The organism is Streptomyces sp. NBC_00690, assembly GCF_036226685.1.
Classification (GTDB): domain Bacteria; phylum Actinomycetota; class Actinomycetes; order Streptomycetales; family Streptomycetaceae; genus Streptomyces.
Genome location: NZ_CP109009.1, coordinates 1,725,453 through 2,186,825, shown reverse-complemented (window position 1 = coordinate 2,186,825; position 461,373 = coordinate 1,725,453). Strand labels below are relative to the sequence as shown.

At 69.1% G+C, this 461,373-nt stretch carries 417 protein-coding genes, 8 tRNA genes, 3 rRNA genes, 7 pseudogenes and 1 riboswitch (2 of these 436 running past the window's edge); of the genes and pseudogenes, 288 read left to right on the top strand and 147 right to left on the bottom strand.

The features are described 5' to 3' along the window. Together OID54_RS09690 and OID54_RS09685 are read left to right on the top strand one after the other, a co-directional pair. Window positions 1–400 carry the 3' end of an alpha/beta hydrolase gene (locus tag OID54_RS09690; RefSeq protein ID WP_329016875.1) on the top strand. It extends 728 nt beyond the left edge of the window, so 400 of the gene's 1,128 nt are visible here — the last part of the coding sequence; its start codon lies off the left edge, out of view; the stop codon is at window positions 398–400. 112 nt (window positions 401–512) lie between these two features. Continuing rightward, entirely contained in the window at window positions 513–2,066 is a 1,554-nt protein-coding gene (locus OID54_RS09685; RefSeq protein WP_443055553.1) for a hypothetical protein, read from the top strand. A 60-nt stretch (window positions 2,067–2,126) separates the two neighbouring features. Here OID54_RS09685 and OID54_RS09680 read toward each other — a convergent pair whose 3' ends face one another. After that, the gene (locus OID54_RS09680) at window positions 2,127–2,558 is read right to left on the bottom strand and encodes a VOC family protein (RefSeq protein ID WP_329016872.1); all 432 of its coding nucleotides are present in this window, start codon (window positions 2,556–2,558) and stop codon (window positions 2,127–2,129) included. Between the two features lie 46 nt (window positions 2,559–2,604). After that, complete coding sequence (locus OID54_RS09675; RefSeq protein ID WP_329016869.1) at window positions 2,605–2,814, bottom strand: hypothetical protein; 210 nt, start codon at window positions 2,812–2,814, stop codon at window positions 2,605–2,607. Window positions 2,815–2,937: 123 nt separating this feature from the next. Between OID54_RS09675 and OID54_RS09670 the strand changes: the two genes are divergently transcribed. From OID54_RS09670 to OID54_RS09660, 3 genes are all read left to right on the top strand, one after another. After that, window positions 2,938–4,536, top strand: coding sequence for an ABC-F family ATP-binding cassette domain-containing protein (locus OID54_RS09670; RefSeq protein ID WP_329016866.1), 1,599 nt, complete (start codon window positions 2,938–2,940; stop codon window positions 4,534–4,536). 548 nt (window positions 4,537–5,084) lie between these two features. Beyond that, window positions 5,085–5,306: a helix-turn-helix domain-containing protein gene (locus tag OID54_RS09665; RefSeq protein WP_009337982.1), complete on the top strand. Its 222-nt coding sequence runs from the start codon at window positions 5,085–5,087 to the stop codon at window positions 5,304–5,306. 138 nt (window positions 5,307–5,444) lie between these two features. After that, on the top strand, window positions 5,445–6,248 hold the full coding sequence (locus tag OID54_RS09660; protein ID WP_329016863.1) for an enoyl-CoA hydratase/isomerase family protein: 804 nt from the start codon (window positions 5,445–5,447) through the stop codon (window positions 6,246–6,248). A gap of 247 nt (window positions 6,249–6,495) precedes the next feature. Here OID54_RS09660 and OID54_RS09655 read toward each other — a convergent pair whose 3' ends face one another. Then, window positions 6,496–7,215: a hypothetical protein gene (locus tag OID54_RS09655; RefSeq protein WP_329016860.1), complete on the bottom strand. Its 720-nt coding sequence runs from the start codon at window positions 7,213–7,215 to the stop codon at window positions 6,496–6,498. 146 nt (window positions 7,216–7,361) lie between these two features. Between OID54_RS09655 and OID54_RS09650 the strand changes: the two genes are divergently transcribed. The 5 genes from OID54_RS09650 (at window position 7,362) to amaP (ending at window position 9,705) form a co-directional block, all read left to right on the top strand. Beyond that, complete coding sequence (locus OID54_RS09650; protein WP_329016857.1) at window positions 7,362–7,850, top strand: Asp23/Gls24 family envelope stress response protein; 489 nt, start codon at window positions 7,362–7,364, stop codon at window positions 7,848–7,850. A gap of 41 nt (window positions 7,851–7,891) precedes the next feature. Beyond that, window positions 7,892–8,083 carry a hypothetical protein gene (locus tag OID54_RS09645; protein ID WP_329016855.1) on the top strand — a complete coding sequence of 64 codons (192 nt, stop codon included), beginning with the start codon at window positions 7,892–7,894 and terminating at the stop codon, window positions 8,081–8,083. Between the two features lie 102 nt (window positions 8,084–8,185). Next, window positions 8,186–8,503 (top strand): hypothetical protein, encoded by a 318-nt coding sequence (locus OID54_RS09640; protein ID WP_329027369.1) that lies wholly within the window; start codon window positions 8,186–8,188, stop codon window positions 8,501–8,503. Next, entirely contained in the window at window positions 8,500–9,120 is a 621-nt protein-coding gene (locus OID54_RS09635) for a DUF6286 domain-containing protein (RefSeq protein WP_329016852.1), read from the top strand. Before OID54_RS09640 ends, OID54_RS09635 begins: the two co-directional genes overlap by 4 nt. 6 nt (window positions 9,121–9,126) lie before the next feature. Further along, window positions 9,127–9,705, top strand: coding sequence for an alkaline shock response membrane anchor protein AmaP (gene amaP, locus OID54_RS09630; RefSeq protein WP_329016850.1), 579 nt, complete (start codon window positions 9,127–9,129; stop codon window positions 9,703–9,705). A gap of 122 nt (window positions 9,706–9,827) precedes the next feature. Here the strand turns inward: amaP and OID54_RS09625 are convergent, their stop codons facing one another. The 5 genes from OID54_RS09625 to OID54_RS09605 all read right to left on the bottom strand — a co-directional run bounded on the left by OID54_RS09625 (window position 9,828) and on the right by OID54_RS09605 (window position 14,670). Beyond that, on the bottom strand, window positions 9,828–10,583 hold the full coding sequence (locus OID54_RS09625) for an SDR family oxidoreductase (protein ID WP_329016847.1): 756 nt from the start codon (window positions 10,581–10,583) through the stop codon (window positions 9,828–9,830). Between the two features lie 4 nt (window positions 10,584–10,587). Further along, a complete protein-coding gene (locus tag OID54_RS09620) occupies window positions 10,588–12,381 on the bottom strand; it encodes a glycoside hydrolase family 15 protein (RefSeq protein ID WP_329016844.1) in 1,794 nt (597 codons plus the stop codon). 108 nt (window positions 12,382–12,489) lie between these two features. Then, on the bottom strand, window positions 12,490–13,290 hold the full coding sequence (locus OID54_RS09615; protein WP_329016841.1) for an SURF1 family cytochrome oxidase biogenesis protein: 801 nt from the start codon (window positions 13,288–13,290) through the stop codon (window positions 12,490–12,492). Window positions 13,291–13,380: 90 nt separating this feature from the next. After that, on the bottom strand, window positions 13,381–13,614 hold the full coding sequence (locus OID54_RS09610; protein WP_329016838.1) for a hypothetical protein: 234 nt from the start codon (window positions 13,612–13,614) through the stop codon (window positions 13,381–13,383). A gap of 54 nt (window positions 13,615–13,668) precedes the next feature. Further along, window positions 13,669–14,670, bottom strand: a complete 1,002-nt coding sequence (locus OID54_RS09605) for a DEDDh family exonuclease (RefSeq protein ID WP_329016834.1) — start codon at window positions 14,668–14,670, stop codon at window positions 13,669–13,671. 405 nt (window positions 14,671–15,075) lie between these two features. Between OID54_RS09605 and OID54_RS09600 the strand changes: the two genes are divergently transcribed. The 3 genes from OID54_RS09600 (at window position 15,076) to OID54_RS09590 (ending at window position 16,786) form a co-directional block, all read left to right on the top strand. Beyond that, window positions 15,076–15,750 carry a VIT1/CCC1 transporter family protein gene (locus OID54_RS09600; RefSeq protein ID WP_329027368.1) on the top strand — a complete coding sequence of 225 codons (675 nt, stop codon included), beginning with the start codon at window positions 15,076–15,078 and terminating at the stop codon, window positions 15,748–15,750. 158 nt (window positions 15,751–15,908) lie between these two features. Further along, window positions 15,909–16,097 carry a hypothetical protein gene (locus OID54_RS39175; protein WP_443055552.1) on the top strand — a complete coding sequence of 63 codons (189 nt, stop codon included), beginning with the start codon at window positions 15,909–15,911 and terminating at the stop codon, window positions 16,095–16,097. Beyond that, complete coding sequence (locus tag OID54_RS09590; protein ID WP_329016832.1) at window positions 16,094–16,786, top strand: lysoplasmalogenase; 693 nt, start codon at window positions 16,094–16,096, stop codon at window positions 16,784–16,786. Before OID54_RS39175 ends, OID54_RS09590 begins: the two co-directional genes overlap by 4 nt. A gap of 231 nt (window positions 16,787–17,017) precedes the next feature. On the opposite strand, the gene OID54_RS09585 is transcribed toward OID54_RS09590, so the two are convergent. Next, window positions 17,018–18,550 (bottom strand): S8 family peptidase, encoded by a 1,533-nt coding sequence (locus OID54_RS09585; protein ID WP_329016829.1) that lies wholly within the window; start codon window positions 18,548–18,550, stop codon window positions 17,018–17,020. 276 nt (window positions 18,551–18,826) lie between these two features. On the opposite strand from OID54_RS09585, the gene OID54_RS09580 reads away from it, so the two are divergent. From OID54_RS09580 to moaA, 3 genes are all read left to right on the top strand, one after another. After that, window positions 18,827–19,207 (top strand): DUF485 domain-containing protein, encoded by a 381-nt coding sequence (locus tag OID54_RS09580; RefSeq protein ID WP_329016826.1) that lies wholly within the window; start codon window positions 18,827–18,829, stop codon window positions 19,205–19,207. Then, window positions 19,204–20,841 carry a solute symporter family protein gene (locus tag OID54_RS09575; protein WP_329016823.1) on the top strand — a complete coding sequence of 546 codons (1,638 nt, stop codon included), beginning with the start codon at window positions 19,204–19,206 and terminating at the stop codon, window positions 20,839–20,841. The genes OID54_RS09580 and OID54_RS09575 overlap by 4 nt, the downstream gene beginning before the upstream one ends. Window positions 20,842–21,114: 273 nt before the next feature. Next, window positions 21,115–22,104, top strand: coding sequence for a GTP 3',8-cyclase MoaA (moaA, locus tag OID54_RS09570; protein WP_329016820.1), 990 nt, complete (start codon window positions 21,115–21,117; stop codon window positions 22,102–22,104). 91 nt (window positions 22,105–22,195) lie between these two features. Here the strand turns inward: moaA and OID54_RS09565 are convergent, their stop codons facing one another. Both OID54_RS09565 and OID54_RS09560 read right to left on the bottom strand, forming a co-directional pair. Further along, a complete protein-coding gene (locus tag OID54_RS09565) occupies window positions 22,196–22,426 on the bottom strand; it encodes a hypothetical protein (RefSeq protein WP_329016817.1) in 231 nt (76 codons plus the stop codon). Window positions 22,427–22,639: 213 nt separating this feature from the next. Further along, window positions 22,640–23,014, bottom strand: a complete 375-nt coding sequence (locus tag OID54_RS09560) for a DUF3099 domain-containing protein (RefSeq protein WP_329016814.1) — start codon at window positions 23,012–23,014, stop codon at window positions 22,640–22,642. A 213-nt stretch (window positions 23,015–23,227) separates the two neighbouring features. Between OID54_RS09560 and OID54_RS09555 the strand changes: the two genes are divergently transcribed. After that, the gene (locus tag OID54_RS09555) at window positions 23,228–23,503 is read left to right on the top strand and encodes a GlsB/YeaQ/YmgE family stress response membrane protein (RefSeq protein WP_329016812.1); all 276 of its coding nucleotides are present in this window, start codon (window positions 23,228–23,230) and stop codon (window positions 23,501–23,503) included. Between the two features lie 108 nt (window positions 23,504–23,611). Here the strand turns inward: OID54_RS09555 and tyrS are convergent, their stop codons facing one another. The 3 genes from tyrS to OID54_RS09540 form a co-directional block, all read right to left on the bottom strand. Then, on the bottom strand, window positions 23,612–24,874 hold the full coding sequence (tyrS, locus tag OID54_RS09550; protein ID WP_329016808.1) for a tyrosine--tRNA ligase: 1,263 nt from the start codon (window positions 24,872–24,874) through the stop codon (window positions 23,612–23,614). Window positions 24,875–24,930: 56 nt separating this feature from the next. Next, complete coding sequence (locus tag OID54_RS09545; RefSeq protein WP_329016806.1) at window positions 24,931–26,325, bottom strand: metallopeptidase TldD-related protein; 1,395 nt, start codon at window positions 26,323–26,325, stop codon at window positions 24,931–24,933. A gap of 85 nt (window positions 26,326–26,410) precedes the next feature. Continuing rightward, window positions 26,411–27,934: a TldD/PmbA family protein gene (locus tag OID54_RS09540; protein WP_329016803.1), complete on the bottom strand. Its 1,524-nt coding sequence runs from the start codon at window positions 27,932–27,934 to the stop codon at window positions 26,411–26,413. Window positions 27,935–28,165: 231 nt separating this feature from the next. Here OID54_RS09540 and fabG point away from each other — a divergent pair, with 231 nt between their 5' ends. The 3 genes from fabG to OID54_RS09525 all read left to right on the top strand — a co-directional run bounded on the left by fabG (window position 28,166) and on the right by OID54_RS09525 (window position 30,216). After that, the gene (gene fabG / locus OID54_RS09535; protein WP_329016800.1) at window positions 28,166–28,885 is read left to right on the top strand and encodes a 3-oxoacyl-[acyl-carrier-protein] reductase; all 720 of its coding nucleotides are present in this window, start codon (window positions 28,166–28,168) and stop codon (window positions 28,883–28,885) included. 5 nt (window positions 28,886–28,890) lie between these two features. Then, the gene (fabI, locus tag OID54_RS09530; RefSeq protein ID WP_329016797.1) at window positions 28,891–29,661 is read left to right on the top strand and encodes an enoyl-ACP reductase FabI; all 771 of its coding nucleotides are present in this window, start codon (window positions 28,891–28,893) and stop codon (window positions 29,659–29,661) included. A gap of 207 nt (window positions 29,662–29,868) precedes the next feature. Then, window positions 29,869–30,216 (top strand): hypothetical protein, encoded by a 348-nt coding sequence (locus OID54_RS09525; protein ID WP_329016794.1) that lies wholly within the window; start codon window positions 29,869–29,871, stop codon window positions 30,214–30,216. 147 nt (window positions 30,217–30,363) lie between these two features. Here OID54_RS09525 and OID54_RS09520 read toward each other — a convergent pair whose 3' ends face one another. Beyond that, window positions 30,364–31,083, bottom strand: a complete 720-nt coding sequence (locus OID54_RS09520; RefSeq protein ID WP_329016791.1) for a FadR/GntR family transcriptional regulator — start codon at window positions 31,081–31,083, stop codon at window positions 30,364–30,366. Window positions 31,084–31,176: 93 nt separating this feature from the next. Here OID54_RS09520 and OID54_RS09515 point away from each other — a divergent pair, with 93 nt between their 5' ends. From OID54_RS09515 to OID54_RS09500, 4 genes are all read left to right on the top strand, one after another. Next, window positions 31,177–32,538: a CynX/NimT family MFS transporter gene (locus OID54_RS09515; RefSeq protein ID WP_329016788.1), complete on the top strand. Its 1,362-nt coding sequence runs from the start codon at window positions 31,177–31,179 to the stop codon at window positions 32,536–32,538. Window positions 32,539–32,542: 4 nt separating this feature from the next. Then, window positions 32,543–32,662, top strand: coding sequence for an SGM_5486 family transporter-associated protein (locus OID54_RS09510; protein WP_329016784.1), 120 nt, complete (start codon window positions 32,543–32,545; stop codon window positions 32,660–32,662). Between the two features lie 174 nt (window positions 32,663–32,836). After that, the gene (locus OID54_RS09505) at window positions 32,837–33,037 is read left to right on the top strand and encodes a hypothetical protein (protein WP_329016782.1); all 201 of its coding nucleotides are present in this window, start codon (window positions 32,837–32,839) and stop codon (window positions 33,035–33,037) included. Window positions 33,038–33,455: 418 nt separating this feature from the next. Next, a complete protein-coding gene (locus OID54_RS09500; protein ID WP_329016779.1) occupies window positions 33,456–34,016 on the top strand; it encodes a SixA phosphatase family protein in 561 nt (186 codons plus the stop codon). Between the two features lie 226 nt (window positions 34,017–34,242). On the opposite strand, the gene serB is transcribed toward OID54_RS09500, so the two are convergent. Further along, a complete protein-coding gene (serB, locus tag OID54_RS09495; RefSeq protein WP_329016776.1) occupies window positions 34,243–35,469 on the bottom strand; it encodes a phosphoserine phosphatase SerB in 1,227 nt (408 codons plus the stop codon). Window positions 35,470–36,119: 650 nt separating this feature from the next. On the opposite strand from serB, the gene OID54_RS09490 reads away from it, so the two are divergent. After that, complete coding sequence (locus tag OID54_RS09490) at window positions 36,120–38,660, top strand: FHA domain-containing protein (protein WP_443055551.1); 2,541 nt, start codon at window positions 36,120–36,122, stop codon at window positions 38,658–38,660. A gap of 89 nt (window positions 38,661–38,749) precedes the next feature. On the opposite strand, the gene OID54_RS09485 is transcribed toward OID54_RS09490, so the two are convergent. From OID54_RS09485 to OID54_RS09475, 3 genes are all read right to left on the bottom strand, one after another. Next, the gene (locus OID54_RS09485; protein ID WP_329016772.1) at window positions 38,750–39,487 is read right to left on the bottom strand and encodes a transglycosylase SLT domain-containing protein; all 738 of its coding nucleotides are present in this window, start codon (window positions 39,485–39,487) and stop codon (window positions 38,750–38,752) included. 244 nt (window positions 39,488–39,731) lie between these two features. Beyond that, window positions 39,732–40,889, bottom strand: a complete 1,158-nt coding sequence (locus OID54_RS09480) for an S-adenosylmethionine:tRNA ribosyltransferase-isomerase (protein ID WP_329016770.1) — start codon at window positions 40,887–40,889, stop codon at window positions 39,732–39,734. A 256-nt stretch (window positions 40,890–41,145) separates the two neighbouring features. Beyond that, the gene (locus tag OID54_RS09475; RefSeq protein ID WP_329016766.1) at window positions 41,146–41,841 is read right to left on the bottom strand and encodes an SDR family NAD(P)-dependent oxidoreductase; all 696 of its coding nucleotides are present in this window, start codon (window positions 41,839–41,841) and stop codon (window positions 41,146–41,148) included. Window positions 41,842–42,042: 201 nt separating this feature from the next. Here OID54_RS09475 and OID54_RS09470 point away from each other — a divergent pair, with 201 nt between their 5' ends. The 3 genes from OID54_RS09470 (at window position 42,043) to OID54_RS09460 (ending at window position 44,266) form a co-directional block, all read left to right on the top strand. Further along, complete coding sequence (locus tag OID54_RS09470) at window positions 42,043–43,188, top strand: GAF domain-containing sensor histidine kinase (protein WP_329016763.1); 1,146 nt, start codon at window positions 42,043–42,045, stop codon at window positions 43,186–43,188. Further along, window positions 43,181–43,825: a response regulator transcription factor gene (locus tag OID54_RS09465; RefSeq protein ID WP_329016759.1), complete on the top strand. Its 645-nt coding sequence runs from the start codon at window positions 43,181–43,183 to the stop codon at window positions 43,823–43,825. Before OID54_RS09470 ends, OID54_RS09465 begins: the two co-directional genes overlap by 8 nt. A gap of 195 nt (window positions 43,826–44,020) precedes the next feature. Beyond that, window positions 44,021–44,266 carry a chaplin gene (locus tag OID54_RS09460; protein WP_329016756.1) on the top strand — a complete coding sequence of 82 codons (246 nt, stop codon included), beginning with the start codon at window positions 44,021–44,023 and terminating at the stop codon, window positions 44,264–44,266. A 180-nt stretch (window positions 44,267–44,446) separates the two neighbouring features. On the opposite strand, the gene OID54_RS09455 is transcribed toward OID54_RS09460, so the two are convergent. Beyond that, entirely contained in the window at window positions 44,447–45,253 is an 807-nt protein-coding gene (locus tag OID54_RS09455) for a hypothetical protein (protein ID WP_329016753.1), read from the bottom strand. A gap of 135 nt (window positions 45,254–45,388) precedes the next feature. On the opposite strand from OID54_RS09455, the gene OID54_RS09450 reads away from it, so the two are divergent. The 4 genes from OID54_RS09450 to OID54_RS09435 all read left to right on the top strand — a co-directional run bounded on the left by OID54_RS09450 (window position 45,389) and on the right by OID54_RS09435 (window position 48,784). Further along, on the top strand, window positions 45,389–46,180 hold the full coding sequence (locus OID54_RS09450) for an ABC transporter ATP-binding protein (protein ID WP_329016750.1): 792 nt from the start codon (window positions 45,389–45,391) through the stop codon (window positions 46,178–46,180). Window positions 46,181–46,385: 205 nt separating this feature from the next. Continuing rightward, the gene (locus tag OID54_RS09445; protein WP_329016748.1) at window positions 46,386–46,814 is read left to right on the top strand and encodes an NfeD family protein; all 429 of its coding nucleotides are present in this window, start codon (window positions 46,386–46,388) and stop codon (window positions 46,812–46,814) included. A 136-nt stretch (window positions 46,815–46,950) separates the two neighbouring features. Beyond that, entirely contained in the window at window positions 46,951–47,946 is a 996-nt protein-coding gene (locus OID54_RS09440; protein ID WP_329016745.1) for an SPFH domain-containing protein, read from the top strand. Between the two features lie 58 nt (window positions 47,947–48,004). Further along, complete coding sequence (locus OID54_RS09435) at window positions 48,005–48,784, top strand: sulfite exporter TauE/SafE family protein (RefSeq protein ID WP_329016742.1); 780 nt, start codon at window positions 48,005–48,007, stop codon at window positions 48,782–48,784. A gap of 55 nt (window positions 48,785–48,839) precedes the next feature. On the opposite strand, the gene OID54_RS09430 is transcribed toward OID54_RS09435, so the two are convergent. The 3 genes from OID54_RS09430 to OID54_RS09420 all read right to left on the bottom strand — a co-directional run bounded on the left by OID54_RS09430 (window position 48,840) and on the right by OID54_RS09420 (window position 50,909). Then, window positions 48,840–49,349, bottom strand: coding sequence for an HNH endonuclease (locus OID54_RS09430; RefSeq protein ID WP_329016738.1), 510 nt, complete (start codon window positions 49,347–49,349; stop codon window positions 48,840–48,842). Between the two features lie 189 nt (window positions 49,350–49,538). Continuing rightward, window positions 49,539–50,075 carry a YbhB/YbcL family Raf kinase inhibitor-like protein gene (locus OID54_RS09425; protein ID WP_329016734.1) on the bottom strand — a complete coding sequence of 179 codons (537 nt, stop codon included), beginning with the start codon at window positions 50,073–50,075 and terminating at the stop codon, window positions 49,539–49,541. 51 nt (window positions 50,076–50,126) lie between these two features. Then, window positions 50,127–50,909, bottom strand: coding sequence for a sporulation protein (locus tag OID54_RS09420; protein WP_329016730.1), 783 nt, complete (start codon window positions 50,907–50,909; stop codon window positions 50,127–50,129). An 84-nt stretch (window positions 50,910–50,993) separates the two neighbouring features. Here OID54_RS09420 and OID54_RS09415 point away from each other — a divergent pair, with 84 nt between their 5' ends. The 6 genes and pseudogenes from OID54_RS09415 (at window position 50,994) to OID54_RS09390 (ending at window position 60,117) form a co-directional block, all read left to right on the top strand. Then, a complete protein-coding gene (locus OID54_RS09415) occupies window positions 50,994–51,635 on the top strand; it encodes a DNA-3-methyladenine glycosylase (protein ID WP_329016727.1) in 642 nt (213 codons plus the stop codon). A gap of 538 nt (window positions 51,636–52,173) precedes the next feature. Beyond that, a 16S ribosomal RNA gene (locus tag OID54_RS09410) occupies window positions 52,174–53,699 on the top strand. Between the two features lie 331 nt (window positions 53,700–54,030). Then, window positions 54,031–57,159 (top strand): 23S ribosomal RNA (locus OID54_RS09405). Between the two features lie 104 nt (window positions 57,160–57,263). Continuing rightward, a 5S ribosomal RNA gene (rrf, locus tag OID54_RS09400) occupies window positions 57,264–57,380 on the top strand. The 16S, 23S and 5S rRNA genes sit together here, the layout of an rRNA operon. A gap of 955 nt (window positions 57,381–58,335) precedes the next feature. Next, a pseudogene (locus OID54_RS09395) lies at window positions 58,336–59,190 on the top strand (hypothetical protein); the annotation flags it as partial. Window positions 59,191–59,280: 90 nt separating this feature from the next. Further along, window positions 59,281–60,117 (top strand): hypothetical protein, encoded by an 837-nt coding sequence (locus OID54_RS09390; protein ID WP_329027363.1) that lies wholly within the window; start codon window positions 59,281–59,283, stop codon window positions 60,115–60,117. A 50-nt stretch (window positions 60,118–60,167) separates the two neighbouring features. Here the strand turns inward: OID54_RS09390 and OID54_RS09385 are convergent, their stop codons facing one another. Next, the gene (locus OID54_RS09385) at window positions 60,168–61,448 is read right to left on the bottom strand and encodes a DUF1015 domain-containing protein (protein WP_329016723.1); all 1,281 of its coding nucleotides are present in this window, start codon (window positions 61,446–61,448) and stop codon (window positions 60,168–60,170) included. A gap of 71 nt (window positions 61,449–61,519) precedes the next feature. On the opposite strand from OID54_RS09385, the gene OID54_RS09380 reads away from it, so the two are divergent. Continuing rightward, window positions 61,520–62,548, top strand: a complete 1,029-nt coding sequence (locus tag OID54_RS09380) for an HAD hydrolase-like protein (RefSeq protein WP_329016722.1) — start codon at window positions 61,520–61,522, stop codon at window positions 62,546–62,548. Between the two features lie 246 nt (window positions 62,549–62,794). On the opposite strand, the gene OID54_RS09375 is transcribed toward OID54_RS09380, so the two are convergent. Beyond that, the gene (locus OID54_RS09375) at window positions 62,795–63,790 is read right to left on the bottom strand and encodes an ABC transporter substrate-binding protein (protein ID WP_329016720.1); all 996 of its coding nucleotides are present in this window, start codon (window positions 63,788–63,790) and stop codon (window positions 62,795–62,797) included. A 152-nt stretch (window positions 63,791–63,942) separates the two neighbouring features. Here OID54_RS09375 and OID54_RS09370 point away from each other — a divergent pair, with 152 nt between their 5' ends. From OID54_RS09370 to OID54_RS09360, 3 genes are read left to right on the top strand one after another with little or no spacing between them, the layout of a single operon-like run. After that, window positions 63,943–64,923, top strand: a complete 981-nt coding sequence (locus OID54_RS09370; RefSeq protein WP_329027361.1) for a FecCD family ABC transporter permease — start codon at window positions 63,943–63,945, stop codon at window positions 64,921–64,923. After that, window positions 64,920–66,014, top strand: coding sequence for a FecCD family ABC transporter permease (locus OID54_RS09365; protein ID WP_329016718.1), 1,095 nt, complete (start codon window positions 64,920–64,922; stop codon window positions 66,012–66,014). The genes OID54_RS09370 and OID54_RS09365 overlap by 4 nt, the downstream gene beginning before the upstream one ends. Window positions 66,015–66,073: 59 nt before the next feature. Next, window positions 66,074–66,877 carry an ABC transporter ATP-binding protein gene (locus OID54_RS09360; RefSeq protein WP_329016714.1) on the top strand — a complete coding sequence of 268 codons (804 nt, stop codon included), beginning with the start codon at window positions 66,074–66,076 and terminating at the stop codon, window positions 66,875–66,877. Window positions 66,878–66,924: 47 nt separating this feature from the next. Here OID54_RS09360 and OID54_RS09355 read toward each other — a convergent pair whose 3' ends face one another. Beyond that, window positions 66,925–67,278 carry an SCP2 sterol-binding domain-containing protein gene (locus tag OID54_RS09355; RefSeq protein ID WP_329016711.1) on the bottom strand — a complete coding sequence of 118 codons (354 nt, stop codon included), beginning with the start codon at window positions 67,276–67,278 and terminating at the stop codon, window positions 66,925–66,927. A gap of 42 nt (window positions 67,279–67,320) precedes the next feature. On the opposite strand from OID54_RS09355, the gene OID54_RS39170 reads away from it, so the two are divergent. From OID54_RS39170 to OID54_RS09325, 6 genes are all read left to right on the top strand, one after another. Then, window positions 67,321–67,746, top strand: coding sequence for a hypothetical protein (locus OID54_RS39170; protein WP_443055550.1), 426 nt, complete (start codon window positions 67,321–67,323; stop codon window positions 67,744–67,746). A 7-nt stretch (window positions 67,747–67,753) separates the two neighbouring features. After that, window positions 67,754–68,569 (top strand): TlyA family RNA methyltransferase, encoded by an 816-nt coding sequence (locus OID54_RS09345; protein ID WP_329016708.1) that lies wholly within the window; start codon window positions 67,754–67,756, stop codon window positions 68,567–68,569. Further along, a complete protein-coding gene (locus OID54_RS09340; RefSeq protein ID WP_329016705.1) occupies window positions 68,566–69,486 on the top strand; it encodes an NAD kinase in 921 nt (306 codons plus the stop codon). Before OID54_RS09345 ends, OID54_RS09340 begins: the two co-directional genes overlap by 4 nt. Before the next feature lie 26 nt (window positions 69,487–69,512). Beyond that, window positions 69,513–69,848 carry a hypothetical protein gene (locus OID54_RS09335; protein ID WP_329016700.1) on the top strand — a complete coding sequence of 112 codons (336 nt, stop codon included), beginning with the start codon at window positions 69,513–69,515 and terminating at the stop codon, window positions 69,846–69,848. Between the two features lie 132 nt (window positions 69,849–69,980). Next, on the top strand, window positions 69,981–71,723 hold the full coding sequence (gene recN / locus OID54_RS09330; protein WP_329016698.1) for a DNA repair protein RecN: 1,743 nt from the start codon (window positions 69,981–69,983) through the stop codon (window positions 71,721–71,723). 102 nt (window positions 71,724–71,825) lie between these two features. After that, window positions 71,826–72,899 carry a glycosyltransferase family 4 protein gene (locus OID54_RS09325; protein ID WP_329016695.1) on the top strand — a complete coding sequence of 358 codons (1,074 nt, stop codon included), beginning with the start codon at window positions 71,826–71,828 and terminating at the stop codon, window positions 72,897–72,899. Between the two features lie 85 nt (window positions 72,900–72,984). Here the strand turns inward: OID54_RS09325 and OID54_RS09320 are convergent, their stop codons facing one another. The 3 genes from OID54_RS09320 to OID54_RS09310 form a co-directional block, all read right to left on the bottom strand. After that, window positions 72,985–74,622, bottom strand: coding sequence for a PucR family transcriptional regulator (locus OID54_RS09320; RefSeq protein ID WP_329016692.1), 1,638 nt, complete (start codon window positions 74,620–74,622; stop codon window positions 72,985–72,987). A gap of 138 nt (window positions 74,623–74,760) precedes the next feature. Next, window positions 74,761–76,185, bottom strand: coding sequence for an FAD-binding oxidoreductase (locus OID54_RS09315; RefSeq protein ID WP_329016689.1), 1,425 nt, complete (start codon window positions 76,183–76,185; stop codon window positions 74,761–74,763). A 155-nt stretch (window positions 76,186–76,340) separates the two neighbouring features. Then, complete coding sequence (locus tag OID54_RS09310) at window positions 76,341–78,143, bottom strand: glycoside hydrolase family 15 protein (protein ID WP_329027358.1); 1,803 nt, start codon at window positions 78,141–78,143, stop codon at window positions 76,341–76,343. A 473-nt stretch (window positions 78,144–78,616) separates the two neighbouring features. On the opposite strand from OID54_RS09310, the gene OID54_RS09305 reads away from it, so the two are divergent. From OID54_RS09305 to OID54_RS09240, 14 genes are all read left to right on the top strand, one after another. Beyond that, window positions 78,617–80,275, top strand: coding sequence for a CTP synthase (locus OID54_RS09305; protein ID WP_329016686.1), 1,659 nt, complete (start codon window positions 78,617–78,619; stop codon window positions 80,273–80,275). A gap of 82 nt (window positions 80,276–80,357) precedes the next feature. Beyond that, window positions 80,358–81,002, top strand: coding sequence for an NUDIX hydrolase (locus OID54_RS09300; RefSeq protein ID WP_329016682.1), 645 nt, complete (start codon window positions 80,358–80,360; stop codon window positions 81,000–81,002). Between the two features lie 233 nt (window positions 81,003–81,235). Continuing rightward, window positions 81,236–83,632, top strand: coding sequence for a tetratricopeptide repeat protein (locus OID54_RS09295; protein WP_443055549.1), 2,397 nt, complete (start codon window positions 81,236–81,238; stop codon window positions 83,630–83,632). 143 nt (window positions 83,633–83,775) lie between these two features. Beyond that, window positions 83,776–84,891, top strand: a complete 1,116-nt coding sequence (gene ald / locus OID54_RS09290; protein ID WP_329027357.1) for an alanine dehydrogenase — start codon at window positions 83,776–83,778, stop codon at window positions 84,889–84,891. Between the two features lie 520 nt (window positions 84,892–85,411). Next, window positions 85,412–86,437, top strand: coding sequence for a ParA family protein (locus tag OID54_RS09285; protein WP_383543151.1), 1,026 nt, complete (start codon window positions 85,412–85,414; stop codon window positions 86,435–86,437). Next, complete coding sequence (locus tag OID54_RS09280) at window positions 86,422–86,958, top strand: hypothetical protein (RefSeq protein WP_329016675.1); 537 nt, start codon at window positions 86,422–86,424, stop codon at window positions 86,956–86,958. Before OID54_RS09285 ends, OID54_RS09280 begins: the two co-directional genes overlap by 16 nt. Window positions 86,959–87,056: 98 nt before the next feature. Then, window positions 87,057–88,094: a segregation and condensation protein A gene (locus tag OID54_RS09275; protein WP_329016673.1), complete on the top strand. Its 1,038-nt coding sequence runs from the start codon at window positions 87,057–87,059 to the stop codon at window positions 88,092–88,094. A 32-nt stretch (window positions 88,095–88,126) separates the two neighbouring features. Continuing rightward, on the top strand, window positions 88,127–88,738 hold the full coding sequence (scpB, locus tag OID54_RS09270) for an SMC-Scp complex subunit ScpB (RefSeq protein WP_358881476.1): 612 nt from the start codon (window positions 88,127–88,129) through the stop codon (window positions 88,736–88,738). Continuing rightward, window positions 88,738–89,805, top strand: a complete 1,068-nt coding sequence (locus OID54_RS09265) for a pseudouridine synthase (RefSeq protein ID WP_329016667.1) — start codon at window positions 88,738–88,740, stop codon at window positions 89,803–89,805. Before scpB ends, OID54_RS09265 begins: the two co-directional genes overlap by 1 nt. Before the next feature lie 344 nt (window positions 89,806–90,149). After that, window positions 90,150–90,803, top strand: a complete 654-nt coding sequence (gene pnuC / locus OID54_RS09260) for a nicotinamide riboside transporter PnuC (protein ID WP_329016665.1) — start codon at window positions 90,150–90,152, stop codon at window positions 90,801–90,803. Continuing rightward, the gene (locus OID54_RS09255; protein ID WP_329016663.1) at window positions 90,800–91,921 is read left to right on the top strand and encodes an AAA family ATPase; all 1,122 of its coding nucleotides are present in this window, start codon (window positions 90,800–90,802) and stop codon (window positions 91,919–91,921) included. Before pnuC ends, OID54_RS09255 begins: the two co-directional genes overlap by 4 nt. Continuing rightward, on the top strand, window positions 91,921–92,703 hold the full coding sequence (locus OID54_RS09250; RefSeq protein WP_329016661.1) for an NUDIX hydrolase: 783 nt from the start codon (window positions 91,921–91,923) through the stop codon (window positions 92,701–92,703). The genes OID54_RS09255 and OID54_RS09250 overlap by 1 nt, the downstream gene beginning before the upstream one ends. Before the next feature lie 2 nt (window positions 92,704–92,705). Next, window positions 92,706–93,743, top strand: coding sequence for an ADP-ribosylglycohydrolase family protein (locus OID54_RS09245; protein WP_329016658.1), 1,038 nt, complete (start codon window positions 92,706–92,708; stop codon window positions 93,741–93,743). A gap of 3 nt (window positions 93,744–93,746) precedes the next feature. Further along, window positions 93,747–94,499 (top strand): nucleotidyltransferase domain-containing protein, encoded by a 753-nt coding sequence (locus OID54_RS09240; RefSeq protein WP_329016656.1) that lies wholly within the window; start codon window positions 93,747–93,749, stop codon window positions 94,497–94,499. On the opposite strand, the gene OID54_RS09235 is transcribed toward OID54_RS09240, so the two are convergent. Both OID54_RS09235 and OID54_RS09230 read right to left on the bottom strand, forming a co-directional pair. Further along, the gene (locus OID54_RS09235; RefSeq protein WP_329016653.1) at window positions 94,464–95,168 is read right to left on the bottom strand and encodes a nucleotidyltransferase domain-containing protein; all 705 of its coding nucleotides are present in this window, start codon (window positions 95,166–95,168) and stop codon (window positions 94,464–94,466) included. The genes OID54_RS09240 and OID54_RS09235 overlap by 36 nt on opposite strands. A gap of 120 nt (window positions 95,169–95,288) precedes the next feature. After that, on the bottom strand, window positions 95,289–95,738 hold the full coding sequence (locus OID54_RS09230; protein ID WP_329016650.1) for a Rieske (2Fe-2S) protein: 450 nt from the start codon (window positions 95,736–95,738) through the stop codon (window positions 95,289–95,291). 424 nt (window positions 95,739–96,162) lie between these two features. Here OID54_RS09230 and aroH point away from each other — a divergent pair, with 424 nt between their 5' ends. From aroH to der, 5 genes are all read left to right on the top strand, one after another. Beyond that, on the top strand, window positions 96,163–96,525 hold the full coding sequence (gene aroH / locus OID54_RS09225) for a chorismate mutase (protein WP_329016647.1): 363 nt from the start codon (window positions 96,163–96,165) through the stop codon (window positions 96,523–96,525). Beyond that, window positions 96,522–97,607 carry a prephenate dehydrogenase gene (locus OID54_RS09220; RefSeq protein ID WP_329016644.1) on the top strand — a complete coding sequence of 362 codons (1,086 nt, stop codon included), beginning with the start codon at window positions 96,522–96,524 and terminating at the stop codon, window positions 97,605–97,607. Before aroH ends, OID54_RS09220 begins: the two co-directional genes overlap by 4 nt. 239 nt (window positions 97,608–97,846) lie before the next feature. Then, complete coding sequence (gene cmk, locus OID54_RS09215) at window positions 97,847–98,530, top strand: (d)CMP kinase (RefSeq protein WP_329016641.1); 684 nt, start codon at window positions 97,847–97,849, stop codon at window positions 98,528–98,530. Between the two features lie 53 nt (window positions 98,531–98,583). Next, a complete protein-coding gene (locus tag OID54_RS09210; RefSeq protein WP_329027356.1) occupies window positions 98,584–99,177 on the top strand; it encodes a lysophospholipid acyltransferase family protein in 594 nt (197 codons plus the stop codon). A gap of 77 nt (window positions 99,178–99,254) precedes the next feature. Beyond that, on the top strand, window positions 99,255–100,703 hold the full coding sequence (gene der, locus OID54_RS09205) for a ribosome biogenesis GTPase Der (RefSeq protein ID WP_329016638.1): 1,449 nt from the start codon (window positions 99,255–99,257) through the stop codon (window positions 100,701–100,703). Between the two features lie 95 nt (window positions 100,704–100,798). Here der and OID54_RS09200 read toward each other — a convergent pair whose 3' ends face one another. Together OID54_RS09200 and OID54_RS09195 are read right to left on the bottom strand one after the other, a co-directional pair. Beyond that, window positions 100,799–101,152 carry a hypothetical protein gene (locus OID54_RS09200; protein ID WP_383543069.1) on the bottom strand — a complete coding sequence of 118 codons (354 nt, stop codon included), beginning with the start codon at window positions 101,150–101,152 and terminating at the stop codon, window positions 100,799–100,801. Window positions 101,153–101,189: 37 nt separating this feature from the next. Beyond that, on the bottom strand, window positions 101,190–101,975 hold the full coding sequence (locus tag OID54_RS09195) for a hypothetical protein (RefSeq protein WP_329027352.1): 786 nt from the start codon (window positions 101,973–101,975) through the stop codon (window positions 101,190–101,192). 578 nt (window positions 101,976–102,553) lie between these two features. On the opposite strand from OID54_RS09195, the gene OID54_RS09190 reads away from it, so the two are divergent. The 4 genes from OID54_RS09190 (at window position 102,554) to OID54_RS09175 (ending at window position 106,630) form a co-directional block, all read left to right on the top strand. Then, window positions 102,554–103,252 carry a LysM peptidoglycan-binding domain-containing protein gene (locus tag OID54_RS09190; protein WP_329016635.1) on the top strand — a complete coding sequence of 233 codons (699 nt, stop codon included), beginning with the start codon at window positions 102,554–102,556 and terminating at the stop codon, window positions 103,250–103,252. A 330-nt stretch (window positions 103,253–103,582) separates the two neighbouring features. After that, window positions 103,583–104,884 carry a glycosyltransferase family 4 protein gene (locus tag OID54_RS09185; RefSeq protein ID WP_329016632.1) on the top strand — a complete coding sequence of 434 codons (1,302 nt, stop codon included), beginning with the start codon at window positions 103,583–103,585 and terminating at the stop codon, window positions 104,882–104,884. A 204-nt stretch (window positions 104,885–105,088) separates the two neighbouring features. Then, a complete protein-coding gene (locus OID54_RS09180) occupies window positions 105,089–106,108 on the top strand; it encodes a helix-turn-helix transcriptional regulator (protein WP_329016629.1) in 1,020 nt (339 codons plus the stop codon). Window positions 106,109–106,414: 306 nt separating this feature from the next. Beyond that, window positions 106,415–106,630 (top strand): I78 family peptidase inhibitor, encoded by a 216-nt coding sequence (locus OID54_RS09175; RefSeq protein ID WP_329016626.1) that lies wholly within the window; start codon window positions 106,415–106,417, stop codon window positions 106,628–106,630. A gap of 102 nt (window positions 106,631–106,732) precedes the next feature. On the opposite strand, the gene OID54_RS09170 is transcribed toward OID54_RS09175, so the two are convergent. Further along, complete coding sequence (locus OID54_RS09170) at window positions 106,733–107,734, bottom strand: phosphatase PAP2 family protein (protein WP_329016624.1); 1,002 nt, start codon at window positions 107,732–107,734, stop codon at window positions 106,733–106,735. A 483-nt stretch (window positions 107,735–108,217) separates the two neighbouring features. Here OID54_RS09170 and OID54_RS09165 point away from each other — a divergent pair, with 483 nt between their 5' ends. Both OID54_RS09165 and OID54_RS09160 read left to right on the top strand, forming a co-directional pair. Then, window positions 108,218–110,155 carry an MFS transporter gene (locus tag OID54_RS09165; RefSeq protein WP_329016621.1) on the top strand — a complete coding sequence of 646 codons (1,938 nt, stop codon included), beginning with the start codon at window positions 108,218–108,220 and terminating at the stop codon, window positions 110,153–110,155. Window positions 110,156–110,244: 89 nt separating this feature from the next. Next, complete coding sequence (locus tag OID54_RS09160) at window positions 110,245–111,435, top strand: acyl-CoA dehydrogenase family protein (RefSeq protein ID WP_329016618.1); 1,191 nt, start codon at window positions 110,245–110,247, stop codon at window positions 111,433–111,435. A 115-nt stretch (window positions 111,436–111,550) separates the two neighbouring features. Here OID54_RS09160 and OID54_RS09155 read toward each other — a convergent pair whose 3' ends face one another. After that, window positions 111,551–112,000 (bottom strand): cell division protein SepF, encoded by a 450-nt coding sequence (locus OID54_RS09155; protein WP_329016615.1) that lies wholly within the window; start codon window positions 111,998–112,000, stop codon window positions 111,551–111,553. A 298-nt stretch (window positions 112,001–112,298) separates the two neighbouring features. On the opposite strand from OID54_RS09155, the gene OID54_RS09150 reads away from it, so the two are divergent. The 5 genes from OID54_RS09150 to OID54_RS09130 all read left to right on the top strand — a co-directional run bounded on the left by OID54_RS09150 (window position 112,299) and on the right by OID54_RS09130 (window position 118,846). Then, window positions 112,299–113,519, top strand: coding sequence for a DUF5685 family protein (locus tag OID54_RS09150; protein WP_329016611.1), 1,221 nt, complete (start codon window positions 112,299–112,301; stop codon window positions 113,517–113,519). Between the two features lie 1,364 nt (window positions 113,520–114,883). Then, the gene (locus tag OID54_RS09145; RefSeq protein WP_329016609.1) at window positions 114,884–115,966 is read left to right on the top strand and encodes an LLM class flavin-dependent oxidoreductase; all 1,083 of its coding nucleotides are present in this window, start codon (window positions 114,884–114,886) and stop codon (window positions 115,964–115,966) included. Next, on the top strand, window positions 115,963–117,267 hold the full coding sequence (locus OID54_RS09140; RefSeq protein ID WP_329016606.1) for an NtaA/DmoA family FMN-dependent monooxygenase: 1,305 nt from the start codon (window positions 115,963–115,965) through the stop codon (window positions 117,265–117,267). The genes OID54_RS09145 and OID54_RS09140 overlap by 4 nt, the downstream gene beginning before the upstream one ends. A gap of 4 nt (window positions 117,268–117,271) precedes the next feature. Then, window positions 117,272–118,240 (top strand): DUF1684 domain-containing protein, encoded by a 969-nt coding sequence (locus OID54_RS09135; RefSeq protein ID WP_329016603.1) that lies wholly within the window; start codon window positions 117,272–117,274, stop codon window positions 118,238–118,240. 126 nt (window positions 118,241–118,366) lie between these two features. Then, entirely contained in the window at window positions 118,367–118,846 is a 480-nt protein-coding gene (locus tag OID54_RS09130; protein WP_329016600.1) for a hypothetical protein, read from the top strand. Window positions 118,847–118,935: 89 nt separating this feature from the next. On the opposite strand, the gene OID54_RS09125 is transcribed toward OID54_RS09130, so the two are convergent. Beyond that, window positions 118,936–119,868 carry a DUF4231 domain-containing protein gene (locus tag OID54_RS09125; RefSeq protein WP_329016597.1) on the bottom strand — a complete coding sequence of 311 codons (933 nt, stop codon included), beginning with the start codon at window positions 119,866–119,868 and terminating at the stop codon, window positions 118,936–118,938. A 203-nt stretch (window positions 119,869–120,071) separates the two neighbouring features. Here OID54_RS09125 and OID54_RS09120 point away from each other — a divergent pair, with 203 nt between their 5' ends. From OID54_RS09120 to fxsT, 5 genes are all read left to right on the top strand, one after another. Further along, on the top strand, window positions 120,072–120,236 hold the full coding sequence (locus OID54_RS09120) for an FXSXX-COOH protein (RefSeq protein ID WP_329016593.1): 165 nt from the start codon (window positions 120,072–120,074) through the stop codon (window positions 120,234–120,236). A gap of 9 nt (window positions 120,237–120,245) precedes the next feature. Continuing rightward, window positions 120,246–122,822, top strand: a complete 2,577-nt coding sequence (fxsBH, locus tag OID54_RS09115) for a radical SAM/SPASM protein FxsBH, inactivated beta-hydroxylase extension form (RefSeq protein WP_329016589.1) — start codon at window positions 120,246–120,248, stop codon at window positions 122,820–122,822. After that, window positions 122,815–123,597 (top strand): aminoglycoside N(3)-acetyltransferase, encoded by a 783-nt coding sequence (locus tag OID54_RS09110; protein WP_329016586.1) that lies wholly within the window; start codon window positions 122,815–122,817, stop codon window positions 123,595–123,597. The genes fxsBH and OID54_RS09110 overlap by 8 nt, the downstream gene beginning before the upstream one ends. Window positions 123,598–123,709: 112 nt before the next feature. Beyond that, entirely contained in the window at window positions 123,710–125,044 is a 1,335-nt protein-coding gene (locus OID54_RS09105; RefSeq protein WP_329016582.1) for a TIR-like protein FxsC, read from the top strand. Continuing rightward, on the top strand, window positions 125,028–128,966 hold the full coding sequence (gene fxsT, locus OID54_RS09100; protein ID WP_329016580.1) for an FxSxx-COOH system tetratricopeptide repeat protein: 3,939 nt from the start codon (window positions 125,028–125,030) through the stop codon (window positions 128,964–128,966). Before OID54_RS09105 ends, fxsT begins: the two co-directional genes overlap by 17 nt. A 127-nt stretch (window positions 128,967–129,093) precedes the next feature. Here fxsT and OID54_RS09095 read toward each other — a convergent pair whose 3' ends face one another. After that, window positions 129,094–129,960, bottom strand: coding sequence for an alpha/beta fold hydrolase (locus OID54_RS09095; RefSeq protein ID WP_329016577.1), 867 nt, complete (start codon window positions 129,958–129,960; stop codon window positions 129,094–129,096). Between the two features lie 320 nt (window positions 129,961–130,280). On the opposite strand from OID54_RS09095, the gene OID54_RS09090 reads away from it, so the two are divergent. Beyond that, a complete protein-coding gene (locus OID54_RS09090) occupies window positions 130,281–131,369 on the top strand; it encodes a S1 family peptidase (protein ID WP_329016574.1) in 1,089 nt (362 codons plus the stop codon). 12 nt (window positions 131,370–131,381) lie between these two features. Here the strand turns inward: OID54_RS09090 and OID54_RS09085 are convergent, their stop codons facing one another. Together OID54_RS09085 and OID54_RS09080 are read right to left on the bottom strand one after the other, a co-directional pair. After that, window positions 131,382–132,476 (bottom strand): DUF3533 domain-containing protein, encoded by a 1,095-nt coding sequence (locus tag OID54_RS09085; RefSeq protein ID WP_329016571.1) that lies wholly within the window; start codon window positions 132,474–132,476, stop codon window positions 131,382–131,384. Between the two features lie 236 nt (window positions 132,477–132,712). Beyond that, a complete protein-coding gene (locus OID54_RS09080; RefSeq protein ID WP_329016568.1) occupies window positions 132,713–133,711 on the bottom strand; it encodes a lytic polysaccharide monooxygenase auxiliary activity family 9 protein in 999 nt (332 codons plus the stop codon). A 263-nt stretch (window positions 133,712–133,974) separates the two neighbouring features. On the opposite strand from OID54_RS09080, the gene OID54_RS09075 reads away from it, so the two are divergent. Further along, on the top strand, window positions 133,975–134,412 hold the full coding sequence (locus tag OID54_RS09075) for a pyridoxamine 5'-phosphate oxidase family protein (RefSeq protein WP_329016564.1): 438 nt from the start codon (window positions 133,975–133,977) through the stop codon (window positions 134,410–134,412). A 295-nt stretch (window positions 134,413–134,707) separates the two neighbouring features. Here the strand turns inward: OID54_RS09075 and OID54_RS09070 are convergent, their stop codons facing one another. Continuing rightward, a complete protein-coding gene (locus OID54_RS09070) occupies window positions 134,708–135,388 on the bottom strand; it encodes a response regulator (RefSeq protein ID WP_329027350.1) in 681 nt (226 codons plus the stop codon). 126 nt (window positions 135,389–135,514) lie between these two features. On the opposite strand from OID54_RS09070, the gene OID54_RS09065 reads away from it, so the two are divergent. Genes OID54_RS09065 through OID54_RS09050 form a run of 4 tightly spaced genes read left to right on the top strand, consistent with a single transcriptional unit; the run spans window position 135,515 to window position 138,980 of the window. Beyond that, a complete protein-coding gene (locus tag OID54_RS09065) occupies window positions 135,515–136,498 on the top strand; it encodes a Bug family tripartite tricarboxylate transporter substrate binding protein (RefSeq protein WP_329016561.1) in 984 nt (327 codons plus the stop codon). Then, complete coding sequence (locus OID54_RS09060) at window positions 136,495–137,034, top strand: tripartite tricarboxylate transporter TctB family protein (RefSeq protein WP_329016558.1); 540 nt, start codon at window positions 136,495–136,497, stop codon at window positions 137,032–137,034. Before OID54_RS09065 ends, OID54_RS09060 begins: the two co-directional genes overlap by 4 nt. Before the next feature lie 3 nt (window positions 137,035–137,037). Continuing rightward, on the top strand, window positions 137,038–138,534 hold the full coding sequence (locus OID54_RS09055) for a tripartite tricarboxylate transporter permease (protein ID WP_329016555.1): 1,497 nt from the start codon (window positions 137,038–137,040) through the stop codon (window positions 138,532–138,534). Beyond that, entirely contained in the window at window positions 138,531–138,980 is a 450-nt protein-coding gene (locus OID54_RS09050; RefSeq protein ID WP_329016553.1) for a GNAT family N-acetyltransferase, read from the top strand. Before OID54_RS09055 ends, OID54_RS09050 begins: the two co-directional genes overlap by 4 nt. On the opposite strand, the gene OID54_RS09045 is transcribed toward OID54_RS09050, so the two are convergent. Together OID54_RS09045 and OID54_RS09040 are read right to left on the bottom strand one after the other, a co-directional pair. Next, window positions 138,956–139,471, bottom strand: a complete 516-nt coding sequence (locus tag OID54_RS09045) for a DUF402 domain-containing protein (RefSeq protein WP_329016550.1) — start codon at window positions 139,469–139,471, stop codon at window positions 138,956–138,958. The genes OID54_RS09050 and OID54_RS09045 overlap by 25 nt on opposite strands. Further along, entirely contained in the window at window positions 139,452–139,610 is a 159-nt protein-coding gene (locus OID54_RS09040; protein WP_329016547.1) for a hypothetical protein, read from the bottom strand. Before OID54_RS09040 ends, OID54_RS09045 begins: the two co-directional genes overlap by 20 nt. An 83-nt stretch (window positions 139,611–139,693) precedes the next feature. Here OID54_RS09040 and OID54_RS09035 point away from each other — a divergent pair, with 83 nt between their 5' ends. After that, window positions 139,694–140,068 (top strand): GntR family transcriptional regulator, encoded by a 375-nt coding sequence (locus OID54_RS09035; RefSeq protein WP_329016545.1) that lies wholly within the window; start codon window positions 139,694–139,696, stop codon window positions 140,066–140,068. Between the two features lie 103 nt (window positions 140,069–140,171). On the opposite strand, the gene OID54_RS09030 is transcribed toward OID54_RS09035, so the two are convergent. The 6 genes from OID54_RS09030 to OID54_RS09005 form a co-directional block, all read right to left on the bottom strand. Beyond that, on the bottom strand, window positions 140,172–141,260 hold the full coding sequence (locus OID54_RS09030) for a hypothetical protein (RefSeq protein ID WP_329016542.1): 1,089 nt from the start codon (window positions 141,258–141,260) through the stop codon (window positions 140,172–140,174). Between the two features lie 153 nt (window positions 141,261–141,413). Beyond that, entirely contained in the window at window positions 141,414–142,508 is a 1,095-nt protein-coding gene (locus OID54_RS09025) for a DUF5925 domain-containing protein (protein WP_329016540.1), read from the bottom strand. Window positions 142,509–142,631: 123 nt separating this feature from the next. After that, the gene (locus OID54_RS09020; protein ID WP_329016537.1) at window positions 142,632–143,435 is read right to left on the bottom strand and encodes a polysaccharide deacetylase family protein; all 804 of its coding nucleotides are present in this window, start codon (window positions 143,433–143,435) and stop codon (window positions 142,632–142,634) included. Beyond that, a complete protein-coding gene (locus OID54_RS09015; RefSeq protein WP_329016535.1) occupies window positions 143,432–144,496 on the bottom strand; it encodes a glycosyltransferase family 2 protein in 1,065 nt (354 codons plus the stop codon). Before OID54_RS09015 ends, OID54_RS09020 begins: the two co-directional genes overlap by 4 nt. Beyond that, complete coding sequence (locus tag OID54_RS09010; RefSeq protein WP_329016533.1) at window positions 144,493–145,338, bottom strand: glycosyltransferase family 2 protein; 846 nt, start codon at window positions 145,336–145,338, stop codon at window positions 144,493–144,495. The genes OID54_RS09015 and OID54_RS09010 overlap by 4 nt, the downstream gene beginning before the upstream one ends. Window positions 145,339–145,746: 408 nt before the next feature. Further along, complete coding sequence (locus OID54_RS09005; protein ID WP_329016532.1) at window positions 145,747–146,220, bottom strand: hypothetical protein; 474 nt, start codon at window positions 146,218–146,220, stop codon at window positions 145,747–145,749. A 159-nt stretch (window positions 146,221–146,379) separates the two neighbouring features. On the opposite strand from OID54_RS09005, the gene OID54_RS09000 reads away from it, so the two are divergent. Then, the gene (locus OID54_RS09000; RefSeq protein ID WP_329016529.1) at window positions 146,380–147,189 is read left to right on the top strand and encodes an SGNH/GDSL hydrolase family protein; all 810 of its coding nucleotides are present in this window, start codon (window positions 146,380–146,382) and stop codon (window positions 147,187–147,189) included. On the opposite strand, the gene OID54_RS08995 is transcribed toward OID54_RS09000, so the two are convergent. Next, window positions 147,173–148,852 (bottom strand): serine/threonine-protein kinase, encoded by a 1,680-nt coding sequence (locus OID54_RS08995; RefSeq protein ID WP_329016526.1) that lies wholly within the window; start codon window positions 148,850–148,852, stop codon window positions 147,173–147,175. The genes OID54_RS09000 and OID54_RS08995 overlap by 17 nt on opposite strands. Before the next feature lie 532 nt (window positions 148,853–149,384). Here OID54_RS08995 and OID54_RS08990 point away from each other — a divergent pair. After that, window positions 149,385–149,651, top strand: coding sequence for a hypothetical protein (locus OID54_RS08990; protein WP_329016523.1), 267 nt, complete (start codon window positions 149,385–149,387; stop codon window positions 149,649–149,651). An 80-nt stretch (window positions 149,652–149,731) separates the two neighbouring features. Here OID54_RS08990 and OID54_RS08985 read toward each other — a convergent pair whose 3' ends face one another. The 4 genes from OID54_RS08985 to hmgA form a co-directional block, all read right to left on the bottom strand. Further along, a complete protein-coding gene (locus OID54_RS08985; RefSeq protein WP_329016520.1) occupies window positions 149,732–150,928 on the bottom strand; it encodes a CaiB/BaiF CoA transferase family protein in 1,197 nt (398 codons plus the stop codon). A gap of 169 nt (window positions 150,929–151,097) precedes the next feature. After that, a complete protein-coding gene (locus OID54_RS08980) occupies window positions 151,098–152,270 on the bottom strand; it encodes a type ISP restriction/modification enzyme (RefSeq protein WP_329016517.1) in 1,173 nt (390 codons plus the stop codon). Window positions 152,271–152,339: 69 nt separating this feature from the next. Then, window positions 152,340–153,092, bottom strand: a complete 753-nt coding sequence (locus tag OID54_RS08975) for a GntR family transcriptional regulator (RefSeq protein ID WP_329016513.1) — start codon at window positions 153,090–153,092, stop codon at window positions 152,340–152,342. Between the two features lie 12 nt (window positions 153,093–153,104). Next, a complete protein-coding gene (hmgA, locus tag OID54_RS08970) occupies window positions 153,105–154,490 on the bottom strand; it encodes a homogentisate 1,2-dioxygenase (protein ID WP_329016509.1) in 1,386 nt (461 codons plus the stop codon). A gap of 545 nt (window positions 154,491–155,035) precedes the next feature. Between hmgA and OID54_RS08965 the strand changes: the two genes are divergently transcribed. Continuing rightward, window positions 155,036–156,499, top strand: a complete 1,464-nt coding sequence (locus tag OID54_RS08965) for a CitMHS family transporter (RefSeq protein ID WP_329016506.1) — start codon at window positions 155,036–155,038, stop codon at window positions 156,497–156,499. 473 nt (window positions 156,500–156,972) lie between these two features. Continuing rightward, window positions 156,973–158,343, top strand: a complete 1,371-nt coding sequence (locus OID54_RS08960; protein WP_329016502.1) for an ABC transporter ATP-binding protein — start codon at window positions 156,973–156,975, stop codon at window positions 158,341–158,343. An 849-nt stretch (window positions 158,344–159,192) separates the two neighbouring features. Here OID54_RS08960 and OID54_RS08955 read toward each other — a convergent pair. Next, on the bottom strand, window positions 159,193–159,858 hold the full coding sequence (locus OID54_RS08955) for a TetR/AcrR family transcriptional regulator (protein WP_329016499.1): 666 nt from the start codon (window positions 159,856–159,858) through the stop codon (window positions 159,193–159,195). A gap of 236 nt (window positions 159,859–160,094) precedes the next feature. Between OID54_RS08955 and OID54_RS08950 the strand changes: the two genes are divergently transcribed. The 3 genes from OID54_RS08950 to OID54_RS08940 all read left to right on the top strand — a co-directional run bounded on the left by OID54_RS08950 (window position 160,095) and on the right by OID54_RS08940 (window position 162,061). Then, window positions 160,095–160,754 carry a TetR/AcrR family transcriptional regulator gene (locus OID54_RS08950; RefSeq protein WP_329016496.1) on the top strand — a complete coding sequence of 220 codons (660 nt, stop codon included), beginning with the start codon at window positions 160,095–160,097 and terminating at the stop codon, window positions 160,752–160,754. A 247-nt stretch (window positions 160,755–161,001) separates the two neighbouring features. Continuing rightward, window positions 161,002–161,688 carry a DUF998 domain-containing protein gene (locus tag OID54_RS08945; RefSeq protein ID WP_329016493.1) on the top strand — a complete coding sequence of 229 codons (687 nt, stop codon included), beginning with the start codon at window positions 161,002–161,004 and terminating at the stop codon, window positions 161,686–161,688. A 160-nt stretch (window positions 161,689–161,848) separates the two neighbouring features. Further along, a complete protein-coding gene (locus tag OID54_RS08940) occupies window positions 161,849–162,061 on the top strand; it encodes a DUF4287 domain-containing protein (protein ID WP_329016490.1) in 213 nt (70 codons plus the stop codon). 91 nt (window positions 162,062–162,152) lie between these two features. On the opposite strand, the gene OID54_RS08935 is transcribed toward OID54_RS08940, so the two are convergent. Beyond that, window positions 162,153–162,614: a MaoC family dehydratase gene (locus OID54_RS08935; protein WP_329016487.1), complete on the bottom strand. Its 462-nt coding sequence runs from the start codon at window positions 162,612–162,614 to the stop codon at window positions 162,153–162,155. 272 nt (window positions 162,615–162,886) lie between these two features. On the opposite strand from OID54_RS08935, the pseudogene soxR reads away from it, so the two are divergent. Beyond that, window positions 162,887–163,348, top strand: a pseudogene (gene soxR / locus OID54_RS08930) (redox-sensitive transcriptional activator SoxR); the annotation flags it as partial. A 282-nt stretch (window positions 163,349–163,630) separates the two neighbouring features. Here the strand turns inward: soxR and OID54_RS08925 are convergent. The 4 genes from OID54_RS08925 to OID54_RS08910 all read right to left on the bottom strand — a co-directional run bounded on the left by OID54_RS08925 (window position 163,631) and on the right by OID54_RS08910 (window position 168,949). Beyond that, entirely contained in the window at window positions 163,631–164,242 is a 612-nt protein-coding gene (locus tag OID54_RS08925; RefSeq protein WP_329016484.1) for a hypothetical protein, read from the bottom strand. 472 nt (window positions 164,243–164,714) lie between these two features. Further along, complete coding sequence (locus OID54_RS08920) at window positions 164,715–166,034, bottom strand: serine-threonine protein kinase (protein ID WP_329016480.1); 1,320 nt, start codon at window positions 166,032–166,034, stop codon at window positions 164,715–164,717. Between the two features lie 214 nt (window positions 166,035–166,248). Next, entirely contained in the window at window positions 166,249–167,628 is a 1,380-nt protein-coding gene (locus OID54_RS08915) for an erythromycin esterase family protein (RefSeq protein WP_329016478.1), read from the bottom strand. Window positions 167,629–167,704: 76 nt separating this feature from the next. Further along, on the bottom strand, window positions 167,705–168,949 hold the full coding sequence (locus OID54_RS08910) for an exo-beta-N-acetylmuramidase NamZ family protein (RefSeq protein WP_329016475.1): 1,245 nt from the start codon (window positions 168,947–168,949) through the stop codon (window positions 167,705–167,707). 349 nt (window positions 168,950–169,298) lie between these two features. Between OID54_RS08910 and OID54_RS08905 the strand changes: the two genes are divergently transcribed. After that, window positions 169,299–169,892, top strand: a complete 594-nt coding sequence (locus OID54_RS08905; protein ID WP_329016472.1) for a TetR/AcrR family transcriptional regulator — start codon at window positions 169,299–169,301, stop codon at window positions 169,890–169,892. A 68-nt stretch (window positions 169,893–169,960) separates the two neighbouring features. Here OID54_RS08905 and OID54_RS08900 read toward each other — a convergent pair whose 3' ends face one another. The 4 genes from OID54_RS08900 to OID54_RS08885 all read right to left on the bottom strand — a co-directional run bounded on the left by OID54_RS08900 (window position 169,961) and on the right by OID54_RS08885 (window position 171,757). Beyond that, on the bottom strand, window positions 169,961–170,257 hold the full coding sequence (locus OID54_RS08900; protein ID WP_329016469.1) for a hypothetical protein: 297 nt from the start codon (window positions 170,255–170,257) through the stop codon (window positions 169,961–169,963). Between the two features lie 159 nt (window positions 170,258–170,416). Next, on the bottom strand, window positions 170,417–170,713 hold the full coding sequence (locus OID54_RS08895) for a DUF202 domain-containing protein (RefSeq protein ID WP_329027348.1): 297 nt from the start codon (window positions 170,711–170,713) through the stop codon (window positions 170,417–170,419). Between the two features lie 101 nt (window positions 170,714–170,814). Next, complete coding sequence (locus OID54_RS08890) at window positions 170,815–171,213, bottom strand: YidH family protein (protein WP_329016466.1); 399 nt, start codon at window positions 171,211–171,213, stop codon at window positions 170,815–170,817. 28 nt (window positions 171,214–171,241) lie between these two features. Continuing rightward, window positions 171,242–171,757 (bottom strand): NUDIX hydrolase, encoded by a 516-nt coding sequence (locus OID54_RS08885; RefSeq protein WP_329016463.1) that lies wholly within the window; start codon window positions 171,755–171,757, stop codon window positions 171,242–171,244. A gap of 145 nt (window positions 171,758–171,902) precedes the next feature. Here OID54_RS08885 and OID54_RS08880 point away from each other — a divergent pair, with 145 nt between their 5' ends. Next, window positions 171,903–173,558 carry an FAD-binding dehydrogenase gene (locus tag OID54_RS08880; protein WP_329016460.1) on the top strand — a complete coding sequence of 552 codons (1,656 nt, stop codon included), beginning with the start codon at window positions 171,903–171,905 and terminating at the stop codon, window positions 173,556–173,558. A gap of 154 nt (window positions 173,559–173,712) precedes the next feature. Here OID54_RS08880 and OID54_RS08875 read toward each other — a convergent pair whose 3' ends face one another. Next, window positions 173,713–175,110: a GntT/GntP/DsdX family permease gene (locus OID54_RS08875; protein ID WP_329016457.1), complete on the bottom strand. Its 1,398-nt coding sequence runs from the start codon at window positions 175,108–175,110 to the stop codon at window positions 173,713–173,715. Between the two features lie 57 nt (window positions 175,111–175,167). Then, entirely contained in the window at window positions 175,168–175,677 is a 510-nt protein-coding gene (locus OID54_RS08870) for a gluconokinase (protein ID WP_329016454.1), read from the bottom strand. A gap of 144 nt (window positions 175,678–175,821) precedes the next feature. Here OID54_RS08870 and OID54_RS08865 point away from each other — a divergent pair, with 144 nt between their 5' ends. Beyond that, a complete protein-coding gene (locus tag OID54_RS08865; protein WP_329016451.1) occupies window positions 175,822–176,553 on the top strand; it encodes a FadR/GntR family transcriptional regulator in 732 nt (243 codons plus the stop codon). 97 nt (window positions 176,554–176,650) lie between these two features. Here OID54_RS08865 and phsA read toward each other — a convergent pair whose 3' ends face one another. Continuing rightward, window positions 176,651–178,432 (bottom strand): O-aminophenol oxidase PhsA, encoded by a 1,782-nt coding sequence (gene phsA / locus OID54_RS08860; RefSeq protein WP_443055762.1) that lies wholly within the window; start codon window positions 178,430–178,432, stop codon window positions 176,651–176,653. A gap of 411 nt (window positions 178,433–178,843) precedes the next feature. Here phsA and OID54_RS08855 point away from each other — a divergent pair, with 411 nt between their 5' ends. Both OID54_RS08855 and OID54_RS08850 read left to right on the top strand, forming a co-directional pair. Further along, window positions 178,844–179,929 carry an S-(hydroxymethyl)mycothiol dehydrogenase gene (locus tag OID54_RS08855; protein WP_329016445.1) on the top strand — a complete coding sequence of 362 codons (1,086 nt, stop codon included), beginning with the start codon at window positions 178,844–178,846 and terminating at the stop codon, window positions 179,927–179,929. Next, window positions 179,929–180,567, top strand: a complete 639-nt coding sequence (locus OID54_RS08850) for an MBL fold metallo-hydrolase (RefSeq protein ID WP_329016442.1) — start codon at window positions 179,929–179,931, stop codon at window positions 180,565–180,567. The genes OID54_RS08855 and OID54_RS08850 overlap by 1 nt, the downstream gene beginning before the upstream one ends. Here the strand turns inward: OID54_RS08850 and OID54_RS08845 are convergent. Then, entirely contained in the window at window positions 180,552–181,490 is a 939-nt protein-coding gene (locus tag OID54_RS08845) for a pseudouridine synthase (protein WP_329016439.1), read from the bottom strand. The two genes, OID54_RS08850 and OID54_RS08845, sit on opposite strands and share 16 nt — an antisense overlap. 186 nt (window positions 181,491–181,676) lie before the next feature. Continuing rightward, window positions 181,677–181,764 (bottom strand) — tRNA-Leu (locus tag OID54_RS08840). 248 nt (window positions 181,765–182,012) lie between these two features. On the opposite strand from OID54_RS08840, the gene OID54_RS08835 reads away from it, so the two are divergent. From OID54_RS08835 to OID54_RS08825, 3 genes are all read left to right on the top strand, one after another. Next, the gene (locus OID54_RS08835) at window positions 182,013–183,335 is read left to right on the top strand and encodes a M20/M25/M40 family metallo-hydrolase (RefSeq protein ID WP_329027346.1); all 1,323 of its coding nucleotides are present in this window, start codon (window positions 182,013–182,015) and stop codon (window positions 183,333–183,335) included. A gap of 213 nt (window positions 183,336–183,548) precedes the next feature. Continuing rightward, window positions 183,549–183,782, top strand: a complete 234-nt coding sequence (gene chpH / locus OID54_RS08830; protein ID WP_329016436.1) for a chaplin ChpH — start codon at window positions 183,549–183,551, stop codon at window positions 183,780–183,782. A 140-nt stretch (window positions 183,783–183,922) separates the two neighbouring features. Continuing rightward, window positions 183,923–184,720, top strand: a complete 798-nt coding sequence (locus OID54_RS08825; protein WP_329016434.1) for a chaplin — start codon at window positions 183,923–183,925, stop codon at window positions 184,718–184,720. A 189-nt stretch (window positions 184,721–184,909) separates the two neighbouring features. On the opposite strand, the gene OID54_RS08820 is transcribed toward OID54_RS08825, so the two are convergent. Continuing rightward, complete coding sequence (locus tag OID54_RS08820) at window positions 184,910–185,098, bottom strand: DUF5703 family protein (RefSeq protein ID WP_329016431.1); 189 nt, start codon at window positions 185,096–185,098, stop codon at window positions 184,910–184,912. A 47-nt stretch (window positions 185,099–185,145) separates the two neighbouring features. Between OID54_RS08820 and OID54_RS08815 the strand changes: the two genes are divergently transcribed. Next, on the top strand, window positions 185,146–185,805 hold the full coding sequence (locus OID54_RS08815) for a hypothetical protein (protein ID WP_329016428.1): 660 nt from the start codon (window positions 185,146–185,148) through the stop codon (window positions 185,803–185,805). 93 nt (window positions 185,806–185,898) lie between these two features. Here the strand turns inward: OID54_RS08815 and OID54_RS08810 are convergent, their stop codons facing one another. After that, the gene (locus OID54_RS08810; RefSeq protein WP_329016425.1) at window positions 185,899–188,253 is read right to left on the bottom strand and encodes an ATP-binding domain-containing protein; all 2,355 of its coding nucleotides are present in this window, start codon (window positions 188,251–188,253) and stop codon (window positions 185,899–185,901) included. Continuing rightward, window positions 188,250–189,233, bottom strand: a complete 984-nt coding sequence (locus tag OID54_RS08805; protein ID WP_329016423.1) for an aldo/keto reductase — start codon at window positions 189,231–189,233, stop codon at window positions 188,250–188,252. The genes OID54_RS08810 and OID54_RS08805 overlap by 4 nt, the downstream gene beginning before the upstream one ends. 153 nt (window positions 189,234–189,386) lie before the next feature. Between OID54_RS08805 and OID54_RS08800 the strand changes: the two genes are divergently transcribed. Both OID54_RS08800 and OID54_RS08795 read left to right on the top strand, forming a co-directional pair. Continuing rightward, entirely contained in the window at window positions 189,387–190,436 is a 1,050-nt protein-coding gene (locus OID54_RS08800) for an LLM class F420-dependent oxidoreductase (RefSeq protein ID WP_329016419.1), read from the top strand. Window positions 190,437–190,749: 313 nt separating this feature from the next. Beyond that, window positions 190,750–191,535: a ferritin-like domain-containing protein gene (locus OID54_RS08795; RefSeq protein ID WP_329016417.1), complete on the top strand. Its 786-nt coding sequence runs from the start codon at window positions 190,750–190,752 to the stop codon at window positions 191,533–191,535. Between the two features lie 82 nt (window positions 191,536–191,617). On the opposite strand, the gene OID54_RS08790 is transcribed toward OID54_RS08795, so the two are convergent. Continuing rightward, window positions 191,618–192,691 (bottom strand): magnesium and cobalt transport protein CorA, encoded by a 1,074-nt coding sequence (locus tag OID54_RS08790; protein WP_329027344.1) that lies wholly within the window; start codon window positions 192,689–192,691, stop codon window positions 191,618–191,620. Window positions 192,692–192,789: 98 nt separating this feature from the next. Between OID54_RS08790 and OID54_RS08785 the strand changes: the two genes are divergently transcribed. From OID54_RS08785 to mshC, 4 genes are all read left to right on the top strand, one after another. Beyond that, window positions 192,790–193,509, top strand: a complete 720-nt coding sequence (locus tag OID54_RS08785) for a histidine phosphatase family protein (protein ID WP_329016413.1) — start codon at window positions 192,790–192,792, stop codon at window positions 193,507–193,509. Window positions 193,510–193,632: 123 nt separating this feature from the next. Further along, a complete protein-coding gene (locus tag OID54_RS08780) occupies window positions 193,633–194,223 on the top strand; it encodes a DUF3090 domain-containing protein (protein ID WP_329016410.1) in 591 nt (196 codons plus the stop codon). Beyond that, window positions 194,187–195,005, top strand: a complete 819-nt coding sequence (locus OID54_RS08775; RefSeq protein WP_329016407.1) for an SCO1664 family protein — start codon at window positions 194,187–194,189, stop codon at window positions 195,003–195,005. Before OID54_RS08780 ends, OID54_RS08775 begins: the two co-directional genes overlap by 37 nt. Before the next feature lie 324 nt (window positions 195,006–195,329). Continuing rightward, a complete protein-coding gene (mshC, locus tag OID54_RS08770) occupies window positions 195,330–196,559 on the top strand; it encodes a cysteine--1-D-myo-inosityl 2-amino-2-deoxy-alpha-D-glucopyranoside ligase (protein WP_329016403.1) in 1,230 nt (409 codons plus the stop codon). A 211-nt stretch (window positions 196,560–196,770) separates the two neighbouring features. On the opposite strand, the gene OID54_RS08765 is transcribed toward mshC, so the two are convergent. The 5 genes from OID54_RS08765 to OID54_RS08745 all read right to left on the bottom strand — a co-directional run bounded on the left by OID54_RS08765 (window position 196,771) and on the right by OID54_RS08745 (window position 203,465). Continuing rightward, on the bottom strand, window positions 196,771–198,087 hold the full coding sequence (locus OID54_RS08765) for a PAC2 family protein (RefSeq protein WP_329016400.1): 1,317 nt from the start codon (window positions 198,085–198,087) through the stop codon (window positions 196,771–196,773). Between the two features lie 324 nt (window positions 198,088–198,411). Further along, window positions 198,412–200,022: a glycerol-3-phosphate dehydrogenase/oxidase gene (locus tag OID54_RS08760; protein ID WP_329016397.1), complete on the bottom strand. Its 1,611-nt coding sequence runs from the start codon at window positions 200,020–200,022 to the stop codon at window positions 198,412–198,414. A gap of 14 nt (window positions 200,023–200,036) precedes the next feature. Continuing rightward, window positions 200,037–201,584, bottom strand: coding sequence for a glycerol kinase GlpK (gene glpK, locus OID54_RS08755; RefSeq protein WP_329016394.1), 1,548 nt, complete (start codon window positions 201,582–201,584; stop codon window positions 200,037–200,039). Window positions 201,585–201,652: 68 nt separating this feature from the next. Continuing rightward, a complete protein-coding gene (locus OID54_RS08750; RefSeq protein ID WP_329016392.1) occupies window positions 201,653–202,441 on the bottom strand; it encodes an MIP/aquaporin family protein in 789 nt (262 codons plus the stop codon). Between the two features lie 259 nt (window positions 202,442–202,700). After that, entirely contained in the window at window positions 202,701–203,465 is a 765-nt protein-coding gene (locus tag OID54_RS08745) for an IclR family transcriptional regulator (RefSeq protein ID WP_329016389.1), read from the bottom strand. Window positions 203,466–203,838: 373 nt separating this feature from the next. Here OID54_RS08745 and metH point away from each other — a divergent pair, with 373 nt between their 5' ends. From metH to OID54_RS08730, 3 genes are all read left to right on the top strand, one after another. Beyond that, window positions 203,839–207,360 carry a methionine synthase gene (metH, locus tag OID54_RS08740; protein ID WP_329016386.1) on the top strand — a complete coding sequence of 1,174 codons (3,522 nt, stop codon included), beginning with the start codon at window positions 203,839–203,841 and terminating at the stop codon, window positions 207,358–207,360. 227 nt (window positions 207,361–207,587) lie between these two features. Next, entirely contained in the window at window positions 207,588–208,289 is a 702-nt protein-coding gene (locus OID54_RS08735; protein WP_329016384.1) for an HAD family hydrolase, read from the top strand. Window positions 208,290–208,798: 509 nt separating this feature from the next. Next, entirely contained in the window at window positions 208,799–210,397 is a 1,599-nt protein-coding gene (locus OID54_RS08730) for an ABC transporter substrate-binding protein (RefSeq protein WP_329016381.1), read from the top strand. Between the two features lie 78 nt (window positions 210,398–210,475). Here the strand turns inward: OID54_RS08730 and OID54_RS08725 are convergent, their stop codons facing one another. Continuing rightward, window positions 210,476–211,147, bottom strand: a complete 672-nt coding sequence (locus OID54_RS08725) for a response regulator transcription factor (protein ID WP_329016378.1) — start codon at window positions 211,145–211,147, stop codon at window positions 210,476–210,478. Between the two features lie 10 nt (window positions 211,148–211,157). After that, on the bottom strand, window positions 211,158–212,042 hold the full coding sequence (locus tag OID54_RS08720; protein ID WP_329016375.1) for a RecB family exonuclease: 885 nt from the start codon (window positions 212,040–212,042) through the stop codon (window positions 211,158–211,160). A 121-nt stretch (window positions 212,043–212,163) separates the two neighbouring features. Here OID54_RS08720 and OID54_RS08715 point away from each other — a divergent pair, with 121 nt between their 5' ends. The 3 genes from OID54_RS08715 (at window position 212,164) to OID54_RS08705 (ending at window position 215,253) form a co-directional block, all read left to right on the top strand. Next, window positions 212,164–213,432 carry a site-2 protease family protein gene (locus OID54_RS08715; protein WP_329016372.1) on the top strand — a complete coding sequence of 423 codons (1,269 nt, stop codon included), beginning with the start codon at window positions 212,164–212,166 and terminating at the stop codon, window positions 213,430–213,432. 109 nt (window positions 213,433–213,541) lie between these two features. Further along, complete coding sequence (locus OID54_RS08710) at window positions 213,542–214,429, top strand: tRNA (adenine-N1)-methyltransferase (protein WP_329016370.1); 888 nt, start codon at window positions 213,542–213,544, stop codon at window positions 214,427–214,429. Window positions 214,430–214,665: 236 nt separating this feature from the next. Then, entirely contained in the window at window positions 214,666–215,253 is a 588-nt protein-coding gene (locus tag OID54_RS08705) for a hypothetical protein (RefSeq protein ID WP_329016367.1), read from the top strand. Window positions 215,254–215,310: 57 nt separating this feature from the next. On the opposite strand, the gene OID54_RS08700 is transcribed toward OID54_RS08705, so the two are convergent. Beyond that, the gene (locus OID54_RS08700) at window positions 215,311–215,622 is read right to left on the bottom strand and encodes a ferredoxin (RefSeq protein ID WP_329016364.1); all 312 of its coding nucleotides are present in this window, start codon (window positions 215,620–215,622) and stop codon (window positions 215,311–215,313) included. 273 nt (window positions 215,623–215,895) lie between these two features. Here OID54_RS08700 and arc point away from each other — a divergent pair, with 273 nt between their 5' ends. From arc to prcA, 6 genes are all read left to right on the top strand, one after another. Further along, a complete protein-coding gene (arc, locus tag OID54_RS08695) occupies window positions 215,896–217,662 on the top strand; it encodes a proteasome ATPase (RefSeq protein ID WP_329016362.1) in 1,767 nt (588 codons plus the stop codon). Window positions 217,663–217,902: 240 nt separating this feature from the next. Continuing rightward, window positions 217,903–219,414: a depupylase/deamidase Dop gene (gene dop, locus OID54_RS08690; RefSeq protein WP_443055548.1), complete on the top strand. Its 1,512-nt coding sequence runs from the start codon at window positions 217,903–217,905 to the stop codon at window positions 219,412–219,414. A 149-nt stretch (window positions 219,415–219,563) separates the two neighbouring features. After that, window positions 219,564–219,779, top strand: coding sequence for a ubiquitin-like protein Pup (locus OID54_RS08685; protein WP_329016359.1), 216 nt, complete (start codon window positions 219,564–219,566; stop codon window positions 219,777–219,779). 403 nt (window positions 219,780–220,182) lie between these two features. Next, complete coding sequence (locus OID54_RS08680; protein WP_358878235.1) at window positions 220,183–220,359, top strand: endonuclease domain-containing protein; 177 nt, start codon at window positions 220,183–220,185, stop codon at window positions 220,357–220,359. After that, on the top strand, window positions 220,311–221,156 hold the full coding sequence (gene prcB / locus OID54_RS08675; RefSeq protein ID WP_329016356.1) for a proteasome subunit beta: 846 nt from the start codon (window positions 220,311–220,313) through the stop codon (window positions 221,154–221,156). The genes OID54_RS08680 and prcB overlap by 49 nt, the downstream gene beginning before the upstream one ends. 62 nt (window positions 221,157–221,218) lie before the next feature. After that, window positions 221,219–221,983, top strand: a complete 765-nt coding sequence (gene prcA, locus OID54_RS08670; RefSeq protein ID WP_329016351.1) for a proteasome subunit alpha — start codon at window positions 221,219–221,221, stop codon at window positions 221,981–221,983. 135 nt (window positions 221,984–222,118) lie between these two features. On the opposite strand, the gene OID54_RS08665 is transcribed toward prcA, so the two are convergent. After that, window positions 222,119–223,195, bottom strand: coding sequence for a LacI family DNA-binding transcriptional regulator (locus OID54_RS08665; RefSeq protein WP_329016348.1), 1,077 nt, complete (start codon window positions 223,193–223,195; stop codon window positions 222,119–222,121). A 146-nt stretch (window positions 223,196–223,341) separates the two neighbouring features. On the opposite strand from OID54_RS08665, the gene OID54_RS08660 reads away from it, so the two are divergent. From OID54_RS08660 to OID54_RS08605, 12 genes are all read left to right on the top strand, one after another. Further along, complete coding sequence (locus OID54_RS08660; protein WP_329016345.1) at window positions 223,342–224,652, top strand: MFS transporter; 1,311 nt, start codon at window positions 223,342–223,344, stop codon at window positions 224,650–224,652. Window positions 224,653–224,661: 9 nt separating this feature from the next. After that, window positions 224,662–226,023, top strand: a complete 1,362-nt coding sequence (gene pafA, locus OID54_RS08655; RefSeq protein ID WP_329016342.1) for a Pup--protein ligase — start codon at window positions 224,662–224,664, stop codon at window positions 226,021–226,023. A 130-nt stretch (window positions 226,024–226,153) separates the two neighbouring features. Beyond that, complete coding sequence (locus OID54_RS08650; protein WP_329016339.1) at window positions 226,154–227,092, top strand: FKBP-type peptidyl-prolyl cis-trans isomerase; 939 nt, start codon at window positions 226,154–226,156, stop codon at window positions 227,090–227,092. A gap of 97 nt (window positions 227,093–227,189) precedes the next feature. After that, entirely contained in the window at window positions 227,190–227,561 is a 372-nt protein-coding gene (locus tag OID54_RS08645) for an FKBP-type peptidyl-prolyl cis-trans isomerase (protein ID WP_329016336.1), read from the top strand. A 144-nt stretch (window positions 227,562–227,705) separates the two neighbouring features. Further along, window positions 227,706–228,686, top strand: coding sequence for a helix-turn-helix transcriptional regulator (locus tag OID54_RS08640; protein WP_329016333.1), 981 nt, complete (start codon window positions 227,706–227,708; stop codon window positions 228,684–228,686). 17 nt (window positions 228,687–228,703) lie between these two features. After that, complete coding sequence (locus OID54_RS08635; RefSeq protein WP_329016329.1) at window positions 228,704–229,714, top strand: helix-turn-helix transcriptional regulator; 1,011 nt, start codon at window positions 228,704–228,706, stop codon at window positions 229,712–229,714. Between the two features lie 96 nt (window positions 229,715–229,810). After that, on the top strand, window positions 229,811–230,074 hold the full coding sequence (locus tag OID54_RS08630) for a hypothetical protein (RefSeq protein WP_329016326.1): 264 nt from the start codon (window positions 229,811–229,813) through the stop codon (window positions 230,072–230,074). A gap of 10 nt (window positions 230,075–230,084) precedes the next feature. Next, window positions 230,085–230,282: a hypothetical protein gene (locus OID54_RS08625; protein WP_329016323.1), complete on the top strand. Its 198-nt coding sequence runs from the start codon at window positions 230,085–230,087 to the stop codon at window positions 230,280–230,282. Window positions 230,283–230,655: 373 nt separating this feature from the next. Continuing rightward, window positions 230,656–230,952 carry a Sec-independent protein translocase subunit TatA gene (tatA, locus tag OID54_RS08620; protein WP_329016320.1) on the top strand — a complete coding sequence of 99 codons (297 nt, stop codon included), beginning with the start codon at window positions 230,656–230,658 and terminating at the stop codon, window positions 230,950–230,952. A gap of 62 nt (window positions 230,953–231,014) precedes the next feature. After that, complete coding sequence (gene tatC / locus OID54_RS08615) at window positions 231,015–231,977, top strand: twin-arginine translocase subunit TatC (protein WP_329016316.1); 963 nt, start codon at window positions 231,015–231,017, stop codon at window positions 231,975–231,977. A gap of 90 nt (window positions 231,978–232,067) precedes the next feature. Then, window positions 232,068–232,967 (top strand): diacylglycerol kinase, encoded by a 900-nt coding sequence (locus tag OID54_RS08610; RefSeq protein ID WP_329016313.1) that lies wholly within the window; start codon window positions 232,068–232,070, stop codon window positions 232,965–232,967. Window positions 232,968–233,204: 237 nt separating this feature from the next. Beyond that, complete coding sequence (locus tag OID54_RS08605) at window positions 233,205–236,036, top strand: DEAD/DEAH box helicase (protein ID WP_329027340.1); 2,832 nt, start codon at window positions 233,205–233,207, stop codon at window positions 236,034–236,036. 162 nt (window positions 236,037–236,198) lie between these two features. Here OID54_RS08605 and OID54_RS08600 read toward each other — a convergent pair whose 3' ends face one another. From OID54_RS08600 to OID54_RS08575, 6 genes are all read right to left on the bottom strand, one after another. Beyond that, entirely contained in the window at window positions 236,199–237,128 is a 930-nt protein-coding gene (locus OID54_RS08600) for an ADP-ribosylglycohydrolase family protein (protein ID WP_329016309.1), read from the bottom strand. A 204-nt stretch (window positions 237,129–237,332) separates the two neighbouring features. Then, window positions 237,333–238,703 (bottom strand): cryptochrome/photolyase family protein, encoded by a 1,371-nt coding sequence (locus OID54_RS08595; RefSeq protein WP_329016306.1) that lies wholly within the window; start codon window positions 238,701–238,703, stop codon window positions 237,333–237,335. Between the two features lie 199 nt (window positions 238,704–238,902). Further along, entirely contained in the window at window positions 238,903–239,649 is a 747-nt protein-coding gene (locus OID54_RS08590) for an anti-sigma factor (RefSeq protein ID WP_329016304.1), read from the bottom strand. Continuing rightward, window positions 239,646–240,230, bottom strand: coding sequence for a sigma-70 family RNA polymerase sigma factor (locus OID54_RS08585; RefSeq protein ID WP_329016301.1), 585 nt, complete (start codon window positions 240,228–240,230; stop codon window positions 239,646–239,648). The genes OID54_RS08590 and OID54_RS08585 overlap by 4 nt, the downstream gene beginning before the upstream one ends. A gap of 268 nt (window positions 240,231–240,498) precedes the next feature. Further along, window positions 240,499–240,960, bottom strand: a complete 462-nt coding sequence (locus tag OID54_RS08580) for an ABA4-like family protein (RefSeq protein ID WP_329016298.1) — start codon at window positions 240,958–240,960, stop codon at window positions 240,499–240,501. Then, complete coding sequence (locus OID54_RS08575; RefSeq protein ID WP_329016295.1) at window positions 240,957–241,952, bottom strand: hypothetical protein; 996 nt, start codon at window positions 241,950–241,952, stop codon at window positions 240,957–240,959. The genes OID54_RS08580 and OID54_RS08575 overlap by 4 nt, the downstream gene beginning before the upstream one ends. 105 nt (window positions 241,953–242,057) lie before the next feature. Here OID54_RS08575 and OID54_RS08570 point away from each other — a divergent pair, with 105 nt between their 5' ends. Next, on the top strand, window positions 242,058–242,708 hold the full coding sequence (locus OID54_RS08570) for a MerR family transcriptional regulator (protein ID WP_329016292.1): 651 nt from the start codon (window positions 242,058–242,060) through the stop codon (window positions 242,706–242,708). A 204-nt stretch (window positions 242,709–242,912) separates the two neighbouring features. Here the strand turns inward: OID54_RS08570 and OID54_RS08565 are convergent, their stop codons facing one another. Further along, window positions 242,913–243,758 (bottom strand): siderophore-interacting protein, encoded by an 846-nt coding sequence (locus OID54_RS08565; RefSeq protein ID WP_329016289.1) that lies wholly within the window; start codon window positions 243,756–243,758, stop codon window positions 242,913–242,915. 85 nt (window positions 243,759–243,843) lie between these two features. After that, a complete protein-coding gene (locus OID54_RS08560) occupies window positions 243,844–244,749 on the bottom strand; it encodes a 5'-3' exonuclease (protein ID WP_329027338.1) in 906 nt (301 codons plus the stop codon). A gap of 426 nt (window positions 244,750–245,175) precedes the next feature. On the opposite strand from OID54_RS08560, the gene OID54_RS08555 reads away from it, so the two are divergent. From OID54_RS08555 to OID54_RS08540, 4 genes are all read left to right on the top strand, one after another. Continuing rightward, entirely contained in the window at window positions 245,176–246,375 is a 1,200-nt protein-coding gene (locus OID54_RS08555) for a quaternary amine ABC transporter ATP-binding protein (RefSeq protein ID WP_329016287.1), read from the top strand. Next, complete coding sequence (locus OID54_RS08550; RefSeq protein WP_329016285.1) at window positions 246,368–248,164, top strand: ABC transporter permease/substrate binding protein; 1,797 nt, start codon at window positions 246,368–246,370, stop codon at window positions 248,162–248,164. The genes OID54_RS08555 and OID54_RS08550 overlap by 8 nt, the downstream gene beginning before the upstream one ends. 174 nt (window positions 248,165–248,338) lie before the next feature. Continuing rightward, entirely contained in the window at window positions 248,339–248,935 is a 597-nt protein-coding gene (locus tag OID54_RS08545) for a helix-turn-helix domain-containing protein (protein ID WP_329016281.1), read from the top strand. 21 nt (window positions 248,936–248,956) lie between these two features. Further along, entirely contained in the window at window positions 248,957–249,682 is a 726-nt protein-coding gene (locus OID54_RS08540) for a helical backbone metal receptor (protein ID WP_329027336.1), read from the top strand. Here OID54_RS08540 and OID54_RS08535 read toward each other — a convergent pair. After that, the gene (locus tag OID54_RS08535; protein WP_329016278.1) at window positions 249,609–250,751 is read right to left on the bottom strand and encodes a TDT family transporter; all 1,143 of its coding nucleotides are present in this window, start codon (window positions 250,749–250,751) and stop codon (window positions 249,609–249,611) included. The genes OID54_RS08540 and OID54_RS08535 overlap by 74 nt on opposite strands. A gap of 70 nt (window positions 250,752–250,821) precedes the next feature. Here OID54_RS08535 and OID54_RS08530 point away from each other — a divergent pair, with 70 nt between their 5' ends. After that, window positions 250,822–251,745 (top strand): LysR family transcriptional regulator, encoded by a 924-nt coding sequence (locus tag OID54_RS08530; protein ID WP_329016275.1) that lies wholly within the window; start codon window positions 250,822–250,824, stop codon window positions 251,743–251,745. Here OID54_RS08530 and OID54_RS08525 read toward each other — a convergent pair. Both OID54_RS08525 and OID54_RS08520 read right to left on the bottom strand, forming a co-directional pair. Beyond that, entirely contained in the window at window positions 251,633–252,463 is an 831-nt protein-coding gene (locus OID54_RS08525) for a gamma-glutamyl-gamma-aminobutyrate hydrolase family protein (protein ID WP_329016272.1), read from the bottom strand. The genes OID54_RS08530 and OID54_RS08525 overlap by 113 nt on opposite strands. A gap of 521 nt (window positions 252,464–252,984) precedes the next feature. Continuing rightward, window positions 252,985–253,713: a FadR/GntR family transcriptional regulator gene (locus OID54_RS08520; RefSeq protein WP_329016269.1), complete on the bottom strand. Its 729-nt coding sequence runs from the start codon at window positions 253,711–253,713 to the stop codon at window positions 252,985–252,987. Between the two features lie 79 nt (window positions 253,714–253,792). On the opposite strand from OID54_RS08520, the gene OID54_RS08515 reads away from it, so the two are divergent. The 3 genes from OID54_RS08515 (at window position 253,793) to OID54_RS08505 (ending at window position 257,561) form a co-directional block, all read left to right on the top strand. Then, on the top strand, window positions 253,793–255,157 hold the full coding sequence (locus tag OID54_RS08515) for a glutamine synthetase family protein (protein ID WP_329016266.1): 1,365 nt from the start codon (window positions 253,793–253,795) through the stop codon (window positions 255,155–255,157). Window positions 255,158–255,386: 229 nt separating this feature from the next. Further along, complete coding sequence (locus OID54_RS08510; protein ID WP_329016263.1) at window positions 255,387–256,772, top strand: aldehyde dehydrogenase family protein; 1,386 nt, start codon at window positions 255,387–255,389, stop codon at window positions 256,770–256,772. A 6-nt stretch (window positions 256,773–256,778) separates the two neighbouring features. Then, window positions 256,779–257,561, top strand: coding sequence for a 3-oxoacyl-ACP reductase (locus tag OID54_RS08505; protein WP_329016260.1), 783 nt, complete (start codon window positions 256,779–256,781; stop codon window positions 257,559–257,561). Window positions 257,562–257,603: 42 nt separating this feature from the next. On the opposite strand, the gene OID54_RS08500 is transcribed toward OID54_RS08505, so the two are convergent. Continuing rightward, entirely contained in the window at window positions 257,604–258,806 is a 1,203-nt protein-coding gene (locus OID54_RS08500; RefSeq protein ID WP_329016257.1) for an amino acid deaminase/aldolase, read from the bottom strand. A 197-nt stretch (window positions 258,807–259,003) separates the two neighbouring features. Here OID54_RS08500 and OID54_RS08495 point away from each other — a divergent pair, with 197 nt between their 5' ends. Further along, window positions 259,004–261,031 carry a hypothetical protein gene (locus OID54_RS08495; RefSeq protein WP_329016253.1) on the top strand — a complete coding sequence of 676 codons (2,028 nt, stop codon included), beginning with the start codon at window positions 259,004–259,006 and terminating at the stop codon, window positions 261,029–261,031. A 161-nt stretch (window positions 261,032–261,192) separates the two neighbouring features. Continuing rightward, window positions 261,193–262,329: a type VII secretion-associated serine protease mycosin gene (mycP, locus tag OID54_RS08490; RefSeq protein WP_329016250.1), complete on the top strand. Its 1,137-nt coding sequence runs from the start codon at window positions 261,193–261,195 to the stop codon at window positions 262,327–262,329. A gap of 140 nt (window positions 262,330–262,469) precedes the next feature. On the opposite strand, the gene OID54_RS08485 is transcribed toward mycP, so the two are convergent. Continuing rightward, window positions 262,470–263,057 carry a serine hydrolase gene (locus tag OID54_RS08485; RefSeq protein WP_329016246.1) on the bottom strand — a complete coding sequence of 196 codons (588 nt, stop codon included), beginning with the start codon at window positions 263,055–263,057 and terminating at the stop codon, window positions 262,470–262,472. A gap of 140 nt (window positions 263,058–263,197) precedes the next feature. Between OID54_RS08485 and OID54_RS08480 the strand changes: the two genes are divergently transcribed. Next, window positions 263,198–263,938 carry an SseB family protein gene (locus tag OID54_RS08480; protein WP_329016244.1) on the top strand — a complete coding sequence of 247 codons (741 nt, stop codon included), beginning with the start codon at window positions 263,198–263,200 and terminating at the stop codon, window positions 263,936–263,938. 74 nt (window positions 263,939–264,012) lie between these two features. Here OID54_RS08480 and OID54_RS08475 read toward each other — a convergent pair whose 3' ends face one another. Continuing rightward, window positions 264,013–264,408, bottom strand: coding sequence for a DUF1844 domain-containing protein (locus OID54_RS08475; protein WP_329016242.1), 396 nt, complete (start codon window positions 264,406–264,408; stop codon window positions 264,013–264,015). Between the two features lie 293 nt (window positions 264,409–264,701). Between OID54_RS08475 and infC the strand changes: the two genes are divergently transcribed. The 10 genes from infC (at window position 264,702) to OID54_RS08425 (ending at window position 276,370) form a co-directional block, all read left to right on the top strand. Further along, window positions 264,702–265,418, top strand: coding sequence for a translation initiation factor IF-3 (infC, locus tag OID54_RS08470; protein ID WP_329016239.1), 717 nt, complete (start codon window positions 264,702–264,704; stop codon window positions 265,416–265,418). 126 nt (window positions 265,419–265,544) lie between these two features. Then, window positions 265,545–265,739 (top strand): 50S ribosomal protein L35, encoded by a 195-nt coding sequence (gene rpmI, locus OID54_RS08465; protein WP_250920741.1) that lies wholly within the window; start codon window positions 265,545–265,547, stop codon window positions 265,737–265,739. Window positions 265,740–265,843: 104 nt separating this feature from the next. Beyond that, window positions 265,844–266,230, top strand: coding sequence for a 50S ribosomal protein L20 (gene rplT / locus OID54_RS08460; protein WP_329016237.1), 387 nt, complete (start codon window positions 265,844–265,846; stop codon window positions 266,228–266,230). Between the two features lie 158 nt (window positions 266,231–266,388). Continuing rightward, complete coding sequence (locus OID54_RS08455) at window positions 266,389–267,225, top strand: TrmH family RNA methyltransferase (RefSeq protein ID WP_329016235.1); 837 nt, start codon at window positions 266,389–266,391, stop codon at window positions 267,223–267,225. Between the two features lie 115 nt (window positions 267,226–267,340). Next, on the top strand, window positions 267,341–268,462 hold the full coding sequence (locus tag OID54_RS08450; protein ID WP_329016232.1) for a sensor histidine kinase: 1,122 nt from the start codon (window positions 267,341–267,343) through the stop codon (window positions 268,460–268,462). A 172-nt stretch (window positions 268,463–268,634) separates the two neighbouring features. Next, window positions 268,635–269,765: a phenylalanine--tRNA ligase subunit alpha gene (gene pheS, locus OID54_RS08445; RefSeq protein WP_329016228.1), complete on the top strand. Its 1,131-nt coding sequence runs from the start codon at window positions 268,635–268,637 to the stop codon at window positions 269,763–269,765. Beyond that, window positions 269,765–272,293: a phenylalanine--tRNA ligase subunit beta gene (gene pheT / locus OID54_RS08440; RefSeq protein ID WP_329016224.1), complete on the top strand. Its 2,529-nt coding sequence runs from the start codon at window positions 269,765–269,767 to the stop codon at window positions 272,291–272,293. Before pheS ends, pheT begins: the two co-directional genes overlap by 1 nt. A gap of 720 nt (window positions 272,294–273,013) precedes the next feature. Continuing rightward, a complete protein-coding gene (locus tag OID54_RS08435) occupies window positions 273,014–274,018 on the top strand; it encodes a PP2C family protein-serine/threonine phosphatase (RefSeq protein WP_329016221.1) in 1,005 nt (334 codons plus the stop codon). A 256-nt stretch (window positions 274,019–274,274) separates the two neighbouring features. Continuing rightward, the gene (locus OID54_RS08430; protein WP_329016218.1) at window positions 274,275–275,615 is read left to right on the top strand and encodes a transcriptional regulator; all 1,341 of its coding nucleotides are present in this window, start codon (window positions 274,275–274,277) and stop codon (window positions 275,613–275,615) included. 224 nt (window positions 275,616–275,839) lie between these two features. Further along, window positions 275,840–276,370: an NUDIX hydrolase gene (locus tag OID54_RS08425; protein WP_329016215.1), complete on the top strand. Its 531-nt coding sequence runs from the start codon at window positions 275,840–275,842 to the stop codon at window positions 276,368–276,370. A gap of 36 nt (window positions 276,371–276,406) precedes the next feature. Here OID54_RS08425 and OID54_RS08420 read toward each other — a convergent pair. From OID54_RS08420 to OID54_RS39165, 5 genes and pseudogenes are all read right to left on the bottom strand, one after another. Continuing rightward, a pseudogene (locus OID54_RS08420) lies at window positions 276,407–276,538 on the bottom strand (3-hydroxyacyl-CoA dehydrogenase family protein); the annotation flags it as partial. A 118-nt stretch (window positions 276,539–276,656) separates the two neighbouring features. Beyond that, a pseudogene (locus OID54_RS08415) lies at window positions 276,657–277,133 on the bottom strand (transposase family protein); the annotation flags it as partial. 77 nt (window positions 277,134–277,210) lie between these two features. Continuing rightward, window positions 277,211–278,397: pseudogene (locus OID54_RS08410) on the bottom strand (dihydrofolate reductase family protein). 29 nt (window positions 278,398–278,426) lie between these two features. Beyond that, the gene (locus OID54_RS08405) at window positions 278,427–279,500 is read right to left on the bottom strand and encodes a DNA-binding protein (protein ID WP_329016212.1); all 1,074 of its coding nucleotides are present in this window, start codon (window positions 279,498–279,500) and stop codon (window positions 278,427–278,429) included. Between the two features lie 135 nt (window positions 279,501–279,635). Continuing rightward, window positions 279,636–279,989, bottom strand: a pseudogene (locus OID54_RS39165) (helix-turn-helix domain-containing protein); the annotation flags it as partial. A gap of 151 nt (window positions 279,990–280,140) precedes the next feature. Between OID54_RS39165 and OID54_RS08400 the strand changes: the two are divergent. The 15 genes from OID54_RS08400 to OID54_RS08330 all read left to right on the top strand — a co-directional run bounded on the left by OID54_RS08400 (window position 280,141) and on the right by OID54_RS08330 (window position 295,301). Then, window positions 280,141–280,749 carry a hypothetical protein gene (locus OID54_RS08400; RefSeq protein WP_329016210.1) on the top strand — a complete coding sequence of 203 codons (609 nt, stop codon included), beginning with the start codon at window positions 280,141–280,143 and terminating at the stop codon, window positions 280,747–280,749. A gap of 386 nt (window positions 280,750–281,135) precedes the next feature. Next, a complete protein-coding gene (locus OID54_RS08395) occupies window positions 281,136–282,356 on the top strand; it encodes an HAD-IA family hydrolase (protein WP_329016207.1) in 1,221 nt (406 codons plus the stop codon). Beyond that, a complete protein-coding gene (locus OID54_RS08390) occupies window positions 282,353–284,200 on the top strand; it encodes a hypothetical protein (RefSeq protein ID WP_329016204.1) in 1,848 nt (615 codons plus the stop codon). The genes OID54_RS08395 and OID54_RS08390 overlap by 4 nt, the downstream gene beginning before the upstream one ends. After that, window positions 284,197–285,147, top strand: coding sequence for a thymidylate synthase (locus OID54_RS08385; protein ID WP_329016200.1), 951 nt, complete (start codon window positions 284,197–284,199; stop codon window positions 285,145–285,147). Before OID54_RS08390 ends, OID54_RS08385 begins: the two co-directional genes overlap by 4 nt. An 8-nt stretch (window positions 285,148–285,155) precedes the next feature. Beyond that, entirely contained in the window at window positions 285,156–286,874 is a 1,719-nt protein-coding gene (locus OID54_RS08380) for a carbamoyltransferase family protein (RefSeq protein ID WP_329016198.1), read from the top strand. Further along, window positions 286,871–287,923: a glycosyltransferase family protein gene (locus tag OID54_RS08375; RefSeq protein ID WP_329016195.1), complete on the top strand. Its 1,053-nt coding sequence runs from the start codon at window positions 286,871–286,873 to the stop codon at window positions 287,921–287,923. The genes OID54_RS08380 and OID54_RS08375 overlap by 4 nt, the downstream gene beginning before the upstream one ends. A 96-nt stretch (window positions 287,924–288,019) precedes the next feature. Beyond that, window positions 288,020–288,529 (top strand): topology modulation protein, encoded by a 510-nt coding sequence (locus OID54_RS08370; RefSeq protein WP_329016192.1) that lies wholly within the window; start codon window positions 288,020–288,022, stop codon window positions 288,527–288,529. 31 nt (window positions 288,530–288,560) lie between these two features. Beyond that, a complete protein-coding gene (locus OID54_RS08365; RefSeq protein ID WP_329016189.1) occupies window positions 288,561–289,412 on the top strand; it encodes a class I SAM-dependent methyltransferase in 852 nt (283 codons plus the stop codon). Continuing rightward, window positions 289,409–290,170, top strand: coding sequence for a phosphotransferase (locus OID54_RS08360; protein WP_329016186.1), 762 nt, complete (start codon window positions 289,409–289,411; stop codon window positions 290,168–290,170). The genes OID54_RS08365 and OID54_RS08360 overlap by 4 nt, the downstream gene beginning before the upstream one ends. Further along, the gene (locus OID54_RS08355; protein ID WP_329016183.1) at window positions 290,167–290,823 is read left to right on the top strand and encodes a histidine phosphatase family protein; all 657 of its coding nucleotides are present in this window, start codon (window positions 290,167–290,169) and stop codon (window positions 290,821–290,823) included. The genes OID54_RS08360 and OID54_RS08355 overlap by 4 nt, the downstream gene beginning before the upstream one ends. Continuing rightward, window positions 290,820–291,656, top strand: a complete 837-nt coding sequence (locus OID54_RS08350) for an aminoglycoside phosphotransferase (RefSeq protein ID WP_329016181.1) — start codon at window positions 290,820–290,822, stop codon at window positions 291,654–291,656. The genes OID54_RS08355 and OID54_RS08350 overlap by 4 nt, the downstream gene beginning before the upstream one ends. Window positions 291,657–291,691: 35 nt before the next feature. Continuing rightward, window positions 291,692–292,690: an NAD-dependent epimerase/dehydratase family protein gene (locus OID54_RS08345; RefSeq protein WP_329016178.1), complete on the top strand. Its 999-nt coding sequence runs from the start codon at window positions 291,692–291,694 to the stop codon at window positions 292,688–292,690. Window positions 292,691–292,721: 31 nt separating this feature from the next. Beyond that, window positions 292,722–293,843, top strand: coding sequence for an adenosylhomocysteinase (locus tag OID54_RS08340; RefSeq protein ID WP_329016175.1), 1,122 nt, complete (start codon window positions 292,722–292,724; stop codon window positions 293,841–293,843). Between the two features lie 5 nt (window positions 293,844–293,848). Next, on the top strand, window positions 293,849–294,313 hold the full coding sequence (locus OID54_RS08335; RefSeq protein ID WP_329016173.1) for an NUDIX hydrolase: 465 nt from the start codon (window positions 293,849–293,851) through the stop codon (window positions 294,311–294,313). Between the two features lie 118 nt (window positions 294,314–294,431). After that, window positions 294,432–295,301 carry a 3-deoxy-manno-octulosonate cytidylyltransferase gene (locus tag OID54_RS08330; RefSeq protein ID WP_329016171.1) on the top strand — a complete coding sequence of 290 codons (870 nt, stop codon included), beginning with the start codon at window positions 294,432–294,434 and terminating at the stop codon, window positions 295,299–295,301. Between the two features lie 65 nt (window positions 295,302–295,366). Here OID54_RS08330 and OID54_RS08325 read toward each other — a convergent pair whose 3' ends face one another. The 3 genes from OID54_RS08325 to OID54_RS08315 form a co-directional block, all read right to left on the bottom strand. Further along, the gene (locus tag OID54_RS08325; RefSeq protein ID WP_329016166.1) at window positions 295,367–296,545 is read right to left on the bottom strand and encodes a cytochrome P450 family protein; all 1,179 of its coding nucleotides are present in this window, start codon (window positions 296,543–296,545) and stop codon (window positions 295,367–295,369) included. Between the two features lie 4 nt (window positions 296,546–296,549). Next, window positions 296,550–297,539 carry an MAB_1171c family putative transporter gene (locus OID54_RS08320; RefSeq protein ID WP_329016163.1) on the bottom strand — a complete coding sequence of 330 codons (990 nt, stop codon included), beginning with the start codon at window positions 297,537–297,539 and terminating at the stop codon, window positions 296,550–296,552. Between the two features lie 70 nt (window positions 297,540–297,609). Continuing rightward, window positions 297,610–298,470: a 3-hydroxybutyryl-CoA dehydrogenase gene (locus tag OID54_RS08315; protein ID WP_329016160.1), complete on the bottom strand. Its 861-nt coding sequence runs from the start codon at window positions 298,468–298,470 to the stop codon at window positions 297,610–297,612. 202 nt (window positions 298,471–298,672) lie between these two features. Between OID54_RS08315 and OID54_RS08310 the strand changes: the two genes are divergently transcribed. Further along, window positions 298,673–299,923 (top strand): glycoside hydrolase family 10 protein, encoded by a 1,251-nt coding sequence (locus OID54_RS08310; RefSeq protein ID WP_443055761.1) that lies wholly within the window; start codon window positions 298,673–298,675, stop codon window positions 299,921–299,923. Window positions 299,924–300,018: 95 nt separating this feature from the next. On the opposite strand, the gene OID54_RS08305 is transcribed toward OID54_RS08310, so the two are convergent. Continuing rightward, complete coding sequence (locus OID54_RS08305; protein ID WP_329016155.1) at window positions 300,019–300,210, bottom strand: DUF1918 domain-containing protein; 192 nt, start codon at window positions 300,208–300,210, stop codon at window positions 300,019–300,021. 123 nt (window positions 300,211–300,333) lie between these two features. Further along, window positions 300,334–301,248: a DMT family transporter gene (locus OID54_RS08300; protein ID WP_443055546.1), complete on the bottom strand. Its 915-nt coding sequence runs from the start codon at window positions 301,246–301,248 to the stop codon at window positions 300,334–300,336. Between OID54_RS08300 and OID54_RS08295 the strand changes: the two genes are divergently transcribed. Further along, entirely contained in the window at window positions 301,136–302,728 is a 1,593-nt protein-coding gene (locus OID54_RS08295) for an aminotransferase-like domain-containing protein (RefSeq protein WP_443055545.1), read from the top strand. The two genes, OID54_RS08300 and OID54_RS08295, sit on opposite strands and share 113 nt — an antisense overlap. Before the next feature lie 223 nt (window positions 302,729–302,951). Then, window positions 302,952–303,527, top strand: a complete 576-nt coding sequence (locus OID54_RS08290) for a histidine phosphatase family protein (protein ID WP_329016146.1) — start codon at window positions 302,952–302,954, stop codon at window positions 303,525–303,527. Window positions 303,528–303,564: 37 nt separating this feature from the next. Here OID54_RS08290 and OID54_RS08285 read toward each other — a convergent pair whose 3' ends face one another. After that, on the bottom strand, window positions 303,565–304,209 hold the full coding sequence (locus OID54_RS08285) for a CGNR zinc finger domain-containing protein (protein WP_329016142.1): 645 nt from the start codon (window positions 304,207–304,209) through the stop codon (window positions 303,565–303,567). A gap of 56 nt (window positions 304,210–304,265) precedes the next feature. Between OID54_RS08285 and OID54_RS08280 the strand changes: the two genes are divergently transcribed. From OID54_RS08280 to OID54_RS08270, 3 genes are all read left to right on the top strand, one after another. Continuing rightward, complete coding sequence (locus OID54_RS08280; RefSeq protein WP_329016140.1) at window positions 304,266–305,516, top strand: MFS transporter; 1,251 nt, start codon at window positions 304,266–304,268, stop codon at window positions 305,514–305,516. A 155-nt stretch (window positions 305,517–305,671) separates the two neighbouring features. Next, window positions 305,672–307,891, top strand: coding sequence for an NADP-dependent isocitrate dehydrogenase (locus OID54_RS08275; protein ID WP_329016137.1), 2,220 nt, complete (start codon window positions 305,672–305,674; stop codon window positions 307,889–307,891). 167 nt (window positions 307,892–308,058) lie between these two features. Beyond that, window positions 308,059–308,694 (top strand): NADPH-dependent F420 reductase, encoded by a 636-nt coding sequence (locus OID54_RS08270; RefSeq protein WP_329016134.1) that lies wholly within the window; start codon window positions 308,059–308,061, stop codon window positions 308,692–308,694. A gap of 46 nt (window positions 308,695–308,740) precedes the next feature. On the opposite strand, the gene OID54_RS08265 is transcribed toward OID54_RS08270, so the two are convergent. Continuing rightward, window positions 308,741–309,322, bottom strand: a complete 582-nt coding sequence (locus OID54_RS08265) for a DUF4328 domain-containing protein (RefSeq protein ID WP_329016131.1) — start codon at window positions 309,320–309,322, stop codon at window positions 308,741–308,743. A 261-nt stretch (window positions 309,323–309,583) separates the two neighbouring features. Beyond that, window positions 309,584–310,342, bottom strand: a complete 759-nt coding sequence (locus tag OID54_RS08260) for a LysR substrate-binding domain-containing protein (RefSeq protein WP_329016129.1) — start codon at window positions 310,340–310,342, stop codon at window positions 309,584–309,586. A 59-nt stretch (window positions 310,343–310,401) separates the two neighbouring features. Here OID54_RS08260 and OID54_RS08255 point away from each other — a divergent pair, with 59 nt between their 5' ends. Beyond that, entirely contained in the window at window positions 310,402–310,803 is a 402-nt protein-coding gene (locus OID54_RS08255; protein WP_329016126.1) for a DUF5997 family protein, read from the top strand. Between the two features lie 171 nt (window positions 310,804–310,974). On the opposite strand, the pseudogene OID54_RS08250 reads toward OID54_RS08255, so the two are convergent. Continuing rightward, window positions 310,975–311,283, bottom strand: a pseudogene (locus OID54_RS08250) (pentachlorophenol monooxygenase); the annotation flags it as partial. An 86-nt stretch (window positions 311,284–311,369) separates the two neighbouring features. After that, entirely contained in the window at window positions 311,370–311,996 is a 627-nt protein-coding gene (locus tag OID54_RS08245; protein ID WP_329016124.1) for an RICIN domain-containing protein, read from the bottom strand. Window positions 311,997–312,192: 196 nt separating this feature from the next. Here OID54_RS08245 and OID54_RS08240 point away from each other — a divergent pair, with 196 nt between their 5' ends. Next, a complete protein-coding gene (locus tag OID54_RS08240) occupies window positions 312,193–313,188 on the top strand; it encodes a helix-turn-helix domain-containing protein (RefSeq protein ID WP_329016121.1) in 996 nt (331 codons plus the stop codon). Window positions 313,189–313,252: 64 nt separating this feature from the next. Here the strand turns inward: OID54_RS08240 and OID54_RS08235 are convergent, their stop codons facing one another. Next, window positions 313,253–313,696 (bottom strand): DUF1801 domain-containing protein, encoded by a 444-nt coding sequence (locus OID54_RS08235; RefSeq protein ID WP_329016118.1) that lies wholly within the window; start codon window positions 313,694–313,696, stop codon window positions 313,253–313,255. A 340-nt stretch (window positions 313,697–314,036) separates the two neighbouring features. Between OID54_RS08235 and OID54_RS08230 the strand changes: the two genes are divergently transcribed. The 6 genes from OID54_RS08230 (at window position 314,037) to OID54_RS08205 (ending at window position 320,086) form a co-directional block, all read left to right on the top strand. Beyond that, window positions 314,037–314,837, top strand: a complete 801-nt coding sequence (locus OID54_RS08230) for a VOC family protein (protein ID WP_329016115.1) — start codon at window positions 314,037–314,039, stop codon at window positions 314,835–314,837. 188 nt (window positions 314,838–315,025) lie between these two features. After that, window positions 315,026–316,054, top strand: a complete 1,029-nt coding sequence (argC, locus tag OID54_RS08225) for an N-acetyl-gamma-glutamyl-phosphate reductase (protein WP_329016111.1) — start codon at window positions 315,026–315,028, stop codon at window positions 316,052–316,054. A gap of 177 nt (window positions 316,055–316,231) precedes the next feature. Further along, the gene (gene argJ / locus OID54_RS08220) at window positions 316,232–317,386 is read left to right on the top strand and encodes a bifunctional glutamate N-acetyltransferase/amino-acid acetyltransferase ArgJ (RefSeq protein WP_329016108.1); all 1,155 of its coding nucleotides are present in this window, start codon (window positions 316,232–316,234) and stop codon (window positions 317,384–317,386) included. A 21-nt stretch (window positions 317,387–317,407) separates the two neighbouring features. Next, complete coding sequence (gene argB / locus OID54_RS08215; protein WP_329016105.1) at window positions 317,408–318,328, top strand: acetylglutamate kinase; 921 nt, start codon at window positions 317,408–317,410, stop codon at window positions 318,326–318,328. Then, window positions 318,325–319,542: an acetylornithine transaminase gene (locus tag OID54_RS08210; RefSeq protein WP_329016103.1), complete on the top strand. Its 1,218-nt coding sequence runs from the start codon at window positions 318,325–318,327 to the stop codon at window positions 319,540–319,542. Before argB ends, OID54_RS08210 begins: the two co-directional genes overlap by 4 nt. A gap of 7 nt (window positions 319,543–319,549) precedes the next feature. Continuing rightward, a complete protein-coding gene (locus tag OID54_RS08205; protein ID WP_329016100.1) occupies window positions 319,550–320,086 on the top strand; it encodes an arginine repressor in 537 nt (178 codons plus the stop codon). 68 nt (window positions 320,087–320,154) lie between these two features. Here OID54_RS08205 and OID54_RS08200 read toward each other — a convergent pair whose 3' ends face one another. Next, complete coding sequence (locus OID54_RS08200; RefSeq protein WP_329016098.1) at window positions 320,155–320,742, bottom strand: pyridoxamine 5'-phosphate oxidase family protein; 588 nt, start codon at window positions 320,740–320,742, stop codon at window positions 320,155–320,157. A 107-nt stretch (window positions 320,743–320,849) separates the two neighbouring features. Here OID54_RS08200 and OID54_RS08195 point away from each other — a divergent pair, with 107 nt between their 5' ends. After that, the gene (locus OID54_RS08195; protein WP_329016095.1) at window positions 320,850–322,043 is read left to right on the top strand and encodes an argininosuccinate synthase; all 1,194 of its coding nucleotides are present in this window, start codon (window positions 320,850–320,852) and stop codon (window positions 322,041–322,043) included. 193 nt (window positions 322,044–322,236) lie between these two features. Next, window positions 322,237–323,664, top strand: coding sequence for an argininosuccinate lyase (gene argH / locus OID54_RS08190; RefSeq protein ID WP_329016090.1), 1,428 nt, complete (start codon window positions 322,237–322,239; stop codon window positions 323,662–323,664). An 18-nt stretch (window positions 323,665–323,682) separates the two neighbouring features. Here argH and OID54_RS08185 read toward each other — a convergent pair whose 3' ends face one another. Further along, entirely contained in the window at window positions 323,683–324,189 is a 507-nt protein-coding gene (locus tag OID54_RS08185) for an HAD domain-containing protein (RefSeq protein WP_329016088.1), read from the bottom strand. An 84-nt stretch (window positions 324,190–324,273) separates the two neighbouring features. On the opposite strand from OID54_RS08185, the gene OID54_RS08180 reads away from it, so the two are divergent. Beyond that, window positions 324,274–324,825 (top strand): TetR/AcrR family transcriptional regulator, encoded by a 552-nt coding sequence (locus tag OID54_RS08180; protein ID WP_329016085.1) that lies wholly within the window; start codon window positions 324,274–324,276, stop codon window positions 324,823–324,825. Further along, the gene (locus OID54_RS08175; protein WP_329016082.1) at window positions 324,822–326,360 is read left to right on the top strand and encodes an MFS transporter; all 1,539 of its coding nucleotides are present in this window, start codon (window positions 324,822–324,824) and stop codon (window positions 326,358–326,360) included. Before OID54_RS08180 ends, OID54_RS08175 begins: the two co-directional genes overlap by 4 nt. Window positions 326,361–326,436: 76 nt before the next feature. Here OID54_RS08175 and OID54_RS08170 read toward each other — a convergent pair whose 3' ends face one another. Next, window positions 326,437–327,237 (bottom strand): lysophospholipid acyltransferase family protein, encoded by an 801-nt coding sequence (locus OID54_RS08170; protein ID WP_329027334.1) that lies wholly within the window; start codon window positions 327,235–327,237, stop codon window positions 326,437–326,439. A gap of 154 nt (window positions 327,238–327,391) precedes the next feature. Here OID54_RS08170 and OID54_RS08165 point away from each other — a divergent pair, with 154 nt between their 5' ends. From OID54_RS08165 to OID54_RS08155, 3 genes are all read left to right on the top strand, one after another. Then, window positions 327,392–328,627, top strand: coding sequence for a glycerophosphodiester phosphodiesterase (locus tag OID54_RS08165; RefSeq protein WP_329016079.1), 1,236 nt, complete (start codon window positions 327,392–327,394; stop codon window positions 328,625–328,627). Window positions 328,628–328,696: 69 nt separating this feature from the next. Next, window positions 328,697–329,236: an RNA polymerase sigma factor gene (locus OID54_RS08160; protein WP_329016076.1), complete on the top strand. Its 540-nt coding sequence runs from the start codon at window positions 328,697–328,699 to the stop codon at window positions 329,234–329,236. A gap of 59 nt (window positions 329,237–329,295) precedes the next feature. Next, a complete protein-coding gene (locus tag OID54_RS08155) occupies window positions 329,296–329,799 on the top strand; it encodes a GNAT family N-acetyltransferase (protein ID WP_329027332.1) in 504 nt (167 codons plus the stop codon). An 88-nt stretch (window positions 329,800–329,887) separates the two neighbouring features. On the opposite strand, the gene OID54_RS08150 is transcribed toward OID54_RS08155, so the two are convergent. Then, window positions 329,888–330,352, bottom strand: a complete 465-nt coding sequence (locus tag OID54_RS08150; protein WP_329027331.1) for a hypothetical protein — start codon at window positions 330,350–330,352, stop codon at window positions 329,888–329,890. Window positions 330,353–330,366: 14 nt separating this feature from the next. Further along, window positions 330,367–330,726, bottom strand: coding sequence for a hypothetical protein (locus OID54_RS08145; RefSeq protein WP_329016073.1), 360 nt, complete (start codon window positions 330,724–330,726; stop codon window positions 330,367–330,369). Window positions 330,727–331,325: 599 nt separating this feature from the next. Here OID54_RS08145 and OID54_RS08140 point away from each other — a divergent pair. The 6 genes from OID54_RS08140 to cobT all read left to right on the top strand — a co-directional run bounded on the left by OID54_RS08140 (window position 331,326) and on the right by cobT (window position 340,937). Continuing rightward, window positions 331,326–332,375, top strand: coding sequence for a methionine ABC transporter ATP-binding protein (locus OID54_RS08140; RefSeq protein WP_329027330.1), 1,050 nt, complete (start codon window positions 331,326–331,328; stop codon window positions 332,373–332,375). After that, window positions 332,372–333,145 carry a methionine ABC transporter permease gene (locus OID54_RS08135; RefSeq protein ID WP_329016068.1) on the top strand — a complete coding sequence of 258 codons (774 nt, stop codon included), beginning with the start codon at window positions 332,372–332,374 and terminating at the stop codon, window positions 333,143–333,145. Before OID54_RS08140 ends, OID54_RS08135 begins: the two co-directional genes overlap by 4 nt. Window positions 333,146–333,207: 62 nt before the next feature. Further along, on the top strand, window positions 333,208–334,044 hold the full coding sequence (locus OID54_RS08130) for a MetQ/NlpA family ABC transporter substrate-binding protein (RefSeq protein ID WP_329016065.1): 837 nt from the start codon (window positions 333,208–333,210) through the stop codon (window positions 334,042–334,044). A 411-nt stretch (window positions 334,045–334,455) separates the two neighbouring features. Further along, window positions 334,456–335,091, top strand: coding sequence for a GNAT family N-acetyltransferase (locus tag OID54_RS08125; protein WP_329016062.1), 636 nt, complete (start codon window positions 334,456–334,458; stop codon window positions 335,089–335,091). Window positions 335,092–335,437: 346 nt separating this feature from the next. Further along, window positions 335,438–336,718: a precorrin-6y C5,15-methyltransferase (decarboxylating) subunit CbiE gene (cbiE, locus tag OID54_RS08120; protein ID WP_329016059.1), complete on the top strand. Its 1,281-nt coding sequence runs from the start codon at window positions 335,438–335,440 to the stop codon at window positions 336,716–336,718. 343 nt (window positions 336,719–337,061) lie between these two features. Further along, window positions 337,062–340,937: a nicotinate-nucleotide--dimethylbenzimidazole phosphoribosyltransferase gene (gene cobT / locus OID54_RS08115; protein WP_329016057.1), complete on the top strand. Its 3,876-nt coding sequence runs from the start codon at window positions 337,062–337,064 to the stop codon at window positions 340,935–340,937. A gap of 143 nt (window positions 340,938–341,080) precedes the next feature. On the opposite strand, the gene OID54_RS08110 is transcribed toward cobT, so the two are convergent. From OID54_RS08110 to OID54_RS08100, 3 genes are all read right to left on the bottom strand, one after another. Then, on the bottom strand, window positions 341,081–343,495 hold the full coding sequence (locus OID54_RS08110) for an excinuclease ABC subunit UvrA (RefSeq protein WP_329016054.1): 2,415 nt from the start codon (window positions 343,493–343,495) through the stop codon (window positions 341,081–341,083). A 510-nt stretch (window positions 343,496–344,005) separates the two neighbouring features. After that, window positions 344,006–344,422, bottom strand: a complete 417-nt coding sequence (locus OID54_RS08105) for a VOC family protein (RefSeq protein ID WP_329016051.1) — start codon at window positions 344,420–344,422, stop codon at window positions 344,006–344,008. A gap of 10 nt (window positions 344,423–344,432) precedes the next feature. Then, entirely contained in the window at window positions 344,433–344,870 is a 438-nt protein-coding gene (locus OID54_RS08100; RefSeq protein ID WP_329016047.1) for a helix-turn-helix transcriptional regulator, read from the bottom strand. 296 nt (window positions 344,871–345,166) lie between these two features. Here OID54_RS08100 and cobA point away from each other — a divergent pair, with 296 nt between their 5' ends. Next, entirely contained in the window at window positions 345,167–346,402 is a 1,236-nt protein-coding gene (gene cobA / locus OID54_RS08095; RefSeq protein WP_329016043.1) for a uroporphyrinogen-III C-methyltransferase, read from the top strand. Window positions 346,403–346,455: 53 nt separating this feature from the next. Next, window positions 346,456–347,268, top strand: coding sequence for a TrmH family RNA methyltransferase (locus tag OID54_RS08090; RefSeq protein WP_329016041.1), 813 nt, complete (start codon window positions 346,456–346,458; stop codon window positions 347,266–347,268). 49 nt (window positions 347,269–347,317) lie between these two features. On the opposite strand, the gene OID54_RS08085 is transcribed toward OID54_RS08090, so the two are convergent. Continuing rightward, entirely contained in the window at window positions 347,318–348,493 is a 1,176-nt protein-coding gene (locus OID54_RS08085; RefSeq protein WP_329016038.1) for a serine/threonine-protein kinase, read from the bottom strand. Window positions 348,494–348,893: 400 nt separating this feature from the next. Here OID54_RS08085 and OID54_RS08080 point away from each other — a divergent pair, with 400 nt between their 5' ends. From OID54_RS08080 to OID54_RS08065, 4 genes are all read left to right on the top strand, one after another. Beyond that, window positions 348,894–349,184 carry a hypothetical protein gene (locus tag OID54_RS08080; protein WP_329016034.1) on the top strand — a complete coding sequence of 97 codons (291 nt, stop codon included), beginning with the start codon at window positions 348,894–348,896 and terminating at the stop codon, window positions 349,182–349,184. 155 nt (window positions 349,185–349,339) lie between these two features. Beyond that, on the top strand, window positions 349,340–349,546 hold the full coding sequence (locus OID54_RS08075) for a hypothetical protein (protein WP_329016031.1): 207 nt from the start codon (window positions 349,340–349,342) through the stop codon (window positions 349,544–349,546). A 380-nt stretch (window positions 349,547–349,926) separates the two neighbouring features. After that, window positions 349,927–350,919: a phosphotransferase family protein gene (locus OID54_RS08070; RefSeq protein ID WP_329016029.1), complete on the top strand. Its 993-nt coding sequence runs from the start codon at window positions 349,927–349,929 to the stop codon at window positions 350,917–350,919. 63 nt (window positions 350,920–350,982) lie between these two features. Then, window positions 350,983–351,264 (top strand): TFIIB-type zinc ribbon-containing protein, encoded by a 282-nt coding sequence (locus OID54_RS08065; RefSeq protein WP_329016024.1) that lies wholly within the window; start codon window positions 350,983–350,985, stop codon window positions 351,262–351,264. Window positions 351,265–351,391: 127 nt separating this feature from the next. Here OID54_RS08065 and OID54_RS08060 read toward each other — a convergent pair. From OID54_RS08060 to OID54_RS08040, 5 genes are all read right to left on the bottom strand, one after another. Further along, window positions 351,392–351,466: transfer RNA gene (locus OID54_RS08060), tRNA-Val, on the bottom strand. A 28-nt stretch (window positions 351,467–351,494) separates the two neighbouring features. Then, a tRNA-Val gene (locus OID54_RS08055) sits at window positions 351,495–351,566 on the bottom strand. Window positions 351,567–351,587: 21 nt separating this feature from the next. Next, window positions 351,588–351,659 (bottom strand) — tRNA-Val (locus OID54_RS08050). A 1-nt stretch (window position 351,660) separates the two neighbouring features. Further along, window positions 351,661–351,734: transfer RNA gene (locus OID54_RS08045), tRNA-Cys, on the bottom strand. A gap of 37 nt (window positions 351,735–351,771) precedes the next feature. Continuing rightward, a tRNA-Gly gene (locus OID54_RS08040) sits at window positions 351,772–351,844 on the bottom strand. Window positions 351,845–352,031: 187 nt separating this feature from the next. Here OID54_RS08040 and OID54_RS08035 point away from each other — a divergent pair. From OID54_RS08035 to OID54_RS08025, 3 genes are read left to right on the top strand one after another with little or no spacing between them, the layout of a single operon-like run. Continuing rightward, complete coding sequence (locus OID54_RS08035; protein WP_329016021.1) at window positions 352,032–353,114, top strand: chorismate-binding protein; 1,083 nt, start codon at window positions 352,032–352,034, stop codon at window positions 353,112–353,114. Between the two features lie 22 nt (window positions 353,115–353,136). Beyond that, complete coding sequence (locus tag OID54_RS08030; protein WP_329016018.1) at window positions 353,137–353,970, top strand: aminotransferase class IV; 834 nt, start codon at window positions 353,137–353,139, stop codon at window positions 353,968–353,970. A gap of 60 nt (window positions 353,971–354,030) precedes the next feature. Beyond that, window positions 354,031–354,870, top strand: a complete 840-nt coding sequence (locus OID54_RS08025; protein WP_329016017.1) for a GNAT family N-acetyltransferase — start codon at window positions 354,031–354,033, stop codon at window positions 354,868–354,870. A 152-nt stretch (window positions 354,871–355,022) separates the two neighbouring features. On the opposite strand, the gene OID54_RS08020 is transcribed toward OID54_RS08025, so the two are convergent. Then, entirely contained in the window at window positions 355,023–355,541 is a 519-nt protein-coding gene (locus OID54_RS08020; RefSeq protein ID WP_329016014.1) for a DsbA family protein, read from the bottom strand. A gap of 335 nt (window positions 355,542–355,876) precedes the next feature. Here OID54_RS08020 and OID54_RS08015 point away from each other — a divergent pair, with 335 nt between their 5' ends. Together OID54_RS08015 and OID54_RS08010 are read left to right on the top strand one after the other, a co-directional pair. After that, window positions 355,877–356,320 (top strand): hypothetical protein, encoded by a 444-nt coding sequence (locus OID54_RS08015; protein WP_329016011.1) that lies wholly within the window; start codon window positions 355,877–355,879, stop codon window positions 356,318–356,320. A gap of 191 nt (window positions 356,321–356,511) precedes the next feature. Continuing rightward, entirely contained in the window at window positions 356,512–356,664 is a 153-nt protein-coding gene (locus OID54_RS08010; RefSeq protein WP_329016008.1) for a hypothetical protein, read from the top strand. Between the two features lie 13 nt (window positions 356,665–356,677). On the opposite strand, the gene OID54_RS08005 is transcribed toward OID54_RS08010, so the two are convergent. Then, window positions 356,678–357,235 carry a CGNR zinc finger domain-containing protein gene (locus OID54_RS08005; RefSeq protein WP_329016005.1) on the bottom strand — a complete coding sequence of 186 codons (558 nt, stop codon included), beginning with the start codon at window positions 357,233–357,235 and terminating at the stop codon, window positions 356,678–356,680. Between the two features lie 207 nt (window positions 357,236–357,442). After that, entirely contained in the window at window positions 357,443–357,856 is a 414-nt protein-coding gene (locus OID54_RS08000) for an SsgA family sporulation/cell division regulator (protein ID WP_003959770.1), read from the bottom strand. 190 nt (window positions 357,857–358,046) lie between these two features. On the opposite strand from OID54_RS08000, the gene OID54_RS07995 reads away from it, so the two are divergent. Both OID54_RS07995 and OID54_RS07990 read left to right on the top strand, forming a co-directional pair. Continuing rightward, window positions 358,047–358,550, top strand: coding sequence for a TIGR02611 family protein (locus OID54_RS07995; RefSeq protein ID WP_329016003.1), 504 nt, complete (start codon window positions 358,047–358,049; stop codon window positions 358,548–358,550). Between the two features lie 55 nt (window positions 358,551–358,605). Continuing rightward, window positions 358,606–358,677, top strand: a tRNA-Val gene (locus OID54_RS07990). A 69-nt stretch (window positions 358,678–358,746) separates the two neighbouring features. On the opposite strand, the gene OID54_RS07985 is transcribed toward OID54_RS07990, so the two are convergent. Continuing rightward, complete coding sequence (locus OID54_RS07985) at window positions 358,747–361,275, bottom strand: SCO7613 C-terminal domain-containing membrane protein (RefSeq protein WP_329016000.1); 2,529 nt, start codon at window positions 361,273–361,275, stop codon at window positions 358,747–358,749. A 102-nt stretch (window positions 361,276–361,377) separates the two neighbouring features. On the opposite strand from OID54_RS07985, the gene OID54_RS07980 reads away from it, so the two are divergent. Continuing rightward, a complete protein-coding gene (locus OID54_RS07980; RefSeq protein WP_329015997.1) occupies window positions 361,378–361,833 on the top strand; it encodes an SRPBCC family protein in 456 nt (151 codons plus the stop codon). 61 nt (window positions 361,834–361,894) lie between these two features. Continuing rightward, a tRNA-Val gene (locus OID54_RS07975) sits at window positions 361,895–361,966 on the top strand. 76 nt (window positions 361,967–362,042) lie between these two features. On the opposite strand, the gene OID54_RS07970 is transcribed toward OID54_RS07975, so the two are convergent. Beyond that, entirely contained in the window at window positions 362,043–362,768 is a 726-nt protein-coding gene (locus tag OID54_RS07970) for a 3'-5' exonuclease (RefSeq protein ID WP_329015994.1), read from the bottom strand. A gap of 256 nt (window positions 362,769–363,024) precedes the next feature. Between OID54_RS07970 and OID54_RS07965 the strand changes: the two genes are divergently transcribed. The 3 genes from OID54_RS07965 (at window position 363,025) to thrS (ending at window position 366,932) form a co-directional block, all read left to right on the top strand. After that, entirely contained in the window at window positions 363,025–363,624 is a 600-nt protein-coding gene (locus OID54_RS07965; RefSeq protein WP_329015991.1) for a DUF4365 domain-containing protein, read from the top strand. Continuing rightward, the gene (locus OID54_RS07960) at window positions 363,621–364,856 is read left to right on the top strand and encodes a hypothetical protein (protein ID WP_443055760.1); all 1,236 of its coding nucleotides are present in this window, start codon (window positions 363,621–363,623) and stop codon (window positions 364,854–364,856) included. The genes OID54_RS07965 and OID54_RS07960 overlap by 4 nt, the downstream gene beginning before the upstream one ends. 99 nt (window positions 364,857–364,955) lie before the next feature. Beyond that, window positions 364,956–366,932 (top strand): threonine--tRNA ligase, encoded by a 1,977-nt coding sequence (gene thrS / locus OID54_RS07955; RefSeq protein WP_329015985.1) that lies wholly within the window; start codon window positions 364,956–364,958, stop codon window positions 366,930–366,932. A gap of 27 nt (window positions 366,933–366,959) precedes the next feature. Here thrS and OID54_RS07950 read toward each other — a convergent pair whose 3' ends face one another. Beyond that, complete coding sequence (locus OID54_RS07950) at window positions 366,960–367,640, bottom strand: potassium channel family protein (RefSeq protein ID WP_329015982.1); 681 nt, start codon at window positions 367,638–367,640, stop codon at window positions 366,960–366,962. Window positions 367,641–367,707: 67 nt separating this feature from the next. Between OID54_RS07950 and OID54_RS07945 the strand changes: the two genes are divergently transcribed. Beyond that, complete coding sequence (locus tag OID54_RS07945; protein WP_329015979.1) at window positions 367,708–368,265, top strand: HIT family protein; 558 nt, start codon at window positions 367,708–367,710, stop codon at window positions 368,263–368,265. Window positions 368,266–368,340: 75 nt separating this feature from the next. On the opposite strand, the gene OID54_RS07940 is transcribed toward OID54_RS07945, so the two are convergent. Together OID54_RS07940 and OID54_RS07935 are read right to left on the bottom strand one after the other, a co-directional pair. Continuing rightward, a complete protein-coding gene (locus OID54_RS07940; protein WP_329015978.1) occupies window positions 368,341–369,948 on the bottom strand; it encodes a hypothetical protein in 1,608 nt (535 codons plus the stop codon). 234 nt (window positions 369,949–370,182) lie between these two features. After that, the gene (locus OID54_RS07935; RefSeq protein ID WP_329015975.1) at window positions 370,183–372,390 is read right to left on the bottom strand and encodes an elongation factor G-like protein EF-G2; all 2,208 of its coding nucleotides are present in this window, start codon (window positions 372,388–372,390) and stop codon (window positions 370,183–370,185) included. A 389-nt stretch (window positions 372,391–372,779) separates the two neighbouring features. Between OID54_RS07935 and pgsA the strand changes: the two genes are divergently transcribed. From pgsA to OID54_RS07860, 15 genes are all read left to right on the top strand, one after another. Continuing rightward, window positions 372,780–373,451, top strand: coding sequence for a phosphatidylinositol phosphate synthase (gene pgsA, locus OID54_RS07930; protein WP_329015973.1), 672 nt, complete (start codon window positions 372,780–372,782; stop codon window positions 373,449–373,451). After that, the gene (locus tag OID54_RS07925) at window positions 373,448–374,365 is read left to right on the top strand and encodes a phosphatidylinositol mannoside acyltransferase (protein WP_329015970.1); all 918 of its coding nucleotides are present in this window, start codon (window positions 373,448–373,450) and stop codon (window positions 374,363–374,365) included. Before pgsA ends, OID54_RS07925 begins: the two co-directional genes overlap by 4 nt. Further along, entirely contained in the window at window positions 374,362–375,522 is a 1,161-nt protein-coding gene (locus tag OID54_RS07920) for a glycosyltransferase family 4 protein (RefSeq protein WP_329015967.1), read from the top strand. The genes OID54_RS07925 and OID54_RS07920 overlap by 4 nt, the downstream gene beginning before the upstream one ends. A 118-nt stretch (window positions 375,523–375,640) precedes the next feature. Next, window positions 375,641–376,186 (top strand): hypothetical protein, encoded by a 546-nt coding sequence (locus OID54_RS07915; protein ID WP_329015962.1) that lies wholly within the window; start codon window positions 375,641–375,643, stop codon window positions 376,184–376,186. Between the two features lie 379 nt (window positions 376,187–376,565). Next, the gene (gene pdxS, locus OID54_RS07910) at window positions 376,566–377,489 is read left to right on the top strand and encodes a pyridoxal 5'-phosphate synthase lyase subunit PdxS (RefSeq protein ID WP_329015959.1); all 924 of its coding nucleotides are present in this window, start codon (window positions 376,566–376,568) and stop codon (window positions 377,487–377,489) included. Beyond that, complete coding sequence (gene pdxT / locus OID54_RS07905) at window positions 377,489–378,088, top strand: pyridoxal 5'-phosphate synthase glutaminase subunit PdxT (protein ID WP_329015957.1); 600 nt, start codon at window positions 377,489–377,491, stop codon at window positions 378,086–378,088. Before pdxS ends, pdxT begins: the two co-directional genes overlap by 1 nt. A 63-nt stretch (window positions 378,089–378,151) precedes the next feature. After that, on the top strand, window positions 378,152–378,904 hold the full coding sequence (locus OID54_RS07900) for a YebC/PmpR family DNA-binding transcriptional regulator (protein WP_329015955.1): 753 nt from the start codon (window positions 378,152–378,154) through the stop codon (window positions 378,902–378,904). A gap of 132 nt (window positions 378,905–379,036) precedes the next feature. Then, complete coding sequence (ruvC, locus tag OID54_RS07895) at window positions 379,037–379,567, top strand: crossover junction endodeoxyribonuclease RuvC (protein WP_329015953.1); 531 nt, start codon at window positions 379,037–379,039, stop codon at window positions 379,565–379,567. Next, on the top strand, window positions 379,564–380,181 hold the full coding sequence (gene ruvA, locus OID54_RS07890) for a Holliday junction branch migration protein RuvA (protein WP_329015951.1): 618 nt from the start codon (window positions 379,564–379,566) through the stop codon (window positions 380,179–380,181). Before ruvC ends, ruvA begins: the two co-directional genes overlap by 4 nt. A 412-nt stretch (window positions 380,182–380,593) precedes the next feature. Continuing rightward, window positions 380,594–381,685 carry a Holliday junction branch migration DNA helicase RuvB gene (ruvB, locus tag OID54_RS07885; RefSeq protein WP_329015948.1) on the top strand — a complete coding sequence of 364 codons (1,092 nt, stop codon included), beginning with the start codon at window positions 380,594–380,596 and terminating at the stop codon, window positions 381,683–381,685. A gap of 166 nt (window positions 381,686–381,851) precedes the next feature. Next, window positions 381,852–382,331: a preprotein translocase subunit YajC gene (yajC, locus tag OID54_RS07880; RefSeq protein WP_329015944.1), complete on the top strand. Its 480-nt coding sequence runs from the start codon at window positions 381,852–381,854 to the stop codon at window positions 382,329–382,331. A 143-nt stretch (window positions 382,332–382,474) separates the two neighbouring features. Continuing rightward, window positions 382,475–384,250 (top strand): protein translocase subunit SecD, encoded by a 1,776-nt coding sequence (gene secD, locus OID54_RS07875; protein ID WP_329015941.1) that lies wholly within the window; start codon window positions 382,475–382,477, stop codon window positions 384,248–384,250. Between the two features lies 1 nt (window position 384,251). After that, window positions 384,252–385,409: a protein translocase subunit SecF gene (gene secF / locus OID54_RS07870; RefSeq protein WP_329015938.1), complete on the top strand. Its 1,158-nt coding sequence runs from the start codon at window positions 384,252–384,254 to the stop codon at window positions 385,407–385,409. Continuing rightward, on the top strand, window positions 385,406–385,948 hold the full coding sequence (locus tag OID54_RS07865; protein ID WP_329015935.1) for an adenine phosphoribosyltransferase: 543 nt from the start codon (window positions 385,406–385,408) through the stop codon (window positions 385,946–385,948). The genes secF and OID54_RS07865 overlap by 4 nt, the downstream gene beginning before the upstream one ends. 158 nt (window positions 385,949–386,106) lie before the next feature. Beyond that, a complete protein-coding gene (locus OID54_RS07860) occupies window positions 386,107–388,656 on the top strand; it encodes a RelA/SpoT family protein (protein ID WP_329015933.1) in 2,550 nt (849 codons plus the stop codon). A 103-nt stretch (window positions 388,657–388,759) separates the two neighbouring features. On the opposite strand, the gene OID54_RS07855 is transcribed toward OID54_RS07860, so the two are convergent. Then, window positions 388,760–389,992 (bottom strand): DUF349 domain-containing protein, encoded by a 1,233-nt coding sequence (locus OID54_RS07855; protein WP_329015928.1) that lies wholly within the window; start codon window positions 389,990–389,992, stop codon window positions 388,760–388,762. 177 nt (window positions 389,993–390,169) lie between these two features. Continuing rightward, complete coding sequence (locus tag OID54_RS07850) at window positions 390,170–390,964, bottom strand: peptidylprolyl isomerase (RefSeq protein WP_329015926.1); 795 nt, start codon at window positions 390,962–390,964, stop codon at window positions 390,170–390,172. 212 nt (window positions 390,965–391,176) lie between these two features. On the opposite strand from OID54_RS07850, the gene OID54_RS07845 reads away from it, so the two are divergent. From OID54_RS07845 to OID54_RS07830, 4 genes are all read left to right on the top strand, one after another. Continuing rightward, complete coding sequence (locus tag OID54_RS07845; protein WP_329027328.1) at window positions 391,177–391,884, top strand: MBL fold metallo-hydrolase; 708 nt, start codon at window positions 391,177–391,179, stop codon at window positions 391,882–391,884. Window positions 391,885–391,896: 12 nt separating this feature from the next. Beyond that, window positions 391,897–393,159 (top strand): histidine--tRNA ligase, encoded by a 1,263-nt coding sequence (hisS, locus tag OID54_RS07840; RefSeq protein ID WP_329015923.1) that lies wholly within the window; start codon window positions 391,897–391,899, stop codon window positions 393,157–393,159. 395 nt (window positions 393,160–393,554) lie between these two features. Next, window positions 393,555–394,190: a vitamin K epoxide reductase family protein gene (locus OID54_RS07835; protein WP_329015921.1), complete on the top strand. Its 636-nt coding sequence runs from the start codon at window positions 393,555–393,557 to the stop codon at window positions 394,188–394,190. Between the two features lie 77 nt (window positions 394,191–394,267). Continuing rightward, window positions 394,268–395,626, top strand: coding sequence for a replication-associated recombination protein A (locus OID54_RS07830; protein WP_329015918.1), 1,359 nt, complete (start codon window positions 394,268–394,270; stop codon window positions 395,624–395,626). 43 nt (window positions 395,627–395,669) lie between these two features. Here OID54_RS07830 and OID54_RS07825 read toward each other — a convergent pair whose 3' ends face one another. Then, entirely contained in the window at window positions 395,670–396,371 is a 702-nt protein-coding gene (locus tag OID54_RS07825) for a DUF2470 domain-containing protein (RefSeq protein ID WP_329015915.1), read from the bottom strand. Between the two features lie 191 nt (window positions 396,372–396,562). Between OID54_RS07825 and rpsD the strand changes: the two genes are divergently transcribed. Beyond that, window positions 396,563–397,177, top strand: coding sequence for a 30S ribosomal protein S4 (rpsD, locus tag OID54_RS07820; RefSeq protein ID WP_250923145.1), 615 nt, complete (start codon window positions 396,563–396,565; stop codon window positions 397,175–397,177). 22 nt (window positions 397,178–397,199) lie between these two features. Here rpsD and OID54_RS07815 read toward each other — a convergent pair whose 3' ends face one another. Continuing rightward, window positions 397,200–399,410: an ATP-binding protein gene (locus OID54_RS07815; RefSeq protein WP_329015913.1), complete on the bottom strand. Its 2,211-nt coding sequence runs from the start codon at window positions 399,408–399,410 to the stop codon at window positions 397,200–397,202. Window positions 399,411–399,565: 155 nt separating this feature from the next. On the opposite strand from OID54_RS07815, the gene OID54_RS07810 reads away from it, so the two are divergent. The 15 genes from OID54_RS07810 (at window position 399,566) to nusB (ending at window position 413,364) form a co-directional block, all read left to right on the top strand. After that, the gene (locus tag OID54_RS07810) at window positions 399,566–400,009 is read left to right on the top strand and encodes a DUF948 domain-containing protein (protein WP_329015910.1); all 444 of its coding nucleotides are present in this window, start codon (window positions 399,566–399,568) and stop codon (window positions 400,007–400,009) included. Window positions 400,010–400,015: 6 nt separating this feature from the next. Next, on the top strand, window positions 400,016–400,348 hold the full coding sequence (locus OID54_RS07805; RefSeq protein WP_329015907.1) for a DUF6167 family protein: 333 nt from the start codon (window positions 400,016–400,018) through the stop codon (window positions 400,346–400,348). Then, window positions 400,348–403,017, top strand: a complete 2,670-nt coding sequence (gene alaS, locus OID54_RS07800) for an alanine--tRNA ligase (RefSeq protein WP_329015904.1) — start codon at window positions 400,348–400,350, stop codon at window positions 403,015–403,017. The genes OID54_RS07805 and alaS overlap by 1 nt, the downstream gene beginning before the upstream one ends. Then, a complete protein-coding gene (gene ruvX / locus OID54_RS07795; protein ID WP_329015902.1) occupies window positions 403,017–403,481 on the top strand; it encodes a Holliday junction resolvase RuvX in 465 nt (154 codons plus the stop codon). The genes alaS and ruvX overlap by 1 nt, the downstream gene beginning before the upstream one ends. Before the next feature lie 104 nt (window positions 403,482–403,585). Further along, window positions 403,586–405,274 carry an endolytic transglycosylase MltG gene (mltG, locus tag OID54_RS07790; RefSeq protein ID WP_329015899.1) on the top strand — a complete coding sequence of 563 codons (1,689 nt, stop codon included), beginning with the start codon at window positions 403,586–403,588 and terminating at the stop codon, window positions 405,272–405,274. Continuing rightward, window positions 405,271–406,098, top strand: a complete 828-nt coding sequence (locus OID54_RS07785) for a shikimate dehydrogenase (RefSeq protein ID WP_329015896.1) — start codon at window positions 405,271–405,273, stop codon at window positions 406,096–406,098. The genes mltG and OID54_RS07785 overlap by 4 nt, the downstream gene beginning before the upstream one ends. A gap of 43 nt (window positions 406,099–406,141) precedes the next feature. Next, the gene (locus OID54_RS07780; RefSeq protein ID WP_329015893.1) at window positions 406,142–406,543 is read left to right on the top strand and encodes a hypothetical protein; all 402 of its coding nucleotides are present in this window, start codon (window positions 406,142–406,144) and stop codon (window positions 406,541–406,543) included. Window positions 406,544–406,745: 202 nt separating this feature from the next. Continuing rightward, window positions 406,746–407,930: a chorismate synthase gene (aroC, locus tag OID54_RS07775; protein ID WP_329015890.1), complete on the top strand. Its 1,185-nt coding sequence runs from the start codon at window positions 406,746–406,748 to the stop codon at window positions 407,928–407,930. Window positions 407,931–407,977: 47 nt separating this feature from the next. Then, window positions 407,978–408,460 carry a shikimate kinase gene (locus tag OID54_RS07770; protein ID WP_329027326.1) on the top strand — a complete coding sequence of 161 codons (483 nt, stop codon included), beginning with the start codon at window positions 407,978–407,980 and terminating at the stop codon, window positions 408,458–408,460. Further along, the gene (gene aroB, locus OID54_RS07765) at window positions 408,457–409,566 is read left to right on the top strand and encodes a 3-dehydroquinate synthase (protein WP_329015887.1); all 1,110 of its coding nucleotides are present in this window, start codon (window positions 408,457–408,459) and stop codon (window positions 409,564–409,566) included. The genes OID54_RS07770 and aroB overlap by 4 nt, the downstream gene beginning before the upstream one ends. After that, the gene (aroQ, locus tag OID54_RS07760) at window positions 409,563–410,003 is read left to right on the top strand and encodes a type II 3-dehydroquinate dehydratase (protein WP_329015884.1); all 441 of its coding nucleotides are present in this window, start codon (window positions 409,563–409,565) and stop codon (window positions 410,001–410,003) included. Before aroB ends, aroQ begins: the two co-directional genes overlap by 4 nt. 120 nt (window positions 410,004–410,123) lie before the next feature. Further along, a complete protein-coding gene (locus OID54_RS07755) occupies window positions 410,124–411,062 on the top strand; it encodes an AAA family ATPase (protein ID WP_329015881.1) in 939 nt (312 codons plus the stop codon). 159 nt (window positions 411,063–411,221) lie between these two features. Then, a complete protein-coding gene (locus OID54_RS07750; protein WP_329027324.1) occupies window positions 411,222–412,316 on the top strand; it encodes an aminopeptidase P family protein in 1,095 nt (364 codons plus the stop codon). A gap of 50 nt (window positions 412,317–412,366) precedes the next feature. Then, window positions 412,367–412,933 carry an elongation factor P gene (efp, locus tag OID54_RS07745; protein WP_329015879.1) on the top strand — a complete coding sequence of 189 codons (567 nt, stop codon included), beginning with the start codon at window positions 412,367–412,369 and terminating at the stop codon, window positions 412,931–412,933. Between the two features lie 2 nt (window positions 412,934–412,935). After that, window positions 412,936–413,364 (top strand): transcription antitermination factor NusB, encoded by a 429-nt coding sequence (nusB, locus tag OID54_RS07740; protein WP_329015876.1) that lies wholly within the window; start codon window positions 412,936–412,938, stop codon window positions 413,362–413,364. Between the two features lie 196 nt (window positions 413,365–413,560). Here nusB and bldD read toward each other — a convergent pair whose 3' ends face one another. Then, complete coding sequence (gene bldD / locus OID54_RS07735) at window positions 413,561–414,061, bottom strand: transcriptional regulator BldD (RefSeq protein ID WP_250923799.1); 501 nt, start codon at window positions 414,059–414,061, stop codon at window positions 413,561–413,563. A gap of 276 nt (window positions 414,062–414,337) precedes the next feature. Between bldD and pyrR the strand changes: the two genes are divergently transcribed. The 14 genes from pyrR to OID54_RS07665 all read left to right on the top strand — a co-directional run bounded on the left by pyrR (window position 414,338) and on the right by OID54_RS07665 (window position 431,149). Continuing rightward, window positions 414,338–414,949, top strand: a complete 612-nt coding sequence (pyrR, locus tag OID54_RS07730; protein ID WP_329015874.1) for a bifunctional pyr operon transcriptional regulator/uracil phosphoribosyltransferase PyrR — start codon at window positions 414,338–414,340, stop codon at window positions 414,947–414,949. 159 nt (window positions 414,950–415,108) lie between these two features. Beyond that, window positions 415,109–416,089, top strand: a complete 981-nt coding sequence (locus OID54_RS07725; protein WP_329015872.1) for an aspartate carbamoyltransferase catalytic subunit — start codon at window positions 415,109–415,111, stop codon at window positions 416,087–416,089. A 2-nt stretch (window positions 416,090–416,091) separates the two neighbouring features. Continuing rightward, complete coding sequence (locus OID54_RS07720) at window positions 416,092–417,378, top strand: dihydroorotase (protein WP_329015870.1); 1,287 nt, start codon at window positions 416,092–416,094, stop codon at window positions 417,376–417,378. Continuing rightward, on the top strand, window positions 417,375–417,953 hold the full coding sequence (locus tag OID54_RS07715; RefSeq protein WP_329015867.1) for a PH-like domain-containing protein: 579 nt from the start codon (window positions 417,375–417,377) through the stop codon (window positions 417,951–417,953). Before OID54_RS07720 ends, OID54_RS07715 begins: the two co-directional genes overlap by 4 nt. Beyond that, complete coding sequence (gene carA, locus OID54_RS07710; RefSeq protein ID WP_329015858.1) at window positions 417,950–419,086, top strand: glutamine-hydrolyzing carbamoyl-phosphate synthase small subunit; 1,137 nt, start codon at window positions 417,950–417,952, stop codon at window positions 419,084–419,086. The genes OID54_RS07715 and carA overlap by 4 nt, the downstream gene beginning before the upstream one ends. Next, window positions 419,079–422,387 (top strand): carbamoyl-phosphate synthase large subunit, encoded by a 3,309-nt coding sequence (gene carB, locus OID54_RS07705; protein ID WP_329015854.1) that lies wholly within the window; start codon window positions 419,079–419,081, stop codon window positions 422,385–422,387. The genes carA and carB overlap by 8 nt, the downstream gene beginning before the upstream one ends. 56 nt (window positions 422,388–422,443) lie before the next feature. Next, the gene (locus OID54_RS07700; RefSeq protein WP_329027322.1) at window positions 422,444–423,565 is read left to right on the top strand and encodes a quinone-dependent dihydroorotate dehydrogenase; all 1,122 of its coding nucleotides are present in this window, start codon (window positions 422,444–422,446) and stop codon (window positions 423,563–423,565) included. Further along, complete coding sequence (pyrF, locus tag OID54_RS07695) at window positions 423,562–424,392, top strand: orotidine-5'-phosphate decarboxylase (RefSeq protein WP_329015849.1); 831 nt, start codon at window positions 423,562–423,564, stop codon at window positions 424,390–424,392. The genes OID54_RS07700 and pyrF overlap by 4 nt, the downstream gene beginning before the upstream one ends. 301 nt (window positions 424,393–424,693) lie before the next feature. Beyond that, window positions 424,694–425,017: an integration host factor gene (locus tag OID54_RS07690; RefSeq protein ID WP_329015847.1), complete on the top strand. Its 324-nt coding sequence runs from the start codon at window positions 424,694–424,696 to the stop codon at window positions 425,015–425,017. A gap of 38 nt (window positions 425,018–425,055) precedes the next feature. Continuing rightward, the gene (gene gmk / locus OID54_RS07685) at window positions 425,056–425,628 is read left to right on the top strand and encodes a guanylate kinase (protein WP_329015844.1); all 573 of its coding nucleotides are present in this window, start codon (window positions 425,056–425,058) and stop codon (window positions 425,626–425,628) included. A gap of 137 nt (window positions 425,629–425,765) precedes the next feature. After that, window positions 425,766–426,038 carry a DNA-directed RNA polymerase subunit omega gene (rpoZ, locus tag OID54_RS07680; RefSeq protein ID WP_329015842.1) on the top strand — a complete coding sequence of 91 codons (273 nt, stop codon included), beginning with the start codon at window positions 425,766–425,768 and terminating at the stop codon, window positions 426,036–426,038. Window positions 426,039–426,139: 101 nt separating this feature from the next. After that, window positions 426,140–427,357 (top strand): bifunctional phosphopantothenoylcysteine decarboxylase/phosphopantothenate--cysteine ligase CoaBC, encoded by a 1,218-nt coding sequence (gene coaBC, locus OID54_RS07675; RefSeq protein WP_329015839.1) that lies wholly within the window; start codon window positions 426,140–426,142, stop codon window positions 427,355–427,357. 253 nt (window positions 427,358–427,610) lie between these two features. Beyond that, window positions 427,611–428,831 carry a methionine adenosyltransferase gene (gene metK, locus OID54_RS07670; protein ID WP_329015836.1) on the top strand — a complete coding sequence of 407 codons (1,221 nt, stop codon included), beginning with the start codon at window positions 427,611–427,613 and terminating at the stop codon, window positions 428,829–428,831. 173 nt (window positions 428,832–429,004) lie between these two features. Then, window positions 429,005–431,149, top strand: a complete 2,145-nt coding sequence (locus OID54_RS07665; RefSeq protein WP_329015834.1) for a primosomal protein N' — start codon at window positions 429,005–429,007, stop codon at window positions 431,147–431,149. A 90-nt stretch (window positions 431,150–431,239) separates the two neighbouring features. On the opposite strand, the gene OID54_RS07660 is transcribed toward OID54_RS07665, so the two are convergent. Then, complete coding sequence (locus tag OID54_RS07660) at window positions 431,240–431,770, bottom strand: hypothetical protein (RefSeq protein ID WP_329015831.1); 531 nt, start codon at window positions 431,768–431,770, stop codon at window positions 431,240–431,242. A 236-nt stretch (window positions 431,771–432,006) separates the two neighbouring features. Between OID54_RS07660 and fmt the strand changes: the two genes are divergently transcribed. The 6 genes from fmt (at window position 432,007) to OID54_RS07630 (ending at window position 439,579) form a co-directional block, all read left to right on the top strand. Next, a complete protein-coding gene (fmt, locus tag OID54_RS07655) occupies window positions 432,007–432,963 on the top strand; it encodes a methionyl-tRNA formyltransferase (RefSeq protein ID WP_329015828.1) in 957 nt (318 codons plus the stop codon). Window positions 432,964–433,117: 154 nt separating this feature from the next. Next, the gene (locus tag OID54_RS07650) at window positions 433,118–434,563 is read left to right on the top strand and encodes an RsmB/NOP family class I SAM-dependent RNA methyltransferase (protein WP_329027321.1); all 1,446 of its coding nucleotides are present in this window, start codon (window positions 433,118–433,120) and stop codon (window positions 434,561–434,563) included. Between the two features lie 383 nt (window positions 434,564–434,946). After that, on the top strand, window positions 434,947–435,633 hold the full coding sequence (gene rpe / locus OID54_RS07645) for a ribulose-phosphate 3-epimerase (protein ID WP_329015825.1): 687 nt from the start codon (window positions 434,947–434,949) through the stop codon (window positions 435,631–435,633). A 154-nt stretch (window positions 435,634–435,787) separates the two neighbouring features. Next, entirely contained in the window at window positions 435,788–436,828 is a 1,041-nt protein-coding gene (locus OID54_RS07640; RefSeq protein ID WP_329015822.1) for a sugar-binding transcriptional regulator, read from the top strand. A gap of 275 nt (window positions 436,829–437,103) precedes the next feature. Continuing rightward, a complete protein-coding gene (locus OID54_RS07635; protein WP_329015820.1) occupies window positions 437,104–438,546 on the top strand; it encodes a GuaB1 family IMP dehydrogenase-related protein in 1,443 nt (480 codons plus the stop codon). 160 nt (window positions 438,547–438,706) lie between these two features. Continuing rightward, on the top strand, window positions 438,707–439,579 hold the full coding sequence (locus OID54_RS07630) for an RNA polymerase sigma factor SigF (RefSeq protein WP_384695552.1): 873 nt from the start codon (window positions 438,707–438,709) through the stop codon (window positions 439,577–439,579). A gap of 53 nt (window positions 439,580–439,632) precedes the next feature. Here the strand turns inward: OID54_RS07630 and OID54_RS07625 are convergent, their stop codons facing one another. Continuing rightward, window positions 439,633–440,724, bottom strand: coding sequence for a GDSL-type esterase/lipase family protein (locus OID54_RS07625; protein ID WP_329015815.1), 1,092 nt, complete (start codon window positions 440,722–440,724; stop codon window positions 439,633–439,635). 294 nt (window positions 440,725–441,018) lie between these two features. Between OID54_RS07625 and OID54_RS07620 the strand changes: the two genes are divergently transcribed. Together OID54_RS07620 and OID54_RS07615 are read left to right on the top strand one after the other, a co-directional pair. Then, window positions 441,019–441,474: an Lrp/AsnC family transcriptional regulator gene (locus tag OID54_RS07620; RefSeq protein WP_329015812.1), complete on the top strand. Its 456-nt coding sequence runs from the start codon at window positions 441,019–441,021 to the stop codon at window positions 441,472–441,474. Window positions 441,475–442,060: 586 nt separating this feature from the next. Beyond that, window positions 442,061–443,752, top strand: coding sequence for a flavin monoamine oxidase family protein (locus tag OID54_RS07615; protein ID WP_329015809.1), 1,692 nt, complete (start codon window positions 442,061–442,063; stop codon window positions 443,750–443,752). 77 nt (window positions 443,753–443,829) lie between these two features. Here OID54_RS07615 and OID54_RS07610 read toward each other — a convergent pair whose 3' ends face one another. Together OID54_RS07610 and OID54_RS07605 are read right to left on the bottom strand one after the other, a co-directional pair. Then, window positions 443,830–444,603, bottom strand: coding sequence for a DUF5995 family protein (locus OID54_RS07610; RefSeq protein WP_329015806.1), 774 nt, complete (start codon window positions 444,601–444,603; stop codon window positions 443,830–443,832). A 327-nt stretch (window positions 444,604–444,930) separates the two neighbouring features. Further along, window positions 444,931–446,163, bottom strand: a complete 1,233-nt coding sequence (locus OID54_RS07605; RefSeq protein ID WP_329015804.1) for an MFS transporter — start codon at window positions 446,161–446,163, stop codon at window positions 444,931–444,933. 92 nt (window positions 446,164–446,255) lie between these two features. Between OID54_RS07605 and OID54_RS07600 the strand changes: the two genes are divergently transcribed. Next, window positions 446,256–447,449, top strand: a complete 1,194-nt coding sequence (locus OID54_RS07600; RefSeq protein WP_329015802.1) for an ROK family transcriptional regulator — start codon at window positions 446,256–446,258, stop codon at window positions 447,447–447,449. A 39-nt stretch (window positions 447,450–447,488) separates the two neighbouring features. Here the strand turns inward: OID54_RS07600 and OID54_RS07595 are convergent, their stop codons facing one another. Next, window positions 447,489–448,241, bottom strand: a complete 753-nt coding sequence (locus tag OID54_RS07595) for an SDR family oxidoreductase (protein ID WP_329015800.1) — start codon at window positions 448,239–448,241, stop codon at window positions 447,489–447,491. Window positions 448,242–448,625: 384 nt separating this feature from the next. Continuing rightward, window positions 448,626–448,756, top strand: a riboswitch (FMN riboswitch). 153 nt (window positions 448,757–448,909) lie between these two features. On the opposite strand from OID54_RS07595, the gene ribD reads away from it, so the two are divergent. From ribD to OID54_RS07555, 8 genes are read left to right on the top strand one after another with little or no spacing between them, the layout of a single operon-like run. After that, the gene (ribD, locus tag OID54_RS07590) at window positions 448,910–450,004 is read left to right on the top strand and encodes a bifunctional diaminohydroxyphosphoribosylaminopyrimidine deaminase/5-amino-6-(5-phosphoribosylamino)uracil reductase RibD (RefSeq protein WP_329015798.1); all 1,095 of its coding nucleotides are present in this window, start codon (window positions 448,910–448,912) and stop codon (window positions 450,002–450,004) included. 1 nt (window position 450,005) lies between these two features. Then, the gene (locus OID54_RS07585; RefSeq protein ID WP_329015795.1) at window positions 450,006–450,614 is read left to right on the top strand and encodes a riboflavin synthase; all 609 of its coding nucleotides are present in this window, start codon (window positions 450,006–450,008) and stop codon (window positions 450,612–450,614) included. Then, the gene (locus tag OID54_RS07580; protein WP_329015792.1) at window positions 450,611–451,255 is read left to right on the top strand and encodes a nicotinamide mononucleotide transporter family protein; all 645 of its coding nucleotides are present in this window, start codon (window positions 450,611–450,613) and stop codon (window positions 451,253–451,255) included. The genes OID54_RS07585 and OID54_RS07580 overlap by 4 nt, the downstream gene beginning before the upstream one ends. Further along, on the top strand, window positions 451,252–452,622 hold the full coding sequence (locus OID54_RS07575) for a bifunctional 3,4-dihydroxy-2-butanone-4-phosphate synthase/GTP cyclohydrolase II (RefSeq protein ID WP_329015790.1): 1,371 nt from the start codon (window positions 451,252–451,254) through the stop codon (window positions 452,620–452,622). Before OID54_RS07580 ends, OID54_RS07575 begins: the two co-directional genes overlap by 4 nt. Window positions 452,623–452,664: 42 nt before the next feature. After that, a complete protein-coding gene (gene ribH, locus OID54_RS07570; protein WP_329015788.1) occupies window positions 452,665–453,150 on the top strand; it encodes a 6,7-dimethyl-8-ribityllumazine synthase in 486 nt (161 codons plus the stop codon). Window positions 453,151–453,184: 34 nt separating this feature from the next. Then, on the top strand, window positions 453,185–453,457 hold the full coding sequence (locus tag OID54_RS07565; protein WP_329015786.1) for a phosphoribosyl-ATP diphosphatase: 273 nt from the start codon (window positions 453,185–453,187) through the stop codon (window positions 453,455–453,457). Between the two features lie 59 nt (window positions 453,458–453,516). Continuing rightward, window positions 453,517–454,365, top strand: coding sequence for an ATP phosphoribosyltransferase (gene hisG, locus OID54_RS07560; protein WP_329015783.1), 849 nt, complete (start codon window positions 453,517–453,519; stop codon window positions 454,363–454,365). A 15-nt stretch (window positions 454,366–454,380) separates the two neighbouring features. Beyond that, window positions 454,381–454,842, top strand: a complete 462-nt coding sequence (locus tag OID54_RS07555) for a PH domain-containing protein (protein WP_329015780.1) — start codon at window positions 454,381–454,383, stop codon at window positions 454,840–454,842. A 28-nt stretch (window positions 454,843–454,870) separates the two neighbouring features. Here the strand turns inward: OID54_RS07555 and OID54_RS07550 are convergent, their stop codons facing one another. After that, complete coding sequence (locus tag OID54_RS07550) at window positions 454,871–456,787, bottom strand: AAA family ATPase (protein WP_329015777.1); 1,917 nt, start codon at window positions 456,785–456,787, stop codon at window positions 454,871–454,873. A gap of 370 nt (window positions 456,788–457,157) precedes the next feature. Continuing rightward, complete coding sequence (locus OID54_RS07545; protein ID WP_329015775.1) at window positions 457,158–457,787, bottom strand: uridine kinase family protein; 630 nt, start codon at window positions 457,785–457,787, stop codon at window positions 457,158–457,160. A 195-nt stretch (window positions 457,788–457,982) separates the two neighbouring features. Between OID54_RS07545 and OID54_RS07540 the strand changes: the two genes are divergently transcribed. Then, on the top strand, window positions 457,983–459,347 hold the full coding sequence (locus OID54_RS07540; protein ID WP_329015773.1) for a peptidase C39 family protein: 1,365 nt from the start codon (window positions 457,983–457,985) through the stop codon (window positions 459,345–459,347). Window positions 459,348–459,691: 344 nt separating this feature from the next. Then, window positions 459,692–459,832 (top strand): SCO1431 family membrane protein, encoded by a 141-nt coding sequence (locus OID54_RS07535; protein WP_329015770.1) that lies wholly within the window; start codon window positions 459,692–459,694, stop codon window positions 459,830–459,832. A gap of 87 nt (window positions 459,833–459,919) precedes the next feature. Here the strand turns inward: OID54_RS07535 and OID54_RS07530 are convergent, their stop codons facing one another. After that, complete coding sequence (locus tag OID54_RS07530; RefSeq protein WP_329015767.1) at window positions 459,920–460,654, bottom strand: response regulator transcription factor; 735 nt, start codon at window positions 460,652–460,654, stop codon at window positions 459,920–459,922. Continuing rightward, window positions 460,651–461,373 carry the 3' portion of a sensor histidine kinase gene (locus tag OID54_RS07525; protein WP_329015765.1) on the bottom strand. 654 nt of this gene lie beyond the right edge of the window, so the window shows 723 of its 1,377 coding nt (coding positions 655–1,377); its start codon lies off the right edge, out of view — the gene reads right to left on this strand; the stop codon is at window positions 460,651–460,653. The genes OID54_RS07530 and OID54_RS07525 overlap by 4 nt, the downstream gene beginning before the upstream one ends.

The window sequence follows — 461,373 nt, the reverse complement described above, 5'->3', positions numbered from 1 at the left end:
CGCTGCCGCCAACTCGGCCCTGCGCGGGAGGATCAACGGCCTCGTACTGGACTCTCCGGTGCTCGACCGGGGGGCCACCCTGCGGGCCTTGGCCGCGACCCACCACCTTCCCGCCCCACTGCTGCCCCTGGCCGTCAAGGCCGCCCAGAGCAAGGCGGGTCTCCTTGGCGACCAGCCCTTCCCCGCGGGAGACACGCAGCTCCCCGAGGTGCCGACCTTGATCATCCACGGACCCGATGACACCGTCGCGCCCTGGCGGTCCTCACGTGACCTCGCTGCCCGCCGACCCGAGCTGATCCAGCTCCACACCGTCCGCAACGCCCCCCATGCGGCGATGTGGAACGCGGACCCGGCACGCTACGAAGAGGCCCTCCGTCGGTTCCTCACCCCTTTGATGTAACCCCCGTCAGCCGGTTGACGACAGGGGCCGGCTTCCCCCAGGACTCGACCGAACCCGCGGTTCATCGGGTTCCGTTTGGGCTTTCGGGCTGTCAGCGGGAAGACTGGACCCTGTGACGTCCCGAAAGCCTGATGAGCAATTGGCGCGCAACTCCAGACTTCGTCTTGTCCGCCCGCGACCACTGGCGACCGCCCGGCGGGCCGTGACGACCCGGCGCACCCGTCCAGCACCGAGGCCGCCCGAGGGCACACCTCCGCCCGCGGAGCTCGCGCGTCAGGCGCGCGCAGTCCTCGCCGATGCCGTACGCGTCGCCCGTTGGGCGGCCGTGGAGCGCGACCCCCACGCCCAACCACTCGCCGAAAAGGCCCGGGAAAGGGCTGCGGTCGCACTGGAACTGACCCCGCTACAGGTGCGGTCCGCCTGGGACCGGGCCAGACTCGCCGGCCTGGTGGAGATCCACGGCGAGACCGCCCGCCCCGGCTGGCGACTACGGGCCTGGGACCGCGACGACATGGCCGTGCTCCGCGGCTGGGTCGCCCTCTTCGACGCCTGGTCGCTGGCGCACCCGGCGCCCTCAGACATCGCGCCCACTGCGGTGGCCGAGGTCGTCGAAGCCGTGCCCCAACTCCTCTCCCTCCTCCAGCTCTCCGCAGGTCCGGTGCTGCTGCCCGCACTGCTCGACCTCCTGGAGCAGCGCGTCGCGGAGTTGCGCGAAGAACGCTGCGAAGTTCCCTACGGTCCGCAGCCCACACTGTCCGCCGCCTCTTCGTCGTCGCACTCCGCCGACGGAGCAACCGCGGCGAACGCCCTGGACGGGACGGATCTCCCAGCCGTGGGCGGCGAAGCCGATGAGGCCGCAGCGGGCGACATCACAGTCGCTCCGATCTCCGTCCCCACCGGCCGGCGCCCCCTTGCGGAGCCGGCGATGAACGGTCGGGTCGACGCCCTTGCCCCGCTCCTCAACTGGGCCCTCGCCGGGCTCGCCTCGGCCGGAGCGCTCACCCTCGACCACGGCCGGTCGGCCACCTTGACCCCCCTCGGCAACTGGGCGGTCTGGGTCAAGCTGGAGCAGATCTGCGTCGCCGCCCAGAGCCCGGCCGGAAACATCGAACAGCCCGCCGAGGACATGCTGCGGGGCTGTGCCCGCCTCACCCCGGGGCCCGCCCGCGCCGAGTACCGGGCCTGGCTCGCCGCCCGTACGGTCTCCAGCGCGGTCGCCGAACTCCTCGACGTCGCCCGCGGTGACGATGCACTGCTGCGCGGGCTGGCCTTCGAGGCGCTCCGCGTCGTCGGCGCGCCCGCCGAGGCGGAGGTCCGTACGGCTGCGGAAGAACTCACCCTGCGGCCCTACGCACTGTTGTGGATCGCCGAGTACGAAGGAGCGGACCCCGAGGACGCCCAAGACGTCCTCACCCGTGAGGAATCGACTTGGCTCTGGGTGGACACCGCTGCCGCGGTGGCGGACCACGGAGAGCCCCAACTGCTGCTGCGCCACCTCGACTCGGCGGTGCAGGGGACGGTCCCCGCGCTGCTCGAAGCGGTCCGCTCCGGTCGCCACCCCCGCACCGTCCAGGTCCTCGTCGCCCTGGCCGCCGCCCATCCCGATCCCGCCCTGGCGAAAGCCGTGCGACGGGCCGCGTTCCAGGTGCACACCGGCGGTGCATGACCTCGCGCGTCGGGGGCTTCCCCCAAGGCCCCCGGCCGCGCAGCACGCACCACGGAAGCTCTAGTCAGCCGCCGGCTCCGTCACCCCCGGTCGGTAGGACCCGAAGCTCCACACATTTCCCTCCCTGTCCCGCACCAGATAGTCCCGTGCCCCGTACTCCCGGTCGGTGGGGGACGACATCACATCGGCGCGGTGCTCCACCGCCTGCGCATAGTGGGCATCGACGTCGTCCACATGGACGAAGACGCCCGTCGGGCCGCCCACGGCCATCAGTTCGTCGAACTTCCCGCCCGTGCCTCGACTGCCCAGCATCACCATGCCGTTGCCGTGGCTGAGCTCGGCGTGCACGACACGACCCTCGCCGTCCTCGTACACCGCGTGCTCGATGAAGCCGAACGCCTCCGTCAGCTGTCTGATGGCGCCCTTCGCATCCTGGTAGAGAATGCTCGGACAAATGCTCGGTGTCGGTGTTGCTGTCGGCTTCGGTGCCACGGCCGGGAACCCCTTCCGTCTGCGGATGGAAAATGTGAGCTGCGTCTCAGTCTGGCACTCCCCGCTGACAACGCCCCTCGGCCGGGCCGGCCACCCGATGGTCGACCCCGGCAGACCGCACGCCGAGCACCGCCCCGCAGGCCGTGTTCACCCGCCCGCTGGACACGACGGTGCGGACCGTGGAGTACCGCCCCTTTTGCTCATCGTGGTGGCGAGCGGCGCCGGCGAGTTGGATGCCCCATCTGTCGGGACGCATCGGATAAACCACTTGCGCACCCCCGTTAGACTGGCCTCCATGGCCACTCTCCTTGTGCATTAGACGGCGTCGAAGCTTCCACGCCCCACCCTTCCGCCGTTCATACCGCCTTGGAGTCCGTCCGTGATCACCGCTTCCGGCATCGAGTTGCGCGCCGGTGCGCGCATCCTCATCGAGTCCGCTTCCTTCCGCATCGCCAGGGGCGACCGGATCGGCCTGGTCGGCCGCAACGGAGCGGGCAAAACCACCCTCACCAAGTGCCTAGCGGGCGAGGGCGTCCCCGCCGGGGGCACGATCATCCGCTCCGGTGAGGTCGGCTACCTCCCGCAGGACCCGCGCACCGGTGACCTCGACATCCTGGCCCGCGACCGCATCCTGTCCGCCCGCAACCTCGACACCGTGCTCAAGAAGATGCGGGAGAACGAGGACCGGATGGCGAACGGCCAGGGCGCCACCCGCGAGAAGGCGATGAAGAAGTACGAGCGCCTGGAGACGGAGTTCCTCACCAAGGGCGGGTACGCCGCCGAGGCCGAGGCCGCCACCATCGCCGCCGCGCTCGGCCTGCCGGACCGGGTACTCGGTCAGCCCCTGCACACGCTCTCCGGTGGTCAGCGCCGACGGGTCGAGTTGGCCCGCATCCTGTTCTCGGACGCCGACACCCTGCTGCTCGACGAGCCCACCAACCACCTCGACGCGGACTCCATCGTCTGGCTGCGCGACTACCTCAAGACCTACCGCGGCGGCTTCATCGTGATCTCCCACGATGTCGATCTCGTCGAGACGGTGGTGAACAAGGTCTTCTACCTCGACGCCAACCGGTCCCAGATCGACATCTACAACATGGGCTGGAAGCTCTACCAGCAGCAGCGCGAGGCCGATGAGAAGCGTCGCAAGCGGGAGCGCCAGAACGCCGAGAAGAAGGCGGCGGCCCTGAACTCGCAGGCCGACAAGATGCGGGCCAAGGCCACCAAGACCGTCGCCGCGCAGAACATGGCCAGGCGTGCGGAGCGCCTGCTCGCGGGTCTGGAAGGCGTCCGTGCGGCCGACAAGGTCGCCAAGCTGCGCTTCCCCGAGCCCGCGCCCTGCGGCAAGACGCCCCTGACCGCGGAGGGGCTGTCCAAGTCGTACGGGTCGCTCGAAATCTTCACCGACGTGGACCTCGCCATCGACAAGGGTTCGCGCGTTGTCATTCTCGGACTGAACGGCGCCGGCAAGACGACCTTGCTGCGACTGCTCGCCGGTGTGGAGAAGGCGGACACCGGCAAGGTCACTCCGGGTCACGGACTGAAGCTCGGCTACTACGCGCAGGAGCACGAGACCCTGGACCCGGAGCGCACGGTCCTGGAGAACATGCGGTCCTCCGCGCCCGACCTGGATCTGGTGGAGGTCCGCAAGACACTGGGCTCGTTCCTGTTCTCCGGCGATGACGTGGACAAGCCGGCCGGGGTGCTCTCGGGCGGGGAGAAGACCCGATTGGCCCTGGCCACCCTGGTCGTCTCGTCCGCCAATGTGCTCCTTCTCGACGAGCCGACCAACAACCTCGACCCGGCCAGCCGGGCGGAGATCCTGGGTGCGCTGCGCACGTACAAGGGCGCGGTCATCCTGGTCACCCATGACGAGGGAGCCGTTCACGCGCTGGAGCCGGAGCGGATCATCCTGTTGCCCGACGGTGTCGAGGATCTGTGGGGCGCGGACTACGCGGACCTGGTTGCCCTCGCCTGAGTCGGAGCGTGCCGGGCGGTAGCGATGCCTCCGCAGGTACGGGGACACAGCGGCGGCCGTACGGGGTGACCGGCGTTTGATGGGCCACTCGCCTGAGTCGGCCTTTCCGGTTCACCTCTCCCGGCTGGTGCATCCGCCCGCCGGGAAGGGGTACCCGGGATAGAGCTCGTGCCGCGACGGCCAGACCCGCGCTGCCGGGACCGGCGCCGTGGCTGATCCACTTCGTATGGATCATTCGGCTCACAGGTGATCCATCATCTGAGTGAGTGCGTCTCATCCCGTGGCGCGGCACCTGCCGAGTGTGCGCCTCCCATGCACCGGCGTGCGCCCAGAGGGCGCCCTTTTCCTTACCAGTGCTGACCAGCCAGTTCCTGGAGCGAGTGATTCCAGCGTGCACACACTGCAAAGTGGAATCGATCATTCGGAGTGTGTTGGTCGTACTGCACGCGCCAAAGCCGCGTGCACCGACCTTGTCGAATGGGTGGCCAGGAAGCGCGTAAGGGGTGATCATGAGAAGTCCAGAGCGCACTTCCCATGAGGAGGCACGGGTGGCCGAGACTCTGAAGAAGGGCAGCCGGGTAACCGGCGCCGCGCGCGACAAGCTCGCGGCAGACCTGAAGAAGAAGTACGACTCCGGTGCGAGTATCCGGGCGCTGGCCGAAGAGACCGGCCGGTCCTATGGGTTCGTTCACCGGATGCTCAGCGAGTCCGGAGTGACGCTGCGGGGACGTGGCGGAGCGACGCGAGGCAAGAAGGCCACATCGGCCTGACGGCCGGGGGTCGTGGTTCGCCATCGGTCTGCGAGGTGGCCACCCGGTCGATCTCGCGGTCGACCGGGTGGTTGCACCCGGATGGTTACCGTGCAGTAGCTTAGGCTGCACCGATGCCATCCGGACCGGAGGTGCCCCATGACTTCGCTCGACTCTGCTCGTGACTTCGTGCTGGACAAGGACGGCGTACGACTCACCGTCGAGGACGCGGTCGCCACTGTGACCCTGACCAACCCGGGCAAGCTCAACGCCCAAACTCCCGCTCTGTGGCGGGCGTTGACGCAAGCGGGTCGGTCGCTACCGGGTTCGGTGCGGATCGTGGTGCTCCGCGGTGAGGGCAAGTCATTCTCCGCTGGGCTCGACCGGCAGGCATTCACGCCGGAGGGCTTCGACGGCGAGCCGTCGTTCTTCGATCTTGCGCGCAGGTCCGATGCGGAGCTTGACGCTGCCATCGCCGAGTACCAGGAGGCTTTCACCTGGTGGCGACGGAGCGACATCGTCACGATCGCTGCTGTCCAGGGACATGCGATCGGTGCGGGCTTCCAGCTCGCTCTGGCCTGTGATCTGCGGGTTGTGGCGCGCGATGTCCAGTTCGCCATGCGCGAGACCAGCTTGGGGCTCGTCCCCGATCTCACGGGGACCCATCCCTTGGTGTCGCTCGTGGGATACGCACGTGCACTGGAGATCTGTGCCACCGGTCGCTTCGTGCATGCCGAAGAAGCCGAGCGCACGGGTCTGGCGAATCTGGTCGTGCCGCGGGATGAGCTCGACGACGCGGTGAACGATCTGACGTCCGCACTGCTCGCCGCCCCGAGGGACGCGGTCATCGAGACCAAAGCTCTGCTCCGGGGTGCGTCAGCGCGTTCCTACGAGGAGCAGCGGGGCGCGGAGCGCGCGGCACAGGCACGGCGGCTGCGCGATCTCGCGGGCATCGGGGACTGACGCTCGTCCGACCATCGGCGCGAACGGTTGTGCACGGGGGGCGCGAGTCCGCATCCGTGGCGGTGGCATCGATCGACGACCTCGGCCTCATGGTGCGGGGTCGTATCAGTGCGTGGTGGCGGCTCGAAGGAGCCGTCGTGCGTTCCAGGTGCTCTCGGCCGCCCCTTGTCCGCCGGCACCCGCGGCCACCTTCCTGGTGCCATGAGCAGAACCTAGCCGGGCTTGGCCGGGTCGGGCTCGACGGTGGTCAGTCCGCGGTCGATGTCTGCTGCCCCTCCAGGCCCACGGCCGTCACGAGCACCACCACCGGCCGGCCGTCGTCCCCCAGCGCGGCGAGCACCGCCTGTCGCACCGCTCCCACCACCGCCAGCGGTCGATGCCCCACAGCCGTCGCCACCTCGACCCGGATGTGGTCCGGCGCCAGATGTACGGAGTCACCGAGCGTCGAGGTCAGATGTGCCACCCCGGGGACGACGGACGCGGCCAGGGCCGCGGGACCCGCCGGATGGGTGGGGTGTCCCCCGGGTGGACGAGCGCTCCCCTTTCCTTCTTCCCGAGCCTGCGCGGCCGGCTCCGTGAGAGCGTCCGACAGACCGCTCACGCTGAGGTCCGTCTCCTCGACGACCAGGTCGAGCCGGTGTGTCGCCGTACTCCAGAGCACTTCGCGGAGCTCCGATGCGACCGACGGCAGCGGCCGATGGGCGGGGGCGGTGAAGTCGGCCTCGATCCTCAGCCCTCCCGGCGGTAGCGCGCTCGGTGGAGCCGGCACCGGGGGAGCGGTCGCCTGCTCCGGATCGGCCAGGGACAGCCTCACCCGCCCCAGCGCCACCGCGGGCAGCGGGGCCACAGCAGCCCGTAGCACCACGACGGCTGCCTCTTCCGTCAGCCACGCTCCATCCGAAGCCGCTCCCAGCGGAAGCAGCCTCCCGAGTCCGAGCCGATTGCGTACCGCGTCGCCTGTGGTCATTGCTCCAGCGTGCCCCATCCCCGGCGCGAGAGTGGGCAACCCGACTTAGTGTGGGCTCAGGGGTGTCTTGAGGTCCCGCAGCAGTCGAGCAGGGCCGACGAGGCAGTCGCCAGGGGGGTGCTACCGCTCGGAAAGGAAGCAGGAAGATGAGCGAGTCAGCCCCGAGGAACCGGACCGATGCGGGCCATGAGCCCTCCGGTGCGAGCGATGACCTGAGGAAGACACCGTCCGGCAAGCGCGGTGATCCGGCCTCCCGCGGTCGAACCACCATCGCCGACGGCGTGGTGGAGAAGATCGCCGGACTTGCCGCCCGCGATGTGCTGGGTGTGCACGCCATGGGCAGCGGACTGTCCCGCACCTTCGGGGCAGTACGCGACCGAGTACCGGGCGGCAGCAAGTCCAATGCCACCCGAGGAGTGAAGGCCGAGGTCGGCGAGGTCCAGACCGCCCTCGACCTGGAGATCGTCGTCGACTACGGCGTCTCCATCGCCGACGTCGCCCGCGCGGTGCGGGAGAACGTCGTCTCCGCGGTGGAACGGATGACCGGACTTGAGGTCGTCGAGGTCAACATCGCGGTCAGCGATGTGAAGCTTCCCGACGAGGAGGACGACGAGCCGGAGCCCCGTATCCAGTAGTGCACCGAACCTCCCGCCCGAAGACCGCAGAGGAGTACGCGATGGGCATGGCTGTGGTCGGCCTCGTGGCCGGCATGGCGCTCGGTTTCGCCGGATATTTCGGTGGATTCGGCGCATTCCTTCTGGTCGCCGCATTGGGGGCGGTCGGATTCGTGGTGGGCCGCTTCCTGGACGGCGACCTGGAACCCGGAGACTTCTTCCGTGGCCGCGAGCGCGGCGATCGGCGGCGGTGACACCGGGTGGCAGCGGAGCACAGTACGCAGAGTACGAAGACGAAGAGTACGCAGAGCACCGACGGAGCCGGGGTCGAACCGTCCGAACGCGGTGCGACCGTCATCGCCGACCGTGTCGTGGCCAAGATCGCGGCGCAGGCCGCACGGGAAGCCCTCCGTGGACCTTCCCGTCCCAAGGACGGCGGCGCACCCCATGCCACAGTCGCCGTGCGCCATGACATCGCCCGGGTCCGCATCAGTCTGGAGCTCGACTACCCCTCCGACATCGGCCAGCAGTGCGGTGCGGTGCGCCGTCGGGTGTCCGAACGGGTCCGGGCGCTGGCCGGTATGGACGTGCCCGAGGTGGCGGTCCTCGTCGAACGGCTCCGACCGGCGCCCGCCACACCGGCGCGCGGCCGAGCACAGGAAGGGGCGTCATGACCGAGCCCGCCCCGTCCGGGGAGACCGAGGCACCTGAAAACCAGGCACCAGCGCCGCCGGGCGCGGGAGTCAAGGCGGGCCGGTTCTGGTCGGCCCGCAGGGTGCCGGCCGCACTCCTCGCCCTGGTGGTGCTCGGCGGCGCGGGGCTCCTGCTCTACGACGTCGCCGCCGTACGCGCGGACCGACCGGCCATGCAGTGGCGCCGCACCACCGCCGACCATCTTGCGCGCTGGCGCGTGGACGACACCTGGGTGCTCGTCGTGGCCGCCCTCGTGGTCCTGCTCGGCCTGCTCCTGTTGGTGCTCGCCCTCACCCCCGGCCTGCGCGCCCTGCTGCCGATGCGTCGCGAGCATCCGAACGTCCGCGCGGGGCTCGATCGCCGCGCCGCCGCACTCGTGCTGAGGGACCGGGCGATGGAGGTGCCCGGGGTCCAGTCCGTGCGGGTGCGGTTGCGCCGCAAGAAGGCGGCCGTGCAGGCCCGTTCCCACTTCAGGGAACTCGACGACGTGCACACGGACCTGGACACCGCCCTCGGCGCCGCCGTCAGCGAACTGGGTCTGGCCAAGCCACCGGCGTTGAGCGTGCAGGTCGCACGCCCCTCGGCGAAGAAGGGATGAACCGCGATGCTACGGACCGTCAATCGGGTGCTGCTCGGCCTCGCCGGGTTGGTGCTGGTCTGTGTGGGCGGTGGGGTGCTCGCGGCGGGAGCCGGGCTCGATGTGCCGTCCTGGTGGCCCTGGAAGGGGCAGAGCGACGTACTGCTGAGCACGGCGGACCGTCAACGCTGGCGGGACGAGAGCTGGTGGTGGCCGGTGGTCATCGCCGTACTGGCCGTACTGGTCCTGCTCGCCCTGTGGCTGCTCTGCGCCCAACTGCGCCGCTCCCGGCTGACGGAGGTGCTCGTCGACAGCGGCGACGGAGACGGCGCCCGGGTGCGCGGCCGGGCGTTGGAGGATGCCGTCGAAGCGGAGGCCCAGTCGCTCGACGGGGTGTCCCGGGCCCGGATCAGACTGACGGGTCGTCGGGGTGAGCCGACCGCCCGGGTCCGACTGCTGCTTGAGCCCTACGCCTCGCCCGCGGCGACGCTCCATCGCCTCACGTCGCAGGCGGTCGCCCACGCCAGGGACTCGGCGGGGCTGACCTCCCTGCCGACCGAAGCCCGTCTCGCCGCCGCGAAGCACGAGGCGAGCAAGGTCACCTAGGTTGTGCGTTCGTGGTCCCGGCTGGCTGGCGGGGCCTGGCACGAAGACACTCCCGGGCCCATGGGCGCTGCCGCCCGTGTGCCCCGGCCGGCGCTCGCTCCGTGATGCCGAGCGACCAGGGCTCAGAACGCGTGCCGTGCGCCGCCGTCCACCGGGAGCATCACTCCCGTCAGATAGGAGGCGGCCGGCGACAGCGCGAAGGCCGCCACGGTCCCGAACTCCTCGGGGGTCCCGTACCTGCGCAGGGGGATACGGGATTCGGATCCTGCCCGTGCGGCGTCCGCATCCCCCGAGAGCGCGTCCAACTCCCGGATCCGGTCCGTGTCCATCCGCCCCGGCAGCAGTCCCACCACCCGGATGCCCTGCGGACCGAGCTCGATCGAGAGGGATTTGGCGAACCCGGCGAGCCCCGGTCGCAGTCCGTTGGAGATCGTCAGCCCCGGGATCGGCTCGTAGACCGACCCGGAGAGCACGAACCCGATCACCCCGCCCTCCTGGAGGGCAGCCGCGGCTGTGCGCGCCATCCGTACGGCACCCAGGAACACCGACTCGAACGCCGTCCGCCACTGCTCGTCGGTGTTGTCGGCGGCGAACCCCGGTGCCGGGCCGCCCACGCTGATCAGCACCCCGTCGAACCGTCCGAAGTGTGCCCGGGCCATCGCGATCAGCCGCTCGGCCGCCTCGGGGTCGGCGTTGTCCACGGCAGCTCCGACCGCCGAGGCGCCCAACTCGGCGGCGGCGTCCGTCACCGTCTTTTCGTCGCGTCCGCTGATCACGGTCTTCGCGCCCTCCGCGACCAGGGCGCGCGCCACGGCGTTCCCCAAGCCTCGTGAGGCACCTGTCACCACGTAGACGCGGTCCTTGAGTCCAAGATCCATGGACCTATCCTGCCTCTTCCTCGCGACCCAGCGCGAGAGCCGTGGTCACGAGCGCGATATGGCTGAACGCCTGGGGGAAGTTCCCGAGCTGACGCCCTGCCACCGGGTCGTACTCCTCCGCCAGCAGCCCGACGTCATTGCGCAGGGTCAACAACCGCTCGAACAGTTCCCTGCCCTCCTTCACCCGGCCGGTCATCCGCAGTGCGTCCGCGAGCCAGAACGAGCAGGCCAGGAAGGCCCCTTCCTGGCCGGGCAGTCCGTCCACCGCCGCGCCCTCGGTGCTGTACCGGCGCACCAGACCGCCCGGGGTGCCGAGCCCGTTCCGGACCGCGTCCACGGTGCCGATCACCCGCGGGTCGTCCGGTGGGAGGAAGCCGACCCGGGGGATCAGCAGGGTCGCCGCGTCGAGCTCCTCCGAGCCGTAGTACTGGGTGAAAGTGTTCCGCTTCGGGTCGAAGCCCTTCTCGCAGACCTCCCGATGCACCTCGTCGCGCATGGCGCGCCAGCGGCCGGCGTCGCCCCGCAGCGAGGTGTCCGACTCCAGGGTGCGCACCGCACGGTCCGCCGCCACCCAGGCCATCACCTTGGAGTGGACGAAGTGGCGGCGCGGTCCACGCACCTCCCAGAGCCCTTCGTCGGGTTCCCGCCACTTCGACTCCAGGAATCCGAGCAGGCTCAGCTGGAGGTACCAGGCGTGCTGCTGGGCGGGGAGCCCCGCTTCCTTGGCCAGGAACAGGGAGTCCATGACCTCGCCGTACACATCGAGTTGGAGCTGTTCCACGGCGGCGTTCCCGGTGCGTACGGGAGCGGAGCCGGCGTATCCGCGCAGCCAGGGCAGGACGGTCTCGGGCAGCCGTCGTTCCCCGGCCAGTCCGTACATGATCTGGAGGTCGGCCGGATCGCCGGCGACCGCCCGCAGGAGCCAGTCGCGCCAGGCCGATGCCTCCTCCTGGTAGCCCGCGTCCAGCAGGGCGTCCAGGGTGAGGGTGGAGTCCCGTAGCCAGCAGAAGCGGTAGTCCCAGTTCCGTACGCCGCCCAGTTCCTCGGGGAGCGAGGTGGTGGGGGCCGCGACGATCCCGCCCGTGGGTCCGTAGGTCAGTGCCTTCAGGGTGATCAGGGAGCGGACGACCGGCTCCCGGTAGGGACTGCCGGGAGCGGTCCGACAGCGCGCGGCCCACTCCCGCCAGTCCCGCAGGCTGGTCTCCAGGGCCTCGTACGGGTCCACGCACTCCGGCCGCTGACGGTGGGAGGGGTGCCAGGTGAGGACGAACGCCACCTTCTCGCCGGCCGCGACCGTGAACGACGACACGGTGCTGAACTGCTGGCCCCAGGTCTTGACCTGGGGCTCGCTGCGCAGCCACACCGAGTCGGGGCCGGCGATCGCCACCCGGTGGCCGTCCGCACGGCGCATCCAGGGCACGACCGAGCCGTAGTCGAAGCGGAGCCGCAGGACCCCCTCCATCTCGACCGAGCCGCTGATGCCCTCCACGATCCGCGTCACGTCGGGGGCCTCGTCGCGCTGCGGCATGAAGTCGATGACCTTGACGCTGCCCGTCCGGGTCGACCACACCGTCTCCAGCACCAGCGAGTCGTCCAGGTAGCGGCGGCTGCTGCACAGGTCCGCGCCCTTGGGCGCGAGCCGCCAGTGGCCGTTGTCCTTGCTGCCGAGGATCGCGGCGAAGCAGGCCGCCGAGTCGAACCGCGGGAGGCACAGCCAGTCGATGGAACCGTCCGTGCCGACCAGTGCCGCGGTCTGGAGATCGCCGATGAGGGCGTAGTCCTCGATGCGTAGGGTCACGCCTTGGCCTGTTCCCGTCGGCCGCGCCGGCTAAGCAACCGGACGACCAAGCGGGTGTGAATGCCGGATTCGCCCGGTCGACAGGACGCCGGGGGATCCGGATCTGCGTCAGGCGCTGACGGGTGTGGCGGGTGTGCCGGGGGTGTCCACCCGGTCCGTTGCGGCCCGTCGGTCGCGCACTTCACGGCGTACGAGGACCACCCAGCCGATGGGCACCCCGGTCGTGAACAGCCACCATTGGATCGCGTACGCCATGTGCGCCCCGATCGAGTCGTGGTCGGGCTGGCCGATTCGCTCGGGCAGGTCGCCGGGGGGCCTGGGGTCGGTCAGCTCCAGATAGCCGCCGATGACGGGCATCCCGAGTGCCTTCGACTGTTGCGAGCTGTTGATCAGCATCACCTGGCGGGGCGGTAGCTGGGAGCGCTCCTTGATACCGCTGCCCCGTGAGGTCTCGTCGGCCTTCAACCGGCCGGTGACCGTCACCGTGCCCCGGGGCGCGGGCGGCACGTCGGGGAAGGCGTGCTGGTCGCCCCGGTCGTTGGGGACCCAGCCGCGGTTGACGAGCACCGCGCGTCCGTCGGCCATCACCAGCGGGGTCAGTACGTGGAAGCCGACCCGGTCGTCGGAGTTGGTGCGCAACCGGACGACGACCTCCTTGTCCGTGGCGAAGGTGCCGGTGGCCGTCGCGCGCCGCCAGAAGTCGGAGCGGGGCACGGTGTGGCCCTCGGAGGTGAGCTCGGTCACGGGAACCGGTTCCGCCGCCAGGTTCTTCGCGATCAGCTCGTTCTGCACGACCCGGCGCTCATGGCGGTGGAATTGCCAGAAGCCCAGCTCGATCATCGTGGGGATGAGAACGAGGCCGATGAGGGTGAGGATCACCCACTGCCGGGACAACAGGAAGCGGTACACGGCTTCGACCGTACCTGCTGGGCCGTGTCGTGCCGGAGCCGGGTCCCCGCCGAAACCGCTCGACGCCGTCGGGAGGTAGGGCGCGGCCCGTCACACCCGGTCGACGATCCCCACCGTGCCCTCCGCGCGGGCGCAGTGCGCCCCGCAGTACCAGTGGCCATCGACCTCGACGCCCTGGCCGATGATCTGGACCCGACAGTGCTCGCAGATGGGCGCCATGCGGTGGATGGCGCAGGAGAAGCAGTCGAAGACGTGCACCGCGCCCTGCGCGTGCACCTCGAACGACATGCCGTACTCGTTTCCACAGACCTCACAACGTGCCATGGGCCACAGGGTGCGGCCCTGCCCGTCGGTCTTCGGAGGCGGCACGCCCGGTCGTCACCCGTCTGCCGGGCTCACGTCCCTGAGTAGCTGGGTGAAGGCGGCCTCGTCGACGATCGGTGTGCCGTACTGCTTGGCCTTCAGCGACTTCGACGTGGCGGCGTCCGGATCGTTGGTCACCAGCAGGCTCGTCAGTCGTGACACGCTGGTGGCGATGTGCAGCCCGGCCTCGATCGCCCGGTCCTCCAACAGCTCCCGGTCGACGGAGGTGTCTCCCGAGAAGGCCACCCGCATCCCCTGCTGCAGGGTGGAGCCCACCTCGTAGCGTCCGGGGTTGGGGTAGGGACAGGCCGGCCGCTTGCGCGCGGGGCGCCAGCTGCCGGCACCGTACCTCCCGTACGACGCCGATCGGCCGTACGAGGGCTGCTGGCCGACGCGGGGCGTCGAGGTCGAGGTGTCGACCCACTCGGTCAGGGGGCGGCACTCCAGGAGCGGGAGCCGCAGACCGTCCTTGGCCGCCGCCCGCAGACTGGGCCGGAATGCCTCGGCCAACACCCGTGCGTCGTCCAGCGCGTGGTGCGCGCGCTGCTGGACCACGCCGAAGTGCGCGGCGAGGGATTCGAGCTTGTGGTTGCTCAGCGGCAGCCGCAGTTCCTTGGCGAGCGCGATTGTGCACAGGCGCTGTCTGACCGGTGCGGTGCGGCCGGCCCGTGCGTACTCCCGGGCGATCATCGACCAGTCGAAGAGGGCGTTGTGGGCGACGAGCACCCGCCCGTCCAGCCGCTCGGAGAAAGCGTCGACGATGTCCCCGAAGAGGGGGGCGCCTTCGAGTACGTCACTGGTGAGGCCGTGGATCCACACCGGCCCCGGATCGCGCTCCGGGTTCACCAGCGTGTACCAGTGGTCCTGGACGTCACCCCGGGTGTCGAGGCGGTAGACGGCAGCAGAGACTATCCGGTCGTCCCGAGCGAGTCCGGTGGTCTCCACATCGACGACCGCATACCCCTCGGGATATGCGGTCGGCCATGTCGTTGCTGCTGTCGCGCTGTCGTCGAGCATGGTCACAGAGAATACGGGCCACCTGAGACAGCGTCCGATCCCCCTGCCCGGTACGCTCCTTGTGGCCCTTTGCGCCCCCTACGCGCCCCCGGTCCGGGTGCGCGGAGCCTGCGCCCGACCTGGCGGGGGGTCAACTATGTCCGCGGCAGGGCCAAGAGACGCTCCGTTCGCTCGTGGTAGGACCGGGTCCGGGCCCCTTGGTGACCATCCAGCCGGGGAGTCTGCCCGACGTCGCTCATGGGCGGGTCGATCCGCGCCTTCGCTCCGACTCGATGAGACTCTCCCGAGGTGAGCGCTGACGAACCGCACGATCCGTTGCCCACAGCCCCCGGAGGCGGCTCATATCCGGGCGGAGCACCTGACGACCCGTCCACTGCGCCCCCCGGTCACGAGCCCCACGGTCACGTGCTGGGAACCCGGCTGAACTGGCTGCGGGCCGCCGTCCTCGGGGCCAACGACGGGGTGGTCTCCACCGCGGGGCTCGTGGTGGGCGTCGCCGGAGCAACCGGGGACAGTGGCACGCTCCTGACAGCCGGACTCGCCGGGCTGCTCGCCGGCTCGATGTCCATGGCAGCCGGCGAGTATGTGTCCGTCTCGACGCAGCGCGACTCCGAACGGGCCGCGCTCGCCGTCGAGCGCAGGGAGTTGCGGGAGCAGCCGGAAGCCGAACTCGACGAGCTCACCGATCTCCTGGCGGAACGGGGGCTCTCCGCGCGGGTCGCCCGGGAAGCCGCGGTCCAACTCACCGAGCGCGATGCCCTGCGCGCCCATGCGCAGGTGGAATTGGGCATCAACCCGGACGCCCTGGCCAATCCGTGGCACGCCGCGGTCGCCAGCTTCCTCGCCTTCACGATCGGTGCGCTGCTCCCGCTCCTGGCGATCGTGCTGCCGCCGGCTTCGGTGCGGCTGTGGGTCACGGTCCTGTCCGTGCTGGCCGCGCTGGCGATGACGGGCTGGTGGAGCGCGCGACTGGGCGCGGCGCTGGTGCCGCGCGCGGTGCTGCGCAACGTGGGTGGGGGAGCGCTGGCGATGGGCGTCACCTACGCGGCCGGCTCCCTGCTGGGGGCTGCCGGAGTCTGACCGCACCCGGGTGATTCCGGCAGGCGGGGCCCCGATGCCGTGCGTCGTGCAGGATGCACGCTTGGCAGAAGTCACCAAAAGTTGCTGACATCATGTCTCGCATACTTGTCGGTAACACCGTCTAGTCCTGCCCGCCGAACCGCCCTTACCGTGCCACCATGCCGAATCCACCCGATGTCGTGTCGTGGTCCCTGCCCGCGTTCGTGCTGCTCACCGACTTCCCGTGGAAGCCCCCCTTCGCGTGGGACCGCCTCTTCGGCTCGTTCGCACGGGAGCAGGAGCGTTCGGTCGTCGGGCTCACCGCGAACATCACCATCTACAACCCGCCGCGGGTGGCCACCTCATGAGCGCGCGGTACGAGGCCGGTTCGACACCGGACGCCCTGGGGGGCGCGCGACGGTACGGACCGCTCGTTCCTGCGGGCACGGCAGGTCGGGTCCTGCTGGTCGCCTTCGCAGCGGCGCTGGTCGGTGACCTCGTCTCCCTGCTCGCCGACGCCGAACTCGGCCACCGCATCGCCAAACCGTTGCTGATGCCCCTGCTCGCCGCCCTGGTGATCGTCCACCGAGGCCCCCGGCTGCTGGTCGCTGCACTCATCTGCGGCTGGGGAGGTGATGTGTTCCTGCTCGGCGACTCCGACCTGGCGTTCCTCGCGGGCATGGGGTCCTTCGCACTGGGCCATCTGTGCTACCTGACGCTGTTCGGCCGGGCCCGGACCCCCCGGGGCTCCGTCCTCGTCTACGGGGTGGCACTGGTCGGCGCGGTCGCAGCGCTGTGGCCCGGCCTGCCCGCCGAACTGCGCGTGCCCGTCGCCGGCTACTCGCTCCTGCTCACCGCCATGGCCTGGCGATCGACCGCGCTGGGTTTCGCGGCCGGCGTCGGCGGGGCGCTGTTCCTGATCTCGGACCTGATCATCGCCACCGGGGTCGCCGACTGGCCCCAACCGCCGGCGTCCGACTTCTGGATCATGCTCCTGTACGCGGTGGGGCAACTGCTGCTGACCCTCGGGGTGCTCTCCCGGCAGCCGCGCCGCTGAGGGCGGGCTGAAGCGGGAAGTCTCAGCCAAGAAGCCCCACGGCCCCCAGAGACTCCACAGCCCCAGAACTCTGGAATCACACCGCCCGGAGACACCCAACAGGGGCCGGACGCCTGTGCTCGGCGTCCGGCCCCTGTTTCCTGTGCGCCCTACCGCGTCCGGACCCGGTCAACGCCCTTCACGGGGTCGCTGCCGGCCGGTTGCTGCGGCTCTGTGCGTGGCGCTTCGGCGTTACCGGCGTACGGCGTCGAGGGCGTCGGCGACACCCTCACCGTAGAAGCCGTTCTTGCCCTTGCCGCCCTCGCACACCGCGTCGACGACACCGTCGCCGTTGAGGTCGTACGGGTTGGTGCAGGCCCGGTTGTCGGCCTGCGCGTACAGCAGGGCCTTCACCGCGGCCGGGGACGCCTGCGGGTGCTTCGACTTGATGAGCGCCACCACGCCCGCGACGTGCGGCGAGGCCATCGACGTACCGGCCTTGTAGCCGTACTTGTTGTTCGGCAGCGTGGACAGGATGCGGCCGTCGGTCGCCGGTGCGTCCGGCTTCTGGAGGGCCGTGCTGTCACCGCCGGGGGCGGAGACGTCGACCACGCCGTCGCCGTAGTTCGAGAACGACGACTTCAGCCCCTTCGCACCCAGCGAGGACGTGGTGACGACGCCCGGCAGCTGCGTCGGGATGTCGAGGCACACGCTCGGGTCGACCACGCGGTCGACCGGGGTGCTGTCATTGGGGCTGCTGCCGTCGTTCACCTGGTCGGACGCCAGGTCTGTACGGCTGTTGCCCGCCGCCGCCACATTCACGGCGCCCTTGCGCTCGGCGTACCGGGTGGCCCGGGTGACGGCCTCGACGAGGGCCTTCTGGTCCGGGTCGTTCTTGCAGTTGAACAGCCACGGGTCCACGTAGTAGCTGTTGTTGGTCACCTCGACGCCGCGCTCGGCCGCCCAGATGAAGCCGCAGACGACGGCCTCGGTGTAGAAGAAGCCGTCGGGCGTCGACACCTTGATGCCGGAGACCTTGACGCCCGGCGCGACACCGGTGACGCCGACGCCGTTCTTGGCCGCGGCTATGGTGCCGGCGACGTGCGTGCCGTGGTCGCTCTCGCCGGCGGCGGGCCGCCAGGAGCCGGCGGTGGTGTCCGGCTTGCCGGTGACGCAGTTCGCGGATGCGGCCTGGTCGAAGTTGGGCGCGAGGTCGGGGTGGGTGTCGTCCACACCGGTGTCGATCACGGCGACCGTGACCCTCTTACTGCCCTGCGACTTCTTGTGCGCCTGGTCGGCCTTGATGGCCGGCAGGCTCCACTGGAGGGGTTCGAGCGGATCCTGGTCGTCCTGTGCGGTGGCCGCGGCGGACTTCGCCTCCTGGGCGGTCAGGGGCCGCGCCGAGTCGATCGAGGTGTCCGTCGCGGTCGTGAGCGGCGCGGTCCTGGTGGAGCCGGCCGACACCACGCCCTTGACCTTCCGGATCTCCGGGCCGAAGTCCGGGTTCTGTGAGTGGACGACGATGACACCTATCTGGTCATAGGCGATCACCACCGTTCCGCCCGCTCTCGCTATCGCCTTCTTCACCGAGGCAGCCGTGTGGGATCCGCTCGTGACGTTCACCACGTACGACAACTTCGGGCCGTCCGCCACTACTGCGGCGGGTACTTCGGCCGGGGTGGCAGCCGATGCAGCTCCCGCGGGCAGGAAGCCGAGCGAGGCCGTGAGCGCCAGACCCGCAGGCAGCGCAATCGCCCGACGCCGCTTGGACCGCAGATGAGCCATGGGTTCTCCACATCATCCGTGACAACCGTCCAAACACGGGGTGCGCTTGGACGCGTACATGACCAGCGAAGCTATCGCCGATCTTGATCGCCATCAATGTCCGAGCGGAAACCGTCACCAAAAAAGGCCGATGTTGAACCGGTCCGGCGCGCTCACCGTGCCGTTGTCAGGAGGTGGAGCACCATCACAACCCTCCAGTGCCTCCTGAATAGCGAAGGTAATTCCACTTTGACCACCATGCCTGTCCCCACCCCTCCCGCGTCACCAGGAGAAGCCGTGGCATCCGACGCAGCGCCGCCGCCCCAGGGCGAGACCGGCACCACCCCCGCCCAGCCCACCACCGAGCAGTTCATCGCGGTGCAGGAGAGCGCGGAGTTCGGCGAACTGCGCCACACCTACCGCTCGTTCGCCTTTCCCCTGACCGTCGCGTTCATCATCTGGTACCTGCTGTACGTCCTGCTGTCGAACTACGCGGGCGGCTTCATGGGCACCAAGGTCTACGGCAATATCAACGTGGCCCTGGTCTTCGGCCTCGCCCAGTTCGCCACCACCTTCCTCATCGCCTGGCTGTACTCCCGGCACGCCGCGGCGAAGCTTGACCCCAAGGCCGAGGCGATCAAGTCCCGCATGGAATCCCGTACGGAGGCAGGCGGATGAGCGACACCCTGCACTTGGCCGCCACCGCACTGGCGGCCGAGAACGCCACCACCGAACACCGGCCCCTGATCATCACCCTGTTCGCCGCGTTCGTCGTGGCCACCCTGTTCATCACGGTGTGGGCCGGCCGCCAAACCCGCAGCGCCGCCGACTTCTACGCGGGCGGACGCCAATTCACCGGCTTCCAGAACGGCTTGGCGATCTCGGGCGACTACATGTCCGCCGCCTCGTTCCTCGGCATCGCCGGCGCCATCGCGCTCTTCGGCTACGACGGCTTCCTCTACTCCATCGGCTTCCTCGTCGCCTGGCTGGTCGCCCTGCTCCTGGTCGCCGAACCCCTGCGCAACTCGGGCCGCTTCACCATGGGCGACGTCCTCGCGTACCGGATGCGCCAACGCCCGGTGCGTACCGCTGCCGGCACCTCGACCATCGTCGTCTCGATCTTCTACCTGCTCGCGCAGATGGCCGGCGCGGGCGTGCTGGTCTCGCTCCTCCTCGGCATCACCAACGACGGCGGCAAGGTCCTCATCGTCGCCCTGGTCGGCCTGTTGATGATCCTCTACGTCACCATCGGCGGGATGAAGGGCACCACCTGGGTGCAGATGGTCAAGGCCGTCCTACTGATCGCGGGCACCCTGCTCATCACCTTCCTAGTGCTGCTCAAGTTCAACTTCAACATCTCCGAACTCCTCGGCACCGCCGCCGAGAAGAGCGGTCACGGAGCGGCCTTCCTGGAGCCCGGACTCAAGTACGGGGCGACCAGCACCTCCAAGTTGGACTTCATCTCCCTGGGCATCGCGCTCGTCCTCGGCACCGCAGGACTGCCGCACATCCTCATCCGCTTCTACACGGTCCCCACCTCCCAAGCCGCCCGGAAGTCGGTCAACTGGGCGATCGGGATCATCGGCGGGTTCTATCTGATGACGATCGCCCTCGGATTCGGTGCCGCGGCCATCGTCGGGCAAACGGAGATCTCCGAGTCCAACAAGGCCGGCAACACCGCGGCACCCCTGCTCGCCCTCCACATCGGCGGTACGGACTCCGCCGGCGGGGCGATCCTGCTCGCGGTCATCTCGGCGGTCGCGTTCGCCACGATCCTCGCGGTCGTCGCCGGGCTCACCCTCGCCTCGTCCTCGTCCTTCGCGCACGACATCTACGCCAATGTGATCCGCAGGGGCCAGGCGACCGAGAAGGAAGAGGTCCGCGCTGCCCGCTGGGCGACGGTTGCCATCGGAGTCGTCTCCATCGGGCTCGGAGCGCTCGCCCGCGACCTCAATGTGGCGGGACTGGTCGCCCTCGCCTTCGCGGTCGCCGCATCGGCGAACCTGCCGACCATCCTCTACAGCCTGTTCTGGAAGAGGTTCACCACCCAGGGCGCCCTGTGGTCCATCTACGGCGGACTGATCAGCTCCGTGGTGCTGGTCCTCTTCTCGCCGGTCGTCTCCGGCAAGCCCACCTCCATGTTCAAGGACCTGGACTTCTACTGGTTCCCCCTGGAGAACCCCGGCATCGTCTCCATTCCGCTCGGCTTCCTCCTCGGCTTCCTCGGCTCGCTGCTGAGCAAGGAGGAGCCGGACCGGGGCAAGTACGCGGAACTGGAGGTCAAGTCCCTCACCGGTACCGGCGCCCACTGAGCCGCACGGGCACGGTACGGGGCCAGGGCGCAAGAAGCCGCCGCCCTGGCCCCCTCATCGTCGGCCTCGTTGCACGACCTCCGCTCAAGGACTCCGTCCCGCGAACCCTGCCCGCCCACCGGCACCGTCGATCGTCGGACCCCTGACGTAGGCTCGACAGAGGCAGGGAGCAACGACGGCGATCCACGCCCATCGCGCCTTGCCCAGACAAAGACGTACATACGTCTGTTCCGCTGGGAATTCGCTGGGATTCGCCGGGAAAGGGGGCCCGCGGTGCTCGTCGATACCTATGGCCGGGTCGCCACCGACCTTCGTGTTTCGCTGACCGACCGCTGCAATCTGCGGTGCACCTACTGCATGCCGGAAGAGGGCCTCCAATGGCTGGCCAAACCGGATCTGCTCAGCGATGACGAGATCGTCCGGCTGGTCGATATCGCCGTCTCCCTGCTGGGAGTCACCGAAGTGCGCTTCACCGGCGGCGAGCCGCTGCTGCGGCCAGGACTGGTCGGCATCGTGGAGCGCTGTGCGGCTCTCGCGCCCCGCCCACGGCTCTCCCTCACCACCAACGGCATAGGTCTCAAGCGCACCGCGGTCGCCCTGGGCGCCGCCGGGCTGAACCGGGTCAACGTCTCCCTCGACACCCTGCGCCCGGACGTCTTCAAAACACTCACCCGACGCGACCGTCACCACGATGTGATCGCGGGACTGGAGGCCGCCCGAGAAGCCGGCCTCACCCCCGTGAAGATCAATACGGTTCTGATGCCCGGCCTCAACGACGACGAGGCCCCGGAACTGCTCGCATGGGCCATCGAGAACGCCTACGAACTGCGCTTCATCGAGCAGATGCCCCTCGACGCCCAACACGGCTGGAAGCGCGACGGCATGATCACCGCGGGTGACATCCTCACCTCGCTGCGCACCCGCTTCACGCTCACCCCCGAGGGGGACGACCGGCGCGGCTCCGCCCCCGCCGAGCGCTGGATCGTCGACGGCGGCCCCCACCAAGTCGGAGTGATCGCATCCGTCACCCGCCCGTTCTGCCACGCCTGCGACCGCACCCGGCTCACCGCCGACGGTCAGGTGCGCAACTGCCTGTTCGCCCGCGAGGAGACCGATCTACGGGCCGCCCTGCGGTCGGACGCACCTGATGAGGACATAGCCGCGTTGTGGCGACAGGCGATGTGGGGGAAGAAGGCGGGTTCGGGCCTCGACGACCCATCCTTCCTCCAGCCGGACCGGCCCATGTCGGCGATCGGCGGCTGAGGGATCGTTCTGCGTCCGGAGCGTCCGGAGCGTCCCGGGGCAGTGATCGGTGTCAACGCCGTCCCGATCCCTGCGAAGAGTGTGACGAGAGCTAGCGGCCGGCATCCCCCGCGCCCGAAGCCTCCCATTCCGCCAGCGGCACACAGTCCTTGAGGAATCCGCGGAGGCTGAGGAACTGGGAGAGGTGTTCCCGGTGTTCCTCGCACGCGACCCAGGTCTTGCGGCGCTCGGGAGTGTGCAGCTTCGGGTTGTTCCAGGCCAGCACCCAAACGGCTGGCGCACGGCAGCCCTTGGCGGAACAGATCGGGGTCTCTTCGCTCACCAGTACATTGTCCACAACAAACGACGCCGAGCAGCCACGGGGGGAGCTGCCCGGCGTCGGTCCGTCGCTCCGACGGGGGATGCGGAGCGCGTAGGCAGTATGTCACGCACCATGGGGTGGGAGGCACTGGAACTTCATGATTGATCTGAGCTTTTCCTGAGGTTCGAGAGCACTCCGTACCGGCGGTACGGGCGTCGATCGCACCCCGTGAGGTCAAGCGTCCCGCGGACGATGTGCATCGGTCCCGGAGGCAGCCGGTTCCGATGGGGATTCCGGGTCGGATGCCCCCTCCATGGGCGCGATCATGGGACGGATCGGTGTGGAGAGGTAGGCAGACGGCAGCGAAGGCGCGTTCTCCCGGCCGGCGTTGGCGATCACCACGGCGATGTACGGGAGCAGGATGCCGAGAGCCAGGGCCACGATCGCCACATGGCGCTCCACGTTCCACAGCACGGCACCCAGAACCACCGAAACCGTTCGTACGGACATCGAGATCACATAGCGACGCTGACGGGCCCGTACATCGTCGGCGAGCCCCTGTCGCGCTCCCGTGATCCGGAAGACCTCCGCGTGTGCCTGCTTCCGCATCACATTCCACCACCCGAGTCCACTGTCGGACACTCCCTGGCCCTGACCGTCCCACCGTAGCCCGCCGCCGTGACGGCCACGAGAGCGGGGCGGATCCGATGCGTGCCGGCACTGGGTCACACCACGTATGGAGCTGCCCGACATGCGCCGTACGGACTACGGGCTGACACTTGCGGCATAACTGCTCACGCAGAGCCGTACGAGGAGGCAGCAATGGGCTGGTTGTGGGCGATCATCGTGGGATTCGTGCTGGCACTGATCGCCAAGGCGATCCTGCCCGGAAAGCAGCACCTTCCCTTGTGGCTGGCCACCATCTGCGGCATCGGCGGTGCGGTGCTCGGCAACTGGGCCGCAGGCGGGATGGGCATCCAGGAGACCCCCGGCTTCGACTGGGGACGCCATGCACTCCAACTCGTCTTCGCCGTCGCCCTGGTCTTCCTGGGAGACCGGGCGTGGATCGCGATGAAGGGCAACAAGCAGAGAGCCTGAGCGGGCCCGGCCCCCGATCGAGCGGGGTCGCGCACCGACGACGGGAAGGCGACCACCGGGGCTCGTCCCGGGTGGTCGCCTTCCTGTCCTATCAGTTGCCGGACCGGGTCAGCCCAGTTCGACGGCGGCCAGGTTCTTCTTGCCCCGCCGCAGCACCAGCCAGCGGCCGTGCAGCAACTCTCCGGCATCCGGTACCGCGTCCTCGGCCGTGACCTTGACGTTGTTCACGTAGGCCCCGCCCTCCTTCACCGTGCGCCGGGCCGCCGACTTGCTCGTGGCCAGTCCCACCTCGGTGAACAGATCGACGACCGGCGCCAACTCGGCGACCTTGGCATGCGGCAGCTCCGAGAGCGCGGCCCGCAGCGTCGGCTCGTCCAACTCGGCCAGCTCGCCCTGCCCGAACAGCGCCTTCGACGCGTGCACCACGGCGGCGCACTGCTCCGCGCCGTGCACCAGCGTCGTCAGCTCCTGGGCCAGCGCCCGCTGGGCGGCCCGCGCCTGAGGTCGCTCCTCGGTCGACCGCTCCAGCTCCTCGATCTCCTCGCGCGACGCGAAGCTGAAGATCCGCAGGAACTTGGAGACGTCCCGGTCGTCCGCGTTCAGCCAGAACTGGTAGAAGGCGTACGGAGTGGTCCGCTCCGGATCCAGCCAGATCGTGCCGGACTCCGTCTTGCCGAACTTGGTGCCGTCGGCCTTCGTGATCAGCGGTGTCGCCAGGGCGTGCACCCCGGCGTCCGGCTCGACCCGATGGATCAGATCCGTACCGGCGGTGAGGTTGCCCCACTGGTCGCTGCCACCGGTCTGGAGTGTGCAGCCGTGTCGGCGGTACAGCTCCAGGTAGTCCATCCCCTGGAGGATCTGGTAACTGAACTCGGTGTAGCTGATCCCCGCGTCGGAGTTCAGCCGACGGGCGACCGCCTCCTTCGCGATCATCTTGTTGACCCGGAAGTACTTCCCGACGTCACGGAGGAAGTCGATCGCCGACAGACCCGACGTCCAGTCCAGGTTGTTGACCATGGTCGCCGCGTACGGGCCCTCGAAGTCGAGGAACCGCTCGATCTGCGCCCGCAGCCGCCCGACCCAGGCGGCGACCGTCTCCGGGTCGTTCAACGTCCGCTCGGAGTTGGGCTTGGGGTCACCGATCAGCCCGGTGGCCCCGCCGACCAGCCCCAGCGGAAGGTTCCCCGCCAGCTGGATGCGCCGCATGGTCAGGATCTGCACCAGATTGCCCAGGTGCAGACTGGGAGCGGTCGGGTCGAAGCCGCAATAGAACGTGACGGGACCGTCCGCGAACGCCTTCCGCAATGCGTCCTCGTCAGTGGACAGGGCGATCAGCCCGCGCCACTGCAGTTCGTCGACGATGTCCGTCACTTCTCTCGCATCTCCTTCAGAGTCATCACACGGCCCGATGGTGGGCCCCTTCGAGGTTATACGCCCCGGCTGACCGAGCTCATATTGAAGTCGGGTACCCGCAACGCCGGCATGGCCGCCCGGGTGAACCAGTCGCCCCACTCCCGCGGCAGCGTCTTCTGCGTACGGCCGGCCTCGGTCGCCCGGGAGAGCAGATCGACCGGTGACTCGTTGAACCGGAAGTTGTTCACCGCACCGACCACCTCGCCGCCCTCCACCAGATAGACGCCGTCCCTGGTCAGCCCGGTCAGCAGCAGGGTCGCCGGATCGACCTCACGGATATACCAGAGGCAGGTCAACAGGAGCGCGCGACCGGTCGTCGCCGCCACCATCTCCTCCAACGAGCGCCCGTTGCCCCCGTCCAGAATGAGGTTCCCGGCCCCCGGTGCCACCGGCAGCCCCGTCAGCCCGGCGCTGTGCCGCGTGGTCACCAGATGCTCCAGCCGCCCGCCACGCACCCAATCCGTCGCCGACAGCGGCAGACCGTTGTCGAAGACGGAGGCGTCATCGCCCGAGGAATGGGCGATCACAAACGGCGCCGACTCCAGACCGGGCTCGTGCGGGTCGCTGCGAAGCCTCAGCGGCAGCGGCGACAGCGTCTCGCCCACCCGGGTGCCGCCCCCCGGCTTGGAGAAGACCGTACGGCCCTCGGCGGCATCCCGCGCCGCCGCCGACCACAGCTGGTAGATCAACAGGTCGGCGACCGCCGTCGGCGGCAACAGCGTCTCGTACCGCCCGGCCGGCAGTTCGATCCGACGTTCGGCCCAGCCGAGCCGCTGCGCCAGTTCCGCATCGAGATCGGCGAGGTCCACATCCTGGAAGTCACGGGTGGCCACCCCCGCCCAGGCGGATCGGGAGCGGTCGGGGGACTTGGCATTCAGCTCCAGCGTGCCGTTCGGCTGGTCGTGCCGCAGCCGCAGCCCCGTGGACGTCCCCAGATAGGTCGAGGTCATCTCATGGTTGGCGAAGCCGTACAGCTCGCGCCCACCTGCCCGGGCCCTGGCGAACGCCTCCCCGAGAGCCGGAGCGAACCGCGCGAACACGGCCGAAGAGGTCTCCGCCGGCGCGTCCCGGAAACCGACCGTGGGCTCCGCGTCCCCGACCAGGGGCTGGGCGTCCTCGGCGGGATCGGACTTGCGGGCGGCGGACTCCGCGGCCCGTACCAGCGGCTCCAGCTCATCGGCGGTCACCGCGGACCGGGACACCACACCGGAGGCGGTGCCCTGCGCTCCGTCGACCGTCGCGATGACCGTGAGGGTCCGACCCCGCGTGACCCCATTGGTCGTCAGCGCATTCCCCGCCCAGCGCAGATTGGCGGAGGACTGCTCGTCGGCGATCACCATGCAACCGTCGGTCGAGGACAGCTCCAGCGCCCGTTCGACGATCTCGTACGGCTTGCTGCTACGGCTCATCGAACGCTCTCCTGGGTGGCGAAGCGGAAGGACCCCGGGCGCGACGCACGGCGCCCCGCCCCGGTGACGTTGCACAGGAGCGAGGTCATCGACCCGCCTCCTGGTTAGTGTTGAGGATGTCCACACCGCGAAACAGCGCGGTGGGGCAGCCGTGGGAGACCGCCGCCACCTGTCCGGGCTGCGCCTTCCCGCAGTTGAACGCCCCGCCCAGCACATAGGTCTGCGGGCCGCCCACCTGCTCCATGGACCCCCAGAAGTCCGTCGTCGTCGCCTGGTACGCGACGTCCCGCAACTGCCCGGCGAGCCGCCCGTTCTCGATCCGGAAGAACCGCTGCCCGGTGAACTGGAAGTTGTAGCGCTGCATGTCGATCGACCACGAACGGTCGCCGACCACATAGATCCCGCGCTCGACCCCACCGATGAGGTCCTCGGTGGACAGGCCGCCCGCCACCGGCTGGAGCGAGACGTTCGCCATCCGCTGCACGGGCACATGGCCGGGGGAGTCGGCGTAGGCGCAGCCGTTGGACCGTCCGAGGCCCGTCAACTTCGCGATCCGACGGTCCGTCTGATAGCCGACCAGTGTTCCGCCCTTGATCAGGTCCCAGGACTGGGCCTTGACGCCCTCGTCGTCGTATCCGACGGTGGCGAGCCCGTGCTCCGCGGTCCGGTCACCGGTCACATTCATCATCGACGCGCCGTACTCCAACTTGCCCAGCTGGTCGAACGTGGCGAACGAGGTGCCCGCATAGGCCGCCTCGTAGCCGAGCGCCCGGTCCAACTCGGTGGCGTGGCCGATCGACTCATGGATGGTGAGCCACAGGTTCGACGGGTCGACCACCAGGTCGTAGCGGCCCGCCTCGACGCTCGGGGCCCGCATCTTCTCGGCCAGCAGCTCCGGGATCCGCTCCAGCTCGCCTTCCCAGTCCCAGCCGGTGCCGGTCAGATACTCCCAGCCCCGGCCCGCGGGCGGGGCGATCGTCCGCATCGAGTCGAACTCGCCGGTCGTCTCGTCCACCGCGACCGCGCTGACCTGCGGATGCAGCCGCACCCGCTGCTGGGTTGTGACGGTGCCCGCGGTGTCCGCATAGAACTTGTTCTCCTGCACGGTCAGCAGCGAGGCATCCACATGTGCGACACCACTGGCCGCCAACAGCCGCGCGCTCCACTCCGCGAGGAGCGCCGTCTTCTCCTCGTCGGCGACCTCGAACGGATTGATCCGGTACGAGGAGATCCAGGTCTTGTCCGCGTGGACGGGCTCGTGCGCCAACTCGACCCGCTCGTCCGAACCGGCCGCCGCGATCACCTGGGCCGACAGCTTGGCCATCGCCACTGCCTGCCCCGCGACACGCGCAGCCGCATCCATCGTCATGTCGACACCGGAGGCGAACCCCCACGCCCCGCCGTGGACCACCCGCACCGCATAGCCGAGATCCGTGGTGTCCGACGACCCCGACGGCTTGGCGTCCCGCAGTCGCCAGGCGGCGCTGCGCACCCGCTCGAAGCGGAAGTCGGCGTGGTGGGCGCCCAGCGCGCGTGCTCGGGCGAGCGCTGCGTCGGCGAGCGCCCGCAGCGGCAGCGCCGTGAACGACGCGTCGATGGAATGGGCCACGGATGTCTCCTGTCCTCGGTGACCGGTCGCCCCGATGAGCCGACCCCGGTCGCCCTGATCATGTCGCGCCCGAGCACCCGTTGCCCACCCTGTTTCGTCGCCATTGCCCGGTGGCGTTCTGTAGGGACCCCACAGCGACGCGAGGTGGGCGCTGTCGGTGCCCGATTCTCCGGGAGGCGGGCGGGACCGATAGTTTCGGAGGTACCAGACCGCTATCGAAAGGGTGATCCGTTGAGCCGCTCGGTTCTCGTCACCGGAGGAAACCGGGGCATCGGCCTCGCCATCGCCCGAGCCTTCGCCGATGCAGGCGACAAGGTCGCGATCACGTACCGCTCCGGCGAGCCGCCCGAGGCCCTCACCCAGGCCGGCTGCCTCGCCGTTCGCTGCGACATCACCGACACCGAGCAGGTGGAGCAGGCGTACAAGGAGATCGAGGAGAAGCACGGCCCGGTGGAGGTGCTCATCGCCAACGCCGGCATCACCAAGGACCAGCTGCTGATGCGGATGTCCGAGGATGACTTCGTCTCCGTCCTCGACACCAACCTCACCGGCACCTTCCGGGTCGTCAAGCGCGCCAACCGCGCGATGCTGCGGGCCAAGAAGGGCCGCGTCGTGCTGATCTCGTCCGTCGTGGGCCTGCTCGGCTCGGCCGGACAGGCCAACTACGCAGCGTCCAAGGCCGCCCTGGTCGGCTTCGCCCGCTCGCTCGCCCGTGAGCTCGGCTCGCGGAACATCACCTTCAACGTCGTGGCCCCCGGTTTCGTCGACACCGACATGACCAAGGCGCTCACCGAGGAACAGCGCGCCGGCATCGTGGAACAGGTGCCGCTCGGCCGCTATGCGCAGCCGGAGGAGGTCGCCGCCACCGTGCGCTTCCTCGCCTCCGACGACGCCTCGTACATCACTGGAGCCGTCATTCCCGTTGACGGCGGATTGGGCATGGGTCACTGATCGCCATGAGTGGAATTCTCGCCGGCAAGCGCATTCTCGTCACAGGCGTCCTCACCGACGCATCCATCGCCTTCCACGCGGCCAAGGTCGCCCAGGAGGAAGGCGCGGAAGTCATCCTCACCGGCTTCGGTCGGCTCAGCCTCGTGGAGCGCATCGCCAAGCGGCTGCCCAAGACGGCACCCGTCATCGAACTGGACGTCACCAACCAGGAGCACCTGGACTCGCTCGCCGACAAGATCCGCGAGCACTCCAGCGACGAGAGCGGCCTCGACGGCGTCGTGCACTCGATCGCCTTCGGCCCCCAGGGAGCGTTCAACTTCCTGGAGGCGGGTTGGGAGGACGTCTCGACCGCCGTCCAGGTCTCGGCGTACTCCTACAAGTCGCTGACGATGGCCTGCCTGCCGCTGATGGAGCGCGGCGGCTCCGTCGTCGGCCTGACCTTCGACGCACAGGTCGCCTGGCCGAAGTACGACTGGATGGGTGTGGCGAAGGCCGCCCTGGAATCCACCAACCGCTACCTCGCCCGTGACCTCGGTCCGAAGAACATCCGCTGCAACCTGATCTCCGCGGGCCCCATCAAGTCGATGGCCGCCAAGTCGATCCCCGGCTTCGAGGACCTGGCGGATGTGTGGAACCACCGTGCGCCCATCGGCTGGGACCTGGCCGACCCGGACCCGGCGGGTCGCGGTGTCGTCGGACTGCTGTCGGACTTCTTCCCGCGTACGACCGGTGAGATCGTCCACGTCGACGGCGGCGTCCATATGATGGGTGCCTGACCTGCACCGAACCGCCCTCGTGCGGCTTGGACGACGCCCCCGCTCCCCACCGAGGAGGAGCGGGGGCGTCGTCGTGCGCGGCGTCGGGTAACTCGTTCGGCCCTCAAGGCTCGCGGTCGGGGCGCCGGGCGGCCAGGCTGGGAGGCGATCCCCCCTTGTGGTGCAGCCGCGGCCACCTGCCGCAGTACGGCCGAGGAGGTCCAGCCCGTGCATGTGATCCGGTGCTCAGCGTCCGTACTGGTGGCGCTCTCAGCAGTGTTCTGTGCCGCCCCCGGGGCCCTCGGCGAGCCCCAGCGCGATCGACCCGAACCCCAGCGGTACGAGGCGTACTGCCGAACGGTCGTCGACGGCTCCAGCGCCACCGCCCATTGCAACAATCCCTACCCCGGCAGCGATCGGGTCCGGTTGCACATCGAGTGCGAGCGCTGGTGGGACCTGGACGTCGACAGCGCACCGGTCCTGGTGGCACCGGCCGGCTATGTGGAGTTGACGGGCCGCTGCTGGAAGGAGATCGGCGCGGTCTGGATCAGCCACCAGCCCGTCGCCTATCCCTGACGACCGACAACGACCGACAACGACGACCGACGACAGCCGACAACGACCGACTGGGTGCTGCGTTCCTTTTGCGTCGTGCCCCCCTGCCGAGGGTCAGGAGCGGATCCCGGGCCGGGCGTCACCGGCCCTGTCCGCGCCGGCCCCGCGCTACCGGCCCCGCTGCTCATGCCCGTGGTCGTCGCTGTGCTCGTGCCTGTGCTCGTCCACAGAGCAGAGGAAGGGATACGCAGCGGCCTCCGCTGACGCACGCTCCCCGTCCTGGGCACGGATCGCTTCGACCAGCCGCCCGTGGTCCACATGCCGTTCCGGATCGAGTTCCCGGCCCACGTCCGTACGGAGCCAGTCACGCAGCAGATGACCGAGGTCCGCGTACAACTCGATGAGCACCTCATTGTGCGAAGCGCTCACCACCGCCAGATGGAACGCCACATCGGCGGCGACGAAACGCTCCGCATCGCCCGTGGCCCACGCCTCCTCCCGCCGGGCCAGCAGCGCGTCCAACAGCCGTAGATCGGCTTCCGTGCGCCGCTGCGCCGCCCGGTCGGCCGCTGAGGACTCCAGGGTGGAGCGCACCTCGGCGATGTCCCGGGGCAGCGCCCCGGCGAACCGCCGGTGCATCACCCCGGCCAGCTCGCTGGTGGCGAGGACGTACGTCCCCGATCCCTGTCGGATGTCCAGCAGACCGTTGTGCGCCAGCGCACGGACGGCCTCCCGGACGGTGTTGCGCGCTACGCCGAGCAGCTCGACCAACTCCGGCTCGGTCGGAATGCGCGTACCCACAGGCCATTCACCGGACGTGATCTGGTGGCGCAGTTGGGCGATCACCTGGTCGGTGAGCCCCGAACGGCGGGGAGAGGTCAGCGGCATGGCGCTCCTCGCGCGATGAGGGACGGATCGAACTGAATCGAATCAGTTCGAACCGCCCGAAGGGAATACATCCAATGATTCTATGATGGGGCGATGCCATCAGACAGGACCACCCAGAAGCCCGTGACAGTCGCCCCCCTGCTCGTCACCGAGGCGCCGGCCCGGCCGGCCGCGCCCTGGGGCACCTGGACCGTGCGTCTGATGATCCTGGGGATCGTGCTCGCCGCGCTCAATCTGCGACCGGCCATCACCAGCCTCGGCGCCCTGTTCGAGGAGGTGCGGACCGGACTGGGCATGAGCGGATCCATCGCGGGCGTCCTCACGGCCGTACCGCCCCTGTGCTTCGCGCTCTTCAGCCCTGCGGTGCCGTGGTTCTCGCGCCGCTTCGGCCCCGCGACCGTGGTCTGTGCGGGCATGGTGGCCGTCGCCGGAGGGCTGCTGCTGCGGCCCTTCTCCGACGGCACGGCCGGCTTCCTGGCCGCCAGTGCGCTCGCCCTGATGGGGATCGCCGTCACCAACGTGCTCATGCCGGTGCTCGTCAAGCGGTACTTCCCGGACCGGGTGGGCTCCATGACCGGGCTCTACTCCATGGCGCTCTCGCTGGGGACCGGTCTGGCCGCGGCGGCGACCGTCCCCCTGACCGATGCGCTCGGTGGCAGTTGGCGCCTCGGCCTCGGTCTCTGGGCGACGCTCGCGGCCGTCGCGGTGCTGCCCTGGTTGGTGGTGCTCCGACCGCTCAGGGCCGCTGAACGGGGGCCGCAGACGGCGGAGCCCGGGCCGCCGTCTGCGGCGCGGAGCTGGGCAGGGAGCACCGCCCTGGCCGTCACCCCTGCCGATGCCGCCCCCGCTCGCGCCCGCAAGGCCACGAGTCTGCTGCGCAGCCCCACCGCATGGGCGTTGACCGGGTACTTCGGGCTCCAGGGGGCCGGTGGCTACACCGTCATGGGCTGGATCCCCCAGATCTTCCGAGACGCCGGAGTCTCGGCCCGGACCGCCGGTCTTCTGCTGGCCGTGATCATGGCCCTGGGCGTGCCCCTCGCCTTCGCCATCCCACGGCTCGCCGCCCGCCTGCGCAACCAGGGACCCATCGTCGCCGTGCTCGGGCTGTGCGGACTGGGCGGATACACGGGCCTGTACTTCGCCCCGGCGGCCGGCGCGTGGGCCTGGGCCCTGCTGATAGGGGTCGCCAACTGCGCCTTCCCGCTCGCGCTGACCATGATCGGGATGCGGTCGAGGACCGCTACCGGCGTCGTGCGGCTCTCCGCCTTCACCCAGTCCGTGGGCTATCTGATCGCCGTTCCGGTGCCGCTGTTGGTCGGGGTGCTCTACCAGCACAGCGGGGGCTGGGGATTGCCGATCAGTCTGATGGCGGGACTGCTCGTACCGCAGATCGTGTTGGGGGTCCTCGCAGGGAGGGACCGGACGATCGAGGACGAGACGGGGATGCGAGACTGAGGAGATGAAGCCAGTCCTCGATCCGAATCCCCAGAACGGCCAGAAGAAGCTTCTCCTGATCTTCGGCACGATGATCGCCCTCTTCGTCGTGATGGGCATCATCGCGACCATCGCCTCTCCCTGATCGGCCCGTCGGCCGTCTTGACGGCATCCCGGGGGAGGGTGGGGTTAGCACCACCATCCCCTAGGGGGCCAGGTTCAGGGACAAGTGGGTGGGTCACCGGATGGGCCCGTCAGCTCACGATCCGTAGGTTTTGCGTAGCGGAGCAGACCAGCGGACGACCCTGAGGAGACGGCCATGTCGGCGCACTCGCCCACCCCTTCCCCCGCCGCTGGTGCCAGCGGTGTCCGGCTCCACTGGTGGGCGTTGGCCCTGCCGATGCTCGCCTTCGTGTTCCTGCTGGTGCTGATCGCGGATCCCGCCCAGGCGCAGCCCGCGGGTGAGGAGAGCGGGATCGGTGACCTCGTCGCCTATCTGAGGCAACTGCTGTTCCCCTGAACCGCCGCAGCGCTTCTCTCTCTGGTTTTCGCCTGGTTTCCGCAGCACTGCTGGTTCCCGTAGCGCCGTTGATGTGAGCGGACCCGGCAGTGACACCATTGCCTGCCGCCTGCCGCCTGCCGCCTGCCGCCTGCCGCCTGCCGCCCTTCTGCTCGATCTGGTCCGCCAACTGCCGTGTGCCTGTGTGATCGCCGATGTCGGTCCATAGGTCGCCCCGGGTTCCCCTCCGCCGGACCCACCGGACCCACGTTCCCCTTCCCGCTTGGCCTCCCCGTCCACCGCCGTCGCAGCCATGTCCTCAGGGACTTCGCCGCGCTTTGGGCCGTCCCCGCCAGGGCGTCGTCATGGACTCGGCCGCGGAGGGTGAGCCCGTCAACACCCCGCGCCCGCTGGCACATTTCATGCGAAGCTGGGGTGCATGAGCGTCGCCACGTCTTCCGGAGGGACAGCCCCCGGATCGCCCGCATCGTCCGCAGCCCGCACGATCGTTCTTCTTCGCCACGCCAAGGCCGAATGGTCGGACGAGTCCGACCACGAGCGCCCGCTCGCCGAGCGGGGCCGCAAGGACGCACCGGTGGTCGGCCGCCAGCTCGCTGGGACTGGCATTCCGATCGACCTCGCCATCTGCTCGACCGCCACCCGGACCCGCGAGACATGGAAGCTGGCCGTCCATGAGCTGCCGCACCGCCCCCGGACGAGCTACGAGGAGCGACTCTACGATGCGTCCCTCGGCGAGCTCATCGCCCTGCTGAGCGAGACCTCCGACGAGGTGAACAACGTCCTGGTCATCGGCCACAACCCCGGAATGCACGCCCTCGCCGACGCCCTCGCGGGTGAGACCGAGGGCGATCTCCTGCCCCGGATGAACCGCAGCGGCTTCCCGACCTCGGCCTACGCGGTCATCGCCTTCAATGGATCCTGGAAGTCACTGGAACACGGAGTGGGCACCCTGCGCGACTTCTGGACGCCGCACTCCTGAGCTTGAGCATCGCTGGTGGCGCTCGCTCCGCACGGCGCCGTCGACCGGAACCGTCCCCACGATCGGCACCCGGCCCCAGAGGTCGAACAGGCCCCGGCGCGCTCGCGCCGGGGCCTCATGCATCTTCATCGGTACGACCGCGTCCCCATCGGCAAGGGGCACCTCGGCACGACGCCGAGCGCTCGGTGTCGGGGCCTTCGACCGTCGCCCGCGGGGTTGACGGCGATCAGTAGTCGGCGGGTCCGTCGTCCGCGCCGTCCGCGGCCTCGACCTCTTCCCGGGTGATCCCGAGCAGATAGAGCACGGTGTCCAGGAAGGGCACGTTCACGGCGGTGTGCGCTGCCTCGCGCACCACGGGCTTGGCGTTGAACGCCACCCCGAGACCGGCCGCGTTGAGCATGTCCAGATCGTTCGCGCCGTCGCCGATCGCCACTGTCTGCGCGAGCGGTACGCCCGCCTCCGCGGCGAACCGGCGCAGCAGTCGCGCCTTGCCCGCGCGGTCCACGATCTCACCCGTCACCCGACCAGTGAGCTTTCCGTCCACGATCTCCAGGGTGTTCGCCGAGGCGAAGTCCAGTCCGAGCCGTTCCACCAGATCATCCGTGACCTGGGTGAACCCGCCCGAGACCACGCCCACTTGGAACCCGAGGCGCTTCAGCGTCCGGATGAGGGTCCGGGCGCCGGGAGTCAGCCGTACCTCCGCGCGCACCTTGTCCACCACCGATGCGTCCAGCCCCGCGAGCAGGGCCACCCGTGCATGGAGGGACTGCTCGAAATCCAACTCGCCGCGCATCGCCGCCGCTGTCACTTCGGCGACCTTGTCCTCGCACCCGGCGTGGGCGGCGAACAGTTCGATGACCTCGTCCTGGATGAGCGTGGAGTCCACGTCCATCACCACCAGCCGTTGGGCCCGCCGGTGCAGTCCCGCGGACACCACGGCCACATCGACGCCGATCGCCGACGACTGGGTGGCCAGAGCCGTCCGCAGCTCCTCGGTCTCAGCGCCGGAAACCGCGAACTCCACCGCGGTCACCGGATACTTGGCCAGCCGGAAGATGCGGTCGATGTTGCCGCCGACCGAGGTGATACGGGCCGTTATGGCCGCCGTCGCCTCCGCGGTCAGCGGGTGCCCCAAAACGGTGACGTGGGAGCGGCCACTGCCGCGCGGCCGGTTGTCGCCGGTGCCCGAGATGATCTCGGCCTGGAGCTTCAGGCCCTCGGCCCAGCTGTGGATGGTGGCTCGGAGGTCGCCTTCGTCGGCCCCGGCCGAGGTGGGCGCGGTGACCAGGGCGCACAGAACGAGCCTGCCCCGGGAGACGACCTGTTCGATGTCGATGACGTCGACGGAGTAGGTGGCAAGAGTGTCAAAGAGTCCGGCGGTGATCCCGGGGCGGTCCTTCCCGAAGATCTTGACGAGAAGGGTACGTACGTCGGAGGTCTGCGAAGCGCTCATGGTTCCTCCACCGTATCCGGCGGGCCCGTGCCGAGACGCACCGTCCCGATAGGCGGACATTCGGCCGCACTCGTCACCGTACGCCGAGGTGGTGCGGTTCGCCCGGCCCCGCCCTCGGGCGAGCACACCGGCACCCGCACCGGCCGGTGCCTAGCTCCTGCCGCTGCGGTGCGACTGCCCCGGTGGCTCGATATCGACGGCGGTCGGGGTGCTGCTCCCCGGCGACCCCGACGGGGAGGGGCCCAGGAACATGCCGGGCGCCCGTCGTCGAGCCCGGGGCGTGACGCCCTACTGATCCGGGCGCACTCCCCGGAGGAGACCCGGCCCCGATGTTCGTCCCGAGGGCAGAACGGCCCTGTTCAGCAGGAGGGCAAAGGGAGCAGGGCATTCCTTCTACTGTGCTCGCGCCCGGCCGCCCTTCCGATCCCCTCCGCGAGCGCTATGAGGTGATTGCATCGCATTACACCTGATCTATCAGGCTATGTATGCACTTCATGTGATTAAAGATCTTTGCTTCACCGTCTGCGACAGTCGCTCCCAGGGTCTTCACGAGGCCCGACTTCCCCAGGTCGGACCAAGCCTGAAATAGTTCCCCACGATGTTCGCCATCCCTAGACTCCCTGCGACGGGGGTAATTCGGGGGACAAGTAGTGGGGCATGGAGTGCGGGAACTCGTACTGGAATTGAACGGAAGGACCTGGACCCTTGATCCGTCCAGGTCGTACACCCTGGGGCGGGATCCACAGGGGGACATGGTGGTGGAGGACGCCAGGGTCTCCTGGCGGCACGCCAGCGTCAGCTGGGGCGGCCACACCTGGGTGATCGAGGATCACGGCAGCACGAACGGCACCTACGTACAGGGCCAGCGCATCCAACGGACTGAAATAGGCCCGGGCTCGGCCGTCCATCTGGGCAACTCCACCGACGGCCCACGACTCGTGCTGTCCACCGCGACGGCTGATGTCCAGGGCGGAGTCCCCGGGCACGATGGAGTCGCCGGGCAGGGCGTCGGGGGGCAGGATGTCGGGCGTCCACCCCAACACCACGCGCCGGAGCCACCGCCCGAGGCGCGGCACAACTGGCCGGAGCCCGAGCACGGGGGCTGGCAGCCGCAGAACGGGCCGGGCATTCCCGAACAGGGCGGACAGCGCCCCGGGACGAACCCTCCCGTGCACGGGGACCGCAGCCCGACGACCTTCTACCAACTGTCCCTCGGCCGGGTGATGCGCATCGGTCGCGCCCTGGAGAACGAGCTGGTCGTCTCCGACCTGCAAGTCTCCCGCTACCACGCCGAGTTCACCGCCACCCCCGACGGCCGCTTCCAGATCCGCGACCTCGGATCCCACAACGGCACGTACGTCAACGGTCAGCCGATCACCAACTCGGGCACCGTCAACATCGGCCCCAACGACATCGTGGGCGTCGGCCACTCCACCTTCCGCATCGTCGGCGATCGACTCGAAGAGTTCGTCGACACCGGAGAGGTCTCCTTCTCCGCACGCCACCTCACCGTCACGGTCGACGGTGGCAAGCAGATCCTGCGGGACGTGTCCTTCGGCGTGCCGGAGAAGTCCCTCATCGGGGTCATCGGCCCCTCAGGTTCGGGCAAGTCCACCCTGCTCAAGGCCCTCACCGGCTATCGGCCGGCCAACCAGGGCGATGTGCTCTACGACAACCGCAGCCTCTACCGGCAGTTCGCCGAGCTGCGCCAGCGCATCGGGCTGGTCCCGCAGGACGACATCCTGCACAAGGAACTGACCGTACGGAAGGCCCTGAAGTACGCCGCCAAACTCCGCTTCCCCGGCGACACCGCCGAGAGCGAGCGCGAGGCGCGGATCGACGAGGTGCTGGGCGAGCTCAAGCTCGACATCCACAAGAACAAGAAGATCACCTCGCTCTCCGGCGGCCAGCGCAAGCGCGTGTCCGTGGCGCTGGAACTGCTCACCAAGCCCTCGTTGATCTTCCTCGACGAGCCCACGTCGGGACTCGACCCCGGCATGGACCGCGATGTGATGCAGCTGCTCCGCGGACTCGCCGACGACGGCCGTACCGTGCTCGTCGTCACGCACTCCGTCGCAGAACTCCAGCTCTGCGACAAACTGCTGGTCATGGCGCCTGGCGGTTCGGTCGCCTACTTCGGCCCGCCGGAAGAGGCGCTCAACTTCTTCGGATACACCACCTGGGCGGATGTGTTCTCGGCGTTCGAGAACTACCGGGACTACGACTGGGCGGGTCGCTGGCGCGGCTCACAGCACTACCAGATGTACGCGGCGGACATCGACGCCGTCGCCGCGCAGTCGGTGAACATGCCCTCACCACAACAACTGCGCCCGCCGAAGCCGCAGAGCTGGGGCTCCCAGCTGTGGACCCTGATGCGCCGGTACGTCTCCGTCATCGCGTCCGACAAGGGCTTCATGGGTCTGATGGTGATCCTGCCCGCCGTCCTCGGCCTGGTCAGTGTGGTCATCCCGGCCGACTTCGGACTGGCCGCACCCAATGACGGCAGATCCAAGTTCAACGGCGACGCCGGCACGATCATGCTGATCCTCGCGGTGGGCATCACCTTCTCCGGTGCCGCCAACTCCGTACGAGAACTGATCAAGGAACGGGTGATCTACGAACGGGAACGGGCCACCGGCCTCTCCCGCTCTGCGTACCTGATGTCCAAGGTGATCGTCCTCGGCATGATCACCGCCCTCCAGGCTGTGATCATCTGCGGCATCGGCTTCGCCCCCCGGCGGCTGCCCGAAGAGGGCCTGCTCATGCCGCCCGCGGTCGAACTCTGTCTGGTGATCACCGCACTGGGCTTCACCTCGATGATGTTCGGCCTGGTCATCTCTTCGCTGGTGAAGACCGCCGAGAAGACCATGCCGCTGCTGGTGATGTTCGCGATCGTCCAGGTCGTGTTCACCGGCATCCTCTTCAAGGTGTACGGATCACCCGGTCTGGAGCAGTTCGCCTGGCTGATGCCCTCCCGCTGGGCCATCGCCGGCGCCGGCTCCACCCTGGACCTCGGCCGGCTGATGCCCCCGTGGGACCACAAGAACCCCGACGACCTGGACCCCCTGTGGGAGAACACGGTCACCCAGTGGGGCATCAACATCACCGTCCTGCTCGCGATCGGCGTCCTCTGCGGCTTCCTCGTGGCCCGACTGCTGCGCCGCCACGAGCCCGAGGTCATGCGCAAGTAGCGACCACCGGCCACGGCACGCCGAAGGGCGGCACCCCACTGCGGGGTGCCGCCCTTCGGCGTATGCAGCGCTGACCAGCCCGTTACGGCTCAGTAGGCGCCATTGACGTTGTCGATGGTGCCGTAGCGGTCGGCGGCGTAGTTGGCCGCAGCCACGATGTTGGCGACCGGGTGGTACAGATCGTGCGGGGTGCCGGCCACGTGGTACGCGTTGAACGTCGGCTGGATGACCTGGAGCAGGCCCTTCGACGGCACGCCGTTGATCGCGTTGATGTCCCAGTTGTTGATGGCCTGCGGGTTACCGCTGGACTCCCGCATGATGTTGCGGTGCAGACCGTCGTACGAGCCCGGGATGTCGTGCTTCTTCATGATGTCGAGGGACTGGCGGATCCAGCCGTCGAGGTTGTTGGTGTAGATCGGCTTGCGGGTGACCTCCGCGGCACGGCTGGCCGCGGACTGCTCGGCAGCGCGCTTCTTGGCGGCGGCCTCGACAGCAGCCTGCTTCGCGGCGGCGGCGAGCTTCGCCTTCTGGGCCGCAGCGGCCTTGACGTCGGCCTTGGCCTTCGTGGCGGCCTTCGCGGCGGCCTCGACCTGGGTCGCGATCGCCGAGTGCTGCTTGGTGATGTGAGCGTGGACCGGCACGGTCTTCACACTGGCGGAATCGGACTGCCAGGCGACGGGAACGGCAGGGGCCATGGTGGCGGCTTCGGCCTCGGTGGAGCCGGCGCCGGGAACGAGGGAGAGGGTGATGGCTGCGACACCGGCGGCGGCGATACCGGCGAGCGAGGCCCGGTGGACCTTGGTCAGTCGGGTGCTGGACGCGGACATACAGTCTTACCTCTTCGAATAGCGGATGTCGCATCAGGCCGTGGAGGCGGCGCTGCGCTCCTACGGCGGGCGACTCGGCAATTCTTAGCGGCAGCAAAATGTCCTGGCAAAGGTGTGACGTACGACCCGGATTAGTTGATAACCATCCCCCGGAAACGCCTTTCCCTTTACTTATCAGCCGTTCACATGCCCTTGCGTAAACCACTACTGAGGTTCGTAAGTGATCTGGGTCCTATGTGCGGGCTCACATCGGGTGCGGTGCGATTTCACTGATTGTTGCGCCAGCAATGCAATGCGTGGGTATCTCGTCCGGCAGGAGGAGATGGACGTCCCCGAACTCGTGCCACAGGTAGAGGCGGCTTAGTGCCGCGGCGTAGGCACGGCCCAGGGACTCCCGGCCGGCGATCGCCTCCAGCATCAGCAGATGCGACGCCTCGGGCTCGTGGAGCCCGGTCAGCAGCCCGTCCACGACCCGCACCCCGCGCTCCGGCGTCACGACCAGGTCGGTCCACCCCGTCACCGGGCGCACCACCCCGCTCCCGTCCGCCGCCGACTCCACCGCGCGGACGGCCGTCGTGCCCACCGCGATGATCCGGCCCCCGCCGGCCCGGGCCGCGTTCACCAGCCAGGCGGTCGCCGCCGGCACCGTGAAGCGCTCCGGGTACGGAGGCTCATGGGCCTCCGCCGACGCCACCCCCGTGTGCAGCACCACCGGCGCGAACTGCACCCCCCTGCTCACCAGCTCCGCCACCATCGCCTCGGTGAAGGGCCGAGCCGCGCTCGGCATCTCCGCCGAACCCGTGCCGTCGGGGGAGGGGAGCGCAAAGACCGTCTGGTACGCGGCGAGCGGCTGGTCGTGGGCCGTGTACGCATAGCGAATGGGCCGCCCGTAGCGCCGCAGCAGCTCCGGCACACCACTGGACACCGATGCCCACCACAGCCGGTCCGCACCCACGGCCAACGGGGCCTCCAGAACCAGCCGGGTGCCACCGGGAAGCCGCACCACTGCGCCCCGAGGACCGCCGGGACGGGGTTCGGTACTGCCCGCGCCGTCCGGGCGGCGCAGCTCCACCGCCCATCGGCCGTCATCACCGCAGGTCGAGAAGTGCACCACCACGGTCTCGCCGCCGACCCGACCGTTCACCGCAGCCGCCAGGGTGGGCGAGGTGTTCACCACCAGGACGTCACCGGCCCGCAGCCGACCCGGAAGCTCCTTGAAGCGGTGGTGGGAGACCCTCGATCCCCTCGACACCATCAGCCGCACATCGTCCCGGCCGCGCCCCCGTACCTCGGCGGGCAGCCGGGCGGAGAGCTCCGAAGGCACCCTGAGCCCCTCCAGGGAGGCTGCCGCCCCACCCGTGCCCCGTCCGGTGTCCTCATGCTCCTGATGGTCCTGTGCCATCACGTACGCCTCCATCCCTCCGATAGATACGCCCATCGCGGGCCCGGGCGGTGTCCTGCGCCGGCTCCAGCGCCCCGTCTGCGTTTGGCCGCCCGGCCGCCCCACCGGTTCCCTGGCACCCACCCGCTGCCCGTCCAGGTACGGCAGCGAGCAGGCATTCCGCGCAGTCACGCTCTGGCCGACGCCATCCGCATCCGGCTCAGGTCATGTCCGACACAGGGGGTCCGCAGCCCGGACAGGACGCGTCGGACAGGCCCTAGAGGCCGCCCAGCAGCGCCTGGGCCCCGTACCGGCCACTCAGGGGCCGCTCGTCGAGCAGCCGCAGGAACCCGGGCACCACAGTCTGGGGTGCGGGCCTGTGCTCGTCGTCCACGGGCACGGCAGCCGCATAGAGATCGGTGTCCATGTCGCCCGGGTCCACCGCCCACACCCGCAGTCCGGGCTCCTCCACCGCGAGGACGGCCGCCAACTGGTCCAGCGCCGCCTTCGCAGCCCCGTACCCGCCCCAGGTCTCGTACGCCTCAGCCGCCGCATCCGAACTCAACGCGATCACGGTGCCCGACCCGCTGGCGCGCAGCAGCGGCAGCGCCTCCTGCACCAGCCCCAGCGCTGCCACCACATTCGTCTCCAGCGCCGCACGCAGTCCGTCCAACGGCAACACGTCCAGCCGCACCAGCGGCTCGGCACCCAATGCACTGGCATTGCTCACCAGCAGGTCGAGCCCGCCCAGCTCACGCGCCGCAACCACCAGCTCACCCCGGTGCACCGCGTCATTGACGTCCCCCGAGACCGCTGTCACCCGTGTCCCGTGGGACCGCACGACCTCCGCCGTCCGCTCCAGCACCTCGGCGGTCCTGGCCCCGAGCACCAGATCCCATCCACGCTGGGCCAGCGCCTCCGCGAGCGCACGGCCGAGGCCCTTCGAAGCCCCCGTGATCACTGCAACCGGCATCGCATCCATCCCCTTCGGTACGCTCGCCACCCGGCGCCACTGACCGTTCGCGCCGATGCACCCACCGTAGGAACGGCACCCGACGGGCCGCCTCGTCCGCGGGACCCCACCCTGAAGGCACTTCGACCTAGTCCCCCAGCCCTAAGCGACGGCCGTCCCCGGCCCGATACGCGGCGTCACGACCGCCGGTACCGTGAGTTCATGAGTCAGCAACCCAGCACCGGTCTCGCAGCCGTGAGCACCGCCCTACTCGCCATGAGCAGGCATCTTGAGGTGCGCGATGTGCTGAAGACGATCGTCGCCTCGGCCCGAGAACTGCTCGATGCGCAGTACGCGGCGCTGGGCGTCCCCGACGACCACGGCGGCTTCGCCCAGTTCGTGGTCGACGGGATCAGCGACGCCCAGTGGAAGGCCATCGGACCGCTGCCCCGCCAGCACGGCATCCTCGCCGCCATGCTGCACGACGCCAAGCCCGAGCGACTGGCCGACGTCCGCAAGGACCCCCGCTTCGAGGGCTGGCCGGCCGAACACCCCGAGATGTCCGACTTCCTCGGCCTCCCCATCAAGGACGGCGACGAGGTCATCGGCGCCCTCTTCCTCGCCAACAAGTCCTGCCCCAAACCACAGGGCGACTGCGGCTTCACGGAAGAGGACGAGGAACTGCTGTCGATCCTCGCCCAGCACGCAGCCATCGCCCTCACCAACGCCCGACTCTACGAGCGCAGCCGCGAGCTCACCATTGCCGAGGAGCGGTCCCGCCTCGCCCACGAACTGCACGACGCCGTCAGCCAGAAGCTGTTCTCGCTGCGTCTGACGGCCCAGGCAGCGGCGGCCCTCGTCGACCGTGACCCGGCCCGCGCCAAGGGCGAGCTCCAGCAGGTTGCCGCGCTCGCCGCCGAGGCCACTGAGGAACTGCGCGCCGCCGTCGTCGAACTGCGGCCCGCCGCACTGGACGAGGACGGACTCATCAACACCCTGCGGACCCAGATCCACGTACTGGACCGAGCGCACAGCGCCACCGTCACCTTTGACACCTGTGGGATGAAGGCACTTCCCGCGGCCCAGGAGGAAGCCCTGCTCAGGGTGGCGCAGGAGGCCCTGCACAATGCGCTGCGCCACTCGGGCGCGAAGAAGGTCGATGTCGTCCTCGCCCGCCGCGGACAAGGCGCGGTCCTCAGCATCACCGACAGCGGCAAGGGTTTCGAGCCCCGCGAGATCCGCCGGGCGGGTCGCCATCTGGGACTCGTCTCGATGCGCGACCGCGCGAGCGGGGTCGGCGGTCGGCTACGCGTGGTGTCAGCACCCGGCAAGGGCACGACGATCGAGATGGAGGTCCCCGGTGGGTGACAAGACGGTTCGGGTCCTACTGGTCGACGACCACCAGGTCGTACGCCGGGGTCTGCGGACCTTCCTGGAGATCCAGGGCGACATCGAAGTGGTGGGGGAGGCGGGCGACGGCGACGAGGGAGTCGCCCGTGCCCAGGAACTCATGCCCGATGTCATCCTGATGGACGTGAAGATGCCCGGTACGGACGGCATCGAGGCGCTGCGCAAACTACGGGAGCTGTCCAACCCCGCCAAGGTGCTGATCGTCACGAGTTTCACCGAGCAGCGCACCGTGGTGCCGGCCCTGCGCGCCGGCGCTTCCGGGTACGTGTACAAGGACGTGGACCCCGAGGCGCTGGCCGGCGCGATCCGTTCGGTCCACGCCGGCCATGTCCTGCTCCAAGCGGAGGTGGCCGGCGCGCTGCTGTCCCAGGACGAGCCCGGCAGTGGCTCGGGACGCGGTACCTCCCTGACGGAGCGGGAGCGCGAGGTCCTCGGCCTCATTGCCGACGGGCGCTCCAACCGGGAGATCGCCAGGGCCCTCGTCCTCTCCGAGAAGACCGTCAAGACACATGTGTCGAACATCCTGATGAAGCTCGATCTGGCGGACCGCACCCAGGCGGCGCTCTGGGCGGTCAGAAACGGCCTCACCGACTGAGCGGCACGAAGAACTACCGGCTGACCGGTACTGACCGACTCACCGACGGGCAGACCTGCAGACGGTTCCGTTCCAGTCTGAGATTCATACTGTCGGGTGTATGTCACCCGGACGGCGCATCCTGTGCGCCGTCCGGGCGTTCTCCAGGGCGAGCCGCGGCGATTGGCCGCGGCGAACGCCAGGAGGAGTTCAAAAGTGAAGAACCTGAAGAAGGCCGCAGCCCTCACCATGATCACCGGCAGCTTGATCGCCGCGGGTGCGGGCATGGCCTCCGCCACCACGGGCGCGCACGCAGGCGGTCACGCCGTGGGCTCCCCGGGCGTCGGCTCGGGCAACCTCGTCCAGGCACCGGTCCACGTTCCGGTCAACGTCGTCGGTAACACGGTGAACGTGATCGGCCTTCTGAACCCCGCGTTCGGCAACCTGGGCATCAACGGCTGACGCTGGCCCACCTGCCCGGGCATCCGAAGCCTCCTCCCCAAGAGCTGGCTCGGATGCCCGGGCGTCCTCGTACCGCCACCGCCCGTCACCAACGGTCCCGGGCCGCCGCGGCACGACCGGGACGAGACCCGGGACGGTAAGACAGCCCGGGACCCTACCGACGGCGCCGAGTCGCCACCGTCAGGACGCGCCCCGCTCCCGCTCCTCCACAAAGGCGTTGTACGCCGCCACCTGCGCCCTCCGCGCCACCCGCTCCACCGGCCGCAGCGCCTCCCCGCGCGCACCGATCTGCGACGCGCTCACCGCACCGCCGAGACGGGTCCCGCCGCCGTCCAGGGCCACCGAGACCAGCAGCGCCACCCGTTGGGCGAGCTCCAACACCCGCACCGCCCGCGGCGGATAGCCCGGAGCCAGCGCCTCCCGCCCCCGCTCGGCCCTTGCCCGGTAGGCGTCCAGCGCAGCCTCCGCCACCGGACCCGACGCGGCCACGTCGAGTCGGGTCAGGGCCTCCGTCGCCGCTCTGAGCGCCTCCGCAAGCTCGCGCTCGGCCTCTCCCAGCGACGGCACGTCGGCCGGCGGTGCCTCGCGCACCGGCAGACAGTGCCAGACCACCTCCGTGTGCACATCGGCCGGATCACCCGGGTGACCCGCTTCGCTGATCTCCGGCACCAGCCCGTACGGCGCCCCGTACCCGACCACGGCCTCCTGCGCCTCCAAGGCGCGGGCGTTGAAGTCGGGCGGGCCGCTGAGACCGAGCGGATGCCCCGGCACCGGCAACGCGAGCCGCCAGCCGGTCACCCCCAGCACCCGCAGCCGGCCCAGCGCGAGCGTGAGCCCCACCGGCCCCGCCTCACCCGGCAGCCCCTCGACCCGATGCACGGCGTCGTCACCGACGATGGCCACCACCGCCTCGTCGGGTGACACCAAATGACCCAGGAGTGAGTTCCCCCATGAGGCCAGACGTCCTGAACGCGGTTCCACAAGCATGGCTCCAGCCTAAGGATCGGACCGGGGGACGGGGTTGCTCGGTCGGTGGCGTAGGTTTTCCCATGGGGCTGTGCCCACAGGCACACAGCGCCTCCACACAACCTCAAGACGATTGCATGGGGAGACAACGCGCTCATGAGCGATGTACTGGAGCTGGTGGACGTATCCGTGGTCCGCGACGGACGCGCTCTAGTGGACGACGTCTCCTGGTCGGTCAAGGAGGGAGAGCGCTGGATCATCCTCGGCCCGAACGGCGCCGGCAAGACCACGCTCCTCAACCTCGCGTCCAGCTACCTCTTCCCCAGCGGCGGCGAGGTCACGATCCTCGGTGAGCGCCTCGGCCGGATCGACGTCTTCGACCTCCGCCCCCGCATCGGCATGGCCGGCATCGCCATGGCGGAGAAGCTGCCCAAGCGCCAGACCGTCCTCCAGACGGTCCTCACGGCCGCCTACGGCATGACCGCCACTTGGCACGAGAACTACGACCAGGTCGACGAGGACCGCGCCCGTGCCTTCCTCGACCGCCTCGGGATGACGGAGTACCTGCACCGTCGGTTCGGCACCCTCTCCGAAGGAGAGCGCAAGCGCACGCTGATCGCGCGAGCCATGATGACCGACCCGGAACTGCTGCTCCTCGACGAGCCCGCGGCAGGACTCGACCTCGGTGGCCGCGAGGACCTGGTCCGTCGACTCGGCCGGCTCGCCCGTGACCCGATCGCCCCCTCGATGATCATGGTGACCCACCATGTCGAGGAGATCCCTCCGGGCTTCACCCATGTGCTGATGATCAGACAGGGCAGGGTGCTCGCCGCCGGTCCCGTCGAGACCGAACTGACCTCCCGCAACCTCTCGCTCTGCTTCGGTCTGCCCCTGGTCGTCGAACGCAACGGAGCCCGCTGGACGGCACAGGGCCTCCCGCTCCGCTGACCCGCCCCGTACGCAACGTACGTACGGACGCGAACAACTTCATACCGCCATGCACCTCTCAGAACATCCGGTTGGCCCCGGATACCCCCAGGAGCAATCACCAGCCACACCCGCCCCACAGTCGGAGCCGGTGGCCGTGTCTCGTACGTGTTGAGCCCTCCTCGCCCCCTGTCGTGACCCCGACCGGCAGAACTACCATGGAGGCGTGGAAATCGACGCGTGGGTGTGGTGGTTGATCGTCGCGGTCGGACTGGGGATTCCGCTCGTCCTCACGGCGATGCCGGAGTTCGGCATGTTCTCCGCAGGCGCGGTCGGCGGCGCCATCGTCGCGGCACTGGGCGGGGGAGTGGTCGCCCAAGTGCTTGTGTTCGTCGTGGTGTCCGTCGCGCTCATCGCGGTCGTCCGGCCGATCGCCAGCCGACATCGCGCCGGACGGCCCCAGTTCGCCAGCGGAGTCGACGCCCTGAAGGGGCGTCAAGCCGTTGTGCTCGAACGGGTCGACGGCAGCGGGGGACGCATCAAACTCGCTGGGGAGATCTGGTCCGCACGGGCACTCGACGCTGACATGGCCTTCGAAGTCGGCCAGCAGGTCGACGTCGTGGAGATCGAAGGAGCCACCGCGGTCGTGATGTGACCGGTGGATCGACGCCACAACGACTCACAGAACCCACTGAAGTGAGACAACAGACCAGAACGCTCCCCATACAAGCCCATGGTCTGGGAAACTCGATCATCAGAATCACTCGGCAGCGAAGGACACGGGGAACTCGATGCAACCGATCATCATCGTCCTGATCATTCTGGTGGTGTTGGTCTTCATCGCCCTGATCAAGACGATCCAGGTCATCCCACAAGCCAGCGCCGCCATCGTCGAGAGGTTCGGGCGCTACACCCGCACCCTGAACGCCGGACTGAACATCGTCGTGCCGTTCATCGACTCCATCCGCAACCGCATCGACCTCCGCGAACAGGTCGTCCCCTTCCCGCCCCAACCGGTGATCACCCAGGACAACCTGGTCGTCAACATCGACACCGTGATCTACTACCAGGTCACCGACGCCAGGGCAGCGACCTACGAGGTCGCCAGCTACATCCAGGCGATCGAACAGCTCACCGTGACCACCCTGCGCAACATCATCGGCGGCATGGACCTGGAGCGAACCCTCACCTCCCGCGAGGAGATCAACGCCGCCCTGCGCGGTGTCCTCGACGAGGCCACGGGCAAGTGGGGAATCCGCGTCAACCGCGTCGAGCTCAAGGCCATCGAGCCGCCCACCTCCATCCAGGACTCGATGGAGAAGCAGATGCGCGCCGACCGTGACAAGCGGGCCGCCATCCTCACCGCCGAAGGCATCCGCCAGTCCCAGATCCTCACCGCCGAAGGCGAGAAGCAGTCCGCCATCCTGCGCGCCGAGGGCGAGTCGAAGGCCGCCGCCCTGCGCGCCGAAGGTGAAGCCCAGGCCATCCGCACGGTCTTCGAGTCCATCCACGCGGGCGACCCGGACCAGAAGCTGCTCTCCTACCAGTACCTCCAGATGCTGCCGAAGATCGCCGAGGGCGATGCCAACAAGCTCTGGATTGTGCCCAGCGAGATCGGTGACGCCCTCAAGGGCCTCTCCGGCGCCTTCGGCAACCTCGGCGGCGGTGTCCCCGGCTTCAACACCGGCGGCAACAGCGGCGGCAACGATGGGGGCAACAGCGGCGGGCACGGAGGGGGACACGGCGGCGGTCCGGTCGAGCGTCGGGAAGAGCCCCCCGTCACCTGACGTCCCACCCGGTCAGGCATGATCGGTGCATTCGGCACCGATCATCGAGGGGCACAGTGTGACCATCTGGGAGATGCTCGCCGTCTTCGTCGCGGGCATCAGCGCCGGCGCCATCAACAGCGTCGTCGGTTCGGGAACGCTGATCACCTTCCCGGTGCTCCTCGCCACCGGCCTGTCACCCGTCACCGCGACCGTCTCCAACGCACTCGGCCTCGTCTCCGGCGCCATCAGCGGCGCCATCGGCTACCGGGCCGAACTCGTCGGCCAGCGCGACCGGACCATCCGACTCAGCATCGTCGCAGCGGTCGGCGGCATCAGCGGCGCCGTACTACTGCTCACCCTGCCGCCCACCGCCTTCGAGACCATCGTCCCGATCCTCGTCGCGCTCGCGCTCGTCCTGGTCGTCCTCCAGCCGCGCATCTCCCGGGCCGTTCAACGCCGCCGCGCAGCCAAAGGCACCACGGACGCCCACCCCGACGGCGGACCGCTCCTCATCGTCGGACTGCTCGCCGCCAGCATCTACGGCGGCTACTTCACGGCGGCCCAGGGCATCCTCTACGTCGCCCTGATGGGCATGCTCCTCAACGAGAGCCTGCAACGCATCAACGCCGTCAAGAACGTCCTCGCCGCAGTCGTCAACTCCATCGCCGCACTCTTCTTCATCATCGTCGCCGACCCCGACTGGACCGCCGTGATCCTGATCGCGATCGGATCCGCCATCGGCGGCCAAGTGGGTGCCAAGTACGGCCGCAAGCTCTCGCCGACAGTGCTGCGCGCCTTCATCGTCGCGGTGGGTACGGTCGCCATCGCCCAACTGCTGCTGCGACGCTACGGCTGACACGACGAGGCCCGCCCCCGATCCAAGTCGAAGACGGGCCCGAACACACTCTGCGCTACGCGGCAGGCCGCGCGACCAACCAATCAGGCAGCTCGGAACGCTCGCCCGCCCGCAACCCCAGCAGCATGGCATCGGCGGGCGACGGTACGAAGGGCTCCCGCAGCAGCGGCATCGCCGCTTGCTCCGGCGTACGGTCCGCCTTGCGGTGGTTGTCCTCCGCGCAGGAAGCCACCGTGTTCAGCCAGCTGTCCGCACCACCGTGGGAACGCGGCACGACATGGTCGACGGTGGTGGCGCGCCTGCCGCAGTACGCGCACCGGTACTGGTCCCGGACCAGCACTCCCCGCCTCGACCAGGGTGCCTGTCTTCGAAAGGGAACCCGTACGTATCTGCACAGCCTGATCACCCGTGGCACCGGAAGCTCCACGGTGGCGGCACGGACCCGAAGTCCTGGGTGGGCCTGCTCGACGACGGCCTTGTCCTGGAGGACCAGCACGACCGCACGGTTCAAAGACACCGTCGACAGCGGCTCGAAGCTCGCATTCAGTACCAGCGTGTCGCGCATCACGCCCACCTCCGTATCCCGGCCCCACCCGTGATCGGGCTCTGGGCTCGGATCAACTCTGGCTGGGCGCGACGAGATGGACAACGCAATATCCGCGCCCCCTCCCGGGGCTTCCCCCGGGCCCAGAAAAGAAAAGTGCCCTGCTCTGATCTCTCCAAGACCAGAGCAGGGCAAACAACAGACGAATGATCAGTCGGCCGACGGACCTTCGTACTCCCCGATCAACGAGGCACGCGCGAGCGTGTGGAACCGCAAGTTGAAGCCCACGACCGCAGGTGACGCATCTTCGTCGGGTCCGAGTTCCGCGCTGTCCACCGCGTACACGGTGAAGACGTAGCGGTGGTTCTCACCCGCGGGGGGAGCGGCTCCGCCGAAGTCCTTCGTCCCGTAGTCGTTGCGAGCATGAACCGCGCCGTCGGGCAGACCCTTGAAGGACCCGCTCCCGGCCCCGGGGGCCAGTTCGGTCACGGACGCGGGGATGTCGAAGAGCACCCAGTGCCAAAAGCCGCTGCCCGTAGGGGCATCCGGATCGAAACAGGTGACGGCGAAGCTCTTGGTCTCCGAGGGGAACCCCTCCCACCGCAAGTGGGGCGAGGTGTTGCCCTCGGCGTGGACCTGCGCGTCCTTCAGGGCCGATCCCGGGCTGACGTCGTCGCTCACGACCGTGAACGACGGCACCCGGGGATGGAAGTCATGAGGAAGGGGCGCCTTCTTCGACTCGGTCACGGCTGTACCTCCGGCTCGGCTGTTGCTGCTGCTTCCCTACCGCTTCGGAGCCTAGAGCCAGTTCCTACGACCACCGACATCGGCGAGCCACTGGTTGACGTACGCACTCCAGTCGGTCGACTGGAAGTCGTGGTGACCCACCTTGAACGCCTTGTACGAGTCGCTTCCCTCGCTGAACAGTCCCGGCTTCTTGTCCATCTCCAGGATCACGTCCATCTCGCGGGAATCCGCGACGAAGGTCAACTCCACCTGGTGCAGACCCCGGTACTGGCTCGGCGGCAGGAACTCGATCTCCTGGTAGAACGGCAGCTGCTGCCGCGTCCCACGGATGTGCCCGCGCTCCATGTCCGCGCTCTTGAAGCGGAACCCCAGCTGGAGGAAGGCGTCGAGGATGGCCTGCTGGGACGGGAGCGGGTGCACATTGATCGGGTCCAGATCGCTGGAGTCCACCGCGCGGGCGATCTCCAGCTCCGTGGTGACACCGATGTGCATTCCGCGCAGCTGCTGTCCGGCGATGCTGGTGACCGGGGTCTCCCAGGGGATCTCCAGACCGAAGGGCACCACATGGACCGCCCCGGCCTTCACCTCGAAGGCGCCGCCGAGTCGCTGCTTGACGAATTCAAGGTCCTGCTTGAACTCGCCGTCGCCGCTCTCCACCTCGACCCGCGCCTGAAGGCCGATGGACAGGCCCTCGATCTTCTGGTCGACGGAACCGCCCTCGATGCGCACCTCACCCTGCACCACACCGCCGGGTACGACGTTCTCCTCGGTGAGCACCGTCTCCACCGAGGCCCCTCCGGCTCCCAGACTCGCCAGCAGCTTCTTGAAACCCATGTCTACTCCTTCTTCCTCTTGCTCGGCCTTGACCCCTACTTACGCACCTCAAGGGCCACCGGTTCCCCGCTACCCTCGGACGGCATGATCGAGACCTCCGACCGTACGCCTTTGCCGCGCGAGTTCTTCGACCGCCCCGTTCTGGAGGTCGCTCCCCAGCTCCTCGGCTGCACCTTGGTACGCCGCTCGGCGGAAGGCACCATCGAGCTACGGATCACCGAGGTGGAGGCATACGCCGGTGAAGTCGACCCGGGCTCGCACGCCTACCGAGGTCGTACCGCGCGCAACGAGGTCATGTTCGGACCACCGGGCCATGCCTATGTCTACTTCACTTACGGCATGTGGCACTGCCTCAACGCCGTGTGCGGTCCGGAGGGTCGCGCCAGTGGGGTCCTTCTCCGGGCAGGTGAGATCCAGGTAGGCGCAGATCTTGCCCGCAAACGTCGGTTCTCGGCCCGTCATGACCGAGAACTGGCCAAAGGGCCGGCCCGACTCGCAACCGCGCTCGATGTCGACCGGGCCTTGAACGGCACGGACCTCTGTGCTGACGAGGCGGCCCCCCTCGTACTGCTCCCCGGCCCCGCTCCCCGTGCTGAGCTGGTGCGCAACGGTCCACGCACGGGAGTGGGCGGCGGAGGAGCCCATCAGCCCTGGCGCTACTGGATCGACGGGGACTCGACGGTCAGCCCCTACCGGCCGCACGCCCCGCGCCGAAGGTCAACTTGACTCGGCACCAGGAGCCGCCTAACGTAGCCCGAGCCGCTTGAGCCGGGCCTGCTGTTCAGCACCCCGGAAGCGACCATCCACTACATCTTGCAAAACCCAATCGGGTTCTATTTCGGCATGCCGGAATTCATCCCGATGAACTCGATTATGAGTTGCACAGGGCATCAGCTAACGTAGTGGACACGCCGAAAGGCGAAAAGCCCTTCCAATCGGGTGCTGGATCGAATTCGAAGTCCGGAAACGGAGTGAGAAAAAGGTCTGGTAGGGTTGGAAACGCAAGACCGGAGGGAAAAGCCCGGAGAGTCCTGAGAGGGACTTGAAGGAAGCGTCCGTTCCTTGAGAACTCAACAGCGTGCCAAAAGTCAACGCCAGATATGTTGATACCCCGTCTCTTAGGAGATGTGGTTCCTTTGAAAAAAGTCCTCATGCCATTGGTTTGGTGTGGGGCGCACTACAGCGAGGACGCTGTGAACCGTTCCGAATATTCCTTCGGATGGTTCCGCTCTTGTGTGGTGTTTGACCCGGTTTCGGGTAGACATTCACGGAGAGTTTGATCCTGGCTCAGGACGAACGCTGGCGGCGTGCTTAACACATGCAAGTCGAACGATGAAGCCTTTCGGGGTGGATTAGTGGCGAACGGGTGAGTAACACGTGGGCAATCTGCCCTGCACTCTGGGACAAGCCCTGGAAACGGGGTCTAATACCGGATACCACCTGAAGGGGCATCTCTTCGGGTTGAAAGCTCCGGCGGTGCAGGATGAGCCCGCGGCCTATCAGCTTGTTGGTGGGGTGATGGCCTACCAAGGCGACGACGGGTAGCCGGCCTGAGAGGGCGACCGGCCACACTGGGACTGAGACACGGCCCAGACTCCTACGGGAGGCAGCAGTGGGGAATATTGCACAATGGGCGAAAGCCTGATGCAGCGACGCCGCGTGAGGGATGACGGCCTTCGGGTTGTAAACCTCTTTCAGCAGGGAAGAAGCGAAAGTGACGGTACCTGCAGAAGAAGCGCCGGCTAACTACGTGCCAGCAGCCGCGGTAATACGTAGGGCGCAAGCGTTGTCCGGAATTATTGGGCGTAAAGAGCTCGTAGGCGGCTTGTCGCGTCGGATGTGAAAGCCCGGAGCTTAACTCCGGGTCTGCATTCGATACGGGCAGGCTAGAGTGTGGTAGGGGAGATCGGAATTCCTGGTGTAGCGGTGAAATGCGCAGATATCAGGAGGAACACCGGTGGCGAAGGCGGATCTCTGGGCCATTACTGACGCTGAGGAGCGAAAGCGTGGGGAGCGAACAGGATTAGATACCCTGGTAGTCCACGCCGTAAACGTTGGGAACTAGGTGTTGGCGACATTCCACGTCGTCGGTGCCGCAGCTAACGCATTAAGTTCCCCGCCTGGGGAGTACGGCCGCAAGGCTAAAACTCAAAGGAATTGACGGGGGCCCGCACAAGCAGCGGAGCATGTGGCTTAATTCGACGCAACGCGAAGAACCTTACCAAGGCTTGACATATGCCGGAAAGCATCAGAGATGGTGCCCCCCTTGTGGTCGGTATACAGGTGGTGCATGGCTGTCGTCAGCTCGTGTCGTGAGATGTTGGGTTAAGTCCCGCAACGAGCGCAACCCTTGTTCTGTGTTGCCAGCATGCCTTTCGGGGTGATGGGGACTCACAGGAGACTGCCGGGGTCAACTCGGAGGAAGGTGGGGACGACGTCAAGTCATCATGCCCCTTATGTCTTGGGCTGCACACGTGCTACAATGGCCGGTACAATGAGCTGCGATACCGTGAGGTTGAGCGAATCTCAAAAAGCCGGTCTCAGTTCGGATTGGGGTCTGCAACTCGACCCCATGAAGTCGGAGTTGCTAGTAATCGCAGATCAGCATTGCTGCGGTGAATACGTTCCCGGGCCTTGTACACACCGCCCGTCACGTCACGAAAGTCGGTAACACCCGAAGCCGGTGGCCCAACCCCTTGTGGGAGGGAGCTGTCGAAGGTGGGACTGGCGATTGGGACGAAGTCGTAACAAGGTAGCCGTACCGGAAGGTGCGGCTGGATCACCTCCTTTCTAAGGAGCACTTCTTAACCAGTCTTTCGGGGTTGGTTCAGAGGCCAGTACATCGGCGAATGTTCGATGCTGGTTGCTCATGGGTGGAACGTTGACTATTCAGTGAGCTTGCTTGCTGGTTCATCACGAGTACTACTGCTTGATTTATTGAGTGGTGTGGAAAGTGGTGGCTGGTGGGTGGGTTTGTTGGGCGCGCTGTTGGGTGTCTGAGGGCATGGGCGATTTTTGCTTGTGTTCCTTCTGCCGGTCCCGGTGTACTCGCTCAGGTTTGGGTGGGGTGATGGGTGGCTGGTCGTTGTTTGAGAACTGCACAGTGGACGCGAGCATCTGTGGCCAAGTTTTTAAGGGCGCACGGTGGATGCCTTGGCACCAGGAACCGATGAAGGACGTGGGAGGCCACGATAGTCCCCGGGGAGTCGTCAACCAGGCTTTGATCCGGGGGTTTCCGAATGGGGAAACCCGGCAGTCGTCATGGGCTGTCACCCATGCCTGAACACATAGGGCATGTGGAGGGAACGAGGGGAAGTGAAACATCTCAGTACCCTCAGGAAGAGAAAACAACCGTGATTCCGGGAGTAGTGGCGAGCGAAACTGGATGAGGCCAAACCGTATATGTGTGATACCCGGCAGGGGTTGCGTATGCGGGGTTGTGGGATCTCTCTTTTACGGTCTGCCGGCCGTGAGACGAGTCAGAAACCGTAGTCATAGGCGAAGGACATGCGAAAGGTCCGGCGTAGAGGGTAAGACCCCCGTAGCTGAAATGATTGCGGCTCGTTTGAGAGACACCCAAGTAGCACGGGGCCCGAGAAATCCCGTGTGAATCTGGCGGGACCACCCGTTAAGCCTAAATATTCCCTGGTGACCGATAGCGGATAGTACCGTGAGGGAATGGTGAAAAGTACCGCGGGAGCGGAGTGAAATAGTACCTGAAACCGTGTGCCTACAAGCCGTGGGAGCGTCGCATATCAAGCTTTTGTTTGGTATGTCGTGACTGCGTGCCTTTTGAAGAATGAGCCTGCGAGTTTGCGGTGTGTTGCGAGGTTAACCCGTGTGGGGGAGCCGTAGCGAAAGCGAGTCCGAATAGGGCGTTTTAGTAGCATGCTCAAGACCCGAAGCGGAGTGATCTAGCCATGGGCAGGTTGAAGCGGCTGTAAGAGGTCGTGGAGGACCGAACCCACCAGGGTTGAAAACCTGGGGGATGACCTGTGGTTAGGGGTGAAAGGCCAATCAAACTCCGTGATAGCTGGTTCTCCCCGAAATGCATTTAGGTGCAGCGTCGTGTGTTTCTTGCCGGAGGTAGAGCACTGGATAGGCGATGGGCCCTACCGGGTTACTGACCTTAGCCAAACTCCGAATGCCGGTAAGTGAGAGCACGGCAGTGAGACTGTGGGGGATAAGCTCCATGGTCGAGAGGGAAACAGCCCAGAGCATCGACTAAGGCCCCTAAGCGTACGCTAAGTGGGAAAGGATGTGGAGTCGCAGAGACAACCAGGAGGTTGGCTTAGAAGCAGCCACCCTTGAAAGAGTGCGTAATAGCTCACTGGTCAAGTGATTCCGCGCCGACAATGTAGCGGGGCTCAAGCGTACCGCCGAAGTCGTGTCATTGCAGCATATAGGGCTAACGCCTGTTGTGATGGGTAGGGGAGCGTCGTGTGCCGGGTGAAGCCGCCGCGTAAGCGAGTGGTGGACGGTTCACGAGTGAGAATGCAGGCATGAGTAGCGATACACACGTGGGAAACGTGTGCGCCGATTGACTAAGGGTTCCTGGGTCAAGCTGATCTGCCCAGGGTAAGTCGGGACCTAAGGCGAGGCCGACAGGCGTAGTCGATGGACAACCGGTTGATATTCCGGTACCCGCTTTGAAACGCCCAATATCGAGCCCATTAATGCTAAGGCCGTGAAACCGCCCTTGATCTCTTCGGAGTGAGGGGGAGTGGTGGAGCCGCTGATCCAAGGTGGTAGTAGGTAAGTGATGGGGTGACGCAGGAAGGTAGTCCAGCCCGGGCGGTGGTTGTCCCGGGGTAAGGGTGTAGGCCGTGTGGTAGGTAAATCCGTCACACATTAAGGCTGAGACCTGATGCCGAGCCGATTGTGGTGAAGTGGATGATCCTATGCTGTCGAGAAAAGCCTCTAGCGAGTTTCATGGCGGCCCGTACCCTAAACCGACTCAGGTGGTCAGGTAGAGAATACCGAGGCGTTCGGGTGAACTATGGTTAAGGAACTCGGCAAAATGCCCCCGTAACTTCGGGAGAAGGGGGGCCATTCTTGGTGATCCGATTTACTCGGTGAGCTGGGGGTGGCCGCAGAGACCAGCGAGAAGCGACTGTTTACTAAAAACACAGGTCCGTGCGAAGCCGTAAGGCGATGTATACGGACTGACGCCTGCCCGGTGCTGGAACGTTAAGGGGACCGGTTAGCTCCATTTCGGTGGGGCGAAGCTGAGAACTTAAGCGCCAGTAAACGGCGGTGGTAACTATAACCATCCTAAGGTAGCGAAATTCCTTGTCGGGTAAGTTCCGACCTGCACGAATGGCGTAACGACTTCTCGACTGTCTCAACCATAGGCCCGGTGAAATTGCACTACGAGTAAAGATGCTCGTTTCGCGCAGCAGGACGGAAAGACCCCGGGACCTTTACTATAGTTTGATATTGGTGTTCGGTTCGGCTTGTGTAGGATAGGTGGGAGACTGTGAACAGCACACGCCAGTGTGTTGGGAGTCGCTGTTGAAATACCACTCTGGTCGTGCTGGATGTCTAACCTGGGTCCGTGATCCGGATCAGGGACAGTGTCTGATGGGTAGTTTAACTGGGGCGGTTGCCTCCTAAAGAGTAACGGAGGCGCCCAAAGGTTCCCTCAGCCTGGTTGGTAATCAGGTGTTGAGTGTAAGTGCACAAGGGAGCTTGACTGTGAGACCGACGGGTCGAGCAGGGACGAAAGTCGGGACTAGTGATCCGGCGGTGGCTTGTGGAAGCGCCGTCGCTCAACGGATAAAAGGTACCCCGGGGATAACAGGCTGATCTTCCCCAAGAGTCCATATCGACGGGATGGTTTGGCACCTCGATGTCGGCTCGTCGCATCCTGGGGCTGGAGTCGGTCCCAAGGGTTGGGCTGTTCGCCCATTAAAGCGGTACGCGAGCTGGGTTTAGAACGTCGTGAGACAGTTCGGTCCCTATCCGCTGTGCGCGTAGGAGTCTTGAGAAGGGCTGTCCCTAGTACGAGAGGACCGGGACGGACGAACCTCTGGTGTGCCAGTTGTCCTGCCAAGGGCATGGCTGGTTGGCTACGTTCGGAAAGGATAACCGCTGAAAGCATCTAAGCGGGAAGCCTGCTTCGAGATGAGGACTCCCACCCCCTTTGAGGGGTTAAGGCTCCCAGGAGACTACTGGGTTGATAGGCCAGATCTGGAAGGCGGGTAACCGCTGGAGGTGACTGGTACTAATAAGCCGAGGGCTTGTCCATAGAGGCTCGCGTCCACTGTGTTGGTTCTGAGGCAACGACTGTTGCTGTTTTGAGCAGAACGCCATAATTACAAAGTGTGCTTGTTCGCTCGAAACCGATAGGGTTTCGGTGGTCATAGCGTGAGGGAAACGCCCGGTTACATTTCGAACCCGGAAGCTAAGCCTTTCAGCGCCGATGGTACTGCAGGGGGGACCCTGTGGGAGAGTAGGACACCGCCGAACAATATTTCAGGACCCTTGGTCCAGCGTTCACGCTGGATCGAGGGTCCTTTTTGTTTTGTCTTTACCGAAGCGCGGCCGGTCGCCGGTTGCGCGAGAATGATTGCAGTACCTGCAGACAGGAGTCACGTCGATGTCCCCCAACTCTCCCGACGACCGATCAGAGCGCGAGCCACGTCGTAGGGACGGTGGCGACCGGGGCGGGTTCCGTCGTGACGACCGCGATCGTGCCCCCCGACGTGATGATGACCGCGGCGGGTACCGCGGCCCGCGCGATGACCGAGGACCGCGCCGAGACGATCGACGCGATGACCGTCCCGCGGGCGCCAGTGGTGGGTTCCGCCGAGACGATCGCGGTACCAGCGGTGGTTTCCGTCGTGATGATGATCGCGGTCCCCGTCGCGATGACCGCGGTGGTAGCGGTAGTGGCGGTAGTGGTGGTGGGTATCGCGGTCCTTCGGGTGACCGTGGTGGCCGGCCTACCAGTGGTGGTTTCCGTCGTGATGACGACCGCGGCCCTCGCCGTGATGACCGCAGTGGTGGTAGCAGCGGTGGTGGGTATCGCGGTCCTTCGGGTGACCGTGGTGGCCGACCTGCCAGCGGTGGTTTCCGTCGTGACGATGACCGTGGCCCTCGTCGCGATGACCGCAGTGGTGGTAGCAGCGGTGGTGGCTTCCGTCGGGATGAGCGGCGTGATGACCGTCCGGCGTTCCGTCGTGATGACGACCGCGGCCCTCGCCGCGATGACCGCAGTGGTAGCGGTAGTGGCGGTAGTGGTGGTGGGTATCGCGGTCCTTCGGGTGACCGTGGTGGCCGGCCTACCAGTGGTGGTTTCCGTCGTGACGATGACCGTGGTCCCCGTCGTGATGACCGCAGTGGTAGCGGTAGTGGCGGTAGTGGTGGTGGGTATCGCGGTCCTTCGGGTGACCGTGGTGGCCGGCCTACCAGTGGTGGTTTCCGTCGTGACGATGACCGTGGTCCCCGTCGTGATGACCGCGGTGGTAGCGGTAGCAGCGGTGGTGGGTTCCGTCGGGATGAGCGGCGTGATGATCGTCCGGCGTTCCGTCGTGATGATGACCGTGGTCCGCGCCGTGATGACCGCAGTGGTGGTAGCAGCGGTGGTGGGTATCGCGGTCCTTCGGGTGACCGTGGTGGCCGACCTGCCAGTGGTGGTTTCCGTCGCGATGACGACCGCGCCCCCCGTCGCGATGACCGCAGTGGTAGTGGCGGTGGCGGTGGGTTCCGTCGCGATGACCGTCCCAGTGGTGGTTTCCGTCGTGACGATGACCGTGGCCCTCGTCGTGATGACCGCGGTGGTAGCGGTAGCAGCGGTGGTGGGTTCCGTCGGGATGAGCGGCGTGATGATCGTCCGGCGTTCCGTCGTGATGATGATCGCGGCCCTCGCCGCGATGACCGCGGTGGTAGCGGTAGTGGTGGTAGTGGTGGTGGGTATCGCGGTCCTTCGGGTGACCGTGGTGGCCGGCCTACCAGTGGTGGTTTCCGTCGTGATGATGATCGCGGTCCCCGTCGCGATGACCGGGGTAGTGGTTCGTCGGGCGCTGGTGGTGGGTTCCGTCGGGATGAGCGGCGTGATGATCGTCCGGCGTTCCGTCGGGACGATGACCGTGGTCCGCGCCGTGATGACCGCAGTGGTGGTAGCAGCGGTGGTAGCAGCGGTGGCGGTTTCCGCCGCGATGACCGGCGTGACGACCGGGGTGGGCGTTCCGGTGGAGGCGGCTACGGGCGACGTGACGACCGTGGTGGCTCAGGGCGTCGCGATGATGGCGGTGGCTATGGCCGTCGCGATGACCGTGATCGCCCCGATCGGGAGCCGATCAAGCGCCTGCCCATCCCCGAGGACGTCACTGGCGATGAGATCGACCAGGACGTACGCCAGGAGCTGATGAGCCTGCCCAAGGGGCTGGCCGAAGAGGTCTCCAAGAACCTCGTCATGGTGGCCAAGCTGATCGATGAGGACCCCGAGCTCGCCTACGGGTACTCGAAGATCGCCCTGCGTCTGGCGTCCAGGGTGGCCGCGGTCCGTGAGGCCGCTGGATTCGCCGCGTACGCCACCCAGAGGTACACCGAAGCGCTCGCGGAGTTCCGTGCGGCGCGACGGATGACCGGTGGGGTGGAGCTGTGGCCGGTGATGGCTGACTGCGAGCGCGGTCTGGGCCGTCCCGAGCGAGCTTTGGCGATGGCCGGTGAGGCCGAGGTCCAGAAGCTCGACAAGGCGGGTCAGGTGGAGATGCGTCTCGTCGCGGCCGGTGCTCGTCGTGACATGGACCAGCTTGAGGCCGCGATCGTGACCTTGCAGAGCCCCGAGCTGGCCTCCCACTCCGTACAGCCCTGGACCGCGCGGCTGCGTTACGCGTACGCCGATGCACTGTTGGCTGCCGGACGTGAGGGTGAGGCGCGCGAGTGGTTCGCCAAGGCGCTGGAGGCCGACAAGGACGGTGTCACCGATGCGTCGGACCGGTTGGCCGAGATGGATGGTGTGGAGTTCGTCGACGCCATCGATGTTGACGGTGACGACAGCGACCACACCGACGCCCATGACGCCGAGAGTTCTTCCGAGGCCGACGAGACGTCGACCGAAGAGGACGACGAGGACGAAGGCGATGAGGAAGACGGCGAGGACGGTGACGGCGGTGAGAGTGACGACGTGCCCGCGCCGGACCTGGCGGATGAGGTAGTGGACGACGTGGATGTCGCCGACGAGGGTGACGAGCGTCCGTAGCCACTGACGGAGAAAGCAAAGGGGCGGCACCTTGAGGTGCCGCCCCTTTGTCAGTTCTCGGTGAGGCGTCTGAGCACCAACCCCGTCGCGGGCTTGGGCCCGAACGACGTCGACTTGCGGGGCATCATCACGCCCTCGCGTGCCAGCTCGCGTACGACTTCCTCTGCCACCGGGTGCATCACGACCGCAGTGCTTAGGGTGCGCTCCGCCTGCTCGACCGCCGTGGCGGTCTCATGGATGTAGGAGATGTGTTCCGGTGTGTCCGGGATGCTCCAGAGGTGATCGAGGAGCGTGGAGTGGACGACGGTCGCGTCCAGCTCCCGCCAGGCGGTGGGACGGTCGTGGGGGACCGTGCGCGCGAGCAGTTCCGGTTCCGGACGGTCGACGAGGTGGAAGGCTCCGTCGCCGGCGAGCAGGAACGCATTTCCGTCCGCCGCAGCCATGGCCAGGGTCTCCAGCGCCTCAGGGAGCGGTACTGAAAGGCGTTGGACGCGGAACGCGCCGTCGAGCGCGGCCAGGGCCCGGGCGACCGGGAAGCGGTGCAGCAGCCGGTGAATCGCGCGCACCTGGAGGGGGTAGCGGGCCATGTCGATCAAGAGGACCAGGCCGTAGCCCCAGGGCCCGGGGTCGGGATGTTCGGCGCGTAGTTTGAGGTAGGTCGCCCAGCGGTGATGTCCGTCCGCGATCAGGGCCTGTCGCTCGGTGAGATCGGCGTGGACGGCGGCCAGGTCGGCAGGGTCGGTCACTGACCAGAGCCGGTGGCTGAAGCCGTCTTCCGTGGTGGTGGCCAGCAGAGGGGGGCGCTGCACGGTCTGCTCGATGATGGCCGTCGCGCCGGTCGCGGCCCCTGTGCCGCGGTAGGTGAGGAGCAAGGGTTCCAGGTTGGCTCCCGTGGCCCGCATCAGGGCGGCACGGTCAGCAACGATGTCGGGCATCACGTCCTCGTGGGGGAGGACGGTGCCTTCCGACGGTTCGGAGAGCGCGAGCGCACCGATGACGCCGCGCTGGAGGACGTCACCCCGGCGCTGTTCGTACACGTAGAGGGCGGGCTCCGGGTCCTGGGCGAGGACGCCTTCGGCTTCCCAACGGGCGAGGGTGTCGGCTGCTTGGCGGTGGCGTGCCGCGGGGGTCGTGGCCTGCGGCAGGATCAGCCGGACGATGTTGTACGGGTCCGCGGATTCCAGGTGGTGCAGCCCGTCCGGCCTGACGACGACGTCGTACGGGGGCGAGGTCACCGCCGCGAGGGAGCCGACCCGCTCGGCGGCGTACCGCAGTCCGCGGAAGGGGAGCAGACGCAGACCGTCGTTGGTCGCGGGACCTTCGCTGTTCATTCGTGCATCGTATGCGTGGAGTGTGATGAGCGATGATCGGGGGAGTGACGCCGATCGAGGGGCAGAGTCGAATGAGTCAGCGGAGCAGGACCGGCCCGAGTGGCAGTGTGACGGCGCTGAGCGAGGCGTACGACACCGCTCTGTTGGACCTGGACGGTGTGGTGTACGCCGGTGGCGAGGCGATCGACCACGCGGTTGACTCGCTTCTGGTGGCGCAGCGGGGCGGGATGCGGTTGGCGTACGTGACGAACAATGCGCTCCGGCCGCCCGATGTGGTCGCGGCGCACCTTCGGGAGTTGGGGCTGTCCGCTGTGGCCGATGACGTGATCAATTCGGCGCAGGCGGTTGCCCGGCTGATCTCCGAGCAGGTGCCCGCCGGCTCTCGTGTGCTGGTCATCGGCGGCGAGGGACTGCGGGTCGCGCTGCGCGAACGGGGTCTGGAGCCGGTGGATTCGGCCGATGACGACCCTGCCGCGGTGGTGCAGGGGTACGGGGGGCCCGAGCTGCCCTGGGGTCGGTTCGCGGAGGCGTGCTACGCGATTGCGCGCGGTGTGCCGTGGTTCGCGTCCAACACGGATCTCACGATTCCCAGTGGGCGGGGGATCGCCCCGGGCAACGGGGCTGCGGTCGAGGTGGTGCGGATCGCCACCGGTGCGGAGCCGCAGGTGGCGGGCAAGCCGTTGCCGCCCATGCACCGGGAGACGATTCTGCGGACGGGGGCGCGGAAGCCCCTGGTGGTGGGCGACCGGCTGGACACCGACATCGAAGGCGCCTTCAACGGTGCGGTGGACTCGCTCCTGGTGCTCACCGGGGTGACTGACGCCGCACAGTTGCTGGTGGCGAGGCCCGAGCACCGGCCGACGTATGTCGACGCCGATCTGCGCGGGCTGCTCATCGGCCAGCCCGAAGTGTCGCCGGTCGGGGAGGCGTTCGCCTGCTCGGAGTGGACCGCGGCCGTGCGGGACGGTGAACTCGTGCTGGACGGTGACGGCGATGTCCTGGACGGCCTGCGAGCGTTGTGCGCGGCGGCCTGGAGCCGGGCGGGTGACGGTGTGTTCGATGGGGGGACGGCGAAGGCGCTGGCCCGGCTGGGGCTGTAGGGGCGTCGTCGTCCGTTGCGTTTGCCGGAGCCGAAGTCGGAGCCGGATGCTGCGGGTCGGAGTCGGAGTCGGAGCCGCGGGTTGTGCTCCGGCCCGAGTTGGGACCCGGAAATCTGACGTGTTGGGCGGTCGTCATTCGTGCCATGCCCTCTCCCCGGCCCGGCCACGGGCGAACCGGGGTCGTGGCCGGGGGAGGACATGGCAATGATGAAGGGGACGAACAGAGTGAGCTGAAGGGTGCTTCGGCTACGGAGTCAGCTTTTTCGACCGGGTGATGGCGGCGGCGAGTTGCTCCAGAACGGGCGCGAAACCGGCGTAGCTGTAGCGCTCCTCCATGGACCAGGGCACGGTCTGGCCAGCCTTGATGGCGGGGAGTCCGGCCCAGGTCGGCTTCTTCAGCAGGTCCGCGGCAGGCAGGGCGCTGGAGCGGTTGTCGATCATGATGAGATCGGCGTGGTACTTGTCGGCGTTCTCCCAGCTGAGGAACTCCCAGAAGCCCCACTCATCGCTCTTCTTGCCCTCGATTATCTCCACGCCGAGGTCCTTGAAGTAGTTCAGGTCGCAGTAGGAGTCGGGTACGGCCGCGTACAACTGCTCGCTGTCGCCGCTCATGGCGAGGACCTTGAGTCCGGGGTTGGCGGCTGCCGCCTTGCGCACGGCTGCCTCTGCGGCCTTGAAGCGCGCCTTGGCCTGGGTGACCTGCGCGGACTTAAGGTCGCCGCCGAGGGCCTCGGCCAACTCCTCGTACCGGCGCAGTGGTTCGAGGAGGGACTTGTGGGCGCCCGCGATACCGATCGAAGGTGCCACCGATTCGATCTTCTTCACGCTCTCCTCGGGTACGAACCAGAGGGCGGGCGGCGGGAACATGTTGCTGATCAGCAGATCGGGCTGGAGCGCCGTGTACTTCTCGATGCTGAACTCGCCCCATGCCTCGCCGAGGCTCGTCGTCTTGGAGACATCGAGGTTTCCGGCCTGGGGGTTGGGCTTGCCGTTCACCGGCTTGCTCGGGCCGAAGACGCCCTTGCACTCAACTCCGTAGTCGTAGAGCGCGGCGGCGGTGCTGATGTAGGCGACGAGGGTCTGCGGCTTCTGTGCGGTTTTGACGACCTTGCCGCGGTCGTCCTTGAAGCTCCAGGAGCCGCCGCCCTTGGTCGAGGAGGACTTGTCGTCCTCTCCGCAGGCGGTGAGGAGGGCTCCGATGCCCAGCGCGCCGGCGGAGGCGAGGAGACGGCGACGAGACATGGGCGAGTTAGACATGCGTTGTCTTTCGATGGGGATGTCAGCAAGCGAGCGAATTGATTGAGAGGGTAGGCTAACCTAACCTTGTGTTGGTCGACAGTCCCCCTGGCGGCGCGAAGAAGATAGCCGCGCCCGAACCACGAAATCGCCATGCCATGCGTGCCGTAGGGCTGCTCGCATCCCTGGGCGTACTGGTGTTGGTCTGTCTTGCGAGCGTCGCCGTCGGCGCGAAGCCGATTCCGATCGCCGCTGTGTGGGACGGTCTCTTCGACAGTACGGGCGGTGAGCACGGGGTGCTCATCCGCGAAGTGCGCGTACCTCGGACCCTCTTGGGGTTGATCGTGGGGGTGGCGCTCGGGCTCGCCGGAGCCGTGATGCAGGCCCTCACCCGCAACCCCCTGGCCGAACCCGGACTCCTCGGTGTCAATGCGGGGGCGTCCGCTGCCGTCGTCTCCGCGATCAGCTTCCTCGGTGTGACCTCCTTTACCGGCTATGTCTGGTTCGCCTTCGTCGGGGCGGCCGTGGTCTCGGTGATCGTCTACATCCTCGGCGGAAGTCGCAGCGCTACACCCGTACGGCTCGCCCTCGCTGGAACGGCCGCCACGGCGGCCCTCTACGGGTACGTCAACGCCGTACAACTCCTGGACTCGGCCGCGCTCGATCGACTCCGGTTCTGGACGGTCGGTTCGCTGGCCTCCGCCGATATGTCGATCATCGGCAAGGTGCTGCCGTTCATCGGCCTCGGTGCGCTGCTCGCCCTCGGGCTGGCCCGCTCGCTCAACGCGATGGAACTCGGCGATGACACCGCCCGCTCGCTCGGAGCTCACCTCGGGCGCACCCGCGCCATCGCCATGCTGAGCGTCACCCTGCTGTGCGGAGCGGCGACCGCGGCGTGCGGGCCCATCATCTTCGTCGGGCTGATGATCCCGCACCTGGTCCGCGCCATCACCGGGCCGGACATGCGGTGGGTCCTCCCGTACGCGGCCGTACTCGCCCCCGTGCTCCTGTTGGGTGCCGATGTGATCGGGCGGGTCGTCACCCGCCCCGGAGAGCTCCAGGTCGGGATCGTCACCGCGGTGATCGGCGGACCCGTCTTCATTCAACTCGTCCGTCGCAAGAAGCTGGCCCAGCTATGAGCAAGGTGACAGCGGTGCCCACCGCGACAACAACGGGCGACCCCCACCGGACCACGGGTTCGGTGAAGGCCGTGCGCACCGCGGGCGGCCTCTCCGTACGTGCCGACGCCCGGGCGATCCTGGTCGTCGTGCTGCTGCTCGTCGCCGCCTTCGGGGCGGGTGTGGTCCTGATCGGCAGCGGGGACTTCCCGATCTCGGCGGCCGATGTGATCGCCACTCTGCTGGGCAACGGCTCGGCCGCCCACGAGTTCATCATCATGGACCTGCGGCTGCCGCGGGTCATCGTCGGGCTCCTCGTCGGGGCCTGCCTTGGCCTCAGCGGCACGATCTTCCAGTCCCTCTCGCGCAACCCGTTGGGCAGCCCCGACGTCATCGGGTTCGGTCAGGGCGCCGCCGTCGGCGCGCTCGTCGTGATCGTGCTCTTCCAGGGCAGCGCCGTCGCCGTGGCCGGCGGAGCCATCATCGGTGGTCTCACCACCGGAGTCGTGATCTACCTCCTGGCGTGGAAGCGCGGGATCCACGGATACCGGTTGGTTCTCGTCGGCATCGGCGCCGCCGCCGTACTGACCGCCGTCAACCACTACCTCCTCACCAAGGCGAGCCTGGTGGACGCGGCCCGCGCCGTGTTGTGGATCACCGGCTCGCTCGATGGGCGCGATTGGGAGCAGGTCTGGCCGCTGTTGGTGTCGACGCTCATCCTGGTGCCGCTGGTGGCCGCGTATGCGCGTCCCCTGCGGATGCTGGAGATGGGCGACGACGCCGCCTACGCCCTCGGCGTTCCGGTGGAACGCGCCCGCCTCGTCCTCATGGGGGCGGGTGTCCTGCTGATGGCCTTCGCCACTTCCGCAGCGGGCCCCATCGCCTTCGTGGCGCTCAGCGCCCCCCAACTCGCCCGGAGGCTGACCCGCTCCCCGGGGCCCAACCTGGCCGCCGCTGCGGCGATGGGTGCCGCACTGCTGCTGACCGCCGATCTGGTCGCCACCTCGGCCTTCGGTGACCGGCAACTTCCCGTGGGTGTGGTGACGGCGGTTCTGGGCGGCTGCTATCTGTTGTGGCTGCTGGTCGCCGAGCGGCGGGCGGGACGCGTATGAGTCCCGCAGACCCCGGCAGGCCCGCCCGTACAACGCATCATCGATCCAGGAGTACCACCATGCAGCGTCTCACTGCGGAATCCGTCACCCTCGGCTATGACCAGCGGATCATCGCCGAGAACCTGTCGGTCGACATACCGGACAACTCCTTCACCGTGATCGTCGGGCCCAACGCCTGCGGCAAGTCCACCCTGCTCCGCGCGCTCTCCCGGATGCTCAAGCCCAGCCAGGGCCGGGTGCTGCTGGACGGCCAGGTCATCCACTCCATGCCGGCGAAGAAGGTGGCCAAGACGCTGGGGTTGCTCCCCCAGTCCTCGATCGCCCCCGACGGGATCACCGTCGCCGATCTTGTCGCCCGTGGCCGCTACCCCCACCAGGGACTCCTGCGCCAGTGGTCGCCCGAGGACGAACGCATCGTGCAGGAGTCGATGGAGGCCACCGGCGTCGGTGAACTGGCCGAGCGGTACGTCGACGAACTCTCCGGTGGTCAGCGCCAGCGCGTCTGGATCGCCATGGCGCTCGCCCAGCAGACCCCGCTGCTGCTCCTGGACGAGCCGACGACCTTCCTCGACATCCAGCACCAACTCGAAGTGCTCGACCTGTGCGCCGAACTCCACGAGAACCAGGGGCGCACCCTCGTCGCGGTACTCCACGACCTCAACCAGGCGGCCCGCTACGCCACTCACCTCATTGCGCTGCACAACGGCAAGGTCGTTGCCGAAGGCGCCCCGTCGGATGTCGTGACCGCCGAGTTGGTGGAGACCGTCTTCCAGGTCAGGAGTCAGGTCATCGAAGACCCTGAGTCCGGCACTCCGCTGGTGGTGCCCGTCGCCCGCAGGCGTGCGCCTGCGAAGACCCTCTGAAGCCGCCCCGGGCCGCTGACCGGGAGTTGCTTCACCGACTGACGCGCCTAGAGCAGGGTCCTCAGCCGCAGCAGATCGCGGAACCCGGCTTCCAGGGAAACCCGGCCGGAAGCCCACGCCTTCGCGAAGTTGAGCCGTCCCTCAACCAGGGCCACGAGATCGTCACCCGTCATCGCCAACCGGATCTGGGCCTTGTCGCGCGGTGGGCCGGCCAGTGTGTCCGTGACCTCGATCCGGCCGTCCTGGAGACGGCCGACGAACGTGGTGTCCAAGTCCCGGATGTGGCAGCTGAGGGAGCGGTTGAGCGCAGCCGCGCCCCGGGCGCTGCTGTCGTCATCCGCCTGCGCGAGATTGTCACTGAGTTTTTTGAGCGCGCTGCGGCACTCTTCCGTCGTCGCCATCAGGAGCGACGGTACCGCAGCGCTTCGCGGTAGCGTCTGGGCATGAGCGACTTGATCCCGGACCCCACCGACCGCCCGCCGCGGGTGCGCACCGCGGCAGGAGCAGGCGTGGGGCCGGGCAGCCATGAACCGCTCGCGGCACCCAATGGGAGCCCGCAGAGTGAGTCGCCGACCGTTCCCGCCGAGACCGAGACCGAGACCGAGGCCGTGACTGGTACCGGTACTGGGATCGGCGATCCGGCCGTGCCCGCTCCGATCGGCGTCCCCCGGACGCCCACCGGCAACACCGCCGTGGACGCGGTCCTGGAGCGATTGGCCGACGCCGACCACCTGCCGGCGGAGGGACACCTCGCGGTGTACGAGGATGTACACCGCGGTCTACGGGACACACTGACCGCACTCGACACACCACAACCGGGGTCCTTCGCACCCGGACCGCAGTCACCCCCGTACGACCACAGGAGCTGAACCGCACGTGGCAGGAGTCGCCCGCCGCCGTCTCGACGCCGAACTGGTACGCCGCAAACTCGCGCGCTCACGCGAGCACGCCAGCCAGTTGATCGCCGCAGGGCGGGTCACCGTCGGCGGAAACACCGCGACCAAACCCGCCACTCAGGTCGAGACCAGTGCCGCCGTCGTGGTGACCGACGACGACAGCGACCCCGACTACGTCTCGCGGGGCGGCCACAAACTGGCGGGCGCCCTCGCGGCCTTCATGCCCCAAGGGCTGACGGTGGAGGGGCGCCGCGCGTTGGACGCCGGAGCCTCGACCGGAGGATTCACGGATGTACTGCTGCGTACGGGTGCGGACCATGTGGTGGCCGTCGACGTCGGGTACGGGCAACTCGCCTGGTCGCTCCAGAGCGATGAACGCGTCACGGTCAAGGACCGGACGAATGTGCGCGAACTGACCCTGGAGGCGATCGACGACACCCCGGTGGACCTGGTCGTCGGCGATCTGTCGTTCATCCCGCTCGGGCTCGTCCTGCCCGCACTGGTTCGCTGCACCGCCCCCGGCGCCGATCTCGTCCTCATGGTCAAGCCCCAATTCGAGGTGGGCAAGGACCGGCTCGGCACCGGCGGAGTCGTCCGCAGCCCCGAACTGCGCAAGGAAACCGTGCTCGCCGTCGCCGGCCGGGCCGCCGAACTGGGTCTCGGTGTGCTCGGAGTCACCGCCAGTCCACTGCCCGGACCCTCCGGAAACGTCGAATACTTTCTCTGGCTCCGGGCCGGCGCGCCCAGCGTCGATCCGGCCGATGTCGATCGTGCCGTGGCGGAAGGACCTCGTTGACCACAACAGCAGCAACCACCCAACGCACCGTTTTCCTGCTCGCACACACGGGGCGCCCCGCCGCCATCCGCAGTGCCGAACTCGTCGTCCAAGGGCTGCTGCGCAACGGCCTGAGCGTGCGCGTGCTCGCAGTGGAGGCCGCCGACCTACCCCTGCCCTCCGCCGTCGAGACGTTCCCCACCGCGACCCCTGACGCCCTGGACGGTTGTGAACTGCTCATCGTCCTGGGCGGCGACGGCACCCTGCTGCGCGGTGCCGAGTTCGCCCGCGCCTCCGGGGTCCCCATGCTCGGCGTCAACCTGGGCCGGGTCGGCTTCCTCGCCGAAGCCGAACGCGACGACCTCGACCAGGTCGTCGACCGCGTCGTCAGCAGGGCGTACGAGGTCGAGGAGAGGATGACCGTCGACGTCGTGGTGCACCGCAACGGCGACATAGTGCACCGGGACTGGGCGCTCAACGAAGCCGCCGTGCAGAAGGTGTCCCCGGACCGGATCCTCGAAGTCGTGCTGGAGATCGACGGCAGACCGGTGACCGCTTTCGGTTGCGACGGCATCGTGTGCGCGACCCCGACCGGTTCCACCGCGTACGCCTTCTCCGCCGGCGGCCCGGTGGTCTGGCCCGAGGTGGAAGCGCTGCTGATGGTTCCCATCAGTGCCCATGCACTCTTCGCCAAACCGCTCGTCACCTCACCCGACTCGGTCCTCGCGGTCGAGGTGCAGCCCCACACCCCGCACGGTGTGCTCTGGTGCGACGGGCGCCGAACCGTGGATCTGCCGCCGGGGGCCAGGGTCGAGGTGCGCCGCGGGGCGGTGCCCGTTCGACTGGCGCGCCTTCACCACGCGTCGTTCACGGACCGTCTGGTGGCCAAGTTCGCCCTCCCCACCTCAGGCTGGCGGGGCGCACCCCCCGCCCACTGACCTGCTCTCCTCACTCGATTCACTCGATGCGGAGCACAACGACGACGACCGCGGAGAACACCGTGGGCACGGCGCCGAAGACCGTCAGCGCCGCTGTTCACCGCGCATGGCTCACGATCCCGGGGTGGGCAGCCAATGCCGGGTTCTCCGGGTCGTACGTCATCTCCACCGTGCCCCGGGTGGTCAAGCTCGTGGTCCGACGGCGCCCGGACGGACACCATCGAACGGATGTGCTGGAACGGTGCGTCGTCGACCGCGATGAGTTCGAGCGGCTGAACGCCCTCTGCCGCGTACGGGTCCGAGGACGGGAGCGATCCGCGGTTCCCCAACCATGCTCCCGCGGCCATGACCCGTTCGTCTGAGGGCGTGCTCGACGTGGATCGGGGCGCAATCGGGGCATATGGGGACGTGCTAGAGGTTGGGCGTCCCTCGTACATGGTCGTGGTGGGCGATGTCGGGTGGGTCCGCGTCGCGCCCCCGGGGCGAAACCTCGTATGGTCGTGTCCGTGTTGGAGGAGATGAGGATACGGTCGCTCGGGGTCATCGACGACGCTGTCGTCGAGCTGTCGCCCGGCTTCACCGCGGTGACCGGTGAGACAGGCGCGGGCAAGACCATGGTCGTCACCAGTCTCGGGCTGCTGCTCGGCGGACGGGCAGACCCCGCACTGGTGCGGCTCGGTGCCAAGTCCGCGGTCGTGGAGGGACGCATCGGGGTGCGCCCCGGTGGGGCCGCGGCGCTGCGTGCGGAGGAAGCCGGCGCCGAACTCGACGAGGGCACCCTCCTCATCAGCAGGACCGTGTCGGCCGAGGGGCGCTCCCGCGCCCACATCGGCGGCCGTTCCGTGCCCGTCGGAGTTCTGGCCGAACTCGCCGACGAACTCGTCGCCGTCCACGGCCAGACCGATCAACAGGGACTCCTTCGTCCGTCCCGGCAGCGCGAGGCGCTCGACCGCTACGCGGGCGCCGCGGTCAGCGAGCCCCTCGCCCAGTACTCCACCGCCTACCGTCGACTGCGCGCCCTCTCCACCGAGCTCGACGAACTGACCACCCGTGCTCGTGAACGGGCCCAGGAAGCGGATCTGCTGCGCTTCGGGTTGGACGAGATCGCCTCGGTCGAGCCCCGTGCCGGCGAGGACCGCGAGCTCGCCACCGAGGCCGAACGGCTGGGGCACGCCGAAGCGCTCGCCTCGGCGGCCACCGTCGCGCACACCGCACTCGTGGGCAACCCCGAAGACCCCGAGGGTGTCGACGCCACCACCCTCGTCGCCGGCGCCGGGCGAGCCCTGGACACCGTGCGCTCCCACGATCCGGCGCTCGCCGGCCTCGCCGACCGGATCGGCGAGATCTCGATCCTGCTCAGCGATGTCGCGGGCGAACTCGCCGGGTACGCCGACCGGCTGGACGCCGATCCCCGAAGGCTGGCCGCAGTCGAGGAGCGGAGGGCGACACTGACCGCGCTCACCCGCAAGTACGGCGAGAACATCGACCTCGTACTGACCTGGGCCGAGGAGGGGGCGACCCGGCTGACGGAACTCGACGGTGACGACGACCGGATCGGCGAACTCACCGTCGAGCGCGATCTGGTGCGCGCCGAACTCTCCGGGCTCGCCCAGGCGTTGACCGACGCCCGCACCAAGGCCGCCGCCACCTTCGCCGACGCCGTCACGGCCGAACTGGCGTCGCTGGCCATGCCCCACGCCAGGGTGTCCTTCGCGATCCGGCAGAGCGAGACCGAGGGCGGCATCGAGGTGAGCGGTCGTACGGTGACGTACGGCCCGCACGGCGCGGATGAGGTGGAACTGCTGCTCGCGCCGCACCCGGGCGCGCCGCCGAGGCCCATCGCCAAGGGGGCGTCCGGTGGTGAACTGTCGCGCGTCATGCTCGCCGTCGAAGTCGTCTTCGCCGGCACCGACCCCGTTCCGACCTATCTCTTCGACGAGGTCGACGCCGGTGTGGGCGGTAAGGCGGCGGTCGAGATCGGCCGGCGGCTGGCCAAACTCGCGAAGACGGCGCAGGTCGTCGTCGTCACCCACCTGCCACAGGTCGCGGCGTTCGCGGACCGTCAACTGCTGGTGGAGAAGACCCACGACGGTTCCGTCACCCGAAGCGGCGTGACGGTCCTCGAAGGGGAGGACCGGGTCCGTGAACTCTCCCGGATGCTGGCGGGCCAGGAGGACTCACAGACCGCCCGGGCCCACGCCGAGGAACTGTTGGCGGCGGCGCGCGGTGAGTCATAGGCCGCTCCATTCACCCATGTGAGTGATCCCGTACCCACGAAGCCGCACTCCGCGTACAGAGACGGTGCCGGAACGTGCGTACGGGCTGGCATTCTTGGGCAAGTGACACAGCTGCGTACGGTCCAGGTGTTGGGCGGCGGCAGCGCGGGCAGCAGCGCGCACGTCCGATCACTGGCCGCGGGGCTGGTGGCTCGGGGTGTGCAGGTGACCGTGTGCGCCCCGGCCGAACTGAACCACCTCTACGACTTCCCCGGCACCGGGGTCCACTTCGCGTCGCTGCCCCGGCGCGCCGCTCCGACGACCGTCGGCACGCTCCGCGAGATCTTCGCCGAAGCCGATCTGGTGCATGCCCACGGGCTGCACGCGGCCACCCGCGCGGCCCTGGCCCTGCACGGGCGACCCGTGCCGCTCGTCGTCACCTGGCACACCCGTGGCCAGCACGGTGGCGCCCGCGGACACGTGCTGCGGCTGATGGAACGCAAGGCGGCCCGGGCGGCGGCCGTCGTCCTGGGCACCTGCTCCGAACTCGTGGACCGGGCCCGTCACCACGGCGCCCGCGACGCCCGGCTCGCGCCCGCCTCGCTGCCCGCACCGCGCGGCTGCTCCTGTGCGGCCGAGGGACGTGCCAGGGCGGAGCTGGGGGTCGCCGACCGACCGTTGATCATGGCGGTGGGCAGTCTGGATCCCCATCGCGGATACGAGACGCTGTTGGACGCGGCCCGTCTCTGGCAGGACCTGGACCCGGTGCCCCTGGTCGTGATCGCGGGGGAGGGGCCGCAGCGGGAGCCCCTTCAGCAGCGCATCGAGGCGGAGGCCCTGCCCGTTCGGCTGGTGGGCCGCAGGGACGACATCAGCGACCTCCTCGCAGCGGCGGACATCGCCGTGCTGCCCAGCCGATGGGAGGCTCGCTCCGTCCTCGCCCAGGAGGCACTGCGACTGGGAGTGCCCCTGGTGGCCACGGCGGTCGGTGGGGTGCCCGAACTCGTGGGTGCCGCCGCCGAACTCATCCCCTACGGCGATGCGCCGGCGCTTTCGGACGCGGTGACCCGACTGTTGATGGATGCGACGCGCCGCGGGGAACTGGCCAGGGCGGGCCGGGTGCAGGCGTCGACCTGGCAGACGGAGGACGAAACGGTGGCGCAGGTGCTGAGCGTGTACGACGAGTTGCTCTCCTGAGCCCGGAGCTGCTGCCCGCCGGTGAGCCGATGGAGCCGGGCATCGGCAAGGTGGGGGCGGCAGCGCCAGGGGCCATCCTGCCGTGTCACCCCGCGTGACGACGGGCCCGCAGGGCGAGCCCCAGCGCCAGGACCGTCTGTGGGTCGTCCAGGTCCGTACCCAGGAGCTCCGAGATGCGGGCCAGACGGTTGTAGAGCGTCTGACGGTTCAGATGCAGTTCGCGCGCCGTCTCGGCCTTGCGCCCCGCATGGGCCAGATAGCTCTCCAGGGTGGGGAGCAGCGGCGGACGCGAGGTCGCGTCATGGTCCCGCAAGGGGCCGATGGTGCGTTCCACGAAGGCAGCGAGGTCGGGGTGGTCCCGCAGTCGCCACAGAAGCAGGTCCGTGTCGAGGCGGCGGGCGTCGTACCAGGGACGGTCGGTGAGGCCCTGTGCGGCGGTCGCGGTCTCGGCGGCGTGGCGCAGTCCGGCGGAGGCGGCGGCCCAGCCGCCGGCGACGCCCACGACCACGACGGGCGGATGTGCCCCCGCACGCTCCAGACCGGCCCGTTCCACACCGGCTCGCAGGGCGGTTGCCACCCGGTCGGCGACGAGGGACCGTTCGGACGGCGTCCTCAGCGCCACGAGCAGCGGGACCCGTCCTTCGATGGGGCGTACGCCGAGCAGTACGGGGACCCCGACCGCCGACAGTTCCTCCAGCACCGCCCGGGCGAGCAGTGCCCAGTTGCCGGACGGTGCGAGGTCCGAGGCCATGCGCATGACGACGGGCATCAGGGCGCTGTCGCCGGGCTTGAAGCCGAGGACCCTCGCCTGGGCCGGGGCCGCGTCGGCGGAGATCCGCCCTTCCGCAAGGTCGGTGAGGAAGTCGCCGCGTCCGCGGGCGGCCAACTCCTCCTCCTGTTTGGCCTGCATCAGGACGACGGCAAGCAGTCCGGCCGCCCGTTCGGCGGCCATGCGGTGCACGGTCAGCAGGGGTGACCCGACGGCGGGCAGGACCAGTCGGGCGCGTACGGCAGCGGCGCCCTGCCCACCGCCCGGTACGTCCACCACGACGGTTCCGGCGGGCGGCGACTCGCGGGCGGCCCGCTGACCGCGCACCCCTTCCCAGACCTGGAGCGGGTCCGCGCCGCTCGGCCCCGTGCCGGGGCCGGCCGCGTAGAGCAACTGCCCGTCCGGGGTCTCCAGGAAGATGGGGTTGGCGGTGAAGTCGGCGAGGATCCGCAGGACCTGGGGGACCCCGCCGCCGCCGAGGAGGACTTCGGTACAGCGCCGGTGCACCTCTTCGGCGCGGCGCAGCAGGGCGTAGTGCCCGTTGACGATCTCGGTGTGGATCTCCTCGGTGACGGTGACGAACGGGACTTCCCGGTGCAGTTGGACCAGGGGCAGTCCGGCTGCGCGTGCGGTGTCGACGATCGCCGAGGGGAGTCTGCTGAAGCGGGGGCCGAGTTCCACCACGAGCGCGGCGATCCTGCGTTCGGCCAGTTGACGCACGAAGGCCCGCTGTTCGGCGGGGCGGGTGCCGATGCCGATGCCGGTGGTGAGCAGGAGTTCACCGCCCTTGAGGAGCGAGGCGATGTTGGGGACCTCGCCCGTGTGTACCCAGCGCACGGTGCGCTGGAGCCGTTCCGCTCCAGCGACGATCTCCGGCAGCCCGGACCGCAGCCCGGGCAGTTCAAGCGCCCGTCGCACGGTGATGCCGCCCTGGGGCTCGCCTTGGGTCTCCACAGATGTGCCGCCTCGTTGCTTCCTCGGTCCGTACGGGTCTTCCCCATCGGCTTCGGACGCTACCCGGGCGGGGGCATTCCCGTACAACCCGGGCCCCACCGCCCGGTCAGGGACAGGCGGTGGTGAGGGTGGAGGGGCTCAGGCAGCGACAGCGGAGGGTGACGCCGTCGGCTTGATGTTGTGATTGAGCCGGAAGACGTTGTCCGGGTCGTAGGCGGCCTTGACCGCGACCAGTCGCCGGTAGTTCTCCTCGCCGAAGGACGCCACGACCCGTTCCTGACCCTCGTACCCGATGAAGTTCAGATAGACCGATCCGGCCGACCAGGGTTCCATCTCGCCGCGGACCCCGCGGACCCATCGGCGGGTGCGGTCGTCGTCGGACGCGTCCTCCCAGACGCCGAACGGGTGCACCGCCCAGGGCGAGGTGCGCCAGGGCACCGGGTAGTCGCCTACCTCGTCGGAGGTGTCCGGGCCGCGGGCGACCGCGCCGCCCATCGGGAACATGATGTGCTGCGACCCCGTCGGTACGGGCATGGCGCCGGCCAGCTCGCAGAAGGTGGTGACGGCGTCGTCGGGGAAGCCGCCCAGGTACTCGGCCGACCAGTAGTTCCGCATCCCCGGGGGGTCGTCCAGCATGCACTGGAGATCGGCGTAGGGGATGTCGGAGATGACCTCGCTCTCGTGCGGAAGTGCGATCAGGGGTGCCGCGAGCTCGCGGATCTCGGCCTCCGTGCCCGTGTGCGTGACGAGGACCCCGCAGACCAGACGACCCACTAGGTCCTCGGGCACGAACGGCTCGGGCGGTCCGCTCAGGTAGATCACGGCGCCGCCGATGGAATCGGGCGCGGTGTCCACGAAGTCGCGGAAGGCGCGAACGGCCTCGGGTCCGTCCTCGGGGAGGAAGAGGAGGAGGGCCATGGAGAACGCGGGCAGGGGATGCAGGGCGAGGGTGAGCGAGGTGGCCACGCCGAAGTTCCCGCCCCCGCCGTGGAGGGCCCAGAAGAGTTCGGGGTGTTCGTCGGCGCTGGTGTGGACGGTGCGGCCGTCGGCCGTCACCACTTCGGCGGCGAGCAGGTTGTCGCAGGCGAGCCCGAACTTCCGCTCCAACCAGCCCGATCCGCCACCGAGGGTGAAGCCCCCGACACCGGTCGTGGACGCCCGGCCGCCGGTGGTCGCGAGTCGGTGGGGCTGGGTGGCGCGGTCCAGCTGGCTCATGGTGGCGCCGCCGCCGATTCGGGCGGTGAGTGCCTTGGGGTCGACGCTGACCTCGTGGAGGTGTCGTAGGTCGATGACCAGTCCGCCGTCGTTGACGGCCATTCCGGCGACGCTGTGGCCGCCGCCGCGCACCGCGATGGCCAGATCGTGATTGCGACCGAACCGGACGGCGTGGGAGACGTCGGTCGGATCGTGGCACTGGACGATGACGGCGGGATGCCGATCGATCATTCCGTTGAAGACGGTGCGGGCCTCGTCGTACCCGGCGTCGCCGGGGACGATGGCCTCGCCTGTCAGTTGCTGGCGAAGACTTCTGAGCGAGGTCTCCGCCACGCCTTGGGGCGCCATGGTGTGCCCCCTTCCGAGGGCGCTACGAGACCTTCCCATCGTAAGCCCGAAGGGCGGGGACCGATCGGTTGAACGGTCCCCGCCCGGGGTCGGTCGGCGGTGCGCGGTCCCTGCCAGCGGACTGCCAGCAGACCGCCGGGGGATTCAGGGGGGTGTCAGCCCCCGTACGCCCCGGAGGCTGTCAGCCGCAGTGCCGTGTCGATCAGCGGGACATGGCTGAACGCCTGCGGGAAGTTCCCGACCTGCCGCTGGTGCTTGGAGTCCCATTCCTCGGCGAGGAGGCCGAGGTCGTTGCGGAGGGAGAGGAGCTTCTCGAAGAGCTTGCGCGCCTCGTCGACCCTTCCGATCATCGCGAGGTCGTCCGCGAGCCAGAAGGAGCAGGCGAGGAATGCGCCCTCGTCACCCGCGAGACCGTCGACGCCGGCGTCAGCGCCCGCGGTCGGGTAGCGCAGCACGAAGCCGTCCTCCGTGGACAGCTCGCGCTGGATGGCCTCGATGGTGCCGATGACCCGCTTGTCATCGGGCGGTAGGAAGCCCATCTGCGGGATGAGGAGCAGCGAGGCGTCCAGTTCCTTGGAACCGTAGGACTGCGTGAACGTGTTGCGTTCGGGGTCGTACCCCTTGTCGCAGACATCGCGGTGGATGTCCTCGCGCAGTTGCCTCCACCGCTCCACCGGCCCGTCCGCGTCGCCCGACTCGATCAGCTTGATCGTCCGGTCGACGGCGACCCACGCCATCACCTTGGAGTGCACGAAGTGGCGCCGCGGTCCGCGGACCTCCCAGATGCCCTCGTCCGGCTCCGTCCAGTGGTCCTCCAGGTACTGGATCAGCTTGAGCTGGAGCAGCGAGGCGTAGTCGTTGCGTGCCAGACCCGTCATATGGGCCAGGTGCAGCGCCTCGGTGACCTCTCCATAGACGTCGAGCTGGAGCTGATGGGCGGCTCCGTTGCCGACGCGTACCGGGGTGGAGTTCTCGTACCCGGGCAGCCAGTCAAGCTCGGCTTCACCGAGCTCGCGCTCGCCGGCGATGCCGTACATGATCTGGAGGTTCTCCGGGTCGCCCGCGACCGCGCGCAGCAGCCATTCCCGCCACGCCCTCGCCTCCTCCCGGTATCCGGTGCGCAGCAGCGAGGACAGCGTGATCGCCGCGTCCCGGAGCCAGGTGTACCGGTAGTCCCAGTTCCGTACGCCGCCGATCTCCTCGGGCAGGGAGGTGGTCGGGGCGGCGACGATCCCGCCGGTGGGTGCGTAGGTCAGCGCCTTGAGCGTGATCAGCGAGCGGACGACGGCCTCGCGGTAGGGGCCGTGGTACGTACAGTGCTCCACCCATTCGCGCCAGAAGTCCGCGGTCGCCGTCAGCGACGCCTCGGGCTCAGGGAGCGCGGGCGGGGTGCGGTGCGAGGGCTGCCAGCTGATGGTGAAGGCCACCCGCTCGCCCGGTCCGACGGTGAAGTCGGAGTAGGTCGTCAGATCCTCTCCGTAGGTCTCCATGTCGGTGTCCAACCAGACCGAGTCCGGTCCGGCGACCGCAACGGTGCGTCCGTCGACCTTGTGCACCCAGGGGGTGATCCGGCCGTAGCTGAAGCGCATCCGCAGGGCCGAACGCATCTTGACCCGTCCGCTGACGCCCTCCACGATCCTGATCAGCTGGGGCGCGCCGTCGCGAGGCGGCATGAAGTCGATCACGCGGACCGTGCCGCGCGGGGTGTCCCACTCCGATTCCAGGATCAGGGAGTCACCGCGATAGCGGCGCCGGTCGGCGGCCGGTGGTTCCTCGTTCTTGGAGTGGGCCGGGCCCAGTCTCCAAAAGCCGTGTTCCTCGGTCCCGAGGAGTCCGGCAAAAACAGCGTGCGAGTCGAAACGGGGCAGGCACAGCCAGTCGGCAGTGCCGTCCCGGCAGACCAGCGCAGCTGTCTGCATGTCCCCGATGAGTGCGTAATCCTCGATGCGCCCGGCCACGTGCATCTCCAGTCGAACGGCCACGTCCGCCCCGTGGGGCGCTTGCTGCTGCGGTCAAGGGTGGTTGACGAGCAGAAGGCTTACGGGTTGACGTGCGGGATGTCGCTTGTGGCCTGTCCCACGTCGCCCACTGCCGCCCTGCTCGATGCGCTTAGCGCGCCCTTTTGCATCGCTCGGCAGAGCGAGTGTCCGAGCAGGATACGACGCACCGAAGACGTCCGCGTGGCGATCTCGACAACGCGACTACGCCGAACGGGTGAGCCATGGGTGATCCTCTGTTGAGGGAGGTGCGCAAGTGGGTGCGCGTGGCCGGAAGCAGTCTCCCGCGGTCGCTGATACCCTGGTACCCCGTGGACCGGTGGCCGGCCTGTGCAACATCAGGAGCCCCGCAACCGCAGCGACGGCACTCCCCGAACAGCTGGGACGCCGGTACGCACACTTCACCTCGCGACCACGGGAGCCCCCTCTTGGCGATGCCGACACGATCCTTGTCATCCGTGACGACCAAGCACATCTTCGTCACCGGGGGTGTCGCCTCCTCCCTCGGCAAGGGCCTCACGGCCTCCAGCCTGGGTGCGCTGCTGAAGGCGCGGGGACTGCGGGTCACCATGCAGAAGCTCGACCCCTATCTGAACGTCGACCCCGGAACGATGAACCCGTTCCAGCACGGCGAGGTGTTCGTCACCAACGACGGCGCCGAGACCGACCTCGACATCGGCCACTACGAGCGCTTCCTCGACGTCGATCTCGACGGGTCGGCCAACGTCACCACCGGCCAGGTCTACTCCCAGGTGATCGCCAAGGAGCGGCGCGGCGAGTACCTCGGCGACACCGTCCAGGTCATCCCGCACATCACCAACGAGATCAAGCACCGCATCCGTCGGATGGCGACCGACGACGTCGACGTCGTGATCACCGAGGTCGGTGGCACGGTGGGCGATATCGAGTCACTGCCGTTCCTGGAGACCGTCCGTCAGGTCCGCCACGAGGTCGGCCGGGACAACGTCTTCGTCGTCCACATCTCCCTGCTGCCGTACATCGGCCCGTCCGGTGAGCTGAAGACCAAGCCCACGCAGCACTCCGTCGCCGCGCTGCGCAACATCGGTATCCAGCCAGATGCGATCGTGCTGCGCGCGGACCGTGAGGTGCCGATCGCCATCAAGCGCAAGATCTCGCTGATGTGCGACGTGGACGAGGCGGCGGTCATCGCCTGCCCCGACGCTCCCTCCATCTACGACATCCCCAAGGTCATCCACACCGAGGGCCTCGACGCCTATGTGGTCCGCAAGCTCGACCTGCCCTTCCGCGACGTGGACTGGACGACCTGGGCCGATCTGCTGGACCGGGTGCACAACCCCGACCACGAGGTCAAGATCGCCCTGGTCGGCAAGTACATCGACCTGCCCGACGCCTATCTCTCGGTGACCGAGGCGCTGCGCGCCGGAGGCTTCGCCAACAAGGCCCGCGTCAAGGTCAAGTGGGTCCCCTCCGACGAGTGCAAGACCCCGGCCGGAGCCAAGGGCCAACTGTCCGACGTGGACGGGATCTGCATCCCCGGTGGTTTCGGCGACCGCGGCGTCAGCGGCAAGGTCGGCGCCATCCAGTACGCCCGTGAGAACAAGATCCCGCTGCTCGGGCTCTGTCTGGGTCTCCAGTGCATCGTCATCGAGGCCGCCCGCAACCTCGCGGAGATTCCCGACGCCAACTCCACCGAGTTCGAACCGACGACCGCCCACCCGGTGATCTCCACCATGGAGGAGCAGTTGGCCTATGTGGAGGGCGCGGGCGACCTCGGCGGCACCATGCGGCTCGGCCTCTACCCGGCCAAGCTCGCCGAAGGCTCGATCGTCCGGGAGGTCTACGACGACCAGCCCTACGTCGAGGAGCGCCACCGCCACCGCTACGAGGTGAACAACGCCTACCGCGCCGAACTGGAGAAGAAGGCGGGCATCGTCTTCTCCGGGACCAGCCCGGACAACAAGCTGGTCGAGTACGTCGAGTACCCGCGCGAGACGCACCCCTATCTGGTCGCCACCCAGGCCCATCCGGAGCTGCGGTCCCGGCCGACCCGTCCGCACCCGCTCTTCGCCGGTCTGGTGAAGGCCGCCGTGGAGCGTCAGTCGGGCGAATAGAGCACAGGCATTACCGTTGACCGGGGTGGAGATCCCTATGAGATCTCCACCCCGGTTTCCGTTTGCGGGAGGGCAAAGACACATGCACAGCGCCGACAGCGCCAGGAGCATCGAGGACATCGCCGAGGAATGGCAGGTGACCGCGACCGAGGTCCCGTTCCAGGGCAAGAAGACCAGCGTCCGCACCGACGAGGTGGTCATGCCCGACGGCTCGGTCGTCCGCCGGGACTACCAGGTGCATCCCGGGTCGGTCGCCGTCCTCGCCCTCGACGCCGAGGACCGGGTCGTCGTGCTGCGCCAGTACCGGCACCCCGTGCGGCAACGGCTGTGGGAGATCCCGGCCGGACTGCTCGACGTGCCAGGGGAGAACCCGCTGCACGCCGCACAGCGCGAGCTCTACGAAGAGGCGCACATCAAGGCCGAGCAGTGGTGGGTGCTGACCGACGTGTACACGACCCCCGGCGGTTGTGACGAAGCCGTCCGGATCTTCCTCGCCCGTGATCTGTCGGAAGCCGAGGGCCAGCGCTTCGAGGTCAGTGAAGAAGAGGCGGACATGGAGCTCGCCCGGGTGCCGCTCCCGGAGCTGGTGCACGGTGCGCTCGCCGGCCGGTTGCACAACAACTGCCTGGTGGTGGGGGTGCTGGCGGTCGCCGCAGCGCTGTCGGCGGGACTGGACACGCTCCGCCCGGCGGACGCCCCTTGGCCCGCGCGCCCCTTCGACGCCTGACCCGACCTGGGCCCTTCGCGGCGTGTCCGCTCTCGTACCCGTACGGGAGCAGACGTCCGATGATCGGATAGTGCGGTGAGATCTTTAATCCGATCAGGTGATCTGTCGGACATGTGCGCCACGGTTCGTCGCAGAGAGTGAACTACGCTCGGAAGGTCCGTACGGATGACCCTACGGGCTTGACTCGTGCGCGAACGGGGACCCGTTCGCGGACTGGGACGGGAGCGTGGCCCGTGACGGATCAGGCGGTGGACTCGGCTGGCCGGGCCGGCGCGTCTCCGGGACGGTTCTTCGGTAGGCAAAGGGAATTGAAGACCCTTCAGTCCGACGTCGAACGAGCCGGATTGGACACCATCGCCGGCCGCAAGGCGGCCAGGGCCCGGGTCCTCCTGGTCGCCGGACAGTCGGGTTCCGGTCGTACGGCCCTGGCCGAACAGTTCATCGCCGGGATCACGGACGACTACCCCGGTGGGGTGCTGCGCGCCCGGCTCACCGAATCCGACGGGCGTCCCGTACCCACCGACGAGACCTCCCGAGACCTGCTCGACTACCTCGGCGTGGCCACCCCGCCCGGCGCGGACGAGGACGAACTCAGCGAGATGGTGCGCGCCGCCCTCACCGGACGGCGCGCCGTCCTGCTCCTCGACAACGCGGTCGACGCCGAGCAGGTCGACCCCCTCCTGCCGGACGACCCGGAATGTCTGGTCGTCGCCGTCTCCGGTGGCCCCTTGACCGGCATTCCCGGGGTGCGCCCCTGCACCCTCGGCGGCATGGATCCCAAAGCGGCGATCGAACTGCTCGCCACCTTCACCGGCTCCGTACGCATCACCGTCGACCCGCAGGCCGCCGAGTCCATCGCCGAGGAGTGCGGGGGGCTGCCCGCGGCGCTGGTGCTCGTGGGCGGCTGGCTGGCGGCGCGCCCCAAGACCTCCGTCGCGGATGCGCTCCGCCAACTGCGAGCCCTTCCCGAGATCGAGTCGGGTGGTGCATCCCCGACCCATCGACGCCCTCTGAACAGGGCCTTTCGCCTCGTTTACACATCACTGCCCAGCGGTGCGGCACGAACCCTGCGGCTGCTCGCCCTCGCCCCCGCCGGCCTTGCGGACGCCCACACCGCATCGGCGCTCGGGGGCTGCTCGGTTCCCGAGGCCCAGTCCGCCCTGGACGGTTTCACCGCACTCGGTCTGCTGCACCCCGAAGGCGTCCACTACCGCGTCCCGGCCGCGCTGCACCCCCTGCTGCTTGCCCTGACGGAGAGTGCGGACAACCCCGCCGAGGTGCAGTTGGCCCGGGCCAGGATGTTGGAGCGCACGGTGCGACTGCTCCAGTCCTGCCGGGGCGCGGCAGAACCGGAAGGGTCGCCACCGAGGCAGGCCCTCGCCTCCCTGCCCCGGGCGCTTCGCTTCCCGGACGTCCCCACCGCGGGCCGATGGCTGCGGCAGCGGCAGCCGGTCCTGATGGCCGCCGCCCGGGTCGCGGTCGCCGACGGTGAGCTCGACACGCTGGCCCGACGACTGGTCGCCGCGCTGGTGCGGGCGCTCGCCGTGCACCACGGCACCGAGGTCGCGGCCCCCGAGCTCTATCAGTTGCACCGACTGGTGCTCGATGTCGCCGAGCGGCGGGGCCTGCACCGCGAGGAGGCCGCCGCCCTGCTCAACCTGGCCGATCTCGATGCGCGCACCGGCCGCACCCGGGAGGCACTCACCCGCTACCGGGAGGCACTCGACGCGGGACGAGCCGCCGGTGACCCCTATGCCACCGGCCGTGCGATGGAGTCGGTGGGCGGCGCCTACCAAGAGCTGGGGGACTGGCACCGCGCCGCCGACTGGTACGGAAGGGCCCTGATCCAACGACAGGCCCGGGGCGAGCGCGCCGACGAGGCTCGGATCTACGGTCGGTTGGGCACCGTGCACACCTACGCCGGGCGGTACGGGGAGGCGTTGCGCAGCTGGCGCGCTGCCGTCGCCGGCCATCGCAAGACGGGCGATCTGCCCGCGCATGCCAGGGCACTGAGCGAGGTGGCCCGGGTGCAGGAGTACGCGGGACGGCCGCAGGAGTCGTTGCAGACCTGCCAGGAGGCGGTCGAGTGGGCGCGTCGGGCCGGCGACGACCGGCTCCAGGCCGCGCTCCAGCTGCGCTTGGCGGACACGCTGGAACGACTCGGTGACCCGGCTGCCGCCCGGCTGCACCGCCTCACCGCGGAGCGGCTGCTCCAGCGGCCCGCGGAGGAGTACGGGGAGGAGCACGAGGACGAGTACGAGGAACTGCGCGGGGAGGGTGACGAGGACGTGGCGGCCGGGGAGTCGGACGGGCGATCGCGCGCCGGCGGGGAGAGCGAGTCTCCGTCCCCGCCGCGTCCCGATCACCAACGAGGAGCGGAGGCCGACCTCGGGGGCGCAGTGACGGACGGGGCCCGGGAGCGGGGAGGGGGCCGTGTGAGCGAGACCACAGTGGCGGGTGGTGTCGACCGCCGTGGCTCCGATGCCGATTCCGCGGGCGGGGCACGACGTGCAGGTGGAGGGCGGGGCCAGCAGCGGGAGTCGGGCCGCGAGCGGAGCGAAGCGCGGGGCAGTCAACGGCCACAGGGGGAAGGAACCTACGAAATCCGTAGTCGTGCGGCCAAGGATTAATGCTTTGTAAGGCTAGACAGCAAGAAATCCTTCATTAAACTGGCTCCATCGCGTCCTGTCGCGGTGATTCCTGTGCGCGCCAATGCGTCCGGGTATGTATGGCAGTGCCCCTGAAATCCCCTGAGCCAAGGACCGTGATCGACGTGAAGGTCGGTATCCCCCGCGAGGTCAAGAACAACGAGTTCCGGGTGGCGATCACCCCCGCCGGTGTGCACGAGCTGGTGCGCCACGGCCATCAGGTCGTCATCGAGCAGCACGCCGGCCTCGGATCCTCGATCACGGACGAAGAGTTCATCGCAGCCGGTGCGCAGATCCTCCCCACCGCCGACGAGGTGTGGGCCGCCGCCGACCTGCTGCTGAAGGTCAAGGAGCCGATCGCCGAGGAGTACCACCGCCTCCGCAAGGGCCAGACCCTCTTCACCTACCTCCACCTGGCCGCCTCGCGCGAGTGCACGGACGCCCTCCTGGAGTCGGGCACCACCGCCATCGCCTACGAGACGGTCGAGACCCTGAACCGGCAGCTCCCGCTGCTCGCCCCGATGTCCGAGGTCGCGGGTCGACTCGCTCCGCAGGTCGGCGCGTACCACCTGATGCGTTCGGCCGGTGGCCGCGGTGTGCTGCCCGGTGGTGTGCCCGGCACCCACGCCGGCAAGGCCGTCGTCATCGGCGGTGGCGTCTCCGGCTGGAACGCCACGCAGATAGCGGTGGGCATGGGCTTCCACGTCACCCTGCTCGACCGTGACATCAACAAGCTCCGCGAGGCGGACAAGATCTTCGGCACCCAGGTGCAGACGGTCGTCTCCAACTCCTACGAACTAGAGAAGGCCGTCGTCGAGGCCGACCTCGTCATCGGTGCCGTTCTGATCCCCGGAGCCAAGGCGCCCAAGCTGGTCACCAACGAGTTGGTCGCCAAGATGAAGCCCGGAAGTGTCCTTGTCGACATTGCGATCGACCAAGGTGGCTGCTTCGAGGACTCGCACCCCACCACGCACGCCGACCCGACCTTCATGGTTCACAACTCGGTCTTCTACTGCGTGGCCAACATGCCCGGTGCGGTGCCCCACACCTCCACGTACGCCCTCACCAACGCCACGCTGCCCTACATCGTCGAGCTCGCCAATCGCGGTTGGGTCGACGCCCTGCGCCGCGACCCGGCGCTCGCCCTGGGTCTGAACACCCACGATGGCCAGGTCGTTTACGGTCCGGTCGCGGAAGCGCACGGGCTGCCCAGGGTCGATCTGGGTGCTCTTATCGGCTGACAGCGGGCCGACGGTCAACGGACACCGTCAACATGGCGCCACCGGCCGGATCTTGCAGTGCAAGGTCCGGCCGGACGTGTGTCCGGTGTTGGGCCACAACCGCTCAACTCGCCTTGAACGTAACTCTTTAACCGTTTCGCCCGCCCCTGAAACACCGATGCATTTTCGTGCTGAAACCGTCGTGCGCCCTTGACAGAGACGTGTTCCGGTGTCGCCGAAGCGCCGACACATCGGGTTCGGTACGGCGGATTGTGTTGCTGTGGAGCGGTGACACGCCATAGAGTCGCCAACCGTCGGCATGGTGCCACGCTGACCTATCGATAAAGTCCTGGTCACATCCAAGGAGGTAAGACGACTTGTGAATGAGTCGACATTTACTCCCGGGGGTGGTCACACGGTAACGCCGTTGCGGATCCCGAGCTCGTCGTCCGGGCCGGAGGTATTCGGTTCCGTCAGTCCTGCCGGGGGACGAACCTTCGCGACACGCCGGGACGCCACGCACATGACGACAGCCCACACGATGAAGATGACGGACGGCCTACACGTGAACGCCATGGCCGGCAACGAGAGTGGCCGAGAGTCCACCCACTTCGCCGCCTACGAGGAAGTCCCCGAGGGGCACTTCTACGACCCAGACGCCGAGTACGAGCCCGATCCCGAGTACGCGGCAACTCTCGCACCCGACGCCGCGCGTCAGCGCCGCGAGCGGATCGGCCCCACCGGGCGGCCCCTGCCCTACTTCCCGATCCCGGGCCCGTTGACCGACCACGGCCCCGCGAAGATCATCGCGATGTGCAACCAGAAGGGCGGCGTCGGCAAGACGACGTCGACCATCAATCTGGGTGCCGCACTCGCGGAGTACGGGCGGCGCGTCCTCCTCGTCGACTTCGATCCGCAGGGAGCCCTGTCGGTCGGCCTCGGCGTGAACCCGATGGAGTTGGACCTCACGGTCTACAACCTGCTCATGGAGCGGGGCATGTCGGCGGACGAGGTGCTGCTGAAGACGGCCGTGCCCAACATGGACCTGCTGCCGAGCAATATCGACCTCTCGGCCGCGGAAGTGCAGTTGGTCAGCGAGGTCGCCCGCGAGTCCACTCTGCAACGCGCGCTGAAGCCGCTGATGTCCGACTACGACTACATCGTGATCGACTGTCAGCCCTCGCTCGGACTGCTCACGGTGAACGCCCTGACTGCGGCTCATAAGGTCATCGTGCCGCTGGAGTGCGAGTTCTTCGCCCTGCGCGGAGTGGCCCTGCTGACCGAGACGATCGAGAAGGTCCAGGAGCGGCTCAACCCGGAACTGGAGTTGGACGGCATCCTGGCCACCATGTACGACTCCCGGACCGTGCACAGCCGCGAGGTGCTCGCACGGGTGGTGGAGGCGTTCGACGATCACGTCTACCACACGGTCATCGGACGGACCGTACGCTTCCCCGAGACCACCGTGGCCGGCGAGCCGATCACCACCTACGCATCCAACTCGGTCGGCGCAGCCGCTTACCGCCAGCTCGCCAGGGAGGTGCTCGCCCGGTGTCACGCCGAGTGAGTCTGCCCGGTGCCGACGAGCTGTTCCGCACGACCGGGGGGATGGCGCTCCAGCCGTCCTCCCCGCGCAGGCAGGCGAACGGGGAGCCGCGCGTACCGGCGCAGTCCGGGGAGAACGATGCGGCTGAAGGCTCCGCAGAGCACTCCACCGCGGATGCGGAAGCCCCCGCGGAAGGCCGTAGCAGGGGCGAGGAAGCCGCCGCGGCGGCCCAGGCGGCAGCCGGCAAGGGGCGTCGCCCCCAGCCTGCACAGGAGGCGTCTGTGGCCCCTGCGCGCAGGGGGCGCGGACGGGGCGGCAATCGTCGCCCCAGCGGCCGGGAGCGTCACGACGAGAAGATCACGGTCTATGTGTCGGCCGAGGAGCTGATGGACCTGGAGCACGCACGGCTGGTGCTCCGCGGGGAACACGGGCTCGCCGTCGACCGGGGCCGCATCGTGCGCGAGGCGGTCGCCGTCGTGCTGGCCGATCTTGAGCAGCGCGGCGACGCGAGCATCCTCGTACGACGGCTACGGAGTCGCTGAGGGTAGCCTGCGCGCTGGCCCCTGTACCTCCTCGCGGAGGTGGGGCCGCCCGTCAGCCCCCCTCCCGATGCCTTTCCATGCCCTGCCCCTGGACCGCGATGCCCCCGACCGACCCGTCCCGTCCGTCCCGCCGAGCGCTGGGTCAGGGCCCGGCGCCGACGGTGGCAGCGGCGCCCACTGTTGCAGCGGCGCCGACGGTGACTGCGGCGCCGACGGTGGAGGACGGACGGTCCGCCCAGGAACCAGCCGCTCAGGAACCAGCCGTACGGATCACCCCGGAACCAGCCGCACAGGAAGCGTCTGCGCAGCAGCCATCCGACGGGTCGGAACCGCTCGGCGACGGACGGTTCACCGTCCGTCTGGCGAACTTCGAAGGCCCGTTCGACCTCCTCCTCCAGCTCATCTCCAAGCACAAGCTCGATGTGACCGAGGTCGCCCTCTCCCGGGTCACCGATGAGTTCATGACCCATATCCGGGCCATGGGCGACGACTGGGACCTCGACCAGACCACCGAGTTCCTGGTGGTCGCGGCCACCCTGCTCGATCTCAAGGCGGCCAGGCTGCTGCCCGCCGCCGAAGTCGAGGACGAGGCCGACCTGGCCCTCCTCGAAGCGCGGGACCTGCTGTTCGCCCGGCTCCTCCAGTACCGCGCGTACAAGCAGATCGCCGAAATCCTCCAGGACCGCTTCGATGTCGAGGGCCGCCGCTACCCCCGTACCGTCGGGCTGGAACCCCGGCTCGCGGAGCTGCTGCCCGAGGTCGTGATCAGCATCGGCGCGGAGGGGTTCGCCCGGCTGGCGGTCAAGGCCATGCAGCCGAAACCCAAGCCGCAGGTGTACGTCGACCACATCCACGCGCCGCTCGTCAGCGTCCGCGAGCAGGCCGAGATCATGGTGGCCCTGCTGCGCGAGCGCGGTCGTGCCACCTTCCGGGAGCTCACCGAGGACACCGGCGACACCCTGACCGTGGTGGCCCGCTTCCTGGCGCTGCTGGAGCTCTACCGCGACAAGGCGGTCTTCCTCGACCAGCCAGAAGCGCTCGGCGAACTCGTGGTCGGCTGGAGTGGCGGCGATACCGTCGCCACCGTCACCGATGAGTTCGACCGGGTGCCCGACCTCCCCAAGGACACGGCGTGAGCGATCTCAAGCCCGCCCTCGAAGCGGTACTGATGGTGGTCGACGAACCGGCCACCGAGGAACACCTCGCCAAGGTGCTGGAAAGCCCGCCCCGGGCCGTCGCGGAGGCCCTGCGGGAGCTGGCCGACGAGTACACCGCACAGGGGCGCGGCTTCGAGCTGAGACTGGTGGCAGGCGGCTGGCGGTTCTACTCGCGCGCCGAGCACGCGGCAGCGGTCGAACGGTTCGTCCTCGACGGTCAGCAGGCCCGCCTCACCCAGGCCGCCCTGGAGACCCTCGCGGTCGTCGCCTATCGCCAGCCGGTCAGCCGCTCCCGGGTCTCCGCCGTGCGCGGAGTGAACTGTGACGGGGTGATGCGCACCCTCCTCCAGCGGGGTCTGGTCGATGAGGCGGGCGCGGAACCCGAAACAGGTGCGATCCTGTACAGGACGACGAACTACTTTCTGGAGCGGATGGGCCTGCGCGGCCTGGACGAGCTGCCGGAGCTTGCGCCCTTCCTTCCGGAGGCCGAAGCGATCGAGGCCGACACCCAAGAAGGTGTTCCGTCGTTCGACCCGGATGCCCCGGACATTCCGGAGCCTTCGAACCATCCGGACGCTCCGGACGCCCCGGACACAGAAGACGACAAGACGACGGAACTTTGATGCGAAGCAGCGGCAGGAACAGCAGCGGGCGGGGTAACCCCCGCAGTGCGGGAAACAACCGCGACGACAAGCAGAAGCGCTCGGGTACGCCCCGACCCGAGGAGCGCCGCTACGACGTCGGCGGCTCCTCCTCCGACGCTCCGAAGAAGGGCCGGGGTGCCGCGGCGCGAGGGGGTGCCAAGGGCGGTCCCAAGCAGCCCCCGTCCGGAGCTCCGCAGCGCGGACGCGGGCGTTCCGTCCCGGCGCGCTCCCGTGAGTACGACGCCCGTACCGAGGAGCGCAACCGCGAGCGGTACGCCGGCAAGCCCGAGATCAAGACGCCCAAGACCCACCCGGGCGCCGAGCAGGAGGGTGAGCGCCTGCAGAAGATCCTCGCCCGTGCCGGCATGGGCTCGCGCCGCGCCTGCGAGGAGCTCATCGACCAGGCCAGGGTCGAGGTCAACGGGCGGATCGTCACCGAGCAGGGGCTGCGCGTCGATCCCCACAAGGACGAGATCAAGGTCGACGGGCTGACCGTCGCCACGCAGTCGCACCTGTTCTTCGCGCTGAACAAGCCCGCGGGCGTCGTCTCCACCATGGAGGACCCCGACGGCCGCCAGTGCCTCGGCGACTACGTCACCAACCGTGAGACGCGCCTCTTCCACGTGGGTCGGCTCGACACGGAGACCGAGGGCATCATCCTGCTCACCAACCACGGCGAGCTCTCGCACCGCTTGACCCACCCCAAGTACGGGGTGAAGAAGACCTACCTCGCCGCCATCCAGGGCCCCCTGCCGCGCGACCTCGGCAAGCGGCTCAAGGACGGCATCCCGCTGGAGGACGGCTACGCGAAGGCCGACCACTTCCGGGTCGTGGAGAACACCGGCAAGAACTACCTGGTCGAGGTCACCCTGCACGAGGGGCGCAAGCACATCGTGCGTCGGATGCTCTCCGAGGCCGGCTTCCCCGTCGACAAGTTGGTGCGGACGTCGTTCGGGCCGATCGGGCTCGGCGACCAGAAGTCGGGTTGGCTGCGGCGTCTGACCAACACCGAGGTGGGCATGTTGATGAAGGAGGTCGGGCTGTAGTCAGCCCCCCTCAGACTCGGCCCTCCTCGGATTCGGCCCTCCTCGGATTCGGTCTCTCTTGAGATGCGGCCTCGCGAAATCGAGCCGTGCCCGGGATTCGGCCGTGTCTGACCGCCGGCCGAGCAGGGCCCGTTGGCATCCGGGCCGGGAGCCCAGGCGCCAGAGCCCGCAGTCGTCGAAGAGCCCGCAGTCATGGAGACTGCGGGCTCTTCGCATGCTCCCGGGCGGCCCGGCACCGTGCGTACCTGCGGTCCATCGCCCCGGGCGGCGGACCGCAGCACCGCAAATACCTTGTGCAGAGCCCCGCCCTCATTTATGGTCAGAGTGACTATTAAGGAGTGGCCGTGAGTCTCGCGGAGATACTGGACCCCTTGCAGCAGCCGCTGTTCACGCTGCTCGACACCGCCGTGAGCTGGACCGAGGTCCTCGGATTCGGCAGTGGAGCGCTCTGCGTCTGGCTCGTCGCCCGTCAGCACATCGCCAACTGGCCCATCGGCATCGCCAACAACGTCTTCTTCATCCTGCTGTTCACCCAGGCCGGCCTGTACGCCGACGCCGGTTTGCAGATCGTCTTCATCACCCTCGCCGCGTACGGCTGGTGGACCTGGACCCACGGGGGTGGACCAGGCACCGACCGCCTTCCGGTGCGGCGCACCAGCCGTACCGAGTGGATCTGGCTCGGCGCGGCGGGGGCGATCGGGACCGTCGCGATCACCGTCCTCCTCGACCGCGCCACGGACTCCACCGTCCCCTTCTGGGACGCGAGCACCACCGCGCTCTCCCTGATGGCGACCTACGGCCAGTGCCGCAAGCGACTGGAGTCGTGGTGGCTGTGGATCGCGGCCGACGTCATCTACATTCCGCTCTACGCCCACAAGGGGTTGTACTTGACCTCCCTGCTGTACGCCGGATTCCTGACGCTCTGCGTCATCGGACTGCGCAACTGGTCGCGGGGGCTCGCACCCGCCAACTCGCGCCCCGCAGCGGTGAGCTCATGAAGAGTCATCGGCACGGACTCGTCCTCGGCAAGTTCTATCCACCGCACGCCGGACACCACCACCTGGTCACGACCGCCGCCGACCGCTGTGAGCGACTCACGGTCCTCGTGTGCGCCGCATCGGTCGAGTCGATCCCCCTCGCCGACCGGGTGGCGTGGATGCGTGAGGTCCACAACTCCCCGGGAGTACGCGTCGTGGGCGCCGTCGACGACGTCCCCATGGACCTCGATGACCCGGCGATCTGGGACGCGCACATGGAGATCTTCCGCGCGGCCGTCCCCGAACCGGTCGATGCGGTCTTCACCTCGGAGGCGTATGGAACGGAACTGGGCCGGCGCTTCGGCGCCGAGTCCGTGTGCGTCGACGCCGAACGCTCCCTGTTCCCCGTCTCCGGCACGGCCGTCCGCCAGGACCCCATCGCCCACTGGGACTTCCTACGGGCACCCGTCCGTGCGGCCCTCGCCCGGCGCGTGGTGGTGCTGGGCGCCGAGTCCACCGGCACCACGACCCTGGCCAGGGCACTGGCCGACCACTACCGCGAGCGCGGTGGGATCTGGGCCCGGACCCGTTACGTTCCGGAGTACGGCAGGGCGTTCAGCGAAGCCAAGCTGGCCAGGCTGCGCGAACGACGCCCCGGTGCCCACTGGAGCGAAGTGTCCTTCACCAGCGATGACTTCCCCCTCATCGCCCGACGGCAGCAGGAGCAGGAGGAGCAGGCCGCCCGCGCGGGATCGCCCGTGGTGTTCTGCGACACCGACGCCTTCGCCACCACCATCTGGCACGAGCGCTACCTCGGCGGCACTCATGAGGAGGTGGCGCGGATCGCCGCCGCCGGCCGCCAGCACCTGTGGTTCCTCACCGACCACGAAGGGGTCCCCTTCGAGGACGACGGACTCAGGGACGGTGAGGAACTGCGGCCCTGGATGACCGATCGGTTCGACGCCGAACTGAGACGCACCGGACGGCGAACGGTGCGTCTGACCGGGCCGCACCCCCGACGTCTGGCGACCGCGGTGGCCGCCGTCGACGCACTCCTCGACGAGGGGTGGAACTTCGCCGACCCGCTCCCGGACCGCACCGGGACGACGACCGCCTCCCCGCTCACGGAGCGCGGCTGATGGCGGACCGGCAGGGCGGGAGCAACGGGGGGTCAGCGTGGGGGAGCGGTTCGGGGCCCGCCCCCACCCCGTCCGCGTACGATCCGCACGCCTTTCCGCCCTTCGCCGTCACCGTCGATCTGGCGGTCTTCACGGTCCGGGACCAGCAGTTACACGTACTGCTCGTCCAACGCGGCGAGGACCCGTACCGCGGGGGCTGGGCGCTCCCCGGGGGGTTCGTGCACCCCGACGAATCGGCCGGGACCGCGGCCCGCCGTGAACTCGCCGAGGAGACCGGGCTGTCCGCCCCCGCCGTCGACCACCTCCATCTGGAACAACTGCGCACCTACAGCGAACCGGACCGCGATCCGCGGATGCGCGTCGTCTCCGTCGCGTACACCGCGCTGTTGCCCGATCTGCCCGAACCCCGCGGTGGCGGTGACGCCGTCGCCGCCCGGTGGACCCCGTACGAAGTGAGGCGTCCCCTCGCCTTCGACCACGGCCGGATCCTCGCCGACGCCTACGAGAGGGTCGGCGCCAAGCTGGAGTACACCTGTCTCGCCACCAGCTTCTGTCCCGAGTACTTCACGCTCGGCGAGCTCCAGCAGGTGTACGAGACCGTCTGGGGCGTCGAACTCGACCGTCCCAACTTCCGGCGCAAGGTCCTCGCCACTCCGGGCTTCGTGGAAGCCGTCGACGGTCCGCCGCGACGCACCGGCGGCCGGGGGAAGCCCGCCGCGCTCTACCGGGCGGGTACGGCAACCGTCCTGCACCCTCCCTTGATGCGACCGGAAGGACCCTAGCCATGACCACGCTCGACACGACCTCCAGGACCGTCACCAAGCAGGCCGCCACCGGCGCACTGCTCGGTCTCGCGCTCGGGGACGCCCTGGGGTTCCCCACCGAGTTCAACGATGTGCCGCAGATACTCGCGAAGTGCGGGCCCTGGCGGGAGATGGAGCTGATCACCCCCGCCGTCGTCAGCGATGACACCCAGATGACCCTGGCCGTGGGGCGTGCCGTCCGCACCGCGACGGACCGCGGGCCGCTCGACGCCTTTCGGCTCACCCAGCCGCTGCGCGAGGAGTTCCTCGTCTGGTACCACTCGCCCGACAACAACCGGGCCCCGGGCAACACATGTCTGAGCGCCTGTCGACTTCTCGATAGCGAGCGCATCCACTGGACCGAGGCGAGCCGTATCGAGTCCAAGGGCTGCGGCGCCAACATGCGGGTCGCGCCGGTCGGTCTCGTCCCCGGGCTCAGCGAAACGCAGCGCGCGGGAGCGGCCCAGTTGCAGGCGGCGCTCACCCATGGGCACCCCACCGCGCTTGCTGCGAGCGATCTGACGGCCCGTGCCGTCTTCCTGCTGGCGCGCGGCGCGGAACCGATGGGACTGGTCGGCACCCTGCGGTCCTACGCGTACCAGAACCGGACCAGTTACCACGAGCAGTGGCTCGGTCGGCTGTGGACGCGTGCGGGGGACGCCACACCCGAGGAGTTCATCGCCCGCGGCTGGGACGACTGCCTCCAGGCGCTCGACCGGGTCACCGCGGCACTGCGCGAGCCGAGCCCCGAGACCGATCCCTGTCTGACCACGGGAGACGGTTGGATCGCCGAAGAGGCCCTGGCCACCGCACTCCAGTGCTTCCTGCTCTTTCCCGACGAACCCGTGCTGGCGCTGCGACGGGCGGCTTGTACGCGCGGTGACTCGGACTCCATCGCCGCATTGGCCGGGGCCCTGGCGGGGGCGCACCTGGGTGCGGGCGCGTGGCCCGGTGCGTGGTCGGACCGGATCGAGTACCGCAACGAACTGCTCTCGCTGGGGGCGCTCTGGGATGCTTGATCCATGAACGAACCCTTGGCGGTGGATCTCACGACCGTCGTAGCCGAGCAACCCGACCGTCTGCTCTTCGCCACCGTCTCCGGGGCGCATCTGTACGGATTCCCGTCCCGGGACTCGGACGTGGATCTGCGCGGTGCCCATCTGCTGCCGGCGGCCGAACTGCTCGGTCTCGACGAACCGACGGAGACCCGGTCCAGGATGTGGGACCAAGACGGCGTCGAACTCGACCTGGTCTCGCACGACCTACGGAAGTTCGTCCGCCTAATGCTTCGGCGCAACGGCTATGTGCTGGAGCAGTTGCTGTCCCCGCTCGTCGTCCACACCACCGATGTCCATGCGGAGATGATCGCGCTCGCACCGGACGTCCTCACCTTCCACCACGCACACCACTACCAGGGCTTCGCCGGTACGCAGTGGCGGTTGTTCGACAAGAGCGGCGAACTGAAACCGCTGCTCTACACCTTCCGCGCCCTGCTGACCGGCATCCATCTGATGCGCAGCGGGACCGTGCAGGCCCATCTGCCCACCCTGATCGAGGCGATCGACGCACCGTCGTACCTGCCGGAGTTGATAGCGGCCAAGGCGGCTGCGGAGCACGCTCCGGCGATCGGACTGGACGTGGCCGCGGTCCACGACGACGTGGAGAAGTTGCACGACGTTCTGGAGCAGGCCCAGCGGGATTCAGCGCTGCCCGGTGAACCGCTGGCCCGCCGCGCCCTCTCAGAGCTGGTCGTACGGGTCAGACTGGAGCGCTGACCTGCGGCGGACGCGGATCAGGAAGTCCTCGACCCGGGCCAGGTCCGGCCCCGCAGGGAGTGCAGTGGCCGTCCCGGCGGCGGCCACTTCCTCGCTGATCCGGGCCATCCTGGCTTCCAGTTCGGACCAGGACACCTCACCGCGACGGACGGCGAGGAGCCAGCCCCGCTCGTCGCCGACGTCGAGGACGAGTTCCCCCGTGCGCAGCAACTGCCGACAGCACATCAGCAACCGCACCAGATGCATTGCGGGCTTCCAGCGCGGGGCGCCGCTCAGACGCACACCGGCGGCCAGCTTTCCGTACTGTCCCTGGGCGTAGCGCACGAAGGTGCGCTGGACCTCCCGGGACAGGAACGCGCCCCGCAGCGAGAGCAACTCCCGGCCCGTGTCGTCGATGTGCTCGACGAGGGGGGAGTGGAGGCACTCCAGGATGTTGGGATTGGCGCGCAGGGCCAATTCACAGAACCGCTCCAACTCCCAGGAGAACTGCTCGTCCGCGGGACCCTCCACATGGGTGGGCGGCTTGACCAGCCGCCAGTAGAGCGGGGTGGGTGCGAGGAAGATGCCGCGGCGGTCGGTGTCACTGTCCTCGGTGGCCAGACCGAAGGCCCGCGACCCCATCACACAGGAGTAGATGGTGTGGTTGCGCACCAGGTCCTCAGGGGTCATGGCCCCAAGGTTACGGGCCCCTTCATGCAGGTCACCGAAGTGGTGCGGCCCCTGTGCGCAGCTATCGTCCGAAGCGCCGGGTCCTGAAGGAGGTCTTAGCGGGTCGGGGCTCGCTCCGGCTCACCGGGCCAGCAGGATCGTGTCCTGGGTGACCGTGATCTGCTCGGGTGGTAGCGGACGGGTCGCCGGGCCCCGGGCCACCGATCCGTCGGCCACCCGGAACCGACTGCCGTGGCAGGGGCAGTCGATTGTGCCGTCGGCAACTTTGTCGACAAGGCACCCTTGATGGGTGCAGACGGCGGAGAACGCTTTGAACTCGCCCGCCGTCGGCTGTGTCACGACCACCTTGGGGCCGGGGAAGACCTTGCCGCCGCCCACCGGGATCTGAGACGTCCCGGCCAACTCCTGCCCGTCACCGGTCCGCGTCGACGTCCCGGTCGGCTCGTGGGACGGCTGAGAGGTGGAGCTGCGCTGAGCGGTGCCGGAAGGGGCGGGGGAATCATCGCCCCCGCAGCCCGTGGTCAGTGCCGTCGCGCCGGCTGCCAGCACCACATGTCGCCTTGTCGTCATCGTGTGCCTCCTCGGCCGTCAACCAGCGCCCTCCTGCATCTTCGCGCCCGGACGGTCCCGGGAGAAGCGCGCCGCACAGCCGCGCCGGCACTCGACGGGGTGATGCGCAGGAGGCGCGGTTGACGGCGTGGGTGCTCCAGCGGCGACCGCGCACGGCCGAGGAGACTTCTCGTTTCATCGGCCCATGCCCTTGCCGACAAGTCACCAGCCCACCTTCACCCCGGGTCCGGGGCACACCACCGCACTTATCGACATACCGATCACACCGGCCACCACTCCACCCCCATGCGTCATCCCCATGCGACGCCCAGCCCCCTGCCGGCTGTCGACGCCGTCTCGCGAGACGGTCGCCGCGGCGTCCCACCGGCCGGCTGACTACCCTGGAGGGAGCTGCCGCACCGGCGGTGGAGCCAAGGGAGATGATGTGGCGGTACGAGCGGTCCGTGGAGCCGTCCAGCTGGAGCGGGACGACGCCGGACACATGAACGAGCAGGTCAGTGAGCTGCTCACCGCCATACTGGAGCGGAATGCGTTGGTGGCCGACGATCTGATCAGCGTCTGGTTCACCGCCACCCCCGATCTCCACAGCGACTTTCCGGCCGCCGCGGCCCGCGGCCTGGGCATCGTGGACGTACCCCTGATCTGTGCCCAGGAGATCGACGTCGACGGTGCGATGCCCCGAGTCGTACGGGTGCTGGCGCACATCGAGTCGGACCTGGACCGCGCCGAGGTCAACCATGTGTACCTCGGCGCCACCTCCTCCCTGCGCAAGGACATCGCCCAGTGAGAACCGCCCTGGTGATCGGCACCGGACTGATCGGCACCTCCGTGGCGCTGGCCCTGGCCAGCCGCGGGGTGATCGTCCACCTCACCGACCACGACGAAGAACGAGCCCGGACCGCAGCCGCTCTCGGCGCGGGCACCGACGAACCGCCCGAGGCGACGGTCGACCTCGCGATCGTCGCCGTACCACCGGCACACACCGCCACCACGCTGGCCGCCGCCATACGGACCGACACCGCCCGCGGCTACCTGGATGTGGCCAGCGTCAAGGGCGGGCCGCGCCGCGAGCTGGAAGCCCTCGGCCTCGACCTCTCCGGCTACATCGGTACGCACCCCATGTCCGGCAAGGAGCGATCCGGCCCCCTCGCGGCGACGGCCGATCTGTTCGAGGGGCGCCCCTGGGTGCTCACGCCCACCCCGAGGACGGACACCGAGGTCCTCAACCTCGCCCTCGAACTCGTGGCGCTCTGCCGGGCCGTCCCCGTGGTCATGGACGCAGACGCCCACGACCGCGCCGTGGCCCTCGTCTCGCACACACCCCAACTGATCTCCTCCATGGTCGCCGCCCGGCTGCGCGAGGCCGACGAGACCGCCGTTCGCCTGTGCGGCCAGGGGATCCGCGATGTGACCCGCATCGCCGCGTCCGACCCGCGGATGTGGGTCGACATCCTCTCCGCCAACCCGGGCCCGGTGGCCGACGTGCTGTCCGGGGTCGCGGCCGACCTCGACGAGACGGTGAAGGCGCTACGGGCGCTGGAGTCCGCCGACGAGTCGCGACGCAAGGACGGCATTGAGGGCATCGAGGACGTGCTGCGCCGGGGGAACGACGGTCGGGCACGCGTACCCGGCAAGCACGGTGCCGCCCCCGCCTCGTACGAGGTCGTCGCGGTGCTCATCGGCGACCAGCCGGGCGAGCTGGCGCGGATCTTCGCCGACGCGGGCCGGGCCGGGGTCAACATCGAAGACGTCCGCATCGAACACGCCACCGGGCAGCAGGCCGGTCTGGTGCAACTGATGGTGGAACCGGCGGCGGCGACGATCCTGACCGCAGCCCTGCGGGAGCGGGGCTGGTCCATCCGCCAGTAGATCGCCTCCCTCGGATCGCCCGAGGGGCCTCAGATGTGGATCGTCTATGGCTCGGTCGAGGAAGCCGGTCGTGCCGTGGACGAGCCGGCCAGGACACCGCCGAAGAGGCTCCCCGCACAGCCGCTGTCCACGGTCTCGGGCAGCGGACATCGGCGTGTCCTTGACGGGTCCGGGCAATCGGTAACCTTGTCCGGGGCACGTCGGCATTCTCGCCAGGCCCGATCCATTACCTCAGGAAGGTGTCCGCCACCGTGGAATCCGTGATCGTCGCCATCGACGGCCCTGCCGGCACGGGCAAGTCGAGCACGTCCAAGGCCGTGGCCGCCGCACTGGGGCTCAGCTACCTGGACACCGGCGCTCAGTACCGCGCGATCACCTGGTGGATGATCACCAACGGCGTCGACGTCGCGGACCCCTCTGCCATCGCCACGGCCGCGGACAAGCCCGCCATCGTCTCCGGCACCGACCCGGGCGACCCGACGATCACGGTCGACGGTGTGGACGCGGCGGGTCCCATCCGCACCCCGGAGGTCAGCGCCAAGGTCAGCGCGGTCAGCGCCGTGCCCGAGGTGCGGACCGCGATCACCGACCTCCAGCGCACCATCGCGGCCTCCGCGGTCATGGGAATCGTCGTTGAGGGCAGGGACATCGGCACCACCGTCCTTCCCGACGCGGATCTGAAGATCTTCCTCACCGCCTCGCCCGAGGCACGCGCGGCCCGGCGCAGCGGTGAGCTCAAAGGCGCCGATGTGGCCGCCACCAAGGAAGCCCTGATCAAGCGGGACGCGGCCGACTCCAGCCGGAAGACGTCCCCGCTGGCCAAGGCGGATGACGCCATCGAGGTGGACACGACGGAGCTGACCCTGCAGCAGGTCATCGACCGTGTGATCGCCCTGGTGGAAACGAAGCGGGCCGCCCGGTGAGCGTGCCGTCCGCCAAGGGCGCGGCCGTCGGGCGCCGCATCGGCATTGGACTGATGTATGGGTTCTGGAAGCCGCGGGTGCTCGGCGCCTGGCGGGTTCCGGCGGCCGGTCCGGTGATTTTCGCCGTGAACCACTCGCATATCCTCGACGGACCCATGCTGATGGGGACCGCCCCCCGACCGGTGCACTTTCTGATCAAGAAAGAGGCTTTCGTCGGTCCGCTCGACCCCTTCCTCCTGGGGATCGGCCAACTGAAGGTGGACCGTTCGAGCACTGATCGCACGGCCATCACCGGTGCGCTCGGCGCACTGGAGGCCGGTGGCGTCCTCGGCATATTTCCCGAGGGCACTCGGGGCGAAGGCGACTTCGCGTCGCTGCGCGCCGGACTCGCGTACTTCGCGGTGCGCACCGGGGCGCCGATCGTCCCGGTCGCCGTCCTCGGCAGCGCGGGGCGCGCCGGGCGGCTCGTCAAGGCACTCCCCCCGTTGCGGGGCAGGGTCGACGTGGTCTTCGGAGACGCTTTCGAAGCGGGTGACGGAAGCGGCAGGCGCACCCGCAAGGCGCTGGACGAGGCCACCGTACGCATCCAGGAGCGGCTCGCCACCCATCTGGAAAACGCCAGGCGCGCCACCGGGCGCACCGGTTAAGACTTGAGCAGGGACCGCACGACCGCGGTCCGCCACGCGGCGGTAGCCGCACGATGATCTCGTGAGGAACGGACTTCATGAACGACCAGCACGACCACGGAGCGCTCGGCGATGCCGAGTACACGGAGTTCATGGAGCTCGCCGCGGAAGAGGGCTTCGACGCCGAGGAGGTCGAAGGCGCGATCGACGAGGCCGGTCATGGACCGCTGCCCGTACTCGCAGTCGTCGGCCGTCCCAACGTCGGCAAGTCGACTCTGGTGAACCGCATCATCGGTCGCCGTGAGGCCGTCGTCGAGGACCGTCCCGGAGTCACCCGCGACCGCGTCACCTATGAGGCGGAATGGGCGGGGCGCCGATTCAAGGTCGTCGACACCGGCGGCTGGGAGCAGGACGTCCTCGGGATCGACGCGTCCGTCGCCGCCCAGGCCGAGTACGCCATCGAGGCGGCCGACGCCGTGGTGTTCGTCGTGGACTCCACGGTCGGGGCCACCGACACGGACGAGGCCGTCGTCAAGCTGCTGCGCCGCGCCGGGAAACCCGTCGTGCTGTGCGCCAACAAGGTCGACGGACAGAGCGGCGAGGCGGACGCCACCGCACTGTGGTCGCTCGGTCTCGGCGAGCCGCACCCCGTCTCCTCACTGCACGGACGTGGTACGGGCGACATGCTCGACGCCGTCCTGGAGGTGCTGCCCGACGCGCCCGCCCAGACCTTCGGCGTCGCCGTCGGCGGCCCGCGCAGGATCGCCCTCATCGGCCGTCCGAACGTCGGCAAGTCGTCCCTCCTGAACAAGGTGGCGAACGAGGAGCGGGTCGTCGTCAACGAGCAGGCGGGCACCACGCGTGACCCGGTCGACGAGCTTATCGAGCTCGGTGGCGTCACCTGGAAGTTCATCGACACCGCAGGCATCCGCCGCCGAGTGCACCTCCAGGAGGGGGCGGACTACTACGCGTCCCTGCGCACCGCTGCCGCCGTGGAGAAGGCCGAGGTCGCCGTCGTACTGATCGACGCCAGCGAGTCGATCAGCGTCCAGGACCAGCGGATCATCACGATGGCCGTGGAGGCGGGCCGTGCCATGGTCATCGCCTTCAACAAGTGGGACACCCTCGACGAGGAGCGGCGCTACTACCTGGAGCGCGAGATCGACACCGAGCTGGCCCAGATCGCCTGGGCACCTCGGGTCAACGTCTCGGCCCGCACTGGCCGCCATATGGAGAAGCTGGTACCGGCGATCCAGACGGCGCTGGGCGGTTGGGAGACCCGGATCCCCACGGGACGGTTGAACGCCTTCCTCGGTGAGATCGTCGCCTCGAATCCGCACCCGGTCCGTGGTGGCAAGCAGCCCCGCATCCTCTTCGGCACCCAGGCGGGCATCGCGCCGCCGCGGTTCGTCCTCTTTGCCTCCGGCTTCCTGGAGCACGGCTACCGACGCTTCATCGAGCGCCGGCTGCGCGAGGAGTTCGGATTCGAGGGCACGCCGATCCACATCTCGGTCCGGGTCCGGGAGAAGCGCGGTCGCAAGAAGTGACCGTCGCCGCCCCGACGGCATGACAGAGCACTGCCCCGGCCCCCTGCTCAGGGGTCCGGGGCAGTGCTCGTGCCGGCCGGGTGGGTGTCGGTGCCTCAGACCCCCCGGCGTGGCCCGGGCGGCAGGGCGGCCGGATAGTGCCCGACGTGGGCGGGGCGAGGGAACGGATAGGGCTGCCATCCGGTGCCGGGATAGTGCTGACCGCCACTGGGGAGGGCGCGCGTACTGGTCAACCCGGTTCCGAAGGACTCGAACCCGAGGTGCTCCTCGCCGGTCCGGTCGCCGGGCAGAGCCCGGAACGACCGGCGGTACTCGGCGTACAGCGCGTCATAGATGGGCGTGGGGGAGTGGCCCGTGTAAGCCTCACGCGCGGGACGCATCCCGGGGATATGGCTCTGGTACGGCTGACGAGAGGGGTCGTATGAGTGCACGTTACGCAAACGACTCATAGCGCTCCCCGTCACTGCCCGCGCCCCCCAGGGGTGGTCAGGTGCCCGCGAGCGGCATCGTCGCGGCCACCAGTCGACCTCCCGCCGCCGCCTTCTCCAGCGCATCCCGCAGCAGGTCCTCCCGCGGCTGCTGACCGATCGCGCCGACCGGGGCGGCGAACACCAGCACGGTGTGCGACTTGTTGGCGGCGGTGCGCCAGCCCTCGGTGACCTGGAGCGGCTGGTGAGCCTGCCACCAGGCGGCCGGGCTGCTCCCGGTGGTGCCGGGCTGGAGCACGGCGTGCAGTTGACCCATGGCCAGCAGGACCGACCAGCCCTGGAGCTGGCCGGGCAGCCGGTTGACGTCGTGCACCGGCTGGAAGCCCTGTTCGATCAGCAGCGGCAGGAACTCATCGCCGTTCGTGCCGAGGGTGCCGGGGCGGGCGATGGGCCCGGTCGGTTCGACGACCAGGGCGGGATGGAGGTTGTCGTCGATCAGGATCAGACCGCTGGTGACGCCGAGCACGGCCTGCCCCGGGGCGGCATCGGTCGACGGGGACGCCAAGGAACCCGTCTCCTCGCCGGTGATCGATCGGACGGCGCCCTGGAGCTCGGATTCTGCGACCTGGACCACCTGGGAGGGGATGCAGGTGGCATGGGCGAAGGCGAGGACGGCGGTCTCCTCGCCGACGAAGAGCACCGTGCTGGTGCGCTCGCGGCCGGTGTCGCCCGGGGTGCGGCAGGAGGTGCAGTCGTAGCTGCCCGGGGCGTTCTCGCCGGCGAGCAGCCGATCGGCTTCTTGGTCTCCGATCTCGGCGCGTACGTCCTCGCTGACGTCGAGCATCACGGGTGGCTCCTAGGACTCGATCGGGTGTGCCGGGCGGTTCCCGGCTTATAAAGAGTTCAACGGTGAGGTGTGGTCGGAGTCACGCTCGATGTGGACATCAGTGGGAGATCGGAGGGAACCCGTCCCAATCGACTCCGTCAACGATCAGAAATATCGACGAAATTGCCTACGCTGCGTCAACCATGGGTAAACGCAGAGAGTTTTGGTCCGTGAACCAACTCACAGGGGTGCGCGTGAACGGGGCGGTATTTCGGCAGATCCAACGCCGAAGTGGGTGTCCTGAAAGGGCTGTTACCTGAGGTAATCGGCAGCTGGCCTGCCCTGACCGTCGATTCATTGCCGCCCGCCCGTCGTGCTCTCTAGATTCCGCCCTGTGCAGAGCGCACCGCCCGGGACAGCCCGCCTCGACCGCATTGCCAGTGCGGCCCATCGCTGCAACACCGGAGAGTCGAACGGAGCTTCGGCCCCCTCGGCGACCACCGCCTTCGGCGGGCTGGGCGGGGCGGTTCCCGACGCCGGACGCGTCGTGGGGCCGCGCCGTCGTGAGGCACCCCGGCGCTTTTGAGAGGGATTCGATGTTCACGAGTTCCCGTTCGACGCCCGTTTCCCCGCGCACTCCCCGGCGGGTGGCGGCACTGGTCGCCACCGCGGTGGCGGCGCCCCTGGCACTGCTCAGTGCCACAGCCGGACAGGCCAACGCCGCGGACAGCGGCGTGTGGGACCGCATCGCCCGCTGTGAGAGTGGCGGAAACTGGCACATCAACACCGGCAACGGCTACTACGGCGGCCTTCAGTTCTCGCCTTCCACCTGGCGGGGCTTCGGTGGGGCCGCGTACGCACCCACTGCGGACCGCGCCAGCAAGGCCCAGCAGATCGCGATCGCCACGAAGGTCCAGCGGGTGCAGGGCTGGGGCGCCTGGCCCACCTGCTCGGTCCGGGCCGGTGCCCAGGGCAGCCCTCCCTCGGCCGGAGCGCCGCAGAAGCAGAAGCAACAGAAGTGGCAGCCGGCCAAGACCAAGTCCACGAGCGGGGCCGTGAAGAAGTCCGAGTTCAAGCCGCGGCCGGTGTCCGATGTGCGAGCGGTGAACCGCGCGGTCGACCGCAGCGGGCGCGACGGTGCACGCAGCGGTGACTACACCGTCCGCCCCGGAGACACCCTGGGGGCCATTGCCGACGCCCATGGGCTGTCCTGGCGGGCCCTGTACGCCGGCAACCGGGCGGTGATCGGAGCAGATCCCGACTTCATCCTGCCGGGACAGCGCCTCATGTTCTGACGTGTCGTCACCGTCTTCCGTCCGATCCTCGCCGGTTGGAGACGGTGACTGTTCAAGCAGTGGTGGCGCGCCGGAGTTCTTCCGCTGATCGACGAGCCGGTCGACCGGGAGGTTGCGGTACGAGTCCTGTGTGACGGCAGGGCTCGGCTCCGGCGCCTCCATCTTCGTAAAACGCCCTGATAGAAGGGGTGTTGACGGCGAGTGGGCAGCCGCGGACGGTGCGGTGCGCAACAACTCACCGATCCCCCCGGAGACTCCGGCAAAGGTCACGCACCAGTAAAGTCCATTCCTGACCGCATTTGATATCTGGGGGAACGGACGCTACGGCGTATGCGCATCTCTTTTCTGCTTCACAACGCCTATGGGATCGGCGGCACGATCCGTACAACTTTCAATCTTGCTGAGGTCCTTGCCGAACGTCATGACGTCGAGGTCGTATCCGTCTTTCGCCATCGTGAGGACCCGCTGATGGGGCCGCCCGAGGGCGTCACGATGAAACACCTCGTCGACCTCAGGAAGAAGAGCCCCGACTACGACGGTGACCACGCCGACTACGCGCGGCCGGCACGGCTCTTCCCGCGGGGGGACGGACGCCACAAGCAGTACAGCGTCCTCACCGACACCCGCATCGGGGAGCATCTGCGCGGCCTTCAGGCCGATGTCGTCATCGGGACCCGCCCGGGGCTCAACGTCCACATCGCCAGGGAAGCCCCCCGTGGCCCGATCCGGATCGCCCAGGAGCATCTGACCCTGGACAGCCACAGCTATCGGCTGCGCCGGGAGATCGGCTACCGCTATCCCCTCCTGGACGCCGTCACCACCGTCACCGAGTCGGACGCCCGGGCCTACCGGGCGCTGCGACTGCCAGGGGTGCGGATCGAAGCGGTGCCCAACGGCGTTCCCGCCCCCGCCGTGCGGCCGGCCGACTCCACCGCCCAGTGCGTGGTCGCGGCCGGCAGGCTTACCCGCGTCAAGCGGTACGACGTCCTGGTGGAGGCATTCGCCCGCGTCGTCGTGGAGCAGCCGGACTGGAAGCTGCGCATCTACGGCAGCGGCGACGCGACCGGCAATGAGCGTGACGCGCTCACCGCACTGATCGAACGCCATCAACTGGGCGACCACGTCTTCCTGATGGGCAACGCCAACCCCTTGGAGAAGGAGTGGGTCAAGGGATCGATCGCCGCCGTGACCTCAGCCCGGGAATCCTTCGGCATGACGATCGTCGAGGCCATGCGCTGTGGATTGCCCGTGGTCTCCACCGACTGTCCGCACGGCCCGCGCGAGATCATCTCGGACGGGGTGGACGGCCGACTGGTCCCGGTCGGTGATGTGGAGGCCGTCGCGAACGCCCTCCTGGAGTTGATGCGCGATGAGGACCTGCGCAGACGTACGGGAGCCGCCGCGCTCGCCGCGTCCGAACGCTTCGACCCCGCACGGATCGCCGCCCGCCACGAGGAACTCTTCACCCGGCTCATGGCCGAAGCCCGCGACAACGGATCACGCAGCGCCCTGAAGGACGCCGTGCACCGCGGTCGCGGTGTGCTCTACAGCGCCGCTTATACCCTGCGGCACTTCGCGGGGGACGTGCTGCGCCGGGTCAAAGGGGCCAGGAAGTCGGCCAAGACCGCCTGACCGCTTGGGTCGATGAACGACCGCTCCCGACCGTCGTGACCCGTCGCCCCCTGCGATTCGGCGGGCCACAGCGCACGTCTGGCGCACGTCCGGTTTTCATGGCGGGTCCCTCGTACGAGGGGGCAGCCACGACGAGCCCGCAGATGTCCTGGCCGTGGCCCTTGCGGACTGAAGCTGTCCGCAAGGGCTGGCAGACTCTGCTCCATGCTGGAGACCTCCGCACGGCTGCTGCGTCTGCTCTCACTCCTTCAAGCCCACCGCGAATGGTCCGGGGCCGATCTCGCGGATCGACTCGGCGTCACGCCCCGAACCGTCCGACGTGATGTGGACCGACTGCGCGAACTCGGCTACCCGGTGAACGCGAGCCCCGGCACGGGCGGCGGCTATCAGTTGGGTGTCGGCGCCCAACTGCCTCCGTTGCTGCTCGACGACGAAGAAGCAGTAGCTGTCGCCGTGGGGCTGCGGGCTGCCGCCGGGCAGGGGGTCGAAGGCATCGGCGAGACCTCTGTCCGCGCCCTGGCCAAACTGGAGCAGGTTCTCCCGTACCGGCTGCGCCGTCAGGTGGGCGCCCTCAACGCCTTCACCGTGCCGATGATGCGATCCCCCCGCTCCCCGGTGGACGCCTCCGTCCTCGTCGAGTTGGCGCACGCCTGTCGGGACAGTGAACGGCTGCGGTTCGAGTACCGCGACCACGCGGGGGCGACCACCCGGCGTACGGTCGAGCCGCACCGTCTCGTCTGCACGGAACACCGCTGGTACCTCGTCGCCTGGGACGTCGACCGGGCGGATTGGCGTACCTTCCGGGCGGACCGCATCACTCCCCGACCGCCGCACGGCCCGCGGTTCTCGCCCCGGCCGGCCCCGGCCGAGGACCTCGCCGCCTATGTCTCCGCCGGGGTCTCCACCCGCACGTACGCGGCGCAGGCCACCGTTCGGTTGAAGCTGCCGATGGCCGAGGCGGCACAGGTGGTCGGTCCGTCCGACGGTGTCCTTGAGCCCATCGACGACCGGAGTTGTCTGCTGCGGACCGGGGCGGCGAGCCTGGAGGTGCTGGTGATCCACGTACTGCTGATGGGCGTGGACTTCGAGGTGATCGAGCCGGCCGAGTTGACGGAGTACGTCAGACAGGCACGCGACCGGTTCTCCCGTGCGCTGGGTGATGGGCCCTCCATCGACGCGGAGGCCGATCGAGCGGTGGCCACGGGGGACGGGAGCGGGACGTGACCGTGAGCTGTGCCTGGCCCGATATAGAGAGGGGAAGCTGTGCGGATGGCGTGAATTCTCTGTGTCTCCGCGGAGATGCCCCGAGGTCTCCCCGGTCGAATTCCGCGCGGTAATTCCGCCCGCCACGCAAATAGGTCTGCATTACGGCGTGAATGGTGTTTGCTCACATGTTCGAGTGAGTGTGCGCGGTACGGCCGCATGTCGGCGTCCTGTGACAGAAGCGTGACCACCGGGGGACCTGGGGCGGACCGAGCGGTTCCACTGCTCCGCTTCCGTCACCGTCCGCTGCCGCCTACGGTGGATCTCATGGCATCCATACCGTCTTCCGCCCCGCGCCCTGACGACGCGCCCGACTCCTATGTGGGCCTCCTGGCCGAGAATGCGCAGGAGCGAGCCCGGCAGCGAGGCTGGACCAGCGTCAGATCACTGCCGCCCGGGACGGTGATCACGCTGGAGTACGTGGCGGGCCGGCTGAACTTCGAGGTCGCTGACGGCCAGGTCAAGCGCTGCTGGGCCGGCTGATTCGTTCCGCGGACCTCCGGGCGTCAGCGGCAAGGGGTGAGGGCCCCGACCATATGTGGTCGGGGCCCTCACCCCTTGCTGTTACCCGCGCGGTGTGCCGTTTCAGCCGCCGCGCGTGGCACGTGAGGCCGGCGGACGACGCCCGCCCGACGGTGAGACCGCGCCGCGCTCGGCCCGCCCCGCGTGCTGTCTGGGCTGGCTGAACTGCGTGGCGGACCGGCCGCTGGGCGGCGAGGGAACCACCATGCCGCCCGCCGCGACGGGCGAGCGCACCGGGGTCTCCGGGACGCCCGCTGAGCCGGGAGCCGGCCTCCGGGGCACCAGGGCGCCACGCGGGCCGCCCGATGCGACCGGCAACGAGGGAGCGAGTCGCCGACGCGCACGCCACTGCTCGCGCTGCCCGAAGATCCAGGCTTCGGTCCGTCCGATCAGTGGCTCGCACCAGGGCAACGCTAGCAAGATCAACAAGCCGGCGGCCCAACCGAGCAGAACATCGCTCAGCCAGTGGGTGCCGAGATAGACGGTGGTGAGACCGACACCGAGGGATACCGTGGCGGAGAGCGCCGACAGATATCGCCTGGTCTTCGGAGTGGTGGCCAGATATGCCAGGATTCCCCAGGTCACCACCGCATTCGCGGTGTGCCCGGAGGGAAATATATCGCCGCCGGCGAAGAGTTCGGGCGATCCGATCTGGGTCGCGTAGTGGGGTCCGAGTCGGCCGAGGCCGATCTTGACCGCGCCGACGGTCGTGTTGAGCAGCAACAGCGACACGCCGAGCACCAGCAGGGGCCGCAAGGTGTGCTGACGCCAGGAGCGCCAGCCCAGCCATGCGGCGACCATCACGGCCGTGGGCCCGCGCTGGCCGAGTACCACGAAGTAGTCGAGAAACGCATGCAGCTCCGGCCACTGCTGATACGGCCGGAACAACATCACCTTCCAGTCGATGATCACCAGCCAGGTCGAAGCCAGCACGGCCACGACGATGGCGAGGTAGAACGCAGACGTCCCGCCGAAGAGGGCGAGACGGGTGCGGCTCATCCGCGGGATCTCTATCTTCGGCGGTTCCGGCTCCCGGTCCAAGCGGGCGAAGATGTCGGTACGCACCTAATCGACGTTACAGCGAGTGAGCTGTTGGCTAGCCCGATCCAGCGTCTTTGTGATGACGATGTGATGTGGAGTGGGTCTCACTCATGAGGGATATTCAAGGCCATCGGGAAAATCCCCCAAGGGTCACGTCTCATTTGCACTGACCCTTCTGTCGAATGTCCTTTCTGCGGTGTAAATCAGCGCCCCTGGGTAGTCGTATGAATTCTTTCTCATCTTGGGTGATGCTCTTCTCGGGCGCTCTCGGCGCCGTCCCGCGGCGGCGCTGTCGCCCGCCCCGGCCGTGTGACGACCGACGGCTTGGGCACCCGCGTGGTGGAGGCCACATACCGCGCCCCGGACGGTTCGGGAGCGAGCCACATGTCTTCGGCTGGAACTGGCGTACGCTGACGGATCACTCGCCCGTCGATGCCTGGACCGCCTGAGGGATGTCCCCGTCCCCGGCTGGCCCGCCGAGCGCGAGGGAACCACGGGAGGTAGTGCATGTCCGGGACGACGACGGCCGTGGCGCGTCTGCGTGCCATCGGCGGCGGTGGGAGCCGCTGGGTCGTCCTGCTCGTCCTGTGCGTGAGTCTGCTCCTGGTCGCGGTGGATGCGACCGTGCTCCACGTCGCCGTTCCTGCCGTCACCGAAGATCTGCGCCCTAGCGGAGTCGAACTGCTGTGGATCGTGGATGCCTACCCCTTGGTCTGCGCAGCCCTGCTCATCCTCTTCGGCACCCTCGGCGACCGGATCGGCCGCCGGCTGGTCCTGCTGATCGGCTACGGGATCTTCGGTCTGGCGTCCGCCCTGGCGGCGATGGCCGAAACCCCCGAGATACTCATCGGGGCGCGCGCACTGCTCGGCGTCGGCGGCGCAATGATCATGCCGGCGACCCTGTCGATACTCCGGACGGTCTTCCCCGACCGGCGTGAGCGGGCGACCGCGATCGGGATCTGGACCGCGGTGGCCGCGGTCGGCGCCGCCACCGGTCCGGTTCTGGGCGGCTTCCTGGTCGAGAACTTCTGGTGGGGCTCGGTCTTCCTGATCAACATCCCGTTGATGCTGGTGATACTGCCGCTGGCCCGTTGGCTGCTGCCGGAGTCCCGGGGCGGCTTCGACGGCCCCTGGGACGTACTCGGCGCTTTGATGGCCGCAGTCGGAGTCCTCGGAGTGGTCCTCGGCGTCAAACGCCTCGGCGTGGGGCAGGGCCCGTTCGACATCGCAACGGCGGCGCCCCTCCTGGTGGGCGCCGTGCTGCTCGCGCTGTTCGTCCGCCGCCAACGCCGCCGCGCCCAGCCCCTGATCGACGTGCGGATGTTCGCCACGGCCACCTTCTCCACCTCCGTGGGCTGCATCGTCCTCGCCATGCTTGCGCTGGTGGGACTGGAGTTGATCGCGGTCCAGTACCTCCAGCTCATCCTGGGGCTCGGCCCGATGGAGACCGGGCTGCGACTGCTGCCCCTGACCTTCGCCGCCATGGCCGCCGGGGCCACCGGTTCGTACACCTTGCGGCGGGTGGGGCCGCGCCAGATGGCCGGGTGGGGATTCGTGCTCACCGCCCTGGCCGTGCTGCTCCTGATGATGATGGGACAGCAGGATCGTCCCCTCCTGCTCACCACGGGCTTCATCCTGCTCGGCTTCGGACTCCAGACCACCCTGTTCGCGGCGTACGAGTCGATGCTCAGCGAGGCTCCGCCCGAGCATGCGGGCGGCGCAGCGGCCATCGGCGAGACCTCCTACCAACTGGGTGCGGGGATGGGCATCGCCCTCCTCGGCAGCGTCATGAACGCCGCCTATGCCCCGGCCTTTGAGTCGCTGAACGGGGTCCCGAAGCCGGCGAGCGAAGCCGCGTCCCATTCCCTGGGCGGTGCGTATCGGATGGCGGACCAGCTCGGAGGCACGGCCGGCGAGGTGCTGCGCACCACGGCCAGGGAGTCCTTCGTCCACGGTCTCCACGTCACCCTGCTCGTGAGTGCGGGGCTCCTGCTCCTCGGTGCGCTGGCCGCGCTGAAGCTGCCCCGGTTGATGGACTGCACCCAGGCCCAGCAGCACTGTCCACCGCCCCGGCGATCCGATGCTCTCGATCGGCGATCGGCCGGCGCGCAGGTGCCCGCCCGCCGCAACGCACCCGATGACGTCGGTGTGCCCTGGCCCGGCGCGGAGTCGGCACGGGCTCCGCGCCCCGGATGCGCCCCCGAGGTCGACGCCGCCGCCGCGGGCAAGGGCGCTAGGGACGCCAGGGGTGCCCAGCACATCAGGGATGCCAAGGGCGCCGCGCCCGCTGAGTACACCGAGCAGGCCAAGCAGGCCAAGCACGCCAAGTACACAGAGCAAGCCGACCACACAGAGTGCACCGGATGCGCCGAGGAAACAGAGGTCAGCGGTGCATCGGAGCACGAGCCCTTCGAGGTGACCTGGTCTGGACGGACGACGCGCTGACCCGTACCGTCGGCCCGGAGACTAGCACTGCTAGTTTTTCTTCGTTCCGCTGTTTCCGAGTCCCTGTGAGTGCTGCCGGAGGCCGTCCCATGTCCGCACCGTCCAAGCCCGCCCCCTTCGATCCCCGCGATCCGCTCGGTCTCGACGAGCTCCTGAGCCCCGAAGACCTAGCGATCCGCGACACCGTCCGCACCTGGGCCGCGGATCGCGTACTGCCGTCCGTCGCCGACTGGTACGAGCGCGGGGAACTGCCCGACATCCATGAGCTGGCCAGGGAACTGGGCGCGCTGGGCGCGCTGGGGATGTCCCTGGAGGGCTACGGCTGCGCCGGTGCCAGCGCCGTCCAGTACGGACTGGCCTGTCTGGAGTTGGAGGCCGCTGATTCGGGCATTCGGTCCCTGGTCTCCGTCCAGGGCTCCTTGGCCATGTACGCGATCCACCGCTTCGGGTCCGAGGAGCAGAAGCAGCACTGGCTGCCTTCGATGGCAGCGGGCGAGACGATCGGCTGCTTCGGGCTCACCGAACCCGACCACGGCTCCGACCCCGCGGCCATGCGCACCCACGCGAAGCGGGACGGCACGGACTGGGTGCTGACCGGACGCAAGATGTGGATCACCAATGGATCAGTGGCCGGCGTGGCGGTCGTCTGGGCCCAGACCGACGACGGCATCCGGGGCTTCGTGGTCCCCACGGACGCTCCCGGATTCTCCGCCCCAGAGATCAAGCACAAGTGGTCGCTGCGCGCCAGCGTCACCAGCGAGTTGGTCATGGACGAGGTCCGGCTGCCCGCGGATGCCGTACTCCCCGCAGTCACCGGCCTCAAGGGCCCGCTGAGCTGTCTCAGCCATGCCCGCTACGGCATCGTCTGGGGCGCCATGGGCGCGGCCCGCGCGAGCTTCGAGTGCGCTCTCGACTACTCCCGTACGCGGGAGCAGTTCGGCAAGCCCATCGGCGGCTTCCAACTGACGCAGGCCAAGCTCGCCGACATGGCGCTGGAACTCCACAAGGGCATCCTGCTCGCCCACCACCTGGGCGCGCGGATGGACGCCGGTCGGCTCCGTCCGGAGCAGATCAGCTTCGGCAAGCTCAACAATGTGCGGGAGGCGATCGAGATCTGCCGTACCGCCCGCACGATCCTGGGGGCCAACGGGATCTCCCTGGAGTACCCCGTGATGCGCCACGCGACCAATCTGGAGTCGGTTCTCACCTACGAGGGCACGGTGGAAATGCACCAACTCGTCCTCGGCAAGGCGCTCACCGGGCTCGACGCCTTCCGGTGAGCCCGTGCGCCACGCCGCTGGGACCGGCCGGCTCCCAGCGGCGCGCGAAGCGCCTGTCGGGGGCCGATCGGTGTGCGACCGCGGCGGCTCGGGGACCGGTCGGCGACCGCCCTGCTCAGCTCTGGTTGTAGAAGCCGTCCTGTGCGCGTCCCGCGGGCTCGGCGTTGACGACATCGGTGTGCGCCGGGCTCAACAGGAAGACCCGGGCGGCCACCCGCTCGATGGAACCCTTCAGGCCGAACGTCAGCCCCGCGCAGAAGTCCACCACGCGCTTGGCGTCGGGGGAGTCCAGCGCGGTGAGGTTGACGATGACCGGCACGCCGTCCCGGAACAACTCCCCGATACCGCGGGCGTCCCGGAAGCAGGAGGGCGAGACCGTGGCGATCCTGCGGCTCTGTTCCTCCTGGACGGAGTCGGAGGCGGCCACCCGCACCCGGGGGTCGGTTACCCAGGCATCACCCGTATCGGCGCCCTCGGCGTACTCGGCGTAGTCATCGCCGTAGTAACGCTCGTCGTTGTCTTCGACGAGTCCCAGCCAGGCGCTGGCCTTGCGCACAGATCCCATCGACGCCTCCTTCCACTGCGGTCCGCTCACTAGCGGTCTCTTGTCTTTCCTGTCCCCATGCTCGTCCATCATGCGGATGGAGCGCCAAGTGGATAGTCGCCGCGCAGAGGTTTCGTGACGGTACTGGTGCAGAAGATGTGGTGATTCGTCAGAGTTCTTCCTGTACAAGGGCGGTCATCAGCTCAAAATATAAATCTCGGGCCAGATGGGTGATGTGGGGGACGGATGGGTGAACCGACCGTTCGGCCCGCTGGTTACGATGCGTTCGCACTGCTGAAACGATTCACGGGGGATCGCCATGTTTGGCATAGTCAGGCCCTGTAGCCACCGTCTGACGGAACGTCTCAAGACGGAGTGGATGGCGCATCTGTGCGGGCTCTGCCTGGCACTGCGCGCGGACCACGGTCAGTTCGCCCGGGTGGTCACCAACTACGACGGTCTGATCGTCTCGGTTCTGACGGAAGCTCAGTCCGAGCGCACCCCGGACGCGCGCCGTACGGCGGGACCCTGTCCCCTGCGCGCCATGCGGACCACCCCCGTCGCCCGTGGCGAGGGGGCGCGGCTCGCCGCCGCCGTCTCCCTCGTACTGGCCTCGGCCAAGGTGCGCGACCACGTCGCCGACCGGGACGGGCTGCTGGCCCGCCGACCCATCGCCGCCGCCGCGCGCAAGGTCGCCCGCGGGTGGGACCGCGCAGGCGCCAAAGCCGGTGCGGACCTCGGCTTCGACACGGCCGTCCTCCTCGACGCCGTCGACCGACAACCGGAGATCGAGGCGCTCGCCGGCCCCGGCACCTCCCTGCTCACCGTCACCGAGCCCACGGAGACCGCCACCGCCGCCGCCTTCGCCCACACCGCCGTACTCGCCGGGCAGCCCCACAACGAAGCACCGCTGGCCGAGGCGGGGCGGCTCTTCGGCCGCCTCGCCCATCTGCTGGACGCGGTGGAGGACCAGCAGGCCGATGCCGCGTCAGGAGCGTGGAATCCGCTCACCGCGACCCGCACCCCCCTGACGGAAGCGCGCAGGCTCGCCGACGACGCCGTCCACGGGGTCCGCCTGGCCCTACGGGATGCCCGGTTCACGGACGACCGACTGGTCCATGTGCTGCTCGCCCATGAGTTGGCCGCCGCCGTGGACCGTGCGTTCGGCACGGTCTCCTGCTCCCACCAGGGCCAGTCGGCCGTGCCCGGCCCGGGGCGCCCTCAGGACGGCTACGGCGCCGGTCCGTACGGGGGAAACCCGTTCGCGGGCGGGCCCGCTGGCGGTGCACACGGCGGCGGAGCTCCGGGCGGTCCAGGCGGTCCGGGCGGTGGCTCGTCCCCGTACTTCGGTGGAGAGCCACCGCGCCCGCGCCCACGCTCGTTCCTGCCCGGCTGCGGCATGTTCACGTACCTCTTCTGCACCTGCCAGATGTGCTGCGCCAAGGAGTACGAGGGGCCCTGGTCGCGCAAGAAGCGCCAGGGGTGCTGCCGGGACGCCGACTGCCCGGACTGCAACTGCGACGGCTGCTGCTGCTCCTGAGACTGACGGATCAGCGGCAGCCGAGCCACGCGGACAGGCGAAAGCCGCCTACCGCGTGATGGATCCGCGGCGGGCGGTTGCCGATCGAGCAAGGACGAGCTGAGGGGAGGGAGGGTGCGCGTCGTGCGGTGGGTGAAGTACGAGCATCCCGGGGCCGGTCCAGAGGGAAGGGGCGCCGAACCGTCACCGTCGAAGAGCATGAACGGCATCGATCACGGACGCTGGACGACACAGGGGACAAGGCAGCCATAGCGGCGCCCAATGAGACAACACGGTGGGGTCAACAGGACGCGGACCACACATGACCGAAGTCGATGTGGGAGCGCCTGACCAGCAACCGCTGTCGATACATGGCCCAAGTGGAACAGGCATCCCACGGTGCGTCAACTGCCGTGAGACAAAGCGCTCACAGTATGGACAGCCTTGACAGCGGACCGTCGCCACCCTCAGCCTCGGACCAGGTCGTGCTGAGGGGCGCGGCCCATCGCGCGTCGTTCCACGGCACCGGTTCCACCCGGTGCGCAGGCTCCACGCTGCCCGTGTGTTGGGTGAAGACGAACTCCGAGATCGGTCCCGTATCGACGGAGCCTTTGCCATGGCCGTGTTCCCCGCCCTCCTTCCAGCAGTTCTGCTGAGCAACAGACTCCGATGCGCCCACCCTCATCGGCCCGTCGGCTCGTGCCTGCCGGTGCGTCCGGTGGCCAACCGATGACCGAGGGGCGTGCGGTCGACATTCGGCGTCCGATCAGAACCGCCGGGCGAGCGCCTCTCGCCGCGTGTTCGGAGACCTGGACGGCACACCGCCCGGCCGAACGACCGCATCCACGCCGGTGCTCACCATCCCGGCGCCACCCCGGCGTCCCCGCCGCAGGGCGCACCCCGGCCCGGGCGTCGGGAACGCCGCCGTCGACCCATGCGACGGGGGAGCCCCTCCCACCCGGTGATATGACGCCGGCACCCGGTCGTGTAGCGCCGCCACGGCTGAGGGGCCGTCGCTCTCGGCCCACCTCCTGAGGCGAACCGCACCACCCGCCGTGCCTCGGGCTCTCCCCGGCCCGCGTCTTGTTGAGCCACCCGGAGTCCCCCAAAGCTCTCCGTGTCACCTCAAGCCACGCAGAGCAGTTCAGAGCAGTTCACGGCAACTCAGGGCAACTCAGCCATGCAGAACGTCTCCACGCCCCGACCAGGCGCGGGAGTCGAGTCACCCCCTGTTCGCGTACACCCGTCGTTCTGCCCCGCACCCACGGGGCTGAACGACGGACCGGCGACCCCGTACACCCCGGGACGAGCCCTCGGCCCGATCGCGGCAGCACGACCTTCGCTTCCACGCCCGTCCTGGAACGACCATCCGGAAAGGCATCCCCATGTCACGCACCCGTTCGCTGCACCTGGCCGTCGCGCTCGACGGCCCGGCTCGGTACGACGCCGATCACTACACCGACCTTGTCACCCTCGCCGAGCGCGGCACCCTGGACTTCGTCACCCTCGGTGACTCGTTCGCCCGCCCGGGCCTCGACGCCCTGGCCGTACTCGCCCGTGTCGCCCCCGCCACCCGGCGCATCGGCCTGGTGCCCACGGTCACGACCACGCACACCGAGCCCTTCCACGTCTCCACGGCCGTGGCCACGTTGGACTGGGTCAGTCGCGGCCGGGCGGGGTGGGGGGTGGGGGTCTCACCGACCCAGGCGGAGGCCCGTCTCTTCGGCCGCCGCCCCGCCGCCCCCACCGACGAACTGTGGCGGGAGGCGGGTGAGGTCGCCGACGCCGTGGCCCGGCTCTGGGACAGCTGGGAGGACGGCGCCGAGATCCACGACAAGGAGACCGGTCGATACGTCGACAGATCGAAACTGCACCACGTCGACTTCGAAGGCACTCGGTTCAGCGTCCGCGGCCCTTCCACCGTGCCCCGGCCGCCCCAGGGCCGACCGGTCACCGCCATCGACATCACCGGAGCGGGCGACGAAGGCCGTCGTACGGCCGCCCGGCACGCCGACGTGGTCCTCATCAGGGCCTCATCGCCGGAGCAGGCAGCGGCTCTGCGGACGGCACTCCACCAGGACGCCGAAACGCATGGGCGTGACCCGTCGTCCCTGCGGGTCCTGCTCTCGCTCGCGGTCGACCTCGGCGAGAGCGAGCCGAGGCCGGAACCGGGGCTGGGCGGCTACTCCTGCGGACCCCGGCTCACCACCCCGGGCTCCCACTACAGCGGCGGCCCGGTGGAACTCGCCGAGTTGATCGCCCGCTGGTACGCCGCGGACGCCGTGGACGGCTTCCACCTGGCCCCCATCGCACCCCACCGCGATCTCGAACGCATCGTCAACGGAACCGTCGCGCTCCTCCAGCACCGCAGTGTGTTCCGCACCTTCCACCCCGGCGGAACCCTCCGCGAACACCTCGGGCTCGCCCGGCCGGCCAATCGCTACGCACTCAGCAAGGGGAGCTCATGACCGACGAAGGCCGACCCACCCTCCACCTCGCCGCGCACTTTCCCGGGGTGAGCAGCACCACCGCCCAGAACAGCTCCACCTCCGGCAGCCACATTGACTTCGGCACCTTCGAGCACCTGGCCAGAACCGCTGAGCGCGGCCTGTTCGACTTCTTCTTCCTCGCCGAGGGACTGCGCTTACGGGAGCACAAGGGACTGATCCACGACTTGGACGTCACCGGGCGCCCCGAGTCGATCACGCTGCTCAACGCTCTGGCAGCCGTCACCGACCGGCTCGGTCTTGCGGCGACCGTCAACGTCAGTTTCAACGAGCCGTACGAACTCGCCCGCAGGCTCTCCTCGCTCGACCACCTCAGCGGCGGGCGGGCCGGCTGGAACGTGGTGACGGCGGCCGATGCCTTCACCGGCGAGAACTTCCGCCACGGGAGCTGTCCCGATCGGGTGGACCGCTACACCCGTGCCGCCGAGTTCGTGGCGACCGCGCGGGAGCTGTGGGACTCCTGGACGCCGGACGGTCGGGCCAGGCCCGTCGCCCGAGCGGGTCGGCACTTCGCGGTCGAGGGTGAGTTCACGGTGCCCCGCTCTCCCCAGGGGCACCCCGTCGTCATCCAGACCGGGGACTCGGACGAGGGGCGGGAGTTCGCCGCGGCCTTCGCGGACGTCGCCTTCACCCGCCACGGCGACCCGAAGGCCGGCCGCGCCTTCTACCGGGATGTGAAGGCGCGGCTCGCCGCCTACGGCAGGGAGCCGGACGACCTCAAGATCATGCCCGGAGTGACCTTCGTCCTCGGCGACAGTGACGAGGAGGCACAGGAGCGGGCCACCGCCGTCCGCCGCGAACAGGTCTCCCCCCAGCGCGCCATCCTCGTTCTGGAGCAGGTCTGGGGCCGGGACCTGTCCTCGTACGACCCCGACGGCCCGTTGCCCGAGATCGATCCGGACCCCGAAGCCGTCCTGGCGCAGGCAGGGGCGGGGGCCGGCGACCCCTGTCGAACGGCGACGCGCTGGCGGGAGCTGTCCCGGCGAAAGGGACTGTCGATCCGGCAGACCGTGATCGAGGCGACCTCGGGGCAGTCCTTCGTCGGTACGGCCGGGCGCGTGGCCGCCGAGATGGCCGGGTACGTCGGCTCGGGCACGGCCGACGGGTTCCTGCTCGTCCCCCATCGCACCCCCGGTGGGCTGGACGAGTTCGTGGACGAGGTGGTGCCCCTGCTCCAGGAGCGCGGTGTCTTCCGTACGCGGTACTCCGGTACGACGCTCCGCTCGCATCTCGGGCTGACCGAACCGGTGTGGAAGGGTTGACGGCATGAGAGCCGATGAGCGAGCGGGCGACGGGGACGGGCGGGGCGGATCGGGTGGGGCGCACGAGCGTTCCGCCGCTGGGGGCGGCCCCGGCACACCGGGTGCCCGGGTCAGCCTCGGCGGGGCGAGCGGCTCCGCAGGGGCGGGCGAGCAGCAGTCCGGTCGGCCCGGGGAAGCGACGGACGTCGATCTCCGTGCGCCGAACGAGTGGCAGCACTGGCACGAGCGGCGCATCGCTACGATCTCCGCACCCCATGGACCGCTCTCGCTCACCGGCACGCACTGGCTCGACGACCATCCGGGCGGTCACCTCCCGGGTGTTGCGGGGCTCTGGAGCGACGACGGTGACCAACTGGTGCTCACCGCCACCGCGACGGACGGTCTCACCGTCGACGACAAGCCCTTCGCCGGCAGTGTCCGGCTCACCGCCGACCAGGGGCCGATCGACGGCTCCCGGGTCGCCCAGGGCGCGCGACGACTGGTCGTGCTGCGCCGTGAAGGGCTGTGGGCCGTACGCGACTTCGACCCGGACGCACCCGCGCGCCGCTCCTTCCGCGGCATCGACACGACCGCCTACGATCCCCGCTGGGCGCTGCCCGGGCGCTTTCACCGCTATGAGCGGACGCAGAGCATCCGCGTGGAGAACGCCGATGGACAGCAGCGTGGTCTCGGCCTCGACGGCGAGATCTCCTTCACGCTGGACGGACAGGCCCACACCCTGCACGTGGCCGTGGAGGACAACGGTTCCCTCTGGGCGGTCTTCGCGGATGCCACCAGTGGGAGCAGTAGCTATCGCTTCCGCTTCCTGCGGCCGGCGGCTCCGACCGCGGACGGGTCTGTGCTCGTCGACTTCAACCGGGCCCAACTGCCCCCGTGCGCCTTCGCCGAGCACTTCATCTGTCCCTTCCCACCGCCGGGGAACACCTTGTCGGTGCCGGTCGCCGCAGGGGAGCGGAATCTCCTGGCCGACTGAACCTGCGCCGCATCGCAGAGGCGTTGTGCCCTCGTCCGCCGCAGGTCACCGGGGGCTCGACGCCGCGCCTGCTTCTGGGACGATGGACGGGGCATCAGGTGCTGCGGACGAGGGGGCGACCCAGGAGTGAAGCGCATCGGAGTGACCGGTCATCGGAACATCCCCGTCGAGGCCGTGGGGCACGTTCAAACGGAGATCCTCGCCGTCCTCCACGAGCACGGCGGCGCGTTGGAGGCCCTGTCCAGTCTTGCCGTCGGCGCCGACCAGATCTTCGCCGACCTCGCGCTCGCCTGCGGCGCCGAGTTGACGGTGGTGGTGCCGAGCGGTGACTACGCGGACGGATTCGCCGCGCCGGGGGAGCGGGCGGGCTACGAGGCCCTGAGACGGCGGGCCACCCGGGAAGTCCGACTGGAGTTCGCCCACGCCACCGATGAGGCGTACTACGCGGCGGGGGCGTTCATCGCTGACAACTGTGACCACCTTCTCGCGGTGTGGGACGGCTGTCCGGCCCGTGGTCCGGGTGGGACGGCGGACATCGTCCACTACGCCCGGCGGCTGGGTCGCCCGGTGACCGTCATCTGGCGCGAGGGGCTCGTACGGGATTGAGGTGGCGTGCCCCCGGCCGCCTCCGAGGAGGCGGCCGAGGGCCGAGGTGGTGTGCCGACCGTCGCCGGTGCGGCACGGGCTCATCGCGATCAACTGCGGTGCCGTGCCAGCCAGTCCGTGTGCTGCGGTGAGACGATGCGCTCGGTTTCGTACACCGCCGAAGGCCACTGCGCCTCGGTGACAGAGGACTCCATCGCCGTGTGCATGGCTGCCAAGTCCTCCTCCACGAGTGAATGCGCGGCGATCAACGGTTGGTGCCGACGCACCTCACTCCACGCCAGAGAGCCGGCCGCCGCCGCGGACAGCGCTCCTGCGATATGAAGAGAGCCAGTCAGCGAAAAGGTGTGCAAAAGCGAAAGGAACAGTGCTGCCAGAGTCAGCAGACCGATCGACAACGACCATAATCGGGTGGCTCGTCGGGAGTTCGCGGTGCTGCGGTGGTACCAGTTGCGCTGTTCAATCAATCGGTCCCTGACATACGTCTCTTTGCGAATGCTGAATGGTTGGGATCGCAGCCGACGCATCGCCTTCGTGATCATTTCCTTGCTCGCCATCGGGTTCCCACCGGTGCGAGGGTCTTCCCAGCCGACTTTCGCCAGCTCCCGAAGTCCTTCTTCCAAGCGGTCGGCGAACAGTTCGTCCGATTGGGTGGCCGCTGTGGTGAAGGGTGCCCCGTGCACCGCGTAGCGCCAGCACAACGACTTGATGAACTCGGCGGCTGAACGATTGAGTTGCCAATGCGACTTTGCGCTGTGCCTACTGGCCCGGTAGCCGATGAGAAGTACCCCGGCATACGCCAATACCGCTAAAACGCCCGAGAGTTGGATGGACTCTCCCACTTTCGCCGAGGCGGGCAGTGTGGAGGCGGCGGCACCCAGGACGAGAAGGAGGAGTTGGTGCTTCATGGAGCCGACCGCCTGCCGCTGGTGGGAGATGGCCATGGCGTCGGTGTGATGGAAGAGAGCCGGTAGATCCCTGTTACGGAACACGATGCTGCCCGTTGGCCCGGGAATCCCGGTCATGTGCCCCCTGTCTGCGGTTATGACCTTCACCCTTTAGGCGGAATGACTTGATCCGCCCTCGCTCCAGGGAATGTGACGCAACTCTTTTGTGCTGTCACGTCGACCTGAGTTGCTGCGAGTGGCCATGAGAGTAAAGTCGTGCCGCCACCACCGCAATGGTGCGTGGTGATTCGCGTTCGACACACGATCAAGGACGGCCCCCCATGGCAATTCACACCTCCGCAGCCTTCGCATCTGCGAAGATCTCCCGCGTCCCTCTGGCGCAGATCGACGCCCGGGGCGGCGAGGCGGCCAAGAAGCTTGCGCGGATCATCCCCGTCACCGCCGACCGCGTCCTTCGGGCGTCGACCTTCAACTCGGCGCTCTAGACTGGCCGAATGACAGGACCACTGGTCCCATTCCGCGAGATCGTTCTGAAGGTACACAGCAGGTGCGATCTCGCATGTGACCACTGCTACATCTATGAACACGCTGATCAGAGCTGGCTTACCCGCCCCAAGGCAATCTCTGACGAAGCGATTTCTTGGACAGCTCTGCGACTGGCTGAGCATGCTAAGAGCCATGCCCTGCCCTCCGTGTCAGTGATCCTGCACGGAGGGGAGCCTCTACTGGCCGGGCCCGCTCGATTGCGACGTGTGTGTGAGGAGCTCACCCGCGCCCTCGATTCCCTCGCGGAACTCGATCTGCGCATCCACACCAACGGCTTACAACTTAGCCCGCGATATCTCGATCTGTTCGACGAATTCCACGTCAAGGTCGGCATTTCACTCGACGGCGACCGCACCGCGAATGACCGCCACCGACGTTTCGCCGACGGCCGCACCAGCCATCCACTGGTCCTACGCGCCGTCGATCTCCTGCGCGAGGATCGCTACCGCCATCTGTACCTCGGCCTCCTGTGCACCGTGGACGTGGCCAACGACCCCGTCGCCGTCTACGACGCCCTGGCCGCCCTGGACCCGCCCCGCATCGACTTCCTGCTGCCGCACGCCACCTGGGACGCGCCCCCGGCCCGCCCGAACGGCTCGCCCACGGCCTATGCCGACTGGCTGCTGACCGCTTTCGACCACTGGGACGCCCTGGGCAGACGCGTACCGGTACGCCTCTTCGAGTCGGTGCTCTCCACCCTCGCCGGCGGTCCGAGCCTCACCGAATCGCTGGGCCTCGCACCCACCGATCTCGTCGTCGTGGAGACCGACGGCACGTTGGAACAGGTCGACTCCCTCAAGAGCGCCTACGAAGGAGCCGCCGCCACCGGCTTCGACGTCTTCCACCACACCTTCGACGAGGTCGCCGCGCACCCGGGGGTCAAAGCCCGTCAACAGGAACTCGCCGGAGTGAGCGGAACCTGCCGTCGGTGCCCCGTCGTACGCTCCTGCGGCGGCGGGCTCTACACCCACCGCTACAGCGAACGCGGGGGCTTCGACAGTCCCTCCGTCTACTGCTCGGACCTCGAAGGGCTCATCCGCGGCATCGAATGCCGGACCGCCGACGCCCTGGTACCCGCCGCGCTCACCGATCCCGGCGCACTGCTGGCCGAGCACCGGGAGTTGACCCGTACCCTCCTCGCCCGTCTCCACGGCGAACTCGACGGTCGCGGGGGGCCGGCTTGGGACCGGGCCTGGCAGTTGACGCTCGATCTGGACGCGGACGGCGACGTCCTCGACTCCGTCTGGAGCCACCCCTACACCCGCACCTGGCTCGGGGACGCCCTGCAAGCGCTGCTCATGGGACGGCCCGACGCCGTGGCCAGAGCCCTGCGGCTGCCGTGCTACCTGGCCTCGGCGCTGGTGGCCGCCGGCGTTCCCACCCCGGTCCCCGTGCCGTACGAACACGGTCTGCTGCACCTGCCCGGTCTGGGTGTGCTGCGCATCGGAGACGACCACGAGAGCGGGATCCACGAGCGGGGCACGGCCGAGGTGGAACCCACCGCGGACGGGTTCACGGCCACGGTCGGCGGGACCTCGCGCCGGGTGCGGCTGGCAGTCGCCGACGACCACTGGCACCCCGTGCGCACGGTCGGTGGCACTGCGGGTGCGCCCCTGCTGCGCCTCGACGACCTCGACCGCTACCGGGACTGCTTCGGATCGGCAGCCCTGCCCCGACTGAGCGCCGCAGAGGTCCGCGACTGGGACAAAGCGTTCACCGACGCCTGGAAGATCATCCGTGCTGTCGCACCCGAGCAGTCGGCGGAGGTGGCCCACTGCCTCGGCACCCTCACCCCCCTCACCTCCGACACCCCTTCCGTACCAGCGGTTTTTGGCCGGTCGTCCACGCGTGAGCAGGCCCTGCGCGGGCACGGTTATGGAGCGCTGGGCCTTGCACCCGCACCCCGTCCCGAACAGCTCGCGATCGACTTGCTGCGGGGTGCGCGGCGGGCGAAGCTCAACGCCCTGCTCGACATCACCGATCTCTATGCACAGGACGGCTGGTGGCGTCACCCGGCGCCGTGGCAGGACGAGGAGGTACCGGTGTCCGAACTGCTGGCGGGAATCAGCGAGCGGGCGGCACTGGCCGCCTTCGACCCCGAGGGGGCGAAGCAGGCCGGTCGTGCCCTCGACACACTGGAGGGGGCCGCGGAGCTGACCGTGGGCGGCCGTCGTCTGCTGGCCCAACTGCGCCGGGAGTTGGCGCATCATTCCGGCCTTGATCATTTCGACCCTGGGCGCTCAGGGCCTGATCTTGCGGACTCTGGTCTTGCGGGTTCTGGTCTTGCCGGCCCTGAACACGGGGTCTCTGCTCACGGGCGCCTGGACCGCGCAGACCCTGATCGTCCAGGTTCTGGTCACTCGACATATCTCGCGCCCCCGCCGCGGAACGCCTCGGATCCGACCGGGCCCCGCACGGCCGGACGATCGCCGTTGCCCCTTGTCGGTGCCGCTGGCCATCTCGACCTGGAGTGCTGCGGCCAACAGGAGCAGGGCAGGAAAGACCAGAGCTGCTGCCATGGCTGAGTCAGGGACACCGGCACCTGCACGACTGGTGCCGTCCCTGCGAGCCGTCGGCGTCCGCCCGGGGATGACCCTGCTCATCCACGCCTCCCTGCGGTCCACGGGACTCCACAGCGACACCCTGCGGGACGCCCTGCTGGAGGCGGTCGGCCCGGACGGGACCTTGGTGGTGCCCGCCTTCACCGCGGGGAACTCGGACACCTCCGATCTCCACCGCGCCCGGGTACGCGGAATGACACCCGAGCAGGCGGCGACCTTCCGAGCGGACATGCCGGCCTTCGACCCGGCGTGTACGCCGAGTCAGGGCATGGGCCGGTTGGCCGAGTCGATCCGCACCGCTCCGGGCGCCGTGCGCAGCGCCCATCCGCAGACCTCGTTCGCGGCCATCGGACCTCGCGCCGAAGAACTCCTCGACCGTCACATCCTCACCTCCCACCTCGGTGAGAACTCCCCGCTCGGCGCTCTGTATCGGGTGGCCGCCCATGTGCTCATGATCGATGTGGATTTCGACGTATGCACCGCATTTCATCTTGCCGAATACCGGACGAAAGCCCCGCTGCGGTCGTATCGTTGTGTAGTTGGCCTTCCTGACGGCGGGAAGGAATGGACGGAGTACGAGGACGTCCAACTCGACGAGAGCGATTTCGGCGCGATCGGTGCCGCCTTCGGCTGGGGAGTGGAGCAGAAGGGACAACTGGGAGGAAGGCCCGCAAGATTGTTCTCGGTCAGGGCCGCCGTTGATCACGCCGTTGAGTGGATGACCGAAAAGCGGCGCTGATTGACTGAACGGCAGGGGGGTGGAGCGTGCCGTGCTCCGCAATGATGAATTCGCCCGCGGCCCATGACCAGGCCGGCTGGGGAAGTGGGCGTTCACACAGGACGGGGGTCGTGTGTCGGATTCAGCGCAGCGTACGGCGGACCATCGCCCATACTTCTTCCTGAGCTACGCGCACACCCCCCGCTACGGGGCGGGCGGCCCCGACCCCGACATGTGGGTGGAACGGCTGTTCCGCGATCTCTGCGGCCATGTGATGGCCATGACCGATCTCCCGGCCGGGGCTCAGGCCGGATTCATCGACCGTGAGATCCGTTCGGGAGAAGGCTGGTCGGAACGCCTCGGCGAGGTCCTGGCCAACTGCCGGGTCTTCGTCCCGCTCTTCTCCCCCCGCTACTTCGCCAGCGAGATGTGCGGCAAGGAGTGGTACGCCTTCGCCCAACGCGCCATCTACCACCAGGCCAAGAGCAACCGGTCCGCCGAGGCGATCGTCCCGGCCCTCTGGGTCCCCATACCGCCCGAGCACTTACCCGGCCCCGCTGAACGACTCCAGTTCAACCACGGCGCCTTCGGCGACCGCTATGTCACCGACGGCCTCTACGGCCTGATCAAACTGCGGATATTCGCCGAGGAGTACGAAGCCGCGGTCTATGAACTGGCCAAGCGCATCGTCAGCGTCGCCGACACCACCCGCATAGCCTCCGGCAGTCCCGTCGACTACCGCCATGCGCCCAGTGCCTTCGGCAAGGCCACCGGCGGCCCCCGTCCCATGCATCTGATGATCGCCGCTCCCACCCGGCACGATCTGCCCGACGGTCGCTCTCCCGCCTACTACGGCAAGCAGTCGCAGGACTGGAACCCCTACCACCCCGAGTCCGCGCGCCCCCTCGCGTATGTGGCGCAGGACCTGGTCCGCTCCCTCAACTACCAGGCCACGATCTCCTCGTTCGACCACGAGGTGCCACCCGATCTCCATCAGCCGCCCACCCGTCCCGAGATACTCCTCGTCGACCGCTGGGCGCTGGAGGACGACGATCGCTGCGCCCGGCTGGCCGCCTTCGACGCGGAACCCCGGCCCTGGGTGAGCGTCGTCGTCCCCTGGAACCGCGATGACCCCCAGAGCCGGACCTCCGAGGCACAACTCGTCGAGAAGTTGGAGCGGACCATGCCGCACCAGATGAGACAGGGCCGGGCCGCCTGTCGGGCCGCGGCCAAGGGTGTGCTCAGCATGGAGGCGTTCGGGCAGATGCTGCCACAGGTCGTGGAGGCGGCGGCCCAGGAATACCTCCGGCACGCCGCGGTCTATCCGCCGACCCCGCCCGCCGGCTCCTCGCGGCCCGAGCGCCCCAGACTCCGCGGCCCGATGGCCGAGTACGGCACCACCCACTTCGCCCCACCGACGCGTGGAACAGCCCCCGATGCGGAGGACACGGATGACAGCCAATCGTGACGGACGCATCGTCACCTTCTACTCGTACAAAGGAGGCACGGGGCGCACGATGGCCCTGGCCAACACGGCGTGGATCCTCGCGGCCAACGGCAAGCGCGTCCTGGCCGTGGACTGGGACCTGGAAGCACCCGGCCTGCACCGGTTCTTCCACCCTTTCCTCGATCCCTCCACCCTCGGTGCCACCACGGGTGTCATCGATCTGATCACCGAGTACGCATGGGCCGCCATTACTCCGGAGACGGCGCGCCGTGACGACTGGCACCTGGACTACGCCCGCATCCAACCGCACGCCGTCTCCCTCACCCCGGAGAACCTCGGCTGGGAGTTCCCGGACGGCGGCACCCTCGACTTCGTCTCAGCGGGTCGGCAGAACCGCGAGTACTCCGCGACGGTGTCCACCTTCGACTGGGACAACTTCTACGATCGACTCGGCGGCGGCCTCTTCTTCGACGCGCTGCGCGATGACATGAAGGCGAACTACGACTACGTCCTCATCGACAGCCGCACCGGGCTCAGCGACATCGCCGACATCTGTACGGTGCACCTCCCCGACATCCTCGTCGACTGCTTCACCCTGAGCGACCAGTCCATCGACGGCGCGGCTTCCGTGGCCCGGCAGATCGACGAACGGTACGGCGGCAGGGGCATCAAGATCTATCCCGTGCCCATGCGGATCGACGAGGGGGAGAAGGAGAAGGCCGACGCGGGGCGGGCTCTCGCCCGGGTGAAGTTCGACGGCTTCCCCAGCGGTCTCGCGGGTGAGGAACTCACCTCGTACTGGGGCGCGGTGGAAATCCCCTACCGGCCGTACTACGCCTACGAGGAGACCCTCGCCACCTTCGGCGACGAGACGGGACTCACCAATTCTCTGCTCTCCGCCTTCGAACGGCTGGCGACGGTGATCACAGAGCGGGAGATCACCTCCATGCCCGCGGTCAGCGACGAGATCCGACTGCGCATCCGCGACGCCTTCACCCGGCGTCGACCCGCACTCCCCGCCGATCTCTTCCTCAGCTATGCGGCGGAGAACCGCATGTGGGCGGATTGGATCGAGTCTGTCCTCTCCCGGGCCGGCTTCCGCGTCATTCCGCGCGATGTCACCGCCGAACCGCACCCCGACGACGAGGCGACGGCCGACTCGGCGTCGCGAACGGTGATCCTGCTGTCCGGCTCCTACCTCAAGTCGACCCGGGCCACGGAGTTGTGGCAGCGGGCGGCGGCGGAGGACCCGACCGGCGGTCGCCACCATCTGTTGCCCATCCGGGTCGGGGACGTACGACTGACCTCGCCCTATCTCGACCGCAATCCCGTGGACCTCTTCCGGCTCGACGAGGTGCAGGCGTCCGCCGCTCTGCTGCGGGCGCTGGACCGGCCAGCGCAACTGCCGGATACCGCCTCGCCGGGCCCCCGCTTCCCCGGCACGGTGCCCAAGATCTGGAACGCCCCGCCCCGCAACCCCGGGTTCACCGGGCGGTCGGTGGCGCTGGAACGGATGCGTGACCGGCTCGGCGGCGGAATGACCGTGGCCGCCGTGCTGCCCCAGCCGCAGACCCTCTACGGGCTCGGTGGCGTGGGCAAGACGCAGGTCGCCATCGAGTACGTCCACCGGTTCATGGCGGACTACGACCTGGTGTGGTGGATCCCGGCGGAACAGCCGGACGACGTGATCGCAGGGCTCGCCGAACTCGCCGTGCGCCTAGGGGCCCAGGGCGGTGAGGACATGGCGTCGGCGTCGCGTGAGGCCATCGATCTGCTGCGGCGCGGTGTGCCCTCCTCCCGTTGGCTGCTGGTCTTCGACAACGCCGACGACCCGGAGGCCCTGAAACGGTTCTTCCCTCCGCAGGGGCCCGGCCACATCTTGGTCACCTCCCGCAACCAGACCTGGTCCCAGTACGGGGACGCCCTCCCCATCGACGTCTTCACCCGCGAGGAGTCGATCGAACACCTTCAGCGCAGGGCCCGCGGACTGACGCTGGCCGACGCCGACCAGGTGGCCACCGCGGTCGGTGACCTTCCGCTGGCCGTGGAACAGGCCGCTGCCTGGATCGCCGAAACGGCGACCCCGGTCGCCGACTACCTCGAAGAACTGCGCGTCCAGGCCACTAGCGTCCTCGCGCTGAACCAGCCGGCCGGCTACCCCCAGCCGGTCGCCGCCACCTGGAACGTCTCCATCGAACGGCTCAAGGAGCGATCACCCGCCGCGGTGCGGCTGCTGCAACTCTGTGCGTTCTTCGCCCCCGAGCCCATCTCGGCCAACCTCCTCTACAGCAAGGAGATGATCGAGGCCCTGAAGCCCTATGACGCCTCCCTCCAGGAGAAGTTGGTCCTCGGGCGGGTCATCCGGGAGATCGGCCGTTTCGCGCTGGCCAAGGTGGACCAGGTCAACAACAGCATCCAGGTCCATCGGCTGGTGCAGGCCGTGATCCGGGCGCAGTTGACCGAGGAGGAGCAGCGGGACGCGCGGCACGCCGTGCACCGTGTGCTCGCGGGAGCGCGCCCCGACGACGACGAGCCCATCGACAACCCCGAGACCTGGCCGCGGTTCGCCATCATCTGGCCGCATCTGGGCACGTCGGAGGCGTGGGACTGCAAGGAGCCCGAGACCCGCCGACTGATCATCGACCGGGTGCGATATCTGTGGAAGCGCGGCGACTGGTCCAGCGCCTCCACGCTCGCCAACGAGGTCCGCACGGTCTGGCGGGCCAAGCTGGGCAACAAGGACCTCCAGTACCTGTACCTGCGCTTCCACATCTCCAACATCTACCGTTCGCAGGGCCGGTATGTGGAGGCCAAGGAGTTCGACGAGGTGACCTTGGAGCGTCAGCGGGAGGTGCTCGGTCCCACCCATCCGCACACGTACATGACCACCAGCGGTCTGGCCATGGACTTCGGCACGCTCGGCCGGTACGCCGAGGCCATGGAGTTGGCGACCGAGGCCCATGAGGGCTTCAGCCAGATCTTCCACGAGTCCCACCCGCGGACCCTGGCCGCCGCCAACAACCTGGCGCTGAACCTCCGGATGACCGGTCTGTACTCCCGTGCGCTGGAGATCGACCAGGAGGTCTTCGACCGTCGGACCGAGGTGCTGGGACCGGAGCACCCGTACACCCTCTCCTCCGCCATGAACCTCGCCAGGGACCTGCGGGAAGTGGGCCGGTACGAGGACTCCGTCTCCTTGCTGAGCCGGACCTACGAACTCCACAAGGAACAGTTGGGCCGTACCTTCCCCGGCACCCTTGCCGCGGCGAAGAGCCTCGCGGTCTCCTTGCGCCGTGCCGGTCGGCTGGAGGACGCCCGCCGACTGACCACCGCGACCCGCAACCGCTACCGCGCCCGCTACACCTCGGCCAATCCGGATCTGCTCGCCTGTGACCTCAATCTGGCGGCGGACCTCTTCGCGGCCAATGAGCCGGTCGCCGCCCGCGATCTGGCACAGGAGGTGGTGGACGAGTACATGTTGGTGCCGGGTGAGCGCCATCCGTACACCCTGGCAGCCATCAACAACCTGGGCATCTTCCACTGGGGCTGCGGCGATCCGGAGACCGCGGAGCAGCTGTTGCAGAAGGTGGTCAAGACGATGACCGAGGTACTGGGAGAGGCACATCCCCACACCCTCTACAGCACCATCAACCTCGCCAACGCACAGGCGGACCTGGGCGGACTTCAGCACGCCCTCCAGATCGAGCAGCGAACCGTCACCCGGCTGCGCGAGGTCCTCGGCCCCTACCACCCCGAAGTGCTGGGCATCGCTTCGAATCTCGCGGTGACGCTGGGGATGCTCGGGCGCAAGGACGAGGCCACGGCCCTGCGCCTGGAAACCGTGGAGGAACTCCAGCGACAGGTGGGGGAGGACCATGCACTGACCCGGATCGCCCGTGATGAGCGACGGGTGCACCGGGACCTGGAGCCGCTCGCCGTGTGATCGCCGCCGCCGAGGTGCGGGGGAGGGACAGCGCCCCCGCACCTCGTCCCCGCACCTCTGCGTCCCTGTGCCTCCGTGTCTCTGTGTCCTCGCGGACGTGCGCGACCTGCGGGGGCCTGCGACGCCCTCAGTCGTCCAACAGCCAGGTGAGGATGCCGGGCAGCGCGTGCAGGGCGTCGAAATGGGCCGCGGTGGGCTCAAGGACCGCCGTGGCGCCGGGAATCCGCTCGGCCAGCCAGCGCGAGTGCCCCACGGGTGAGAAGACGTCCTGCTCCCCGTGCCAGAGCATCACCTGCCCGCTGATGTCCGCAGGATCGAAGCCCCAGGGGCTGCTGAAGGCGAGCGCGTCGTCGATCCATCCGTAGGCGGAAGTCCGCAGCGCCTCGTGGTAGTTGCGAAGCAGCATCGACCGCACGCCGGCGTCCTTGACCACCATCCGATCGGAGTCGGTCAACTCCCGCCGAAGGTCGTTGAGGAGCCGTATCGGGTCCTTCCGGATCTCGGCGGACCGCAGGATGAACCGCTCTGTCAGTCCGGCCGGGTCGGTGACGGCCGAGGTGTACTCCAGGACGTTGGACGCCGCCATTCCCTCGAACCAGTCGAGGCCGTCGGCATCCCGCGGAGCGAGGGTGACCAGTGCTGCGGTACGGGTGACCCGGTCCGGCATCAGGGCCGCGCACGCCAGGGCGTGGGGCGCGCCACCGGAACGGCCGACCACGGCGAAGCGTTCGAGCCCGAGTTCATCGGCGATGGCGCGGACGTCCTCGGCGACATCGCACACGCTGCGCCCGGCGAGCCGGTCCGAACCGCCGTACCCGGGGCGGTCGTAGGCGATCAGTTGCGTACGGCTCTGGTAGAGGACCATGCCGCGCGGGGCCGGGCCGAGTCGGCTACCCGGAGTGCCGTGCAGAAGGAAGACGGGCCTGCCCCGCGGATCGCCGAGTCGCTCCACCATCAGATGCCGCCCGTCCGCCGCGCGCACCCGACGTCGCACCCCCGCCCCCTCCGATCCATGTGATCCCCACGTGTCCTGTGTGGCCTTCCATGCGTCTGTGGCATTCCCCACCTCATGATGATTACCCATCAGAAGCCTGGACGGCGGGAACCTTTGTCGACATTTAGTCACGACATTCCCCACGATGTGACAACCGCCGGGGCGGACGACGTGAAGGCGCGGTGAACGCCCGCGCATGGTCGTGTGACCGTCCGGTAGCCAGTCTTGTGTGCCTTACATCGGTCTCGCCATAGTGGGCGCCCCATCCTCCGTGTCCCGGGACCCTCTTCGCCCGGACACGGCCCCACAGGAGGTCGACGTTGAAGCACCGACGCATATCCCGGACGAGAATGGCAGCCGTGTGCGGAGCTGTCATCGCACTGACCGGCGCGACCCTCACCATCCAGAGCGCGGGGGCGAGCGAGCCCACGGTACAACCCGTCGTGAAGAAGCTGTCGGCCACGACGGCCGGCAGCCTCGGGGAGACGCTCACCGCGAAACTGGGCCCGAGCGCCTCAGCCGGAAGCTACTACGACACCGATGCCCGAGCCCTGGTGGTGAACGTCGTCGACGAGAAGGCCGCCCGGTCCGTCCGCTCGGCCGGCGCCCGGGCCGAGGTGGTGGCCCACAGCCTGGACCAACTGGCGGCGGCCCGCGCGGTCCTCACCGACAAGGCATCCCTGCCCGGCACTTCCTGGGCGGTGGACCCCGTGACCAACAAGGTCCAGGTCACCGCTGACCGCACCGTCACGGGAGCCGACTGGAAGCGGCTCGGCGCGGTCGTGGCCGACCTCGGCGAGCGCGTCGAACTCCACCGTACGGCGGGGGAGTTCACGCCCCTGATCGCCGGTGGCGACGCCATCCACTCGGGCGGGGGACGCTGCTCGCTCGGCTTCAACGTGGTCAAGGACGGTGCCCCCCACTTCCTCACCGCCGGGCACTGCGGGGCTGCGGGCAGTTCCTGGTCCGCTTCGGCCGGCGGATCGGCGCTGGGCACCATGGCCGACTCGCGCTTCCCCGGCGACGACTACGCGTTGGTGAAGTACAACGGCAGCGCCCAACAGCCCAGCGAGGTCAACCTGTACGACGGCAGCGCGCAGTCGATCAGTTCGGCGGGTGAGGCCACCGTCGGCATGCAGGTGCAGCGCAGCGGGTCCACCACTCAGGTCCACGGCGGGCGGGTCACCGCGCTCGACGCCACCGTGAACTACGGGAACGGGGACATCGTCAACGGTCTGATCCGTACCGATGTGTGTGCGGAGCCCGGTGACAGCGGCGGTTCGCTGTTCGCCGGTTCCACCGCCATAGGACTCACGTCCGGTGGTAGCGGGAACTGTTCGGCGGGCGGCGTGACGTTCTTCCAGCCCGTGACCGAAGCGCTCCAGGCGTACGGCGCACGGATCGGCTGACCCGGCACCGGCTCAGGCCCCGGTCCGGTCCGCCGACGGCGGACCGGACCGTTCGGCCGACCCGGGTGCCGGTTCCCGGCGCAGCCGTGCGCAGAGCAGGGTCAGAAGGGCGCCGCCCACCGCCCAGGCGGAGAGCACCAGCATCGGACCGGTCATGGCCTGGCCCCGGAAGTAGGTGATCGAGCGCGCCGCGAAGGTTCCCGCCCCCGGCGGCAGCGCGGGCCCGATCGCCTTCCAGAACGGCGGCAGCAGCGGGTAGGGGTAGGCGCCGCCGGCGCTCGGGTTGCCGAGGACGACCACGAGCAGGATCGCCAGGCCGATGCCGACGATCCCGGCGAGGCCCTGGAGCGCGAGCGTGATCGCGCCCACGGTGAAGACCAGCAGCGAGCCGAGCCCCCACAGCGCGGGAACACTGCCCGTCAGAGCGCCCAGGATCGGGCCGGCGATCACCGTACCGAGCAGTCCGGCGACGATGGAGTACACGAGCAGGACACCGAGGCGGATGAGCGCCCGATGGGTGTTGGCCGGCCGTGCCCCCGCACTGATCGCCAGGACCGCGGCGCAGAGGTATCCGCCCACGCACCAACCGATGACCAGGTAGAAGGACGACAGGCCCCGGGCGTCACCGGGGGAGTCGGGAACGACGTCGACGACCGTCAGGGACCGCCGCTCGGCCCGTTGGGCGTCGGCCACGGTCTCTTCGATCGCCTGGGAGAGGGACGCGCCGGACGCACTGGCCACCAGGAGGGTGTCACTGGTGCTCCGGGGCCTCACGACGAGGGCGCCGTCGATCTCACGGTTCTCGATCTGCTTGCGTGCGGTCGCTTCGTCGGTCACCACGCGCGTATCCAGTGGGTCTCCCGGCAGGTCCGCGAGTCGCCCGGCGGCCTCCCGGGCCACCGGCTGCGTCGGGGCGACGACGGCCAGCGGGACCTCGTGCGGCGTCGGTTCGTGGAAGGCGCCGATGTACGAAGTGATGAAGGCCAGTTGCAGGGCGAGCACCCCGAACACCAGCACAGCGGCACGCAGCGTCACCGCGTCCTTGGCCTCGGCGAGAAATCCCGGTCCTCGCTGGACCGGGGGAGGGTGGTCGGGTGTGCGCGTCATGGCCCCACGTTCGGGGCGGGGCGGCGAAGGCGCAGTCCGGACGGGTCCGAATGGTCGCGGAATTGCGCCCGTCCGGGTGTCGGGCCCCTCGGTCGCCCAACAGGTCGGGGGAGGGTGGGGTTGATGCTCGCCGGGCCCCCCGTGCCCGGCGAGCCGCTGACGACGCACCGCCCACACGCCCACCACCAGGGCGGACGTGCAGGCGCATCACCGGTCAGTGCGTCGTCAGACGGTCATCAGCGGCCGTTACGCGCCGCGCGACGGCGGGTCGTGCCGAACATCGCAGCGGCGCCGAGCGCGAGTGCCGCGGCTCCACCGATCGCGACGTAGGTGGTGTTGCTGTCGCCACCGGTCTCGGCGAGGTTCTCGGTCGCACCCTGGACCTCGGGGGCGTTGACCGGGGCCTCTTCCTTTGCGGCGGGCGCCTCGGCGGCGGGCTGCGAGCCGCTGTCGCTGCCGGTGTAGGCGGCGTTCTTCTTGACCTCGGTCGGGGTGTCCCCGCCCTTGCCGTTGTGGTCGACGTCGGACTTGGCGGCGCCCTGCTCGATGGCCGCGTCCGACGGAGCCTTGGCGGGCTCCGGGTTGGACGCGTTGCCGCCGCCACCTCCGAAGACCACGTCGGAGCAGGTGTAGAACGCCTCGGGCGAGTCAGAGCGCTGAAGGATGGAGTAGACCAGGTGACGGCCCGACTTGTTCGGGACGGTTCCGTTGAAGACGTACGAACCGTTCTCCAGCGGCGGGTTGGTCACCGAAGCGAACGGCTGGGCCTCCAGGTCCGACCACTTCAGGGGCTGGGTGGGGTTGTAGCTGTCCTTGGTGATGTACAGCTCCAGCGTGCCCCGGTGGGGGGCGGTGGCACGCCAGCGGAAGGTGTTGTTGCCGGACGTCATCGCGGTCGACGGCCAGTCGGCGCGCGGCGCGTCGAGACCCTTGTACTTGTCACGGCCGACGCTGCACAGCTTGCCGTCCGGGATCCGCGTCTTGTGTGCGCCTGCCACGTCACCGATGTTGACCTCGTTCCAGTCGTACAGCGGCTGGGTGCCACCGGCGGCGACGAGTGCCTTACAAGCATCGGTGTCCGGGTTCTCCGGGCCCTCGGCGAAGCAGGCCGCGATCCGGCTGACCGGGTCCTTCATGGAGCCGTGGCCGACAGCGGGCGCGGCGGCCAGCGCGGTCAGGGCGATCGGTGCGATACCGAGTGCGGCAACCATGGCGACCTTGCGGCGAGCGGTCATCGTGTCGTTCTCCTCATCGAGGGTTATGGGGGGATACCGGATCGACCCGTACGGGAGTGGCCATCCCGAGCGCCGGTGGAGCGGCTGTTCGAATCGACCTCGGCGGTACGCAAGTTAGCCCCTCGCAAACCCGAAGAAGGTGCGGACGGCGGAATGTCCGAGATCCTTATCCTTGTTTTAAGGAGGCGCTAAGCGGTGGCTGAGGAAGGGTGTTGCCCCCTTCGGCCATCGGGCACCCGTCCGTCCTGAGCGAAGGAGCTGTTGTGGCCCTGACCCGCGAAGAGCGAGAGAAGTTCCTGGCCGAACCGCACATCGCGGCCCTGGCGGTCGCCGAGAGAGACGAGCGGAGAGCACCGCTCACGGTGCCGATCTGGTACCAGTACGCACCCGGCAGCGAGCTCGGCGACATTTGGGTGATGACCGGTCGGGACTCCCGAAAACACCGACTGATCACCCATGCTGGGCGGTTCTCCCTGATGGTCGACCGGGTGGAGCCGACGGTGCGCTATGTCTCGGTGGAAGGTCCGGTGGTGGACACCACCCCGGCCACCCATGAGCAACTGGTGGAGATTGCAGCGCGTTACCTTCCCGAGGAAAAAGTCGATGGCTATGTCGACTTCGCCCTCAAGGAACTCGGCGACCAAGTGGTGTTGCACATGCGTCCCGAGCACTGGCTCAGCGCGGACATGGGCGCGGTCTGAGACGCCTTCAGCCATCACTACTTCGCCCCTGGTCGATTCTTCGGCCAGGGGCGGTCTCATGTCTTTTCGCTGTATCGAAACTTCCGTCGAGACGTTTGTGCAGAGACAAAACTCCTGGTCAGGTGCATTCTGTGGCTGTTTCGTCGTTCGACTTGGACCTGCTGTGGGCCCGGAGGTCAGGTCGCCCGCACCCGGTACCCGGCACTTCGACGGCTCCGGGCGCCCTCGCTCGCCGAACCGGTCGTCGAGGCACCCATGTCGGCCCGCACGACGAATCGGCGCTGGGGGATCTGCCTCACACCAGCCGATAGCGGCGCTCGGGACGTCCCGTACCGCCATAACGCAGAGTGACTTCTACCCGACCGGTCTCCACGAAGTACTCCAGATACCTGCGGGCGCTCACCCGGGACAGGGAACCGAGCTCCGCGCACTCGGTTGCGGACAGATCGCCCGGATGCTCCCGCAGGACCCGTTCGACGAGCTCGGCCGTATGGGCGGCGAGCCCCTTCGGCAGCTCTCGGGAGCCCGGCGGCCGGGTGCCGAAGATCTGGTCCACGTCCTCCTGGCGGGCCTCACCGAGACGGTCGAAGCGCGACCGGAGCGACGCCACGTGCCGCAGCTGCTCCTGGAGCGCCGCCTGGTTGAAGGGCTTGATCAGGTAGTGCAGCGCACCCGCCCGCAGAGCGGCTCGTACCACCCCGGCGTCCCGGGCGGCGGTGATGAACAAGGCGTCCACGCTGGCCCGTGTCGCATCCCGCTCCTCGGCGGCCCGCAGTTCCCGCAATACCGACAAGCCATCCATATCGGGCAGATATATATCAAGGAGGACCAAGTCGGGTCGAAGTCGCTCAGCTGCACGCAGAGCCTCGGAACCGCTGTGTGCCACTCCGACGACTCTAAAACCATCGGTCGCGGCCACATAGCGGCTGTGCAGCTTGGCGACCATGAAGTCGTCGTCCACTACCAGCACATTCATCACGGACACACGCTATGGCGCGACCACAATGACCACAACGTCCGTTGATTCCGGAAGAGAGACACTTTCTTAACGCACAGGCAACATGTGGGCCACTTCACACATCCCTACCGAGAGGCGGCTCACGTGCGATTGCGCACTCCCCTCGCCCTGCTCGGGGCAGCGCTGCTGGTGTTCGTGGGGCCGCCCCTGCTCAGTGCGGGTGACGGTTCCGAGACCGGCACGCAGATCCCCGGTTTGCGCTTCATGGTCCCCAATACTCCCGGCGGCGGTTATGACATCACTGCCCGCACGATGGCAAAGAATGCCGAAGACGCCGGACTTACTCACAACATCGAGGTCTTCAACCTCCCCGGCGCCGGCGGCACGGTCGGTCTGACCCGTCTCGTCGGCGAGCACGGCAACGGCAAGCTCGCCATGTCGATGGGCCTCGGCGTGGTCGGCGCGGTCCACTCGAACAAGTCCGAGAAGACGCTCGCCGACACCACCCCGATCGCCCGGCTCACCGAAGAGCAGGACATCGTCGTCGTCTCGAAGACCTCCCCGTACGAGACGATCGACGAGTTGATCGCCGCGTGGAAGAAGGACCCGGGCAAGGTCACCGTCGGCGGCGGCTCCTCGCCCGGCGGTCCCGACCACCTCGCGCCCATGCTGATGGCGCGGGCGGCCAAGATCCCCCCGAAGGACGTCAACTACATCCCCTTCGACGGCGGTGGCGAACTCCTCGCCTCCATCCTCGGCAACAAGGTCGGATTCGGCGTCTCGGGTGTCAGTGAGTACCTGGACCAGATCAAGTCGGGCGAGCTGCGACTGCTGGCCGTGACCGGAACCGAGCGGGTTCCCGGCCTCGACGCCCCCACCCTGCGCGAAGCCAACCTTGACGCGGACTTCACCAACTGGCGCGGCATCGTCGCCCCACCCGGCATCTCCGACCGTGAGCGCGAGAAGCTCGTCACCCTGGTCGAAGAACTGCACGAGTCCAAGGAATGGCAGGCATCGCTGAAGAAGAACGGTTGGACCGACGGCTTCATGGTCGGCGACGACTTCAGCGACTTCCTCAAGGAGCAGAACGAGCGCGTGGACACCGTGCTGAAGGAGCTGGGACTGTGAACACACGCGACACCCACACACATGTCCCGCGACCCTCTGACAACCGCTCCTGGCTTCGCGACCACTCCGAGCTCGGCGTCAGCGTCATGCTGTTCGCCCTGGGAGTGCTCGTCCTTACCGACGCCCTCACCATGGACGTCGACATCGCCCAGCGCGGCCCCATCGGTCCCACCACGGTGCCGATCGTGGTCGGCATCGGCCTGATGGTGATCGCCGCACTGCTGGCGTTCGACGTCATGCGCGGTGGCCGCGGTGAAGCCGAAGGCGGCGAGGACATCGACCTGAGCGAGCCGAGCGACTGGCGTACGGTCCTCCTCCTCGCCGGTGTCTTCCTCGGCTTCGCCATCCTGATCAACCCGATCGGCTTCCCCATCTCCGGCACGCTCCTGTTCTGGGGGGCCGCCTACGCCCTCGGCAGCAGGCACTTCCAGCGAGACCCCCTGATCGCCGCGGTCCTCTCCGTGGTCACGTACTACCTCTTCAACAATCTGCTCGGCGTTCCGCTCCCCGGTGGCCCGCTGATGGGGGTGCTCTAGTCGATGGACTCTCTCAATTCACTGATCGACGGCTTCGGCACAGCGCTGACGCCGATCAACCTGATGTGGGCGGTGATCGGCGTCCTCCTGGGCACGGCGATCGGCGTGCTGCCCGGCATCGGCCCCGCCATGGCGGTGGCACTGCTCCTCCCGGTGACCTACGGCCTTGAGCCCACCGGGGCGTTCATCATGTTCGCCGGTATCTACTACGGCGCGATGTTCGGTGGCTCCACCACCTCGATCCTGTTGAACACCCCGGGTGAGAGCGCGGCGGTGGTCGCGGCCATCGAAGGCAATCCGATGGCGAAATCGGGCCGCGGCTCCCAGGCGCTCGCCGCCGCCGCCGTCGGTCACTTCGCTGGTGGTCTGATCGGCACCATCCTGCTGGTCGCCCTCGCCCCGACCATTGCCGACATGGCCGTGGACATCGGTGCTCCGGACTACTTCGCCATCATGGTGCTCGCCTTCATCGCGGTCACCTCGGTGCTCGGCTCCTCCCGCATCCGCGGTCTGGCCTCGCTGCTGATCGGTCTGACCATCGGACTCATCGGTCTGGACCAGATGACCGGTCAGCAGCGTCTGACCTTCGGCTCGCTCCAACTCGCCGACGGTGTGGACGTCGTCATCGTCGCCGTCGGACTCTTTGCCATCGGCGAGGCCCTGTGGGTCGCAGCGCACCTGCGCCGCGGTGCCGCGCAGCCGATCCCGGTCGGTCGCCCCTGGCTCGACAAGTCCGACGTCAAGCGCACCTGGAAGCCCTGGCTGCGCGGCCCGTTCATCGGATTCCCCTTCGGCGCGATCCCGGCGGGCGGTGCGGAGATCCCCACCTTCCTGTCCTACGTCACCGAGAAGCGGCTCTCCAAGAACAAGGACGAGTTCGGCAGGGGCGCCATCGAGGGCGTCGCCGGTCCCGAGTCGGCTGCCTCGGCCTCCGCCGCGGGAACGCTCGTCTCCATGCTGACCCTCGGTCTGCCGACCACGGCGGTCGCGGCCGTCATGCTCGCCGCCTTCCAGCAGTACGGCATCCAGCCCGGACCGCTCCTGTTCGAGCGCGAGCCCGACCTGGTGTGGGGCCTCATCGCCTCGCTCTTCGTCGGCATGGTGCTGCTGCTCGCGCTCAACCTGCCGCTCGCTCCTGTCTGGGCCAAGCTGCTGCGGATCCCGCGTCCGTACCTGTACGCCGGCATCCTCTTCTTCGCCGGAGTCGGTGCGTACGCCGTCGGTGGCGAGGCGATCGACCTGGTCATCCTGCTGATCATCGGTCTGATCGGTTTCGGCATGCGCCGCTACGGGCTGCCGGTCCTGCCGGCCGTCATCGGTGTGATCCTCGGCCCGGCCGCCGAGCAACAGTTGCGCCGCGCGCTCCAGCTGAGCGACGGCAGTGTCTCCGGCCTGGTCAACACGCCGTTCTCGGTGGTCGTCTACATCATCATCGCGATCCTGCTGGCCTGGCCCTTGATCAAGAAGCAGTACCAGGCTCGACGTAACGTATCTGCATGATCGAGAGCATTCGCCCCGCCATCGCCGCCGATGTGACCGTGGTGAAGGCCGTGACCGACGCGGCCTACCACCCCTACATCGAACGCATCGGAGTCGTTCCCGCCCCCATGGAGGCGGACCACGCGGCCGATGTGGCGGCGGGGCGAGTGTTCGTCGTGGGAAACCCGGTACAGGGAGTGATCGTCCTGCTCCCCCAGGACGATCACCTCCTCCTGGAATCGGTCGCGGTGCACCCCAAGGCCCATGGGAAGGGTCTGGGGCGCGCTCTGCTGGGCTTCGCCGAGAGCAGGGCCCGGGAGTTGGGGCTCCCGGAGATCCGGCTCTACACGAACGCCCTGATGACCGAGAACCAGGCGCTCTATCCGCGCTACGGATACGAGCTGGAAGGGCGCCGGGTGGATGGGCCCTACGATCGCCTGCACTACCGCAAGCGGCTCCCCTCGTAGGTCAGCAATCCACCCAGCGCCCCGACGAGCGCCGTACGTTCCAACGCATTCAGCGCCCCGACGGCTGCCTCGGCAGCCTCGGGGTCGCGTTGTGTCAGGCCACTGGCGGCGAACTCGTCCTCGTCCAGCCTCAGCACCGCGGAACTGTCCGCCGACACCCAGAGGTCGAGCTCCAGGTCCTCCACCAGCAGCTCGTCGCCGTCGAACAGGGCCGGCCTGGTGATGTCGCAGTACCAGCCCTTGAGCCGCCCCTCACCCGTCCGGACCTCCTTCACCGAGTACCAGCGATCCCGCCAGTAGTGCTCGGTGAACACATCGCCTGGCTCAAAGCGTACGAACCCGAAGTCGCGGACGCCTTCGTACGCCCACGGCGCCCGGACCACCAGATGGACACCGTCGTCGGCGAGTAGCACCGCCGGATACCGGATCTTGTCGGTCCCCGCCTTCACCAGCCGTACGGCAACGGTCTGCTCACCCGAGGGTGCGGGCACGACGAACCTCCTTCGCACGGGCCTCGTGGCCGAGCGGGCCGGTGAAATCGCCGAACGGACAGCCCACGTCGCTCGGCTCGTCCGTTGGACTCCCGGCGCGGGCCTCGCCGCTTCGGAACGCACTGATGATCACTGTCATGTGCCGTTACGCTACGGGCGCGCGTTCCGTGTCGCCTCTCCATTTCTTCCGTGCGGACCTACCGGGTGGGAGAGAATCACCCGGTGACCTTGAAGATCGACATCGATACCGGTTCGGGCATCGCCCCCTTCGAACAACTCCGCTCCCGCATCGCCGAGCAGGCGCGCACCGGAGCGCTTCCGGTGGGCTACCGACTGCCGACCGTGCGGGGGTTCGCCGAAGAACTCGGCCTGGCCGCGAACACCGTCGCCAAGGCGTACCGCGCGTTGGAGGCGGACGGGGTGATCGAGACCCGGGGCCGCAACGGCACGTTCATCGCGTCGGCGGCGGATGCGGCGGCCCGTGAACTGGCGACGGCCGCGCAAGGGTTCGCCGACCGGGCCCGACGGCTCGGCGTCACCCGCGATGCGGCACGGTCGGCGGCCGAGGACGCCCTCCGGGCCGTCTACGGCGACTGAGCCCCGCCGTCGCTGCGTACCCGGCGGTGCACGGGTGCTCAGATCGTCGGGTCGCTCGTCCTCCGCTCGATTCCTCCCGCTCGACGCCCCCGTCCCGGGCGGCTCAGTAGCCGTCAGCCGCGAGCCGGCTCGCCTCCTGCCATGACATCAACTCCCGCACCCCCGAGAAGTACGGGGCCGCTTCCGCCGGGGTCAGCACCGCTTCGAGTGCCAGCCGGGCCGACACCCGGGGGAGGAAACGTACGGTCGCGTAGTCATGGCGGAAGACCGGCGCGTCCAGGACCAGTTGCCGCACTCCGTCGACGACGGGTATCCGGCTCGGTGTGGTCGCGCTCCAGATCCAGCGGCCGGACGGTTCGGCGAAGTTGAATGATTCGAGCCGATGGGGCGGCTGCTGCCGACCTGGGTCGAAGGGCGCATCGGTGCTCAGGGCGACGGCCTCCGCACCGGGGGCGTCACCCGGTAGATGCCCGCCGCCGATGAGCACCGCGGCCAACAACGTCTGCAACTGGTAGTTGTCGGCGATGCCGCTCATGCGCAACCGAAAGCCCTGCCCTGAGGCGCGGTCGAGGACCAGCAGCGGTTCCTCGTCGAGGAGGAGCAGGGCCTTCTGCACACACTGGAGATCGCCGATCTCCGGCTCCAACTGTTCGGTGAGCGCCACCAACTCGTCACGGTTGCCCAGCGAGCGGCGCACCGCGGGGTCGGCGAGCACGGCGACGGCGGCGCTCTCCCACTTCGCCACGGTGAGCCAACCGAAGTAGGGCGCATGCCAGATGTCCGCGTAGTCGTCGCCGAATGCCTTCTGCTGGGCAGGGCTGGGCAGTCCGGTCGGGTCCGGCGGTTCCTCGTCCTCGCCATGGGTCTCGCGCCACAACCGGGCGAACTCGATTCCCTGCTCCAGGCTCTTGCGCAGTCCCTCCAGCAGGGGAGGGGCACAGGCACCGGCATCGGCGTCCCACTCGACCAGGGCGCCCACCAGGACCGCGTACACGGCCGCGTGCCAGGCCGGCATCTCGGGCAGCTGCCGGGCCAACCGGGGGCCTATCTCGGCGGAACGGTCGGCCAGTGCCTCCTTCGGCGCGGAGGCCAGCGCGCCGTAGGCGGTCTGTAGTTTCGGGAGATCCCGATGCGCGATCGCTGCGTCCACGGCTGCGACAGCGGCGTCAACCGTTGTGCGAGATGTACTCATTGGCGGATTTTATGCGATATGGCTGATCTTGCTCGCAGACGGGTACGCCCTTTCCGGGCGGTTCACCGCCACCCGATAGCACCGATAGCACCGACAACTCCGGCAACACAGGGGAGCGCCTTCCCCCGGGCGCTGATACCCGGGAGAAGACGATCACAGATAGAGACCCGCGTCTGAGCCGGGCTGCTCTGGGATCGACGCCGGTCCGCTTCCCCTGCGCAGGGCGAACAACTCGGCCAGGGTGGAACCGTCCCGCCCCACCCCGTCTTCGGTGCCGAGCCACTCCACCGACTCGTTGCGCGTCAACGCACCGATCTCGATGCGGGCCATACACCGGCCAGGCCGGACCACGGCGGGATGCAGTCGCTCCAGATCCTCGTTGGTGGTCACGCCCACCAGGACGTTGCGCCCCTGTCCCAACAGCCCGTCGGTGAGATTGAGCAGTCGCGAGAGCGCCTGACCTGCGGTGTGCTTGGCCTCGCCGCGGATCAACTCGTCGCAGTCCTCAAGCAGCAGCAGCCGCCAACGGCTCTTGGCCGTGCCCTCGTCCTCGCCGATCGCAATGTCCATCAGATAGCCGACGTCCGTGAACAGCCGCTCCGGATCGAGTACGCAGTCCACCTGGCACCAGTCCCGCCAGGAGCGGGCGAGCGTCCGCAGTACGGATGTCTTGCCTGTGCCGGGCGGGCCGTGGAGGAGGAGCAGCCGACCCGAGATGTCCTCGGGGGTGACCTTCATCAGCCGGTCCATGGCATCCGCGACGGGGGCGGTGTAGTTGGGCCGCACCTCGTCCCAGGTACCGGCCGAGATCTGTCGTGTCGTGCGGTAGGGGCCGCGCCGCGGGGACACGTACCAGAACCCCATCGTCACATCCTCCGGCTGTGGCTCGGGTTCGTCCGCCGCATCCTGCACGGCGTCCTTGACGATCTTCTCGGCGAGCTCCGCGTCGACGGCCGTCACGGTGACGTCGGCGCCGCGGTTCCAGTGGGAGATGAGCAGGGTGTAGCCGTCGCCCTCGGCGAGTACGGCACTTCGGTCGTCATCACGCGAGGAGCGGAGCACCCGTGCACCGGGCGGCAGCATGTTGAACCCGGGCTTGACCCGGTCGATCTGATGGCTGTGGCAGTAGGGCTGCTCGCCGTTGGCGAAGCGGCCGAGGAAGAGTGCGTCGATGACATCCGTTGCGGAGTCGCTGTCGTCGATGTTGAGCCGGATCGGCAATGCGTCGTGGGGAGGTACGGCTGACATGCGCTCCATCTGAGGTCGTACGGCTGACATGCGCCCCATGATCCGGCACGGATCCCGATCCCGCACGGAGTTTTGTCCGGTGGCGCGGCTCCCGACCTGGGCGCCGAGCCACCGGACTTCGCGTCAGCGTCCGCCGCCCCGCAGCAGGGTCGCCGCCCTCCGGGTACGACGCACCATGGCGTACGCCTTGGTGAGGACACGGTCCTTGGCGAAGTTGCGGCCGATCGCGCGGCCCTCGATGAGCCGCTCGAACTCCTCGATGTCCGTCGAGCGCCGAACGGTGACCCGTTCGATGGCGTACGGCCCCTGCACCGGCCGGGCGAGCGCATTCCCGACGGCGAAGGACTGCGCGAACCCCGCCGTCTTCACCATCTCGCGCACCCGACGGCTGGAGTACCCGAAGGGGTACGCGAACGAGGCCGGCGCGGCTCCCAGCTCATCGGCGATGATGTCGCGGCAGCGGACGGTCTCGTACCGCAGCGCTTCGTCCCCGAGCTGATCCATCTGGGGATGGCTGTGGGTGTGGCCACCGATCTCCATGCCCGCTGCGGCCAGTTCCCGCACCTGGTCCCAGTCGAGCATGGTGTCGATCGCGCCCCCCTCGTCATGGGCACCGCGCAGCCAACCGGTCGACACGAACAGGGTCGAGGCGAAACCGTGCTTGGCCAGGACGGGTAGCGAGTACCGGTGCACACCCTCGTAACCGTCGTCGAAGGTGATCAACACCGGCCGTGCGGGCAGCGCCCGGGCACCACCGGACCGCCAGCACTCACCCAACTCCGCCGTGGTGATCGGGGTGAAGCCGTGCTCGTCGAGCGCCGCCATCTGCTCGGCGAACGCCTCCGGGGTCACGGACAGTCCCAGGGTCGCCTTCGCCGGCTGATGGGCCACCGCGTGGTACATCAGGATGGGAACGGGGCCGCTCATCGGCTCTCACCACCGGCCGGAGCGGTCGCGGCGGGCGCCGAACCGGTCGCTGCCAGCGGAGTGATCGGCTCGGACGAGAAGGTCACCGATCCCTTGCGGGCCCGGGCCGTGCCCACCACATAGCCGCCCGCGGTGGTCACGAGCCCCACGACGATGGCACCCGCGCGCCCCGCCCCGCCCTTGCGACCGCGCAGGGCGTCGCCCATCCCGCGTGCCACACCGGCCGGCAGTACCCGGGTGGTGTAGCTCCGCTCGGAGGACAGCCCGTCGCCCGCTCCCACGCTCTGTGAGACGAGGGCCTTGGAGAGGCCCTCCGCGTAGCAACGGGTGCGGAAGTAGGCGAACCGCTCACGGGCGGCCGGAACCTTGTGGTGGATCACCGCGCGGTCGTCGATGAGGAGCACGGCGTCCGGGAGCGCGTTGCCCATGCGGATGCAGAGCTCCGTCTCCTCGCAGCCGAGGGGGCGCTTGTCCCCGTCCCGGCCGATGCCGGTGGCGAATCCTCCCGACGCGTCGAACGCGGTGCGGCGGAAGGAGGCGTTGCCCCCGAGGACGTTGCGCACCTGCACCTTGCCGGGTGCCATCCCGCGGTAGGAGGCGCCCACCACCCAGTCGAACTCCTCGGGGAACCAGGCCGGGCGCCGCCCCGACGCCCAGGCGGGCGCGGTACGGCCACCGACCGCGACGACCTTCTCGTCGTCGAAGCCCTCGGAGAAGTAGCGCAGCCAGTCGGGCTCGGCCACCGCGTCGTCGTCGAGGAAGGCGACGAAGTCGCCGCGGGATGCAGCGATACCGGTGTTGCGGCCGGCTGAGAGGCCGCGGGGGCCCGCGTTGGCGAGCACCCGCACCTCCTCACCGCGTGCCACATCGGAGCCGTCGGCCCCGTACTCCCGGTACTCCTCGGCCAGCCGGTCGAGGAGAACGGGGTTGTGATCGACCACCAGAAGCGTTTCCAGGGCCGGATGTGACTGATTCCGCACCGATGCGACGGCCGCGAGGATGTCGTCCCAGCGGTCTTCGGTATAGGCGCAGATCACCACCGAGAAACGGCGGTCGCTCAAGACGTCTCTCCCCGGGCGATGCGCACGTCCACACCTGCTCCACCGCGTCGGGCACCGCCGCGGCGTACGCCCTTCTCCTTGAGGATCACCTTGAGCACTCTGATCCCGTCGCGCACGGCGCTGAGGTTGGACACGCCGTGGATGCGGTTGTACTCGTGGCTGGGAACCTCTTGCACCCGCAGTCCGGCCTTGACGACCCGGATGTTCATCAGGGTCTCGATCTCGAAGCCGGTGCAGTCCAGGGTGATGTCGTCGAGGCAGTGCTTCCAGAACGCGTTGTATCCGTAGCAGAGGTCGGTGTAGCGCGCGCCGAACTTGGCGTTGACCACGGAGCACAGGGCCCAGTTGCCGAGCTTGCGGATGAACGTCATGTCGTCGGTGCCACCGCCGTTGGCGAAGCGGGAGCCCTTGGCGAAGTCGGCGCCGGAAACGAGTGCTGAGACATAGGACACAATCTCATCGCCGTGGGCGGAGCCATCGGCGTCGACCATCACGATGATGTCGCCCGTGCAGGCGGCGAAGCCGCTGATCAGAGCGTCGCCCTTGCCCTTGCCGGACTGCTTGACGACCTTGACGTCGGGCCACAGCTCCCGCGCGACCTCGACGGTGTTGTCAGTGGAGTTCCCGTCGACCAGCACGACTTCGTGAATCCAGTCGGGCAGCGTCTTGAACACATAGGGAAGATTCTCCGCCTCATTCATGGCAGGAATCACAACGCTCACGGGCGGAGTGATGGCCAGATGGGAGGAGATGGGTCGGTAGGCACCTTCTATTCGACTGGATTCCACCGAAGCGATCGACGGATCTTGCCCCGGAGCGGCCGGGTGCAGGACAGAACTCATGGGTTTGTTTTCCCTCTCCACCGGTGGACCGCCCGCCCCCGGGCGATCCGGATGAGTGTCCGGTTTGAAAGGGGGGTTACTTCATCACCTGGCCATGGCGGAGCTACCCTCCGACCTGGCTTGGGTGAGCTACTGAACTGGCCGCACGGTGTTACGGCTCGGTATGAGCACGAAAACCGAGCACGGCACCCCCCTACCGCGCCCCGCAGCGGGATCATCGCGACGCTTGAGCCCTCCCCTTGAGCCGCTTAGCTGATGAACCGTTGCGGGTTGTACGACGGTATTGATGTTTAGGACTGTATGGCAAGTCCCGGATCGTGGTTGTGCTTTTTACATTCTTGGTATCTATTCAACGGCCAGGTCGGGGATCGTACTGACCGCTTCACCTTGATCTTTTCCCGGAATCGATCACTTGGAGCGTTCGGTTCCGGATGATCTTCCAGTGCCTTGCGAACCGTTTCCTCGGGGGTTCCTCCCGAAGGAGGAGACGGCTACCCCGGAGGGTAACCGGAGTCCGCCGGTCCGGCGTCCGATCGACCAAAGAAAGAGTAGTGCGGTGATCGCCGCGACCATGGCGATGCCGCCACTCGCCATGGGGATGCCGAGAGATGACACAGCGCCGGCCACGGCCAGATCAATTCCGGCCGAACCTGTCGCGGCCGTTGCGGCGCGCGTCACCCGGTCGAGCCCGGGCAGCACGGCGTAGAGCCCACAGGCCGGTCCGGTGAACAGGAAGAAGATCACGAACGGCGCCCGGAGCGGCGACTGGGCATCGGTCAGGGCCAGTGCGACCCCGACGCCTGAGACGGCGAAGGCCACACCCGCGAGGACCGGAGGCAGATCCGTCCCGACCGCTGACGGTCTGTCTCTGCTGCTCTGCATGGCCGACTTTGCTCCCAGGGCCCGAATGCCAGTTCCCCATGCTGCTCAGGGTGGGGACTTCAGTCAAGCTGGCCCGTGCATGTTTGGCATGGACATTTCGAGTGAAGTATGCGGTCTGCGCCGAAAGTTCAGGCAGCGGACCTGCTAAACGGAGATGTCATGAAACTCTCACGCATCGCGGCTCTTTCCTCCTCCCTCGTCCTCACCACCGCGCTCGCCCTCACCGGAGCGAGCACCGCACAGGCCGCCGAAAGCGCGGCTGCCCTTGACTACGTAGCACTGGGCGACTCTTACTCATCGGGAGTCGGAGCGGGTAGCTACGACAGCGCCAGTGGCGCCTGTAAGCGCAGCGCCAAGGCTTACCCCCGGCTCTGGGCAGCCGCGCATTCACCCTCGACGTTCTCCTTCACCGCTTGCTCAGGCGCTCTTACGAGTGACGTCACGGCCAACCAACTCGCTCCCCTGAACGCTTCGACCGACCTCGTCTCCATCTCGGTCGGCGGCAACGACGCCGGCTTCGCGGACACCATGACCACCTGCGTCCTCCAGTCCGAGGCGAGCTGTGTGAACAAGGTGAACCAGGCCCGCGCCTACATCGACAACACCCTGCCGGCGAGATTGAACAGCGTGTACTCCGCCATCCGCGCCAAGGCCCCGTCCGCACGGGTGGTCGTCCTTGGCTATCCCCGCTTCTACAAGCTCAACGGCAGCTGTGTCGTCGGCCTCAGTGAGGGGGAGCGGGCCGCGATCAACGGAGCGGCGGACCATCTGAACACCGCCATCGCCAAGCGCGCGGCCGACCACGGCTATGCCTTCGGTGATGTGGTCCCCGCCTTCACCGGGCACGAGATCTGCTCCGGTGCGTCCTGGCTGCATTCGGTCAATCTGCTTAACCTCACCGACTCCTACCACCCGACGGCCGCCGGTCAGTCCGGCGGATACCTGCCGGTCCTCAACGCCAACGACTGACCCCGACGATCGCACCGGCCGTGACGCCCGAGGTGCCGGAGGGGGAGGAGGCTCCACCCGCCGGGGTCTCGGGCGCGCAGTCGACCGAGAACGAGACCCACGCCGAACGGACCTGCACCGGTTGCCGGACCTCCACCCGGAGCCGGTCGCGATGCATCTCCTGAGGCCGGTGGGTCACCTCGGTGTGGTCGAGCAGCCGTTCCAGCGGACCGTCCTCCGAAAACCGCAGTGACTGCCAGTCGGTGGCCGACGTCCGTCCGCTCCGTGTCATCCAGCGGTACTCCACGACCGTCGGCGCACGCTGGACTGCGACCGCGGCCCGGAAGGCGGGAGCTTCGTCGGGCGGCGGCGCACAGGAGCCGGCGTAGTCATCCCGGACCGCCCACACGGCCACCTCGACGCGCTGAGGCCGTGGCGATCCCGCTGAGGCCGATGCGCTGGTGGTCCTGCTCCGTTGTGGAGAGGGAGTGTCGGTCGCAGGGGTCGTAGCCGTCGAAGGAGTACGACTCGACTCCTGGACACCACCCCCCGGTGCCGAAGTTCTGCTCGTGGCGCCGGGCCGCTCGCCGTCGGAGGCAGCACGCTCGCGGGCGTCGTCGATGAGCGCCCACACCAGTACGGCGATCACCAGCAGCAGGAGCGCGATGCCCGCGGCCAGCACCGCGACCGCACGGCGGGGCTGACCGCTATCGGCCGCCCCGCCCGGCCCTGCTGCCGGTGCGTCGGAGACGGTCGATGGGAGCGCACTCGCACCCGTACCGGCACCCGAGCCGTCCGCCCTCGAAGCGTGGCTCGAATCCGATGTGCCGACCGCGGAGCCTGGCAATGCTCCGCCGGGGCGGCCCGTACCGCCCGCGGCCACCACGCGCAGAAGGCGGTGCGCCGCGGCGGCCGTCAGCCGCTCGTCCGGGTTCTTGCGCAACAGCCCTTCGATGACGGGTGCGAGCTCTCCCGCGAGGTGCGGTATCGACGGTTCCTCGTCCACGACCGCTCGTAAGGTGCTCAGCGCTTGCTCGCGGCGAAAGGGCGATACGCCTTGTACTGCTGTGTAGAGGAGTACGCCGAGGGACCACAGGTCCGATGCGGGGCCGGGTGCATGGCCCTGAGCCCGTTCAGGGGCGAGGTACTCGGGCGAGCCGATCAGCTCGCCGGTCATCGTCAACGCGGAGGTGCCAGCAACCTCCGCAATGCCGAAGTCGGTGAGCACCACCCGGCCGTCGTTGGCGATGAGTACATTGCCCGGTTTGACGTCACGGTGGAGGACGCCCGCTTCGTGCGCGGCGCCGAGGGCGGTCAGGACGTCCGCCCCGATCTGCGCCGCGCGCTGCGGGGTGAGCGGACCGTCCGACTCCAGCACGTCGGAGAGGGCGAGACCGCGGACGAGTTCCATCACGATCCAGGGCCGACCCCCATCGGTGACCACGTCGTAGACGGTGACCACGCCACGGTGGGAGATTCGACCCGCCGCCCACGCCTCGCGCTCCAGGCGTTGGTAGAGCCGACGCTCATCGGCGCTGGAGAGCCCGACCGGGGATCGCACTTCCTTGACCGCGACCTCGCGGGCGAGCACTTCGTCCCGAGCGCGCCACACCACTCCCATCCCGCCCTCGCCCAACGGGCCGAGCAGTCGGTAGCGCCCTGCGATCAGCTGGTTCTCGGGCATGCGAGCCCCCATCCGTTACGGCGCGGCACAGCACGACATCCACAGCAAGGCAACTCATGGAAATCTCGGTGGAAACCCTTCCAAGTTAGCTCAACCACCCGCTTTTGCAGCCCTCTTGACGGTGAAGTGGCTTCAAGGTTGCTGTGAACGGCCACAACGAGGGTGAAGGTGTGATTCCTGGGTTCTCCGGTGTGAGTGTGGTCACTCCTTCGAGGGGGCGCCGATGAGTCGGGGTGCTCGGGAGTGCGCTCCTGCGGGGAGGGGAAGGCATGGGGATGGACTCGATGTCACATGACGGAACCGACTGGAAGCGGATCGAAGGGGCGAAGTGATCGACGGGCACGGGAGCGGGAGGCGGGCGGGCAGGCCGTGTCGAGCTGTCCAACTCGCCCTGGAATCGAATGGATTCGGAGAGTGATCGTCAACTCACGTACAGCAGTGGTGAATCCTCAGGACGGGATACACGGGTGTCCCGGCGGGGCGATAGGGTTAACCTGCCCGGGCCGGGTGCGTCGTACGGGTGGGGAGTGACATGGAACAGATAGCAATGCGAAGCAGGCCGCGCGTGCCTGCGATCACCTGCGGGAGTAGCGCGACGAGCTCGCGTCTCGACCGACATCTCTCGGTGCTCGGCGGTCCCGCCTTGCCACAGCGGGAGACGGTCGAGGCCACCTCACTGATGCGCGAGTTGACCTCGCGCGACGTGACGCACGACCGTGCTGCCAGCAAGAGCGGGCGCGTTTCGCTCTTCGCACCGCTGCGAAGGCTGCGCCGCACTCTCTTCGGTAGCCGCCGCTGACTCCTGGGCCTCCGCTCGGCCATGGCGCCCCCCGGGGCGCGCACCACATGTCACGTGTCACCGCCTGTGCGGCCCCGCGCTCAGGCGACCACGCCCTCCCGGTGCAGCGCTGCTGTCTCCTCCGTTGTCATTCCCAAGGACGCCAGCAGCGCATCGGTGTGTTCACCCAGTGCGGGTACCGCTCCCATCAGGGCCTCCGGGCCACCCGGCAGGGTGATCGGAGGCAGGAGCGCCCTCAGCGGCCCGACCGGCGAGTCGATTTCCCGCCATCGGTCACGCGCCGCCAGTTGGGGATGTCCGGCCACATCCCTCACGGTGTTGAGACGGGCGCTGGCGATTCCTGCGGCGTCCAGCCGTTCCACGGCCTCCTCGGTCCCCAGTCGTGACAGCGCTTTGGCGACCATTTCATCCGTGAGCCCCCGGTTCGCGGTACGGGCCGTGTTCGACGCAAATCGGGGATCGTCGGCGAGGGCGGGTTCATCGAGGACCTGCTCGGTCAGCCGTCGCCACTCGCGGTCGTTCTGCACCGACAGCAGTACCTGTCCGCCGTCGGCGGTGGTGTAGGCGTCGTACGGGGCGATGACGGCATGCGCGACACCGGTGCGCACGGGCGGTTCACCGCCGTGCATTCCGTAGTGCAGTGGGTGGCCCATCCATTCGGCGAGGGACTCCAGCATGGAGATCTCCACCGGGCCGCCGAGGCCCGTGGTGCTTCGGCGGAGCAGGGCCGCGAGGACTCCGGAGAATGCGTACATCGCGGCGGAGATGTCGGCTGCCGGGATGCCCGCCTTCGCCGGCTCGTCGTGCGTACCCGTCACCGACACCAGTCCGGCCTCGCACTGGACGAGCATGTCGTACGCGCGCTTGTGGGCGTACGGGCCCCCGGCGCCGTAGCCGGAGATGTCCACGGCGATCAGGCGGGGATGGGCCTCGCACAGGGTCGGCGCATCGAGGCCCAGCCGGGCCGCCGAGCCCTGGGCGAGATTCTGGACGAACACGTCCGCCCCCGCGATCAGCCGCTGCACGATGGCGAGGCCGCGGGCGTCCTTCAGATCGACCGCCAGCGACTCCTTGCCCCGGTTGCACCAGACGAAGTGGGAGGCGAGCCCCCGTGCGGCCGTGTCGTAGTCCCGGGCGAAGTCACCGCCGTCCAACCGCTCGATCTTGATGACACGTGCACCTAGATCGGCGAGTTGACGCGTGGCGAAAGGGGCTGAGACGGCCTGCTCGATGGCGACCACCGTGATGCCGTCGAGCGGCAGGGGTTGAGTGCGCATGGCCCGTCTTATCGCGTGTACCACCCAAATGTCATCAGTCATCCGCTGTGAGGTACGTCCCGGACCATGTGCGCATGGTGTGCCTCGCGCCCTGTATGGGCCCATTGTGCCGGATTCCCCGCGGTTGGTGCGTAGAGAGGGAGGGCAGGGTCGTTCCTTCGGAAACGGCCTAGAGCAGGGCGAACTGTCCCTCCGGGCCCTCCTCGCAGTGGTCAAGGACGGATGCGGGGCGGCGTGCTTCCGCAGGCACGGGCAGCACCTCCGGTACTTCGATGAGATCACCGCCTGCCAGCTCCCGCAGAAAGTCGTCGCGGTCCGCGCCCACCTCGCTGAGCAGGCTCAACACCGTGATCAGTGCCAACAGCTCGGATGTCCACTCCTGGGGCCAGCTCGTCGGCCGAAGAGCGTCCAGCGTGCCCGGCGCGACCGGGGATGTGCGGTTGTCGAACCAGAGGTCCAGGACCCGCACACCGCCCTGGCGGAACTCCCACGCACTGACCGGAACAGGGGAGATCCGACCGGTGCCGACCTCCAGCGTCTCCTGTGCTCGGTCATAGGCGAGCGCGTCGGGCCACGGCGGAAGCGCGGTACGCACATAGGGGCGGCGGCCCCCGGGCAACCTCGGTCTCTGTCTGCCGTGCACTCCGCGGAGTTGGATCTCCATCAGTCGGCGGCCGATGTCGATGCCCAGGGACCAGAGCGCGGGATCGGCGGGCAGGGGCACCGCACAACCCGTCGGGGAGTGCTCGCTCGCCGCGGTCACCCAGGCGAGTGCGTCTTCCGGCGCGACCTCCTGGCCGTACTGGCGTTCCAGGGCGCCCAGGAGGCCGGGGGCGAGGTTCGGTTCGACGCCACCGGGGCGACGGTAGAACGGTCGGATGCGGCCGGGGCGTCCCGTGGGGGCATGGCCGTCCGGCAGCAGCCCGGACACCAGTACGGCCGGTCCCCGGTTCTGCTGGGGTCCGGGCTGTTCCAGGACGAAGACCTGCCGTTCGTCCGCCACGCGCCACAGTTCGGGCCGTGCGGAATCGATGAGTCGGTGGTCGGGGATGAGCCACTGCTGGTCGAAGGGGCCGTGCAGGATCCGCACCGGTTCGGGGCAGCGGCCGTCCTCCTGGGCGAAGCGCCCGGTCGCGGTGCGCTGGCCCGGGAGTTGACCCACGGCGGTACGCGGCGTCCGGCCCCTGGTACAGCCGAAGAGGGCATCCCGCTCGGTGCCCCGTGTCGTCACCAGCCTGTCCCAGCGGGCCCTGAGGGTCTCCGGATCCGGAGCGAGCACCCAGGAGCGCCCCGTCCGCAAGGGTCGTACGCCCCAGGGCATCAGGTCGTCGAGCATCGGCATACGGACATCCTCCCCGACGTGCCCCCGCGCACTCCATGGACCGGGAGCCGACGGGCGCCTGCGCGGGCCCTACTCGGCGTCGACGGTCACCGAGAAGGAGAAGCGGTCGCCCCGGTAGCGGATGCGAGCCACATCGACCACCCGGCCGGTCACATCACAGGTCACGCCCGTGTAGTGCAGGATCGGACTCAACAGCGGCACTTGGAGGAGTTCCGCCGTCTGTGGGTCCGCGAGCCGTGCCTCCACCGTGTCCGTGATGCGCCCGATCCGGATGCCCACCACGTCCCGCAGCACCTTGGTCATCGGCCAGCGCTCCAGGTCCTTCACATCCAGCCGGGCGGCCACATCCGGTCGTAGCGCGTTATGCGCCCAGTTGGTCGGCTCACCGCTCTCCCCGTCACAGCGCAGCCGCCGGTAGCTGACCACTTCGGTCAGATCGGGGAAGTATTCGGTGAGTTCCCCCGGCACCGGTTCGGGGCCGTGGCCGAGGATCGTCGTCAGCTCGCCGGACTGCTGGGCCACGATCGCGTCGATCGACCCCAGCAGTCGGCGGGGCGCTCCTCGACGGGCGCCCGGTTCGATGAAGGTGCCCCGCCGACGATGCCGGCTGATGAGCCCCTCCTCCTCCAACTCCTTCAGGGCCTGCCGCATGGTCAGCACGCTCACCCCGTAGTGCGCGGCGAGCTGTTCTTCCGTGGGCAGGCGCAGTGACGCATCGGGCGTGCGCCCCAATATGGAAGCGCGCAGCGACTGCGAGACCTGGTACCACAACGGCAGCTTGCGGTTGAGGACCAGCGAGTCGGGAGCGAAGGAGGAGGGCACGGAGACTCCGTATCAGGACCTGAAATGACGCTCAAGACCCTGCCACACCTCGTCGTAACCCTCCTGGAGATGGGGGGCGTTGGCCGCCTGCTCGGTGGCGGTCACGGGCCAGCGGGTCTCGAACATGAAGGCGAGTCCGTCGTCGATCTTCTGGGGCTTGAGCTCGGCCGCACTGGCCCGGTCAAAGGTCTCCCGGTCGGGGCCGTGGGCCGACATCATGTTGTGGAGCGAACCGCCGCCCGGTACGAAGCCACCTTCGCCGGCCGTCTTGGCATCGTACGCACCTTCGATCAGGCCCATGTACTCGCTCATCACATTGCGGTGGAAGTACGGCGGCCGGAAGGTGTCCTCACCGACCAGCCAGCGCGGTGCGAAGACCACGAAATCGACTCCCGCGAGACCGGGGGTGTCCGACGGGGAGGTCAGCACGGTGAAGATCGAGGGATCCGGATGGTCGTAGGAGATCGTGCCGATCACATTGAAGCGCCGCAGGTCGTAGACGTACGGGACGTGATTGCCGTGCCAGGCCACGACATCGAGCGGTGAATGGGGATAGGTCGCGGCCCACAGGTTGCCGCAGAACTTGGTGACCACCTGCACCGGGTGGTCGACGTCATCCTCGTACGCCGCGGTGGGGGCGAGGAAGTCGCGGGCGTTGGCGAGTCCATTGGCGCCGATCGGGCCCAGGTCGGGGAGTTGGAAGGGCTGGCCGTAGTTCTCGCAGACGTAACCGCGGGCACGGGCGTCCAGGAGCTCCACCCGGAAGCGGACTCCGCGCGGGATGAGCGCCACCTCCCCGGGGCGCGCTGCCAGTCGGCCCAGTTCGGTGACGAGCAGCAATCCACCGTCTTCGGGGACGATCAGCAGCTCGCCGTCGGCGTTGCTGAAGACCCGGTCCATGGGGGCGTTGGCGTGGTAGAGGTGCACGGCCATGCCCGAGCGCTGGGTGGCGTCGCCGTTTCCACCGAGCGTCCACAGTCCGGCGAGCCAGTCGGTGTTCGGCGCGGGGTCCGGTTGGGGACTCCAACGCAGCCGGTTGGGGTCGGGCACGGTTTCGGTGAAGGGGGCGCTGCGCAGCGAACCGTTGTCGATGCGGTTGAAGCGGGGATGGGCTGCCGAGGGGCGGATGCGGTACAGCCAGGAACGGCGGTTGCCGGCGCGCGGCTCGGTGAACGCGGAGCCGCTGAGCTGTTCCGCGTACAGCCCGAGGGCGGCGCGCTGCGGGGAGTTGCGGCCCTCGGGGAGGGCCCCCGGGACGGCCTCGGAGCTGTGTTCATTGCCGAAGCCGGTGGAGTACGTCAGTGCGGCGGCGATCTTGCGTGCCTGCTCGGCCCTCGCGGGCTGCGCCCCTGCCCGTCCGGACTGCGTGTGCTGGGTCTGCCCGATCCCGTTCATCATCCGCTCCCGGTGCCGAAAGAATCCTATGGACAACCGTAGGATTGCGGGAGTGTTACGTCAACGGCATCGCGGACGCAGGATGCATGGCGAGTCTCGTGAGGTGCCTGTGGCCAGCGGTGCGACATTCCGAGGAAAGTGTCCATATCGTGGACCGTCGGGCTCGGTCTGCGGAATGAACCGATGGGACGAGCGGCCTGAGGGCGCCTCCCACGGCAGGGCCCGGGACGCTCCCAGGGGGCTCGCTGCTCGGCGGCTCGATCGCCCCTGGGGGAACGACCGGGTGTGGTCGGCCGTTCGGGTCAGGCGGGGGAGCGAGAGCCGTCGGCCGCGAGAGGGCGTGTGGCCCGCGGACGTGCAACGTACCGGGGGTGGACTGGAGGCCATCGGGGCGGTAGGAGAGGAGGTCAACGTACTCACTGGGTTGACCTGGTGTTTTGCTCGTATTGCTCGCATGTCAACACCTTGTTAACAGCTTTTGGTGCCACCTAACGTCGTCCGGACCGCCGAACCGGTGGGAGTTCAAGGATGAACGTGAGGTTCCCCCCATGCTGACAATCCTCGGCTTCACCATGATCGCGACCTTCCTGGTCTTGATCATGATGAAGAAGATGTCGCCCATCGCGGCACTGGTCCTGATCCCGGCCCTGTTCTGTGTGCTCGTGGGCAAGGGCGCGCACCTTGGTGACTACGTCATCGAAGGCGTCGGCAACCTCGCCCCCACCGCGGCGATGCTGATGTTCGCGATCGTCTACTTCGGCGTGATGATCGACGTCGGCCTCTTCGACCCGATCGTCCGGGCCATCCTGCGCTTCTGCAAGGCCGACCCGATGCGGGTCGTGGTCGGTACGGCCCTGCTCGCGGCGATCGTCTCCCTCGACGGCGACGGCTCCACCACCTTCATGATCACCGTTTCGGCGATGTACCCCCTCTACAAGCGGCTGAAGATGAGCCTGGTCGTCATGACCGGTGTCGCAGCCACCGCCAACGGAGTCATGAACACGCTGCCCTGGGGCGGCCCCACCGCACGCGCAGCGACGGCGCTGAAGCTCGACGCGGCCGACATCTTCGTACCGATGATCCCCGCGCTCGCCGCCGGACTGCTGTTCGTCTTCGCCCTCTCCTACGTACTCGGCATGCGCGAGCGCAAGCGCCTTGGCTACCTCTCGCTGGACGAGGCACTGACCCCCGAGTCGGACACGGTGCTGGTCGGCGCCGGTGGCGGGTCCGACACCCTGACCAAGGGCCGCAAGAAGAAGGGGACCGGCCCTTCGGCCGACGCGCCCGCTGCCCCCTCCGGTTCGGCAGCACCTGATGCCGGTGCCGGTGCCGGTGCTGATGCTGATGCTGATGCCGACGCCGACGAGGGCTTCCAGGGACTCGACCCCAACCGCGAGACCCTGCGCCCCCGCCTCTACTGGTTCAACGCCGGGCTCACCATCACCCTGCTCACGGCCATGATCATGGAACTGCTGCCCATCCCGGTGCTCTTCCTCCTCGGCGCAGCCCTTGCACTGACCGTGAACTACCCGAACATGGCCGACCAGCGTGCCCGCATCGGTGCCCATGCGGAGAACGTCCTCAACGTCTCCGGCATGGTCTTCGCTGCTGCGGTCTTCACCGGAGTCCTCACCGGCACCGGCATGGTCAAGCACATGGCGGACTGGTTGGTGGGCGCCATCCCCGAGGGCATGGGCCCCCACATGGCCATCGTCACCGGACTGCTCAGCCTCCCGCTCACGTACTTCATGTCGAACGACGGCTTCTACTTCGGTGTGCTGCCGGTGCTCGCGGAAGCCGGTGCCGCCCATGGAGTCTCCCCGCTGGAGATCGCCCGCGCCTCTCTCGTCGGCCAGGCGCTCCACATGTCCAGCCCGCTGGTTCCCGCGGTCTACGTACTCGTCGGCATGGCCAAGGTCGAGTTCGGGGACCACACCCGCTTCACCGTGAAATGGGCCGCGCTCACCTCGCTCGTGGTGCTCGCGGCGGGCGTCGCCATCGGGATCATCTGACGGCTGAAGGCCCTTAAGGACACCCTGCGGATAGGGGCCCGGGCACGAGAACCCGGCAAGATCCGGAAGAAGCCCTAGAGCGTCAGGGGTGTGGGAACCGATTCGATCACATCGGTTCCCACACCCCTGACGCATTCGTGCTCCGCTGTACACGGGGAACTACTCTCCGTCCCCTCCAGGAGAAGCCGTCCAAGGGGGCACCTCGTCGTATCGCCTGGTGAGATGCCCGAGGTGGCGACGTCTGCTTTTGTCACGCTTGGCGTGCTCCTGGCGGCGACGATGGCGTCGATCAGGTGTACGGAAGCCAACTCACGGGGAATACAAAGCCGTTCAAGATTCCACCCGCTCAAGGCCCCGGAGAGCCGCTCCGGACCGAAAGCATTGTTTCAATTTGCGTCCATGTCATTCCCCGCCCGGGAGTATTCGACTATTTTCAATCCCCCAGCCGCTCCCCACATCCCCCGGCGGAACATATGACTCGCGCTATTACCCTGCAGAGTGTCAGCAAGCGATACGGACGAGCTGCCCGTGCCGTCGACCGATTCAGTCTCGACGTCAAACCGGGCGAATTCGTCGTCCTCCTGGGGCCCTCGGGCTGCGGGAAAACGACCGTTCTCCGCATGATTGCCGGCCTGGAATCGATCACCGACGGTGAGCTTCTCCTCGATGGAGAACCCGCCGGCCATTTGCCCCCGGGCGATCGATCCATGGCCATGGTGTTTCAGAACTTCGCCCTCTACCCGAACATGACAAACCGCGACAACATCGGCTTCCCCCTCCGGGTGGGCGACCCCCGCGGAGATCGCCGTCCCCACGTCGACGCCACCGCCCGCATGCTCGGCATCGAGGACGTCCTCGACCGCTATCCGTACCAACTCTCCGGCGGCGAACGGCAGCGGGTCGCCATGGGGCGGGCCATCTCGCGGCAGCCCTCGGTCTTCCTGATGGACGAGCCCCTGTCCAATCTGGAAGCCAAGCTGCGCAACCGACTGCGAGCGGAGATCGCCCAGCTCACCAAGGAGATGGGCGTCACCACCATCTACGTCACCCAGGACCAGGCCGAGGCCATGTCGCTGGGGGACAGGGTCGGGGTGATGCGCGGAGGGGTCCTCCAGCAGGTCGGGAGCCCGCGCGACATCTACGCCGTACCGGACAACGTGTTCGTGGCCGCGTTCATCGGCACCCCACGGATCAATCTGCTCCAGGCCATCGTCAACGCACCACTGGACGGCGGGATGTCACTCGACCTCGGCCGACAGCGGCTGACCATGCCCGAACCGCTCAGCGTGGACCATCAACTGCTGCGCATCCAACAGGGTCGGCAGATCATCGTCGGACTCCGCTCCGAGGCCACCAGGATCGCCCTCCCCAGCCAGGCCCGCCCGGGTGAGGTGCCGCTGACGGGCACGGTCGAGTACACCGAGTACCAGGGGCACGAGGCCCTGTTGTACGTCAACATCGGCTCCCGTTCGGCCATCGTGCCCAATCTGGAATCGCCTCGCCCCGCCGTGTCCCCGCGCCGACTGCGCAACTCGTCGAAGGACAACGGCAGCTTCCTGACCAGGTGGAAGGAGAGGATGAACACCTACGTCTCCGGCCCGCCCGCACTCTTGGAGGAGTCGGGACCCCAGCCGTACGGGCCGCCTGCCGGATACGGACCGCACGACCCGGGGCGTCCCCCCGCCCCCGCGAGTTCGCTCGTCATCAGGACCAGTCCCAACCTCTGGCTCCAGCCCGGTGCCCGGGTACCGCTGCTGGTCGATCTCGCCCACCTCTACGTCTTCGACCACCACGGCAGACGCATCTGTCCCGCTCCCGCGGAAATGCTCGGCATAGAAGGCTGAGGTTGATGGGCCCCTGAGCCCACTGGGGCCGGGGCCCATGGCACCGGAGAGCCCGTAGTCACGACCCGAGCGCATCCGCCCGAACGGTGGGAAGGCGTTCTGGAGAACGACAGCACCACCCCTCTGCACGGCCGAGTGGAGCCACTCGCCACGGCGTTGCGCCACGGCAGTGTGTCCCGCCTTAGGCCCGGGACGATGGAACGGAAGGCCGCACCGCTGGGACGCCGACCCCCCGCGGCAAGCGCCACCGCAAGCCAAGAGCCACGCCCACCCGTGAAGGGGCCTCGTGGTGTGCTCCCGCCGAGCTTCCGTTGCTCAAAGACTCCTCCGCTGGTCAAGGTGCGGATGTCGCCATCGCTCCCCTCACCGCCGGGCTCCCTGTTGCTGCCGTCCCTCCGATCGCACCGCTGGTCGGTGCGGAGGTGAGTGCTGGCCGGTATGCATGGCAGAGAATGGACGGTCGTACGGTTCCGATCGGGGACTTTCGCAAGACCCTTTCGTTCCCGGTCTGCGTTTATGTGAATTGCCGGCCCTGTTGGCCCGGCCAACTTCCATGGCCGTGCACGTGCGCCGCGGCTTGATTTCGAGGGTGCTGCCACTCGTCGTCAGGGAGCGAGTGTGATTGCAGTGACGATTTCACAACCCTTCGTCGGACGGCATCGACAGAGGGAACCGGTGGAGTTCTAGCCATTTACCGCACTACGTCAATCGATGCCGATGTGCTCGGTTGCCTAGGCGTTCAGACGGTCCGGTGCGGTTTTGGTTGGAGGCCGCGACGGGTGGGATTCGCGGCCGTATCCATAAATGAAAGAACGTTGTATTTACCGGAGCACCAAGGTGAAATGGGTGTCACATGCGCGGGGATGCGGTGGCCTCGAACTGAACCCTCAGCCCGTCGATGATCGCCCGCAGACCCGTCTCGAACGCCCGCTCGTCGACCTGCTCCTGCCGTTCCGCGAGCAGGTGCGCCTGCCCCAGGTGCGGGTAGTCGGCCGGGTCGTACGCCGCCTGGTCGTCGACGAAGCCCAAGGCGAAGGAGCCGAGGGCCGAGCCGGTGATGAAGTACCGCATCAGCGCGCCGATGGAGGTCGCCTGCGCCGGTGGCCAGCCTGCCCGCACCATCGCCCCGAAGACCGCGTCGGCCACCCGGAGTCCTGCGGGTCGACGGCCCGGCCCCTTGGCGAGCACCGGGACGATATGGGGATGGGCGGTGAGGGTCGCGCGGTAGGCGACCCCCCAGGCGTGCAGCGCGGTGTCCCAGCTCCAGTCGCCGGGGTGCGCGGTCGCCCGTTCGTCGAACATCGAGAGGTCGACCTCGGCCTGGACCGAGTCCGCGACCGCCTCCAGGATTTCGTCCTTGGTGCGGAAGTGGTGGTACAGCGAGGGGCCGCTCACGCCCAGCTCCGCCGCCAACCGCCGGGTGGAGACCGCCTCCACGCCCTCCGCGTCGACGAGTGAACCCGCCGTCTCGACGATGCGTTCTCGGCTCAGGAGGGGCTTGTGCGGTCGGGCCATGCGCCACATCGTAGGGCCTGCCGGGCCGGACCCAGCCGTCGCCGACCAGGGGCTGCCCCGGCGGGCGCGCGGGGCGGGATCGCCAGGTCGCCTTCAGGTGTCGTCGGCCCGGTGCGTGCCGTTCACCGCGGGCGGACTCGATCGGCAGCGCTGTCTGCTCGGCCCCCAGTCCGTCTCTAAGCGCTTGCTCATGGGTGCGGGTATGGTTTCCTCCAGTGGATAGGAAGGGGCGCGCGATGACTGCGGCCGAGGAGATGACCTGCGACGACGTGCCGTGGGGAGAGGTTTCGCCCGAGGCGGCGAGGAAGCTCCTCATCGCCGCGGTGGAAGCCTTCGCCGAACGCGGCTACCACGCCACGACGACGCGGGACATCGCGAGCCGGGCCGGGATGAGCCCCGCGGCGCTCTACATCCACTACAAGACGAAGGAAGAACTGCTCCACCGCATCAGTCGGATCGGGCACGTCCGGGCCCTGGCGGTACTGGCCACCGCGGGCGAGCGCGAGGGGACACCCCCGGAGCGGCTGGCGGACGCCGTCAGTTCGTTCGTGCGCTGGCACGCCGGTCGTCATGACACCGCCCGCGTGGTGCAGTACGAACTCGAAGCGCTCTCGCCCGAGCACCGTACGGAGATCGTTGAGCTGCGGCGGCGCAGTGATGCCGTCATCCGCGGCATCCTGCGGGACGGGGTGGAATCCGGCGAGTTCGATGTGCCCGATGTTCCCGGAACCACGCTCGCCGTGCTCTCGCTCTGCATCGATGTGGCCCGGTGGTTCAACTCCAAGGGGCGCCGCACCCCGGAGGAGGTCGGGGAGCTCTATGCCGATCTCGTACTCCGCATGGTCTCTACGCCCCAGACGCCCCCGACGCCTGCGGTGTCCGGCGCGGACCGGTGAACCGTTCGGGCCGGTGACCTGTCTCCCGCCTGCGACCGTGCCGTCCTCGATCGCCCGTGGGTGCCTCCGGGGCAAGCGGCCACGGGCGGGTGCATGCCGCATGGGTCACGGGACCAACCGTGGCGACTCCTGTGACCCACATCACTGCCCCTCGATCGATGACCTTTGCCTTCCTCCGCGGTCAAACCCGCAAGACCACCGCGATGCCCATGCCCCAGCGAGGCGCCGCGTACGAGGGAGGCACCCCATGACCCACACGATCAACGCCCCTGTTCTGAACGCCCCTACGGGCAATCGGGATCGGTCGCCGTCGGCGGCGCGCAGGCTCCTGGCCATCGGCGCGTCCGCCGGCCCGCTGTTCCTCGGGCTCGGGGTCGTCCAGGGGCTCACCCGAGAGGGCTTCGACTTCAGCCGGAACGCCTTCAGTCAGCTCAGCCTCGGCGATCTCGGTTGGGTGCAGACGGCCTCGTTCGTCCTCACCGGTCTGTTGATCGCCGCTGCCGCGCTCGGTGTGCGGCAGACCCTGGACGCCGGTCAGGCGGCGCGTTGGGTACCGCGCCTCCTGGGCGTCTTCGGTGCCTCGTTCATGGTGAATGCGGTGTTCCGGGCCGATGCCGGGGCGGGGTTCCCCGTCGGCACTCCGCAGGGGCCGCCTGCCGCGATCAGTGCGCAGGGCGCCGTCCATATGGCCAGTGGCCTGGTGGGGTTCCTCTCGCTCTGCGTCGCGTTCTTCTTCCTGGCCCGTTGGTTCGCGGCGAGGCAAGAGCGCGGCTGGGCTCTTGCCTGCCGTCTGCTGCCGATGGGGGTCCTCGCCGGTTTCATGGGCTCCGGTGTCTCCGTCGTCGCCTTCACCGTCGGGGCGGGGCTGGGCCTGATGGGGCTCACCGCCGTCACGCTCCGCCTTGCGCTCCGTCCACGGCCCTCCAACGGCTGACCCGGCTGCCGGTCGCCGACCCGGCAGCCGCCACGCCCCGACCGCATCGATGGCGTATGGCAACATCGCCCCGCGCCGACTGCACTGATCGCGCCGACAGCGCTCACCGCATCGCCCACACCGACTGCACCGACTGCACCGACCCAGAGGAATCAGCGATATGACGAACGCAGCCAACGGACCCGCCAGCTACTTCCCGTCCATCGAGAAGAAGTACGGGCGCCCGGTAGCGGAGTGGAAGGAACTCATCCGCTTGTCACCCCTGACCAAGCACATGGAACTCGTCGCCTGGTTGAAGGCAGAACACGGGCTGGGCCACGGCCATGCCAACGCGCTCGTCGCCCACACCCTCGCCGAGGACAGCGGACGGTGAAGACGCCCGGCCGGGTGAGACGGCGACCCGTCCCCACGCTCCTTGCGGGCCGCCCGGCACACAGCCCGGACGGTCCGCGTCTGCGAACTGCTCAGAAGTAGTAGCGGGATACCGAGTCGGCCACGCACACCGGCTTGTCACCGCCCTCGCGCTCGACCGTCACCCGGGCGGTGACCTGGACCCCGCCACCCGCCTCCGTGACGTTCTGCACGACCACCGTCGCCCGTAGCCGCGACCCCACCGGAACCGGCGCCGGGAAGCGCACCTTCTCCGTCCCGTAGTTGAGGCCCATCTTCGCTCCGTCCACCCGCATCACCTGAGGTACCAGGACAGGGAGCAGGGAGAGGGTGAGATAGCCGTGCGCGATGGTCGTCCCGAACGGGCCGTCCGCCGCCCGTACGGGATCCACATGGATCCACTGGTGATCGCCGGTCGCCTCGGCGAAGCGGTCGATCCGTTGCTGGTCGATCTCCAGCCAGTCGCCCGGCCCCAACTGCTCGCCGACCGCGGCGGCCAGCTCGGCTGCGGAAGTGAAGGTCCTCGGCTCGGCCATGGTCCTGATCCCTGCCTCTCACGTACTGGCTCCCGTGGAAGCCGCCACGGTCTCACCGTACAGAACCGTGGATGCAGGGTCCGGTCAGACGCGATGTGGGGATGTCCTCGGCCGCCGGTGCGGACGGGCCGGCCAGCGGTTCGACGGGCGGTCGCGCGAGGGTGTCCGATCGCCGTTCGCAGACAGGGGGCAGCCAGCGTTCAGGGGGTCAGGGGCGGCCCCCGGTGCACCGTGCCATCCCGTGTGCGTGCCCGGGCCAGTAGGGTCGCCGAGTGCCCCAGTTTTTCGAAACCACACAGGAGCTGAGCGTCGGCCAGCTCTCGCAGCGCAGTGGTGCGGCCGTGTCCGCCCTGCACTTCTACGAGTCCAAGGGGCTCATCAACAGCCGTCGTACCACCGGGAACCAGCGCCGCTACTCCAGGGACACCCTTCGTCGGGTCGCCTTCGTCCGTGCCGCGCAACGAGTCGGCATTCCGCTGGCGACCATCAGGGACGCGCTGGCCGAACTGCCCGAAGAGCGCACCCCGAACCAGGACGACTGGGCGCGGTTGTCGCAGGCGTGGCGCAGCGAGTTGGACACCCGCATCAAGCAGTTGGCGCGCTTGCGCGATCATCTGACCGACTGCATCGGCTGTGGCTGTCTGTCGCTGGAGACCTGTGTCCTGTCCAACCCGGACGACACCTTCGGTCAGCGGATGGCGGGCTCCCGACTGCTGCCCGTGCGCCGCGAGGCCGGGACCGCCGGGACCGCCGAGAACACCGGGACCGCCGCGAACGCCGGGACCGCCGCGAACGCCGGGACCGCCGCGAACGCCGGGACCGCCGCGAACGCCGGGACCGCCGCGAACGCCGGGAACGCCGGGAACACGGTCTGAGTTCCGCACCGTACCCGTGGGGTACGGATGCGAACCAGGGGCGGCATGCCGGTGAGTGCCCCCGCGCACTCACCACGGGCGCGGAGGGCGGTCCACGCGGTACCGAAGGGCGGTTCGCGTGCGATTCCTGCTGCGCGCCGCTCAGGCGACCGACGCCAATGCCACTCGCCCGACCGCCTTGGCCGCGGCCACCGCATCGGACGACAGTACGGGTCGGGGCACCACGATTCCGCAGCCCAGGCAGACGGGTCCGCTCCAGGGCTCGTGTGCGAGGTTGTTGCGCCACTCGATCTCCCTCGCTCCGCAGGCCGGACAGGACTCGCCTGGTGCCCTGCCCAATGCCTCGATCAGTCGGCGCAGCACCTCGTCGAGCGGTGCCGTGGGGTGAACGCTCGGGGTGTCGCAGCGCGCGACTCCATGGCCGCCCCAGGTGCGACGGTGCCAGTCGTCGAAGGACGACGGCCGTCGTAGTCCACCGTGCTTCTCCCGTTTGCGGCGGTCCGCGAAGCTCTCCTCGTACGCGAGCCAGACCGCACGCGCCCGTTCCAACTCCTCCAGTGCGGCCACCAGCCGCGCTGGGTCGGGAGCCCGGTCCTCGGGCTCGATGCCGTGCCGGGCGCAGAGGTGATCCCATGTCGCCCTATGCCCATAAGGGGCAAATCGCTCAAGGCACTTGCGCAGTGAGTAGCGCCGGAGCGCCAAATCACACCGCGCATCGCGCACCTGTCTCGCAAGACTCCTGAAGCCGGCCATGCACTGCCACCTCCGTCGCTGGTACATCGGCGTTGGTGTATGGACGTACGACTGCCCGATCCGGCTCCATCGAAAATCCGATGGGGCCCATTAATGAAACGTTCCTACGATGGCGGGTGGGGTCGCACCTGCGCCGATGTCCTGTTGTCCCGTCCGTCTCGGAGCCCGAACTGCCCATCCGCGCCCCGAACCCATCGTGGGAAGACTGCCCCTGAAGACTGCCCCGAATGCCCGTGGGCAAGGGAGCGAGTTGTCGGACGTTTCCCATTGCGCCGCGCACTCCAGGTCCGTACGGCTCTCGTCGATCGCCGTGCGCCCCCGACCTTCCGCGGCCGACCCGGTACCCGTCGGGCTCACAGGAGTGCCGAAGCCGCGACCGGGTACCCGGAGTGTTGAAGGACCGCGCCCGCAGCCCGGGATGGTCCGCGTCCGTTCGGTGTTCCACGGCCCGTCCGGCGCGGTCCCGCCGGGCTCAGCGGCCCAGACGCCCCGCCGAGACGACCACGCGGGCCAACTCCTCGTGGCAGATGTCACTGTGCGCGCCGGACGGCGGCCCCCCGCGCCGCACCACCTCCGCGCAGTCCACGCTCACACAGCCGGATGCGGGAACTCCCCGCGCCAGGGTCTGGGCGAGCGACAGCCGTACCGAGGGCGAGCGCACGGCTTGGACGCCGTCGTACCCGACCGCCCACCAGCGGCGATCGAGGCCGATCGCCGTGCGGTCGTCCCCGGCGAGTCGGGAGGCCAGGGGGTAGATCACGCCGAGCGCACTGTCGTGTCGGGAGTGGCAGGCCACCAGGGGCCCGTCGATCCGCTGTTCCATGCTCCGCAGCGCGCCCGCGTTGTGCGAGGCGTGGGGGAGGCTGGGAGCGAAGGCGTAGTGCGAGAAGGCGCCTTGGAGCAGGGTCACCGACTTCACGGAGCGCACCCCGTCAGGAAGCCCCTTCAAGGCGAAGGACACCAGTCGCGCGCCTTGGCTGTGGCCCACGAGGTGGACCCGTACGCCCGGTCGGGTACGGGCGAGTTGGCCGAGGAGCGGACCGAGCCCCAGTTCGCCGACCGCACCGGCCCGGCGCTTCATGGCGTAGTACGTGGTCTGGCGCAGCAGTTCCTTGGCGCCCTTCCAGGTCTTCTGGAACCCCTCGCCCAGGGAGTCGACGGAGAGTGTGGCGATGTCGGCGGGGTCCTTCTGGTCGCGGGCGAGGGCGAATAGTTGGCACAGCTCGAACGCGTCCTCGAAGTACAGGGCGGGCGGCCCCTGCTCGTCCTGGGGGAGATCGGTGGTGAAGCACGTCTCCAGCCCGCCCGCGGGCGCCTCGGTCAACTCCCGGGCCAGCCGTCCGAACTCGGCGAACGCCTCCCGGGACGCGGGGCGCTCGGTGAGGAGGCCCGCGAGCCGGGCCACGGTGGGCTCGTGTCCGGGGAAGACCGCGTTCAAAGCGGTCTGGCTGGGTCCGTCCAGCGTGATTGGGTCCGTCGCCGCGATTCGGGGTGCCACCGTCTCGGGGGCGGCGAACAGCGAGGGGTCGAAGTCGGGGACGGGTTCATCGGTGAACCTCATGGAGGGCCAGACGATTCCCCCGTACCCCAACCGTATTTTCGGTCCCAGCAGGGCCGGGAAGGGTGCGAAGAAGGATGAGTACAGCCGCTGGGCGACCGAGGGTGAGTTGTTCCAGCCGTGTGCGAACAGCACGAGATCCGTGACGTCCATCCGCAGCAGCCGTTCGCGCTGCGCGGTGTTGACATCCCCGTCCTTGTCGAAGGTGATGTCCTGATAGGGCGCAACGCTCATCCCCGCCATACTGTCCTCCCCAGGGTGGGCCTGCCTGTGTAGGAAGCATCCTGCGTACGGGAGGGAACGGCCAGCCCTCCGACCGGGACAGTCCGGGACAGTCCGAGGCAGTCGACTTCGAGCGGGCCGAAGGCGGCGCGAAGTCGACGAAGTGCTGTGGGACGCTCCGTCGCAAACGTGGTGGGATCGACAGGCGGGACTCCTTCCGCCCTGGTCAGAGCAGATCGGCCGGGGTGATCCTGGGGAGGTGGATCAGTACGTCGTACGACGGAGCCAGCCGTACCGCCTGGGGCGGATCGGGCCACCCGGCGCCGATGCTGCGGACCGGACGGGCGGTGTTGAGCCAGGTGCGCGCGATGGACGGCACCGTGCGCAGGTCGATCGTGTAGCTCTGCCGGGACACCCGCTCCAGCACCACTTCGGCGCTGCCCGCCTCGGGCGGTCCCACCGAGAAGGTGCGCACGGGTTCCGCCGGGTCGGTCAGATCAAGGGCGCGGAACGACCCCTGTCCGAAGGTGAAGCCCACGTTCACGTACGCGTCGCCGACCAGGTCCCGAAGGAAGGCACCCTGCACCTTCGGATACTGCGCGGTGTTGCTGGATTCGTATCCCACATGTCCGTTGTGTGCTGACAGCAGCACACGACGCCCGGTCTGGCGCTGCCACCACACCGTGTTCTCGGCCATGATCTGGTCCCGATAGCGCATCATCTGGGCTGTCCCACCAGGGGTGGAGTAGTCGAAGGAGTACATGGTTCCGACCTGGGCGATGGCCCGGGCGTGCTGCACTGCCCAGACATGTCGGTCGCGATCTCGGTGGGGCCGCTGCTGCTCCAACAGCATGAGCGCCCGCTGCACATCGGTCGCCAGTTCGCGCCGTTCGGCGAGCGGCTTGGAGAGGTACGCCTTCATGGTCTGGTCCACGGACGCTGACTCCGGGGGACGTGACGCCCGGTAGAGCCGGGTGAACTCCGGCAGCAGCTTCGGATGCCGTTCGCCGACGTACCGCGTCACCAGGTCGAACAGTTGCGGGCCGGCGTGGGCGGAGTCGTTGCCCATGAAGTGCACCGGCCGTTCGGGGTGGCGGATGTTGTGTCCGCGCATCCAGCGGATCAGATCCAGGTACTCCTGGGTGTTCCAGGGGAAGTAGGCGTTCTGGAACTCCTCCCGCATGATCTGCCGCGGGTCACCCTTGCCGTGCAGCACGTGGTCATTGAGCCGGACCCCGGCGCTCCAGTTCGCTTCCAGGGAGAAGGTGGCGAAGCCGTCGCGCCGCACTAGCTCCTTGAACACCTGGGTCTTGGTGCGGAAGAACTCGTGGGAGCCATGGGTGGCTTCGCCCATGCCCACGATCGAGGCATCACCGATCATCCGTCGCAGCGGTCCCAGATCGGAGAGTGGCTCGGCCGTCTTGGCCAGCGCGCGGGCGATACGGTCGTCGGTCGGTCGGTGGCCGGGTTCGGTCGGTGGTGCGAGCTGCGGGACGCGGGGCGAGATGGCGGGCCCGGCTGCGGCAGCCGCAGCCGGTAGGCACAGGGCGACGGAGGCCAGGGTGAGCAGGCCCAGCACACCTCGTTGAATCGCTGTTCGATACATGTACCCACTGTGCCGCCGGGGCGGCGCGGTGGTCGAACCGGCACGCCCCCGGGGGGAGATGGGGCCATCCCCCCTCTCAGTACCGCAGATACCTCCTGCGGACCCTGCGGAACGCGGCCAGTTCATCCCGCCAGGACCCCACGACCTCATCGGTGTCCGCTCCGGCGTCGATGAGCGTGCGGACCTTGGTCGATCCGGTGAGCTTGTCGATCCAGTTGTTGTTGACCCACTGGAATCCGGGCCAGACGGCCCGCGCGGTCACCAGGAGGCCGATGCCGGTGCGCACCGGATCGAAGGCGTCCCGGTCGTGGACGTGGAGTTGGAGACCGCCGCAGGTCTTGCCGACGTGCTTGTTGAACGTGGGGGTGAAGTACGCCTCGCGGAAGTGCACCCCCGGCAGGGCCAATGACTGCGCCGCCTGCGCCCAGCGGCGATCGACCCCAGGCGCACCCAGCAGTTCGAACGGTCGGGTCGTGCCGCGCCCTTCCGACAGGCTGGTGCCTTCGAAGAGGCAGGTTCCCGAGTAGACCAGCGCGGTGTCCGGGGTCGGCATATTGGGGCTCGGCGGTACCCAGGGCAGTCCGGTGTCCCCGAAGTGGTCCGAACGCCGCCAGCCCGACATCCGTACGGTGGCCAGGTCGACCGGATCGTCCTTGAGGAACTCGCCGTTGAAGAGCAGGGCCAACTCGGCCACGGTCATTCCGTGTGCCTGGGCGATCCGCTGGCGGCCGACGAACGAGGCGAAGGCCGGCTCCAACACCGGTCCCAGGGCGGCCCTGCCGCTCACCGGATTCGGTCGGTCGAGCACGACGAAACGTTTACCCGCGAGCGCCGCCGCCTGCATGCAGTCGTACAGGGTCCAGATGTAGGTGTAGAAGCGGGCGCCCGCGTCCTGGATGTCGAAGACGATCGTGTCCACACCCGACGCGGTGAAGACGTTCGCCAGCCGCTGCCCGCTCTGCTGATAGGTGTCGTAGACGGGCAGTCCGGTTGCCGGATCGTCGAAGCGCCCCTCGGAGCCGCCCGCCTGGGCCGTCCCCCGGAAGCCGTGCTCGGGTCCGAAGACGGCGACCAGGTCGATTCGTTCGTCGCCGTGCATCACATCGACGATGTGGCGCACGGCGGAGGTGACGCCGGTCGGGTTGGTGACCACGCCGACCCGCTGCCCTGACAGCAGGGCGTACCCGTCGGCCGCGAGTCGGTCGAACCCGGTGTGCAACCGCCTGCGCACCGATGCGTGCGCGGTGGTGGCGTGTGTCCCGGCGGCCAGGGCGCCCGCAGCTCCACCGGCGGCCAGCAGTCCCCTTCTGGTCAGCGCCATGTGCTTCCTTCCCAGCCGATTCCTGTCATGCTCACGCACGCTAGCGCTCTTGGTGACAGGAGGGAACGACCCGGTCGAAGCCGCGTCGCCCCCCGGTCGCGCCGCGCCACCCGGGCGGGCGGAACCAGTGGCCTACCGGTGTTCCACCGGCCCTGGCGTCGGCCCCGTCGCCCCCTGCGCCCCCTGCGCCCCCTTCGGCGGAGGCGCGACCGCGATCCCCGATGGGAAGATCCCGGACAGATCGGCTGTTCTACTGCCAGACAAATGCAGCAGCCAAATCGGCAGATAAATGCAGCAGGCGAACGCTGCGGACGGACGCAGGAAACGGACGAAGGGCCGGTGGCACACGATGGCCAGGACGACGGACGGGGACCACGGACCCGTACCGCAGAGACTGTTGGCCACCGCCACCCGGCTCTTCGCCCAACGCGGCTACGACCGCACCTCGGTCCAGGAGGTCGTCGAGTCCGCGGGGGTCACCAAGGGGGCCTTCTACCACTACTTCGACTCCAAGGAAGACCTGCTCCACGAGGTGTACGCCCGGGTCCTGCGCCTACAACAGCAGCGGCTGGACGGCTATGCGGACGCGGGCGGGCCGGTGGAGGACCGACTGCGGGAAGCGGCGGCGGACGTGGTGGTGACGACGATCGCGAACCTCGACGACGCCGAGATCTTCTTCCGTTCGATGCACCACCTCGGCCCCCAGAAGCGTCAGCAGGTACGGGCGGAACGCCGGCGCTATCACGAACGGTTCCGGGCGCTCGTGGAAGAGGGGCAGCGGAGCGGAAGGTTCTCCACGGCGACCCCCGCCAACCTCGTCGTCGACTATCACTTCGGCTCGGTGCACCACCTGTCCACCTGGTATCGCGCCGATGGGGCCCTGAGCCCCCGAGAGGTCGCCGACCACCTGGCCGATCTGCTGATGCGGGCCCTGCGTCCCTAAGCCGCGGCTGACGCATCCCCTCTGGTCTGCGACGACCGAGAAGCAGCGCTCCCGATCGTCCGAGCACCTCAATGGTCGTCCCAGTGCCCCTCGTGGGCCGCGTGCCGATGTCCGTCGTGGAGGTAGTCGATGTGATCGCCGTGCTCCACGGCGGGGTGTCCACAGCTGGAGCCGTGTTCATGGGCGTGTCCGCTGTGCGAGATGTGCTCGCCCGGTTCGCACTCGTCCCAGTGGCCCGAGTGCTCGCGGTGGAGATGACCGTCGTGGGCGTAGTCGATGTGATCGCCGTGCAGGATTCCCGTGTGGCCGCAGGCCGGGCCATGGGCGTGCTCGTGCGCGGGATGTTGTTGGTGGAGTACGGCCATGACCCTCACCCTTGTCTAGGTTTCACGATGTTTGTGCCGTTCTGATCACTTCCAGATTAGTTCCCGGAGCGCGCTGCGCCCGATGAGCAGCCATTCGGCGGTTCATCCCGTTCGGCGGTTCAATCGCTCGGCTGTGCAGCTGTTGGGCGCTGCTCGTCGTCAGAGGACCATCGTGCTGGCGAAGGCGGCCAGGGCCACCGTGCACCCGGCGGCCAACAGGGCCGCCCCGGTCGACAGCGGCGGGGGATGGGCGTGGCCTCCCAGCACCCTTATCCGCCTGTGGGCCGCCCGCAGGAAGACCAGCGAGATCAGTACGCTTAGCGCCACGACGACCGTTCCCGCGGCGTCCAGCCCGCCGTGCTCGCTACTGGCCACCTGCCGCCCGGCGAGCACGGCCGCCACGGCGAACGCCAGTGTCGTCCTGCGCCAAGCGAGCCGGGTGCGCTCCGGTTGCAGACCCGGGTCACGGTCCCCGCCCCACGGAAGGCTCTGCTCCGGAGGCCCCGAGCCGGGAGGCGGAGCCGGGGCCGCACCCGCATCCGCACCGGACGACGCCTTCACCGGCCCTGCTCCCACCCCAGGAAGACCACCACGATCATCGCCACCGCGACCACGGCGATCACCAGGCTCACCAGCGCGGGGAAGCGTGACACCGGAAGGTCCTCGCCGCGCCGCATCGCCCGCTCGCAACGCACCCAGTGGTTCACCGCGCGCAGCGCGCACAGCACTCCCGCCCCCAGCAGCCCGAAGGCCAACCCGGCCCGTACGCCCCAGCGCAGGTCGGGCAGGAACTGATCCACCGCGAAGCCGCCGCCGATCAGCGCGAGCGCCGTACGCAGCCAGGCCAGGAAGGTGCGCTCGTTGGCGAGCGAGAAGCGGTAGTCGGGGGTGTCGCCCTCCTCCCTGACCCGCTGGGGGGCGAACCACAGCCGCAGGCTCCGCAGAAAGCCGCTCACTCCACCGCACCTCTCATCGGACCGGGCCTCATCGCGCTCGTCCTCGGTGGGCCTTCAGCTGTTCATACGCAAACGAGCCGTCGGGTACCCAATCCCACTGGTCGAGCCGCTGTTCCAACTCGTCCTCCGTGAGGAAGGAGTGCCAGGCCACCTCCTCGGCCTGCGGGTTCACCGGGCCCTCGCAGCGCACCTGGTAGACGGCCGACCACCAGCTCTGGCCGTCGTTCTCGTAGAGGAAGCGGAACAGGGGCTCGGGCCGGGGGAGATCGGCCGTGCCCAACTCCTCGCGCGCCTCCCGCAGGGCGGCGTCGTCGTACTCCTCGCCGGCGCCCACCACTCCGCCCACGAACATGTCGTGGAGCGAGGGGAAGACCAGCTTGGTCGCCGTCCGGCGGTGCACGAAGATCCTGCCCCGGGCGTCGGTGGCCAGGACGAAGACACAGCGGTGGCGCAGCCCGCGGGCGTACACCTCGCCGCGCGTGGCCCGGCCGATGACCCGGTCCCGCTCGTCGACGATGTCCAGCACCTCTTCAGCAGGATTCATGTGCGCCATACAACCACCGTCCCGGGTGGGGTACCCGTCGTACCCCTGTGCGGCCCCGGTCGGCCGTGGCTGTTGACGCGGTTACCGGCCCGTACCGAAGATCGGGAGTCCAACCGCCGCCCCCTGCCCACGAAGGACGGAACCCATGGCGTACGACGCTGATGTGATCGTGATCGGGGCGGGGCTCGCGGGGCTGGTCGCTACCGCCGAACTCGTCGCCGCCGGACGCAAGGTCATCCTGCTGGACCAGGAGCCCGAGCAGTCGATCGGCGGCCAGGCCCACTGGTCGTTCGGCGGACTCTTCCTGGTCGACTCGCCCGAGCAGCGCCGGATGCGGGTCAAGGACAGCCGGGACCTCGCACTCCAGGACTGGCTGGGCACCGCGGGCTTCGACCGCCCGGAGGACCACTGGCCGCGCCGCTGGGCCGAGGCGTACATCGATTTCGCCTCCGGGGAGAAGCGCGCCTGGCTCCACGCCAGGGGAGTCCGGTTCTTCCCCGTCGTCGGCTGGGCGGAGCGCGGCGGCTACGACGCCCGCGGCCACGGCAACTCGGTACCCCGCTTCCACATCACCTGGGGGACCGGTCCCGGCCTCCTCGCCCCCTTCGAGCGCCGGCTGCGTGAAGGAGTCGACCGCGGCCTGGTCCAGGTGCTGTTCCGCCATCGCGTCACCGCTCTGAGCGGCAGTGGTGGCACTCTCGACACCGTCAGCGGCGAGGTGCTGGAACCGTCCGACGCACCGCGCGGCACCGCCTCCGGTCGGGAGGCCGTCGGGGCCTTCGAGCTCCGCGCGCAGGCGGTGATCATCACCAGCGGCGGCATCGGCGGCAACCACGATCTGGTCCGTGCCCAGTGGCCCGGCCGGCTGGGCACACCACCGGCGAGGATGCTGTCCGGAGTCCCCGCCCATGTCGATGGACTGATGCTCGGGGTGGCCGAACGGGCCGGCGCCCACCACATCAACGGCGACCGGATGTGGCACTACACCGAGGGCATCGAGAACTGGGACCCGATCTGGGCCCGGCACGGCATCCGGATCCTCCCCGGCCCGTCCTCGCTCTGGCTCGACGCCCGGGGCCGTCGGCTGCCTGTGCCCCTCTTCCCGGGCTTCGACACCCTCGGCACCCTGGAACACATCATGCGTTCCGGACACGATCACACCTGGTTCGTCCTCGACCGGAAGACCATCGGCAAGGAGTTCGCACTCTCCGGCTCGGAACAGAATCCCGATCTGACGGGCAGGTCGGTCCGCGGAGTGCTGAACCGGGCGAGGGTCGCCGTACCCGCCCCGGTACAGGCGTTCATGGACAACGGCGTCGACTTCGTCGTCGAGGACGACCTTTCGGCGCTGGTGCGGGGGATGAACGCCCTCACCGATGAACCGCTGATCGACGAGGAGGAACTGCGCCGGGAGATCACCGCCCGCGACCGGGAGATCACCAACCCCTTCACCAAAGACCTCCAGGTCATGGCCATTCGGGGCGCGCGCCGCTATCTGGGCGACAAACTCATCCGCACGGCCGCCCCCCACCGCATCCTTGATGCCCGCTCCGGCCCGCTCATCGCCGTACGACTGAGCATCCTCACCCGCAAGTCCCTCGGCGGACTGGAGACGGACCTGTCGTCGCGGGTGCTCGACGGGCGGGGGAACGTGCTCGCCGGGCTGTACGCGGCCGGTGAGGCGGCCGGGTTCGGAGGCGGCGGGATGCACGGCTACCGCTCGCTGGAGGGCACCTTCCTCGGCGGCTGCATCCTGTCGGGGCGAGCGGCGGGACGGGCCGCCGCGCGGTCGGTGGACTGAGACCGGCGAGGACAAGCGGACTAGGGGACAAGGGACAAGGGGACAAGGGGACTGGGCCGGCCGGGATGGGCGTGTTGCGGCCGGCCGGGAACGCGGGTGAACGCGGACGGGCCCCTCTCGTCGAGAGGGGCCCGCACCATGGATCGAACCGGCGCTACAGCACCAGCGAGAGCAATAGGACGAAGACGATGCCGACCACCGAGATGATGGTCTCCATCACCGACCAGGTCTTGATCGTCTGTCCGACGGTCATGCCGAAGTACTCCTTCACCAGCCAGAACCCGGCGTCGTTCACATGGCTGAAGAAGAGGGAGCCACAGCCGATCGCCAGCACCAACAGCGCCGACTCGGTCGTGGTCATGCCGGCCGCCAGCGGCGCCACCAGACCGGCGGCCGAGATCGTCGCCACCGTCGCCGAACCGGTCGCCAGTCGGATCGCCACCGCGATCAGCCAGGCCAGCAGCAGGGTGGGTATCGACCAGTTCTCGGAGAAGTCCAGGATCATCTGGCCCACACCGACGTCGATCAGGGTCTGCTTGAAGCCGCCGCCCGCACCGACGATCATCAGGACGCCCGCGATCGGGGCGAGCGACTTCTCGACCGTCGACGCCATCCGGTCCTTGGTGAACCCGGCGGCCCGGCCCAGGGTGAACAGACCCACGAGCACGGCGGCGAGCAGCGCGATCAGCGGCGAACCGATGACCTCGGTGACCTTCTGGACCGGGTTCTCCGGGTCGTCCACGACGATCTCGACCAGTGCGTTGGCCAGCATCAGCACGACGGGCAGCAACACCGTGAACACGGTCGCACCGAATCCGGGACGCTTGTCCAGGTCCTCGGAGGGGCGTGCCGGGATCATCTTCTCGGGCGCCGGGATGTCCACCCAGCGGGCCGCGTACTTGGAGAAGATCGGACCGGCGATGATCACGGTCGGGATGGAGACGAGCACACCGAGCGCCAGGGTCACACCGAGATTGGCGTCGAGCGCATCGATGGCGACCAGCGGACCGGGGTGCGGCGGAATCAGTCCGTGCATCACCGACAGACCGGCCAGGGCGGGGATGCCGATCCGCATCAGGGAGTAGTTGCCGCGCTTGGCGACCATCAGGACGACCGGGATCAGCAGGACGATGCCGACCTCGAAGAAGAGGGGCAGTCCGATCACGGACGCGATCAGCACCATGGCCCAGGGCATGGTGCGCCCGTTGGCCTTGGCGAGGATCGTGTCGACGATCTGGTCACCGCCGCCGGAGTCGGCGAGCAGCTTCCCGAGGATCGCGCCCAGCGCGATCAGCACGCCCACACCGGCGACCGTGGCGCCGAGCCCCTTGGAGAAGGACTCGATGGCCTTGCCGAGGGGCGCCCCGGCGAGGGCGCCGAGCGTCAACGACCCGATGGTCAGGGCCAAGAAGGCATGGAGCTTGAACTTGGTGATGAGCAGGACGATGACGGCGATGCCCGTCAGGACGGCTATGCCGAGCTGGGCGTTGCCCGCCGAGGTGATCGGCGCTGTGGCGTCCGCTGCCAGCATCTCGACACTGAGACTGGTCACGGTGGTTCCTCACAGAAGGGGGACGGGTGCACGGGTGGGGAGGGCGGAGCGGGTCGGTCAGGCGTCCAGCCGGCGGAGTTCGACGACCGCCCTGCCGGTGATGTCCTCGGGGGTGCCGGACACATCGACGGCGACACCCCGCTCGTCCTCCTCCAGCTGCTGGAGGGTGGCGAACTGGGAGTCGAGGAGTCTCGTCGGCATGAAGTGGCCCTTGCGCTCGGCCATCCGCTGCTCGATGAGCGCCCGGTCGCCGGTCAGATGGAGGAAGACCGCGTTCGGGGCAGCCGCGCGCAGCCGGTCCCGGTAGGCGCGCTTGAGAGCCGAGCTGGAGACCACCCCACCCGATCCGGCCCGGTCATGGGCCCAGCTTCCGATCGCGTCCAGCCAGGGCCAGCGGTCGGCGTCGTCCAACGGAACGCCGGCCGACATCTTGGCTATGTTCGCCTCGGGGTGGAAGTCGTCGCCTTCGGCGTAGGGAACGCCCAGCGCATCGGCGAGCAGGGGACCGATGGTGGTCTTGCCGGTTCCTGCGACGCCCATCACCACGACGACGTGGGGGGTGGTCATCTCATGCCTCGCTGTCTTGAGTCGACGCCGGTGTCGACATCTGTCCGTCGCGCTACTGAAACCTATTACGTACGACATATTCAAGAGGTCGAGATCTAAACGTCATACTTTTTCTGCGTGAGGGATGCCACGTACTCTTGCCCCATGACCACAGCGGGCCAGACGGCCTCGGCGGGCCAGGGCCTGCACACGCATGTACTCGACACCCTGGGCCTCGCCATCACGGCCGGCGAGTATCCGCAGGCCAGCGTGTTGCGCACCGACGAGATCGCCCAGCGTTTCGACGTCTCGCGCACGGTCGTCCGCGAGGTGATCCGCGTCCTGGAGTCGATGAGCCTGGTGGAGTCCCGGCGTCGGGTCGGGGTCACCGTTCGCGCCATCGAGGAGTGGAACGTCTACGACCCGCGCGTCATCCGCTGGCGGCTGGCCGGCGTCGACCGCCCGCGGCAACTGCGTTCGCTCACCGTGCTGCGCTCGGCCATCGAGCCGGTGGCCGCCGGCCTCGCCGCACGCCACGCCACCCCCGACCAGTGCGCCGAACTGACCGCCTGCGCGCTGGGCATGGTCGCGACCTCGCGCGGGCACCAACTCGACGGTTACCTCAAGCACGACGTCGCCTTCCACCGGGTGGTCCTCAACGCCTCCGGCAACGAGATGTTTGCGCGGCTCGGCGATGTGGTGGCCGAGGTCCTGACCGGGCGCACGCATCACCAGGTGATGTTCGACGACCCGGATCCGGCGGCGGTGACCCTGCACGTCCAGGTCGCCGAGGCGGTCCGCGCGGGTGACGCCGAGCGGGCCGAGCGGATCACCCGCGAGATCGCCGTGGGGGCGCTGGCCGAGCTGGACGTACTGGCACCCGACCCGTCCGGGTGACGTCGGTCCCGGCCGGATGGAGCCCGCACCCGCCCCTCCCAGGCGGAAGGGCCCCACGGGGTGACCCGCGGAGCCCTACGCCCACTCGATCGACCACTCAGGCGTGATGGCCGCCGTGTCCGGTGCCGTGGTCGAACTTCAACGCCTCGGGGGGCATCACCACGAAGGGCCGCATCATCCCCATGTCCTCGTGCTCCAGCAGGTGGCAGTGGTACATGAAGCGCCCGTACGCCCCGTCAAAGTGCCCCATCACCTTCACCGACTCCGCGGCGGTCACCCGGAAGACGTCCTTCCACCCCTGCTCGTTGGGCGGCACCGCAAGCGGCCGGCCCGGATCGAAGGTGATGGGACTACGGGTCCCGCCGAGCACCGGATCGAAGCCCGTCACGTCGTACGCCTCCCGGGCCAGCACCTGGAAGTCCGCCAGGTGGATGTGCATGGGATGCATGATGACGCTCAGATTGAGGAAGGACCACTGCTCGTAGCTGCCCTCGCCGATGGTGAACCCGAGCCCGTCGTTGAAGGTGCGTGACGTACGTCGATAGGTCCTCAGCTTTCCGTCGGAGCCCTTGACCTGGACGATGCCCTCCGTCGGCACCGTGATCGCGGCGGCCTCCACGTCCTTGAGCTCCGCCATCTCCCAGATCTCGGGATGCCCGCCGCCGCCGACCGTGGCCGGTGGGGTCAGCACGATCAGCCGATGACCGTGGTCGACGTGGTCATGGTCGAAGCGGCGGAAGGAGCCCGAGATCATCGAAGGCAGCGAGAACCGGCTCGGCCGCTCGCACTTGTCCACCCGGAACTCCATCACCTGCGGATGGGGAATGCTGTCCGCGAGGTCAGGCACCCCGGGCGGCTGATTGCGCCCCTTGTTGACCAGCCGCACCTTGCGCCCGGCCAGCTTGCGAAAGTCGATCAGCAGGTCGAACCGCTCGGCGGGCGCCGCGATCAGGGGCGCACCGCCGATGAAGTCGTGAGTCACCGCTCGGGGCAGCAAGCCGCCGTCGCTACCGATCTGGTGCACCACCCCGGGCACCGGGTCGCCGTCCTCGTCGACCAGGACCAGGTTGTAGACGCGGGCGTTCGAAGCATTCACGAGCCGGAACCGGTACCAGTCGGCATCGACGTCCAGATGCGGCCAGATCACCCCGTTCACCGTGGAGTACGGACCCACGAACGGCAGCGTCACCGGCTTTCCCGTCTCCGGGTGCTTGGCCACCAGGATCGAGGTCTTGTGGAGCAGCCGTCCGTTGAGCCGACCGTCGGAGTCGGTGTCGATGTTGCGGTCGGCGAGGATCAGGGGCATTTCCCGCTCCCCGGACGGCAACCCCAGCGCCTCCTCCTCGTCGTCCCTGATCAGATAGGTGCCGACGAGACCCGCATAGACGTTCCAACGGGTGATGTTCATCGCGTGGTCGTGGTACCACCACTGTGTGGCGGCGTGGTCGTTCGGGTACTCCGACAGTTGGGCGTCACCGAACCCGACGGCGTTGTCGGCCCAACCGTCGTTGCCGCCGCCGGTCTGTGCGCCGTGCAGATGCGTCACCGACCATGCGGGCAGGGCCGCGACGTCCTTGCTGGGCTCCACCCCCTCGCGTCCCGGCCGGTTGTGGGGGAGCGGCTGCCCCGGACGGGCGGGCCCCACCTCCACGGCGGTCACCGGGAACTCGCTGCCGAGGGGGATGCGGTTGGTCCAGGCGATCCGGATGCGCTGCCCGCGCCGCACCTCGATGGTCGGGCCGGGCACGCTTCCCTCGTAGCCCCACATCAGGGTCGGCGGCAGTTGGGAGTGCATCCGCACCCAGGTCGGGCGCAGCGCGATCTCGACTTCCCGGCGGACGTCCGGCTCGTCGGGCCGCAGTACCGGGGGTACCGGCATCGCGTCCAGGTAGGACGTCAGTTCACGGCTGCCCCCGGCCGTGGCCTGCTCGATGATGCTCTCGGTGATGGCGTGGGCGGGGATGCCCGCCCACTCGGCGGCACCCGGTCCGCCCGGTGCTGCTGGATACTGTTCGGCCGATGCGCCTGGTCCTGACGCGGCCTGCTGTACGGTCTCGGTCACTTCGGTCATACGTTCCCCCGTAGTCCCGTGTGTCGTGTGAACGGCTGCTGTGTGGTCGGTTCGCACTCCAAGACTTGTCCTGGTCTGGTGGAGTTGCCCGTTCCGGACAATCTGGCCGATATAACACCCGTATGGCCCAGTGTGTAACGTGCATACGAGCCATCGCGGCGCGCCGCCGTGACGGGCCATAGTGGTGGCCGGTCGAGCGTGAAGAAAGGCAGGGCTTTGATGTCGCAGCAGGTGTTGGGCGTGATTGCACCGGGCAAGAACGAGCCGGTGCGGGTGGAGACGATCGTCGTCCCCGACCCGGGCCCGGGCGAGGCCGTGGTGAAGGTGCAGGCGTGCGGCGTCTGCCACACCGACCTCCACTACAAGCAGGGCGGGATCAACGACGACTTCCCGTTCCTGTTGGGCCATGAGGCCGCCGGCGTGGTCGAGTCGGTGGGCCCCGACGTCACCGATGTCGCCCCCGGGGACTTTGTCGTCCTCAACTGGCGCGCGGTCTGCGGGCGCTGTCGTTCCTGTCTGCGGGGCCGCCCCTGGTACTGCTTCGACACCCACAACGCCCGTCAGAAGATGACCCTCCTCGACGGCACGGAACTCTCGCCGGCGCTCGGTATCGGTGCGTTCGCCGAGAAGACCCTCGTCGCCGCGGGGCAGTGCACCAAGGTCGACCCGGAGGTCTCCCCGTCCGTGGCGGGTCTCCTCGGCTGCGGTGTCATGGCCGGCATCGGCGCCGCGATCAACACCGGCGAGGTCGGCCGCGGCGACTCGGTCGCCGTCATCGGTTGCGGCGGAGTGGGCGACGCGGCGATCGTGGGCGCGCGGCTCGCGGGTGCGGCACGGATCATCGCCGTCGACATCGACGACCGCAAGCTGGAGACCGCCCGGACCATGGGCGCCACCCACACCGTCAACTCCCGCGGCACCGACCCCGTCGAGGCGATCCGCGAGCTGACCGGTGGCAACGGCGCCGACGTCGTCATCGAGGCCGTCGGCCGCCCCGAGACCTATCAGCAGGCGTTCTACGCCCGTGATCTGGCGGGCACGGTCGTCCTCGTCGGCGTTCCCACGCCCGACATGAAGCTGGAACTGCCGCTGATCGATGTCTTCGGCCGCGGCGGCTCGCTGAAGTCGTCCTGGTACGGCGACTGCCTGCCCTCCCGGGACTTCCCGATGCTGATCGACCTCCACCAGCAGGGCAGGATCGACCTCGGCGCCTTCGTCAGCGAGACCATCGGACTCGGCGATGTGGAAGCCGCGTTCGACCGTATGCACCACGGTGACGTGCTGCGTTCGGTGGTGGTGTTCTGATGGCACAGGGACCCGCACGCATCGACCATCTGGTCACGGCCGGCACCTTCTCCCTCGACGGGGGCACCTGGGACGTCGAGAACAACGTCTGGATCGTCGGGGATGACACCGAGGCCGTCGTCATCGACGCCGCACACGACGCAGCGGCGATCGAGGCCGCGCTGAACGGCCGTACGCTCCGCGCGATCGTGTGCACCCATGCGCACAACGACCACATCGATGCCGCCCCCGCGCTCGCCGCGGCCACCGGGGCACCGATCCTGCTCCACCCCGATGACCTGCCGCTGTGGAAGATGACCCACCCCGACCGAGCCCTCGACGGTGAACTGTCGGACGGTCAGGTCCTGACCGTGGCCGGTGTCGAGCTGACCGTGCTGCACACCCCGGGCCACGCCCCCGGCGCCGTCTGCCTCTACGCCCCGGCCCTGGAGACCGTTTTCACCGGCGACACCCTCTTCCACGGCGGACCGGGAGCCACCGGGCGGTCCTTCTCCCACTTCCCGACGATCATCGACTCCATCCGGGAGCGGCTGTTCTCGCTGCCCGAAGGGACCGTCGTGCGCACCGGGCACGGGGACTCCACCACCGTCGCGGACGAGTCACCGCACCTCGCAGAGTGGATTCACCGGGGCCACTGAGCCAGTCGCAGTCGGCTCTCGAAACGACGCGCCCCACCCGTCACCGGATCGGTGAACTCCAGCACCCTCGCCAGGAGCTGGAGGGGGCGGTCGTGGTGCTCGGGATCGCCGGGGCGCTGCTCGCGCACCGTGGGATAGAGCGGATCGTTCAGCAGGGGCAATCCGATGCGGCTCATGTGGACCCGCAGTTGATGGGTGCGCCCGGTCGTCGGCAACAGCCGGTATCCGCCGAGCTGTCCGCTGTGGGCCACCAACGCGATCCGCGTCTCGCTGTTCGGCTCGCCGTCCTCCTCGTAGGCGGCGAGCACCCCCGGCTCCTTGACGATCCGACTGCGTACGGTCGTGGGCAGCACCACTCGCGGATCGTACGGAGCCACTGCCTCGTACTCCTTGTGCACCCGTCGATCGCGGAACATCGTCTGGTACGCGCCGCGGTCCTCGGGGCGTACGACGAACAGCACAAGACCCGCGGTCAACCGGTCCAGTCGGTGCGCCGGTTGGAGCAGGGGCAGCCCCAGATCCCGGCGCAGCCGCGCCACCGCCGTCTCCGTGATGTGCCCTCCCCGCGGGGTGGTGGCGAGGAAGTGCGGTTTGTCGACGATCAGCAACCGCTCGTCCCGATGGACCACCGTCACCTCGAACGGCACCCGCTCCTCCCCGGCGAAGTCCCGGTGGAACCAGAGGTACCGACCGGGGGCGTACGTCTCGTCCGCTGCCACCGGTCCGTCGGCGTCGACGACGCGTCCCTCGTCGAAGAGCGCCCGCACCCGCTCCGGCCCGATCGCCCGCGCGTACCGCGCCACGAAGTGGTCCAGCACGGTCGCCCACGCGCCCTCCGGATCCGCGGGCAACCGGACCCGCACGGGGTCGATGCCCTCCCGCTGGGGGAGCGGGGCGGGCGGGGGTGCTTTTCTCCGTCTCACCCCGTGACCCTATGCGTCCGCCCGATGGGCCCCCGCCCGCCCGGCCGGGACCAAGCCGACTGCCCCGAGCCCCGGCGTCGACCATGCATCGCGCGGTTCTGTCGAACGCCACGGTCGGAGTCAGTCCGCAAAAAACACAGGCCGCTAAAAACAGAAGAACCCCAGATCAACTGGGGTTCCTGCTGGTGGTGTCCGAGGGGGGACTTGAACCCCCACGCCCGATAAAGGGCACTAGCACCTCAAGCTAGCGCGTCTGCCATTCCGCCACCCGGACAAGGTGTCTGCCGCCTGGCCTCTGGCCGCTGCGACGTGGAAAACCATAGCAAACATTCGGAGTGCTCGATCACGCCCGTCCGTCCGCAGCGAGGGCCCGTACGGGCGTCCCGTGCGACGCGGTTGGCCCCGGTCGCCCGGCACCACCCCATCGCGGGGGGTGCGACCCTTGGGGACCCCGATCCGTCGCGGGAGGATGGGTCGGAACCACCAGCAGCGAGAGCGGGAGGAATCAGCGTGAGCGAGTCCGTGAGCGAGTCGACGGCCCGTGCCGTCTCGGGCCAGGACGAGGTCGTCGACCTCTGCCGTGAGCTGATCCGGATCGACACCAGCAACTACGGGGACCACTCGGGTCCCGGCGAGCGAGCCGCCGCCGAGTACATCGCGGAGAAGCTCGCCGAGGTGGGGCTCGAACCGAAGATCTTCGAATCCCATCCGGGCCGTGCCTCCACCGTCGCCCGGATCGAGGGCGAGGACCCTTCCAGGCCCGCGCTGCTCATCCACGGCCACACCGACGTCGTACCGGCGAACGCCGACGACTGGACCCACCACCCCTTCTCCGGTGAGATCGCGGACGGCTGCGTCTGGGGGCGAGGCGCCGTCGACATGAAGGACATGGACGCGATGACGCTCGCCGTGGTGCGCGATCGGTTGCGTACAGGGCGCAAGCCCCCGCGCGACATCGTGCTGGCCTTCCTCGCCGACGAGGAGGCCGGCGGCGCCTACGGGGCGCGCTACCTCGTCGACAAGCACCCCGACCTCTTCGAAGGCGTCACCGAGGCGATCGGCGAGGTCGGCGGCTTCTCCTTCACCGTCAACGAACAGCTGCGCCTCTATCTGGTGGAGACCGCCCAGAAGGGCATGCACTGGATGCGGCTGACCGTCGACGGCACCGCGGGTCACGGTTCCATGACCAACAACGACAACGCCATCACCGAACTCTGCGAGGCCGTGGGCCGCGTGGGCCGCCACAAGTGGCCGGTGAGGATGACCAAGACCGTACGGTCCTTCCTCGACGAACTGTCCGACGCCCTCGGCACTCCGCTCGATCCCGAGGACATGGACGCCACCCTCGCCAAACTCGGCGGCATCGCCAAGATGGTGGGCGCGACCCTGCGCAACTCCGCCGCGCCCACCATGCTCGGCGCCGGCTACAAGGTGAACGTCATCCCCGGGCAGGCGACCGCCCATGTCGACGGCAGGTTCTTGCCGGGGTACGAGGAGGAGTTCCTCACCGACCTCGACCGGCTGCTCGGCCCGCGCGTCAAGCGGGAGGACGTCCACGGTGACAAGGCGCTGGAGACCAGCTTCGACGGCGACCTCGTGGATGCGATCCAGTCGGCGCTCAGGGCCGAGGACCCGATCGCCCGGGCGGTCCCGTACATGCTGTCCGGCGGCACGGACGCCAAGTCCTTCGACGACCTCGGCATCCGCTGCTTCGGCTTCGCGCCCCTCAAGCTCCCCCCGGAGCTCGACTTCGCGGGGATGTTCCACGGGGTGGACGAGAGGGTCCCGGTCGACGGCCTGACCTTCGGGGTACGGGTGCTCGACCGCTTCATCGACGCGAGTTAGGCGTACGGCCCTGTGAGGTCGGGGAACCGCATCCGCGCCGGGCGGCGACCCGGCCGGGGGCGGTGTGCTGAAACGACACTCCCATAATCGTCAATGTGTGCGTGACTGACTGAGAAGAGTGAAAGGCCCCGACGGCTGGTTGCCCCACCCGTCCCTCCTCGTTACAGGTGATGCGGTCCGCGGCTGGGACCGCATTGCCAACGAGGAGGAATAATGATCAAGAAGATCGTCGCCGCTGCGGCTGCCACGGGTGGCCTGGTTCTCGCGGGTGCGGGCGTGGCGATGGCCGACGCCGGCGCCCAGGGCGCTGCGGTCGGTTCCCCCGGTGTGATCTCGGGCAACGTCATTCAGGTTCCCGTCCACGTGCCGGTCAATGTGTGCGGCAACACGATCTCCGTGGTCGGGCTGCTCAACCCCGCCTTCGGCAACACCTGCATCAACTCGTGACGTTCTGAATCGACCCTCAGGGTCTGGGTTTGAACCCGGGCGGTCCCGGAGTGCTCGCCATGCACCCCGCGACCACCCGGGCTTTCCGCTTTCGGGCGACGGGCCCGGAGGCAGACCACAAGAAGGCAAGGAAACAACCTATGCGACAGGTCACGCGCAAGGGCCTGATCACCATGGCCGCCGCAGGCAGCGCCATGGCGCTCGGCGGATACGCACACGCGGACTCCGGAGCTTTCGGGGGAGCGTCCAACTCCCCGGGCGTCGCCTCCGGGAACTCGGTCCAGGTGCCGGTGAACGTTCCCGTCAATGCATGTGGGAACTCCGTCAACGCGGTCGGCATCCTCAACCCGACCTTCGGCAACACATGCCGCAACGACTCCTCGTCCCAGGGCCGACCCGCGCCCGGCGACACCTCCCCGGGAGGCGGTGTGCAGACGGGCGGTGGCCAGACCACCGGCGGTGGCGCGGTGGCCAGCGGCGTCACCAGCAACTCTCCGGGGGTGCTCTCCGGCAACAACGTCCAGGCCCCGGTCGATGTGCCGGTCAACGTCTGCGGCAACTCCGTGAACGTGGTGAGCGCCCTCAACCCGACGTTCGGCAACGACTGCACCAACGCCTCGTCCGTGAGCCGGCCGGGCAACCCGCAGCAGCCGGTGACGCCCGTGACACCGGCGAAGCCGCGGCCCGTCGAGCCGCGCCCGGGCAACCCCGTCGAACCCAGCAAGCCGCGGCACGTGCCCCCGAACACCGGTACCCAGACCAAGCCCGAGGCGCCCCAGGAGCGGACCGTCAAGTCCGCGACACACTCCGTCGCGGACAACGACGACTCGGGCACGCTGGCGGCGACCGGTGTGAACACCCTGGGAGTGGCTGTTCCGGCCGGTGCGGCGATGCTGCTGGCAGGAGCGGTGCTGTACCGGCGCAACCGCGCCGCCTAAGAACGGGACAGCATTGAGGATGCCCGAGTAGCGCCTTTCCGGCGGAGGGCGGTGCCCACCACGGCCGTCGGCGCGTACGACACTCATCCCCGTCGTTGCGCGCAGCCGTAGGGAACCTCCGGGCAGACGAGGGAGAAGGAGCGGAGCGGGTTCCGGGGTGCCGGGGCCTGCTCCGTACTGATGCGGTGCCTACCAGGTGGCGCGCACCTGGCGGATGATACGGCGGCGCAACCGCACCCTGCGGCTGCCGTCGCGGTGCAGGGTGAGTCGGTCCAACTCCCAGTGTGCGTACTCGGCATGGTCGGTCAGCAGGCGGGTCGCCTCCTGGCGGGAGACCCCGCGCGGGACATACACATCGACAAATTCGTATTCCGGCATCGCATCTATTGTGCGGGCATGGGCCCGGTACGGATAGCGTCTGCACTATGTCTGATGCTGCGCAGCCCACCGCTGCCGAGGTACGTGCCGCCGCCGAGGCCGTCAAAGCCGCACTGGACCGTCACCTCGCGGCGGTCGAGAACCGCACGGGAGACGACGATCCGGCCGTCTACGACGCGTTCAACGCTCTGGCCGTGGCGGCGGAGACGTACGACGAGCGCCTCTATGACCGCTACGACGAGGTGACACCCTTCGAGATCCCCGGGGCCGACGAGTCACTGCCGCCGTATACGGGCCCGGACGAACCCAACGCCCTCAGTGTGCTGATCCGCCGCGACTACGCGGTGGTGGAGCCTCAGCGGCTGCTTGCACAGGCGCAGCGGATCACCGCGGCCGACCCCGACGAGGGCGTGACGCGGGACGGTCGGTCCGCGGCCGGCAGTGTCCATGCGGCACTCGGCGTGCTCTTCGGTGAGTACGAGCCGGACGAGATCGTCTCGCAGCACAAGGAGTTCGGTCTCGAAGAGGGCGACTCGACCCTGTGGGTGTCCGCTCTGGACGAGCTCCCGGAGGCGGGGGAGTGGTTGACCAACCCCTTTGAGCAGGCGGACCCGCAGCGGGTGGTGATCCGCTTCGACGTCAGCGCCGTCTTCGACGAGGACGATCTGGGCGAGGACCTCGACGACCTCGACGAAGCCGGCCTCTGACAGGCTCGCCCCGCCGCCCGGCCGCCGCGCCGTTCGCTGAGGGTCCGATCCGCGTGCGTTCGCGGGATCGGACCCTCAGCGCATGCTCTGGGGCTATGCGCCCGCGGTCTCGTCCACCCGCTCCGGCTGGAGCAGCCCTTCGAGCAGGGTCCGTAGCCGTGTGGTGCGCTCCTGGGCGGGGACCTGGGCAACCGCGTGCGGCAGCGCCTGGTCCACCCCGTGCACCACGGAGAGATGGCGCGAGGCCCGACCGAAGGCCGTGTACACCCAGGGCCTGCTCAATCCCGGGGCGGCGTCCTTGGGCAGGACCACCACGGCAGCAGGCCACCGCATGCCGGCCGCCTGGTGGGCCGTCATGGCCCAGCCGTGGCGCACGACGGCGTCGACCCGCTCCCTCGGCACCGTCACTCGTGCTTTCCCGCACTCCAGCCGCAGACCTTCGGCGTCCGCCGAGATGACCGTGCCCGGCAGGGTCTGGCCGACGGCCGGGGCGTAGGCGATCCGATCGCCCGGATCGAAGCCCCCGAACTGACCGGGGCCCGGATTCAGCCGTTGCTTCAGTGCCGCGTTCAACACCCTGGTGCCGGCTGCGCCACCATGGCCGACCGTGATGACCTGGGTCTGCTCGGTCGGCACCCCGATCGCCCGCGGTACGGAGTCGGCGACCAACTGCACCGTGCGGTGCACGGCCTCGCCCGCGTCCCGCACCGGCACGATGACGACCTCCTTGTCGGGTGCCGCCACGGCGCAGAGCTCCCCGGCACCGATCCCGGAGACCAGCTCACCGAGTGGGCCGGGATCGGGTGTCCGCGAAGCCACGGTGGGGCACACCCGAGCGGCCAGCAGGTCGGCGAAGACCCGCCCGGCGCCGGCCGAGCCCAACTGGCCCGGGTCGCCGCTGAGCAGCAGCCTGCTCCCGTCCGGCAACGACTCCACCAGCATCGCCGCCGTCTCCACATCGAGCAGGGGAGCGTCCAGCACCACCAGGAGGTCGAGCACCAGCGCACCGTCCCCGTCCCGGCCAGGGCCTTCGGCGCCGGAGAGTAGCCCGGCGACGGTGACCGTGTCTCCCTCCTCGGCATCCCGGCCGTGTCCGCTGTGGAACGCGACGACGCAGCGCAGCCCCAATCCGGTCGCGGCGGTGGCCAATGCGAGCGGCTCGGCCCGTGCCGCCTCCGCGCCGGTGTGAACCACCAGACCGCTCGCCGCGAGTGCCCGAGCCAGCTCGCCCGGCGCCGCCTCCCAGCGGTCGTCCTCCTCCGCACGGGCCAGTCGGGCCAGGCCGTCCGCGAGGCTCTCCTCCGCCATCGCGTAGCGGTCGAGCCCCCACAGCACCGGGGTTGCCGCAACGGCCTCGTCGGCGGTCTCGTCGTCCTCCGGTGCGCCTCCTTCGGAGAAGTCGTCTCCGGAGTCGTCGAAGAGCAGCACCACCCCGTCGGCCGCCGCGCTCCGCAGGGCCTCCTCCGGCTCGGGCACCGCGTGCTCGGCCAACGCAGCACACAGGGCCGAGGACTCCAGGGCGGTGTGTCCCCGCAGGGCGGAGCGCTCCAACTGCCAGACCACCAGGGCAGCGGTCCGACGCTCGTCTCCCGGGCCGCACGCGTCGCCGAGCAGTGCCCGGGCGAATCCGTCGGCCTGCTGGGGCAGCACACCGGGCACGGCCAGCAACTGCCAGGGATCGTCCCTGAGCCGTGCGGCGGCGGTGTCCCCGAGCACATCCGCGACCTGGACGGCGAGGCCGTCGGGTGCACCATCTCCGAGCACGGCCCGGACGGCTGCGACGGTCTCGGGTGTACTCGGCCGCCCCGCGGCGGGCGGTGTCGACGGCGACAGCGATCCGGGCGCCCGGCCGGACGGGGCGCGGGACGGATCGTCCGCGGGTGTCCTGGCCTGGGCGGGGGAGGGGAGGAAGGCGCGCCCGACGGACTCCCCGCTCTCGACCGCCCGCACGGCGGCCAGCAGGTCGGCCGCCTGTCCGCGGAGCTTGGTCCCGCTCGCGATGGGCCCCTCCTTCTCGGCCTTGCGCTGCTCGATGCGCTCCCGCAGCTCCTGCTGGGCGAGCAATTCGGCCGCTGCCTCGGAGGTCTCAGCGCTCACCGTGCCGGTCTCAGGGGTATCGGTCTCCGCTGCCCCGGTCTCAGGGGTATCGGTCTCCGCTGCCCCGGTCTCCGTCGTATCGGTCTCCGCTGTGCCCGTCTCCGTCGTATCGGTCTCCGTCGAGTCGGGAGTGTCGGTCGGTTCGCTCGGCGCTGACTCGTCCGCACCGGGGTCCGCCGCCTTTGGCCCGGTCTCCGGATCGCCCGCTTCGGCGCCGGTCTCGGTGCCGGCTTCGGCGGCCTTCTCGGTGGTGGTGGCGGTCGGCGCGGCCTCGGACACCGCCGCGGGTCCGTCGGTGGAGGCGGGCTCAGCATGGGGACCGGGGCCCTGCCCCTGGGATGACGCGGTCACAACATGCTCCAGTCCTGGTCGGGATAGCGGTGCACGGGCGCCGACACATCGTCGAGGGCCCGCCGGATCTCGTCAGGAAGCGTAAGCGCCTCCACTGACAGTGCGGCGACGAGTTGCTGCGCGTTGCGCGCGCCGACGATCGGGGCCACGACTCCCGGCCGGTCCCGCACCCAGGCGAGTGCCACCTGCAACGCCGTCGTCGCCAGCCCGTCCGCCGCGGTCAGCACGGCCTCCACGATGCCGTCCGCGGTCTCGTCGAGATACGGCTCGACGAAGGGACCGAGGACCTCTGATGCCCCGCGTGAGTCCGACGGTGTGCCGTGGCGGTACTTCCCGGTCAGCACTCCCCGACCAAGCGGTGACGACGGCAGCAGACCGACGCCGAGATCGAGCGCCGCGGGCAGCACCTCCCGCTCCACTCCGCGCTGGAGCAGCGAGTACTCCATCTGGGTGCTGGCGAGTCGGGTGCGCGGCCCCGGCGATGCGAGCTGCCAGGTCGCCGCCTTCGCCAACTGCCAACCACAGAAGTTGGACACGCCGGCGTAGCGGGCCCGGCCGCTGCTCACCGCGATGTCGAGCGCTTGCAAGGTCTCGTCCAACGGGGTCAGCGGATCGAACGCGTGGACCTGCCAGAGGTCGACGTAGTCCGTCCCCAGTCGGGCGAGGGAATCGTCCAGCGAGGCCAGTAGATGCCCGCGCGAGGTGTTGAAGCGGCGATCGGGGTCGAGCACGCTGCCCGCCTTGGTGGCTATCACCAGATCGCGTCGGGGCACGAGCCGCTCTATCAACTGCCCGAGCAGATACTCCGCATCCCCGCCCCCGTACACATCGGCGGTGTCGACCAGCGTCCCGCCCGCCTCCCAGAACGCCTTCAACTGGTCGGCGGCGTCGTGTTCATCGGTGTCCCGGCCCCAGGTCAGGGTGCCGAGACCGATCCGGGACACGCGCAGGCCGGTGCGGCCGAGATGCCTCTGCTCCATGAGCGCTGAGATTACTGGCCGGGCGGCGACATCGAGAGACCCTGTGGATAACCCACCCCTCGCCGACCAGCCCCATCGCCCCCTGACGGATCGCCGGTCCGGGCGCTAGAGTCCCCGGAACAGAGAAGTTACTGATCGGTAAGAGGGAGAGTTATGCGACTCGGCATCAACCTCGGCTACTGGGGCGCGGGGATGGACGGCGACAATCTGGCGGTCGCCCAGGAGGCCGACCGGCTCGGCTACGACGTCTGTTGGGCGGCGGAAGCCTATGGATCCGACGCCCCGACCGTCCTCGCCTGGGTCGCGGCACACACCGAGCGCATCGACGTCGGCTCCGCCATCCTCCAGATCCCGGCCCGCCAGCCCGCGATGACGGCCATGACCGCCGCCACCCTCGACTCGCTCTCACGCGGCCGGTTCCGCCTCGGCCTCGGCGTCTCCGGTCCCCAGGTCTCCGAGGGCTGGTACGGCGTGAAGTTCGACAAGCCCCTCGCCCGTACCCGGGAGTACGTGGAGATCGTCCGCAAGGCCATGGCCCGCGAGCGGCTCTCCTACGAGGGTGCGCACTGGACGCTGCCCCTGCCCGACGGCCCCGGCAAGCCGCTCAAGCTCACCGTCCACCCCGAGCGCGAACACATCCCCCTCTACATCGCCGCGATCGGCCCCAAGAATCTGGAACAGACCGGTGAGATCGCCGACGGCGCGCTGTTGATCTTCCCGTCGGCAGACCATCTGGAGGAGACGGCGATCCGCCACCTCCGCGCCGGACGGGCCAAGGCGGGCAAGACGATGGACGGTTTCGACGTCTGCCCCACCCTGCCGCTCGCCCTCGGCGACGACCTTGACGCGCTCGCCGATGTGTTCCGCCCCTACACCGCCCTGTACGTCGGCGGCATGGGCAGCCGGCAACAGAACTTCTACAACCAACTGGCTCGGCGCATGGGGTACGAAAAAGCCGCGGCCGAGATCCAGGACCGCTACCTCGCCGGCGACAAGGACGGTGCCGCCGCGGCCGTCCCGAGGGAGTTGATCGACTCCACCACCCTGCTGGGTTCCGTCGAGCGGATCGCGGACCGCATGCAGCAGTACGCGGCGGCAGGAGTGACCACCCTGACCCTGGCCCCGGCCGGTTTCACCCTCGATGAGCGCCTCGCCGCGCTGCGCGCGGGCACTGCAGCCCTGGAGCGCTCGGGCCTCGCCTGAAACCGCCACCCGGTCCCGGGGACCTCGCGGGGGCACCGTACGCCCGGTGCTCCCGCGAACGGCCTCGGGCCGACAGACCCCCGACGGCACTGACGGCACTGACGAGACGTACGACACCGCTGGCACTGGCCCCCTGACCGCACCGACGGGTACCGATAGCACTGATGGCCCCAAGTCGCCTCCGATGACCCTCCACGACCCCCGATGTCGTCCGTTTGGCGCAGTTGGCCGACGCAGATGTTGCCCCGCACCCGGTACCGCACTTGACTCCTTCTTTGCGGACCCTTGCGGACGCCTTCAGGAGGTGGCAGTGATGCTTTCGGCTCGAAGCCTTTTCCAGGAGATCATCGACCACGACGACTCCTTCCAACTGTTCTGCTCCATCGCCGCCAGCGGCGAGTCCCAGGGGGGTTGGGAGAATGGCCGCATCGCAGCCCTGGTGCCCGACGGGATGGCCGATCTCGCGCCCAAGATCGCCCGACACGGCGCCGACGAGGACAAGCACGGCCGGATCTTCGACGCGCTCCTGCACAAGCGCGGGCTCGAACCCGTGCCTGTGCCCCCGGAGACCGACTACACGATGCTCCTGGAGCGCCACGGCATTGGGCTCCCCCATGACAAGCTCCGTCGTGAGGAGCCCCTGACCGAGAAGGACATCGTGGTCTATCTGGCCCACAGCCGGGTCACCGAACAGCGTGCGGCCGACCAGATGGACATGCTGGTCAAGCACTTCGGCAACCATCCGGAGTTGGGCAAGGCCATCCGGATGATCTGCAACGACGAGGACAACCACCTCGCGTACTGCCATGAGGAACTGCTCCGCCTCGCGGCTGCCGGACACGGACGCACCATCCAGGGCGTGCTGCGCGAGAGCGCCCTGACCGAGATCAAGGTCTACCGTGACGTCAGCCTCGCCGTGATGGCCGAGATGGGGCGGGTCCTGCGCTGGCCGCGGGCCAAGTCGGCGGCACTCACCGCCGGCATCCAGGCCATGTACGGCTACGAGCGGTTCGGCGGCTGGCATCGAATGATCAGCCTGCGGATGCCGGAGCGGCGGGGGGCCCTCAACGGACCGCCCACCGTCGCCCCGGCATTCTGACCTAGCCGGTTGTCCCTGGTGGACGCTCCGACCGGCCCCGAGCCGGTCGGAGCCCGCATACCCCCAGCCCTCTGGCTCCGGCCTACAGCCAGCCCCGGCGTTTGAACAGTCGGAAGAGGCTGTAGACCGTCCCGCCCATCAGGACCAGCACCGCGGGATAGGACCACACCCATCCCAGTTCCGGCATATGTGCGAAGTTCATCCCGTAGATCCCCGCGACCATCGTCGGTACGGCCGCCATGGCGGCCCAGGCCGAGATCTTGCGCATGTCGTCGTTCTGCCGGACCCCCTGTTGGGCGAGGTGCGCGGCGAGGATGTCGGAGAGTAGTCGGTCCAGACCCTCCACCTGTTCATTGGCCCGGGTCAGATGGTCGCTGACGTCCCGGAAGAACGGCTGCGAGCGCTCATGGACGAACGGCACCCCCGCGCCCGACAACCGGGCCATCGGGGCGGCCAGCGGACCGGTGGCGCGACGGAACTCCAGCACCTGGCGCTTGAACACATAGATCCTGGCCGCCGTGGGCGGGCCGGCCGTTCTGTCGTCGCCTGGCTGGGTCCCTGCGGCCTGCTGTGCCTTCTGTGCCTTCCGTGCTCGCCGGGAGTGATGGACCTCCTTCCGAGCCGGGGCGAAGACCTCGGCCTCCATCTCCTCCAGGTCCACCTGCAACTCCGCCGCCACCTCGATGTACTTGTCGACCACCGCGTCACTGACCGCGTACAGCACGGCGGTGGGGCCGTGCGCCAGGACCTCGGGCTCCGCCTCAAGCCGTTGGCGTACGGCGGCCAGCGGTGAGCTCTCCCCGTGACGGACCGTGACCACGAAGGAGTCGCCGACGAAGACCATCAGCTCGTCGGCGGTGACGGTGTCCGATTCCGGCTCGTACGCCACCGGCTTGAGCACCATGAACAGGGAGTCGTCGTAGACCTCCAACTTGGGCCGCTGATGGGCCCGCAAGGCGTCCTCCACAGCCAGGGGATGCAGCCCGAACTCCTGCTTGACCAGGTCGAACTCCTTGTCGGTCGGTTCGTGCATACCGATCCACAAGAAGGCGTCGCCGCTCGACCTGGCCTCGGCGAGCGCATCGGAGAGATCGGCCGGGCCCTCGGTGCGGCGCCCTTCGCGATAGATGGCGCAGTCGACGATCACGGCGCGTATTCTTCCGCGCGGTCCGCCCCTGCGCACCCCGGCGTCGGCCTTCGCCAGCCGTGACCCGAAGGGTCGTGTCGGCGCCGACACGACCTAGGCTTGCGGACATGGCCACGTTGATCCTGGTACGCCACGGACGCTCCACCGCGAACACCGCAGCGGTACTCGCGGGCTGGACCCCGGGTGTCCATCTCGATGAACACGGCGCCGCCCAGGCCGCCGCCCTGCCCGAGCGCCTTGCCGCGCTGCCGCTCGCCACCGTGGTCAGCAGCCCCCTCGAACGCTGCCTCCAGACCGTGCAACCCCTGCTGAATGCCCGTCCCGAACTGCGGATCCAGACCGACGAACGGGTCGGTGAATGCCACTACGGGGACTGGTCGGGGCGCAAACTTCGTGAACTGGCCGACGAACCGCTGATGCAGGTGGTGCAGCAGCATCCTTCTGCGGCGGTGTTCCCTGGTGGCGAGTCCATGCGCGCGATGCAGGCGCGGGCGGTCGACGCCGTACGCGACTGGAACGAGCGCATCGACGCCGAGCACGGTGAGGATGCGGTCTATGCGATCTGCTCGCACGGGGACATCATCAAGTCGATCGTCGCGGACGCACTCGGCATGCATCTCGATCTCTTCCAGAGGGTCCATGTGGAACCTTGTTCCGTGACAGCGATCCGTTACACCCGTACGCGGCCATTTCTTCTGCGCCTGGGGGACACGGGTGAACTGGGCTCGCTGGCGCCGCGCGACAGGGACCACCGAGAGGCCGGGAGCACCGGTGCCGCCGGTGATGACGGCGAGGCCGTCGTCGGTGGCGGCACGGGCACCGCGTGATCGCCTGGCAGTAGGGTGGACGGGCTGAGTGCGCCCGCACCACCCAAGCGCCCCTCGGCCCGTTCGTACAGCTCGTTGCAGGTCAATGCCAGGTCGTCCCCGAGTTTTGAGGGAGTTAAGAGCGTGTCCCGTCAGGTGTTCCTCTACGACCCGCCGGACCGGTTCGTGGCCGGTACGGTCGGGCTGCCTGGACGCCGTACGTTCTTCCTCCAGGCGTCGGCCGGAGGGCGCGTCACCAGTGTGGCCCTGGAGAAGACCCAGGTGTCCGCGCTCGCCGAACGCATCGACGAGCTCCTCGACGAGGTGGTCCGCCGCACCGGGGGCAATGCGCCCGTGCCCGCGGTGGCGCCGACCGACGTCGCGGACACCGCCCCGCTGGACTCGCCCGTGGACGAGGAGTTCCGGGTGGGCACCATGGCCCTGGCCTGGGACGGCGAGGAACAGCGCATGATCGTCGAGGCGCAGGCCCTGGTCGAGCTGGAGGCGGAGTCCGACGAGGACCTCGCCGACGCCGAGGAGCGGCTGTTGCGGGACGAGGAGAACGGCCCGCCCATGCTGAGGGTGCGACTGAGCGGGGCACAGGCCCGGGCCTTCGCCAAACGCGCGCTGGACGTGGTCAACGCCGGTCGTCCGCCGTGCCCGCTGTGCAGCCTGCCGCTCGATCCGGAAGGACATGTGTGCCCGCGCCAGAACGGATACCGCAGGGGAGTGTGACCGCCCTCGACCTCCTGGCGAAGGGGGAGCTCCGGGTGCGCGGCCAGGTCCGTGAGGCGTCTAACGCGGTCCTGTTCTGCTCGATCGTCCTCGACGGCGAGGAGACGGCCTGCGTCTACAAACCGGTCGCCGGCGAGCGCCCGCTCTGGGACTTCCCCGACGGCACGCTGGCCCAGCGCGAGGTCGCCGCCTATGAGGTCTCCGAAGCACTGGGCTGGGGGCTCGTGCCCCCGACGGTGCTACGGGACGGCCCGCACGGAGAGGGCATGGTCCAGCTCTGGATCGAGGCCGAAGCCGCGGCACCGCTCCTGGCACTCGTGGAGGGTGAGGAGCCGGGCGACGGCTGGAAGGCGGTCGGCTTCGCCGAGGTGGGCGAGGGGCGCACCGCCCTACTGGTCCATGCCGACGACCCGCGGTTGCGCAGGCTGGCCGTGCTCGACGCAGTGATCAACAACGGTGACCGCAAGGGCGGCCATCTGCTGCCCGCTGCGGGAGGTGCGCTGTACGCCATCGACCACGGCGTCAGCTTCCATGTGGACGACAAGCTCCGCACCCTGCTCTGGGGGTGGGCGGGGGAGCCGTTGCCCGATGAGGCCCTGGAGGCTCTGGAGGGGCTTTCGTCGGCCCTGGCGGCTGGTGGGCCCCTCGGCGCACGGCTGGAGCGGTTGCTGACCCCGGCCGAGGTGGCGGCTGTCCGCAGCAGGGTTTCGGCACTTCGGGCCACGGGCCGACATCCGGTGCCTTCCGGTGAGTGGCCGGCGATTCCCTGGCCACCGGTGTGAGGGTGGCGCCGGACGGCTGACCGAGAACGGTCGGGTGATGGGCCGGTCGCTCCATGCGCGACGCGCCCATGGCCGGTCATCCGATCTCGATCGACCTCCTTCGCGAGCCGACCGGGTGCTGATGGCGTTCTGGCAGCGTGCCGTCTGGTTGCCCGATCTCGTGTGGCGCGTGTGGACTGGGCGCCAATCGATGTCGATTTATCGATTCTTCGGGCTTTCCTGGCTGGCTATGCACAGGGCGCGAAGAATTCACAAGAGCGCACAACCGGCCAACCGGCGTGATCCGGTTCGTATCCGGATCACCCGTCCGGTTAGGCTCAGATCATGTATGCCTGGCCCGCTTCTGAGGTCCCCGCCCTGCCTGGCACGGGCCGCGACCTTCGGATTCACGACACCGCAACCGGCGGTCCACTCACCCTGGACCCCGGCCCCGTCGCCCGTATCTACGTCTGTGGCATCACGCCCTATGACGCCACCCACATGGGACACGCGGCGACCTACAACGCGTTCGACCTCGTCCAGCGCGTGTGGCTCGACACCAAGCGCCAGGTCCACTACGTCCAGAACGTGACCGACATCGACGATCCGCTCCTGGAGCGCGCCATCCGTGACGGGGAGGATTGGACCGGGCTCGCCGAGCGGGAGACCGCGCTCTTCCGCGAGGACATGACCGCGCTCCGCATGCTCCCGCCGCAGCACTACATCGGAGCCGTCGAGTCGATACCCGGCATCGTTCCCCTGGTGGAGCGGCTCCGCGACGCCGGCGCCGCCTATGAACTCGAAGGGGACGTCTACTTCTCCGTCGAGGCCGACCCACACTTCGGCGAGGTGTCCCATCTCGACGCCGAGGCGATGCGGCTGCTGTCCGCCGAACGCGGCGGTGACCCCGACCGCCCCGGCAAGAAGAACCCGGTCGACCCCATGCTCTGGATGGCCGCCCGAGAGGGCGAACCCAGTTGGGACGGGGGCAGCCTCGGCCGTGGCCGGCCCGGCTGGCACATCGAGTGCGTCGCCATCGCCCTCGACCACCTCGGCATGGGCTTCGACGTCCAGGGCGGCGGGTCGGACCTCGTCTTCCCCCACCACGAGATGGGTGCGTCACACGCCCACGCCCTCACCGGAGAGCATCCCTTCGCACGGGCGTACGTACACGCGGGAATGGTCGCCCTGAACGGGCAGAAGATGTCGAAGTCCAAGGGCAACCTGGTCTTCGTCTCCACCCTGCGCCGGGAGGGCGTCGACCCCGCCGCGATCCGCCTCGCGCTGCTCTCCCACCACTACCGGGCCGACTGGGAGTGGACCGACCAGGTGCTCCAGGACGCGGTGACGCGACTGGAGTGTTGGCGTGCGGCTGTCTCCCGACCCGACGGACCCTCCGCCGACGCCCTTGTAGAGGAGGTCCGCGCGGCCCTGTCCGACGATCTGGACGCCCCGAGCGCGCTGCTCGCCGTCGACCGCTGGGCCGAACGCCAGCGCACCGAGGGCGGCACGGACGAAGGGGCGCCCGGACTGGTCTCCCGTACGGTCGACGCGCTGCTGGGAGTGGCGCTGTAGGTCGGGCTGAGCCGGGTACGCCCGGTCGGGGTCGTCGACGGTACGGCCGGGGGCGTCGGACCACCGACGCCCCCGGCCACGGCACCCCATCCGTGTCCCGTGGCGCCACGCCCGTCGCCGTTCCTGAGCCACAGCAACGCCATGAGGGGCGGCGCATTCGATGCGCCGCCCCTCACTCACGTCCGGGGCGTACAGGTCGCCCCAGAGCCGCTCACCGCCCGGGAGGGTCCTCCCCGGCGGCGTCGTCGGTGTTGCCGGCGTCCGATTCTTCCGGCTCGTCCGACCGGTCCGCCCGGCTCTCGCTGGGACCCGAATCCGGGTCAGCGGAGCTCGCGTCCGAGTCCGTGTCCGTGTCAGAGCCCGAGTCCGTGTCCGAGTCCGCGCCAGACCCCGTGCCCGAATCGTCGGCAGCCGCCGAGGAGTCCGGTTCTGCTGTCTCCGCCGCACTGTCCGCATCCGGATCGTGCGCGGCACCCGGTGGGGACTCACCGTCCGCACCCGGAGCCGGCTCAGCACCCGGACCAGGTTCCGCGTCCGATTCCGTGTCCGGCTCCTGCTCGGTGCCCGGCGCTGTGTCCGGTTCGGTACGGGCTGCCTTCGACGGCCGGTTCAACCCGCCCGACGGATCGCGGAGGTAGGTGCCGCTGTCACCGCCGTCGGTCGCCAACCCCGGGCCGCTGCCCGGCCCCCCGTCCCGCCGACGCAGATAGCGCTCGAATTCGCGGGCGATGGCCTCGCCCGACGCCTCGGGCAACTCCGCGGTGTCCCTGGCCTCCTCCAACGTCTGGACGTACTCCGCCACCTCGCTGTCCTCGGCGGCCAGTTGGTCCACGCCCAGTTGCCACGCCCGCGCGTCCTCGGGCAGTTCGCCCAGCGGGATGCGCAGCCCGATCAGATCCTCCAACCGGTTCAGCAGCGCAAGTGTGGCCTTGGGATTGGGCGGTTGGGACACGTAGTGCGGCACCGCTGCCCACAGACTCACCGCGGGCACGCCCGCATGGGTGCACGCCTCCTGGAGGATGCCCACGATTCCGGTGGGGCCTTCGTAGCGCGTCTCCTCCAGGTCCATGGTCCTGGCCAGGTCGGGATCGGACGTGATGCCGCTGACCGGCACCGGCCGGGTGTGGGGCGTGTCTCCGAGCAGCGCACCGAGGATCACCACCATCTCCACCCCCAACTCATGGGCGAATCCGAGGATCTCATTGCAGAACGAGCGCCAGCGCATGGACGGTTCGATGCCCCGCACCAACACCAGATCGCGCGGTTTCTCACCCCCGACACGGACCACGGACAGTCGGGTCGTCGGCCAGGTGATCTTCCGTACTCCGCCGTCCAGCCACACCGTGGGCCGGTTGACTTGGAAGTCGTAGTAGTCCTCGGCGTCAAGGGCCGCGAACACCTCCCCCTTCCACTCCCGGTCCAGGTGTGCGACCGCGGTGGAGGCGGCGTCGCCGGCGTCGTTCCAGCCTTCGAACGCGGCCACCATGACCGGGTCGATCAGCTCGGGTACCCCCTCGAGCTCGATCACCCAGTGCCTCCTTCCGAAGTTCCCTCGCGTACGCACCAACCTTACGGGTTACGGGGTGCCCCGCCGCAGCCCTCGTGCACGGGCGGGTGAACTTCGATGACATGCACAGCGGCTGGAAAGAGCTCGTGCGTGCGCACTGCCGCCCGCTGCCTCCCACCAGCGACGCAGCCATGCCGCACCCACGACGCGCTCCATCGCCCGAGACGGCGTACGCCCCTTGACGATCACGCCCGGCCGTCCCGGGGGAGCGATCGCGGCGTGATCGTCAAGGGGCCTGCGGCGACCGGGCCCCGGGCGAGCACCGCCCGCGTCCCGCGCAGTGGTTCAGCGTCGGTGCCGGAGCAGCCCCTCCACCCGGTCCCGTATCCCATCGGTGGCCAGTCCCCGCACCGTGAGCGTGGTGCGCCGCCTCAGCACGTCGTCCGCGGTCTCGGCCCACTCGTGGTCCCGGGCGTACACGACCTGGGCCCAGATCTCCGGGGCGTCGGGGTGGATGCGCTCGGCCAGCGCCGGATCGTCGTTGGCCAGCCGCGCGATGTCGAACGAGAGCGAGCCGTAGTGGGTGGCGAGATGGCGTGCGGTGTCCGCGGACATCCGGGGGCCGGGCGCCGGTCCGTCGGCCATCAACCGGTGGGCGACCGCGTTCGGATTGGCGATCCCCGGCAGAGGCAGCTTCCTGGGCAACCGGTCGATGGGTTCCATGTCCTCGGCCAGCGGCTGTCCCGGCAGCGCCGCCAGTTTGTTCATCACTGTCCGACCGATATGGCGGAAAGTCGTCCATTTACCGCCTGCGACCGACAGCATCCCGCCACGGCCTTCGGTCACCACCGTCTCCCGTTTGGCCTGGGAGGTGTCGCCCGGGCCCCCGGGGAGCACCCGCAGACCGGCGAACGCATAGGTGATCAGATCGCGGGACAACTGCTGGTCCCGGATGGAGAACGCCGCCTCGTCCAGGATCTGGGCGGTGTCCTGCTCGGTCACCGAGACCTCGCCCGGGTCCCCCTCGTACGCCTCGTCGGTGGTGCCGAGCAGCAGCATGTCCTCCCAGGGGAGGGCGAAGGTGATCCGGTACTTGTCGATCGGCGTCGCCAGGGCCGCCTTCCACGGCGAGGTGCGCTTGAGCACCAGGTGCGCGCCCTTGGAGAGTCGGATCGAGGGTGCGGCGCCCGTGTCCTCCATCCGGCGCAGATGGTCCACCCATGGGCCGGTGGCGTTGAGCACCAGCCGCGCGTTCACCCCGAACTCCGTGCCGTCCGTACGGTCCTTGAGCTCTGCACCCGTCACCCGGCCCCGGGTGAAGCGCAATCCGGTGACCTCGGCGTGGTTGAGCACGGTCGTCCCCGCGTCGACGGCCGCGCGGACCGTCATCAACGCCATCCGGGCGTCGTTCATCTGGTCGTCCCCGTAGACGGCGACGGCCTTGAGGTTCTCCGTACGCAACTCGGGCACGTCCCGCTGGGCCTTGGCCGGGCTGATGACGTGGCCGACGCCGTCTCCGAACGCCGAGAGCGCCGAATAGGCGAAGACCCCGGCCCCGAGCTTGGCCGCGCCGTGCGGTCCGCCCTTGTAGACGGGCAGGTAGAACGTGAGCGGATTGGCGAGGTGCGGGGCCACCTCCCGGGAGAGGGCGCGGCGCTCGAAGTGGTTCTCCGCGACCAGTTTCACCGCACCGGTCTGGAGGTAGCGCAGTCCGCCGTGCAGCAGCTTGGAGGAGGCGGACGAGGTGGCGCCGGCGAAGTCGCCGGCGTCCACCAGGGCCACCCGCAGTCCGGACTGCGCGGCGTGCCAGGCGGTGGAGATGCCCAGGATGCCGCCGCCGATCACCAGGAGGTCGTACGAGGCTTTGGAGAGCTGCTCCCGGGTCTCGGCGCGGCTCGGGAGAAAGCCGGATGCCGGGTGCGTCCCAAGTGTCGGAACGCTCTGCAGGGTGGTCATGTCCATTGCTCCTGTCAGTCTTCCTCTTCGAGCCAGCCCATGGTCCGCTGTACGGCCTTGAGCCAGCTCTTGTACTCGCGCTCGCGCTTGTCGGCGTCCATGCGCGGGGTCCATTCGGCGGCCCGGCGCCAGTTGGCGCGCAGCGCGTCCGTGTCCGGCCAGAAACCGACGGCCAGACCCGCGGCGTAGGCCGCGCCGAGGCAGGTGGTCTCGGCCACCATGGGGCGCACCACCGGTGCGTCCAGGAAGTCCGAGAGGGTCTGCATCAGCAGGTTGTTGGAGGTCATCCCGCCGTCGACCTTGAGCGTGGTCAACTCGACGCCGGAGTCCTTGGTCATGGCGTCGCTGATCTCACGGGTCTGCCAGGCGGTGGCCTCCAGCACGGCACGGGCGATGTGGGCCTTGGTGACGTAGCGGGTGAGACCCGCGATCACACCGCGGGCGTCGGGGCGCCAGTAGGGGGCGAACAGCCCGGAGAACGCGGGCACGACGTACGCGCCGCCGTTGTCCTCCACGGTCAGGGCCAGCGTCTCGATCTCCGGTGCGGAGGAGATGAGACCCATCTGGTCCCGCATCCACTGCACCAGCGAGCCGGTGACGGCGATCGAGCCTTCGAGGGCGTAGACCGCCTGCTCGTCGCCGATGCGGTAGCCGACGGTCGTCAGCAGTCCGTTGTAGGAGTTCACCGGTGTGTGGCCGGTGTTCATCAGCATGAAGGTGCCGGTGCCGTAGGTCGACTTGGCCTCGCCCTCGGCGAAACACGTCTGCCCGAAGAGCGCGGCCTGCTGGTCACCGAGCGCGGAGGCGACCGGGATGCCGTCGAGGACCCCGCCCTTGGCGGTGCCGTACACCTCGGCGGAGGAGCGGATCTCGGGCAGGATCTCGGCCGGTACGTGCATGGAGCTGAGGATCTTGGGGTCCCAGGCCATGGTGTGGAGGTTCATCAGCAGCGTGCGCGAGGCGTTGGTGACATCGGTGACGTGCACCCCGCCGTCGACCCCGCCGGTCAGGTTCCAGATGACCCACGAGTCCATCGTGCCGAAGAGGATCTCGCCCCGCTCGGCGCGCTCCCGCAGACCTTCGACGTTGTCGAGGAGCCAGCGGGCCTTGGGGCCGGCGAAGTAGCTCGCGAGGGGCAGACCGGTCTCACGGCGGAACCGGTCCTGGCCGACGTTGCGGCCCAGTTCGCGACAGAGGGCGTCGGTGCGGGTGTCCTGCCAGACGATGGCGTTGTGGACGGGTTCGCCGGTGTTCTTGTCCCACAGCAGGGTCGTCTCGCGCTGGTTGGTGATCCCGATCGCCTTGACGTCGGCGGAGGTGATGCCCGCCTTCTCGACGGCGCCCGCGACGACCTCTTGCACATTGGTCCAGATCTCGATGGCGTTGTGCTCCACCCAGCCGGGCTTGGGGAAGATCTGCTCGTGTTCCTTCTGGTCGACGGAGACGATCCGGCCGTCCTTGTCGAAGACGATGCAACGGCTGGATGTGGTGCCCTGGTCGATGGCCGCGATGAACGGGCCGTGCCCATGTGAGGCGGCGCCGGTGGTGTGTGCGTCAGTCACGGGGTGCTCCTGCTGGTGGTCGATGGGAGACGGCTGTGGCTCCACCCGTACGGCGTACGGGCGCACGGTCACGCGAACGCGAGGTTGTAGATTCCCGCGGCGAGTGCTCCGCCGGCCATCGGGCCGACGACGGGGATCCAGGCGTAGCCCCAGTCGGAGCCGCCCTTGTTGGGCAGCGGCAGCAGGGCGTGGACGATACGGGGGCCGAGGTCACGGGCCGGGTTGATGGCGTACCCGGTGGGTCCGCCGAGCGAGAGGCCGATGCCGACGACGACGAGGGCGGTGATGAGGGCGCCCAGCGTGCCCAGCCCGTCGCCATCGGCGTTGAGGCCCTGGGTGAGCACGGCGAGCACCAGGACCGTGGTGCCGATGATCTCGGTCGCCAGGTTCTGCCAGACCACCCGGATCTCCGGGCCGGTGGAGAAGATGCCGAGGATGGGGCCGGCCTTGCCGCCGCCGCTGTGGCTGCCTTCGATGGGCTTGTCGGCGGGGTCGCCGATGATCGCCCGGTCGGTCAGATGCGTCATGAACTGGCCGTAGTAGGCGACCACGAACAGCGCGGCGCCGATCATCGCGCCCAGCATCTGGCCGGCGAAGTAGACGGGGACGGTCGACCAGGTCCCGTCCTTGATGGCGATGCCGAGCGTGACGGCGGGGTTGATGTGCGCGCCGGAGAGAGCGCCCGTCATATAGACGGCCGTGAGGACGGCGAAGCCCCATCCGAACGTGATGGCCAGCCAGCCCGCTCCGCGTGCCTTGGAATTCTTGAGGGTGACGGCGGCGACCACGCCACCGCCGAGGAGGATCAGAACCGCGGTTCCGATCGTCTCGCCGATAAAGATGTCGGAGTTGGACACCGCGACTCCTTCGTCCTTCGTCCAGGGGAAGGCGAACCCCGGGCGCGCCGGTGGTCCGTGCCCTCAGGTGAGGGCGTTCGGCCTTTGGCGCTGCCACACTCTAACCTGCAATGCCGGTAGGTGTTCGACAATGCCGACCGCTAGACGGCAGTTTTATCCCTGGTCAACACGCCGTCAAGACGCTTTGTCTCGTCACCTGCCCAAAAATCCGCGGAATCCACGAAGAGGGCAGATCGATAACGATGATGCGCCAGAGCGGTCAAAACCGCCCGGCGCCGAGATCCCGCGAAACCGCCCTGGCGCACTGCCGCACCGCTGCGACCAGCTCGGATCTCAGTTCCTGATCCGAACAGACCCGCTCCACCGCTCCCGTGATGGCGACCGCCCCCACGGGCATCCGGCGGCGGTCGTGGATGGGGGCGGCGACCGCCGCCACGCCCTCCCAGGTCTCCTCCACGTCCGACGCCCAGCCCCGGGCCCTGGCCTGGTCGAGGAGCGATTCGAAGGCGGCCAGCTCCGTCACCGTCCGCGGGGTGAACTGCTCCCGGACGGCCTCGACCGCCTCGCTGTGCGCCACCGGGTCGTAGGCCGCCAGGACCTTGCCCAGGGCGGTGGAGTGCAGGGGCTGCATTGCGCCCACTTCGAGCACCTGGCGGCTGTCGTCCGGCCGGAACACATGGTGGACGATGAGTACGCCGTGCTGGTGCAGTACGCCCAAATGGACGCTTTCACCGCTGGAGCGGGCGAGATCGTCCGTCCACACCAGGGCGCGGGCGCGCAGTTCGTGGACGTCGAGGTAGCTGTTGCCCAGGCGCAGCAGCTCCGCGCCGAGCTGGTAGCGCCCGGACGCGGGGTCCTGCTCCACGAAGCCCTCCGCCTGGAGGGTGCGCAGGATGCCGTGGGCCGTTCCCTTGGCCAGGTCCAGCGAGGTGGCGATGTCCGACAGGCCGAGCCGGCGCTCCCCGCCCGCCAGCAGCCGCAGCATGGCCGCCGCCCGTTCCAGCGACTGGATGTTCTTCGCCATCGGATCGGCCTTTCTGGCTGCTATTCGACAATGCCGAACGGTATTGGTCGATGTCGACCTGGTGCTCTGAGTGAGTATCTCGCGGGCATCCGATTCACGGGAACCAAGGCGCCAGCCCATGGACAGGACGCGGCCCAGCGGTTGCTGTGCACCCGCGTCGGTTTCCCGTGCACCCGCGCCCGCCCGAGCGGCTCCGTCCGTGGCCTTCGACCCGAGCCGCTACGAGGCGGGGATGGGTGTCCTGTCGGCAGGCCGCGCAGTCCGTCTCGTGGGACAGCCCGCCCCTCGACGCCGCCACCCGGCTACTCTGGCTCCGTGCGCCCTCCGCCGAGGACGCAAAGCCGACAGCCGTCGCATCCCAGGGAGCCCGTCCATGGCCTCGTCGCCTTCCCCTTCCGTACCCTCCGCCGACAGCCGGACCCGCATCGCGGCACTCCGTGAGGCGCTCGCCACGCGGGTCGTCGTTGCCGACGGTGCCATGGGCACCATGCTTCAGGCTCAGGATCCGACTCTGGAGGACTTCCAGGACCTCGAAGGCTGCAACGAGATCCTGAATGTCACCCGCCCGGACATTGTGCGGTCGGTGCATGAGGAGTATTTCGCGGTCGGTGTCGACTGCGTGGAGACGAACACCTTCGGTGCCAACCATGCGGCCCTTGCCGAGTACGACATTCCCGAGCGGGTCCATGAGCTGTCCGAGTCGGGTGCTCGCATCGCTCGTGAGGTGGCTGACGAGTTCACTGAGCGCACCGGTCAGCAGCGTTGGGTGTTGGGCTCGATGGGCCCGGGGACGAAGCTTCCCACTCTGGGACACGCCCCCTACACCCTGTTGCGCGACGCCTATCAGAGCAATGCCGAGGGCATGATCGCGGGCGGTGCGGATGCGCTGCTCGTCGAGACGACGCAGGACCTCCTCCAGACCAAGGCCGCCATCATCGGTGCGCGCCGGGCCCTGGAGATCAGCGGTCTTGACCTGCCGTTGATCTGTTCGGTGACGGTGGAGACGACGGGGACGATGCTGCTCGGCTCCGAGATCGGTGCGGCCCTGACCGCGCTGGAGCCGCTCGGGATCGACATGATCGGCCTGAACTGTGCGACCGGCCCGGCTGAGATGAGCGAGCATCTGCGCTACCTCGCCCGCCATTCCCGCATCCCGCTCGCCTGCATGCCCAACGCCGGCCTTCCCGTCCTCGGTAAGAACGGTGCCCACTATCCGTTGACCGCGCCCGAGCTGGCGGATGCGCAGGAGACCTTCGTACGCGAGTACGGGCTGTCCTTGGTGGGAGGCTGCTGCGGTACGACCCCGGAGCATCTGCGCCAGGTGGTGGAGCGGGTCCGTACCCTTACACCGGCGGTGCGCGAGCCGCGTCCCGAGCCGGGGGCAGCCTCCCTCTACCAGACGGTTCCCTTCCGTCAGGACACCGCGTACATGGCGATCGGGGAGCGCACCAACGCCAACGGGTCGAAGAAGTTCCGCGATGCCATGTTGGAGGCCCGTTGGGACGACTGTGTGGAGATGGCGCGCGACCAGATCCGTGAGGGCGCGCACATGCTCGACCTCTGCATCGACTATGTGGGTCGCGACGGCGTCGCCGACATGGAGAAGCTGGCCGGTCTCTTCGCCACCGCGTCCACCCTGCCGATCGTGTTGGACTCCACCGAGGTACCCGTGCTTCGAGCCGGGCTGGAGAAGCTCGGCGGTCGTGCGGTGATCAACTCGGTGAACTACGAGGACGGCGACGGCCCGGAGTCCCGTTTCGCCAAGGTCACGCAGTTGGCCCAGGAACACGGCGCCGCACTGATCGCCCTCACCATCGACGAAGAGGGCCAGGCCCGCACGGTCGAGCACAAGGTGGCCATCGCCGAGCGGTTGATCGACGACCTCACGGGCAACTGGGGCATCCACGAGTCGGACATCCTCATCGACACCCTGACCTTCACCATCTGTACCGGTCAGGAGGAGTCCCGCAAGGACGGCATCCACACCATCGAGGCCATCCGGGAACTCAAGCGCCGCCGCCCCGACGTCCAGACCACCCTGGGCCTGTCGAACATCTCCTTCGGCCTCAACCCCGCCGCCCGCATCCTGCTCAACTCCGTCTTCCTCGACGAGTGCGTCAAAGCCGGACTCGACTCCGCCATCGTCCACGCCTCCAAGATCCTGCCCATCGCACGCTTCGACGACGAGCAGGTCACCACCGCACTCGACCTCATCTACGACCGCCGCGCCGAGGGGTACGACCCCCTGCAGAAGCTGATGGCGCTGTTCGAGGGTGTCAACACCAAGTCGATGAAGGCGAGCAAGGCCGAGGAACTCCTCGCCCTGCCGTTGGAGGAGCGGCTGCGGCGCCGGATCATCGAGGGCGAGAAGAACGGCCTGGGGACCGACCTCGACGAGGCCCTCCAGGAGCGCCCGGCGCTCGACATCGTCAACGACACCCTCCTGGAGGGCATGAAGGTCGTCGGTGAACTCTTCGGCTCGGGCCAGATGCAGTTGCCCTTCGTCCTCCAGTCCGCCGAGGTGATGAAGATCGCCGTGGCCCATCTGGAACCGCACATGGAGAAGTCGGACGCCGAGGGCAAGGGCACCATCGTGCTCGCCACCGTCCGCGGTGACGTCCACGACATCGGCAAGAACCTCGTCGACATCATCCTCTCCAACAACGGCTACAACGTCGTCAACCTCGGCATCAAGCAGCCCGTCTCCGCCATCCTGGAAGCCGCCGAGGAACACCGCGCCGATGTGATCGGCATGTCCGGCCTGCTGGTCAAATCGACGGTGATCATGAAGGAGAACCTCCAGGAGCTCAACCAACGCCAACTCGCCGCCGACTACCCCGTCATCCTCGGCGGCGCCGCCCTCACCCGCGCCTACGTCGAACAAGACCTCCACGAGATCTACGAAGGCGAAGTCCGCTACGCCCGCGACGCTTTCGAGGGCCTGCGGCTCATGGACGCCCTGATCGCCGTCAAACGCGGAGTCCCCGGCGCCACCCTCCCCGAACTCAAACAGCGCCGGGTGCGGGCCAGTGCGAACACCGTCGTGAAAGAACGTCCGGAGGAAGGTGCCGTACGCTCCGACGTCTCCGTCACCAACCCCGTCCCCACCCCACCGTTCTGGGGCACCCGCGTCATCAAGGGCATCCAACTCAAGGAATACGCCTCCTGGCTCGACGAAGGCGCACTCTTCAAGGGGCAATGGGGACTCAAGCAGAACCGGGCCGGCGACGGACCGACGTACGAGGAGTTGGTGGAGAGCGAGGGGCGACCGCGGCTGCGCGGCTGGCTCGACCAACTGCACACCCAGGGGATGTTGGAGGCGGCCGTCGTCTACGGCTACTTCCCGTGCGTCTCCAAGGGGGACGATCTGATCCTCCTCAACGAGGACGGCTCCGAGCGCACCCGCTTCTCCTTCCCGCGCCAGCGCCGGGGCCGAAGGCTCTGTCTGGCGGACTTCTTCAAGCCCGAGGAGTCCGGCGAGACCGATGTCGTGGGACTCCAGGTCGTCACCGTCGGATCCAAGATCGGTGAGGCGACCGCCGAGCTCTTCGCCTCGGACTCCTACCGCGACTATCTGGAGCTGCACGGGCTGTCGGTGCAGCTTGCCGAGGCGCTCGCCGAGTACTGGCACGCCCGGGTCCGTGCAGAGCTCGGTTTCACCGGGGAGGACCCGGCGGAGGTCGAGGACATGTTCGCCCTGAAGTACCGGGGGGCGCGGTTCTCCCTCGGCTACGGGGCGTGCCCCGACCTGGAGGACCGGGCGAAGATCGCCGAACTGCTGCAGCCCGAGCGGATCGGGGTGGAGCTCTCCGAAGAGTTCCAGCTGCACCCGGAGCAGTCCACCGATGCGATCGTCATCCATCACCCGGAGGCGAAGTACTTCAACGCTCGGTGAACGCCGCGCGTCGAGTCGCCGCCGCCCTACCGCCCCTGCACTGCCCTGCGGCTCTCGTGCCGCCGTGGGGTGCGTGCCGCCGTATGGCCCCGGGGTAGCGCATTGGCCGAGCACATCCATCTGACGAGCCGTACACTGGTCGGTCCAGTACAGGCCGGTCGACTGTCTCCGCGGGAAAGCCATGGGGAGAGGCGGCCGGCCTTCTCGTCCCTCATGGAGGTGTGCCGATGACCAGCACGGTCCCTGCGTCCCTGACCCGGTCGGCGGAGAGCTCTGCCCTACAGGCGGTCTTCCTCGACATGGACGGCACCCTCGTGGACACCGAGGGCTTCTGGTGGGAAGCCGAGCGTGACGTCTTCGCCGACCTCGGTCATGAGCTGGACGAAGCCTGGCGCGATGTCGTCGTCGGGGGGCCGATGACCCGCAGTGCCGGGTACCTCATCGAGGTCACGGGCGCCGACATCGCCCTCCCGGAACTGACCGTGCTGCTGAACGACCGCTTCGAGAAGCGCATCGCCAGCGGGGTGCCCCTGATGCCGGGTGCCGAGCGGCTCTTGGCCGAGCTGGCCGAGCACCAGGTGCCCACCGCCCTGGTGTCCGCCTCCCACCGAAGGATCATCGACAGGGTGTTGGACTCCCTGGGGCCGCAGAACTTCCGGCTGTCGATCGCGGGCGATGAGGTGCCGCGCACCAAGCCGCACCCCGACCCCTATCTGTTGGCCGCCCGGGGCCTGGGTGCCGAGCCCGCTCGATGTGCCGTCATCGAGGACACGGCGACCGGGGTCGCCTCCGCCGAGGCCGCTGGGTGCCGGGTCGTCGCGGTCCCGTCGGTGGCGCCGATCGCACCCGCCGTGGGGCGGGCGGTCGTCGGATCGCTCGAAGAAGTGGACCTCGGCTTTCTCCGTGGGCTCATCACCTCGATGAACTGATGGGCATACGGTCCGAGTTTCTTGAAAGTCAAATTAAACTCGGGCCGTATCCCCTGGCCGGGAATTCGCTTTTCCCCTGGCCGGAACGTCATTTATGCAAGGCCCTTCTCGTATGTATTTTCGCGTGACGTTCATCACTGTAAGCCTTCTAGGGCGTGTCGTTCTAGGCGTTCCACGCCCCTACTGGGCGATACCGCACGTGCCCTTGTGTCCATATTGATCACGTTGCTCTACGAAAAATTCCATGGCGATGCCATCTACACACAGCCATGAGGGATCACTCAGCGAATACACCGCAGCTTCGCGTTGTCCGGCAGCACCGTGAGCGCCGACTAATCTCATCGCGAGCCTTCGTCGCACCACCGACGCACCCCGGCGGCTGCCAACACTGCCGCGAACACGGGGGAGTCGTCCTGTTCATTCGAACGGTGGGACCCGTCCCACACGCGGTCGCGACGAAGTCCTCCGTACCCGCTGTATCCCAGTGTCGGATGAGGAGAACGTCCAGGATGAACCGTAAGACTCTGGTGCTGCCGGCCGTCGTCGGCCTGCTCGCGCCCGTGCTCGTCGCGTGCGGCGGGGCAGAGGGCGTCGGTGGTGGCGGTGACTCCATTGTCGTGGGCACCACGGACGAACTCATCGCCGACAAGGATGCCCCCGCACCCCTGGACCCGGCCCACGCCTACGACACCGGCTCGTGGAACGTGCTGCGCCAGACGCTCCAGACGCTGATGCACGCCCCTCGCGGTGGCGGCCAACCCGTCCCGGACGCCGCGAAGACCTGCGCGTTCACGGACAAGGCGAGCGAGAGCTACCGCTGCGAACTGCGCACCGACCTCAGCTTCACCGACGGCAGTCCCATCACCGCCGAGGACGTCAAGTTCTCCATCGAGCGCGTTCTGAAGATCAACGATGACAACGGTGCCGCCGCCTTGCTGGCCAACATCGAAACCATCGACGTCAAGGGCGACCACGAGGTGGTCTTCCACCTCGCAACACCGGACGCGACCTTCCCGTACAAGCTCTCCACCCCGATCGCCGGCATCGTCAGCAAGAAGAAGTACGAGGGCGACAAGCTCCGTGCGGGCTTCGGCGTGGACGGCTCCGGGCCGTACACCATGACCACCCAGGTCAAGGATGACGCGGTCACCAAGGTCACCTTCAAGAAGAACGGCTCCTACAAGGGAGACGTCAAACTGCACAACAGCAAGGTCGAACTGCGCGTCTACGAGGACCCGGAGGCCATGGCCAAGGCCCTCGACAAGGGCGAGATCGACATTGCCACTCGTGAACTCGGGCCCGAACAGGTCGCACAGATGAAGGAAAAGCCCAAGGAGAACATCACCCTTACCGAACTCCAGGGCTTGTCCATCTTCTACCTCGCCTTCAACACCGACCACCCGGCGGTGAAGGACAAGGCGGTGCGACAGGCGATGGCGGCACTCGTGGACCGCGGCCAGATCGCCGGCCAGGTGTATTCCGCCACCGCGGAACCGCTCTATTCCCTCATTCCCGCCAGCGTCAGCGCACACAAGAACGCCTTCTACAACCGGTACGGCGAGCCCAGCCGCGCCCAGGCCAAGCAGATCCTCCGCAAGGCCGGCATCAAAACTCCCGTGAAGCTTTCGCTGCATTACTCCGAGGACCGTTACAGCGGGGCCACGGCCAAGGAGTTCGGTCTCCTCAAGACCCAGCTGAACGCCTCCAAGCTGTTCGACGTCACCGTCGAGGGCTCCGACTGGGCCACCTTCCGCACCGCCCACAAGCGCGGTGACTATCCGGTGTTCGGTCTCGGCTGGGTCCCCGACTACCCGGACCCCGAGAACTACATCGCCCCGTTCCTGGAGAAGGACAACTTCCTCAACTCGCCCTACGTGAGCACCGAGGCGCGCAAGCTCATCCCGCAGTCCCGTCGACAGGCCGACCGCACCGCCGCCGAGCCGGCCTTCGCCCGGTTGCAGGAGATCGTCGCCAACGACGTCCCGGTGCTGCCGCTGCGGCAGGACAAGCAGTACGTCGCCGCCCGGGCCGGCGTCACCGGTGTGGAACGACTCCTCAACGGCAGCTCCGACCTTCAACTGTGGGAGCTCGGCCGCGGCGACAGCTGAGCCCGCCCATGAACGCCAGTGGCGGCCGGGCAATCGCCCCGGCCGCCACTGACACACCCACACCGCCCAGAGGGTCCCTCACTGCGCCCCCGGACGCACCAAACCGCTCTCGTACGCATAGACGGCGGCCTGTACCCGGTCCCGCAGCCCCAGCTTGGTCAGTACATGGCCCACGTGCGTCTTGACCGTCGTCTCACTGACGAACAGGTCCGCGGCGATCTCGGCGTTCGACATCCCCCGCGACACCAGCTTCAACACCTCCACCTCGCGCTCCGTCAGCGTATGGAGGGTGTCGGGGACCGGATCCTCCCCCGAAGGCAGATGCCCGGCGTACTTGTCGAGCAGTCGGCGGGTGATGCTCGGTGCCAACATCGCCTCACCCGCGGCAACCACCCGGATCGCCTGCACCAACTCATTGGCGGGCGCGTCCTTGAGCAGGAACCCACTGGCTCCCGCCCGCAACGCCTCCACCACGTACTCATCGAGGTCGAAGGTGGTCAACACCAACACCTTCGCCTGACCGTCCCGACCCGGACCGGCGATCTGCCGGGTCGCTTCCACCCCGTCCATCCGGGGCATCCGGATGTCCATGAGCACTACATCGGGCTGGAGCGCCCGCACCTGGTCGAGGGCCTGGAGACCGTCCCCGGCCTCGCCGACGACCGCGATGTCCTGCTCGGCCTCCAAAATCATCCGGAAACCGGTGCGCAGCAGAGGTTGGTCATCGACCAGTAGAACGCGGATGGCCACGGGCAACTCCTCACAATTGGTCAAGACCCATTCTGCCCTGACCATCCTGCGACGGACCGGCCGGGGAAATGCTCAATGGATAAACCGGGGGAGTACCGCCAAACTCAGGACAGACCGCCCGATGGTCACACCAGCCGCACAGCTTCGTCGGGCGCGGACGCCAGTCCCCCGACTCCGTCGCCTCTCTGATCGCATCCCACAACGCCAGCAGCTTGCGCTCGACCCGCTCCAGGTCCGCCGGCACCGGGTCGTACGTCAGAACGTCCCCACTGCCCAGATACACCAGCTGGAGCCGTCGGGGCACCACCTTGCGCAGCCGCCACACCACCAGGGCGTAGAACTTCATCTGGAACAGCGCGCCCTCGCTGTACTCGGGCCGCGGCGCCTTGCCCGTCTTGTAATCGACGATCCGCACCTCGCCCGTCGGCGCCACATCCACCCGGTCGATCACCCCGCGCAGCCGCAGACCCGACTCCAACTCCGTCTCCACGAACATCTCCCGCTCGGCGGGCTCAAGCCGGGTCGGATCCTCCAGGGCGAACCAGCGCTCCACCAGCGCCTCCGCCTCACCCAACCAGCGCCCGAGACGCTCGCCGTCGGCATCCCCCTCGAACAGGCCGCCCAGCTCCGGCCGGGACTCAAGCAGCCGGTCCCACTGTGCCGGAACCAGTGATTTCGCCCGCGGCGGCGTACGCTCGCCCGCTGGAACGTCGAACAAGCGCTCCAGCACGGCATGGACCAACGTGCCCCGGGTCGCCGCCTCGCTCGGCTTCTCGGGAAGCCGGTCGATCACCCTGAACCGGTACAGCAGGGGACACTGCATAAAATCGCTCGCCCGCGAAGGCGAAAGCGACGTGGGCGGTCCACCCGGCGAGGGCTGCTGGCTCGTACTCATGACGCAGACCCTACGGCCCGCCACTGACAGCGAGCGCAATACCATCGACGTCAGAGGCCCCGCACTGCATGATCGAGGTGCCGGGTCGGCGCACCGACAGCGCACAAGACGAAGGGAACCCGTGAACGAGGACGACAGGCGAGGCGAGCGCGAGCGAGCAGAGACCGGAACGGAGGGACCAGCCCCCCAGGGCACCCCTCCGGACGGCAAGCCGCGGCGCCCCGAGGGTCGCCAAGGACCGGGAGGCGGTCTCCTCATGGGCCGCCCCTTCGGCGTGCCCGTGTACGTCGCCCCCAGCTGGTTCCTCGTCGCCGCCCTCATCACCTGGGTCTTCGGCGGTCAGCTCGACCGCATCCTGCCCGATCTCGGCGGTCTGCGGTACCTCGTCTCCCTCTTCTTCGCCGTCGCCTTCTACGCCTCCGTACTCGTCCACGAACTGGCGCACACCATCGCCGCACTGCGCTTCAAACTGCCGGTGCGCCGCATCCAGCTCCAGTTCTTCGGCGGCGTCTCCGAGATCGAGAAGGAGTCCGAGACCCCCGGCCGGGAGTTCATCCTCGCCTTCGTCGGACCACTCCTGTCCCTGGTCCTCGCCGGCGTCTTCTACCTGGGCATGCAGGCCGTCGAGCCCGGTACGGTCCCCGGGGTCCTGCTCGCCGGCCTGATGATCTCCAACCTGATCGTCGCCGCGTTCAACCTGCTGCCCGGCCTGCCGCTGGACGGCGGTCGGATGCTGCGCGCCATCGTCTGGAAGATCACGGGCAAGCCCATGAGCGGCACCATCGCCGCCGCGTGGGTCGGCCGGGCGCTGGCCGTCGCCGTACTGATCGGGCTGCCGCTGCTCACCCACACCGGAGTGCTCGGCAGTCCCGCCCAGGACATGGGCGGCATGGAGACCGTCACCGACGCCCTCCTGGCCGCCATTCTCGCCGCGATCATCTGGACCGGGGCGGGCAACAGCCTGCGGGTGGCCCGGCTCCGCGAGCACCTCCCGGAACTCGAAGCGCGCACCCTCACCCGCCGCGCCGTTCCCGTCGAGTCCGACACCCCCCTCTCGGAGGCCCTGCGCCGAGCCAACGAGTCCGGTGCCCGCGCCCTCGTCGTCGTCGACGGACAGGGCGAACCGATGGCACTCGTGCGGGAGAGCGCCATCGTCGGTGTGCCGCAGCACCGCCGGCCCTGGGTCGCCGTCGGTGGGCTCGCCCAGGACCTGACCGATGACATGAGGCTGCCCGCCGAGCTGGCGGGCGAAGCGCTCCTGGACCGACTGCGCACCACCCCCGCCACGGAGTACCTGGTGGTGGAGGAGTCCGGGGAGATCTACGGCGTGCTGTCGACGGCGGACGTCGAGCGGGCCTTCGTCGCCGCCATGGCCCGCCCCGGCAGCTGAGCCCCGGGGCGTCCGGCGCTTTCGCTCTGAGGGCGCTGCGGTCGGCCCACCCCACCGCTCGGCGGCAGCCCTGGTCCCCGGGCCTCCAAGTGGCCGGTAGGCTGGTCACATGTCCGAACCGACCGGTGCCGCCCGCCGTCGCGGGCCCTTCAAAGTCGGGGACCAGGTCCAGCTCACCGATCCCAAGGGACGCCACTACACGTTCACGCTCGAAGCGGGAAAGAACTTCCACACCCACAAAGGGTCGTTCCCGCACGACGAGCTGATCGGCGCTCCTGAGGGCAGTGTTGTCCGAACCACGGGAAACGTCGCCTACCTCGCGCTGCGCCCCCTGCTCCCCGACTACGTCCTGTCCATGCCCCGCGGCGCCGCCGTGGTCTACCCCAAGGACGCGGGGCAGATCCTCGCCTTCGCCGACATCTTCGCCGGTGCGCGGGTCGTCGAGGCGGGAGTGGGCTCGGGCTCGCTCAGCGCCTTCCTGCTCCGCGCCATCGGTGACCACGGCATGCTGCACTCCTACGAGCGCCGCCCCGACTTCGCCGAGATCGCCCAGCAGAACGTCGAACGCTACTTCGGCGGTCCGCACCCGGCCTGGCAGCTCACCGTCGGTGACCTCCAAGACCACCTCGACGACGCCGATGTCGACCGGGTCATCCTGGACATGCTCGCCCCCTGGGAGTGCCTCGACGCGGTGTCCAAGGCGCTGGTCCCCGGAGGCATCCTCTGCTGCTACGTCGCGACCACCACCCAGCTCGCCCGGACCGTGGAATCCATCCGCGAGATCGGCTGCTTCGCCGAGCCGCAGCCCTGGGAATCCATGATCCGCAACTGGCACGTCGAGGGCCTGGCGGTCCGCCCGGATCACCGCATGATCGGACACACCGGCTTCCTGGTGACCGCGCGTCGCCTCGCGGACGGCGTGGAGCCCCCGATGCGTCGCCGCCGCCCCGCCAAGGGTGCCTACGGCGATGACTACGACGGCCCCAACAAGGGCTGACGCCACGACAGAAACCCGACGCCGCCGTCGAGTTCCGCAACCGCTGCACTTCGCATCGGGGAACTCGACGGCGGCGTTGTGGCGTTGTGCGTCGCGGCAGCCGGAAAGGGGCGTCAGATCCCCATGGGCCGGTGTCCACCCCGGTGTTCCCCGTGGCTGTGACGTGTGGCACGATGCAAACCTCCCGCCCGCCGCCGACGCCTCCGCCGGCTCCGTATGCTCAGGAGACTTCACGCGTGCAGACCTCCGCCGTCCCGGACCTCGCGCACACGCGGACCCGCCCGGTGCACTGGCTCGCCACCGCGACCGTGATGGCTGCGGTGGTGGCACTCGCCGGATGGCTCCAGCCCGACAGGGCGACGGCGGGAGCGGCCGGATCGAAGTCCGGCAGTGCGATCGCCGCAGCGCCCGCGCAGGCACCGGCCCCGGACCCGACCGGAGTGCAGTTGCCGCTGGAGTGCCCCGGTGTGCCGAGCCTGATAACCCAGCGTGCCAGCGGTGACCTCGACGGTGACGGCAGGCCCGAGACGGTGGTGGCGGCACGGTGTGATGCGGGGTCCGGGACTCCGCCCGCCGGAGTCTTCGTCCTGACCGCCGCCGGCGACCAGGCTCCGCGCGTGGTGGCGACCCTCGTGGAACCGGGCGCCCAGCGCAGTGTGAGCAACCTCGCCCTCAAGGACGGGACGATCACCGCGACCCTGCTCGGCTACTCCTCGCCCGAGGTGCCCAGCTGCTGTCCGGACGAGAGCGAGAACGTGGAATGGCGGTGGGAGGGCGGTAAGTTCCTCCGTACGGTACAGAACCCATCAGATCAGGCTCTGTAGGTCGAAACCCGTATAGAGGGTGCATCTCTCATGCGAGAACGCTGTGTATCTAAATTGTTACTCAGCGTTGGGGCCGTAGATTTCTACGCTGTCCGAAACGCGCCGTACATGGATGCAATCCCCCGGGCACTCCCGGGCCGAGTCCACCACGTCCTGGAGGAGCGGCAAGGGCACGGGCGTTGTCGCTCCGGTGTCCTGGAGCAACTCGTCCTCCCCGCTCTTGACGTACGCGAGGCCGTCAATGTCCAGCTCAAAGACGTCCGGTGCGTACTGGGCGCAGATTCCGTCCCCGGTGCAGAGGTCCTGGTCGATCCAGACCTCCAGCGCCTCCGCGGTGGCTTCGGATGGGGCCTCGTGCTGCACGCTCATGTCTCCTGCCGTTTCCATCGCCGAGTGGCGCGACCCTCGGCGATGTGACCGAAAGTGAGGCAAGTCGCGCGGGGTCTGACGGGTGTTGAACGCTTCGACGATACAACCGGCCGCTTTCCGATGTTGATGGGTGGGTATTCACCTGGCGTGAGGGAGAGCGCAAGGGTGAAGATCGGACACACCCCCATCCTCTTTGTGATCTAGGGGTTTCAATCACCACCCACGCAGGTAGGGTCAGGAAGCGTCCAGCTCCCCTTGGAGGAGGTGAGGACCGTGGCAGCCCACGACGACGACATCAACCGCGGCATCCGGCCGGGGCGGGGGTCTGAAGACCCAGCCGGCCAGGTCGCCTACCTAGAGCAGGAAATCGCCGTCCTGCGCCGCAAGCTCGCCGACTCTCCGCGGCACACGAGGATTCTCGAAGAGCGGATCGTCGAGTTGCAGACGAATCTGGCCGGCGTGTCCGCACAGAACGAGCGACTTGCCAACACGCTCCGTGAGGCCCGCGACCAGATCGTGGCCCTCAAGGAAGAGGTCGACCGGCTCGCACAGCCGCCGGCAGGCTTCGGTGTCTTCCTGCACACCAACGAGGACGGCACCTGCGACATCTTCACCGGGGGTCGCAAGCTCCGGGTGAACGTCAGCCCCAGCGTCGAGCTTGAGGAACTCCGACGCGGCCAGGAAGTCATGCTCAACGAAGCGCTCAACGTGGTCGAGGCCATGGAGTTCGAGCGTGCCGGGGACATCGTCACACTCAAGGAGATCCTTGAGGACGGCGAGCGGGCCCTGGTCGTCGGTCACACCGACGAGGAGCGGGTGGTGCGGCTCGCCGAACCACTGCTGGACATCACCATCCGTCCCGGTGACGCCCTGCTGCTCGAACCTCGTTCCGGCTATGTCTACGAAGTGGTCCCCAAGAGCGAGGTCGAAGAGCTCGTCCTCGAAGAAGTTCCGGATGTCGACTACACGAAGATCGGCGGGCTGGGCAACCAGATCGAGCTGATCCGCGATGCGGTCGAGCTGCCGTACCTCTACCCCGACCTCTTCAAAGAGCACGAGCTGCGTCCGCCGAAGGGCATCCTGCTCTACGGTCCGCCCGGCTGCGGCAAGACACTGATTGCCAAGGCCGTCGCCAACTCGCTGGCGAAGAAGGTTGCCGAGGTCACCGGTCAGCCCGCGGGGAAGAGCTACTTCCTCAACATCAAGGGCCCCGAACTCCTCAACAAGTACGTCGGTGAGACCGAGCGGCACATTCGCCTGGTCTTCCAGCGGGCCAGGGAAAAGGCCAGCGAGGGCACCCCCGTCATCGTCTTCTTCGACGAGATGGAGTCCCTCTTCCGTACCCGTGGATCCGGTGTCAGCTCGGACGTGGAGAACACCATCGTCCCGCAGCTCCTCGCCGAGATCGACGGTGTGGAGGGCCTGGAGAACGTCATCGTGATCGGCGCCTCCAACCGCGAGGACATGATCGACCCCGCGATCCTGCGCCCCGGCCGGCTCGATGTGAAGATCAAGATCGAGCGTCCGGACGCGGAGGCCGCGAAGGACATCTTCGCCAAGTACCTGACGTCCACCCTGCCGCTGCACTCGGACGACCTGTCCGAGCACAACGGCTCCAAGCCCGCCGCCGCCCACGCCATGATCCAGTCGGTCGTCGAGCAGATGTACGCGGAATCCGAGGAGAACCGCTTCCTGGAGGTCACGTACGCCAACGGTGACAAGGAAGTCCTCTACTTCAAGGACTTCAACTCGGGCGCGATGATCCAGAACATCGTCGACCGGGCCAAGAAGATGGCCATCAAGGCTTTCCTCGACCACAACCAGAAGGGCATCCGCGTCTCCCACCTCCTCCAGGCGTGCGTGGACGAGTTCAAGGAGAACGAGGACCTGCCCAACACCACGAACCCGGACGACTGGGCTCGTATCTCCGGCAAGAAGGGCGAGCGGATCGTCTTCATCCGTACCCTCGTCACCGGAAAGCAGGGCGCCGACACCGGTCGCTCCATTGACACGGTGGCCAACACCGGTCAGTACCTGTAGGAGGCACACCGGCTGCGGATGCCCTCGGCCGGGCATCCGCAGCCGGTTGCTTTCCCCACAGGTCCGGCCACACCCCGGCAATGACGCAATTGATCTCCCCACCGGCGCGACAGCGTTCTAGGCTCATCCGTACCGCCGAGTCGCGCGCCGCGGGGTCGGGCACCGCAGCGCGCATCGGAGCACCAGCGGTACTTGAGCGCCGCTCCCGGAAGGGGAGCGTCGCAGGGCAAGGAGGGCCGCATGACCGTACGGCGAGTAATGGGCATCGAGACGGAGTACGGCATTTCCGTTCCGGGCCACCCGAACGCCAATGCCATGCTCACCTCGTCCCAGATCGTCAACGCCTACGCGGCGGCGATGCACAGGGCGCGCCGCGCCCGCTGGGACTTCGAGGAGGAGAACCCGCTGCGGGACGCCCGTGGCTTTGACCTCGCCCGCGAGGCCGCCGACTCCAGCCAGCTCACGGACGAGGACATCGGCCTGGCCAATGTGATCCTCACCAACGGGGCCCGGCTCTACGTCGACCACGCCCACCCGGAGTACAGCTCACCCGAGGTGACCAATCCGCGCGACGCCGTGCTGTGGGACAAGGCCGGCGAGCGCATCATGGCCGAGGCCGCCGAGCGGGCCGCCCAGCTCCCCGGCGCCCAACCGATCCACCTTTACAAGAACAACACCGACAACAAGGGCGCCTCCTACGGGACGCACGAGAACTATCTGATGAAGCGGGAAACGCCCTTCTCGGACATCGTGCGCCATCTGACGCCGTTCTTCGTCTCGCGGCAGGTCGTCACCGGGGCCGGCCGGGTCGGGATCGGCCAGGACGGCCACGAGCACGGCTTCCAGATCAGCCAGCGGGCGGACTACTTCGAGGTCGAGGTGGGGCTGGAGACCACCTTGAAGCGTCCCATCATCAACACCCGCGACGAACCGCACTCTGACGCCGAGAAGTACCGCAGGCTCCACGTCATCATCGGCGACGCCAATCTCTCCGAGATTTCGACCTATCTGAAGCTGGGCACCACCGCCCTGGTGCTGTCCATGATCGAGGACGGCTTTATCGCGGTGGACCTCGCCGTCGACCAGCCGGTCCGCACACTGCACCAGATCTCGCACGACCCCGGTCTGACGCGGGTGATCACACTGCGCAGCGGCCGGACACTCACCGCGGTCCAGCTCCAGATGGAGTACTACGAGCTCGCCAGGAAGTACGTCGAGGAGCGCTTCGGCGACGATGCGGACGAGCAGACCAAGGACGTCCTGATCCGTTGGGAGGACACGCTCAACCGGTTGGAGAACGACCCGATGAGCCTGTCCGGGGAACTGGACTGGATCGCGAAGAAAGAGCTGATGGAGGGCTACCGGCGGCGGGACGACCTGGACTGGGACGCCGCACGGCTCCACCTGGTGGACCTCCAGTACGCCGATGTGAGGCCGGACAAGGGCCTCTACAACCGATTGGTGGCCCGCGGCAAGATGAAGCGCCTGCTGGACGAGCAGGACGTCCTGAGGGCCGGCAAGAAGCCGCCCGAGGACACCCGGGCCTACTTCCGCGGTCGCTGTCTGGAGCAGTACGCCGACGACGTCGCCGCGGCCTCCTGGGACTCGGTCATCTTCGACCTTCCCGGCCGTGACTCATTGCAACGGGTGCCGACCCTGGAGCCGCTGCGGGGCACCCGCAACCACGTCAAGGAACTACTGGACCGCTGTCGGACGGCGGAAGATCTGGTTCGGGTCCTCTCCGGCGGCTAAAAGGTTCCCGGCCGGGAATCATCTCCGGGAATCATGGAGGTGGCCCCCGGACGTTGGGAAAAGTGCCGGGCCGATGTCGGACCCGGCTTGTAGGGTCTGATCTTGACCGAACCGACTCACATCAGGGCGAACCGAGCGGGGTGAGGGACATGGCGAAGGACACCGGCGGCGGGCAGCAGAAGGCCACGCGTTCCACGGAGGAAGTCGAGGAGCAGGCGCAGGACGCGCAGGCTTCGGAGGACCTCAAGGAGCGCCAGGAGAAGCTCAGCGACGATGTTGATTCCGTCCTCGACGAAATCGATGACGTCCTGGAGGAGAATGCGGAGGACTTCGTGAGGTCCTTCGTCCAGAAGGGCGGACAGTAGTCCGTCGGATATTGCCGGGGCGGCTGAGAATGCCGGAGTGAAGCGTCTCACTCGCTGTCGACCCGCGCTGTCGCGGGAAGCCTTTGCCGAAAATTGAGGCTTCCCGCGATGAATATCAGGCATATGGTCGACAGTATTCAGCTCTTTTGCATCCGCCCGACTGAGCGGATCCGGGAGCGAGGTCTCCGGCGCATCGGAGGATCGATGCCCAGCAGTGGTCGCCGGCCTGTCGTCCGGCACGGCCCGAATCCGGTATTCACGCTGTTCACTCCCGGGTTTCGCCCGGGAGCGGAGCAGTCGGGGACCGGGTCGCACCGGCTTCCGTACGGCGTGGGCGCGGCCGGGCGGGGCAGGCTGATCGCCGGCCGGCGAGGATTCCGATGTATCTGCCTCCGCCACACATGTGGATCACCGTCACAAGACGGGTAGTGTCCGTGGCGTATCGTGCTTCAACTGCAATTCGGCCATCGGCGAGTTGGGCGATGAGCCCCGCACCGTCCGTCGCGCTGCCGCTTACTTGGAGGGAAACGCGTGGAAGCCAACACTCGTAGCACCGGGCGTCTACCAGCTGCCTTCCTGACGCCTGGCTCGTCCTCATTCATGGACTTCCTGGGGGCGCACTCCCCGGACATGTTGCCGGGCAAGCGCGTCCTGCCTCCGCTCCAGGGGGCGGTCGAGGCGCCGCACGGCACGACCATCGTCGCCACCACGTTCCCCGGCGGTGTGGTGCTCGCCGGTGACCGGCGGGCCACGATGGGCAACATGATCGCGCAGCGCGACATCGAGAAGGTCTTCCCCGCCGACGAGTACTCCGCGGTGGGCATCGCGGGCACCGCCGGTCTCGCCGTGGAGATGGTCAAGCTCTTCCAACTGGAACTGGAGCACTTCGAGAAGGTCGAGGGGACCCAGCTCTCCCTGGAGGGCAAGGCGAACCGGCTCTCCACGATGATCCGCAGCAATCTCGGCATGGCCATGCAGGGCCTCGCCGTCGTACCGCTCTTCGCGGGCTACGACGTCGATCGGGAGAGGGGCCGGATCTTCTCCTACGACGTGACCGGCGGCCGGTCCGAGGAGCACGGATACGCCGCGACGGGCTCGGGTTCGATCTTCGCCCGGGGCGCCATGAAGAAGCTCTACCGCGACGACCTCACCGAGGAGCAGGCGACCACACTGGTCGTCCAGGCGCTCTACGACGCGGCCGACGACGACTCGGCGACCGGTGGGCCCGATGTGGCCCGGCGGATCTACCCGATCGTCGCCGTGATCACGGAGGAGGGCGTTCGCAAGCTCAATGCCGAGGAGTCCGCCGAGATCGCCCGCGCGATCCTGGAGCGCCGCCTCGAACAGCCCGACGGCCCGCGCGCCGCGCTGCTCTGATGTTTCCCTGCCCGCCGCCGGGCGTTGCGCCCATGCCACTGACAGAAAGGGATGGATAGCCGGTGACGACACCGTTCTATGTCTCCCCAGCACAGGCCATGCAGGACCGGGCGGAGTACGCCCGGAAGGGCATCGCCCGTGGACGCAGCCTCGTTGTGCTGCAATACGCCGACGGCATCGTCTTCGTCGGCGAGAACCCCTCCCGCGCCCTGCACAAGTTCAGCGAGATCTACGACCGCATCGGCTTCGCCGCCGCCGGAAAGTACAACGAGTACGAGAACCTGCGCATCGGCGGTGTGCGCTACGCCGATCTGCGCGGATATACCTACGACCGCGACGACGTGACGGCGCGCGGTCTGGCCAACGTCTACGCCCAGACCCTCGGCACGATCTTCTCCAGCGCGGCCGAGAAGCCGTACGAGGTGGAGTTGGTCGTCGCCGAGGTCGGAGCCACCGCGGACGGCGACCAGATCTATCGGCTCCCGCACGACGGGTCGATCGTCGACGAGCACGGCTCGGTGGCGGTCGGCGGCAGCGCCGAGCAGATCAGCACCTTCCTCGATCAGCAGCACCGTGAGGGGATGACGCTGGCGGAGGCGCTCAAGCTGGCCGTCCAGGCGCTGTCCAACCAGCCCAACGGAGCGGATCGGGAGATTCCTGCGGATCGGCTGGAGGTCGCGGTCCTGGACCGTACCCGCCCGCAGCAGCGCAAGTTCAAGCGGATCGTGGGCCGGCAGCTGGTCCGGTTGCTGGAGGCTGACGGCGCGGCTTCGGCACCGACGGACGCGCCCTCGGACACCGAGGAGAGCGAGGGCGGCGAGGAGTAGCACGCTCGACGACCTGACGGTGCCCCGGTCTCCCTCCCATGCGGTGGGGGCCGGGGCACGCTCGTGATCTCCGCCGCCGCACGGGCCGCCGATGCCGCGGGCGCGGTGGGTGGTGTCACGGCCCCTGGGCCGGCCTCAGCCCGAAGTGGGGGAGGGCGCCGCGGTGGAACCCCGGACGACCAGGGAGACCGGTAGATCGCCTTCCGAGACCGTTTCGCCCGCCAGGAGGGCCAGGAGCGCCGACATGCCGCGCTCTCCCACCCGTTCAGCGGGCAGGCTCACGGTGGTGAGCTCCGGTTCCACGGCGACGGACAGGGCGAGGTCGTCGAACCCGGTCACCGACACATCACCCGGGACGCTCAACCCCAGCCGACGAACGGCCTTGCAGGCCCCGGCGGCGAGGATGTCGCTGTCGCAGACGACCGCTGTCGCCCGCGCGCCCGGTTCGGTCAGGGCGTGCTGGATCACGTCGCGGGCGGCGTTCACATCGAAGGGCGCGCGAACCGTCCGCAGCGATGTCCCGGCAACGCCCGCGAGGGCCTGGGCCAGTGCCCGGGCCCGTACGTCGAAGGTCCACGACGGGATCGCCGACGCCAGATGGACGAAGCGCCGGTGGCCGAGTTCCAGGAGGTGATCGGCGACCTGGTGGATGCCGTCGCCGATGTCCAGGTTGACGCAGGCCGCCGCCTCCCGATCGGAGGGGTCGCTGTCGAGCATCACCAGCGGGAGGTCCGCGTCCCGCAGGTCGGACAGTGCCTTCGCGGCCATGGACGAGGCGATGACCCCGTCGAGGGCGGCACGTGCGGAGGCGAAGGGGTTCTTCGCCGGTCCGATGCCGTCGGGTGACGGGTAGACGACCACACCGAATCCATGGTCGGCGGCGAGGGCCGCGGCGCCCGTGTACACACGGGCGAAGAACTCATTGGTGATCGCCGGGACGACGAGCAGTGCGGTCCTCGTGCAGCCGAGCCTGAGGTTCCGGGCCGCGAGGTTGGGGCGGTAGCCGAGGGTGCTCGCCGCATCCCGCACGGACTCCGCGGTGCGCACTGAGACCCGGCCGCGCCACTTGTCCCCGAGCACGAGGGAGACGGTCGCCTGTGAGACGCCGGCGACCCGGGCGACGTCACGGCTGGTCGGACGGGCTCCCGGTGTCCCGCCCGAGGCGCCGTCGCCCCGCCGTCGGGCGGGGCCCTGCGAAGAGCCGTTCGCCATCGTTGCCGTCCTCGGACTCGTTGGAGCCGCCCCGTTCCCCACGCATCCGGGGTGGCGGCACAGTAGACCCCCGGACTGTCGACATGGTACGTATAACGGCGGAAGTTATACGTAACACTCCGGTGTGTCGGGGAGAGGGACGAGCCATGGGTGCCAAGGCCACCGGAGCCACCGGATATGCAGACATCCTGAAGGCGCCGCACGCGGCGCGCCTGCTCGCGGGCACCCTCTTCGGACGTCTCCCCAACGCCACGGCCCACATCGCCATCGTCCTGTTCACCCGGGCGGAAGGCGGCAGCTACACCCTCGCCGGCGGTCTCGCAGCCGCCTACGGCATCGCCACGGCGATAGGTCAGCCCCTCCTGGGGCGCGCGATCGACCTCCATGGCCAGCCGAAGGTGCAACTTCCCGCAGCGGTCGTATCGGCGCTCGGCATGGTGTTGCTGGCCGCGGTCGGCATCGGCTCGCTGCCGCTGGCGTACCTCGCCGTGGCGGTGGCCGGACTGTTCACCCCACCCCTCGAAGGCGGATTGCGCGCCCTGTGGCCCAGCGTGCTCGGGCGTCAGGACCGGGTGCACCGCGCATATGCGATGGACGCGGTGGCCCAGGAGATCATGTTCACCCTCGGCCCGCTCCTGGTCACCGTGATCGTCTCCATCTGGTCGGCCGCAGCCGCCCTGTTGGTGATCAATGTGATCGGGGTCCTCGGGGCGCTCTCCGTGGTCCTGTCCGAGCCCTCCCGCACCTGGCGCTCAGCCCCGCGGGACGCCCACTGGCTGGGCGCTCTGCGCTCGTCGGGACTGCTGGCGCTGCTGGGTTCGTTCTTCTTCGTCGGCCTCGCCCTCGGGTCCATCACGGTCGCGGGGGTGGCCTACGCGGACGACCACGGCCGGGATTCGGTCTACGGGATCTTGATGGCCGCCCTCGGCCTCGGTGCCCTCATCGGTGGCACCTTCTACGGCGCACGGCAGTGGGCCGGCGCCCCCGAGCGACGCCTGATGGTCCTCATCGCCCTGCTGGCGCTCGGCTATCTACCCCTCGTGCTCACCCCGGGGGTGGTCCTGATGACCGTTCTATCGGCCGTCGCCGGTGTGTTCCTCGCCCCCGCGATCGCCTGTGCGTTCATCGTGGTGGACCGCCATGCCCCCAGGGGCACGGTGACCGAGGCGTTCTCCTGGTTGGTCACGACGTTCGGCGTGGGAGCCGCGGCCGGAACCGCGGTCGCGGGCCCCGCCGCCGAGTGGGGCGGCACCGACTGGAGCTTCGCCGTCGCGGGTGTGGGAGGCATCGCCGCACTCGTGGTGCTGGTGGCCACCCAGCGGGTCCTGGCGGCTCCCGAACGCACCAACGACATCGTGGGTTTCGGAGGCAGCCTTTCCGGACAGGGGGAGCCCGCAACGGAAAATGATCGGAATGGGGCCGCCGAACCCGGTTTCAGCTCAGGGCTTGAGGCGTAATGTTCAGACATGGACCGCCGCATTTTCGGGCTGGAGAACGAGTACGGCGTCACGTGCACGTTCAGGGGACAGCGCCGACTGTCACCTGACGAAGTGGCGCGCTACCTCTTCCGCCGAGTTGTCTCCTGGGGCCGCAGCAGCAATGTCTTTCTGCGGAACGGCGCCCGCCTCTATCTCGATGTGGGTTCGCATCCGGAATACGCCACACCCGAATGCGACAACGTGACCGAGCTGGTCACCCACGACAAAGCAGGCGAGCGCATTCTCGAAGGTCTACTTGTCGATGCCGAAAGGCGTCTGCACGAGGAGGGGATCGCAGGCGACGTCTACCTGTTCAAGAACAACACCGACTCGGCCGGAAACTCCTACGGCTGCCATGAGAACTACCTGGTCGCACGGCACGGGGAGTTCTCCCGACTCGCGGACATCCTGATCCCCTTCCTGGTCACGCGCCAGCTGCTCTGCGGCGCGGGCAAGGTCCTCCAGACTCCGCGCGGCGCGGTGTACTGCGTCAGCCAGCGCGCCGAGCACATCTGGGAGGGCGTCAGCTCCGCCACCACCCGCTCGCGTCCCATCATCAACACCCGGGACGAGCCGCACGCCGACGCCGAGCGCTACCGGCGCCTCCACGTCATCGTGGGCGACTCCAACATGTCCGAGACGACCATGCTGCTCAAGGTCGGCGCCACCGATCTGGTGCTCCGCATGATCGAGGCGGGCACCGTGATACGCGATCTCACCCTGGAGAACCCGATCCGGGCGATCCGCGAGGTCAGCCATGACATCACCGGCCAGCGCAAGGTCCGACTGGCCAGCGGGCGCGAAGCCTCCGCACTGGAGGTCCAGCGCGAGTACTACGAGAAGGCGGTGGACTTCGTCGACCGGCGCGGCATCCGCACCGGCACCGTCGAGCAGGTGCTGGAGCTCTGGGGCCGCACGCTCGACGCGATCGACGCCCAGGACCTCGACCGGATCGGCACCGAGATCGACTGGGTCATGAAGTACCAGCTCATCGAGCGGTACCGGGCCAAGCACAACATGACCATGTCGCATCCGCGGGTCGCTCAGATAGACCTCGCCTACCACGACATCCACCGTCGGCGCGGCCTGTACTACCTCCTGGAGCGCAAAGGTCAGGCCGCCCGCATCTGCAACGACGTCAAGATCTTCGAGGGCAAATCGGTGCCCCCGCAGACCACCAGGGCCCGGCTGCGCGGCGACTTCATCCGTCGTGCGCAGGAGCAGCGCAGGGACTTCACCGTCGACTGGGTCCACCTCAAGCTCAATGACCAGGCGCAGCGGACCGTGCTCTGCAAGGACCCGTTCCGTTCCGTCGACGACAGGGTGGAGAAGCTCATCGCGGGCATGTAGCGACGAGAGCGGTGCCGGACACGTACACACGTCTGGAACGCCACCCGGGCCCCGTGCGTTCTTCGTGCGGGGCCCTTGGCACGCCCTAGAGTGTCCGGGACCGTAGTGACGTCTGAGATCTGAGGAACACGTGCGCCGACTAGCCGGCCTTGTTGTCGTCCCCTTGCTGCTGTTGTCGACAGTTGCTTGCGGCAGCGAAGACAAGGGCTCTGACTCCGTCTCGTCCAAGGGCGGGCTGCCCGCCATCACCGCCGGTGCGAAGTTCGGCGAGAAGCCGACGCTGGCCAAGGGCGAAGGCGATCCGCCCAAGCAGCTCAAGATCGAGGTCATCAGCGCGGGCAAGGGCGAGGTCCTCAAGAAGGGCGACCTGACCCAGGTGAACTACCTCGGCCAGGAGTGGGACGAGGACAAGCCCTTCGACAACAGCTTCGACCGCGGCAAGCCGTTCGACGTGACGATCGGTGCGCCCGGCGTCATCGAGGGCTGGCAGAAGGCGCTCGCCAACCAGAAGGTCGGCAGCCGTCTTGAGGTGTCGATCCCGCCGGACCTCGGCTACGGCGCGCAGGGGCAGGGCGACATCAAGGGCAACGCCACGCTGGTCTTCGTGATGGACATCGTGGGTGCGAAGGCCGTGCCGGTCTCCGCGAAGGGCTCAGAGGTCGCGCAGGACAACAAGGACCTGCCGAAGGTCGCCACCAACACCGACGGCAAGGCCCCCAAGGTCACCATCCCCGCCTCGGCCCCGCCGAAGGACCTCGTCTCCTCGTACGTCCTGGAGGGCACCGGTCCCGAGCTGACCGCAAAGGACGGCGTCGTCGTGAAGTACGACGCGTTCGTCTGGCAGGGCGCGAAGCCGCTCGGAGGCACCTACCAGTCGGACGCCACCATCACCTGGCAGCTGGGTCAGCTGCCGGTGAAGGGCATCAAGGACGGCGTGATCGGCAAGAAGCTCGGCAGCCGGATCCTGCTGGTCATCCCGCCCGGCCAGGGCTTCCCCGACCAGGAGCAGCAGGGCATCCCCAAGGACGCCACGTTGGTGTTCACGGTCGATCTGCTGACCAAGCCGTAGCCGACCGCGGACCGGCACCGGCCCCGGGCGGCGTCACCCCGTTTGAAGTGCAAGACTGTTCGGGTTGCCGCGTTCACGATTCAGAGGAGCAGTAGTAGTGAGCATCGAGAAGCCCGAGATCGACTTCCCGGGCGGCGAGCCGCCGGCCACCCTGGAGATCAAGGACATCTGGGAGGGCGACGGCCCCGAGGCCAAGGCGGGCGACGTCGTCTCCGTCCACTACGTGGGCGTGGCCTTTTCCACCGGTGAGGAGTTCGACGCCTCCTGGAACCGCGGCAATCCGCTTCAGTTCAAGCTCGGCGTCGGCCAGGTCATCGCGGGTTGGGACCAGGGCGTGCAGGGCATGAAGGTCGGCGGCCGTCGTCAGCTGATCATCCCCGCCAAGCTGGCCTACGGGGACCGCGGCGCGGGCAGTGCGATCAAGCCCGGCGAGACGCTGATCTTCGTCTGTGACCTGATCGCCGTCTGACCGGTATTCGCCGTTCGGCCTCCAAACGGCCGGTAAGGGCCCATGCTCCTAGGAGCATGGGCCTTCGGCTTTTGTCCGGACACCCCGGGGCGGTACGGTCAGCAGGGCGGAAGCGACTCGATCAGATAGAGGTGCAGGGCGTCGATGGCGATTGCCAAGGCCGAGCGGCTGATGAACCTGGCGCTGTGCCTTCTCGGGACGAGGCGTCCGCTGTCCAAGCGCGAACTCCGCGGCTCCATCGAGGCGTACGTGGAGACATTCGGTCCGGGGGACGGCGCGGGCAGCTCGGACGAGTCCTTCAACCGGATGTTCGAGCGCGACAAGGATGACTTGAGGGAACTCGGACTCGTCATCGAGACCGTGGAGAACCTCGACGGCGAGATGGGCTACCTCGCCCGCAGGGACAGCAACCGCCTGCCACCGATCACCCTGGACGCCGAAGAGGCCGCCGCCCTGGGCGTCGCCGCAGGGGTCTGGCAGCAGGCGCGGCTGGCCGGTGCCGCCAGCGGTGCGCTCCAGAAGCTGCGCGCGGCCGGGATGCCCGAGGCCGAGGACGCCTTCGACAGTCAGCTCACGGCGCTGGAGCCGCGCATCCCGGTCCGGGAGGCCGCGTTCGAGCCGTTGATGCTGGCCTGCCGTGACCGGCGCCCGGTGATCTTCGAATACCGCAAGGCCACCGCCGCCCGCCCGGAGCAGCGTCAGGTCGAACCCTGGACCCTGGAGTGCTGGCGCGGGCATTGGTATCTGGCGGGTTGGGACCGCGACCGGGGCGCCGAGCGGGTGTTCCGGCTCTCACGCATCACCGGCAAGGTCCGTTCGCGTGCCGGTGCGTTCACCGCCCCGGTGCCCGATGTGGTCACCGTGCGGGAGACCGTCGAGAGCTGGGCGGGGGAGACCGCGACCCGTACCGCCCGGATCAGGCTGCGCACCGACTGCGGCTATCCGCTGCGAGCACGGGCGACGTCCGTACGGAAGATCGACGCCGACTGGGACGAGCTGGAGATTCCTTACGGACACGGGCTGGACGCGTGGCTCGTCGAGTTCGGCCCGGACGTCGTGGTGGTGGAGCCCGCTGATCTGCGGGCCGAAGTGGTGGACCGGCTGCTCGCCGTGGCACAGGGCTGAGGGGGACTCGTACGACTATGGCCGCCAATGCCATTGACCAGACCCGGCGGATGCTGTCGCTGGTGACCTATCTGAGGGAGCGCCCCGGCGCACGTGTCGGGGACGTCGCCCGTGCCTTCGGGATCACCGAGGACGAGCTGATCGCCGACCTCGACGTGCTGCCGATGTGCGGAACCAGCTTCCGCGGCGGCGATCTCCTCGACATCGACACCGACGGGGACCACATCTGGTGGCACAACCCCGACGATGTCGCCGAACCGCTGCGGCTCGCCGCGGACGAGGCGACCGCTCTCCTGGTCGCGGCGCGTGCGGTGGCGACGCTGCCCGGGCTCCGCGAGGGGGACCGGGACGCCCTGCTCCGCGCCACCGCCAAGTTGGAAGCGGCGGCGGGGGAGGCCGCGGGCGCCAGCTCCCGGCTCTCGGTGACCTTCGAGTCCGAGGGCGGGGTCTTCGCCGATGTGGATCGTGCGATCTCCGAGCGGCGGCGGCTCTGGCTGCGCTACTACTCGCCTGCGCGGGATGAGCTGACCGAGCGAGAGGTCGATCCCATCCGCCTGTTCGCGGTGGGGCACACCTATCTGGAGGGATGGTGCCGGCTCTCGGAGGCCCGCCGCACCTTCCGTCTCGATCGCGTTGCCGAGATCAAGCTGCTCGACGCTCCCTCCGCGCCGCCCGAGCTTGAGCTGCGGGACCTGTCCGAGGCTCTGGTGCAGCCCTCGGCAGATGACCCGGAGGTCGTGGTCGAGGTGGGTCCCGCCGGTCGGTGGGTGGCGGAGTACTACCCGCACGAAGGGGCCGAGGAGCTCCCCGACGGCGGTCTGCGGATCACGGTGCGCACCCCGGTTCCGGCGTCGCTGCGCAGGTTGGCGCTTAGATTGGGTCGCGACGGGCGGATCACGGCCCCGGTCGAGTTGGCGCAGAGCGCCAAGCTGGCCGCACGGCGGGCACTCGCCGCCTACGGGGTGGACCCGGAGACCGGAGAGGGTACGGGAGTCCCGGTGCCGGAGCGGTTGTCCGGCCAGCTCTAGTCGCCCCCGACGTCGGGGTTCCGGACGGTCCGGATCGACCTCGGCGATCAGATGGGGAAGTCATCCCGCCGGTCAGGACAAGGAGAGCCGCACCGCATGTCTCTGATGTCGTCAGTCACCTCCGCACAGGGGCCGGTGTTGTTCACCGCCGCCTGTCCCGACTGCCGCGCCCGCTTCGAGTTGTCAGCCGAGGCGCTGCGACTGGCGATCGGGGCCAGTCACCGTACGACCTTCTACTCCTTCACCTGTCCCGAGTGCGGTACGTCGGTGCGCAAGCCGGCCGGGGAGCGCATCGTCGAGATGCTCACCGTCGGCGGGGTCCGCACCCTGCGGCTCACTCGCCCGACGGGAACCGTCTAGGCTCGGCCGCATGTTCTGGCCCATGATCGCCATCGCCCTCGGCTTCCTCGGGATCGCCGTCCTCGGTGTTCTCGGCGTCCGGGTGTTCATCGAGACACAGCGGCTGGGGCGCGAGGTCGCCCGGACCACCGATCGCATCGGCCGTGCCGTGGAGGACCTGGAGCGGGCGGCGTCCGACCTCGCCCGTACCGGCGAGACCCTGCGCTAGGTGTACTGATCACGAGCGTTGACCACAGGGGTTGGGCCCCGAGCCTGCTGGGCCCCCGGGGCCGGATGCGTATCACGGAGTGGGACACCGAACACCCGGAACGAAAGCTTCCGAAGGGGATCGGGCGATGTCCAATCACCTCAGGGGGGCACACTTCGGGAGATCGCCCCCGATCTCGCCCCTGCTGTATGCCTCGGCAGGACGGTACGCTGAGGGACGGCGGTCACGGGTAATGAGGCGCCGGCCGCAAACGGGAGTACGCAAGGGGATTGCCTTGTGTTCACCCGTGAGAGTTACGATCGCAGCCGGTCGCGGCTCGACCACCGCTACCGCAGCTCAGCCCCATGCCGCCTCGGTGAGAAGGTACACGCTTATGTTCGGACGGATCGGCGCTCCGGAGATCATCCTGATCCTCGTCGTCATCATCCTGCTGTTCGGTGCCAAGAAGCTTCCGGACATGGCCCGTTCTCTCGGCAAGTCCGCCCGAATCCTCAAGAGCGAGGCCAAGGCGATGAAGTCGGACGGTCATCAGCAGACCGCCCCGGCCGCTCCGCCGCAGCCCGGCGCCCCGGAGGACAACGCCCCCGCACCGCGCACGATCAAGGCAGCGCCCGGGGACGTGAGCAGTTCGCGTCCCGTGGCCGAGCCGACGGACTCCACCCAGCGCTGAGACAGGGCCGCCCACAGGCCCGGTCACGGTTGCGGGCCTGTCGCACGAGATGAGGACGTGGGTTGCTCAAGTCTGCCCGCAAGCAGGAGAAGGACCCCGAGGGCCGGATGCCCCTCGTGGAGCACCTGCGTGAGCTCCGGAACCGCCTCGCCAAGGGGCTGCTGGCCATTGTCGTCGTCACGGTCGTCGCGGCCTTCTTCTACAACGACATCATCAACGTCTTCACCAAGCCGGTCCTGGAGTCGGTCGGATGCCCCGACTCCTTCTCCGAGCTGAGGAAGCAGCCGGAGGGCACCACCTGCGCGGAGATCACCATCAACGGTCTCCTGACGCCCTTCACCCTGGCCCTCAAGGTCTCCTTGATGGCGGGTGTGGTGCTCGCCTCGCCGGTCTGGCTCTACCAGCTCTGGGCGTTCCTCGCGCCCGGTCTCCACAAGAGCGAGAAGAAGTACGCGCTGGCGTTCGTCGGCGCCGGGTTCCCCCTCTTCCTCGGTGGCGGCTGGTTCGCCTACCAGGTGCTGCCCACCACCGCGAAGGTCCTGATCGAGTTCACCCCGTTCGGCGTGGACAACTTGTTGCCGCTGGACAACCTGCTCGATCTGGTCACGCGCATGGTGATCGTCTTCGGTCTCGCCTTCGAACTGCCGCTGCTCCTCGTCCTGCTCAACCTCGGCTCGGTCATGACCGGACGCAAGATGCTCGGTTGGTGGCGCGGAATGATCATGGGGATCACGGTCTTCTCCGCCCTCGCGACCCCGAGCACCGACCCGCTGACGATGGTCCTCCTGGCCGTGCCGATCGTCGTCCTGTACTTCTTCGCCACCGCATTCTCCCTGCTCAACGACCGACGGCGGGCGATCCGCGATGCCAAGGGACCCGCTGCGGACGAAGCATCCGACCTTGACCTCACCCCCGAGGACGTCGGTGGCATCGAGCCGGTGGGAGCCTCGCGCTCCCTCCCGGAGCAGGCGAGCGGCGACGGCAGACGGGCCCATCAGCTCAACGGATACGACGACATCACCTGAGACCTGCCCGCTACCGAGGGGCGGAACCTGCCACCGTCCGACTCCGCCGAGCCAGCGGGCACGGCTGCGACGTGCCGTAACGTCTCGCGGGTGACCAGCGAGATCACCCTTGTCGTCAATCCCACCGCAGGGCGCGGTCGCGGTGCGGGCGCCGCCCAGCCCGCCGCGCGTGCCCTGCGGGAAGCCGGTTTCTCGGTACGCACCCTCGTGGGCGAGGACGCCCCGGACGCGCTACATCGGGCACGTGCCGCCGTCGTCGGCGGCACCGGGGCGCTGATAGCCGTCGGCGGTGATGGAATCGTGTCCCTCGCCCTCCAGGCCGTCGCCGGAACCACCACCCCGCTCGGGGTGATCGCCGTGGGCACCGGCAACGACTTCGCCCGAGCGCTGGAACTGCCCATAGGAGATCCGGCGGGCGCCGGGAGGGCGACGGCACGGGCGCTGCGCGACGGCACGACCCGTGCGACCGACCTGGGGCGGGTGGGGCGGACCTGGTTCGGTACGGTCCTGGCCAGCGGCTTCGACTCCCGCGTGAACGACCGCGCCAATCGGATGAGCTGGCCGCGCGGTCGCTTCAGCTATGACGTTGCGATGCTCGCCGAACTCATGGCCCTGCGTCCCGTCCCGTACCGCATGAGCCTCGACGACGGACCTCCGCGCACCCTGGAAGCCACCCTCATCGCCATCGGCAACGGGCCTTCCTACGGCGGTGGGATGCGGATCTGCGCGGACGCCGAAATGGACGACGGCCTCTTCGATGTGACCGTGGTTGGACCGTGCACCCGCACCACCCTGCTGAGGGTCTTTCCCCGTGTCTACCGCGGGACCCATCTCGACCATCCGAAGGTCACCGTCCACCGGGTCCGCTCGATCACCCTGGAAGCGGAGGGGATCACCGGCTACGCGGACGGGGAGTCATTGGGTCCGTTGCCGCTGACCGCCACCTGCGTAACCGGAGCGGTGCAGGTGCTCACCCACGGTCACGGGTGACACCCTCCCGCGGCGGTCGATCCAAGGAACTTCCCCGCTGGACCCCGCGTCCCCGACCGCTCGGGTTGCCCCTCGACATCCGAGAGCCCGAACTCGGGCAGGGCGGGCACCATGGCTCGACGCCCCACGTTCGCCGGTCCAACACCCGACCAGGGCGGCGATGCGCACCCGGGGGCGACAATCCGTCGATTAAGGCCGCGCTGACTGTCGTACCCGGCGGGTAGGCTCGTGAACAAGATGACCGAGGATCTCTCTCCCGCAGAGCGCTACGCCGCCGCCCGCATCCGCGCCGTTGAGGAAGCCACTGCGCTGGCCCCCTTCCGCGAGATGTACGAGTTCGATCTGGACCCCTTCCAGATCGAAGCCTGTCAGGCCCTGGAAGCGGGCAGGGGCGTGCTCGTCGCCGCGCCCACCGGCTCAGGGAAGACCATCGTCGGCGAATTCGCCGTCCATCTCGCCCTACAACAGGGCCGCAAGTGCTTCTACACCACGCCCATCAAGGCCCTGTCCAACCAGAAGTACACCGACCTCGCCAAACGGTACGGGGCGGACCGGGTGGGCCTGCTCACCGGCGACAACAGCGTGAACGCCGACGCCCCGGTGGTCGTGATGACCACCGAGGTCCTGCGGAACATGCTGTACGCCGGGTCCCAGGCGCTCCGCGGCCTCGGCTATGTCGTGATGGACGAGGTCCACTATCTGTCCGATCGCTTCCGGGGCGCGGTCTGGGAAGAAGTGATCATCCACCTGCCCGAGTCGGTGACGCTGGTGTCGCTCTCGGCGACCGTGTCGAACGCCGAGGAGTTCGGTGACTGGCTCGACACGGTCCGTGGCGACACCGAGGTGATCGTCTCGGAGCACCGCCCGGTGCCCCTGTGGCAGCACGTCATGGCAGGTCGCCGGATGTACGACCTCTTCGAGGAGGAGACCGACCACGGAGGTCGCGGTGTCGGCCGCCGCGAGGTCAATCCCGATCTCGTCCGGCTCGCCCGGATGGAGAACCAGCGCTCGTACAACCCTCGTGACCGACGTCGCGGCAAGATGGTCCGTGAGGCCGATCGTGAGCGCGAGCGGCGTCAGCGCAGCCGGATCTGGACGCCGGGGCGGCCCGAGGTCATCGAGCGCCTCGACGCCGAGGGGCTGTTGCCCGCGATCACCTTCATCTTCAGCAGGGCCGGCTGTGAAGCCGCCGTCCAGCAGTGTCTGTACGCCGGGCTGCGGCTCAACGACGACAGTGGGCGGCTGCGGGTCCGCGAGATCGTGGAGGAGCGGACGGCCAGCATTCCCAACGAAGACCTCCATGTCCTCGGCTACTACGAATGGTTGGAGGGCCTGGAGCGGGGCATCGCCGCGCACCATGCCGGAATGCTCCCCACCTTCAAGGAGGTCGTGGAGGAACTGTTCGTCCGCGGGCTGGTGAAGGCCGTGTTCGCCACCGAGACCCTTGCGCTCGGCATCAACATGCCCGCGCGTTCGGTCGTCCTGGAGAAGCTCGTCAAGTGGAACGGCGAGCAGCACGCCGACATCACCCCCGGTGAGTACACGCAGCTCACCGGCCGGGCCGGGCGGCGCGGCATCGATGTCGAGGGCCACGCGGTGGTGTTGTGGCAGCGGGCGATGGACCCGGCCGCACTTGCGGGCCTCGCCGGCACCCGTACCTATCCCCTGCGGTCCAGCTTCAAGCCGTCGTACAACATGGCGGTCAATCTGGTGCAGCAGTTCGGTCGGCACCGCTCGCGGGAGCTGTTGGAGACCTCGTTCGCCCAGTTTCAGGCGGACCGGTCAGTCGTCGGCATCTCACGGCAAGTACAGAAGAACGAAGCGGGGCTCGACGGCTACCGCGAGGGCATGACCTGTCACCTAGGCGACTTCGAGGAGTACGCACGGCTGCGCCGCGACCTCAAGGACCGGGAAACGGAGTTGGCCAAGCAGGGCAGCGCGCAGCGTCGGGTCGCCGCGGCCGTCTCCTTGGAGCGGCTCAAGCCGGGCGATGTCATTCATGTGCCCACGGGCAAGTTCGCCGGGCTGGCGCTCGTCCTCGATCCGGGCCTGCCGGCCGGGAGGACCAATGGACACCGCGGGTTCGAACACCACGACGGTCCTCGTCCGGTCGTCCTGACGGCCGAGCGGCAGGTCAAGCGGCTGGCCTCGATCGACTTTCCGGTGCCCGTGGAGGCACTGGACCGAATGCGCATCCCCAAGTCCTTCAATGCGCGCTCACCTCAGTCCCGGCGCGACCTGGCGTCGGCGTTGCGGACGAAGGCCGGACACATCGTGCCCGAGCGGCACCGCAAGGAGCGCTCCGCCGCGGCCGACGACCGTGAGATCGCCCGGCTGCGGACCGAACTGCGCGCCCATCCGTGTCATGGCTGTGCCGAGCGGGAGGACCATGCCCGCTGGGCCGAGCGGTACCACCGACTCCAGAGGGACACCCGACAGTTGGAGCGACGCATCGAGGGGCGGACCAACACGATCGCCCGCACCTTCGACCGCATCGTCGCCCTGCTGACCGAGATGGACTATCTGCGCGGTGACGAGGTCACGGCGCACGGCAAACGACTGGCCCGGCTCTACGGAGAGTTGGATCTCCTCGCGAGTGAATGCCTTCGGGACCGTGTGTGGGAGGGACTCAGTCCGGCGGAGCTCGCCGCGTGCGTCTCGGCCCTGGTCTACGAGGCACGTCAGTCGGATGATGCGGTCGCACCCAAGGTTCCCGCTGGCGGGGCACAGGCCGCGCTCGGTGAGATGGTCCGCATCTGGGGTCGACTGGACGCCCTGGAGGAAGACTTCAAGATCAACCAGGCGGAGGGGGTGGGCCAGCGGGAGCCCGACCTCGGCTTCGCCTGGGCCGTCCACCAGTGGGCGTCGGACAAGACCCTCGACGAGGTGTTGAGGGAAGCGGAGATGCCCGCCGGCGACTTCGTCCGCTGGTGCAAGCAGGTGATCGACGTCCTGGGCCAGATCGCCGCCGCGGCGCCGACCGAAGGCGACAGCACGGTGGCGAAGAACGCCCGCAAGGCCGTGGACGCGTTGCTGCGCGGTGTGGTGGCGTACAGCTCGGTGGGGTGACGCCGGCCTGGTCGGGCTGGGGGCGAGGTGCCGCACGGCACCTCGCCCCCAGCCCGACCGGTGAGCTGCACACCTCTCGCCGACCGGCCGACCAGGCCATCACCACTGAACGGCGCATCGACGACGGCCAGGCTGGTCGGCAGTGCGCCAGAGCATCAGGCGTTAGTGGGTGAGTGCCATGGCCAGCGACACCAAGTCCGGTGTGCGCAACACTGAGCCGAATCCGGGCAACGGTACGTGCAAGGGCTCCAACCAGCGGTCGGGGATCGCCGAACCCCCGTACACCGCCCCCGTCAGCATTCCCGTCACCGCGGCCACCGTGTCCGTGTCGCCACCCAGGTCGATCGCCGCGGCCAGGGACTCCTCGTAGGAACCGGTCGTCCGAAGCGCCCACACCGCGGACCCGAGGCACGGCCATACCGCGCCGTTGAACTCGGTTGCGTCCTGGGGTTGCCAGTCCGGTGCCAACACGGTGGCCCAACGGTCCCGATGCGCCGCGTCCACCTGTTCCAGGACGGAGTCGACCGCCGCACCGGGGTCCTCGCCCGCCAGTGCCACGCGGACCAACTCATGCAGGATCGCCGTGCCTTCCCAAGCCGCCCGGTCCCCATGGGTGAGTGCCGCGATCCGGCGGCCAGCCGACATCGTCACCTCACGTCCGGCGGCGGCGAAGTACACGGCAGCGGTGGAGGCACGCATCAAGGAGCCGTTCCCCGCCGAGTGGCCGGTGATCCGGAAGTGGTGGGCTGCCGCCCGATCCCAGGGGAGTCCGCTGGTGAGGACGTCCTCCGTCTGCAGTCCTATGTCCTTGGGCTCACCTGTCACCCACTGTTGGAACCGCCCGAAGACGTCCACCGGGTCGAGGCCGCGGTGCAACAGGAGCGAGTGCCCCACCAGGACCGCCATCTGGGTGTCGTCGGTGGCCTCACCCGGATCCCAGCCGCCGCCACCGCACATCACGCCGACGCCGCTCGGGAACTCCCGTGCAAACACTCCCCGTTCACGGAATTCGAAGGGCGCCCCCAACGCGTCCCCGACCGCCGATCCCACAACGGCACCCACCACCCGGTCCAGCCGGTCCCTGTGTTGCATCGCCCCAGCCTAGGCCCAGGCGGCACATGTCAGTCCGGCCCGGGGTGCGGTGGGCGCCCAACGACCCAACGCAGCCCCGATCCAGCTCCCTTGCCGCCGATCCGGGCGGCCATCAGTCCCGAATCACTGGTGCACGAGGTGATCCGACGGCACGTCGCGGGCGTGACAACACGGCGACGCCATGTGCCCACACCCCAACCGATCTCAGTGGAGGCCGCGTGCGTGCTCGAACCGCGCCCTGCCCTCCGCCGGGTCGACCAAGGGTTCCGGATAGTCGAGCCGGGCCCGCTCCAGGTCCCCGAGCTCCTCTGGTCGATGGATCTTCGCCCCGGCGAGCTCGGCCAACTCGGGCACCCACCGCCGTACGTAGTCGCCCTTGGGGTCGAACCGCTTCGCCTGCGCCAGTGGGCTGAGCACGCGATTGGGTCGGGTGTCCGTCCCCGTTCCCGCCACCCACTGCCAATTCATCTGGTTGTTGGCCAGGTCTCCGTCGACCAGCAGGCTCAGGAAGTGCTGCGCACCCGCCCGCCAGTCCAGATAGAGCGTCTTGGCCAGATAGCTGGCGGTCAGCAGCCGGGCCCTGTTGTGCATCCACCCCTCGTGCAGCAGCTGCCGCATCCCCGCGTCCACGATCGGACAGCCGGTGCGCCCCTCCTGCCAGGCGGTGAGTTCCTTGTCGTCGTGACGCCAGTGGTCGTGTCGGGAGCGGTAGTCGGTGTGGGCGGCAGCAGGACGGGCGGCCAGTACCTGATGGTGGAAGTCCCGCCAGGCCAACTGACGTACGAAAGCCTCGGCGCCCGGGCCGCTGCGCTTGCGGGCCCGTTGCACGAGTTCGGTCGCCGACAGCGTGCCGAAGTGGAGATGCGGCGACAACCGGGAAGTGGCGTCGCCGTGGAGGTCGTCGTGGCGTTCCTCGTAGGCGTCCGCACCGGCGGTCGGATCGGCCAGCCAGGCGGTCAGCCGGAGCCTGCCCTCCCGTTCGCCACCACGGGCCAGCCCAGGGGAGAGCCCCGGGACCGCCGAACGCCGAGGCAGCGGATGGCCGGGCAACTCGGGGACGTCGATCCGGCGCGGCGCGCCCAGCGCCCGGCGCAATCCGATCGCTTCCCAGCGGCGAAAGTAGGGCGTGAAGACCGCGAAGTGGTCCTTGCCCGTGGGAGCGACCTGACCCGGCGGCAGCGCGGTGATCACACCGTCGTGGACTTCGAGGGTGCAGCGCAACTCTTGGAGCGCCCGTCGGATCCGGTCCTCGCGTTGGCGGGCGTAGCTGCTGACACCCGCGGCGATGTGCACCGCGCTGGCTCCGGTCTCGGTCACCACCCGGCAGACCTGCTCGGTGACATCGCCGGTACGGACCACCAGCCGGCCGCCACGCTCCCGTAGGTGGGTGTCGAGGGAGGCCAGGCAGTCGGCGAGGAAGGCCCGTCGATTCGGGACGTCGAAGCCGGCCAGGCTCACCCCCCGGTCCACGACGAACAGGGGGACGACCGAGTCGGCGGTACGGACCGCGGCACTCAGGGCGGGCTGGTCGTGCACCCGCAGGTCGGAGGTGAACAGCATCACGGACACACTCATGCGCCGACCCTCCCGGGGTGCGGCGGCGGTGGCGTACATGCTGGTGCGGGGGGCGTGGGATCGGTCAGGGCGAGCTCCTCGGCGAGAAGGGACGAACGGGTGGGACGGAAGGAAGTGCCGGGTGGGGTCGGTACCCCACCCGGCACTTCTCGTACGGTGTCGGTTGCCCGGGCTGGTGCACGGCTACCGACCGGAGCGGTCAGGCCGGGAAGTCCATCACCGCGAGTGGCGCGGACGTCGGCTCAGCGGAGCCGCCCGAGGGTTCCACGGTCAGCCCCATGCCCGAGGCGCCGTCCACAGGACCCTTCATCAGCACGGCGTTGTCGGACGCAGCCGAGTCCATCAGACCGGCCGAACGCATGGTCCCGTCGTCGTTGAACCACAGTTGGTACACCTTGCCGGCCGGCGGTTCTGGCATGTTGGTGGTGAAGAAGGCCGCCTGGTTGAGGGATCTGGCGACCACGACCGTGCCGCTGCCCCCGCCGGGCAGTGCACCGGTGCTGACCTTGGCGTCCGGGGCCGCGAGGACCGCGGCGAGATCGGCAGATCGCTGCTCCGCACGCTGCGCCGCCTGCCTGGCGTCCTCGGCCTGCTGGTGTTGCCAGACGGTGGTGCCGCCGAGACCCACCGCGGCGGCCACGCAGGCCGCGAGGGCGAAGCGGGACAGCGCGCGGCCACGGCCGCCGCGTACCGGACGGGAGCGGCCCGGCCCCGGGGGCACCTGACGCTCGTTCGATATCCGGCGCATCACCTGCTGCTTGAGCTCGGGCGGAGGCACCATCGCCACGGCCATGCTCAGTCTCCCCGCGGTGGCGGCCAACTCGCGCACCTCCTGCTCGCAGGAGGAACAGTCGGTGAGATGGCGCTCGAATTCGGCTCGTTCCTGCGGTCCCAGTGCGTGCAGCACATAGGCGCCGGTCAACGTGTGGAGGTCGGCGGCGGTCATGCATTCACCCCCAGGCAGTCGCGCAGCCGGATCAGTCCGTCGCGCAGTCGTGTTTTGACCGTGCCCAAGGGCACCGCGAGCAGTTCGGCGACCTCGCGATAGGCCAGCCCTCGGTAGTAGGCGAGGGTCACCGACTGCCGTTGCAGTTCGGTGAGTCCGCTCAGACATCGGCGGACCTGCTCCCGTTCGAGGCTGGCCTCCACCTGTTCGATGACCTCGTCGTACTCGGGCGTCCGGTCCAGGAGCGCCGCCCGCTGTTCACGATCGGACGCGGCCTGGGCCGAGCGGACCCGATCCACCGCGCGCCGGTGGGCGAGCGTGAGTATCCAGGTCATCGCGGAGCCTCGGGAGGGCTGGTAGCGGGCGGCGGTGCGCCACACCTCGATCAGCACCTCCTGGGTGACCTCTTCCGACTGGGCGGGATCGCGCAGCACGGCTCGCACCAGGCCGAGCACCGGACCGGACACCACGTCGTAGACCCGCGAGAAGGCGTCCTGATCACCGCGGGCGACCAGGCCGAGCAACTCCTGTAGGTCCGGTTGTGCCGGGGCCGGACCGCCGACGAATACAGGTTCTTTCACGCGGTCTTTCCTCCAGTGAGCGGTCTGTCGTCCGACAGTCTTCACCAGGTATTCGAGGCTGCGGCGCCGATGGATTGGTCCGGGTGGGCGGTTGTTTGCAGGGGTATCGCATCGGACCGGGTCGGGGTACGGCGGACACTGTCGGCTGACTTCACTCGATCGGGTGAAGTCGCCTGGTGTGGGGAGGCGTACGGAAGGGGACGCCGCAGCTGCGGCGCCCCCTGGTGCCTTCCGTAAGTGCACTCCGTACTGTCGTCGTCGATTTGGGTCAGCTCTCCCGGGGTTCGAACTGCTGTGGATCGCGTCGGGCGATCCGTACGCTCTGCACCGCCCGCAGCACCAGGAAGACGAGCAGGGCGAACGGGGAGAGCAGGATCGTGAACACGAGCAGCGGGCCCATCACCAGCGGGTGGATGCCGAGCCGTCGGGCCTCCAGGAACATCCACTGTCCGACCAGCAGGTCCCACGCGATGATCTGAGCCCAGACCGCTCCGGCGCCGTCCGCGATCTCCACCAGGTCCTGGAGCTTGGTCAGCGTCGGCTCGGAGACCAGCGTCCACAACTCGGGCAGGACGGGCAGCACGAGCGCCAGGTACACGACCAGGATCGGCACCACCGTCAGCGGTGAACGGGCGATGCGGGAGGTCACCCGCCAGGTCGGCGCGAAGATCATCAGCAGCCAGACGGGGACCGCCAGGAGGAAGGAGAGGTCGAAGAGGGTTTCGGTCATACGGGCAGCCTCGCTTCGGTGGATTCCTGACCGCTGGCGTCCTGGCCGCTGCCGTCCTGGTCCTGGGGGGACGGCGTTTTGCCGCGCAGGGAGAGCAGGACGCCCAGCGCGCCGCCCGCGGCGATGACGGCGACTGCGGCGAGCGTCGCTGCATCGGGGTCGATCAGTGACTGACCGCGCAGAGCCTGCCAGGTGACCAGGGCGAGTACGGCGGAGTAGACCGCCGATGCCGTCAGCACCAGGCGCACCTGGACGCGTTCGTCCCCCAGACGGGGAAAGCGTGCGGCGAGGAGGAGCAGGGCGAGCAGCAGCAGCGGCAGTATCTGGAGGGCGTGCATGCCGACGAAGTGCGGGATCCGCAGGTCCCCGCCGGTCGTCGACCAGCCGGTGAGCGGCATGGACGCGCCTCCGTCGGCCACTCCGACGCTGTGCGCCCCGATCACCGTGGTCGTGCCGTTGTCACTGGCCGACTGTTGCTCGGAGGTGGGCAGGGTCATCAGGACTCCCAGACCGGCGCCGACCAGGGCGATCGCCGAGCCGAGCCGCAGGGCCCAGGTGGAGGCGCGGTCCTTGATGCGGGAGCGGAACAGGAGTATGGCGATGACCAGGGCGGCCGTCCACAAGGCCATGATCGAGAACGCCATGATGTTGTAGAGCAGGATGTCGAAGTCGGTCTCGTTGTTGAAGTGGCTGCGCTTGCCGCGGATGACCTGTCCGGTGATGATCACCATTTCGACGACGCCGGTCGCGGCGATGGTGGTGCCGGCCCACCAACTGGCCCGTGGGGCGCGGGTGACCAGCGAGAGCATCCAGGCGAGGGACACCGCGTACACCAGTAGGGACACGGAGAACTTGAGCGGCTTGAACCAGATGCGCGAGCCCACGAGTATTCGGTCGTCCACCAGCATGCCGATCGCCGATACGGCCGCCAGCACGGCCATCGAAGCGGCGAAGAGCATGAGTGGGCGATGCCAGGAACGCCAGGAAGACATGGAGGACCCCCGTCAAAGTATAGATAGCGGCACTGTCCACTATCCGTGAGCGTCACTATCTATGATGAGGAACGGCAAGAGCAAGGGCGGAGAGGTGGACGGGCTGTGCGTATCGGTGAGTTGAGTCGCAGAACCGGGGTTCCCGTCCCGACGATCAAGTACTACGTACGGGAAGGGCTGCTGCCGGCAGGGGAGTTGACCAGCCCCAATCAGGCGTCCTACGGCGACGCCCACGAGCGTCGACTACGACTGATCCGAGCTCTGCTCGACGTCGGGGGGCTCAAGGTCGCCGCCATCGGCGATGTCCTCGCCGCTGTGGACGATCCCAGCAAATCGGTGCACAAGGTGCTGGGCGTCGCCTCGGACCTCTTGGTCCAGCGCTATCCCGAAGTCGAACCGGACGAGGCGCTGGAGACCGCCCGGGAGCAGGTGGCGGACCTGGTCGCCCGACGGGAGTGGCAAGACGTGGACGACTGTCCCGCGATGGAGGCACTGGCCGGAGCCCTGGCCACCCTGCATCGCATCGGACACGGTGACTTCTCGGAGGTGTTGGACGCCTATGCGGACGCCGCGGAGGGCGTGGCCCGTGCCGACCTGGACTTCGTGGCGACCAAGGCGTCCTTGGACGGTGTGGTCGAGCGGGTGATAGTGGGCACCGTGCTCGGCGAGGCGATGCTCGCGGCGCTTCGGCACCTCGCCCATGTGGACCGCTCGTCGCGGATGTACGGGTCGGCGGCGGGGCACCCCTCGAAGTGAGCAGGGCGATCGGGGTCGGCCGGTCCGGTGTGGCCGGTTGGGCGGCGGTGCCGTCGCCCGGCCGTCAGGCTGCTTCCGCATACCCCGCCGTCGTACCGCGATACCCGGCCGTCGTACCGCTGATCGTCGTGGAGCACCGCACGACGAACCCCCGGCCGTCAGGTCGGCCGGGGGTGTGAGAGATGTGGCAGCTTCGTGGTGTGGTCAGGCCGACTGCTCCTGCTCCCGCTCCACCTGCTCGTTCCATTCGCGCTTCACCGCGCGCCACGCTTCGTCGTTCTTGCCGAGGCGCCAGTACCCCGAGATCGACAGCTGTTCGCGCGGCACCTGGCGCTCCAGCCGCAGATGGCGCCGGAGCTCCTTCACGAAAGCAGCCTCGCCGTGCACGAAGGCGCAGAGCTTGCCCTCCGGGAAGTCGAGTTCGGTGACCGCCTTCACCAGGGCCTGGCCGACCGGACTCTGTCCGCGGTGGAACCACCGGACCTCGACGCCATCCGGAGTGATGAGCTTCTGCTCCTCCTCGGCGCTGTCGACCTCGACGAACGCATGGACGATCGCGCCGGCCGGCATCTGCTCCAACGCCGCGGCGATCGCGGGGATCGCGCTCTCGTCGCCCACCACGAGGTGCCAGTCGGCCGAGGGGTCGGGGGCGTAGTCGCCGTGCGGACCGAGTACGTGCAGCAGATCGCCGGGCTTGGCGTTGGCAGCCCAGGGGCCGGCGAGGCCCTCATCGCCGTGCACCACGAAGTCGATGGTCAACTCGCCCTGGGCGTCATCCCAGCTGCGGACCGTGTAGGTGCGGTTCAGGGGCCACTGGTCACGTGGGAAATCCTGCCGGATGCGGACCAGGTCGAAGGGCTCGGGATAGCTGACGCCCTCGGTCAGGAAGATCAGCTTCACATAGCTGTCGGTGTGACCGTCCATGGCGAAACCGGCCAGGCCCTCCCCGCCGAAGACCACGCGCACCATGTGCGGCGTGAGCCGTTCGGTACGGAGCACACGAGCTTCGTAAATGTCCCTCGGTGCAGTGCGGGCAGGTCGTTCCGCCACGGTGGTCTCCCTGAATTCTGGCATTGCTTAGGCTTACCTAAGTTAACACCTTGCTCAGGAAAGTACAGGTTGCGCGCGGGACGCATCACTTGCCGAGTGTAGTGAGCAGGCGTCCCAGCGCATTGCCGAGTCCCCAGCGCAGCGAGAGTGCCTCCAACGCCGCCGGATCGCGCGGCACGGAGGGAAGTGCGGCGTCGAAGGCCGGCAGGGCCACATCGGAGGCCACGGCGACGACGGTCGGGGCGACGGCGAGGTACGCCCGGGCCTCGTCGAGCCGCTTGCGCTGCGAGGGGGTGAGCTTCGCGGTCGGATCGTCGACCGCGGCCAACACCCCGGCCAGGTCGCCGAAGGAGTCCAGCAGTTTGACCGCCGTCTTCTCGCCAATCCCCGGCACCCCGGGCAGTCCGTCGCTGGGATCTCCCCGCAGCACCGCCATCTGTGCGTAGCCCGGTCCGTCGACCCCGTATTTCTCGTGCAGCCAACTCTCGTCCGTCACCTGGAGCGTGCCAACACCCTTGAGGGGATAGAGCACCCTTCGTTCCCGGGCGTCGTCGACCAACTGGAAGAGGTCCCGGTCGCCGGTGACGATGTCGACCGGTCCGGTGGCGCGGGCCGTGAGGGTGCCGATCACATCGTCCGCCTCGTACCCGTCGGCTCCGATGCGGGCGATGCCCAGCGCGTCCAGCACATCGGCGATCACCGGCACCTGGGGGGCCAGCGTGTCCGGGGTCTCCTCCTCGTCCGGACCGGTCTCGGTCTCGACGGCGACCCGGTGCGCCTTGTACGACGGGATCAGATCGACCCGCCACTGCGGTCGCCAGTCGTTGTCCCAGCAGGCGACCAGATCGTCGGGCTGGTGGTCCTGGACCAGCCGGGTGATGAATTCGAGCAGGCCCCGCACGGCGTTCACGGGGGAGCCGTCCGGGGCGCGGACGGAGTCCGGAACGCCGAAGTAGGCACGGAAGTACAGGGAGGCGGTGTCGAGGAGCATCAGGCGTCGCGTCACGCCCCTGATGATGCCGTAGCCCACTGACACCGCAGGGCAGCGACGGGCGGGCCGTCCGGGGAGGGGGGAGGGCTCCGCCCCGAGCCGCCGTGTCATAGGGGACGGGTGCGGCGCTCGATCGCTTCCCCTCGGCCCTCTGTGAGCCCCGGCTCCGGTATGCACCCAAGAGCCGCAAACGGGCTATTCGTGATCTGGGTCACCTTTTTGTTTGTCATTGCAGGCCAGGGGCAGGCTCCGCCCCCGGAGCAGCTCCCCTTGTTGTTGCGTACGCGATGTGTTGTCGAGTACGCGATGTGCGTGATCAAGCGATCGCGCGACAACCGGGGGCGTGTGGGCGGAACCCACCGGGCTCCGATGCGATCTGCCGTGCGGGGGACGGCGGATCGTTTCCGTTCAACGCGCGAGGTGTATGTGTCCAGGCTTCAGGCAGAGCATCTGTACAAGGTGTTCGGCAGACGACCCGACGATGCGGTACGCAGGCTCGAAGCGGGCGTCGACCGCGCCGAGCTTCGCGCCGACGGCACGACCGCTGCCGTGATCGACGCCTCGTTCACGGTCGAGCCTGGACAGACGTTCGTGGTCATGGGCCTGTCCGGGTCGGGCAAGTCCACTCTGCTGCGGATGCTCAACGGGCTGCTCGCCCCGACCGCAGGCACCGTGCTGTTCGACGGGCAGGACCTGACCGCCCTGAGCCCGCGCGAACTGCGCGCCGTGCGATCCAGCAGGATCAGCATGGTCTTCCAGCACTTCGCCCTCTTCCCCCACCGCAGCGTCCTCGACAACGCCGCGTACGGACTCCAGGTCCAGGGCGTCCCCGCCGCCGAACGCGTCCGCCGCGCGAAGGAGGCGCTGGCACTCGTCGGCCTGACGGGTTGGGAGGACTCCTGGCCCGATGAGCTCTCCGGTGGCATGCAACAACGCGTCGGTCTCGCCCGGGCGCTGGCCACGGACGCCGATCTGCTGCTGATGGACGAGTCCTTCAGCGCGCTCGACCCGCTGATCCGCCGCGATATGCAGGACCAACTGCTCCGGCTCCAGAAGACGCTGAAGAAGACGATCGTCTTCATCACCCACGACCTCAACGAGGCCATGCGGCTGGGCGATCGGATCGCGGTCATGCGGGACGGCACGATCGTGCAACTGGGCACCGCCGAGGACATCCTCGTCACCCCCGCCGACGACTACGTCGCCAGCTTCATCCAGGACGTCGACCGCTCCCGGGTGCTCACCGCCGGCGCGATCATGGCCGACGTGGAGAGTGCGTACGGCATGGTGACCGACCGCGGCCGAAAGCTGATGAACGCTCGGGACGTCCTGGCTGCCGCGCCCGCCTCGGTATCGGTCGATGCGCCCATCGCCGAACTCTTCACGCCCTGCTCCACCACCGACGCGCCCGTCGCCGTCGTCGACGACCGAGGTGAGCTCACCGGAGTCGTTCCGCGCTCGCGGCTGCTGGCTGTCCTCGGGGAGCCCGTGGTGCGGGAAGACCAGCCGAGCCGTTCCGCAGGCCGTGCGGACGACTCGGCGACCACGAGCTGCACGCACCCTGTTGCAGACGCAGACGCAGACGCAGACGCAGACGCAGACGCCCGGGCGGTGGCCCGTGCCTAGGATCCCCCTCGGCGACTGGGTCGACCGCGGCGTCGACTGGCTCCAGTTCCACCTGTCCTGGCTCTTCGAAGCGATCAGTTCCCTGGTCACCGGGATGTACGAGGGCATCGACGCGGCCCTTTCCGCACCGGAGCCGCTCCTGTTCGCGGGCATCCTCGCCGTGCTCGCCTGGTGGTTGCGCGGGCTGGTGGCCGGTGGTCTCGCCTTCGTGGGCTTCGCGCTGATCGATTCCATCGAGTTGTGGGACGAGGCGATGTCGACCCTGTCGCTGGTGCTCGTCGCCACCGTCGTGACCCTGGCGATCGCCGTACCGCTCGGTATCTGGGCCGCGCGCTCCACGACCGTCAGCACGGTCATCCGGCCGGTGCTGGACTTTATGCAGACCATGCCGGCCATGGTCTATCTGATCCCCGGCATCATCTTCTTCGGCGTCGGTGTGGTTCCCGGCATCATCGCCACCATCGTGTTCTCGCTGCCGCCCGGGGTGCGCATGACCGAGCACGGCATCCGCCAGGTGGACGGGGAACTCGTTGAAGCCGCCGACGCGTTCGGTACCACACCGCGCAACACCCTCGTGCGCGTACAGCTCCCCCTGGCCCTGCCCACCATCATGGCCGGGGTGAACCAGGTCATCATGCTCGGCCTGTCCATGGTGGTCATCGCGGGCATGGTCGGCGGTGGCGGTCTGGGCGGAGCGGTCTACCGAGCCATCGGCAACGTCGACATCGGCCTCGGGTTCGAGGCGGGCGTCTCCATCGTCGTCCTCGCCATGTACCTGGACCGGATCACCGGCGAACTCGGCCGTCAGGTCTCGCCGCTCGGTCGGCGCGCGATCGCCCGGGCGAAGGAGGCGGCCGGCGGTCCCTCGCTGTGGAACCACCGCCCCCAACCCGTCGTGGCCCTCGTCGGCGCCGTCATCCTTGCGCTGGTCGCCGGAGGCATGGGCATCGCCAGTGGCGATGACACCCGGGACGGCAAGAACACCTCCGGGATTGGCAAGGGCCGAGAGGTGACCATCGGCTACATCCCCTGGGACGAGGGCATCGCCTCCACCTTCTTGTGGAAGGAGGTCCTGGAGCGCCGCGACTTCACCGTCGAGACGCAGCAACTGGAGGCCGGCGCGCTCTACACGGGGCTCGCTGGCGGTCAGATCGACTTCCAGACCGACGCCTGGCTGCCGACCACCCATGCCACGTACTGGAAGAAGTACGGGAAGGACCTGGAGGACCTCGGTTCCTGGTACGGCCCCACCTCGCTGGAACTCGCCGTCCCCGCCTACGTCAAGGGCATCGACTCCCTCGACGATCTCAAGGGCCGGGCCGACACCTTCAAGGGCCGCATCATCGGCATCGAGCCGAGCGCCGGGATGATGGGGCTCCTCAAGGACGAGGTCCTCCCGCAGTACGGATTGGAGGGTGAGTACACCGTTGTCGACGGGTCCACCCCCGGGATGCTCGCCGAGTTGAAGCGCGCCTACCAGAAGAAGGAACCCGTCCTCACCACGCTCTGGTCCCCGCACTGGGCCTACAGCACCCACGACCTGAAGAAGCTCAAGGACCCCAAGGGCGCCTGGGGCGAGGGCGACGGCGTCCACACGGTCGCCCGCAAGGGCTTCTCCGACGACGAGCCCGAGATCGCCCGCTGGCTGAAGGACTTCCAGCTGACCGAGAAGCAGCTGACGGATCTGGAGGCGGAGATCCAGCAGGCGGGGAAGGGCGCGGAACAGGATGCGGTCCGCGCCTGGCTCACTAAGAATCCGCAGGTGGAGAAGGCGATGACAGCGCAGTAGTCGCAACCGCCGCAGCATCGGCTGGTAACGCGTGGTGACGGGGTGGTCTCCGCTGGTCGCGGGGGCCACCCCGGCGCTGCGTACCCCTCGATGCCTGGCCCGTGCACCGTATGCGAGCGACCGAGCCCGGAAGCTGCGTATGGTGAGACAGGACCAGGAAGGGGAGCTGGGCGGATGGACACGAAGGACGGCAAGGACCCGAAGGAGACCGAACCCCTTCGGGTGGGCGCGGCCGTGCGTCGGCGCCGCCGTACCCTTGAGCTCACCCTGGCCGTGGTCGCCGAGCGCAGCGGTCTGTCGGTGCCCTTCCTCAGCCAGATCGAGAACGAGCGGGCCCGGCCCAGTAACCGTTCCCTGGAGCGGGTCGCCGGCGCCCTGGAAACCACGGTGGGCCGATTGATCGCGGCGTCCGATGCCGCGCGGACCGTCGCCGTCGTGCGGGCGGACACCCCACCCGCGCTGGACGATACGGATCGTGCCGTTCGCGGTGGCACCACCCGGCGGCTGGTGCACGGCCGTCACCAACTGGAAGCGCTGGAGTTCACGGGCGAACACGACACCGACGGCGAGTTCGAGCACCGCAACGACGAGATCATGTACGTCGCCGACGGGGTGGTCGAGGTCGAGGCCGAGGGCCGTGCCTACCGACTGGGCAGCGGTGACGCCCTCTTCCTGTCCGGAGGCGTACGCCACCGCTGGCGGGCCGCCCTCCCGGAGACCCGGATCGTCGTGGTCACCGTCGCCGATCACCTCGGCCCCCCGGAGCGCTAGACCGTGGCCAGGACACCTGCGATGCCGCGGGTCGTCTCCCTGGTCCCCTCCCTCACCGAGGCCGTGGCCGTCAGTGCGCCCGGTGCGCTGATCGCGGCCACCGACTGGTGCACCCATCCCGCCGACCTCGACGTACCGCGCATCGGGGGCACCAAGAACCCCGATGTGGCAGCCGTGATCCGACTGGCGCCCGATCTGGTGATCGCCAATGAGGAGGAGAACCGGCAACCGGACCTGGACGCCCTGCGCGCCGCCGGCATCCCGGTGCTCTTGACCGAGGTACGTGATCTGGAGCAGGCACTGCGCGAATTGGAACGCGTCCTCGTCGACGGCTGCGGGCTGGACCGGCCGGCCTGGCTGGATCGGGCCGCTGATGCCTGGTCGGGTGATCTGCCGGGCGCGGTGCCCACCGTCGCCGCCGTCGTGCCCATCTGGCGGCGACCGTGGATGGTGCTGGGGCGGGACACCTTCGCCGGGGACCTGCTGCACCGACTCGGGGTCGACAACGTGTACGCACGGCACCCGGACCGCTACCCCCGGATACCCATCGATGAACTCCACCGCAGCGGCGCCGATCTGGTCGTCCTCCCCGACGAGCCGTACCGCTTCACCACCGACGACGGACCCGAGTCCTTTCCCCGCCTCCCCGCCGCCCTGGTCAGCGGTCGCCATCTCACCTGGTACGGGCCGTCCCTGGTGACGGCGCCCGCGGTGCTGGGTGCGGCGCTGCGAGCAGCTCTGCGCTGAACAGCCCGCGCACCGTACGACCCCCGGCCACCGCCCACGCCGTGACGAGGAGGACGTACAGCCCGCCCGCCAGCAGGGTCGGTGCGGTGAGCTCCGTCCTCTCGCCGAGCGCCGCCGCCCCCGTGACACAGGTGCCGACCGGGAAGGTGAACGCCCACCACCCGAGGGTGAAGGGCAGCCCCCGGCGCATCGCCCGTACCGTCGCGATCCCGGCCAGGGGCAGCCACAGCAGCGCAAAGCCCATGGCCACCACTCCATAGCCCACGGCGAACGCCGAAACGGTGCTCGGCTGGAGCGCCGGGAACACACTTCGGGACGCGTACGCCATTGCGTCGGCGGCCGTCGTCGACTGCCCCAGGGGCCCGAGGACCAGGAACAGGGCCGGAGTGAGAGCGAGGGGGAGCGGGCCGCGGCGCAGCAGTCGGGCGATGACCAGCGGCAGGACGACGAGCGTCCCCAGCAGGCTGACACCGAACATCGCGGCGCTGGCCAGCAGCACCGCGGTGTGCCACTGACCGGCGGGCAGCTCGGGGATGAGCGGGGGCCAGGAGGCGGCGGCCACCATCGGGGGGACCACGGGCAGCAGCCACACAGGGGACGCCGCGCCCGGCTCGATCCGCCGGTTGACCACCATCAGCCAGGGGATCACCGTGGCCGTACCCACGGCGGCGACGGTTCCCAGGACCAGGAGCAGCACGGCGACCGGTACCGCTGTCGCGGCCCCCATCAGGGGCGCGCCCAGGGGCAGTGTGCCGGCCCCCACGGCGAGTGTCGCCATCGCGGCGCATCCGTAGAACGGCGCGATCGTCGGATCCAGCAGATGAGCCCTGGCCCGGTCGCGGTGGTGGCGCCAGTGCAGGAGGCGGGCGGTGACCACCGCGATCAGCAACACCGCTGACAGCGCCCACACGGCGGTCAGCAGCGGCCGGGTGCCGGGAACGTCGAGTGCCGCGCCCGCATTGGCCACGATGGCGGTGCCCATGACGGTGGCGTACCAGTTGGGGGTGAAGTGCCGCAGAAGCGGCAGCGGGACAGAGACGGGTGCGGGTACGGGTGGTGCCAGGGCCATGCCGTCACTGTGGGCCGATTCCTCCCGTCCCACCAGGGATCTTCGCGTTATGACCTCATAAGCTGGACTGATGAGCGATGACCGTGTGGAGCGGGGCCCACTGGCCCACCGGGTGCCCGACCTCGGAGCCCTGGAGCTGCTGCTCGCCGTCGCCCGGCACGGCAGTCTGGGCCGAGCGGCCCGCGAGATGGGGATCACCCAACCGGCGGCGAGCAGCCGCATCCGTTCGATGGAGCGTCAACTGGGACTGGTCCTGGTGGACCGCTCGCCACGGGGCTCCCGGCTCACCGAGGCGGGGGCGCTGGTGACGGACTGGGCGCGGCGGGTCGTGGAGGCGGCGGAGGTCTTCGACGCCGGAGCCCAGGCCCTGCGGGGGCGCCGGGACTCGCGGCTGAGGGTCGCGGCCTCGATGACCATCGCCGAGTACTTGCTGCCGGGCTGGCTCATCGCCCTGCGCACCCAGCGCCCGGACACCGTGGTCTCCCTCCTGGCGGGGAACTCCGCGACGGTCGCGGAACGACTGCTCGCGGGCGATGCGGAGCTGGGGTTCGTGGAGGGCCTGTCCGTGCCCGACGGTTTGGACGGGGCCGTCATCGGCCACGACCGATTGGTGGTGGCGGTCTCCCCGCTGCACGAGTGGGCACGTCGGCGGGCGCCCCTGACCGCCGCCGAACTGGCCGTCGCCCCGCTGATCCTGCGGGAACGGGGATCGGGTACGCGACAGGTGCTGGACTCCGCACTGGCCGCGTGCGGTGGGCCGGCTGAACCGCTGCTGGAGCTGGGCTCGACGACAGCGGTCAAGGCGGCTGCGGTCAGTGGTGCCGGACCGGTGGTGCTCAGCGAACTCGCCGTGCTCGACGAGTTCGCCGCACGACGACTGATCAGGGTACGGGTGGAGGGAGTGGAGCTCCGGCGGGCGCTGCGGGCCGTCTGGCGACGTGCCCAGCGTCCGACAGGGCCGGCGCGGGATCTGTTGGGACTGACCAAGAGCTGACGGAGGGTTCGGCTCCGGACGCCACGGCGACGAGCGCGCGCACGATCCGAAGGTCCCGCCCGACCTCAGGGTGCCACTGCACTCCCAGCAGCCAGCCTTCGCCTGGGAACGCCGGCTCCACCGCCTCCACCGTGCCGTCCTCGGCATGGGCGCTCGCCCTGAGACGGGGTGCCAGTTGGGCGACGGCCTGGTGGTGATAGGTGGGTACCTGCGTGGTCTCCGGCACGATCGATGCGTACAGGGTGCCCGGCACCGGCCGCACCGGATGGGTGCCGAAGATTCCTTCCGCCTCCATGTGGCCGTCCAGATGTTGGAGCAGGGTGCCGCCCAGGGCCACGTTGAGCAGTTGCATGCCCCGACAGATCCCCAGGATCGGAGTGCCCACCGCGCGAGCCGCGTCGATCAGGGCCAACTCCCAGTGGTCCCGTTCGGGGGCCGGGGGACCGGCGCGGGGGTCCGGTGTGGCGCCGTAGTGCTCGGGGTCGACGTCGGCACCGCCGGCGAGGATCAGACCGTCGAGCCGGGCCATGGCTGTGTGGGCGGCAGCGGGGTCCGGGTCGGGCGGCAGCATGACCGCCACCCCTCCCGCCCGCTGGACGAGGGCCGGATAGTCGGCCGGGAGGAGGGCCGCCTGCCGTCGCCACACTCCCCAGGCGGCCGTGTCGAGGTAGGTGGTGATGCCGATGAGGGGTCGGGGCATGTCCGTCACTTCCATCATGTCCGTCGCTTCTTTCGCTTCTGTCGCCTCGGCCGGGGAGTACGGCTGCGGTCGGAGGCGGAGCACCCGGCTGTTGCTTCGCCTGCCCCGCCGGTCGGCGTACATCGATCGCGACGCCGCCCAAGATGTCGGGGCGCGACGGTGATTGCCGGGCGAGGGCCTGAAGCGAAGGCGGCTTGTCATGGGGGGCGCCCAGAGAGGCGGTCGATGGACCACCCGTCGCAGGTCAGCTCAGGTGTAACTGGCCACCGTCGCATCGGCGCGCCGCCGCAACCTGCGTATGCGGGGCGTCTGAGGAGGGGGAACGGCCAGTGTCTGCGGCCATGGGAGCAGCCCTGCCCTTCAAAGGTGTGCCTGAGTACCTTTGCTGAAGGCGTGGGTCCGCGCAAGCCCCGTGCGTCGGATGCCGCAGGCCGTGGCGGCGCAGAGAGCTGTGCCCACCCGAAGGCCCGGAAGCAGCCAGGGGCCGGCGCACAGTCCAGTACGAGAGTTGGGCCCGGAGGCCAGTACGAGAGTCCGGCTCAGGACAGAAAGCCCCGCAGGAGCGCCGCCGTGCCCTCGCAGTGCTCGCGCATCACATCCCGCGCCCCGTCGGCGTCCTTGTCGAGCACCGCCTCGATGAGGGCGGTGTGCTGGTGCTGCGAGTGCTCCAGGTTCCGCACGAGCAGCGGGATGCAGTCGAGGAGGTCGTTCAGATCCGCTCGGACGGCGGCATAGTGCACGGCCAGCGTGGGAGAGCCGGACAGTTCTGTGAGCGTGAGGTGCAGGAGGGTGTCACGGCGGCGGTACTCGCCCAAAGGGGCTTCGTTCGTGGCCAGTAGGGCGCTGCGCAGCCGTATCGCCCCGTCGTCGGTCAGCCCGTTCGACGCGCACAGCCCAGCCGCCCCCACGTCCAGCACCTCGCGGAAGTGCAGGGTGTCCGTCACGTCCACGGTGCCCACCCGGCGGCGCAACTCCGCTTCGCCGCGGGCCTCGGGCCGGCTCAGGACGAACGTTCCGCCGTACCGCCCCCGTCTGCTCTCCACCAGGCCCTGGTCGGTGAGGACCTTGAGCACGTCGCGCAGGGTGACCCGGCTGATCCCCAACCGCTCCGCCAGTGCCCGTTCCGCCGGCAGTCGTTCGCCGGCGGGGATCAGGCCGAGGCGCAGCAGACGCAGGATCTGCTCCAGCGCCTCTTCGAACCCGTTGCCCGCGCGCACCGGGCGCAGGACGGCCGTGAGCCGGTCGGTCACCACATCATTCTTCGCCACGTCGTCGTTTCCTCTTCCCAATCAATGGTCCACAGCCATACCTTAGGGCTGCTGGCTCATCCAAGGAGGCGTCATCCCTGTGGCAGATCGCACACCTCCCCTCGGGGTCGACGAGCTTCGCGCACGTGTGGCGAGCGGCGAGATCGACACCGTGGTGCTCGCCTTCCCCGACATGCAGGGTCGGCTCCAGGGCAAGCGGTTCGCCGCGCCGTTCTTCCTCGACGAGGTCCTTGCCCACGGCACCGAAGGCTGCAACTACCTCCTCGCCGTCGACATCGAGATGAACACCGTCGACGGGTACGAGATGTCCTCCTGGGACCAGGGCTACGGCGACTTCGTGATGCGCCCCGACCCCGCCACCTTGCGATGCGTGCCCTGGTACGACGGTACGGTCCTGCTCTTCGCCGACCTCGCCTGGCACGACGGCTCCCCCGTCGTCGCCGCCCCCCGGCAGATCCTCCGTCACCAGTTGGCCCGGCTCGCCGAACACGGCTTCACCGCCAAGGTCGGGACCGAGTTGGAGTTCATCGTCTTCAGGGACACCTACGAAGAGGCGTGGGACCGCGACTACCGCGGGCTCACACCCGTCAACCAGTACAACGTCGACTACTCGATCCTGGGCACCGGCCGCGTCGAGCCCCTGTTGCGCCGCATCCGCAGGGATATGGCCGCGGCGGGGCTGACGGTCGAGTCGGCCAAGGGCGAGTGCAATCCGGGCCAGCACGAGATCGCCTTCCGCTACGACGACGCCCTGGTCACCTGTGACCAACACGCCCTCTACAAGACGGGGGCCAAGGAGATCGCCGCACAGGAGGGGTACGCGCTCACCTTCATGGCCAAGTACGACGAGCGTGAAGGCAACTCCTGCCACATCCATCTCTCCCTCGCGGATGAGGACGGCCGCAATGTGATGGCGGGGGACGGGCCGGGGGGAATGTCACCCGTGATGCGACACTTCCTCGCCGGACAACTCGCCGCCCTGCGGGACTTCTCCCTGCTGTACGCGCCCACGGTGAACTCCTACAAGAGGTTCCAGCCAGGCAGCTTCGCCCCCACGGCCGTCGCCTGGGGATTCGACAACCGCACGTGTGCCCTGCGCGTGGTGGGACACGGTCGCTCGATGCGCTTCGAGAACCGGCTGCCCGGCGGTGATGCGAATCCGTACCTCGCGGTCGCCGGGCTGATTGCCGCCGGCATCCACGGCATCGAACAGCGCCTCGAACTCCCGGCCCCCTGCACAGGGAACGCGTACGCCGCCGACTACGCCCGGGTGCCCACCACCCTGCGGGAGGCGGCCGAGCTCTGGGAGACCAGTCCCATCGCCAAGGAGGCATTCGGCGATGAGGTCCTCGCCCACTACCGCACCATGGCCGGGGTGGAACTGGCCGCTTTCGATGCGGCCGTCACCGACTGGGAACTCCGCCGCTCCTTCGAACGCCACTGAGACGCCACTGGCGCCACTGAGACACCACCGGATCGCCGATGAAAAGCCACGGATGCGCACCGGCCCCCGTGTGTCGGGTGCGGGAGACCGTCTCCGTACGGCGGGAACCGACCCTTCGGCGGCCGAGCCGCTCGGGTGGTCGACGCTCTCCCGTTCGGTCCGCCCGGCCACCCGTGACGGACCGCGACCCGGCCGCCCATGTCCCGCCGACACCGTTCTTTGACCCCACGTGAGGAATGTCTTGCCGTACGCGTCGCACCACGAAGTGCTCAATCCCACCACCGGCCGACTCCTTCGCAGCGTCCCGGCGACCACCCTCGACGAGGTCGACGCCGCCGTCGCCCTCGCAGCGAGAGCGCAGGAACGCTGGACGCGACTGGCACCCGCCGACCGGGCCCGGCTGCTCCGCCGCTTCGCCCTCGCCGTCGATGCGCACCTCGAAGAACTTGCGCAGCTGGAGGTGCTGGAAGCGGGTCACACCATCGGCAACGCCCGTTGGGAGGCCGGCAACGTCCGAGACCTCCTTGACTTCGCCGCCGGCGGGGTCGAGCGGCTGAACGGTCGGCAGATCCCGGTCCCCGGCGGGCTGAACATCACGATCCTCGAACCGCTCGGTGTCATCGGGGTCATCGCGCCCTGGAACTTCCCGATGCCGATCGCCGCCTGGGGGACCGCCCCCGCCCTCGCGGCCGGCAACGCCGTCCTCCTCAAACCCGCCGAGACCACCCCGCTGACGGCGCTGAGGCTGGCGGAACTCGCCCTGGAGGCCGGACTTCCGCAGCACCTGTTCCAGGTGCTCCCCGGCGCCGGTGACATCGTCGGCAACGCACTCGTCGAACACCCCGGAGTCGCGAAGATCGTCTTCACGGGCTCCACCCGCGTCGGCAAGGCCATCATGGCCCGCTGTGCCGAGCAGGTGAAGCGGGTCACCCTCGAACTCGGCGGCAAGAGCCCCAACATCGTCTTCGCCGACTGCGACCTCGAAGCCGCTGTGGCAGCAACGCCCATGTCCTTCCTGGACAACAGCGGGCAGGACTGCTGCGCGCGAACCCGCATCCTGGTCCAGCGCTCCGTCCACGACCGCTTCCTCGAACGTCTCGCACCCGCCATCGCCGCGATCACCGTGGGCGATCCGGCCGACGAGAAGACCCAGATGGGTCCGCTGATCTCACGGGCCCAACTCGATCGGGTCCGCGCCTACGTACCCGACGCACTGCCGGGCATCCGTGGCACCGCCCCCACCGGCGCCGGCTTCTGGTTCCCCCCGACCGTCCTCACCGAGGTCGACGCCGGAGCGCCGGTCGCCTGTGAGGAGGTCTTCGGGCCGGTCGCGGTCGTCCTGCCCTTCGACGACGAGGCCGACGCCATCCGCCTCGCCAACGCCACCCCCTACGGGCTCTCCGGTTCCCTTTGGACCCGGGACATCGGCCGGGCCATCCGCGTCAGTCGGGCCGTGGCCGCGGGCAATCTGTCCGTCAACTCCCACAGCAGCGTCCGCTACTGGACCCCGTTCGGCGGCTACAAACAGTCCGGCCTCGGCCGCGAACTGGGCCCGGACGCACTCGCAGCCTTCACCGAGACCAAGAACGTCTTCTTCAGCAGTACGGAGGTCTGACCACCCATGACCGAAACCCCCGTGTGCCGTCGTCTCGTCGGCCGTACCGCCGTCATCACCGGAGCGGGCAGCGGCATCGGCCTCGCCACCGCGCGGCGGCTCGCCTCCGAGGGCGCGCACATCGTCTGCGGCGACATCGACGAGACGACAGGCAAGGCCGCGGCCGAAGAGGTCGACGGCACCTTCGTCAAGGTCGACGTCACCGACCCCGAACAGGTCGAGGCGTTGTTCAGCACGGCCCACGCCACCTACGGATCCGTCGACATCGCCTTCAACAACGCGGGCATCTCCCCGCCCGATGACGACTCCATCCTCACCACCGGGATCGAGGCATGGCGGCGGGTCCAGGACGTCAATCTGACCTCCGTCTACCTCTGCTGCAAGGCGGCCATCCCCTACATGCAGCGCCAGGGCCGTGGCTCCATCATCAACACCGCCTCTTTCGTCGCGGTCATGGGGGCCGCGACCTCCCAGATCTCCTACACCGCCTCCAAGGGCGGGGTCCTAGCCATGACCCGGGAACTCGGCGTCCAGTTCGCCCGGGAAGGCATCCGGGTCAACGCGTTGTGTCCCGGCCCCGTCAACACCCCGCTCCTTCGGGAGCTCTTCGCCAAGGACCCCGAGCGAGCCGCACGACGACTCGTCCACATCCCACTCGGACGATTCGCCGAGGCCCATGAGATCGCCGCCGCGGTCGCCTTCCTCGCGAGCGACGACTCCTCCTTCGTCAATGCGACGGACTTCCTCGTCGACGGCGGCATCTCGGGCGCGTACGTCACCCCGCTCTGAGTCGGGACCGCCCGACCGGTCGGCACGGCAGGGGGCGGGCCCTCACAGGAAGGTCCGCCCCTCGCCCCGATAGGTCGGCACCGTGTCGATGACCCGATCGCCCTCGATCAGGTGCAACTGGGCGAAGCGCTCGCACAGTTCACCGGCCTTCGCATGGCGGAACCACACCTTGTCGCCGATCAGCAGATCGTCGGCCGCCGGACCGAGGAGGGGGGTCTGCACCTCGCCCGCACCTTCGCGGCCGTCGAAGCGCAACCCCGTGGGGAAATACGGCGTGGGCAGCCGATCCGGGCCGGCCGCCCCGGACGCCGGATAGCCACCACCCAGCACCGTCACCACCCCCACCCCCGGCCGCCGCACCACCGGGAGGGCGAAGAGGGCGGCGGGCCGCCCCGCGAAGGACGAGTAGTCGTCGAACAACCGTGGTTGGTACAGCCCCGAACCTGCCGCGACCTCCGTCACCGCCTCCTCCGCGGCCGTGTGCTGGACGCTGCCCGTGCCACCACCGTTGACGAACTCCAGATCCGGGGCCACCGCCCGTACCGCGCGTACAGTCTCCGCCCGGCGCACCGCGAGTTCGGCGCGGGAGATCCGCTGCATCAGCGAGACGGCGCGTGAGAGCACGGGCCGGCCCTCGTACGCATCACCGACTCCGGCGATATGCCCTTCGTACGCCATCAGTCCCACCAGCCGAAATCCCGGGCGGCGCACCACCGAACGCGCCAATTCCGCCAACTCGGCCGGCTCGCTCAGCGGGGAGCGCCGGGCACCGATCCGCACCCGTCCGCCCAACAGCCGCAACGCCGTGTCCAGTTCCAGACAGACACGGATCTCCTCACGACCGCTGGCGCGCGCCGCGTCGATCAACTCCAACTGCGCCGTGTCATCGACCATCACGGTCACCGCGGCGGCCAGTTTGGGGTCAGCCGCCAATGCGGCGAATGCGGACCGGTCGGCGGAGGGGTAGGCGAGGAGCACATCGTCGAACCCGGCCCGCGCCAACCACAGCGATTCGGCCAGCGTGAATGCCATCACGCCGGTGAACCCCTCCTTGGCGAGCACCCGTTCCAGCAGAGCGCGACATCGCACGGACTTGCTCGCGACCCGAATTGGCGTGCCCCCGGCCCGCCGCACCAGATCGTCGGCATTGGCGTCGAAGGCATCGAGATCCACCACGGCGAGTGGAGCGTCGAGGGAGGCGGTGGCCCCGTCGAGACGGGCCCGGTCGGTAGCGCGGGGCATCATGGGCCGAGCCTGCCAGAGCCTGCCAGAAGTGGCTACCGATCAGTAGAGGGGATGTTCTGGGCAGATCCCCCCGGAGCCGCTGCGACGGTCCCGTGAGGCGGGTTCCAACCCGTAGAGTGACGCACAAGCCATGACCGACGCGCCGGCCTCCTGCAGCCTGCCCATCGGTGGTACGTGGAGGAGAAACGGGGGGCTCGATGAGTACGGAGGCGCAGCCCCCGTCCGTACCCGAAGACTCCTCGGCTGCTCCGGTCACCTCCCGCATCACCGACGCGTTGGTCCCCCAGGAGCAGGCACCCCAGACGCTGCGCGCCTCCGGGATCACCGATCTGCTGCCGTCCGAAGGGCAGCCCGCGACGGACACCTCAGAACGGCCGGAAGGCGATCCGACACGATCCCTCCGGGCCTCCGGGCCTGGCTCGTCCCGCCCCTTCCGTATCCCCCTGCTCCCCGGACAGTCCGACGTCGACACCCGACGGCTGCGCCGGGAGGAGTCCGAGGGCGGCGCGGAACCACGCGCCGGCGCGTGCTCGTGCCCCGGCTGCGATACCGGCGGCGCACCAGGCGACACATCGGGCACATCGGACGCACCGCCCACTGTCTGCACTTGCCCCGACTGCGACGCGGCAGCAGGTCCCTACGCCACCGACCTGCCGCCGTGCGGTGTACGGGGTTGCACCTGTTCGTTGAACGGGCCCGCAGCTGCGCCCCCCACTCCGTACTGCCCCGCGGGTGAACCGGGTTGCTTCTGCGCCGGCACCCCGGAGCCGGCACCGCGCCGACCGGAGTCGGTACCCCCCGCTCCGTCCCGTCCCGCCCTGTCCGCAGCTGTCGGCGATGCCCCGGACGACCGCCCTGTGGCCCGGCCCGCCATGACTCCCCGTTCCCCGGGCGCCGAAGCCCAGGATCCCGACGTCGACACCCGACAGTTGCGCCGTGACGCCCCGCCAGCCCCGACCCGGCCCCCGCGCGAAGCCCGACAGGACCGCTCCGGCAGTCAGCCGGGGACCACTGCCGATGTGCCGCCGCTCCCGTCCGCGGACCCCAGGAGCACCCCCGGAGGACGACCGTCCGCACCCCCGGCCATACCGGTGCCGCCCAGCGCGCCACCCCGCCCGTCCGCAGTCCCCGGCGCCACGGACCCCCGGGCACCGCTGCCCCCCGAGCGGTCGACCCCGACGGTCCCTCCGCCCACCGGGACACCTGACCCCCTTCCCGCTGCCACGGACCGAACCGGCAGCAGCAGCGGCGGACGAAGTGCCCGGGAGTCCGATGCCCGCCCGCTGGTGCCCGCCCGCAGTGCACCGGTGTCGGACGAGCCCACGGCCAGGCTGCGCGCCATCCGTGAGTCCCCGGAGTCCCACCCGTGGGGCACACCCGCCCCCCGGCACGTCTCGTATCCCGGCTCTCCTTGGCCCCCGCCCGAGACCCCCAGCGAGCGCACGGGCGGACTGCAACCCCTTCGGGTCCGTCGTCCCCTGCGCACGATCGGGGCCCTCGCCTGCGTGGTGTTGGGACTCGGGCTGATCGGCGGGGCCGTCACCGGGAGTTGGCTCACCGAGGACTCCAGCGCCGACACCGCCACCGACACCGGCTTCTCCGAAGCCCGGACGCTGTGGCACAGCGTTCCCGTGGACACGCTCTTCCCCGTCAAGGTGGAAGGCAAGGGCGCGGGTCCTGGCAAGGCCGATCGGACCTGGTCGCGCGTGGCCGTCGCCCCCGACGGCAACTGCACCGCCGCGCTCGACCCCCTGCTGGTGAGCACCCTCCAACCCGTCGGCTGCGCCCGTGCCCTGCGGGCGACGTACACCGACGCCACCTCCAGCTACGTCACCACCGTCGGGCTCGTCTTCACCGAGGGCGACAAGACGACCATGAAGACCCTCAAGGCCCGATTCGGCAATGAGGACCTTGCCAAGAGGTCCGATCTGATGCCTCGTGCCTTCCCCGCGCCGGGCACGGTCGCGGCGGGCTTCGGCGACCGGCAGCGCGCCAGTTGGACCGTCACCGTCCTCACCCAGGTGCCCGTGATCGTCTACGCGGTCTCCGGATTCGCCGACGGGCGTCCGGTCAACGCCCCCGAGCCCGCGTCGGTCGCCCGGGTCGACCGCGGTACGACCACGGCGGCGCAGGCCGGCCTCGGGCACGAGGCGGGCGGGCTGGCGGACGGCATCGAGAAAGCCCTCGTACGAGCCCTCAGCACCGCAGCGGAGCCGCCGGAATGATCTCGTCGAGTCCGCTTGGTGTTCTTCGCGCTGCTCGCGCCGCCCAGGTGCTCCCCGCTGCTCGTGTTTCCTCTGCGCGCAGCTCTTCCCGTCTTTCCCGCGGCCTTCGGGCGTCCCGCGGCCTTCGGGCGTCTCGCCGCCGTCGGCGTCTCGCCTGTGTCGTGGCGGCCACGGCCCTGGTGTTCCTGTCCACCGCACCCGCCCATGCGGACGGCATAAGGCCCCAGCAGTGGGGCCTGGACGCGCTGAACACGGACCACGCCTGGCGCACCACGAAGGGCGAAGGCGTCACGGTCGCCGTGCTGGACACGGGCGTGGACGACCAGCACCCCGACCTAGACGGCAACGTCCTGCCGGGCAAGGACTTCATCGGCTTCGGCGCCGGCCCCGGCGACCGCTCCTGGGCCCGCCACGGCACGGCCATGGCCGGCATCATCGCCGCCCACGGCCGGGGACCCGAGGACCGGGACGGAGTCATGGGCATCGCCCCGAAAGCCAAGATCCTCCCGGTGCGCGTGATACTCGAAGGCACCGACCCCGCCCGAGGGAAGGCGCGCAGCTCACGGGGGACCGCCCTGGCCCAGGGCATCCGCTGGGCGGCCGACCAGGGCGCCGACGTCATCAACCTCTCACTCGGCGATGACAGCGAGTCGGCGCACGCCGAGGCCAGCGAGGACGCCGCCGTCCAATACGCCCTGGCCAAGGGCTCGGTGGTGGTGGCCTCCGCGGGCAACGGCGGGGAGAAGGGCGACCGCATCTCCTATCCGGCCGCCTATCCCGGCGTGATCGCCGTGACGGCGGTCGACCGCTTCGGCAGCCATGCCGCGTTCTCCACCCAACGGTGGTACGCCACGGTCAGCGCACCCGGCGTGGACATCGTGATCCCCGACCCCGACCGCAAGTACTACGAGGGGTGGGGCACCAGCGCTGCGGCGGCCTTCGTCTCGGGAGCCGTCGCCCTCGTTCGCGCGGCCCACCCCGACCTGAAGCCCGCACAGGTCAAGAAGCTCATCGCGGACACGGCCCGTGACCGCCCCCAGGGCGGCCGGGACGACGCTCGGGGCAACGGCATGGTGGACCCGGCGGCGGCGATCGACCGGGCCAAGGGGCTGCGCCCCAGGGACCCCAGACAGTCCACCGCCGGCTACGCCAAGAAGTACTTCGGCCCCGGCCCGCAACTCGACCAACCCGACCATGCACCGGTCGGCTGGCTCGCCCCCCTCGCCGGAGGCGTCGGCGCGCTGGTCCTGGTGGGCGCGGTGGTCCTCTGGCGGGCCGACCGCGACGACCTGGGCTGACGGCTTGTCCCGGCCGCGCCGGCGAGTGTGCCCGGCCATGGCCGGGGCTGCCCGGTCTGAGGGGCCGGCGAGCCCGCTGGCCAACGGGCGAGGGCAGCCACCGTCGCGCACACCCACCGCTCCACGGGTGCGCCTGGCGCTCAGGGCGCTCGTACCGCTTCCCGTACCGCAGCCTCCACCCGGGAGACACCCGCCGCCAACGTGGGGTGCCCGTCCGAGAGGACCGCGATCAACCGTCCGCCGACCCGGCCCATCGAATGCACCGCCCACAACCCGCTGGGCCGCACCGGCAGCCAGCCGTTCTTCAGGGCGCAGGGTCCACCCGCAGCGGACACACCCCACCGCTGCCCCTCGACCACCTGCCCCATCAACGTGGTGAGCAGCGGATACCCGCCGTCGAACACGGTCTCCAACAGCCGGAGCTGATCCGGTGCCGTGGTCCGGGTCAACCCCCATGCCGGCTGTGCCTGGGTCTGCCGCAACCCGAGTCCGGCAGTGGCAGCCGACAGACCCGGGGCACCTCCCAGGACGTGCCACAACGCGGTCGCGGCTTCGTTGTCACTGCGTACGATCATGGCCCGGGCCCACTCCTCCTCCCGCGCACCGAGTCCATCGCGCCGCTGGAGCAGGGCCGCCAGGATGGCGACCTTCACCAGACTGGCGCAGGGATAGTCGTGCTCATCGCCGTAGGAGCGGCCAGGCAAGGCCACTGAGATGCGGACGGTCACCCTGGGGAGCCTAGATCCCGTCCCGACTGCGACGCCTTGGACGTACCCCTGTGGCTGGCAGCACGAGCAGGCGCTGGATCCGGCCTTCGGGACACGACCCTGGGGCGCAGCGCGCCCCGGCGAGGAACTAGGCTCGGCCCGTGGCGCTCAAGAACATCCCGGACCCCGGTTTCTCCGACGACGACGGCACCGCCGACCCCCGACTGGCCGCGGCGCTCGCCGTCTGGGCGAAGGACCGCACCGCGGAGCGGCAGGTCCTTGAGGCACTCCAGGGGGCGCGACTGCTGGTTCCCGTCGTCGCCGTCCTCGGCGAGGTCGAGGTGGACGAGGCGGGGCTGCGCCGGGAGAAGACCAGCGACATGGCCGTGCCGACGCTCACCGCGGGTGATCGTCGGGCCCTGCCCGCCTTCACCTCGCTGGATTCCCTCGCGCGCTGGGACGCCCAGGCCCGTCCCGTCGCCGTGCCCCTGCACCAGGCGCTCCAGGCCGCCGCCCATGAGAAGGCCGACACCCTGGTCCTTGATCTGGCGGGGCCGGTGCCGTTCCAACTGAGCGGTGCGGCGCTGCGGGCACTCGCTGAGGGGCGCACCAGCGCCGATCCGCTGGATGACCCCGCGGTGCTCGACGTGCTGCGGCAGACGGTCAGCGCCGAGCCGGCCGTGCTCCGGGCCCAACTGGTGCGCGGTGGCCAGGGCGCGGACGGAACCCTCGCCCTGGTGCTGGCCGAAGGCGCGGCGCAGGCCGATGCCGTGCGCGGGGTGGCCGAGGCACTGGCCGGCCATGATGTGCTGAGGGCCCGCCTGGTACGCGGCCTCGACCTGGCGTTGCTGCCGGTCGGTGCGGCGCCCGTGGGCGAGCCCTTGTTCATCAGGGTCGTCTGAAGCTCGGCTGAGCCCGACTGTGCGGTCTGAAGGTCGCCCGGAGGTCGTCCGCGGGCGAGATCCGCTCCCGCGGGTCAGCCGTAGACGGGTCCGGTGTACTTCTCGCCCGGGCCCTTGCCCGGCTCGTCCGGAACCAGGGACTCCTCGCGGAAGGCCAGCTGGAGGGATTTCAACCCGTCCCGCAGCGGAGCAGCGTGGAACGAGCTGATCTCCGTGGTGCTGGCGTCCAACAGGCCCGCCAGCGCGTGCACCAGCTTGCGCGCCTCGTCCAGATCCTTGTGTTCGGTGCCGGCCTCGTCGGCGGCCAGGCCGAGCTTGACGGCGGCTGCGCTCATCAGGTTCACCGCGACCGTGACGATCACCTCGACGGCCGGGACCTCGGCGATGTCGCGGGCCAGGGCGTCGAAGTCGGGGGTCTGGGCAGCAGCCGTGTGCTCGGACTGCTCGGGGTGCGGTGTCGCATCGTTCATGCCCCACACGATATGCCCCGCCACGCCGGCGCCGATCCGGGCCGTCGGTTACCCCCTCCCTCCTAGAGCTGCTAACCTTGTGTGACGACCGGCTGGACACGCGTGTGCCCAGCCCACAAGTGGAGGCTCCGATCTCCCACCTGGCCGCTCTCTGGGCGGCGGGTCACCGGTCAGGCGGCGCCCATCGTTCCGTACGGACGATGGAAGTCGCCCGATGTGCGCCCCGCGGTTGATCGCGGCGGTGTTCCGGTATTCGCGGAGCTACTGCCTGTGTCCCGTCCGGGGCATTTTTCGTGTTCTGGCTCGGTTGGTCTCACAACAGACGTTACGCGGCTGGCCTCCAGTCGGTCGCGTGGTGCTACCGAGGAGGATCCATCAGCGCCGAGCCCCGCATTAACGACCGGATTCGCGTTCCCGAAGTACGGCTTGTCGGTCCGAGTGGTGAGCAGGTGGGCATCGTCCCGCTCGCCAAGGCCCTTGAGCTCGCTCAGGAGTACGACCTCGACCTGGTCGAGGTCGCGGCGAACGCCCGGCCGCCCGTGTGCAAGCTCATGGACTACGGGAAGTTCAAGTACGAGTCGGCCATGAAGGCCCGTGAGGCGCGCAAGAACCAGGCGCACACGGTCATCAAGGAGATGAAACTCCGGCCGAAGATCGACCCGCACGACTACGACACCAAAAAGGGTCACGTCGTTCGGTTCCTCAAGCAGGGCGACAAGGTCAAGATCACGATCATGTTCCGTGGTCGTGAGCAGTCCCGCCCCGAGCTTGGCTTCCGCCTGCTTCAGCGTCTCGCTTCCGATGTCGAGGACCTCGGATTCATCGAGTCGAACCCGAAGCAGGACGGCCGGAACATGATCATGGTTCTTGGCCCGCACAAGAAGAAGACCGAGGCCATGGCCGAGGCACGTGAGGCCCAGGCCGCACGCAAGGCAGACCGCACCGGTACGAAGGTCCAGGCTGAAGACGAGCCTGCCGACGAGCCTGTCGAGACGCCCTCCGAGTCGTGACCGAAGGGGCAGCCGCTCGCCGGCGCCCCGGGTCCCGCCCGGAACCAGAAACCAAGATCTGACGCTCCTGAGTGCCGGTGCCCCCGGGCACCGGGGGAGCGCCACTGACGAGGAGATAACGGCGCTATGCCGAAGAACAAGACGCACAGCGGTTCCAAGAAGCGCTTCAAGATCACCGGCACTGGCAAGGTGCTCCGTGAGCGCGCCGGCAAGCGCCACCTGCTTGAGCACAAGCCGTCCACGCTGACGCGTCGCCTCTCGGGCAACGCGGAGATGGCTCCGGGCGACGCCAAGAAGATCAAGAAGCTTCTCGGCAAGTGACGTCCCGCCTCCGGTGACGGAGGCCGAGGGACGTCAGGACCGGGACCCAATCGAATTCGGGTCGTGTGATGAGTAACCACGACCCCGCTACAAGGAGTTAACAAGTGGCACGCGTCAAGCGGGCAGTCAACGCCCACAAGAAGCGCCGGGCAATCCTCGAGGCGGCCAAGGGTTACCGCGGTCAGCGTTCGCGCCTGTACCGCAAGGCCAAGGAGCAGGTCACCCACTCCCTGGTCTACAACTACAACGACCGCAAGAAGCGCAAGGGTGACTTCCGTCAGCTGTGGATCCAGCGGATCAACGCCGCTGCCCGCCAGAACGGCATGACGTACAACCGCCTCATCCAGGGTCTGAAGGCCGCCAACATCGAGGTGGACCGCAAGATCCTGGCCGAGCTCGCCGTGAACGACGCCAACGCGTTCGCCGCGCTCGTCGAGGTGGCGCAGAAGGCCCTTCCGGCCGACGTCAACGCGCCGAAGGCCGCCGCCTAAGCGCTGCGCCCCGGTTGATGTATCGGACCCGTAGGCCCTCGTGGTCTACGGGTCCGAGTGCGTCAGGGCGCCCTGCGACGCTCCGCGCCCCCGCCCGCTGCGGCCCCACCGGCCCGCACCGCACCCCGTAGCCGAACTCCGCAGACGAAAGCGAGTCCATGTCCGCCCCCGAGCTGATCTCACCCCGCTCCACCCGGGTCGCCGCCGCGCGGCGGCTCGCGAAGCGGAACTTCCGCGGCAAGGATCGGCTCTTCCTGGCCGAGGGACCGCAGGCTGTGCGGGAAGCGGCCGGGCACCGCAGCGACGGCGTCGCGACCCTCAGCGAGCTGTTCACCACGCCCGAGGCGGCGGAGCGATACGCGGACATCCTTGACGCCGCCCAGGAGGCGGGCGCTCGGATCCACCTCGCCAGCGAGGACGTCATCGCCGACATCTCGACGACCGTCACGCCCCAGGGACTGGTGGGCGTCTGCCGCTTCGTCGACTCGCCCTTCGAGGAGATCGTGCGCAGCCGCCCCCGGCTGGTCGCCGTGCTCGCCCACGTCCGGGACCCCGGCAACGCCGGCACCGTCCTGCGCTGCGCGGACGCTGCCGGAGCCGATGCCGTCGTCTTCACGGACGCCTCCGTCGACCTCTACAACCCGAAGGCGGTCCGTGCCTCCGTCGGCTCGCACTTCCATCTGCCCGTCGCGGTCGGCGTGCCTGTCGAGACCGCCATCGAGCAGCTCAAGGAAGCGGGGGTGAGAGTGGTGGCCGCAGACGGCGCGGGCGAGGACGACCTCGACGACGCGCTGGACGCGGGAACGATGGGAGGCCCCACGGCCTGGGTCTTCGGCAACGAGGCATGGGGACTTCCCGAGGAGACCCGAGCCCTCGCGGACGCCGTGGTCAGGGTTCCGATCCACGGAAAGGCAGAAAGTCTGAACCTGGCGACCGCCGCAGCCGTATGCCTCTATGCCTCTGCGCGCGCCCAGCGCACCGGGGGCGCACGATGACATGCGGTGCTCACCTCCGTGGGAGTACCGCGCAGGGGCTCCGCACGGTCTCGTCCAGCTAGTAGGGTGACGGGCTCGGGGGCCCACTGTGTTGGCGGAGAGGTGGGGTACGGGGATGGTTGTCGGGACGAGCGGGCCCGCGAAGACACATGGACGATCGGTGCGCCCTTCGGCCGATCCCGAGGTCTTCGGCATCGACCCCGACGATCTGCCCGACGGCCTCGTCGTGGCCGATGAGACCGGCCGGGTGATCTGCTTCAACAAGGCCGCCGTCCGTATCACCGCCGTCGCACGGGCCGAAGCCATCGGCCGGCCCCTGGAGACCGCCCTGCCCCTGGAGGACCTCAAGGGGCGCCGCTGGTGGACCCTGACCGACCCCTACGGCGGCCTGGCCACCCGGGTGGGACAGCCGGAGCGCAATCTGCTGCTCCCCGGCGGACGCGAGGTCCTCGTCTCCGCCCGCTACGTACGCGACTTCCCCACCGGCCCGGTGCACCGACTGGTGATCAGTCTGCGTGGCACCGAGGCGCGTCGTCGCACCGAGCGCAGCCACGCGGAACTGATCGCCACCGTCGCCCATGAGCTGCGCTCCCCCCTGACCTCGGTCAAGGGGTTCACGGCCACCCTGCTGGCCAAGTGGGAGCGGTTCACCGACGACCAGAAGCGGCTGATGCTGGAGACCGTCGACGCGGACGCCAACCGGGTCACCCGCCTGATCGCCGAACTCCTCGACATCTCCCGCATCGACTCCGGCCGGCTCGAAGTGCGCCGTCAGCCCGTCGATGTGGCGACCGCCGTGGGCCGCCACGTCCAGGCCCACATAGCCAGCGGCCAGAGCCCGGATCGGTTCTTCGTCCGGATCGCCCGGGAACTCCCCGATCTCTGGGCCGATCCCGACAAGATCGACCAGGTGCTCGGCAACCTGCTGGAAAACGCGGTGCGCCACGGCGCCGGAACCGTCACCATCGAGGTGGCGCCGGCATCGGCGACGGACGACGAGAAGGGCACGGCAGTCACCGTGAGCGACGAAGGCCCCGGCATCCCCGAGGAGTCGATGGGCCGTGTCTTCACCCGTTTCTGGCGGGGGAGCAAACGCGGTGGCACCGGCCTTGGCCTCTACATCGTCAAAGGCATCGTCGAGGCGCACGGCGGCACCATCACCGTTGGCCGGGGGCCCGGTGGCGGCGCCGAGTTCCGATTTATCTTGCCCGTCGGCGCCCCGGCCTATCTGGCCTGAGGGCCCCTGCGGGCCCATCGCAGAGCGAGTCGGCCCCGCCGGTCATCCGGCCCACGGGCCGTCCCCCGGAACAGCAACCGTCCGCGACCTTTAGACTCGACCCTTGGCACGTTTACGTCCCAGTCGTCGAGTGGGGGCCGCGGCCACCAGCCAATCGGAAACACGGGAAGAGATGTCGGCACCCAACAAGTCGTATGACCCAGTCGAGGTCGAGGCACTGAAACCGGAAGTCATCGAGCGCATGCGGGACGAGGCGCTCGCCGCCTTCGCCGCCGCCGGCGATCTCGACGCACTCGCCCACGCGAAGGTCGCGCACACCGGCGGTACCTCGCCGCTCGCGCTCGCCAACCGTGAGATCGGAGCCCTGCCGCCACAGGCGAAGGCCGCGGCCGGAAAGCGCGTGGGCCAGGCCCGCGGTGCCGTGAACAAGGCACTCGCCGTCCGCCAGGTCGAGCTGGAGGCCGAGCGAGACACCCGGGTCCTGGTGGAGGAGGCAGTCGATGTCACCCTGCCCCACGACCGAGTTCCCGCCGGTGCGCGCCACCCGCTGACCACGCTCTCCGAGCGCATCGAGGACGTCTTCGTGGCCATGGGCTACGAGGTCGCCGAAGGCCCGCAGGCCGAGGCCGAGTGGTTCAACTTCGACGCGCTCAACATCGGTCCCGACCACCCCGCCCGCGGTGAGGCCGACACCTTCTTCGTCGAAGGGCCCGAGTCCGACGCGGGCACGGGCACCGGTGTGGTGCTGCGCACCCACACCTCTCCCGTGCAGATCCGCTCGCTGCTCTATCGCGAACCCCCGGTCTATGTGGTCTGCCCGGGGCGCGTGTACCGCACCGACGAGCTCGATGCGACCCACACGCCCGTCTTCCACCAGGTCGAACTGCTCGCTGTCGACGAGGGCCTGACCATGGCCGACCTCAAGGGCACGCTGGACCACATGGTCCAGGCGCTCTTCGGCGGCGAGGGCATGAAGACCCGGCTGCGGCCGAACTTCTTCCCGTTCACGGAGCCTTCGGCCGAGATGGACATGGTCTGCTACGTCTGCCGCGGCGAGTCCGTCGGCAACCCGGACCGCCCTTGCCGCACCTGTTCCAGCGAGGGCTGGATCGAGCTCGGCGGCTGCGGGATGGTCAATCCGAAGGTGCTCGTCGCCTGCGGGGTGGACCCGGAGAAGTACAGCGGATTCGCCTTCGGGTTCGGCATCGAACGGATGCTGATGTTCCGCCACAACGTCGAAGACATGCGAGACATGGTCGAGGGTGACGTCCGGTTCACTCGGCCGTTCGGGATGGAGATCTGATGCGGGTCCCGCTTTCCTGGTTGCGGGAGTACGTCGACCTGCCGGCGAGCACCACTGGCCGGGACGTACAGGCGAAGCTGGTCGCCGCCGGCCTTGAGGTCGAGAGCGTCGAGCAGCTCGGCGCCGGCCTCACCGGCCCGCTGGTCGTCGGTCGGGTCCACGCCATCGAGGAACTGACCGAGTTCAAGAAGCCCATCCGCCACTGTCTGGTGGACGTCGGCCAGTCCAACGGCACCGGCGAGCTCCAAGAGATCATCTGTGGCGCCCGGAACTTCGCGGTCGGCGACAAGGTGGTCGTCGCACTCCCCGGCGCCGTACTGCCCGGCGACTTCCGGATCGCCGAGCGCAAGACGTACGGCCGGATGTCCCGCGGCATGATCTGCTCCGCGGACGAACTCGGCATGGGTGACGACGGCACCCACGGGATCATCGTCCTGCCGCCCGAGTACGAGCCCGGCATCGACGCCGCCGCGCTCCTGGAGCTCTATGACGAGGTCCTCGACATCGCCGTCACCCCGGACCGGGGCTACTGCCTCTCCCTGCGGGGCGTCGCCCGTGAGGCGGCCATCGCCTACGGTCTGCCGCTGCGCGACCCGGCGCTGCTCGACGTCCCGGGACCGAACGCCCACGGCTACCCGGTGCACGTCGCCGACCCGGTCGGCTGCGACCGGTTCACCGCGCGCACCGTCACCGGTCTCAACCCCGACGCCCGGTCCCCGATCTGGCTGACGCGCCGCCTCCAGAAGGCGGGCATGCGCCCGATCTCGCTCGCCGTCGACATCACGAACTACGTGATGCTGGAGCTGGGCCAGCCGCTGCACGCCTACGACCGCACGCTGATCGAGGGCGCCATCGGGGTCCGTCGTGCCGAGGCGGGCGAGAAGCTCACCACGCTCGACGGCGTCCATCGCGTCCTGGACGCCGATGACCTGGTGATCATCGACGACCGTGGGCCCATCGGCCTCGCGGGCGTCATGGGCGGAGCCAACACCGAGATCGCCGACCACGTCGAAGCCGCCGACGACACGGTGTCGCGCCGCACCACCGAGATCGTGATCGAAGCCGCACACTTCGACCCGGTCGCCATCGCGCGCACCGCACGCCGCCACAAGCTCTCCTCCGAGGCGTCGCGGCGCTTCGAACGCGGAGTGGACCCGCTGGCCGGCGCCGCCGCCGCGCAGCGCACCGTCGACCTGCTGGTCCTCCTCGGCGCCGGCACCGCCGAGGCCGGGGTCACCCAGGTGATCTCCCCGTCCGCGCCGCGCACGGTCTCCATGCGCGCCGACCACCCCGACCGGGTGGCGGGGATGGAGTACGGCAGGGAGATCGTCGTACGCCGTCTCCAAGAAGTCGGCTGCGATGTGTACGGGCAGGACGAACTCGTCGTCACCATCCCGTCCTGGCGTCCCGACCTCACCGCACCGAACGACCTTGCCGAAGAGGTCATCCGCCTCCAGGGGTACGAGAACCTCCCCTCCACCCTTCCGCGGCCCACGTCCGGCAGCGGCCTCACCGACCGGCAGCGGCTCACCCGCCGCATCGGCCGGGCGCTGGCCGGAGCGGGGTACGTGGAAGCACTGAACTACCCCTTCATCGGTGCCCAGGTCCTCGACCAGCTCGACCTTCCGGCCGACGACCCGGCCCGGAAACTGGTGAAGCTGGTCAACCCGCTCTCCGACGAAGAGCCCGCGCTGCGCACCACGCTGCTGCCCGGACTGCTCGGGGCACTGCGCCGCAACGACGGTCGCGGCAGTCATGACCTGGCACTGTTCGAGACCGGTGTGGTCTTCCACCCGGCCGCCGGGCCGCGGACGACCGCACCGCTCCCCGTCGACCGCCGGCCGACCGATGCGGAGATCGCCGCACTCGACGCCGCTCTGCCCGTACAGCCGCGGCACGCCGCCGTGGTGCTGGCGGGCGCCCGCGAACAGGCCGGCTGGTGGGGCCAGGGCCGACCGGCCATCTGGGCCGACGCCGTACAGGCCGCTCGGCTGCTCGCCGCGGAGGCGGGTGTCGAACTCGTCGTCGAGCAGGCGCAGTACGGACCGTGGCACCCCGGCAGGTGCGCTGGACTGTTCGTGGCCATCGACGGCGTGAAGACGCCCGTCGGGTACGCCGGCGAGCTGCACCCCCGGGTCGTCAAGGCGCTGGGGCTGCCCGCCCGCACCTGTGCCATGGAACTCGATCTGGACCTGGTCGAGCTCGCTGGGGAAGGGGTGCTCCCCGCACCCCGGATCTCCACGTTCCCGGTGGCCACCCAGGACGTGGCGCTCGTCGTCGATCAGGCGGTGCCGGCAGCGGCCGTGGAGCACTTCCTCACGCTCGGCGCGGGCGAACTGCTCGAATCCATCCGGCTGTTCGACGTCTACACCGGCGACCAGATCGAAACGGGCAAGAAGTCCCTGGCGTACGCGCTGCGCTTCCGGGCGCCCGACCGCACCCTGACGGTCGAGGAGGCGTCCGCCGCGCGGGACACCGCGGTGGCGAGTGCGACCGAGCACACGGGAGCCGTGCTCCGCGGAGCCTGATCGCTCCAGTCCGCTCCTCGGGGGCGCATCCGGTCATCTGGGTGCGCCCCTTGCCTCTGTCGAGGTGAAACCCCCAGTCTCACTCGTTCGGGTGAGAAGGGAGGGCGAAGTTCTCGTCCCTTCCGCCGTTCCGCCACGATCGACGGAATCACCGACCGGCAGGCGCTGCCGTCGGTGGGATCGTCCCGGCCGATCGGGCGGCCGGTGCGCCGGACCGGGCCTTCTGAGGGGACCATCGGCATGATCCGCATCAGGTCTTCACCTCTCGTTCCGACCGTGCTCCGGTCGAGAACCCTCCAGTTGATGGCCGCCTGTCTGCGACCGCGGTGGTGGGCGGCCGATTCCAACGGGACCGCTCGCTCGTCCCACGACGAGCGGGCGCTCTCGTCCGGCACGGCCGAGACGGATACGACGGTCCGAAGGACCGGTGTGCGCCGGTTATCGGGTCTGCGTGGAACCACCGATGGTCAAGGCCGCTCGGCCGGGCCGCTGCACGAGGGCGCGTTGGGGATGGGCCTTCGGCGAGAGCCCGACCGTCACGGCGACGACGGACGTCCTTCGTCTGGTGCATCGGGCTCGTCGATTTCATCGGGCTCATGTGTCTTGTTTGGTTCGTCTGTTTCGTTTGGTCCGTCGGACTCATCGGGTGCTTTCGATGCAGCACGCGCGACGGCCCGACGCTTCAACACCCCCCTCACGCTCGCCGTCATCTGCGGTGTCGTGGCGCTGCTGTGGCGCCTCATGCCGCCCAGCCATCCCGAAGGGCTCGGCGAGCGGATCGTCGAAGGTGCCGTCCTCCTGACCGTCGGCGCGGGTCTGGTGGTGGGCGTCCGTCGTCATCTCGGTCATGAGCTCAAACGGGTCCGGGCCGTCGCGCAGGCCACCCAGCGCGTACTGCTGCGGCCCGTTCCCGCGGAACTCGACGGGCTCACGATCGCCGCCGCCCAGCGCTCGGCCACCCGCGAGGCGACCATCGGCGGCGATCTGTACGAGGCGGTCGACACGCCCTACGGCGTACGGATGATCATCGGCGACGTCCGCGGCCACGGGCTGCCGGCGATCGGTGCCGTCGCGGCCGTCCTCGGCAGCTTCCGGGAGGCCGTGCACGACGAGCCCGAACTCCTCGGCGTCCTGCGCCGGCTGGAACGGTCCCTCCAGCGGCATCTGCGCGAGCAGGCGCGGGATGCACCGGGCACCGGTGAGTCGGACGGGCCGTCGGCGGAGGAGTTCGTCACCGTGCTGCTGGTGGAGATCGCCGGGGACGGCACCCTGACGGTGCTCAACTGCGGTCACCCCTGGCCCTATCGGCTCGGGCCCGAGGTACGACCGCTGTGCTGGGGAGAGCCGCTGCCGCCGCTCGGCACCTTCCCCCTGCCCGCGCTCCCACCGGTGTGGCACGGTGCACCGCTGTTACCGGGCGAGGTCCTCTTCCTCCACACCGACGGGGCGACCGACGCCCGGAACGCCACGGGCGCCTTCTTCGACTTGGAGGCGTACCTGCGGCAGGCGGTCCGTGGCGGTCCGCCGTCACCGGCCGCCCTGATCGCCGATGTCCATGCGCAGCTGTTACGGCACACCCGGGGGCGGATCGGCGATGACACGGCTCTGTTGGCGCTGCGCAACGACCGCCCGCGGGCGGCGCCCGGTGGGGAAGCAGTGCACCGCCCCCGCGGGGGGCCCGCCCACCAGCAGGACGCCCTGGATCCCTTGGGCCTGGCCCGCTGATGGCCGATGCGGCCGGCGTCGTCCGCTCCGCCGCGGAGTGTCGGGCAGAAGGCGAAGCGGACGACGCGATGGAGGATCACCGCGCTGTACGAGGGGGAGCGCGGTGATCCGGCCGCCTCTATGAGAGGCCACTCAGTCAACAACCGCCCGGGGTGGTGCGGCAGAGCGCACGCACCACCGGTCGGGGCGTTGTGTTCACACCCCGTGTGAATGGGTCGTCCACTACGCTGGGCCCACTGAGCCTCCGGAGGGCCCCATGCAGCCCAACACCTTGCTCGATGCCTTGCTTGACGAGGCTGGTTTCTCCCACGCGGGCCTCGCCGCCCGGGTGAACCGGGCCGGTGGGGCCAAGGGGTTGTCACTGCGGTACGAGCACACTGCCGTGGCCCGCTGGCTCAAGGGGCAGCGCCCCCGGGGACAGGTGCCCGATCTGATCTGCGAGGTCCTCGCCGAGCGACTGAACCGTGCCCTGACCCTCGGGGACATCGGGCTCGGGGTGAGCGGCCAAGGAGTGGGGGAGACGGGTTCACCGCTGTGCAGTTTCGTCGAGCGGGCCACCGCACTGTGGCGTTCGGACGAACAGCAGCGCCGACACGTCATCGAGGCGCCCGCCGTCACGGGCACATCGGCGGTGATGCCCGTCTGGGAGTGGGAGAACCCCCCGGAGGACGCCGATGTCTCGCGGGCCGGGCCGATGAGCGTCTCTCCCGCCGACATCGTGACCCTGCGGGCAGCCCGTACGCACTACGAGTTGATGTACCGCAGGGCCGGCGGAATGGCGACCCGGGCACGCATCGTCGGGTTCCTCACCACCGCGACGGCCCCGTTGCTGCGCGGCTCCTACGGCAATGAACTCGGCAGGCAACTGCACCGGGCCACCGGTGGACTGGTCGCCGTCGCCGGCATCTGCGCCTATGACTCCGATGCCCATGGGCTCGCCCAGCGCTACTTCCACCAAGCGTTGCGATTGGCCAAGGCCAGTGGTGATCGAGGGCTCGGCGCCTATGTGATCGCACTGCTGGTCAACCAGTCCCTGCTGCTGGGGGAGTACCGGCAGGCGGTGGCCTTCGCCGAGGCCGCGCTGAGGACGGCGGGCGCCCAGATCACGCCCGCCCTCGCCTCCGACCTCTATGCCACGCAGGCCAAGGCGTACGCCCGGCTCGGGGACCGTGCGGGTGCGCTGCGGTGCATCCGGCGTGCGGAGCGCGAGGCGGCACGCATCCACCCGGCCGGTGAGCCGGAGGAGACCGGTTATGTCCAGCCGGGTCTGATCAATGTGCAGACCGCCGAGGCGTTGCTCAGCCTCGGCGATCTGTCGGCGGCCCATGACCATGCGGCGGCTGCCGTGGGCGCTCCGGCACATGACCGGGGACGGGTCCACCGGCTGGCGATGCTCTGTCAGATCGAACTCTGTCGTGGCGAGGCCGATCGGGCGGCACAGACGGCCACGGAGATGGCGGAGCGGGCGCGGGGAATGGAGTCCCGGCGGTTGCGCGGTCGACTGAGGCTGGTGCGGGAGCAGTTGGTGGCCAGCCGGTCGGCACGGGCCGACGAAGCAGCCGAGCGCATCGACAGTGCGTTGCGCGTGCCCCTGTAGGGCGAGAGGGCGACGATCGTGTCCCCCTTGGGGGCTCGATGCGTCACGGCGGGCGTTCCATGGTCCGGGCATATCGGCCCCTGAGGGCATTTTGGCGTCCGACCGCACGCCTCGATGTCCGGAAGCGCACGTTCCTATCCGGCCCACTCTTCGCTGTGATGCCCCTTGGGAGCCCTGCGCCTGCTGCGATGTTGCCATCGACTGGTCGAAGGGCGGCACAAGACGTGCAGTGGATGAACTTAAACGAACAAACTGTGTATCAAAATCGCTGGTTCACCGTGAACCTCGCAGATGTCGAGCTTCCTGACGGCCGACACCTGGACCACTTCCTCATCAGGATGCGTCCCGTCGCCATCGCGACGGCCGTCAACACCGCGAACGAGGTGTTGATGCTCTGGCGCCACCGGTTCATCACGGACAGTTGGGGGTGGGAGTTGGCCGCGGGCGTCGTCGAGGACGGAGAGGACATCGAGAGCGCAGCGGCCAGGGAGATGGAGGAAGAGACGGGTTGGCGTCCCGGTCCGCTGCGCCCACTGATGACCGTGGAGCCGTCCAACGGCCTCACCGACTCCCGACACCACCTCTACTGGGCCGACAGCGCCACCTACATCGGTCATCCCCAGGACGACTTCGAGTCGTCGCGCCGGGAATGGGTGCCCTTGAAATGGGTGCCGGACATGATCGCCCGGGGCGAGGTCCCGGCCGCCAACATGGCGGCCGGGCTGCTGATGCTGCACCAACTACGGCTGGGCTGAGCCACCTCAGGGATCGGGGCGTCGGGGTGGGCGGGGTCAGCCGTACTGGTGGAAGCCCGAGCCCGACTTGCGGCCAAGGCGCCCCGCGTCGACCATCCGCTGGAGCAGCGGGGGTGCGGCGTACAGCGGTTCCTTGTACTCGTCGTACAACTGGTCGGCGCTGCCTTTAGCCCTGTGACCTGCTGTTTCGTCGGTTGCGTGGCGGCTTTTTCAGCGCAGGGACTTCTCGGGGACTTTCGATCCTGCATCACACGAGCCACGTATCCATCGCGGCCAGTCCGCGCTTGCCTGCGCCTGGCATGAAGTGAGCGTAGTCAGCCAGTACGGTGACGCCTTGGCGGTCGCAGATTCGGATGATCCGCTGGGTGCAGGCCGCGGTCAGGTCTTGGCACCGGCTCGGCAGAGTGGGCTAGCTCCACAACACCTGCCCGACCGGGTCGGTCACGACCTGCACGTTCACGCCGTGGCGGCGGTGCTTGTGCGAGTAGTCGGCCCGGCCGTCACCCACGCGGTCGCACTCGGCGAGGGTCCCGTCGAGCAGCACGTACTCCGGTTCATGCTCGCGCAGGGTCTTGAGCAGGCCGGGGGCCTGGGCGGCCAGGAGGTCGATCACCGCGGTGGTGTGGGCGTGGGCGAACCGACCGAGATCCCGAAGCCGGCGGCTATCTGAGCTAGGGTGTCGCGCTTTCGCAGACACCAGAGCGACGAGCGCGCGTTGGTGCGGCGGGAGCTTGCAGTGGCGGTCACCCTCGCGGGTGACGATGAGGGCTTAACCCCTGATCTCGAATGTCCGTCAAAGCGGATCGAGCCCCCACCCTCTAAGTTCCCTGAATCCGAGGTTCAGAGGAGGTGCCGGTTCGGCGCCTGTGCAGCGTTTGCGTACTCAGGCAGTGCAAGAACTACGACGTCGGCGTCTTCGAGGGTCTCGGTGCCATCGGCGCCGACGACGAACGTATCGGGTTCGCTCCAAGCGGTGACGACGCGGCGGAGGCCGGTGTCCCGGATGAGCTGGGCGCAAGGGCGAGGTCGGGACGCTCGCCTGGCGCAGGGCTCCAAGGAGCTGTAGATCGTGGCGCTGGCGAGCCGGGCATCTTTGGCGGGGAGCTTGGCGAGGGCACCTTCCTCGGCGTGGTCGTGGGGGTCGTTCTCGCGGGAGTAGCCGCGGGCGAGTTCGGTCCCGTCGGCCGCGACGATGACCGCCCCCACGCTGAAGGCGGTTTCCGAAGGCGGGCAGAGCGCGGCCAGCTCACAGGCGAGGATGAGCCAGTTCCGGTCTGCGGTGTTGGGCTCGCGGCCGGTGCCGGGGGCGCTGGCTGAAGAGGTGGTGCTCATCGGGGCTCCGTCGAGGTGTCCTTGGGGGCGTACCTCAGGAGTACCACGTCACCGATCTGGCGGGTCTCCAGGAGCCGGAGGCGGGCGGCGGGGCCGCCAGGGTAGCTCGCGGGGCCGAGCATCCTTACCGCATCGAACTGGCCGACCAGGAGCGGGGCGATGACGAGTTGGAGTTCGTCGGCAAGAGCGGCTTCGAGGAGCTGTGTGTGAACGGTGCCACCCCCTTCGACCATGAGCCGCTTGACGGCGTACTCGTCCCCGAGGATATCGAGCGCGGCCGGCCATACGGCCTCGTCGGGGACTCTCTGAACGGTAGCCAGGTCACCGAGGTTGGCGCGAGCTTTGGCGGTGGCCTCGTGGCCCACGGCGAGGACGAGCTTGTCTCCGCCGTGGTGCCAGAACTTCCAGCCGGGGTCGAGGTTGCCCGTTCCGGTGATGGTGACCTTCAGCGGGTACTCCGGCTCACCCGCGGCGACCCGGGACGCTCTGCGTTCCGTCGAGTTGACGAGGAGGCGGGGGTTGTCGGCGCGGAGTGTGCCGGCGCCGACAAGGATCGCGTCGACACTGGCTCGTACGGAGTCGACGCGCTCGAAGTCCTCCTTGTTGGAGAGCAGGAGCCGGTCCTCGCCCGGGCGGGTGTCGAGGTGGCCGTCGATCGATACAGCTGCGGACAGCAGAACGTATGGGCGGGGCACGGTATCTCCAGGCAGTGTGCGCGGGTCAGTCAGGCCGGATGCAGAACGATGCGGTCGAGTGAGGCGCGGAACTCGGCGACGCCGTCCTCGCCGGTTGCGGGGGCCAGTGCCTGATCGAGCCGGTCGAGCTGTCCGAAGATGCGGGCAGATCCGGTCTCGGCGGCGATCCCGACGGCCTGCCCACCGATTCGGGCAGCGAGGGTCACGTTGCCTGTGCCCGCATGGGCACGTGCAGCGCGAGCTAGGTAAACACCGCGATCCCGGCGATATGCGGACGGGAGCACTGCGAGGGCGCTGTCAAAGCCTGCCGCGGCCTGCTCATACTCGCCGAGTGCGGCGAGGGAGCGGGCTCGGGCGGTGCTGATGTACGCCGCATCGAGCCAGGAACCCCAGACGCCATCGGAGCCCGCGCGACCGAGAAGAGCAAGCGCGGTGTCGTACGCCCTTTGGGCTTCACCGCCTTCACCCAGTACGGCATGCGCGTGGGCCTTGTGCAGAATGGCGATGACTTCGAGGCGGCTCCCGGGCCGGGCGGTGCGTCGGGCGGCTGCGGCGAGGCCAAGAGCGTCGGCAGGATGACCGGTGTCGACAGCGAGCTGGGCCTTACGGCCGAGGATGTACGCGGTGAGATCGGTGTCGCCAGTGATGTGGGAAGCGTCCAGGGCTTTCGCGGTGTGGCCGTGGGCGCTGCGCTCGTCGCCGATGTCCTGGGCGAACCAGCCTGCCAGCTCTTCGTATCGCGTCTCCAGGGCGAGAAACTCGATGGCGTCGGTGCCACGAGCGGCTCGGCGTCTCGTGGCGAGGGAGACGAGGTGTTGTTGCAGGGCAGGCAACACGTGCCGGGGGCCGATGAGGTTGTCGGTCTGGATCATCACCCGGCGGAGCTGCGCGAAGTGCTCGAAGGGAGACCCCATGTCTGCGAGTTCGGTGGCAGTCGCCGGCGGCGCGACCGGCATGGCTGTCACAGCCAGGCCGGCGATCCCTGAGGAGAGGACAACACGGCGGGGCACGGGCACGAAGAGGATCCTTCCGTGGATGCGGGCGGGGACAACCACCGTGTCCGTGTCGTCTACAAGAGAGCTTGCCCGCACGACCGCGCTCATGGCCAGGGTCTCCGGGCCGCTGGCCCCATGGCCCCGTGTGCTGGCCCCATGAGTCTCTGTCCCGGCTCTGGACACCGGGACAGAGCAATTCTGGGGGGCCTCTCGCTCCGCGCTGTCCCAGCCACGAACCAATGCGCCGGCGGCATCAAGGACACCGTCGAGGGCGATGGCTGCATGCTTCGGGACGGGGCGCTCAGCGCGCTCGAAGCGCCCGAGATGTGAACGGTCCATCAACGCCCTGCGAGCCAGAGCCTGCTGCGATAGCAGCCGGGCCTCGCGGAACTGGCGTAACTCGTAACCCCAGCGGTGCCACGGGCCGGCGTCCGGGGTCAGCTCGTTCGGCTGCTGCCCCACGCTTCCTCCTCCACCGTGGACTTTCGTTCGCCCGCGGTCGATGCCAGCGACACGGGCGGTTCTCCATGGGCCCGTGGAGCCAGTGTGCGGGGCTCCATCAAGGGCCTGCCCACCGGGCTTGCGTACCGCTTTCATCGTCCGTACGAGCTGATCACACGGTATCCGAACGCCACCTGGCACGGACCTGATTCACGTCAGTACGACGTAGTGGCCAGTCGGGCTGAACACATCGCGCAGCCGTCGGTGGGCCCTGCGAGGGCTGAGCGCGATCTAGGGGAAGGCGACCATGAAGACAAGTAGAAGCCTGGACGACATGATCGCCGTCTCCAGTCCCCGGATCAGCCTGATGGGATCCCGGGACGGGACGGACACCGAGACCGCTCGACCTCAGGAGTGGCACCGCAACTCCACCCCGCTGGAGCGTCTGTCGCGCAGCGGCCAGCTCAGCCGGCTCCGTCGGCAGTTCCACCGCGAGGCGACCGAAAGGCGCGACCGCCGCTCTGGTGATCGCTGTCTTCGGGTGCTGGCGGACAGCTTGGAGATGAGCGGGGGTGCCAGCCCGGACGAGGACTGGAACACCTTCCAAACCGAGGCCGAGCAGCATGGCTACGCAATGGGAACGAGGTTTTACGACGTAGCCGTTCCCGTTACCACGACGTACCTCCCCGGCTCGGGTGCCGGCTGTGGCGTCTACACGCCGCCCTGGAAGCGCCCTTGCTGGGGGGAGGCCGAGCGACTGATCCAAGGCGGCTTCGCGGATCGCGTGATCGTCCTGGACCGGCACAACATCAGCTCCGATGACGACGAGTATCGCACCCTGATCGAGGGGCTGGGTGAGCGGTGTCAAGCGTTCATTCACCTCGTGATCCCCGAGGAGCCGTCCGGTGCGACTTGAAGGCGACTGTGGCGGTCGATGGATGCCAAGGGCTGGGGCTGGAGACAGGTCGGCACTCAGATCCTCCTCGTCGTCACCGTGTTCGCAGTGCTCGTCACCGTCTACCAATCCGCCTGATCGGAGGATCGTTTTGACGTTCGAGGGACACATCAACCAGGCACTACATCTCCTGCCGCCCCGCGAGGCCGGACCCGACCCTTGCGCCGTGCCTGCAGGTGACCCGCAGGGCGCGGCATGAGCGCGATCAAAGACCGCCTCAGCCCCACTAAGTGGGATGCCTGGTACCGCGAGGGCCGGGCTATAGACCGCCTCGTAACCGACGCCGAGGCCAACCGTTTCCTTCGGCACATCGCCCCGTCCGCCGGGGCCTCCGTGCTCGACGTCGGGTGTGGCATCGGCAGCTTCAGCAGGCAGCTTTCCCGCTGGGCTACGACGTGCTGGGCTTGGACTTCTCGTCGGCCGCGATCCAGACCGCGCAAAGACAAGGCGTCGGAAGACGGCTGCACTGCGGGGTTCACGACTTCGATGCTCATGCCATCCCGCCCAGGCTGCAGCCTGCGTCGCTCGATCTCATTGCCTGCCGCAACGTCCTGCCGTTCATCGACCACCAGCGCTTCATGGTCGACGCACGACGTTGGCTGCGGCCTGGTGGGCAGCTGTACGTCCTCGTCCGCGTCTGGTCCGAGCGTGGAGTCGAGCCGGACAAGAAGCCATGGCAACGCGGCTTCACCGAGGGACAGGTACAGGCCCTCCAGAACGGGTGGGCCGAGCAGGAGCGCTGCTGGCTCGGCCGACACACCGCTCTGTTCCTGTCCGCGAGCGTCGTCGGGCATTGCGACACGGAACGTTCGCCCAGCCGCCCGCCACCCCGTCCCTTCCTTCGAGGAGATCTCGCCGTGACGAACCGCCCGATTCCCCCACCTTTGGCCAGTTCTGTACCGACGAAGCGACCCCCCTCCGATACTCCGCCACGTGCCCTTCTCCTCGACCTCGACGGTGTCCTACTCGACACGCGACCGGTCATGGAGAGGGCGTGGCGTGAGGTCCGGGCGACTCATGGCCTCGACGTGCCGTTCGCCTTGTACCAGCGCCACTTGGGGCGCGAGTTCAACGACATCATGCGCCGCCTCGGAGTGAGGGACGTCCAGCTCGTCCATGAGACGTACAAGGCGGCGTCCCAGGCCGCGTCCCACCTCGCCCGGCAGTTCGCCGGTATCGCGGAGGTGCTCCACACCTTCGCTGCTGCGGACTGGCGGTTGGGAGTCGTGACGTCCAAGCCCCTGGACCGCGCTGCGCCGCTCCTTGCCAAACTCGGCTGTCCTTTCGCCACCGTTCGCACGCCGAGCAGCATCGGTCGCACGAAGCCGGCACCGGACCCGATCCTCCTGGCCCTGGTCGACCTCAGAGTCGACCCCGCCGCAGCTGTGTACGTGGGGGACATGGCGGTCGACCAGGAAGCGGCGGCCCGCGCCGGTGTCGCCTACGTCCATGCGGGGTGGGGATACGGGCAGCCCACCTCGCCCGTACCCGAGATCGCCGACGCACCCCAGGGACTGCTGCAACTCCTGCTTTCCGACGAGCCGTTCATCGAGGGGAGCCTGGTGTGAGCACCCGCGCGACCGGCGCTTTGAGCTTGGTCCGGTCCGACGTCGCCAGCCAGCCCCGGTGGGCTCTCGTCGGCAGCGGCGCCCTGGACCACGTCGCGACCGACCACATCCGGACCGGGGAACTGGAGGCCATGCCCGTCCACCGGCAGGAGTTGTGCGTTCTCGTCGGCAACGTCATGGGCGCCTTGGAACACTACGGCGCCTCGCTCGCCTCAACACCGGGCGGCGCTAGCTGGCTCCACGTCCAGCACGTTCCCGTTCGGCGCTTCGTGACTGAGGTCTTGCGCAAGCTGCTGGCCCTGAATGCCTGGAAGCCGTTCGCATCGAATCCGGCGCCTCTGGCTCCTGCCCCGTATGAAGGGTGCGTCGGACTGCGTTCGAGCAGCTCGCGGGAGTACCTCGCGTACACCGTCACCTGGTCCGGCATTGCGTACCTGCTCGGGGCAGAGGCTCCGTACAACCCGACCCGCTCCGCCCAGTTATGTAACCGGGTCCGTGTCAGCACGGCGAACACGGACCCGAGCCCTCTCCCGTCGGATCTGCCGCAGCGAGACGTCGTGGCGCTGTCCTGGACTTCCCGCCACTCTGACACCCTGATGCCGGTGCTCGCCGAGCTGGAGCGCGACGGACGGACGAGCCTCCTGCTCGACCTCGCCACCGACCCGGCGGAACGGTGCCCGGCGCCGACGGCCACGGGCATCGGCCTGCGTTCGGCTCCGAGCGACCTCGTCACCCTCTCCGGCACCGCCGAGGGCCTGCACCGTCCCGACGACGAGCACGTAGCCCAGGTGGCAGGCCACGGCGTCCAACTCGCCCGGCTCGTAAGGCTCTTGTCCGTGCTCTTGGAGACTAGCGGGGGCTGCACCCAGCCGTCGTGGCGGACGGTGGTGCGGGCGGAGAGCTGGCTCGACGACATGCTGTCGACCACCCGGCCGCACACCGTCCTGCTGAGCAACGACACCAGCCCCCTGGGCGTGCTGGCCGCGCACGCCGCCGAGCGGCACGGGGCGAACTCGGTGCACGTCCAGCACGGGGCGTGGACGGCGGGGTCGGTCGCCTGGCCGGCCCTGCACAGCCGCGACATCGTCGTCATGGGCGAGCGGGACCTCGCTCTGGGCCGAGGGTGGGCGCGCCATCCCAAGGCCGAGGTGCACGTACTTGGGCAGCCCCGCTTCGACGTCCTCACCGGCCTGAGCCGCCAGGCGCAACGGCGGTATCTGGAGAAGCTGCTCGCTCCGGGGGGCCGACGTGCGCCGACCCGGATCGCGGTGTGGGCCTGCCAGCCCTTCAACCCCGATCACCTCAAGTCCCACGCGGACCTCCTTCTGGACGGGCTCGCCGAGGCGGACGGGGACTGGGGGCTCGTCATCGCTCCCCACCCGGCACAGGGAGCCGATGCCTTCAATGCTCTGGTGAAGCGGGACGTCGGGACGCCCGTCGCAGTGTCCGATCCCCGGGTCGGAGCACGAGGCTGCCTCGCCGGCGCTGACGCCGTAGCGAGCGCGTACTCGACGTGCGGGATCGAAGCCGCGCTGCTCGGCATCCCGGTCCTCGAAATCGGCCCGCCCGGCGAACGCACTCTTGGCCTGACCGGTCACGGACTGGCGACCCGGTGCGAGGCCACCGGTGACGTCGCCGAAGCGCTCTCCGGCGTGCGCGGGGGCCCTACGCCGATCCCGCGGGCGGCTCTCGACGAGGTCTGCCGGTGGCGCGGCGACAGCGCCGCTCGGATCGCCCGGCTCATCACCAACCGCTCCACCTCCGGCCCGAGGGCCGACGACTACACCCACCATCACCCGGGCGCCGCTGCGTCGCCCCAGGACGAAGGAGCATCCGTCCGATGACATCCCTCATGGCCGACAGCATCGCCGAGTTGTTCTCCGGCGCCGTCACGCTGGCTAAAACCGGCGAGAAGATCAGCCCCCGGGGCATGGCCACCCACGAAGTCCGCGACGTGCACCTGCTGCTCACCCAGCCGCGCGCCCGCTTGCTCTACGCCCCGCCCGCCCGCATCGTGAATCCGGCCTTCGCCGTCGCCGAGACGGTCTGGCACCTGTCCGGATCCGACGCCCCGTGGATCTTCGACTACAACAACCGGCTGCGGCAGTTCGCCGACGACGGCGTCCTCCTGGGGGCGTACGGACCCAGGATGCGGAACTGGGCCGGCAAGGTCGACCAACTGACCCGCGTCGTCGAGATCCTCCAGGCCGACCCCGACTCCCGGCGAGCCCTGATCCAGCTCTACGACCCGGCCCAGGACGCCGCAGGGCACAGGGACGTGCCCTGCACCCTCGGGTTCCGGTTCCACCTACGCGCCGGCCGACTGCACATGGCGACCATGATGCGCGGCCAGGACGTGTGGATCGGCATGCCGTACGACGTGTTCTTCTACACCGTGCTGCACGAGCTGGTCGCCGGATGGCTCGACGTGGAACTCGGCGAGTTCCACCTGCACATCGGCTCGCTGCACATCTACGACGAGCACATCGAGCAGGCCGACGCGCTGACCTCGCTGTCGGCGAGCGAGATCATGCCCGACCTGCGAACGTCCTGGACGGGATTCTCCGGCCTGCTCGACCAGGTCGAGGCCCGCGACGTGACCGGCCATCCCGGCTGGGACGCGATGGCCGAGACGCTGCGCAGCTATCGGCTTTGGAAGGACGGCAAGCGCGAGCAGGCGTGGCGGGCGGCCGACGCGATCGACGGGCCCCTCGGCCAAGCCCTCACCGCCTGGTACGGAGAGCTGGAGCGTCGCTCGGCCAAGCGCGCCGTGACGGCCGGGGCAAGGTGACCGCCGCCATGAAGCGCACCCCTTCCGTGATCCTCGGTCTGTGCTCGTACACCCACGACTCCTCGGCCGCCCTTCTCGTGGACGGCGAACTTGTCGGCTTCGTCGAGGAGGAACGCCTCTCCGAGCAGAAGCACACCAAGCTCTACCCGGCTCGCGCCGTGGGCTGGCTCCTCGACCAGGCCAAGCTGAACGCCACCGACGTGGACGCCGTCGCCTACAACTTCCAGCCCGCCCGCTACCTCGCCGAGTCGCCCGCCGCCCTGCGCATGGCGCTCTCGCCAACGACACGCGACCGGAGCCTGGCCCGCGCCCACGGGTTCGCCAAGGTCGCCCTGCGGACCCGGCGACGGCTGCGCGTCCTCGGCAGCCAGTTCCCCTCGGCCCGCGTCACACCGGTCCTGCACCACCGCGCCCACCAGCTCACGGCCTACGCCGCCTCCGGCTGGGAGGAAGCCGCCGTCCTCGTGGTCGACAGCCTCGGCGAGCGGCAGACCACCACCATCGCCCACGGTCACGGCGTTCAGCGCCCCCGCGTCCAGACCCTGGAAGCGATCAACGACCCGGCCTCCCTCGGCTACGTGTACGGCGCCGTCACCGAGCACCTGGGCTGGCGCCGGGGCGACGAGGAGGGCACCGTCATGGCGCTGGCCGCCCTCGGTGACCCCGCCCGGTTCCGCCACCTGTTCACCACGGCCGTCCGCACGGCGGCCACGGGCTTCCGCATCCACCCCGGCTACTTCCCGATGCGCACCCTCACCTCGGGATACCCGAGGACATCCAGGCGGTTCGTCGCCGAGACCTGCCCCGAGCGGCACCCGAACGAACCGCTCACCGATGTCCACCGAGACCTGGCGGCTGCCCTCCAGGAGCGGACCGAGCAGGTGATGGTCCACCTCGCCCGCCGCGCCCGTGTGCTCACCGGCTCCCGGCGCCTGTGCGTGGGTGGCGGCGTCGCCACGAACTGCGTGAGCATCGGGAAGATCATCGAGGCCGGAATCTTCGACGAGGTGTTCGTCCCGCCGGCACCGGGGGACGCCGGAACCGCGATCGGGGCCGCCCTCGCCGTGCACGTCGATACGCGTACGCCTCGCCCGGTCACGGGCATCGCTCGCCACTGTTACCTCGGCCCCTCCTACGAGGACCAGCCCCTTGACCTGACCCCCTGGACCGGCCTCCACCAGGAGACCCTCGGCATCGAGACCGCCGAGTTCCTCGCCGACCAACTCGCCCACGGCGTGATCGCTGGACTCTTCCAGGGAGGGGTCGAAGCCGGGCCGCGCGCCCTGGGTAACCGCTCGATCCTCGCCTCCCCGCTGGAGCCCGGCGTCGTCGAGCGGCTCAACGCCACCGTGAAGTTCCGCGAGCCGTTCCGGCCCTTCGCCCCCATGGTCCCGGCCGAGCGCGCCGCCGAGTTCTTCACCCTCGGCCAGACGGCGCCGTACATGTCCATGGCCTCCGGGGTGACAGACCTGACGCGCGAGCGGGTCCCGGCCATCGTGCACGCCAACGGCACCGCCCGCCTGCAGACCGTCACCCGGTCGCAGAACCCGTTCATGCACGCGGTGCTGACCGCCTTCGGCCGCCGGACCGGCGTACCCGTGCTGATCAACACCTCCCTCAACGTCAAGGGCAAGCCAATCTGCGGCACACCCGAGATGGCCCTGGACTGCCTGGCCAACTCCGGCCTCGACGCCCTGCTCCTCGAAGGGCGGTGGATCACCAAATGAAGATCGGATACAGCTTCTGGGGCTTCCTCGGCAACGGCGTCACCGACACCCCCGACGGAGGCCGCAGCCACCGCCGCCCCGTCATCGACGCCCTCCTTGCCCGCGGTCACGAGATCGTCTTCCTCCAGTCCGACCGCGACCGCCTCGAAGCCGGTGACGACCTCGGCGGCGCGTACACCTTCGACGACGGCCTGCCCGGCATCGACGCCCTGTTCCTGGAGTGGCGCTGGGCCATCCCCGGCCGCAACACCACCGTGTGCGGCAGCGAGGGGCACACCTGCGACCTCCACCGGCAGGCCCAGCTCATCAACCACTACACGGCCCGGTCCCAGACGCCCACCGTCATCTGGGACAAGGACCGCACCCTGCGCGCCGAGAGCGTGTGGCGCCGCACGGCCCACACCCGCGTCTGCGAGGCCGCGCTCGCACCGACCCTCGGCGCACACTCGCTGCTCTTCCCCGTCGCCGAGGACCTCCTCGCCCAGGCCGATCCCCTCACCCTTGTGGCGCGGCCCCGGGATCTCGCGCTCGGCTACGTAGGCAACCAGTACGACCGCGACGAGCCCTTCGACCGCTTCTTCGCCCCGGCCGCCGCCCACGTCGAGCACCTGGTCGCCGGGAAGTGGACGAAGACCGGCCGCTGGCCGCACGTTCGCTTCGCGGGCCGGATCCCCTTCGAGGCCGCCGCCGGCGTCTACGGCCGGTCCCTGGCCACGGTGCTCATGCTCCCCGAGCGGTACGCCGCCGTCGGGCAGATGACCCAGCGCATCTTCGAGGCCGTGCTCGCCGGCTGCCTGCCGCTGGCCCCGGCGGACATCCGCTTCGCCGACCGGTTCGTCCCGAAGGAACTGGTCGTGCGCTCCGGCAGCGACGTGCTCGAACGCCTCTCCTACCTGCGGGAGATCGCCGGCACCGAGCAGCACGCCACCCTGATCGCCGCATGTGTGGACCGCCTGCGCCTGTTCGGCCTGTGCAAGCAGGTCAACACCCTGGAGTCCGTCCTGCACGGCCTCCTCCAGACCACCGCGACCGAGCGGGGAGCTGCCTGATGCAGACCGCTCGATCGACCACGGCGCGCGAATCCTCCGGGCGCGTCCCGGAGGATGGGTCCGCCGGACACCCGAACCTCTCTACGCTGGAGCACCATGAAGAAGGCCGCCATCGTCGGCTGCGGAGGCAGCGGCAAATCCCACGTGGCCCGCGAACTGGGCAGGATCCTCGACGCCCCGGTGACGCACCTGGACGCCGCGTTCTACGACGACGAGTGGAACGCGCTGCCCATGGACAAGTTCACCGACGTCCAGCGCGAGCTGGTCGCGCAGCCGCGGTGGGTGATCGACGGCAACTACAACTCGACGCTGCAGGTACGGCTCGAAGCCTGCGACACGGTGGTCCTGATGGACGTGTCGACCGTGGCGGCGCTGTACGGGATCTTCTCCCGGCAGATCCGGCACGGGGCCGGGCACAAGGGCAACGGGGTCCACAACCGCATCCACTGGGGCGTGATCAAGTACGTCGCCACGTACCGGCGCAAGATGCGACCCCGCGTGATGGCGAAGATCGAGGAGTTCGGCTCCGGCGCCGATGTGGTGCTGCTGGCCAACCGGCGCCAGACGCGCCGCTGGCTGCGGAAGGTGGCCGCCGAGCAGTCCTGACCGGTCCGTGCCCCCGGTCAGGGGGTGCGGCATGAACGAGCCCAACCCGTTCCTGGACCCCGCCCGGCAGTCGGAGCTGTACGGACACGCCTCGCGGCTGGCCGGGCGGACCAGTGCCCTGATGCGCGCCAAGACCGCCGGACACCCGGTGCCCGAGACGATCGTCAGCCTGGTACAGACCCACCACGCCCGGCCGGACCGGCTCGGCGTGGTGCTCGACATCGGCTGCGGTCGCGGCACGAGCAGCCTCGTCATCGCCGAGCAGCTCCGGCCCAAGCGCGTCGTGGGCCTGGACGCCGCCCCCTCCCTACTCGCCCAGGCCCGCGAGCGCGCCAAGAACCTGCCCGACAGCACGGTGGAGTTCGTCGAAGGCGACTTCCACGACCTCCCTCTGCCCGACGGGTCGAGCGATGTCGTCGTCGCGGCGTTCTGCCTCTACCACTCGCTGCACCCCGAGGACGTCGTCGGGCAGATCGCCAGGGTCCTCGCCCCCGGTGGTGTGGCCGTGCTCGTCACCAAGGGCCTCGACAGCTACCAGGAGATGGACCAGTTGGTCGCCTCCGCTGGCCTCGATCCGCGGGCCGCCCAGCACGAAAGCCTCTACACCGCAGCCCACAGCGGCAACCTCGCCGACGTGGCCGCCTCCTCGCTCGACGTGATCGCCGTCCTGGACGAGGAACACGTCTTCACCTTCGACGGCCACGACCACACGGCGCAGTACCTGGCCACCAACCCCAAGTACGACCTGGCGCCCGGCCTGTACGGCAACCCCGGTGCCCTGGCGGCGACCCTGCACGAGTTCCTTCCCGACCAGCCGCTGACCACCCGGTCCCGGATCACCTTCGTCGTCGCCCAGCCGAAGGAAGGAGGAGATCCGACATGAGCCCCGCCCCGTTCACCAAGCACTACGCGGAACCGGAGCGCGCGGCGGGGGCAGTGCGCCACTACCGGTGGCTCACCGCGCACGCCAGGCCGCTGCGGCAGCCGGCCCTCCACACCTCCGGACCGCAGTCCCTGACGTTCGAACGGATCGAGGGCCGCCCCGTACGTCCCGAGGACCTCCCGCGCGTGGCGGAACTGCTCGGCCACGCCCACGGTGCCGCCTGGGCCAGCGACCTGCACTCCGCGTCGCTGGACACCCCGCACCACTTCGAGGACGGCACGCAGTTCGACGACTACCTCGGTCCCCGGACGGTCTCTCTACGGCGACGCCACGAGCAGGGCTACCTGCCGAACAAGACGGCCCTGGACGCGATGCTCGGCCTGTTGCAGGCGACCGCCGAGGGCCCGTGCGCCTTCTACAAGGACAGCAATCCGCGGAACTTCATCATCACCAGCACGCAGGACATCGTCGCCGTCGACACCGACGACCTGTCCCTCGCCCCGATGGGCTACGACCTCGCCAAGCTCATCGCGACGCTTCACCTGACCTACGGACCGCTCACCGACCGAGCCGTCACCAATGCCCTGCTCGCGTACAACGCGGCAGCCCTCCGACACGACGCCCGGCTGGGCACGACGGATCGAAACCAGCTCGACAACTCCCTGGCCCTGCACGCCGTGCTCACCGCCCCGTACGTCGGCCGCAACGGCTACCACTACAGCCTGCCCCTCCGTTTCACCCACCGAGGAGCCTCATGATCATCACCGAACTCGTCTTCGTCCGGCACGGCCAGGCCCAGTGCAACGCCGACGGCCTCGTCGGGGGCCCGCGTACCTGCACCGGCCTGACCAACCTCGGGTACGCCCAAGCCGAACAGGCCGCACGCCGCCTGGCCACCGACCACCTGAAGCAGCCCTTCGACGTCATCTACACCGGCCCGCGCATCCGCCTCGTCCAGACCGGCGAGATCATCGCCCAGACGCTCCAGATCCCCGTGCACCATGACGACCGACTCGACGGACCGGTCCACGGCGACGCCGACGGCCGGCCCTGGGACGCGGTGAAGACGGCCGCCGACGGCGGCCCGCACGCCCACCCCGACACGCCCTGGGCCAACGGCTCCGACACCTGGAACGGGTTCCTGGAGCGCGCCAGCAGGAACCTGAGCCAGCTCATCAAGGAGAACTGCGGCAAGCGCGTCGTCTTCGCCGCCCACGGGGAGACGGTGATCACCGCACACACCCTGCTGCTCGGCATCCCGATCGGCTCGCCCGCCGGATTCACGCACAACCACGCCTCCATCACCCGCTGGCAGCACCACCGCAACCGCCTGGGCCAGACCCGCTGGATGCTCGACCGGCACAACGACACCGAGCACCTCAGTCTCCTCACGCCGGAGCCGACCCCGTGATCGCGACCTCGCGCGACCCCCGGATACAAGTGGCGCACCTCCTCCTCGGCGCAGTCGACATCGCAGCGGACCCCGCGCTCCCGCCCCGCGTCGTACGCCTGGTGGCCGGCGACGGGCGTCAGTTCATCGCGAAGCAGCACGCGGAGCGAGACCGGTACGCCGGTGAACTCCACGCCTACGGGGCGTGGGTCACCCATCTGACCGGCCATGCACCGGAGTTGGTCGGCCGGGATGACGCCACCCGCACCCTGCTGCTCACCGCACTCGCAGGCGACCGCGCGGACACTTTCGCTCCGGGCTCGCCCGAGGAGGAGCTTGCCCACCACGAGGCCGGGCACGTGCTGGGCAAGCTGCACCGGGCCACGGCCATGCCCCAGGACGGTGCCGTCGGCGCCTCGCTCGCCGAGCGGTTCCAAGGGTGGATCGACCGGGCCGTCCACGCCGACCTGCTCGACGCGGCCGAGGAGAACCTGCTGAAGCACCACGCGGTGATCCTGGGCGCCAGCCACTTGGACAGCGCGATCTGCCACCTCGACTACCAGCCGCGCAACTGGCTGCTCGGCGACACCTTCGGTATCTACGACTTCGAGCACATGCGACGCGACGCCCGGGTCCGCGACTTCGCCCGCCTCGAATTCCGACGCTGGCAGGCCGCACCCCACCTCCGCACCGCCTTCTTCGACGGCTACGGGCGTTCGCCCAACGACACCGAACGACGCCTCCTGGAGTCCTTCGGCGCCATCGAGGCGGCCACAGCCCTGGTCAAGGGCCACCAAGAGAACGACGCCGCCCTCAGCGCGCACGGCAGAACCGTCCTGTCCCGGATCACCTGACCTACCCCTTCGACGACACCCCTCTGGAGATCCCCGTGCCACAGCACGAGCAGCCCCCGACCAACGCTTCCCTCCGACGGGCCGTGGTGACCGGCTCCGCCGGATTCATCGGCTCCCACCTCGCCCACTCCCTCGTCCAGGCCGGCACCACCGTGATCGGCGTGGACCGCCGAGACCCGTCCACCGACCCGACGGCCGCCGCCAACCTCGCCGCGCTGCGAGGACGCCAGGGATACCACCACGTCACGGCCGACCTCCTTCACTGCGCCATCGACCCGCTCCTGATCGACGCCGACACCGTCTTCCACCTCGCCGGCATCCCCGGCGTACGGCCCTCCTGGGGACCGCAGTTCGGGGACTACCTCGCGTCCAACGTGCTGGCCACCCACCGCGTCCTCGAAGCCTCCACCCGGATCGGCGTATCCCGGCTGGTCGTCGCCTCCTCCTCCAGCGTCTACGGCCCTACCGACGGCGACGCGAGTCGCGAGACCGACCGCCCCAACCCCGCCTCCCCGTACGCCGTGACCAAGCTGGCCGAGGAGCAGCTCTGTCTCGCCTACGCCGAGCGTCCCGTCGGCCCCAGCGTGGTCGCCCTGCGGTACTTCACCGTCTACGGCCCCCGGCAGCGCGCCGACATGTTCACCCACCGCGCCCTGTACGCCGCCCTGACCGGACAGCCCCTGCGCCTGTACGGAGACGGCCACCAACGCCGCGACTTCACCTACATCGACGACGCGGTCGCCGCTACGATCGCAGCCGGCGTCGTCCCGAACGCTCACGGCCCCATCAACGTCGGCGGCGGCTCGAACGCATCGCTGCTGGACGTGGTCAACATCGCCAACAGCCTCACCGGCCGCGAGATCCAACTCCACCAGGACCACGTGCGCAACGGGGACGTTCTCGTCACGCGTGCCAATCCCAGCCGTGCGGGAGAGGTCCTCGGCTGGCAGCCGCGCGTCGACCTCCACAGCGGGCTGCGTGCCCACATGCAGACTCTGGCCGCCCCGGTGCCGGACTACAGCCGGGCTGCGTAGCCCTACGCCTCGGAACCCGAGAGGAGTGCCCATGGAAACCCCCGAGCGAGCACGGCTGGACGCCTTCTTCCGGAGGATCACCGCGCAGTTCCCCGCCGGGCGGCCGATCACAACGCTGGTCATCACCCACCTGCTCCCGGAACGCCCCGCGTTCTTGCGCGCCATGGCCGCGGTGTCCACGATCGGCGCCGTCCTCCCCAAGCCCCGGTCGATCCACCAGCCAACCCTCGACACCGTCCGCCGCACCCTGCCGGTCCACGACCTGAGCCGGGAGCGGTTCACCGACGAGACCCAGGCCCTGCACTACCTGGAGGACACGGCCGGCGGCCAGGACGTCGTCCTGGCCGACATCGGCGGGTACTTCGCGGCCAGCCTCGACACCCTCGTGAACAAGTTCTCCGGCCGCATCCTCGGCGTGGTCGAGGACACCGAGAACGGACACCAGCGGTACGCGGCTCTCGGCTCGCTGCCGTGCCCGGTCGTGTCCGTGGCCCGCTCACCGCTCAAGGACTGCGAGGACCACCTCGTCGGTCGGTCCATCGTGTTCTCCACCGACGCCCTCGTCCGCGCCCGCGGGGACATCCTCACGAGCCGCAGCGCCTGCGTCATCGGCTTCGGCAAGATCGGTCGCTCAATTGCGCAGACCCTGCGCGCCCAGGACCTGCGCGTCACCGTGTACGACAACGACGCTGTCAAGCGGGTACAGGCGCACGCCCTTGGCTTCCGCACCAGCGCGTCCACCACCGAGGCCATCCACGACGCGGAACTCGTGCTGTGCGCCACCGGCAACCTAGCCCTCCGGCACGAGGATTTCGCCGCCCTGCGCAACGGCGCGTACCTCGGATCGGTGACCTCCTCCGAGGACGAACTCGAACTCGGCAGCCTCGACGACCTCTACGAACGCCATTCCGTCGGACCCCAGTTGACCCGGTACGAGGTCACCGGCCACTACTTCTACATTCTCGCCGACGGCGGTGCCGTCAACTTCGTGCACGGCGCCGCCGTCGGCACCTACATCCACCTCGTCCAGGCCGAGATACTCGCCGCCACCGCCGCACTCAGCCACGCGCAATTCCAGCCCGGACTGCACGAGATGCCGGCGGCCGACCGCGACGCCATCGCCAGAATCTGGCTCCGCCACTTCGAAAGGTGACCTCGTTGCCTCCCTCCACGAACCACATCCGCGCCGTCACCGAGGCGTACATCGCCCGCCACCCGGACGAGCGCGGCTCCCTGACGATGCTGTTCGCAGCCCTCGTCGGCGCGGACGATCCCACCAGCCGCAAGACCTTCCCCGCCCACGTGACCTGCAGCGCCATCCTCATCAACGGTGAACGACACGTGCTCCACATCCTGCACAAGGCGTCCGGGAAGCTTCTGGCGCCCGGCGGGCACAACGAACCGTCCGACCAGCTCCTGCGCGACGCCGCTCTACGCGAACTGCACGAGGAGGCCGGCATCCCGCCCAGCGCCGTCGTCCCCCTCGCCGACCACGAGGACATCCCCCTCGACATCGACGTGCACGCGATCGACGCGAACCCGTCGAAGAACGAGCCGGCCCACCACCACGTGGACTTCCGCTGGGCCTTCCACCTCGGGGCCGATCACGCGGTGACGCTGTAGGAGGAAGAGGTCGATGGCTACCACTGGCGGCCGTTCGCGACCACCGCCTCACCCACCGTCCGCGTCAAGCTCGCCCAACTCACCTGAAGCCCCCGAACCCGATCACCAGGAGGACGCCGTGGCCGCCACCACAGCCCGACCGACCGACGCCGAACGGCGCCGGCACATCGCCGTCATACCCTGCCGCTGGGGTGCCTCCCGCTTCCCCGGCAAACCACTGGCCCTCCTCGGCGGCATGCCGCTGCTCTGGCACGTCCACCAGCGCTGCCTGGAGGCCAAACGCCTCGACGGAGCCATCGTCGCGACGGACGACGAACGCATCGAAGCAGCGTGCCGCGAACTCGGCATCGACAGCATCCGCACCGGGGAGCACCTCACCGGCACCGACCGCGTCGCGGAGGTCGCCGAACGCCTGCCAGCCGACGGATACATCAACGTCCAGGGCGACGAGCCGTTCATCTCGCCGACCGCCATCAACGACGTCTCCGAGGCCCTGGAATTCACTCCGCCCGGCACCTTCGCCGTGAACGCCTACACCGAGCTGGTCGACGTCGGCGCCGTCCTGGACCACAACGTCGTCAAGGTAGTCGTTACGGCCCGCAGCGAGGCCCTCATGTTCTCGCGCCAGCCCATCCCCTACCCTAGGGGCGACCGGCCGAAGTACCTGCGCCAACTGGGCCTCTACGGCTTCACAGGCGAGGCTCTCCAACACTTCCGTCAGCTCCAGCAAGGGCCCCTGGAGCGTGCCGAAGGAGTAGAGATGCTGCGTTTCGTCGAACACGGCCACGCCGTACAGATGGTCCCTGTCCTGGACGACGGTGTAGCGATAGACACCCCTGAGGATCTGACGCGAGCCGCGAGCTTCCTCGATCAGCTCGGCGGAGCGGTTCATAGGCGTGGGACCGCACAGCCTTCTGCACGATGGGACGGAATCACCTCATCCCCGACTCGTGCCCGATTTTCGGAAAGCCCCCGTTCTCACTCCTAGCGAACAGCAGCTCCGGGGCCTGCCTACTCCCCCCAGAGCGCCTCACTCACTAAGCGAGCCGCGGGCTAGTTCAGGACGGGAAGCGAGGTCAGACCGCGTACAAGACGGGCGTGCCGCCACTGAAGCTGGTCGGGCGGTACGGCGAGCCGGAGGCCCGGGAACCGTGTCAGTACCGCGCGCAGCGCGATTTCGGCCTCGGCCTTGGCCAGGGGAGCGCCGACGCAGCGGTGGATACCGTGCCCGAAGGCGAGGTGGCCGGCAGCGTCCCGGTTCGCATCGAGCTGGTCCGGTGACGGGAACCGTTCCGGGTCGCGGTTGGCGGCTCCGAGGGCGACCAGCACCGGTGCGCCTGCCGGGATGTCGGTGCCGCCGAGCGTGATGGCCTCCGTGGTGTACCGGAAGGTGGCCGTGCTGACGGGGGAGTCGAATCGAAGTAGTTCGTCCAGCACCGCAGGGATGTCGTTTGGGTTCTGGCGGAGGCGGTCGAGTTCGGCCGGGTGCTGGAGCAGGGAGAGGGTCGCGTTGCCGAGGAAGTTGGTGGTGGTCTCGTGACCGGCCACGAGTAGGAGCACCGCGAGGGAGACCAGTTCCTCCTCACTGAGCCGGTCGTGGCCGTCGCGAGCCGAGATGAGGCGGTCGAGGAGCGAGTTGCCGGGGTGTCGGCGCTTGGCGGCGACGAGCTCTGTCATGTAGTCGGCCAGGGAGTGCGAGGCCGCGTCGATGACGCCAGGCTGTCCCGCCGCGAACAGTTCGCCGGACCAGCGCCGGATGTCGGGCCGGTCTTCCTCCGGTACTCCGAGCAGTTCGCAGATCACGATGACGGGTAGCGGGACGGCCAAGCCGGTCATGAAGTCGAGGGGCTCACCGACAGGCCACTGGTCCAGCAGGTCGTCGGTGACCCTGGCGATGAACGGGCGCAGTTCCGCGACCGCCCCGGTCGTGAACGCTTTGGTGACCAGCTTGCGCAGCCGGGTGTGCTCGGGCGGGTCGCTCGAGAGCATGTTGTGTGCCACTGCGGGGTGGAGGCGCCGCTTTGATTCCTTGCCCGCGAAGAACGCGGCGGTGTCCTTCGAGAGCCGGGCGTCGGCGAGCGCTTCCCTGGCTTCGGCGTATCCGGTGACCAGGTAGCTGAGGCGCCCGCCGGATGCGCTGGGTACGGCCTGTACGGGGCAAGCCGAGCGCAGGGCCGCGTAAGTGGGGTAGGGGTCCTGGAGGAAGCGGGGGTCCTGAGTCGGGTCGGTCATGTCTTCAGGTTCCAATCGTTCTCGGCCGGCCGTCGTCGCCGACACGCCCGACGTGGGCGTAGGCGTCGGCCACCAAGAGGAGCCACTGGGTGTCGGCCCGAAGATCCTCGCGGGCGGCGGCGTCTACCGACGGAGGTGCGACTTCGTCTGCGTACCGGCCGGCCTTCGAGTCTGCCAGTGCAGCTCGCACGACAGCCGCCTCCACGGCGGCGGCGCTCTGCTCGGTAGTGGTGTGGAAGTTCGACGCCGCGCTCTCCCGCACCCTGCGCGACCGGTACGGCCGGAGGGCGAGGATGCCGTCGCTGATCTCGATGACGCGCCGCTGCAGCCGGAAGTCGGAGTCGGCGGAGCTGCCTTCGACGTCCTCGGCCGACGACAGGACGATCTGCGGCATCTCGGCTGCCAGATCCTGCCAGAGGGGGCGGAGCGACTCGAAGGACCGGGTTTCCCAGCGACGACGGCGGGCTTGGCTGATCGGGTAGAGGACAGCAGGCCACGTGAGGCCGAGGCAGATCAGCAGGACGGCGATTGCCGGGGAGGTGACGCTGAAGGCGCACGTCGAGGTCACGAGCGATGAGCATTGCTCGTGCGTTTCGTCGCCCAGGCCCAAACCGAGGCCGACGATGCGCGTCAGCTTGTAGACGACGTAGACGAGAGCGAACACGCAGCCTGCCGCCGCCACCCGCAACCCGACCCGGATGCTGTCGCGCCGAGTCGCCTTCGACTGGCGTACGGCCTGCATCAGGAAGTCGACCACGGAGAACCCCAGGAAGGAAATGTAGGAGAGTAAATAGAGCGCGTAGACCTGTTCGACCGGAGAACGAGCTGTCAGCTGCTCGTAGGCGAACAGCGCGGTCATGGTGACGACCGACGCGGTGAGCAGGAAGGCTGGGACAACGCTGAAAGGCCCAGGGCTTCGGGCCCGCGCATCCGCGCCGTCGCTCCGGCGCGGCGTCGGGTCGGTAGTAGCAGACGAGGCTCTCCGGGGCCGCACACGGCCCTGACCTCGGGTGATGTGCCCTGGCGGGCCCGGCGACGTGCGCGCTGGGCCCGCGGACGTGCAGTCAGCCGTACTGGTGGAAGCCCGAGCCCGTCTTGCGGCCAAGGCGCCCCGCGTCGACCATCCGCTGGAGCAGCGGGGGTGCGGCGTACAGCGGTTCCTTGTACTCGTCGTACATGGAGTCGGCGACCGAGGCCACCGTGTCCAGGCCGATCAGATCGGCGAGCTTGAGCGGTCCCATCGGATGGGCGCAGCCGAGCTCCATGCCGTTGTCGATGTCCTCGCGGCTGGCGATGCCAGATTCGAACATCCGGATCGCCGAGAGCAGATAGGGGATGAGGAGCGCGTTCACCACGAAGCCCGAGCGGTCCTGGGCCCTGATGGCGTGCTTGGCCAGCACCTGCTGGACGACGGCCTCCGAGCGCTTGATCGTCTCCTCGGACGTGGTCAGCGCGGGGATCAGCTCGACGAGCTGCTGGACGGGGGCCGGATTGAAGAAGTGGATGCCGATGACCTGGTCGGGCCGCGAGGTCGCGACGGCCAGCTTCACCACGGGAATGGAGGAGGTGTTGGATGCGAGGATGGCGTCCGGCCGGGTCACTACCTGGTCGAGCACCTGAAAGATCTCGGTCTTGACCTGCTCGTTCTCCACGACGGCCTCGATGACGAGATCGCGGTCCGCGAACTCCCCGAGGTCGGTGGTGAAACTGAGGCGCGCCAACGCCTCATCGCGCTCGACCTCGCTGATCTTGCCGCGTTCGGCTGCCTTCGCGAGCGAATTGGTCAGCCGGGTGCGACCGATCTCCAGGGCTTCGCCCGTGGTCTCGGCCACCTTGACCTCCAGGCCGCTGCGTGCGCACACCTCTGCGATGCCCGCGCCCATTTGGCCACAGCCCACCACTCCGACGCGTGCAATGTCGGCCATTGTGTCCGTCACCTCGTGCCTTTCGCTGATCCTGGGGTGGCGCGGCCTCCGTATGGTTTTCCGGTGCCGGCCTCGACGCTCCGACGTTACTGCGGATACCGCTGTCCGCGACGACCAGGGGCGGGAATGCCAGGGGCAGGGTGGCCGCTGACCGCGGTGGAGTGAAAGGTACGGGTTGCACATGGGGCAGATCGGGCAGGGTGTGGGGAGTATCGGCAGAAGGGCCCTCATCGGTATGGCCGCGGGGGTCCTGGCGGGGGTGACGGTGGCAGGGGACGCGGTGGCGAGACCCCGAGGGGCGCAGGAGATCGCGGCGGGCAGCAGACGGACACGGGACTTCCGCGGGATGTGGCTGGCCACGGTCAGCAACCGCGACTGGCCGTCCGCCCCCGGGCTGAGCGCGGACCGACAGCGCGCTGAACTGTTGGCCCATCTGGACACGGCCGTCGAGCGCGGTCTGCGGGCGGTCGTCTTCCAGGTCAGACCGGCGGCCGACGCCCTGTGGCCGTCCCCGTACGAACCGTGGTCGCAGTGGCTGACGGGAACGCAGGGCGGGGACCCGGGCTGGGATCCGCTGGGGACCGCCGTGGACGAGGCCCACCGTCGCGGGCTGGAACTGCACGCCTGGTTCAATCCCTACCGGGCGGCGGTCCACGCCGACCCGACCCGACTGGCGGCGGACCATCCCGCACGGCTGCGCCCGGACTGGGTGGTGCCCTACGGAGGCAAGCTCTACTACAACCCCGGGCTGCCGGAGGTGCGGGCCTTCGTGCAGGAGGCGATGATCGACGCGGTTCGCCGCTACGACGTCGACGCGGTCCACTTCGACGACTACTTCTACCCCTACCCGGTGGCCGGTCAGAGCTTTGACGACGACCTTGCCTTCGCCCGTCATGGCGCGGGCTTCGCCGATCGGGCCGCTTGGCGGCGCGCCAACATCGATCTCCTGATCCAGGAGATGTCCGCTCGGATCGAGGAGACCCGGGCCGGGGTCCGGTTCGGCGTCAGCCCCTTCGCGGTCTGGCGCAACGCCGCCACCGATCCGCGGGGGTCGAAGACCACGGCAGGAGTCCAGACGTACGACGACCTCCATGCCGACACCCGCACCTGGATCCACCGGGGGTGGATCGACCACGTCGTGCCCCAGATCTACTGGCACATCGGCTTCAAGGCCGCCGACTACGCCGTTCTGCTGCCGTGGTGGAACGACCTGGTCCAGGGCACGGACGTCTCCCTCTACATCGGCGAAGCGCTCTACAAGGCGGGAGACTCCGCCCAGCCGGCTCCCTGGCAGGACCCCGCGGAACTCTCCCGGCACCTGACCCTGGCCAGCGGGTACGACCGGGTCGACGGGCACTGCTTCTTCTCTGCCCGAGAGGTCAGGGCGGACCGGGGCGGTGCGATGGCCCGGGTGGTGGCCGACCACTACGGGGGAGCGTCGGCACAGCGATAGCGCCGTCGCTGGTTCCTGCTGGGCGAAGGGCCCCTCGGTCCACAACCGGGAGGCCCTATCGTTGATCCTGACCGCCGCCCGTCCCGGCGTTGCCGTCAGGCTGCTTCGTGCGGCTGGATGACGGTGTCGGGACCGGGGGACAGCAGCGTCTCGTGTCCGTCGTCGAACCGGACCCGGTACGGTGGCCCGCCCTCGGGGCCGAGCACCTCGACGACCTCGGCGTTCTGGTCGTGCTGGCCCACGATCCGGCCGTGCACCACCAATTTGTCGCCCACATTCGCGTGCATCGGCAGTGACCTCCTCGCAGGCAGTCCTCGTGTCTTCGAGTCTACGACCGGCATCGGAAGCCGCACTCCCGGTCGATCGTCCGGGTGCCGCGCGCAGGTGCGCAATCCCGTCCGGGGTGGAGGTCAACTGCGGACCCGCTGGGTGACGGCGATGCAGACCAGTACTGCGACGGCGGCCAACGGAGCGGCCGGGGCGAGTTCCTCGGCCAGCAGGGCGACCGACCAGACCAGGGTGAGCAGCGGTTGGGCGAGTTGGAGTTGGCTGGCCCGGGCGATGCCGATCGCGGCCATGCCCCGGTACCAGACGTAGAGTCCGCAGAACGTGGAGACGATCGCCACCCACGTCAGCCCGATCAGTCCCTGGGCCGTCAGCCGTACGGGTTCGACGGCGAGGGACACCGCGGAGCCCGTGAGCGCCAGCGGCAGGCACAGGATCAGGGCCCAGCCGATCACCTGCCAACCGGGCATCTCCCGGGCGAGCCGTCCGCCTTCGGTGTAGCCCGCCGCGCAGACCAGGAGCGCGGCGAAGAGGTAGAGGTCGCCGCCTTGGAGGGAGCCGCCGCTCTGCGACACGGTGAAGGCGATGACCACAGCCGCGCCCGCTCCGGCGGCCAGCCAGAACGCCCGTGAGGGGCGGCGCCCGGTGCGCACCGCGGCGAACACGGCGGTGGTCAGCGGGAGCAGTCCGACGACGACCGCCGCGTGCGAGGTCGTCGACGTCTGGAGGGCGAGGGTCGTCAGCAGGGGGAAGCCCACCACCACACCGCCGGCGACGACCGCGAGGGACGCCCAGTGCCGCCGGTCGGGCACCGGCACCCGCAACAGCAACAGGAAGCCGCCGGCGATGACCGCCGCCAGAACGGATCGCAGCGAGACCAGGGACCAGGGGCCGAAGGACGTCAGTCCCCATGCGGTGGACGGAAAGGTGAGCGAGAAGGCGATCACACCCAGTGCGGCGAGCAGGGTTCCGGAGGTCGCCGATGGGGAGTCGTCCACGCCCGTCACCGGGCTTTCGTCCCTGGCCGACGGGGTGTTCACCGCTATCGAAGCAGTACTAGTAGCGCTATCCTGTACTTTCATGAATCAGCGTAGCAGTGTGGATGAGTTGGTGTTTCAGCTAAAAAGGGAGCTGGACCGCTACTCTCCTGAAGGAAAGCTGCCCTCCAGTCGTGCACTGGTGGAGCGCTTTCGGGTCTCGCCGGTCACCGTCTCCCGGGCGCTGGCACAACTCGCTGCCGAGGGGCTCGTCGTCACCCGCCCCGGCGCCGGCGCATTCCGGGCCCGGCCCCGGGCGCAGAGCGTCCCGCCCGGCGACACCTCCTGGCAGGAGGTCGCCCTCAGCGCGGAACCGGCGTCGGACCATGTGCCCCGGTCGGTGGATGCCTCCGGAGTGCTCGCCACACTGGCCGCACCCCCACCGGGCGTGATCGAGTTCAACGGCGGCTATCTGCACCCTTCGCTCCAGCCCGAGCGGGCCATGGCCGCAGCCCTCGCCCGGGCCGCCCGCCGTCCCGGAGCCTGGTCACGGCCGCCGGTGGAAGGGCTCCCCGAACTGCGCGAGTGGTTCGCCCGGGGCATCGGAGGGCGGACGGGAGCCGCCGACGTACTGATCACTTCGGGCGGACAGGCGGCCCTCACCACGGCCCTGCGCGCACTGGCCCCGCCCGGCGCGCCCGTTCTCGTCGAATCGCCCACCTATCCGGGCATGCTCGCCATCGCCCGGGCGGCCGGGTTGCGTCCCGTACCGGTGCCGGTGGACGCGGCAGGAGTCCGCCCCGAACTGCTGGCCGCTGCTTTCCATGCGACGGGCGCACGGGTCTTCGTCTGCCAGCCGCTCTTCCAGAACCCCACCGGGAGCGTGCTGTCCCCGGCGCGCCGGCCCGAGGTGCTGAGGATCGCCCGCGAGGCCGGGGCGTTCGTGGTCGAGGACGACTTCGCCCGACGACTGGTCCACGCCGATGCGGGGCCGCTCCCGGAGCCGCTCGCCGCGCTCGACTCCGACGGGGTCGTCGTCCATGTCGGCTCGCTGACCAAGGTGACGTCGCCCAGTCTGCGGGTGGGGGTGCTCGCGGCCCGAGGGCCCGTACTGGACCGATTGCGCGCGATCCAGGTGGTGGACAGCTTCTTCGTCCCCCGCCCCCTGCAAGAGGCCGCGTTGGAACTCGTCGGGGCGCCCGCATGGAAGGGGCATCTGCGGACCGTGGGGGTGGAGTTGAAGGGGCGCCGGGAGGCCATGGCCGCCGCGTTGAAGCTCGGATTGCCGCAGTTGTCGCTGCCCGCCATCCCCGTCGGGGGCTACCACTTCTGGCTTCGACTGCCGGACGGTGGCAGCGAGTCGGCGCTGTTGGCGGCGGCCCTGCGTCGGGGTGTGGCCCTCGCCCCTGGGCGTCCCTACTTCAGCGCTGAGCCTCCCGCGGCCCATCTGCGCCTCAGTTTCGCGGGGGTGGCGGACAGCGCGGAGATCGCCGAAGGAGTGCGTCGACTCAGGGCCGCCTGGGACGAGTCTGGGGTGTCCTGACCCTCCGAACCGTTCGTTCCGCGGTAGGGATTCCCGTCCCGGTGCGACCGCTCGCGGCCAGGGGGCTGATGGTCAGGTGAACGCTCGGGCGTCCGACTCGGCAGCTGGAAATGGCCCGTTTATGACATGCCCATGATCAATGAAGGACGCACTCTGCCTGGTCAGCGGAATGAGTGACTCCGGTCACTTGACCGGTTCGCCTCCGCCCGCCCACCATCACGCCATGAGTGTCCGGATCACGCTCGTCGCCGCAGCGCGCAGCACCTCCATGCTCTCCGAGCGTTTCGACGATGACCGGTCACCCGATCAGACCGGCTGGTACGAGGTGCAACTGGCCGCGCCCTCCCTCGTACCGCTCAACGCCGCGGAACTGCGGTACTGCTCCCCGACGCTCTGTAGTCGGGCCACCGCACAGGCCCTCGGCTTCGCGCCCATGGCCCAACCCGCCCTGCGGGGATGCGACATGGGGCGCTGGCGCGGACTGACGCTGGGCGAAGTGACGGCCGTGGAGCCGCAGGCGGTGGACACCTGGCTCGCCGATCCGCGGTCGGCGCCGCACGGCGGCGAATCGCTGCTGGCCTTCATCGGACGGATAGGGACCTGGCTGGACACCCGCCCAACGCAGGACGGCGGTTCCGTGGTGGCCGTGGCGGAACCCTCGGTGATCCGCGCGGCGCTCGTCTACGTACTGAACGCACCGCCGACCTCGTACTGGAACGTGGACGTCCGTCCGCTGTCCACCCTGGTCCTCACCGGCCGTGCCGGGTGCTGGCAACTCCGCCTCCAGAGCGTCTGCTGACTTCCGACGGCTCGGCGCCGGGTGGAGCTTGCCGCGCTCAACGGTCGGTCCGCTGCGCCCGACGGTGTGCCGCCACCCGCTCACGGGTCGCGCACCGCCGCGAACAGTAGCGGCGCACCGGACCGCTGCCCTGGGTCAGGAAGACATTGCGGCAGGTGGTGGAGGCGCAGATTCCGCCGGGTGGGCGCTGGCGGTCCCAGATCAGCACGGTCAGCGCCAGCGCCGACGAAGCCAGGAGCCATTCGCCCCAGGGTCCGTCGTCATCGCCGTCCAGATGAGGGTGCCAGGGCGAGGCGCCCCGGTGGGCGGAGAGCCTGAGCCGGCCCTCGGTCAGGGCGAGCAGCTCGTTGAGCCGGGCAGCCGCCTCGTCCACCCCCTCGGCGGCGAAGACCGTACGCAGCCGGAGGGCCGCCTCGCGCATCTCGACGAGGTCATCGGCGCTGAGTGACAGGGGGTCGAGTGCACCCGTCGCGCGTCCGGTCCGCTCGGCTGCCCCGTGTTCGTCGTCCGATGCCGCCTCGCCGTACGCCCGGAGCACCGCACCGACCGCCTCCGGATCGGCGGTCGGCTCCAGATGCTCCGGGCCCTCCGTCCCGGTCAGCACATTGATCAGGGCGGCCGTCCGCCTGGCCATCGCATCCACCGAATGGCGTGCGGACCCGGCACTCCTCAAGGGCTCCATCGATGCAATGTAACGCATCTAGCGCACATTTAGGTTACTTCAGTAACGTCAAGTGGATGAAAAACCGTTACGCACTGAGGGTGCATCTGACCGGTGCAGCCGTCGCCCGCACCGGAGACGAGATGTCCGGCCCCGCCCTCCTCCTGACCGCGCTGGCCCTCACCGGCTCGACCGCCACCGCCTCGGTCCTCCTCGCCGGCATGACCTTTGCCGCAGCCGTCGGCGGGCCGCTCCTCGGCCTGCTCCTGGACCGATCCACCCGGCCCGGCGCCCTCTTGGCCGCGGCTCTCGCTGGTCACTGCCTGGCACTCCTGGCCGTCCTCTGGACGCTCCACGCCCATGGCGAACTGCCGCTCGTCATGACGCTTCTGATCGCACTGGGTGCGGGACTGCTCGGGCCCGTCCTCTCCGCCGGCTGGACCTCCCAACTGCCCCGGCTCGCCGGACCCGCCGCACTGCCCCGGGCCACCGCCCTCGACGCCATGACCTTCCATGTCGCCGCACTGGTCGGACCGGCGCTCGCCGGCACGGCGGCCGGACTCCTGGGAGCAGGTACGGGGGTCGTCGTCGCAGCCGTGCTGATCGCCCTCTCCCTTCCCGCGGCCCTGAGCGTCCCGCCCGACCCCTCCCGGAGGGCAGCCCGCAACCCGCGGTCCGGCGATCTGCCCGTCCTCCTCCTTGCCGATCGGCGGCTCCGCACAGAACTCCGCTCCGGCTACCGGGCGACCGTCCGGAACCGACCGTTGGCCCGGGCGACCACCGTCACCGTGATTTCCTGCGCGGGGGAGGGGGCCTTTGTCGTCTGCGTACCGCTGCTCGGCGGTCAACTGCTCGGGGATCCGGACCGGGGCGTGATCCTGCTCTCCGGGATCGCCGTCGCCGCTGTTGCCGCCAATGCCCTCCTCGCCCGCCGGCCCCCGCGACGCGGGCCCGACCGCATCCTCAACTGGAGCCCCCTCGCGCTCGCCCTGGCGTACGCATTGATGGCGACCGGCCAACCCGTCCTGCTCGTCGTCGCCGTCGTACTGGCCGGCGCGGGCGAAGGCCCCCAACTGACCGCACTGTTCACGATCCGCCACCGCGAGGCCCCCGAACGGTTGCGCGCACAGATCTTCACCACCGGGGCGAGCCTCAAACTGACCGGCTTCGCGGTGGGCGCCGCCCTGGCCGGGCTGGTGATCTCGCTCGGCTCCCTCACCGCCGCACTGCTGGCGGCGGCGGCCGTCCAGCTCATCGCCGCGCTGTGCGCCGCACCGACGACCGCCCGCCACCCGGGACGGCTCCGGTTCCGCAGCCCTGAGTCCTGACGGTCGTCGCGCAGTCACACCCCGTGCCCGGAACTGCCCGCGTCGTCCCAGGTGACGAGATTGCGACCACACTGGGGCGGGGCCCTTTCGAGACCGGGTCGAACACGAGATATCTTGATGTCGAGCAATGTTGCAGACGTGGAGCGGAGCACCCGGTGACTGACTCGACCATCATCTATACGCACACCGACGAGGCCCCAGCCCTGGCCACGCATTCGTTCCTGCCGGTGGTCGAGGCTTATGCCTCGACGGCCGGAGTCAGGGTCGAGAGCCGTGACATCTCCCTCGCGGGGCGGATCATCTCCAGCTTCCCCGAGCGGCTCGATGAGAGCCAGCGCATCGACGACGCACTCGCCGAGCTGGGTGAACTGGCCAAGACCCCCGGTGCCAACATCATCAAGCTGCCGAACATCTCGGCGTCGATCCCGCAGCTGAAGGTGGCGATCGCCGAGCTTCAGGAGCAGGGCTACGACCTGCCGAACTACCCCGACGACCCCAAGACCGACGAGGACCGCGACGTCCGCGCCCGGTACGACAAGGTCAAGGGCAGCGCCGTCAACCCGGTGCTCCGCGAGGGCAACTCCGACCGCCGTGCCCCCGCCTCGGTCAAGAACTACGCCAAGGCCCACCCGCACCGCATGGGCGCCTGGTCGGCCGACTCCAAGACCAACGTCGCGCACATGAGCGCCGACGACTTCCGCTCCACCGAGAAGTCCGCCGTCATCGCCGAGGCGGGCACGCTGCGGATCGAGCTGACCGGGGATGACGGCACCACCACGGTGCTGCGCGACTCGGTACCCGTCCTCGCCGGCGAGGTCGTGGACGCCTCCGTCCTGCGCGTCGCGGTTCTGCGCGAGTTCCTCACCGCACAGGTGGCCCGTGCCAAGGCCGAGGGCGTGCTCTTCTCGGTCCACCTCAAGGCGACGATGATGAAGGTCTCGGACCCGATCATCTTCGGCCATGTGGTGCGCGCGTTCTTCCCGAAGACGTTCGCCGAGCACGGCGAGACGTTCGCCGCTGCGGGCCTGAGCCCCAACGACGGTCTGGGCGGCATCCTCAAGGGACTGGACTCGCTCGCCGACGGCGCCGCGATCAAGGCGTCCTTCGAGGCCGAGCTCGCCGAAGGACCCGCGCTGGCGATGGTCGACTCCGACCGCGGCATCACCAATCTGCACGTGCCGAGCGATGTCATCGTCGACGCCTCCATGCCGGCGATGATCCGCACCTCCGGCCACATGTGGGGGCCTGACGGCCAGGAGGCCGACACCCTCGCGGTCATCCCCGACAGCAGCTACGCCGGCATCTACCAGGTCGTCCTCGACGACTGCCGGGCCAACGGCGCGTACGACCCCGCCACGATGGGCTCGGTGCCCAACGTCGGTCTGATGGCCCAGAAGGCCGAGGAGTACGGCAGCCACGACAAGACCTTCGAGATCCCCACCACGGGCACGATCCGGGTGGTCGACGGCTCCGGTGCCGTGGTCCTGGAGCACGTGGTCAGCGCCGGCGACATCTGGCGCATGTGTCAGACCAAGGACCTTCCGATCAAGGACTGGGTCAAGCTCGCCGTCACCCGCTCCCGCGCCAGCGGCACCCCGGCCGTGTTCTGGCTGGACGAGAGCCGCGCCCACGACGCCAGCCTGATCGCCAAGGTCGAGGCGTACCTCCCCGAGCACGACACCGAGGGCCTCGACATCCGCATCCTGCCGCCGGTCGAGGCGATCGCGTTCTCGCTGGAGCGCATCCGCCGCGGCGAGGACACGATCTCGGTCACCGGCAATGTGCTGCGCGACTACCTGACCGACCTGTTCCCGATCCTGGAGCTCGGCACCAGCGCCAAGATGCTCTCCGTCGTTCCCCTGATGAACGGCGGCGGCCTGTTCGAGACCGGTGCCGGTGGCTCGGCGCCCAAGCACGTCCAGCAGCTCGTCAAGGAGAACTACCTCCGCTGGGACAGCCTGGGTGAGTTCCTCGCCCTCGCGGTGAGCTTCGAGCACCTCGCCCAGACCACGGACAATGCGCGCGCCCAGGTGCTCGCAGACACCCTGGACCGGGCCACGGGCACCTTCCTCAACGAGGACAAGTCGCCCAGCCGCCGTCTCGGTGGCATCGACAACCGGGGCAGCCACTTCTACCTCGCGCTCTACTGGGCCCAGGAGCTGGCACAGCAGACCGACGACGTCCAGCTCGCCGAGGCGTTCAGCGCGCTCGCCAAGACGCTGTCGGAGCAGGAGCAGACCATCGTCGACGAGCTCATCGCCGTCCAGGGCTCGCCCGTCGACATCGGTGGCTACTACCAGCCCGACGTGACCAAGGCGACCGCGGTGATGCGTCCTTCGGAGACCTTCAACCAGGCACTGGCGACACTCGCCTGACACCGCTGACGACGGGACCCGTGCCGCAGGCACGGGTCCCGTTTTCGTACGCCCGGCAGGGGTCACCTGGACGCCCGCCCACCGTGCCGACGCGGCCCGCCAGGGTTCTACTGGGTCGGTACGTCCCCAGTACCAACCCCAACCAACCCCACGAGGACGGAGACCCCATGACAACGGCGATTGTGGGCACGGGCAACATCGGTTCCCGCCTGGCCGCCAACCTGGTCGCGGGCGGCGAGACGGTCCTGGTCGCCAGCCGTGACCTCGACGACGCCCGCGCGCTTGCCACCCGGCTCGGCGAACGGGCCGCCGCCGTGACCGTGGACGAAGCCGTCGACGCGGCAGACACCCTGGTCCTCGCGGTCTGGTTCGACACCATCAAGGAACTGGTGGGGCAGTACGGGGACCGGCTCGACGGGAAGATCGTCGTGGATCCGTCCAACCCGATCGCCCAGAACGACCAGGGGGAATTCTCCAAGACCATCCCGGAGGACGAGTCTGCGGGCGCGACCATCGCCGCACTGCTTCCCACGGGCGCCCGACCGGTGAAGGCGTTCGGCACCCTCTCGGCGGACTCCCTCACCTCGGCGGCCCGCCGCTCCCCGGACCGGGGAGTCGGCTTCTACGCGACGGACGACGAAGCCGCGGGCCGCGAAGTGGCCGATCTGATCCGCGCCGCCGGCTTCGACCCCCTGAAGGTGGGCGGAATCGACCAGTCCGTGCGGATCGAGGTCTTCGGAGACCTCCATGAGTTCACCATCGGCTCGGTGCCGTCCCTGAATGAGGCGAAGAAGCTGGTCTGACCGCGCACCGAGCGGACGGGCGCCATGGTCGAGATGTGCGCATCCTTCACACGGGCTGCGCCGCGGCCACCTTCGAGTCCAACGCGTCCGTCAGCCGGATGACGAAGTAGACCGCCGCCGCGGCGGCCACGATCCACGAGGCGTCTGCCGTCATCGCCAGGACCAAGGCGTCCCGCTGCTCCTCGAAGGACTCGGCCGCGTTGTAGAAGTAGTTGCTGACAGCGCCGAGCAGCGTGCTGCCGATGAACAGGCCCCACCACAGGTGCAGTGGCCAGGTGGTGACCTTGCCCTCGGCTGCCGGGCGGGCGCCCACGCTCCAGATCGAGCGTGCGATGAGATAGGGCAGCGCCAGGTTCACGAACGGGAAGAACCAGGAACCGATGGCCCAGCCGGAACCTAGTCGGAAGGCTGCGGGTTCGAACGTCCCGGCGTTGCGGCGCATCCGGTGGAACCAGACGACGAAGGCGATCCCGCAGAGGAGGAACGCGGTGAAACCGATCGAGTTGGCGAGGTTGTACGCCAGGTGGGCGCTGTCCAACTCCTCCTGGGCGACGAAGGAGAAGCCTTCGTTCGTCGGTGTCAGCGAGTAGGTCTGCCACCCCCGGTAGACCTTGTACAGATCGGTCATGGCGACCGCTGTCAACAAGCCCCCGACCGTCACCAGGAGGACTCGCGGCGTTCTTCGCAACTGGGACGGGAGCGGTGGGAGCGAAGGTAGTTTGTTGGAGGTGAGCATGACGGTTGACCCCCCACGGGCACAGAAAGCGGAACGGCCCATACGAGAACGGGCGTTGCCGGAAGATATGCCAGTGGAGCGCCGTACGTCCACGGTCATGATCAGCCCTGGTCCGGGGCCGTCGGGAGGGCCGTCCGCCCGCGGGGCCCGACGCTAGGAGCGACGTCGCGGCTTGCCGCGTCCCTTCGCCTTGGCCGTACCGGAACCGGCGCGACCGCCCCGTCCCGCTGACTTGCCCGCCGCGGGCTTCTTACGGGCGCCTCCCGCATCGGGGCGCTTCGCCTGGGGCTGAGCCGGGGCCTGAGGACCGCGGGAGCTGTTGACGGTCCGCCCCCGAACGATTCCGATGAACTGTTCCACCAGGTCGGTGGTCTCGTCCTCGGGCCAGGACAGCGCCACTCGGGACTCGGGAGCGTCCATGACCGTTCGGTAGGTGAGGTCCTTGCGGTGGTGCAACCGCGCGAGCGACTGCGGTACGACGAGGACTCCCACTCCCGCAGCCACCAACTCGATGGCGTCCGCCGTGGTGGCGGGGCGCTCCTTGGCGGCCAGCCCCGGTCGCTCCTCCCACTCCAGGGTGTCATCGAGGGGATGCAACACGATCTCGTCCGCGAGGTCGCCCGGGGACACCTCATCGACCGCCGCCACCACATGGTCCTTGGGGACCACGACGACCGTCGCCTCCGCATACAGGGGAATGGCGCTGAGGTCCGTCCGGTCGATCGGCAGACGGACGAATCCGGCGTCGACACTTCGGGCGCGCAACACGTCCGCGGCTTCGGCGGCGGACACCGGGACGAGCGTCAGGGGGACCGCCGGGAGCCGCTCGTGCCAGATCCGGACCCACTTGGTCGGCGTCACGCCCGGAACGTACGCGAGTCGAAATGAGGGGGGTGCTTCCGAGCCTGTCACCAGGCCAGGTTAGCCGGTCGTGGTCGAAGGCATCGCACACGCTCGATACCCTTGACCCCATGACGTCGCACCAGACCACCCAAACGATGAAGCCCGCCACCGCGGCGAAGAAGCTGGGTGTGTACCTCCAGGCCACCCCTGCCGAGTTCCAGGAGGGTGTCGTCTCGCGCAACGAACTGAACGCGTTGCAGACCGACCCGCCCCAGTGGCTGCAAGACCTGCGGCGCACCGGCCCGCACCCCCGGCCGGTGGTCGCGGCGAAGCTGGGCGTCTCCATCGCGGGCCTCGCCCGTGGCGGGGTCACCGAGGCGCTCACCACCGAGCAGATCGACGCCCTGAAGGACGAGAACCCCTCGTGGCTCCGACAGGAGCGCGCCACCCAGGCCGATGTCCGCAAGGAAGCCGTGCGGATCAAGGAGAAGAACGAGGCACGCGAGACGAAGTCGGGCTCCGACTCCTAACGCGGACGGCACCGCGCGATTGCACGACGCCGACGACACTGCCCTTCCGGGACCTGCCCCGAGGGACGCCGCGGGTCGGCTTGTCGGCGCTTCCTCCCGGTCCGGATGGCGGGCCCTCAGAGCTGGAACACACCCTTGGGGTACGTGGTCAGTTCCGAGGTGCTCGGCGGGCTGAGACGAGCCCCCAGATGGCCGTCGGGACGCACCACCAACACCGTCGGCCAGCTCACGACCCCGCTCGATCCGGGTTCCGAGGCCCGCACGGAACTGTTCGAGGATGCGTTCGGTCTCGTACGGGGGGAGCGCGGCGAAGCCGTACGGCACCTCGGGCGGCAGGGCGAGGTCGATCCTGGTCTGCTCGACACCGTTGACGTACGCCAACGGTCCCCGCATGGCAACCGCCGCGTCCAGGACGGGCCGCACGAGTCCCATGCGGTCCCAGATCTCCAGCGTTCGCGGTTGGACGCCCACCCCCTCCGCTGCGGATCGCGGTACCGGCTCCGGAACCGGGTGCGCCGACTGCGGGAAGTCGGCGCACCCCGCCGTCATGGCCTGCCGCCCAGGGATCAGTACGTGTCGAGGCGGAACCGCTGGTAGTTGGCGTAGGGGCCGCTTTGGTTCTGGCAGCCGAAGTGTCGTAGCCCGATGTTGCTGTCGTCGATGCACAGTCCGGTGGCGACGTTGCGCAGCACGTTCGTGCCACCGGGAGCCGCGCTCAGAACGAACCGCTGGTAGTTGGCGTAGGGGCCGCTTTGGTTCTGGCAGCCGAAGTGCCGCAGTCCGATGTTGCTGTCGTCGACGCACAGCCCGGTGGCGTGGTTGCGCAGGACGTAGGTGTAGGGAGCGACCGTGACGAAGTCGAACTTCTGGTAGTTGGCGTAGGGGCCGCTTTGGCTTTGGCAGCCGAAGTGTCGTAGCCCGATGTTGCTGTCGTCGACGCACAGTCCGGTGGCGACATTGCGCAGCCGAACCGTGTAGACGGCGGCCGTGCCCACGGCCTTCGTCGTGAGTGCTGCGCCTAACCGGCCGGTGGCAGGGCCGTCCGAAGCGGCGGCAGGTGGTGCGGGCGGGGTGGAAGGCGTTGCCGTGCCCGCTGCGGAGGTGCTTGCCGACACCAGTACGAGACCGGCTGCGGCGAGGAGCGCGGCAGCGCCGCGAACGGTCCTGCCCACGAGATTGCGCCTGCTGTTCAACGTGCCTCCTACGTCATGGAGAGGTGTGCGAAGGGGTGCGGCAACGAGTATCTGCGCGGCGCACCCCCGCTGGCTCTGGCAGAGAGCGCACGGGAGGTTGGCCGGGAGCGCACGGGAACTGGCCGGAGGCGTGCTTTACCCGGATGACAGCGCCGCCGAGCATGGAGCCCGAGCGTTCGAAGGATTCGGGGGTGCGATGCCGGCAGCGAGGGTGACCCGTGTCCAGGCGGACGGCGTCAGCCCGCAGGACCGGCTCGGCTGGTGGGCCTCGATGGTGGCCGAGGCGGTCATGCCGGTCGCGATCAGCAGCGATCACGCCCACCGCTTCAAGGGCCGGGCCACTTCGCTGCAACTGCCCCACACCGAGGTGTCGTCGTTCTCGTTCTCACCGATGTCGGCCCGACGCACCCAGACCCACATCCGACGGGCGGACCCCGAGTCGTACTTCCTCGTGCTGGTCCACGGCAGTCCGATCGGGCTGGAGCAGGGGCGCAACACCACCCTCCTCCAGGCCGGCGACATGGCCCTGTTCGACACCTGGCATCCGCTCGCCTGCGAGTTCCCGGACCAGGGACGACAGTGCAGGCTCACCCTGGTCCGGCTGCCCCGCGCCACGATGCCCCTGCCGTACGAACGGACCAACGGACTCTTGAGCACCCGGCTGCCCACCCAGGCCGGGACCGGCGCACTGCTCGTGTCCTTCCTGGCCGGTCTGCGGGCGAACGCGGCGCACTGTGACGAGGCGGAACTGCTCCGTCTCGGCGCGGTGGGATTCGATCTCGTTGCGGGATTCCTGGCCACCCGGTTCGACGGGGTGTCCACCCTGTCGACCGAGGCACGGCACCGGATCCTGTTGACCCGTGTCCTGGCGCACATCGACCGCCACCTGGCCGATCCCGAACTGGGGCCGGTGTCCATCGCGGCGCGCCACCACATCTCGGTGCGGCTGCTGCACCAGTTGTTCCGGCAGCAGCCGGAGACGGTCGGCGCCACGATTCGACGGCGGCGACTCGAACGAACCCGGGCCGACCTGGCCGATCCGCAGCTTCGGCGCAGGACCGTCGGCGAGGTCGGTGTGCGGTGGGGGTTTCGAGACCCCGCTGACTTCAGCCGTGCGTTCCGCGCGGCCTACGGTGTGCCGCCGGGCGAGTACCGACGGATGGTGTCGGTCCCGGATCACCCGCAGACCTGACGCGGCCTGCACTCGCCCCGGCTGGATCGTGACCGAGGCCGGGGCGGTGGGACGCGACGCCGTGTCAGCAGGCGGCCTTCTTGACGAGTGCGGTGATCGTCTCTTCCGCCTCGTCACTCAACTCCGTCACCGCGTACGACGTGGGCCACAGACCCCCTTCGTCGTCGAGGCCCGCCTCGGTGGTGAATCCGAAGGTCGAGTACCGCTCCTTGTCGACCTGGCCACTGCGGAAGAAGCACACGACCTTTCCTTTCCTTGCGTAGGCCGGCTGTCCGTACCACAGCTTCGGCGACAGTTCGGGGGCGGTGGTGGTCACGATGGCGTGGATGCGTTCGGCCACTGCTCGGTCCGAGTCGGCCATCTCCGCGATCTTCGACAGGACGTCCAGTTCCTCGGCCGCCTTCTTGTTGCCGCGACCACGGTTAGCCTCCTTCTTCAACTCGGCGGCGCGCTCCTGCATGGCGGCACGCTCGTGCTCGGAGAAGCCTCCCGTGTGCTTCGTGCTCATCGCCTCATCCTCCTGGTCGTGCTCCGTACGAGGTGCTTCGACGGTAGTGGTGCCGAGCGGTCCGGGCTTCTCGATTCCTGACCGATGCGGGTGGTGTGTTCCCGGGGACACCGTGCTTCCGTCGAAGAGGCGACCAGACCGGTCAGGAGCGACCGGACCGGTCAGGAATCGAGAAGCGCGCGCCCGACGGTCGTGCGTAGCGTGACGGACATGGACTTCACGGGCTGCCGCGCCTCCCTCCATCCCCCGTGCAGCGGCCTCGAAGCCGTTCCGGGCGTACCACCGGGCCCGCGGTGCGGAGGTCCTGAATGACGTCGGTTCCGAAAGGGAGTCCCCTCGCATGGCACTCACGCTCGACACCATCACCCTCGGAGTACCGCAGGTGAAGGCCGCGCACGCCTTCTACACGGCTGCGCTCTCACCCCTCCCCGGCGTGGAGAACGACACCGCCGAACTGGACCTGCACGGCACCGGCCACCTGGCCGTCCGCCAGTTCGACGACCTCGCCACCGAAGTCGGAGCGGATCCGGTGACCGAGGGCTTCCGCGGCTACGTCCTGTCGTCGATCGTCAGCCAGCCGAGTGAGGTCAAGGCGCTCCTCGAAGCCGCCGCCAACAACGGTGCGACGGTCGTCAAGCCGGCGAAGAAGCAGTTCTTCGGCGAGTTCACCGCCGTCTACCGGGCACCCGACGGCGCGGTGTGGAAGCTGGCGGCGGCGGCAAAGAAGGACACCGGCCCGCGCACCGACCCGCCGAAACCGACCGAGACCGCGATCTACCTCGGTGTCGCCAAGCCGAAGGCTTCCAAGGTCTTCTACGAGAGGCTGGGTATGGGCGTGGACCATGACTACGGCGACAAGTTCATCGACTTCACCGTCACCGAGGGGGTGTGCCGCCTGGGTCTGCTGCCCCGACAGGGCCTTGCGAAGGACGCAGGCGTCGATCCGCGCGGCGACGGCTTCTCCGCGCTCGTGCTCACGCACACGGCCGCTTCCCGCGCCGAGGTTGACGCACTCCTCGCCGCCGCTGACTCCGCTTGGGGGCGGGCCGTCGCCAGCACGGCACGGATCGACGGGGGTGAGTACGCCGGACACTTCACCGACCCCGACGGCTACCACTGGAAGATCACCACGCCCGTATGACCAGCGGCGGCCCGGCCGGCAGGTACGGCGAAGCCGCACCCCGACCAAACGAAGGGCGCGACCGCCGGACGCCGCGCCCCTCCACAGGTGGAAGGGCGTCAGCCCCGGCCTCCCTCTGGTGACCCCGAGGACTCATTGCATAAAACTTCCGAGCTGCGTATAGTCATGCCATCGATGAGGAGGGTTCGATGGTGGTTCGAGCAGCAGTGGCCGGTGCGAGCGGTTATGCGGGCGGAGAGGTGCTCCGACTGCTGACCACACACCCGGGGGTGGAGATCGGCGCACTGACCGGCAACTCCAACGCAGGTCAGACCATCGGAAGCCTTCAGCCCCAACTGCTGCCGCTGGCCGACCGCGTCCTTGAGGCCACCACCGCCGAGGTGCTGGCCGGTCATGACGTGGTCTTCTTGGCCCTGCCGCACGGGCAGTCCGCCGCCGTGGCAGAAGAGTTGGGTGACGATGTCCTCGTCGTCGATATGGGTGCCGACTTCCGGCTCACGGACGCCGGCGACTGGGAGCGATTCTACGGTTCGCCCCACGCCGGAACCTGGCCGTACGGGCTCCCCGAACTGCCGGGCGCCCGGGCCGCGCTGGAGGGGTCCAAGCGCATCGCGGTCCCCGGCTGCTACCCCACGGCCGTCTCGCTGGCCCTCTTCCCTGCGTACGCGGCGAACCTGGCCGAACCGGAAGCCGTCATCACCGCCGCCTCCGGCACCTCCGGCGCGGGCAAGGCGCCCAAGACGCATCTCCTCGGCTCCGAGGTGATGGGATCGATGAGCCCTTACGGAGTCGGCGGCGGTCACCGCCACACTCCGGAGATGATCCAGAACCTCAGTGCGGTGGCGGGTGAGCGGGTCACCGTCTCGTTCACACCGACCCTGGCACCGATGGCCCGTGGCATCCTCGCCACCTGCTCCACCAAGGCCAAGCCGGGGACCACCGCGCAGGACGTCCGGGCCGCCTACGAGAAGGCGTACGCGGACGAGCCCTTCGTCCGACTCCTCCCCGAGGGCCAGTGGCCGGCGACCGCCCATGTCATGGGTGCGAACGCGGTGCACCTCCAGGTCGCCTTCGACGAGAGCGCGCACCGCATCATCGCGATCAGCGCCATCGACAACCTCACCAAGGGCACGGCCGGTGGAGCGATCCAGAGCATGAACATCGCCCTCGGTCTTCCCGAGGACACGGGGCTGCCCCTGGTCGGGCTCGCGCCGTGACGGCTTCGGTGCGAAGTGCCCAGCACTGTGCCCAGGGCGCGGTGCACCCGCGCTGACTGCGGTGCACAACACCGGGGGAGAGATCACCACCGGGCCACTGATCGGGACGAAGGTCATAGGGGCGCGCCGGGCGCGCGAGGAACGCGAAGAACACGAAGAAGCCGAGAGGGAGACACAGTGAGCGTCACCGCAGCGAAGGGGTTCACCGCGGCGGGCATCGCCGCCGGAATCAAGGAGAGCGGCAACCCCGACCTGGCACTGGTCGTCAACAACGGGCCGCGCCGGGCCGCCGCCGGAGTCTTCACCTCCAACCGGGTCAAGGCCGCGCCTGTCCTCTGGTCGGAGCAGGTGCTCAAGGGGGGTGCGGTCACGGCGGTCGTGCTGAACTCCGGCGGCGCCAACGCCTGCACCGGCCCGCAGGGCTTCCAGGACACCCATGCCACCGCGGAGAAGGCGGCCGAGGTACTCGAAGGACACAGCGCCGGTGAGATCGCCGTCGCCTCCACGGGGCTGATCGGCCTGCTCCTGCCCATGGACAAGCTGCTGCCCGGAGTCGAGACCGCCGCCGGGCAACTGTCGGAGCACGGCGGCGAGAAGGCCGCCATCGCCATCAAGACCACCGACACCGTCCACAAGACCGCGGTCCGCGAGGGCGAGGGCTGGACGGTCGGTGGGATGGCCAAGGGCGCCGGCATGCTCGCTCCCGGGCTCGCCACCATGCTGGTCGTGCTCACCACGGACGCCGATCTGGAGGCCGCCGTCCTCGACAAGGCACTGCGCGACGCGACCCGGTTGACCTTCGACCGGATCGACTCCGACGGGTGCATGTCCACCAACGACACGGTGCTGCTCCTCGCTTCCGGTGCGTCCGGTGTGGTCCCGGAGTACGAGGCGTTCGCCACGGCCGTTCGAGAGGTCTGCGACGATCTGGCCCGCCAGCTGATCGGTGACGCCGAGGGGGCGTCCAAGGACATCCGCATCGAGGTGATCGGCGCGGCCACGGAGGACGACGCCGTCGAGGTGGGGCGTTCCATCGCCCGCAACAACCTGCTGAAGTGCGCCATCCACGGCGAGGACCCCAACTGGGGGCGGGTGCTCTCCGCCATCGGCACCACCGATGCCGCCTTCGAACCGGATCAACTCAACGTGGCCATCAACGGCGTCTGGGTCTGCCGGAACGGCGGTGTGGGGGAGGACCGCGATCTGGTCGACATGCGCTACCGCGAGGTCAAGATCACCGCAGATCTTTCCGCGGGCTCCCAGTCCGCCGTCATCTGGGCGAACGATCTGACCGCCGACTACGTCCATGAGAACAGCGCCTACTCCTCCTGAGGATTCGGGGACCTTCACTCCATGAGCACCCGCAAGCACACCGCCCTGCCCAAGGCGCAGATCCTCATCGAGGCCCTGCCCTGGCTGACCAGGCACAACGGCAGGGTCGTCGTCGTCAAGTTCGGTGGCAACGCCATGGTCGACGAGGACCTCAAAGCTGCTTTCGCCCAGGACGTGGTCTTTCTGCGACAGGCGGGCCTGCGTCCCGTCGTCGTGCACGGCGGAGGGCCGCAGATCAGTGCGCAGTTGGATCGACACGGCCTGGTCAGCGAGTTCAAGGCCGGTCTGCGGGTCACCACGCCCGAGGCGATGGACGTCGTACGCATGGTGTTGGCGGGCCAGGTCCAGCGGGAACTGGTCGGACTCCTCAACCAGCACGGGCCGCTCGCCGTCGGCCTCACCGGCGAGGACGCACACACGATTACGGCGATCAAGCACCAGCCGCTGATCGACGGCGAGTTGGTCGACATCGGCCGGGTCGGCGAGATCACCCGGATCGACAGCGGTGCGATCGAAGCGTTGTTGGAGGACGGCCGCATCCCGGTCATCTCCTCCATCGCGCGCGCGGAGGACGACGGACATGTCTACAACGTCAATGCTGATACGGCGGCTGCGGCACTCGCTGCTGCGCTGGGCGCGGAGACCCTGATGGTCCTCACGGACGTCGAGGGACTGTACGTGGACTGGCCCAACAGCGACGAGGTGATCAGCCGACTGACGGCCACCCAGTTGGAGAAGCTGCTGCCGGACCTGTCCAGCGGCATGGTTCCCAAGATGGAGGGCTGTCTGTTCGCCGTGCGCAATGGAGTCAACACCGCGCGGGTGATCGACGGCCGGGTCCCGCACTCCATCCTGTTGGAGATCTTCACCGACGAGGGGATCGGCACCATGGTCGTCCCCGACGGGCACCCGCTCGTGGCGCAGGAACAGGGGGAAGCATGAGCAACCAGGAGTACGCCCGGCGCTGGCAGGGCGTGATGAGCGACAACTACGGCACGCCCGCCCTGTCCTTGCTCCGCGGCCAGGGCGCGAAGGTCTGGGACGCGGACGGCACCGAGTACACCGACTTCGTCGGTGGCATCGCGGTGAACGCACTCGGGCACGGCCACCCCGCTGTGGTCGAGGCCGTCTCCCGCCAGATCGCCGCGCTGGGGCACGTGTCCAACCTCTATGTCGCCGAGCCGCCCGTCCTGCTCGCCGAGCGGCTCATCGAACTCTTCGCCCGGCCCGGGCGCGTGTACTTCTGCAACTCGGGCGCGGAGGCCAACGAGGCCGTCTTTAAGATCGGACGCCTGACGGGCCGTCCCCACATGGTCGCCACGACGGGCGGCTTCCACGGCCGGACCATGGGAGCACTCGCCCTCACCGGCCAGTCCGCCAAGCGGGACCCCTTCCTGCCGCTGCCGGGTGAGGTGACCCATGTTCCGTACGGGGACGTGGAGGCGCTGAGGGCAGCCGTCACCGCGGAGACCGCCCTGGTGCTGATCGAGCCGATCCAGGGCGAGAACGGCGTGGTCGTTCCGCCCCCGGGCTATCTCGAAGCCGCTCGTGAGATCACCCGTGCCGCCGGTGCGCTGCTGGCCCTCGACGAGGTGCAGACGGGTATCGGCCGGACCGGTTCCTGGTTCGAGCACCAGGCGCACCAGGGCGTGGAGCCGGACGTGGTGACCCTGGCCAAGGGGCTCGGCGGAGGTCTTCCGCTGGGGGCGACCGTGGCCTTCGGCCCTGCGGCCGACCTGTTGCGGCCCGGACAGCACGGCACCACCTTCGGTGGCAACCCGGTCGCCTGCGCCGCTGGGCTCGCCGTTCTCGACACGCTCGCCGGCGATGGAATCCTCGATCGGGTCAAGCGGCTGGGGGAGAAGATCCGGGACGGGATCGAGCGGCCGGACGGCCGTGACGCACATCCTCTGGTCTCCCATGTCCGCGGTGCGGGACTGCTGCTGGGTATCGTGCTCAACGAGCCCCTCGCGCCCCAGGTGCAGCTCGCGGCTCAGAGTGCCGGTTTTCTGGTGAATGCCCCGGCTCCCGATGTCGTACGGCTCATGCCGCCACTGATCATCGACGAGGCCGATGTGGACGCGTTCCTCCAGGCATGGCCCGGTGTGCTCGATACGGCCAACGAGAAGTACGGGGAAGGACGATCCGGAGAATGAGACGCAGATGACCGAGGCGCAGGACACCGAGCAGGGCGGGCCCGCGGTTCCGCAGACCCGCATGGCCCGCCACCGCCAGATCGTGGACATCCTCAACCGGCAGCCGGTCCGCTCCCAGAGCCAGTTGGCCAAACTGCTCGCCGACAGCGGGCTGAGCGTCACCCAGGCGACCCTCTCCCGGGATCTGGACGAGTTGGGCGCGGTGAAGATCCGCAACACCGGTGGTGAGCTGATCTACGCCGTGCCCAGCGAGGGCGGCTTCCGCACGCCCCAGGCTCCGCTCGGCGGGTCGGCCAAGGAGGAGCGGATGCGCAGACTGTCGGGGGAGCTCCTGATCTCCGCCGAGGCATCCGCCAACCTGGTGGTCCTGCGCACTCCTCCGGGCGCGGCACAGTTCCTCGCCTCGGCCATCGACCAGGCCGAACTGCACGACATCCTCGGCACCATCGCGGGCGACGACACCCTGATGCTGATCAGCAGGGATCCGCTGGGCGGTCAGGCCCTGGCGGACCACCTGCTGAGGCTGGCCCAGAACGACCGGTAGCGGCGAGGGCGGGTCACCCGGTGGCCCGCCTCCCCGTGCGGGGTACGGCGCCCTGCGGAGCGGGATCGCTAGGCGGAGCGCTGGGGCAGCGGGAGCGGTAGTGCCGGCAGCCCGTCCAAGCTCACCCCGACATGCTCCTTCTTGGCGCAGTAGGCCGCGAACTCCTCGTCCGACTTCCGACCGAAGTGCTCGGCGTGCTGGGTGCGCTCCTCCCGGTAGTCCATGAACGGCACGGCGAAACCGCAGGCGTCGCTGATGCGGCGCGCATGGACGACGACGATGGCCCGAGCCCCCGGACCGTCCGCCGCCGAGAACTGCCCGATGAGCTCCGACCAGCGCGGATCATCCCGGAAGACCGCTTCTCCGCTGCCGTGGACCCGCAGCACCTTGGGCGGCCCGGTGAACGCGCACCACATCAGGGTGATCCGCCCGTTCCCCTCCTCGCGCAGATGCGCGATCGTCTCGGCGCCGCTGCCGCCGAAGTCCAGATAGGCCAGGGTGTGCTCGTCGAGGACGACGAGGCTGCCGCTGCGGCCCTTGGGGGAGAGGTTGATGTGCCCCTCGCCGTCCAGGGGCGCGGTGGCGGTGAAGAACACGGGCTGCTGCTCGATGAACGTCCTGATGCGGCCCTCTATGCGTGCGTATCGCTGTCCCATGGGCTGGATTATCCGCCGCGTGGGGCGCCTGCGACATCCAATATTGACGAATCATGCAAGGGAGTGCATACTTATTCCATCGTCGAATGCACCGTAAGGAGAATCCCGTGACCGAGCGCGTCGTACTCGCCTACTCGGGCGGTCTGGACACCTCCGTCGCCATCGGCTGGATCGCCGAGGAGACGGGCGCCGAGGTCATCGCCGTCGCCGTGGACGTCGGCCAGGGCGGCGAGGACCTGGACGTCATCCGCAAGCGCGCGCTCGCCTGCGGTGCCGTGGAGGCCGAGGTGGCCGACGCCAAGGACGAGTTTGCCGATGAGTACTGCCTCCCGGCGATCAAGGCCAATGCGTTGTACATGGACCGGTACCCCCTGGTCTCCGCGCTCTCCCGGCCCACGATCGTCAAGCACCTCGTCGCCGCCGCCCGCAAGCACAACGCAGGCATCGTCGCCCACGGCTGCACCGGCAAGGGCAACGACCAGGTCCGCTTCGAGGCCGGCATCTCCGCGCTCGGCCCTGACCTCAAGTGCATCGCCCCGGTCCGTGACTACGCGATGACCCGGGACAAGGCGATCGCCTTCTGCGAGGCCAAGCAGCTGCCCATCGCGACCACCAAGAAGTCGCCGTACTCGATCGACCAGAACGTCTTCGGGCGGGCCGTGGAGACGGGCTTCCTGGAGGACATCTGGAACGCTCCGATCGAGGACATCTACGAGTACACCTCCAACCCGGCTCTCCCGCGCGAGGCCGATGAGGTCGTCATCTCCTTCAAGGAGGGCGTCCCCGTCGCTATCGACGGCAAGCCCGTCACCGTCCTCCAGGCGATCCAGCAGCTCAACGAGCGGGCCGGCGAGCACGGCATCGGCCGGATCGACATGGTCGAGGACCGGTTGGTCGGCATCAAGTCCCGTGAGGTGTACGAGGCGCCCGGCGCGATCGCGCTGATCACCGCACACCAGGAGCTGGAGAGCGTCACGGTCGAGCGCGAGCTGGCCCGCTACAAGCGGCAGGTCGAGCAGCGCTGGGGCGAGATGGTCTACGACGGTCTGTGGTTCTCCCCGCTCAAGCGGGCCCTGGACGGCTTCATCAACGAGGCCAACCAGCACGTCACGGGCGACATCCGGATGACCCTGCACGGCGGCCGGGCCGTCGTCACCGGTCGGAAGTCGGACGAGTCGCTGTACGACTTCAACCTCGCCACCTACGACTCCGGCGACACCTTCGACCAGTCGAAGGCCCAGGGCTTCATCGAGATCTTCGGACTCTCCTCCAAGATCGCTGCCAAGCGGGACCTGGCCTGACCCCTCGGTTCCGTCGAACCTGCCGGAACCGTCCCTGTCGGCAGAACCGGCACCAGCTGGCCCAGCCGGCAGAGTCGACAGATCCGACAGGGACCACGTCGACACGACGCCCGCACCATGTGAAGAAGCCGCCTCCCCGTAACCTTTCGCGGGGAGGCGGTCGCACATCTCTTTCTTCGAGGAGCTTGAAGCTGTGAGCAGCAACAACGGTGACGTCCGGCTCTGGGGCGCTCGGTTCGCCGACGGTCCCGCCGAGGCACTGGCCAAGCTGTCGGCGTCGGTCCACTTCGACTGGCGGTTGGCGCCCTACGACATCGCCGGATCGCGGGCCCACGCCCGTGTGCTGCACACCGCGGGGCTGCTCACCGAGGACGAGCTGACCCGGATGCTGGCGGGCCTCGACCAGCTCGAAGCCGATGTGGCGGACGGCTCCTTCACCGGCACCATCGCGGACGAGGACGTCCACACCGCGCTGGAGCGGGGTCTGCTGGAGCGTCTCGGGCCCGACCTCGGCGGCAAACTGCGCGCCGGGCGCTCCCGCAACGACCAGATCGCCACGCTCTTTAGGATGTACCTGCGGGACCACGCCAGGATCATCGGCGCACTCATCGCCGAACTCCAGGACGCACTCGTGGGCCTCGCCGAAGCCCACCCCGATGTGGCGATGCCCGGGCGCACCCACCTCCAGCACGCCCAACCCATCCTCTTCGCCCACCATGTGCTCGCGCACGCCCAGTCGCTGTCGCGGGACGCCGAACGGCTGCGGCAGTGGGACGTGCGGACGGCCGTGTCCCCGTACGGATCGGGTGCGCTGGCGGGCTCCTCGCTGGGTCTGGACCCCGAGGCTGTCGCCGCGGACCTGGGCTTCGAGGGCGGTTCCGTCGGCAACTCCATCGACGGCACCGCATCCCGCGACTTCGTCGCCGAGTTCGCCTTCATCACCGCGATGATCGGGGTGAACCTCTCCCGGATCGCCGAGGAGGTCATCATCTGGAACACGAAGGAGTTCTCCTTCGTCACCCTCCACGATGCCTTCTCCACCGGTTCGTCGATCATGCCGCAGAAGAAGAACCCGGACATCGCCGAACTCGCCCGCGGCAAGTCGGGCCGGCTGATCGGCAACCTCACCGGCCTGATGGCCACCTTGAAGGCGCTCCCGCTCGCGTACAACCGCGACCTCCAGGAGGACAAGGAGCCCGTCTTCGACTCGTGCGACCAACTGGAGGTGCTGCTGCCGGCCTTCACCGGCATGATGGCGACCCTGACGGTCAACCGGGAGCGGATGGCCGAGCTCGCGCCGGCCGGTTTCTCGCTGGCCACGGACATCGCCGAGTGGTTGGTGAAGCAGGGTGTGCCGTTCCGTGTTGCGCACGAGGTCGCGGGGGAGTGCGTCAAGGAGTGCGAGGGCCTCGGGATCGAGCTCGACGAGCTCACCGACGAGCAGTTCGCCAAGATCTCTCCCCATCTGACCCCCGAGGTCCGCTCGGTCCTCACCGTGTCGGGCGCGCTCGCCTCCCGCAGTGGACGTGGCGGTACGGCACCCTCGGCGGTCGCGGTCCAACTGACCGAGGTCAAGGCCGATCTGGCCGCGCAGCACGCCTGGGCGAACGCCGTTCGCTAACCGGGGGAAATCGGTTCACTACAGCGCCGCCGCCCACTGTGCGAGCGCGTCGAAGTCCGGTCGGGTCAGCCCGATCCGATGGTCGACGTGCAGCAGCAGGGCGGCGGCCAGATGCGTTTGCTCCACGTACTCCCGGTCCAATTCGGTTATCTCGTCGTCGAACCAGGCGAACGGGCGTCCCGCCGCGTACTCAAGCACGTACTGGGTCTTCCAGAAGGTGCCGCGCGGTGCCGCGCCGTGCATCACCGGCCAGTCGATGAAGGGCAGTTCCGGCAGGCCCAGCACGGGAGCGACCCAGACGTTCGCCTCGTCCTTCCAAGTCGTCGCCCACACCAGGTCGAAGCGGTCGGTGAGTGCCAGCAGTTCCTGGCCGTGGCCGGGGTGGAGCCAGACGCGCAGCGGGCGGGGCTGGGTCCAGCCGTTCGGATGCATGCGGTGGGTCGTGTAGCCGTGGGGGCGACGCTCCGGCTTTCCGCCGTAGGGGTTGAGCGGCCCGTCGATGTCGATCAGCAGCAGCGGCTTCATCCGTACAGCCTTCCTTCTGGGCGCCTATGAGTCGACGCAATATCTATTGAGACATTCATGTCTCACGTGGGTTATGGTTGTCTCATGACAGTTGACCGTGAGCAGGTCCTGCGGACCGCAGCCGCCCTCCTCTCCCGCAAGGCCACCGCGACCATGGACGAGGTCGCCAAAGCCGCCGGGATCGGTCGCGCCACCCTCCACCGGCACTTCGCCGGCCGGGATTCCCTGGTGCGCGCCCTGGAGGACTTCGGCATCCGCGAGTTCGAGACGGCTCTGGACGCCGCGCGCCTCGACGACGGAAGGGCGTGCGACGCCCTGCGCCGGCTCATCGCCGAGACGGAGTCCAACGCCGCCCTGCTCGGCTTCCTCTTCACGGAGAACCAGCTCTTCGAGGAGTCGGTCAACGAAGGCTGGAACCGGCTGGACGCCCGGGTGTCGGCCCTCTTCCAGCGCGGACAGGAAGAGGGCGACTTCCGCATCGATCTGACCGCCGCCTGGCTGACCGAGGCGCTGTACGGACTGGTCGGCTCCGGAGCCTGGGCCGTCCAGTCGGGCCGGGTCGCCGGCAAGGACTACCAATTCATGATCGCCGAGCTGCTGCTCGGTGGTGTCACCCGACGGAGCGTGGAGAAGTGAACGGCACCATCCAGTTGACGAAGGAGACCGTGAAGGCTCCGGGCCGGTGGCTCGCCCTGGCCGTACTGGTGCTGGCCGTGCTGCTGGTCGCGGTCGACGCCACGGTGCTGGGGCTCGCCACGCCGTTCCTGAGTGAGGACCTCAAGCCGTCCGGTACCGAACTGCTGTGGATCGGCGACGTCTACTCGTTCATCATCGCGGGACTGCTGATCTCGATGGGCAGCCTCGGTGACCGCATCGGTCGCAAGAAGTTGCTGCTCACGGGCGCCGTGGCGTTCGGCGCGGTCTCTGTACTCAACGCGTACGCCACCAGCCCCGAGATGATGATCATAGCGCGGGCGCTGCTCGGTGTCGCCGGTGCCACCCTGATGCCGTCCACGCTCGCGCTGATCCGCAACCTCTTCCACGACCCGAAGGAACGCAGCATCGCCGTGGGCATCTGGGGCGCCGCCGCCTCAGCGGGCGCCGCGGTGGGGCCCGTCGTTGGCGGATTCCTGCTGGAGCACTTCTGGTGGGGCTCGGTCTTCCTGATCAACCTGCCCGTCATGGCGGTCCTGGTGGTCGTCGGGATCAAGCTGCTGCCCGAATCGCGCAATCCGAACCCGGGCCCCTGGGACCTGCTGAGCGTCGTCCTCTCGCTGGTGGGCATGGTCGCGATCGTCTATGCGATCAAGGAGATGGCCGTCCACGGCATCGGTGTGCTCTCGGCCGCCGCCGCGGTCATCGGCATCGGTTCGCTGTACTGGTTCGTCCGCAGGCAGTTGACCCTGGCCTCGCCCCTGCTGAACGTACGGCTCTTCCACAATCGAGGCTTCTCCGGTGCCGTCCTCGCCGACCTGCTGACCATCCTCGGTCTGTCCGGTCTGGTCTTCTTCCTCTCCCAGTTCCTGCAACTGGTCCAGGGGCGCTCGCCGCTGGAGGCGGGGCTGATCGAACTGCCCGCGGCGATCGGTGCGGTGATGGCCGGTCTGCTCGCCGGCTACCTCGCCCGCAGGGCGTCCGTGCGCAGTGCCGTCTCGGGCGGGCTGACGGCGGTCGGTCTGGCACTCGCGTCCTGCACCCTGCTGACCGCGGAGACCGGGCCGCTCTCCATGGGTCTCGCGCTGTTCCTCGGTGGTCTCGGTGCGGGCCTCGCCTTCACCGTGACCGCCGACGTGATCCTCTCCAGCGTCCCCAAGGAACAGGCGGGTGCCGCGTCCGCGGTCTCCGAGACGGCGTACGAACTCGGCGCGGCCCTCGGCATCGCCCTGCTCGGCTCGATCGTGACCGGCGTCTACCGCGGCTTCCCGGTCCCGGAAGGGGTGCCGTCCGAGGTGACCGCCGCCGCTCGGGACTCGCTCGGCGGCGCGGCGCAGGCCGTCGAGACGCTGCCCGAGGACCAGAGCGCGGCCCTGCTCGCCTCGGCCCAGAACGCCTTCGCGGACGGCTTCCATGTCGCCGGAGCGGTCGGTTCGGTGGTCCTGTTGCTCACCGCGGTCGCGGCCTGGTTCCTGCTGAAGGGGCAGCGACTGGAGGACGGGGTGGAACACCCCTAGTCCCGCCCCGCTCATACCGCGAGGGCCGACCCCGTCCGACTTCGGACGGGGCCGGCCCTCGCCGTATGGGTGCCGGTCAGGCGGCCTTCGCCTTCGTCGCATACATGTCGACGTACTCCTGGCCGGAGAGCCGCATGACCTCGGTCATCACCGAGTCCGTGACCGCCCGCAGCACATAGCGGTCGCGATCCATGCCCTCGTACCGGGAGAACTCCATGGCCTTGCCGAACCGGATGGTCACCCGACCCGGCCTGGGCAGCCCCGCGCCTCCCGGCTGGAGCTTGTCCGTGCCGATGACCGCGAACGGCACCACGGGTGCCCCGGTCATCAGGGTGAGCCGGGCGATTCCGGTGCGCCCCCGGTACAGCCGCCCGTCGGGAGAGCGCGTGCCCTCGGGGTAGATCCCGAAGACCCTCCCCTCCTCCAACACCCTGTGCCCCGTCATCAGGGCGGCCACCCCGCCGTTAGCCCCGTCCCGGTCCACCGGGATCATGCCGACGCCGATGAAGAACCACGCCATCACCCGGCCCTTGAGGCCCTTCCCGGTGACGTACTCGTCCTTGCCGATGAAGTAGACGGGGCGGGAGCACACCAGAGGCAGGATCATCGAGTCGATGAACGTCAGGTGGTTGCCCGCCAAAATGACGGGGCCGGACCCGGGAATGCTCTCCACTCCCTCCACGCGGGGACGGAACATCAGGCGCAGGATGGGTCCTAGTACGGCCTTGATGAGGGTCAAGCGGGACAACGGGTCCTCCGGTGTCATGAAGGGACGGCAGCGGTGGGCGGCCTGGGCGAGACCCTGTCGGACCTCTCCCGATCCGCCGTGGTCTGCGCAGGTGAGGACGATACTCGCGGCAAACGCCCGATCGCACATCGGGTTCACGGATCAGATACTCACTGTTGATGTGTGTTAGCGCTCCGTTCGCCCGTGGTCCTCCTGCGAGAAGTGATGACTTCCTAGCGTCGACAGCGCCGAAACCCGCACGCACGACCTTTAGGGAAAGCGTGCGCATCCAGGGAGGAATCCGATGACCAAGCCAGTAGAAGGCCCGGACAGCAAGCCGGGGCGGCGCACGGTGCTGGGAGCTGCCGTGCTCTCCACGGCGGCACTCGGCACGGCAACCGTGGCTGCCGTGCCGAGTGCCGCTGCCACCCCCGCGGCGGCTGCCGCCCGCGACGGCCGGCAGTACCACGGGGGAGGCTCGTACCGCGCCCTGCCGCATCCCACCGTGATCGCCCACCGCGGTGCGAGCGGCTACCGCCCCGAACACACCATCGGCGCCTACCGACTCGCCCTGGACATGGGCGCACACATCATCGAGCAGGACGTGGTGCCCACCAGGGACGGCCATCTCGTCTGTCGGCACGAGAACGACATCATCGGCACCACGGATGTGGCGGAGCACGCCGAGTTCGCCGACCGCAGGACGACCAAGAGCATCGACGGCACCCGGCTCACCGGCTGGTTCACCGAGGACTTCACGCTCGCCGAACTCAAGACCCTGCGGGCCAAGGAGCGCATCCCCCGCAACCGCCCCGACAACACGCTCTACGACGGACGCTGGCCGATCCCCACCCTCGACGAAGTGCTGCGCTGGGCGAACGACGAGGGGCGTCGCCGAGGTGGCCCGGTGTGGCTGCACATCGAGACCAAGCACCCCACCTACTTCCGCCAACTGGGCCTCGGCCTCGAAGAGCGGCTCGCCCGGCTGCTGCGCCGCCATGGCCGCGACGGGCGCAACGCTCCCGTGTTCCTCCAGTCCTTCGAGCCCGACAGCATGCGACGGATGGCCCGGCTCGTCTCGGCGCCACGGGTGGTGCTGCTGTCCGGGCCGACCAGCAGACCCTGGGACTTCGTCGTCGGGGGCGACCCGCGCACCGTCGCCGACCTGGTCAAGCCCGAGGGGCTGGCGTGGTTGGCCTCCTTCGCCCAGGGCATCGGCCCGACGCTCGACCTGGTCATCCCCAAGGGCGCGAACGGCGAGCTGGGGGAGCCGACCGTGCTGGTGCGGGACGCGCACCGCCGGGGGCTGGTGGTCCACCCGTACACCCTGCGGAACGAGAACGTCTTCCTGCCCGCCGACTTCCAACGTGACGACGCCGGGGCGCCCGGAGGGGCGGCCGATGGATACGGCGATGTCTTCGGCGCCTATCGGCGCTACTTCGCCACCGGCATCGACGGCATCTTCACCGATCACCCGGACACGGGCCTCCTGGCCGCCGATGCTTACCGCGACGGTCGCCGACCGGGCGGGGCGCGCTGACCCTCCCCGTACGAGTGACAGCGACGGTTCCCGGAAACCGTCGCCGTGCGCATCGGTGTCCCGCACCACATGACGCCCCCTAAGGAACTCGCCTCCGCCGTGGCCGCCTTGCGCCCCCTGGTGCACGCCGAGGCCACGGCGGAGGCACCCGCAGCGGGCATGGACGCGGCCGACCTCGAACAGGCGGTGTGGCTCAGGCTGTTCGAGACTCTGGGGGAGAGCGGGCCACCGGCGGAACCGGCCCGCTGGGTGAGGAAGGTGGTGCGTGCCCAGGCGCGCCGGTCCCGTCGTACCGCACGGAGGGAGCGCCCCATCGGCGGGCGGGTCCCGGAACCGGCGGGCGACCTCGGACACGAGCCCGAAGGTGCCCTGCTCAGCGCCGAACGGCGCCGGGCCGTCTGGGCAGCGCTGGCACGGACCCCGGGGGACTGCCCCCGGCTATTGGCTGCGATGTTGTCGGCGAATGACCCTACTTACCGCGAAATCGCAGGAGAGTTGGGTATCTCACAGGGAAGTCTAGGACCGATGCGTTCCCGTTGCCTGGGATGTCTGCGCAGAATGCTCGCTGTCGAGGTTGGAGCTCCTGCCCGTGGGGGAAAGGAGCGGTAGACAACGGTCGGCAATCGGCTGACAACTGCCCTGGACGGGTGAGCGGGAGGCATGTGCACATGGGCATGAGCGTGACGATCTCAGCGGCGAGAGCCCAGGACGCGGAGCACATCCTCAAGCTCCAGTACCTCTGCTACCAAAGCGAGGCAGAGCTGTACGGCGACTACGCGATCGAGCCCCTCACCCAGTCCCTGGACGGTCTGCGGGCCGAGTTGGCCGAGGGACACGCTCTCGTGGCACGCCTCGGGGACGAGGTCGTCGCATCCGTACGAGGCCGAGTCGACGACGACGGCACCGCCAGGATCGCCAAGCTGATCGTCCACCCCCGGATGCAGCGCCACGGTCTGGGCGGACGACTCCTGGACGCCATCGAGGACCACTTCGCCACCGAACCCGCCGCCCAACGCTTCCAGCTATTCACCGGGCATCGCAGTGAGGGCAACCTCCGGCTGTATCGCAGCCGCGGCTATGTCCCGGTCGCCCGGGAGCAGGTGGGCCCCAGTCTGACCCTGGTCACCCTGGAGAAGGGCGCGTCCGCGCTGGGCTATGTGACCAGCGCCTGATCGGACGCCAGCCCGGCCCGCGGGACGCTCAGGCTCGGGACGCTCAGGCTCGGGACGCTCAGGCTCGGGACGCTCAGGCTCGGGACGCTCAGGCTTTAGTCGCCGGGCGCTGTCCTCGTGCGCGGCGCAGCCACAGCATTCCGGTCACTGGCAACAGGACCGGGATGAAGACGTAGCCCATGCCGTACGTGGACCAGACGGTGGAGTCCGGGAAGGCCGAGGGCTCCACCACGGTCCATGTGCCCACGATCAGTACGCCGGCCAGTTCGGCGGCGCAGCACACGAGCGCCGCCCTGCGGGCCCGCTCACCGCCCCGTACGAGCGTGTACGTGATGAACGCGTACACCACGGCGGCCACGGCTGAGAGCGTATGGGCCAGCGGTGCCGTGTCGAAGCGGACGAGGATCTCGTAGATGGAACGCGACACCGCGCCCACCGACATCACGCCGTACAGCCACACCAGAAGCACTCCGGGGCCGGCGACCAGCCTGGTCCGGGCCCCGGGCTGCTGCTGGTCCGTCGTGGAATGCTCCGTCTGCGGCTTTGCCGCCACGGGCTCGGACACGGTCAGCCTCCCCAGATGTCGTAGAGCCGCACTTGCAGCACGGCGAGCACCACTGCACCCGCTGCGACGGTGGCGGAGCCCCAGCGGGTCCGTTCCGTGAGCGAGAGGAAACCGGCGGCCGGGACCGCCGTGAACGCACCGATCAGATAGGCGACGAACGTCACCGTGCCGTCTCGTGCGTCCTCGCCCCGGGCCAGCTGCACCACGCCCACGATCAGTTGGATCAGGGCCAGGGCGGTCACCACGGCCATGCCGATGAAGTGCCAGTCCTTGGTGGGCTGATCGCGGTAGGCCGCGTATCCGCACCAGGCGGCGAGGGCGAGCGCGGTCACGGCGACCACGACCGTCAGGGCGTCAAGCATGCCCACGAGCGTATTACGGGTTCGAGGACCCCTTGCGCGCGACCCCGTGCGAGGTCGGGCCCCTCACGTCGGCGGAGCGGGGCCAGCGGCTTCACCGTGGCCTTGACCACAGTGCGGGGTCGAGGGTGATGCCCCAGGTATCCGCCGAAGGGCTTAATTTTCGCAGGTCAGGTCGGTTTCGATGGGCACTTTCCCAGGGGTGGGGTCGTAGGTGCCCCCATATCGCAGCCGTCCGCTATTCGGACGGCGCTCTTTGCTTGCTGGAACCATCTGGTTTACTGGCCGACATGACCACGACGAGCAGCCGCACCCTTGCGACCGAGGCGCACCCGACGCCCGGTGCTCGTTGTCTGTGTCGAATGTGCGCCTTCTGAGGGCCCCCGCTTTGCCTCGCGCCCCGAAGTGAGATCGCGCAGCCGTCCGTTCGCCTGATCGGATCGCCGCTGCCACCGCGCATGCACTGACCCCTTCACGCCCCGGAGCCGCCGAGCGCGCCCCGGAAGAAGACCGTGCCGCGTTCCGAAGACATCCCACCCGAAGACGAACGCCCCGTGCCGGTGCGCCTGTGTGCCGTGCACTCGACAGTGATGGACATCCCAGTGATCACCACCACGGGCCTCACCAAGGTCTACCGCTCGCGAGGACGCGAGGTCACCGCCCTGGACGGCGTCGACCTGCACGTTGAGGAAGGCGAGGTGTACGGCGTCATCGGCCAGAGCGGCGCCGGAAAGTCCTCCCTCATCCGTTGCGTCAATCTGCTGGAGCGCCCCACGGCCGGCACCGTGACCGTGAACGGACGGGACCTCACCGCACTCGCCGGCCGCGGACCGCGGGCGGGCAAGGAACTGCGCACCGCCCGCAGCCGCATCGGCATGGTCTTCCAGCACTTCAACCTGGTCTCGTCCCGGTCGGTCCGCGACAACGTCGAACTGCCGTTGGAGATCCTCGGACTCTCCCGGCGAGAGCGCGCCAGCAAGGCGCTCGAACTCCTCGATCTGGTGGGCCTCGCGGACAAGGCCAAGTCCTACCCGAGCCAGCTCTCCGGTGGGCAGAAGCAGCGCGTCGGCATCGCCCGGGCCCTCGCCGGCGACCCCGAGGTACTGCTCTCGGACGAGGCCACCAGCGCACTCGACCCCGAGACGACCCGTTCCATCCTCCATCTCCTGCGCGACCTCAACCGCCGCCTGGGGCTGACCGTCCTCCTCATCACGCACGAGATGGACGTCGTCAAGACGGTCTGCGACTCGGCCGCGCTGATGGAGAACGGACGCATCGTGGAGTCCGGCACGGTCAGCGGACTTCTTGCGACGCCCGGCTCGCAGCTCGCCGCCGCGCTCTTCCCCGTCGCGGGAGACGCATCCGGACCCGATCGCACCGTCGTCGACGTCACCTTCCACGGTGACGCGGCCACCCGCCCGGTGATCTCGCAGCTCTCGCGCACCTACAACATCGACATCTCGATCCTCGGCGCGGCGATGGACACCGTCGGCGGCCGACAGGTCGGCCGGATGCGCATCGAGCTGCCCGGCCGGTTCGAGGAGAACGTCGTCCCGATCGGATTCCTGCGGGAGCAGGGGCTCCAGGTCGAGATCGCCGAGCCCGCCCGAGGCTCCGACCGCCTCGACGCGCTCAAGGAAGGTGCCAAGTGACCTGGTCCGAGATGCAGCCCCTGCTGGTGGACGCCTGTTGGGACACCCTCTACATGGTCGGCTGGTCCACCGTGATCGCGGTCGTCGTCGGGTTGCCGCTCGGTATCGTCCTGGTCCTCACCGACCGCGGCGGACTCCTCGGCAACGCGTTCGCCAACAAGGTCATCGGCCAGATCGCCAACGTCACCCGCTCGATGCCCTTCATCGTGCTCATGGTCGCGTTGATGCCCTTCACCAAGGCGATCACCGGAACCACCATCGGCCGTGAGGGCGCGATCGTCCCTCTGGCCATCGGCGCCATCCCGTTCTTCGCCCGACTGGTGGAAACGTCCGTCCGCGAGGTGGACCACGGACTCGTGGAGGCCGTCCAGTCGATGGGCGGCAGCACCTGGACCGTCGTCCGCAAGGTCCTCGTCCCCGAGTCGCTGCCGTCGCTGATCTCCAGCGCGACCACCACGGTCGTCGCCCTCATCGGCTATTCCGCCATGGCGGGCACGGTCGGTGCGGGCGGACTCGGAGACATCGCCGTCCGCTACGGCTACCAGCGCTTCGAGACGGAACTGATGTGGATCACGGTGGCGATCCTCGCCGTGGTCATCTCCCTCATCCAGTTCGCAGGCGACTACGCGGCCCGTGGTCTGCACCGACGCGGACGCAGTTCCTCCGCACCCCGGCTACGGCTCCTGCGTCACGACGCCACCGCCCCCGTCGGTCAGATCACCCCGTTCGTCGTCACCAAGGTCGCACCCCGGCCCGACAAGACCCTCTAGACCCCCCGAATGACCCCCTCGGGGTCGTACCACCGCACCACCCATGGAGAAAGGCACTTTTCGTGCGTAACACCGCCAAGATCACCACCGCTGTCCTCGCTGTCGGAGCCCTCACCCTCGGACTCTCCGCCTGCGGCTCCGACTCCGACTCCGACTCCAAGTCCGCGTCGCCGGGCGGCACGCTCGTCGTCGCCGCCAGCGCCGTCCCGCACGCCCAGATCCTCGACTTCGTCAAGGACAACCTGGCCGCCGACGCGGACCTCAAGCTGGAGGTCAAGGAGTTCACCGACTACGTGACGCCCAACACGGCGACCCAAAGCGGTGAGGTGGGTGCCAACTTCTTCCAGCACAAGCCCTACCTCGACGACTTCAACAAGAAGAACAAGACCACCATCGCGCCCGTCGTCACGGTCCACCTGGAGCCGCTCGGCCTCTACTCCAACAAGGTCGAGAAGCTCACGGACCTCAAGGACGGCGCGACCGTGGCACTGCCCAACGACACCACCAACGAGGCCCGCGCGCTCAAGCTCCTCGATCAGAACGGCCTGATCAAGCTGAAGGCGGGCGCCGGCAACGACGCAACGCCCAAGGACATCGCCGAGAACCCGAAGAAGATCCAGTTCAAGGAGTTGGAGGCGGCCCAGGTGCCGCGCTCGCTCGACGACGTCGACGCCGCCGTGATCAACGGGAACTACGCGGTCGAGGCGAAGCTCAGCCCCAAGGACGACTCGCTCGTCCTCGAAGCCGCGGAGGGCAACCCCTACGGCAACTTCCTCGCCGTCAAGGAAGGCAACGAGAAGGACCCGCAGGTGGTCAAGCTCGTCAAGCTGCTGAACTCGCCCGAGGTGAAGAAGTTCATCCAGGACGAGTACGACGGCTCGGTCATACCCGCGTTCTAAGCGGCACGGCCCGTCGCCTCCACGTCACCCCGCGGCCCCCGTCCGTACGTTCACGACGTACGCACGGGGGCCGCGGGCCTTTCCAACTGGACGGGTCAGTGGCAGAAGCTCGTACCGAACCCGCTCCGGTAGCGCTCGGTCAGACCGATGGCGGCTCCGTACGCCACGGCCTCGACTCATGACCCCGCGCCCGCGCCCAGCGCCCGGGAAAATCCGCGGGCCGAGGTGAGCCCACCTCGAACGGACCGACAGCGTCCCTCACTTGGGGGTATGCGGCTCCACGGCCGGACTCACGGCCGCGAGCGGCACCCTGTGGTGCGGCCGGGCGTGTCCATGCTGCATCCTTGGCACTTCGGCAGACCCCTGGTTCTGGTACCCGGACCCAGCAGGCCCCTGGCTACGGAGCGGCGCATGACTACCACCTTTCCGGACGTGTCCATCAGCACGGAGCGACTGGTGCTGCGCCCCTTCGAGGAGGCCGACATCCCCGCGTACACCGAGATGATGAACGACGAACTCGTGGCTGCCTGGACATCGGCACCCCTCCCGTACACCGGTGACGACGCCCGCGACTGGGTCCGCAGGATCGCTCCTGCACAGCGCACGCGCGGCGATGGCATCGCGCTCGCGGTCACCGAGTTCCTCACCCAGCGGCTGGTCGGCACGATCCGCCTCCGCAACACCAACTGGCACACCCTCGCCACCGAGATCTCCTACGTCACGGCCCCCTGGGCCCGCGGCGAGGGGTACGCCACCGAGTCCGTGCTGGCCGTCGCCAAATGGCTCTTCCGGGACCAGAAGTTCGAACGGATGGAACTGCGCACCCCGGCCGACAACACCGCCTCCCAACAGGTCGCCCAGAAGGTCGGCGGCATCAGCGAAGGAGTGCTGCGCAACGCCTGGATAGCCCGGGCCCAGCGGGACGACGGCGACTGGATGGACATGCGCACCGACCTCATCGTCTGGAGCCTGCTGCCCGAGGACCTCGAAGGTGGCACGGACCAGATGGCGCAATTCGGCTATGCGTCCTTCAACGAGTTGAATTAGCCGCCCAGCCCAGCCCAGCCCAGCCCAGCCCAGCCCGGTCCAGCCCAGTCCAGCTCTGACTGACCGGGACACCGTGCGGCGGGTGCTCCGAAAGCCTCCGCGCCGAGCAGGGCGAGCGCTGATCCGTCCGCTCCTCCACAGCCTCACGCCAGGGTGGTCGGGGATCGAGGACATGGTTGCCGAGCCCGCACAAGAGCAGAACCCGGCCATGCATCGGCCGTGCTCCAGGGCGCCGGCAGTTGAGCCGGTCCCGCCCGTGCCCGAGCCAGGTACTGTCACTCTGCCCCCGCGCACCCGCGCAGCTCAGGGGCGACCACCACCTGCGACGACACCAGGAGCTCATGAGATGGCCGACCGTGTCACGGTGATCGGTTGGGACGGTTCGCCCCTCACCGCCACGGCCACCTCCGCGCTGACTGCCGCCACCCTGGTCGCCGGTGCCGCACACCATCTCGCGCTGCCCGAAGTGCCGCCCGGGGCCGAACGCATCCGCCTGGGCAGCATCGACCTCGCCGCCCGCCGGATCGCGGGCCACCGCGGCACCGCCGTGGTGCTCGCCGACGGGGACCCGGGCTTCTTCGGAGTCGTCCGCACCCTGCGCGCACCCGAGCACGGCCTGGAGGTCGAGGTCGTCCCCGCGGTGTCCTCCGTCGCCACGGCCTTCGCCCGGGCCGGAATGCCCTGGGACGACGCCCAGATCGTCGTCGCCCACCCCCGTACCCTCCGCCGCGCGGTCAATGTCTGCCGAGCGCACCCCAAGGTCGCCGTGTTGACATCTCCGGGGGCAGGCCCCAGCGAGTTGGCACTGCTCCTCGAAGGCGTCCACCGCACCTTCGTCATCTGCGAGGAACTGGGCACCGACCGCGAGCAGGTCAGCGTGCTCACCTCCGACAAGGCCGCCGACCATGTGTGGCGGGACCCCAATGTCGTGATCGTCATCGGCGGTTCCGGAGTCCGTCCCGCGCCGACGGCCGCCTGGATCGCCGGTCGGGAGGCCGGACACCCGGTCGGGGTGCGCGGCTGGGCGCTGCCCACCGACTCCTACGGAGGAGAGCTGCCGCCGCGCGCCGCCGACGGGGGCAGGGGAGCGGGCGCCCTCGAAGACGCGCTGTCACGGGCCGAAGGGGAGTCCGAGGAGGTGCGCGCCCTTCAACTGGCCCGCATCGGCCCCCGGGTCGGCGACCTCGTCTGGGATGTCGGATCCGGGTCCGGGGCCTTCGCCGTCGACGCTGCTCGCCTTGGGGCCGCGGTGATCGCCGTCGACGTCGATGCGGATGCCTGCGCCCGCACCGACGCCGCCGGCCGGCGTGCCGCCGTCCAACTCCAGGTGGTGCACGGCCGGGCCCCGCACGTGCTGGAGCGGCTGCCCGAACCGGATGTCGTACGAGTGGGGGGCGGGGGAGCGGCCGTGGTCTCTGCCTGCGCCGACCGCCGCCCCGAACGCATCGTCGCCCACGCCTTCACCCGCGACGAGGCGGAGGCCATCGGCGCCGCGCTCGGCGCCGGTGGGTACACCGTCGAGTGCGCCCTGCTGCAATCCGTCCGACTCGACCCGGGCGACTGGGAGGAGCGCGAGCGGACCGTCGTCTTCCTGCTCTCGGGCAGGGCGCCCGACCGCGCCCCGTGACCCCGGTCGGAGAGGTCGCCAGGTAGGCTGACCGACCGTTGTACCGCGCCCGGGCGTTTCATCGCTTCATCGACAATGTCCAGGAACACCGGAAAAGCAGTGCCGCTTTGACTCCGGTATGTGGTACGTCGTGGACCGGGGAGGCGCAACGTGGCGCAACCCACAGCCGACCGTGGCGGGATGTGAGTGCCGTGGTGGCGAACGGCCGCGAGAATACTGGGAGTCCGGTAGCGATCGTGCCGCGTGACGCACGCGCTCGTTCTTGTTGGCGGGCGTCACGTGTGCCGAGATCGGGCGTCCGGGCTACGGGCGAAGGATCACAATCGATGGGCGAGGGGTACGCATGACTGACACCGGCCAGATCCCAGGTGAGGGACTGCCGGAGAACGCAGGCGTGGTGGAGCAGCAGCCGGGTAGCCCCGGTCCTGGTGCGTACACCTTCCTGGACCCCTCCGAGCACGCTCCCGAGGAAGACGATCTGCTGCTGATGCCAGGTGCCCAGGGCGCGTGGAGTGACCCGTCCCAAACCCTTCAGCAGCCGGCGCACGCCCTGCAGACGGCCCCGGCCGGGCCTGCCGTCGCACTGGCCCAGCAGGCCCCCGCACCGCAGGTTCCCGAGCAGTACACGCCGGCGCCGCCGATCCCGCCGCAACTTCAGGTCCAGGTTCGGGGGGTGGGCCATGCCCCCGGGCAGGCCGAGCCCGTGGCCGGCGACCAGCCGGACGGCGCTTCGCAGACAGGACCGGAGTTCGCCGCGCCGACGGATCTGGGCGCCCCCGAACCAACACCGGCACCAACCGCCGCGCCCGCCGCCGAAGGTCCGGCACAGCCGGAACAAGCCGTGCAGGCCCCGAGCGGTCCGATGGACCTCGGCGCTCCGGACTCGGTTGCTCCGCTACCGGGCATACAGCACGCCGCGGAGCAGGGTGCGCAGTCGGAAGGCGCGCTGCCCGCGGCCGGAGCGGCACCAGGCGGCTTCGCGCAATCCCCCGAGGCCGCCGAAGCGAGCGCTCCGGTTCAGCAGGCGCCGATGGCGTCCGGTCTCACCCCGCCGACCGCGCCGCGCCCGTTGCACATGGGACCTCCGCTGGCCGCGGACTCCTCGGCCGGGGTGGTTCGCTCGCTCGCCGACCGCGGGCCGGCCGAGACGCCTCCGCACCCGCTGACCGTGCAAAACCTCACCGTCCCGGTGCCCACCGCCGGTCCCGAGTACCTGGATGGACCGGGCCTTGCCGGTCCGCAGTTCGGGGAGATTCCGCCGCAGGCAGGGGTGCCGTGGGACCCTCAGCCCCCGCAGCCCCAGCCGGTTGCGGCCGTGGCAGCAGAAACGGTCGTCCCCCCGGTTCAGGAAGCCCCCGCCGACGCTGCCCCCGCCGATGCCCTCTCCGGGGCGGCGGCGGACGAGGCACAACCCGTGACTGACGAGGTGCAGGAGACCGAGGCCGTCGAGCAAGCTGACGGCTCGCAGGCCGAAGTCACCCCGATCGAAGCCGGGCAACCTGAAACTGGGCAACCCGAGGCTGGGCAACCCGAGCTTGAGGCCGAGCCCGAGGCTGAGCAGTCCGCGCCTTCCGCGCAGCCCGGGGCCGAAGGTGCTGCCGCCGAAGCCGGCATGCCCCAGCCCGAGTCCGCCGCGCCCACCGAGCCGGTCGAGCAGACGGCACCCGTCGAGGAACCCGCGCAGGTCGAGCAGCCCGAGCCGGACGAGCAGTCCGTCCCGGCTCCGCAGCCGGTCGAGAGCTCCATGGCACAGGAACCCACGGCGGGTACGGACACCACCGCTGCTGCGGCTCCCGCCCCGGTGGCCGCGGCCGAGCCCGCGGAAGCACCGGATTCCGCAGCTTCGGTGGCAGTCGCAACGGACTCCGAGCCCCCCGCCCAGCCGGCAGCCGATGCAGAGCCCGAAGCCGAGACAGCGCCCGTACTGTCGGCTGAGGTCGAGCCCCCCGCGGCCACCGCCGAAGAGGCCGGCACCGCCCCGGAAGCCGCTCCCACCGAGGCTCCGGAAACGCCGCCCGCCCCGGCCCAATCTGCCGAGGCCGAGACGCAGGCCACAGCCGAGACGCAGGCCGTAGTTGAAACACCGGCCCCAGCCGAGGCACCGGCCCATGCGCCCGAGACCGCATCCGGCACCGTGCCCGAGGCCGAAGCCGCACCGCAGTCGACATCCGCAGAGCCCGCCGCGGCCGACTCGGAGGCCAGCGCCGAAGCCACCCCCGTACCGCAGGAAGAGCTGCTCGCCGGGGAGCCCGAAGCGGCAGGGGCGGAGCCCGCCGAGGTCGAAGCCGCGGTGGAGGAGCCCCTCGAAGTGCAGCCGGCCGCTGAGGCCGAGCCGAGCCCGGAGGCACAGGACCTCGCGGCGCCCGAGACGGCTGCCGCCGACGTACAACCCACCGCAGAGGCAGCAGAACCAGCGAACACAGTGGAGCCAGCAGAAGCAGCGCAGCCCGAGACCGTCGACGCGCCGACGGCCGAGGAGCCCAAGAACCCTCCGGCACCGGCGTACGACGACGCTGAGCGAGAGGCCGTTCTACGCGTGATGCGCGACCGCCGCGACATCCGCAACGGCTTCCGCAGCGACCCCATCCCGCACGAGGTCCTCATCCGGGTCCTTGAGGCCGCCCACACCGCGCCCAGCGTCGGTCACTCGCAGCCGTGGGACTTCGTCGTGATCCGCTCGGCCGAGACCCGCGGCACCATGCATGAACTCGCGGAGCGCCAGCGCGACACCTACGCCAAGTCGCTGCCCAAGGGACGGGCCAAGCAGTTCAAGGAACTGAAGATCGAGGCGATCCTCGAAACCCCCGTCAACATCGTCGTCACGGCGGACCCGACCCGGGGCGGTCGGCACACCCTGGGCCGTCACAGCCAACCCCAGATGGCCCCGTACTCCTCCGCGCTCGCCGTGGAGAACCTCTGGCTCGCCGCCCGGGCCGAGGGCCTCGGCGTGGGCTGGGTCAGCTTCTTCGACGAGCGCGAGATGGTGCGCACCCTCGGACTGCCCGAGCATCTGGAGGTCGTGGCCTACCTGTGCGTCGGATACGTCGACGAGTTCCCCGAGGAGCCCGAGCTGATGCAGTCGGGTTGGTCCCAGCGCCGACCGCTGTCCTGGGTCGTCCACGAGGAGACGTACGGACGTCGCGCCCTGCCCGGCGAGGAGCCGCACGGCCTCCTCCAGGAGACCGTCACCAACATCCGCCCCCTGGACGCCAAGGCGCTCGGCGAGGCGTGGGAGCGCCAGAAGCGGATGACCAAGCCCGCGGGCGCCCTCGGCATGTTGGAGATCATCTCCGCCCAGTTGAGCGGACTCTCCCGAATGTGCCCGCCGCCCATCCCCGAGCCCGCTGCCGTCGCCATCTTCGCCGGTGACCACGGGGTGCACGCGCAGGGCGTCACGGCCTGGCCGCAGGAGGTCACCGCCCAAATGGTGGCCAACTTCCTCGGCGGCGGCGCGGTCTGCAACGCCTTCGCCAATCAGGTCGGCGCAGAGGTCTGCGTCATCGATGTCGGAGTCGTCTCCGAACTGCCCACCACCCCCGGGCTGCTGCCCCGCAAGGTCCGCGCGGGCACCGCCGACTTCACCGCCGGTCCCGCGATGACCCGTGACGAGGTGCTCGCCGCCATCGAGGTCGGCATCGAAACGGCGCGCGACCTCGTCGCGGCCGGCAACAAGGCACTGCTCACCGGCGAGATGGGCATCGCCAACACCACGGTCTCGGCGGCGCTGATCTGTGTGTACACGGGTCTCGACCCGGCGGAGGTCACCGGCCGTGGCACCGGCATCAACGATGAGATGCACGCCCGCAAGGTCGATGTCGTCCGGCGCGCGCTGGAACTCCACACCCCGGACCCGGCCGATCCGATCGGTGTGCTCGCGGCCGTCGGCGGACTGGAGCACGCGGCCCTCGTCGGACTGATCCTCGGTGGTGCGTCCCTGCGCACCCCGGTCCTACTGGACGGAGTGTCCGCGGGAGCGGCGGCCCTGCTCGCCCGGGCGATCGCCCCCGAGGCGCTGGCCGCCTGCATCGCGGGTCACCGCAGCGCCGAGCCGGGCCATGTGGCCGCGCTCAACAAGCTGGGTCTGCGCCCCCTGATCGATCTCGATCTCCGACTGGGCGAAGGCACCGGGGCGCTCCTGGCCCTACCGGTGGTGCAGAGTGCGGCCCGGGCCATGCACGAGGTCGCCACCTTTGACACGGCCGGGGTGACGGAGAAGTAACTCCGAAGCGCTGACGAGGGGATGACCCCGCCGACTCGGACAGCCGGGCATCGCTCAGGGCCGGCCACCGGAAACCATCCGGTGGCCGGCCCTGAGCGATGTGGCGCCAGGAGACGGGCGAGCGGGCAGGAGCAGTGGCCGGATCAGGCGCCGACGTACGCCGCCAGGTGCTCGGCGGTGAGGGTGGAGCGGTCGGCGACGAGGTCGGTCGGCGTGCCCTCGAAGACGACCCGGCCGCCGTCGTGACCGGCGCCGGGGCCAAGGTCGATGATCCAGTCCGCGTGCGCCATGACCGCCTGGTGGTGCTCGACGACGATGACCGACTTGCCCGAGTCGACGAGCCGGTCCAACAGCCCGAGCAACTGCTCGACATCGGCGAGGTGCAGGCCGGTGGTCGGCTCGTCGAGCACGTAGACGAGCTGGTCGCCCGCCTTGTTCCCCAGCTGCGTGGCCAGCTTGAGCCGTTGCCGCTCCCCGCCGGACAGGGTCGTGAGCGGCTGGCCGAGGCTCAGATAGCCGAGCCCGACATCGACGAGCCGGTCGAGGATCTTGTGCGCGGCCGGGGTGCTCGCCTCGCCCGCACCGAAGAACTCCTCGGCCTCGGCCACCGACATCGCCAGGACCTCGCTGATGTCGCGCCCGCCGAGGTGGTACTCCAGGACCGATGCCTGAAACCTCTTCCCCTCGCACTCCTCGCAGACGGTGGCGACGCCGGCCATCATCGCCAGATCGGTGTAGATGACGCCGGCACCGTTGCAGTTGGGGCAGGCGCCCTCGGAATTGGCGCTGAAGAGCGCCGGCTTCACCCCGTTGACCTTCGCGAACGCCTTGCGGATCGGGTCGAGCAGCCCGGTGTACGTCGCCGGATTGCTGCGTCTTGAGCCGCGGATCGGGCTCTGGTCGACCGAGATCACGCTCTCGCCGGTCACTCCCGCCTGCTGGGGCAGTGACCCGTGCACGAGCGAGCTCTTGCCGGAGCCTGCGACCCCGGTGATGACGGTGAGCACTCCGAGCGGGATATCGACATCGACGTTGCGGAGGTTGTGCGTCGTCGCACCCCGGATCTCCAGGGCCCCGGTGGCCTTGCGCACGGTCTCCTTGAGCGAGGCCCGGTCGTCGAAGTGGCGCCCGGTGATGGTGCCACCGGCCCGCAGCCCGTCGACGCTGCCCTCGAAGCAGACGGTGCCGCCCGCCGTGCCCGCGCCGGGGCCGAGGTCGACGACGTGGTCGGCGATCGCGATCGTCTCCGGCTTGTGCTCCACGACGAGGACCGTGTTGCCCTTGTCCCGCAGTCGCAGCAGCAGATCGTTCATCCGCTGGATGTCGTGCGGATGCAGACCGATGGTGGGCTCGTCGAAGACATAGGTGACATCCGTGAGCGACGAGCCGAGGTGACGGATCATCTTGACGCGCTGTGCCTCACCGCCGGACAGCGTGCCCGATGCCCGGTCGAGCGCGAGATAGCCCAGACCGATCTCCACGAACGAGTCGAGGGTCTGCTGAAGCGCGGCGAGCAGCGGTGCCACCGAGGGTTCGTCGAGGCCGCGGATCCATTCGGCCAGGTCCCTGATCTCCATCGCACAGGCGTCCGCGATGCTGACCCTCTTGATCTTTGACGATCGGGCGGCCTCGCTGAGCCGGGTGCCGTCGCACTCGGGGCAGGTGGTGAAGGTGACCGCCCGGTCCACGAACTCCCTGATGTGAGGCTGCATCGCCTCCCGGTCCTTGGAGAGGAAAGACTTCTGGATCTTGGGGATCAGCCCCTCGTAGGTGAGGTTGACCCCGTTGACCTTCACCTTCGTCGGTTCGCGGTAGAGGAAGTCCTGCATCTCCTTCTTAGTGAACCGGCGGATCGGCTTGTCCGGGTCGAGGAACCCCGACTGCGCGTAGACCCCGACGGTCCACACATTGTCCGACTTCCAGCCGGGGATGGTGAACGCGCCTTCGGCGATCGACTTGGAGTCGTCGTAGAGCTGGGTGAGGTCGATGTCGGAGACCGAGCCCCGCCCCTCGCAGCGCGGACACATGCCGCCGGTGCGGTTGAAGGTCGCCTTCACCGTCTTCTTGGCACCCCGTTCGACCGTGATCGCACCGCTCGCCCGCACCGAGGCGACATTGAAGGCGTAGGCGCTGGGCGAGCCGATGTGGGGTTTGCCGAGCCGGCTGAAGAGGATGCGGAGCATGGCGTTGGCGTCGGTCGCGGTGCCGACCGTGGAGCGGGGGTCCGAGCCCATCCGCTGCTGGTCGACGATGATCGCGGTCGTCAGCCCGTCGAGCACGTCGACCTCGGGCCGTGCCGTGGTCGGCATGAAGCCCTGTACGAAGGTGCTGTACGTCTCGTTGATCAGCCGCTGTGACTCCGCGGCGATCGTGCCGAACACCAGCGAGCTCTTGCCCGAGCCGGAGACTCCGGTGAACACCGTCAGTCGGCGCTTGGGGATCTCAATGCTGACGTCCTTGAGGTTGTTCACTCGCGCGCCGTGCACGCGGATCAGATCGTGGTTGTCGGCGACGTGTTGCGCAGGCGACTGCGTATCCGTCCTCTTGGCCTTACTCATCGTCTCTCCATCTGTGAGGCGGAGCCGTCTTCGCGGTCTCCGTCGACGTCGCCTGGCTCGATCTGATCGGCTTCGAGTCTTACATCTGGTTCTGCAGTGGGTCTGCAGTGGTGTCGGCGCCATCGGCACTACCGGCATTATCAGCCCGGCCCTGGTCGGAGGATCCCCGCCCGCTTGATCGTGCGGTGCCGGTCGGGGCGACCCCCTGGCCGGCAGCTCGCCGGCCAGAAGCGGTACGAGGACCACGGCATCCCGACCTGCCCACCAGGAATTCCGTGCGTCCCGACCCATGGCAGGGCGGCGGGCGGCGCAGGGAACCGATCGCGCCGCCCGCCCCACCCCTACCGAACTCCTTCGTGCCGGCCACCGCGATAGACGGGGTACACCGCCTCCGGCAGCCGGCAACGAGCGCCCGTGATCAGCGGAGTCCCCGGCATAACCGCCCGCCCGAGTCGCCCCCGGAGCGCAGCACGCCGCCGCCTGCGGCCGATGCCCGCCCGAGGGCTCCCCTCACTTCTTGCGGCGCTCGGTGAAACGCAGCATGTTGCCCGCCGGGTCGCGGAAGGCGCAGTCGCGGACGCCGTACGGCTGGTCGATCGGCTCCTGCAACACCTCGCCGCCGGCGGCCCTGATCTGTTCGAAGGTGGCATCACAGTCGTCCGTGGAGAAGATCACGCCGCGCAGCATGCCCTTGGCCAGCAGTTCTGCCATCGCCTGCCGATCGGCAGGCGAGGCGTTGGGGTCGGCGAGCGGCGGTTCGAGGACGATCTCCACATCCGGCTGCGAGGGCGCACCGACGGTGACCCACCGCATCCCCTCGAACCCGACGTCGTTGCGTATTTCCAGGCCGAGGGCGTCACGGTAGAAAGCGAGCGCCTTGTCATGATCGTCGACTGCGATGAAGCACTGCGAGAGCTTGATGTCCATGTCGTCGACGCTACGACGCGGCGGCCGAATCCGCTTCTTCGATCCTGACCGGTTCACCGTTCCTGACCGGCCGGGTGAGGACCTTCGCCACGCACGCCGGGATCGCGGCGCCCGCCTCGTGGCGGCGGGCCCGGTAAGCACTCGGGCTCTCGCCGACCAACTCGGTGAAGCGCGAGCTGAACGATCCCAGCGAGGTACATCCGACCGCGAAGCAGACTTCCGTCACGCTCAGGTCCCCGCGCCGCAGCAGCGCCTTCGCCCGCTCCACACGGCGGGTCATCAGATAGCTGTAGGGCGTCTCGCCGTAGGCGGCCCGGAAGCTGCGGGAGAAGTGTCCGGGCGACATGAGGGCGACCGCGGCCAGCGCAGGAACGTTCAACGGTTGCGCGTAGTCGCGGTCCATCACGTCCCGGGCGCGCCGCAGCCGTACCAGGTCCTCCAGGGTCATGTGCACCAGCATCGCACGAGTGCGGGGGTCAGCCACCGCCGTCAGCGCCCCGGCCGGAGCGCGGCGGTCGCCTTCCGTGCCCCTCTGGTGAGGCCCGATGGCTGCCGTCCCCGACCGCCCGGCCCGGCCTTCCGGACCCGTTGCTCGCCAACCCGTCGCCATGGGCGGCCCGCCCCGATGCGCACATCGCGCGGCACCGTAAGGTGTCCGCAACGCAGTACCCCTTCCCACCAGCCGCTTCACCGACGCAGCGGGCCGGCACCCGCACCCGTACCGCCCGAGGAGCTTCCACCGCCATGTCCGAGCAAGCCCACGCGCCTGAACACCCCGCTTACCCCGTCGGTCTGCGTCTCGCCGGGCGTCGCGTCATCGTCGTCGGTGGCGGACAGGTGGCTCAGCGTCGGCTCCCCGCCCTGATCGCGGCAGGCGCGGACATCGTCCTCGTATCCCCTTCTGCCACGGCCTCCGTCGAGGCCATGGCGGCCTCCGGTGAGATCCGCTGGGAACAGCGCCGGTACGCCGACGGGGACCTCGCCGAAGCGTGGTACGTGCTCGTCGCCACCGCCGACGCCACCGCCAACGACCAGGTGTCCGCGGAGGCCGAGCGCCGACGGATCTGGTGCGTCCGCTCCGACGACGCCACCGCGGCCACCGCCTGGACTCCCGCCACGGGCCGCTCCGACGGGCTCACCGTCGCGGTTCTCACCGGCCGTGACCCGCGTCGTTCCGCGGCCGTGCGGGACGCCATCGTCGAGGGACTGCGGGACGGGACCCTCGCCGCACGCCACCACCGTACGAAGACCCCCGGGGTCGCGCTCGTGGGCGGCGGCCCCGGCGACCCCGACCTCATCACCGTCCGCGGCCGTCGTCTCCTCGCCGAGGCCGACGTGGTCATCGCCGACCGGTTGGGTCCGCGCGACCTCCTCGACGAACTCCCCCCGCACGTGGAGGTCATCGACGCCGCCAAGATCCCGTACGGCCGTTTCATGGCCCAGGAGGCCATCAACAACGCCCTGATCGAGCACGCCAAGGCAGGCAAGGCCGTGGTGCGCCTCAAGGGCGGTGACCCCTTCGTCTTCGGTCGGGGCATGGAAGAGGCCGAGGCATTGGCCGCCGAAGGCATCCCCTGCACGGTCGTCCCTGGGATCTCCAGCTCGATCAGCGTTCCCGGCGCGGCCGGTATCCCGGTCACCCATCGGGGAGTCGCCCATGAGTTCACCGTCGTCAGCGGCCACGTCGCGCCGGACGACGAGCGCTCCCTGGCCGACTGGACCGCCCTGGCCAGGCTCCGTGGAACCCTCGTCGTCCTGATGGGCGTCGACAAGATCGGTGCGATCGCGCAGACCCTCATCGCGGGTGGCCGTGACCCCCGCACCCCCGTGGCGCTGGTCCAGGAGGGCACCACCGCCGCCCAGCGCCGAGTGGATGCCACCCTCGCGACGGTGGCGCAGACCGTCATCGCCGAATCGGTACGGCCCCCCGCGGTGATCGTCATCGGCGAGGTCGTCGCCATCGGCACCCCGCCTGCCTGACCCGCCCCGCCGCCGAACCGGTGGCCCCCTTTCCAAGAAGGCAGTACACCTCCGTGGCAGACCTGATCACCGTCGACGACGCCGATGACCCCCGGCTGAGCGACTACACCGATCTCACCGACGTGGAACTGCGCCGCAGGCGCGAACCCGCCGAAGGACTGTTCATCGCCGAAGGCGAGAAGGTCATCAGACGGGCCCGGGAAGCCGGCTACACGATGCGGTCGATGCTGCTCTCCGCGAAGTGGGTGGAACCCATGCGGGATGTCATCGACGAGATCCCCGCCCCCGTCTACGTGGTCAGCCCCGATCTCGCCGAACGCGTCACCGGCTACCACGTGCACCGCGGTGCGCTCGCCTCCATGCAGCGCGAACCGCTTCCCACCCCCGCTGAAGTGCTCACCGGAGCCCGGCGCGTCGTGGTGATGGAATCGGTCAACGACCACACCAACATCGGGGCCATCTTCCGTAGTGCAGCCGCTCTCGGCATGGACGCGGTGCTCCTGTCACCGGACTGCGCCGACCCGCTCTACCGACGTTCCGTCAAGGTGTCCATGGGCGCGGTCTTCGCCGTCCCCTATGCCCGGCTCGACGTCTGGCCCGCGGGGCTGGAGGCCGTACGCCAAGCCGGCTTCCGACTCCTCGCCCTCACTCCGGACGACAGCGCCACCGCCATCGACGAGGCCGCACCGCACCGGGAGGAACGCGTCGCCCTGATGCTCGGCGCGGAAGGGGAGGGGCTGTCCCGACGGGCACTGGCCGCCGCGGACGAGCGCGTTCGCATCCCCATGGCTCACGGCGTCGACTCCCTCAACGTGGGCGCTGCCGCTGCCGTGGCGTTCTACGCGGTGGCCACCGGCACCTCGTGACAGGGCGGCACCTCGTGACAAGGCGGGATGCCGTCCGAGGGTGGAGCGCCTACAACTGCTGGGCCGCCGCGATGCCCAGCGCGACGATCAGCGTCACCACGCAGAAGACGACGATCCGCTGACGCAGCAGCCGGGGATTGGCCGGCCGCCGTCCGGTCGACGTCGTGCGCACCCCCGAACGCGGGCCGCCGCCCTGTCCGTTCGTACGAGATGCCCCCCGCTGGGGCTGCGGCCGAGTGCCACCCGTGCGTGAGGGCTGCGAGCGTGGCCCGCTCCCGCCGGCGGTACGCCGCTCGGGGCGTTCCATCCGCTCGGTCCGATCCACCCGCCCGGGATAGCGGGAGGTGGGCCGGTCGGCGTCGATCCGCTCGCGCTGCGGTACGGGCCGGGCCTCCGGCAGCCCCTGCGCCTCACGGGCCGCGATCTCCTTGAGCCGCATCGACAGCTGGAGCGTGCTCGGCCGCTCTTCGGGATCCTTCGCCAGACACGCCCGCAGCAGGGGTGCGAGCGCATCCGGTACGCCTTCAAGGTGCGGCTCCTCGTGCACCACCCGGTAGAGCATGACCTCCGAGCCGCCGTGCCCGAACGGGGAGTCCGCGGTCGCCGCGTACGCGAGGGTCGCCCCCAGCGCGAAGACGTCCGTCGCCGGGGTGACCGCGACCCCGCGCACCTGCTCCGGGGCGAGGAATCCGGGCGAGCCCACGGCGGTGCCCACATGGGTGAGCGTGCTCGCGCCGGTCGCCCAGGCGATGCCGAAGTCGATGATCCGCGGGCCCTTGGGCGAGAGCAGGATGTTCGACGGCTTGAGGTCCCGGTGCACCACCCCTGCCTCGTGCACGGCGACCAGGCCCTCGGCGAGCGCCGAGCCGATCGCGGCGACCTCGGCGGCCTGGAGCACCCCCTCCTCTGCCACCTTGTCGTGCAGGGAGGGACCGGGCACGTACTGGGTGGCGAACCACGGCCGCTCGGCTTCCAGGTCGGCGGCCACCAACCGGGCGGTGCAGCCGCCGCGGATCCGTCGGGCGGCCGAGACCTCGCGTGCGAAGCGCGAGCGGAACTCCTGGTCCTCGGCGAGGTCCGGCCTGATCACCTTGAGCGCGACCCGCTGACCGCGCCGGTCCGAGCCCAGATAGACCACGCCCATGCCGCCTGCGCCCAGCCGTCGGTGCAGTCGGAACGAGCCGACGACACGCGGGTCCTCGCGCCGGAGCCGCATCATCGCCATGTCCGTCCCCTACCTAGGAGTGGGGAGACCCCACTCCTACCTCGCGGTGTGCAGCAGCCCACTCGATTGCCTCGCGGTGGGTGACCCACCTCGATCGCCTCGTGCGGGCGGTCCACCCGATGCCTCGTGGCGGGCGGCGCCCACCCCTGCCGAGCGGCGGAGCCGAACCCCGCCCTGTACCAACGGGCGGGGAGCCCCACCCTGTTGCCTGACCGTCCAGTTTTTGCCGTGGCACAGCTTACGTACCGCCGCCCCGGTGCGCTCATAGGCCGCGCCCTCGTCGGGTGATGGATTGTCAGTGCTGGATGGGAGACTTGAAAAGAGGTCAGGGGATAGATGATCCGAAGCCCCTGTCCGATGCGAGATCTCAACGGACCATCGCAGAAGGGGGATTGGATCGATGAAGGGCGACCGTGTGGAGATAGTGGTGGACGCCGGGGACACCACACGTACGTACGAAGTCGTAGCAAGCCGGGCAGGTCGTCGTGTGGAGACGGCCGTGCGTCGAGGGGTGGTGGAAGTGAGCGAAGTCACCCGAAACGGCTCGGTGGTGAGGACGGCCCGATTCATGGCCGCCCGCGTGCTCGCTCTGGTGGAGCAGCCCGTGCCCAGGGAGGACGCCTCGGAGCGTCCCCTCCGGGAAGACCCCAAGGGCCTGCGCCCTGTCTCCACCCAGGGGAGTACGTCCTAGGCGCTCGGCTCATCCTCCGGGAGGCCAGCCAATGGGTACGCGGGCATGACGTCCTGGGCTTCTCGAATGCCTAGTGTTGAAGTCAAGCGGCGGGTGCAGCACTCGTCCCCCGAGGTCAGACACCCGCCGCTGTCAATGACGAATAGGAGAGGGACATGGCGGACACGGCATCGCGGACCATGATCCGCACGCAGGGACGCAGGGCTTTCAGCGCGTTCGGCGGCCGGCCGTCCGGACATCGCCACCCCCTGGTGGCGACGGCCATGGTCCTTCCCCTCGCAGCACTGCTGGTGGTCGCCTTCGGCGGCTGGGAAGCAGTGGTCACACAGGCGTCGTCCGTGGGCGTGATGCTGGGGCGCTGAAAGGCGCCCCGGACCCGGAAGAGCGGTCCGGGTCGGGGACATCCGGCCAAAACCCCGTGGGGACGGGGGTGCGGCGGACGGCAGCGATCGGCCGGTTAGCTGGGGAGCTGACCGGCCATCGCGCTGCCCGATACTTTTCTCGGCCCTGTATCGACCAGCCCTGTATCGACTGGCCCTGTGTTGACCAGCTCCGTTGTCTCGCGCCCCCATGAGGGCTCCTACGAGGCCCCTGCCTGAGCCTGCCCACCGGCGGATGGCCGACGACCTGAACCGCCGCCCGGGGGCCTTGATCCGCCATTGCCCCCGGTGCGACAGCCCCCGATCCGGTCCCGACAGCCGCGTAAGCTCCCCACCGGGGCACGGAGCTGCGGGGGAGAGACATGACCACGACCGTCATCGGCGAGCTCGTCGAGGCCGCCCGGGCCGCGGCCCACCCAGCCGGAGCCCCCGCCGACTGCCCCGGCTGCACCCATCCGCCGGACGTCCTCGCCGACCGCGACGACGGGACCGTCGTACGCCACGGCCCAGCCGTCGCGAAGGCCCATGCGCCCGCCACCGATCTGCCCGGTCATCGGTCCAGGGTCGCTGTCGCGGCCCACCCCCTGCTCCAAGGGATTCTGCTGCCCCCACTGCCGGTGTCGTTGCCGAAGCCAAGGAGTCCAGGGCGTCCGATCACCGTCTGGCCCTACGGGACGCCCGTCGACCCGGTTGATCCACAGACCGCGCCCTGGGAGGAGGCTGCCGTTCTCCTGGCGCGGCTCCACGCAGTGGAGTCCGCCGCCCTGCCCGACGTTCTTCCGCCCATGCGGGGCCCCGCCAAAGTGGCCCGCGCGATGCTACGGATGCGTGGTGCGGCAACCTCGGAACACCCGCGCTTCGCCGCTGTGGTGCAACGGGCGTGGAAGGGTCTGCCCGCCTGGGCCCGAGGTGAGGCCCCCGCCCCCCCGAGCACCACGGTCTGTCACGGTGATCTTCATCTGGGGCAGCTGGTGCGTCACCCTGCCTCGACCGGCCCTTGGCTGCTGATCGACGTCGATGACCTCGGTCTGGGCGATCCCGCCTGGGATCTGGCCCGCCCCGCCGCCTGGTTCGCCGCGGGGCTGCTGTCCCCGGAGATCTGGCAGCGGTTCCTGGGCGCCTATGCGGACGCGCGGGGAACCGCTCTCGTTGGGCCGGATGGCGCGGTGGTCACAGATCCCTGGCCCGTGCTGGATATCCCGGCTCGGGCGTTGACCGTACAGACCGCGGCCCTCTCCCTGGTCAAGGCGACGGCGGAGCGCCGAGCTCCGGATGAGGTGGATGAGGCGATGGTCGACGCATGTGCCCGAATTGCTTCGCTCCCAGCGCAGTTGGAGTCCGCGCGTCCGGCGTAGGCTGCTGTCGTCGCCGGGATCATGCCGGCGGTAGGAACGAAAGGCAAGGAGCTGAGCCTCACGATGCAGTGTCCCAAGTGCCATGCAGCGATGCACACCTACAACCGCAACGGCATCCAGATCGAGCAGTGCAGCGGCTGCCGGGGGATATTCCTCGACTACGGTGAGCTTGAGGCGCTGACGCGCCTGGAGTCGCAGTGGACCCAGCCGGCTCCTCCTCCGCCGCCTCCGGCGCACGGTGCGCCGCACGCCCCGGCCTGGGGTGCTCCGCAGCAGCACCACGGCGGCCACCACGGCGGTCACCACCGTCAGCGCGGCTTCGGCCGGATGCTCTTCTCCTCCTGAGGTCCCGGACGGTCTGAGCGTCTCCTGGCGCCGGCGCCCTCGTGGGTCGAGCGGCGCCGGGCCAGCCCCGAGACCGACCCGACGACGAAAGAACCCCCGGCCAACTGATGCGGCCGGGGGTTCTGACTGGTGCGCGATACTGGGATTGAACCAGTGACCTCTTCCGTGTCAGGGAAGCGCTCTCCCGCTGAGCTAATCGCGCAGATGAGACTGCGTGTGATGCACTTGCGTGCGCGATACTGGGATTGAACCAGTGACCTCTTCCGTGTCAGGGAAGCGCTCTCCCGCTGAGCTAATCGCGCGGAGAATCCAGAAGGATCCAGTGGACGATACTGGGATTGAACCAGTGACCTCTTCCGTGTCAGGGAAGCGCTCTCCCGCTGAGCTAATCGTCCTTGGAGGTGGAGACGGGATTTGAACCCGTGTAGACGGCTTTGCAGGCCGTTGCCTCGCCTCTCGGCCACTCCACCCGGAGTGTTGCGGGGGTCGGGAAGATCCCCCACGTCGAGCGGACGACGAGATTCGAACTCGCGACCCTCACCTTGGCAAGGTGATGCTCTACCAACTGAGCCACGTCCGCTTGTCATTTCCAACCCGATGATGCGGTCGGCGACGTGTTGAACTCTAGCGGATTCCTGAGCCAGCACAAAAACGCGTTTCCGCAGCGTGCTGACTTGTATTCACCCCGCAGTGGTCGGCCATCACTGGTGTTCGCGGCAAGAGTGCCGGTCAGGGGCTCGGCCGGCACCGGTCATACACTCGCAGACGTGCACCACCTCGCTCCGCTGGCCCGCTTCGGCCGACTCATCGCCACCGACCTCAGGGACGTCACCAGTGACCCCGCGGCTTTGGACTCCGCCGGCTTCTGGGCCGTCGCCGCCGACTTCGAGGGCGGTCTGACCTGTGCACGCTTCGGCGATGTGCGAACCGAGCCGGTGCCACCCCCGACGGCCGGCCGCTGGCGCGGGCCAGCGGCACACCACTGGACGTCCTCGCTGAACCGAGCAGAGTACATCGCGGGCGTACGTCGCATCCGTGAGCACATCGCCGCGGGTGAGGTGTATCAGGCCAATCTCTGCAGGGTCCTCTCCGCTCCGCTGCCCGATCCGGCCGCCGCCGATGTCGATGCCCTGACCTCGCTGCTGGCCATGGGCAACCCTGCCCCCTATGCCGGAACGATTCGCCTGCCCGAGCACGGGGTGGAGATCGCAACGGCATCCCCCGAGCTCTATCTCCGTCGCCAGGGGGACACGGTGGAATCCGGTCCGATCAAGGGCACCGGGCGAACGGTCGACGACCTTCTGGAGAAGGACCACGCCGAGAATGTGATGATCGTTGATCTGGTCCGCAACGACCTGGGACGGGTATGCGCCACCGGTACGGTGACCGTTCCGCAACTGTGCGCCGTCGAGTCCCATCCGGGCCTGGTCCACCTGGTGTCGACCGTGCGCGGCGAACTCGGCCCCAAGGAGGGGTGGCGGGATCTGCTCCATGCCACCTTTCCGCCCGGTTCGGTGACCGGCGCACCCAAATCGAGCGCGTTGACCATCATCGACGCCCTGGAGACCGCGCCCCGCGGGCCGTACTGCGGTGGCATCGGCTGGGTGGACGCCGATCGGGGCACGGGCGAGCTGGCGGTCGGCATACGCACGTTCTGGATCGACCGAACCCCCCACGACTCCGACCACTCTGACGGCTCTCGCGACTCCCGCACGGGCGCTGTCCTGCGCTTCGGTACGGGGGCGGGCATCACCTGGGGCTCGGACCCCGAGCGGGAGTGGGCGGAGACCGAACTCAAAGCTGCCCGGCTGCTCGCGATAGCGTCGAGCCCGGACGAGCGGGACGAATGAGACCAGCGGAAGGACCAGCGAGATGAAGCTTTGGGTCAACGGTGGATTGCGGGACGCCGATGAGGCCCGGGTGTCGGTGCTCGACCACGGCCTGACCGTGGGAGACGGCGTATTCGAAACCCTGAAGACGATTCACGGCCAACCCTTCGCGCTCACCCTCCATCTGGAACGCCTCAGCCGCTCGGCCGCCGGCCTGGGACTGCCGGAGCCCGACCACGACGAGGTGCGCCACGCCTGCGCGGCCGTGCTCGCCGCCAACCCCCAGGACCGGGGCCGGTTGCGGATCACCTACACCGGTGGACTGTCGCCCCTCGGCTCGGACCGCGGCACCGCGGCACCGACCCTGGTGGTCGCCCTGGGCGAGAGTAAGGCCCCGTCGGTGACGACCGCGGTGATCACCGTCCCGTGGACCCGCAACGAACGGGGAGCGGTCGCCGGATTGAAGACCACCTCCTATGCGGAGAACGTGGTCGCCCTCGCCAAGGCCGCCGAGCACGGCGCATCCGAGGCACTCCTGGCCAACACCGTAGGACAGCTCTGCGAGGGCACGGGCTCCAATGTCTTCGTCGTCGTCGACGGCGAACTGCACACCCCGCCGATCTCCTCCGGCTGCCTCGCGGGCATCACCCGAGCCCTGGCCGTGGAGTGGACCGGCGCCCATGAGACCGATCTCCCGTTCGACGTACTGGAGCGGGCGGACGAGGTCTTCCTGACCTCCAGCCTGCGTGATGTCCAGGCGGTCCACCGGGTGGACGGGCGACGCCTCGACGACGCTCCGGGACCGGTGACCGCCAAGGCGATACGGGTCTTCGAGGAGCGCGCGGGAGCCGACCCCGATCCGCGCATCGGCCGGTGACTTGAGGTTGACCGGTCAAACCCCGTGACGAACGGCCGCGCGGCAGGTACAACACCCCTGATGACCACCACCCTGCGGCCGACCGGGCCGCTTCAGCACGAGGCGGACGGTACGCGGTCACGCGCCTACGAGGTCTGCGTCAACAGCCGTGCCGTCGGGACCATCGAGATCGCCACCTCGGTCTCGCTCGGCCCCGCGGCCGGCACGATCCGCTCCCTGCACATCGACGGTCCCGACCGCGGACGCGGCCGGGGCACGGTCGCCGCGCTCGCCGCCGAGGAGGTGCTGCGGAGTTGGCGGTGCAACCAGATCCAGGTCTCGGTCCCTCCCCAAGCCGTCGAGGCCACCCGACTGACGACAGCACTCGGCTATGTCGAACGCAGTCGCAACCTGTCCAAGGTCCTGGCCGAGGAGCCGCCCACCCTGCCGCAGTCAGTGAGCGCCCGTCCCATGACCGACGACGAGTACGCGCTGTGGTCGCGAACGGGGCTCCAGGAGTACGCGCGCAACTGGGCGGATCGGGGGTTCTCCCCCGAGGAGGCCCGTGCGAAGGCCGAAGCCGACCTGGCCACGGCCCTACCGGACGGCCTTGCCACCGCCGATGCCCGGTTGCAGGTCCTCATCGGCGACGGCGAGACCGTCGGACTTCTGCACCTGGGACAGCGCGAGGTGAGACCCGGTGAGCACGGTGCCTTCGTCTATGACGTCGAGGTCGGGAGCCGATGGCGGGGGAGGGGCTACGGACGGGCCCTGATGCTGCTCGCCGAACGGGGGGCCTGGGAGGACGGAACCCGCATCATCGGGCTCCACGTCTTTGCGGGCAACACTCCGGCACTCGCCCTCTATGAGTCGCTCGGCTATCGAACGGACACGGTGAACTTCGCAAAACCGCTGCTCTAGTCGGGATGCCGGGGCTGGACGAACTCCCCTGAACGGGGTTGCCGGGAGGCGCTGGGCCTGATCGATCGTCGCCCGGTGACCGCGCCCGCCCATGTGTCAGCGGCGCGGCCCCGGTACCGGAAGGAGCGCCCCCGCGTACCGCCGGATCCGCGCTACGCGGACGGCTCGGCGGCGATCAACCGGGTGGCGATCTCCGCGATGCGCGTCCGCAGCCCTTCTTGGCTCTTGCCGCCGTCGAGTCGCTCGCCGTCGATCACATAGGTCGGGGTGCCCGTCACGCCGATCGCCTTGCCCTCGGCCTGGTCGGCGTCGACGATCAGCAGATGCCGACCGTCGATGAGTGCGGTGTCGAACTCATCCGCATCCAGCCCCAGTTCGCGGGCGGTCCGCAGCAGGAACTCCTCACCGCCCTTGTCGAGATCCTCGACCCGGGCCAGCACCGCTTCGTAGAACTCGCGGCCCTTGCCCTGGTCGACCGCCTCTTCGGCGGCCTGGGCTGCGGCGTACGCATGGCGGTGCTTCTCCAGGGGGAAGTGCCGCAGCCGCACGTCCAACCGGTCGCCGAAGCGCTCCCGCAGGGCTCGGACGTCATCCAGGGCGGTCCGGCAGTCGGGACACTGGAGATCGCACCAGACATCGAGGACGACGGGGTGGGGTGTGGGCTCGCTCATGGGATCAGTCTCCCAGTTCCCGCGGGGCACACCCAGCCGACCCCGGGCACTGCCCGATGGGGGCGGGGGGCACCTCGAAGTTGCAGCGGGAAACCGGGGCCGGGCGCAGCGGACCACAGACCTCGGGAGGCCCGGGCAATGGCCTCGGACAGGTCGCATCCCGCATATCCGCCAAGATCCAAAAAGGGGTCCCGGCCCCGACCTGGGGATGATCCTGCCCCGGAGATCACCCGGAGATCTTGACCAAGTGGCTTCCGGCCATGGCCTGCGACCCGTCCGTCGGTGCAGGATGGAAGGGACGTAACCGCAGATGCCCGCCCTAGCAGGAGGACCGGATGATTGCCGAGACCATATGCTCCGCGGTGTCCGCGGCGGGCCTGGGCATCGCCGCGATCACGGCGTACCGCAAGCGTTTCCTCGCGGCGACCCGAATCGCCGCGTACTCCCTGGTGCCCCTCGGCCTGGTGCTCACCGGCGCCGTTGAGTGGGCCGTCGACACCGCGTTCAGCTTCACCGCCTGGATCGGCTTCGGGCTGCTGGGCGGTGCCTGGCTGCTGCTGTTGGCCACCCGGGCGGTCGAGCGTCGCTCGGGTACGACGCGCAAGGAGCGCAAGGCCGCGAAGGCAGCACAGCGCGAAGCGGTCGCCCCGGCGGCTTCCGCCCCGTCCTTGGGAGCGGGCGCCCGCCCGACCGCGCGACCCGCAGCGAAGCCCAAGGGAAGCGCTACGACCGATGATTTCAGCGATATCGAGGCGATCTTGAAGAAGCACGGCATCTGAGCGATCCGCCGTACCGAGCCATCGGCGCATTGCGCCACCACCGGCGAAACCCCCGCTCAAGGGAGCTGTGCGGGTGCTTCCCGCAGGGGTCGGGGTGTTGTCGTCGGCGGTCGGCCGTGGGGTGAACTCCCGCCATGTGCATGCGTGTTGGGTGATCATGCGGAGACGGGCTGCGCCATGATCACCCCGAGATGGTCGATACCTCACGGGGGGAAGTCCCCGCATCGGAAGAGCAGCCGCGAGGCTGCCTCTTCGCGCTCTCCCAGCCGCCTTTGATGATCTTCCTCACGGTGATCGGTGTGCTGCTGCTGATGGCGTCGGTGCACGATCTGTTCCTGCTGTGACGCGCGCCCCGCTTCAGCTGGCCGCTTCCCGCCGTCGGGCTCGGTACGCAGCCACATGGAGCCGGTTTCCGCAGGTGCGGCTGTCGCAGTAGCGACGCGACCGGTTGCGTGAGAGATCGACGAAGGCGCGCCCGCAATCCGGGGCCTCGCAGTGTCGCAACCGCTCCTGCTCGCCCGCGACGACGATGAAGGCCAGTGCCATTCCGCCGTCGGCCGCGAGGTGGTCGGCGACTGAGGCACCCGGGGCGAAGTAGTGGACGTGCCAGTCGTAGCTGTCGTGATTGGTCAGCTGGGGCGTGGTCCCCGCAGCCGCCACCAGGTCATTGATCAGTTCGGACGCCGACTGACTGTCGGAGGCGGCGAAGATCTCGGCGAACCTGGTCCGTACGCCCTGGACCGCTTTGAGGTCGCGTGCGTTCAGGACGCTCACACCGCTGATGTCGTGGCCCCGGACGAACTCTTCCAGCGCGGCGACGTCGGCGAGCCCGTCGCCCTGGCCGCCCTCCGGCGCTGTGTTCACCAGATCGACGACGATGTCGAGGGCAATCCTGGTGTCGTGGGGGATCAGCAAGATTCGCTCCCTGGCCTGCTGCGGGCCGGTCCCGCCGAATTGCGCTGAACTCTAGCGGTTCACATCACAGCAGATCGGCACAGCAGATCGGCGCCGTCACCGTGCTGGCATGCACGGTGACGGCGCCGATCTGCTGTGCCGTGGGGGGATGGTCCGCGCGGCGCCGTCTCCCCGAGTAGGACGGCGCCGTGCAGCTCTCGGCCTGGCTCAGCTCTCCGCCAGGATGTGGGAGAGCTCCGTGTCGAGGTCGAAGTGACGATGCTCGGTGCCGGGCGGCACCGCTGCGTCCGTTCGCTTCAGGAACGACTCCAGGGCCCGCGCCGGGGCTTCGAGCAGTGCTTCGCCCTCCGGGGAGCTCAGTGCGATACAGACGACGCCCTGGCCGTGACTGCGGGATGGCCAGACTCTGACGTCGCCCGTGCCGGTGGGCCGGTGTAGCCCCTCGGCGAGGAGGTCGCGGGCGAACACCCATTCGACCGTCTCTTCGGCTCCGGTGTGGAAGGTGGCGTGCACGGCATAGGGATCGGCCGTGTCATACCGCAGGCCCGCGGGTACAGGCAGTGAAGACTCGCTCGATACAACGAGGCGCAGGTGCAGCTCGCAGCTGACCGTGGTGTTCATAAGCGCCAGGGCCTTTCGCTCAGTGTGCGCTCGGGGATTCGCACGTCGGCGAAATCGACATGCCACCTACGGTGCCGTTGTAAACCCCTCTGAGGGATTTGGGTACCTTTAGGTACCCCGTATGGCGGAGTGATTCTTCGTTCCCTGGGACCATTCCGGTGACTCCGCAGCGTCCGGTAAGTTTGCTGCCATGAACACGGGGAGTAACGGTACGGAGGTCGCAGTGGCGACTGAAGAGGGAAAGCCCGATGACGGTGCAGAGCCGGTCGACCCGGCCGGCACCGCCGATGTCGGGGGCAAGGCCGAGGAGGACACGACCGAGTCCGTCCTCGGCTCACGTGCGCCCGATTTCATCAAGGCGCGCAAGAGCCTGCACCTGAGCTGGCAGGTCGGCGTCTTCGTCGTGGGGCTCGCCGTGGTGGGCGCCGGTGCGGCGATGCTCGTGCTGCCGGGGCCCGGCTGGCTGGTGATCTTCGGCGGTATGGCGATCTGGGCGACCGAGTTCGTCTGGGCGCAACTCGTCCTGCGCTGGACCAAGCGCAAGGTCAGCGAGGCGGCCCAGCGCGCCCTCGACCCACGGGTGCGGCGCCGGAACCTCATCTTGACGTCGATCGGTGTGGTCATCTGTGCCGTGGCGGCCGGCGTCTACCTCTGGAAGTTCGGGCTGATCATGCCCTGGAAGATCGAGCAGTGACCGGAAATCCGGTCGGGAGCGCCCGCTGACATGGGGTAATGTTTGCGGTGCGCCGGGGCGATTAGCTCAGTGGGAGAGCGCTTCGTTCACACCGAAGAGGTCACTGGTTCGAACCCAGTATCGCCCACCCGGATCGAAGGGCCCGGAGACTCAGCAGAGTCTCCGGGCCCTTCGCGCGTTCCGCTCCCATGACCCGTCAGCGCATGCGGCCGAGAGTCTCGCGCAGCCTGCGTGCCTCCCGTAGACGCTGCTCGTAGGTGGCGCCGACCACCAGGAGCAGCAGGCCCGCGAGGGCCGGGGGCAGCCAGCGGGGCAGCGCGTCGACGGCCTGCACCACGTAGGGCGCGAGTTCGTGCAGCGTCACCAGGGCCAGGACCGCTCCGCCGAGCACCAGCGGCGCCTGGAGCCGCTGTCGCGCGCCCGCCAGGGTCACCGCCAGGGCCGCGGTGCCCAACAGCAGGGGCCGCAGCCAGCCCCCTTCGCCCCAGACCGCGAGCAGGCTCGGCACCATCGTCACCGAGAGGCCCGCTCCGTACGCCGTCCAGGACGAGGTGGCGGGAGCGCTTCGGCGCCGCAGCACGCCCACGACGAGCGCGGGCACCGTCACCGGCAGGGTGTACGCCTCCGGCACCGTCACCTCCGATGCGGCCAGCCGTACCCAGGTGGCCAGCAGGAAGAGGGCCGCGGCGCTCCAGCCGGCTGCCGTTCGGCGCTCCGTCCGTATCGCCGTACCGGCTGCGATCACCCCACCGAGTGCGAGCACCAGGGCGACGGTCGGCGCGTGGTCCGTGGCCAGGGCCAGCGCAACGACCCCGACGAGGGCCGCGGTGCACTCCAGCGGAGCGGCGATGGGATGGGTGCGCAACCGGGCCGCGAGCAGGGCGACCAGAGCGGGCACGGCCATCAGGGCCACCGCGGTCCGGTGGGGCGCCAGCTCCCATGCCTCGGCCAGCGCCACCACCAGCCCGCTGCCCCAGACGACGGCGGCACAGCCGGCGACCGCCCGTACGATCCGGCCCGCCCGGGAGAGGGCGGCGACGGCGATGAACGCCGTCAGGAAGGTGCCCAGCACCGTGAAGGTCGCCACCTTGGTCGCCAGGGCGAGCGCCGTGGTACTCGCGGCCGTCACCAGTGCGCAGGCCATGCCGATCTCTGCGGCGAACCGCAGTCCGCGGGCGTACCGCACACGGTTGAGGGCGAGTGCGAGCAGGGCGACGCCGAGCGCCGACTGCCAGCCGACCAGCTGCGGATAGCCGGTGTCGAGGACGAAGGGCGCCATGGTCAGTGCGGCCCAGGCCAGTATGGCGGCGGCCACGCCCGCCCAGGCGCGCAGATCGACCGGGGGGAGCGTTCGGGCGGGGCCGGCGCCTTCCGGGCCTGCGCTGGGGTCTTCGCCCTCCTGCTGAGCGCGAGTGCCGATCTGGTCGGGCAGCCGTCGGGACACCGCGAGCATGACGCCCGCTAGCAGGGAGAGCACCAGCGCCGTCGCGACCCAATTGCCGTCGGTCAGGTCCTCGCCCAGCGCTGCGCGCGCATCCGTCGGAGCACCGGCCCAGGCGTCCGGGAGCACCGTGAGCGGGCCCGCGTACTGGAGCACCACGAGGGGCAGCGTCGACACCAGTGCCAGGGCCATCAGCGCCGCGGACGCCGCACCCAGTCCACGCAGCACGTCGGCGGGTGGACGCGCCGCGAGTGCCGGCACCTGCACCACGAGGAGCAGGGCGACCGCACACACCAGGTATCCGGGCATCGCCCAGCCGCTCGGCGCCGCCGCGGCGATCACCCCGCCGAAGGCGGCTATAAGGGCGAGCCCGGCCACCACGGCACACGGCAGCGCGACCACCCGGAAGCGCCACGCCGGGAGGAGCGCCACCGCACCGGCCAGCGTCAGCAGGACCGCGGGCTCCACCGCGTCGAGGGCGGACGCGGCCGTCAGCGACTCGAATCCGGCGAGCATCAGGACCAGCGCGCCGTTGAACACCGCGCCCACTGTCGCCGTCACCCGCACCGCCGGCCGGGTCACCCGGATCACGAGCGCGACATCGAGCGCTGCGGTGCCGAGCAGTGCCCAGGCCAGCGACGGGGCGGGCGCGGCGTCCGCCGCGGCTCCGTTCACCGACCAGAGGAGCAGGGGCAGTTGGGCGGCGACCACCGCCGCCGGCAGGGGGCTGCGCAGCTTCGGTAGCGCTGCTCCGTACGCCGCCCAGAGCGCTGCGAGGAGGGTCGTGGCCCACGCCGAGTAGGTGAGTCCCGACACCCCCGACAGGGCCACCGCGAACACGGCGTAGGCGTCCAGCACCAGCAGCACCAGAGCGAGCACCGCCAACGCCTCAGCGGTGGAGCCCAGTCCACGGCGCAGCAGGATCGCCGGCGTCAGCAGGGCCGCCGCGGTCACCACGGCGAGCACCGCCGATCGTCCGCCGATGCCCATGTCACCCCAGCTGACCACCGTGAAGGCGATGGCGGCGATCGCCAACAGGATGCCGCCCAGCGTCAGCAGCACGTTCTGCACGCCGGGAGGCGAGGTCTCCGGCCGCGGGGTGACGGGACGCGGGGTCGCAGCCCTGGCTCCGGCCCGGGCCTGGGGCGCGGGTCGATGGAGCACCGACACCAGATACGCCCTGCGGGCCAACAACTGGGACCTGCGGTGGTCCAGTTGCACGAGTTCGCGATCGATGACGGCGATCTCTTCGGCTGGTGGCAGAGTCGGCGGAGCATTCTTCATGCTCCGCAGTGTGTCGCCCGCCACATCGTTGGACATGGGGACGGATACTCAGATCGCACATGAGTACGCCCCTGTTCGACCGCATCGGAGTGCATGCGTCCCGTGAACTGGTTCCGGTACCGCTTCCACAGTGTCTGGGAGATCGACGCGCCGCCCGACGACGTCTACGCCGTGCTCTCCAGGGGGGAGGACTATCCGAAGTGGTGGCCCCAGATCCGTGCCGCGATCCCTTCGGACGACGGCACCGGCACTGCCCGCATCCGTTCGTTCCTCCCCTATGAACTGAAGATCACCGCGGCCACCCGGCGGGAGGACCCGTCCGCGGGCGTACTGGAAGTCGCCCTCCACGGCGACCTGGAGGGATGGGCCCGCTGGACGATCACCGCCCATGGGGCCGCAGCCGCGCGCACCCGGGCCGTCTACGACCAGGAGGTGGAGGTGCGCCGACCCCTGATGCGCTGGCTGGCGCCGCTGGCGCGCCCCCTGTTCCGAGCCAACCACACCGCCATGATGAGAGCGGGCCGTCGGGGTCTCGCCGCCCACCTGGGCACCCGCTGATGTCCCGTCGCGCGGGATTTGAAGCTCGGCCGCAGGGACCTGTATGGTTCAGTGCGTTCCCGGGCGATTAGCTCAGTGGGAGAGCGCTTCGTTCACACCGAAGAGGTCACTGGTTCGAACCCAGTATCGCCCACCCGGGAAGAGCCGGTCCGTCATTGACGGACCGGCTCTTGCGTTCCCCGACGGCCCTGTGCGCAGTCAGGTGCGGTTCAGGCGGCAGCGGTCAGTTGGGGCCGCAGCGGCCACGCCGGGTCCACCGGCTCCGGCGTACCGCTGCGCGCGAACCACGCCTGGAGCCCGCGCGCCTGCGCCGCGTGCCACACCGCCTGGAGCGTGTGGAGCTCCGGTGGCGACAACCGCTCCATCCGCGCACAGAACCTGCGCCCGATCGCCCGGGTCACCTCCAGCGCGGCCACGGCGTCCGCACCCGCGTCATGCGCCCCCTCCAACTCCACCTCGTAGTGCGCACATAGATCCGTGAGCGTCCGCCGCCCCTTGCGATATCGGTCGAGGTGCTTGTCCAGCACCCGGGGATCGAGCACGCACAGCGGAACGTTCTCCAGGTAGCGCGTCAGCGGAGCCGCCCGGTGACGCCTCAGCTCCCGGTCGAGCATCGTGAGATCGAACGGCGCGTTCATCACCACCAGGGGCCTGGCAGCGGCGCACTGCTCCGCCAGCGCCCGGGCGATCTCCTCCATCACCGGAGCCGGCCAGCGGCCGTTGCGCTGGAGATGGTCATCGGTCAACCCGTGCACGTCGATCGCCGAGCGCGGCACCGGAATGCCGGGATTGATCAACCAGCGGGTGGTCCACGGCCGGGCACCCGCCGCGTCCTGCACCACCAGAGCGGCCGACACGATGCGGTCCTGCTCGACATCGATCCCCGTGGTCTCCGTGTCAAATGCGGCCATCGGGCCGTCGAACCAGAGCGTCATCCCCGAACTCCTCGCACATGACTGGCAGATGAGGGAATCCCCCTGCCGAATCCGTGATACCCGGGCTGTTTGCGCCGTACGCAGGGCGGTGACAACACACTTGACGGGGAATGGACACCGGGAAGCAGAAGCCGACCGACGCCTCATCCGCACCCCCGCGAACATCCACGCCGTACGCAACCGACATCCGTGCGCCCCCACGTACGGCCCCCGCAGGCGGAGATCGGACGGCACATCCCGGAAGGCACCCAGAGCCATGGCGCTCCCGCAGCCCGAGTACGGGGGAACCTCCCGCGCCCACACCCAAGGGCTGCTGCCCCAGCCGCCGGCGCCGGTGCGCGGCGGGCTGGCCACCACCGCATGCATGGAAACCCTGCAGGTCGCCTACCTCCACGCGGTCGCCGCCGCGGCCGGCTGCTCGCTCTCCCAGCCCTTCCCCGACAACGGCATCGACTGGCACGTCAGCCACGGCTCCCCGGACCACTCGGTCGACGACGAGGTGACCATCAAGGTCCAGTTGAAGTCGACCTACCAACTCGCCCCGCACCCCGGGTTCGCGCAGCGCCCTGACTTCCCCTTCACGCTCAACAACGACCACCTGGTCAAACTCGCCCGGACCCCCGTGTCCGTGCACAAGATCCTCGTCGTGATGCTCGTCCCCCGGACCCAGGACGACTGGCTGCGCGCCGACCACGACCGACTCGATCTGCGGCACTGCTGCTACTGGACCAATCTGGCCGGCCACCCGGTGACGGGTAGGCACAAGACCACCGTGCGCATCCCGACCTCACGGATCTTCGACGACCGGGCACTCTGCGAGATCATGACGAGGGTGGGGGCGGGAGGGAGACCCTGATGAACCGGCCCCATGACGAGACCGTCCGACCACACCCCTTGCATGAGTTGCGCGACGACTGGCACACCGCCCACGGCCCCAACCCGGCCCAGGTCGACCCGGTCGTCCTCGGTGCGCTGCTCGCCCGCCACGGCTGGGAGCGGCGCGGCGGAGCCCCGGGGAGGTACGCGCGCTGGACCCCGCCCGGCGCACCCACGGGCTCCACCAGCCTGCTCGTACCGGAGAACCGCTCCTTCCCGGACTGCGAGGACCTGCTGGGCGAGGCGTTGACGGCCCTCGCGCGAAGCGCCGCTCCGTCCGCCCAGGACGTCCTGGTGGGGCTCACCGTGCCGAGCGATGAGATCCGCTGGTGGCGGGATGTGCACGAGGGGCCGTCCGGTGCTGCGTCCTGGATAGCGCAGGAGCAACTGCGCTCCGCCGCCCGGCAGATGATGATGGCCGGTGCGCTCGCCGCTCGGGGTCGGGCCGGTTACCACGGGGCACGACACCGTCGCGGCGCGCGGGCCTCCCTCGCCGGAGTCCTGGTCGGTCCGGCGCCGGGCGGGCGGACGCTCACCGCCTTCGTGCCGGTGGCGCAGGGGCGGGCCGTGACCGTACTGCTCCACCAGGCGCTCCTTGCGGCTCGGGAGGCCACCGACTACCAGCGCGCCACCGGGCGGCTGGAGGCGTTCGACGCCGCGGTGCGGCTCGGGGTGAGCCGGGAGTTGACGGAGGCGGTCATCGCACTGGTCCGGGGCTCCGAGGGGGCCAGGATCGCGCTCGCCTGGTCGCCGGCTGCCGGGGTGCCCGACGGATGCGGACCGGGGCGTGACCCGGTCGAGTTCTCGCCGGGTGACCTGCCCGCCCTGCGGGCCGCGGGCGCCCGCTATCTCCACGACGAGCCGCCCATGCCCGTCCGGCTCACGGGCACCGTCGTCCGGATGCGCCGCCCCGGCCCCCGCGGCGCGGGAACGGTCAGACTGCGGGTGCTGACGGGCGCGGACGTGCCGCACGTCCGGGTGGCCCTCGAAGAGGACTCGTACCGTACGGCGGGGCAGGCCCATCTGACCGGGCAGCCGATCAGGGTCGTCGGGCGGCTGGAGAGCCGTGGCGGATTCCGTCGGCTCACCGACGCTTGCGATGTGGTCACCGTCCCCGTGGATGACGCCGAGCGGGACCGGTTGATGAAGGCGCTCAAGGCGAGCCGGGACGACCAGGACTTCCCCGGCGACGGCGGCGACCCGGACGACTGAGTGCCCCGGGGGGCGACCGTTTCGCGGGCGGCCCCCTTCGCTCGGTACGATTCAGGGGCGCCGTTTCCACAGGCGCACCCCCTGAACGAGGAGAGACCGGTGTCAGACGTCCGTGTGATCATCCAACGCGATTCCGAGCGGGAAGAGCGCGTGGTGACTACGGGCACGACGGCGGCCGATCTGTTCGCCGGCGAGCGCACCGTGATCGCCGCCCGCATCGCCGGTGAGCTGAAGGACCTGGCGTACGAGATCGGGGACGGCGAGGAGGTCGAGCCCGTCGAGATCTCGTCGCCGGACGGCCTGGACATCCTGCGCCACTCGACCGCACACGTGATGGCGCAGGCCGTGCAGGAGCTGTTCCCGGAGGCCAAGCTTGGCATCGGTCCGCCGGTCAAGGACGGTTTCTACTACGACTTCGATGTCGCGCGGCCCTTCACGCCGGAGGACCTCAAGGCCATCGAGAAGAAGATGCAGGAGATCCAGAAGCGGGGCCAGCGCTTCTCCCGTCGTGTGGTGACCGACGAGGACGCCCGCACCGAGCTCTCGGACGAGCCGTACAAGCTGGAGCTCATCGGGCTCAAGGGCTCGGCGTCCAGCGACGACGGGGCGAACGTCGAGGTGGGCGCCGGCGAGCTGACCATCTACGACAACCTGGACCCGAAGACCGGCGATCTGTGCTGGAAGGACCTGTGCCGCGGTCCGCACCTGCCGACCACGCGCAACATCCCGGCGTTCAAGCTGATGCGCAACGCCGCCGCGTACTGGCGGGGCAGCGAGAAGAACCCGATGCTCCAGCGGATCTACGGCACCGCCTGGCCCTCCAAGGAGGAGCTGAAGGCCCATCTGGACTTCCTCGTCGAGGCGGAGAAGCGCGACCACCGCAAGCTCGGCAGCGAGCTGGACCTGTTCTCCGTCCCGGACGAGATCGGCTCCGGCCTGGCCGTGTTCCACCCGCGCGGGGGCATCATCCGCCGGGTCATGGAGGACTACTCGCGCAAGCGCCACGAGGAGGAGGGGTACGAGTTCGTCTACACCCCCCACGCCACCAAGGGCGCCCTGTTCGAGAAGAGCGGCCACCTGGACTGGTACGCGGACGGAATGTACCCCCCCATGCAGCTCGACGGTGGTACGGACTACTACCTCAAGCCCATGAACTGCCCCATGCACAATCTGATCTTCGACGCCCGGGGTCGTTCCTACCGCGAACTGCCCTTGCGGCTGTTCGAGTTCGGCACGGTCTACCGGCACGAGAAGTCGGGTGTGGTCCACGGGCTGACCCGTGCCCGGGGTTTCACCCAGGACGACGCGCACATCTACTGCACCCGTGAGCAGATGGCGGACGAACTCGACCGCACGCTCACCTTCGTGCTCAACCTGCTCCGCGACTACGGTCTGACCGACTTCTACCTTGAGCTGTCCACCAAGGACCCGGAGAAGTACGTCGGCTCGGACGAGACCTGGGAAGAGGCGACCGAGGTCCTGCGGCAGGTGGCGGAGAAGCAGGGGCTTCCGCTCACCCCCGACCCCGGTGGTGCGGCCTTCTACGGGCCGAAGATCTCGGTGCAGGCGCGTGACGCCATCGGTCGGACCTGGCAGATGTCCACCGTCCAGCTCGACTTCAACCTGCCGGAGCGGTTCAACCTGGAGTACACGTCCCCGGACGGTTCACGTCAGCAGCCGGTGATGATCCACCGGGCGCTCTTCGGCTCGATCGAGCGGTTCTTCGCGGTCCTGCTGGAGCACTACGCGGGCGCCATGCCGCCCTGGCTGGCACCGGTGCAGGCGGTCGGCATCCCGATCGGGGACGCCCACGTCGAGTACCTCCAGGAGTTCGCTGCCGAGGCGAAGAAGAAGGGGCTGCGGGTCGAGGTCGACTCCTCGTCGGACCGGATGCAGAAGAAGATCAGGACCCAGCAGAAGCTCAAGGTCCCCTTCATGATCATCGTCGGGGACGAGGACATGAACGCCGGCACGGTCTCCTTCCGCTACCGCGACGGCTCCCAGGAGAACGGGGTTCCCCGCGCGGACGCCCTCGCCAAGCTGGTCAAGGTCGTCGAGGACCGCACCCAGGTCTGACCCCGTCCGCTGTAGACGGCGCAGGATTCACGAAGCCCCCGGAGATCCGCTCTCCGGGGGCTTCGTGTCGGCCTCCAGGGTGAAGGTCTGGATCAACCAGGATGAGAACGACCCCGTCACCGCGCCGAGGAGCGCCAGGCCGCCCACCATCATCGCCACCGCGATCACCCGCCCCGCGAAGGTCACCGGAGCCACATCGCCGTACCCGACGGTCGTGAGCGTCTCGCAGGTCCACCAGACCGAATCCCCGAACGTCTTGATCGTCGCGCCCGGAGCGCCGCGCTCCATCGCATAGACGCTGAGCGCTCCGGCGAACCCCAGCAGCACGGCCGACATCCCCGAGTACGCGATCACCCGGGCGTAGAGGGCGAGGCGCGGCCGGGCATCGGCGTGCCGGCGCTGCACCGATTCGTAGATCCGCACCATCCGCAGCGGTCGAAGGAGCGGCAGCAGCACCACGATGCCGTCGAGTCCGTGCCGACGGACATAGCCGGGCCCCTCGCCACTGAGGCGCCAGCTGACCGCGTAGTCCACGACGAACAGGGCCCACAGGGCGTAGACGAAGGCGAGGACCGTGTCCTGCCACGCCTCGGGAAGGTCGACGGCGAGCACCCGCACCGCGTAGCAGCCGAGGAAGAGGACCGATGCCACGAACAGCGGGATCTCCATGCGCTCACGCCAGCGCGTCAACCTCGACTCGTCTCTCATCGCCCAAGGATCATCCTCACCCCACCGGGCCCGCCCCCGGCGACACGCCGCGGACGGGCGAAGCCATATGCTTCACAGCATGACGAGTGAGCCGGAGCAGCAGATCGGAGTGGGAACGCCCGACGCGTTCCAGCGCTTGTGGACTCCGCACCGAATGGCGTACATCCAGGGTGAGAACAAGCCCACCGGGCCCGAGGCCGGCGATGGCTGCCCCTTCTGTGCCATTCCGTCGAAATCGGACGAGGACGGTCTGGTGATCGCACGCGGCTCCCACGTCTACGCCGTGCTGAACCTCTATCCGTACAACGGCGGCCATCTCATGGTGGTGCCGTTCAGGCACGTCGCCGACTACACCGAGCTGAACGAGCAGGAGACCGCGGAGCTGGCCCGCTTCACCCAGCGCGCCATGGTGGCCCTGCGGGCGGCATCCGGTGCGCACGGCTTCAACATCGGGATGAACCAGGGGATGGCGGCCGGTGCGGGGATCGCCGCCCATCTGCACCAGCACGTCGTACCGCGCTGGGGCGGCGACACCAACTTCATGCCCGTCGTCGGCCACACCAAGGTGCTGCCGCAACTCCTTGCGGACACCCGGGTGATGCTGGCGAACGTCTGGCCCGTCTGAAGGGCACGCACGCAAGCGAAACCCCCGTACCCGGCCCTGGGTACGGGGGTTTCGTCGTCCGTCGTGATCGCCCGCTCAGGCGTCGTACAGATCCGCCTTCTTGGGGGCGAGGTCCTGGACCGCGCCGCTGACGGCCATCGACCGGCTGTTGAAGCGGTCGGTGTCCACCCCGTTCTCGTTGAGGACCTTCAGCGCCGCGGCATGTGCCACGCGCAGGACGGGGGTTGCCGCCCGCAGGGCGTCGTCCGCCATGAAGCGGTGTCGCCAGGGCTGCTCGGCCCAGGCGTGGCGCAGCCCGAACGGCTCCGGGAGGCTCAGCTTCCCGCCGAGGAAGTCGAGCAGCGGGGGGTACCAGGTCAGCGGTGCGCGCACCGCGAGGCGCACCACCTCGGGGGCGTCCACCAGCGGCAGGGTCCGGCTCTTGGTCTCCCAGAAGCGGATCGCCTTGCTGGTGGTCACGGTCTTCGGTGAGGACTTGGTGGTGAACAGGCCGTTCACCGGTCCCAGCGCATGGCCGGTGACCTCGATGCGCAGCGTCTCGTGGAGAACCGTGACATTGATCATCATGGTGATGATCAACTGGCCGTCCCAGAGGGTGAACTGGACGCCCAGGTAGTGGCGGTTTCCACTGCCGAACTGCTGGTGGTTACAGATCCGCTGCATCTCGTGGCCCTTGATCTGGAACGCTTCCACGTCCTGACCGTCCGGGCGGGAGACCGATCCGGCGTTCTCCCCGACGGGGGAGACGACCCAGTGCTTGACCGAAGGGGTGGGGAAGCCGCCCGAGTTCAGCGGGCCGCGCTCCAGCAGCTTCAGCTTGTCGTGCATCGCCCTGATGACGTCCCAGCTGCGGAACTGGTTGATCTCCTTGGTGGGGTCCTTGGACACCAGCTCTTCGGCCAGTTGCCAGCTGCCCCAGCGGGTGCCCATGCCCAGTATGCCCTTGGGCCCCGCGTAGAAGACGGAGTTGGCGTGCTGCTCGGCGGTGAGCTTGTGCAAGCCCTGGCGCAGTTCCTCGCGCGCCTTGTCACCGGGGTTGCCGGGGACCGCGTCGGGCACCTTGGCCGCCACGCCACCGCCCGAGAGCAGACCGTCCCAGCGGGCCCGCAGGTCCTTGGCCGTCGCTTCGCAGATCCGCAGGGCGAGGAACCACCCGATGACCGGGGCGACGATCATTCCGCGCAGGTAGTAGGCCCAGAAACCGCCGAACGGCAGCCGGATCAGAAAGAGCAGTGCCAGTGCGCCGATCGCGAACAGCAAGATCGTGCCCAGGGTGCCGGCGCGCTTGTTCTGTGCGCCCGCGATCGTGCGGCGGAGTTGGAAGACGCCCATCCACAGCAGCAGGCCCGGCAGGAAGAGGAGTCCGCAGACCGCGGTGATCACGGTCAGCTTGGTGTCGCGCTCCTTGCGGATGCGGCTGGCCGCCAGTGCGTGCTCGACGACCGTCTGCGGCTCCATCCCGAACGACTGGATCAGCGCACCCCGCCCGCCGCCCAGCATCCGCAGTTGCAGAGCACGGGAGAACGCCTCGCCGAAATTCGGTTCGAAGAGCGAGAACTTGCCCGCGCTGACGGCCGACTTGTGCCAGTCGTTGTTGGCCTTGAGGATGTCCGCCGCCGGGCTGTCCCGGTACGCCGCGGAGGCCAGCGCGTGCGTCGCCGCGGTCTGTCCTGCGGAGCCCATGATCGGGACCTGTGCTCCGGGACTGAAATCGAAACCGTCCATCGTGACTTATCGCCCCCAACGCCGCTCGGCTGCTGCTCTGCGGCCTTTTCCCGGCCAACGCGCCCTGCACACATGCTGAGCTGGGCACCTCAGCGTATCCGGGGCGCGACTGATTCGTCACGGGACAAAGAAATGCCGTCCGGTGTCGCACGTCGGCGGACAGCATCCCGATACCGGCCCCGTGCACAGGAGTTATGCGCGATCGCCGTGACGTTCCCCGATCCGGTCGGCGATGTGCTGCGGCATCGGCTCATGGCGGGAGTAGCAGCGGCTGAACTGGCCGGTCCCATGGGAGAGGGAGCGCAGATCGACCGCGTACCGGTCGATCTCGATCTCGGGGACCTCGGCCCGGACCCATGTGCGTGCGCCCGATGACTGTTCCGTTCCCACGACCCGGCCGCGCCGACCGGACAGGTCGCTCATCACCGGGCCGACGTATTCGTCCGAAACCAGTATGCGGACTTCGGCCACCGGCTCCAGCAAGCGGATGGGGCTGTCGGCCGCGGCCTCCCGCAGAGCCAGGGCACCCGCCGTCTGGAACGCGGCGTCTGAGGAGTCGACCGAGTGGGCCTTGCCGTCGATGAGGGTGATCCGGACATCGACGAGCGGATGCCCGGCGACCACGCCCCGGGCCGCCTGGGCGCGTATGCCCTTCTCGACGGAGGGGACGAACTGGCGGGGCACGGCGCCGCCGACGACCTTGTCGACGAACTCGATCCCCGAACCCGTCGGCAGCGGTTCCACCTCGATCGCACAGATCGCGTACTGGCCGTGCCCACCGGACTGCTTCACATGGCGGCCCCGGCCCGTCGATCGGGCGCCGAACGTCTCCCGGAGGGACACCCGGTGGGGTACGACGTCCACCTTGACGCCGTACCGCTTGCGCAGCCGCTCTAGGGCGACGTCCGCATGGGCCTCGCCCAGACACCACAGAACGACCTGGCGGGTGGCCCGGTTCTGTTCGAGGCGCATGGTGGGGTCTTCGGCGACCAGCCGGGCCAGCCCGCTGGAGAGCCGGTCCTCGTCCGCCTTGCTGTGTGCCGAGATGGCCAACGGCAGCAGGGGGTCCGGCATCGGCCAGGGCTCCATCAGCAGCGGGTCGTCCTTGGTGGAGAGGGTGTCCCCGGTCTCGGCGCGCGCCAGTTTGGCGACACAGGCCAGGTCGCCGGCGAAGACCTGCCCGATCGGACGCTGATGGCGACCGAAGGGAGCGGTGAGCGCACCGACCCGTTCCACCACGTCATGGTCCTCGTGGCCGCGGTCCGCCAGACCGTGGCCCGACACGTGGACGGTCTGGTCGGCCCGCAGGGTCCCGGAGAACACGCGGACGAGGGAGATGCGTCCGACATAGGGGTCCGAGGCGGTCTTGACCACTTCGGCGACCAGCGGACCGTCGGGGTCGCAGCGGATCGGGGGCCGCTTGGCCCCCTGCGGACTGGTGACGACGGGCGGCGCGGGCTCCAGGGGGGTGGGGAATCCACGGGTGATCAACTCCAGGAGTTCCACGGTGCCCAGCCCCTGCTTGGCGCCGTGCGCCGCGGGCGCGGCGGCGAGCACCGGGTGGAAGGTGCCCCGGGCGACGGCCGTTTCCAGATCGCCGATGAGACTGGCCAGGTCGATGGTCTCGCCGCCGAGGTAGCGGTCCATCAAGGACTCGTCCTCGCTCTCGGCGATGATCCCTTCGATCAGCCGGTTGCGGGCCCGTTCGATCAGGGCCGACTGCTCGGGATCGGGAGCGAGCGCCCGGCGTTCGCCCGAGGAGTAGTCGAAGATCCCTTGAGTCAGGAGCCCCACCAACCCTGTCACCGGGACATGGCCGTCGGGCCCCGGCGATCCGTACTGGGGCAGGTAGAGGGGGAGGACGGCGTCGGGGTCGTCGCCGCCGAAGATCGAGGCGCAGACTTCCGTCAGCTCGTCGAAGCCGGTGCGCGCGGTCTCCAGATGGGTGACGACGATCGCACGCGGCATGCCGACGGCCGCGCACTCCTCCCATACGGCGCGGGTCGCGCCGGCGACCGCTTCGGGAGCCTGCCCGGCCGAGACGACGAAGAGGGCCGCATCCGCAGCTCGGAGCCCCGCCCTGAGCTCTCCGACGAAATCGGCGTATCCCGGGGTGTCCAGAAGATTGATCTTGTACCCCTCCCACTCGACGGGGACGAGTGAGAGCTGCACGGAACGCTGCTGGCGGTGCTCGATCTCGTCGTAGTCGGAGACGGTGGCCCCGTCCTCGACCCGTCCGGCCCGGTTCAAGGCGCCCGCGGTGAGCGCCAGGGCCTCGGTGAGGGTGGTCTTTCCGGAGCCGCTGTGGCCGACCAGCACCACGTTCCGTACGGAAGAGGGCCGGTCGGCCGTCGTCGCCCTGCCGGCGGCTCCGGGGTGGGTGTGCGCCTTGTCGCCCATGGATGGTGCCTCCCGGTCGATCGTGTCGATTGCACGGTGAGGAACGCTGAAACACGGTGAGAAAAGCCAAGAAAAGCGAGAAACGCCATGGAAACGCTGACCAAGCAGGGCCGCGGACGCCGGGGGAAGGCGGGGCGGGCCGCCGGACCCCGCCCGGCGAAGGGCCGAGGCGTCGGCGTCCGACGGGCAGCTCCGATGGCGCCCGCAGTCGTCCTTCGAGCTTTCCACTCCGCCCACGGCACGTCCATACGTCGTACGCAGGGGGAGCGGCGGATACGCGTCGAGCGGCACCCGCGTCGGGTCCCGGCGGTGGACCGCGCCGGTCCTGGCTACGATGGGCCAGCCGGTGGCCAAGGGGTCACACGGCTCACCCCAACCCCGGGAAGGCCATGCTGAACAAGTACGCGCGTGCATTCTTCACGCGTGTCCTCACGCCGTTCGCCGCATTTCTGCTCCGTCGCGGAGTGAGCCCCGACGCGGTCACTCTGATTGGCACGGCCGGAGTGATGGCGGGTGCGCTGGTCTTCTTCCCCAGGGGAGAGTTCTTCTGGGGCACGATCGTCATCACGCTCTTCGTCTTCTCCGACCTCATCGACGGGAACATGGCCCGCCAGGCCGGCATCTCCAGCCGCTGGGGCGCGTTCCTCGACTCGACCCTCGACCGGGTCGCCGACGGGGCGATCTTCGGCGGGTTCGCCCTCTGGTACGCGGGGCAGGGCGACAACAACGTCCTGTGCGCGGTGTCCATCTTCTGCCTCGCGAGCGGTCAGGTCGTCTCGTACACCAAGGCGCGCGGCGAGGCCATCGGCCTTCCCGTCGCGGTCAACGGCCTGATCGAGCGGGCCGAACGGCTCGTGATCTCGCTGGTCGCGGCCGGTCTGGCCGGACTGCACGCCTTCGGGGTCCCTGGCATCGACGTGCTGCTGCCGATCGCCCTGTGGATCGTCGCCGTCGGCAGTGCGGTCACCCTGGGGCAGCGGGTCGTCACCGTGCGCCGGGAGTCCGCCGAGGCCGATGCGGCGACCCAGCAGGCGCAGGGGAGCGAGGCCGAGGCCACGTGAGTACCCGCGACCGGGTCGCCGACGGGCTGTACGGGCTGGGCTGGTCCGCGGTCAAGAAGCTGCCCGAACCGGCCGCCGAAGCGCTGGGCCGGACGATCGCCGACACGGCGTGGAAGCGGCGGGGCCAGGGAGTGCGCAGGCTGGAGGCCAATCTCGCCCGGGTGGTGCCCGACGCGGACCCCACCCGCCTCGCCGAACTCTCCCGCGCCGGAATGCGCTCCTACATGCGGTACTGGATGGAATCCTTCCGGCTGCCGACCTGGAGCGCGGAGCGGGTCCGCGACAGCGTGCAGATCAACGACTTCCACCAGGTGACCGAGGGCATGGCCGCCGGGCGGGGGGTGATCCTGGCGCTGCCGCACCTGGCCAACTGGGACCTCGCCGGCGCCTGGCTGACGCGCACCCTGGACATCCCCTTCACCACGGTCGCCGAACGACTCAAACCCGAGTCGTTGTACGACCGGTTCGTGGCCTATCGCGAAAGCCTCGGCATGGAGGTGCTGCCGCACTCCGGGGGCGCCGCGTTCGGAACCCTGGCGCGGCGGCTGCGCGCCGGTGGACTGGTCTGTCTGGTCGCCGACCGCGATCTGTCGGCCTCCGGCGTCGAGGTGAAGTACTTCGGTGAGACGGCGCGGATGCCCGCCGGACCGGCCATGCTGGCCCAACAGACCGGCGCCCTGCTCCTGCCCGTCACCCTCTGGTACGGACCCTCGCCGAAGATGTACGGCAGGGTCCATCCGCCCGTGGACGTGCCGCAGACAGGTACCCGCGCCGAAAAGACGTCCTCCATGACACAACTCCTGGCCGACGCCTACGCCACGGGGATCGCCGAGCACCCGGAGGACTGGCACATGCTCCAGCGGCTGTGGCTCTCGGATCTCGACCCCCGCCACCCCCGAGGGGCCACTTCATGAAGATCGGCATCGTCTGCCCCTACTCCTGGGACGTCCCCGGAGGGGTGCAGTTCCACATCAGGGACCTGGCCGACCATCTGATCAGGCTGGGCCACGAGGTCTCCGTACTGGCCCCCGCCGACGACGACACCCCGCTGCCACCCTTCGTGGTGTCGGCGGGCCGCGCCGTGCCCGTCCCGTACAACGGGTCCGTGGCCCGGTTGAACTTCGGCTTCCTCTCGGCCGCCCGCGTACGTCGATGGCTCCACGACGGCACCTTCGACGTGATCCACATCCATGAGCCCACGTCGCCGTCGCTCGGTCTGCTGACCTGCTGGGCGGCGCAGGGACCGATCGTCGCCACCTTCCACACCTCGAACCCGCGCTCCCGGGCCATGATCGCCGCCTATCCCATCCTCCAGCCCGCGTTGGAGAAGATCAGCGCCCGGATCGCGGTCAGCGAGTACGCCCGCCGCACCCTCGTCGAGCACCTCGGCGGTGACGCCGTCGTCATTCCGAACGGCGTCGACGTCGGTTTCTTCGAGAAGGCCGAACCCAAGCCCGAGTGGCAGGGCGGCACGATCGGATTCATCGGCCGTATCGACGAACCCCGCAAGGGGCTGCCGGTACTGATGAAGGCCCTGCCCGCGATCCTCGCCGAGCGTCCGGAGACCAGACTCCTGGTTGCCGGACGTGGGGACGAGGAGGAGGCGGTGGCCCAACTGCCCCGGGAGATGCGCTCCCGCGTCGAGTTCCTCGGCATGGTCAGCGACAAGGACAAGGCCCGACTGCTGCGCAGCGTCGACGTCTACGTCGCCCCCAACACCGGTGGGGAGAGCTTCGGCATCATCCTGGTGGAGGCGATGTCGGCGGGAGCTCCCGTCCTCGCCAGCGATTTGGACGCGTTCGCCCAGGTCCTGGACCAGGGGGCCGCGGGCCAACTCTTCGCCAACGAGGACGCCGACGCCCTCGCCGCTGCGGCCGTGCGTCTCCTGGGCGACCCGGTCCGACGGCAGGAACTGTCCGAGCGGGGCAGCGCGCACGTACGCCGCTTCGACTGGTCCACCGTCGGAGCGGACATCCTCTCGGTCTACGAGACGGTGACCGAGGGCGCCGCCGCGGTGGCCGCAGACGAACGCCCCGGACTGCGCTCCCGCTTCGGTCTCGCCAGGAACTGATCCGGCGGCCGTCCACGGCGAGCCGCTCCCGGCCGCTCGCGTTCGACGGCCCTGACCGGGCCGTGCCGCGGCCGAGCTCCCGCGGTGCTGCTCCGGCACCCCGGTAGCCTTACGCCCCGTGACCGCAACGCTCATCTGGATCTTCGTCGCCCTGCTTGCCATCGGCCTCTATCTGAGCTGGACCGCAGGGCGGCTCGACCGGCTGCACACCCGGATCGACAAGGCGCGCGCCGCCCTGGACGCGCAGCTGCTGCGCCGGGCCTCGGTGACGCAGGAGTTGGCCACGGCCGGCGTGCTCGACCCGGCCGCGTCCATCGTGCTGTACGAGGCCGCACGCACGGCCAGGCAAGCGGACGAGGAGCAGCGCGAGGTCGCCGAGAGCGAGCTGAGTGCCGCCCTGCGGGCGGTCTTCGAGGAGCCGGCGCAGGTCGAAGCGGTGCGCGAGGTCCCCGGTGGTGAGGACGCCACCTCGGAGCTGGCCCAGGCCGTACGCCGCGTCCCGATGGCACGGCGGTTCCACAACGATGCGGTGCGCGCGGCACGGGCACTGCGCCGCCATCGCAAGGTGCGCTGGTTCCGCTTGGCCGGGCATGCGCCGTTCCCGCTGGCCTTCGAGATGGACGACGAACCGCCGACCGCCCTCGCCGACCGTCCGGGCAGCTGAACCGGGGGCGTGCCGAGGCGCTCGGGGCCGACTTCCCGGGGCTGGGGACGAAGTCGCCGCCCTGTCGGTCGGCACAGCCTCGCCGACGCGGTGGTGAATCGTTTCGCCAGGTGCCCCTGTCCACACGGTGGACCCTCCTCGGTGATCATGTCGCCGAGGACCCCGTCCGGGCAGGTCAGCGGCCATGCGTCGGGCGCCTGGGGAGGCCACGCAGGTACCGGCGGGCACTCCCACCACCTGCAAAAACGATCCACCGGCTGTTCATTGGCCCTTGCAGTGGACTGATCCGTGGCGGTTCCATCAATGACGCACCGCGGCGCCGCTCGCAAGCGGCCGTCAGAGGCGGTCATCACCATCGTCTTCGAGTGAGGTCCCTTCCGTGTCCAGCACGCTCTCCACCACTTCTCAGTCCGCCGACTCCCCGGCGACGGGCACCGCACGCGTCAAGCGCGGCATGGCCGAGCAGCTCAAGGGCGGCGTCATCATGGACGTGGTCAACGCCGAACAGGCGAAGATCGCCGAGGACGCGGGCGCCGTGGCCGTCATGGCCCTGGAGCGGGTCCCCGCCGACATCCGCAAGGACGGCGGAGTCGCGCGGATGTCGGACCCCAACATGATCGAAGAGATCATCGAGGCCGTCTCCATCCCGGTGATGGCCAAGTCCCGCATCGGGCACTTCGTTGAGGCCCAGGTCCTCCAGTCGCTCGGTGTCGACTACATCGACGAGTCCGAGGTCCTCACCCCGGCCGACGAGGTCAACCACTCCGACAAGTGGGCGTTCACCACGCCGTTCGTCTGTGGTGCCACCAACCTCGGTGAGGCGCTGCGCCGCATCGCCGAGGGCGCCGCCATGATCCGCTCCAAGGGCGAGGCGGGCACCGGCAACGTCGTCGAGGCCGTTCGCCACCTGCGCCAGATCAAGAACGAGATCGCCAGGCTCCGCGGCTTCGACAACAACGAGCTGTACGCCGCTGCCAAGGATCTGCGCGCCCCCTACGAGCTGGTCAAGGAGGTCGCCGAGCTGGGCAAGCTCCCGGTGGTCCTCTTCTCCGCCGGCGGTGTGGCCACCCCCGCGGACGCCGCCCTGATGCGTCAGCTCGGTGCCGAGGGCGTCTTCGTCGGCTCGGGCATCTTCAAGTCGGGCGACCCGGCCAAGCGCGCCGCCGCGATCGTCAAGGCGACCACGTTCTACGACGACCCCAAGATCATCGCGGATGCCTCCCGGAACCTCGGCGAGGCCATGGTCGGCATCAACTGCGACACCCTGCCCGAGGCCGAGCGCTACGCCAACCGGGGCTGGTGATGACCGCTCCCGCCCATCCGGTCATCGGAGTCCTCGCACTCCAGGGCGATGTACGGGAGCATCTGGCGGCCCTGGTCGCGGCGGGCGCCGTGGCCAGGTCGGTCAGACGTCCCGAGGAGTTGGAGGAGGTCGCCGGGCTGGTCATACCCGGTGGGGAGTCCACCACCATCTCCAAACTGGCCCATCTCTTCGGCATGATGGAGCCGCTGCGCGAGCGGGTGCGCTCCGGGATGCCGGTCTACGGGACCTGCGCCGGGCTGATCCTCCTCGCCGACAAGATCCTCGACCCGCGATCCGGTCAGGAGACGATCGGCGGCATCGAGATGATCGTGCGCCGCAACGCCTTCGGTCGGCAGAACGAGTCCTTCGAGGCGGCTGTCGAGGTCGCGGGCGTCGAGGGCGGCCCGGTGGAAGGCGTGTTCATCCGCGCACCGTGGGTGGAGTCGGTCGGCGCCGCCGTCGAAGTCCTGGCCGAGTACGACGGTCACATCGTCGCGGTCCGGCAGGGCCGGGTCCTCGCCACGTCCTTCCACCCTGAACTCACCGGGGACCACCGGATGCACGGTCTCTTCGCGGACATGGTGCGCGCGGTCAGGTGAGCCCGTCCCGGTAGGATCTCTGCCGAACGCAAGCGCAATGGGTAACGCGAAGGAGACAGGCAGATGTCCGGCCACTCTAAATGGGCTACGACGAAGCACAAGAAGGCCGTGATCGATGCCAAGCGCGGCAAGCTCTTCGCGAAGCTGATCAAGAACATCGAGGTCGCGGCCCGGACCGGCGGTGCTGACATCGAGGGCAACCCGACCCTCTTCGACGCCATTCAGAAGGCGAAGAAGCAGTCGGTGCCCAACAAGAACATCGACTCCGCGCTCAAGCGCGGCGCCGGCCTCGAAGCGGGCGGCGCCGACTACGAGACGATCATGTACGAGGGGTACGGTCCCAACGGGGTCGCCGTCCTCATCGAGTGCCTCACCGACAACCGCAACCGCGCGGCGTCCGACGTCCGGGTCGCCATGACCCGCAACGGCGGTTCGATGGCCGACCCCGGTTCCGTCTCCTACCTCTTCCACCGCAAGGGCGTCGTGATCGTCCCCAAGGGCGAGCTGACCGAGGACGACGTCCTCGGAGCCGTCCTGGACGCGGGCGCGGAAGAGGTCAACGACCTCGGAGAGTCGTTCGAGGTCCTCAGCGAGGCGACCGACCTCGTCGCGGTGCGCACGGCGCTTCAGACCGAGGGCATCGACTATGACTCGGCCGAGGCCAACTTCGTCCCGACCATGCAGATCGAGTTGGACGAAGAGGGCGCGCGCAAGATCTTCAAGCTCATCGACGCGCTGGAGGACAGCGACGACGTCCAGAACGTCTTCGCCAACTTCGACGTCTCGGACGAGGTCATGGAGAAGGTCGACGCCTGATCGACGCACACACCTGTGGAGTACGGGCCGACGGCACCCACCGTCGGCCCGTTTTCCGTGTCCCGCCCGTGGCAGCGGATTGTCAGTGGCAGCGGATAGCCTGCACAAACAGGTGACCGAAGGAGGGGCTACGTGCGCGTGCTCGGGGTCGACCCCGGCCTGACCCGGTGCGGTGTCGGAGTCGTCGAAGGCGTGGCAGGCCGTCCGTTGACGATGATCGGCGTCGGCGTCGTCCGCACGCCCAGCGATGCCGCGCTCGGCGTTCGGCTGGTCGCCATCGAGCAGGGCATCGAGCAGTGGCTCGACGACCACCGACCCGACTGCGTCGCCGTGGAGCGGGTCTTCAGCCAGCACAACGTACGGACGGTGATGGGCACCGCCCAGGCCAGTGCCGTCGCGATGCTCTGTGCCGCACGCCGAGGTCTGCCCGTCGTCCTCCACACACCGAGCGAGGTCAAGGCTGCCGTGACCGGCAGCGGTCGCGCGGACAAGGCGCAGGTGGGCGCGATGGTGACCCGACTGCTCCGGCTCGCAGCGCCACCCAAACCGGCCGATGCCGCCGATGCCCTCGCCCTGGCCATCTGCCACATCTGGCGTGCCCCCGCCCAGAACCGCCTCCAGCAGGCGGTCGCCCAGCACACAGCGAAAGGCCGTACCGCATGATCGCCTTTGTGAGCGGCCCGGTCGCCGCACTCGCCCCGACGACCGCGGTGATCGAAGTCGGGGGGATCGGGATGGCAGTGCAGTGCGCTCCCCGCACCCTCGCGACGCTCCGCATCGGCGAGCAGGCCAAGCTCGCGACCTCCCTGGTGGTCCGGGAGGACTCCCTGACGCTCTACGGCTTCACCGATGACGATGAGCGGCAGGTGTTCGAGCTCCTCCAGACCGCCAGCGGCGTCGGGCCGCGCCTCGCACAGGCGATGCTGGCGGTGCACACCCCCGATGTGCTGCGGATCGCGGTGGCGTCAGGTGATGAGAAGACGCTGACCGCCGTGCCCGGCATCGGCAAGAGAGGCGCACAGAAACTGCTCCTGGAGTTGAAGGACCGGCTGGGGGAGCCACTCGGAGCCCACGGCGCCAGCCGTGGCGTAGGCAGCGCGGTCACCGCATCGTGGCGCGATCAACTGCACGCCGCCCTGATCGGCCTGGGATACGCCACGCGCGAGGCCGATGAGGCGGTGACCGCGGTCGCCCCTCAGGCGGAGGCGTCGAGCGGCGAACCCCAGATCGGGGCGCTGCTGCGGGCCGCGCTCCAGACGCTGAACCGCACGCGATGAGGTGTGGGCGGGCGGTTCGACCCGGGCGCGACCCGGAGCGAGGACTCGTGTGCGGGGGGTGCCGCCTCGACCTCGGCAGCCGACGAAGACCTTCCCTGCCGTGGGCGAAGGTCTGCTCATCCCCCGCCTCCGTCACCCCATGGTTCCGCGCGACGGGACGGCAGGAGCTCCCTGGCACCGCCGCATCCCCCGCACGGGTGTCCCTCGTACGAGTGGGTCGAGCCGGGCAGTCGGGGCGACTCCACGCGTTCCCCAGCGGCGTCGGTGAGTTGAGACTTTCGCACCGCCCTCGTTGATTCGCCCACCCCTGATCCACCCCGAGCGGGGGCGACACCCCAGCCGCCCCGCCCCGACCGTTCAGGACCGTCCGCCCGCGGCCCCGGCCGCGCCAACCCGATGAGGCACTTCCGCAGTGAACTGGGACGACAGCACCCCTGCCCCGGCCGACGACGTCGCCATCCCTGCCGACGGGCGGCTCGTCGGAGCATCGGCCGATGGCGAGGACCAGGCCGTGGAAGCCGCTCTGCGGCCCAAGTCGCTGGGCGAGTTCGTCGGCCAGGAGCGGGTGCGCGAGCAGCTTGACCTGGTGCTGAAGGCGGCCCTCGCCCGGGGTGCCACCGCTGACCACGTCCTGCTCTCCGGCGCTCCCGGCCTCGGCAAGACCACCCTCTCCATGATCATCGCGGCTGAGATGAAGGCCCCGATCCGCATCACTTCGGGCCCGGCCATCCAGCACGCCGGAGATCTCGCTGCGATCCTCTCCTCCCTCCAGGAGGGCGAGGTCCTCTTCCTCGACGAGATCCACCGGATGTCGCGGCCCGCCGAAGAGATGCTGTACATGGCGATGGAGGACTTCCGGGTCGACGTCATCGTCGGCAAGGGCCCGGGCGCCACGGCCATCCCGCTCGACCTGCCGCCCTTCACCCTGGTGGGGGCCACGACCAGGGCCGGGCTGCTGCCACCACCGCTGCGCGACCGCTTCGGCTTCACCGCCCACATGGAGTTCTACGCCCCCGCAGAGTTGGAGCGCGTGCTCCACCGCTCCGCGCGCCTGCTCGACGTGGAGATCGACGACGAGGGTGCCGCGGAGATCGCCGGCCGCTCCCGCGGCACGCCGCGCATCGCCAACCGCCTGCTGCGCCGCGTGCGCGACTACGCACAGGTCAAGAGGGACGGCGCCGTCACCCAGGAGATCGCCGCCGCCGCCCTTCGGGTGTACGAGGTCGACGACCGCGGTCTCGACCGTCTCGACCGCGCGGTGCTCACGGCCCTCCTCAAGCTTTTCGGCGGCGGACCCGTGGGTCTTTCCACCCTGGCGGTGGCGGTGGGGGAGGAGCGGGAGACCGTCGAGGAGGTCGCCGAGCCCTTCCTCGTCAGGGAGGGGCTACTGGCGCGTACGCCTCGTGGTCGGGTCGCGACTCCGGCGGCTTGGGCCCATCTCGGGATGGTGCCGCCCCAGCAGCCCCCGGGCGCAAGCGGACAACAAGGGTTGTTCGGGGCGTGACGGCGCGGAGACTCTTCGCGGGAGGAACCACAGTGCGATGCTGGGCGTTGTTCCAATGATGCGGACTCGCTTAGACTCCGCCGATGCCGCCCCTTCCAGGTCGGCGTACCCACCCCCGTAGATAGGCCGCCTCACCGACGCGGTCGTTTGAAGGAAGTTTCTTCCCGTGAATCTCCTGACCTTCCTCCCCTTCATCGTGCTCATCGGGGCCATGTTCCTGATGACCCGCTCCGCCAAGAAGAAGCAGCAGCAGGCCGCGCAGATGCGCGACTCGATGCAGCCAGGCACAGGAGTCCGCACGATCGGAGGCATGTACGCCACTGTCAAGGAGCTTCACGAGGACACCGTGCTCCTTGAGGTCGCCCCCGGCGTCCACGCCGTCTACGCGAAGAACTCCATCGGTGCCGTCCTCGACGACGAGGAGTACAACCGCATCGTCCACGGCGACGACCCCGCCGAGCAGACCACGATCGTGCCCGATGACGCCTCCTCGCTCACCGAGGGCACCGAGTCGGACACGACGAACGCGGCTGACACCGATGTCACCAAGATCGAGCTGGGCAAGAAGCCCAAGTCGGACGAGCCCGCAGCCGCCGACGCTGACACCGAGGTGACCAAAGACAACAAGGCCGACGGCGACAAGTAGCCATGTTCGGGGACCGCGGGCACGGCCGATGCCAAGCGGTCCTCTGGTCGTGTTGACTTCTTCGGGGGCAGGTCCCCACAACACTTCGTGGCCGCCCGAGCGCATACCCCGCGCGGGGCGGTTGGACAGGGAGAAACGAGAAGGTGGCAGCACCGAACAGGGGCCGAAGGCCCGCGGGGGCCCAGGGTAAGCCAGTGCGCACCCTGGTAATGATCCTGATCGCCATGGTCGCGCTGACCGGCGGGATGTTCGTGTCCGGGCACACCACGCCCCGACTGGGCATCGACCTCGCGGGCGGTACGACGATCACGCTCAAGGCCGAGGCGGAGCCCGGCAAGGAGAGCGCGGTCAACGAGACCAACATGAACACGGCGGTCGGCATCATCGAGCGCCGCGTCAATGGTCTCGGTGTCTCGGAGGCCGAGGTCCAGACCCAGGGCCGCGAGAACATCATCGTCAACATCCCCAAGGGGACGGACTCCGAGCAGGCCCGCAAGCAGGTCGGTACCACCGCGCAGCTCTACTTCCGCCCGGTGCTGACGGCCGCCGCAGGCGGAGTCACACCGCAGCAGCCCGCCCCGACGCCCTCCGCATCCAGCTCCGCGTCCAGCAAGGACAAGGCCACGGACGGGAAGAAGGACCCGGCTTCCCCCGCCGCGTCGGTGGCACCCAGCGCCACTGCTCAGGGTCGGGCCGTCACCGAGGGCCTGAAGGCCCCCGCCACGACGTCTCCGTCCCCCACCGCGTCCGGCAAGGCTGCCGACCCCTCGCAGCCCCCTGCCCCCGCCACGACTCCGGGCCAGACCCCGGAGACGAGCGGGCTGGACAAGGAGTTCGCGGCGCTGAACTGCATGGACGAGAAGTCCCGCGCCAATGCAGGCAAGGACGCGAAGCCCGAGAACCCCATGGTCGCCTGTGGTTCCAACGACGGCGGCAAGACCTGGGAGAAGTACCTGCTCGGCCCGGCGGAGCTCGACGGCAAGGACGTCGACGACGCCAAGGGTCAGATGGACCAGCAGCGTGGCATCTGGATCGTCACGATGGACTTCACCAAGGGCGGCGCCAAGAAGTTCCAGAAGATCACCACCAAGCTGTCGGCGCAGCAGTCCCCGCAGAACCAGTTCGCGATCGTCCTCGACGGCGAGGTCGTCTCCGCCCCGCAGGTCAACACGGTGCTGAGCGCCAGCGCCGAGATCTCCGGCAGCTTCAAGCAGCAGGAAGCCCAGGACCTCGGAAACATCCTGTCCTACGGTGCCCTGCCGCTGAGCTTCGAGGAACAGAGCGTCACCACGGTGAGCGCTGCCCTCGGTGGCGAGCAGTTGAAGGCCGGTCTGATCGCGGGTGCCATTGGCCTCGCGCTGGTCATCATCTATCTGGTGGCTTACTACCGCGGCCTGTCCGCGATCGCCATCCTCAGCCTCTTCGTCTCGGCGGGTCTGACCTACTCGCTGATGGCGCTGCTCGGCCCGGCCATCGGGTTCGCACTGAACCTGCCGGCCGTGTGTGGCGCGATCGTCGCCATCGGTATCACCGCGGACTCGTTCATCGTCTACTTCGAACGCGTCCGGGACGAGATCCGCGAAGGCCGTACGCTCCGCCCGGCCGTAGAGCGTGCCTGGCCGCGTGCCCGACGCACCATCCTGGTCTCCGACTTCGTCTCGTTCCTCGCCGCCGCGGTCCTCTTCGTGGTCACCGTCGGCAAGGTCCAGGGCTTCGCCTTCACGCTGGGTCTGACCACCCTGCTGGACGTGGTCGTGGTGTTCTTCTTCACCAAGCCCCTGATGACGCTGATGGCGCAAACCAAGTTCTTCGGCGGCGGTCACCCCTGGTCCGGCCTCGACCCGAAGCGTCTCGGCGCCAAGCCCCCGCTGCGCCGCTCGCGCCGCACCTCCGCCCCCACCGAACCGAAGGAGGCGTGAGATGTCACGTCTCGGCTCCATTGGCGTCAGGCTCTATCGCGGCGAGATCGGCTATGACTTCGTCGCCAAGCGGAAGTTCTGGTACGCAGTCTCGATCCTGATCACCATCACGGCCATCGTCGGCCTGGCGGTGCGGGGTCTGAACATGGGCATCGAGTTCAAGGGCGGCGCCGTCTTCAGCACGCCCGCGAAGTCGAACGCCTCGGTCTCGGTGGCGCAGGAGTCCGCGCAGGAGTCGTCCGGCCACCACGCCATCGTCCAGGAGCTGGGCAACGGCAGCCTGCGCATCCAGGTCAGCGAGCTGGACACCGCTCAGGCCACCAAGGTCCAAAAGCAGCTCTCCACGGATCTCAACATCCCCGTGGACAAGATCGACGCCGAACTCGTCGGACCCAGCTGGGGCGAGCAGATCGCCAACAAGGCATGGACCGGTCTCGGGGTCTTCATGATCTTGGTGGTGATCTATCTGGCGATCGCCTTCGAATGGCGCATGGCGATCGCGGCCCTCATCGCGCTGATCCATGACCTCACGATCACGGTCGGCGTCTATGCCCTGGTCGGCTTCGAGGTCACGCCGGGTACGGTGATCGGTCTCTTGACCATCCTTGGCTACTCCCTCTACGACACCGTCGTCGTCTTCGACGGTCTCAAGGAGGGTGCGGTCGGGGTCACCAAACAGTCGCGCAACACCTACAGCGAGATCGCCAACCGCAGTCTGAACGGCACGCTGGTGCGTTCCATCAACACCACGATCGTCGCGCTGCTGCCGGTCGCCGGCCTGCTGTTCATCGGTGGCGGGTTCCTCGGCGCGGGCATGCTCAACGACATCTCGCTGTCGCTGTTCGTCGGCCTCGCGGCCGGTGCGTACTCCTCGATCTTCATCGCCACTCCGCTGGTCGCCGACCTCAAGGAACGCGAACCGCAGATGAAGGCCCTGCGCAAGCGGGTCCTGGCCAAGCGCGCTGCGGCCCTCTCCAAGGGCGAGTCGGTCGACGAGGACGATGACCCCTCCCACGGGGACGACCCCCAAACCCCCCACAATCACGACGGCCCGCTCGACGCCGCTCCGGTGGTCGCGGGTGGCCCCAGCAGCCCCAGCAGTCCCGTAGTGGGGCAGCGTGGGCGGGGTCGGGGCCGCTCATCGGGCAGGCGGCGATGACCACCGCTTCCCAGGAGCTGCTCCTCAGCCGTATCCGCGACGTCCACGACTATCCCCAGCCGGGAGTGGTCTTCAAGGACATCACCCCGCTGCTCGCGGACCCGAAGGCGTTCTCGGTCCTCACCGATGCGCTCACCGAGATCTGCGTGCGGCACGGGGCGACCAAGGTCGTCGGGCTCGAAGCGCGCGGCTTCATCCTGGGAGCGCCGGTCGCGGTCCGTGCCGGACTGGGTTTCATCCCGGTCCGCAAGGCGGGCAAGCTGCCCGGAGCCACCTTGGCGCAGACGTACGACCTGGAGTACGGCACCGCGGAGATCGAGATCCACGCCGAGGACCTCAACGACGGTGACCGTGTGATGGTCATCGACGACGTCCTCGCGACAGGCGGTACCGCCGAGGCGGCGATGCAGCTGATCCGTCGTGGTGGCGCCGAGGTCGCGGGCATAGCCGTTCTCATGGAGCTCGGTTTTCTCTCCGGCCGGAGTCGACTGGAGCCCGCGCTGCGCGGCGCTCCGCTGGAGTCGCTGCTCACTCTGTGACCGGAGGGTCCGACCAGTTGTAGACAGGCTCCTGAGAGCCCCGGGAATGCCGGGACCCCAGGGGCCTGTTTCAGCCTCTGGGGCAGTAGTACGCCGAGGTCGATACCATGGCCTCTCCGGACCTGACTGGGGGACCCGGAACCGCACGAGGAGCGCTCTTGCCAGACGAGGCCCGTCCCGCCACCGCCGCGCAGCCCGTCCAGAAGGCCGACAAGGCCGCGGCAGCCCCTGTCGTGCCCGAGAAGAATCCGGCTGAAAAGCCAGGGTCGGCAGCTCCCGAGCGCCCCAGCGGTGCGACCGGCTCCACGGCGTCCTCGGCGCTGAAACCGGCCACGCCCTCGCCGGCGGCCAAGTCCCGTCCCGCACCCGCTCCGGGCTCCCGGCCGGCACCCGGGAGCACCCAGCGCTCCGCCGCCGGCTCCTCCAACCGCGTACGGGCTCGCCTCGCGCGGCTCGGCGTGCAGCGGTCTTCGCCGTACAACCCCGTCCTGGAGCCACTGCTGCGGATCGTGCGCAGCAATGACCCCAAGATCGAGACGGCCACGCTCCGGCAGATCGAGAAGTCCTACCAGGTCGCCGAGCGGTGGCACCGGGGACAGAAGCGCAAGAGTGGCGATCCGTACATCACCCATCCACTCGCCGTCACCACCATCCTCGCCGAGTTGGGCATGGACCCCGCGACGCTGATGGCCGGGTTGCTGCACGACACCGTCGAGGACACGGAGTACGGGCTCGACACGCTGCGTCGTGACTTCGGCGACCAGGTCGCCCTACTCGTCGACGGTGTGACCAAGCTGGACAAGGTCAAGTTCGGCGAGGCAGCCCAGGCCGAGACCGTGCGCAAGATGGTCGTCGCCATGGCCAAGGACCCCCGGGTCCTGGTCATCAAGCTCGCCGACCGACTGCACAACATGCGCACCATGCGCTACCTCAAGCGGGAGAAGCAGGAGAAGAAGGCCCGCGAGACGCTGGAGATCTACGCTCCCCTCGCCCATCGCCTGGGCATGAACACCATCAAGTGGGAGCTGGAGGACCTCGCCTTCGCGATCCTCTACCCGAAGATGTACGACGAGATCGTGCGACTGGTCGCCGAGCGGGCGCCCAAGCGCGACGAGTACCTCGCCATAGTGACCGACGAGGTGCAGTCCGACCTTCGGGCCGCCCGGATCAAGGCCACCGTCACCGGTCGCCCCAAGCACTACTACAGCGTCTACCAGAAGATGATCGTCCGCGGCCGGGACTTCGCGGAGATCTACGACCTGGTGGGCATCCGTGTGCTGGTGGAGTCCGTGCGCGACTGCTACGCGGCGCTCGGTACGGTCCACGCGCGATGGAATCCGGTCCCCGGCCGGTTCAAGGACTACATCGCGATGCCGAAGTTCAACATGTACCAGTCGCTGCACACGACGGTCATCGGTCCCAACGGCAAGCCGGTCGAACTCCAGATCCGCACCTTCGACATGCACCGTCGGGCCGAGTACGGCATCGCGGCCCATTGGAAGTACAAGCAGGAGGCCGTCGCCGGGGCGTCCAAGGTCCGTACCGACGTGCCCAAGAGGTCGGGCAAGGACGACCACGTCAACGACATGGCGTGGCTGCGCCAGTTGCTCGACTGGCAGAAGGAGACCGAGGACCCGTCCGAGTTCCTCGAATCGCTGCGCTTCGACCTCTCACGCAACGAGGTCTTCGTCTTCACACCGAAGGGCGACGTGATAGCGCTCCCGGCGGGCGCCACACCGGTCGACTTCGCGTACGCCGTGCACACGGAGGTGGGCGATCGGACCATAGGGGCACGGGTCAACGGGCGGCTCGTGCCGTTGGAGTCCACCCTCGACAACGGCGATCTGGTCGAGGTGTTCACCTCCAAGGCCGAAGGCGCGGGCCCGTCCCGCGACTGGCTGGGGTTCGTCAAGTCGCCCCGCGCCCGCAACAAGATCCGAGCCTGGTTCTCCAAGGAGCGCCGCGAGGAAGCGATCGAGCAGGGCAAGGACGCCATCGTGCGGGCGATGCGCAAGCAGAACCTGCCCATCCAACGCATCCTCACCGGCGACTCCCTGGTCACCCTGGCGCACGAGATGCGCTACCCGGACATCTCGTCCCTGTACGCGGCGATCGGCGAGGGTCATGTCGCGGCCCAGGGCGTCGTCCAGAAACTCGTCCAGGCGCTCGGCGGCGAAGAAGCCGCCAACGAGGACATCGCCGAGTCGGTACCGCCCTCGCGCAGCCGCAAGAAGCGCCGTTCCAGCAACGACCCCGGTGTGGTCGTCAAGGGCGTCGAGGACGTCTGGGTCAAGCTCGCCCGATGCTGTACACCGGTCCCCGGCGATCCGATCATCGGCTTCGTCACCCGCGGCAGCGGCGTCTCGGTGCACCGGGCCGACTGTGTCAACGTCGACTCGCTGTCCCAGCAGCCCGAACGGATCCTGGACGTCGAGTGGGCGCCCACCCAGTCGTCGGTCTTCCTGGTCGCCATCCAGGTGGAGGCGCTGGATCGGTCCCGACTGCTCTCCGACGTCACGCGGGTCCTGTCCGACCAGCATGTGAACATCCTGTCGGCGGCCGTCCAGACCTCCCGCGACCGGGTGGCCACCTCGCGCTTCACCTTCGAAATGGGAGACCCCAAGCACCTCGGCCATGTGCTGAAGGCGGTACGGGGAGTGGAGGGCGTCTACGACGTCTACCGGGTCACCTCGGCGCGCCGACCGTAAACCCCGCTGGTCAGCCCGTCAGTCGCCGCACGAAGAGGGGCTCTCGTACCTGGTGGTACGAGAGCCCCTCTTCGTATGGTTCTTGCTGTTCGTGCGGAGCGGACTAGCGGCCCCCGAACTCCTCCAGGCCCTTCAGCGCCTGGTCGAGCAGTGCCTGTCGGCCCTCAAGCTCCTTGGCGAGCTTGTCGGCCTTGGCGTTGTTGCCGGCCGCGCGGGCGGTGTCGATCTGACCGCGCAGCTTGTCCACCGCTGCTTGGAGTTGGCCCGTCAGCCCCGCGGCGCGCGCCCGAGCCTCGGGGTTGGTGCGGCGCCACTCGTTCTCCTCGGAGTCCTGCATCGCCCGCTCGACCGCGTGCATCCGCCCCTCGACCCGCGGTCGGGCGTCGCGCGGCACGTGCCCGATCGCCTCCCAGCGCTCGTTGATGGAGCGGAACGCAGCGCGAGCAGCCTTGAGGTCCGTCACCGGAACCAGCTTCTCCGCCTCGGTGGCGAGCTCTTCCTTCAGCTTCAGGTTCTCCGACTGCTCGGCGTCCCGCTCGGCGAACACCCCGCTACGGGCGGCGAAGAAGACGTCCTGCGCACCGCGGAAGCGGTTCCACAGCTCGTCCTCCGCATCGCGCTGGGCCCGTCCGGCGGCCTTCCACTCCGTCATCAGATCCCGGTAGCGAGCGGCCGTGTTGCCCCAGTCCGTGGAGTTGGAGAGCGACTCCGCCTCGGCGACCAGCTTCTCCTTGGCCTTGCGGGCGTCCTCGCGCTGGGCGTCCAGCGAGGCGAAGTGGGCCTTGCGGCGCTTGGAGAACGCCGAGCGCGCATGCGAGAAGCGGTGCCACAGCTCGTCGTCCGACTTCCGGTCGAGCCGGGGCAGGCCCTTCCAGGTGTCCACCAGTGCCCGCAGCCGCTCACCGGCCGATCGCCACTGGTCGCTCTGGGCCAGCTCCTCGGCCTCGCCGACCAGGGCCTCCTTGGCCACACGTGCTTCGTCGTGCTGCTTCGCCCGCTGGACCTTGCGCTCTTCACGGCGCTTGTTGACCGCTTCGGTGATCGCGTCGAGCCGCTTGGCCAGGGCGTCGAGGTCGCCCACGGCGTGGTGCTCGTCCACCTGCTGGCGCAGATGGTCGATGGCGGTCTGAGCGTCCTTGGCCGACAGGTCGGTGGTCTTCACCCGCCGTTCGAGGAGACCGATCTCGACCGACAGGCCCTCGTACTTGCGCTCGAAATAGGCCAGGGCCTCCTCGGGAGTGCCCGCCTGCCACGATCCGACGACCTTCTCGCCGTCGGCTGTACGCACGTACACGGTGCCCGTCTCGTCGACACGGCCCCACGGGTCGCTGCTCACAGCGCCTCCTCCACCTGATGCCCACCAGGGGGGAGCCCCCCGGGCATCGTCCACAGTTTCCTCGGGGCGGGCAGCGCCCACCCTGCACAACGCCAATCTAGGCGACCGGCCGCCCGGCTGTCCGCACTCAGCGCGTCCGAATTCCCGGACCCGCTCGGGGCCGCCCGACCCCGCGGATCACTCCTTGGTGACGTCCGCCCGCTGGACGGTGACGGACGTGGTCGGCGCCCCGTCGCTGCCGCCACCGCTGACACCGGCCTTCGCCACGTCCTGCACCACCTTGAGTCCGGCGGCGTCCATCGTGCCGAACTGGGTGTAGCTGGGGGGCAGTCGACTGTCCTTGTAGACGAGGAAGAACTGGCTCCCACCGGTGTTGGGCTGATTGGTGTTGGCCATGGCCACGGTGCCCGCCGGGTACGGAACCTTGCCGTCCGCCTCCGGCTTGCCGAGCGCCGCCAGGTTCTCGTCGGGAATGTTGTAACCGGGTCCACCGGTGCCGTCGCCCTTGGGGTCGCCGCACTGGAGCACGAAGATGCCCTCGGTGGTCAGCCGGTGACACTTGGTCGCGTTGAAGTAGCCCTTGTCCGCGAGCGCCTTGAAGGAGTTCACGGTACGAGGGGTCTTCGACGCGTCCATGGCGATCTTGACGGTGCCCCGGTCCGTGGTGAGCCGCATCGAGTACGTGGCCTTCTTGTCCACGGACAGGGCAGGCTCGGGACTCTTGACCTCGGAAGGCGTCGGATCGGCCGATCCGCTCGCCTTGTCGCCCGGGGTCTGGGCGTCCGACTTGGTGTCCCCGTCGGACAGGCCGATCGAGAGGTAAGCCGCTCCGCCCGCCGCGATCACCACGGCGGCTGCGGCTGCGATGACCGTGTTGCGCTGCCGTCTTCTGCGTACCTGCGCCTTGCGCTGCTGCTGGCGCTCGAACTTCTCCCTGGCGAGCTGGCGCCGCCGCTGATCGCTGCTGACCACCGGGTCTTCTCCCTCATTCCTGTGCACCGCAGGTGCCACCGACCGGTTGAGTGTGCCCGTACCGTATACGGGTTGGCTGTGGACGCAGCACCGCCGGTAGGCTCTGAACTGCCGCGATCCACCATTTCGGATGCGGAGCGTTCCCTCTTTGCCATGACATCTCCGTCACCGCCGTGCCGCACCGCACCTCCGCAACCACCTTGAGGACGATCGTGCTTATTGCCGGGTTCCCAGCCGGAGCCTGGGGGACCAACTGCTATCTGGTCGCCCCGGCCGCGGGTGAGGAGTGCGTCATCATCGACCCGGGCCACCAGGCCGCCGAGGGCGTCGCCGAAGCGGTCAGGAAGCACCGCCTCAAGCCGGTCGCCGTCATCCTCACTCACGGCCACATCGATCATGTGGCCTCGGTCGTCCCCGTGTGCGGTGCCCATGACGTGCCCGCCTGGATCCATCCCGCCGACCGGTACATGATGAGCGACCCGGAGAAGGCCCTCGGTCGTTCGTTGGGCACCCAGCTCATGGGGGAGCTGACCGTCGGGGAGCCGTCCGACGTCCATGAGCTCACCGACGGTGCCCGGCTGGCGCTCGCCGGCATGGAGCTGACCGTGTCGCATGCGCCCGGTCATACCAAGGGGTCGGTGACCTTCCAGATGCCCGAGACCGGGGATGTGCCCCCGGTGTTCTTCTCGGGCGATCTGCTCTTCGCCGGCTCCATCGGACGCACCGACCTCCCCGGTGGCGACCACGGTGAGATGCTCCAGTCGCTGGCCCGCGTGTGCCTGCCGCTGGACGACTCCACCGTGGTGCTGTCGGGACACGGTCCCCAGACGACCATCGGCCATGAGCGCGCCGCCAATCCCTATCTCAGGGAAGTGGCCGCCGGCCTCGGGAGCACGGACGCTCCCCGACGAGGAATGTGACGAGAGATCTCCGTGAGCACTTTTCAGGCCCCCAAAGGCACCTATGACCTGCTGCCTCCCGTCTCGGCGACGTATCTGGCGGTGCGCGAGGCCATCGCCGCCCCGCTGCGCAGTTCCGGCTACGGCTACGTCGAGACCCCCGGATTTGAGAACGTCGAACTGTTCGCTCGCGGAGTCGGTGAGTCCACCGACATCGTGAGCAAGGAGATGTACGCCTTCGAGACCAAGGGCGGCGACCGGCTCGCCCTGCGCCCCGAGGGCACCGCGTCCGTCCTGCGCGCCGCGCTGGAGGCGAACCTCCACAAGCAGGGCATCCTGCCCGTCAAGCTCTGGTACTCGGGCTCGTACTACCGCTACGAGCGACCGCAGAAGGGTCGCTACCGCCACTTCTCGCAGGTGGGCGCCGAGGCGATCGGGGTGGAGGACCCCGCGCTCGATGCCGAGCTGATCATCCTGGCGGACCAGGCGTACCGCTCGCTCGGTCTGCGCAACTACCGCCTCCTGCTGAACTCGCTGGGCGACAAGGAGTGCCGTCCCGTCTACCGCGAGGCGCTCCAGGAGTTCCTGCGCGAGCTGGACCTCGACGAGGAGACCCGGCGGAGGATCGAGATCAACCCCCTGCGGGTCCTCGACGACAAGCGCTCCGAGGTCCAGAAGCAGTTGACGGACGCACCGCGGCTCGCCGACTACCTCTGCGACGCCTGCCGTGCGTACCACGGTCAGGTGCGTGAGCTGCTCACCGAAGAGGGCGTCGCCTTCGAGGACGACGAGAAGTTGGTGCGCGGGCTCGACTACTACACACGGACCACCTTCGAGTTTGTCCACGACGGTCTCGGCTCCCAGTCCGCGGTGGGTGGCGGCGGTCGCTACGACGGGTTGTCGGAGATGCTCGGCGGTCCGGAACTGCCCTCGGTCGGCTGGGCCCTCGGGGTCGACCGCACGGTGCTCGCCCTGGAGGCGGAGGGAATCGAGCTGGCCATTCCGTCGGCGACCAGCGTCTTTGCGGTCCCGCTGGGCGAGGAGGCCCGAAAGGCGCTGTTCGCCGTGGTCACGCAACTGCGACGGGCGGGCGTGGCCGCTGACTTCGCGTACGGCGGGCGGGGCCTCAAGGGAGCCATGAAGGTGGCCCATCGCAGCGGCGCCCGCTACACCATCGTGGCTGGTGAGCGCGATCTGGCCGAGGGGCACGTTCAGCTGAAGGACATGGAGACCGGCGAGCAGACACCGGTGCCGCTGGCGGAGATCACGGACGTCCTGCGCACGCGTCTGGCCTGAGCGAGCGATGATTCGGAGCCGGCCCTTCCGTGAAGGAGGGCCGGCTCCGGCATGTCGGTTCGTACGTCCGTCAACCGTCCGGTCGTCGACGTCACCCCCGGGGCGACCTGTCTTTCGGCCGCTGAGTAGTGGCTTTCCGGCCATACTGCCCGGCTGGGCCGCACCGCCGTGATGCACATCTCTGATGAGGAACGTGGCCCGCTCTGCCCCCATGGGGTGTGATCACCACTTCTCGGGGCTCGACGCCGGGACCAGAGGTGCACGCGCCGCACGCACCCCACCTTCCGGGCGGCCGGAATGTCCGGATGCCCTTGCCCCCATCGAACGGGGGTTTCACAGGGGGGTGCGGCACAATGTCCGTGCCCGTCAGGCGACTGAGCAAGGGAAACGGCGATATGACGACAGCGGCGGTAGACGATGTGTCCTCGGGCGAGCGGGAGGACGGCGCCAGAGGCACGATCGGCGGTAGTCGCTCCCTCGCCTGGCTGTTGGTGATCACGGGCGCAGCGGGACTGCTGGCGTCCTGGGTCATCACGATCGACAAGTTCAAGCTGTTGGAAGACCCCTCGTTCACACCGGGGTGCAGCCTCAATCCCGTGGTCTCCTGCGGGAACATCATGAAGAGCGACCAGGCGTCCGTGTTCGGCTTCCCGAACCCGATGCTCGGCCTGGTGACGTATTCGATGGTGATCGCCATCGGCGTCGCCCTTCTGGGAGGGGCCCGCTACCGGCGCTGGTACTGGCTCGGGCTGAACGCCGGCTGCCTCTTCGGCGTCGGGTTCTGCACCTGGCTGATGTACCAGTCCCTGTACAACATCAACTCCCTCTGCCTGTGGTGCTCACTGGCCTGGGTCGCCACCATCGTGATGTTCTGCTACGTCACCGTGCACAACGTCCGCCATCGGATCGTCAAGGTGCCCGAGGGCTTGCGCAGCGCGCTGCTTGAGTTCCACTGGATGCCGCCGGTGTTGTGGATCGGGATCATTGGGATGCTCATCCTGACCCGCTGGTGGGACTTCTGGACCGCCTGAGCCCCGCTTGACGCTCCAGCGCCCCTGCCCGCTCCCGGCCAGGGGCGTTGTCACTGCCCTGGCATAGGCTGCGAAGTGTGGAGCCCGACTTGTTTACCGCCGCAGCCGAAGAACGCCAGGAGAAGGATCCTTCCAGCAGCCCCCTGGCCGTTCGGATGCGTCCGCGCACCCTCGACGAGGTCGTCGGCCAGCGGCATCTGTTGAAACCGGGTTCGCCGTTGCGCCGATTGGTGGGAGCCGGTCCCGGTGGCGGCCCCGGACCGGCCGGCCCGTCGTCGGTGATCCTCTGGGGTCCGCCGGGCACGGGCAAGACGACTCTGGCGTACGTGGTCTCCAAGGCCACCGAAAAGCGCTTCGTCGAACTGTCGGCCATCACTGCCGGCGTCAAGGAAGTACGGGCGGTCATCGAGGGCGCGCGCCGGGCCGCGGGCGGCTTCGGTCGGGAGACGGTCCTCTTCCTCGACGAGATCCACCGCTTCTCCAAGGCCCAGCAGGACTCCCTGCTGCCCGCGGTCGAGAACCGCTGGGTGACCCTGATCGCCGCCACCACGGAGAACCCCTATTTCTCGGTGATCTCCCCGCTGCTGTCCCGTTCGCTGCTGTTGACCTTGGAATCACTCACCGACGACGACCTCAAGGGACTGCTGGCACGGGCCCTGGCCGATGAGCGGGGTCTGCGCGGGACACTGTCCCTCCCCACGGATGCCGAGGCTCATCTGCTGCGCATCGCGGGTGGGGACGCCCGGCGCGTACTGACGGCGTTGGAGGCAGCCGCGGGTGCCGCGCTCGACAAGGGCGAGTCGGAGATCTCGCTCCGGACCGTGGAGGAGACGGTCGACCGCGCGGCGGTGGCGTACGACCGGGACGGCGACCAGCACTACGACGTGGCAAGTGCTCTGATCAAGTCCATCCGCGGTTCCGATGTGGATGCCGCACTGCACTATCTCGCCCGCATGATCGATGCGGGCGAAGACCCTCGCTTCATCGCCCGCAGACTCATGATCTCGGCGAGTGAGGACATCGGGCTGGCGGATCCGACAGCCCTGCCCACGGCCGTCGCTGCCGCTCAGGCGGTGGCGATGATCGGCTTTCCCGAAGCGGCCCTGACCCTCAGCCACGCGACGATCGCCCTCGCGCTCGCCCCGAAGTCCAACACCGCCACGACGGCGATCGGCGCCGCGCTCGCCGATGTCCGTGCGGGGCTGGCCGGGCCGGTGCCCTCGCACCTCCGCGACGGCCACTACAAGGGTGCGGCCAAACTGGGACACGCCCAGGGATACGTCTATCCGCACGACGTTCCCGGCGCCATCGCGGCCCAGCAGTACGCGCCGGACGCCGTGCAGGGCAAGCGCTACTACGAGCCGACGCGCTACGGCGCCGAGGCCCGCTATGCGGACGTGGTGGAGAGGGTGCGCGAGCGATTGCGCGGCGACTAGCCGAGGGGAGTGCCGGGGCCGCGGGCGCCTGCCGGGCCTGCGGTCAATGAGTCGCCGCCTCGAACAGGGTGTGCATCGCCCGGCGCAGTTCGGTGATGTCGTTGACCGGCTCGGGAAAGTCGAAGCGGGCGTCGAAGCACTGCTCCGCGACGAAGCGCACCCGCAGTCCGAACCGGTCGAGCGCGAGCGGCACCGCACGGCGGATGCGTCCGTTCTCCGTACCCATGCCGTCGGAGCGCTCGCCGAGCAGCGCGGACAGTTCCTGCATCTGCTCCCCGTGGGCGGAGTGGAGGTGCTGGAGCAGTTCGGTCTCGTGCGCTACGAGCGGGTCGACGCGTGCCTGGGTGAAGTCCTCGGGCTCGACGCTCCCGGCGCCCCACAGGTCGTCCACGCTGAGTTCGCCGACTTCGAGACGGAGCATCATGAAGCCGGGCTCCGCGAGCCCCGGTACCGAGGTGAGCCACCCGGACACCCAGGCACGACCGCGGATGCGGTGGGGCACCGACACGGGGGCGACATCGGTGATCTCCAGCACGGCACTGAGCTCGTCGTCCTGCGCATGGGTGGCGGCGCGCACGGCGAGGGAGTCCGCGGGGAAGAGGAGGAAGACCTCGCCGTCCGGTCCCACGACCCGGGCGTGCGGGCTCAGCAGCTCCGGGCGGGGTGCGTCCACGCCGGCAATGAGCAGTACCGCTGAGCATGTACTCTGTACGAGAGTTCGTGTGCGCTCGGCTGCTGACGGCATCCGAGTGATTTCAAGCCCGCTGGGACGCGGCTGACCATGAGCTGATCGGACCTCCGTCGCTTCGACGCTCCTTTGAGTAGCGTCGACGTTCTTTGTGCTGTCCGTGATGCGTTTGGTGTTCCCCGGGCGAGACATGCGATCTCCTTGAGTAAGGTGAGCCTAACCTAACCTATATCGGAGGTCTGGAGAACGTGCCTAACCAGTCGCGTCCCAAGGTCAAGAAGTCTCGTGCGCTCGGCATTGCGCTGACGCCGAAGGCCGTCAAGTACTTCGAGGCCCGCCCGTACCCCCCGGGTGAGCACGGCCGTGGCCGCAAGCAGAACTCGGACTACAAGGTCCGTCTGCTGGAGAAGCAGCGGCTGCGTGCCCAGTACGACATCAGCGAGCGCCAGATGGTCCGCGCCTACGACCGCGCCCGCAAGGCCGAGGGCAAGACGGGCGAGGCGCTCGTCATCGAGCTTGAGCGCCGTCTCGACGCCCTGGTCCTGCGTTCGGGCATCGCCCGCACCATCTACCAGGCCCGTCAGATGGTCGTCCACGGCCACATCGAGGTCAACGGTGGCAAGGTCGACAAGCCGTCCTTCCGCGTCCGTCCCGACGACGTCGTGATGGTCCGCGAGCGCTCCCGCGAGAAGACCCTCTTCCAGGTCTCCCGCGAGGGTGGCTTCGCCGCCGACGGTGAGACCCCGCGCTACCTCCAGGTGAACCTGAAGGCCCTGGCCTTCCGCCTGGACCGCGACCCGCAGCGCAAGGAAGTCCCCGTGATCTGCGACGAGCAGCTCGTCGTCGAGTACTACGCCCGCTGATCCGGGCGGGGTATCCCGCGTCTCAGCCCGCCGTCTCCCCCGCCTGTGCGGTCGGGGAGCCGGTGGGCTCTCGCGTTTCCGGGCGTTCCGCGACCGGCTGCGGCTCGCTCGTGCGCCCGGGCGGGACCGACAGACAGCGGGCCAAGGGAGTCAGCGCACGCTGTATCGCCACATCGAGCGACAGCTCGCCCCCCTCGTCCAGCAACGCCCGGCAGCGCTCGGGGCCCAGTGACTCCAGCACCAGACGCCGGCACAGCTCACGGGGTGCGCCGAAGCGTCCGGTACTGGAATGGGGAACGCCGAGGGTGTCCCACACCGCCGCCGCAGCTCCCAGCAGGACGGCGGCCTCCGTCTGACCGTCGCCCCTCGCCGTCATCAGGGCCAGCAGTTCCAGGCAGAGGGCGGCGCCCACCGGGTCGCTGAACCGATGGGCGATGGCGACCGCCTCGCAGAGCTGTTCGCGTGCCACCACCGAAGCGCCGTCCAGCCAGGCGGTGTAGCCCTGGGCGTACAGGGCGTACGACCGTGCCCACAACTCTCCGTTGGCTTGGCAGATCGACAGCACCTCGTCGGACAGCTCCCGAGCCTCCTCCCGCCGCTCCTGGAAGACCAACGACATCGCAAGTGAGGTCTGGGCCAGGAGCACGTTCCCGTTGAGCTCGCCCAATTCGCGGTACGAGGCCAATGCTCCTCTCAGCAGGTCCTCGGCGCGGGCCGGTGAGTCCGAGAGCAGGGCCAGGGCACCCAACCGGTGCACCGCGTATGCGACCGCCACCGGATGGTCGCCCCGGATGCCCCGCTCACGGCAGTCGTGCAGCACTTCGGCCGCCGCTGCGCCGTCACCCTGGAGCAGCGCCACCTGCCCCAGCACCCACTGGGCCTTGAGCCGGGACGCGATGCGGCCGTTCGGTTGGGCGAGCACCCGTTCCAGCCAGTGTCTGCCTTCGGCCAGGCGCCCGCAGCCGACCCAGAAGAACCAGAGGGTGCCCGCCAGATGCTGACCCAGATGGGTGTCCTCGTCGCTCTCCAGACAGAGTTCGAGGGCGGCGCGCAGATCGGGAAGGGCGCTCTCGGTGTGGGCCGCCACCTCCAGTTGGCGCGGACTGAACCAGTCCAGTTCGCACCAGGTCGCCAGCCCCATGTACCAGTCGCGATGTCTCTTGCGCAGTCGTACGTCGTCGCCGAGCGCCTTCAGCCACTCTCCGCCGTAGTACCGCAGGGTGTCGAGCATGCGGTAGCGCATACCCGCGGGGGTGTGGACGCGCGTGATGACCGACTGGGCGAGCAGTCCGGCCAACACCTCGCGCACGCTGTCCGCGGGCAGGTCCGGCCCACTGCACACGTACTCCACCGCCTCCAGGTCGAACTCGCCCGCGAACACGGTGAGCCGGGCCCACAGCAGCCGCTCGGGTGGAGTGCACAGCTCATGGCTCCAGCCGATCGTCGTGCGGAGCGTCTGGTGGCGCGGTGGCAGACCGCGACCGCCCCCGGTCAGTAGCCGAAAGCGGTCGTCCAATCGTTTCAGCACGTGGTCGAGGCTCAGCGCGGACAGTCGGCCGGCTGCCAGTTCGATGGCCAGCGGGATGCCGTCGAGCCGACGGCAGATCTCCTGGACGGCTGCCTGGTTGTCGCCGGTCAGCCGAAAGCGGGGGAGTGCGAGGGCGGCTCGTTCGGTGAACAGTTGCACCGCGTCCGCCTCGGCCAGCGGGGCGAGCGGGAGGACCGCTTCGGCCACCGGGCCCAGGGGGCGACGACCCGTGGCGAGGATCCGCAGCCCCGGGGCCGCCGCCATGAGTTCGGTCACCAACCGGGCGCACTCCACGGCCAGATGCTCGAAGCCGTCGACGACGAACAGCAGCTGCCGGTCCGCGAGGTGGTCGAGCAGCACCTCCTGCGGCGGTCGGCTGCCGCGATGGGTCAGATCGAGGGCCTCCGCGAGGGTGTGCCCGATGAGTCCGGGGTCACGCACCGCTGCGAGTTCGACCCGGTGCACACCGTCGGCGTACCGATTCTGCACGGCGGTGGCGCACCGGGTGGCGAGCCGTGACTTGCCCACCCCGCCCACCCCGGCGACGGTGACGAGTCGGGAGCTGTCGAGCAACCGGGCCAGTTGGGCGAGTTCGTCGACCCGGCCGACGAAGCCCTGGGCGTCGGTGAACGAGGGGTCCTGTGCGGACGTACGGCCGTGCGGATGACCGTCGGGAAACGGGCAGTTGCGGTGGGAGCGGCGCATGGGACACGCAGCGTACCCGCGTGATTCCACTCCGTACAATCATCGTGCGCGACCGCCCGGGCCGTCGGGAATGCGGTAGGGGGCAAGACCGCAGGCGCGATAGGCTCGGCAGAGGTTTTCAGACGTGTCCGGCGATAGGCAGAGAGCGGTGCAGCGTGACCGGTGGAGAGGTTGCCGGGATTCTGGTGGCCGTCTTCTGGGCGATCCTGGTCTCCTTCCTCGCGGTGGTGCTGGTGAGGTTGGCACAGACGCTCAGGGCGACCACCCGACTGGTGGCAGAAGTGACCGAGCAGGCCGTACCGCTCCTCACCGATGCATCGGCCACCGTCCGCTCCGCACAGACCCAACTCGACCGGGTCGACGCGATCGCCACGGACGTCCAAGAGGTCACGTCCAACGCCTCCGCGCTCTCCACGACCGTCGCCTCCACCTTCGGTGGCCCGCTCGTCAAGGTCGCGGCCTTCGGCTACGGCGTCCGTCGGGCGATGAGCCGAACGCCCGATGAGCGACGCCCACAGGACCGCTCCAGGCGGACCGTCGTCGGTCGCACCATCCCGGGCGCCCGTGAGGGACGCGGCCGGTGGGGCAGAAAGGGTTGACGAACGATGTTCCGCCGAGCCTTCTGGTTTAGCGCCGGTGCCGCAGCCGGCGTCTGGGCCACCAACAAGGTCCATCGCAAGATCCAGCAACTGACCCCCGAGAGCCTCGCGGCGCAGGCCGCGAACAAGGCCATCGGCGCGGGTCACAAGCTCAAGGACTTCGCGCTCGACGTAAAGGCCGGAATGGCCCAGCGCGAGGAGGAGTTGGGCGAGGTGCTCGGCATGCACGCGCCGACCGACCCCGTTGAACTGCCCGCACGGGCCCACCGTGCCGCCCTGGGCCGTCCCCCTTACACCCAGCACCCCGACCACTCGTACAACCGGAATGAGGACCACTGATGGAGTCGGCTGAAATCCGCCGCCGCTGGCTGAGCTTCTTCGAGGAGCGCGGCCACGCCCCCGTGCCTTCGGCGTCGCTCATCGCGGACGACCCGACTCTGCTGCTGGTCCCCGCAGGCATGGTCCCCTTCAAGCCGTACTTCCTCGGTGAGGCCAAGCCGCCCGCCCCGCGCGTGACCAGCGTGCAGAAGTGCGTGCGTACGCCGGACATCGAAGAGGTCGGCAAGACCACCCGGCACGGCACCTTCTTCCAGATGTGCGGCAACTTCTCCTTCGGCGACTACTTCAAGGAAGGGGCCATCAAGCTAGCCTGGGAGCTACTCACCAGCTCCGTCGCCGACGGTGGCTACGGCCTTGACCCCGAGCGCCTGTGGATCACGGTCTACAAGGAGGACGACGAGGCGGAGCGCATCTGGCGCGACGTGGTGGGCGTTCCCTCCGAGCGCATCCAGCGCCTGGGCATGGGGCCGAACTTCTGGTCGATGGGCGTACCCGGCCCCTGTGGTCCCTGTTCCGAGATCAACTACGACCGCGGCCCCGAGTTCGGCGAGGAGGGCGGCCCGGCCGTCAACGACGAGCGCTACGTGGAGATCTGGAACCTGGTCTTCATGCAGTACGAGCGCGGTGCTGGCGAGGGCAAGGAGGACTTCCCCATCCTCGGGGAGCTGCCGTCGAAGAACATCGACACCGGCCTCGGCCTCGAACGCCTCGCGATGATCCTGCAGGGCGTGCACAACATGTACGAGACGGACACCCTGCGCGTCGTCATGGACAAGGCCACCGAGCTGACTGGTGTGCGCTACGGCGTCGACCACGGCTCGGACGTCTCCCTGCGCGTGGTCGCCGACCACATCCGTACCTCCGTGATGCTCATCGGTGACGGCGTGACCCCGGGCAACGAGGGCCGCGGCTATGTGCTGCGCCGCATCATGCGCCGCGCCATCCGCAATATGCGCCTCCTCGGCGCCACCGGTCCGGTCGTCGCCGAACTCGTCGACGTGGTCATCAAGACCATGGGCGAGCAGTACGCGGAGCTGGTCACCGACCGCAAGCGGATCGAGACCGTGGCCCTCGCCGAAGAGGCCGCCTTCCTGAAGACCCTCAGGGCCGGCACCAACATCCTGGACACGGCCATCACTGAGGCCAAGACCGGTGGCGCCAAGGTCCTCGCCGGGGACAAGGCGTTCCTGCTCCACGACACCTGGGGCTTCCCGATCGACCTCACCCTGGAGATGGCCGCCGAACAGGGGCTGAGCGTCGACGAGGACGGTTTCCGTCGGCTGATGAAGGAGCAGCGGGACAAGGCCAAGGCCGACGCCCGTGCGAAGAAGACCGGCCACGCCGACCTCTCCGCCTACCGATCGGTTGCCGACAGTGCCGGCTCCACCGAGTTCACGGGCTACCTCACCACCGAGGGCGAGTCGACCATCGTGGGCCTCCTCGTCGACGGTGTGCCCTCACCCGTCGCCTCCGAGGGGGACGAGATCGAGGTCGTCCTCGACCGCACCCCCTTCTACGCCGAGGGTGGCGGTCAGCTCGCCGACCAGGGCCGCATCAGGCTGGACTCGGGCGCCGTCATCCAGATCCGCGATGTCCAGCAGCCGGTGCCCGGAGTCTCCGTCCACAAGGGGTCGGTCCAGGTCGGCGAGGTCACCGTGGGCTCCTCCGCCTATGCGGCCATCGACATCAAGCGTCGGCGCGCCATCGCCCGCGCCCACAGCGCCACCCACCTCACCCACCAGGCGCTGCGCGACGCGCTCGGCCCCACGGCCGCCCAGGCCGGCTCGGAGAACTCGCCGGGTCGCTTCCGCTTCGACTTCGGTTCGCCGGCGGCCGTGCCCGGCACGGTCCTCGTCGACGTCGAGCAGCGGATCAACGAGGTCCTCTCCCGAGAGCTCGACGTCCAGGCCGAGGTGATGAGCCTCGAAGACGCCAAGAAGGCCGGTGCCATCGCCGAGTTCGGCGAGAAGTACGGCGAGCGGGTGCGTGTGGTGACCATCGGGGACTTCTCCAAGGAGCTGTGCGGCGGTACGCACGTCCACAACACCGCCCAACTGGGGCTGGTGAAGCTGCTCGGCGAGTCGTCGATCGGTTCCGGCGTCCGGCGCATCGAGGCCCTCGTGGGTGTGGACGCGTATCACTTCCTCGCCAAGGAGCACACGGTGGTCGCCCAGCTCCAGGAGCTGGTCAAGGGCCGGCCGGAGGAACTGCCGGAGAAGATCTCGGGCATGTTGTCCAAGTTGAAGGACGCCGAGAAGGAGATCGAGCGGTTCCGCGCGGAGAAGGTGCTCCAGGCGGCTGCCGGACTGGTCGACAGCGCCCGGGACATCCGTGGGGTGGCCCTGGTGACCGGATCGGTGCCGGACGGCACCTCCGCCGATGACCTGCGCAAGCTGGTCCTCGACGTCCGCGGCCGGATCCAGGGCGATCGTCCTGCTGTGGTGGCCCTGTTCACCGTGGTGGCCGGACGCCCGCTGACGGTGATCGCCACCAATGAGGCTGCGCGCGAGCGCGGCCTGAAGGCCGGTGACCTGGTGCGTACGGCGGCGAAGACGCTCGGTGGCGGCGGTGGCGGCAAGCCCGACGTCGCCCAGGGCGGTGGACAGAACCCGGACGCGATCGTCGATGCCGTGGCCGCCGTGGAGCGTCTGGTCATCGAGACCTCCTGATGCGCAGAGGACGACGTCTTGCGCTGGATGTGGGAGAAGCCCGGATCGGGGTCGCTTCGTGCGACCCCGACGGGGTGCTCGCCACTCCGGTCGAAACCGTGCCGGGGCGCGATGTCCCCGCCGCGCACCGACGGCTGAAACAACTCGTCGAGGAGTACGAACCGATCGAGGTCATCGTCGGCCTGCCCCGCTCGCTCAGCGGCGGGGAGGGCCCCGCGGCGGTCAAGATCCGGGCCTTCGTCCAGGTGCTGGCTCAGGGCATTGCGCCCGTACCGGTGCGATTGGTCGACGAGAGGATGACCACAGTAACGGCGGCTCAAGGTCTTCGTGCTTCGGGCGTGAAGTCCAAAAAGGGCCGCTCTGTCATTGATCAAGCTGCCGCTGTGGTGATCCTTCAGAACGCTCTGGAGTCCGAACGGGCGTCAGGGGCCCCACCCGGTGAGGGCGTCGAAGTGGTTGTCTGATCGCGATACGGTAACGTTCCGCGCGATGCGGCGGTGTTCGAACAGCTGCCGCACAGAAAAGAGGCGGCGCGGCGAACCGGCCACCTCGCGGCCCTAGGGGATCGATGACTGATTATGGCCGGGGCCCCGGCTCCGAACCGTGGCATCCCGATGACCCTTTGTACGGTGATCAGGGATGGGAAGGCCAGGCCGGAACCGGCCAGGATTTTTCCAGCGGTCAGCCGCCGCAGCAGTACGCGCAGCAGCCACAGCACCAGGACTACGGTGCGCAGGCCCAGTACCAGCAGCAGTACGGCGAGCAGGGCTACGAAGGCCAACAGCCCTATGACGGGCAGCAGTTCGACGGCCAGGGCGCTGCACAGCAGTACGGCGGCGGTTGGGACACCAGCCAGCAGACCGCGATGCCCTACGGCGGCAGTCCGGCCGACGGCTACGGCGGTACGCCCTCCGGCTACGACGGTCAGCAGCATGCCGATCAGTACGCCACGGCCGATGCGTACCCCCCGCCGCAGCCTCCCTCCCACCGCCGCGACCCCGACCCCGAGCCCACTGCCGGCGCGGGGCAGTGGGATGCAGAGGCCCCCGAGGAGGAGAAGCACCCGTTCTTCACCGGTGAGGAGAGCGACGACACCGACGGGTACGACGACGAGCCCGGCTCGCGCCGCAGACGTGGTGGCGGGGGCGACGACGGTGGTGAGCGCCGCGGCAAGGGCAAGAAGAAGGGCCGCAACGGCTGTGCCTGTCTCGTCGTCTCCCTCGTTCTGTTCGGCGGCCTCGGCGGTGTCAGCTACTTCGGCTACCAGTTCTGGCAGGGCAAGTTCGGCGCCCCGGCGGACTTCGCCGGCGCGGGCAGCGGCAGCACCCAGATCGAGGTGCCGCCGGGAGCCGGACTCGCGGAGATCGGCAACATCCTGAAGAAGGCCGGGGTCGTCAAGAGTTCCGGTGCGTTCGTCTCCGCAGCGCAGGGCAAGAGCGTCGAGGCGGGCGTCTACACCCTGCCCAAGGAGATGTCGGGCGCGAACGCGGTCGAGGCGATGCTCGACCCGAAGAGCCGCAACAACCTGATCGTCCCCCCCGGCAAGCGGAACGTCTGGGTATATGCGGAGATCGACAAGCGTCTGGAGCTCAAGGAGGGCACAACGGCCGCGGCTGCCAAGACGCAGCTGAAGTCGCTGAACCTGCCCTCCTGGGTCACCGAGGCCAAGGGCCTCCAGGACCCGCTGGAAGGCTTCCTCTTCCCGGCGACCTATCCGATCGCCAAGGGGACGAAGCCGGAGTCCGTCCTCAAGAAGATGGTCGCCGAGGCGAACAAGGAGTACGGCAGGACCGACCTCGCGGCCGAGGCGTCCAGGCTGGGTCTGAAGTCGCCGCTCGAACTGATCACCGTGGCGAGCCTGGTGCAGGCCGAGGGCAAGTACAAGCACGACTTCGACAAGGTGTCCCGGGTGGTCTACAACCGCCTGAAGGAGAGCAACGTCGAGACGGTGGGCCGGCTGGAGTTCGACTCGACGGTCAACTACATCAAGAGTCAGAGCAGGCTCGACATCGGCTCCGTCGACAAACTGCGCGAGTTGAAGGATCCGTACAACACCTACTACATCAAGGGTCTGCCGCCCGGCCCCATCGGGAACCCGGGGCAGGACGCCCTGGCGTCAGCGCTCAAACCGACCCCAGGCCCCTGGTACTACTTCGTCTCCATCACCGAGGAGGAGACCCTCTTCGCGGAGACGAACCGGGAGCACGAGCGCAATCGGCAGAAGTACCTGGAGCAGCAGAAGAAGTCGGACCAGTGAGCAGTACCAACAGGCGGGCGGCGGTCCTCGGATCGCCCATCGCCCACTCCCTCTCCCCGGTGCTGCACCGGGCGGCCTATGCGGAACTGGGCCTCGACCACTGGTCGTACGACAGGTTCGAGGTCGACGAGGCCGCGCTGCCGGGCTTCCTGGCCGGGCTCGGGAGCTCCTGGGCCGGGCTGTCGCTGACCATGCCGTTGAAGCGGGCGATCCTTCCGCTCCTCGACGAGATCAGTGAGACCGCGGCCTCGGTGGAGGCCGTCAACACGGTCGTCTTCACCGACGACGGGCGCAAGGTCGGGGACAACACCGATGTCCCCGGCATGATCGCCGCCCTGCGCGAGCGGGGGGTGGACACCGTGGAGTCGGCGGCGGTCCTCGGGGCCGGTGCGACGGCGTCATCGGCGCTCGCCGCACTGGCGAGGATCTGCACCGGTCCGGTCACCGCCTACGTCCGTAGCGAGGGCAGGGCCGCCGAGATGCGGGAGTGGGGCGCACGCCTCGGCGTCGACATACGCACCGCCGGCTGGGAGCAGGCCGCACAGGCCCTACGGGCGCCGCTGGTCATCGCCACCACCCCGGCCGGGACCACCGACGCACTCGCGGCTGCCGTGCCCGAACAGCCGGCCACGCTCTTCGACGTGCTGTACGAGCCGTGGCCCACCGAACTCGCGGCGGCCTGGTCGGCGCGTGGCGGGGCCGTCGTCGGCGGGCTGGACCTCCTCGTCCATCAAGCCGTCCTCCAGGTGGAGCAGATGACCGGCCGCAAGGGCCCCTTGCAGGCCATGCGGAATGCGGGCGAACAGGCGCTCGAAAATCGCTAAGATCCTCCACATTCTGTAGATCTCGGGGTGTGGGGGACGTTTGATGCATACGGATGAACTGGGGCAGCCGCAGGCGGGGATCGCCGGCAAGATCTTCGACGGGGTCGTGGCGTTCCTGCCGGACTGGCTGGAGATCCCCCTCCTCTGTCTGGTCCTGCTGTTCTTCGTCGTCCGGTGGGTCCTCTGGGCCAAGAAGAAGATCGAACAACGACGTGCCGCCCGCGGCGGACCCCCCGTTCTCAGCGCGCCGGGCTCCCAGGGCAGCGGCGCCGACCACCTCGGCGCCTACGCGCCGCAGCAGCCGCAACCCGGCTCCTCCGGCGCGGACTTCCTCGGCGCGTACGCGCCGCAGCAGACCCCGCAGCCCGCCCGGGCCGAACCCAGCGGCGCCGACTTCCTCGGCGCGTACGCACCTCAGCAGGACGGCCGTTCCGAGCGGCGCTGACGAGCGCCGCAGAGGATGGGCCAGGCGCCTAGACCGATCGGCCGGTACGACATCCGGACCGGCCGATCGCTCGCTCATGCGTCCGATTGCTGGACCGTCGCGGGGCCACCTCCGTGAACGTGGGAGGATCGGAGGTGGCGGGCCAGGGCCGCGCACCCGGCCGCGCCCTTCGCAGTTCCAGGCGCGAGCAAGAGGAGCACCGTTGAGCAGGTTGCGTTGGCTGACGGCCGGCGAGTCCCACGGACCCGCACTGGTGGCGACGCTGGAGGGTCTTCCCGCCGGTGTGCCGGTCACGACCGAGTTGGTGGCCGACCACCTCGCCAGGCGGCGGCTCGGCTATGGCCGCGGCGCGCGGATGAAGTTCGAGCAGGACGCGGTGACCTTCATCGGCGGCGTACGCCACGGTCTGACCATGGGGTCCCCGGTGGCGATCCTGGTGGGCAACAGCGAGTGGCCCAAGTGGGAGAAGGTCATGGCGGCCGATCCGGTCGACCCGGACGAGTTGGCCTCCCTCGCCCGCAACGCCCCCCTCACCCGCCCCCGACCCGGCCACGCCGACCTTGCGGGCATGCAGAAGTACGGACTCGAAGACGCACGGCCGATCCTGGAGCGCGCCAGCGCCCGGGAGACTGCCGCCCGGGTCGCGCTCGGCGCGGTGGCCCGCTCCTACCTCAAGGAGGTCGCCGGGATCGAGATCGTCTCCCACGTGGTGGAGTTCGGTAAGGCCAAGGCGCCGCTCGGCGTCTACCCGGTGCCCGGCGATGTGGAGCGCCTCGACGCGGACCCGGTCCGCTGCCTGGACGCGGACGCCAGCAAGGCGATGGTGGCCGAGGTCGACCAGGCCCACAAGGACGGCGACACCCTCGGTGGAATCGTCGAGGTGCTGGCCTACGACGTACCCGTCGGCCTCGGCTCGCACGTCCACTGGGACCGACGCCTCGACGCCCGCCTCGCCAGTGCTCTGATGGGCATCCAGGCGATCAAGGGCGTGGAACTCGGCGACGGCTTCGAACTGGCCCGGGTGCCCGGCTCCCAGGCGCACGACGAGATCGTCAAGACCGACGAGGGCCTGCGTCGCACGTCGGGCCACTCGGGCGGCACCGAGGGCGGCATGTCCACCGGTGAGCTGCTGCGGGTGCGCGCCGCGATGAAGCCCATCGCGACCGTGCCCAGGGCACTGGCCACCGTCGACATCGCGACGGGCGAAGCCGCCGCCGCCCACCACCAGCGCTCCGACGTGGCCGCCGTGCCCGCCGCGGGCATCGTGGCCGAAGCGATGGTCGCGCTGGTCCTCGCCGACGCGGTCGCGGAGAAGTTCGGCGGCGACAGTGTGGCGGAGACCCGCCGCAACGTCCGCGGCTACCTCGACAGCATGAGCATCCGTTGAGCAGCGCACCCACGGCGGGCGGCCCGCTGATCGTCCTGGTCGGGCCCATGGGCTCGGGCAAGTCCACGGTCGGCGAGCTGCTCGCGCAGCGGCTCCAGGTGGCCTACAGGGACACCGACGGCGACATCGTCGACGTCGAGGGCCGGGAGGTCGCCGACATCTTCGTCGACGCCGGCGAGCCGTACTTCCGCGAACTCGAACGCGCCGCCGTACGCGAGGCGGTTGCCACGCACACCGGAGTGCTCGCACTCGGCGGTGGTGCAGTCCTCGACGACGGCACCCGGGAACTGCTCGCCGAACTGCCCGTCGTCTATCTCTCCCTCGACGTGGAGGAGGCGGTGCGCCGCGTCGGCCTCAACCAGGCCAGGCCGCTGCTCGCCGTCAATCCGCGCCGGCAGTGGCGGGAGCTGATGGACGCTCGTCGCCATCTGTACACCGAGGTGGCCCGCGTGGTCGTGGCCACCGACGAACGCACCCCCGAAGAGGTCGCCCAGGCGGTCCTCGACGCTTTGGAGCTGAAGGACGCATGACCGATCAGTCAGTGACCCGTATCCAGGTCGGCGGTTCGGCGGGCTCCGATCCCTACGAGGTGTTGGTGGGCCGCCAGCTGCTCGACGAGCTGCCCGGACTGATCGGACCGGCCGGTGGAGCCGCGGGGACGCGACGGGTGGCCGTGCTGCACCCGGAGGCGCTCGCCGACACGGGGGAGGCCATCCGAGAGGACCTGGCCGCCCAGGGCTACGAGGCGATCGCCATCCAGGTGCCCAACGCTGAGGAAGCGAAGACCGTCGAGGTCGCCGCGTACTGCTGGAAGGCCCTCGGCCAGTCCGGGTTCACCCGCAGCGACGTCATCGTCGGCGTCGGCGGCGGCGCGACCACGGACCTCGCTGGTTTCGTCGCGGCGAGTTGGCTGCGCGGCGTGCGGTGGATCGCGCTGCCGACCACGGTCCTCGGCATGGTGGACGCGGCGGTCGGCGGCAAGACCGGGATCAACACCGCCGAGGGCAAGAACCTCGTGGGCGCCTTCCACCCGCCGGCCGGTGTGCTCTGCGATCTGGCCGCGCTGGACTCGCTGCCCGTGCACGACTACGTCAGCGGGCTGGCCGAGGTCATCAAGGCCGGGTTCATCGCCGACCCCGGGATCCTGGACCTGATCGAAGCCGACCCGCAGGCGGCCCGTACGCCCACCGGGAAGCACACGGCCGAGCTGATCGAGCGCTCCATCCGGGTCAAGGCGGACGTCGTCTCCGGCGATCTCAAGGAGTCCGGTCGCCGCGAGATCCTCAACTACGGGCACACCCTCGCCCACGCCATCGAGAAGAACGAGCGGTACCAGTGGCGGCACGGGGCGGCCGTCTCGGTCGGCATGGTCTTCGCCGCCGAACTGGGGCGCCTCGCCGGCCGTCTCGACGACGCCACAGCCGATCGCCACCGGGCCGTGCTGGAGTCCGTCGGACTGCCCCTGACCTACCGCGCGGACCAGTGGCCACGGCTCCTTGAGACCATGAAGGTGGACAAGAAGTCCCGCGGCAGCCTGCTCCGGTTCATCGTGCTCGACGGCCTGGCCAAGCCCACCGTCCTGGAGGGCCCGGACCCGGCCGTACTGCTCGCCGCCTACGGGGAGGTCTCCGGGTGAGTCGTCGCGTGCTGGTCCTCAACGGTCCCAATCTCGGGCGCCTCGGCTCCCGGGAGCCCGATGTGTACGGCGCCACCTCCTACGCCGGCCTGGTGGAGACCTGTGGGGCGTTCGGCAAGGAGTTGGGCTTCGACGTCGACGTACGGGAGACCAACGACGAGGGGGAGATGATCCGCTGGCTCCACGAAGCGGCGGACGAATCCCTTCCGGTGGTGTTGAACCCCGGGGCCTTCACGCACTACTCGTACGGGATGCGCGATGCGGCGGCGCAGCGCACCGCGCCGCTGATCGAGGTGCACATCTCCAACCCGCACGCCCGTGAGGTGTTTCGTCACACCTCGGTGGTCGCGGCGGTGGCCAGTGGGACGATCGCAGGCTTCGGGATCGGCTCCTACCGGCTGGCACTTCGCGCCCTCGCCGAGGAACTCTCCGCCTGATCAGGGCACTTCACGGAGTCCCCGGCCGTTGTTCCCGAGACGGCCGGGGTACCGTTCGTTGGCACGGCAGCATGGGCGCTGTCCGACCAGCGTCAGTCAGACGAGACGGAGTGGCACCGGATGCACTACGCAGTGGGAGGTCCGCTGCCGCCGCCCCCTCCGGGGCGTGGACCGCAGGCACCGAGCGCTTCGGGCGGGCAGCCGCCCGCTGCTCCCGCGCCAGGCCCTTATCCAGGCGCCTATCCCGGGGCACCTGTGCCTCCACCGGGCCCGCCACCGCCCGTGGGGCCACCACCTCCGCACGGCCCACCGCCACCACCGACCGCCCCTGGGCACCCCGTGCCCGGTGCCCAGCACCCGGGCCAGGGCCGGCCCGCGCCCGGCTGGGCTGCGCCACCGCCACCGAGGACTGCACAGCCCGAGGTCACGGGTCACGTCTCCCTGCCACCAGGCGGCCCGGTCGACCTGCCCGTCCCACCCACCGCCGAGACGGGAACGGGAGCGGCGACGCTCGCCGTCCTGCTGATCGGGCCCGCCGGCGCGGGCAAGACGACCGTCGCGCGCCACTGGGCCACCCGACGGCGGGTGCCCACCGCGCACATCAGCCTGGACGATGTGCGGGAGTGGGTCTGTTCCGGCTTCGCCGACCCCCAGTCCGGGTGGAACGACCACTCCGAGGCGCAGTACCGACTGGCCCGTCGCACCTGCGGCTTCGCCGCCCGGAACTTCCTGGCCAACGGCATCTCCTGCATCCTCGACGACGCCGTCTTCCCGGACCGCCCGGTGGTGGGACTGGGCGGCTGGAAGCGCCATGTGGGTCCGGGACTGCTGCCGGTGGTCCTCCTGCCCGGCCTGGAGATCGTCCTGGAGCGGAACGCCGAGCGCAGGGGCAACCGTCGGTTGTCGGACGAGGAGGTGGCGAGCATCCACGGCCGGATGGCGGGGTGGTACGGCTCGGGCCTGCCGATCATCGACAACTCCACCTACGACGTGGAGACCACGGCCCGCGTGCTGGACGAGGTACTCGCCAGGGCCATAGCCAGCCCGCCCAACTGGTAGTCGTCGGCCGTACTCACCGTGCGGTCGAAGGGCCCGGACGCCTGGGAGGATCCGGCGGCGGGTCGCCCCCCCCGCGGTGCCCGGACCCCGGTCGGACGCACTGGCCGGGCCGTCTCGGCGGCCCGGTCGTACGCTCGGAACATGGCAGAGGCGTCTGGGATGCACGAGGTCCGGCGTAACCGGCTGCGCGAGCGCTGTGGGGCCAGCGGCAACAGCGGCGCCCTCATCTCCCGACCCACCAATGTGCGCTACCTCGCGGGTGCCACGCCCCCCGGTGCCGTGCTCCTCGTCGGACCCACCGAAGACGTCCTCCTGTGCCCCCGCACCCCCGCTGACGCAGGGGACAACAGGGTCGACGAACAGCTCAGACTCACCGTCCTGCCTGCGTCCGGAGGGGATCTCACGGTGGCAGCCGCCGAGCTGGCCCGCGGCGCCCGGATCGAGACCCTCGCCGTCGAGGAACACCACCTCACCGTCGCCCGGCACCGGGCCATCGGTGCAGCGGCACCTCGGCTGCACCTGGCCGACCTGGGGATGGCCGTCGAGCAGCAGCGGATGGTGAAGGACGAGGAGGAGATCGCCTCCTTGCGCATCGCCGCCGAGATCACCGACCAGGCGTTGGGCGAACTGTTGGAGTCCATCCTGGTGGGTCGTACCGAACGCCATCTCGCCCTGGAGCTGGAGCGCCGTCTCATCGACCACGGCGCTGACGGTGCGGCGTTCCCCACGTCCGTCGCCACCGGACCGAACTCCGGGCGCCGTGGGCACCGCCCCACGGACCGACGGGTCGAGGAGGGTGATTTCCTCTCCGTCTGCGTCGGTGCCGACTACCGTGGCTATCGCTGTGAGATCGGTCGTACGTTTGTCATCGGCACCTCTCCCGCGGACTGGCAGATCGAACTGTATGACCTGGTCTTCGCCGCTCAGAGGGGGGCCAGAGAGGCCCTGACGCCCGGTGCGGCGTGCCGCGACGTGGATCGGGCCGCACGGCAGATCCTGGCCGCCGCAGGCCATGGAGAGGGCCTCGCACCCCTGACCGGGCACGGTGTGGGGCTCGAAATCGACGAGGACCCGCAGTTGACTCCTGATGCCATGGGTAAACTGGACGCTTGCGTGCCGGTCACCGTCGAACCGGGGGTCCACCTCCCGGGCCGGGGCGGCGTCCGGATCGATGACACGCTCGTCGTACGCCAGGAGGCGGACGGCGGACCCGAGCTACTCACCATCACGACCAAGGAGCTGCTCGCGCTCTAGCGCGCGCCTCGCGGTCGTCCACCAGCGTCAGTCCAGGAGATTCCGCAACCGTGGCTTCCACGAACGACCTCAAGAACGGCATGGTGCTCAAGCTCGACAACGGCCAGCTCTGGTCCGTCGTCGAGTTCCAGCACGTCAAGCCCGGCAAGGGCCCGGCCTTTGTGCGCACCAAGCTCAAGAACGTGCTGTCCGGCAAGATCGTCGACAAGACGTTCAACGCCGGCGTGAAGGTCGAGACGGCCACCGTCGACCGCCGCGATATGCAGTTCTCGTACATGGATGGCGACTACTTCGTCTTCATGGACATGCAGACCTACGACCAGCTGCACGTCGCGCGCGCCGCCGTCGGTGACGCTGCGAACTTCCTGATCGAGGGCTTTGAGGCCACCGTCGCCACGCACGAGGGCGAGGTGCTCTACGTGGAGCTGCCGGCCGCCGTCGAGCTGGTCATCCAGGAGACCGAGCCCGGTGTCCAGGGCGACCGTTCCACGGGCGGCACCAAGCCGGCCACGTTGGTGACCGGCTACACCGTCCAGGTCCCGCTGTTCATCACCACCGGTGAGAAGATCAAGGTCGACACCCGCTCCGGCGACTACCTCAGCCGGGTGAACAGCTAACCGTGGCCGCCCGCAACAAGGCCCGCAAGCGCGCCTTCCAGATCCTTTTCGAGGCCGACCAGCGCGGGGCGTCCGTGCAAACGGTCCTCGCCGACTGGATTCGGCACGCGCGGACCGACACCCGGCAGCCACCGGTCACCGAGTACACGATGGAACTGGTCGAGGGGTACGCGGAGTACGCGGACCGGATCGACGAGCTCATCGCCACCTACTCCGTGGACTGGGAACTGGATCGGATGCCGGTCGTCGACCGGAACATCATTCGTCTCGGCGCCTATGAACTGGTGTGGGTGGACGGGACACCCGATGCGGTGGTCATCGACGAGGCGGTGGAGCTCGCCAAGGAGTTCTCCACGGATGAGTCCCCGTCGTTCGTGAACGGCCTGCTGGGTCGGTTCAAGGAGCTCAAGCCGAATCTGCGCCGCGACTGACCGCGGCCGGACACCGGTTGTCCCGGGCCCGGGACGGATAGCTGCAAAGCCTTCCGTCCCGGGCCCGACGCATGGGCCGAGGGTGGCCGGAAAACGTCTCAGGGTGCATCCGCGGTCTACGGATGCACCCTGAGATGTGACGTTTCTCCTCGGAGGCTGCGGCCCCCTCGGGAGCCTGGGAAGCCCGGCAGCCGGCTCAGCTGTCCTCGTGACTGACCGCGCGGCGTGCGTCCGCGTCCAACACGCCCCAGCTGATCAGCTGCTCGGTGAGGACCGACGGGGACTGGTCGTAGATGACGGCCAGGGTGCGCAGGTCGTCCTGTCGGATGGAGAGGACCTTGCCGTTGTAGTCGCCGCGCTGGGACTGGATCGTGGCGGCGTAGCGCTGGAGCGGACCGGCCTTCTCCTGCGGCACGTGGGCGAGCCGCTCCAGGTCCAGCACCAGCTTCGGCGGCGGCTCGGCGGCACCGCCGGGCGTGGTCCCGGGAAGCAGCTCCTGCACCGGGACGCCGTAGAAGTCAGCCAGCTCGGCCAGGCGCTGCACGGTCACGGCGCGGTCGCCACGCTCGTACGAACCGACGACCACGGCCTTCCAGCGGCCCTGGGACTTCTCTTCCACGCCGTGGAGGGACAGGCCCTGCTGGGTGCGGATGGCACGGAGCTTGGCCCCGAGCTGCTTTGCGTATTCGCTGGACATATAGCTCCCCGGACGAAGTCTGGTAACTCACTGTGAGGTTACGCAGCGTTACTTGGATGCGTCAAGCCGAATGGGTCCGGACCGGTCTGTTGTCATGATCGGGACCGACCTGGTCCCAGGGTCCCCTATACCGGCTCGCCCCGCGCCTCCGGGGCTGCCTTCCGGGGGTTGGCAGCCCGCTGACCGGGTACCCGCAGGGCCCTGATACCGTGGGTAGCGCAATTTCGACGTCCTTTAAGGTCCGTCCCGTGAGGCGGAGAAGGAGGTCCGTTTCGTATGGACACGCAAGACACGCACGACGCACGCGACACATCCAGCAAGCACGGCACCGATGCCGCGCGGCCCGTTCTTGAGGCCCCCGACATCGCGCGGGTACTGACCCGTATCGCCCACGAGATCGTCGAACGCGCCAAGGGCGCCGACGACGTCGTCCTGCTCGGCATCCCCACCCGCGGTGTCTTCCTCGCCCGCCGGCTGGCCGAGAAGCTCGAAGAGATCACCGGTCGTACGATCCCCGTCGGCTCCCTCGACATCACCATGTACCGGGACGATCTGCGGCTGCGGCCCGCCCGCGCGCTCGCCCGCACCGACATCCCCGCCGACGGCATCGACGGCCGGCTCGTCGTGCTCGTCGACGACGTGCTGTTCTCCGGTCGCACCATTCGCGCCGCACTCGACGCCCTCGGGGACATCGGCCGGCCACGCGCCGTCCAGCTCGCCGTCCTCGTCGACCGCGGCCACCGAGAGCTCCCGATCCGCGCCGACTACGTGGGCAAGAACCTCCCCACGTCGCTGCGCGAGACCGTCAAGGTCCAGCTGGCCGAAGAGGACGGTCGCGACACCGTGCTGCTCGGACTGCGGGAGACCGCCCCCCTCGCCGGACCGTAGTCCCACGTCCACGAACCCCGTCGAGCTCCGCACCCCACCGACACCGACCGGTGGGGTCGCACACCCGCACGTCCAGCAGCGCCGAGGGCCTGCGGGGTCCAGGCACCGCGGGTGACCCCCGCGAGCACCCGCACCCACCGCCGACACACCGGAGCACAGATGAAGCATCACCTCATCTCGGCCGCCGACCTCACCCGCGATGACGCCGTCCTCCTCCTCGACACCGCCGAGGAGATGGCCCGGGTCGCCGATCGGCCGATCAAGAAGCTGCCCACCCTGCGCGGCCGTACCGTCGTCAACCTCTTCTTCGAGGACTCGACCCGGACCCGCATCTCCTTCGAAGCCGCCGCGAAGCGACTCTCCGCCGACGTGATCAACTTCTCCGCCAAGGGCTCGTCGGTCTCCAAGGGCGAATCCCTGAAGGACACCGCACTGACCCTGGAGGCGATGGGCGCGGACGCCGTGGTCATCCGCCACCACGCCTCCGGCGCCCCTTACCGGTTGGCGAACTCCGGCTGGATCGACGGCGCAGTCGTCAACGCGGGCGACGGCACCCACGAGCACCCGACCCAGGCCCTGCTGGACGCGTTCACCATGCGCCGACGGCTGGTCGGTCGGGACATCGGACTCGGTCAGGACCTCTCCGGCCGCCGCATCACGATCGTGGGCGACGTCCTGCACAGCCGGGTCGCCCGCTCCAACGTGCTGCTGCTGAACACCCTGGGCGCGGAAGTCACCCTGGTCGCCCCGCCGACCCTGGTGCCCGTCGGCGTCGAGAGCTGGCCCTGCGAGATCAGCTACGACCTCGACCGGGTGCTCCCCAAGTCCGACGCCGTGATGATGCTGAGGGTGCAGCGGGAGCGGATGAACGCAGCCTTCTTCCCCACCGAGCGCGAGTACGCGCGCCGCTACGGCCTCAACGGCGAGCGCATGGCCCGCATGCCCGAACACTCCATCGTGATGCACCCCGGCCCGATGAACCGCGGCATGGAGATCACCGCGGAGGTCGCCGACTCCGATCGCTGCACCGCGGTCGAACAGGTCGCCAACGGCGTGTCCATCCGGATGGCCGTCCTTTATCTGCTGCTCGGCGGCGTCGAGCCCGCCGTCACCCACTCGCGTATCGAGGAGACCAAGTAAAGATGAGCAAGATCCTTATTCGCGGTGCGAAGGTGCTCGGCGGCGAGTCGCAGGACGTGCTGATCGACGGCGAGACCATCGCCGAGGTCGCCGACTCGATCGAAGCCGGCGATGCGACCGTCATCGAAGCGGAAGGCCGCGTCCTGCTCCCCGGCCTCGTGGACCTCCACACCCATCTGCGGGAGCCCGGCCGCGAGGACTCCGAGACGGTTCTCACCGGCACCCGCGCGGCGGCCATCGGCGGCTTCACCGCCGTCCACGCCATGGCCAACACGTTCCCCGTCGCCGACACCGCAGGCGTGGTCGAGCAGGTCTACCGGCTCGGCAAGGAGTCCGGCTACTGCGACGTACAGCCCGTCGGCGCGGTCACCGTGGGCCTGGAGGGCAAGCAGCTCGCCGAGCTCGGGGCCATGCACGACTCCGCAGCCGGGGTGAAGGTCTTCTCCGACGACGGCAAGTGCGTCGACGACGCCGTGATCATGCGGCGCGCCCTGGAGTACGTGAAGGCGTTCGACGGAGTCATCGCCCAGCACGCCCAGGAGCCCCGACTCACCGAGGGCGCCCAGATGAACGAGGGCGTCGTCTCCGCCGAACTCGGACTCGGCGGCTGGCCCGCCGTCGCCGAGGAGTCGATCATCGCCCGCGACGTCCTCCTCGCCGCCCATGTCGGCTCGCGCGTCCACATCTGCCATCTGTCGACGGCAGGCTCCGTCGACATCGTCCGCTGGGCCAAGTCCAAGGGCTGGGACGTCACCGCCGAGGTCACCCCGCACCACCTGCTCCTCACCGATGAGCTGGTGCGCACCTACGACCCCGTCTACAAGGTGAACCCGCCGCTGCGCACCCAGGCCGACGTACTGGCGCTGCGCGAGGCGCTGGCCGACGGCACCATCGACTGCGTCGCCACCGACCACGCCCCGCACCCGCACGAGGACAAGGACTGCGAGTGGGGCGCGGCGGCCATGGGCATGGTCGGCCTGGAGACCGCACTGTCCGTCGTCCAGGAGACGATGGTCGAGACGGGACTGCTGGACTGGGCGGCGGTCGCCGACCGGATGTCCTTCCGCCCCGCGGTGATCGGACGCCTTCAGGGCCACGGCCGTCCCATCTCGGCTGGCGAGCCCGCGAACCTCACCCTCGTCGATCCGGCATACCGTGGGACGGTGGACCCCGCGGGCTTCGCCTCCCGCAGCCGCAACACCCCCTACCAGGGCCGTGAGCTGCCGGGACGCGTCACCCACACCTTCCTGCGGGGCCGGGCAACGGTCGTCGACGGGAAACTCGCGTGACATCAATCACCACCATCGCAGCCGGTATCGGCATCGCCGCGGAGAAGAAGTCCGCGGAGGTGACCGACTGGGCGGCCCGCATCGGCTGGGTCGTGGGACTGCTGGTCTTCATCGCCCTCGTCTACTGGCTGATGCGCCAGGGCTGGAAGTGGCGCGGGAGTCTCCAGTCGGGGCTGCCGCCGCTGCACACCGCGCCGGCGCAGCAGGGCCCCGCCCAGCTAGAGCTCACCGGTCGCTACCACGGCTCCACCACCGCAGGCCAGTGGCTGGACCGGATCGTCGCCCACGGCCTCGGTGTTCGCAGCCGGGGCGAGCTCACCCTGACCGATGCGGGGCTGACCGTGCTCCGACCGGGGGCCAGCGACTTCTTCGTCCCCCGCGAAGCGCTGCGCGAGGCCCGTCTGGACAAGGGCATCGCGGGCAAGGTCCTCACCGAGGGCGGGCTGCTCGTCATCACCTGGATGCACGGCGACACCCTGATCGACTCCGGTTTCCGCTCCGAGCGGGCGGCCGAACACAACGAGTGGGTCACCACCCTGAACCACCTGATCAAAACGACGGAAGGCGCACGATGACCACCTCCACCAGGGGAGCCGCCCAAGCTCCCGCCGTACTCGTCCTGGAGGACGGCCGCACCTTCCGCGGCCGTGCCTACGGGGCCGTGGGGGAGACCTTCGGCGAGGCGGTCTTCAACACCGGGATGACCGGCTACCAGGAGACCCTGACGGACCCCTCGTACCACCGTCAGGTCGTCGTCATGACCGCGCCGCACATCGGCAACACCGGTGTCAACGACGAGGACGACGAGTCGAAGCGGATCTGGGTCGCCGGCTATGTCGTGCGCGACCCCGCCCGCGTCCCGTCGAACTGGCGCTCCCGGCGCACCCTTGACGAGGAGCTCACCACCCAGGGTGTCGTCGGCATCAGCGGCATCGACACCCGCGCCCTCACCCGCCATCTGCGCGAGCGCGGTGCCATGCGGGTCGGCATCTTCTCCGGCGGTGCGATCGCCGATGACGCCACCCTCCTCTCCCGGGTACAGGAATCGCCCCAGATGACCGGCGCGAACCTCTCCGCGGAGGTCGCCACCGCCGAGAGCTATGTGGTCCCGGCGATCGGCACCAAGCGCTTCACCGTCGCCGCGCTCGACCTCGGCATCAAGGGCATGACCCCGCACCGGATGGCCGAACGCGGCATCGAGGTGCACGTCCTGCCCGCCACCGCCACCGCCGAGGAGGTGTACGCCCTCCAGCCCGACGGTGTGTTCCTCTCCAACGGCCCCGGCGACCCCGCCACCGCGGACCTCACCGTCATCAAGGCCGTCCTCGCGCGCAAGACCCCGCTGTTCGGCATCTGCTTCGGAAACCAGCTCCTGGGCCGTGCACTCGGCTTCGGCACCTACAAGCTGAAGTACGGCCACCGCGGCATCAACCAGCCGGTGCAGGACCGTTCCACCGGCAAGGTCGAGGTCACCGCCCACAACCACGGATTCGCCGTCGACGCCCCGCTCGACAAGGTCTCCGACACCCCCTACGGCCGTGCCGAGGTCTCCCACGTATGTCTCAATGACAACGTGGTGGAAGGTCTCCGGCTGCTCGACCAGCCCGCCTTCAGCGTCCAGTACCACCCCGAAGCAGCCGCGGGCCCGCACGACGCCGCGTACCTGTTCGACCGCTTCGTATCCCTGATGGAGGGCCAGCGTGCCTAAGCGCACCGACATCCAGTCCGTCCTGGTCATCGGCTCTGGCCCGATCGTCATCGGACAGGCCGCCGAGTTCGACTACTCCGGCACCCAAGCCTGTCGCGTCCTCAAGTCCGAGGGCCTGCGGGTCATCCTCGTCAACTCCAACCCGGCCACGATCATGACCGACCCGGAGATCGCCGACGCCACCTATGTGGAGCCGATCACCCCCGAGTTCGTCGAGAAGATCATCGCCAAGGAGCGCCCCGACGCGCTCCTGCCCACCCTCGGTGGTCAGACCGCGCTCAACACCGCGATCTCCATGCACGAGCAGGGCGTTCTGGAGAAGTACGGCGTCGAACTGATCGGCGCCAATGTCGAGGCCATCCACAAGGGCGAGGACCGCGACCTCTTCAAGGGCGTCGTCGACGCGGTGCGGCAGAAGATCGGCCACGGCGAGTCCGCCCGGTCCGTCATCTGCCACTCCATGGACGACGTCATCAAGGGCGTCGACACCCTCGGCGGCTACCCCGTCGTCGTGCGCCCCTCTTTCACCATGGGCGGCGCCGGCTCCGGCTTCGCTCACAATGAGGAAGAACTGCGCCGGATCGCCGGCCAGGGGCTGACGCTCTCCCCGACCACCGAGGTCCTCCTGGAGGAGTCCATCCTCGGTTGGAAGGAGTACGAACTGGAGCTGATGCGCGACAAGCACGACAACGTCGTCGTGGTCTGCTCCATCGAGAACTTCGACCCCATGGGCGTCCACACCGGCGACTCCATCACCGTGGCACCCGCGATGACCCTCACCGACCGCGAGTACCAGCGGTTGCGCGACATCGGCATCGCGATCATCCGCGAGGTCGGCGTGGACACCGGCGGTTGCAACATCCAGTTCGCCATCGACCCCAACGACGGTCGCATCATCGTCATCGAGATGAACCCCCGGGTCTCCCGCTCCTCCGCGCTCGCCTCCAAGGCCACCGGCTTCCCCATCGCAAAGATCGCCGCCAGGCTCGCCGTCGGCTACACGCTGGACGAGATCCCCAACGACATCACCGAGAAGACCCCGGCGTCCTTCGAGCCCACCCTCGACTACGTCGTCGTCAAGGCACCGCGCTTCGCCTTCGAGAAGTTCCCCTCCGCGGACTCCACCCTCACCACCACCATGAAGTCGGTGGGCGAGGCCATGGCGATCGGACGGAACTTCACCGAAGCGCTCCAGAAGGCCCTGCGCTCGCTGGAGAAGAAGGGCAGCCAGTTCGCCTTCGTCGGCGACCCCGGCGACAAGGACGAACTGCTGCGCGAGGCGGCGCGCCCCACTGACGGCCGTATCAACACCGTCATGCAGGCCATCCGTGCCGGCGCCACCCCGGAAGAGGTCTTCGACGCCACCAAGATCGACCCTTGGTTCGTCGACCAGCTGTTCCTGATCAAGGAGTACGCCGACGAGCTCGCCGCCGTCGAGAAGCTGGAGCCCCAGCTGCTCGCCGATGCCAAGCGCCACGGTTTCTCGGACGTCCAGATCGCGGACATCCGCGGACTGCGCGAGGACGTCGTCCGCGAGGTCCGACACGCGCTGGGCATCCGCCCGGTCTACAAGACCGTGGACACCTGCGCCGCCGAGTTCGCCGCGAAGACCCCCTACTTCTACTCCTCCTACGACGAGGAGAACGAAGTCGCCCCGCGCGAGAAGCCCGCCGTGATCATCCTCGGCTCGGGCCCCAACCGCATCGGCCAGGGCATTGAGTTCGACTACTCCTGTGTCCACGCCTCCTTCGCCCTCAGCGACGCCGGCTACGAGACCGTGATGGTCAACTGCAACCCCGAGACCGTCTCCACCGACTACGACACCTCCGACCGGCTCTACTTCGAGCCGCTCACGCTGGAGGACGTGCTGGAGATCGTGCACGCCGAGTCCCTCGCCGGACCCATCGCGGGTGTCATCGTCCAGCTCGGCGGCCAGACCCCGCTGGGTCTCGCCCAGGCCCTCAAGGACAACGGCGTCAAGGTCGTCGGCACCCCGCCCGAGGCGATCCACGCCGCAGAGGACCGCGGCGCCTTCGGCCGCGTCCTCCAGGAGGCGGGCCTCCCCGCTCCCAAGCACGGCACCGCCACCACCTTCGCCGAGGCCAAGGCCATCGCCGACGAGATCGGCTACCCCGTCCTCGTACGCCCCTCCTACGTCCTCGGCGGACGCGGCATGGAGATCGTCTACGAGCAGGCCCGGCTGGAGTCCTATATCGCCGAGTCCACCGAGATCAGCCCCACCCGGCCGGTCCTGGTCGACCGCTTCCTCGACGACGCCATCGAAATCGACGTCGACGCCCTCTACGACGGTGACGAGCTGTACCTCGGCGGAGTCATGGAGCACATCGAGGAGGCCGGCATCCACTCCGGCGACTCGGCCTGCGCCCTGCCCCCGATCACCCTCGGCGGCTTCGACATCAAGCGGCTGCGCGCCTCCACCGAGGCCATCGCCCACGGCGTCGGAGTCCGCGGACTGATCAACATCCAGTTCGCCCTGGCCGGGGACATCCTCTACGTCCTCGAAGCCAACCCCCGTGCCTCCCGGACCGTGCCCTTCACCTCCAAGGCGACCGCCGTACCGCTGGCCAAGGCCGCCGCCCGCATCTCGCTCGGCACCACCATCGCCGAACTGCGCGCCGAGGGACTGCTGCCCGCCGAGGGCGACGGCGGCACCCTGCCGATGGACGCACCCATCTCCGTCAAGGAGGCGGTGATGCCGTGGTCGCGCTTCCGCGACATCCACGGTCGGGGCGTCGACACCATCCTCGGCCCGGAGATGCGCTCCACCGGCGAGGTCATGGGCATCGACACCGTCTTCGGCACCGCCTATGCCAAGTCCCAGGCCGGCGCCTACGGACCGCTGCCCACCAAGGGCCGCGCCTTCATCTCCGTCGCCAACCGCGACAAGCGCTCGATGATCTTCCCGGCGCGTGAACTCGTCGCCCACGGGTTCGAGCTGCTGGCCACATCCGGCACCGCCGAGGTCCTCAAGCGCAACGGCATCAACGCGACCGTCGTCCGCAAGCAGAGCGAGGGCGAAGGCCCGAACGGCGAGCGGACCATCGTCCAACTGATCCACGACGGCGAAGTGGACCTCATCGTCAACACCCCGTACGGAACCGGTGGCCGACTCGACGGCTACGACATCCGCACGGCCGCGGTGGCGCGTTCGGTGCCCTGCCTCACCACGGTGCAGGCGCTCGCCGCCGCCGTCCAGGGCATCGACGCGCTGGGCCGCGGGGACGTGGGCGTCCGTTCCCTCCAGGAACACGCAGAGCATCTGACCGCCGCCCGAGCCTAGTCGCGGAACAGGGGGACACCGATCAACACGGTGTCCCCCTCTCCATGAGGACCCCCATGTACAAGCTGCTCTTCAACCTCGTCTTTCGGTGGATGGACCCGGAGAAGGCCCATCACCTGGCCTTCCGCTGGATCAGGCTCGCCGCGGCCACACCGGTCCTGCGCACCTACCTCACGGCCGTCCTCGCCCCCCGCTACAAGGAGCTGCGCACCGAGGCCCTCGGGCTGCGGATGCACGGCCCCTTCGGCCTCGCGGCGGGCTTCGACAAGAACGCCGTGGCCATCGACGGCATGGCCATGCTCGGCTTCGACCACATCGAGATCGGCACGGTCACCGGACTGGCCCAGCCCGGCAACCCCAAGAAGCGCCTCTTCCGGCTGTTGTCCGACCGGGCGCTGATCAACCGCATGGGCTTCAACAACGAGGGCTCGGCCGCGGTCGCCCAGCGACTCGCCGAGCGACGTCCCGTCTTCAAGCCCGTCGTCGGCGTCAACATCGGCAAGACCAAGGTCGTCCCCGAGTCCGAAGCGGTCGACGACTACGTCACATCGGCCGAGCGGCTGGCCCGTCACGCCGACTACCTCGTGGTGAACGTCTCCTCGCCCAACACGCCGGGGCTGCGCAACCTCCAGGCGACCGAGGCGCTGCGCCCGTTGCTCAGCGCGGTGCGCGAGGCCGCCGACCGCACGGTCACCGACCGTCGGGTTCCACTGCTGGTGAAGATCGCCCCGGACCTCGCCGACGAGGACGTGGACGCCGTCGCCGACCTCGCGGTCGAACTCGGCCTCGACGGGATCATCGCCACCAACACCACCATCTCGCGCGACGGGCTGCGCTCCGCCGCCGAACTGACCGCCGAGACCGGCGGACTCTCCGGAGCCCCTCTCAAGGAGCGCTCCCTTGAGGTCCTGCGCCGGCTGTACGAGCGGGTCGGCGACCGGGTCACCCTGGTTGGCGTGGGAGGCATCGAGAACGCCGAGGACGCTTGGCAGCGCATCCTCGCCGGCGCCACCCTCGTCCAGGGCTACAGCGCGTTCATCTACGAGGGCCCCTTCTGGAGCCGCTCCATCCACAAGGGACTGGCCGCCCGCCTGGCCGCCAGTCCCCACGCCAGCCTCGCCGAAGCCGTCGGCGCCGACACCCGTGACCGCGCCGCCCGGAAGCAGGCCGCCGCATGACCCCCTTCGGTACGCGTCTTCGTACGGCCATGGACACCCGTGGCCCCCTGTGCGTCGGCATCGACCCCCACACCTCGCTCCTCAAGGACTGGGGTCTCGACGACGATGTCGCGGGCCTGGAGCGCTTCACCCGCACGGCCGTGGAGGCGCTGGCCGACCGGGTCGCCGTCCTCAAGCCCCAGTCGGCCTTCTTCGAGCGGTTCGGCTCCCGCGGCATCGCCGTGCTGGAGAAGGCGGTCGAGGAGGCGCGGTCCGCGGGCGCCCTGGTGCTGATGGACGCCAAGCGCGGTGACATCGGGTCCACCATGAACGCCTACGCACAGACGTTCCTCACTCCGGACTCCCCGCTGTTCTCGGATGCGCTCACCGTGTCCCCGTACCTGGGCTTCGGCTCGCTCCGGCCAGCGCTGGACGCTGCCGCCGCCTCCGGCGCGGGTGTCTTCGTACTCGCGCTGACCTCCAACCCGGAGGGCGCGGAGGTCCAGCGCGCCACCGCCGCCGACGGCCGTTCCCTCGCTCAGTTGATGCTGGACCGGATGGCCGCGGAGAACGCCGACGCCCGGCCGCTGGGCTCGGTCGGCGCCGTCGTCGGTGCGACCCTGGCCGACGCCGGTGTGGACCTGGCGATCAACGGGCCGCTGCTCGCCCCCGGCATCGGAGCGCAGGGTGCAACCCCCGCCGACCTGCCCCGGGTCTTCGGGGACGCCGTGGGCAACGTCCTGCCGAGCGTCAGCCGAGGCGTACTTCGGTACGGACCGGACATCGCGGCGCTGCGGTCCGCCGCGGAGCGCTTCGTCGACGAGACACGGGTGGCGATCGGGGCGTGATGTCCCCTTCGTGCACTATCGCGCATCGGGGTCAGTCGCCCGCCCGGACGGTCGGGGGAACCGCGTGGCGTCGCCTTGACGGAATCTTGGCGTAAATACTGCTCGTTATGTCGCAAAAGTCCTGGTCGGTTGATGCTGACCAGGACTTTTCGCTTGTTCTCGCTGACGAGAGCGGTGTTGGCCGCTAGTCTCCGTCGAAGAGCGAACGTGCAACTCCGTTGCTCGTCGCTCGCCTGGTGTGGGGCTATGAGGTTCCTCACCGGTCCGTATCCGACAGTTCGACATCCGAGGTGACGTAGGCGTGGCTCTTCCGCCCCTTACCCCTGAACAGCGCGCAGCCGCGCTCGAAAAGGCCGCCGCGGCTCGCCGGGAGCGGGCCGAGGTCAAGAATCGACTCAAGCACTCCGGTGCCTCGCTCCAAGAGGTCATCAAGCAGGGTCAGGAGAACGACGTCATCGGCAAGATGAAGGTCTCCGCCCTCCTTGAGTCCCTGCCCGGCGTGGGCAAGGTCCGCGCCAAGCAGATCATGGAGCGACTGGGCATCTCCGAGAGCCGCCGGGTTCGCGGTCTCGGGTCCAATCAGATCGCGTCCCTGGAGCGCGAGTTCGGCGGCAAGCCCGCCTGACGTTCCCGGGCACTCCTGGGAAGCTGGATAATCGCTGCATGGCAGCAGAGGTACGTCCGCGGTTGACCGTGCTCTCCGGCCCTTCAGGGGTCGGCAAGAGCACGGTCGTCGCGCATATGCGCAAGGTCCACCCCGAGGTCTGGCTCTCGGTGTCGGCCACCACCAGAAAGCCGCGCCCTGGCGAGCGTCACGGCGTGCAGTATTTCTTCGTCAACGACGACGAGTTCGACAAGTTGATCGCCAATGGCGAGCTGCTGGAGTGGGCCGAATTCGCCGGCAACCGCTACGGCACACCGCGTCAGGCGGTACTCCAGCGATTGGAGTCCGGCGAGCCCGTGCTGCTGGAGATCGATCTCCAGGGGGCCCGTCAGGTCAAGGAATCCATGACGGATTCGCAACTGGTCTTCCTTGCCCCGCCCAGCTGGGACGAGCTCGTGCGGCGGTTGACGGGCCGGGGCACCGAATCCCCTGAGGTCATCGCGCGCCGACTGGATGCGGCTCGTATCGAACTGGCTGCCGAGTCCGAGTTCGACACCACCCTGGTCAACACCTCCGTCGAGGACGTGGCGCGTGAGCTGCTAGCCTTGCTCAAGGTGTCCGCTGGAGAGTGATCTTTGGCTGTGGAGTCCTTATCCGACTCTTCATGACTCCATCTGGCTCTTCCTGAGTCATGGAGTCGTCTTCGGCCACGGGGAGTGATCCCCCGACTGCACCACCCGGTTTTTTCCCATCTTTCGGAAGGTAGAGCGTGTCCTCTTCCATTACTGCGCCCGAGGGCATCATCAACCCGCCGATCGACGAGCTGCTTGAGGCCACGGACTCGAAGTACAGCCTCGTGATCTACGCGGCCAAGCGTGCCCGTCAGATCAACGCCTACTACTCCCAGCTGGGAGAGGGCCTGCTGGAGTACGTCGGTCCGCTCGTCGACACTCACGTCCACGAGAAGCCGCTCTCGATCGCCCTGCGTGAGATCAACGCGGGTCTGCTGACCTCCGAGGCCATCGACGGCCCGGCCCAGTAGGGCTGTATCGGAACATCGTCAGAGCACGTTCACCACAGGCCCGGCGGCGCGTCCGTCGGGCCTGTGGTGTGTCATAGGGCGTGCAGGGGAGTACGGGCGACGTGCGGGGAGACGCAGTGGAGAAGCCGAAGATCGTTCTGGGGGTCAGTGGAGGCATCGCCGCCTACAAGGCGTGCGAGCTGCTGCGGAGGCTGACGGAGTCGGGTCATGACGTCAGGGTCGTGCCGACCGCCGCGGCCCTGGAGTTCGTGGGCGCCCCCACCTGGTCCGCCCTTTCGGGGCACCCCGTCTCGACGGAGGTGTGGTCCGATGTGCACGAGGTCGCCCATGTGCGGATCGGGCAGGGCGCCGACCTCGTCGTGGTCGCACCGGCCACGGCCGATCTCCTCGCCAAGGCGGCCCATGGACTGGCCGGGGACCTCCTCACCAACACCTTGCTGACCGCGCGCTGTCCCGTCGTCTTCGCGCCGGCCATGCACACGGAGATGTGGGAGCACCCGGCAACCCAGGAGAACGTCGCCACCCTGCGCAGGCGCGGAGCCGTGGTCATTGAGCCCGCGGTCGGCCGACTGACCGGTGTGGACACCGGGAAGGGGCGGCTGCCGGACCCGGGAGAGATCTTCGAAGTCTGTCGTCGGGTTCTGGCCCGGGGCGTGGGCAAACGGGATCTGGCCGGCCGTCATGTGGTGATCAGCGCCGGTGGCACCCGCGAGCCCCTGGACCCGGTCCGTTTCCTGGGGAATCGTTCCTCCGGGAAGCAGGGCTACGCCCTCGCCCGTACCGCGGTGGCCCGGGGTGCGCGGGTGACACTCATCGCCGCCAACACCTCGATGGCGGATCCCGCGGGTGCGGATGTGGTCCGAGTGGGCACCGCCGTGCAGTTGCGGGAGGCCGTGATCAAGGCCGCGGCGGACGCGGACGCCGTGGTGATGGCCGCAGCCGTGGCCGACTTCCGCCCTGCCGAGTACGCCTCCGGCAAGATCAAGAAGAAGGACGGGGCCGACCCGGAGCCCGTGGCGCTGGTACGCAACCCCGATGTGCTCGCCGAGATCTCCGCCGAACGGCTCCGGGCCGATCAGGTGATCGTGGGCTTCGCCGCAGAGACCGACGACGTCCTGGCCAACGGCCGTGAGAAGCTCCGCCGCAAGGGTTGTGACCTGCTGGTCGTCAATGAGGTCGGCGAACGCAAGACATTCGGCTCGGAGGAGAACGAGGCCGTGGTGCTGGCGGCCGACGGCGGTGAGACGCCCGTGCCGCACGGACCCAAGGAAGCCCTCGCGGACATCGTCTGGGATCTGGTGGCGCCGCGGATTCGGTGATGAACCCCGCTTGTCCGAACTAGTGGAGGAAATCACACGAAGGGCGGCATACCGTCGATCGATTTCGGCCTATTGTCCTGCCCGAAACCTTCCAGCCGCAGGTGAGCGACTTCCCGCCAGACTCCCACGGAGCGAGACGGGTGGTCCGCTGGCGGAGGGTCACGGATAAACTGGTCATGGAACGTCGCGGGGCGCAGCCCCCTGCCGGTCCGCCAATGATCAGCCAGCAGCCGCTGCAACCCCAGGGAGCGATGTGTCCCGCCGTCTCTTCACTTCGGAGTCTGTGACCGAAGGTCACCCCGATAAGATCGCCGATCAGATCAGCGACACCATTCTCGACGCCCTGCTGACGGAGGACCCGGCTTCTCGCGTCGCCGTCGAGACTCTGATCACCACCGGCCTGGTGCACGTCGCCGGCGAGGTGACCACCAAGGCGTACGCCGACATTCCCACGCTCGTGCGCAACAAGATCCTGGACATCGGCTACGACTCGTCCAAGAAGGGGTTCGACGGCGCTTCCTGCGGCGTTTCGGTCTCCATCGGCGCGCAGTCGCCCGACATCGCCCAGGGTGTCGACACCGCCTATGAGAAGCGCGTCCAGGGTGCCTCGACGGATGCCGGGGACGACCTCGACAAGCAGGGCGCGGGCGACCAGGGCCTGATGTTCGGGTACGCCTGCGACGAGACGCCCGAGTTGATGCCGCTGCCGATCCACCTCGCGCACCGGCTTTCGCGCCGGCTGTCTGAGGTCCGCAAGAACGGCACCATCCCCTACCTGCGTCCGGACGGCAAGACCCAGGTCACCATCGAGTACGACGGTGACAAGGCGGTCCGTCTCGACACGGTGGTCGTGTCCTCCCAGCACGCCTCGGACATCGACCTGGACTCCCTGCTCGCACCTGACATCCGCGAGTTCGTGGTGGAGCACGTGCTCAAGCAGCTCGTCGAGGACGGCATCAAGCTGGACACCGACGGCTACCGCCTGTTGGTCAACCCGACCGGTCGCTTCGAGATCGGCGGCCCGATGGGCGACGCCGGTCTGACCGGCCGCAAAATCATCATCGACACCTACGGCGGCATGGCCCGCCACGGCGGTGGGGCCTTCTCGGGCAAGGACCCCTCCAAGGTGGACCGCTCGGCTGCCTACGCCACCCGGTGGGTCGCCAAGAACGTCGTCGCCGCCGGTCTCGCCGCGCGCTGCGAGGTCCAGGTGGCGTACGCCATCGGCAAGGCCGAGCCGGTCGGTCTGTTCGTGGAGACCTTCGGCACGGCCACGGTGGAGGTCGACAAGATCGAGCGGGCCATCAGCGAGGTCTTCGACCTGAGGCCCGCTGCGATCATCCGCGATCTGGACCTGCTCCGTCCGATCTACGCCCAGACCGCCGCCTACGGCCACTTCGGTCGTGAGCTGCCCGACTTCACCTGGGAGCGCACCGACCGCGTGGACGCCCTGCGCACGGCTGCCGGTCTCTAGGGCGTGCTCTAGCCGGCTTCTCGCTCCACTGCACGATCCGAAGTCCCGGTCGCCCCTCTCGGGGTGGCCGGGACTTCGGCCGTGTGCGGGGCCCTGGAGTGCCCAGAGGTCGTGGTGGGGGACGCAATCGCGCAGTGGTCGCGGTGTCAGTGGGGTCTGGTAGGAATTTGGTTGTGAGCAGCGATCATGAGCAGCCCGAGGAGCCCGCCGCCGGCGGGCCGGAGCAGCTTGCGCTGATCAGGGAGACCGTTCGCAAGGCGCAGGTCCCCAAGGCCAAGCCGCGGACCTGGCGCGGCGCCGCGCTCGCCAAGGAGCTGCCGGTGGCGCGGGTGCTGGTGAACAAGGGTGTGCTCCACCTCGACCAGTTCTTCGACTACGCGGTGCCGGAGGAACTCGACGCCGAAGCCCTTCCCGGCGTGCGGGTGCGGGTGCGGTTCGGGGCCGGAGGGCATCGGGTGCGGGACGGCCGCCGCGAGGGCGGAGGCATGATCGACGGCTTCATCGTCGAGCGCCGGGCCGACACCGACTACGGAGGGGCGCTCGCGGCCCTCGCCTATGTCGTGTCACCGGAGCCCGTGCTCAGCCCGGGCATGCTGGCCCTCGCGCGGGCGGTCGCCGACCGGTACGCGGGCTCCCTCGCCGATGTGCTCCAGCTCGCGATCCCCCCGAGGAACGGGCGCGCCGAGTCGAAGCCGTCCCCCGAGCCGCTGCCCGTTCCCGAGTCCCCGGGCATCGGCACCTGGGAGCGCTACGCCCGGGGGCCGGCCTTCCTCGCCGCATTGGCGGACGGCGGCGCCCCGCGCGCCGTATGGACCGCGCTGCCCGGCCCGCACTGGCCCGATGAGTTGGCGCGCGCCGTCGCCGCCACACTGGCGTCCGGCCGGGGGGCGCTCGTGGTGGTGCCCGACGGACGCCGGGCCGCACGGCTCGATGCGGCGCTCACGGCGCTGCTCGGCGAAGGCCATCACGCGCTGCTCACCGCCGAGTCCGGGCCCGAGAAGCGCTATCGGCAGTGGCTGGCCGTCCGCCGCGGCTCGGTGCGGGCCGTGGTGGGGACCAGGGCGGCGATGTTCGCTCCTGTCCAGCGTCTCGGTCTGGTCGCCGTGTGGGATGACGGCGACGCCAGCCTGAGCGATGAGCACGCGCCGTTCCCCCATGTCCGGGAGGTGCTGGAGCTGCGAGCCGGCCAGGAGTCGTGCGCCTTCCTGCTGGGCGGCACCAGTTGCACGGTGGAGGCCGCGCAGCTGGTCGAGAGCGGCTGGGCCCTTCCCCTGAGCGCCACCCGGGACCAGGTGCGTCTGGCGGCGCCCCTGGTCCGTACGGTCGGCGATGCGGAGTTGGCGCGCGACGAAGCCGCCCGTTCGGCCCGGCTGCCGAGCCTCGCCTGGCGGGCCGTGCGGGACGGATTGACGATCGGGCCGGTGCTGGTGCAGGTGCCGAGACGGGGCTATGTGCCGGCGTTGGCCTGTGAGCGGTGTCGGGTCACCGCGCGTTGCGCACACTGCGCGGGCCCGCTGGAGGCCCTTGACGACCGGGATGTGTCATGCCGTTGGTGCGGGCGCGACGCCGGGGCCTGGCACTGCCCCGAGTGCGGTGGGACACGACTGCGGGCACGGGTCGTCGGTGCGCGACGGACGGCCGAGGAGCTGGGCCGGGCCTTCCCGGCCGTTCCGGTGCGCACGTCCGGGCGAGATCATGTGTTGGACGCCGTTTCGGGCCGGCCCGCGCTGGTGGTGAGCACACCGGGTGCGGAGCCCGTCGCCGAGGGGGGCTATGCGGCGGCGCTCCTGCTCGACGGCTGGGCGATGCTGTCGAGACCCGACCTCCGCGCCGGTGAGGACGCCCTGCGGCGGTGGATCGATGCGGCTTCCCTGGTGCGGAGTCAGAGCGAGGGAGGCACGGTCGTCGTCATGGGCGAGCCTTCCCTACGACCCGTGCAGGCGCTGGTGCGCTGGGATCCGGTGGGCCATGCCCAGCGGGAGTTGGCGGAGCGCGCGGAGTTGGGATTCCCCCCGGTGTCGCGGATGGCGGCGGTCGCGGGCCGTGCGGAGACGGTCGAGGACTTCCTCACGACCGTCGAGCTGCCGTCCGATGCCGAGGTGCTCGGTCCGGTTTCGTTGCCTTCGCCTCCGCCGGGGAGGCCCCGCAGGCCGGGGGAGCCGCCGATCGGGGAGTCCTGGGTGCGGGCGCTGTTGCGGGTGCCGCCCGGCAGTGGCGCCGCGCTTGCGGCGGCGGTGAAGTCGGCCCAGGCAAGGAGGTTGGCCCGCGGGGGCACGGACCAGGTGCGGATCAGGGTCGATCCCCTGGACATCGGCTAGCGGACAGGGAGCTGGCCAACAGGGGCCGTCCCGCGCAGCACACCGCTGCCCCGCCCCGGGCAGTCGGGACGGGGCAGCGAGTGGACCGGGTCAACCGTTGCGGGGGCCGGGGAAGGCGTTGGGGCGGATTTCCTCCCGGAAGGACTGGCTGCTGACCGTCGGCTGCGGTGGCATCGTGCGCGCGGCGGGTACGGCGGGCAGGGCAGGACTCGGCAGCGTACGCGTGGCGGTCGGTTCCACCGGCAGCTCATCGCTCACGCCGGGCTGCTGTGCGGCTCGGCGGGCGCCGTAGCGTCGGTGGACCGCCTGCTTGGTCACTCCGAGTGCCGATCCGACCGCGTCCCAAGAGAATCCCAGTGAACGGTCGAAGTCCACGGCGGCCGTCACCAGCGTCTCGACGCTGTCGCGCAGTTCCTGCGCCAGTCGGACCGTCGGTGCGGGGGCTCTGCCGTAGACGACGAAGCCGGTGGAGGGACCCGAGCGCCGCGGGCGGTAGACGTTGCCCAGCTGCGCGGTCAGCGTGCGCAGTGCGTCCACCTGCCTGCGGACCCGCTCGATGTCCCGTACCAAGAGGTGCAAACTCGCCCGGGCCTGGGCGTCGTGGGTTGCGTGGTCGGCCATTGGGAAGCCTCTCGAACCGGCGTTGAAAGGGGCCGGGCCGCGTCCCGGCGGCCCGCTTCGGTCAATCTCTCTTGACCAACGCTCCACCCGCCGATGTGGTCACGCTGCGGGGGCGTATCCGCATACGCCGAGGGCGCACGAGCTCCCGTACGCCCCCTGTCGGCATCCCCCATAGACTGGTGCGCCGCTCGTGATCAGCTCACCGTAGGCATCAGCTTGAGAGGCAGTCAGCACCGATGAAGCTCGTCTTCGCAGGTACCCCAGAGGTAGCCGTGCCCGCCCTGGACGCCCTGATCGCCTCCGACCGGCATGAGGTGGCGGCGGTCATCACCCGGCCGGACGCCCCGGCCGGACGCGGTCGGCACCTGGTGGCCAGCCCTGTTGCCCAGCGGGCGGAGGAAGCCGGCATCGAGGTGCTCAAGCCCGTTAAACCGCGCGACGAGGACTTTCTGGCCCGGCTGCGGGAGATCGCACCGGACTGCTGCCCGGTGGTGGCCTACGGCGCCCTGCTGCCCCGGGTCGCCCTCGACGTGCCAGCGCGGGGCTGGGTCAATCTCCACTTCTCGCTGTTGCCCGCCTGGCGCGGCGCCGCACCCGTCCAGCACGCGGTGCTCGCGGGGGACCAGATGACGGGCGCCGCCACCTTCCAGATCGAGGAGGGCCTGGATTCCGGGCCCGTCTACGGGGTGATCACCGAGGCGATCAGGCCCACCGACACCAGCGGTGATCTGCTCACCCGTCTCGCGTTCGCGGGGGCCGGTCTGCTGGCGGCGACCATGGACGGCATCGAGGACGGCACCCTGCACGCCGTGCCGCAGCCCGCCGAAGGGGTGTCCCTCGCGCCGAAGCTCGGTGTGGAGGACGCCCGGGTGGACTGGAGTGCTCCGGCCCTGCGCGTCGACCGGGTCGTACGCGGTTGTACGCCCGCCCCGGGTGCCTGGACCGAGTTCCGCGGCGAGCGGCTGAAGCTGATCTCCGTGGGGCTCCTCGTCGACCGTACCGATCTGAGCCCCGGTGAACTGTCCGTCGGCAAGAACCATGTGCACGTCGGCACCGGCTCGCACGCCGTGGAGTTGGGGTGGGTCCAGCCACAGGGCAAGAAGCCGATGCGGGCAGCGGACTGGGCGCGCGGGGTGCGGATCGCGGCGGGGGAGCGTGTGGGCGTGGCCGAGGCGGACAGCGCGAAGCCCTGACCTATCCCCGATCGAGCGGTCGCGGCACGGGAGCGCCGGGCGGACGCAGCGGTGGGCCCGTGGCTGCGCGGGGCATGGGGTTCGCCCCGCCGTGCCCTGTTCGAACCAAGGACTACGCTTGAGGGCTGAGACCCATTTCGACAGCGGAGCACCTTTGAACCAGCAGGCACGCCCCAAGGGGCCCGGCCGCCCCCACAAGCCCTACCGCCGTCCCCAGCGGGATCCCGTGCGGATCCTCGCCTTCGAGGCCCTGCGTGCCGTGGACGAGCGCGACGCCTACGCCAACCTCGTTCTCCCACCCCTGTTGCGCAAGGCCCGCGAAAAGGGGGACTTCGACACCCGGGACGCGGCGCTCGCCACGGAGCTGGTCTACGGCACGCTGCGCCGCCAGGGCACGTACGACGCCGTCATCGCGGCGTGCATCGACCGCCCGCTGCGCGAGGTGGACCCACCCGTGCTCGACGTCCTGTCCCTGGGCGCACACCAACTGCTCGGAACCCGCATCCCCACCCACGCCGCCGTCTCCGCCAGCGTGGAGCTGGCCAGGGTGGTGCTGGGTGACGGCCGGGCCAAGTTCGTGAACGCGGTGCTGCGCAAGATCTCCCGGTCCGATCTGGACACCTGGTTGGAACAGGTCGCTCCGCCCTATGACGACGATGCCGAGGAGCACCTCGCCGTGGTGCACTCGCATCCGCGGTGGGTCGTGTCCGCCCTTTGGGATGCGCTGGGCGGCGGTCGCGCGGGGATCGAGGACCTGTTGGAGGCCGACAACGAGCGGCCCGAGGTCACCCTCGTGGCCCGGCCCGGTCGTGCCACCTCCGATGAACTGCTGAACGTGCTGGGCGAGGAATCGGGCCTGCCGGGCCGTTGGTCGCCCTTTGCGGTACGCATGGCCGAGGGCGGTGAGCCGGGCATCATCGACGCGGTGCGCGAAGGGCGGGCCGGTGTCCAGGACGAGGGCAGCCAACTCGTCGCCATCGCCCTGGCCAACGCGCCGTTGGAGGGCTCGGACTCCCGCTGGCTGGACGGCTGCGCCGGCCCCGGAGGCAAGGCCGCCCTGCTGGCGGCGCTGGCCGCCCAGCGCGGTGCATCGCTGCTCGCGTCCGAGAAGCAGCCCCACCGGGCCTGCCTGGTCGCGCAGGCGCTGGCGGGGAACCCGGGCCCGTACCAGGTCATTGCCGCGGATGGGACCCGTCCGCCCTGGTCGCCCGGCACCTTCGACCGGGTGCTCGTGGATGTTCCGTGCTCCGGTCTCGGAGCGCTGCGCCGTCGACCCGAAGCGCGCTGGCGACGGCGGCCCGAGGACCTGGACGGCTTTGCTCCGCTCCAGCGCTCGCTGCTGCGGGAGGCGCTGAGCGCGGTCCGTGTCGGGGGGATCGTCGGGTACGCCACGTGTTCTCCGCACCTCGCCGAGACCCGAGTCGTCGTCGCCGATGTACTGCGGGGCCGTGGGGGTGCGCCGGTCGAGGCGGAGTGGGTGGACGCCCGGCCGCTGATGCCCGGCGTACCGGCACTCGGGGAAGGGCCCGACGTACAGCTCTGGCCGCATCTCCACGGTACCGACGCCATGTATCTGGCCCTGCTCAGACGCACTGCCTAACCAGACCAGACCAGACCGGGCCGGGGGCGTCCGTCGCACCTCGACGCGGTGGCGCCAGAGGTGCTGTACTCGGCGGCGAGTGCGCCCGGGCCGTGACCCCCGGGTGAGGGTGCTGATTCGGCGTCGGGCCGGTGGAAGTGTTCCCCGGCTGACGACCACGGTTGCGGGGCTTGGTCCGCAACCGTGGGTCCGAGGGCGAACGGAACGCGTGCGACCACCCCCGGGTCATTGCGTGATGGGTGGGCACATCGCCGCGGTACGCCCGCGCCGCCCGGGGGAAAAGTGGTGGAATGCGCGTACTGCACTAATTTTGGACTGCATTGGTCTGTACCGGAACTCCCGCGAGGGCGGGCAAGCGCCTTCGAGCATGGCAGGCTTGGGCCATGGCCGCACAGATCAATCCGAGCATTCTCTCCGCAGACTTCGCCCGCCTTGCGGATGAGGCCAAGGCCGTCGAAGGCGCCGACTGGCTCCACGTCGACGTCATGGACAACCACTTCGTGCCCAATCTGACGCTGGGCGTCCCGATCGTGGAATCCCTCAGCCGGGCGACGGACACCCCGCTGGACTGCCATCTGATGATCGCCGACCCCGATCGCTGGGCACCGCAGTACGTCGAAGCGGGGGCCGGTTCCGTCACCTTCCATGTGGAGGCGGCGGCTGCTCCGGTGCGGCTGGCCCGTGAGATCCGGGCCAAGGGCGCACGGGCTTCGATGGCGCTCAAGCCGGCCACCCCCATCGAGCCCTACGAGGACCTCCTGCCGGAGCTCGACATGCTGTTGATCATGACGGTGGAGCCCGGTTTCGGCGGACAGGCGTTCCTCGACATCATGCTGCCGAAGATCCGTCGCACCCGGGAGCTGATCGGCAAACACGGCCTTGAGCTGTGGCTCCAGGTGGACGGCGGGGTGTCGGACGCCACGATTGAGCAGTGCGCCGAGGCGGGTGCCGATGTGTTCGTCGCCGGGTCGGCGGTCTACGGTGCGGATGACCCCGCCGAAGCGGTGCGCGCGCTGCGCGCCAAGGCCGAAGGCGCCATCGCCACCGCAGGCTGGGCCTGCCACCACTGAGCCGGTGCGCGCGCCGGAATGAAGCCGGAAGGAAATCGGACCGGTCGCGCAACCGAAACCGTGCAGTTACGGCCATTGAGCCAGAAGCAAATGAACTCAGCCCATCAGGGCTGATCAACAACCGTCGGATCTGACAGGATTACAGGTCCGAAGTGTGAACAGCAGTGAGGAGATCGCGGTGTCTGCTAGGTCGGCGGGACGGTCTGCCCTGCGGATGGGACCCGCGGAGCTGGTACAGGCGGCGGCCATGGCCCGCCGCTTCTACCTGGAGGGCAAGTCCAAGATCCAGATCGCCGAGGAGTTCGGCGTCAGCCGCTTCAAGGTGGCACGTGTACTGGAGACCGCGTTGGAGCGCGATCTCGTACGCATCGAGATCCGCGTTCCGGCAGAGCTGGACGCCGAGCGCTCGGACGCGCTCCGCGCCCACTTCGGATTGCGGCACGCGGTCGTCGTCGAGTCACCCGCCGAGGCCGAAGAGTCGCCGGACCCCGAGAACCTCGGCGAAGTGGCCGCGGACCTGCTGGGCGAACTGGTGGCCGAGGGCGATGTGCTGGGCCTGGCCTGGGGCCGGTCCACCATCCACATGGCCGCCGCCCTCCACCGACTGCCCCCCTGTACGGTCGTCCAGCTCACGGGTGTCTACGACGCGGGAACGGCCGAGCGCGGTTCGGTGGAGGCCGTCAGACGCGCGGCACAGGTATCGGGCGGCGACGCCCATCCGATCTACGCGCCCATGCTGCTCCCCGACGCGGCCACGGCCGCGGCGCTGCGCAACCAGACGGGGATCGCCCGCGCCTTCGAGTACTTCGACAAGGTGACCGTGGCCGCCGTCTCCATCGGTTCCTGGGAGCGGGGCATCTCCACCGTCCACGACATGCTCAGCGACGAGGAGCGCGCCCGGTATGCCTCGTACGGTGTGGCCGCCGAGATGTCGGCACACCTCTTCGACCGCGACGGTCGCAGGGTGGGGCGCGATCTGGGGGAGCGGTGCATCACGGTGGAGGCGGACCGGCTGCGCCGGATCCCCGAGGTCGTGGCGATCGCCGGTGGCGCGCGCAAGGCCGATGCGATCGCCGCCGTCCTCCGCTCGGGCCTGGTCACCAGCCTGGTGACCGACACCGCTGCGGCGGATCATCTGCTGGCGAGCCAGGCCGGTCCCCGCCCCGCCCTGGACCGCGTCGACCCCGACAACTGACCGCGCCGGGCGCTTCCGGCCCCGATCGGGCCGGAAGTCCGCCCGCCGCGGTGCAAGCTTCCGCGTTGCACGGACGGTCACGTCCCGACTTCGCCCGATGCTCGCCGTACCACCCGTAGGGCCCGCCCCTTTGGAGGATGCGCTTGCGGCGACCCCCATGAGCTGGAGCTTTCTCCCAGAGCGGGAAATCCACCGCCCGTGGGACAATGAAGTACGTGCGTTTCCCCGGCTGATGTGCCCGGGGGTCAACTCCAATCGACTGGGATGTCCAGCACGTGCGTTTCCTCAATGATCTCAAGCCTCCGTACGACCTGACCTACGACGACGTCTTCATGGTGCCGAGTCGATCGGCCGTCGGTTCCCGTCAGGCGGTGGACCTCTCGTCCCCCGACGGCACCGGTACGACCATCCCCCTGGTGGTCGCCAACATGACCGCGATCGCCGGCCGCCGGATGGCGGAGACCCTGGCCCGCCGCGGTGGGCTCGTCGTCATCCCGCAGGACATTCCGATCGAGGTCGTCACCGACGTCATCTCCTGGGTCAAGACCCGGCACCACGTCCTCGACACCCCGATCGTGCTCGCGCCCCACCAGACCGTCGCGGACGCGCTGGCCCTGCTGCCCAAGCGGGCCCACGACGCCGGAGTGGTCGTCGACGAGAACCAGCGTCCGATCGGTGTGGTCACCGATGCGGACCTCACCGGAGTCGACCGCTTCACCCAGCTCAGCGAGGTCATGTCCAAGGACCTTCTACTCCTGGACGCGAACATCGACCCGCGCGACGCCTTCAACAAACTGGACCACGCCAACCGCCGCTACGCCCCCGCCGTGGATGCGGACGGTCGCCTCGCCGGCATCCTCACCCGCAAGGGCGCGCTCCGCGCCACCCTCTACACCCCGGCCGTCGACGCCCAGGGCAGGTTGCGCATCGCCGCCGCCGTCGGCATCAACGGCGATGTGGCGGGCAAGGCCAAGCAACTGCTCGACGCGGGTGTGGACACCCTGGTCGTCGACACCGCGCACGGCCATCAGGAATCCATGATCGCCGCGATCAAGGCGGTCCGCGGACTCGACCCACAGGTTCCCATCGTCGCGGGGAACATCGTCGCGGCCGAGGGGGTCCGCGATCTGATCGAGGCGGGCGCCGACATCATCAAGGTCGGTGTGGGCCCCGGCGCCATGTGCACCACGCGCATGATGACCGGAGTGGGCCGGCCGCAGTTCTCGGCCGTCCTGGAGTGCGCGGCCGAGGCGAAGAAGTACGGCAAGCACGTATGGGCCGACGGCGGGATCCGGCATCCCCGTGACGTGGCCATGGCACTGGCCGCAGGAGCCTCCAATGTGATGGTGGGTTCCTGGTTCGCCGGCACCTACGAGTCCCCGGGAGACCTCCAGCAGTCCGCCGACGGGCGGTACTACAAGGAGTCCTTCGGTATGGCGTCCGCCCGCGCCGTGCGCAACCGCACGAGCGAGGAGTCCTCGTACGACCGGGCCCGCAAGGCGCTCTTCGAGGAGGGCATCTCCACCTCGCGGATGTTCCTGGACCCGACCCGTCCGGGGGTGGAGGACCTCGTCGACTCGATCATCGCCGGCGTCCGCTCCTCGTGCACCTACGCGGGTGCGGGCTCGTTGGAGGAGTTCGCCCAGAAGGCCATCGTCGGTGTTCAGAGCGCCGCGGGATACGCGGAGGGCAAGCCGCTCCACGCCAGCTGGACCTGACCTCGCAGTAAGCACTTCGATATGACTGTGGCCCCGGGCTTCCCGGGGCCACAGTCATGACCGCGCGGACCTCTTCGAACTTCCTTGAACTTTCTTGGCATGGGGTGATTAGACCGGGGTATACGCGCCCTGCACTGACCACGGAGCAGGGGAGGACTAAGTGTCCATGGCGAGCACGGTCGCGACCGAACTCACACAGCCCGGCACATGGTGCCCGAGCACTGAGCTGAGCCTTCCGGAGGTGACCAACCCCGGGGAGGTCGCCCCGAAGGACGCGCGTGAGATCTCCAGGATCTTCTTCGTGCGCCTCGCCTCGCTCGAAGAGGGCACTCGGGACCACCAGTACGTCCGCAACACGCTGATCGAGCTGAACCTCGCGCTCGTCAAGTACTCGGCCGGTCGCTTCCGCAACCGGGCCGAGCAGATGGAAGACATCATCCAGGTCGGCACCATCGGTCTGATCAAGGCGATCGACCGTTTCGAGCTGAGCCGTGAGGTGGAGTTCGCCACCTTCGCGGTCCCCTACATCGTGGGGGAGATCAAGCGGTTCTTCCGCGACACGAGCTGGGCGGTCCACGTACCGCGCAGGCTCCAGGAGCTCCGCATCGACCTGGCGAAGGCCACCGACGACCTGTCGCAGCGTCTGGACCGCTCCCCGACCATGGCGGAGCTCGCCGAGTACCTCGGGATCGACGAGCAGGAAGTCATCGAGGGAGTCGTCGCGAGCAACGGCTACACCGCCGGCTCCATCGACATCCCCATGGACGACTCGTCGGACAGTGCGGCGACGCCCCTGTCCGATCGGCTCGGCGCCCCGGACGCTGATCTGGAGATCGCCGAGAACGTCCAGGCGCTCAAGCCCCTCATCGAGGAGTTGGACGAGCGGGACCGCCGGATCCTCCAGATGCGCTTCGGTGACGAGATGACCCAGTCGGAGATCGGCGCCGAGCTCGGCGTCTCCCAGATGCATGTGTCCCGGTTGCTGAACCGGATCACCACGAAGCTCCGTGAGGGGCTGCTCGTGGTCGAGTGACGCTCGCCTGCCGAGGCCCGCTTCGGGCCTCGGCGGGATCGAGAACGAATCACCTAGTGGTCACGTGCCTGGATGCCCTGCGGATGCAAGGACCGCAGGGCATCGGCGACTGCCGACGCCAGAGCCGCATGTCCCTCGTCATCGGGATGCACTCCATCGGTCAACTGCTGCGGGCCCAGCACCTCGCGCCCGGGAAGCAGAGCGAGATGACGATCTCCCTGCTCGGCACCCGGGAGACCTTCGAGGCTCCGGGGTCCGGCCGCACCCCCGTCACCCCCCGCCCGTCCCGATGTGCCGTCGATCCGATCCCGTACCGCCTGCTCCAGGGCCGTGCGCAGTTGGGCGAACGTGGCACCGAGTCGATTCCGGGCATTCTCAGCGGCAGGTCGAAGCACGGGGGAGACCACGAGCAGGGGTGTGCGCGGATGCCCCTGTCGTACGACGGCGAGGAACGTCCGCACGGTCTCGTACAGCTGCGCCGGTGAGTACGGCACTTCCGACCAGCAGTTGGTGCCGAAGGCGAGGGTGACGGCATCCGCGGACAGTGTCGACAACTGCTCCGCGATCGCGGGTTCGCCGTGCGCCGAGCCCGCGTATCCCAGATTGACCGTGTCCAGCCCCAGCAGCCGACCCGCTCGTGCGGGCCACGAGTGGGCCGGGCGGGTGGACCACCAACCCTCGGTGATCGAGTCCCCGTGGACCAGCCAGCGCGGCTGCTCCGGCGGGGGAGCGAGGGAACCACCGATGGCACGCACGCCCAGTACCAGCGGGGAGCGGGTCTCGGGCGGATGCACGATCCACCGGTCCGACCCCTTCGACAGGTCCTTCGGCAGCGGCAGCGTGACAATCCCTTCCTCCGTGGGGTCCACGAGCGTCTCGCTCACCGGCCCGGTCCGCTGCCAGAGGGCGAAGCAGTCGGGCAGCCGAGTGGTCGAACCTTCGGCGTCGGGCGAACTGCGGTAGTGGATCTCGACCGCACGGGCGCCGTCGGTGGCGAACTCCAGTCGCACCCCGATCGGCAGCTCTGCCCGCACAGCCGTGTGCCAGGGCAGCCGGCCCAGATCGGCGGGGTCGGCGCGCACCGGGCGCCCCTGGTCGAGCCAGGCCACCCCACGGAGGAAGGGCTGGGGATCGAGCCAGGTCATGGGGCGCCTCCCAGGGGCGAGCGGGGTGGTGGCGGGCGAACGGCGGTCAGTTTCGATCATGAGCCACACCGGCCTGCGGTGGGTGGCTTTCCCCACCGCCTACCCCCGCCACCGGGCAGGACGCCGGGCAGAGCGGTCTCCAGACGCGGTTGCCCTGCGGGGCCGTTGTCGGGGAGGGGGTTGATGATCGTTGGACACCGGGACCGGGATGTCCGAGCGGGCCCGGTGGCGTGTTCTACTGCGATGACGGCAACCGCCGCCCGGCCGGCCCAGTAGAGAAGTGATCCGCCCGCAGTGCGACTCAACGACCTCGACGAACGCATCGTCCACGCTCTCGCGGAGGACGCCCGTCGCTCCTATGCCGACATCGGTTCGATGGTGGGGTTGTCCGCCCCCGCGGTGAAGCGACGCGTGGACCGGCTGCGTGCGGTCGGGGCGATCACCGGCTTCACCGTACGGGTCGACCCAGCGGCGCTCGGCTGGGAGACCGAGGGGTACATCGAGCTCTACTGCCGCAGCAACACCTCGCCCGAGGCCATCGAACGGGGTCTCAAGCGCTACCCCGAGGTGGCGTCGGCATCGACGGTGACCGGGGAGGCGGATGCGATCGTCCAGGTCTTCGCCTCCGACATGCGGCACTTCGAACGGGTTCTGGAGCGGATCGCGGGCGAGCCCTTCGTGGAGCGCACCAAGTCGGTGCTGGTGCTCTCACCGCTCCTGCGGCGATTCTCCTCGGGCACTCCCGGCTGAGCGGACCCGTTCGGAGACGAGAGCCCGAGCCCGGAGACAGGCGAGACCAGAGACCACGGCGGAGCGCCCTGACCGCTGAACCCGACTCTGAACCCGACCGCTGAACCCGGCTCTGAAGCCGATCGCTGACCGATCACCGCTGAGGCGGTAGCGCCTGCCCCGGACTATCCGCTGATCAGCGATGCCCCTCTGAACGCCCCGGGCATCCAGGCGCGCAACGAATCGCCGGATCCCGCCCGCAATGCGCAATGGATCGCCCATCAGCGCGCAACGGACGCGCCTTGTCCCGGCACAAGTGCGGACCGTACCGTCGTAATCGTTCCTTCTCGCCCCGGCGCCGGTCAGCGCCACCCCCGTACTCCACCCGAGGTCAGCCGTGTCCCCACCGCGAATCCCCGGGCACCGGGTCGGCCCGCGGTGTGAAGGGCCGTAGCGCCAAGAGCAGGAGATCTGCCCGGGACGGACGGATCACCGCGAGCTCCGCGGGGCCGCGATCCCCGGGACACCACAGCCCCGACCGGACCCACCCCGCACCCCGCGGGGGCGGGCCCACCCCGTACCGCATTTCGCAAGGAGTCCGCACCCCATGACGTCCACGGTGCCCACCGCCGTCCAGCACACCGACGCGCAGCCGCCGATCACCATGTTCGGTCCGGACTTCCCGTACGCGTACGACGACTTCCTGGCCCACCCCGCCGGGCTCGGACAGATCCCGGCCACCGAGCACGGCACCGAGGTCGCCGTGATCGGTGGCGGACTCTCCGGGCTCGTCGCCGCGTACGAACTGATGAAGATGGGGCTGCGCCCGGTCGTCTACGAGGCGGACCAGATCGGCGGCCGGCTGCGCACGGTCGGGTTCGACGGCTGCGACCCGGAGCTGAGCGCCGAGATGGGCGCGATGCGCTTCCCGCCGTCGTCCACCGCGCTCCAGCACTACATCGATCTGGTCGGGCTGACGACCAGGCCCTTCCCCAACCCACTGGCCCCGAGCACACCGTCGACCGTCGTCGACCTCAAGGGCGCTTCCCACTACGCCGAGACGATCGACGACCTGCCGCAGGTCTACCGCGATGTGATGGACGCCTGGAACGCCTGTCTGGAGGAGGGCGCCGACTTCACCGACATGAACCGTGCCATGCGCGAGCGCGATGTCCCGCGCATTCGCGAGATCTGGGCACGGCTCGTGGAGCAGCTCGACAACCAGACCTTCTATGGATTCCTCTGCGCTTCCGAGTCCTTCGCCTCCTTCCGCCACCGGGAGATCTTCGGGCAGGTCGGATTCGGTACGGGCGGTTGGGACACCGACTTCCCCAACTCGATCCTGGAGATCCTCCGCGTCGTCTACTCGGAGGCCGACGACCACCACCGCGGGATCGTCGAAGGCAGTCAGCAACTTCCGCTGCGGCTGTGGGAACGCGAACCGGTGAAGATCACCCATTGGGCGCCGGGCACCTCGCTCTCCTCCCTGCACGAGGGATCTCCGAGGCCGGCCGTCACCCGGCTGCATCGCACGGCGGGTCACCGGATCACCGTCACGGACGCCTCGGGCGACATCCGTACCTACCGGGCCGCGGTCTTCACCGCGCAGTCCTGGATGCTCCTTTCCAAGATCACCTGCGATGACGCGCTCTTCCCCATCGACCACTGGACCGCGATCGAGCGCACCCACTACATGGAGTCGTCGAAGCTGTTCGTCCCGGTCGACCGGCCGTTCTGGCTGGACAAGGACGAGACCACCGGTCGCGACACCATGTCGATGACGCTGACCGACCGGATGACGCGCGGCACCTATCTGCTGGACAACGGACCGGACAAGCCGGCGGTCATCTGCCTCTCGTACACCTGGTGCGACGACAGCCTCAAATGGCTGCCGCTCTCGGCGAACGAGCGGATGGAGGTCATGCTCAAGTCGCTCGGCGAGATCTACCCCAAGGTCGACATTCGCCGTCACATCATCGGCAACCCGGTGACGGTCTCCTGGGAGAACGAGCCGTACTTCATGGGGGCGTTCAAGGCGAACCTGCCCGGTCACTACCGCTACCAGCGCCGGCTGTTCACCCACTTCATGCAGGACTCGCTTCCCGAGGACCAGCGGGGAATCTTCCTGGCCGGCGACGACATCTCCTGGACCGCGGGCTGGGCGGAGGGCGCGGTACAGACCGCGCTGAACGCCGTGTGGGGCGTGATGCACCACTTCGGCGGCGAGAGCGACCCGACAAATCCGGGGCCGGGCGATGTGTACGAGGAGATCGCCCCGGTGGAACTGCCGGAGGACTGACGGGCGGGTAGCGCGCGGCGCCGCTGGGCTGGGAGACCATCAGCGGCCCGCGGCGGGCGGCGGGCGTGGGGACGTGGCTACCGCCACGGGGTGAGCAGACAGCGTCCGACGAGCCCCACGCCGGCATCCATCCGCTCGTCGAATTCCCGCGACAGCTCCGGGAGATTCCGTACGCCCCACAGGAGTCGGGCGGCCGACCACGCTCCTTCTCTGGCGCGGTCCAGGCTCCACGCCCCCACCAGATGGGTCAGCGGATCGGCGATCTCCAGCAGGTCAGGGCCGGGCATGAGGTCGTCCCGGATGCGTTCCTCCATCAGGGTGAGGACGTCGCCGACCCGATCGAAGTCGGGCTCGATGTCGGATGGTCCGCACCCCAGAACGCGGCAGGTGTCCAGAACGGCGAACGCCAGGTCGTAGCCGATGTGGGCATTGATCCCGGCCAGTGCGAACTGCGTCGGGCGAATGCCGGGATGCCGTCGGTACTGGAACAGCGGGCGCCAACAGGCGGGTGGTCGACCACCGGCACCGGCCAGGTCCACGGCCGTCAGATAGCGCCGGGCGAAGATCACGTCAAGGGTGGTGGCCGACCTGCGGTCCGGGAATTCGCCCGCTGCGATCCGCCGTGCGATCTCTTCCGTGACGAGGAGGTAGATCCGGTTGAAGACGGCCACACCGTCGCGGGCGGGCCAGTGGGAATCCAGGGTCCGCATTCGGTGGATCACGTCCTCCAGCGCGGAGTGGTTCGCGGCTTCCGGGGGGACTGTGCCCGATGTATCCGATACGGGCGGGGTCGCTGGCCCCGGGTGGCCGGGCATGACCGGTGCTGCCGCGAGTTGTTCCCTGTGCGCCATGGCAGCAGGGTCCCAGCCGCCGGGTGGCACGAGAGCCCGCCGGCCGGGACTTCCCCGGAACGGGGGACGGGACGCTACCGCTTGTCGGGCCCGGTCTCCGAGCCGGCGCTGGAGCTGGCGTCGGCGTCGGCGTCGTACGTGGAGGTGCCCGAGTCGAGCAGGGGTTCCCGCCTCTTCCTATGTGCCGGGGCGTCCGGTGCTGGTGCGCTTCGGGTCTCGCCGCCTTCGCATGGTGGAGGGGTGCCGTCGCATGGTGGAGGGGGTCGGGGCATCCCCGACCCCCTCCACCATGCGTTTCCCTCGGCCGAAGGGGCGCGCCCGATCCGTCTACGGTCGGGTGTCCGTCTGCCCCGCTGCGTCCTGCTCTGCTGGGGAATGCGCAGCTGGCGAACGCGCACCTGCCCGCGGTCCGAGCACGCCCGCGCCCAGTACCAGCCCCATGGCCAACGCCGTCACCAGCCCGAAGGAGAACACCAGGCTGGTCGCGTCGGCGACCGCCCCGATGGCGGAGGGTGCGATCAGCCCCGAGGTGTAGGTGATGGTGGCGACGCCCGCAATGGCCTGACTGGGGTTGGGGCCGCCGCGGCCCGCCGCCGCGAAGGCGAGGGGGACGACCACGGCAATGCCCAGACCGATGCACGCGAACCCCGCCATCGCGGTGAACGGGTCGGGCGCCACGACCACCATCAACCCGCCGAGCACGGCGAGGATTCCGCCCCACCGGACCGTGCGCACCGGCCCGAAGCGGTCGACGACCCGGTCCCCGGCGAGTCGGGCGACCGTCATCGTCAGCGCGAAGGCCGTGGTGGATGCGGCGGCGAGCCCTGCCGATGTCTTGAGCTCATCCTCCAGATAGACCGCGGACCAGTCGAGGCTGGCGCCTTCGGCGAACACCGCGCAGAATCCCACCAGGCCGTAGACAAGTGCGGATTTCGGCGGCAGGGCGAATCGCGGCGGCGGCTCCTCGTCGGGCGTCCTGCGGATGTCGAGCACGCGCTCGGCGGCGGTCACCCCGATGACGGTGAGGATCAGTGCCGCGGTCAGGTGGTGGACCGGCGCGTCGATGTCCAGATGTGCGGCGAGGGTTCCTCCGGCCGAACCGATCAGCGCGCCCGCGCTCCACATGCCGTGCAGGCTGGACATGATCGAGCGGCCCACCTCCTTCTCGGTTTCCACGCCGATCGCGTTCATCGCCACGTCGGACATGCCGGCCGCGTTGCCCATGAGGAAGAGCGCTCCGCAGAGCGTCAGCATGTTCGACGCGAGCGAGGGCAGGATCAGGGCGAGCGTCCACAGGGCGAGAAGACCGCTCAGGGCCTGACGGGCGCCGAAGCGATGCATGATCCGTCCCGCCAGCGGCATCGTGAGCGATGCGCCGAGCGCGGGGAACGCCAGGGCGAGACCGAGTTGGCCCGCGCTGATCGCCGCGTGGTCCTGGATCCATGGGATGCGAGTGGCGAAACTGCCGGTCACGGCGCCGTGGGCGCAGAACGTCACCGCGATGGCGTACCGCGCTCGTTTCAACCGCTGGCGCGCTCGGGCTGCCGCGTAGGTGGTCATGACGTGGTCCCTCCCCGTTGAAGGTGTTCCGTAAATTATCAGGAAGCCTGCCTGTTAAATAGTCTCTTCGTCAATCTGAAAAGATTGGGTCCATGCCCGCATCTCCGAGCACCGCCCGGGCCATCAACGACCGGGTGGCGCTACACATGCTCCAGCGCGAGGGCCCGTTGACGGCAGGTCAGTTGAAGGCCGGGACCGGACTTTCCCGTCCGTCCGTCGCCGACCTCGTCGAGCGCCTCCAGCGCTCCGGTCTGATCCAGGTCGTGGGGGAGTCCGGAGCCGATCGCCGCGGTCCCAACGCCCGGCTGTACGGGCTCGTCGCCGACCGCGCGCATCTCGCGGCCCTCGACATCCGTACGCAGAGCGTCGCCGTGGTCGTGGCCGACCTCCTCGGCACCACGCTCGCCGAGGCGTCCATGCCCATGGACGGCGGCATCGGCACCGAACCTGCGGTGGAGCGCGCCGCCGCCCTGCTGGAGCGCGCCGTCAGCGAAGCGGGGGCCGACCGGCTGCACAGCGTCTGCGTCGGCATGCCCGGACTGATCGATCCGACCACGGGCGAGTTGCGCAACACCACCGGGCTGCCCCGCTGGCACCGACAGCTGGTGTCCGTCCTGCACGAGAGACTGCCGGCCAGGATCGTCCTGGAGAACGAGACCAATCTTGCGGGAGTCGCCGAGCAGCGCGCCGGCGCGGGCCGTGACCACGACACCTTCGTCTTCCTCTGGCTCGGCGACGGAGTCGGTGCGGCCCTCTTCCTCGACGGCCGACTGCGCCGAGGCGTATCGGGCGGCGCGGGCGAGATCGGTTTCCTCCCCGTCCCCGGTACCGGCGGGCTCCCCTCCGCCACGGACTGCGGCGGGGGATTCCACTCGCTGGGGGGCTCGACCGCCGTGGTCGCCCTCGCGGAGGAGCAGGGCATCGACACCGCCGCCATCTTGGGGGCCAAGGTGTTCGAGCCGCGAGGTTCGGCGGCTGCCGCCCTGGTCACCGAGGCCCTCGCGGCCGGACGGGACGGATTCCTCGACGCCCTCGCCCATCGGCTCGCCCTCGGCGCGGCGTCCGTGGTCTCCATCCTCGACCCGGGGTTCCTCGTACTCGGCGGGGAGATGGGATTGGCCGGAGGCGTGGAACTGGCCTCCCGGGTCGAAGCCCAGTTGGCTCGACTCACCCCGCTGCCCACTCAGGTGCGCCCAGGAGAACTGGGCGGGACGGCGGTCCTGCGCGGTGCTCTGATCACCGCCCGTGACGTGGCGCAGGACGAACTCTTCGGTCCGGGCGGCTGACTCCGTTCGGGGCGGGGTCGGCAGGCCGCGGCGGCTGCGCTATCCCGCGCCACGGTGCAGGAACTCGGTGAAGGTCACCTTGCCCACCGACTGCTCCGGCGCCAGATGGCCCCCGGCCCTGAACCCGGCGTAGGCCCGCCCGGCCAGCCGCACCGGCAGGACCGCGCGTCGGCGGTGCGTGGTCGACAGATAGAGCTTGGCCAGATCGTCGAAGAAGCGGACCTCGGGTCCCCCCATGTCCGCCACCCGACCTGCCGGGGGCCCCACGGCGAGGTCCGCCAACCGCTGCGCCACCTCCCGCACATCGATGGGCTGCACGCTGACGCCCGCCGGCACCGCCAGCACCGGGAGCCGCGCCGCCCCCGCTAGCAGTCGCAGCACCAGGTCATGGAACTGGGTGGTCCGCAGCACGGTCCATCCCAGCCCGGGATGGGTGCGCCCCGCTTCCTCGATCATCTGCTCGACGCGGCGCTTCACGCGGTAATAGCCCAGGGGTACTCGGTCGACACCGACGATGGAGATGTACACCAGATGGGGTACGCCGCGTTCCCCCGCGGCTCTCAGGAGGTGCGCCGCCGCCTGGTCATCGCCGCCGCGCGGGGTCGAGGCGCAGTGGACGATCGCGTCCACGCCGTCGACCGCACGGTCGAGGCCGGTGCCTTCCCGCAGGTCGACGGGGTGTTCGGGGGAGCGGCGGCTGAGCACACGGACGTCCTGCCCGCTGCTGCGCAGCCGCGCGCAGACCTCTTTGCCCAGGGTGCCGGTTCCGCCCGTCACCAAAATGGTGGCCATGGCTCCAGCCTGGCAGAGGGGGCGCGAACGCGCGTGTGCTGGCATCGTCGCCCGCCGCCTGGGGCTCGTGCACCCCGGACGTGAGCCGCTGGGCGGTCCCGCGTATCGGCCCGGGAGGCCCGGGATTGTGGAAGCCCGACGGCGGCAAGGGCCGGGACTCCGCCGCCGGGCGCCCACTACCCCGCGCGCGCGGAGATGCCGCAGACATTAAATGGACTAGACCATAGGGGTCAATAGGTCGGGCCCGAGCCGCGATGAGTCGCACTAAGCGGAGGTGAAGCTACCGCTAGTGCACTTTTTGAGTACTTGCTGTGAGTCACCGCACAACTCGCCATCTGTCTGGTCCACGGGGCCTCATGGCACACTGGCCTTGTTATCAGCAGCAAGCGCACTCCGGGGTCGGTGAAATTCCGAACCGGCGGTTATAGTCCGCGACCCGTCCACTTCCAGTGGCCGGCTGACCAGGTGGAATTCCTGGACCGACGGTTAAAGTCCGGATGGGAGGCAGTGCGCGGCGGGTGGTCCCTTGTGGTCCGCCGGCCGTCATCGGGCTGATCGTCTCACCGGCGATCGGTGCATTCGGCGGTTCGGCGCGTACCAGATCGGCGCCCCGCTCTCTGTCGTCATCGACAGCCCCGGAGTCCATGCCCGAAAGGCAGGAGGACCCGGTGGCCACCGCAGCCGACACCACCGCCATGCAGCGCGCGATCGCACTCGCCGCCCGCGGACTCGGCTTCACCAGCCCGAACCCGATCGTCGGGTGCGTGATCACCGATGCCTCGGGCCAGACCGTCGGCGAAGGCCATCACCAGCGTGCCGGCGGTCCGCACGCCGAGATCCACGCCCTGCGCGAAGCCGCAGGCCGCACCCGAGGCGCCACCGCCTACGTCACCCTGGAACCCTGCAACCACACCGGGCGCACCGGCCCCTGTGCGACCGCACTGGTCGACGCGGGGATCAGCCGCGTCGTCTATGCGGTCGCCGACCCGGACCGTCAGGCCACGGGCGGTGCCGACACCCTGCGTGCCGCTGGAGTGCTGGTGGAGTCCGGCCTGCTGGCCGCCGAGGCCGAAGCGGAGAACACCGCCTGGCTCACCTCGGTGCGCATCGGCCGCCCCCACGTCAGCTGGAAGTACGCGGCCTCCCTCGACGGCCGGATCGCCGCCCAGGACCGCAGCAGCCGATGGATCACCTCGCCCGAATCCCGCGCTGACGTCCATCGGCTGCGTGCCGAATCCGACGTCGTCGTCGTCGGCTCGGGCACCGCCCGCGTCGATGATCCCCACCTCGCCGTCCGGGGCGTTCCCGGTGCCGTACAGCCGCTGCGGGTCGTCGTCGACACCGAAGGCACCGCAGTACGGCCCGGTGCCCGGGTCCTCGACGATGCGGCGCCCACGCTGATCGCGATCGCCGATGACGTCGTCACCGACCTCACCGATCTCACCGACGTACTCAGACTGCCCAGGGCCGACCGGGGCCTGTCCGTGCCGGCACTCCTGGACGCCCTGCACCAGCGCGGTGTCCGCTCCGTCCTCCTCGAAGGTGGCCCCACCCTCGCCGGAGCCTTCGCCGCCGCCGGTGCCATCGACAAGGTCATCGGCTATCTCGCCCCCGTACTCCTCGGCGCGGGCCCGAACGCCCTCGCCGACGCAGGAATCACCACGATCGCCCAGGCGTTGCGGCTCGACATGACCGAGACCCGGCGCATCGGGCCCGATCTGCGCATCACCGCCGTCCCCGCCACCGCCCCCAAGGAGCGCTGAAGTGTTCACCGGAATCGTCGAAGAACTGGGTGAGGTCACAGCCGTCGAGAACCTCGGCGACTCCTCCCGCTTCCGACTGCGCGGCCCCCTGGTCACCGAAGGGGCACGGCACGGTGACTCGATCGCCGTCAACGGCGTCTGTCTGACCGTGGTCGAAACCGGCGACGGCGAGTTCACGGCCGATGTGATGGCCGAGACGCTGAAGCGCTCCAGCCTGGGGGCACTGTCCGAGGGAGCCCGGGTCAATCTGGAGCGTCCCACGGCCGTCGGCGGTCGCCTCGGCGGGCACATCGTGCAGGGTCACGTCGACGCCGTGGGCACGGTCGTCGAGCGCATCCCCTCGGAGAACTGGGAGATCGTCAAGGTCTCCGTTCCCGATGGCCTCGCCCGCTACGTCGTGGAGAAGGGCTCGATCACCGTCGACGGCGTCAGCCTCACCGTCGTCGAAGCCGGCGCGGACTTCTTCACCGTCAGCCTGATCCCGACCACGCTCGCCCTGACGACGCTCGGCGTGAAGCAGCCCGGGGACCCGGTCAACCTCGAAGTCGACATCATCGCCAAGTACGTCGAGCGGCTGCTCGGCGCCCGCACGGGAGAGACCACCCGATGAGCACCCTGTCCTGGCTGAACTCCGAAGCCTTCGGCGCCTTCGGGCAGACCATCAAATGGTCCGACATGGTCGGGAACACCATCGGGCTGATCGCCCTCGCCCTCGGGTGGCGGCGATCGATCTGGACCTGGCCCGCGCAACTCCTGTCCGGTGTCATCCTGATCGCCGCCTACGCCTCCGCCCAGCTCACCGGGGGAGTCGGCAAACAGTTCCTGGTGATCCTCGTCGCGCTGTGGGGCTGGCACCAGTGGACCAGGGGACGGCAGCAGGCCCAGGACGGCTCCATTGCGATTCGGTTCGCCACCGCGAAGGAACGCGGGCTCCTCGCTGCCGGGGCGGTCCTCGGGACGCTCGCCGTGGGCGGCCTCTTCACCCTGTACCCCTCGCTGTCCTGGAGCCCCTGGGCCGACGCGTACATCTTCGTCGGCACCCTGGTCGCGATGGTCGCGCAGGCACGCGGGCTGGTCGAGTTCTGGTTCGCCTGGCTCCTCGTCGATCTCGTCGGCGTCCCCCTGGCCTTCAGTAGCGGCCTCGCCTTCTCCGGCCTGGTCTACGTGGTCTACTTCGCGCTGGTCCTGTGGGGACTGCGCGACTGGTGGCTGCGCTCCCGTACCCCGGTTCTGGAAGGAGCCCCGGCATGACCTCCCATCCGCTGCCCGCCCCCGCGCCGTCCACCGCGTCCCGAGACGCACCAGTGCCCCCGGCCGCCGTCGCCCCGCAGCCCACGCCCCCCACCTGGTACTCCGATGACCAGGACAGCGAGCTCAGGCTCGACCCCGTGGAGCAGGCCATCCGCGACATCGCCGCCGGGCGCCCCATCGTGGTCGTCGACGACGAGGACCGCGAGAACGAGGGCGATCTCGTCATCGCCGCGGAGAAGGCCACCTCCGAGATCATCGCCTTCATGATGAGCGAGTGCCGCGGGCTGATCTGCGCACCCATGGAGAGCGACGAACTCGACCGGCTCGAACTGCCCCAGATGGTCGAGCGGAACACCGAGTCCCTCCAGACCGCTTTCACCGTCTCCGTCGACGCCGCCCCCACCTACGGCATCAGCACCGGTATCTCCGCCGCCGACCGGGCGACCACCCTGCGCCTGCTGGCCAGCGGCAGCGCCGAGCCGGACGACTTCGTCCGCCCCGGACACGTCTTTCCGCTGCGCGCACGACCCGGTGGTGTTCTCACCCGCAACGGCCACACCGAAGCCGCCGTCGATCTCGCTCGCCTCGCGGGACTGCGGCCCGCCGGAGCGATCGTCGAGATCGCCGGCGAGGACGGCGCCATGCTGCGCCTGCCCGAGCTGGTTCCCTTCGCCCGCAAGCACGGTCTGACGATCATCTCCATCGAGGACCTGATCGCCTATCGTCGCGCCGCCGAACCCTCGGTCACCCGGGAGGCGGAGGTCGACCTCCCCACCGCCTTCGGCCGCTTCACCGCCCACGGCTACCGCTCCCGCACGGACGGCGTCGAACACGTGGCGCTCGTCCACGGTGAGATCGGGGACGGCGAAGACCTGCTGGTGCGGGTGCACTCCGAGTGCCTGACCGGCGATGTCTTCCACTCCCTGCGCTGCGACTGCGGTCCGCAACTCCAGGCGTCCATGGAACACATCGCCCGCGCCGGCCGGGGAGTCGTCGTCTACCTCCGTGGACACGAGGGCCGCGGGATCGGCCTGATGTCGAAACTCCGCGCCTACGAGCTCCAGGAACGCGGCCGGGACACCCTCGACGCCAATCTGGAACTGGGACTGCCCGCCGATGCCCGTGACTACGCCGCAGGCGCCCAGATCCTCGTGGACCTCGGCGTACGCAGCCTCCGGCTGATGACCAACAACCCCGACAAGATCACCGCCCTGGTCGACCACGGACTGACCGTCCACGGCCGGGAGGCCATGCCGGTCCACGCCGGTGAGCACAACCTTCGCTATCTGCGCACCAAGCGCGACCGGATGGGGCACGATCTGCCCTGGTTGGACGCGCCCGTCGCACCCGCCTGCGGCAATCAGTGACCATCCCCCAGTCCATCAACCCAGCAGTCCTCAAGGAGAAGTGTGAGCGGCCACGGCGCACCCGAACTGTCCGTACGCAACTGCCAAGACCTCCGGGTCGCCGTCATCGCGGCCCAGTGGCACGAGAAGATCATGGACGGTCTGGTCGACGGGGCGTTGCGCGCCCTCGGTGAACTGGGCATCGACGAGCCGACCCTGCTGAGGGTCCCCGGCAGCTTCGAACTCCCCGTCGTGGCCAAGGTCCTCGCCGGCCGCGGCTACGACGCCATCGTCGCCCTCGGCGTGGTCATCCGCGGTGGCACACCGCACTTCGAGTACGTCTGCCAGGGGGTCACCCAGGGGCTCACCCAGGTCGCCGTCGATACCGGAGTACCCATCGGATTCGGCGTGCTGACCTGCGACACCGAACAGCAGGCACTGGACCGCGCGGGCATCGAGGGATCCACCGAGGACAAGGGTCACGAGGCCGTGACCGCGGCCGTCGCGACGGCCGCCACATTGCGCACGGTCAGCGAACCCTGGCGCTGAGCAGTCGCCCCGGACCCCGTACCCTGAGACCATCATGGCGAACAAAACCTTCGAAGAACTCTTCGTCGAGCTCCAGCTCAAGGCGGAGAACGGCGATCCCGCCACCTCACGTACCGCCGAGCTCCTGGACAAGGGCGTCCATGCCATCGGCAAGAAGGTCGTCGAGGAGGCCGCCGAAGTCTGGATGGCCGCCGAGTACGAGGGCAAGGAAGCCGCCGCCGAGGAGATCTCCCAGCTGCTCTACCACGTCCAGGTGATGATGGTGGCGCGCGGGATCACCCTCGACGACGTCTACGCCCACCTCTGAGTCCCAGACCTTCCCCGCACCAGCCCACACCCCGTACCTCACGTAAGGAAGCCGACCTCATGCTGCGCATCGCCGTCCCCAACAAGGGTTCACTGTCCGGACCTGCGATGGCGATGCTCCATGAGGCCGGCTACCAGCAGCGCAAGGAGTCCAAGGAGCTGGTGCTCGTGGACCCCGAGAACCGGGTGGAGTTCTTCTACCTGCGTCCGCGGGACATCGCGATCTACGTCAGCTCCGGGAAGCTCGACATCGGGATCACCGGCCGTGATCTCCTGCTCGACTCGGACGCCAATGCCGAGGAGATCCTCCAACTCGGCTTCGCCCGCTCCACCTTCCGCTACGCCACCAAGCCCGGCACAGCGAGCGGTGTGGGCGACTTCGGCGGGATGACCATCGCCACGTCGTACGAGGGGATCGTCGCCAAGCACCTCGCGGACAGCGGCGTCGACGCCTCCGTCGTCCACCTCGACGGCGCGGTAGAGACCGCGATCGAACTCGGTGTCGCCCAGATCATCGCCGATGTGGTCGAGACGGGCACCTCGCTGCGCAACGCCGGACTGGAGGTGATCGGCGATCCGATCATGACCTCCGAGGCCGTGGTGATCCGGCGTACCGGCGCGGACGCCGAGGACACCAAGGTCCAACAGTTCCTCCGGCGCCTCCAGGGCGTCCTGGTGGCCCGCAGCTACGTGATGATGGACTACGACTGCCGGGTGGAGCACCTGGAGCGGGCGGTGGCTCTCACCCCCGGCCTGGAATCCCCCACCATCTCCCCCCTGCACCACGAGGGATGGGTCGCCGTACGCTCGATGGTGGCGGCCAAGGAAGCCCAGCGGATCATGGACGACCTCTATGAACTGGGCGCCCGAGCCATCCTCACCACCGCCATCCACGCCTGCCGGCTCTGAGAGAACACCGACACCATGTCCACCCCCACTGCGCAGCAGCCCCCCGCCCTCCCGGTCACCTTCCGGCCCACCCACACTCGCATCGTCCTGCTGACCGTGGGTGCGGTGATGTTCCTCGTGATCACGGCGGTCGCCGTGACGCTGGAGCGGCTGAGCACGGGGGAGCGCATCAGCTTCGTGTTCACCGCACTGCTCTTCCTCGGGGTGCTCTGGCTGCTGAGCCGTCCCAAGGTCGTCGCCGAGGAGAGCGGGGTCACCGTCGTCAACATCACCCGGGTCAGGCGCCTGGAGTGGGCGGAGATCCTCCGGGTGAACCTTCGACCGGGTGACCCCTGGGTCTTCCTCGACCTCAGTGACGGCACCAGCCTGCCGGTCCTCGGCATTCAGCCGGGGATCGCCCGCCAGCACGCGATCACCGACGCCCGTGCACTGCGTGCCCTCGCGGACGCCCGTGCGGGCGGATCCGAACCGCGCTGACGCACCCGCCCGGCCCGCGCCGGGCGGGTCAGCCCAGCGGAGGGTCCTGCGGCCCGCGCCGTAGGGGACCGCGGCCCGAGAGCACTTCCCCGTACGCCTGCATCAGATCGGGCAGTCGCAAAGTGGCGAGGTCCTCCCTGGTGGGAGTGCCGGGATAGCCGGACAGTCGCAGGTCCCGATAGGCGCAACTCTTCTCGTACAGCGTGCGCAGGAAGCGGCCGTTGCCCAACTCGTCGATCCAGCTCTGGTCCACCACATGGCCGCTGATCGAACGCAGCTCGTCCACGGCCTCCTCGTCCCACATGTCCCCGTTCTCCGCGGCGAGGACCTCCCCGATCGCCGTCAGTTCCAGCGGTCGGTACGACGGGAAGTCGACCCGGGTGGTGAAACGGGAGGACAGCCCCGGGTTGGTGGCCAGGAGCCGGTCCATCCCCTCGGGATAGCCCGCCAGGATCACCACGAGATGGTCGCGGTTGTCCTCGGCGCGCTTCAGCAGGACCTGCAACGCCTCGTCGCCGTACGCGTCCCCTTTGGAGTACGCCGTGTTGGAGAGGCTGTACGCCTCGTCGACGAAGAGCACACCGCCGAGCGCGGAATCGATCAACTCATTGGCCTTGACCGACGTCTGACCGAGGAACTCGCCCACCAGATCGGAGCGCTGCGCCTCGACCAGATGGTCGCCGCCGAGCAGACCGAGCGCGTAGAACACCCGGCCCAGGATGCGGGCGACCGTGGTCTTACCCGTGCCGGAGGGGCCGGAGAAGATGAAATGACGCTTGGGAGGCCGTACCGGGAGCCCCTGCCCCGCTCTGAGCCGCGCCATTTCCAACTGTGCAGACAGTGCTTTGACCTGCCGTTTCACCGGATCCAGGCCCACCATCCGCTCCAGCTCCGAGAGAGCCTGGGCGAGCAGCGCCGGATCGGTGGGGCCCGCGGGAAACTGCGGCGGGGTCGGCTGCGGCGGCACCACGGCCCGCTGACGGATCGCATCCGACACGGGCGCCGATGGCACGGCACCGGGCAGTTGGGTCTGCGGGTCGATGACGATCGCGCCGTCGGTCGCACCCGGCTCGCCCTCCGCGGCCTCGATGACGTCCTGCCCGAACCCGGCGAAGGAGACCGCGAGTCCGGCAGGCTCCTCGGGGTCGTGGACCCCGTCGAATCCGTCGAGGCTCCCGAGCCCGTCGAGTTCGGAGATGGCCGCGAGCCGGGCTGAGGTGTCCATGAAGGCCGGGTCGACGCGGTGGACCGCCCGGTACAGGGGGAGTGCGGCGGCGCTGCGCCCGGAGCCCTCACGCGCCCGCGCCAGCCAGTACCGCAACTCCTTGCGCTGAGGCTGTTCGCTGCGACATCGCATCAACGCGGTGGCGAGCAGCGGTTCGGCCTGCCGGTACATCTCCAGGCGCACCCGGGCCATGCCGCCGAACAGCCCACTTTCGATGCCCAGGAGCTGATCGTTGACCAGGGGTTCGGTGTGGCGCACCAGTTGTTCCCAGTCCTTGACCAGGTAGGAACGGCAGGCGTGGAGAAAGCGCACCTGAGCATCGGTGTCGACGGGGGGCAGCCCGGCGAGTGCCCGGTCCAACTCGGGTACGTGACGGCCGTCGAGCCAGTGCGAGGCATGGGCGAGCAGCAGGTCCCGGGGGCTCTCCAGGACCGGTTGGACCCACCAGCCCAACCAGTACCAGGAGTTAAGGGTGCGACTGTGTCGGGAGCGCTGTTCGCCGAAGCGGTCACGGGCGCGGTACATCCGCAGGAGGGCGGTGGTGGTGTCCACGCGCAGCGCATGGAGTCCTAGCCAGCCGTCGGCCATCTGGGGGTCGAGCCGCACGGCGGTGCGGAACTCCTCCTCCGCCTGGGGGTAGGCCCCCATGGTGTACGCGTCGACGCCACGCACCCAGGCAAGGTCGGCCGGGACTGGTGCGCCCTGTGTGCCGATGTCCATCAGTCCCCCACAAAGAGCACCTGCGATGCTGGTGATCCCCCGCCGGGTGGGCGACGCGGGAAACGTACTGAACCGCCTTGCCGCGGACGGGAATTGACCCCCACCGCAGAGCATCGTACCCGCGGGAGGCGGCCCAGCTTAAGGGTGTCCTGAAGTGATCCGGATCGTGGTGACCCAGGGTGAAAGTCGCCGGTCGTAGCGGTGCGCGCGGCGGGCAGAACGAAGCCCCCGGTCACGGGGGAACAACCGGGGGCTTCGAGTCCTGGGCGACTGAAAAGCCGCACATTGAGAACGTAAGACCTGTTGGCCCGGTCGGTCAAGCAGAGTTCAGACAGTCTTCCGGCAGATTTCCGACCGGGTGGTATGGCCATTAGGTCCGATTACTCAGTGTGATGAAACGATTCAGTTCTGAACGGATATCGAGTCCGGGAAGTACCGCATACCCCTCGGGTCGCTCCTGCACCAGCGCCTGGGCGTACGGGCGGGAAGGGTCGGCCGAGAAGTGCTGTGTCTCCGCGGTCGTCCAACCGTCCCAGAACGCGGTGAGCGCCTCCCCGTCCCGCTCTCTGCCCCGCTGCCAGGAGGACGACGCGTCCCGGTCCATCCAGAACTGACCGGCCAACCGGGGGCGGAGCGCTCGTCTACCGGCCCCGACGCCCTCGATCAGGATCACGGGTGCGAGCGGCAGGGACCGCGGGGCGGTGAAGCGGTGTGCATCCCAGTCGTACGGGGCGTAGTGCGCCGCTCGTCCCTCGGACAGGGGCGCGATCACCTCGGCGAGCATCCGATCCGTCCAGGCGAAGGGCTCGGCGTGGCTGGCGAGGTCGTCCAGATGGAGTACGGGAGCCGGATCGGACTCCGTCCCGAGCGCCGCCGCCAAGCGGGCCGCGAACGTGCTCTTGCCCGAACCGGCATGACCGTCCACCGACACCAGTCGCACCGGCCCGCAGGAGGGAGCCAGGGCGCGCAGCCCGGTGGCCAGCCACTGGAGATCGTCCATCGGGCCAGCCTAGGACGTACCCGACGACGTACCCGACACGGCCCAAGGCTCGGGCCGCCGGACCCCTCGCGGCCGGAAACGGTTCACATTGGTGGCGGGACGCGAGGGCGGAGTGCTGGAAATCCCGGCCCATGAGCGGCGATAGTGACCCCGGCGTATCCCATGCACATGCCACGCACCTGACTTGGGGGCCCGATGGCCAGAGCGACCTCGCGCAGAACCGTCCTGAGTGCCGCCGTCGCGGTGGCGGCCGGGGCGGGGACCCTGTCCGCCGCCACGCCCGCGTTGCCGCAGCCGTCGGGAGCCGGGGCCCTGGATCGGGGGCGGGACCACCAGGTGGACCTGCGACTCTGGACCTCCTTCCTCGACTGGCACCGAGGAACGGCGGCGGGGGTGCGGACCGTCCCCGGCCGACGGCCCGCGGTCGCCATCGCCCGACCGGTGGGGACCGTGGACCACACCGATCCACACACCGGAAGGACCGAGACCTGGGAGTACGCCACCTGGGAATCGCCCGTCCACCGCTGCCGGGTCCCCGCGACCGAACTGATCCCCTCCTGGAACGCGGACACCCCACCCGGCACCTGGCTCCAGGTGGAACTGCGCGCCGCCTACTCCGACTCCACCGAGTCCCCCTGGCTGGTGATGGGCCGCTGGGCGGCCGGTGACGAGGATGTACGACGTGCCTCCGTCGACGGTCAGAGGGACGGCAGGGCATCGGTCTGGACGGACACCCTGGCCATCGACGATCCGGCGAGCGGGCTGTGGATCGAGGGGTATCGCCTGCGGCTGACCCTCTACCGTCGACCCGGCACCCGGGCGACACCCACCGTGCGGCGGCTGGGCGCGATGGCATCTGCGGTCCCCGACCGGTTCACCGTGCCCGCCGCACCACCGCGGCACGCCCGCGAACTGGCGGTGCCGCGCTACTCGCAGAACACCCACCGCGGTCGGTACCCGCAGTACGACAACGGCGGTGAGGCGTGGTGCAGCCCCACCTCATCGCAGATGGTCATCGAGTTCTGGGGGCGCCGTCCCACCGCGCAACAACTGGCCTGGGTCCAGCCCGACCTCGACGACCCCCAGGTCTGCCATGCCGCCCGGTTCACCTTCGACCACCAGTACGAGGGGTGCGGCAACTGGGCGTTCAACGCCGCCTATGCGGCGACCTACCGCGAGATGAACGCCGTCGTCACCCGGCTCTCCTCCCTCACGGACCTGGAGCGCCTCATCCGGGTCGGCATCCCGGTCATCACCTCGCAGTCGTTCCTCGCGGGCGAACTCACCGGCGCGGGCTACGGGACCGCAGGCCATCTGATGGCGGTGATCGGCTTCACCCCCGACGGTGAAGTGATCGCCCATGACCCGGCCGCCCCCGACAACGAGGCCGTCCGCAGGGTCTACCGTCGCCGCGAGTTCGAGGACGTGTGGCTGCGGACCAAGCGGTACGACGCCAAGGGGAAGGTGACCTCTGGAACGGGCGGTGTGTGCTACCTCTACTGGCCCGACCGCATCAATGGGGCACAGCGGCGGGTCCTGACCTCGCTCGGAGTGCGCTGACCGACCCGGGAAGGTGCGCTACCGGGGAGCCAGCCCGTCCTGGTCCTCGGCACGCCGGCCGACCGGGGGACGACTGCGCACGGTGCCGATCGATGGCGCTGCGCATCGCCGGACGGTGCCCAGGAACGTGTCTTACGGCACAGAGGTCGGCCGCCGATCCGCTCTCCGGGGGCGGGCCACCCTTGCGGGGTACGGAGTCGTCGGCCCCGGGCCGCCGTCCGACCGAGAGCGCTCCCGGCGGGGTGATCTGCGTCTCTACCCATCGGGAGAAGCCGCTGGCACATTGGTCGGGTCACCGTGCCCGTCGTAGCCGACCCGCACCCCGCCGACAGAGCGAGACGCCCATGAACATCTACGCCAGCGAGACCCGCGCCCGTACCCGCACCGGTGGGCCCGACGACGGCTCCCGGGTGCTGGAACACATCGTCGGATGGACACTGGTCGTCGTCCTGGCGATGCTCGTCACCCAACTCGGACTGCTCTAGCCAGCGCCCTTCCTCCAGGGCACTCCGGATCACGGGCCGGTCTGCCGGCCACTGGATCGTCCGTGCGATACGTCCCAGGGTGCGCCGTCAGTGCTTCTTCGGGCCGGTCACGCCAGGGAAGTCGTCCTCGGTCGAGCGCGGCCGTGCGGTGTCCCCCGGGGCGATCAGCCCCGTCTCGTACGCCAGGATCACGGCCTGGACGCGGTCGCGCAGCTCCAGCTTGGAGAGGATGCGGCCGATGTGCGTCTTCACCGTCGTCGGGCTGAGGAACAGGCGCTCGGCGAGCTCGGCATTGCTCAGGCCCGTCGCGAGCAGGCGGAGCACCTCCAGCTCGCGCGGTGTCAGACCGGACAGATCCGGATGCGCGTCGGCGGCCTTCGCCTCCTTGCGGTCGGCGAACCGCTCGATCAACCGACGGGTGATCGTCGGTGCGAGCAGCGCATCACCGGACTGCACCATGCGCACGGCGGCCACCAGTTGCTCCGGGCTGACGTCCTTGAGCAGAAAGCCGCTGGCCCCTGCGGTGATCGCGGCGTAGACGTAGTGGTCGAGGTCGTACGTGGTCAAGATGATGATGCGCGTTCCGTTGCGATCCCCGTCGGTGAGGATGCGCCTGGTCGCTTCGATGCCGTCCATCCGCGGCATCCGGATGTCCATGAGGACGACGTCGGGCCGGGTGCGCCGGACCGCGGCGATCGCTTCGATGCCGTCGGCGGCCTCGGCCGTCACCTCGATGCCGTCGGCGGCGAGGATCATCCCGAAGCCCGTGCGCACCAGGGCCTGATCGTCGGCGATGACGGCCCGCAGGGGCGGCCGGCTCACCCGGTCCGCCGAGGGAATCGCGCCGTGATCCGGTAGCCACCTGCGAGGGTCGGCCCGGCCGTCAGCTCGCCCCGGTAGACCGCCAGCCGCTCCCGCAGTCCGATGAGACCGCGCCCATTGCCGTCCGGCGATCCCGAGTCCTTCACTCCGCCGGTGTCCGTGACCTCGATCTCCAGACAGGTCTCGGTGTGGCTGATCGTCACGTCGGCGGTGGCGCCGGGCGCGTGCTTGATGGTGTTGGTCAACGCCTCCTGGACGACGCGGTACGCCGCGAGGTCCACGCCGGGCGGCAGCGGATCCGCAGGCAGCGACAGCGTGACCCGCACCGGAGTCCCCGCGGCCCGTACCCGCTCCACCAGGACGTCGAGCCGCTCAAGTCCGGGTTGGGGCTCCATGCCGTCGGGACGCTCGTGGTCCGGGGCGGCCAACAGGCCCATCACCTGGCGCAGTTCGGCCATGGCCGCCCGTCCTCCCGCCTCCACCACGAGCAGCGCTTCCTTCGACCGTTCCGGCGTTGTGTCCATCACCTTGCGGGCCGCACCCGCCTGGATCACCATCACGCTCACATTGTGGGTCACCACATCATGGAGTTCGGCGGCGATCCGCGAGCGCTCCTCGTCGACCGCCCGGCGCATGGCCTCGTCCTGTGCCTGCTGCAACTGCGCGTACCGGTCCCGGCTCGCCGCCAACTGTCGCCGCCAGAGCCGGATCAGGCTCGC

Bases quoted from the DNA above. Each gene is read 5' to 3' on its own strand.
- OID54_RS09675 (WP_329016869.1), bottom strand. From the start codon at position 2,814: ATGCGTCCCGACAGATGGGGCATCCAACTCGCCGGCGCCGCTCGCCAC.
- OID54_RS09660 (WP_329016863.1), top strand. From the start codon at position 5,445: ATGACTTCGCTCGACTCTGCTCGTGACTTCGTGCTGGACAAGGACGGC.
- OID54_RS09655 (WP_329016860.1), bottom strand. From the start codon at position 7,215: ATGACCACAGGCGACGCGGTACGCAATCGGCTCGGACTCGGGAGGCTG.
- OID54_RS09650 (WP_329016857.1), top strand. From the start codon at position 7,362: ATGAGCGAGTCAGCCCCGAGGAACCGGACCGATGCGGGCCATGAGCCC.
- OID54_RS09645 (WP_329016855.1), top strand. From the start codon at position 7,892: ATGGGCATGGCTGTGGTCGGCCTCGTGGCCGGCATGGCGCTCGGTTTC.
- OID54_RS09635 (WP_329016852.1), top strand. From the start codon at position 8,500: ATGACCGAGCCCGCCCCGTCCGGGGAGACCGAGGCACCTGAAAACCAG.
- amaP (WP_329016850.1), top strand. From the start codon at position 9,127: ATGCTACGGACCGTCAATCGGGTGCTGCTCGGCCTCGCCGGGTTGGTG.
- OID54_RS09625 (WP_329016847.1), bottom strand. From the start codon at position 10,583: ATGGATCTTGGACTCAAGGACCGCGTCTACGTGGTGACAGGTGCCTCA.
- OID54_RS09610 (WP_329016838.1), bottom strand. From the start codon at position 13,614: ATGGCACGTTGTGAGGTCTGTGGAAACGAGTACGGCATGTCGTTCGAG.
- OID54_RS09605 (WP_329016834.1), bottom strand. From the start codon at position 14,670: ATGCTCGACGACAGCGCGACAGCAGCAACGACATGGCCGACCGCATAT.
- OID54_RS39175 (WP_443055552.1), top strand. From the start codon at position 15,909: ATGCCGAATCCACCCGATGTCGTGTCGTGGTCCCTGCCCGCGTTCGTG.
- OID54_RS09590 (WP_329016832.1), top strand. From the start codon at position 16,094: ATGAGCGCGCGGTACGAGGCCGGTTCGACACCGGACGCCCTGGGGGGC.
- OID54_RS09585 (WP_329016829.1), bottom strand. From the start codon at position 18,550: ATGGCTCATCTGCGGTCCAAGCGGCGTCGGGCGATTGCGCTGCCTGCG.
- OID54_RS09575 (WP_329016823.1), top strand. From the start codon at position 19,204: ATGAGCGACACCCTGCACTTGGCCGCCACCGCACTGGCGGCCGAGAAC.
- OID54_RS09560 (WP_329016814.1), bottom strand. From the start codon at position 23,014: ATGCGGAAGCAGGCACACGCGGAGGTCTTCCGGATCACGGGAGCGCGA.
- OID54_RS09555 (WP_329016812.1), top strand. From the start codon at position 23,228: ATGGGCTGGTTGTGGGCGATCATCGTGGGATTCGTGCTGGCACTGATC.
- OID54_RS09545 (WP_329016806.1), bottom strand. From the start codon at position 26,325: ATGAGCCGTAGCAGCAAGCCGTACGAGATCGTCGAACGGGCGCTGGAG.
- fabI (WP_329016797.1), top strand. From the start codon at position 28,891: ATGAGTGGAATTCTCGCCGGCAAGCGCATTCTCGTCACAGGCGTCCTC.
- OID54_RS09520 (WP_329016791.1), bottom strand. From the start codon at position 31,083: ATGCCGCTGACCTCTCCCCGCCGTTCGGGGCTCACCGACCAGGTGATC.
- OID54_RS09515 (WP_329016788.1), top strand. From the start codon at position 31,177: ATGCCATCAGACAGGACCACCCAGAAGCCCGTGACAGTCGCCCCCCTG.
- OID54_RS09510 (WP_329016784.1), top strand. From the start codon at position 32,543: ATGAAGCCAGTCCTCGATCCGAATCCCCAGAACGGCCAGAAGAAGCTT.
- OID54_RS09505 (WP_329016782.1), top strand. From the start codon at position 32,837: ATGTCGGCGCACTCGCCCACCCCTTCCCCCGCCGCTGGTGCCAGCGGT.
- OID54_RS09500 (WP_329016779.1), top strand. From the start codon at position 33,456: ATGAGCGTCGCCACGTCTTCCGGAGGGACAGCCCCCGGATCGCCCGCA.
- serB (WP_329016776.1), bottom strand. From the start codon at position 35,469: ATGAGCGCTTCGCAGACCTCCGACGTACGTACCCTTCTCGTCAAGATC.
- OID54_RS09485 (WP_329016772.1), bottom strand. From the start codon at position 39,487: ATGTCCGCGTCCAGCACCCGACTGACCAAGGTCCACCGGGCCTCGCTC.
- OID54_RS09480 (WP_329016770.1), bottom strand. From the start codon at position 40,889: ATGGCACAGGACCATCAGGAGCATGAGGACACCGGACGGGGCACGGGT.
- OID54_RS09475 (WP_329016766.1), bottom strand. From the start codon at position 41,841: ATGCCGGTTGCAGTGATCACGGGGGCTTCGAAGGGCCTCGGCCGTGCG.
- OID54_RS09470 (WP_329016763.1), top strand. From the start codon at position 42,043: ATGAGTCAGCAACCCAGCACCGGTCTCGCAGCCGTGAGCACCGCCCTA.
- OID54_RS09455 (WP_329016753.1), bottom strand. From the start codon at position 45,253: ATGCTTGTGGAACCGCGTTCAGGACGTCTGGCCTCATGGGGGAACTCA.
- OID54_RS09450 (WP_329016750.1), top strand. From the start codon at position 45,389: ATGAGCGATGTACTGGAGCTGGTGGACGTATCCGTGGTCCGCGACGGA.
- OID54_RS09440 (WP_329016745.1), top strand. From the start codon at position 46,951: ATGCAACCGATCATCATCGTCCTGATCATTCTGGTGGTGTTGGTCTTC.
- OID54_RS09430 (WP_329016738.1), bottom strand. From the start codon at position 49,349: ATGCGCGACACGCTGGTACTGAATGCGAGCTTCGAGCCGCTGTCGACG.
- OID54_RS09420 (WP_329016730.1), bottom strand. From the start codon at position 50,909: ATGGGTTTCAAGAAGCTGCTGGCGAGTCTGGGAGCCGGAGGGGCCTCG.
- OID54_RS09415 (WP_329016727.1), top strand. From the start codon at position 50,994: ATGATCGAGACCTCCGACCGTACGCCTTTGCCGCGCGAGTTCTTCGAC.
- OID54_RS09390 (WP_329027363.1), top strand. From the start codon at position 59,281: ATGAGCCTGCCCAAGGGGCTGGCCGAAGAGGTCTCCAAGAACCTCGTC.
- OID54_RS09385 (WP_329016723.1), bottom strand. From the start codon at position 61,448: ATGAACAGCGAAGGTCCCGCGACCAACGACGGTCTGCGTCTGCTCCCC.
- OID54_RS09380 (WP_329016722.1), top strand. From the start codon at position 61,520: ATGAGTCAGCGGAGCAGGACCGGCCCGAGTGGCAGTGTGACGGCGCTG.
- OID54_RS09375 (WP_329016720.1), bottom strand. From the start codon at position 63,790: ATGTCTCGTCGCCGTCTCCTCGCCTCCGCCGGCGCGCTGGGCATCGGA.
- OID54_RS09370 (WP_329027361.1), top strand. From the start codon at position 63,943: ATGCGTGCCGTAGGGCTGCTCGCATCCCTGGGCGTACTGGTGTTGGTC.
- OID54_RS09365 (WP_329016718.1), top strand. From the start codon at position 64,920: ATGAGCAAGGTGACAGCGGTGCCCACCGCGACAACAACGGGCGACCCC.
- OID54_RS09360 (WP_329016714.1), top strand. From the start codon at position 66,074: ATGCAGCGTCTCACTGCGGAATCCGTCACCCTCGGCTATGACCAGCGG.
- OID54_RS09355 (WP_329016711.1), bottom strand. From the start codon at position 67,278: ATGGCGACGACGGAAGAGTGCCGCAGCGCGCTCAAAAAACTCAGTGAC.
- OID54_RS39170 (WP_443055550.1), top strand. From the start codon at position 67,321: ATGAGCGACTTGATCCCGGACCCCACCGACCGCCCGCCGCGGGTGCGC.
- OID54_RS09335 (WP_329016700.1), top strand. From the start codon at position 69,513: ATGCGGAGCACAACGACGACGACCGCGGAGAACACCGTGGGCACGGCG.
- recN (WP_329016698.1), top strand. From the start codon at position 69,981: ATGGTCGTGTCCGTGTTGGAGGAGATGAGGATACGGTCGCTCGGGGTC.
- OID54_RS09315 (WP_329016689.1), bottom strand. From the start codon at position 76,185: ATGGCGCCCCAAGGCGTGGCGGAGACCTCGCTCAGAAGTCTTCGCCAG.
- OID54_RS09305 (WP_329016686.1), top strand. From the start codon at position 78,617: ATGCCGACACGATCCTTGTCATCCGTGACGACCAAGCACATCTTCGTC.
- OID54_RS09300 (WP_329016682.1), top strand. From the start codon at position 80,358: ATGCACAGCGCCGACAGCGCCAGGAGCATCGAGGACATCGCCGAGGAA.
- OID54_RS09285 (WP_383543151.1), top strand. From the start codon at position 85,412: ATGAAGATGACGGACGGCCTACACGTGAACGCCATGGCCGGCAACGAG.
- OID54_RS09275 (WP_329016673.1), top strand. From the start codon at position 87,057: ATGCCCCCGACCGACCCGTCCCGTCCGTCCCGCCGAGCGCTGGGTCAG.
- scpB (WP_358881476.1), top strand. From the start codon at position 88,127: ATGGTGGTCGACGAACCGGCCACCGAGGAACACCTCGCCAAGGTGCTG.
- OID54_RS09265 (WP_329016667.1), top strand. From the start codon at position 88,738: ATGCGAAGCAGCGGCAGGAACAGCAGCGGGCGGGGTAACCCCCGCAGT.
- OID54_RS09255 (WP_329016663.1), top strand. From the start codon at position 90,800: ATGAAGAGTCATCGGCACGGACTCGTCCTCGGCAAGTTCTATCCACCG.
- OID54_RS09250 (WP_329016661.1), top strand. From the start codon at position 91,921: ATGGCGGACCGGCAGGGCGGGAGCAACGGGGGGTCAGCGTGGGGGAGC.
- OID54_RS09245 (WP_329016658.1), top strand. From the start codon at position 92,706: ATGACCACGCTCGACACGACCTCCAGGACCGTCACCAAGCAGGCCGCC.
- OID54_RS09240 (WP_329016656.1), top strand. From the start codon at position 93,747: ATGAACGAACCCTTGGCGGTGGATCTCACGACCGTCGTAGCCGAGCAA.
- OID54_RS09235 (WP_329016653.1), bottom strand. From the start codon at position 95,168: ATGACCCCTGAGGACCTGGTGCGCAACCACACCATCTACTCCTGTGTG.
- OID54_RS09230 (WP_329016650.1), bottom strand. From the start codon at position 95,738: ATGACGACAAGGCGACATGTGGTGCTGGCAGCCGGCGCGACGGCACTG.
- OID54_RS09210 (WP_329027356.1), top strand. From the start codon at position 98,584: ATGTATGGGTTCTGGAAGCCGCGGGTGCTCGGCGCCTGGCGGGTTCCG.
- der (WP_329016638.1), top strand. From the start codon at position 99,255: ATGAACGACCAGCACGACCACGGAGCGCTCGGCGATGCCGAGTACACG.
- OID54_RS09200 (WP_383543069.1), bottom strand. From the start codon at position 101,152: ATGAGTCGTTTGCGTAACGTGCACTCATACGACCCCTCTCGTCAGCCG.
- OID54_RS09195 (WP_329027352.1), bottom strand. From the start codon at position 101,975: ATGCTCGACGTCAGCGAGGACGTACGCGCCGAGATCGGAGACCAAGAA.
- OID54_RS09190 (WP_329016635.1), top strand. From the start codon at position 102,554: ATGTTCACGAGTTCCCGTTCGACGCCCGTTTCCCCGCGCACTCCCCGG.
- OID54_RS09185 (WP_329016632.1), top strand. From the start codon at position 103,583: ATGCGCATCTCTTTTCTGCTTCACAACGCCTATGGGATCGGCGGCACG.
- OID54_RS09180 (WP_329016629.1), top strand. From the start codon at position 105,089: ATGCTGGAGACCTCCGCACGGCTGCTGCGTCTGCTCTCACTCCTTCAA.
- OID54_RS09175 (WP_329016626.1), top strand. From the start codon at position 106,415: ATGGCATCCATACCGTCTTCCGCCCCGCGCCCTGACGACGCGCCCGAC.
- OID54_RS09165 (WP_329016621.1), top strand. From the start codon at position 108,218: ATGTCCGGGACGACGACGGCCGTGGCGCGTCTGCGTGCCATCGGCGGC.
- OID54_RS09160 (WP_329016618.1), top strand. From the start codon at position 110,245: ATGTCCGCACCGTCCAAGCCCGCCCCCTTCGATCCCCGCGATCCGCTC.
- OID54_RS09155 (WP_329016615.1), bottom strand. From the start codon at position 112,000: ATGGGATCTGTGCGCAAGGCCAGCGCCTGGCTGGGACTCGTCGAAGAC.
- OID54_RS09150 (WP_329016611.1), top strand. From the start codon at position 112,299: ATGTTTGGCATAGTCAGGCCCTGTAGCCACCGTCTGACGGAACGTCTC.
- OID54_RS09145 (WP_329016609.1), top strand. From the start codon at position 114,884: ATGTCACGCACCCGTTCGCTGCACCTGGCCGTCGCGCTCGACGGCCCG.
- OID54_RS09140 (WP_329016606.1), top strand. From the start codon at position 115,963: ATGACCGACGAAGGCCGACCCACCCTCCACCTCGCCGCGCACTTTCCC.
- OID54_RS09135 (WP_329016603.1), top strand. From the start codon at position 117,272: ATGAGAGCCGATGAGCGAGCGGGCGACGGGGACGGGCGGGGCGGATCG.
- OID54_RS09125 (WP_329016597.1), bottom strand. From the start codon at position 119,868: ATGACCGGGATTCCCGGGCCAACGGGCAGCATCGTGTTCCGTAACAGG.
- OID54_RS09120 (WP_329016593.1), top strand. From the start codon at position 120,072: ATGGCAATTCACACCTCCGCAGCCTTCGCATCTGCGAAGATCTCCCGC.
- fxsBH (WP_329016589.1), top strand. From the start codon at position 120,246: ATGACAGGACCACTGGTCCCATTCCGCGAGATCGTTCTGAAGGTACAC.
- OID54_RS09110 (WP_329016586.1), top strand. From the start codon at position 122,815: ATGGCTGAGTCAGGGACACCGGCACCTGCACGACTGGTGCCGTCCCTG.
- fxsT (WP_329016580.1), top strand. From the start codon at position 125,028: ATGACAGCCAATCGTGACGGACGCATCGTCACCTTCTACTCGTACAAA.
- OID54_RS09085 (WP_329016571.1), bottom strand. From the start codon at position 132,476: ATGACGCGCACACCCGACCACCCTCCCCCGGTCCAGCGAGGACCGGGA.
- OID54_RS09080 (WP_329016568.1), bottom strand. From the start codon at position 133,711: ATGACCGCTCGCCGCAAGGTCGCCATGGTTGCCGCACTCGGTATCGCA.
- OID54_RS09070 (WP_329027350.1), bottom strand. From the start codon at position 135,388: ATGAATGTGCTGGTAGTGGACGACGACTTCATGGTCGCCAAGCTGCAC.
- OID54_RS09055 (WP_329016555.1), top strand. From the start codon at position 137,038: ATGGACTCTCTCAATTCACTGATCGACGGCTTCGGCACAGCGCTGACG.
- OID54_RS09050 (WP_329016553.1), top strand. From the start codon at position 138,531: ATGATCGAGAGCATTCGCCCCGCCATCGCCGCCGATGTGACCGTGGTG.
- OID54_RS09040 (WP_329016547.1), bottom strand. From the start codon at position 139,610: ATGACAGTGATCATCAGTGCGTTCCGAAGCGGCGAGGCCCGCGCCGGG.
- OID54_RS09030 (WP_329016542.1), bottom strand. From the start codon at position 141,260: ATGAGTACATCTCGCACAACGGTTGACGCCGCTGTCGCAGCCGTGGAC.
- OID54_RS09025 (WP_329016540.1), bottom strand. From the start codon at position 142,508: ATGTCAGCCGTACCTCCCCACGACGCATTGCCGATCCGGCTCAACATC.
- OID54_RS09020 (WP_329016537.1), bottom strand. From the start codon at position 143,435: ATGAGCGGCCCCGTTCCCATCCTGATGTACCACGCGGTGGCCCATCAG.
- OID54_RS09010 (WP_329016533.1), bottom strand. From the start codon at position 145,338: ATGAGTTCTGTCCTGCACCCGGCCGCTCCGGGGCAAGATCCGTCGATC.
- OID54_RS09005 (WP_329016532.1), bottom strand. From the start codon at position 146,220: ATGCAGAGCAGCAGAGACAGACCGTCAGCGGTCGGGACGGATCTGCCT.
- OID54_RS09000 (WP_329016529.1), top strand. From the start codon at position 146,380: ATGAAACTCTCACGCATCGCGGCTCTTTCCTCCTCCCTCGTCCTCACC.
- OID54_RS08995 (WP_329016526.1), bottom strand. From the start codon at position 148,852: ATGCCCGAGAACCAGCTGATCGCAGGGCGCTACCGACTGCTCGGCCCG.
- OID54_RS08990 (WP_329016523.1), top strand. From the start codon at position 149,385: ATGGAACAGATAGCAATGCGAAGCAGGCCGCGCGTGCCTGCGATCACC.
- OID54_RS08985 (WP_329016520.1), bottom strand. From the start codon at position 150,928: ATGCGCACTCAACCCCTGCCGCTCGACGGCATCACGGTGGTCGCCATC.
- OID54_RS08980 (WP_329016517.1), bottom strand. From the start codon at position 152,270: ATGCCGATGCTCGACGACCTGATGCCCTGGGGCGTACGACCCTTGCGG.
- hmgA (WP_329016509.1), bottom strand. From the start codon at position 154,490: ATGATGAACGGGATCGGGCAGACCCAGCACACGCAGTCCGGACGGGCA.
- OID54_RS08965 (WP_329016506.1), top strand. From the start codon at position 155,036: ATGCTGACAATCCTCGGCTTCACCATGATCGCGACCTTCCTGGTCTTG.
- OID54_RS08960 (WP_329016502.1), top strand. From the start codon at position 156,973: ATGACTCGCGCTATTACCCTGCAGAGTGTCAGCAAGCGATACGGACGA.
- OID54_RS08955 (WP_329016499.1), bottom strand. From the start codon at position 159,858: ATGGCCCGACCGCACAAGCCCCTCCTGAGCCGAGAACGCATCGTCGAG.
- OID54_RS08950 (WP_329016496.1), top strand. From the start codon at position 160,095: ATGACTGCGGCCGAGGAGATGACCTGCGACGACGTGCCGTGGGGAGAG.
- OID54_RS08945 (WP_329016493.1), top strand. From the start codon at position 161,002: ATGACCCACACGATCAACGCCCCTGTTCTGAACGCCCCTACGGGCAAT.
- OID54_RS08940 (WP_329016490.1), top strand. From the start codon at position 161,849: ATGACGAACGCAGCCAACGGACCCGCCAGCTACTTCCCGTCCATCGAG.
- OID54_RS08935 (WP_329016487.1), bottom strand. From the start codon at position 162,614: ATGGCCGAGCCGAGGACCTTCACTTCCGCAGCCGAGCTGGCCGCCGCG.
- OID54_RS08925 (WP_329016484.1), bottom strand. From the start codon at position 164,242: ATGGCCGGCTTCAGGAGTCTTGCGAGACAGGTGCGCGATGCGCGGTGT.
- OID54_RS08920 (WP_329016480.1), bottom strand. From the start codon at position 166,034: ATGAGCGTTGCGCCCTATCAGGACATCACCTTCGACAAGGACGGGGAT.
- OID54_RS08915 (WP_329016478.1), bottom strand. From the start codon at position 167,628: ATGTATCGAACAGCGATTCAACGAGGTGTGCTGGGCCTGCTCACCCTG.
- OID54_RS08910 (WP_329016475.1), bottom strand. From the start codon at position 168,949: ATGGCGCTGACCAGAAGGGGACTGCTGGCCGCCGGTGGAGCTGCGGGC.
- OID54_RS08905 (WP_329016472.1), top strand. From the start codon at position 169,299: ATGGCCAGGACGACGGACGGGGACCACGGACCCGTACCGCAGAGACTG.
- OID54_RS08900 (WP_329016469.1), bottom strand. From the start codon at position 170,257: ATGGCCGTACTCCACCAACAACATCCCGCGCACGAGCACGCCCATGGC.
- OID54_RS08885 (WP_329016463.1), bottom strand. From the start codon at position 171,757: ATGAATCCTGCTGAAGAGGTGCTGGACATCGTCGACGAGCGGGACCGG.
- OID54_RS08880 (WP_329016460.1), top strand. From the start codon at position 171,903: ATGGCGTACGACGCTGATGTGATCGTGATCGGGGCGGGGCTCGCGGGG.
- OID54_RS08870 (WP_329016454.1), bottom strand. From the start codon at position 175,677: ATGACCACCCCCCACGTCGTCGTGGTGATGGGCGTCGCAGGAACCGGC.
- OID54_RS08865 (WP_329016451.1), top strand. From the start codon at position 175,822: ATGACCACAGCGGGCCAGACGGCCTCGGCGGGCCAGGGCCTGCACACG.
- phsA (WP_443055762.1), bottom strand. From the start codon at position 178,432: ATGCCGGTACCCCCGGTACTGCGGCCCGACGAGCCGGACGTCCGCCGG.
- OID54_RS08855 (WP_329016445.1), top strand. From the start codon at position 178,844: ATGTCGCAGCAGGTGTTGGGCGTGATTGCACCGGGCAAGAACGAGCCG.
- OID54_RS08850 (WP_329016442.1), top strand. From the start codon at position 179,929: ATGGCACAGGGACCCGCACGCATCGACCATCTGGTCACGGCCGGCACC.
- chpH (WP_329016436.1), top strand. From the start codon at position 183,549: ATGATCAAGAAGATCGTCGCCGCTGCGGCTGCCACGGGTGGCCTGGTT.
- OID54_RS08825 (WP_329016434.1), top strand. From the start codon at position 183,923: ATGCGACAGGTCACGCGCAAGGGCCTGATCACCATGGCCGCCGCAGGC.
- OID54_RS08820 (WP_329016431.1), bottom strand. From the start codon at position 185,098: ATGCCGGAATACGAATTTGTCGATGTGTATGTCCCGCGCGGGGTCTCC.
- OID54_RS08815 (WP_329016428.1), top strand. From the start codon at position 185,146: ATGTCTGATGCTGCGCAGCCCACCGCTGCCGAGGTACGTGCCGCCGCC.
- OID54_RS08805 (WP_329016423.1), bottom strand. From the start codon at position 189,233: ATGGAGCAGAGGCATCTCGGCCGCACCGGCCTGCGCGTGTCCCGGATC.
- OID54_RS08800 (WP_329016419.1), top strand. From the start codon at position 189,387: ATGCGACTCGGCATCAACCTCGGCTACTGGGGCGCGGGGATGGACGGC.
- OID54_RS08795 (WP_329016417.1), top strand. From the start codon at position 190,750: ATGCTTTCGGCTCGAAGCCTTTTCCAGGAGATCATCGACCACGACGAC.
- OID54_RS08785 (WP_329016413.1), top strand. From the start codon at position 192,790: ATGGCCACGTTGATCCTGGTACGCCACGGACGCTCCACCGCGAACACC.
- mshC (WP_329016403.1), top strand. From the start codon at position 195,330: ATGTATGCCTGGCCCGCTTCTGAGGTCCCCGCCCTGCCTGGCACGGGC.
- OID54_RS08760 (WP_329016397.1), bottom strand. From the start codon at position 200,022: ATGACCACCCTGCAGAGCGTTCCGACACTTGGGACGCACCCGGCATCC.
- OID54_RS08745 (WP_329016389.1), bottom strand. From the start codon at position 203,465: ATGGCGAAGAACATCCAGTCGCTGGAACGGGCGGCGGCCATGCTGCGG.
- metH (WP_329016386.1), top strand. From the start codon at position 203,839: ATGGCCTCGTCGCCTTCCCCTTCCGTACCCTCCGCCGACAGCCGGACC.
- OID54_RS08735 (WP_329016384.1), top strand. From the start codon at position 207,588: ATGACCAGCACGGTCCCTGCGTCCCTGACCCGGTCGGCGGAGAGCTCT.
- OID54_RS08730 (WP_329016381.1), top strand. From the start codon at position 208,799: ATGAACCGTAAGACTCTGGTGCTGCCGGCCGTCGTCGGCCTGCTCGCG.
- OID54_RS08720 (WP_329016375.1), bottom strand. From the start codon at position 212,042: ATGAGTACGAGCCAGCAGCCCTCGCCGGGTGGACCGCCCACGTCGCTT.
- OID54_RS08710 (WP_329016370.1), top strand. From the start codon at position 213,542: ATGTCCGAACCGACCGGTGCCGCCCGCCGTCGCGGGCCCTTCAAAGTC.
- OID54_RS08700 (WP_329016364.1), bottom strand. From the start codon at position 215,622: ATGAGCGTGCAGCACGAGGCCCCATCCGAAGCCACCGCGGAGGCGCTG.
- dop (WP_443055548.1), top strand. From the start codon at position 217,903: ATGACCGTACGGCGAGTAATGGGCATCGAGACGGAGTACGGCATTTCC.
- OID54_RS08685 (WP_329016359.1), top strand. From the start codon at position 219,564: ATGGCGAAGGACACCGGCGGCGGGCAGCAGAAGGCCACGCGTTCCACG.
- OID54_RS08665 (WP_329016348.1), bottom strand. From the start codon at position 223,195: ATGGCGAACGGCTCTTCGCAGGGCCCCGCCCGACGGCGGGGCGACGGC.
- OID54_RS08660 (WP_329016345.1), top strand. From the start codon at position 223,342: ATGGGTGCCAAGGCCACCGGAGCCACCGGATATGCAGACATCCTGAAG.
- pafA (WP_329016342.1), top strand. From the start codon at position 224,662: ATGGACCGCCGCATTTTCGGGCTGGAGAACGAGTACGGCGTCACGTGC.
- OID54_RS08640 (WP_329016333.1), top strand. From the start codon at position 227,706: ATGGCGATTGCCAAGGCCGAGCGGCTGATGAACCTGGCGCTGTGCCTT.
- OID54_RS08635 (WP_329016329.1), top strand. From the start codon at position 228,704: ATGGCCGCCAATGCCATTGACCAGACCCGGCGGATGCTGTCGCTGGTG.
- OID54_RS08630 (WP_329016326.1), top strand. From the start codon at position 229,811: ATGTCTCTGATGTCGTCAGTCACCTCCGCACAGGGGCCGGTGTTGTTC.
- OID54_RS08625 (WP_329016323.1), top strand. From the start codon at position 230,085: ATGTTCTGGCCCATGATCGCCATCGCCCTCGGCTTCCTCGGGATCGCC.
- tatA (WP_329016320.1), top strand. From the start codon at position 230,656: ATGTTCGGACGGATCGGCGCTCCGGAGATCATCCTGATCCTCGTCGTC.
- OID54_RS08605 (WP_329027340.1), top strand. From the start codon at position 233,205: ATGACCGAGGATCTCTCTCCCGCAGAGCGCTACGCCGCCGCCCGCATC.
- OID54_RS08600 (WP_329016309.1), bottom strand. From the start codon at position 237,128: ATGCAACACAGGGACCGGCTGGACCGGGTGGTGGGTGCCGTTGTGGGA.
- OID54_RS08595 (WP_329016306.1), bottom strand. From the start codon at position 238,703: ATGAGTGTGTCCGTGATGCTGTTCACCTCCGACCTGCGGGTGCACGAC.
- OID54_RS08590 (WP_329016304.1), bottom strand. From the start codon at position 239,649: ATGACCGCCGCCGACCTCCACACGTTGACCGGCGCCTATGTGCTGCAC.
- OID54_RS08580 (WP_329016298.1), bottom strand. From the start codon at position 240,960: ATGACCGAAACCCTCTTCGACCTCTCCTTCCTCCTGGCGGTCCCCGTC.
- OID54_RS08575 (WP_329016295.1), bottom strand. From the start codon at position 241,952: ATGTCTTCCTGGCGTTCCTGGCATCGCCCACTCATGCTCTTCGCCGCT.
- OID54_RS08560 (WP_329027338.1), bottom strand. From the start codon at position 244,749: ATGCTCCTCGACACCGCCTCCCTGTACTTCCGTGCCTACTTCGGCGTT.
- OID54_RS08545 (WP_329016281.1), top strand. From the start codon at position 248,339: ATGGACACGAAGGACGGCAAGGACCCGAAGGAGACCGAACCCCTTCGG.
- OID54_RS08540 (WP_329027336.1), top strand. From the start codon at position 248,957: ATGCCGCGGGTCGTCTCCCTGGTCCCCTCCCTCACCGAGGCCGTGGCC.
- OID54_RS08535 (WP_329016278.1), bottom strand. From the start codon at position 250,751: ATGGCCCTGGCACCACCCGTACCCGCACCCGTCTCTGTCCCGCTGCCG.
- OID54_RS08530 (WP_329016275.1), top strand. From the start codon at position 250,822: ATGAGCGATGACCGTGTGGAGCGGGGCCCACTGGCCCACCGGGTGCCC.
- OID54_RS08525 (WP_329016272.1), bottom strand. From the start codon at position 252,463: ATGATGGAAGTGACGGACATGCCCCGACCCCTCATCGGCATCACCACC.
- OID54_RS08505 (WP_329016260.1), top strand. From the start codon at position 256,779: ATGACCGAAACCCCCGTGTGCCGTCGTCTCGTCGGCCGTACCGCCGTC.
- OID54_RS08500 (WP_329016257.1), bottom strand. From the start codon at position 258,806: ATGATGCCCCGCGCTACCGACCGGGCCCGTCTCGACGGGGCCACCGCC.
- OID54_RS08495 (WP_329016253.1), top strand. From the start codon at position 259,004: ATGAGTACGGAGGCGCAGCCCCCGTCCGTACCCGAAGACTCCTCGGCT.
- OID54_RS08475 (WP_329016242.1), bottom strand. From the start codon at position 264,408: ATGAACGATGCGACACCGCACCCCGAGCAGTCCGAGCACACGGCTGCT.
- rpmI (WP_250920741.1), top strand. From the start codon at position 265,545: ATGCCGAAGAACAAGACGCACAGCGGTTCCAAGAAGCGCTTCAAGATC.
- OID54_RS08455 (WP_329016235.1), top strand. From the start codon at position 266,389: ATGTCCGCCCCCGAGCTGATCTCACCCCGCTCCACCCGGGTCGCCGCC.
- OID54_RS08450 (WP_329016232.1), top strand. From the start codon at position 267,341: ATGGTTGTCGGGACGAGCGGGCCCGCGAAGACACATGGACGATCGGTG.
- pheS (WP_329016228.1), top strand. From the start codon at position 268,635: ATGTCGGCACCCAACAAGTCGTATGACCCAGTCGAGGTCGAGGCACTG.
- pheT (WP_329016224.1), top strand. From the start codon at position 269,765: ATGCGGGTCCCGCTTTCCTGGTTGCGGGAGTACGTCGACCTGCCGGCG.
- OID54_RS08430 (WP_329016218.1), top strand. From the start codon at position 274,275: ATGCAGCCCAACACCTTGCTCGATGCCTTGCTTGACGAGGCTGGTTTC.
- OID54_RS08405 (WP_329016212.1), bottom strand. From the start codon at position 279,500: ATGAGCGCGGTCGTGCGGGCAAGCTCTCTTGTAGACGACACGGACACG.
- OID54_RS08400 (WP_329016210.1), top strand. From the start codon at position 280,141: ATGAAGACAAGTAGAAGCCTGGACGACATGATCGCCGTCTCCAGTCCC.
- OID54_RS08385 (WP_329016200.1), top strand. From the start codon at position 284,197: ATGACATCCCTCATGGCCGACAGCATCGCCGAGTTGTTCTCCGGCGCC.
- OID54_RS08380 (WP_329016198.1), top strand. From the start codon at position 285,156: ATGAAGCGCACCCCTTCCGTGATCCTCGGTCTGTGCTCGTACACCCAC.
- OID54_RS08375 (WP_329016195.1), top strand. From the start codon at position 286,871: ATGAAGATCGGATACAGCTTCTGGGGCTTCCTCGGCAACGGCGTCACC.
- OID54_RS08370 (WP_329016192.1), top strand. From the start codon at position 288,020: ATGAAGAAGGCCGCCATCGTCGGCTGCGGAGGCAGCGGCAAATCCCAC.
- OID54_RS08365 (WP_329016189.1), top strand. From the start codon at position 288,561: ATGAACGAGCCCAACCCGTTCCTGGACCCCGCCCGGCAGTCGGAGCTG.
- OID54_RS08360 (WP_329016186.1), top strand. From the start codon at position 289,409: ATGAGCCCCGCCCCGTTCACCAAGCACTACGCGGAACCGGAGCGCGCG.
- OID54_RS08355 (WP_329016183.1), top strand. From the start codon at position 290,167: ATGATCATCACCGAACTCGTCTTCGTCCGGCACGGCCAGGCCCAGTGC.
- OID54_RS08340 (WP_329016175.1), top strand. From the start codon at position 292,722: ATGGAAACCCCCGAGCGAGCACGGCTGGACGCCTTCTTCCGGAGGATC.
- OID54_RS08325 (WP_329016166.1), bottom strand. From the start codon at position 296,545: ATGACCGACCCGACTCAGGACCCCCGCTTCCTCCAGGACCCCTACCCC.
- OID54_RS08315 (WP_329016160.1), bottom strand. From the start codon at position 298,470: ATGGCCGACATTGCACGCGTCGGAGTGGTGGGCTGTGGCCAAATGGGC.
- OID54_RS08305 (WP_329016155.1), bottom strand. From the start codon at position 300,210: ATGCACGCGAATGTGGGCGACAAATTGGTGGTGCACGGCCGGATCGTG.
- OID54_RS08290 (WP_329016146.1), top strand. From the start codon at position 302,952: ATGAGTGTCCGGATCACGCTCGTCGCCGCAGCGCGCAGCACCTCCATG.
- OID54_RS08285 (WP_329016142.1), bottom strand. From the start codon at position 304,209: ATGGAGCCCTTGAGGAGTGCCGGGTCCGCACGCCATTCGGTGGATGCG.
- OID54_RS08280 (WP_329016140.1), top strand. From the start codon at position 304,266: ATGAAAAACCGTTACGCACTGAGGGTGCATCTGACCGGTGCAGCCGTC.
- OID54_RS08270 (WP_329016134.1), top strand. From the start codon at position 308,059: ATGACAACGGCGATTGTGGGCACGGGCAACATCGGTTCCCGCCTGGCC.
- OID54_RS08265 (WP_329016131.1), bottom strand. From the start codon at position 309,322: ATGACCGATCTGTACAAGGTCTACCGGGGGTGGCAGACCTACTCGCTG.
- OID54_RS08255 (WP_329016126.1), top strand. From the start codon at position 310,402: ATGACGTCGCACCAGACCACCCAAACGATGAAGCCCGCCACCGCGGCG.
- OID54_RS08240 (WP_329016121.1), top strand. From the start codon at position 312,193: ATGCCGGCAGCGAGGGTGACCCGTGTCCAGGCGGACGGCGTCAGCCCG.
- OID54_RS08235 (WP_329016118.1), bottom strand. From the start codon at position 313,696: ATGAGCACGAAGCACACGGGAGGCTTCTCCGAGCACGAGCGTGCCGCC.
- OID54_RS08230 (WP_329016115.1), top strand. From the start codon at position 314,037: ATGGCACTCACGCTCGACACCATCACCCTCGGAGTACCGCAGGTGAAG.
- argC (WP_329016111.1), top strand. From the start codon at position 315,026: ATGGTGGTTCGAGCAGCAGTGGCCGGTGCGAGCGGTTATGCGGGCGGA.
- argB (WP_329016105.1), top strand. From the start codon at position 317,408: ATGAGCACCCGCAAGCACACCGCCCTGCCCAAGGCGCAGATCCTCATC.
- OID54_RS08210 (WP_329016103.1), top strand. From the start codon at position 318,325: ATGAGCAACCAGGAGTACGCCCGGCGCTGGCAGGGCGTGATGAGCGAC.
- OID54_RS08205 (WP_329016100.1), top strand. From the start codon at position 319,550: ATGACCGAGGCGCAGGACACCGAGCAGGGCGGGCCCGCGGTTCCGCAG.
- OID54_RS08200 (WP_329016098.1), bottom strand. From the start codon at position 320,742: ATGGGACAGCGATACGCACGCATAGAGGGCCGCATCAGGACGTTCATC.
- OID54_RS08185 (WP_329016088.1), bottom strand. From the start codon at position 324,189: ATGAAGCCGCTGCTGCTGATCGACATCGACGGGCCGCTCAACCCCTAC.
- OID54_RS08180 (WP_329016085.1), top strand. From the start codon at position 324,274: ATGACAGTTGACCGTGAGCAGGTCCTGCGGACCGCAGCCGCCCTCCTC.
- OID54_RS08170 (WP_329027334.1), bottom strand. From the start codon at position 327,237: ATGTGCGATCGGGCGTTTGCCGCGAGTATCGTCCTCACCTGCGCAGAC.
- OID54_RS08165 (WP_329016079.1), top strand. From the start codon at position 327,392: ATGACCAAGCCAGTAGAAGGCCCGGACAGCAAGCCGGGGCGGCGCACG.
- OID54_RS08160 (WP_329016076.1), top strand. From the start codon at position 328,697: ATGACGCCCCCTAAGGAACTCGCCTCCGCCGTGGCCGCCTTGCGCCCC.
- OID54_RS08155 (WP_329027332.1), top strand. From the start codon at position 329,296: ATGGGCATGAGCGTGACGATCTCAGCGGCGAGAGCCCAGGACGCGGAG.
- OID54_RS08145 (WP_329016073.1), bottom strand. From the start codon at position 330,726: ATGCTTGACGCCCTGACGGTCGTGGTCGCCGTGACCGCGCTCGCCCTC.
- OID54_RS08125 (WP_329016062.1), top strand. From the start codon at position 334,456: ATGACTACCACCTTTCCGGACGTGTCCATCAGCACGGAGCGACTGGTG.
- cbiE (WP_329016059.1), top strand. From the start codon at position 335,438: ATGGCCGACCGTGTCACGGTGATCGGTTGGGACGGTTCGCCCCTCACC.
- cobT (WP_329016057.1), top strand. From the start codon at position 337,062: ATGACTGACACCGGCCAGATCCCAGGTGAGGGACTGCCGGAGAACGCA.
- OID54_RS08110 (WP_329016054.1), bottom strand. From the start codon at position 343,495: ATGAGTAAGGCCAAGAGGACGGATACGCAGTCGCCTGCGCAACACGTC.
- OID54_RS08105 (WP_329016051.1), bottom strand. From the start codon at position 344,422: ATGGACATCAAGCTCTCGCAGTGCTTCATCGCAGTCGACGATCATGAC.
- OID54_RS08100 (WP_329016047.1), bottom strand. From the start codon at position 344,870: ATGACCCTGGAGGACCTGGTACGGCTGCGGCGCGCCCGGGACGTGATG.
- cobA (WP_329016043.1), top strand. From the start codon at position 345,167: ATGTCCGAGCAAGCCCACGCGCCTGAACACCCCGCTTACCCCGTCGGT.
- OID54_RS08085 (WP_329016038.1), bottom strand. From the start codon at position 348,493: ATGGCGATGATGCGGCTCCGGCGCGAGGACCCGCGTGTCGTCGGCTCG.
- OID54_RS08080 (WP_329016034.1), top strand. From the start codon at position 348,894: ATGAAGGGCGACCGTGTGGAGATAGTGGTGGACGCCGGGGACACCACA.
- OID54_RS08075 (WP_329016031.1), top strand. From the start codon at position 349,340: ATGGCGGACACGGCATCGCGGACCATGATCCGCACGCAGGGACGCAGG.
- OID54_RS08070 (WP_329016029.1), top strand. From the start codon at position 349,927: ATGACCACGACCGTCATCGGCGAGCTCGTCGAGGCCGCCCGGGCCGCG.
- OID54_RS08065 (WP_329016024.1), top strand. From the start codon at position 350,983: ATGCAGTGTCCCAAGTGCCATGCAGCGATGCACACCTACAACCGCAAC.
- OID54_RS08030 (WP_329016018.1), top strand. From the start codon at position 353,137: ATGAAGCTTTGGGTCAACGGTGGATTGCGGGACGCCGATGAGGCCCGG.
- OID54_RS08025 (WP_329016017.1), top strand. From the start codon at position 354,031: ATGACCACCACCCTGCGGCCGACCGGGCCGCTTCAGCACGAGGCGGAC.
- OID54_RS08020 (WP_329016014.1), bottom strand. From the start codon at position 355,541: ATGAGCGAGCCCACACCCCACCCCGTCGTCCTCGATGTCTGGTGCGAT.
- OID54_RS08015 (WP_329016011.1), top strand. From the start codon at position 355,877: ATGATTGCCGAGACCATATGCTCCGCGGTGTCCGCGGCGGGCCTGGGC.
- OID54_RS08010 (WP_329016008.1), top strand. From the start codon at position 356,512: ATGGTCGATACCTCACGGGGGGAAGTCCCCGCATCGGAAGAGCAGCCG.
- OID54_RS08000 (WP_003959770.1), bottom strand. From the start codon at position 357,856: ATGAACACCACGGTCAGCTGCGAGCTGCACCTGCGCCTCGTTGTATCG.
- OID54_RS07995 (WP_329016003.1), top strand. From the start codon at position 358,047: ATGAACACGGGGAGTAACGGTACGGAGGTCGCAGTGGCGACTGAAGAG.
- OID54_RS07985 (WP_329016000.1), bottom strand. From the start codon at position 361,275: ATGAAGAATGCTCCGCCGACTCTGCCACCAGCCGAAGAGATCGCCGTC.
- OID54_RS07970 (WP_329015994.1), bottom strand. From the start codon at position 362,768: ATGACGCTCTGGTTCGACGGCCCGATGGCCGCATTTGACACGGAGACC.
- OID54_RS07965 (WP_329015991.1), top strand. From the start codon at position 363,025: ATGGCGCTCCCGCAGCCCGAGTACGGGGGAACCTCCCGCGCCCACACC.
- OID54_RS07950 (WP_329015982.1), bottom strand. From the start codon at position 367,640: ATGAGAGACGAGTCGAGGTTGACGCGCTGGCGTGAGCGCATGGAGATC.
- OID54_RS07945 (WP_329015979.1), top strand. From the start codon at position 367,708: ATGCTTCACAGCATGACGAGTGAGCCGGAGCAGCAGATCGGAGTGGGA.
- OID54_RS07940 (WP_329015978.1), bottom strand. From the start codon at position 369,948: ATGGGCTCCGCAGGACAGACCGCGGCGACGCACGCGCTGGCCTCCGCG.
- OID54_RS07935 (WP_329015975.1), bottom strand. From the start codon at position 372,390: ATGGGCGACAAGGCGCACACCCACCCCGGAGCCGCCGGCAGGGCGACG.
- pgsA (WP_329015973.1), top strand. From the start codon at position 372,780: ATGCTGAACAAGTACGCGCGTGCATTCTTCACGCGTGTCCTCACGCCG.
- OID54_RS07920 (WP_329015967.1), top strand. From the start codon at position 374,362: ATGAAGATCGGCATCGTCTGCCCCTACTCCTGGGACGTCCCCGGAGGG.
- pdxT (WP_329015957.1), top strand. From the start codon at position 377,489: ATGACCGCTCCCGCCCATCCGGTCATCGGAGTCCTCGCACTCCAGGGC.
- OID54_RS07900 (WP_329015955.1), top strand. From the start codon at position 378,152: ATGTCCGGCCACTCTAAATGGGCTACGACGAAGCACAAGAAGGCCGTG.
- ruvA (WP_329015951.1), top strand. From the start codon at position 379,564: ATGATCGCCTTTGTGAGCGGCCCGGTCGCCGCACTCGCCCCGACGACC.
- secF (WP_329015938.1), top strand. From the start codon at position 384,252: ATGTCACGTCTCGGCTCCATTGGCGTCAGGCTCTATCGCGGCGAGATC.
- OID54_RS07865 (WP_329015935.1), top strand. From the start codon at position 385,406: ATGACCACCGCTTCCCAGGAGCTGCTCCTCAGCCGTATCCGCGACGTC.
- OID54_RS07835 (WP_329015921.1), top strand. From the start codon at position 393,555: ATGACGACAGCGGCGGTAGACGATGTGTCCTCGGGCGAGCGGGAGGAC.
- OID54_RS07825 (WP_329015915.1), bottom strand. From the start codon at position 396,371: ATGCCGTCAGCAGCCGAGCGCACACGAACTCTCGTACAGAGTACATGC.
- OID54_RS07815 (WP_329015913.1), bottom strand. From the start codon at position 399,410: ATGCGCCGCTCCCACCGCAACTGCCCGTTTCCCGACGGTCATCCGCAC.
- OID54_RS07805 (WP_329015907.1), top strand. From the start codon at position 400,016: ATGTTCCGCCGAGCCTTCTGGTTTAGCGCCGGTGCCGCAGCCGGCGTC.
- alaS (WP_329015904.1), top strand. From the start codon at position 400,348: ATGGAGTCGGCTGAAATCCGCCGCCGCTGGCTGAGCTTCTTCGAGGAG.
- ruvX (WP_329015902.1), top strand. From the start codon at position 403,017: ATGCGCAGAGGACGACGTCTTGCGCTGGATGTGGGAGAAGCCCGGATC.
- mltG (WP_329015899.1), top strand. From the start codon at position 403,586: ATGACTGATTATGGCCGGGGCCCCGGCTCCGAACCGTGGCATCCCGAT.
- OID54_RS07780 (WP_329015893.1), top strand. From the start codon at position 406,142: ATGCATACGGATGAACTGGGGCAGCCGCAGGCGGGGATCGCCGGCAAG.
- OID54_RS07770 (WP_329027326.1), top strand. From the start codon at position 407,978: ATGGGCTCGGGCAAGTCCACGGTCGGCGAGCTGCTCGCGCAGCGGCTC.
- aroB (WP_329015887.1), top strand. From the start codon at position 408,457: ATGACCGATCAGTCAGTGACCCGTATCCAGGTCGGCGGTTCGGCGGGC.
- OID54_RS07755 (WP_329015881.1), top strand. From the start codon at position 410,124: ATGCACTACGCAGTGGGAGGTCCGCTGCCGCCGCCCCCTCCGGGGCGT.
- OID54_RS07750 (WP_329027324.1), top strand. From the start codon at position 411,222: ATGCACGAGGTCCGGCGTAACCGGCTGCGCGAGCGCTGTGGGGCCAGC.
- bldD (WP_250923799.1), bottom strand. From the start codon at position 414,061: ATGTCCAGCGAATACGCAAAGCAGCTCGGGGCCAAGCTCCGTGCCATC.
- pyrR (WP_329015874.1), top strand. From the start codon at position 414,338: ATGGACACGCAAGACACGCACGACGCACGCGACACATCCAGCAAGCAC.
- OID54_RS07725 (WP_329015872.1), top strand. From the start codon at position 415,109: ATGAAGCATCACCTCATCTCGGCCGCCGACCTCACCCGCGATGACGCC.
- OID54_RS07720 (WP_329015870.1), top strand. From the start codon at position 416,092: ATGAGCAAGATCCTTATTCGCGGTGCGAAGGTGCTCGGCGGCGAGTCG.
- carA (WP_329015858.1), top strand. From the start codon at position 417,950: ATGACCACCTCCACCAGGGGAGCCGCCCAAGCTCCCGCCGTACTCGTC.
- OID54_RS07700 (WP_329027322.1), top strand. From the start codon at position 422,444: ATGTACAAGCTGCTCTTCAACCTCGTCTTTCGGTGGATGGACCCGGAG.
- pyrF (WP_329015849.1), top strand. From the start codon at position 423,562: ATGACCCCCTTCGGTACGCGTCTTCGTACGGCCATGGACACCCGTGGC.
- gmk (WP_329015844.1), top strand. From the start codon at position 425,056: ATGGCAGCAGAGGTACGTCCGCGGTTGACCGTGCTCTCCGGCCCTTCA.
- OID54_RS07660 (WP_329015831.1), bottom strand. From the start codon at position 431,770: ATGGCCGACCACGCAACCCACGACGCCCAGGCCCGGGCGAGTTTGCAC.
- fmt (WP_329015828.1), top strand. From the start codon at position 432,007: ATGAAGCTCGTCTTCGCAGGTACCCCAGAGGTAGCCGTGCCCGCCCTG.
- rpe (WP_329015825.1), top strand. From the start codon at position 434,947: ATGGCCGCACAGATCAATCCGAGCATTCTCTCCGCAGACTTCGCCCGC.
- OID54_RS07625 (WP_329015815.1), bottom strand. From the start codon at position 440,724: ATGACCTGGCTCGATCCCCAGCCCTTCCTCCGTGGGGTGGCCTGGCTC.
- OID54_RS07615 (WP_329015809.1), top strand. From the start codon at position 442,061: ATGACGTCCACGGTGCCCACCGCCGTCCAGCACACCGACGCGCAGCCG.
- OID54_RS07610 (WP_329015806.1), bottom strand. From the start codon at position 444,603: ATGGCGCACAGGGAACAACTCGCGGCAGCACCGGTCATGCCCGGCCAC.
- OID54_RS07605 (WP_329015804.1), bottom strand. From the start codon at position 446,163: ATGACCACCTACGCGGCAGCCCGAGCGCGCCAGCGGTTGAAACGAGCG.
- OID54_RS07600 (WP_329015802.1), top strand. From the start codon at position 446,256: ATGCCCGCATCTCCGAGCACCGCCCGGGCCATCAACGACCGGGTGGCG.
- OID54_RS07595 (WP_329015800.1), bottom strand. From the start codon at position 448,241: ATGGCCACCATTTTGGTGACGGGCGGAACCGGCACCCTGGGCAAAGAG.
- OID54_RS07580 (WP_329015792.1), top strand. From the start codon at position 450,611: ATGAGCACCCTGTCCTGGCTGAACTCCGAAGCCTTCGGCGCCTTCGGG.
- OID54_RS07575 (WP_329015790.1), top strand. From the start codon at position 451,252: ATGACCTCCCATCCGCTGCCCGCCCCCGCGCCGTCCACCGCGTCCCGA.
- OID54_RS07565 (WP_329015786.1), top strand. From the start codon at position 453,185: ATGGCGAACAAAACCTTCGAAGAACTCTTCGTCGAGCTCCAGCTCAAG.
- hisG (WP_329015783.1), top strand. From the start codon at position 453,517: ATGCTGCGCATCGCCGTCCCCAACAAGGGTTCACTGTCCGGACCTGCG.
- OID54_RS07555 (WP_329015780.1), top strand. From the start codon at position 454,381: ATGTCCACCCCCACTGCGCAGCAGCCCCCCGCCCTCCCGGTCACCTTC.
- OID54_RS07550 (WP_329015777.1), bottom strand. From the start codon at position 456,787: ATGGACATCGGCACACAGGGCGCACCAGTCCCGGCCGACCTTGCCTGG.
- OID54_RS07545 (WP_329015775.1), bottom strand. From the start codon at position 457,787: ATGGACGATCTCCAGTGGCTGGCCACCGGGCTGCGCGCCCTGGCTCCC.
- OID54_RS07540 (WP_329015773.1), top strand. From the start codon at position 457,983: ATGGCCAGAGCGACCTCGCGCAGAACCGTCCTGAGTGCCGCCGTCGCG.
- OID54_RS07535 (WP_329015770.1), top strand. From the start codon at position 459,692: ATGAACATCTACGCCAGCGAGACCCGCGCCCGTACCCGCACCGGTGGG.